This is a genomic window from Kaistia hirudinis, assembly GCF_014196455.1.
GTDB classification, from domain to species: domain Bacteria; phylum Pseudomonadota; class Alphaproteobacteria; order Rhizobiales; family Kaistiaceae; genus Kaistia; species Kaistia hirudinis.
Window position 1 is genome coordinate 222454 of record NZ_JACIDS010000001.1, and the last position, 458153, is coordinate 680606.

General features: G+C 66.1%; 410 protein-coding genes, 10 tRNA genes, 3 pseudogenes and 1 riboswitch (2 of these 424 only partly in view). Of the genes and pseudogenes, 218 read left to right on the forward strand and 205 right to left on the reverse strand.

What is annotated here, in order from left to right; genetic code table 11:
• Window positions 1-7, reverse strand: the 5' end (the start) of a protein-coding gene (locus tag GGR25_RS01085; protein ID WP_183396887.1) for an IclR family transcriptional regulator. 806 nt of this gene lie to the left of the window's left edge; only the first 7 of its 813 coding nucleotides appear in the window; it begins with the start codon at window positions 5-7; the stop codon falls past the left edge of the window.
• A 180-nt stretch (window positions 8-187) separates the two neighbouring features.
• On the opposite strand from GGR25_RS01085, the gene GGR25_RS01090 reads away from it, so the two are divergent.
• The 17 genes from GGR25_RS01090 (at window position 188) to GGR25_RS01170 (ending at window position 19254) form a co-directional block, all read left to right on the forward strand.
• Complete coding sequence (locus tag GGR25_RS01090) at window positions 188-1225, forward strand: ABC transporter substrate-binding protein (protein ID WP_380147691.1); 1038 nt, start codon at window positions 188-190, stop codon at window positions 1223-1225.
• A 27-nt stretch (window positions 1226-1252) separates the two neighbouring features.
• Window positions 1253-2761: a sugar ABC transporter ATP-binding protein gene (locus GGR25_RS01095; protein WP_183396889.1), complete on the forward strand. Its 1509-nt coding sequence runs from the start codon at window positions 1253-1255 to the stop codon at window positions 2759-2761.
• Between the two features lie 2 nt (window positions 2762-2763).
• Window positions 2764-3720 (forward strand): ABC transporter permease, encoded by a 957-nt coding sequence (locus GGR25_RS01100; protein WP_183397611.1) that lies wholly within the window; start codon window positions 2764-2766, stop codon window positions 3718-3720.
• Window positions 3717-4667 carry an ABC transporter permease gene (locus tag GGR25_RS01105; protein WP_183396890.1) on the forward strand — a complete coding sequence of 317 codons (951 nt, stop codon included), beginning with the start codon at window positions 3717-3719 and terminating at the stop codon, window positions 4665-4667. The genes GGR25_RS01100 and GGR25_RS01105 overlap by 4 nt, the downstream gene beginning before the upstream one ends.
• Window positions 4668-4761: 94 nt before the next feature.
• Window positions 4762-6348 carry an N-acyl-D-amino-acid deacylase family protein gene (locus GGR25_RS01110; protein WP_183396891.1) on the forward strand — a complete coding sequence of 529 codons (1587 nt, stop codon included), beginning with the start codon at window positions 4762-4764 and terminating at the stop codon, window positions 6346-6348.
• A gap of 70 nt (window positions 6349-6418) precedes the next feature.
• A complete protein-coding gene (locus GGR25_RS01115; RefSeq protein WP_183396892.1) occupies window positions 6419-7303 on the forward strand; it encodes an SMP-30/gluconolactonase/LRE family protein in 885 nt (294 codons plus the stop codon).
• A 743-nt stretch (window positions 7304-8046) separates the two neighbouring features.
• A complete protein-coding gene (proS, locus tag GGR25_RS01120) occupies window positions 8047-9366 on the forward strand; it encodes a proline--tRNA ligase (RefSeq protein WP_183396893.1) in 1320 nt (439 codons plus the stop codon).
• Between the two features lie 50 nt (window positions 9367-9416).
• Window positions 9417-10700, forward strand: coding sequence for a lipoprotein-releasing ABC transporter permease subunit (locus GGR25_RS01125; protein ID WP_246409134.1), 1284 nt, complete (start codon window positions 9417-9419; stop codon window positions 10698-10700).
• 38 nt (window positions 10701-10738) lie between these two features.
• The gene (locus GGR25_RS01130) at window positions 10739-11422 is read left to right on the forward strand and encodes an ABC transporter ATP-binding protein (RefSeq protein ID WP_183397613.1); all 684 of its coding nucleotides are present in this window, start codon (window positions 10739-10741) and stop codon (window positions 11420-11422) included.
• 122 nt (window positions 11423-11544) lie between these two features.
• The gene (locus GGR25_RS01135) at window positions 11545-12714 is read left to right on the forward strand and encodes a hypothetical protein (protein WP_183396894.1); all 1170 of its coding nucleotides are present in this window, start codon (window positions 11545-11547) and stop codon (window positions 12712-12714) included.
• 228 nt (window positions 12715-12942) lie between these two features.
• Complete coding sequence (locus GGR25_RS01140; RefSeq protein ID WP_183396895.1) at window positions 12943-13218, forward strand: TM2 domain-containing protein; 276 nt, start codon at window positions 12943-12945, stop codon at window positions 13216-13218.
• Window positions 13219-13388: 170 nt separating this feature from the next.
• The gene (gene cysP, locus GGR25_RS01145; protein ID WP_183396896.1) at window positions 13389-14393 is read left to right on the forward strand and encodes a thiosulfate ABC transporter substrate-binding protein CysP; all 1005 of its coding nucleotides are present in this window, start codon (window positions 13389-13391) and stop codon (window positions 14391-14393) included.
• Window positions 14394-14440: 47 nt separating this feature from the next.
• The gene (gene cysT / locus GGR25_RS01150) at window positions 14441-15268 is read left to right on the forward strand and encodes a sulfate ABC transporter permease subunit CysT (RefSeq protein ID WP_183396897.1); all 828 of its coding nucleotides are present in this window, start codon (window positions 14441-14443) and stop codon (window positions 15266-15268) included.
• Entirely contained in the window at window positions 15265-16083 is an 819-nt protein-coding gene (cysW, locus tag GGR25_RS01155) for a sulfate ABC transporter permease subunit CysW (protein WP_183396898.1), read from the forward strand. The genes cysT and cysW overlap by 4 nt, the downstream gene beginning before the upstream one ends.
• A 704-nt stretch (window positions 16084-16787) precedes the next feature.
• Window positions 16788-17420, forward strand: a complete 633-nt coding sequence (locus GGR25_RS01160; RefSeq protein WP_183396899.1) for a Fic family protein — start codon at window positions 16788-16790, stop codon at window positions 17418-17420.
• 1356 nt (window positions 17421-18776) lie between these two features.
• Window positions 18777-19109 carry a hypothetical protein gene (locus tag GGR25_RS01165; RefSeq protein WP_183396900.1) on the forward strand — a complete coding sequence of 111 codons (333 nt, stop codon included), beginning with the start codon at window positions 18777-18779 and terminating at the stop codon, window positions 19107-19109.
• Window positions 19084-19254, forward strand: coding sequence for a hypothetical protein (locus GGR25_RS01170; protein ID WP_183396901.1), 171 nt, complete (start codon window positions 19084-19086; stop codon window positions 19252-19254). The genes GGR25_RS01165 and GGR25_RS01170 overlap by 26 nt, the downstream gene beginning before the upstream one ends.
• On the opposite strand, the gene GGR25_RS01175 is transcribed toward GGR25_RS01170, so the two are convergent.
• A complete protein-coding gene (locus tag GGR25_RS01175) occupies window positions 19251-20135 on the reverse strand; it encodes a DDE-type integrase/transposase/recombinase (protein ID WP_210299802.1) in 885 nt (294 codons plus the stop codon). The two genes, GGR25_RS01170 and GGR25_RS01175, sit on opposite strands and share 4 nt — an antisense overlap.
• 208 nt (window positions 20136-20343) lie before the next feature.
• Here GGR25_RS01175 and GGR25_RS01180 point away from each other — a divergent pair, with 208 nt between their 5' ends.
• Window positions 20344-21810: an ATP-dependent nuclease gene (locus tag GGR25_RS01180; RefSeq protein ID WP_183396902.1), complete on the forward strand. Its 1467-nt coding sequence runs from the start codon at window positions 20344-20346 to the stop codon at window positions 21808-21810.
• A 1-nt stretch (window position 21811) separates the two neighbouring features.
• On the opposite strand, the gene GGR25_RS01185 is transcribed toward GGR25_RS01180, so the two are convergent.
• Complete coding sequence (locus GGR25_RS01185) at window positions 21812-22045, reverse strand: RNA-binding protein (protein WP_183396903.1); 234 nt, start codon at window positions 22043-22045, stop codon at window positions 21812-21814.
• A gap of 576 nt (window positions 22046-22621) precedes the next feature.
• Here GGR25_RS01185 and dnaE point away from each other — a divergent pair.
• The gene (gene dnaE, locus GGR25_RS01190) at window positions 22622-26101 is read left to right on the forward strand and encodes a DNA polymerase III subunit alpha (RefSeq protein ID WP_211200352.1); all 3480 of its coding nucleotides are present in this window, start codon (window positions 22622-22624) and stop codon (window positions 26099-26101) included.
• A gap of 1587 nt (window positions 26102-27688) precedes the next feature.
• Here the strand turns inward: dnaE and GGR25_RS01195 are convergent.
• The gene (locus tag GGR25_RS01195; protein WP_183396904.1) at window positions 27689-28252 is read right to left on the reverse strand and encodes a hypothetical protein; all 564 of its coding nucleotides are present in this window, start codon (window positions 28250-28252) and stop codon (window positions 27689-27691) included.
• Between the two features lie 220 nt (window positions 28253-28472).
• On the opposite strand from GGR25_RS01195, the gene queA reads away from it, so the two are divergent.
• From queA to GGR25_RS01210, 3 genes are all read left to right on the forward strand, one after another.
• The gene (gene queA, locus GGR25_RS01200; RefSeq protein ID WP_183396905.1) at window positions 28473-29555 is read left to right on the forward strand and encodes a tRNA preQ1(34) S-adenosylmethionine ribosyltransferase-isomerase QueA; all 1083 of its coding nucleotides are present in this window, start codon (window positions 28473-28475) and stop codon (window positions 29553-29555) included.
• Window positions 29552-30682, forward strand: coding sequence for a tRNA guanosine(34) transglycosylase Tgt (tgt, locus tag GGR25_RS01205; protein WP_183396906.1), 1131 nt, complete (start codon window positions 29552-29554; stop codon window positions 30680-30682). The genes queA and tgt overlap by 4 nt, the downstream gene beginning before the upstream one ends.
• A gap of 100 nt (window positions 30683-30782) precedes the next feature.
• Window positions 30783-31019 carry an Lrp/AsnC ligand binding domain-containing protein gene (locus tag GGR25_RS01210; protein WP_183396907.1) on the forward strand — a complete coding sequence of 79 codons (237 nt, stop codon included), beginning with the start codon at window positions 30783-30785 and terminating at the stop codon, window positions 31017-31019.
• On the opposite strand, the gene cobD is transcribed toward GGR25_RS01210, so the two are convergent.
• Window positions 31016-32020, reverse strand: coding sequence for a threonine-phosphate decarboxylase CobD (gene cobD, locus GGR25_RS01215; protein WP_183396908.1), 1005 nt, complete (start codon window positions 32018-32020; stop codon window positions 31016-31018). The two genes, GGR25_RS01210 and cobD, sit on opposite strands and share 4 nt — an antisense overlap.
• Window positions 32021-32043: 23 nt before the next feature.
• A tRNA-Cys gene (locus GGR25_RS01220) sits at window positions 32044-32117 on the reverse strand.
• 178 nt (window positions 32118-32295) lie between these two features.
• Between GGR25_RS01220 and GGR25_RS01225 the strand changes: the two genes are divergently transcribed.
• The 5 genes from GGR25_RS01225 (at window position 32296) to GGR25_RS01245 (ending at window position 39247) form a co-directional block, all read left to right on the forward strand.
• The gene (locus GGR25_RS01225; RefSeq protein WP_183396909.1) at window positions 32296-32964 is read left to right on the forward strand and encodes a protein-L-isoaspartate O-methyltransferase family protein; all 669 of its coding nucleotides are present in this window, start codon (window positions 32296-32298) and stop codon (window positions 32962-32964) included.
• 259 nt (window positions 32965-33223) lie between these two features.
• Window positions 33224-34534 (forward strand): TolC family outer membrane protein, encoded by a 1311-nt coding sequence (locus GGR25_RS01230; RefSeq protein ID WP_343067934.1) that lies wholly within the window; start codon window positions 33224-33226, stop codon window positions 34532-34534.
• 156 nt (window positions 34535-34690) lie between these two features.
• On the forward strand, window positions 34691-35272 hold the full coding sequence (locus GGR25_RS01235; protein ID WP_246409136.1) for a PopZ family protein: 582 nt from the start codon (window positions 34691-34693) through the stop codon (window positions 35270-35272).
• Window positions 35273-35501: 229 nt separating this feature from the next.
• Window positions 35502-38372 carry a valine--tRNA ligase gene (locus GGR25_RS01240; RefSeq protein ID WP_183396912.1) on the forward strand — a complete coding sequence of 957 codons (2871 nt, stop codon included), beginning with the start codon at window positions 35502-35504 and terminating at the stop codon, window positions 38370-38372.
• Window positions 38373-38443: 71 nt separating this feature from the next.
• Window positions 38444-39247: an isocitrate lyase/PEP mutase family protein gene (locus GGR25_RS01245; protein ID WP_183396913.1), complete on the forward strand. Its 804-nt coding sequence runs from the start codon at window positions 38444-38446 to the stop codon at window positions 39245-39247.
• A 113-nt stretch (window positions 39248-39360) separates the two neighbouring features.
• On the opposite strand, the gene gltA is transcribed toward GGR25_RS01245, so the two are convergent.
• A complete protein-coding gene (gltA, locus tag GGR25_RS01250) occupies window positions 39361-40653 on the reverse strand; it encodes a citrate synthase (protein WP_183396914.1) in 1293 nt (430 codons plus the stop codon).
• 371 nt (window positions 40654-41024) lie between these two features.
• On the opposite strand from gltA, the gene guaB reads away from it, so the two are divergent.
• From guaB to GGR25_RS01285, 7 genes are all read left to right on the forward strand, one after another.
• Window positions 41025-42521 carry an IMP dehydrogenase gene (gene guaB / locus GGR25_RS01255; RefSeq protein ID WP_183396915.1) on the forward strand — a complete coding sequence of 499 codons (1497 nt, stop codon included), beginning with the start codon at window positions 41025-41027 and terminating at the stop codon, window positions 42519-42521.
• Between the two features lie 6 nt (window positions 42522-42527).
• Entirely contained in the window at window positions 42528-42932 is a 405-nt protein-coding gene (locus GGR25_RS01260; RefSeq protein WP_183396916.1) for an MAPEG family protein, read from the forward strand.
• A 33-nt stretch (window positions 42933-42965) separates the two neighbouring features.
• Window positions 42966-43334: a DoxX family protein gene (locus tag GGR25_RS01265; RefSeq protein WP_183396917.1), complete on the forward strand. Its 369-nt coding sequence runs from the start codon at window positions 42966-42968 to the stop codon at window positions 43332-43334.
• A gap of 28 nt (window positions 43335-43362) precedes the next feature.
• A complete protein-coding gene (locus GGR25_RS01270) occupies window positions 43363-44676 on the forward strand; it encodes a methyltransferase domain-containing protein (RefSeq protein ID WP_183396918.1) in 1314 nt (437 codons plus the stop codon).
• Between the two features lie 112 nt (window positions 44677-44788).
• Window positions 44789-45058 carry a hypothetical protein gene (locus GGR25_RS01275; protein WP_183396919.1) on the forward strand — a complete coding sequence of 90 codons (270 nt, stop codon included), beginning with the start codon at window positions 44789-44791 and terminating at the stop codon, window positions 45056-45058.
• A gap of 250 nt (window positions 45059-45308) precedes the next feature.
• A complete protein-coding gene (gene guaA, locus GGR25_RS01280) occupies window positions 45309-46871 on the forward strand; it encodes a glutamine-hydrolyzing GMP synthase (protein WP_183396920.1) in 1563 nt (520 codons plus the stop codon).
• A gap of 318 nt (window positions 46872-47189) precedes the next feature.
• On the forward strand, window positions 47190-48446 hold the full coding sequence (locus GGR25_RS01285) for a tyrosine-type recombinase/integrase (protein ID WP_183396921.1): 1257 nt from the start codon (window positions 47190-47192) through the stop codon (window positions 48444-48446).
• Here GGR25_RS01285 and GGR25_RS01290 read toward each other — a convergent pair.
• From GGR25_RS01290 to mads1, 11 genes are all read right to left on the reverse strand, one after another.
• Window positions 48424-48708 (reverse strand): helix-turn-helix transcriptional regulator, encoded by a 285-nt coding sequence (locus tag GGR25_RS01290; RefSeq protein ID WP_183396922.1) that lies wholly within the window; start codon window positions 48706-48708, stop codon window positions 48424-48426. The genes GGR25_RS01285 and GGR25_RS01290 overlap by 23 nt on opposite strands.
• 144 nt (window positions 48709-48852) lie before the next feature.
• Window positions 48853-49614, reverse strand: a complete 762-nt coding sequence (drmC, locus tag GGR25_RS01295; protein ID WP_183396923.1) for a DISARM system phospholipase D-like protein DrmC — start codon at window positions 49612-49614, stop codon at window positions 48853-48855.
• Complete coding sequence (gene drmB / locus GGR25_RS01300) at window positions 49614-51455, reverse strand: DUF1998 domain-containing protein (protein WP_183396924.1); 1842 nt, start codon at window positions 51453-51455, stop codon at window positions 49614-49616. The genes drmC and drmB overlap by 1 nt, the downstream gene beginning before the upstream one ends.
• Entirely contained in the window at window positions 51452-55432 is a 3981-nt protein-coding gene (gene drmA / locus GGR25_RS01305; protein ID WP_183396925.1) for a DISARM system helicase DrmA, read from the reverse strand. Before drmA ends, drmB begins: the two co-directional genes overlap by 4 nt.
• Window positions 55433-55453: 21 nt before the next feature.
• The gene (locus tag GGR25_RS01310; RefSeq protein WP_183396926.1) at window positions 55454-56449 is read right to left on the reverse strand and encodes an O-methyltransferase; all 996 of its coding nucleotides are present in this window, start codon (window positions 56447-56449) and stop codon (window positions 55454-55456) included.
• Window positions 56450-56452: 3 nt separating this feature from the next.
• Window positions 56453-57868 (reverse strand): ATP-binding protein, encoded by a 1416-nt coding sequence (locus tag GGR25_RS01315; RefSeq protein ID WP_183396927.1) that lies wholly within the window; start codon window positions 57866-57868, stop codon window positions 56453-56455.
• 60 nt (window positions 57869-57928) lie between these two features.
• Window positions 57929-61972: an Eco57I restriction-modification methylase domain-containing protein gene (locus tag GGR25_RS01320; protein ID WP_183396928.1), complete on the reverse strand. Its 4044-nt coding sequence runs from the start codon at window positions 61970-61972 to the stop codon at window positions 57929-57931.
• Window positions 61972-65091 carry a DISARM system SNF2-like helicase DrmD gene (gene drmD, locus GGR25_RS01325; protein WP_183396929.1) on the reverse strand — a complete coding sequence of 1040 codons (3120 nt, stop codon included), beginning with the start codon at window positions 65089-65091 and terminating at the stop codon, window positions 61972-61974. The genes GGR25_RS01320 and drmD overlap by 1 nt, the downstream gene beginning before the upstream one ends.
• Complete coding sequence (locus GGR25_RS01330) at window positions 65088-65513, reverse strand: very short patch repair endonuclease (RefSeq protein WP_210299774.1); 426 nt, start codon at window positions 65511-65513, stop codon at window positions 65088-65090. Before GGR25_RS01330 ends, drmD begins: the two co-directional genes overlap by 4 nt.
• Window positions 65485-66576: a DNA cytosine methyltransferase gene (locus tag GGR25_RS01335; protein ID WP_183396931.1), complete on the reverse strand. Its 1092-nt coding sequence runs from the start codon at window positions 66574-66576 to the stop codon at window positions 65485-65487. Before GGR25_RS01335 ends, GGR25_RS01330 begins: the two co-directional genes overlap by 29 nt.
• Window positions 66573-66815, reverse strand: coding sequence for a methylation-associated defense system helix-turn-helix domain-containing protein MAD1 (mads1, locus tag GGR25_RS01340; protein WP_183396932.1), 243 nt, complete (start codon window positions 66813-66815; stop codon window positions 66573-66575). Before mads1 ends, GGR25_RS01335 begins: the two co-directional genes overlap by 4 nt.
• Before the next feature lie 457 nt (window positions 66816-67272).
• On the opposite strand from mads1, the gene GGR25_RS01345 reads away from it, so the two are divergent.
• From GGR25_RS01345 to GGR25_RS01360, 4 genes are all read left to right on the forward strand, one after another.
• Window positions 67273-67821 carry an RNA polymerase sigma factor gene (locus GGR25_RS01345; RefSeq protein ID WP_183396933.1) on the forward strand — a complete coding sequence of 183 codons (549 nt, stop codon included), beginning with the start codon at window positions 67273-67275 and terminating at the stop codon, window positions 67819-67821.
• Between the two features lie 52 nt (window positions 67822-67873).
• On the forward strand, window positions 67874-68632 hold the full coding sequence (locus tag GGR25_RS01350) for an autoinducer binding domain-containing protein (protein WP_183396934.1): 759 nt from the start codon (window positions 67874-67876) through the stop codon (window positions 68630-68632).
• Window positions 68633-68840: 208 nt separating this feature from the next.
• Entirely contained in the window at window positions 68841-69362 is a 522-nt protein-coding gene (locus GGR25_RS01355) for a hypothetical protein (protein ID WP_183396935.1), read from the forward strand.
• Window positions 69363-69519: 157 nt separating this feature from the next.
• Window positions 69520-70434, forward strand: coding sequence for a LysR family transcriptional regulator (locus tag GGR25_RS01360; protein WP_183396936.1), 915 nt, complete (start codon window positions 69520-69522; stop codon window positions 70432-70434).
• Here GGR25_RS01360 and GGR25_RS01365 read toward each other — a convergent pair.
• The 6 genes and pseudogenes from GGR25_RS01365 to GGR25_RS01390 all read right to left on the reverse strand — a co-directional run bounded on the left by GGR25_RS01365 (window position 70414) and on the right by GGR25_RS01390 (window position 75244).
• The gene (locus GGR25_RS01365; protein ID WP_183396937.1) at window positions 70414-70656 is read right to left on the reverse strand and encodes a DUF2274 domain-containing protein; all 243 of its coding nucleotides are present in this window, start codon (window positions 70654-70656) and stop codon (window positions 70414-70416) included. The genes GGR25_RS01360 and GGR25_RS01365 overlap by 21 nt on opposite strands.
• 52 nt (window positions 70657-70708) lie before the next feature.
• A pseudogene (locus GGR25_RS01370) lies at window positions 70709-71422 on the reverse strand (conjugal transfer protein TrbE); the annotation flags it as partial.
• A 13-nt stretch (window positions 71423-71435) separates the two neighbouring features.
• Window positions 71436-71708 carry a VirB3 family type IV secretion system protein gene (locus tag GGR25_RS01375; protein WP_065846562.1) on the reverse strand — a complete coding sequence of 91 codons (273 nt, stop codon included), beginning with the start codon at window positions 71706-71708 and terminating at the stop codon, window positions 71436-71438.
• Window positions 71708-72040, reverse strand: a complete 333-nt coding sequence (locus tag GGR25_RS01380; RefSeq protein WP_066684861.1) for a TrbC/VirB2 family type IV secretion system protein — start codon at window positions 72038-72040, stop codon at window positions 71708-71710. Before GGR25_RS01380 ends, GGR25_RS01375 begins: the two co-directional genes overlap by 1 nt.
• Before the next feature lie 87 nt (window positions 72041-72127).
• Entirely contained in the window at window positions 72128-74134 is a 2007-nt protein-coding gene (locus tag GGR25_RS01385; RefSeq protein WP_246409138.1) for a ParB/RepB/Spo0J family partition protein, read from the reverse strand.
• Between the two features lie 159 nt (window positions 74135-74293).
• Window positions 74294-75244 (reverse strand): ArdC family protein, encoded by a 951-nt coding sequence (locus tag GGR25_RS01390; protein WP_183396938.1) that lies wholly within the window; start codon window positions 75242-75244, stop codon window positions 74294-74296.
• 233 nt (window positions 75245-75477) lie between these two features.
• On the opposite strand from GGR25_RS01390, the gene GGR25_RS01395 reads away from it, so the two are divergent.
• Genes GGR25_RS01395 through GGR25_RS01415 form a run of 5 tightly spaced genes read left to right on the forward strand, consistent with a single transcriptional unit; the run spans window position 75478 to window position 81334 of the window.
• Complete coding sequence (locus tag GGR25_RS01395) at window positions 75478-76071, forward strand: DUF6088 family protein (protein ID WP_183396939.1); 594 nt, start codon at window positions 75478-75480, stop codon at window positions 76069-76071.
• Complete coding sequence (locus tag GGR25_RS01400) at window positions 76064-77080, forward strand: nucleotidyl transferase AbiEii/AbiGii toxin family protein (RefSeq protein ID WP_183396940.1); 1017 nt, start codon at window positions 76064-76066, stop codon at window positions 77078-77080. Before GGR25_RS01395 ends, GGR25_RS01400 begins: the two co-directional genes overlap by 8 nt.
• Before the next feature lie 18 nt (window positions 77081-77098).
• Entirely contained in the window at window positions 77099-78421 is a 1323-nt protein-coding gene (locus tag GGR25_RS01405) for an SIR2 family protein (RefSeq protein WP_183396941.1), read from the forward strand.
• Complete coding sequence (locus GGR25_RS01410; RefSeq protein WP_183396942.1) at window positions 78418-80454, forward strand: ATP-binding protein; 2037 nt, start codon at window positions 78418-78420, stop codon at window positions 80452-80454. Before GGR25_RS01405 ends, GGR25_RS01410 begins: the two co-directional genes overlap by 4 nt.
• A complete protein-coding gene (locus tag GGR25_RS01415) occupies window positions 80441-81334 on the forward strand; it encodes a 3'-5' exonuclease (protein ID WP_183396943.1) in 894 nt (297 codons plus the stop codon). The genes GGR25_RS01410 and GGR25_RS01415 overlap by 14 nt, the downstream gene beginning before the upstream one ends.
• A gap of 18 nt (window positions 81335-81352) precedes the next feature.
• Here GGR25_RS01415 and GGR25_RS01420 read toward each other — a convergent pair whose 3' ends face one another.
• On the reverse strand, window positions 81353-81790 hold the full coding sequence (locus GGR25_RS01420; RefSeq protein ID WP_183396944.1) for a thermonuclease family protein: 438 nt from the start codon (window positions 81788-81790) through the stop codon (window positions 81353-81355).
• 216 nt (window positions 81791-82006) lie between these two features.
• On the opposite strand from GGR25_RS01420, the gene GGR25_RS01425 reads away from it, so the two are divergent.
• Window positions 82007-82408: a DUF6508 domain-containing protein gene (locus GGR25_RS01425; RefSeq protein ID WP_246409140.1), complete on the forward strand. Its 402-nt coding sequence runs from the start codon at window positions 82007-82009 to the stop codon at window positions 82406-82408.
• A gap of 602 nt (window positions 82409-83010) precedes the next feature.
• Here the strand turns inward: GGR25_RS01425 and GGR25_RS01430 are convergent.
• The 3 genes from GGR25_RS01430 to GGR25_RS01440 form a co-directional block, all read right to left on the reverse strand.
• Entirely contained in the window at window positions 83011-83826 is an 816-nt protein-coding gene (locus GGR25_RS01430) for an oxidoreductase (RefSeq protein ID WP_183396946.1), read from the reverse strand.
• A gap of 110 nt (window positions 83827-83936) precedes the next feature.
• A complete protein-coding gene (locus tag GGR25_RS01435; protein WP_183397616.1) occupies window positions 83937-84938 on the reverse strand; it encodes an NADP-dependent oxidoreductase in 1002 nt (333 codons plus the stop codon).
• A gap of 66 nt (window positions 84939-85004) precedes the next feature.
• Entirely contained in the window at window positions 85005-85793 is a 789-nt protein-coding gene (locus GGR25_RS01440; protein ID WP_183396947.1) for an SDR family NAD(P)-dependent oxidoreductase, read from the reverse strand.
• 108 nt (window positions 85794-85901) lie between these two features.
• Between GGR25_RS01440 and GGR25_RS01445 the strand changes: the two genes are divergently transcribed.
• Window positions 85902-86465, forward strand: a complete 564-nt coding sequence (locus tag GGR25_RS01445; protein WP_183397617.1) for a TetR/AcrR family transcriptional regulator — start codon at window positions 85902-85904, stop codon at window positions 86463-86465.
• 385 nt (window positions 86466-86850) lie between these two features.
• Here the strand turns inward: GGR25_RS01445 and GGR25_RS01450 are convergent, their stop codons facing one another.
• The gene (locus tag GGR25_RS01450) at window positions 86851-87678 is read right to left on the reverse strand and encodes an oxidoreductase (protein ID WP_183397618.1); all 828 of its coding nucleotides are present in this window, start codon (window positions 87676-87678) and stop codon (window positions 86851-86853) included.
• 95 nt (window positions 87679-87773) lie between these two features.
• On the opposite strand from GGR25_RS01450, the gene GGR25_RS01455 reads away from it, so the two are divergent.
• Window positions 87774-88694, forward strand: coding sequence for an AraC family transcriptional regulator (locus GGR25_RS01455; RefSeq protein WP_183396948.1), 921 nt, complete (start codon window positions 87774-87776; stop codon window positions 88692-88694).
• A 615-nt stretch (window positions 88695-89309) separates the two neighbouring features.
• On the opposite strand, the gene GGR25_RS01460 is transcribed toward GGR25_RS01455, so the two are convergent.
• The 4 genes from GGR25_RS01460 to GGR25_RS01475 form a co-directional block, all read right to left on the reverse strand.
• Window positions 89310-89711, reverse strand: coding sequence for a hypothetical protein (locus tag GGR25_RS01460; RefSeq protein WP_183396949.1), 402 nt, complete (start codon window positions 89709-89711; stop codon window positions 89310-89312).
• A gap of 161 nt (window positions 89712-89872) precedes the next feature.
• The gene (locus GGR25_RS01465; RefSeq protein ID WP_183396950.1) at window positions 89873-90805 is read right to left on the reverse strand and encodes a pyridoxamine 5'-phosphate oxidase family protein; all 933 of its coding nucleotides are present in this window, start codon (window positions 90803-90805) and stop codon (window positions 89873-89875) included.
• 122 nt (window positions 90806-90927) lie between these two features.
• Window positions 90928-91401 carry a flavodoxin domain-containing protein gene (locus tag GGR25_RS01470; RefSeq protein WP_183396951.1) on the reverse strand — a complete coding sequence of 158 codons (474 nt, stop codon included), beginning with the start codon at window positions 91399-91401 and terminating at the stop codon, window positions 90928-90930.
• Entirely contained in the window at window positions 91398-92693 is a 1296-nt protein-coding gene (locus tag GGR25_RS01475; RefSeq protein ID WP_183396952.1) for an FAD-dependent oxidoreductase, read from the reverse strand. The genes GGR25_RS01470 and GGR25_RS01475 overlap by 4 nt, the downstream gene beginning before the upstream one ends.
• Window positions 92694-92843: 150 nt before the next feature.
• Here GGR25_RS01475 and GGR25_RS01480 point away from each other — a divergent pair, with 150 nt between their 5' ends.
• The gene (locus GGR25_RS01480) at window positions 92844-93641 is read left to right on the forward strand and encodes an AraC family transcriptional regulator (protein WP_183396953.1); all 798 of its coding nucleotides are present in this window, start codon (window positions 92844-92846) and stop codon (window positions 93639-93641) included.
• Between the two features lie 51 nt (window positions 93642-93692).
• Window positions 93693-94549 (forward strand): annotated as a pseudogene (locus GGR25_RS01485) (DDE-type integrase/transposase/recombinase).
• Window positions 94550-94745: 196 nt separating this feature from the next.
• Here the strand turns inward: GGR25_RS01485 and hdhA are convergent.
• The 4 genes from hdhA to GGR25_RS01505 all read right to left on the reverse strand — a co-directional run bounded on the left by hdhA (window position 94746) and on the right by GGR25_RS01505 (window position 99943).
• Window positions 94746-95513, reverse strand: a complete 768-nt coding sequence (gene hdhA, locus GGR25_RS01490) for a 7-alpha-hydroxysteroid dehydrogenase (protein ID WP_183396954.1) — start codon at window positions 95511-95513, stop codon at window positions 94746-94748.
• Between the two features lie 25 nt (window positions 95514-95538).
• Window positions 95539-96762, reverse strand: coding sequence for a serine hydrolase domain-containing protein (locus GGR25_RS01495; RefSeq protein WP_183396955.1), 1224 nt, complete (start codon window positions 96760-96762; stop codon window positions 95539-95541).
• Between the two features lie 786 nt (window positions 96763-97548).
• Window positions 97549-98580 carry a substrate-binding domain-containing protein gene (locus GGR25_RS01500; RefSeq protein ID WP_183396956.1) on the reverse strand — a complete coding sequence of 344 codons (1032 nt, stop codon included), beginning with the start codon at window positions 98578-98580 and terminating at the stop codon, window positions 97549-97551.
• A 10-nt stretch (window positions 98581-98590) separates the two neighbouring features.
• Window positions 98591-99943, reverse strand: coding sequence for an ROK family protein (locus tag GGR25_RS01505; protein WP_183396957.1), 1353 nt, complete (start codon window positions 99941-99943; stop codon window positions 98591-98593).
• Window positions 99944-100130: 187 nt separating this feature from the next.
• Here GGR25_RS01505 and GGR25_RS01510 point away from each other — a divergent pair, with 187 nt between their 5' ends.
• The 5 genes from GGR25_RS01510 to GGR25_RS01530 all read left to right on the forward strand — a co-directional run bounded on the left by GGR25_RS01510 (window position 100131) and on the right by GGR25_RS01530 (window position 105901).
• Window positions 100131-100943 carry a sugar phosphate isomerase/epimerase family protein gene (locus GGR25_RS01510; protein WP_183396958.1) on the forward strand — a complete coding sequence of 271 codons (813 nt, stop codon included), beginning with the start codon at window positions 100131-100133 and terminating at the stop codon, window positions 100941-100943.
• A 43-nt stretch (window positions 100944-100986) separates the two neighbouring features.
• Complete coding sequence (locus tag GGR25_RS01515; protein ID WP_183396959.1) at window positions 100987-102108, forward strand: substrate-binding domain-containing protein; 1122 nt, start codon at window positions 100987-100989, stop codon at window positions 102106-102108.
• Window positions 102109-102236: 128 nt separating this feature from the next.
• Window positions 102237-103403 (forward strand): levoglucosan dehydrogenase, encoded by a 1167-nt coding sequence (locus tag GGR25_RS01520; protein WP_183396960.1) that lies wholly within the window; start codon window positions 102237-102239, stop codon window positions 103401-103403.
• Window positions 103400-104965, forward strand: coding sequence for a sugar ABC transporter ATP-binding protein (locus GGR25_RS01525; protein WP_183396961.1), 1566 nt, complete (start codon window positions 103400-103402; stop codon window positions 104963-104965). The genes GGR25_RS01520 and GGR25_RS01525 overlap by 4 nt, the downstream gene beginning before the upstream one ends.
• Entirely contained in the window at window positions 104966-105901 is a 936-nt protein-coding gene (locus GGR25_RS01530; RefSeq protein ID WP_183396962.1) for an ABC transporter permease, read from the forward strand.
• Window positions 105902-105919: 18 nt separating this feature from the next.
• Here the strand turns inward: GGR25_RS01530 and GGR25_RS01535 are convergent, their stop codons facing one another.
• From GGR25_RS01535 to GGR25_RS01590, 12 genes are all read right to left on the reverse strand, one after another.
• The gene (locus GGR25_RS01535; RefSeq protein ID WP_183396963.1) at window positions 105920-106753 is read right to left on the reverse strand and encodes a carbohydrate ABC transporter permease; all 834 of its coding nucleotides are present in this window, start codon (window positions 106751-106753) and stop codon (window positions 105920-105922) included.
• Window positions 106750-107619, reverse strand: coding sequence for a carbohydrate ABC transporter permease (locus GGR25_RS01540; protein ID WP_183396964.1), 870 nt, complete (start codon window positions 107617-107619; stop codon window positions 106750-106752). Before GGR25_RS01540 ends, GGR25_RS01535 begins: the two co-directional genes overlap by 4 nt.
• Before the next feature lie 133 nt (window positions 107620-107752).
• Complete coding sequence (locus GGR25_RS01545; RefSeq protein WP_183396965.1) at window positions 107753-109072, reverse strand: ABC transporter substrate-binding protein; 1320 nt, start codon at window positions 109070-109072, stop codon at window positions 107753-107755.
• A complete protein-coding gene (locus GGR25_RS01550) occupies window positions 109069-110625 on the reverse strand; it encodes a putative N-acetylmannosamine-6-phosphate 2-epimerase (protein ID WP_183396966.1) in 1557 nt (518 codons plus the stop codon). Before GGR25_RS01550 ends, GGR25_RS01545 begins: the two co-directional genes overlap by 4 nt.
• A gap of 112 nt (window positions 110626-110737) precedes the next feature.
• A complete protein-coding gene (locus tag GGR25_RS01555; protein WP_183396967.1) occupies window positions 110738-111511 on the reverse strand; it encodes a GntR family transcriptional regulator in 774 nt (257 codons plus the stop codon).
• 145 nt (window positions 111512-111656) lie between these two features.
• Window positions 111657-112451, reverse strand: coding sequence for an SDR family NAD(P)-dependent oxidoreductase (locus GGR25_RS01560; protein WP_183396968.1), 795 nt, complete (start codon window positions 112449-112451; stop codon window positions 111657-111659).
• 128 nt (window positions 112452-112579) lie between these two features.
• Window positions 112580-113005, reverse strand: a complete 426-nt coding sequence (locus GGR25_RS01565; RefSeq protein WP_183396969.1) for a cupin domain-containing protein — start codon at window positions 113003-113005, stop codon at window positions 112580-112582.
• A gap of 54 nt (window positions 113006-113059) precedes the next feature.
• A complete protein-coding gene (locus tag GGR25_RS01570; protein WP_183396970.1) occupies window positions 113060-113458 on the reverse strand; it encodes a RidA family protein in 399 nt (132 codons plus the stop codon).
• Window positions 113448-113867 (reverse strand): acyl-CoA thioesterase, encoded by a 420-nt coding sequence (locus tag GGR25_RS01575; protein ID WP_183396971.1) that lies wholly within the window; start codon window positions 113865-113867, stop codon window positions 113448-113450. Before GGR25_RS01575 ends, GGR25_RS01570 begins: the two co-directional genes overlap by 11 nt.
• A 24-nt stretch (window positions 113868-113891) precedes the next feature.
• Window positions 113892-114683: an SDR family NAD(P)-dependent oxidoreductase gene (locus tag GGR25_RS01580; RefSeq protein WP_183396972.1), complete on the reverse strand. Its 792-nt coding sequence runs from the start codon at window positions 114681-114683 to the stop codon at window positions 113892-113894.
• A gap of 8 nt (window positions 114684-114691) precedes the next feature.
• Window positions 114692-117016, reverse strand: a complete 2325-nt coding sequence (locus GGR25_RS01585) for a bifunctional salicylyl-CoA 5-hydroxylase/oxidoreductase (RefSeq protein ID WP_183396973.1) — start codon at window positions 117014-117016, stop codon at window positions 114692-114694.
• A 170-nt stretch (window positions 117017-117186) separates the two neighbouring features.
• Window positions 117187-118311, reverse strand: coding sequence for an LLM class flavin-dependent oxidoreductase (locus GGR25_RS01590; protein ID WP_380147236.1), 1125 nt, complete (start codon window positions 118309-118311; stop codon window positions 117187-117189).
• Between the two features lie 105 nt (window positions 118312-118416).
• Between GGR25_RS01590 and GGR25_RS01595 the strand changes: the two genes are divergently transcribed.
• Window positions 118417-118986 carry a winged helix DNA-binding protein gene (locus tag GGR25_RS01595; RefSeq protein WP_183396974.1) on the forward strand — a complete coding sequence of 190 codons (570 nt, stop codon included), beginning with the start codon at window positions 118417-118419 and terminating at the stop codon, window positions 118984-118986.
• Window positions 118987-119026: 40 nt separating this feature from the next.
• Here GGR25_RS01595 and GGR25_RS01600 read toward each other — a convergent pair whose 3' ends face one another.
• The 3 genes from GGR25_RS01600 to GGR25_RS01610 form a co-directional block, all read right to left on the reverse strand.
• Entirely contained in the window at window positions 119027-120265 is a 1239-nt protein-coding gene (locus tag GGR25_RS01600; protein WP_183396975.1) for a styrene monooxygenase/indole monooxygenase family protein, read from the reverse strand.
• An 80-nt stretch (window positions 120266-120345) separates the two neighbouring features.
• A complete protein-coding gene (locus GGR25_RS01605) occupies window positions 120346-121125 on the reverse strand; it encodes an SDR family oxidoreductase (protein WP_183396976.1) in 780 nt (259 codons plus the stop codon).
• A 75-nt stretch (window positions 121126-121200) separates the two neighbouring features.
• Window positions 121201-121713, reverse strand: coding sequence for a flavin reductase family protein (locus GGR25_RS01610; protein WP_183396977.1), 513 nt, complete (start codon window positions 121711-121713; stop codon window positions 121201-121203).
• Between the two features lie 172 nt (window positions 121714-121885).
• Between GGR25_RS01610 and GGR25_RS01615 the strand changes: the two genes are divergently transcribed.
• Entirely contained in the window at window positions 121886-122872 is a 987-nt protein-coding gene (locus tag GGR25_RS01615) for an AraC family transcriptional regulator (protein ID WP_183396978.1), read from the forward strand.
• Between the two features lie 15 nt (window positions 122873-122887).
• On the opposite strand, the gene GGR25_RS01620 is transcribed toward GGR25_RS01615, so the two are convergent.
• The 6 genes from GGR25_RS01620 to GGR25_RS01645 all read right to left on the reverse strand — a co-directional run bounded on the left by GGR25_RS01620 (window position 122888) and on the right by GGR25_RS01645 (window position 128684).
• Window positions 122888-123439, reverse strand: coding sequence for a VOC family protein (locus GGR25_RS01620; RefSeq protein WP_183396979.1), 552 nt, complete (start codon window positions 123437-123439; stop codon window positions 122888-122890).
• Window positions 123432-124286: an ATP-binding cassette domain-containing protein gene (locus GGR25_RS01625; RefSeq protein ID WP_183396980.1), complete on the reverse strand. Its 855-nt coding sequence runs from the start codon at window positions 124284-124286 to the stop codon at window positions 123432-123434. Before GGR25_RS01625 ends, GGR25_RS01620 begins: the two co-directional genes overlap by 8 nt.
• Window positions 124283-125161 (reverse strand): ABC transporter ATP-binding protein, encoded by an 879-nt coding sequence (locus tag GGR25_RS01630; RefSeq protein ID WP_183396981.1) that lies wholly within the window; start codon window positions 125159-125161, stop codon window positions 124283-124285. Before GGR25_RS01630 ends, GGR25_RS01625 begins: the two co-directional genes overlap by 4 nt.
• Window positions 125158-126051 carry an ABC transporter permease gene (locus GGR25_RS01635; protein WP_183396982.1) on the reverse strand — a complete coding sequence of 298 codons (894 nt, stop codon included), beginning with the start codon at window positions 126049-126051 and terminating at the stop codon, window positions 125158-125160. The genes GGR25_RS01630 and GGR25_RS01635 overlap by 4 nt, the downstream gene beginning before the upstream one ends.
• Complete coding sequence (locus GGR25_RS01640; RefSeq protein WP_183396983.1) at window positions 126044-127051, reverse strand: ABC transporter permease; 1008 nt, start codon at window positions 127049-127051, stop codon at window positions 126044-126046. The genes GGR25_RS01635 and GGR25_RS01640 overlap by 8 nt, the downstream gene beginning before the upstream one ends.
• A gap of 97 nt (window positions 127052-127148) precedes the next feature.
• Window positions 127149-128684, reverse strand: a complete 1536-nt coding sequence (locus GGR25_RS01645; RefSeq protein WP_183396984.1) for an ABC transporter substrate-binding protein — start codon at window positions 128682-128684, stop codon at window positions 127149-127151.
• A gap of 317 nt (window positions 128685-129001) precedes the next feature.
• Here GGR25_RS01645 and GGR25_RS01650 point away from each other — a divergent pair, with 317 nt between their 5' ends.
• A complete protein-coding gene (locus GGR25_RS01650) occupies window positions 129002-131155 on the forward strand; it encodes a ferredoxin family protein (RefSeq protein WP_183396985.1) in 2154 nt (717 codons plus the stop codon).
• A gap of 10 nt (window positions 131156-131165) precedes the next feature.
• Window positions 131166-132722, forward strand: a complete 1557-nt coding sequence (locus GGR25_RS01655; protein WP_183396986.1) for an indolepyruvate oxidoreductase subunit beta family protein — start codon at window positions 131166-131168, stop codon at window positions 132720-132722.
• A gap of 22 nt (window positions 132723-132744) precedes the next feature.
• On the opposite strand, the gene GGR25_RS01660 is transcribed toward GGR25_RS01655, so the two are convergent.
• The 3 genes from GGR25_RS01660 to GGR25_RS01670 form a co-directional block, all read right to left on the reverse strand.
• The gene (locus tag GGR25_RS01660; protein WP_380147241.1) at window positions 132745-133266 is read right to left on the reverse strand and encodes a MarR family winged helix-turn-helix transcriptional regulator; all 522 of its coding nucleotides are present in this window, start codon (window positions 133264-133266) and stop codon (window positions 132745-132747) included.
• A gap of 49 nt (window positions 133267-133315) precedes the next feature.
• Window positions 133316-134914, reverse strand: a complete 1599-nt coding sequence (locus GGR25_RS01665; RefSeq protein ID WP_343067935.1) for a phytoene desaturase family protein — start codon at window positions 134912-134914, stop codon at window positions 133316-133318.
• 159 nt (window positions 134915-135073) lie between these two features.
• Window positions 135074-135859: a cyclase family protein gene (locus tag GGR25_RS01670; protein WP_183396988.1), complete on the reverse strand. Its 786-nt coding sequence runs from the start codon at window positions 135857-135859 to the stop codon at window positions 135074-135076.
• Between the two features lie 305 nt (window positions 135860-136164).
• On the opposite strand from GGR25_RS01670, the gene GGR25_RS01675 reads away from it, so the two are divergent.
• The 8 genes from GGR25_RS01675 (at window position 136165) to GGR25_RS01710 (ending at window position 145167) form a co-directional block, all read left to right on the forward strand.
• Window positions 136165-137736 carry a phytoene desaturase family protein gene (locus tag GGR25_RS01675; RefSeq protein ID WP_183396989.1) on the forward strand — a complete coding sequence of 524 codons (1572 nt, stop codon included), beginning with the start codon at window positions 136165-136167 and terminating at the stop codon, window positions 137734-137736.
• A 106-nt stretch (window positions 137737-137842) separates the two neighbouring features.
• Complete coding sequence (locus GGR25_RS01680; RefSeq protein WP_183396990.1) at window positions 137843-138340, forward strand: MarR family winged helix-turn-helix transcriptional regulator; 498 nt, start codon at window positions 137843-137845, stop codon at window positions 138338-138340.
• A gap of 197 nt (window positions 138341-138537) precedes the next feature.
• A complete protein-coding gene (locus GGR25_RS01685) occupies window positions 138538-140112 on the forward strand; it encodes an ABC transporter substrate-binding protein (RefSeq protein WP_210299777.1) in 1575 nt (524 codons plus the stop codon).
• Between the two features lie 17 nt (window positions 140113-140129).
• Complete coding sequence (locus GGR25_RS01690; RefSeq protein WP_183396992.1) at window positions 140130-141182, forward strand: ABC transporter permease; 1053 nt, start codon at window positions 140130-140132, stop codon at window positions 141180-141182.
• Window positions 141179-142060, forward strand: coding sequence for an ABC transporter permease (locus GGR25_RS01695; protein WP_183396993.1), 882 nt, complete (start codon window positions 141179-141181; stop codon window positions 142058-142060). The genes GGR25_RS01690 and GGR25_RS01695 overlap by 4 nt, the downstream gene beginning before the upstream one ends.
• Window positions 142060-143049, forward strand: a complete 990-nt coding sequence (locus tag GGR25_RS01700) for an ABC transporter ATP-binding protein (protein WP_183396994.1) — start codon at window positions 142060-142062, stop codon at window positions 143047-143049. Before GGR25_RS01695 ends, GGR25_RS01700 begins: the two co-directional genes overlap by 1 nt.
• A complete protein-coding gene (locus GGR25_RS01705) occupies window positions 143046-143993 on the forward strand; it encodes an oligopeptide/dipeptide ABC transporter ATP-binding protein (RefSeq protein WP_183396995.1) in 948 nt (315 codons plus the stop codon). The genes GGR25_RS01700 and GGR25_RS01705 overlap by 4 nt, the downstream gene beginning before the upstream one ends.
• A gap of 22 nt (window positions 143994-144015) precedes the next feature.
• Window positions 144016-145167 carry a M24 family metallopeptidase gene (locus GGR25_RS01710; RefSeq protein WP_183396996.1) on the forward strand — a complete coding sequence of 384 codons (1152 nt, stop codon included), beginning with the start codon at window positions 144016-144018 and terminating at the stop codon, window positions 145165-145167.
• Window positions 145168-145185: 18 nt separating this feature from the next.
• On the opposite strand, the gene GGR25_RS01715 is transcribed toward GGR25_RS01710, so the two are convergent.
• The 10 genes from GGR25_RS01715 to GGR25_RS01760 form a co-directional block, all read right to left on the reverse strand.
• On the reverse strand, window positions 145186-145695 hold the full coding sequence (locus tag GGR25_RS01715) for a flavin reductase family protein (RefSeq protein ID WP_183396997.1): 510 nt from the start codon (window positions 145693-145695) through the stop codon (window positions 145186-145188).
• A gap of 33 nt (window positions 145696-145728) precedes the next feature.
• Window positions 145729-147591, reverse strand: a complete 1863-nt coding sequence (locus GGR25_RS01720) for an adenine deaminase (protein WP_183396998.1) — start codon at window positions 147589-147591, stop codon at window positions 145729-145731.
• 62 nt (window positions 147592-147653) lie between these two features.
• Window positions 147654-148259, reverse strand: a complete 606-nt coding sequence (locus GGR25_RS01725; protein ID WP_183396999.1) for a helix-turn-helix domain-containing protein — start codon at window positions 148257-148259, stop codon at window positions 147654-147656.
• 5 nt (window positions 148260-148264) lie between these two features.
• Window positions 148265-149188, reverse strand: a complete 924-nt coding sequence (locus GGR25_RS01730; RefSeq protein WP_183397000.1) for an N-carbamoyl-D-amino-acid hydrolase — start codon at window positions 149186-149188, stop codon at window positions 148265-148267.
• Window positions 149189-149222: 34 nt separating this feature from the next.
• Entirely contained in the window at window positions 149223-150011 is a 789-nt protein-coding gene (locus tag GGR25_RS01735; RefSeq protein ID WP_183397001.1) for a TatD family hydrolase, read from the reverse strand.
• Window positions 150012-150020: 9 nt separating this feature from the next.
• Complete coding sequence (locus tag GGR25_RS01740; RefSeq protein ID WP_183397002.1) at window positions 150021-150971, reverse strand: ABC transporter permease; 951 nt, start codon at window positions 150969-150971, stop codon at window positions 150021-150023.
• 2 nt (window positions 150972-150973) lie between these two features.
• Window positions 150974-152044 (reverse strand): ABC transporter permease, encoded by a 1071-nt coding sequence (locus GGR25_RS01745; protein ID WP_183397003.1) that lies wholly within the window; start codon window positions 152042-152044, stop codon window positions 150974-150976.
• Window positions 152041-153579, reverse strand: coding sequence for an ABC transporter ATP-binding protein (locus tag GGR25_RS01750; protein ID WP_210299778.1), 1539 nt, complete (start codon window positions 153577-153579; stop codon window positions 152041-152043). The genes GGR25_RS01745 and GGR25_RS01750 overlap by 4 nt, the downstream gene beginning before the upstream one ends.
• A 3-nt stretch (window positions 153580-153582) precedes the next feature.
• The gene (locus tag GGR25_RS01755) at window positions 153583-154587 is read right to left on the reverse strand and encodes a BMP family protein (protein WP_183397004.1); all 1005 of its coding nucleotides are present in this window, start codon (window positions 154585-154587) and stop codon (window positions 153583-153585) included.
• A gap of 495 nt (window positions 154588-155082) precedes the next feature.
• Window positions 155083-155271, reverse strand: a complete 189-nt coding sequence (locus tag GGR25_RS01760) for a hypothetical protein (protein WP_183397005.1) — start codon at window positions 155269-155271, stop codon at window positions 155083-155085.
• Window positions 155272-155377: 106 nt separating this feature from the next.
• On the opposite strand from GGR25_RS01760, the gene GGR25_RS01765 reads away from it, so the two are divergent.
• A complete protein-coding gene (locus GGR25_RS01765; RefSeq protein WP_183397006.1) occupies window positions 155378-156025 on the forward strand; it encodes a DsbA family oxidoreductase in 648 nt (215 codons plus the stop codon).
• A gap of 13 nt (window positions 156026-156038) precedes the next feature.
• Here the strand turns inward: GGR25_RS01765 and GGR25_RS01770 are convergent, their stop codons facing one another.
• The gene (locus tag GGR25_RS01770; RefSeq protein WP_183397007.1) at window positions 156039-158777 is read right to left on the reverse strand and encodes a cation-transporting P-type ATPase; all 2739 of its coding nucleotides are present in this window, start codon (window positions 158775-158777) and stop codon (window positions 156039-156041) included.
• An 89-nt stretch (window positions 158778-158866) separates the two neighbouring features.
• Complete coding sequence (locus GGR25_RS01775) at window positions 158867-159901, reverse strand: alcohol dehydrogenase catalytic domain-containing protein (protein WP_183397622.1); 1035 nt, start codon at window positions 159899-159901, stop codon at window positions 158867-158869.
• A gap of 291 nt (window positions 159902-160192) precedes the next feature.
• Between GGR25_RS01775 and GGR25_RS01780 the strand changes: the two genes are divergently transcribed.
• From GGR25_RS01780 to GGR25_RS01820, 9 genes are all read left to right on the forward strand, one after another.
• Window positions 160193-160960 carry a glucose 1-dehydrogenase gene (locus GGR25_RS01780; RefSeq protein WP_183397008.1) on the forward strand — a complete coding sequence of 256 codons (768 nt, stop codon included), beginning with the start codon at window positions 160193-160195 and terminating at the stop codon, window positions 160958-160960.
• A 227-nt stretch (window positions 160961-161187) separates the two neighbouring features.
• Window positions 161188-162519, forward strand: a complete 1332-nt coding sequence (locus tag GGR25_RS01785; protein ID WP_183397009.1) for an ABC transporter substrate-binding protein — start codon at window positions 161188-161190, stop codon at window positions 162517-162519.
• 148 nt (window positions 162520-162667) lie between these two features.
• Complete coding sequence (locus tag GGR25_RS01790) at window positions 162668-163552, forward strand: carbohydrate ABC transporter permease (RefSeq protein ID WP_343067937.1); 885 nt, start codon at window positions 162668-162670, stop codon at window positions 163550-163552.
• Window positions 163549-164364 carry a carbohydrate ABC transporter permease gene (locus GGR25_RS01795; protein ID WP_183397011.1) on the forward strand — a complete coding sequence of 272 codons (816 nt, stop codon included), beginning with the start codon at window positions 163549-163551 and terminating at the stop codon, window positions 164362-164364. Before GGR25_RS01790 ends, GGR25_RS01795 begins: the two co-directional genes overlap by 4 nt.
• Window positions 164365-164389: 25 nt before the next feature.
• Window positions 164390-165703, forward strand: a complete 1314-nt coding sequence (mtnK, locus tag GGR25_RS01800; protein ID WP_183397012.1) for an S-methyl-5-thioribose kinase — start codon at window positions 164390-164392, stop codon at window positions 165701-165703.
• Window positions 165704-165720: 17 nt separating this feature from the next.
• Window positions 165721-166437, forward strand: a complete 717-nt coding sequence (gene mtnC, locus GGR25_RS01805; RefSeq protein WP_183397013.1) for an acireductone synthase — start codon at window positions 165721-165723, stop codon at window positions 166435-166437.
• Window positions 166438-166469: 32 nt separating this feature from the next.
• On the forward strand, window positions 166470-168044 hold the full coding sequence (locus GGR25_RS01810) for a glycerol-3-phosphate dehydrogenase/oxidase (RefSeq protein ID WP_183397014.1): 1575 nt from the start codon (window positions 166470-166472) through the stop codon (window positions 168042-168044).
• A 530-nt stretch (window positions 168045-168574) separates the two neighbouring features.
• Window positions 168575-169285, forward strand: a complete 711-nt coding sequence (locus tag GGR25_RS01815) for an outer membrane protein (protein ID WP_183397015.1) — start codon at window positions 168575-168577, stop codon at window positions 169283-169285.
• A gap of 127 nt (window positions 169286-169412) precedes the next feature.
• Window positions 169413-169694 carry a helix-turn-helix domain-containing protein gene (locus GGR25_RS01820; protein ID WP_183397016.1) on the forward strand — a complete coding sequence of 94 codons (282 nt, stop codon included), beginning with the start codon at window positions 169413-169415 and terminating at the stop codon, window positions 169692-169694.
• Window positions 169695-169724: 30 nt separating this feature from the next.
• Here the strand turns inward: GGR25_RS01820 and GGR25_RS01825 are convergent, their stop codons facing one another.
• The 4 genes from GGR25_RS01825 to GGR25_RS01840 all read right to left on the reverse strand — a co-directional run bounded on the left by GGR25_RS01825 (window position 169725) and on the right by GGR25_RS01840 (window position 174417).
• The gene (locus tag GGR25_RS01825) at window positions 169725-171023 is read right to left on the reverse strand and encodes an O-antigen ligase family protein (RefSeq protein WP_183397017.1); all 1299 of its coding nucleotides are present in this window, start codon (window positions 171021-171023) and stop codon (window positions 169725-169727) included.
• A complete protein-coding gene (locus tag GGR25_RS01830; protein ID WP_246409142.1) occupies window positions 171020-172501 on the reverse strand; it encodes an undecaprenyl-phosphate glucose phosphotransferase in 1482 nt (493 codons plus the stop codon). Before GGR25_RS01830 ends, GGR25_RS01825 begins: the two co-directional genes overlap by 4 nt.
• Window positions 172502-172653: 152 nt before the next feature.
• On the reverse strand, window positions 172654-173847 hold the full coding sequence (locus GGR25_RS01835) for a glycosyltransferase family 4 protein (RefSeq protein ID WP_183397019.1): 1194 nt from the start codon (window positions 173845-173847) through the stop codon (window positions 172654-172656).
• Window positions 173848-173850: 3 nt separating this feature from the next.
• A complete protein-coding gene (locus tag GGR25_RS01840) occupies window positions 173851-174417 on the reverse strand; it encodes a polysaccharide biosynthesis/export family protein (RefSeq protein WP_246409144.1) in 567 nt (188 codons plus the stop codon).
• Between the two features lie 186 nt (window positions 174418-174603).
• On the opposite strand from GGR25_RS01840, the gene GGR25_RS01845 reads away from it, so the two are divergent.
• Window positions 174604-176736 (forward strand): GumC family protein, encoded by a 2133-nt coding sequence (locus tag GGR25_RS01845; RefSeq protein ID WP_183397020.1) that lies wholly within the window; start codon window positions 174604-174606, stop codon window positions 176734-176736.
• Here the strand turns inward: GGR25_RS01845 and GGR25_RS01850 are convergent, their stop codons facing one another.
• Entirely contained in the window at window positions 176737-177975 is a 1239-nt protein-coding gene (locus GGR25_RS01850) for a GNAT family N-acetyltransferase (RefSeq protein WP_183397021.1), read from the reverse strand. It abuts the gene before it with no gap.
• Window positions 177976-178111: 136 nt separating this feature from the next.
• Between GGR25_RS01850 and GGR25_RS01855 the strand changes: the two genes are divergently transcribed.
• Window positions 178112-179197 (forward strand): polysaccharide deacetylase family protein, encoded by a 1086-nt coding sequence (locus tag GGR25_RS01855; protein WP_183397022.1) that lies wholly within the window; start codon window positions 178112-178114, stop codon window positions 179195-179197.
• Here GGR25_RS01855 and GGR25_RS01860 read toward each other — a convergent pair.
• Window positions 179151-179363: a DUF2842 domain-containing protein gene (locus tag GGR25_RS01860; RefSeq protein WP_183397023.1), complete on the reverse strand. Its 213-nt coding sequence runs from the start codon at window positions 179361-179363 to the stop codon at window positions 179151-179153. The genes GGR25_RS01855 and GGR25_RS01860 overlap by 47 nt on opposite strands.
• 152 nt (window positions 179364-179515) lie before the next feature.
• On the opposite strand from GGR25_RS01860, the gene GGR25_RS01865 reads away from it, so the two are divergent.
• The gene (locus GGR25_RS01865; RefSeq protein WP_246409146.1) at window positions 179516-180598 is read left to right on the forward strand and encodes a COX15/CtaA family protein; all 1083 of its coding nucleotides are present in this window, start codon (window positions 179516-179518) and stop codon (window positions 180596-180598) included.
• 57 nt (window positions 180599-180655) lie between these two features.
• On the opposite strand, the gene GGR25_RS01870 is transcribed toward GGR25_RS01865, so the two are convergent.
• Window positions 180656-181282, reverse strand: a complete 627-nt coding sequence (locus tag GGR25_RS01870) for a LamG domain-containing protein (protein WP_183397024.1) — start codon at window positions 181280-181282, stop codon at window positions 180656-180658.
• Window positions 181283-181410: 128 nt separating this feature from the next.
• Between GGR25_RS01870 and waaC the strand changes: the two genes are divergently transcribed.
• Window positions 181411-182463, forward strand: a complete 1053-nt coding sequence (gene waaC, locus GGR25_RS01875; protein WP_183397025.1) for a lipopolysaccharide heptosyltransferase I — start codon at window positions 181411-181413, stop codon at window positions 182461-182463.
• On the opposite strand, the gene rfaE1 is transcribed toward waaC, so the two are convergent.
• From rfaE1 to GGR25_RS01900, 5 genes are all read right to left on the reverse strand, one after another.
• Entirely contained in the window at window positions 182435-183883 is a 1449-nt protein-coding gene (rfaE1, locus tag GGR25_RS01880; RefSeq protein WP_183397026.1) for a D-glycero-beta-D-manno-heptose-7-phosphate kinase, read from the reverse strand. The genes waaC and rfaE1 overlap by 29 nt on opposite strands.
• A 61-nt stretch (window positions 183884-183944) precedes the next feature.
• Window positions 183945-184949, reverse strand: coding sequence for an ADP-glyceromanno-heptose 6-epimerase (gene rfaD, locus GGR25_RS01885; protein ID WP_183397027.1), 1005 nt, complete (start codon window positions 184947-184949; stop codon window positions 183945-183947).
• A 25-nt stretch (window positions 184950-184974) separates the two neighbouring features.
• Window positions 184975-186030, reverse strand: coding sequence for a lipopolysaccharide heptosyltransferase II (waaF, locus tag GGR25_RS01890; protein ID WP_183397028.1), 1056 nt, complete (start codon window positions 186028-186030; stop codon window positions 184975-184977).
• A 56-nt stretch (window positions 186031-186086) separates the two neighbouring features.
• Window positions 186087-186311: a hypothetical protein gene (locus tag GGR25_RS01895; protein WP_183397029.1), complete on the reverse strand. Its 225-nt coding sequence runs from the start codon at window positions 186309-186311 to the stop codon at window positions 186087-186089.
• 60 nt (window positions 186312-186371) lie between these two features.
• Window positions 186372-189125, reverse strand: a complete 2754-nt coding sequence (locus tag GGR25_RS01900) for a DUF2339 domain-containing protein (protein ID WP_183397030.1) — start codon at window positions 189123-189125, stop codon at window positions 186372-186374.
• A 140-nt stretch (window positions 189126-189265) separates the two neighbouring features.
• On the opposite strand from GGR25_RS01900, the gene GGR25_RS01905 reads away from it, so the two are divergent.
• The 4 genes from GGR25_RS01905 to GGR25_RS01920 are packed head-to-tail and all read left to right on the forward strand — an operon-like array spanning window position 189266 to window position 192995.
• Window positions 189266-190987 carry a glycosyltransferase family 39 protein gene (locus GGR25_RS01905; RefSeq protein WP_183397031.1) on the forward strand — a complete coding sequence of 574 codons (1722 nt, stop codon included), beginning with the start codon at window positions 189266-189268 and terminating at the stop codon, window positions 190985-190987.
• Window positions 190984-191925, forward strand: coding sequence for a phosphatase PAP2 family protein (locus GGR25_RS24975; RefSeq protein WP_183397032.1), 942 nt, complete (start codon window positions 190984-190986; stop codon window positions 191923-191925). The genes GGR25_RS01905 and GGR25_RS24975 overlap by 4 nt, the downstream gene beginning before the upstream one ends.
• Window positions 191918-192673: a glycosyltransferase family 2 protein gene (locus GGR25_RS01915; protein ID WP_183397033.1), complete on the forward strand. Its 756-nt coding sequence runs from the start codon at window positions 191918-191920 to the stop codon at window positions 192671-192673. The genes GGR25_RS24975 and GGR25_RS01915 overlap by 8 nt, the downstream gene beginning before the upstream one ends.
• Window positions 192666-192995 (forward strand): lipid-A-disaccharide synthase N-terminal domain-containing protein, encoded by a 330-nt coding sequence (locus tag GGR25_RS01920; RefSeq protein ID WP_183397034.1) that lies wholly within the window; start codon window positions 192666-192668, stop codon window positions 192993-192995. The genes GGR25_RS01915 and GGR25_RS01920 overlap by 8 nt, the downstream gene beginning before the upstream one ends.
• A gap of 3 nt (window positions 192996-192998) precedes the next feature.
• Here the strand turns inward: GGR25_RS01920 and metC are convergent, their stop codons facing one another.
• Window positions 192999-194174 (reverse strand): cystathionine beta-lyase, encoded by a 1176-nt coding sequence (gene metC / locus GGR25_RS01925; protein ID WP_183397035.1) that lies wholly within the window; start codon window positions 194172-194174, stop codon window positions 192999-193001.
• Between the two features lie 295 nt (window positions 194175-194469).
• Between metC and GGR25_RS01930 the strand changes: the two genes are divergently transcribed.
• From GGR25_RS01930 to GGR25_RS01945, 4 genes are all read left to right on the forward strand, one after another.
• Window positions 194470-195489: an amino acid ABC transporter substrate-binding protein gene (locus tag GGR25_RS01930; protein ID WP_183397036.1), complete on the forward strand. Its 1020-nt coding sequence runs from the start codon at window positions 194470-194472 to the stop codon at window positions 195487-195489.
• Window positions 195490-195618: 129 nt separating this feature from the next.
• Complete coding sequence (locus tag GGR25_RS01935) at window positions 195619-196836, forward strand: amino acid ABC transporter permease (protein ID WP_183397037.1); 1218 nt, start codon at window positions 195619-195621, stop codon at window positions 196834-196836.
• A 9-nt stretch (window positions 196837-196845) separates the two neighbouring features.
• Window positions 196846-198183 carry an amino acid ABC transporter permease gene (locus GGR25_RS01940; RefSeq protein WP_183397038.1) on the forward strand — a complete coding sequence of 446 codons (1338 nt, stop codon included), beginning with the start codon at window positions 196846-196848 and terminating at the stop codon, window positions 198181-198183.
• A gap of 13 nt (window positions 198184-198196) precedes the next feature.
• Window positions 198197-198988: an amino acid ABC transporter ATP-binding protein gene (locus tag GGR25_RS01945; protein ID WP_183397039.1), complete on the forward strand. Its 792-nt coding sequence runs from the start codon at window positions 198197-198199 to the stop codon at window positions 198986-198988.
• Between the two features lie 10 nt (window positions 198989-198998).
• Here the strand turns inward: GGR25_RS01945 and GGR25_RS24885 are convergent, their stop codons facing one another.
• The 8 genes from GGR25_RS24885 to GGR25_RS01985 all read right to left on the reverse strand — a co-directional run bounded on the left by GGR25_RS24885 (window position 198999) and on the right by GGR25_RS01985 (window position 206307).
• Window positions 198999-199859: a hypothetical protein gene (locus GGR25_RS24885; protein WP_183397040.1), complete on the reverse strand. Its 861-nt coding sequence runs from the start codon at window positions 199857-199859 to the stop codon at window positions 198999-199001.
• A gap of 143 nt (window positions 199860-200002) precedes the next feature.
• A complete protein-coding gene (locus GGR25_RS01955) occupies window positions 200003-200545 on the reverse strand; it encodes an MOSC domain-containing protein (protein WP_183397041.1) in 543 nt (180 codons plus the stop codon).
• On the reverse strand, window positions 200542-201405 hold the full coding sequence (gene sseA, locus GGR25_RS01960) for a 3-mercaptopyruvate sulfurtransferase (RefSeq protein WP_183397042.1): 864 nt from the start codon (window positions 201403-201405) through the stop codon (window positions 200542-200544). Before sseA ends, GGR25_RS01955 begins: the two co-directional genes overlap by 4 nt.
• Before the next feature lie 28 nt (window positions 201406-201433).
• Window positions 201434-202150: an alanyl-tRNA editing protein gene (locus GGR25_RS01965; RefSeq protein ID WP_183397043.1), complete on the reverse strand. Its 717-nt coding sequence runs from the start codon at window positions 202148-202150 to the stop codon at window positions 201434-201436.
• A 2-nt stretch (window positions 202151-202152) separates the two neighbouring features.
• Window positions 202153-203187, reverse strand: a complete 1035-nt coding sequence (locus tag GGR25_RS01970) for a cysteine synthase A (protein WP_183397044.1) — start codon at window positions 203185-203187, stop codon at window positions 202153-202155.
• Window positions 203188-203327: 140 nt separating this feature from the next.
• Window positions 203328-204767, reverse strand: a complete 1440-nt coding sequence (locus tag GGR25_RS01975) for a cryptochrome/photolyase family protein (RefSeq protein ID WP_183397045.1) — start codon at window positions 204765-204767, stop codon at window positions 203328-203330.
• A gap of 63 nt (window positions 204768-204830) precedes the next feature.
• Window positions 204831-205859: an acyltransferase family protein gene (locus GGR25_RS01980; protein WP_183397046.1), complete on the reverse strand. Its 1029-nt coding sequence runs from the start codon at window positions 205857-205859 to the stop codon at window positions 204831-204833.
• Window positions 205860-205959: 100 nt separating this feature from the next.
• A complete protein-coding gene (locus GGR25_RS01985) occupies window positions 205960-206307 on the reverse strand; it encodes a hypothetical protein (protein ID WP_183397047.1) in 348 nt (115 codons plus the stop codon).
• Window positions 206308-206394: 87 nt separating this feature from the next.
• On the opposite strand from GGR25_RS01985, the gene GGR25_RS01990 reads away from it, so the two are divergent.
• On the forward strand, window positions 206395-206799 hold the full coding sequence (locus tag GGR25_RS01990) for a hypothetical protein (RefSeq protein ID WP_183397048.1): 405 nt from the start codon (window positions 206395-206397) through the stop codon (window positions 206797-206799).
• An 11-nt stretch (window positions 206800-206810) separates the two neighbouring features.
• Here the strand turns inward: GGR25_RS01990 and GGR25_RS01995 are convergent, their stop codons facing one another.
• The 6 genes from GGR25_RS01995 to GGR25_RS02020 all read right to left on the reverse strand — a co-directional run bounded on the left by GGR25_RS01995 (window position 206811) and on the right by GGR25_RS02020 (window position 212247).
• Entirely contained in the window at window positions 206811-207065 is a 255-nt protein-coding gene (locus tag GGR25_RS01995; protein ID WP_183397049.1) for a ribbon-helix-helix domain-containing protein, read from the reverse strand.
• Between the two features lie 49 nt (window positions 207066-207114).
• Window positions 207115-208137, reverse strand: coding sequence for an aldose epimerase family protein (locus GGR25_RS02000; protein WP_183397050.1), 1023 nt, complete (start codon window positions 208135-208137; stop codon window positions 207115-207117).
• A gap of 34 nt (window positions 208138-208171) precedes the next feature.
• Window positions 208172-208954, reverse strand: a complete 783-nt coding sequence (locus GGR25_RS02005) for an SDR family NAD(P)-dependent oxidoreductase (protein WP_183397051.1) — start codon at window positions 208952-208954, stop codon at window positions 208172-208174.
• A 54-nt stretch (window positions 208955-209008) separates the two neighbouring features.
• Window positions 209009-209839, reverse strand: coding sequence for a carbohydrate ABC transporter permease (locus GGR25_RS02010; protein WP_183397052.1), 831 nt, complete (start codon window positions 209837-209839; stop codon window positions 209009-209011).
• The gene (locus tag GGR25_RS02015) at window positions 209839-210711 is read right to left on the reverse strand and encodes a carbohydrate ABC transporter permease (RefSeq protein WP_183397053.1); all 873 of its coding nucleotides are present in this window, start codon (window positions 210709-210711) and stop codon (window positions 209839-209841) included. Before GGR25_RS02015 ends, GGR25_RS02010 begins: the two co-directional genes overlap by 1 nt.
• A gap of 303 nt (window positions 210712-211014) precedes the next feature.
• Window positions 211015-212247: an ABC transporter substrate-binding protein gene (locus GGR25_RS02020; RefSeq protein ID WP_425486120.1), complete on the reverse strand. Its 1233-nt coding sequence runs from the start codon at window positions 212245-212247 to the stop codon at window positions 211015-211017.
• Between the two features lie 31 nt (window positions 212248-212278).
• Between GGR25_RS02020 and GGR25_RS02025 the strand changes: the two genes are divergently transcribed.
• The gene (locus GGR25_RS02025) at window positions 212279-212650 is read left to right on the forward strand and encodes a hypothetical protein (protein ID WP_183397054.1); all 372 of its coding nucleotides are present in this window, start codon (window positions 212279-212281) and stop codon (window positions 212648-212650) included.
• Between the two features lie 33 nt (window positions 212651-212683).
• On the opposite strand, the gene GGR25_RS02030 is transcribed toward GGR25_RS02025, so the two are convergent.
• The 4 genes from GGR25_RS02030 to GGR25_RS02045 form a co-directional block, all read right to left on the reverse strand.
• Window positions 212684-213826 (reverse strand): amidohydrolase/deacetylase family metallohydrolase, encoded by a 1143-nt coding sequence (locus GGR25_RS02030; protein WP_183397055.1) that lies wholly within the window; start codon window positions 213824-213826, stop codon window positions 212684-212686.
• Window positions 213827-213935: 109 nt separating this feature from the next.
• Window positions 213936-214886, reverse strand: a complete 951-nt coding sequence (locus GGR25_RS02035; RefSeq protein ID WP_183397056.1) for a MurR/RpiR family transcriptional regulator — start codon at window positions 214884-214886, stop codon at window positions 213936-213938.
• Window positions 214887-214970: 84 nt separating this feature from the next.
• Window positions 214971-215765: an SDR family oxidoreductase gene (locus GGR25_RS02040; protein ID WP_183397057.1), complete on the reverse strand. Its 795-nt coding sequence runs from the start codon at window positions 215763-215765 to the stop codon at window positions 214971-214973.
• Window positions 215766-215779: 14 nt separating this feature from the next.
• Window positions 215780-216970, reverse strand: coding sequence for a hypothetical protein (locus GGR25_RS02045; RefSeq protein WP_183397058.1), 1191 nt, complete (start codon window positions 216968-216970; stop codon window positions 215780-215782).
• A gap of 162 nt (window positions 216971-217132) precedes the next feature.
• Between GGR25_RS02045 and GGR25_RS02050 the strand changes: the two genes are divergently transcribed.
• The 5 genes from GGR25_RS02050 (at window position 217133) to mfd (ending at window position 223487) form a co-directional block, all read left to right on the forward strand.
• The gene (locus GGR25_RS02050; RefSeq protein WP_183397059.1) at window positions 217133-217948 is read left to right on the forward strand and encodes a methyltransferase domain-containing protein; all 816 of its coding nucleotides are present in this window, start codon (window positions 217133-217135) and stop codon (window positions 217946-217948) included.
• Window positions 217949-218099: 151 nt separating this feature from the next.
• Window positions 218100-218175, forward strand: a tRNA-Asn gene (locus GGR25_RS02055).
• A 627-nt stretch (window positions 218176-218802) separates the two neighbouring features.
• Window positions 218803-219309: a hypothetical protein gene (locus GGR25_RS02060; protein WP_183397060.1), complete on the forward strand. Its 507-nt coding sequence runs from the start codon at window positions 218803-218805 to the stop codon at window positions 219307-219309.
• 312 nt (window positions 219310-219621) lie between these two features.
• Window positions 219622-219924 carry an FAD assembly factor SdhE gene (locus tag GGR25_RS02065; RefSeq protein ID WP_183397061.1) on the forward strand — a complete coding sequence of 101 codons (303 nt, stop codon included), beginning with the start codon at window positions 219622-219624 and terminating at the stop codon, window positions 219922-219924.
• A 59-nt stretch (window positions 219925-219983) separates the two neighbouring features.
• Entirely contained in the window at window positions 219984-223487 is a 3504-nt protein-coding gene (gene mfd / locus GGR25_RS02070) for a transcription-repair coupling factor (RefSeq protein WP_183397062.1), read from the forward strand.
• A gap of 275 nt (window positions 223488-223762) precedes the next feature.
• On the opposite strand, the gene GGR25_RS02075 is transcribed toward mfd, so the two are convergent.
• From GGR25_RS02075 to GGR25_RS02090, 4 genes are all read right to left on the reverse strand, one after another.
• Window positions 223763-224533 (reverse strand): enoyl-CoA hydratase/isomerase family protein, encoded by a 771-nt coding sequence (locus tag GGR25_RS02075; protein WP_183397063.1) that lies wholly within the window; start codon window positions 224531-224533, stop codon window positions 223763-223765.
• Between the two features lie 5 nt (window positions 224534-224538).
• The gene (locus tag GGR25_RS02080) at window positions 224539-225732 is read right to left on the reverse strand and encodes a CaiB/BaiF CoA transferase family protein (protein WP_183397064.1); all 1194 of its coding nucleotides are present in this window, start codon (window positions 225730-225732) and stop codon (window positions 224539-224541) included.
• 352 nt (window positions 225733-226084) lie between these two features.
• Window positions 226085-227146, reverse strand: a complete 1062-nt coding sequence (locus tag GGR25_RS02085; protein ID WP_343067939.1) for a LacI family DNA-binding transcriptional regulator — start codon at window positions 227144-227146, stop codon at window positions 226085-226087.
• On the reverse strand, window positions 227143-228231 hold the full coding sequence (locus tag GGR25_RS02090; RefSeq protein ID WP_183397065.1) for a lactonase family protein: 1089 nt from the start codon (window positions 228229-228231) through the stop codon (window positions 227143-227145). The genes GGR25_RS02085 and GGR25_RS02090 overlap by 4 nt, the downstream gene beginning before the upstream one ends.
• 176 nt (window positions 228232-228407) lie before the next feature.
• On the opposite strand from GGR25_RS02090, the gene GGR25_RS02095 reads away from it, so the two are divergent.
• The 8 genes from GGR25_RS02095 to GGR25_RS02130 all read left to right on the forward strand — a co-directional run bounded on the left by GGR25_RS02095 (window position 228408) and on the right by GGR25_RS02130 (window position 237624).
• Window positions 228408-228665 carry a hypothetical protein gene (locus tag GGR25_RS02095; RefSeq protein ID WP_183397066.1) on the forward strand — a complete coding sequence of 86 codons (258 nt, stop codon included), beginning with the start codon at window positions 228408-228410 and terminating at the stop codon, window positions 228663-228665.
• 42 nt (window positions 228666-228707) lie between these two features.
• Window positions 228708-228929: riboswitch (cobalamin riboswitch) on the forward strand.
• A gap of 30 nt (window positions 228930-228959) precedes the next feature.
• Window positions 228960-229151 carry a CbtB domain-containing protein gene (locus tag GGR25_RS02100; protein WP_183397067.1) on the forward strand — a complete coding sequence of 64 codons (192 nt, stop codon included), beginning with the start codon at window positions 228960-228962 and terminating at the stop codon, window positions 229149-229151.
• Between the two features lie 15 nt (window positions 229152-229166).
• Window positions 229167-229886: a CbtA family protein gene (locus GGR25_RS02105; RefSeq protein ID WP_183397068.1), complete on the forward strand. Its 720-nt coding sequence runs from the start codon at window positions 229167-229169 to the stop codon at window positions 229884-229886.
• Window positions 229879-230436: a bifunctional adenosylcobinamide kinase/adenosylcobinamide-phosphate guanylyltransferase gene (gene cobU / locus GGR25_RS02110; RefSeq protein ID WP_183397069.1), complete on the forward strand. Its 558-nt coding sequence runs from the start codon at window positions 229879-229881 to the stop codon at window positions 230434-230436. The genes GGR25_RS02105 and cobU overlap by 8 nt, the downstream gene beginning before the upstream one ends.
• Window positions 230433-231449: a cobalamin biosynthesis protein CobW gene (gene cobW, locus GGR25_RS02115; RefSeq protein ID WP_183397070.1), complete on the forward strand. Its 1017-nt coding sequence runs from the start codon at window positions 230433-230435 to the stop codon at window positions 231447-231449. Before cobU ends, cobW begins: the two co-directional genes overlap by 4 nt.
• 4 nt (window positions 231450-231453) lie before the next feature.
• The gene (gene cobN / locus GGR25_RS02120) at window positions 231454-235539 is read left to right on the forward strand and encodes a cobaltochelatase subunit CobN (RefSeq protein WP_183397071.1); all 4086 of its coding nucleotides are present in this window, start codon (window positions 231454-231456) and stop codon (window positions 235537-235539) included.
• Entirely contained in the window at window positions 235536-236159 is a 624-nt protein-coding gene (gene cobO, locus GGR25_RS02125) for a cob(I)yrinic acid a,c-diamide adenosyltransferase (RefSeq protein WP_183397072.1), read from the forward strand. The genes cobN and cobO overlap by 4 nt, the downstream gene beginning before the upstream one ends.
• Before the next feature lie 7 nt (window positions 236160-236166).
• Window positions 236167-237624 carry a cobyric acid synthase gene (locus GGR25_RS02130; protein ID WP_183397073.1) on the forward strand — a complete coding sequence of 486 codons (1458 nt, stop codon included), beginning with the start codon at window positions 236167-236169 and terminating at the stop codon, window positions 237622-237624.
• On the opposite strand, the gene cbiB is transcribed toward GGR25_RS02130, so the two are convergent.
• The gene (gene cbiB, locus GGR25_RS02135; RefSeq protein WP_183397074.1) at window positions 237602-238594 is read right to left on the reverse strand and encodes an adenosylcobinamide-phosphate synthase CbiB; all 993 of its coding nucleotides are present in this window, start codon (window positions 238592-238594) and stop codon (window positions 237602-237604) included. The genes GGR25_RS02130 and cbiB overlap by 23 nt on opposite strands.
• 207 nt (window positions 238595-238801) lie before the next feature.
• Here cbiB and rfbA point away from each other — a divergent pair, with 207 nt between their 5' ends.
• Both rfbA and GGR25_RS02145 read left to right on the forward strand, forming a co-directional pair.
• Window positions 238802-239677, forward strand: coding sequence for a glucose-1-phosphate thymidylyltransferase RfbA (gene rfbA, locus GGR25_RS02140; protein WP_183397075.1), 876 nt, complete (start codon window positions 238802-238804; stop codon window positions 239675-239677).
• Window positions 239678-239769: 92 nt separating this feature from the next.
• A complete protein-coding gene (locus GGR25_RS02145; RefSeq protein WP_183397076.1) occupies window positions 239770-240258 on the forward strand; it encodes a Crp/Fnr family transcriptional regulator in 489 nt (162 codons plus the stop codon).
• A gap of 32 nt (window positions 240259-240290) precedes the next feature.
• Here GGR25_RS02145 and GGR25_RS02150 read toward each other — a convergent pair whose 3' ends face one another.
• The 6 genes from GGR25_RS02150 to GGR25_RS02175 form a co-directional block, all read right to left on the reverse strand.
• On the reverse strand, window positions 240291-241997 hold the full coding sequence (locus tag GGR25_RS02150; protein ID WP_183397077.1) for a glycosyltransferase family 39 protein: 1707 nt from the start codon (window positions 241995-241997) through the stop codon (window positions 240291-240293).
• A 52-nt stretch (window positions 241998-242049) separates the two neighbouring features.
• The gene (locus GGR25_RS02155; protein ID WP_183397078.1) at window positions 242050-243165 is read right to left on the reverse strand and encodes a hypothetical protein; all 1116 of its coding nucleotides are present in this window, start codon (window positions 243163-243165) and stop codon (window positions 242050-242052) included.
• Window positions 243166-243265: 100 nt separating this feature from the next.
• Window positions 243266-243341, reverse strand: a tRNA-Lys gene (locus GGR25_RS02160).
• A gap of 143 nt (window positions 243342-243484) precedes the next feature.
• The gene (locus GGR25_RS02165) at window positions 243485-244510 is read right to left on the reverse strand and encodes an amino acid ABC transporter substrate-binding protein (protein ID WP_183397079.1); all 1026 of its coding nucleotides are present in this window, start codon (window positions 244508-244510) and stop codon (window positions 243485-243487) included.
• 67 nt (window positions 244511-244577) lie between these two features.
• Window positions 244578-245180 (reverse strand): L,D-transpeptidase, encoded by a 603-nt coding sequence (locus GGR25_RS02170; protein ID WP_183397627.1) that lies wholly within the window; start codon window positions 245178-245180, stop codon window positions 244578-244580.
• Between the two features lie 84 nt (window positions 245181-245264).
• Window positions 245265-245852 (reverse strand): hypothetical protein, encoded by a 588-nt coding sequence (locus GGR25_RS02175; protein WP_183397080.1) that lies wholly within the window; start codon window positions 245850-245852, stop codon window positions 245265-245267.
• Between the two features lie 135 nt (window positions 245853-245987).
• On the opposite strand from GGR25_RS02175, the gene GGR25_RS02180 reads away from it, so the two are divergent.
• Window positions 245988-246569, forward strand: coding sequence for a methylated-DNA--[protein]-cysteine S-methyltransferase (locus GGR25_RS02180; protein ID WP_183397081.1), 582 nt, complete (start codon window positions 245988-245990; stop codon window positions 246567-246569).
• Between the two features lie 7 nt (window positions 246570-246576).
• Here the strand turns inward: GGR25_RS02180 and GGR25_RS02185 are convergent, their stop codons facing one another.
• The 3 genes from GGR25_RS02185 to GGR25_RS02195 form a co-directional block, all read right to left on the reverse strand.
• On the reverse strand, window positions 246577-247026 hold the full coding sequence (locus tag GGR25_RS02185; RefSeq protein WP_183397082.1) for a cupin domain-containing protein: 450 nt from the start codon (window positions 247024-247026) through the stop codon (window positions 246577-246579).
• Window positions 247027-247295: 269 nt separating this feature from the next.
• Window positions 247296-247370: transfer RNA gene (locus GGR25_RS02190), tRNA-Glu, on the reverse strand.
• Window positions 247371-247455: 85 nt separating this feature from the next.
• Window positions 247456-247875 carry a VOC family protein gene (locus tag GGR25_RS02195; protein WP_183397083.1) on the reverse strand — a complete coding sequence of 140 codons (420 nt, stop codon included), beginning with the start codon at window positions 247873-247875 and terminating at the stop codon, window positions 247456-247458.
• 289 nt (window positions 247876-248164) lie between these two features.
• Here GGR25_RS02195 and GGR25_RS02200 point away from each other — a divergent pair, with 289 nt between their 5' ends.
• The 5 genes from GGR25_RS02200 to GGR25_RS02220 all read left to right on the forward strand — a co-directional run bounded on the left by GGR25_RS02200 (window position 248165) and on the right by GGR25_RS02220 (window position 249899).
• Window positions 248165-248749: a cold-shock protein gene (locus tag GGR25_RS02200; protein ID WP_183397084.1), complete on the forward strand. Its 585-nt coding sequence runs from the start codon at window positions 248165-248167 to the stop codon at window positions 248747-248749.
• An 11-nt stretch (window positions 248750-248760) separates the two neighbouring features.
• Window positions 248761-249228, forward strand: coding sequence for a DUF192 domain-containing protein (locus GGR25_RS02205; protein WP_183397085.1), 468 nt, complete (start codon window positions 248761-248763; stop codon window positions 249226-249228).
• 78 nt (window positions 249229-249306) lie between these two features.
• Window positions 249307-249383, forward strand: a tRNA-Pro gene (locus GGR25_RS02210).
• Window positions 249384-249418: 35 nt separating this feature from the next.
• Complete coding sequence (locus GGR25_RS02215) at window positions 249419-249724, forward strand: ETC complex I subunit (RefSeq protein WP_183397086.1); 306 nt, start codon at window positions 249419-249421, stop codon at window positions 249722-249724.
• Window positions 249725-249822: 98 nt separating this feature from the next.
• Window positions 249823-249899: transfer RNA gene (locus GGR25_RS02220), tRNA-Arg, on the forward strand.
• Window positions 249900-249932: 33 nt separating this feature from the next.
• Here the strand turns inward: GGR25_RS02220 and GGR25_RS02225 are convergent.
• A complete protein-coding gene (locus tag GGR25_RS02225; protein WP_183397087.1) occupies window positions 249933-250796 on the reverse strand; it encodes a helix-turn-helix domain-containing protein in 864 nt (287 codons plus the stop codon).
• 180 nt (window positions 250797-250976) lie between these two features.
• On the opposite strand from GGR25_RS02225, the gene GGR25_RS02230 reads away from it, so the two are divergent.
• The 4 genes from GGR25_RS02230 (at window position 250977) to GGR25_RS02245 (ending at window position 255067) form a co-directional block, all read left to right on the forward strand.
• Complete coding sequence (locus GGR25_RS02230; protein WP_246409152.1) at window positions 250977-251813, forward strand: phytanoyl-CoA dioxygenase family protein; 837 nt, start codon at window positions 250977-250979, stop codon at window positions 251811-251813.
• 86 nt (window positions 251814-251899) lie between these two features.
• Window positions 251900-252736, forward strand: coding sequence for a 3-deoxy-8-phosphooctulonate synthase (kdsA, locus tag GGR25_RS02235; RefSeq protein ID WP_183397089.1), 837 nt, complete (start codon window positions 251900-251902; stop codon window positions 252734-252736).
• A gap of 148 nt (window positions 252737-252884) precedes the next feature.
• Entirely contained in the window at window positions 252885-254162 is a 1278-nt protein-coding gene (eno, locus tag GGR25_RS02240; RefSeq protein WP_183397090.1) for a phosphopyruvate hydratase, read from the forward strand.
• Between the two features lie 299 nt (window positions 254163-254461).
• Entirely contained in the window at window positions 254462-255067 is a 606-nt protein-coding gene (locus tag GGR25_RS02245; RefSeq protein ID WP_183397091.1) for a helix-turn-helix domain-containing protein, read from the forward strand.
• Window positions 255068-255076: 9 nt separating this feature from the next.
• Here GGR25_RS02245 and GGR25_RS02250 read toward each other — a convergent pair whose 3' ends face one another.
• On the reverse strand, window positions 255077-256348 hold the full coding sequence (locus tag GGR25_RS02250; RefSeq protein ID WP_183397092.1) for a DNA polymerase IV: 1272 nt from the start codon (window positions 256346-256348) through the stop codon (window positions 255077-255079).
• Window positions 256349-256559: 211 nt separating this feature from the next.
• Here GGR25_RS02250 and gatC point away from each other — a divergent pair, with 211 nt between their 5' ends.
• The 3 genes from gatC to GGR25_RS02265 are packed head-to-tail and all read left to right on the forward strand — an operon-like array spanning window position 256560 to window position 258679.
• Entirely contained in the window at window positions 256560-256847 is a 288-nt protein-coding gene (gene gatC, locus GGR25_RS02255) for an Asp-tRNA(Asn)/Glu-tRNA(Gln) amidotransferase subunit GatC (protein ID WP_183397093.1), read from the forward strand.
• Window positions 256848-256879: 32 nt separating this feature from the next.
• Window positions 256880-258364: an Asp-tRNA(Asn)/Glu-tRNA(Gln) amidotransferase subunit GatA gene (gene gatA / locus GGR25_RS02260; RefSeq protein WP_183397094.1), complete on the forward strand. Its 1485-nt coding sequence runs from the start codon at window positions 256880-256882 to the stop codon at window positions 258362-258364.
• Window positions 258365-258370: 6 nt separating this feature from the next.
• Window positions 258371-258679: a chorismate mutase gene (locus tag GGR25_RS02265; RefSeq protein WP_183397095.1), complete on the forward strand. Its 309-nt coding sequence runs from the start codon at window positions 258371-258373 to the stop codon at window positions 258677-258679.
• Window positions 258680-258693: 14 nt separating this feature from the next.
• Here GGR25_RS02265 and GGR25_RS02270 read toward each other — a convergent pair whose 3' ends face one another.
• Window positions 258694-259899, reverse strand: coding sequence for an acetate/propionate family kinase (locus GGR25_RS02270; protein WP_183397096.1), 1206 nt, complete (start codon window positions 259897-259899; stop codon window positions 258694-258696).
• Between the two features lie 278 nt (window positions 259900-260177).
• On the opposite strand from GGR25_RS02270, the gene GGR25_RS02275 reads away from it, so the two are divergent.
• Window positions 260178-260897 (forward strand): CBS domain-containing protein, encoded by a 720-nt coding sequence (locus GGR25_RS02275; protein ID WP_183397097.1) that lies wholly within the window; start codon window positions 260178-260180, stop codon window positions 260895-260897.
• Window positions 260898-260909: 12 nt separating this feature from the next.
• Window positions 260910-261893, forward strand: a complete 984-nt coding sequence (locus GGR25_RS02280; protein ID WP_183397098.1) for a zinc-dependent alcohol dehydrogenase family protein — start codon at window positions 260910-260912, stop codon at window positions 261891-261893.
• A 7-nt stretch (window positions 261894-261900) separates the two neighbouring features.
• Here GGR25_RS02280 and mgtA read toward each other — a convergent pair whose 3' ends face one another.
• Complete coding sequence (gene mgtA, locus GGR25_RS02285; protein ID WP_183397099.1) at window positions 261901-264447, reverse strand: magnesium-translocating P-type ATPase; 2547 nt, start codon at window positions 264445-264447, stop codon at window positions 261901-261903.
• A gap of 154 nt (window positions 264448-264601) precedes the next feature.
• Between mgtA and dusA the strand changes: the two genes are divergently transcribed.
• A complete protein-coding gene (gene dusA, locus GGR25_RS02290; protein ID WP_183397628.1) occupies window positions 264602-265600 on the forward strand; it encodes a tRNA dihydrouridine(20/20a) synthase DusA in 999 nt (332 codons plus the stop codon).
• Between the two features lie 83 nt (window positions 265601-265683).
• Window positions 265684-266673, forward strand: a complete 990-nt coding sequence (locus tag GGR25_RS02295) for a bile acid:sodium symporter family protein (RefSeq protein ID WP_183397100.1) — start codon at window positions 265684-265686, stop codon at window positions 266671-266673.
• A gap of 9 nt (window positions 266674-266682) precedes the next feature.
• Here the strand turns inward: GGR25_RS02295 and GGR25_RS02300 are convergent, their stop codons facing one another.
• Both GGR25_RS02300 and cobS read right to left on the reverse strand, forming a co-directional pair.
• Window positions 266683-266865 carry a DUF1289 domain-containing protein gene (locus GGR25_RS02300; RefSeq protein WP_183397101.1) on the reverse strand — a complete coding sequence of 61 codons (183 nt, stop codon included), beginning with the start codon at window positions 266863-266865 and terminating at the stop codon, window positions 266683-266685.
• A complete protein-coding gene (gene cobS, locus GGR25_RS02305) occupies window positions 266865-267659 on the reverse strand; it encodes an adenosylcobinamide-GDP ribazoletransferase (protein ID WP_183397102.1) in 795 nt (264 codons plus the stop codon). The genes GGR25_RS02300 and cobS overlap by 1 nt, the downstream gene beginning before the upstream one ends.
• 162 nt (window positions 267660-267821) lie before the next feature.
• Here cobS and cobT point away from each other — a divergent pair, with 162 nt between their 5' ends.
• The gene (gene cobT / locus GGR25_RS02310) at window positions 267822-268850 is read left to right on the forward strand and encodes a nicotinate-nucleotide--dimethylbenzimidazole phosphoribosyltransferase (RefSeq protein WP_183397103.1); all 1029 of its coding nucleotides are present in this window, start codon (window positions 267822-267824) and stop codon (window positions 268848-268850) included.
• A 6-nt stretch (window positions 268851-268856) separates the two neighbouring features.
• Here cobT and GGR25_RS02315 read toward each other — a convergent pair whose 3' ends face one another.
• Window positions 268857-270395 (reverse strand): sensor histidine kinase, encoded by a 1539-nt coding sequence (locus tag GGR25_RS02315; RefSeq protein ID WP_183397104.1) that lies wholly within the window; start codon window positions 270393-270395, stop codon window positions 268857-268859.
• A 296-nt stretch (window positions 270396-270691) separates the two neighbouring features.
• On the opposite strand from GGR25_RS02315, the gene GGR25_RS02320 reads away from it, so the two are divergent.
• On the forward strand, window positions 270692-271177 hold the full coding sequence (locus GGR25_RS02320) for an Lrp/AsnC family transcriptional regulator (protein ID WP_484496848.1): 486 nt from the start codon (window positions 270692-270694) through the stop codon (window positions 271175-271177).
• A 15-nt stretch (window positions 271178-271192) separates the two neighbouring features.
• On the opposite strand, the gene GGR25_RS02325 is transcribed toward GGR25_RS02320, so the two are convergent.
• The 5 genes from GGR25_RS02325 to GGR25_RS02345 form a co-directional block, all read right to left on the reverse strand.
• Window positions 271193-271900 (reverse strand): ABC transporter permease, encoded by a 708-nt coding sequence (locus tag GGR25_RS02325; RefSeq protein ID WP_183397106.1) that lies wholly within the window; start codon window positions 271898-271900, stop codon window positions 271193-271195.
• Window positions 271897-272610 (reverse strand): ABC transporter permease, encoded by a 714-nt coding sequence (locus GGR25_RS02330; RefSeq protein WP_183397107.1) that lies wholly within the window; start codon window positions 272608-272610, stop codon window positions 271897-271899. Before GGR25_RS02330 ends, GGR25_RS02325 begins: the two co-directional genes overlap by 4 nt.
• Window positions 272611-272676: 66 nt before the next feature.
• Window positions 272677-273444: an ABC transporter substrate-binding protein gene (locus GGR25_RS02335; RefSeq protein ID WP_183397108.1), complete on the reverse strand. Its 768-nt coding sequence runs from the start codon at window positions 273442-273444 to the stop codon at window positions 272677-272679.
• A gap of 114 nt (window positions 273445-273558) precedes the next feature.
• Window positions 273559-274179, reverse strand: a complete 621-nt coding sequence (mobA, locus tag GGR25_RS02340; RefSeq protein ID WP_183397109.1) for a molybdenum cofactor guanylyltransferase MobA — start codon at window positions 274177-274179, stop codon at window positions 273559-273561.
• Window positions 274176-275378, reverse strand: a complete 1203-nt coding sequence (locus GGR25_RS02345) for a benzoate/H(+) symporter BenE family transporter (RefSeq protein WP_210299781.1) — start codon at window positions 275376-275378, stop codon at window positions 274176-274178. The genes mobA and GGR25_RS02345 overlap by 4 nt, the downstream gene beginning before the upstream one ends.
• 139 nt (window positions 275379-275517) lie before the next feature.
• On the opposite strand from GGR25_RS02345, the gene GGR25_RS02350 reads away from it, so the two are divergent.
• Window positions 275518-276204, forward strand: coding sequence for a GntR family transcriptional regulator (locus tag GGR25_RS02350; RefSeq protein ID WP_343067942.1), 687 nt, complete (start codon window positions 275518-275520; stop codon window positions 276202-276204).
• Window positions 276205-276291: 87 nt separating this feature from the next.
• On the forward strand, window positions 276292-276552 hold the full coding sequence (locus GGR25_RS02355; protein ID WP_183397111.1) for a hypothetical protein: 261 nt from the start codon (window positions 276292-276294) through the stop codon (window positions 276550-276552).
• A gap of 75 nt (window positions 276553-276627) precedes the next feature.
• Here the strand turns inward: GGR25_RS02355 and GGR25_RS02360 are convergent, their stop codons facing one another.
• From GGR25_RS02360 to GGR25_RS02370, 3 genes are all read right to left on the reverse strand, one after another.
• Window positions 276628-278457 (reverse strand): ABC transporter ATP-binding protein, encoded by a 1830-nt coding sequence (locus GGR25_RS02360; RefSeq protein ID WP_183397112.1) that lies wholly within the window; start codon window positions 278455-278457, stop codon window positions 276628-276630.
• Between the two features lie 418 nt (window positions 278458-278875).
• Entirely contained in the window at window positions 278876-279940 is a 1065-nt protein-coding gene (locus GGR25_RS02365) for a Gfo/Idh/MocA family protein (protein WP_183397113.1), read from the reverse strand.
• Window positions 279941-279969: 29 nt separating this feature from the next.
• Window positions 279970-280758 (reverse strand): ThuA domain-containing protein, encoded by a 789-nt coding sequence (locus GGR25_RS02370; RefSeq protein ID WP_183397114.1) that lies wholly within the window; start codon window positions 280756-280758, stop codon window positions 279970-279972.
• Window positions 280759-281018: 260 nt separating this feature from the next.
• On the opposite strand from GGR25_RS02370, the gene GGR25_RS02375 reads away from it, so the two are divergent.
• A tRNA-Val gene (locus tag GGR25_RS02375) sits at window positions 281019-281093 on the forward strand.
• Window positions 281094-281207: 114 nt separating this feature from the next.
• Here the strand turns inward: GGR25_RS02375 and mazG are convergent.
• Window positions 281208-282035: a nucleoside triphosphate pyrophosphohydrolase gene (gene mazG, locus GGR25_RS02380; protein WP_183397115.1), complete on the reverse strand. Its 828-nt coding sequence runs from the start codon at window positions 282033-282035 to the stop codon at window positions 281208-281210.
• Between the two features lie 146 nt (window positions 282036-282181).
• Here mazG and GGR25_RS02385 point away from each other — a divergent pair, with 146 nt between their 5' ends.
• Window positions 282182-282910 (forward strand): thioesterase domain-containing protein, encoded by a 729-nt coding sequence (locus GGR25_RS02385; protein ID WP_183397116.1) that lies wholly within the window; start codon window positions 282182-282184, stop codon window positions 282908-282910.
• 22 nt (window positions 282911-282932) lie between these two features.
• Window positions 282933-283997: an NAD-dependent epimerase/dehydratase family protein gene (locus GGR25_RS02390; RefSeq protein WP_183397117.1), complete on the forward strand. Its 1065-nt coding sequence runs from the start codon at window positions 282933-282935 to the stop codon at window positions 283995-283997.
• On the opposite strand, the gene GGR25_RS02395 is transcribed toward GGR25_RS02390, so the two are convergent.
• Entirely contained in the window at window positions 283994-285292 is a 1299-nt protein-coding gene (locus GGR25_RS02395) for a flavin-containing monooxygenase (protein ID WP_183397118.1), read from the reverse strand. The two genes, GGR25_RS02390 and GGR25_RS02395, sit on opposite strands and share 4 nt — an antisense overlap.
• A 267-nt stretch (window positions 285293-285559) precedes the next feature.
• Between GGR25_RS02395 and GGR25_RS02400 the strand changes: the two genes are divergently transcribed.
• The 4 genes from GGR25_RS02400 to GGR25_RS02415 all read left to right on the forward strand — a co-directional run bounded on the left by GGR25_RS02400 (window position 285560) and on the right by GGR25_RS02415 (window position 291378).
• Entirely contained in the window at window positions 285560-286996 is a 1437-nt protein-coding gene (locus GGR25_RS02400) for a basic amino acid/polyamine antiporter (protein WP_183397119.1), read from the forward strand.
• Between the two features lie 23 nt (window positions 286997-287019).
• Window positions 287020-288258, forward strand: a complete 1239-nt coding sequence (gene arcA, locus GGR25_RS02405; protein WP_183397630.1) for an arginine deiminase — start codon at window positions 287020-287022, stop codon at window positions 288256-288258.
• Window positions 288259-288322: 64 nt separating this feature from the next.
• Window positions 288323-289786: a Na+/H+ antiporter NhaC family protein gene (locus GGR25_RS02410; protein WP_183397120.1), complete on the forward strand. Its 1464-nt coding sequence runs from the start codon at window positions 288323-288325 to the stop codon at window positions 289784-289786.
• A 38-nt stretch (window positions 289787-289824) separates the two neighbouring features.
• Complete coding sequence (locus GGR25_RS02415) at window positions 289825-291378, forward strand: alpha/beta hydrolase (RefSeq protein WP_183397121.1); 1554 nt, start codon at window positions 289825-289827, stop codon at window positions 291376-291378.
• A gap of 15 nt (window positions 291379-291393) precedes the next feature.
• Here the strand turns inward: GGR25_RS02415 and gltS are convergent, their stop codons facing one another.
• The 3 genes from gltS to GGR25_RS02430 are packed head-to-tail and all read right to left on the reverse strand — an operon-like array spanning window position 291394 to window position 295118.
• A complete protein-coding gene (gene gltS, locus GGR25_RS02420; protein WP_183397122.1) occupies window positions 291394-292596 on the reverse strand; it encodes a sodium/glutamate symporter in 1203 nt (400 codons plus the stop codon).
• A gap of 18 nt (window positions 292597-292614) precedes the next feature.
• Complete coding sequence (locus GGR25_RS02425) at window positions 292615-294069, reverse strand: GntP family permease (protein ID WP_183397123.1); 1455 nt, start codon at window positions 294067-294069, stop codon at window positions 292615-292617.
• Window positions 294070-294071: 2 nt separating this feature from the next.
• The gene (locus GGR25_RS02430; RefSeq protein WP_183397124.1) at window positions 294072-295118 is read right to left on the reverse strand and encodes a patatin-like phospholipase family protein; all 1047 of its coding nucleotides are present in this window, start codon (window positions 295116-295118) and stop codon (window positions 294072-294074) included.
• Between the two features lie 221 nt (window positions 295119-295339).
• On the opposite strand from GGR25_RS02430, the gene GGR25_RS02435 reads away from it, so the two are divergent.
• Complete coding sequence (locus GGR25_RS02435) at window positions 295340-296383, forward strand: AraC family transcriptional regulator (protein ID WP_183397125.1); 1044 nt, start codon at window positions 295340-295342, stop codon at window positions 296381-296383.
• Window positions 296384-296385: 2 nt separating this feature from the next.
• Here the strand turns inward: GGR25_RS02435 and GGR25_RS02440 are convergent, their stop codons facing one another.
• Genes GGR25_RS02440 through GGR25_RS02470 form a run of 7 tightly spaced genes read right to left on the reverse strand, consistent with a single transcriptional unit; the run spans window position 296386 to window position 302001 of the window.
• Window positions 296386-298053: a complex I subunit 5 family protein gene (locus GGR25_RS02440; RefSeq protein WP_183397126.1), complete on the reverse strand. Its 1668-nt coding sequence runs from the start codon at window positions 298051-298053 to the stop codon at window positions 296386-296388.
• Window positions 298050-299603, reverse strand: coding sequence for a complex I subunit 5 family protein (locus GGR25_RS02445; RefSeq protein ID WP_183397127.1), 1554 nt, complete (start codon window positions 299601-299603; stop codon window positions 298050-298052). The genes GGR25_RS02440 and GGR25_RS02445 overlap by 4 nt, the downstream gene beginning before the upstream one ends.
• Window positions 299600-299980 carry an NADH-quinone oxidoreductase subunit K gene (locus GGR25_RS02450; RefSeq protein WP_183397128.1) on the reverse strand — a complete coding sequence of 127 codons (381 nt, stop codon included), beginning with the start codon at window positions 299978-299980 and terminating at the stop codon, window positions 299600-299602. The genes GGR25_RS02445 and GGR25_RS02450 overlap by 4 nt, the downstream gene beginning before the upstream one ends.
• Window positions 299977-300915, reverse strand: a complete 939-nt coding sequence (locus tag GGR25_RS02455; protein ID WP_183397129.1) for a hydrogenase subunit MbhD domain-containing protein — start codon at window positions 300913-300915, stop codon at window positions 299977-299979. Before GGR25_RS02455 ends, GGR25_RS02450 begins: the two co-directional genes overlap by 4 nt.
• The gene (locus tag GGR25_RS02460) at window positions 300912-301202 is read right to left on the reverse strand and encodes a monovalent cation/H(+) antiporter subunit G (RefSeq protein WP_183397130.1); all 291 of its coding nucleotides are present in this window, start codon (window positions 301200-301202) and stop codon (window positions 300912-300914) included. The genes GGR25_RS02455 and GGR25_RS02460 overlap by 4 nt, the downstream gene beginning before the upstream one ends.
• Window positions 301199-301486, reverse strand: coding sequence for an MrpF/PhaF family protein (locus GGR25_RS02465; RefSeq protein ID WP_183397131.1), 288 nt, complete (start codon window positions 301484-301486; stop codon window positions 301199-301201). The genes GGR25_RS02460 and GGR25_RS02465 overlap by 4 nt, the downstream gene beginning before the upstream one ends.
• Window positions 301483-302001 carry a Na+/H+ antiporter subunit E gene (locus GGR25_RS02470; protein ID WP_183397132.1) on the reverse strand — a complete coding sequence of 173 codons (519 nt, stop codon included), beginning with the start codon at window positions 301999-302001 and terminating at the stop codon, window positions 301483-301485. The genes GGR25_RS02465 and GGR25_RS02470 overlap by 4 nt, the downstream gene beginning before the upstream one ends.
• A gap of 512 nt (window positions 302002-302513) precedes the next feature.
• Between GGR25_RS02470 and GGR25_RS02475 the strand changes: the two genes are divergently transcribed.
• The 3 genes from GGR25_RS02475 (at window position 302514) to GGR25_RS02485 (ending at window position 307910) form a co-directional block, all read left to right on the forward strand.
• Window positions 302514-303623: an efflux RND transporter periplasmic adaptor subunit gene (locus GGR25_RS02475; protein ID WP_183397631.1), complete on the forward strand. Its 1110-nt coding sequence runs from the start codon at window positions 302514-302516 to the stop codon at window positions 303621-303623.
• Entirely contained in the window at window positions 303620-306739 is a 3120-nt protein-coding gene (locus GGR25_RS02480; RefSeq protein WP_183397133.1) for an efflux RND transporter permease subunit, read from the forward strand. Before GGR25_RS02475 ends, GGR25_RS02480 begins: the two co-directional genes overlap by 4 nt.
• Before the next feature lie 94 nt (window positions 306740-306833).
• Complete coding sequence (locus tag GGR25_RS02485) at window positions 306834-307910, forward strand: AI-2E family transporter (RefSeq protein ID WP_183397134.1); 1077 nt, start codon at window positions 306834-306836, stop codon at window positions 307908-307910.
• 469 nt (window positions 307911-308379) lie between these two features.
• Here the strand turns inward: GGR25_RS02485 and GGR25_RS02490 are convergent, their stop codons facing one another.
• Window positions 308380-309567: an alpha/beta hydrolase gene (locus GGR25_RS02490; RefSeq protein WP_246409154.1), complete on the reverse strand. Its 1188-nt coding sequence runs from the start codon at window positions 309565-309567 to the stop codon at window positions 308380-308382.
• 141 nt (window positions 309568-309708) lie between these two features.
• On the opposite strand from GGR25_RS02490, the gene GGR25_RS02495 reads away from it, so the two are divergent.
• The 8 genes from GGR25_RS02495 (at window position 309709) to GGR25_RS02530 (ending at window position 319737) form a co-directional block, all read left to right on the forward strand.
• The gene (locus GGR25_RS02495; RefSeq protein WP_183397135.1) at window positions 309709-310374 is read left to right on the forward strand and encodes a MarC family protein; all 666 of its coding nucleotides are present in this window, start codon (window positions 309709-309711) and stop codon (window positions 310372-310374) included.
• A 154-nt stretch (window positions 310375-310528) separates the two neighbouring features.
• On the forward strand, window positions 310529-311035 hold the full coding sequence (locus GGR25_RS02500) for a GAF domain-containing protein (protein ID WP_183397136.1): 507 nt from the start codon (window positions 310529-310531) through the stop codon (window positions 311033-311035).
• 26 nt (window positions 311036-311061) lie between these two features.
• Window positions 311062-313131, forward strand: a complete 2070-nt coding sequence (locus GGR25_RS02505; protein WP_183397137.1) for a hydantoinase/oxoprolinase family protein — start codon at window positions 311062-311064, stop codon at window positions 313129-313131.
• A gap of 5 nt (window positions 313132-313136) precedes the next feature.
• On the forward strand, window positions 313137-314816 hold the full coding sequence (locus tag GGR25_RS02510) for a hydantoinase B/oxoprolinase family protein (RefSeq protein WP_183397138.1): 1680 nt from the start codon (window positions 313137-313139) through the stop codon (window positions 314814-314816).
• On the forward strand, window positions 314813-316045 hold the full coding sequence (locus tag GGR25_RS02515; protein ID WP_183397139.1) for an amidohydrolase family protein: 1233 nt from the start codon (window positions 314813-314815) through the stop codon (window positions 316043-316045). The genes GGR25_RS02510 and GGR25_RS02515 overlap by 4 nt, the downstream gene beginning before the upstream one ends.
• A 102-nt stretch (window positions 316046-316147) precedes the next feature.
• Entirely contained in the window at window positions 316148-317146 is a 999-nt protein-coding gene (locus GGR25_RS02520; RefSeq protein WP_183397140.1) for a sugar ABC transporter substrate-binding protein, read from the forward strand.
• 87 nt (window positions 317147-317233) lie between these two features.
• Window positions 317234-318763, forward strand: coding sequence for a sugar ABC transporter ATP-binding protein (locus GGR25_RS02525; protein WP_183397141.1), 1530 nt, complete (start codon window positions 317234-317236; stop codon window positions 318761-318763).
• Complete coding sequence (locus GGR25_RS02530) at window positions 318760-319737, forward strand: ABC transporter permease (RefSeq protein ID WP_246409156.1); 978 nt, start codon at window positions 318760-318762, stop codon at window positions 319735-319737. Before GGR25_RS02525 ends, GGR25_RS02530 begins: the two co-directional genes overlap by 4 nt.
• Window positions 319738-319842: 105 nt before the next feature.
• Here the strand turns inward: GGR25_RS02530 and GGR25_RS02535 are convergent, their stop codons facing one another.
• The gene (locus tag GGR25_RS02535; RefSeq protein WP_183397142.1) at window positions 319843-321123 is read right to left on the reverse strand and encodes a porin; all 1281 of its coding nucleotides are present in this window, start codon (window positions 321121-321123) and stop codon (window positions 319843-319845) included.
• 635 nt (window positions 321124-321758) lie between these two features.
• Between GGR25_RS02535 and GGR25_RS02540 the strand changes: the two genes are divergently transcribed.
• The 5 genes from GGR25_RS02540 (at window position 321759) to GGR25_RS02560 (ending at window position 328280) form a co-directional block, all read left to right on the forward strand.
• On the forward strand, window positions 321759-322553 hold the full coding sequence (locus GGR25_RS02540) for a sugar transferase (RefSeq protein WP_246409158.1): 795 nt from the start codon (window positions 321759-321761) through the stop codon (window positions 322551-322553).
• Window positions 322554-322897: 344 nt separating this feature from the next.
• Window positions 322898-324445, forward strand: coding sequence for an O-antigen ligase family protein (locus GGR25_RS24635; RefSeq protein ID WP_183397143.1), 1548 nt, complete (start codon window positions 322898-322900; stop codon window positions 324443-324445).
• Window positions 324446-324453: 8 nt separating this feature from the next.
• The gene (locus tag GGR25_RS02550) at window positions 324454-325260 is read left to right on the forward strand and encodes a metallophosphoesterase family protein (RefSeq protein WP_183397144.1); all 807 of its coding nucleotides are present in this window, start codon (window positions 324454-324456) and stop codon (window positions 325258-325260) included.
• Between the two features lie 54 nt (window positions 325261-325314).
• Window positions 325315-327558 (forward strand): GumC family protein, encoded by a 2244-nt coding sequence (locus tag GGR25_RS02555; protein WP_183397145.1) that lies wholly within the window; start codon window positions 325315-325317, stop codon window positions 327556-327558.
• Window positions 327555-328280 (forward strand): hypothetical protein, encoded by a 726-nt coding sequence (locus GGR25_RS02560; protein WP_210299782.1) that lies wholly within the window; start codon window positions 327555-327557, stop codon window positions 328278-328280. Before GGR25_RS02555 ends, GGR25_RS02560 begins: the two co-directional genes overlap by 4 nt.
• A gap of 222 nt (window positions 328281-328502) precedes the next feature.
• On the opposite strand, the gene GGR25_RS02565 is transcribed toward GGR25_RS02560, so the two are convergent.
• Window positions 328503-330341, reverse strand: coding sequence for a DEAD/DEAH box helicase (locus GGR25_RS02565; RefSeq protein WP_183397147.1), 1839 nt, complete (start codon window positions 330339-330341; stop codon window positions 328503-328505).
• A 197-nt stretch (window positions 330342-330538) separates the two neighbouring features.
• Here GGR25_RS02565 and GGR25_RS02570 point away from each other — a divergent pair, with 197 nt between their 5' ends.
• The 14 genes from GGR25_RS02570 to GGR25_RS02635 all read left to right on the forward strand — a co-directional run bounded on the left by GGR25_RS02570 (window position 330539) and on the right by GGR25_RS02635 (window position 343095).
• A complete protein-coding gene (locus tag GGR25_RS02570) occupies window positions 330539-330898 on the forward strand; it encodes an FtsB family cell division protein (RefSeq protein WP_183397148.1) in 360 nt (119 codons plus the stop codon).
• Window positions 330899-331041: 143 nt separating this feature from the next.
• Window positions 331042-332148: a pyruvate dehydrogenase (acetyl-transferring) E1 component subunit alpha gene (pdhA, locus tag GGR25_RS02575; RefSeq protein ID WP_183397149.1), complete on the forward strand. Its 1107-nt coding sequence runs from the start codon at window positions 331042-331044 to the stop codon at window positions 332146-332148.
• A 17-nt stretch (window positions 332149-332165) separates the two neighbouring features.
• Window positions 332166-333566, forward strand: coding sequence for a pyruvate dehydrogenase complex E1 component subunit beta (locus GGR25_RS02580; RefSeq protein ID WP_183397150.1), 1401 nt, complete (start codon window positions 332166-332168; stop codon window positions 333564-333566).
• A 9-nt stretch (window positions 333567-333575) separates the two neighbouring features.
• The gene (locus tag GGR25_RS02585) at window positions 333576-334937 is read left to right on the forward strand and encodes a pyruvate dehydrogenase complex dihydrolipoamide acetyltransferase (RefSeq protein ID WP_183397151.1); all 1362 of its coding nucleotides are present in this window, start codon (window positions 333576-333578) and stop codon (window positions 334935-334937) included.
• A gap of 86 nt (window positions 334938-335023) precedes the next feature.
• A complete protein-coding gene (locus tag GGR25_RS02590; protein WP_183397152.1) occupies window positions 335024-335260 on the forward strand; it encodes an HP1242/YdcH family protein in 237 nt (78 codons plus the stop codon).
• 107 nt (window positions 335261-335367) lie between these two features.
• A complete protein-coding gene (gene lpdA / locus GGR25_RS02595; protein WP_183397153.1) occupies window positions 335368-336807 on the forward strand; it encodes a dihydrolipoyl dehydrogenase in 1440 nt (479 codons plus the stop codon).
• Window positions 336808-336883: 76 nt separating this feature from the next.
• On the forward strand, window positions 336884-337132 hold the full coding sequence (locus tag GGR25_RS02600; RefSeq protein WP_183397154.1) for a GlsB/YeaQ/YmgE family stress response membrane protein: 249 nt from the start codon (window positions 336884-336886) through the stop codon (window positions 337130-337132).
• A 76-nt stretch (window positions 337133-337208) separates the two neighbouring features.
• Window positions 337209-337460 carry a GlsB/YeaQ/YmgE family stress response membrane protein gene (locus GGR25_RS02605; RefSeq protein ID WP_183397155.1) on the forward strand — a complete coding sequence of 84 codons (252 nt, stop codon included), beginning with the start codon at window positions 337209-337211 and terminating at the stop codon, window positions 337458-337460.
• 18 nt (window positions 337461-337478) lie between these two features.
• Window positions 337479-338441, forward strand: a complete 963-nt coding sequence (gene lipA, locus GGR25_RS02610; protein WP_183397156.1) for a lipoyl synthase — start codon at window positions 337479-337481, stop codon at window positions 338439-338441.
• Between the two features lie 6 nt (window positions 338442-338447).
• The gene (locus tag GGR25_RS02615) at window positions 338448-338915 is read left to right on the forward strand and encodes a type II toxin-antitoxin system RatA family toxin (protein ID WP_183397157.1); all 468 of its coding nucleotides are present in this window, start codon (window positions 338448-338450) and stop codon (window positions 338913-338915) included.
• A 124-nt stretch (window positions 338916-339039) separates the two neighbouring features.
• On the forward strand, window positions 339040-339855 hold the full coding sequence (locus GGR25_RS24895; protein WP_183397158.1) for an FCD domain-containing protein: 816 nt from the start codon (window positions 339040-339042) through the stop codon (window positions 339853-339855).
• A 65-nt stretch (window positions 339856-339920) separates the two neighbouring features.
• Window positions 339921-340910, forward strand: coding sequence for an AraD1 family protein (araD1, locus tag GGR25_RS02625; protein ID WP_183397159.1), 990 nt, complete (start codon window positions 339921-339923; stop codon window positions 340908-340910).
• Window positions 340911-341068: 158 nt separating this feature from the next.
• Window positions 341069-342505, forward strand: a complete 1437-nt coding sequence (locus GGR25_RS02630) for an aldehyde dehydrogenase family protein (protein ID WP_183397160.1) — start codon at window positions 341069-341071, stop codon at window positions 342503-342505.
• Between the two features lie 101 nt (window positions 342506-342606).
• Complete coding sequence (locus GGR25_RS02635) at window positions 342607-343095, forward strand: phosphatase domain-containing putative toxin (protein WP_183397161.1); 489 nt, start codon at window positions 342607-342609, stop codon at window positions 343093-343095.
• Between the two features lie 27 nt (window positions 343096-343122).
• Here GGR25_RS02635 and GGR25_RS02640 read toward each other — a convergent pair whose 3' ends face one another.
• The 4 genes from GGR25_RS02640 to GGR25_RS02655 all read right to left on the reverse strand — a co-directional run bounded on the left by GGR25_RS02640 (window position 343123) and on the right by GGR25_RS02655 (window position 347044).
• On the reverse strand, window positions 343123-344193 hold the full coding sequence (locus GGR25_RS02640; RefSeq protein ID WP_183397162.1) for an ABC transporter ATP-binding protein: 1071 nt from the start codon (window positions 344191-344193) through the stop codon (window positions 343123-343125).
• Window positions 344194-344220: 27 nt separating this feature from the next.
• Complete coding sequence (locus tag GGR25_RS02645; RefSeq protein ID WP_183397163.1) at window positions 344221-345003, reverse strand: ABC transporter permease; 783 nt, start codon at window positions 345001-345003, stop codon at window positions 344221-344223.
• A complete protein-coding gene (locus GGR25_RS02650; protein ID WP_183397164.1) occupies window positions 345000-345884 on the reverse strand; it encodes an ABC transporter permease in 885 nt (294 codons plus the stop codon). Before GGR25_RS02650 ends, GGR25_RS02645 begins: the two co-directional genes overlap by 4 nt.
• Window positions 345885-346000: 116 nt before the next feature.
• A complete protein-coding gene (locus GGR25_RS02655; RefSeq protein WP_380147061.1) occupies window positions 346001-347044 on the reverse strand; it encodes an ABC transporter substrate-binding protein in 1044 nt (347 codons plus the stop codon).
• Window positions 347045-347369: 325 nt separating this feature from the next.
• Here GGR25_RS02655 and GGR25_RS02660 point away from each other — a divergent pair.
• Window positions 347370-347443, forward strand: a tRNA-Gln gene (locus tag GGR25_RS02660).
• A gap of 230 nt (window positions 347444-347673) precedes the next feature.
• Here the strand turns inward: GGR25_RS02660 and GGR25_RS02665 are convergent.
• From GGR25_RS02665 to GGR25_RS02690, 6 genes are all read right to left on the reverse strand, one after another.
• Entirely contained in the window at window positions 347674-347877 is a 204-nt protein-coding gene (locus tag GGR25_RS02665) for a hypothetical protein (RefSeq protein ID WP_183397684.1), read from the reverse strand.
• An 86-nt stretch (window positions 347878-347963) separates the two neighbouring features.
• The gene (locus GGR25_RS02670) at window positions 347964-349439 is read right to left on the reverse strand and encodes an aldo/keto reductase (protein ID WP_246409160.1); all 1476 of its coding nucleotides are present in this window, start codon (window positions 349437-349439) and stop codon (window positions 347964-347966) included.
• Window positions 349440-349633: 194 nt separating this feature from the next.
• A complete protein-coding gene (locus GGR25_RS02675) occupies window positions 349634-350890 on the reverse strand; it encodes an ABC transporter substrate-binding protein (RefSeq protein WP_183397636.1) in 1257 nt (418 codons plus the stop codon).
• Between the two features lie 32 nt (window positions 350891-350922).
• Window positions 350923-351384 (reverse strand): hypothetical protein, encoded by a 462-nt coding sequence (locus tag GGR25_RS02680; protein ID WP_183397166.1) that lies wholly within the window; start codon window positions 351382-351384, stop codon window positions 350923-350925.
• Window positions 351381-352427, reverse strand: coding sequence for an aldo/keto reductase (locus GGR25_RS02685; RefSeq protein WP_183397167.1), 1047 nt, complete (start codon window positions 352425-352427; stop codon window positions 351381-351383). Before GGR25_RS02685 ends, GGR25_RS02680 begins: the two co-directional genes overlap by 4 nt.
• Before the next feature lie 10 nt (window positions 352428-352437).
• The gene (locus GGR25_RS02690; protein ID WP_183397168.1) at window positions 352438-352791 is read right to left on the reverse strand and encodes a TIGR04076 family protein; all 354 of its coding nucleotides are present in this window, start codon (window positions 352789-352791) and stop codon (window positions 352438-352440) included.
• 115 nt (window positions 352792-352906) lie between these two features.
• On the opposite strand from GGR25_RS02690, the gene GGR25_RS02695 reads away from it, so the two are divergent.
• The 4 genes from GGR25_RS02695 to GGR25_RS02710 are packed head-to-tail and all read left to right on the forward strand — an operon-like array spanning window position 352907 to window position 356290.
• Window positions 352907-353665, forward strand: a complete 759-nt coding sequence (locus tag GGR25_RS02695; RefSeq protein WP_183397169.1) for an ABC transporter ATP-binding protein — start codon at window positions 352907-352909, stop codon at window positions 353663-353665.
• Window positions 353662-354417: an ABC transporter ATP-binding protein gene (locus GGR25_RS02700; RefSeq protein WP_183397170.1), complete on the forward strand. Its 756-nt coding sequence runs from the start codon at window positions 353662-353664 to the stop codon at window positions 354415-354417. Before GGR25_RS02695 ends, GGR25_RS02700 begins: the two co-directional genes overlap by 4 nt.
• Window positions 354414-355322 carry a branched-chain amino acid ABC transporter permease gene (locus GGR25_RS02705; RefSeq protein WP_183397171.1) on the forward strand — a complete coding sequence of 303 codons (909 nt, stop codon included), beginning with the start codon at window positions 354414-354416 and terminating at the stop codon, window positions 355320-355322. The genes GGR25_RS02700 and GGR25_RS02705 overlap by 4 nt, the downstream gene beginning before the upstream one ends.
• Window positions 355319-356290 (forward strand): branched-chain amino acid ABC transporter permease, encoded by a 972-nt coding sequence (locus tag GGR25_RS02710; RefSeq protein WP_183397172.1) that lies wholly within the window; start codon window positions 355319-355321, stop codon window positions 356288-356290. The genes GGR25_RS02705 and GGR25_RS02710 overlap by 4 nt, the downstream gene beginning before the upstream one ends.
• 4 nt (window positions 356291-356294) lie before the next feature.
• Here GGR25_RS02710 and GGR25_RS02715 read toward each other — a convergent pair whose 3' ends face one another.
• The 7 genes from GGR25_RS02715 to GGR25_RS02745 all read right to left on the reverse strand — a co-directional run bounded on the left by GGR25_RS02715 (window position 356295) and on the right by GGR25_RS02745 (window position 363699).
• Window positions 356295-357080 (reverse strand): ABC transporter ATP-binding protein, encoded by a 786-nt coding sequence (locus tag GGR25_RS02715; protein WP_183397173.1) that lies wholly within the window; start codon window positions 357078-357080, stop codon window positions 356295-356297.
• A 2-nt stretch (window positions 357081-357082) separates the two neighbouring features.
• Window positions 357083-357919 (reverse strand): ABC transporter ATP-binding protein, encoded by an 837-nt coding sequence (locus GGR25_RS02720; RefSeq protein WP_183397174.1) that lies wholly within the window; start codon window positions 357917-357919, stop codon window positions 357083-357085.
• Window positions 357916-358833, reverse strand: coding sequence for an ABC transporter permease (locus tag GGR25_RS02725; RefSeq protein WP_183397175.1), 918 nt, complete (start codon window positions 358831-358833; stop codon window positions 357916-357918). The genes GGR25_RS02720 and GGR25_RS02725 overlap by 4 nt, the downstream gene beginning before the upstream one ends.
• A complete protein-coding gene (locus GGR25_RS02730; RefSeq protein WP_210299808.1) occupies window positions 358833-359813 on the reverse strand; it encodes an ABC transporter permease in 981 nt (326 codons plus the stop codon). The genes GGR25_RS02725 and GGR25_RS02730 overlap by 1 nt, the downstream gene beginning before the upstream one ends.
• Before the next feature lie 86 nt (window positions 359814-359899).
• Window positions 359900-361507, reverse strand: a complete 1608-nt coding sequence (locus tag GGR25_RS02735) for an ABC transporter substrate-binding protein (RefSeq protein WP_183397177.1) — start codon at window positions 361505-361507, stop codon at window positions 359900-359902.
• Window positions 361508-361646: 139 nt separating this feature from the next.
• Window positions 361647-362633, reverse strand: coding sequence for an aldo/keto reductase (locus tag GGR25_RS02740; protein ID WP_343067970.1), 987 nt, complete (start codon window positions 362631-362633; stop codon window positions 361647-361649).
• Between the two features lie 76 nt (window positions 362634-362709).
• Window positions 362710-363699, reverse strand: coding sequence for a potassium channel beta subunit family protein (locus GGR25_RS02745; RefSeq protein ID WP_183397179.1), 990 nt, complete (start codon window positions 363697-363699; stop codon window positions 362710-362712).
• A gap of 267 nt (window positions 363700-363966) precedes the next feature.
• On the opposite strand from GGR25_RS02745, the gene GGR25_RS02750 reads away from it, so the two are divergent.
• Together GGR25_RS02750 and GGR25_RS02755 are read left to right on the forward strand one after the other, a co-directional pair.
• Complete coding sequence (locus tag GGR25_RS02750; RefSeq protein ID WP_183397180.1) at window positions 363967-365463, forward strand: CHASE2 domain-containing protein; 1497 nt, start codon at window positions 363967-363969, stop codon at window positions 365461-365463.
• Entirely contained in the window at window positions 365460-366338 is an 879-nt protein-coding gene (locus GGR25_RS02755; RefSeq protein ID WP_183397181.1) for a hypothetical protein, read from the forward strand. Before GGR25_RS02750 ends, GGR25_RS02755 begins: the two co-directional genes overlap by 4 nt.
• Before the next feature lie 4 nt (window positions 366339-366342).
• On the opposite strand, the gene GGR25_RS02760 is transcribed toward GGR25_RS02755, so the two are convergent.
• The 6 genes from GGR25_RS02760 to GGR25_RS02785 all read right to left on the reverse strand — a co-directional run bounded on the left by GGR25_RS02760 (window position 366343) and on the right by GGR25_RS02785 (window position 374053).
• Window positions 366343-369156: a CHAT domain-containing tetratricopeptide repeat protein gene (locus GGR25_RS02760; RefSeq protein WP_183397182.1), complete on the reverse strand. Its 2814-nt coding sequence runs from the start codon at window positions 369154-369156 to the stop codon at window positions 366343-366345.
• A gap of 199 nt (window positions 369157-369355) precedes the next feature.
• A complete protein-coding gene (locus tag GGR25_RS02765) occupies window positions 369356-370444 on the reverse strand; it encodes a Gfo/Idh/MocA family protein (RefSeq protein WP_183397183.1) in 1089 nt (362 codons plus the stop codon).
• 284 nt (window positions 370445-370728) lie between these two features.
• Window positions 370729-371868, reverse strand: coding sequence for an ABC transporter substrate-binding protein (locus GGR25_RS02770; protein WP_246409163.1), 1140 nt, complete (start codon window positions 371866-371868; stop codon window positions 370729-370731).
• Between the two features lie 121 nt (window positions 371869-371989).
• Window positions 371990-372835 carry an ABC transporter permease subunit gene (locus GGR25_RS24650; protein WP_183397685.1) on the reverse strand — a complete coding sequence of 282 codons (846 nt, stop codon included), beginning with the start codon at window positions 372833-372835 and terminating at the stop codon, window positions 371990-371992.
• Window positions 372836-372845: 10 nt separating this feature from the next.
• A complete protein-coding gene (locus tag GGR25_RS02780; protein WP_183397185.1) occupies window positions 372846-373676 on the reverse strand; it encodes an ABC transporter ATP-binding protein in 831 nt (276 codons plus the stop codon).
• Window positions 373677-373780: 104 nt separating this feature from the next.
• The gene (locus GGR25_RS02785; RefSeq protein ID WP_183397686.1) at window positions 373781-374053 is read right to left on the reverse strand and encodes a hypothetical protein; all 273 of its coding nucleotides are present in this window, start codon (window positions 374051-374053) and stop codon (window positions 373781-373783) included.
• Window positions 374054-374063: 10 nt separating this feature from the next.
• Between GGR25_RS02785 and GGR25_RS02790 the strand changes: the two genes are divergently transcribed.
• From GGR25_RS02790 to GGR25_RS02800, 3 genes and pseudogenes are all read left to right on the forward strand, one after another.
• The gene (locus GGR25_RS02790; RefSeq protein ID WP_343067944.1) at window positions 374064-374918 is read left to right on the forward strand and encodes a MurR/RpiR family transcriptional regulator; all 855 of its coding nucleotides are present in this window, start codon (window positions 374064-374066) and stop codon (window positions 374916-374918) included.
• A 59-nt stretch (window positions 374919-374977) separates the two neighbouring features.
• Window positions 374978-376755 (forward strand): annotated as a pseudogene (locus tag GGR25_RS25085) (flavin-containing monooxygenase).
• Complete coding sequence (locus tag GGR25_RS02800; protein WP_183397186.1) at window positions 376752-377867, forward strand: M20 family metallopeptidase; 1116 nt, start codon at window positions 376752-376754, stop codon at window positions 377865-377867. Before GGR25_RS25085 ends, GGR25_RS02800 begins: the two are co-directional and overlap by 4 nt.
• A gap of 61 nt (window positions 377868-377928) precedes the next feature.
• Here GGR25_RS02800 and atzF read toward each other — a convergent pair whose 3' ends face one another.
• Both atzF and GGR25_RS02810 read right to left on the reverse strand, forming a co-directional pair.
• Entirely contained in the window at window positions 377929-379755 is a 1827-nt protein-coding gene (atzF, locus tag GGR25_RS02805; protein ID WP_183397187.1) for an allophanate hydrolase, read from the reverse strand.
• A 288-nt stretch (window positions 379756-380043) separates the two neighbouring features.
• Window positions 380044-380943 (reverse strand): helix-turn-helix transcriptional regulator, encoded by a 900-nt coding sequence (locus GGR25_RS02810; RefSeq protein WP_183397188.1) that lies wholly within the window; start codon window positions 380941-380943, stop codon window positions 380044-380046.
• A 203-nt stretch (window positions 380944-381146) separates the two neighbouring features.
• Between GGR25_RS02810 and melA (GGR25_RS02815) the strand changes: the two genes are divergently transcribed.
• The 7 genes from melA (GGR25_RS02815) (at window position 381147) to GGR25_RS02845 (ending at window position 391036) form a co-directional block, all read left to right on the forward strand.
• Window positions 381147-382640 carry an alpha-glucosidase/alpha-galactosidase gene (gene melA, locus GGR25_RS02815; protein ID WP_183397189.1) on the forward strand — a complete coding sequence of 498 codons (1494 nt, stop codon included), beginning with the start codon at window positions 381147-381149 and terminating at the stop codon, window positions 382638-382640.
• A 165-nt stretch (window positions 382641-382805) separates the two neighbouring features.
• Window positions 382806-384878 carry an ABC transporter substrate-binding protein gene (locus GGR25_RS02820; protein WP_246409165.1) on the forward strand — a complete coding sequence of 691 codons (2073 nt, stop codon included), beginning with the start codon at window positions 382806-382808 and terminating at the stop codon, window positions 384876-384878.
• A 76-nt stretch (window positions 384879-384954) separates the two neighbouring features.
• A complete protein-coding gene (locus GGR25_RS02825; protein ID WP_183397191.1) occupies window positions 384955-385965 on the forward strand; it encodes an ABC transporter permease in 1011 nt (336 codons plus the stop codon).
• A complete protein-coding gene (locus GGR25_RS02830; RefSeq protein WP_183397192.1) occupies window positions 385962-387107 on the forward strand; it encodes an ABC transporter permease in 1146 nt (381 codons plus the stop codon). Before GGR25_RS02825 ends, GGR25_RS02830 begins: the two co-directional genes overlap by 4 nt.
• A 10-nt stretch (window positions 387108-387117) precedes the next feature.
• Window positions 387118-388785 carry an ABC transporter ATP-binding protein gene (locus tag GGR25_RS02835; protein ID WP_183397193.1) on the forward strand — a complete coding sequence of 556 codons (1668 nt, stop codon included), beginning with the start codon at window positions 387118-387120 and terminating at the stop codon, window positions 388783-388785.
• Window positions 388786-388823: 38 nt separating this feature from the next.
• On the forward strand, window positions 388824-390191 hold the full coding sequence (melA, locus tag GGR25_RS02840) for an alpha-glucosidase/alpha-galactosidase (RefSeq protein WP_183397194.1): 1368 nt from the start codon (window positions 388824-388826) through the stop codon (window positions 390189-390191).
• 125 nt (window positions 390192-390316) lie between these two features.
• On the forward strand, window positions 390317-391036 hold the full coding sequence (locus GGR25_RS02845; protein WP_183397638.1) for a DUF1275 family protein: 720 nt from the start codon (window positions 390317-390319) through the stop codon (window positions 391034-391036).
• 25 nt (window positions 391037-391061) lie between these two features.
• On the opposite strand, the gene GGR25_RS02850 is transcribed toward GGR25_RS02845, so the two are convergent.
• The gene (locus tag GGR25_RS02850; protein ID WP_343067946.1) at window positions 391062-392750 is read right to left on the reverse strand and encodes an extracellular solute-binding protein; all 1689 of its coding nucleotides are present in this window, start codon (window positions 392748-392750) and stop codon (window positions 391062-391064) included.
• Between the two features lie 409 nt (window positions 392751-393159).
• Here GGR25_RS02850 and GGR25_RS02855 point away from each other — a divergent pair, with 409 nt between their 5' ends.
• The gene (locus GGR25_RS02855) at window positions 393160-393870 is read left to right on the forward strand and encodes an invasion associated locus B family protein (RefSeq protein WP_183397196.1); all 711 of its coding nucleotides are present in this window, start codon (window positions 393160-393162) and stop codon (window positions 393868-393870) included.
• A gap of 102 nt (window positions 393871-393972) precedes the next feature.
• Here GGR25_RS02855 and hspQ read toward each other — a convergent pair whose 3' ends face one another.
• Both hspQ and GGR25_RS02865 read right to left on the reverse strand, forming a co-directional pair.
• Complete coding sequence (gene hspQ / locus GGR25_RS02860) at window positions 393973-394305, reverse strand: heat shock protein HspQ (RefSeq protein ID WP_183397197.1); 333 nt, start codon at window positions 394303-394305, stop codon at window positions 393973-393975.
• 86 nt (window positions 394306-394391) lie between these two features.
• Window positions 394392-395567 carry a UbiH/UbiF family hydroxylase gene (locus tag GGR25_RS02865; protein WP_183397198.1) on the reverse strand — a complete coding sequence of 392 codons (1176 nt, stop codon included), beginning with the start codon at window positions 395565-395567 and terminating at the stop codon, window positions 394392-394394.
• 162 nt (window positions 395568-395729) lie between these two features.
• On the opposite strand from GGR25_RS02865, the gene GGR25_RS02870 reads away from it, so the two are divergent.
• The 3 genes from GGR25_RS02870 to GGR25_RS02880 all read left to right on the forward strand — a co-directional run bounded on the left by GGR25_RS02870 (window position 395730) and on the right by GGR25_RS02880 (window position 398592).
• Entirely contained in the window at window positions 395730-396440 is a 711-nt protein-coding gene (locus tag GGR25_RS02870) for a CDP-alcohol phosphatidyltransferase family protein (RefSeq protein WP_183397199.1), read from the forward strand.
• Window positions 396441-396473: 33 nt separating this feature from the next.
• Window positions 396474-397193, forward strand: coding sequence for a TerC family protein (locus tag GGR25_RS02875; RefSeq protein ID WP_183397200.1), 720 nt, complete (start codon window positions 396474-396476; stop codon window positions 397191-397193).
• Between the two features lie 202 nt (window positions 397194-397395).
• The gene (locus tag GGR25_RS02880) at window positions 397396-398592 is read left to right on the forward strand and encodes an MFS transporter (protein ID WP_183397201.1); all 1197 of its coding nucleotides are present in this window, start codon (window positions 397396-397398) and stop codon (window positions 398590-398592) included.
• A gap of 234 nt (window positions 398593-398826) precedes the next feature.
• On the opposite strand, the gene GGR25_RS02885 is transcribed toward GGR25_RS02880, so the two are convergent.
• Window positions 398827-399807 (reverse strand): LysR family transcriptional regulator, encoded by a 981-nt coding sequence (locus GGR25_RS02885; protein ID WP_183397202.1) that lies wholly within the window; start codon window positions 399805-399807, stop codon window positions 398827-398829.
• 219 nt (window positions 399808-400026) lie between these two features.
• On the opposite strand from GGR25_RS02885, the gene uraH reads away from it, so the two are divergent.
• From uraH to GGR25_RS02945, 12 genes are all read left to right on the forward strand, one after another.
• Complete coding sequence (gene uraH / locus GGR25_RS02890) at window positions 400027-400377, forward strand: hydroxyisourate hydrolase (protein WP_183397203.1); 351 nt, start codon at window positions 400027-400029, stop codon at window positions 400375-400377.
• A gap of 7 nt (window positions 400378-400384) precedes the next feature.
• A complete protein-coding gene (gene xdhA, locus GGR25_RS02895) occupies window positions 400385-401866 on the forward strand; it encodes a xanthine dehydrogenase small subunit (protein WP_183397204.1) in 1482 nt (493 codons plus the stop codon).
• The gene (gene xdhB, locus GGR25_RS02900; RefSeq protein ID WP_183397205.1) at window positions 401853-404168 is read left to right on the forward strand and encodes a xanthine dehydrogenase molybdopterin binding subunit; all 2316 of its coding nucleotides are present in this window, start codon (window positions 401853-401855) and stop codon (window positions 404166-404168) included. Before xdhA ends, xdhB begins: the two co-directional genes overlap by 14 nt.
• Window positions 404169-404172: 4 nt before the next feature.
• Complete coding sequence (gene xdhC, locus GGR25_RS02905; protein ID WP_183397206.1) at window positions 404173-405183, forward strand: xanthine dehydrogenase accessory protein XdhC; 1011 nt, start codon at window positions 404173-404175, stop codon at window positions 405181-405183.
• Window position 405184: 1 nt separating this feature from the next.
• The gene (locus tag GGR25_RS02910; protein ID WP_380146942.1) at window positions 405185-406792 is read left to right on the forward strand and encodes an ABC transporter ATP-binding protein; all 1608 of its coding nucleotides are present in this window, start codon (window positions 405185-405187) and stop codon (window positions 406790-406792) included.
• On the forward strand, window positions 406776-407864 hold the full coding sequence (locus GGR25_RS02915; RefSeq protein ID WP_183397207.1) for an ABC transporter permease: 1089 nt from the start codon (window positions 406776-406778) through the stop codon (window positions 407862-407864). The genes GGR25_RS02910 and GGR25_RS02915 overlap by 17 nt, the downstream gene beginning before the upstream one ends.
• Window positions 407865-407871: 7 nt before the next feature.
• Complete coding sequence (locus GGR25_RS02920; protein WP_183397208.1) at window positions 407872-408786, forward strand: ABC transporter permease; 915 nt, start codon at window positions 407872-407874, stop codon at window positions 408784-408786.
• A 53-nt stretch (window positions 408787-408839) separates the two neighbouring features.
• Complete coding sequence (locus GGR25_RS02925; protein ID WP_183397209.1) at window positions 408840-409910, forward strand: BMP family ABC transporter substrate-binding protein; 1071 nt, start codon at window positions 408840-408842, stop codon at window positions 409908-409910.
• Window positions 409911-410020: 110 nt separating this feature from the next.
• Window positions 410021-411202, forward strand: coding sequence for a urate hydroxylase PuuD (locus tag GGR25_RS02930; RefSeq protein WP_183397210.1), 1182 nt, complete (start codon window positions 410021-410023; stop codon window positions 411200-411202).
• 88 nt (window positions 411203-411290) lie between these two features.
• Entirely contained in the window at window positions 411291-411812 is a 522-nt protein-coding gene (gene uraD / locus GGR25_RS02935) for a 2-oxo-4-hydroxy-4-carboxy-5-ureidoimidazoline decarboxylase (RefSeq protein WP_210299783.1), read from the forward strand.
• Complete coding sequence (locus tag GGR25_RS02940; RefSeq protein WP_183397211.1) at window positions 411809-413095, forward strand: allantoate amidohydrolase; 1287 nt, start codon at window positions 411809-411811, stop codon at window positions 413093-413095. Before uraD ends, GGR25_RS02940 begins: the two co-directional genes overlap by 4 nt.
• Window positions 413092-414309 (forward strand): M20/M25/M40 family metallo-hydrolase, encoded by a 1218-nt coding sequence (locus GGR25_RS02945; RefSeq protein WP_183397212.1) that lies wholly within the window; start codon window positions 413092-413094, stop codon window positions 414307-414309. The genes GGR25_RS02940 and GGR25_RS02945 overlap by 4 nt, the downstream gene beginning before the upstream one ends.
• Here GGR25_RS02945 and GGR25_RS02950 read toward each other — a convergent pair.
• Genes GGR25_RS02950 through GGR25_RS02960 form a run of 3 tightly spaced genes read right to left on the reverse strand, consistent with a single transcriptional unit; the run spans window position 414301 to window position 416537 of the window.
• Window positions 414301-414819 (reverse strand): isoprenylcysteine carboxyl methyltransferase family protein, encoded by a 519-nt coding sequence (locus GGR25_RS02950; RefSeq protein WP_183397213.1) that lies wholly within the window; start codon window positions 414817-414819, stop codon window positions 414301-414303. The two genes, GGR25_RS02945 and GGR25_RS02950, sit on opposite strands and share 9 nt — an antisense overlap.
• Window positions 414816-415949 carry a type III polyketide synthase gene (locus GGR25_RS02955; RefSeq protein WP_183397214.1) on the reverse strand — a complete coding sequence of 378 codons (1134 nt, stop codon included), beginning with the start codon at window positions 415947-415949 and terminating at the stop codon, window positions 414816-414818. Before GGR25_RS02955 ends, GGR25_RS02950 begins: the two co-directional genes overlap by 4 nt.
• Before the next feature lie 21 nt (window positions 415950-415970).
• The gene (locus GGR25_RS02960) at window positions 415971-416537 is read right to left on the reverse strand and encodes a tetratricopeptide repeat protein (RefSeq protein ID WP_183397215.1); all 567 of its coding nucleotides are present in this window, start codon (window positions 416535-416537) and stop codon (window positions 415971-415973) included.
• 82 nt (window positions 416538-416619) lie between these two features.
• On the opposite strand from GGR25_RS02960, the gene GGR25_RS02965 reads away from it, so the two are divergent.
• Both GGR25_RS02965 and GGR25_RS02970 read left to right on the forward strand, forming a co-directional pair.
• The gene (locus GGR25_RS02965; protein ID WP_183397216.1) at window positions 416620-417126 is read left to right on the forward strand and encodes an RNA polymerase sigma factor; all 507 of its coding nucleotides are present in this window, start codon (window positions 416620-416622) and stop codon (window positions 417124-417126) included.
• A gap of 1 nt (window position 417127) precedes the next feature.
• On the forward strand, window positions 417128-417943 hold the full coding sequence (locus tag GGR25_RS02970; RefSeq protein WP_183397217.1) for an anti-sigma factor: 816 nt from the start codon (window positions 417128-417130) through the stop codon (window positions 417941-417943).
• On the opposite strand, the gene GGR25_RS02975 is transcribed toward GGR25_RS02970, so the two are convergent.
• Together GGR25_RS02975 and rimO are read right to left on the reverse strand one after the other, a co-directional pair.
• Window positions 417910-419157, reverse strand: coding sequence for an acyltransferase family protein (locus GGR25_RS02975; RefSeq protein ID WP_183397218.1), 1248 nt, complete (start codon window positions 419155-419157; stop codon window positions 417910-417912). The two genes, GGR25_RS02970 and GGR25_RS02975, sit on opposite strands and share 34 nt — an antisense overlap.
• Before the next feature lie 121 nt (window positions 419158-419278).
• On the reverse strand, window positions 419279-420610 hold the full coding sequence (rimO, locus tag GGR25_RS02980) for a 30S ribosomal protein S12 methylthiotransferase RimO (protein WP_183397219.1): 1332 nt from the start codon (window positions 420608-420610) through the stop codon (window positions 419279-419281).
• A 326-nt stretch (window positions 420611-420936) separates the two neighbouring features.
• Here rimO and GGR25_RS24550 point away from each other — a divergent pair, with 326 nt between their 5' ends.
• Complete coding sequence (locus tag GGR25_RS24550) at window positions 420937-421218, forward strand: hypothetical protein (RefSeq protein ID WP_210299784.1); 282 nt, start codon at window positions 420937-420939, stop codon at window positions 421216-421218.
• An 88-nt stretch (window positions 421219-421306) separates the two neighbouring features.
• Here GGR25_RS24550 and GGR25_RS02985 read toward each other — a convergent pair whose 3' ends face one another.
• The 4 genes from GGR25_RS02985 to GGR25_RS03000 all read right to left on the reverse strand — a co-directional run bounded on the left by GGR25_RS02985 (window position 421307) and on the right by GGR25_RS03000 (window position 424875).
• Window positions 421307-422053 carry a hypothetical protein gene (locus GGR25_RS02985; protein ID WP_183397220.1) on the reverse strand — a complete coding sequence of 249 codons (747 nt, stop codon included), beginning with the start codon at window positions 422051-422053 and terminating at the stop codon, window positions 421307-421309.
• Window positions 422054-422171: 118 nt separating this feature from the next.
• The gene (locus GGR25_RS02990; RefSeq protein ID WP_183397221.1) at window positions 422172-423104 is read right to left on the reverse strand and encodes a lysylphosphatidylglycerol synthase transmembrane domain-containing protein; all 933 of its coding nucleotides are present in this window, start codon (window positions 423102-423104) and stop codon (window positions 422172-422174) included.
• A 132-nt stretch (window positions 423105-423236) separates the two neighbouring features.
• The gene (locus tag GGR25_RS02995; RefSeq protein ID WP_183397222.1) at window positions 423237-424076 is read right to left on the reverse strand and encodes an MBL fold metallo-hydrolase; all 840 of its coding nucleotides are present in this window, start codon (window positions 424074-424076) and stop codon (window positions 423237-423239) included.
• On the reverse strand, window positions 424069-424875 hold the full coding sequence (locus GGR25_RS03000) for a TatD family hydrolase (protein ID WP_183397223.1): 807 nt from the start codon (window positions 424873-424875) through the stop codon (window positions 424069-424071). The genes GGR25_RS02995 and GGR25_RS03000 overlap by 8 nt, the downstream gene beginning before the upstream one ends.
• A gap of 158 nt (window positions 424876-425033) precedes the next feature.
• Here GGR25_RS03000 and GGR25_RS03005 point away from each other — a divergent pair, with 158 nt between their 5' ends.
• A complete protein-coding gene (locus GGR25_RS03005; RefSeq protein WP_183397224.1) occupies window positions 425034-426077 on the forward strand; it encodes a glycosyl transferase family 90 in 1044 nt (347 codons plus the stop codon).
• A gap of 8 nt (window positions 426078-426085) precedes the next feature.
• Here the strand turns inward: GGR25_RS03005 and metG are convergent, their stop codons facing one another.
• The 6 genes from metG to GGR25_RS03030 form a co-directional block, all read right to left on the reverse strand.
• Window positions 426086-427693, reverse strand: a complete 1608-nt coding sequence (gene metG / locus GGR25_RS03010; protein ID WP_380147064.1) for a methionine--tRNA ligase — start codon at window positions 427691-427693, stop codon at window positions 426086-426088.
• Between the two features lie 20 nt (window positions 427694-427713).
• Window positions 427714-428790 (reverse strand): DNA polymerase III subunit delta', encoded by a 1077-nt coding sequence (locus tag GGR25_RS24655; RefSeq protein ID WP_246409169.1) that lies wholly within the window; start codon window positions 428788-428790, stop codon window positions 427714-427716.
• Window positions 428790-429482 carry a dTMP kinase gene (tmk, locus tag GGR25_RS03015; RefSeq protein ID WP_183397225.1) on the reverse strand — a complete coding sequence of 231 codons (693 nt, stop codon included), beginning with the start codon at window positions 429480-429482 and terminating at the stop codon, window positions 428790-428792. The genes GGR25_RS24655 and tmk overlap by 1 nt, the downstream gene beginning before the upstream one ends.
• On the reverse strand, window positions 429448-430611 hold the full coding sequence (locus tag GGR25_RS03020) for a D-alanyl-D-alanine carboxypeptidase family protein (RefSeq protein ID WP_183397226.1): 1164 nt from the start codon (window positions 430609-430611) through the stop codon (window positions 429448-429450). The genes tmk and GGR25_RS03020 overlap by 35 nt, the downstream gene beginning before the upstream one ends.
• 98 nt (window positions 430612-430709) lie before the next feature.
• The gene (locus GGR25_RS25090) at window positions 430710-431999 is read right to left on the reverse strand and encodes a septal ring lytic transglycosylase RlpA family protein (RefSeq protein ID WP_425486123.1); all 1290 of its coding nucleotides are present in this window, start codon (window positions 431997-431999) and stop codon (window positions 430710-430712) included.
• A 471-nt stretch (window positions 432000-432470) separates the two neighbouring features.
• Window positions 432471-433706, reverse strand: coding sequence for an MFS transporter (locus tag GGR25_RS03030; protein ID WP_183397228.1), 1236 nt, complete (start codon window positions 433704-433706; stop codon window positions 432471-432473).
• A gap of 68 nt (window positions 433707-433774) precedes the next feature.
• Between GGR25_RS03030 and GGR25_RS03035 the strand changes: the two genes are divergently transcribed.
• The 4 genes from GGR25_RS03035 (at window position 433775) to GGR25_RS03050 (ending at window position 436077) form a co-directional block, all read left to right on the forward strand.
• Window positions 433775-434200, forward strand: a complete 426-nt coding sequence (locus GGR25_RS03035) for a helix-turn-helix domain-containing protein (RefSeq protein WP_183397229.1) — start codon at window positions 433775-433777, stop codon at window positions 434198-434200.
• 139 nt (window positions 434201-434339) lie between these two features.
• Entirely contained in the window at window positions 434340-434963 is a 624-nt protein-coding gene (locus tag GGR25_RS03040) for a TetR/AcrR family transcriptional regulator (protein ID WP_183397230.1), read from the forward strand.
• Window positions 434960-435838: a CPBP family intramembrane glutamic endopeptidase gene (locus tag GGR25_RS03045; protein ID WP_183397231.1), complete on the forward strand. Its 879-nt coding sequence runs from the start codon at window positions 434960-434962 to the stop codon at window positions 435836-435838. Before GGR25_RS03040 ends, GGR25_RS03045 begins: the two co-directional genes overlap by 4 nt.
• On the forward strand, window positions 435835-436077 hold the full coding sequence (locus GGR25_RS03050) for a hypothetical protein (protein ID WP_183397232.1): 243 nt from the start codon (window positions 435835-435837) through the stop codon (window positions 436075-436077). Before GGR25_RS03045 ends, GGR25_RS03050 begins: the two co-directional genes overlap by 4 nt.
• Window positions 436078-436249: 172 nt before the next feature.
• On the opposite strand, the gene GGR25_RS03055 is transcribed toward GGR25_RS03050, so the two are convergent.
• Window positions 436250-436621 carry a hypothetical protein gene (locus tag GGR25_RS03055; protein ID WP_183397233.1) on the reverse strand — a complete coding sequence of 124 codons (372 nt, stop codon included), beginning with the start codon at window positions 436619-436621 and terminating at the stop codon, window positions 436250-436252.
• A 114-nt stretch (window positions 436622-436735) separates the two neighbouring features.
• Here GGR25_RS03055 and GGR25_RS03060 point away from each other — a divergent pair, with 114 nt between their 5' ends.
• Both GGR25_RS03060 and GGR25_RS03065 read left to right on the forward strand, forming a co-directional pair.
• Window positions 436736-437278: a DUF2975 domain-containing protein gene (locus GGR25_RS03060; RefSeq protein WP_183397234.1), complete on the forward strand. Its 543-nt coding sequence runs from the start codon at window positions 436736-436738 to the stop codon at window positions 437276-437278.
• Window positions 437279-437283: 5 nt separating this feature from the next.
• The gene (locus tag GGR25_RS03065; protein WP_183397235.1) at window positions 437284-437517 is read left to right on the forward strand and encodes a helix-turn-helix domain-containing protein; all 234 of its coding nucleotides are present in this window, start codon (window positions 437284-437286) and stop codon (window positions 437515-437517) included.
• An 87-nt stretch (window positions 437518-437604) separates the two neighbouring features.
• On the opposite strand, the gene GGR25_RS03070 is transcribed toward GGR25_RS03065, so the two are convergent.
• Window positions 437605-438312, reverse strand: a complete 708-nt coding sequence (locus GGR25_RS03070; protein WP_183397236.1) for a helix-turn-helix transcriptional regulator — start codon at window positions 438310-438312, stop codon at window positions 437605-437607.
• A gap of 97 nt (window positions 438313-438409) precedes the next feature.
• On the opposite strand from GGR25_RS03070, the gene GGR25_RS03075 reads away from it, so the two are divergent.
• On the forward strand, window positions 438410-438808 hold the full coding sequence (locus GGR25_RS03075) for a VOC family protein (RefSeq protein WP_183397237.1): 399 nt from the start codon (window positions 438410-438412) through the stop codon (window positions 438806-438808).
• Between the two features lie 175 nt (window positions 438809-438983).
• On the opposite strand, the gene GGR25_RS03080 is transcribed toward GGR25_RS03075, so the two are convergent.
• On the reverse strand, window positions 438984-439760 hold the full coding sequence (locus GGR25_RS03080; RefSeq protein ID WP_183397238.1) for an MBL fold metallo-hydrolase: 777 nt from the start codon (window positions 439758-439760) through the stop codon (window positions 438984-438986).
• A gap of 47 nt (window positions 439761-439807) precedes the next feature.
• Between GGR25_RS03080 and GGR25_RS03085 the strand changes: the two genes are divergently transcribed.
• A complete protein-coding gene (locus GGR25_RS03085; RefSeq protein ID WP_246409171.1) occupies window positions 439808-440734 on the forward strand; it encodes a LysR family transcriptional regulator in 927 nt (308 codons plus the stop codon).
• A gap of 230 nt (window positions 440735-440964) precedes the next feature.
• Complete coding sequence (locus tag GGR25_RS03090; RefSeq protein WP_183397643.1) at window positions 440965-441846, forward strand: GyrI-like domain-containing protein; 882 nt, start codon at window positions 440965-440967, stop codon at window positions 441844-441846.
• A gap of 544 nt (window positions 441847-442390) precedes the next feature.
• Here the strand turns inward: GGR25_RS03090 and gstA are convergent.
• Window positions 442391-443008 (reverse strand): glutathione transferase GstA, encoded by a 618-nt coding sequence (gene gstA / locus GGR25_RS03095; RefSeq protein WP_183397239.1) that lies wholly within the window; start codon window positions 443006-443008, stop codon window positions 442391-442393.
• Between the two features lie 101 nt (window positions 443009-443109).
• Here gstA and GGR25_RS03100 point away from each other — a divergent pair, with 101 nt between their 5' ends.
• Window positions 443110-444003 carry a LysR family transcriptional regulator gene (locus GGR25_RS03100; RefSeq protein ID WP_183397240.1) on the forward strand — a complete coding sequence of 298 codons (894 nt, stop codon included), beginning with the start codon at window positions 443110-443112 and terminating at the stop codon, window positions 444001-444003.
• Window positions 444004-444066: 63 nt separating this feature from the next.
• Here GGR25_RS03100 and GGR25_RS03105 read toward each other — a convergent pair.
• From GGR25_RS03105 to GGR25_RS03115, 3 genes are all read right to left on the reverse strand, one after another.
• A tRNA-Ser gene (locus GGR25_RS03105) sits at window positions 444067-444156 on the reverse strand.
• A gap of 489 nt (window positions 444157-444645) precedes the next feature.
• Entirely contained in the window at window positions 444646-444882 is a 237-nt protein-coding gene (locus GGR25_RS03110; protein WP_183397241.1) for a hypothetical protein, read from the reverse strand.
• A 109-nt stretch (window positions 444883-444991) separates the two neighbouring features.
• On the reverse strand, window positions 444992-445201 hold the full coding sequence (locus GGR25_RS03115; RefSeq protein ID WP_183397644.1) for a cold-shock protein: 210 nt from the start codon (window positions 445199-445201) through the stop codon (window positions 444992-444994).
• A 373-nt stretch (window positions 445202-445574) separates the two neighbouring features.
• On the opposite strand from GGR25_RS03115, the gene GGR25_RS03120 reads away from it, so the two are divergent.
• On the forward strand, window positions 445575-446603 hold the full coding sequence (locus GGR25_RS03120; protein WP_183397242.1) for an LLM class flavin-dependent oxidoreductase: 1029 nt from the start codon (window positions 445575-445577) through the stop codon (window positions 446601-446603).
• Between the two features lie 80 nt (window positions 446604-446683).
• On the opposite strand, the gene GGR25_RS03125 is transcribed toward GGR25_RS03120, so the two are convergent.
• Window positions 446684-447997, reverse strand: a complete 1314-nt coding sequence (locus GGR25_RS03125; protein ID WP_183397243.1) for an MFS transporter — start codon at window positions 447995-447997, stop codon at window positions 446684-446686.
• A gap of 180 nt (window positions 447998-448177) precedes the next feature.
• Here GGR25_RS03125 and cyoA point away from each other — a divergent pair, with 180 nt between their 5' ends.
• The 7 genes from cyoA to GGR25_RS03160 all read left to right on the forward strand — a co-directional run bounded on the left by cyoA (window position 448178) and on the right by GGR25_RS03160 (window position 455275).
• Complete coding sequence (gene cyoA / locus GGR25_RS03130) at window positions 448178-449353, forward strand: ubiquinol oxidase subunit II (RefSeq protein WP_183397244.1); 1176 nt, start codon at window positions 448178-448180, stop codon at window positions 449351-449353.
• 16 nt (window positions 449354-449369) lie between these two features.
• Complete coding sequence (cyoB, locus tag GGR25_RS03135) at window positions 449370-451373, forward strand: cytochrome o ubiquinol oxidase subunit I (RefSeq protein ID WP_183397245.1); 2004 nt, start codon at window positions 449370-449372, stop codon at window positions 451371-451373.
• A 2-nt stretch (window positions 451374-451375) separates the two neighbouring features.
• Complete coding sequence (gene cyoC / locus GGR25_RS03140) at window positions 451376-452002, forward strand: cytochrome o ubiquinol oxidase subunit III (RefSeq protein WP_183397246.1); 627 nt, start codon at window positions 451376-451378, stop codon at window positions 452000-452002.
• Window positions 451999-452388, forward strand: coding sequence for a cytochrome o ubiquinol oxidase subunit IV (locus GGR25_RS03145; protein ID WP_183397247.1), 390 nt, complete (start codon window positions 451999-452001; stop codon window positions 452386-452388). Before cyoC ends, GGR25_RS03145 begins: the two co-directional genes overlap by 4 nt.
• Window positions 452385-453209 carry an SURF1 family protein gene (locus tag GGR25_RS03150; protein WP_183397248.1) on the forward strand — a complete coding sequence of 275 codons (825 nt, stop codon included), beginning with the start codon at window positions 452385-452387 and terminating at the stop codon, window positions 453207-453209. Before GGR25_RS03145 ends, GGR25_RS03150 begins: the two co-directional genes overlap by 4 nt.
• A 295-nt stretch (window positions 453210-453504) precedes the next feature.
• Complete coding sequence (locus tag GGR25_RS03155; RefSeq protein ID WP_183397645.1) at window positions 453505-454752, forward strand: ATP-binding protein; 1248 nt, start codon at window positions 453505-453507, stop codon at window positions 454750-454752.
• Entirely contained in the window at window positions 454742-455275 is a 534-nt protein-coding gene (locus GGR25_RS03160; RefSeq protein WP_183397249.1) for a response regulator transcription factor, read from the forward strand. The genes GGR25_RS03155 and GGR25_RS03160 overlap by 11 nt, the downstream gene beginning before the upstream one ends.
• Window positions 455276-455338: 63 nt before the next feature.
• Here the strand turns inward: GGR25_RS03160 and GGR25_RS03165 are convergent.
• The 5 genes from GGR25_RS03165 to plsX all read right to left on the reverse strand — a co-directional run.
• Window positions 455339-455416: transfer RNA gene (locus GGR25_RS03165), tRNA-Pro, on the reverse strand.
• 109 nt (window positions 455417-455525) lie between these two features.
• Window positions 455526-456353, reverse strand: coding sequence for a MerR family transcriptional regulator (locus GGR25_RS24990; protein ID WP_343067949.1), 828 nt, complete (start codon window positions 456351-456353; stop codon window positions 455526-455528).
• A 65-nt stretch (window positions 456354-456418) separates the two neighbouring features.
• Window positions 456419-456745: an integration host factor subunit alpha gene (locus tag GGR25_RS03175; protein ID WP_183397251.1), complete on the reverse strand. Its 327-nt coding sequence runs from the start codon at window positions 456743-456745 to the stop codon at window positions 456419-456421.
• Window positions 456746-456869: 124 nt separating this feature from the next.
• Window positions 456870-457847 (reverse strand): beta-ketoacyl-ACP synthase 3, encoded by a 978-nt coding sequence (locus GGR25_RS03180; RefSeq protein ID WP_183397252.1) that lies wholly within the window; start codon window positions 457845-457847, stop codon window positions 456870-456872.
• Window positions 457844-458153, reverse strand: partial view of a phosphate acyltransferase PlsX gene (gene plsX / locus GGR25_RS03185; RefSeq protein ID WP_183397253.1) — the end only. The gene runs 752 nt beyond the window's last position; only the last 310 of its 1062 coding nucleotides appear in the window; the start codon falls outside the window, past its right edge — the gene reads right to left on this strand; the stop codon is at window positions 457844-457846. The genes GGR25_RS03180 and plsX overlap by 4 nt, the downstream gene beginning before the upstream one ends.

The window sequence follows — 458153 nt, forward strand, 5'->3', positions numbered from 1 at the left end:
CTGCCATTATTCCGCCTGTAAGCGACCCTTGGACCGCCGTCCCGCACCCCTTGCAAGGCGCCTGATTGGGTCTATAGTCCGCGTGTCCGCTATTGTGTCCTATGGTCCATTATAGCGGACATCAAGCGGCGACGGCAAGGCGCCGACACAGAGGGGAATTTCCATGAAGCGTATTGTCTCGAAATCCATGCTGGTAAGGGCCGTCATGGCGGGTGCAGCCGTGGTCGCGGTTTCCCTGACGGCCAGCGGCAGCGCCAACGCGCTCTCCAACTGCATCAAGGGTGACCGCAAGGCACCTTACAGCGTCGGCTGGGCGAACATCTATTCCGTGCCGACCTGGATGAAGCAGACCGAAGGCACGATTACCGCCGAGGTGGACGAGCTCAAGAAAGCCGGTCTCGTCAAGGACCTGATGATCACGGACGCGCAGGGCAATGCGCAGACGCAGATCCAGCAGATCCAGTCGATGATCGACGCCAATCTCGACGCCATCATCGTCGAGGCCGGTTCGTCGACCGCGCTCGACCGCGTCATCTCGGATGCCTGCGCCAAGGGCATCGCCGTCGTCAATTTCGACAGCCTCGTCGACACCAACAACCTGACCGCCAAGATCAACACCGACTCCAACGAGTGGGGTTCGTCGGCCGCCAAGTGGCTGATCGAGAAGCTCGGCGGCAAGGGCAAGATCATCGTCATGAACGGCCCGGCCGGCATCTCGGTCAGCGATGATCGCCGCAAGGGCGCGCAGCCGGTGCTCGACGCCAATCCCGATATCAAGATCATCACCGAGACCAACACAGAATATAACGTCGCCCCCGCCCAGGAGGCCATGACCAGCCTGCTCTTCGCCAATCCGGAGATCGACGGCATCCTCTCGCTCGGCGGCGCTCTGTCGGCCGGCTCCGTGCTCGCCTTCGACCGCCAGGGCCGCGAGCAGGTTCCGATCACGGGCGAGAATGCGCGCCAGTTCCTGGAGCTGTGGAAGGAGAAGGGCCTCAAGTCCTGGGCGACGATGCAGCCGAACTGGCTCGGCGCCCTGTCGGTCTATGCGGCCGTCCAGGCCCTCGAAGGCAAGGACGTTCCCGCCTTCGTCAAGGTTCCGCTGCCGGTGATCGACGATTCGAACATTGACGGCTACCTCGCCAAGGCCGGCGACTTCCCGGCGGACGGCTATATCTACTCGCCCTACGACAAGGCGCTGTTCGACAAGCTGCTCGCGCAGTAAGCCGAAGCCTGGGCGAGAGGTGAACTGATGGATCAGGCGACGCCCTTGATCGAGGCGCGGGCTGTATCGAAGGCCTTCTTCGGCAATCCCGTGCTCAAGGGCGTCGGCATCGCGCTCCGCCCCGGCCGCGTCCATGCGCTGCTCGGCGAGAACGGCGCCGGCAAGTCGACGCTGATCAACTTGCTGTCCGGCGCGCTGCAGCCGGACGATGGCGAGATCCTGATCGACGGCAAGCCCGTCGCCCGCCTCACGCCGGCCAGCGCGCGCGCTGCCGGCATTGCCGTGGTGCAGCAGGAACTGAGCCTCGCCGCGGAGCTGTCGATCGCCGAGAATATCGGCCTCGGCGCGGCCCCGCGGCGCTTCGGCATGATCGATTATGGCGCGCTCAGCCGTCGCGCCGCCGAGATCTGCGGCCTCGTCGGCATTACCGAGCCGCTCGATCTGCCGGTTGGTGAATTGTCGCTCGGCCGCCGGCAGATGGTCGAGATCGCGAAGGCGCTCTTTCGCCAGCCGCGCATCCTCATTCTCGACGAGCCGACCTCGTCGCTTTCGGCGCATGAGGTGGCGATCCTCTCGGGCCTCGTGCGCACGCTAGCGGCGCGGGGCATTGCCATTCTCTATATCTCGCACCGGCTGAACGAGGTTCAGTCGCTCTGCTCGCATGTCACGGTGCTGAAGGACGGCGTGGTCACCGCCGACCAGTCGCTCGCCGAAGTGGACGCCGAGGGGCTCGTGCGGCTGATGGTCGGCCGCGACCCCGGCGAAGTCTTCCCGCCGCGCGGCACGCCCTCGGGCGGCGAGGAACTGATCGACATCGAGGGCTTTTCGGCCGGCATGGTGCATGACGTTTCGCTGCGCGCCCGCGCCGGCGAGATCGTCGGCATTGGCGGGCTGGTGGGGCAGGGGCAGGAAGACTTCATGCTCGGCCTCTATGGCGCGATCGATGCGAGCGCGCGCCGCGCCATGATCGGCGGCCGGCCCGGCCCCTTCGCCCATGTGCGCGCGGCCAATGCCGCGGGCCTTGCCTATGTGCCGGCCGACCGCAAGAAGGAAGGCCTCGTCCTGCCGCATTCGATCGCGTCGAACCTGCTGCTGCCCTCGCTCGGCACGCTGATGAAGCATGGCATGCGCGACCGCGCCGCCGAGGCCGGGCTCGTCGCGCGCCTCGCCGAGCGGCTGACGATCAAGGGCGACACGTCGCGCGCCGTCCAGGCGCTGTCGGGCGGCAACCAGCAGAAGGTGGCGCTCGCCAAATGGCTGCCGCTCGTGCCGCGCGTGCTGCTGCTCAACGATCCGACGCGCGGCGTCGATGTCGGCACCAAGCGGGAAATCTATCACATGCTCCGCAGCTTCGCGGATGAGGGCAAGCTGATCCTCCTGATCTCCTCCGACACGCCGGAACTGGTGCATCTGTGCGACCGTGTCGTCGTCTTCCGCGAGGGCGCCGTCGCGGCGGAGCTGCCGCGTGAGGCGATCTCGGAGGAGGCGATCGTCGGCGCGGCGATGGGGCTCGGGGCGAAGGACCGCGCGGCATGAGCATGGCAGAGGGCATGGGTTCGCTCTATTTCGCGATCCAGAGGCGGCGCAATCGCGGCCTCGTCGGACTTTATCTCGTGGTCGGCGCGTTTCTCGTCGTCTACGCCTTCATGTTCCCCGGCCTGTTGACGATCGGCGGCTTCTCGAAATTCTCGCAGAACTGGTTCCCGCTCGCCCTCGTCACCATGGCGCAGGCGCTGCTGATGCTGAATGGCGGCATCTCGCTGGCGATCGGCCCGCTGGTGAGCCTCGGGGCGGTGGTCGCCGCGCTCACGATGGAGGGGCCGGCCGGCGTGCTCGGCGGCCTCGTGGCCGTCGTCATCGTCGGGCTCGGGATCGGCGCGATCACGGGCGCGATCGTCGCCTATATGCGCCTGCCCGCGATCATCGTGACGCTCGCCGGCTCGTTCATCATCACCGGCATCGCGCTCATCCTGCTGCCGCGCCCCGGCGGCTTCGTGCCGGACTGGCTGTCGCAGCTTCTCGCAGGCCACACGCCCGTCGCCTTCGGCATTCTGATCCTCGTCGTCATCGGCTGGAAGCTCTTCCTGGCGACCCCGCTCGGCACCGGCATCTACGCCGTCGGCGACAATCCCGTCGGCGCGTTCCGCTCGGGCGTGCCGGTCGAGCGGGTGCGGATCGTCTCCTTCGCACTGTCCGGCCTGCTCGCCGCGCTCGCCGGCCTCTTCGTCGCGGCGCAGACCGGATCCGGTGATCCCGTCATCGGCAATCCGTTCACGCTCAATTCGATCGCGGGCGCCGTGCTCGGCGGCGTCGGCTTCCTCGGCGGCAAGGGCGCGATGCGCGGCGCCATCTGCGGCTCGCTGCTGCTCTCCGTCATGATCAACGTCATGTTCTTCATCGGCTTTCCGCCGGTCGCCCAATATGTCGCGCAAGGCGTCATCATCGTCGGCGCCGTGGCGATCCCCGAATTCGCGCGCCGCTGGAGGAAGGCATGAAGGGCGCCTCGTTCACCGAGCGGCTGCTGCGCAATCCGCCGCTGCTCACCTTCCTGCTCGTGGCGCTGGTGTGGATCGTCGCCTCGCTGACGCTGCGCGGCTTCGGCGCCTATGGGCATCTGCGCTACATCCTCGAGCTCTCGGCCGTCATCGGCATCGTCGCGGCCGGACAGACGCTGGTGATCCTGCTCGGCGGCATCGATCTTTCCGTCGGCGCGGTGATCACGGTGACGGCGATCCTGCTGCCGCTGATCTCTCCGGACTGGGACCCGACCGGCCTCGTCGGCATCGCCCTCGCGCTCCTCATCGCCGCGGCCATCGGCTTCATGAACGGCGTCGGGCAGGCCTTCCTCAAGGTGCCGGCGATCATCATGACGCTCGCCATGGCGACCTTCCTGCAGGGGCTCTTGATCCTCGTCGCGGGCGGCAGCGCCGTCTCGGTGACCAACAAGGCGGTGATCCTGCTCGGCTCCGCCCGGCCGGCCGGCGTTCCGGCCGGCATCATCCTGTGGATCGTCGTCTCGTTCGTCGTCCTGCTCCTGATCCATCGCCTGCCGATCGGCGCGCGGCTGCTCGCGCTCGGCGCCAATCCGCTCGCCGCGCGGCTCTCCGGCGTGGACGTCAACCGCAACAGCCTGATCGGCTATACGCTCTCCGGCTTCTTCGCGGGCCTTGCCGGCATGCTGCTCCTCGGCATGAACCGCCAGGGCTATGTCGGCATCGGCGATCCCTATCTGATGACGTCGATCGCTGCCGTCGTGCTCGGCGGCACGTCGATCCTCGGCGGGCGCGGCACCTATGCCGGCACGATCCCCGGCGCGATCCTGCTCGTCACCACGACGGCGCTGATCACCGTCGTCAATGCCTCGGCCGGCTGGCGCTCCGTCATGTTCGGCTCGCTCATCCTGGCCCTGCTGCTCGTCTCGGGGCGCGAGGCGCGGCGCTGAGGCGCCGCACCGTCGCGTTCCGCATGACGGCGGCGGGCAAAAGGGTGTAGGACGGCCGCGCCGCGATCCGGCGGCTCAACAGGATCCTGCGAAAATGACCGATACGCTCGTCCGCGGCGCCCGCATCATCGACGGAACGGGCGCGCCCTGGTTTCGCGGCGACGTGGCGATTTCGGGCGGTCGCATCGCAGCGATCGGACATGATCTGCCGGCCGGAGACGCGGCAGTCATCGATGCCGCCGACCGCTATCTGGCGCCGGGCTTCATCGACGCGCATTGCCATGACGACCTCATCTTCCTGCGCGAGGGCGATCGGCGCGAGAAGGCGGCGCAGGGCGTGACCAGCATCGTCGTCGGCAATTGTTCCTTCTCGCTCTATCCCGCCAATCCGGATTCGCGCGACTTGCTGCGCCAGCATTTCTCCGGCCTCCTTGGCGAGACGCATGACGACGAAATCTTCGCGGACTTCGCCGCCTATCGTCACCGTCTGCTCGAACAGGGCATCGCGCTCAATCTCGTTTCGCTCGTCGGCCATGCCGGGCTGCGCCTCGCCGTGATGGGCTATGACCGCCGCCCCGCCGGCGCGGCGGAGATCGAGGCGATGTGCGCGCTGCTCGCCGAGCAGCTGGCCGCGGGCGCCGCCGGGCTGTCGCTCGGGCTGGTCTATCCGCCGAGCGCCTTTGCCGACGAGGCGGAGATGCTGGCGCTCGGCCGTACGGTCGCGCGCTACGGCAAGGTGCTCGCCGCGCATGTGCGCAGTTATGAGGCCGGCCTCATGGACGCGATCGACGAGTTCGGCGCGGTGGTGAAGGGTGCCGGCGTCGCGGGCCTGCTGTCGCATCTCCAATCGGCCGGCCGGCCGAACTGGGGCAATCTCCCGGCCGCCATCGAACGGCTGGAGGCGATGCGGACCGAGGGCATCGACATCTCCTTCGACATGTATCCCTATCCCGCCGGTTCGACCTGGCTGGCGCAGTTGCTTCCGGCCGCCGTGTTCGACGGCGGCATTGCCGCGGCCAAGGCGCGGCTGCAGGACGCCGAGACCCGCGCGGTGCTGCAGCGCTGGGTGGAGGAGGGCGGTCCCGAATATCCCGGCCAGAGCAAGGTCGCGCTGATCGGCTGGGGCAATGTCCGCCTCTCGGCGGTGGGCAGCGCCGAGATGAAGTCGCTCGAGGGCCTCTCGATGAGCGCGGCGGCCGAGCGGCTCGGCATCGCGCCCTTCGAGCTGATGGCCCGGCTGATCGACGCCGATGACGGCCAGACCGGCATCATCCTGTTCCAGCTCGACGAGGAGGATCTGCGCATCGCCTGCTGCAACCGGCTGCACATGGTCGGCTCGGACGGCCTGCCACGGCCGGGCACGCGGCCGCATCCGCGCGCCTTCGGCACCTTTCCGCGCGTCGCCGGGCCGCTCCGGCGCGAGAAGCACTGGTTCTCGATCGAGGACGCCGTGCGGCGCATGACCTCGATCGCGGCGCAGCGTTTCGGCCTCAACGATCGCGGCCTGGTGCGCCCCGGCATGGCGGCCGACCTCGTCCTGTTCGAGGATGCCATCAACGACACCGCGACCTTCGACGATCCGGCGCAGCTGCCGACCGGCATCGATCATGTCTTCGTCAATGGCGAGGCCGTCATCGCGGATGGCGTGCAGACCGGGCTGCGGCCGGGCCGCGTGCTGTAACGATCGCGGTCGACCGCGGCGGGCCGGCATGGCAAGGTCCGCCGGCATTGCAACTGCCCAGGAGACCATCATGACCGATCTCGGCCTTCGCCCGCTGCTGCCGCTGCGCTTCCAGCTCGCCGAATGCCCGGTCTATGACGACCGCGCCGGGCGGCTGCTGTTCTGCGACATCCTCGCCGGCGCGATCCATGCGGTCGAGATCGCGAGCGGCGCGCATGCCTCCTGGAGCTTCCCCTCGCTCGTCGCCTCCTATGGGCTTTGCGAGTCGGGCCGCTTCGTCGTCGCGCTCAAGGACAGCGTCGTCCTGTTCGATCCGGTGAGCGGGGAGAGCACCCATCTCGCCGATGTCGAGGCCGACAAGCCGACGACGCGGCTCAATGACGGCAAGGTGGGGCCGGATGGCGCCTTCTGGGTCGGCTCGATCAACGAGGCGCCGGACAAGGCGGCGATCGGCGGGCTCTACCGGATCGACGCCGCCGGACGCGTCGAGCAGAAGGTCGACGGCATCAAGGCCTCGAACGGCCTCGCCTGGACCGCCGACGGGCGGACCATGTTCCACACCGACACGCGCGGCGTCTGGATCGATCGCTGGGATTTCGATCCCGCGAGCGGCGCGATCTCCAATCGCACCCGCATCGCGACGCCTGACGACGCGGTCGGCCGTCCGGATGGCGGCGCGACCGATGTTGACGGCTTCTACTGGAGCGCCGGTATTTCGGCGGCTAAGCTGAACCGCTGGTCGCGCGACGGCGCGCTGGTCGAGAGCTTCGACGTCCCCGCCGCCGCGCCGACCATGCCGGCCTTCGGCGGCCCGGACGGCACGACGCTTTTCGTGACCAGCCTCCGCGAAGGGCGCAGCGCCGAGCAGCTCGAGAAATACCCGCTGACGGGCAGCGTCTTCACCGGCCAGGCGAGCGTCGCCGGCGTCCCGGCGTTTCGGTTCCGGGACCGGTAGAGCGGTTGATGTCTCGTCGGCCCCGGGCGCCGATGATTAGGCCGCCCAAGCAAAGCGCCGTCATCCCGGCGGAAGCCGGGATCCATTCAGCCGTGCTGCTGCTCACTATCTGAACTCCCGATGCTCCGGCCGCATGGATCCCGGCTTCCGCCGGGATGACGTCTGAGTCTGGGGTGTCGGTACGGCATCATGCGCGCATGCGATTGCGCCCGCGGCGTGCGATCCCAAGACCGCCGCCTTAGCGCTCCACTGCCTTAAATTCAGTCGGGACAATAAAAAAGGGCAAGGCGTTGAGCCTTGCCCTTCTCAGTTCGCGTCCTAACCCCTCAAGCCGAGCTTTTCGCCCGATTGGCTTGTCGAACTCATTATATGAGCCCGGCGGCAGCAGCCTTACGGCGCGCCAGAGGGGGCTTCCTCCCAAGACTCAGACCGCGATGCCTTTGGCGGAACCGTGCTTGTTTGCCGGTTCCTTCTTATGGGGTCGGACGTTATCCAAAGGCGGAAGACTTGTCATCAATTTGTGCAGGCCCAGCACATTTTTTTTGCGTCAGTGTGACTGACCTTAGTGCGCGGTACTGTTCTCTAGACTGCCGGCGGAATGGTCGACGTTGACTTGGGGCTGCTTTTCGCCCGTGCCGAGGGGCGGTCCGCCCTTGTGTTTTCGATCGTCTATGGCTTGATGGCGGCCCGAATCGACTCGACGCCGGGCCTCGGGCCCGGATCTCTTGCGGAGTTTCCTTCCGATGCGTCTTTCCCGCTATTTTCTGCCCATCCTGCGCGAGACCCCGAAAGAGGCGGAGATCGTTTCGCACCGGCTGATGCTCCGCGCCGGGCTGATCCGCCAGCAGAGCGCCGGCATCTATTCCTGGCTGCCGCTCGGCAAGAAGGTGCTCGGCAAGATCGAGCAGATCGTGCGCGAGGAGCAGAACCGGGCAGGGGCGATCGAGATCCTGATGCCGACGCTGCAATCGGCGGAGCTGTGGCGCGAAAGCGGGCGCTATGACGATTACGGCAAGGAGATGCTGCGCATCGAGGACCGGCAGGAGCGCGAGATGCTCTACGGCCCGACGAACGAAGAGATGGTCACCGACATCTTCCGTTCCTATGTGCGCTCCTACAAGGAGCTGCCGCTCAACCTCTACCATATCCAGTGGAAGTTCCGCGACGAGCTGCGCCCCCGCTTCGGCGTGATGCGTGGCCGCGAATTCCTGATGAAGGACGCCTATTCCTTCGACCTCGACGAGGCGGCGGCGCGGCGCGCCTATAACCGCATGTTCGTCGCCTACCTCAGGACTTTCGACCGGCTCGGCGTCAAGGCGATCCCGATGCGCGCCGATTCGGGCCCCATCGGCGGCGACGCGACGCATGAGTTCATCGTGCTGGCCTCGACCGGCGAGAGTGCCGTGTTCCTGGACAAGGCCGCGCTCGAGACCCCGGTGCCCGGCGCCGATACGGATTTCGACGGCGACCTGACGCCGATCGTCGCCGCCTGGACGGCGAAATATGCCGCGACGGAAGAAATGCACGACGCCGCCGCGTTCGGCGCGCTGCCGGAGGATCGCCGCCTCGAGGCGCGCGGCATCGAGGTCGGGCAGGTCTTCTATTTCGGCACGAAGTATTCGGCGCCGATGGGCGCCAAGGTGACCGGCCCGGACGGGCAGGAGCATGCCGTGCATATGGGCTCCTACGGCATCGGCGTGTCGCGCCTCGTCGCCGCGATCATCGAGGCGAGCCACGACGAAGCCGGCATCGTCTGGCCGGAAGGCGTCGCGCCGTTCGATGTCGGCCTCGTCAATCTGAAGGTCGGCGACGCCGCCACCGACGCCGCCTGCGCGGGGCTCTATGAACGCCTCTCCAATGCCGGAATCGACGTCCTATATGACGATGTCGACCAGCGCGCGGGTGCGAAGTTCGCGACGATGGATCTGATCGGCCTGCCCTGGCAGCTGATCGTCGGCCCGAAGGGGCTGGCGAATGGCGAGGTGGAGCTGAAACGGCGCGCGACGGGCGAGCGGGAAACGCTTACACTCGACGCGGCGGTGAATCGCTTGATCGGCGCCTGACTGCCGGTCGGCGGCAGAGGCGCGAATAGCGCGCCGCGAAGAGGATGCGCATGGCGACGACAGGTACGGCTGAGCCGACCGGCACCAAACCCTTCTCGCCCTTCGAATGGATGATCGCCGGGCGCTATCTGCGTGCCCGGCGGCGCGAGACATTCATTTCGATCATCTCGCTGTTCTCCTTCCTCGGCATCCTGCTCGGCGTCGCGACGCTGATCGTCGTTATGTCGGTGATGAACGGCTTCCGCACTGAGCTGATCGGCAAGATCCTCGGCGTCAACGGCCACATCATCCTGCAGCCGATCGACACGCCGCTGACCGATTTCGCCGATGTCGCGAGCCGCATCGCCATGGTGAAGGGCGTCAAGGCAGCGATCCCCTTCGTCGAAGGCCAGGTGCTCGCCTCGGGCTCGAACGCCTCGACCGGCGCGCTGGTGCGCGGCGTCCGGGCGGAGGATTTCCCGAGCCTGCCGGGCGTTTCCAACAATATCCGCCAGGGTACGCTCGAGGGCTTCGACAATTCGGGCGGCGTCGCGATCGGCTCGCGCCTCGCGACGCAGCTCGGCCTGACGATCGGTGACAAGATCACCCTGGTCTCGCCGCGCGGCGCGGTTACGCCGATGGGCGTCACGCCACGGGTGAAGGCCTATCCGGTCGTCGCGATCTTCGAGATCGGCATGTCGGAATATGATTCCTCCTTCGTGTTCATGCCGTTCAGCGAGGCGCAGCTCTATTTCAACCTCGACGATCGCGCTTCGGCGATCGAGCTCTATCTCGACAATCCCGAGGCAACGGGCACGCTCCGGCCGCAGATCGAGGAGGCGGCGGGCCGGCAGGTGCTGCTGACCGACTGGCGCCAGCGCAACATGACCTTCTTCTCCGCGCTCGAGGTCGAGCGCAACATGATGTTCATGATCCTGACGCTGATCGTCCTGGTCGCGGCGCTCAACATCATCTCCGGCCTCACCATGCTGGTGAAGGACAAGAGCCACGACATCGCGATCCTCCGCACCATGGGCGCGACGCGCGGCGCGATCCTGCGCATCTTCTTCATCACCGGCGCGGCGATCGGCACGGTCGGCACGTTCTGCGGCGTGATCCTCGGCATGATCATCTGCTGGAACGTCGAATCGATCCGCCAGTTCGTCTCCTGGCTGACGCGGACCGAACTCTTCTCGCCGGAGCTCTATTTCCTCTCGAAGCTGCCGGCCGAGGTCAATCCCGGGGAGCTCGTCTCCATCGTGCTGATGGCGCTGATCCTCTCCTATCTCGCGACGATCTATCCGGCCTGGCGCGCTGCCCGGCTCGATCCGGTGGAGGCGCTGCGCTACGAATGAGCGAGCTGGTCGTCGAGCAATATGAAGCCTATGCGGCGCTGGCGCGGCCCTCGGTCCTGCGCCTTGCTTCCATCGAGCGCCGCTTCAAGGAAGGGGCGGGCGAGCTCTCGATCCTGAAGGGTGCGGACCTCGCGGTCTATTCGGGCGAGATCGTCGCGCTCGTCGCGCCGTCCGGCGCCGGCAAGTCGACGCTGCTGCATGTTGCGGGCCTCCTCGAGAAGCCCGATGCCGGCGAGGTGCTGATCGATGAGAAGCCGGTCGGCGATGCCGGCGACGCCGAGCGGACGGCGATCCGCCGCACGCAGATCGGCTTCGTCTACCAGTTCCATCATCTTCTGCCCGAATTCTCGGCGCTCGAGAACGTGATGATGCCGCAGCTGATCCGCGGCCTCTCGAAGGCCGAGGCCTCGAAGCGCGCCGAGGAGCTGCTCTCCTATATGCGCCTCGCCGAGCGCAAGCATCACCGCCCGTCCGAGCTTTCCGGCGGCGAGCAGCAGCGCGTCGCGATCGCCCGCGCCGTCGCCAACGCGCCGCGTATCCTCCTCGCCGACGAGCCGACCGGCAATCTCGACCCGACGACGGCGCATTACGTCTTCGACGCGCTCTCGGCCCTCGTCCGCGCCTCGGGCCTCGCCGCGCTGATCGTCACCCACAACATGGACCTCGCCGCCCGCATGGACCGCCGCATCACGCTGGAAGCGGGCAGGGTGGTGGAACTCTGAGCGTGTCGCTCAGGCAACGCGCGTCGGCAATGAGGCGATCTTCAACAGCTCGTTCTGCCGCCCAGATTGACACCCCCAGACTGCCCTCATAGCTATCCCTGGTTGCATTCCGGGGGTAGGAAATGGTTGGGGCGCAGGCGCCCAGCTCGGGGCGTCCGCTTTGGGTCGTCGTCGCGCTGGGTGTGTTTTTTTTGGCGATCTATGCACAGACGGTCGCCTATCTGTATGCAGAATTTCCGCACAATTATTCGTGGACCGAACTCATGCTCAACTATCAGGGCGGGTTCGTGAAGCGGTCCGGCTTAGGCGAATTGGCCTACCAGATGAGGGATACTCTGAATCCTCGAGATCTGATCGTCTCGATCCTGTTCGGCGCCTATGCGGCGAGCGTTCTGCTGATCGTCTTCGGCCTGGGCGTGGGAAGGGACTTCGCCTCGTGGCTGTTTCTGTTCTCTCCGGCAGGCCTTCTCTTTCCGGTCTATGAGCAGGGTGCTTTCGGTCGCAAGGATGTCTTCATCCTATGCGCCAGCGCCATTGCCCTCGTGGCGATATGGCAGTCGCACTCGTTCTGGCGCTCATTGGCGATCAGTCTGATCGTATTTCTCGTTGCCGGAATATTGATCGAGGCGGCATGGTTCTATTTTCCGCTCGTCGTGGCCGCCTTGTTGACGCGGCACTCTGACGAGCGTGCAGCGGTCCGGATATCCGGTTTGGCCGTGGCGGCTTGCGTCGCCGTCCTCGCGATGGCCGTCATGTACAAGTTCGGAACCGCCGATACGGAGCGCATCGCGTCATCCTGGCGGGCCGTCAATCCCGACGCCTATGCGACGCAGGGCGCACTCTGCTGCCTCGGCGTCAATTTCGATCAGGCGTTCGGCATCATGTGGGCGTCGCATGGGCTGCAGTCCATGCCGCGAAACTCCTACATCGTCGGGATGATCTTGGCGCTCGTCCCGATCGCCGTGCTCCTGGCCAAAACACGGTTCCGCCGAATCGATTGGCTCACCGCCGCTGCCTGGGTCGCGGGGGTATTGGCTGCGCTTGTCCCCTTTGTCGTTGCCGCGGATTGGGGGAGATACATCTATCTCTTCTCAACCGCGCTCTTCCTGGCGGCGTGGGTCGGGCTCGGCCCAAGGGCGGCGTCCAAGCCCGGAATGGTCTCGACGATCGTGATGATCGCGCTGGTCATCGTGTTTGCGACGTCATGGCGGATGCTGCTTTGGCAGGAGCGTGGGAACAGTGCGCTGAAGCCGGGCCCATTGGTCTCGGCGATCGGAATGAAACTGGATTGATTGGCCCTTCCGGGCGGCATGGCCGCTCGGGAGGCTTGCGAGTTTGGATGGCGGATGGTTTCCGTCCCGCCGGGCGAGGTCTGGCTGGCCGAAACGATCCGCGATTCGTGCAGATCTGGTCTCGTGGTTCGCCCGATATCGGAACGCCGTTCCTGATGGGCTGGCGCATCACGCCGGGACCGGGCAAGGTGCTCGAGCTCTGAGCGGGCACCCTTGAGAGGAAACGCGATGGCGCTTTCGACCGAAGAGAAACTGCTGATCGAGACGCGCGTCGCCAATGAGGCTCCGAACGCGGCTGCTGCCTATCTGCTGTGGTTCTTCCTCGGCTGGGTCTCGGCGCATCGCTTCTATCTCGGCCGGCCCGGCACGGCGATCCTGCAGATCCTGTCCTATTTCATCATCATCGGCTTCGTCTGGTGGCTGATCGACGTCTTCCTTATCCCCGGCATGATCCGCGCCCGCCAGCAGCAGCTGCGCGAGCAATATGCCCGGACGGGGCTTTGACGGGCGCAGGCCCGCGCAGCGTCGCCGCTTTGCCCGAAGGCGCAATTCCTATCTAGCCGGCGACGCGATATCGGAACGCCATTCCTGTCTCGCCGCGTCCGCCCTTGCTACCGTGCAAAAAACAACCCCCGGAAGTGCATGCGCCTTCCGGTTCCCCGCACGGAGCTGCCATGCGACGCCTTTCTCTTCTGACGGCCGCGGCGTTTGTCGCGCTCGGTCTCGCCTCCGCCTCGGCCGCCGAGCCCGACAAGATCCTCAACGCCTCCTATGACGTTTCGCGCGAGCTCTTCGTCGCCGTGAACAAGGCCTTCGTCGAGGCGCATCAGAAGGCGGGCGGCCAGGCGATCAAGATCGATCAGTCGCATGCCGGCTCCTCCAAGCAGGCGCGCGCGATCCTCGAGGGCCTCAAGGCCGATGTCGTGACCTTCAACCAGTTCACCGATGTGCAGACGCTGGCCGACAAGGGCTTCGTCGCGGCGGATTGGCAGAAGAAGTTCCCGAACGACGCCTCGCCCTATTATTCGCTGCCGGTCTTCCTCGTCCGCGCCGGCAATCCGAAGGGCATCAAGGATTGGAACGACCTCGTCCGCGACGACGTCAAGATCGTGCTGCCCAACCCCAAGACCTCCGGCAATGCGCGCTATTCCTATCTCGCGGCCACGGCCTATGCGAAGGAGGCGTTCGGCAATGACGACGCGAAGGTCGAGGCCTTCGTGAAGAAGCTGCTCTCCAATGTGCCGGTGTTCGATACGGGCGGCCGCGCGGCGACGACGACCTTCGTCGAGCGCGAGGTCGGCGACGTGCTGCTCACCTTCGAGGCCGAGACATCCGGCATCCGCAAGGAATTCGGTGCCGACAAGTTCGATGTCGTCGTGCCCTCCGTCAGCCTGCTGGCCGATTTCCCCGTCGCCGTCGTCGAGAAGGTGACCGAGAAGCGCGGCTCGACCAAGATCGCGACCGACTATCTCAACTTCCTCTATACGCCCGAAGGGCAGACCATCCTCGCCGAGAACGGCAACCGCGTTCGCGATCCGGCCGTGGCGGAAAAGTTCGCCGACAAGTTCCCCAAGGTCCGCCTCGTCACGGTGGATGAGGTGTTCGGCGGCTGGGCGGCGGTCAACAAGCAGCAGTTCGGCGCCGACGGGGTGCTCGATCGCCTCCTCGCCGGCTCGTGAGCGCCGTTGCCGCGGCGCCGGGCGGCCGACACATAGGGCCGCACAGGGTGAAGGATGGAGGCCGGGTTCTGCCCGGCCTTCGGCTTTCGCTTGGCCTGACGCTCTTCTATGCCGGCCTCATCATCTGCCTGCCGCTCGCCATGCTGATCATCGTCGGCGCGCGGCTCGGCCCCGCCGAATATTGGGCGGTGGTCAGCTCGCCCCGCGCGGTGGCGAGCTATCGCGTCACGCTGCTCTCCGCCTTCGCCGCGACCGCCTTCAACGCCGTCTATGGCTTCCTGCTCGCCTGGGCGCTGGTGCGTTATGAATTCCCCGGCCGCCGCCTGCTCGATGCGATCGTCGACCTGCCCTTCGCGCTGCCCACGGCGGTCGCCGGCATCGCGCTCTCCGGCCTCTTCGCGAAAAATGGCTGGTTCGGCGCGCCGCTCGGCGCGATCGGCATCAAGGTCGCCTATACGCCGCTCGGCATCGCGATCGCCATGGCCTTCACCAGCCTGCCCTTCGTCGTGCGCACGCTCCAGCCTGTGCTGGAAGAGCTCGACGGCGCGATCGAGGAGGCGGCGGCGACGCTCGGCGCGCGGCCGCTGCAGATCTTCCGCCGCGTCGTGCTGCCGGTCGTCGTCCCGGCGCTGCTGGCCGGCGTCTCGCTCGCCTTCGCGCGCTCGCTCGGCGAATTCGGCGCGGTGATCTTCATCGCCGGCAACCAGCCCTTCGTCTCGGAGATCACGGCGCTCGTCGCCTATATCCGCGTCGAGGAATATGACTATCCGGCCGCCGCCGCGATCGCGACCGTGATGCTCGCCACCGCCTTCGTGCTGCTCGTCGCGATCAATGCCCTGCAGGCCTATGCCCGCCGCCACGAGGCCTTGCGATGAAGGGCGGCGCCGGCGGACGGCGTCTCGTGCTCGCCATCGTGCTGGTGCTGACGCTCTTCGTCGTCATCGCGCCGGTCTCGGTCGTACTCGTTGAGGGGCTCAGCCGCGGCGTCGGCGCCTTTTTCGGCGCGCTCGGCGAGGAGGATACGCTCGCCGCGATCCGCCTTTCGATCGTGACCGCGCTGGTCGTCGTGCCCATCAACACGCTGTTCGGCATCGCCGCCGCCTGGTCGATTGCCAAGTTCACCTTTCCGGGCCGCAAGCTGCTGCTCTCGGTGATCGAGCTGCCCTTCTCGGTCTCGCCGATCGTCGCCGGCATCGCCTATCTCTTCGTCTATGGCGGGCAGGGGCTGCTGGGCCCCTTCCTGGAAGAGCACGACATCAAGATCATGTTCGCGCTGCCGGGCATCATCCTCGCCTCGACCTTCGTCACCGCGCCTTTCGTCGCGCGCGAGCTGATCCCGCTGATGCAGCTCCAGGGCAATGACGACGAGGAGGCGGCGGCGACGCTCGGCGCGCGCGGCTTCCAGATCTTCCGCCGCGTGACACTGCCCAATATCCGCTGGGGCCTCGTCTACGGCATCATCCTCTGCAATGCGCGCGTGCTCGGCGAATTCGGCGCGGTCTCGATCGTCTCCGGCACGATCCGCGGCGAAACCAACACGCTGCCGCTGCAGATCGAGCTGCTCTACCACGACTACAACACCGCCGGAGCCTTCGCCGCCGCCTCGGTCCTCACCCTCGTCGCGCTGCTGACGCTCGCGGCGAAGGTGGCGCTGGAGGCGAAGGTTGGGCGCGGGCAGGCGGGGCGGTGAGGGGCCGGGGCTGTTGTCTCCCGTCAGTCCGGCGAACGACTTCCGGTCCCTCCTTCAGAGTATGCGCCTTCTGACGCGCATATCGATGCCCACTTTGCGCGACTGGTGAGTGCCAATGGGAAGATGGGTCGACAACGACATTCGCCTGCTGCTGCAAGAGCCTCCCATGGTGCCTATATTGCCTGTTTGTATAGGGCTCGCGAGTTCCCGCCTAACCGTGGACGGAAGTGCGGCTGATCGGCTGGGAGCATGGCAAACACCGTGATGCTATTTGAAGGCGGCACCTACAGCCTATGGGGCAGGGTATGCATCATACAGGGTGCGACAACGGCGCGGTGCGCGACGGCAACGGCCGCATGGAAATGCAACGGTATTGTGCGTACAAACGGAGAACGCCACTTGTCGGTAACTGTTGGAGGGATATTCTCCGGTCCAATTAAACAGGGGAGAATCGAAATGGCCGAACGAAAGTCCGCATTGAAGAGAGCGCCCGATCGTCCCGAATTGACAGAGCTGATGGCGCAGGCAAAGGGACTAGTCGTAACGGACGAGCAACTTCGCGCCCAGAGGGCCAGCTTCGTCTATGGCAACGCCCCGAAGGGGTCTCGGATTACCAAGGATTCGGCGGCAAAGGCTGTCGATAGAATTAGACTAGAACCTACCGCATAGATTGCATAAGATGGGCCTCCTCGGAGGCCCATCTTATGTTCGTCTTGGAGCGAGAAGACCCCGATCTGTTTGATCGGGTATCCGAACAGAATTTGCTTCGTCAGTATGATCTCATGACGAACTGCATAGAGCTGGGCCTTAAGCAAGGTCCGAGATCGTTTGATAAATACATGCTGTGGTCATTGAACCACGCTGCGGTGGCCAATATATGCCAGCATGGCGGTCGCTTCAGAAAAGAGCCAATCTATGTAGGCGATCATATACCACCTCATTTTAGAGAGGTGGATGATTGGATGGACCGATTTATAGCTACTGCTCAAGAAAACTGGACTATTTGGACGGCGACCGAGTTGGCCGCTTATGGTCTATGGCGGCTGAATTGGATCCATCCCTTCGTGGAGGGCAATGGCCGAACGGCTCGCGCCGTCTGCTATTTTCTGTTCTGCGTAAGATACGGAGCAATTCTAGGCGGGTCTAAAACGCTGCCAGAACGAATCAAAGAAGATAGGTCCGGATACGAAAAGGCATTGCAGTCCGCGGATGAAGCCTGGGACAACAGACACTTGGATTTCACTGCGGTCGAGGCATATCTCGCTCCTCTTATTCAAGCGCAACTTGCTGATGCTATCGCGGAGTCGCGAGCCTTCCGTTTTGATCCTAGACTTTAGTGGTTCAATCTCGGCGTAGGAATCGGGGGCGCCATCGGTTCGATTCTGCATAAGGCCGCCACGACGACAGAAGCGGTTCGAACAGTATGGCTTAGTCAAGAGAGTCCGATGGTGCTGTCGCATTGCTAGGGGCAACCCGAAGACCGTGTCGAAGTGGACGAAGCGTGCCTCGGATAGTTGAAGCCTCGCAAGGGTCGAACAACCCGACCTCGACGGTGCTGACGATTGACGGCGAGGCGGTGATCGTTGTCTTCATATGGTAGCCGCTGCCCCCCGTTCGATGATAATCTTTGGGCCGTAACCCAACGATCCCAACTCTGGCGCGATCTTCGCCGCATCGGAGCCTGTAGAACCGCAGGACTAGCCGCATCCTTGATGTCGAAGGCGCAGCGCCTGGCGAAACCCGCCTCGAGAGCTGCACCATTCGCCATTTTCACATCGACGTCGCAGGGATGCAGAAGGCGTAAGGAAAGCTACATCGTGTCGGCGGCATCGGCTGCGCTTCGAGTTTTGTCTTCGCTCAATTCGTCGACAAGGCCGCCACTGAGACGTGCCGTTCCTTCCTCGACGCGCTGGTCGCCGCGGTTGCTAGGCAATTGACATTGTGTTGACTGACAGCGGCATTCAGTTTGCGGACCGGGCGAAGAACCGGGTGGTCACGACGGCTAGGAGGCTTCAACGCCGGCTGACTAATTCCAAGCATCCATGGACGAATGGATCGGTGGAGCGGACGTCCACGAGTCGACTGTGCAGCGCTTTCACTAAAAGTGCCGCGACTAGTTCCGCACCCATCTTCGATGGAGTCATCGGCGCCGACAATTTCGCTCGCCCGTCAATCCCCAGATTTTCCCGCCCTGCGAACTCATGTGCAGGCAATAACCGACCGAGCCTGAATGGCTCAGGCTCGCCCCACTCGCCAGGCCGGGACTGAACTTCTAGATCCCAACATTCCGACCCACTCCCCGAAATCCGGTAGTGTCTCAGTTTGAAATTTGCCCTCTGATCTGATACTCAGGTGCAGGTTCGGGGGGATGCAATGGATAGTATATCTGTTGCGGGAGAGTCGGTTGCCGCTGCGACTGCGTTGGCGGGGTTGATTCTCGTGTACCTCGGCGGCCTGGCAAGCAGCTACGGCGCCTATCAGCCTCAAGAGAAGAAGTCCGTACGTTCCGGCTTTCGAACGCGCGCGTGGGTAGCCTTCGCGGGCCTTGTTCTGTCGCTTGGAGCGGCCGCTCTAGGCGTCGTGGGCAAATGGCTTCCGAACGAGTGCGTGGCCGACATATCCACAATTCTACTCCTGGTTTCCTTCATGTGGGGCGCCGGAATTGCTCTGTTGACAACGTTGGAGATACGCTGATGGCTCTGACGTTAGAAGCTGAGCAGCGCATGACGGACGTTGGCGTCGTTGCCTTCTACGCGGGTGATGCAGAGAGTTGGCTGGCGACCGTGCGCGCAACGAAAAAGTTCGTGAAGCGGAACTTCCCTCCGCAGGCGTTCATTCGTAGAGATGACGTGGCGAAGGCGCTGATACCGATTCTGGAGGTTCACGAAGCCTTCAGGGATTTTCGCAATGCTGAGAAGCTGCGAGGAAAATTCTGGATTAAGGACTTCGCTGACCTACTTATTGATCGCACTTGGGACAATCTCGACGCGGAGAACGAAAATGGCGAAAACGGAACAGAATCTTAAGGCGTCCGAAGAGTTTATCCGCAATGTGCTCGCCAAGAATTTTCGGCAGACGCTGAGAGCAGAGGAATTGCGCGCCGCCGCAATTAAACTCTGCGATGCTCTGCCTGCAACTGACGCGTCGGACAATGCCAAGGTAGCCGCCTAGGCAGCCACCTTCTTGTACGGTCCGCGCTTGCCCGGCTTCGGCGCCCGCGCGTCGATCAGGTTGGCGATGTCTTCCATGCTCCAGAGCCGATCGGCAACGCCAGCCGCCATAGCCGGCGACAGCTTGTGCGCCTTGTGCTGGCGGGCGAAGTTGTACCAGACGAAGTAGAGCGACAGCGCGTGAATGTGGTTGTCGATCTTTTTCGAGAAGGCATTCGTCAGTCGCGTGAAGCGGCGCATGGACATGCGCATCGTGAGGTTGGCGCGCTCGACATGCGACGTGCTGACATGCGCCTTGTCCGGGTCGCCTGAGATCCGTTCCTTGCGGGCGCCGACGCATTCGGCAGGGCTGTACTTGCGCTCTGGCGTCGAGGTCGAGGGCTCGCCGTACAGCTTGACCAGCATCGCGTAATCGACGGCGCCCGGCTCAAAGGCGCCCGCAACGGCGTCCAGATAGGCCTTGTGGCCGTCCGTCGTCAGCTGGACGCGGCTGGCAAGGCGGCTCGCCAGATCGTCCATGAAGTAGCTCGCCGTCTCGGCATCGCGGTCGCCAACCATCCACGACAGGATGAGCTTGCTTTCGGGATCGATCGCCGTCCACGTCCAGACATTCCCGGCGCCGTCCGGAGCGGCCTTGGCGTCCGCGACGTTCTTCTCTTTGGCGTAGCAGAACGACCAGATTTCATCGCACTGGACGCGGCGGGCCTTCACGTCGCGAACGGTCTCGAAATGGAAGGCTGCACAAGCCTCGCCCGCGTCCACAAGCAGCTTGGACACCGTGTTGATGCTCACGTCCGCAACGCGGGAGATCGACCGCATGGACGATCCCTCGCAGAGCATCTGGAGGATTTGGACGCGCTTTTGGAGGGGCAACTTGTTCATGCCCCCAACATATGAACTTTTATGCTTAGCGTCAAGCAATGAGTTTGAGTTTGCGCAGATGCGGCCTCCTGCCGTTCGGGTTTCCGGTCGATTTCGTCCATCCGCGTACCGAACGGGCGCTCTTTTGTCTACGCCCATCGCTGTTAATTGACATCATTGCGGGCGGCAGCTACGGAAATCGCACGGAAACTCGTGCGAGGCCAAGAGAATGCCGCTCAGCAAAGAAGTCAGACGGTTGGAACGATCGTGGCAAAATGAAACTGCTTGGCCCAAGCGGCTTGATTGGGTGGAAATCGAAAACATCCGCGGCTGGAACGGGCAGCGCATTAGGTTCCCGTTTCCAATCGTAGCGATCGCAGGAGAAAACGGATCAGGAAAGTCAACGATCATACAGGCGTGTGCAGCCGCCTATCAAAAGCAACAGAGCAAAGGGTCCGTGAAGCAGAAGGGCACAAAGTACGCATCTGATTTTTTCCCTAACACATTCTGGGATCAAATCACGGACGCGTCTGTGCGGTTTGGATACACCGAAGGGAAGGTGTCGAAAGAAGGAAGCATCAGGAAGCATACCGAACGATGGAAAGGGAACGTCGAACGGCCTATCCGCCCCGTCCAATTTTTGGACCTCAGTCGCATCGTCCCTATTGGCGGTCGAGTTGGATACGCAAAGATTGCAAAGAGCGCGCACATAGAGGCCTCGGCGCAAATGTTCGACGAGTCGCGTTTAGGGCGTCTGTCAAACATTCTTGGTCATAGATACGACCAAGCTAAAATGGCGCTTGCTGACACCGATCCAGACAGACCAATTCCAGTGCTGCGGCGCGCTAGTGCAGGCTATTCTGGATACCATCAAGGGCAAGGCGAAACGACAATCGCCGAATTGATCCAGACTGATTTGCCGAAATACAGCTTAGTGCTTATCGATGAAATCGAGTCGTCGCTTCACCCTCGGGCGCAACGCCGGCTCATTCGCGATCTAGCCACGGTGTGCCGTGAGCGAGAATTGCAAATCATCCTAACGACGCACTCCCCATACATTCTGGAAGAGCTACCCAAGGAAGCGCGGCTTCAGATATTCGAACAAGATGGCACTCGACAGGCCATGATCGGGGTTAGCCCTGAATTTGCGCTCAGCCGCATGGACGACGTGCAACATCCAGAATGTGAGCTGTACGTCGAGGACGAGGCAGCCAAAACTCTTGTCACAGAAATGCTTTCTCAGCGTGACCCGGATCTTAGCGCACGAGTTACCGTCATTCCATATGGCGCCGCGTCGGTTGGCTATCAGCTGGGGCAGATGGTCGCCAAGAAGCGCTTCCCACGTCCGGTAGGCGTGTTCCTTGATGGGGACTGCGCAGTTGGCGAAGGCTGCTGTGTGCTGCCTGGAGATGACGCTCCAGAGCGCGTGATCTTCGAAGACTTAGCGCGGATTGGGTGGGGGGACCTTTGGATCCGACTTATTCGAGATACGTCGGTCGTCTCTGATGCATGCAATGCAAGCCTTCCGCTTTCAGACCATCATGACTGGATCCCAGAGGCAGCTAAGAGGCTGATGATTGGCGGTAATATCCTTTGGCACGCAATGTGCGCGGAATGGGTGAAGAGGTGTCTTAAAAAGGATGATTACCAGCGGATCAAGGGATACGTAGATGACAGGCTAAGCGACTACGCCTAGTTCACTTAGCCCACCGCTTCTCGGCTGCCTTCTTCGCGATTTCCGCGCGCCGCTCAGGCGTCATGTTTGCGGCGCGGGCGGCGCCGCCCTTCTTGCCAAGGGCCTTGGCGGCAGGGTCCTTCCCGTCATCGGCTGGAGCGGTATCCTCTTCCTCGCCCGTAGCGATCCTCGCCACCATGATCGCCGCGCCGATAACGTCGGCCGGCCTCTTCTCGCCTTTCGGTCCCTTGGGCATAGAACGGTACCTCTCCCTCTCCTAGACAGCGTGGGCACGATCGCAGGGCAGCGCCAGCGCACGCAACACACGACAGCCCATGTAGGATGCGCAGAGGCGAGACGCGAACGCCAAGACCGTTGCAGGCCTCGCATTCCAGATATCCAGCCCCTTCGCATCGCGGGCAATCGCGCATGCCAGTCTAGCCCCATGCTTGACGGTAAGCATAGGGGCTATCGGGCTAGGGCGGATCGGGGCTGAAATTCAAACTGAGACACTACCCGAAATCCCCGGCGCTTGACGCATAGAACAAAACGTGAACATATGGGGATATCGCTGTGATTTGAGGGGATAACGTCCATGTCGGTCCTGCTTCGCGATGCTGCTGCGCTCATCGTTCTCGGCTCCTTCGTCGCCACCGTCACGCTCTGGTCGGACCTGATCGCCCGGCTCGTCTGAGAGGCGCGCTTTCTCCACAAGCGACGCTGCACCGCGCGGCGGGCGTGGCCTGGGGCGTAGACTTGAGGCCCCTCCGGGCCGAAGAATGCCGCCAGGCGGCGTGTTCGAGTCGGCCGCCTTCAGCGGGAGACGCGGGCGATGATGGGAGCGGCGGAACGGGCCGGGATTGCCGAGAAGGTCGGCTTCGTGCATCTGCGCGTTCATTCGGCCTATTCGCTGCTCGAAGGCGCGCTGCCGCTCAAGAAGCTCATCAAGCTGGCCGTTGCCGATGCGCAGCCGGCGCTGGCGCTGACCGATACGGGCAATCTGTTCGGCGCGCTCGAATTCTCCGAGAAGATGGTCGAGATCGGCATCCAGCCGATCATCGGCTGCCAGCTGGCCGTCGGCTTTGATGACGGCTTCGATCCCTCGCGGCGCAGCGGTCCGGCGCCGCGGCCCTTGTCGGATCTCGTGCTGCTCGCCGCGAGCGAGGCCGGATACTGGAACCTCGTGCGCCTCGTCTCGCAGGCCTTCATGGAGAGCGAGTCGACCGAGCGGCCGAACATCCCGTTCTCGGCCTTCGAGAAAGGGCATGAGGGCCTGATCGTGCTCACCGGCGGCGGCAATGGCCCGGTCGACCAGGCGGTGCGGGCCGGGCAGGGCGCGGTTGCCGGCGCGCGGCTCGAAAGGCTGGCGCGTCTCTTCGGCGACCGCCTCTATGTCGAGCTGCAGCGCCACGGCACGATCGAGGAGCAGCAGGCCGAAAGCGAGATGGTATCGCTCGCCTATCGCATGGGCCTGCCGCTGGTGGCGACCAATGAGGCGTTCTTCCCGGCGCGCAGCGATTACGAGGCGCATGACGCGCTGATCGCGATCGCCGAGGGCGCGGTGATTGCGGAGGAGAAGCGCCGCCGCCTGACGGCCGAGCATTATTTCAAGACGCGCGCCGAGATGGTGTCGCTGTTCAAGGACCTGCCCGAGGCGACGGCGAGCACGGTCGAGATCGCGCTGCGCTGCCACTATCGGCCGGTGAAGATCAAGCCGATCCTGCCGCGCTTCGCCGGCGCCGACGCCGATCCCGCCGAGGCGGAGAAGGCGGAGACGGAGGCGCTGAAGGATACGGCGCGCAAGGGTCTGGCGCTGCGGCTGGAGCGCCACGGCCTGGCGCCCGGCCTCAGCCAGCAGGACTATGCCGACCGGCTCGAATTCGAGCTCTCGATCATCGAGAAGATGAAGTTCCCCGGCTATTTCCTCATCGTCGCGGACTTCATCCAGTGGGCGAAATCGCAGGGGATTCCGGTCGGGCCGGGCCGCGGCTCGGGCGCGGGCTCGCTCGTCGCCTGGTCGCTCACCATCACCGATCTCGATCCGATGCGCTTCGCATTGCTCTTCGAGCGCTTCCTCAATCCCGAGCGCGTCTCGATGCCGGATTTCGACATCGATTTCTGCCAGGACCGGCGCGACGAGGTCATCGACTACGTCCAGCAGAAATATGGCCGCGAGCAGGTCGCGCAGATCATCACCTTCGGAACGCTGCAGGCGCGCGCGGTGCTGCGCGATGTCGGCCGCGTCCTGCAGATGCCCTATGGCCAGGTCGACCGGCTCTGCAAGATGGTGCCGCAGAACCCGGCCAATCCGGTCACGCTCGACAAGGCGATCGAGGACGAGCCGCGCCTGCGCGCCGCCCGCGACGAGGACCCGACCGTCGAGCGGCTGCTCGACATGGCGCAGAAGCTCGAGGGCCTCTATCGCCACGCCTCGACGCATGCCGCCGGCATCGTGATCGGCGACCGCCGGCTCGACGCGCTGGTGCCGCTCTATCGCGATCCGCGCTCCAACATGCCGGTCACCCAGTTCAACATGAAATGGGTCGAGAGCGCGGGGCTGGTGAAGTTCGACTTCCTGGGCCTCAAGACGCTGACCGTGCTGGAGACGGCGGTGAAGCTCGTCGCCAAGCGCGGCATCGCGATCGATCTCTCGGCGCTGCCGCTCGACGATCGGGCGAGCTACGAGATGCTCCAGCGCGGCGAGACGGTCGGCGTGTTCCAGCTGGAAAGCCAGGGCATGCGCAAGGCGCTGATCGGCATGCGCCCGGACCGCTTCGAGGACATCATCGCCCTCGTCGCGCTCTATCGTCCCGGCCCGATGGACAACATCCCCGTCTATAATGCGCGCAAGCATGGCGAGGAGAAGCCGGATTACCTCGATCCCAGCATCGAGGGCGTGCTGAAGGAGACGCACGGCGTCATCATCTACCAGGAACAGGTGATGCAGATCGCGCAGATCCTGTCCGGCTATTCGCTCGGCGAGGCGGATCTTCTGCGCCGCGCCATGGGCAAGAAGATCAAGGCCGAGATGGACGCGCAGCGCGTGCGCTTCGTCGAGGGCGCCGTGTCGCGCGGCCTGCCCAAGGACAGGGCCGACATGATCTTCGATCTTCTGGCGAAGTTCGCGGATTACGGCTTCAACAAGAGCCACGCGGCGGCCTATGCGCTGGTCGCCTATCAGACGGCCTATCTCAAGGCGAACTATCCGACCGAGTTCCTGGCGGCGTCGATGACGCTCGACATGGGCAATACCGACAAGATCAACGATTTCCGCCGCGAGGCGATGCGGCTCGGCATCAAGGTCGATCTGCCGTCGGTGAACCGCTCCGGCGCGGTGTTCGATGTGGAGGACGGGCGCATCCTCTATTCGCTGGCCGCCGTGAAGGGCGTCGGCGCGCAGGCGGTGGAGCATCTCGTCGAGGCGCGCGCGGGCAGGCCGTTCCGCGATCTCTCCGAATTCGCCGCGCGCATCAACCCGAAGATCCTCAACAAGCGCACGCTCGAAAGCCTGATCGCGGCCGGCGCGCTGGACGAGCTCGACAAGGACCGCGCGCGCATCACCGCCGGCATCGAGCGGATCATGGGCATCGGCAACCGTCTGGTCGAGGACCAGACGGCGGGCCAGGACGGGTTCAATTTCGGCGGCGCGGCGGGCGTCGAGAAGCTGGTCCTGCCGGCGGTCGATCCCTGGCTGCCGGCCGAGCGGCTGCAGCGCGAGCATGCGGTCGTCGGCTTCTATCTCTCGGCCCATCCGCTCGACGAGTACCAGCCGGTGCTCAAGAAGCTCCGCGTCCAGAGCTGGGCGGATTTCTCCGAGGCCGTGCATCGCGGCGCCGCCGCCGGCCGCCTCGCCGGCACGGTGACGTCGCGCCAGGAGCGCAAGACCAAGACCGGCAACCGCATGGGCATCGTGCAATTCTCCGATCCCACGGGCCAGTTCGAGGCGATCCTCTTTTCCGAGGCGCTGAACGAGTTCCGCGACCTGCTGGAGCCCGGGCAGTCGGTCATGGTCCAGGTCGCGGCCGAGGATAGGCCGGAAGGCATCAGCCTCCGCATCGCCTCGGTGAAGCCGCTCGACCAGGTCGATGCCGGCCTCAAGCAGCTCCGCGTCTTCCTGCGCGGCGAGGAACCGCTCCGCAGCATCGAACGCCAGCTTTCACGCGGCGGCGACGGCGACGTGTCGCTCGTCCTGCTGCTGGAGGAGGGCCGGCGCGAGGTCGAAGTGCAACTCCCCGGCCGCTACCAGCTCTCCCCGCAGATCGCGAGCGCGCTCCGGACGGTCGGCGGCATCGTGCAGGTGGAGCTGGTCTGAGGGCAGGGGCTGTCTGCCTACCGTGGCTGCTATCGCATCTGCGATGCAGAGGCTGCGGCCCTTCCTTCACCTCCCCCTAAGGGGGAGACCGACGGCCGCAGGCTGGCGGGAGAGGGTTTAGGGAAGGCTCAGAACAAGGCGCTGATCCGTCGCGGCAGAAGCTGATAGCCCGTAAACCCTCACCCGGCGCTTCGCGCCGACCTCTCCCTCAGGGAGAGGTGAAGAGGGGAGGACGCGCGCAGTCCGCTCTGACTGTTTCGCTGTATCCCGCTCTATGTGCCGATGTCAGTTTCAGCCGTGTCGATCCGCAGGCCGCTCTCACGCCGCACCGCCGTCATCCCGGCGAGTGCCGGGGTCCATACAGCCTGAGGCGATAGACGGCTTGCGCCCCGGCTGAATGGATGCCGGCTTCCGCCGGCATGACGGCATTTTGTCCTGAAACGCCGTCGCCGTTTCCAGCCAACCAGACCCCTCCCCGAAACCGCTTCGCGGTTTTGACCCTCCCTCAAGGGGAGGGTTCAAGGAAAGGGGCGTTCGCTGCGGCTCGGCTTTGCCTTGCCGTCATCGCAACGCCACCGCCGTCATTCCGGCGGAAGCCGGGATCCATACAGCGTGAGGCGATAGACGGCTTGCGCCCCGGCTGAATGGATGCCAGCTCCGCCCTGGATGCCGGCATTTTGTGCTGACGCGCCGTCGCCGTTTCCAGCCAACCAGACCCCTCCCCAAAACCGCTATGCGGTTTTGACCCTCAATCAAGGGGAGGGTTCAAGGCGAGGGGCGTTCGCTGCAGCTCGGCTTTGCTTTGCCGTCATCGCAACGCCACCGCCGTCATCCCGGCGGAAGCCGGGATCCATGCAGCCTGAGGCGACAGACGGCTTGCGCCCCGGCGGAATGGATGCCGGCTTCCGCCTGCATGACGGCATTTTGTCCTGAGACGTCGTCGCCGTTTCCAGCCGACCAGACCCCTCCCCAAAACCGCTTTGCGGTTTTGACCCTCAATCAAGGGGAGGGTTCAAGGCGAGGGGCGTTCGCTGCAGCTCGGCTTTGCTTTGCCGTCATCGCAACCCCTCCGGCGTCATCCCGGCGGAAGCCGGGATCCATGCAGCCTGAGGCGACAGACGGCTTGCGCCCCGGCGGAATGGATGCCGGCTTCCGCCTGCATGACGGCATTTTGTCCTGAGACGTCGTCGCCGTTTCCAGCCGACCAGACCCCTCCCCAAAACCGCTTTGCGGTTTTGACCCTCCCTCAAGGGGAGGGTTCAAGGAAAGGGGCGTTCGCCGCGGCGCGGCTTTGCTTTGCCGTCATCGCAACCCCTCCGGCGTCATCCCGGCGAAAGCCGGGATCCATGCAGCCTGAGGCGATAGACGACTTGCGCCCCGGCTGAATGGATGCCGGCTTTCGCCGGCATGACGGCGTCATTTGGGGTTGGCCGGAGTTCTACGCCCGGAACCTGCATACGCCCATTTAGTCTCGCCGGCCTCCGTTCGGGACCGGGAACTGGGCTGTGCAGGCCGGCCCGCCGAGCGGTCTCGGCCCCTGCGGCGGCGCCTCTCGGTCCGCTATCCGGTCGCCCCCGCATCCCCCGCTCAATAATGCGATGGCAACAGTTCGGCGAAGGCGTACAGGCCGAGGGGGATGTAGAGGAGCGTTGCGGCGATCTGGATGGGGCGGGGGCTGGCGAAGGCGATGAGCGGCAGCAGGCAGAGGGCGAAGTTCAGTGCCTCCGCCAGCGTCAGGACGTCCATGTTCCAGAACAGGGCGTTGGCGAGGATGGCGAGGGCGTTGAACGCCGCGATGGGGATGAGCGCCCAGCGCCCGTCCGCCTCGAAATGCCGGCGAAGGTTCGTGCCCTCCTCGATTTCGGCCGGCGGCAGGACGAGGGCGGCGGCGAGGAAGAGCGCCAGCACGAGCGCGACGATCAGCAGGAAGTTCGGGAAGGTCCAGCTCCGCATGGCGGTCGCCAGTTCCTCCATGCTCCACCAGAAGGCGAGCTGCTGGAGGAAAATGAAGAGGGCCCAGGCCATCGGAACCCAGTCGAGGATGGCGCGCCTGCGGGCGCGGAACACCGCGACGGCCGAGGCGAGGAGCCTTGCGACACCGAGGCCGAGGATCATCGAGAAGACGGTCGATATCCAGCGGAACGTATCCAAGCGGTCGGCTCCCCATGCGCGGCGGGGCAAGCATAGCGGATCGGGAAGGCGGGCGGCAGTCGCCCGCGCGCCCTCCGCGCGGGGCGTCGTTCGTAGCGCATTGGAGCCGCGCAGGCGGCCCGGCTCCCGCTTTTCGCATCGGAGCCATCCTGAAAACCGGATTCCCCTTTGCGGCCTGATGCTCTAGTAGGGGGCGCCGAACCCGGCGGACGGAAACTCCATGCGCGTCGACCTTTTCGATTTCGAGCTCCCCGAGGAGCGGATCGCGCTGCGCCCCGCGCGGCCGCGCGATGCCGCGCGCCTGCTCGTCGTGCGCCCCGGCGCTGCGCCCGAAGATCGCATCGTCCGCGATCTGCCGGATCTGCTCGGCCCCGGCGATGCGCTCGTCTTCAACGATACGCGCGTCATCCCGGCCCAGCTCTTCGGCGAGCGCGTGCGCGACGGCGTCGCCGCGCGCATCGGCGTCACGCTGCATCTGCGCGAGAGCGGCAGCCGCTGGCGCGCCTTCGTGCGGCCGGCGAAGAAGATCGCGGCCGGCGAGCGGATCCTGTTCGGCGAGAGCGCCGATCGCGCCTGCCTGCTGGCCGGGCTCGCTGCCACCGTGACCGAGAAGGGCGAGGCCGGCGAGGTCGTGCTCGACTTCGACCTTTCGGGTCCCGCGCTCGACGAGGCGATCGCCAGCGTCGGCCATATTCCGCTGCCGCCCTATATCGCCTCGAAGCGCGCGGAGGATGGCGAGGATCGGCGCGACTACCAGACCATCTATGCCCGCGAGGATGGCGCCGTCGCCGCGCCGACCGCCGGGCTGCATTTCACGCCGGAGCTGTTCGCGCGGCTCGACGCGCTCGACGTCTCCCGCCATTTCGTGACGCTGCATGTCGGGGCAGGGACCTTCCTGCCGGTGAAGGCCGACGATACAGCCGAGCACAAGATGCATGCCGAGCGCGGCGAGGTGACCGCCGAGACGGCCGAGGCGCTGAATGCGGTGCGCGCGCGGGGCGGGCGGGTCGTGGCGGTCGGGACGACGTCGCTGCGCCTCCTCGAAAGTGCGACGGGCGAGGACCGGGTCATCCGCCCGTTCCATGATGCGACGCGCATCTTCATCACGCCCGGCTATCGCTTCCGCGCCGTCGACGCGCTGATGACGAATTTCCATCTGCCGCGCTCGACCCTCTTCATGCTCGTCTCCGCCTTTTCGGGGCTCGAGACGATGCGCGCGGCCTATGCGCATGCGATCGCGACCGGCTATCGCTTCTATTCCTACGGCGATGCGTCGCTGCTGTTTCCCGAGAGTGCCGAATGACCGAGAAATTCACTTTCACGCTGCACGCCACCGACGGCATGGCGCGCCGCGGCACGGTCTCGATGCCGCGGGGCGATATCCGCACGCCGGCCTTCATGCCGGTCGGCACGGCGGGAACGGTCAAGGCGATGTATCCGGGCCAGGTGCGCGAGCTCGGCTCCGACATCATCCTCGGCAACACCTATCACCTGATGCTGCGCCCCGGCGCGGAGCGGGTGGCCAAGCTCGGCGGGCTGCATGTCTTCGCCAACTGGCCGCATCCGATCCTGACCGATTCCGGCGGCTTCCAGGTCATGTCGCTGGCGCAGCTCAGAAAGCTCGACGAGAACGGCGTTACCTTCCAGAGCCATATCGACGGCCGCCGCTACGAGCTGACGCCGGAGCGCTCGATCGAGATCCAGGGCCTGCTCGACAGCGACATCCAGATGCAGCTCGACGAATGCGTCGCGCTGCCCTCCTCGGAAGCGGAGATCGAGCGGGCGATGCGCCTGTCGCTGCGCTGGGCGGAGCGTTCCAAGGCGGCGTTCGGCGAGCAGCCGGGCAAGGCCGTCTTCGGCATCGTGCAGGGCGGCGATGTTCCGCGCCTCCGCATTGCCTCTGCCGAGGCCCTGCGCGACATGGACTTCAAGGGCTATTCGATTGGCGGCCTCGCGGTCGGCGAGCCACAGCATGTCATGCTGGAGATCCTGTCGATCACTACGCCAGTGCTTCCCGCCGAGAAGCCGCGCTATCTGATGGGCGTCGGCACGCCGGACGACATCCTCGAATCGGTCGCGCGCGGCGTCGACATGTTCGATTGCGTCATGCCGACCCGTGCCGGAAGGCATGGCCTCGCCTTCACTCGCTTCGGCAAGGTCAATCTGAAGAATGCCCGCCATGCCGAGGATCACCGTCCGCTCGACGAGGCATCCGACTGTCCGGCCAGCCGCGACTATTCGCGCGCCTATCTGCATCACCTGTTCAAGGCGAACGAGACGCTGGCGGCGATGCTGCTCACCTGGAACAACCTCGCCTATTACCAGCAGCTGATGGCCGGCATACGCGGCGCGATCGACGAGCGCCGGTTCGAGGATTTCCGCCTCGCCACCAAGGCCGGCTGGGCGCGCGGCGACATCGCGCCGCTCTGAGACGTGTCGATTTCGCCAATGGCGGCGCGCGGGCGAGATTGGCGGCGACCGGCGCGAGGCCCTATAAGGGGCGCGACCGGCGCAGTGAAGGAGTGACCCGATGAAGGCTCTGTTCGTGCAGATCAAATGCGAGCTCGGCCGCGCCTATGACGTCGCGTCCGCCATCGCCGATGCGGAGATCGCCTCGGAGATCTATTCGACAGCCGGCGAGTTCGACCTTCTCGTGAAGTTCTATCTCGAAGACCATGTCGATCCAGGACATTTCGTGACCGCGTCGGTGCAGCGCTTCGACGGAATCCGCGATACGCGCACCATCATGACGTTCCGCGCCTTCTAGAAGCCTCTCGAAAGAGCCCGTTCCAGCCGTTCGAAACCGCCTTCCGGCGGGATGCCGATGCGGATGCGTGTCGGGTCCTCGGCGAAGATCCGCGTCCAGATCCCCTGCCGCGCAAGGGCGAGGTGCAGCGCTGCAGCGTCCTGCGTGATCACCGAGCGGAAGAGATCCGTCCCTTCGATCGTGACGTAACCAACTGATTGCAAAAGCGAATCGAGACGCGCACGTTCCGTCGCGAGCCGCGTCCGCGTCGCCGCCTGCCAGGCCGTATCGGCGAGCGCCAGCCGGCCGGCCGCGATCGCGGGACCCGAGACCGGCCAGTCGCCGAGCAGCCTTTCAAGCGGTCCCAGCAACTCCCTGTCTCCGATCACGAAGCCGAGTCGTAGTCCGGCCAGCCCATAGAACTTGCCGAATGAGCGCAGGACGATGGTCCGCGGGCCGATCATCGGCACGACGCTCGCCTCCGGCGCGAGGTCGCAGAAGGCCTCGTCGACGATCAGTGTGTGCCGTTCGCCGATGCTCGCCAGCGTCTCCGGCGCGACGGTTCGGCCGTCGGGATTGTTCGGGTTGGCGAGGACGATAATGCTAGCTGCATCAATCGCTTGACTGAGATCCGCAACGCGCTTGAACGCGTGTCCCGCCGCGTCCCAGGCCTCGGCATGGCCGGAATAGGTCGGCGACAGGATCGCGACGGGCCCGCGCGGGAACAGGAGCGGAATCAGCCGCAGCGCAAGATCGCTGCCGGGAACGGGGAGCACCACCGCATCCGCGGGCGCCGCATAGGCACGCCGCGCCACCGCGAGCAAGTCGCGGAGCGCCGCCGGATCGGGCAGGCGGAGGAGGTCGTCGGGTGCGAAAGGCGGCAGCGGGAAGGCGTGCGGATTGATCCCGGTCGAAAGATCGAGCCAGTCGTCCAGTGGGATGCCATGGAGCCGCGCCGCATCGACCAGTCCGCCGCCATGCCGCGGCTGCGGGCCGGGGGCAGGCGATGATCGATCCGCCATGGTCTGGCTCACGGGAGGGAGATTGGAGGCCTCGCCCGGAATCGAACCGGGATGCAAGGATTTGCAGTCCTCTGCGTAACCATTCCGCCACGAGGCCCTCGGGCTGCGGATGTAGAGGGAAGGGGCGCCCTGAGGCAAGTCTTTTCTCGCGTCGTCCCCAGGCTGCACAGATGAAAGCGGGCTGCGTCGCCGCAGCGCGGCGCTCGCGTCTTGTCACCCCGCGGACAGACCGGTAAGGATCAGGAAAACTCGTTTCCGACGTGAGGTTTCCGAGCATGGTCGATTTCGCCACGGCGCGCACCACGATGGTGGACTGCCAGATCCGCACGGTGGACGTGACCGACTATGACGTCCTCGACGCCTTCTCCGCCGTGCCGCGCGAGGCCTTCGTTCCCGAGGCTCTGAAGCCGCTGGCCTATATCGACGGCGACCTGCTGCTGACCGGCCCCGGCGAAACGCCGCGCTATCTGACGGAAGCCGGTCCGCTCGCCAAGCTCGTCCAGCTCGCCGACATCCTGCCGCAGGACAAGGTGCTCGTCGTGGGCACCGCCACCGGCTATTCGGCGGCGATTCTCTCGCGGCTCGCCGCTTCGGTGACGGCGCTCGAGGAGAATGCCGCGCTCGCCGAACGCGCGCGCGCCATCCTGCCGGAACTCGGCGTCTCGAATGTCGAAATCGTCACCGGACCGCTGGCGGCCGGCTGGAAAGCCGGGGCGCCTTACGACGTGATCGTGCTCGAAGGCGCGATCGACGTGCTGCCGGATGCGCTGGCCGCGCAACTCGCCGAGGGCGGGCGAATCGTTACCGTCGTCGGCTCGCGCGGCCTAGCCGCAAAGGGCACGATCTACACGCGTTCCGGTGGCTCCGTGAGCGGTCGCCCTGCGTTCAACACCCATGTGCAGCCCTTGCCGGGCTTCGCGGCGCCGGCCGGGTTCGTGTTCTAATTAGCGCGTAAAATCAAAGTGATAGCGTTTCGGGCCTACGGCGTATCGTATCGCCCTATGTGGCTTTAGGGCCGCATCGAACACTTTATCAACGGTTTCATGGGTCGTGCCATTTGACGGTCATGGCCCCCTGCGTATCTTAATCGCGTTAGGTTCGGTGGTGGACGTCCGGTAGGGGGGCGTCGCCTCGCAACGTCGAGGTTTGACATTGTCTTTTTCCCGGGTCTTCTTGACTTCTGCGGCCTTCGCCGCGGTTCTGGTGGCCGCCCCTGCCGTTCGCGCGGATACGCTGAATGAAGCGCTCGCGCTGACCTACAGCAATAATCCGACGCTGAACGCGCAGCGCGCGGCCTTGCGTGCGACCGATGAAGGCGTGCCGCAGGCCCTGTCGGGCTATCGGCCCGTTGTTTCGGGCACGGCGTCGATCGGCTATTCGTCCCTCAACACGTCTGCGGGTGCGGTCAATCTGAACCCTCGGTCGGTCGGCATCACGGTCGAGCAGCCTCTGTTCCGGGGCTTTCAGACCCAGAACAATGTGAAGCAGGCGGAGTCGTCGGTTCTGGCCGGCCGTGAAGTGCTCCGCTCGACCGAGCAGGATGTCTTCCTCGACGCCGTGTCCGCCTACACCAATGTGTTGCAGACGCAGGCGATCCTGAAGCTGCGCGAGCAGAACATCACCTTCCTGCAGGAGCAGCAGCGCGCCGCGGCTGATCGCCTGAAGGTCGGCGAGGGCACGCGCACCGATCTGGCGCAGACCGAGGCAAGCCTCAGCGAAGGCCAGACGAATTACGACGTCGCCGTCGCCAATCTCAATTCGGCCAACGCGACCTATCTGCAGATCATCGGCGTCAAGCCGAAGAATCTCGTGATTCCGACTTTCAGCAATCGCGTTCTGCCGAAGTCGGTTGATGCTGCCATCCAGGTTGGCCAGAAGAACCACCCGGCCATTCTGGCTGCCGGCTACAATGTCGATACGGCCGCCTTCAACGTGAAGTCGATCGAGGGCCAGCTCCTGCCCAGCGTTTCGCTGCAGGGTTCGGCATCGCACTCGGACGAAACGTCGACCGGTAATTCCTGGGCCAATTCGGCGACGATCACCGCGCAGATGACGGTTCCGATCTACGAGGGCGGCGTCGTCTACTCGCAGGCCCGGCAGGCCAAGGAAATCCTCGGCCAGCGTCGCATCCAGCTCGACAGCACGCGCGATCAGGTCCGCTCCGCGGTCGATTCGGCCTGGGGGCAGCTTCAGGCGGCGACCGCCGCGATCGTGTCGGCGCAGGCGCAGATCAAGGCTGCCGAACTCGCTCTTTCGGGCGTGATCGAGGAGCAGAAGGTCGGCCAGCGCACCACGCTCGACGTGCTCAATCAGCAGCAGACGCTGATCCAGGCGCGCGAGACGCTGGTCATCGCCCAGCGCTCGCAGATCGTTGCGGCCTACACTCTGCTTTCCGCGATGGGCGGGCTGTCTTCGAGCAAGCTCGGCCTCAAGGTCGCCACCTACAAGCCCCAGCAGCATTACAACGCCGTCCGCGACAAGTGGATTGGCCTGCGTACGCCCGACGGACGCTGAGTCGCGAGAGGCTTCGGGGGAAATCCGGTTCCACGGCTTTCCCCCGGCAGCGAATTCGCTACTCTGACGCGGAATCGCGCGGAAGTCGTGCGATTCGAACGCGTTGTGAGTTTCGGGGTGGCAATGGCCAAGCTCAGTCAGGCGCAAGAGCCGTCGATGGAAGAGATCCTTGCTTCGATCCGGCGGATCATAACGGAAGACGATTCCGAGCACGCTGCTTCGGTGCCGCCGCCTGCCGCGCCGAACCTCTCGACCGAGGCGATCGACGCACTTTTTGCCGTGCGCCCCTCCGAGCCACCGCTGGCGAGCCGTCCCGAGACCCGGGTGCCCGAAACGAGAGCAGCGGTCGCCGCCGCGCCATCTTCGCCGCCGTCGCGCCCGGCTGCCCCTCTGACTGCGGCTGTTCAGCCTCGGACGCCGGCGACCGTGCGGGTCGAGCCGGCCCCGTCGCGCGCTGAGCATCGCTCCGTCGCGACACCGCCCCCGGCTTCGGTCCGCCACGAGGAGCCGGCACCGGCGCGTCCGTTGCTGTCGCCGGGGGCCGATGCGGCGATCCATGCGGCGTTCGGCAGTCTTTCCGGGGCCGCGCCCGCGGCGCCCGGATCGGCGCGCACGCTCGAGGACATCACCAAGGAACTGCTACGGCCGATGCTGAAGGCCTGGCTCGATTCGAACCTGCCGCCTCTGGTCGAGCGGCTGGTGCGCGACGAGATCGAGCGGGTTTCGCGCGGTCGTTGATCGCGATCGACGCGTAAACGCCGTCGGCGCTTCGCGAGACCGCGTGTGCATGCCTTCCGTGCGGCCGTTGATCCCTTCAAAATGCTGCCGGTCGTCTGCGCAGGCCGCTCGCGGGGCGCTTCCCGCCGCGCCCGTCGGCGCGATGCCGGTTCACCCGGTCATCGCCGGTTGACTTGGCTTCGGCCATCCGATTTACAGCAGCCAACCATATTCTTATCCGGAAACGGTCATGCTCGAGAAGAACTACGACGCCGCCAGCGTCGAGCCGCGCATTTTCGACAGCTGGGGCGAGGCCGGGGTGTTCAAGGCCGGCGCGGGCGCCGCGCCCGGTGCCGAGACGTATGCCATCGTCATCCCGCCGCCGAATGTCACCGGCTCGCTCCATATGGGCCACGCGCTCAATAACACGCTGCAGGACGTGCTGGTCCGCTTCGAGCGCATGCGCGGCAAGGACGTGCTCTGGCAGATCGGCCTCGATCATGCCGGCATCGCCACGCAGATGGTCGTCGAGCGGCAGATGGCCGAACGTCAGGAGCCGAACCGGCGCGTGATCGGCCGCGAGGCCTTCGTCGACAAGGTCTGGAGCTGGAAGGCCGAGTCCGGCGGCACGATCGTCGGTCAGCTGAAGCGCCTCGGCGCCTCGGCCGATTGGTCGCGCGAGCGCTTCACCATGGATGAGGGCCTGTCGCGCGCCGTCCTCAAGGTGTTCGTCCAGCTCTATCGCGAAGGGCTGATCTACAAGGACAAACGCCTCGTCAATTGGGACCCGAAATTCGAGACCGCGATCTCGGATCTTGAGGTCATCCAGGTCGAGACGAAGGGTCATCTCTGGCATTTCCGCTATCCGCTGGCGGATGGGGTGACCTATGAGCATCCTTACAAGTTCGATCCGGACGGCGCGAAGACCGACTGGAAGCCGTCGGACGGCGAGCCGGACGGCTATGAGACGCGCGACTATATCGTCGTCGCGACGACGCGCCCGGAGACCATGCTCGGCGACACGGCGGTCGCGGTCCATCCGCAGGACCCGCGCTATCACGCGCTCGTCGGCAAGCATGCCGTGCTGCCGCCGGTCGGCCGCCGCATTCCGATCGTCGCCGACGACTATTCCGATCCCGAGAAGGGCACCGGCGCGGTCAAGATCACGCCGGCGCACGACTTCAACGATTTCGAAGTCGGACGTCGTCACGATCTCGATGCGATCAGCATTCTCGACAAGCGCGCGGCCGTCACGATCCTCGACAATGAGGCGTTCCTCGCTTCCGCCGAGTCGAACGCTGCCCGCCAGGCGCTCTGGCAGCAGCTCGAGGGGCTCGACCGCTTCGAGGCGCGTGCGCTGATCGTCAAGGTGATGGAGGAAGGCGGCTTCCTCGATCGTATCGAGGCGCACACGCATATGGTCCCGCATGGGGACCGTGGCGGCGTGCCGATCGAGCCGGCCCTGACCGACCAGTGGTATGTCGATGCAAAGACGCTCGCCGAGCCGGCGATCGCCTCGGTGCGCGAGGGCCGCAGCGTCTTCTTCCCGCGCAATTGGGAGAAGACCTATTTCGAGTGGATGGAGAACATCCAGCCCTGGTGCATCTCGCGCCAGCTGTGGTGGGGCCATCAGATCCCGGCCTGGTACGGGCCGGACGGCAAGTACTTCGTCGCGGAGACGGAGGAAGAGGCCGTCGCCGAGGCGCTCGCCTATTACGTCGTCGAAGGCTTCATCGACGACGAGAAGGCGCGGGCCTATGCGGCCGATCCGATCGCGCGCGGCGATTTCATCGTTCGCGACGAGGATGTGCTCGATACTTGGTTCTCCTCCGCCCTGTGGCCGTTCTCGACGCTCGGCTGGCCCGATGCGACGCCGGAGCTCGCGCGCTATTATCCGACCAGCGTGCTCCTGACCGGCTTCGACATCATCTTCTTCTGGGTCGCCCGGATGATGATGATGGGCTTGCATTTCATGAAGGACGCGGACGGCAACCCGGTCGAGCCCTTCAAGGACATCTATATCCACGCCCTCGTCCGCGACGAGAAGGGCGCCAAGATGTCGAAGTCCAAGGGCAACGTCATTGATCCGCTGGAGCTGATCGACCAGTATGGCGCCGACGCGCTGCGCTTCACGCTGGCCGCGATGGCGGCGCAGGGGCGCGACATCAAGCTCGCCACCAGCCGTGTCGAGGGCTACCGCAACTTCACGACCAAGCTGTGGAATGCCGCGCGCTTCGCCGAGATGAACGGTGCGGTGCGCGTTGCCGGCTTCGACCCGTCCGCGGCCGAGGAGCGCCTCAACCGCTGGATCGCGACGGAGACGACGCGCACGGCGCGCGCCGTGACCGAGGCGATCGAAGCCTATCGCTTCAACGATGCGGCCGGCGCGATCTATCGCTTCGTCTGGAACACGTTCTGCGACTGGTACCTCGAACTGGTGAAGCCGGTGCTGAACGGCGGATCCGAGGCAGCGATCGCCGAGACCCGTGCGACGATCGCCTGGACGCTCGACCAGATCGTCACGCTGCTGCACCCGTTCATGCCCTTCATCACCGAGGAGCTGTGGGGCCGCACGGGCGAGACGGGACCGGCGCGCGAGACGCTGCTGGCGCTAACGCGCTGGCCAGCGCTCACCTTCGAGGACGAGGAGGCCGCCGCCGAGATCAACTGGCTGGTCGATCTGATCTCGTCCGTCCGCTCGGTGCGTTCCGAAGTCAATGTGCCGCCGGGGGCCATGGTGCCGCTGGTCGTGGTCGGCGCATCGGACGTGACGCGCGCGCGGCTCGCGACGCATGACGCGCTGGTTCGCCGTCTTGCCCGCGCCGAGGCGATCACCCACGCCGAGACGCCGCCCAAGGGCGCCGTGCAGGCCGTGCTGGGCGAGGCGACGATCGCCCTGCCGCTCGCCGGCGTCATCGATATCGCGGCCGAGCGTGCGCGCCTCGCCAAGGAGCGCGACAAGGCGGTCAAGGAATCCGCCAAGATCGAGGCTAAGCTCGGCAACGAGCAATTCGTCAGCCGGGCTCCGGAAGAGGTCATCGAGGAGCAGCGCGAGCGGCTCGCCGAGGCGAAGGAACTGACGGCCAAGTTCGAGGCGGCGCTGGAGCGGCTGAAGGACTAGAATTCCGCCAAACCAGCGCCGGATGGAGGGGCGGCGAGGGTGTTCTGTCGCTGCGCCTCCCGGAGGCCGCCATGCCGAGCCAGAGTGAGCAAGGAGAGACGTTCCGGCAGTTGCATCGGAAGTCTCAACCGCTTGTCGTGCCCAATGCCTATGACGCCGGCACGGCGCGGCTTCTCGCTGGTCTCGGCTTCGAGGCGCTGGCGACGACCAGTTCGGGACTGGCCTTCTCGCTCGGCCGCTCTGATGGCGTGAATGCCGTCAGCCGTGACGAGACGATCGCAAACGCGCGCAGCATCTGCGCCGCGTCGGCTCTGCCCGTCACCGCTGATCTGGAACGCTGCTTTTCGGAGCAGCCGGAGGGCATCGCCGAGACGATCCGGCTCGCCGCGGAGGCCGGGCTGGTGGGCGGGTCGATCGAGGATGCGACTGGCGATCCCGCGGCGCCTATCTATGATCTTTCGCGCGCCGTCGAGCGGGTTCACGCCGCGGTCGAGGCCGCGCGGGCGCTGCCTTTCGCCTTCACTTTGACGGCGCGGGCCGAGAATTTCCTGCACGGACGCGCCGATCTCGACGACACGCTGCGCCGGCTCCAGGCGTTCGAACGGGCCGGCGCCGATGTGCTCTATGCGCCGCTGGTGCCCTCCGACGCGATCGGCCTCGTGGTGTCCTCCCTGACCAGGCCGGTCAATGTGCTCGTCAGTTCCGGCAATGCCGATCTGACCTATGACGAACTCGCTGCTTTAGGCGTCGCCAGAATCAGCATTGGCGGCGCGCTGGCGCGCGTTGCGCTCAGCGCGGTCACGCGAGCCGCACAGGAGATCAGAACGTCCGGAACCTTCTCCTATGGGAAGGGACTGAAGCCCTTTCCGTTCTGATCGATCGGCCGGCGGTCCGATCTCCGGATCCGCGACATCGCATTCACTGGAAACCAAAAGAAGAGGGGCGCCGTGAGGCGCCCCTGGATAGTCTTGAGACCTGCGAGCAGCGCTCAGCGCCGCTTCGACACCGGCACGTAGTCGCGACGGTCGGCGCCGCTGTAGAGCTGGCGCGGGCGGCCGATGCGCTGGCCCGGATCCTCGACCATTTCCTTCCACTGCGCGATCCAGCCCACGGTGCGGGCGAGGGCGAAGAGGACGGTGAACATGGTCGTCGGGAAGCCGAGCGCCTTCAGCGTGATGCCCGAATAGAAATCGATGTTCGGGTAGAGCTTCTTCTCGACGAAATATTCGTCGTGCAGCGCGATGCGCTCCAGCTCGAGCGCGACCTCGAGGATCGGATCATCGGTGATGCCGAGCTCGGTGAGCACCTCGTGGCAGGTCCGCTGCATGATCTTGGCGCGCGGATCGTAGTTCTTGTAGACGCGATGACCGAAGCCCATCAGGCGGAACGGATCGTTCTTGTCCTTGGCGCGGGCGATGTATTCCGGGATCTTGTCGACCGAGCCGATCTCCTGCAGCATGTTCAGCGCCGCCTCATTGGCGCCGCCATGGGCAGGGCCCCAGAGGCAGGCAATGCCGGCCGCGATGCAGGCGAACGGGTTGGCGCCCGACGAGCCGGCGAGACGCACCGTCGAGGTCGAGGCGTTCTGCTCGTGGTCGGCGTGCAGGATGAAGATGCGGTCCATCGCGCGGGCGAGGATCGGATTGACCTTGTACTCCTCGGCCGGCACGGCGAAGCACATGCGCAGGAAGTTCGAGGCGTAGTCGAGCGAATTCAGCGGATAAACGAAGGGCTGGCCCACATGGTATTTGTAGGCCATGGCCGCGATCGTCGGCATCTTCGCGATCAGGCGAAGGCTCGCGACCATCCGCTGGTGCGGGTCCGAGATGTCTGTGGAGTCGTGGTAGAAGGCGGAAAGCGCGCCGACCACGCCGACCATGATGGCCATCGGATGCGCGTCGCGCCGGAAGCCGGTGTAGAAGCGCGACATCTGCTCGTGGACCATGGTGTGATAGGTCACCCGCTGGTCGAAGTCGGCCTTCTGGGCCGCGGTCGGCAGTTCGCCGTAGAGCAGCAGGTAGCAGGTCTCGAGGAAGTCGCCATGCTCGGCGAGCTGCTCGATAGGATAGCCGCGATAGAGAAGGATGCCTTCATCGCCGTCGATGAAGGTGATCTTCGAGTCGCAGGCGCCCGTCGAGGTGAAGCCAGGATCGTAGGTGAAGCGACCGGTCTTGGCGTAGAGCGAGCCGATATCGATGACTTCGGGACCGATGGTCCCTTCCTTGATCCCGAAATCCCAGGACTGATCACCGATGGTGAGCGTCGCCTTCTTGTCGGTCATACGGCCAACCCCTTGTGACAAAAGCGAAACAGCGGTCGCGTGATAACCCGCGGGTCGACCTTCACAACGGCCCGACGGCGCTGTTGAGGAATGGATTTGCACCTGCCTATCCGATTTATTGCAGCGCGGCAAGCAGGGCAGGGCAGGGGCTTTCATAAGGGGTTCGAACGAAATCGATCAGACCCTGACGACCCGTTCTCGAGCACCTCTGCCGCGCCCTACGCAGTGAGGCGCGCGAGATTCCCGTGAATCCGGCTTCCATGCTGCAGGGCGTCATGCTAATGACCCGCGCCAACCTCATTCTTAGTCCCGCGACTCGTCGAAGGCCTCATAGACCTTCGGCCGGTCCTTTGCATTCTTGAGGAACTGGCATGGCCGAGATCATCGAACTTTCGACAGGTCGCGAAGCGCTCACCTTCGACGACGTCCTCCTCCAGCCGGGCCATTCCATGGTCATGCCGGGCGAGGTGGATATCCGCACGCGGCTGACGCGGAGCATTGAGCTCAACATCCCGATCATTTCCTCGGCGATGGACACCGTGACCGAGGCGCGCCTCGCCATCGCGATGGCGCAGGCCGGCGGCCTCGGCGTCATCCATCGCAATCTCTCGCCCGAGCAGCAGGCGGAAGAGGTTCGTCAGGTCAAGAAGTTCGAATCGGGCATGGTGATCAATCCGGTCACGATCGGCCCGGATGCGACGCTCGCCGAGGCGCTGGCGCTGATGAAGGCGCATCGCATCTCCGGCATCCCCGTCGTCGAGAACGGCAACAGCGGCACGCCGGGGCGCCTCGTCGGCATCCTCACCAATCGCGACGTCCGCTTCGCTTCGAACCCCGACCAGCGCGTCTATGAGCTGATGACACGCGAGAATCTCGTCGCAGTGCGCGATGGCGCGAGCCAGGAGGAGGCGAAGCGCCTCCTGCACAAGCACCGGATTGAGAAGCTGCTCGTCGTCGACGACGCCTATCGCTGCGTCGGGCTGATCACCGTCAAGGACATGGAGAAGTCGCAGCTCAACCCCAATGCCGCCAAGGACGAGCAGGGGCGCCTTCGCGTCGCCGCGGCGACGACGGTGGGTGACAACGGGATCGAGCGCTCCGAGCGCCTGATCGATGCCGGCGTCGATCTTCTGGTGGTCGACACCGCTCACGGCCATTCCCAGCGCGTGCTCGATGCCGTCGAGCGCGTCAAGAAGCTCTCCAACCGCGTGCAGATCATCGCGGGCAATGTGGCGACCGCCGAGGGCACGCGCGCGCTCATCGGCGCCGGCGCGGATGCGGTCAAGATCGGCATCGGGCCGGGATCGATCTGCACGACCCGCGTGGTAGCCGGCGTCGGCGTGCCGCAGCTCACGGCGATCATGGAGGCCGTGAACGTGGCGGATCAGGCCGATGTTCCGGTCATTGCCGATGGCGGCATCAAATATTCCGGCGATCTGGCGAAGGCGCTGGCGGCCGGCGCGCGCTGCGCGATGATCGGTTCGCTGCTGGCCGGCACCGAGGAAAGCCCCGGCGAGGTCTATCTCCACCAGGGCCGCTCGTTCAAAGCCTATCGCGGCATGGGTTCGGTCGGCGCGATGGCGCGCGGATCGGCGGACCGCTATTTCCAGGCCGAGGTGCGCGATACGCTGAAGCTCGTGCCGGAAGGCATTGAGGGCCAGGTGCCGTATAAGGGGCCGGTGTCGGGTGTCCTGCACCAGCTCACGGGCGGTCTTCGCGCGGCGATGGGTTATGTCGGCGCCGAGAATCTCGAAGCCTTCCGCGAGCGTTCGCGTTTCATCCGCATTTCGACGGCTGGCCTTCGGGAAAGCCACACGCACGATGTCACCATCACCCGCGAAAGCCCGAACTATCCGGGCGCCAGCTGAGGTCGCATGCTCAAGACAGCCATACTCTGGCCCGCAATCGCGCAGGCGGCACTGATCGTCGTCGCCTACGCCTATCTCTTCCGCGCCCGGCTCGGCGCCATCGGGCGCGGCGCGGTCACCTCCACGGACTTCGCGCCGGGCGACGAGCCGCCGGAATCGGCGGCGGGCCGGCGCCACATCGCCAATCAGTTCGAGCTGCCGGCCCTCTTCTTTGCCGTCATCACCTATCTCTTCCTGATCGATGGCGTGTCGTTCCTGGAGGTCGTGCTCGCCTGGATCTTCGTCGCGACGCGCGTTCTCCATACGATCGGCAGTCTCCTTGGCCCGCTGGTGCTGCGGCATGTCGCTTTCGCTGCCGGGTTCTTCGTGCTCGTCGCACTCTGGGTGGACCTCGCGATCCGCATTCTGTAATGCCTGCGGCTCGGGAGCCTGGGAGCATCGTCCATGGATCTGTCGCTTCTCGCCGTCGCGGCGCGGCTTGTCGTCGGTCTGATGTTTGTCGTCATCGGCCTGCGGCTGCTGCTCGGCCGCTCGCTCGTCGCGGCGCTGCTGGCGACCAAGCGCATCCCGGCGCCTGCCTTCGTGGCGCTCGCGGGCGGCGTGATCGAGATCCTGCTCGGCCTTCTGATGATCGCCGGCGTCATGCCCGCCTATGTGGCAATCGCCATGGCGGTCTTCGTCGTCGTGGCGACCATCATGGTGCATGATTTCTGGCACCTGAAGGGCCAGCGCCGCGCGCTCGAAATCAATACGGTGCTGACGCATATGCTGGTAGTGGGCGGGCTGCTGTGCATGGCGGCCTATCCGTGGTGAGCCCTTTCCTGCTCGGAGGCGTCCTGCCGTGATTCCCGTCGCCCGCATTTCCGCGGCCATCGAAGTCCTCGACGACATCATCGGTCGTCGCCGTCCCGCGGCCGACGCGCTCAAGGATTGGGGCCTGTCGCACCGCTTTGCCGGATCGAAGGACCGTCGCGCCATTGGCGATCTCGTCTTCGACGCGCTCCGCCACAAGAGCTCGTCCGGCTTCGCGGCCGGTGGCGAGGACGGGCGGGCGATGGTGCTCGGCTTGCTCCGCCTGCACCGCGGACTGTCGGTGGCAGAGGTCGAGGCGCGCATTGCGGGCGATCGTTTCGCGCCCGCGCCGCTCAGCGCCGAAGAGCGCGCCGCGCTTTCGGAGGATCGGATCGCGTCGGCGCCGCAATGGGTGCAGGGCGACTATCCCGAATGGCTGGCGCCCAATCTGAGCCGTGTCTTCGGCGATAGCGTCGTCGAGGAGATGCAGGCGCTTGCCGAGTCGGCCCCGCTGGACCTTCGCGTCAACACGCTGAAGGCCGAGCCGGACCATGCGGCGCGCGAACTCGCTTCCGAACTCGGGCGTCAGGCGGAGCGTCCGGCGCTCTCGCCGCTCTGCCTTCGCCTGCCGCTCGAGCCCGAGCGCGGCGAGCCGCATATCGCATCGACGGAAACCTTCCTTCGCGGCCATATCGAGATCCAGGATCTCGGCAGCCAGCTCGCCTCGGAATTCGCGGGAGCGCGTGCCGGCATGCAGGTGCTGGATCTTTGCGCCGGCGGCGGCGGCAAGACGCTGGCGCTTGCGGCGGCCATGGGCAATCACGGCCAGATCTTCGCCCATGATTCCGATCGTCGTCGTCTTGCACCGATTCACGACCGTCTGGCGCGGGCAGGGGTCCGCAACGTCCAGGTACGCACGCCGCGTCCTGCGACCGATGTGCTCGACGATCTCGAACACCGCATGGATCTCGTCCTCGTCGATGCGCCCTGCACCGGCACGGGAACCTGGCGCCGCAACCCCGACGCCAAATGGCGGATCCGGCCGAGCAGCCTTGCCGATCGTAATCGCGACCAGGATCTCGTCCTCGAGACGGCGGCGCGCTACGTCAAGACGAGCGGCCGGCTCGTCTACATCACCTGCTCGGTGCTCGAGGAGGAGAACTCCGACCGCGTCTCGGCCTTCCTCGCCGCGCATTCCGGATTCGAGCCAGTGCCGCCCGGCGAGATCGTCGACGCCTTCGAGCGCGAGGCGATGATCACGGTCGGTGCCGCGGTGCGCCGGCTCGATCTCGGCCTGATGATGACGCCGCGGATGTCGGGCACGGACGGCTTCTTCGTTTCCGTCCTCAAGCGGCGGGTCTGACCGGCCCGGCTGTGACCCGCGTCACCGGGCAGCACCCCTTCGCCTCGACAGCGCGGTTGGGCGCCGATAGAACGGGCGCGCTTCCATTGCCAATTTCAAGGAGTTGCAATTCATGCGCGGCCTCGTCCGACTGATCGTCCTTCTCGTCGTCATCGTCGGCGGCTACTGGGCCTATTACGTGTTCGCCGCGGCCGATCCCAACGACAAGTTCGGCGTCATGATCAACGAGAACCTGCCGCTCTCGGCGCGCGAATATGCCTGCAAGACGCTGAAGGACCGCTTCGGCGACATCAACGCCCCGAAGGGCTGCGGCGAGTTCGCCGCCTGGGCGCCGAAGCCCGTCACCCCGGCCGCCGACACGGCGACCCCGGCCGCCAACTGAGCGAGGGCAGGGGCGCGGCTTCAACCGGGACGTCTGTCTCGCCAGGCGAGGCGCCCCGCCCTTCCTTGACTTCCGCGCTTGCGAGCGCCTTCCGATCGAGGCGGGACACAGCCGGGCCGCCCGCCTCGCAACCTCCGCGTCACGGGGGTATTGCCCGGGGCGATCGTTTGACGTGACGACCAGCGGCATTGCGATTCCGGCCGCAATCCCTTAACGGGAGGCCTTTCCTCCCAAGGCCGGACCCCATTCGATGCACGACACCATCCTCATCGTCGATTTCGGCTCCCAGGTCACGCAGCTCATCGCGCGTCGGCTCCGCGAGACGGGCGTCTATTGCGAGATCCACCCGTTCCAGAAGGCGGCGGAAGCGTTCGAGCGGCTGCGTCCGAAGGGCGTCATCCTCTCCGGCAGCCCGGCCAGCACGGCCGATATCGAAGCGCCCTCCGCTCCCGATCAGATCTTCGCCGCCGGCGTGCCCGTCCTCGGCATCTGCTATGGCGAGCAGACCATGAGCGCGCAGCTCGGCGGCAAGGTCGAGATCGGCCATCACCGCGAGTTCGGCCGCGCCTTCGTCGAGATCAAGCGCGCGTCGCCCTTGTTCGAAGGCGTCTGGGAACCGGGTACGCGCCATCAGGTCTGGATGAGCCATGGCGACAAGATCACGGCGATCCCCGACGGCTTCGAGGTCATCGCCGTGTCGGATGGCGCCCCCTTTGCGGCGATCGCCGACGAGAAGCGCCGCCTCTATGGCGTCCAGTTCCACCCTGAGGTGCTGCATACGCCCGATGGCGGCAAGCTGCTCGCCAATTTCGTGCACCGCGTCGTCGGCCTGACCTCCGACTGGACCATGTCGGCCTATCGCGAGGAGATGATCGCGAAGATCAGGGCGCAGGTTGGCAAGGGCCGCGTGCTGTGCGCTCTGTCCGGCGGCGTCGATTCCGCGGTCGCTGCCGTGCTGATCCATGAGGCGATCGGTGACCAGCTCACTTGCGTCTATGTCGATCACGGCCTGATGCGTCTTGGCGAGAGCGAGCAGGTCGTCTCGCTCTTCCGCGAGCACTTCAACATCCCGCTCGTCCATGTCGATGCGGCCGACCTCTTCATCGGCGAGCTTGAGGGCGTTTCCGACCCCGAGACGAAGCGGAAGATCATCGGCCGCCTGTTCATCGAGGTGTTCGAGCGCGAGGCGAAGAAGATCGCCGCCGACGGGCGCGGCGCGCCGGAATTCCTGGCGCAGGGCACGCTTTATCCCGACGTCATCGAGAGCGTTTCCTTCTCGGGCGGCCCCTCGGTCACGATCAAGTCGCACCACAATGTCGGCGGCCTGCCGGCGCGCATGAATATGAAGCTGGTGGAGCCGCTGCGCGAGCTCTTCAAGGACGAGGTGAGGGCGCTCGGCCGCGAACTCGGCCTGCCCGATTTCTTCGTCGGCCGCCACCCGTTCCCGGGCCCCGGCCTCGCGATCCGCTGCCCCGGCGGCATCACCCGCGACAAGCTCGATATCCTCAGGAAGGCCGACGCGATCTATCTCGACGAGATCCGCAAGGCCGGCCTCTACGACACGATCTGGCAGGCCTTCGCCGTGCTGCTTCCGGTCCAGACCGTGGGCGTGATGGGCGACGGACGCACCTACGACTTCGTCTGCGCGCTGCGCGCCGTCACCTCCGTCGACGGCATGACCGCCGACTTCTACCACTTCGACATGAGCTTCCTGGCGGACGCCGCGACGCGCATCATCAACGAAGTCAAAGGCATCAACCGCGTCGTCTACGACGTGACCAGCAAGCCGCCCGGGACGATCGAGTGGGAATGATTTTTGCCCATCCGGGCGTATCCAAAAACACGCTATGATGCGACATAAGTGACTGAAATATATAAATAAAGATCTCAGAATCTTTCGGCGTCTATCGCTGGGTTAGCCTCCGGAATGACGGTATGGCTGACGGTATGGCGCATCTTGTCTCAGTCCAAAATCGCATATACCGTCAGGGCCAAGAGAGCTTCTGACGGTATATTTTTTGGCGTAACGCGCTGTAAAAACAGGCAAAATATCCGATCAGAAGGGCCACTTATGGCCTGACGGTATAATTGGGCGCTCTCCGGCATGTTTTGACCAATCTGGAGGGTGTGGATGTTGACCGACGCCGCCATTAAGGCTCTGAAACCGAAAGATAAATTATACAAGATCGTGGACCGTGACGGTATGTATGTCGTGGTCCAACCCTCGGGCGCGATCGTGTTTCGCCTGGACTACCGGCTGAACGGCCGCCGGGAGACGTTGACGCTGGGGCGCTACGGTCCCGCTGGGCTTTCCCTGGCTCGGGCGCGTGAGAAGGTGGTCGATGCCCGCCGGGCCATTTCGGAAGGCCGCTCGCCGGCGCAGGAGAAGCAGCGCGAGAAGCGCCGCCTCCAGGAGGCCAAGAGCTTCGGCCAGTTCGGTGAGCGCTGGCTTCAGGAAGCGCGAATGGCGGACAGCACGCGCGCCATGCGTCGATCAATCTTCGAGCGCGACATTCTTCCAGCGTTTCGCAACCGGCTGCTGCCGGAGATCCTGCCGGAGGATTTGCGCGGGCTGTGCGCGAAGGTGAAGGAGCGTGGAGCTCCGGCAACGGCGGTCCACGTCAGGGACATCGTGAAGCTCGTGTTCGCCTTCGCTATCCTGCACGGCGAGAAGGTCGCTAATCCGGCTGACGAAGTTGGCCCGGCGTCGATCGCGACCTTCGTGCCGAAGGACCGATCCCTGTCTCCGGCGGAGATCCGCATCATGCTCGGCCAGATCGAGCATGTGGCGACGCTGCCGACGATTCGGCTCGGGATAAAGCTGATCCTGCTGTCGATGGTACGAAAGAGTGAATTGCAGGACGCGGTTTGGGATGAGGTCGATTTCGAGAACGCCGTCTGGTCGATTCCCAAGGAGCGAATGAAGCGCTCGAAAGCGCACAACGTCTATCTGTCTCAGCAGATGCTCGACATCTTCATCGCTCTCAAGACCTGCGCCGGCAATTCCAAATACGTCCTGCCGTCGCGCTATGACGCCGACGCGCCTATGTCGCGGGCGACGTTCAACCGGATCACCACGGCGGTGGTGGAGCGGGCCAAGAAGGAAGGGCTGCCGCTGGAGTCCTTTACGGTTCACGATCTCCGGCGCACCGGCTCGACCCTGCTGAACGAGCTGGGCTTCAACAGCGACTGGATCGAGAAGTGTCTGGCGCATGAGGACGGGCGATCCTCACGGGGCATCTACAACAAGGCGGAATACGAGCATCAGCGCCGGCATATGATGCAGGAATGGTCCAACCTGGTCGACGCCTGGGTTGCCGGCCAAAAATACACGCCGACCCTCTATCCGCCGACGATGGACCTGCTTACGCCCGAGCCGGATGTTTGATGGGGCGGGTCTTGCGGAGCTGGACGTCCGGAATGGGCGCGCGCTTCACCGCCTTGGCGCGTGAAGCTCGGCGCCGTTCTTCTAACCAGGCTTCGACCTCGGACAGATCCCAGACCACGCAGCGGGACGTGAGATAGAAGCGCTGGGGAAATTCGCCGCGCTGTTCCATGTCATAGATCGTGGTGTCGGCGAGAGGGACCATTTCCCGGAGTTCATGCCGCCGGATGGTCCGCGTCACGGCAGTTTGTGCCTGTGGCTTCATCTGAAAGTCCTTCTTCCATCTGCTTGGATGGATAGAAGGCGATAGACGACGCTGAATGGAAGCTAGAATTGATGGTAGTAGAACTGCATCGCGTTCTAGCGTGCAAATCGGACGGGTAGCGCTTGATCCCGCGTTCTCGTCAATTCAGGCGGGGTGGATGATCTTGGTTTCAATTAATGCGTGCAGGTGGTCACGCAAACGGGACGGGATATGACCGCCAACGACGAGGACGCCTGCTTCCATGTTTTTTTCGAGCGCATGGCCGGTCAGATTCGCGCTCGTCAGGAAAGCCATGGCATCGTCGGCGACGGCGACCTTCGCGTGAACCCGGCCGTTGGTGAAAGGGTGTGGGCGATCCGTCCAGGCATACAATTTGGCTGATGGAACGGCGCCTCTCATCGTCGCTACCGGATCGACGAGGAGGCTACCGCCCTGGGTCAGGGAGGCCTCGACGAGAATCCTCACCTCGACTCCTCGAAGGGCCGCTGCGTTGATCGCGGCTATGACCGAGGGAACGTCATAGGCAACGAAGCTTACGATGAAGAGCTCTTTGGTAGCCTGCTGGATGACATCCAGAAGCACCTGTTCGGTACGGCGCGGCGCGACGAATGGTGTCATTGGCCCGGTCCAGACCAATTCGACGGCGCAGTCTCGTTGCGTGCGCTCTCGAGCATGGGCGGCGCCCATCAGCATCCCAGCGACGAGCTCTCCTGATAACTTCGCGGCCTGCCACGTCCCGATGAGCGACGCCAATGCCGCCCGGGCTGCCGGCGTACCGACGACTTTTTGGAGGTCTTGTTCTCGCCCCGGCGGCAGACCGTCTCGCAGCCGTGACGCTATCGCGTCGATTTTCGAGGGCGGCAGCAAGGCCACGAGTTCGGTGACTGCATCCAGGAGCGGTTCCATCAGCTCCCCCGGAAGAACGCGGCGTTTGGATTTTCGAGCGTCGGAACCACCAACGCACGGTCCAAATGCCGATTTCCCCGTTCGCAAGACGTTTCCGACACGAAGGAGCAAGCGTGGCAAGCGGCTCCATGCAGCGATTGATCTTTACTGGGATCGTGTTCGGAGCACAGGGGATCGGAGGCGCAGACATGCGCTCGATCCAGTGCCTGGCGAAGCAGCCTTCCGAGATTTTCGGGCTTGCCCAATTCAACGAGACCACCGAGCGTTCCATCGGAATCGGCCGCCGCCGTGTAGATCAGGAAGCCGGCCTGGTCCTTCCCTCCTTCCACCTCCGCGTATATCCGTTCGCGGATGCTGGCGGCATTGTACCCACATTCGAGGGCCAACTCCCTGACCAGCATATGCGCCAGGGTATGGAGCATGACGTATCGCGCTCCGGGATAGCCCTCTCGCGGATCGAGATTCCGCTTTTGACGCCATCCACGATGACCAACGCGCAAGCGCGCATCGACCTCTTTGACCGCATCCTCATCGGCCCAGGCTTTCAGAGCATTGGCATCGAAGCGGATGAAAATGCCTTCGCCGTGAACCTGCGTCGCCGGCGCCCAATCGGGAGCCGAACGCCCCAGCGGAGCGCGAGGCGCCGCATCGTCACCCGATCCTTCGTCCGGGGACTCGACGCGGGTGAAACCGAGCAAGGCATTCACCTCGCGCAGCCGCTCCAGAAGCAGGACGCGCGTGATCGCGGTCTCGAAGCCTTTCGGAACCCCGACCTTTTTGCTCATGAAATGCGGGTAGTCGGTCGGCGGATCGTCGGCCGTAAGAACTTGCCACTCCGGCTCCTTGAGGTCGCTCGGGCCGATGTCCGCGCCTCCGTTCCGGTGGGCTTCGATGGCGGCCCAAATCTGCTCGCTGGTGAACTGCTCGATGCCGGGGAGCTGAGCCGTTTTCTTCAGCGTCTTGACCACGAAACCGACCTCATCGGCCGAGGAAACGTCCTCGAAGAAGGTCCAGCCGTCGCCGACGAGCTGCGCCAAGGGGCTGCCCGTTTGAGGAATGGCGAGGACCGACAACGTGACTGGGAACCAGCCATTGGTCGCGCCGAGCAGGATCGCCCGCGGATCTTCAGGGCAGTCATCGTCGAAACGATCGATGTGGGGATGCCGCCCGCGACATGCTGGCAGGTTGTCTCTACCGGCCTGACCGAAGGCTTGGGCCATGTTCTTCGATGCGCCACAAGCATCGCATTTGACCCAGAGATTCTCGGTTTGCAGCGATGCGCCGCTTTCGAAGAACCGCAGCGTCCCACGGCAATTGGATGGGCCACCGTGAACGAACCAATGCCACGAGAAATCGTCCAAGTGTCCTGCGCGGCAGGCCATCAGGAAACGAGCCGGCACGGCATCGGCGTCTCGGGCTTTTTGATCGTTGTTCGATCCGCGACATCCCTCATGGACAAAGCGCGTCAATTCCGGCCGGTAGCGGTTTTCTTTCAGCTTGAACAAGCCGGCGTCGAACGGCGACAGCAAACCGCATTTCACGCAACGCAGCCATCGGGGAAACGGCTTCACCGGAACACCGATCAGCGCTGCGGGCGAAAACGGATCGACGACATCCCGGTCGCCGAGCGGCGGCATACGCAGAGATTCCACTTGGGGGCCGAGAACGCTTCGGACGTTCGCCAGCAGCCGCGCCTCCTGGATGGGCTGGCATCGATCCCTTTCCCAGCGATCGATACCCATGGTGACGACCGAGAGGTTGGGTAGATCGATCAAAGCGCCGGGGCCGTAAGTCCACAAAAGCTGGCTTGGACGGATTTCGCCTACGGGCGTTTTGCTCATGCTTCACCCCCATCGGCCGGAGCGACGCGGGCTCGCCATGCAGGATCATTCGTCGAGCGCGAGTCTTCCATCACCAACCTCACGCCGGGCTCGACCTCCCGCATCGACATCGGAACGGTCCAATCCGTCCAAGGCTTCACGCCCGGCGTTTCCAGCAGGGGATAGGCCGTCGGGCCAGCCCCGTATTTCTGATAGACGAGCGTGCGACCTCCGACGCCGGCCTCTTTGGCCCAATCGTCGGCGCGATGCTTCAGCTCTTGTTCGGTGAGCGCCTTCTTCGCCGAGTCCTCCGTGACCTCCCAGGTTCGTTCGGACACGAGGCCGATCGTCGTCGTCATCTCCGGCCGACTCGGGCTGTTCATCGCGCCCGCGCCCGTATTCGGCGCGAAGGGATCGTAGGTATTCCGCATGATCGACAGCATGGCCCCCGTGAGGCCGCGATCCAGCGCTCGCGGAGAGAATGGCGTCACGGATTGAGCTTCGACGTGTTGATAGAAGGTCGCGTGGTAGTGCTCGAACGTCTCGTAGTGGGAGAGGTCGCGCGGGCGTGCCCAGGTGAGCACGGTGGCGACCAAGCCCGGCGGCGAGCGCCCGACGCGACTGGTTGCCTGGATATACTCCGCCGTTCCTTTCGGCTGGCCATTGACGACCATCACGCCGAGACGGTTCACGTCCACCCCGACCGACAGCATGTTGGTGGCCAAGACGACGTCGATCGGGCGCGGATCGCCGGGAGCCCGGTTCTCGACCCATACGCCCGTCTTGGGGTCGAGCGACCCATTGAACGGTATTTCGAGCTGATCGAGGTAGCGCGGGATGTCGTGGCTGGAGACGCGAGAGGTGAGTTCCCGGACGTCATCGACGCGACGTTGCGACAGCCCCGGGCGATCGACCAAGCTCATGTTCACGCGGAAAGAGCGGGTTTGCACGTCGTCCTCGGCGAGGCGTTTCATTCCGCCCAACTCGCGTAGTGAATTGAAGTAACCGACGAGCGTCAGGTAGGGGTCGGCGACCGGACCGAAGCGATCGAAGAGGGCTTGTGCGGCGGTGAGGAAGGCCGTGTAGGTTCGGATCAAAACGGCGGGCCGGGAACTGCCGGGCGCGCAGATACCCATGTAGCGGCGGCCAGGCTTCTCATCGATGGCGCGCTGAACCGAAAAGAAATTGTCCTCGACGTCGAGGCCGGTGGGCGGAAAGACCGATATGCGCCGCATGAATACATTGCGCACCTGATCTTCGGCACGTCGAACGGTCGCGGTCGATGCAACGACCTTCGGCCGAACTTTCGTGTCGCCGAGAAGCCAAGAACTCAGCTCGTCGACGGCGCTCTCGTAGAGGCCGACCATGGTGCCGAGCGGCCCGCTGATGAGGTGAAACTCGTCCTGGATGATGAGATCGGGAGGCCGGACGGCGGCGCGCACCGGCTTCACCCTCGCGGCGGAATGAGCGCCACGCGCGCGATGCCCGGTGCCGCAATCGTGTCCCGGCCAGAGTAAGCCGTGACGCTCGCATTCTTCATCGACCCGGCCGAAAAGAGTTCGTACCTCCGGCCGCCAGGCCATCATGGCGAACTTGTCGACGGTGGCGATCATCATGGTCGGCGGGCGATGATAGATTTCCTCGTCGACCACCTTTACGGGCAGGCCGGGATGCGGGCGGCCGCTGGAGCCGGCCCGCGAAAATTCGCAGGCGCCGAGTTTGTCGCCGCAATGGATGAGGGTTCGGCCGACTATCCGGTCGACCTCGATGTCGCGGCCCGCCGAGATTTCGGAACCGCACCAGGGGCAGCTCGTCAATTGCGCCGGCGAAGCGATACCGGATCTGTTCCGATCGCCGTTCCGTAGCGCCTCGATCGCTTGGTGGGCATCATCGGTTCGGCCCGGCGTCACCCGATTGCCAACCCACAGCCCCAGCGAGAAGGGCTCCTTGCCCCAGAGCTTCTCGTCGGCGCGACGGATCACTTCCATTGCGCATAAGAGGGCCGCAGCGCGCTGAAACTGTTGCAGGGTCAGCAGGCGCAGCGTGTACCGCATGATGACGGCCAGACCACGGGAGGCATCGAGGCCGCCGAGGTCGTCCTTCAATCGGCGCATCGCCATGGCGAAGGCCGCCACGCCCAAATAGGCTTCGGTCTTGCCGCCGCCCGTCGGGAACCAGAGGAGATCGGCGAAGGCTTCCGCAGGCTTCGTCCGATCGAGATGCGCCGGATCGGCGAGGGACGGCACCGACAACAGGAGGAAGGCTAACTGGAACGGGCGCCAAGACCGATTCCTCGGGATGTCGACCTGCGCGACGTCGGCCGTCTCGCCGCGCCTGCGTTTGAGCGCATAGAGGCTCCGCACACGCTGGAGCGCCATCGACCTGTTGGCGAAGCGGAACGCCGATAGCGCCGCACCGTCGGAAAAGAGCGTGTCCATTCCCTCGCGCAGGCGGCGCAAGGTCTCTTCGCAGCGGGCGATCACGTCCTGCCCAGGATCATCGAAACCCGTGATCTCGGCTTTCAGCCGCGTCCTCTGTTCACCGATCCAGACGGCATAGTCGTCGACCAGGCACGACAGGGCATCGCGCAATTGCTGCGGCTCCATCTCCGCGAGGCGGCCCATGTCGAGCCACCCTTCATTGACCATCAGGCGCATGGCCGGGCGGTCGTCCGGGTCGAGGCCCGGCGTTTCGGTGACGGCGACCTCATAGCGCGGGATGATTTCCGTGCGGAGGTGTGAAGCCTTCGCGGAATCACCCGGCGTCGCGTCGGCATGGACGGAGACGCCGTGGCCCACGGCGAACTCCAGCCGGTTACGATAGATCAGGGCTAGGCGATCGCGCTCCGGGTCATCGACGACGATTTCGTTGGAAGGGCGCCGTCTGAAGATCGACGGATCTGCCGCGCTTTCCGGCGCGGCCACAGAGATTTCCGGCTGAAATAGCCAAGCGCGATCCTTGTTGTCGTCGGGCTCCAGTTGGCCGTTCACGAGGAACAGGGTGACGAGGCGCTCCCCTTGGGCGTTCGTTCGGATCGTCCCTTGAAGCCGGACTTCGGGCTGGTCCCGATCCGGCGTCGCGGGGCGTATCGGCCCGTCCTTCAGCGGCAGGGAAACCACCCCACCGCACGGGATGCGCCGCCACACCCTGACCTTGGTTTCCTCCTCCCGGCCGGTTGCCCGGTTCTTGCGGGTCTTGATGACATCGTGCTCATCGCTCGGGACGCGCTCGTAGCGTCCCCAACGGACATCAGCGGCCAGCGACTCCATGCCCGGCGCGACGCAGAAGGTGAGCCCCATGCTCGACGGCATGAGCGACTGATTGTTCGTGGTGTCAATTTCGTCGAGGGCGTCGTCTTCCGGCTCCACCCGACCGGAGACGCTGGCGAACTCGGCGCCGGGTTCGTGGACGGGCGCCGCCCGCTCATCCTCGATGTCGCGAATTTCATCCGCGCCGGCCGCAGGCTCGATGGCGACGGTATCCGTGTCGCCCGGCCGTCGAGGCGCGAGCTTGCCGACAAGGTAGCGGTCACGGACGCTCATGTCCTTGATAAGCTCGTGCGGCCCGCCGGCCGGGCCGAGAAGATCGTCGCGGACGGCTATTTCGAGCAGATCGCGCACATAGGCGACGTCCTGGACGAGCGGAACATCGGCGATCGAAATGCCGTCCAGTGCGAAAATGCCCGTCAGATCTTCCGGCCGGAGCCGCGCGATCGGGCCGGTCGGCAGCGTCAAGCCGAGGCCGGACACAGTGCCCGACGCGCGGAACGTATGCACATGATCGAAATAGATCGTAGTGGTGTCGAGATCACCGCGGATACGCAAAATCCGTCCGGCCCATGTCAGCGTGCCATCGGCTTCGGCAGCGACGATCCAGTGCCCTTCATCGACCGCCGAAAAGGTCGAACGCTCGCCGTTCAATCGAGCTACGCAAGGGCCGAGCCTAGTCGGTTCTTTGGCCAGCCAACTCTGCACGTCTGGATCAGTGGTCAAGGTCATGCGTCGCCCCCGAATGAATCTCTACAGCTCGACGCGCGAGAAGTGTGGATAGATGCGGTAGAATTTCTTGAAGACCGTGATGGGATCTTCGCCCATGTCGGATTTGGGTAGTTTGAAGGCCATCTTCGCCCCAACTTCGTCGTTCGACTCCATCGTCAATCGCTCCAGCGTCGAAAGGGCGGGCAGGTCGAGACGATGGGGGGCATCCGGCGTGGAATTGAATTCCCACCCCTTCACGAGATCTCCAACAACGGCATCATCGGCAGCGCAAACTACGAGTGCTGCCGTCACCATTGCTTGGCCGTCTTTGTAGTACGTGGCCAGCGCCCACACGATCTGCCGATCACGGAAGTTGAGCGCTTCCTTTTCGACCGCCAGCTTGAGAACGCGGAGCACGCTAAAGCCGAAGCGCTTTTGCGTCATATCCTCAGCGGATAGCCCACTCGGGAAGAGCTGCCCAACCCGCTCCTTGAAACGAGCAAGTCGCCATTCCTGTACGGTTGGCTTTTCCTTGCGATCGCCCGAGGCCGCACCGTCAATCTCGACAGAGACCTCATTGGCCTCCGGCTTCCCGAGAGACTCAGGGTTTGCGTTGAGCGTTACCCGAAGCACGCTGCCGAGCGGAACGGCGCCGATCGTCCGCGCGAAGCGTTCGATCTGCGTGGTGATGCCCCTCGGCTCGGTGTAGTCGAACCACACGATCGCGGGCACCTCGAAATCGATCCCGTCCAGGTAATCTTCGAGCGTTTTATGGACGCATTCGATCGACGCGACCGGGCGATTGAAGAGCTGGCGCTTGTGGACTTCCTCCTCGGTCTCGACGCAGGTCATCCGTTCGAGGCCGAGCCGGGCATGGACCAATCTGAAGTCTTCCAGAAAGGGGCCGCCGAGACCGACATAGTGGTATTTCTCCAGCGATAACGCTGGAGCCAACCGCATCAGTAGTGAGAGGAACAGTTCCCGATCGACGGCCTTGTTGGGCCTCAGCCGGTAGGGAAGCGAAGATCCGGCGCTCATGTCTCAGCCGTCCTGCTTCTGGGCCTTGGCGAGTGTCAGCTCGAAGCATTTCTCACCCACGATTCCCGGCTTTTCGTCGTCGATGTCGAACAGCATCTTGGAGACGAGCCGAATTTCCTCGGCGGGACGTGAGAACACGACCTTCCTCGACGACGGTGTTTTGCCCGGTGGTTCGGGTAGCACCTTCGCCTTTTGCGGATTGAACTCAATTTGGCTGTCGCTCTTCTTGATGGTGCTGCGCGCAGCGACCGATGCGATCGCCTTCCCCAAAGAGAGCGGCTTCGCATCCTCCCAGTAGTTCGACTGATCGGCGCGCGGGTGGTTCTTCCACTGGTTGGTGTAGGAAATCCAGACCCGCATACCCTCCTTCATCTTCACCAGAGACTCGAGCCAGACGTTCGATGAGGTGTCGAGCGCGCGCTTGGTCGTCGTCACCGGCAACTTGTCGGCGCGCTTGGACCGGAACTCGACGATGCCGGTGAGGATGGCGAACTGCGGATGGTACAGCGGAATGCCATCGCCCCAGCCGGTGAGGCGGCTCTTGTCGCCGACGATCACCGCGCGGTCGTTGCAGAGGACCGTCCAGCCAGCGGTCGCCGACGAGCGATCGCGCTCGAAGCCCGAGTCGTCATCATCGTCGTTGCCGAGGCTGCGTCCGGTGTTCAAGCCGACCGTGATCGAAACCAGCACGTCGTCGATGGTCTTCTGAAAAACGAACGGCGCCGGCCCATCGTCGCGCTCCGACACCAGCACCTCGACGAGCACCGGCTCCACGGGTTTACCGTTGAGATCGACCTTAAGGCCCCACTGGAGGAACATCGTGAAATGTTCGGCAATGGCCGTGCGGACTTCGTTTTCGAATGCCTCGTTGGCGAAGTGTCTGGAGACGCCCTCGTATAGTTCATCCACACGGATCACTGTGCCGGGCTCGGCGAGCTTCTCGCTGGCTTCCGTCGGCTCGTTGATCGGTAGTGGGTCCCATCCCTTGGCTTCAAGCCAGGCAGAAGTGATCGGCACCTCGAAGGTGTCGTCGCCATAACGGGTCCGCACCAGCGCCTCGCGGCCCATCTTGAAGATGGCGCGTTTCATGCCGACGCCATACATGCCGATGGTCTCGGTCTCGGAGTCACGTTCGTCGTCTGGTTCGCGGCCCATCTTGAAGGCGTAGTTCTTGGCGACCTCGCGCGGGATGCCTCCGCAATTGTCTTCGATCGAGAAGTGGTCGGCGGCGAGTTCAATCTTCACGAAATGCTGCGCGTAATCGACATTGCCGCCGTCCGCCAACCGGAGCGCACCATCGAGACAATTGTCGAGAAGATCGAGGATCGCGTCGGCGAGATTGATGTCGCGCGTCAGCATCGACACGAAGAACCGTTTGGTCGGGCTGGCCTGCGCCTGATCGTTGGTGGGTTTCGTCATTGGCAGGCTCTCTCTTTGAGACGTGCGAATACGTTGAGATCAGTCGCGATGTCAGTGGTTTCAGTCATCGACGGCCTCCGCTTTGACGGCGCCGGGATTGAACAGATCGCCAACATCTCTGATTGAGCGCTTCCTGCCAGACGCAGATTTCTTTTCTGCTTTGTGTGAACCCGCTTTTACCTCTTGCGCGTGGCGCTGGCGGTTCAGCTCTGACAACCGCCTCAGCACTTCTGCGCGTGCCGCCTCCGAGATGGTGAAGCGGACACGATCGCTCTCTGGAAGGTATGGAACTTCATGGAAACCATGCTGTAGATCAAGATCGTTCCAGCCGTAAGCGCTTACGACAGCGGCATCCATTGCTATGCGCAGATCACGAAAGGTACCTATTTCTTGATCACGTTCAGTGGGATTGTGAAATATGTTGTAAGCAGCGGTAATTCCAATCTGCCGAGATGTCAGAATATCTTTTCTGAAATTGTGATATTCTTTTCCAATCGAGTCGACATCACTATTATGTCCAATAATAAACGGAAAAGTTTCAAATGAATCGGTCAGGGTGTATCGAAGGGTATCTCCGAGACTTGAGCTTGCCTGTCGTGCCCACGAATCGTGGATTGAGCTTTGCAAGCAGGCAAAGTCCTGCCAATTCTCCACATTCAAAATTCCAAGAGAGTGTTGGAATATCTGAAGTGAATCCACCTGAGAAATAGCAAGATATTTTGTGTGTAAGCACAAAACAAAGGTCGATTTGTTCTTGCGAATTGCCTTATAAAGTGCTGGCCGCTTATCTCCATGATGCCACCAATAAATGCGATGGGCATCGCGCCGAACCGTATCGCGCTGAGGTTTGACCAGATCCCGTACTATCTTCAAAGGCTCCGGGTATTTTTCTTCGCATTCCGAGAGGGAGCGATCTCGAAAATCAATTGCCCAACGACTGGCCTCTTGCGTTGGGTTGGTATTTATATCGCTGCCGCCAATATATCGTAGGATAACGTCGGAATTATTCGGATTTATCTGAATGAGATTGGCAGCTTCCTCCCCGGAGAGGACGAAACCATTTCCAACCAGCACGGAGCCTTGGAAGCTGCGCCCTTTGTTCGCAAGTAATGGCTTCGGATCTGTCCATCCTGATTGAACTTCAAGTGATGACGAAATTCCGGCGACGCTAGTTTCGTCGAGAAGAAATCCACCTTGCCAGGCGTCCTTTTGGACGACTACCAGTGCGGTAACTACTGCGGCGCTACCTGGCCAACGAAAGGATGAGCGCGCATAGCGAATATGATGTGAACCGTCGGCGATAATGCTGGCTAGACCTGTTCTGCCGGTGTCCCCTTCGCCGATGGACTTGGTGGCAATGAGGCCAAAAGCCCCGCCGGGTCGCGTGATTTGATTAGCTCTAAGAAAGAAAAAGGCGCACAAATCCGCGTTCAAGCTGGCATGGGGCCAAGTTGTCGTGAATGCACGCAAGCTGCCATCACCAAGGGCAGCTCTCATCCGCCGACCGCCTAGGAATGGTGGATTGCCAATAATGGCATCAAATCCACTTTCATCGCCCAAAAAAACCTCCGGGAATTCGAGTGGCCAATGGATGGGGCGTCGTGCAGCCCTGTCGGGTGCGTCGTTTGCAAGGTCAGCCGTTGCCTGCCGCAGCAAGCGAATCCTGGCATTTGCATCGCCGCCTGCGGCCTCGTCGGCCATGGTCGCCAGTGTCGTAATTCTTACGGAGCGATCATCGGTCAGGACGAGACCAATAAGGGCGTCGGCGATCAGCCCCGGCAGAGCGAGTTCGCTACGCGATTGAGCGTCGAGCGCTGCCATCGCCTCGACATCGCCGATGTCGCGGATGGGAATCGAGCGAAGCTGGCTGCGAAGCGCGAGCGCCTTGTCGACGGCCGACCGGATCGTCCGGCCGAAAAGGCGAAGCTGCGCCTTGCCCTTTGGCTTCATTTCCAGCTCAATGAGTTGGCCGAGATCGTGGATGCCGAGCAGGCTATCGCCGCTGCGCAGGCTGTGATCCAGGAAGCCGAAAGGTCGCCCCTTGGCGAGCGTCGTCAGCCATAGCGACAGCTTGGCGAGTTCGACCGCGAGCGGGTTTTTGTCGACGCCGTATAGGCAGCGTTCGGCGATCAGGCGGCGCGCGAGGATGGCGCGCTCCTCGGTGTCGCGCGCCAGCGGCTCGAAACCGGCCGTGTCATCCACAGGACGGATGCGGCCTTCGTCGTCGATCCGCCCGCCCGCCGCTTCCATGTTGGACCAGGCTTCGACAAGTCGGTCGGCGAGCCAGCGGCAAGCCTGCACGAGGAACGCGCCCGATCCCATCGCGGGATCGCAGACCTTGAGGTCGAGGAGTTCGTCGGCGCTCTTGAGCTTCCAATCCTCGCGCGCCGCGCCTTCGGCCGGGCCGCGATAGACGATCGGCGTCAGCGTTTCTTCGACGATCTTCTCGGTCAGGCTCTTGGGTGTGTAGTGTGTCCCGCTCTCGCGCCGGTCGGCGCCGAGGACGACGACGAAAGCGCCGGCGTGATGGACCAGAGGGTATCCCCACGGGTCCGTCCGCAAGAGTTCGGCAAAGGGTAGGATGCGGTCGCGCAGGGCCACATCACCACGGCAGACGGTGAGCAACCGTGCCGCCACGCGCTCGTCCGGTTCCCGGCCGATGGCGTTGCGAATGGCGGGCTCGGAACGCTCGCTCCGCTCCTTCAGGAGATCGACGATCCTGGCGGCGCCGTCGAGGCGCGCGGACTCGATCTCACCGAGCGCGACGCGCGCATTCTTGGCCTTGGTCGATCCGTCGAGTTCGAGCGTCACGTCATCGACGCGCTGGACCGTGCGTTCGAGGAGTCCCTCATAGACGTGACCGATCTGTTCCACGTCGAGCGCGCGGTAGGACAGCGTGCGGCCCTCGAAGGTCTGGATCGCTTCCAGCAGGAGCAAGACCGTCCGGTCGTCGATCGGCAGGGGCTCGGCGGGATCGCTCCGCCAGTTCGTGCCCTTCTTGCGGCCTTCGAGGAAAGGATAGCGATCCGGGTCGAAGAGCGAGCCGCCCATCGCCGGCAGTCGCAGCAGCGAATGGTCGATACCGCCATAGACGCCACGGAACAGGGCGAGCAGCCGCGACCATGCCGAGCGGCGGCGTTCGAGTATCTCCTCGGTGTCGGCGCGCAACTGCATCCGCAGGCTGGAGAGCGCGTAGAAGGCGTCGTAGCGGGGATCGCCGAGAAGGAGCAGGCCGCGCTCTTCCGCCGCCAGCAGGAAGACGAGCCGCATCATGACCGTGAGGCCGGCCTCGTAGAGTTCCTTAGGATCGACGTCGTGCAGCAGGTCCCGGTTGCGGTCCTGGTCGGCGCGGTCGAGGGATTGGACCAGCACTTCCACCGCGCGACGGACCTGTTCGCCGAGCGCGTCGGTCACGTCATCCTGATGCTTCAGCGACCGCTCGAACAGCGCCGGCAGCCTTTCGGCTTCGGGGCCGAAGAAGCGACGAACCCCGAGCAGGCTGACGAAGGCGCGGAGCGTTTCGGGCTCTTGGCCCCAGAGGCGGGCATACCAACTGGCGAAGCTCGCGACCGCGCCGGCTGGCGCATGAACGAGCATCCAGCGTTCGCCGTTGGTTACGAGACCGATCGGGCATCCGACGGCGCGAAGCAGCGACACCATGCGGTCGCCCGGAGTCGTCGCCAGCCCGTCATAATTCCGGGTGGCGTCGAGATCGGTGTCGGGATCGTAGAGCTGGACGAGCAACAGCGGGGCGTCGTCTTGGGTCGGATTGACGATCGCGAGGTCGGGCGCGATCGTGACGCCGTGCTCGGGCAGCGACACCTTCAGCCGCTCCGGCAAAGTCGCCGCCTGGCGCAAAACCTGATCGTCGACCTCCAGGGCGCTCTGGAGAACCTCGTCGATCCACGCCGAATGGATCGCCGTCAGGTCAGCATCGACCGCATCGACCGCATCGCGCCATTCGTCATAGGCAGCGCGCAGCCGCTGCGGGCGGCCGGAAATCAAGGCTTCCAATCCCTGGGGAAGCACGTCGCGCAGCACGGGCACCGCGAGGAACGGTCCCGACACCTCGATGAGGTTGAGCCAGTCGTGGTTGGTGCTCATCAAGGCTGCCCCTTCGTCAAGGACTCGGGCACGAGCAGGATGACCGCGACGGGAAAAGTGTGGTCCCGGACATTGGAATACCTGTTCTCGATGGCGCGCACCTCTTGCTCCCGTTCCAGCGGAATACGGGCGAGGCGCGCTTCGAGAGCCGCGTGATCGCGTCGGAGCTGGGTGCGCTCGTCCTCGGAGAAGAGCGAGAGCTGTTGCGGCTCGCGGTCGGCGACGAGTTCGGCCCGCAGGGCCTTGTCGAGATCGTCGAGCACCTGCCGGATATCGTCGCTCTCCCGTTCCTTACGGGTGTCGATCGAATTGGACAGGAAGCGCAGGCGGTCCTTGGAGCGTGCATCGACCGATCCCAACACTGAGTCACGCTGCTTATCGAAGCGCGTGCGCAGCGCCGCGAAGGTCGTATCAGGCAAGACGGCGGGGGAGGAATCCTGGAGCCATCGACGCACCTCTGTCACGCGGTCTTCGCGGCGGAAGCCGGTGTCACGCAGATAACCGCCGGCCTCGGTGAGTTCCTCGTGCAGGCGATGATGGCTGCCGCCGGTGATGACCAATCGAGAAACCACGATGACGGCAGGGCCTTCGATCTGGCCGTCGGGTAAAGACCGGGCGGAGACGCGGTGAATCTTCTTCACGTCGTCCCGCGCCCAGATTTCGGCGCGCAACAGGCGCAGGCTCATCTGGACGAGAGGGTGATTGAGATGCACCAGGACGACGTCATCGCGCCCCTTCGCCACATCATGGTCGAACGTGATGGGGCGGACCTTCTTCGTATAGGGATGCTCCAGACCTTCCAGGCACCGCGTCCATGAACCGGACAGCGCCGGCATGGTGAAGACGGTTCCATCTGGAGCCCCCGGCAGAGACGTGGCCCCGAGGTCCGGTTTGTCCGAAAGACGCAGTGCCGCTCTCACGGCTCGTTCGATGTGATCGGGCGTGAGATTTTGCTCGCGCTTGGTCTCGGCGAGGCGTTCGTGCAGCTTCGCGACCCGATCCCGGAGATCGCGTTCGGCTCTGACGAAGCGCCGCGATTTTTCCATGCGGGCTTCGGCCAGCCGGGTATCCAGGTCGCGCCGACGCCCCTCGATCAGGTCCGGGAGCTGTGGGGCGATGACCGGGTTGACGCTCCCCATGTCGGCCCGCATGGCGTCGAGCTTCCGAAGCGCTCGCAGGATGTCCTGTCCGTGATCGCCTTCGTCATCAACCGGATGCCAAATGACCACCTCGCTGGAGCGTTGGCCGTGACGGTCGATGCGCCCGTTCCGCTGCTCCATCACGTTAGGATTGTATGGAATTTCCAGATGGATCATCAGGTGGCAGTGGTTCTGAAGGTCGATGCCTTCGGATGCCGCGTCGGTCGCCAGCAGGATTCTGACTGGCGATTCCGAAGGGTTGGCCTGGAACGCCGCCTTCACGGCCTCACGTTCATCGTGATCCATGCCGCCATAGATCAACGCCAGCCGATCGCCGCCGAAGCCGTGCGACACGAGCGTCTCTTGCATCCACTGCTGCGTCGTCCGGTATTCGGTGAACAGGATGACCCGCTCATTCGTCCATTCGCCGCCCTCCTGGAGATGCTCGACCAGCCACTCCAATATCGCGCGCGCCTTAGAATCCGCCCTGCGTGATGCTTGCTGCGCCCAGGAGCGCAGGCGTTCCAGCATCCGCCGCTCTTGCTCACTGGGCGGCCGGATGTGTTTGCCGGCTTCGCTGAGCGCGTCGTCTTCCGCCGCCTCGCGCAATGCGTCGTCGGCATAGTCTTCTTCGGCCTTCGATATGGCGCGGCGAAGGATGCGATCATCCAGCTTGCGCCTGGTCTGGTCGGCCGACGAACGACCTTCGATCGTCGCAATGTGCTTTTCCAGCGTCGCCGCGAACGCGGCGGGCGACGATGCGAGGCGCTTGCGCAGCAATTGGTGGACGAAGCGATCGACCGCTCGGGCGCCCCCCTCGCCATTCTCGCGTGACGATATGTAATCGCCGAGAAGATGCCGGATCTGCCTCTCGTCATCTTCATACTTGATGGGGAGCCCTTCGAGACGCCGCACCGGGTAAAGTCGCTTGCCGTTCGCATCCACCAAGTCGCTTTTCAGCCGCCGCACCATGACCCGAGCGCGCTGGGGCTCGCTTGGCAGTACGTTTCGGGCGAAGCGTTGGTCGTCGAGCAGTTCGAGCAGAGCGGTGAACGACTCGGTGTAGCCGTCATGGGGCGTGGCGGTGAGAAACAGCTTGTGCTGGAAATGCGGCGCGAGCAGTCGCACCAAACGGGTTCGGAGGCTCTCGACCGCATAGTGCCCGACCGTGGGCGCGATGTTGTGCGCTTCGTCGATGACCAGCAGATCGAATTTTCGAGGATGGGTGACGGTGGGCGGCAGCGCGTCCCGGAACAGGCGCAGCCCTTCGCCTTGCTTCACCCAATCCATCGACGTGATGAGGAGAGGAAACGACGTCCACGGATTGGCGTGCAGGCCGCGTTCACGGCGTAGGCGCTTGACGAACTCGGTATCGACGATGCGGAAGTCGAGACCGAATTTCTCCTGCATCTCCGTGCGCCACTTCTCCTGAAGGGACGCTGGGCACAACACCAACACAGTGCGGGCACGATGGCGCAGGAGCATTTCCTGGATCACCAGGCCGGCTTCGATCGTCTTTCCGAGGCCGACGTCATCCGCGATGAGCAGGCTGGTACGGGCCATGTCGATGGCTCGCACCAATGGATCGAGCTGGAAGTCCTCGATGCTGACGCCGCTGCGGAAAGGAGCCTGAAGATAGGCCCTGTCGGCGTTGGTGGCGGCGCCCCATCGGACGGCATCAAGGAACGCCTGTAGGGAGGCCGGATCGTCCAAGCCGGTGATGCGCGGCAGGCCGGCTCGCTCAATGACGTGCGCGCCGGGCTCCAACTCCCAAAGGACTTCGATTTCCTCCCCGAGGGCGTCTTCGTCGATCGACGTCAATCGGATGAGGTGACGTTTGGGAACGCCCGGCGCGGTCGATCCACCATCGACCTCCGATACGATCCATTGCCGTCGGCGTGCTTCGACCAACTGACCGGGCTCTGGAATCGTGTGATGAGCGATCTGAGCCGCCGCGCTGCTCGCATTCCCGACGATCATTGCAGCCCGCCCCCACCTCGAACGACGTTTTCGATGCGTTCGGCCGCTTCGCCGGCGCGCTCATGCGCCCATACGCGAATGACACGCCAACCCGAAGCACTGAGGCGTCGATCGGTATCCGCATCTCGGGCGCGATTGGCTTCGATTTTATCACGCCAAAATTGCGCGTTGCTCTTCGGCCAGGAGGCGTGCTCCGGGCATCCATGCCAGAAGCAGCCATCGACGAAGACGGCGACCCTGATGCGGGGAAACACGATGTCGGCGACGCGCCTCGGCTTGGTCAGCAGCGGGACTTGCAAACGATAGCGTAGCCCTCGGGCATGCAGTTCCTTGCGCAGCGAGAGTTCGGCGTCGGTGCCCTTCTGCCGCACTCGAGCCATGCGAAGGCTCGCCTCATGCGACGAGGGACTTACGCGCGACATCCGCGGTGCCTCCCTTCGCCTGATCCTTCTGCGTTCCAACACCGAGATGCGTCACGATGCTCTGTCCGATCGCCTCGCCGAGAGCGACAGGGACCGCATTGCCGATCATCCGGCCCAACGCTTTGAAATGGGTGGGGCCATCATCTGCCACGAAGGCGTACTTCTTCGGAAAACCTTGCAGGATCGCCCCCTCCCGCAAGGAGATCGCTCGATCCTGCTCGGGATGACCGAAGCGGCCGTTGCCGAAACCATAGAATTGCGTGGTGATCGTCGGAGACGGATCTTCCCAAGTCATGCGCCCATAGACGCCCGGATAGGTGCGGCCCGTTTCTCGCCGATGGCATTCGGCGACCAGCCGCTCGGGCCAATCACGCCAAGTCCCGCCGGGACGGGAAGCTCGAATACGCTCCAGGTTCAAATCCGAAAGTCTGGATGAAACATGGAAGGCGTCGTCGTCGTGGACGCTTCCCGCTCCGATGGCGGGCAATTTTCCGATCGCGTCTTTGACGGTTCGCGGTTTCTTGTGGGTCGGCGAGATCAGCTCGATGGGGCCAATCAGGCTCGCCAGGATGACCATACGCCGTCTGGTCTGAGGCAGCCCGTATTGGGTGCAATCCACGACGTTCTTCCAGACTTTATAGCCCAGCCGTTGGAGGGTGGCGACGAAGTCGTCGAAGACGGCATGCTTTTCGACCAGGGGCACGTTCTCCATGGTCACGATGTCTGGGCGAACGGATTTAATGAGGCGCGCGAATTGATAGAGCAGGGGCCAGCGCGGGCTGGTGAGGGTGTCGTAGCGCTGGGAGTAGGTCGAGAACGGTTGGCATGGGGCGCAGCCAGCGAGAATCCTTATCTTCGCATCGCCATACAGCTTGTTCAGATCTGACGGTTTTACGCTCTTGATGTCCTTGGTGAGGAAGCGCGCGCCGTTATTGGCCTCGTATGGGTAGCGGCACGCCGTATCGACATCGATCCCCGCGACGACCGGGACGCCTGCTCGGATCAGGCCATGCGTCAAACCGCCAGCACCACAAAACAGGTCGATACACGCCACCTCGCTCATTTCTTCCCCCTCGTGGCGCGCTTCTCCAGTTCTTGCGCATCCCTCACAGAATGTTCGTCGCCCTCGTCAGATGCTTTTCCGGCCCTCACCCATGTATCGACTTCGTCCGACTTGAATTTCCAAAGTCTCCCGACCTTGTGGGCAGGCATTTCTCTTTTTGCTATCCAGCCATAGATCGTATCTTTACTTACCCCCAGGTAGCTGGCGATTTCCTCGACGGACATCCAGCGATCAGACATAAACCGCCCTTTCTCCGATCGAAGCGGGTCGTGCAGATTATTCCACGGATGCGGGGACGAGTAAACCCGATTTAGTCCGGTTTAGCCTGATTTGCCCGGTTTTGACCGCTTCCGGGGGCGTTGCCGGCGGATGGTTTCTTCCTGCTGCTCGCGCTCGACCGAGGCGCCGCACGATCTGCTACTTTCAGTCACCGGAGATGGAAGGTCGTAGGCCGCGCTGAACGGAGCGTCCTTCAGGCGTGATAATCTGACGGTGATGTAGCGCGCAGGTCAACGAATCCGGAGAAAAGAGGGCTTCACGATCGAGTTGCGCCGTTGAGAAGTCGATCGGGTAATCCCGGCTCGGGTCGTCCTGATCCCCCTATATAGGGGGATTGCCCAACTAACGATCAACCTCCTCTATCTCCTGCTGGGCATGCCCCGCGCGGACACCGCGTGACGGAAGAAGGGGTATTTTATGATTGAGGACATCCAATGCCTCCAGCGGAACAGTGTCGCCGATAGTCAAACGGGGGACTCGGCCCTCGCTGAAATCTATCGAACTCACGCGCCCGGGCTGCTGCGTTTCCTAGCTCGCCACGCCGAGCGGCAGGACCTTGGTGATCTCGTCAACGAAAGCTTTGTTCGTTTTGCCACTGCCCCGGCCAAATGTGCCAGCAAGGTGGAGAACCCTGGAGCCTATCTCCAGCGCATTGCCAGAAACTTGTTGCGAGATCGTGCCAGAATAGCCGTGCGGCGCTCGTTCGCCCGCCATGTCTCAGTCGACGACGTTCCAATTGCAGGCGACGACCCGGTGGCGCAGCTCGAGGCTCGCGACCAGATCGACCGAGTGCAGAAGGCCTTGAGCCGTTTCAATCCCAAAACACGAGCGGTATTTCTGGCGCGTCGGCTCGATGGACTCAGCCACAAAGAAATCGCTGCGCGGACTGGATTGAGCGGAAAGGGGGTTGAATACCATATGGCCAAGGCGATCCGCCCTCTTGATCGGATACGAAGGCATGGCTGAGATTAGATAAATTTGGTAATCTTCTCCGGCGAGTTCAGGAGAAAGGCGATACGTGGGACGTCGTGTAGATCATGCCAGACTGAAGGATTTCGAGGAAGTCCATAAGGCCTGCGCTAAGGTCATCACGACCGGGCAGCTGTCGTCCGTGATCGACGCCGCGATCCGTCAATTTGGGTTTCGTTGGTTCGCGCTCGTGCATGATGGTCATTTGTACAAGCAGCGGCCTGAGCAACTAATGATTACAAACTACCCGGCATCGTGGGTGGACGAGGTGATCAGCGACCGACTGTACATGCATGATCCCGTCCATATCGCGAGCGCGCGTAGCGCCTTTGGGTTGTGTTGGGAACGTATTGCCGATGTCATCGCTCCGACCCGTCGGCAGCTATCGGTTCTGACGCGAGGACGTGATCATGGACTGGTTTCTGGTTTTACAATCCCGTTTCGGATACCCGGCGAACGAGGGGCATTCTTCACCGTTGCTCGAAAAAGGGACAGACCGTTTTCGAATGTGGAAATGATGACCGCACAGCTCGTCGCCGGAGTAGCGTTTCAGAGAGGGCGGGAGCTGGTCGGGGGGATAGAGGTGACGATACCCTCGGTGTCTCTCAGCCCTCGGCAAGTCCAATGCCTCGAATTAATCGCCGAGGGAAAAACAGATTGGGAAATCGGGACGATTCTTGGTCTTAGCCAAAATACGATCCATGAATATATCGAGGAAGCCCGCCGCCGATACCAGGTGAAAACGCGGAGCCAATTGGTGCTCGCCGCTGCCCGTGATGGGAAAATCAGCTTCAATCATATAAAATGAGATTTTGCGCACGTTTTCGGTTGTCACGCGACGATCATGGCCGCGTTGCCGCTGACTGCGTAGCCTAAGCACATGGTAAAGTTGCGTTTGGCAATCCCTCTGCCTGGAGGGATTGCCGAAGCCGTGCGCAAGCTACTCTATTCCCACCAAATTTCGCCGATTCCGCGCCGGCGATGGCTATCGAGGAATGGAAGTAGGAGTTAAAGCCATGTCTGCACACGACCAAGTCATCCAAGATGTCTATGCCCGTGAGGTCGTCATGGCGCGCGTTGGGCATCTGATACGCAGGAAACAACAGGAAATCGAGCGCATCACGCGTATCCTGCGCAATTCAGTGCCTTTTGAAGAAGCGACTGCTCCAGTTGAAGGAAAGATACAAAAGATCGTTCTTATTGGCCCCTATGCTCGGCGTACCTGGTACGAGGATCGAGCCTCGCTCTACTTCTCGGATTACGAATTCTGGGTCATTGTAAACCACCCGCACTTTGCGAGCGATGTCCACTGGTCCGAGGTCAAGGCCGTCCTCGATTGTGAACTCGGGAATCGTTGCGCCGTATCCCTGACAGTATTTTCGAAGGCCGACATCAAGAGCGCGAAGGCGGCAAGAGACCATTTCGTTCTCGATCGGCTTGAAGCTGGGATCGTTCTCTTCAAGATGTCGCGGGATGCCCCGTTGCTGGATACATCAGCACGTACCGCTGCAATCGACCCCAGTGCTCGCGAAGCCTGATCGCGCAGGATCGCTCGACGGGAGTCTGCGTCGCTGCCCCTGATGATCGAACCAGTTTTCTTCCGGCGCGTCGGTGTTGGGGCAACGGGTCGCGTTGGCGGCGGGCAGAACGCTCGGCGATCGTGCGTGCAGCGATCGAAACGAGATGCAACATCTCATGATCGAATTCCGCCAAATCCGATATTTCCTTTCAGCGGCCGAACACGGGAGTTTTCGCAAGGCAGCTTTGGCCCTTGGTATCCAAGAGTCGGCGGTTAGTCGCCGAATCCGAGATCTCGAAGACCATCTTGGCGCTTCTCTCTTTCAACGGCACAGCGGCGGCGTCTTCTTGACATTGGCCGGACAGCAGTTCCTGCGCCGCGCGCGTAAGGCGCTTCGGCAAATTGGCCAAGGCGCCAAGGACGTCGCGGCGATCGGCCGTTCCGAAGACGGCTGCATCAAGGTGGGTATCTTCTCCTCGCTCGCCTCTGGCTTTCTCTCGGACCTGCTGCGGGCGTTCGACAAGGCTCATGCGCGCGTGCGGATCGAGTTTATCGACGGCGATCCGGCGGACCACGTGGCGGCAATCCGGCAGTTTCGGCTCGACGTGGCATTCATCACAGGAACGTCAGAGTGGTCTGACTGCGAGACCGACCAATTATGGTCGGAACGGGTATTTGTCGTCCTCCCATGCGATCATCCCCATTGCGGTAAGCGGGAACTCAACTGGCATGACTTGGCGGGCGAACGGTTCATTGTGAGCGATTCAGCGCCCGGACCCGAGATTCACGATTACCTTGTTCAACGCCTCGCGGATCTCGGCCATCACCCTGAAATACACGCACAGTGCGTTGGTAGGGACAATCTCCTGTCGCTTGTCGCGGTGGGTCGAGGCTTGACGCTTACCAGTGAGGCAACAACGGTCGCCCAAATCCCCGGTATCACCTACCGGCCTGTCGCGAACGAGCTTCTTCCATTTTGCGCGGTGTGGTCGCCGCGGAACGATAATCCCGCATGTCGGCGATTGCTCAGCCTCGCGCGGTCAATGGCTCGGATGAATTGTGGGGCGAGGTCAGCCCCCTTCCAGCTTTGAATTTCCTGCAGGACGCTTTGCCTTCGCAAAGCCTCGATCTGTCGCAATGAATCGCTCCAGCATGGGAACGATCAGGCGCACCGGATCGGTCGCGGGCTGTCCCGTCTCACGGCCGAGAATTTCCGCATAGGCGGTGAGATCGCGATGGAGGCCAGCAGGCAGTTCCACCGTGATCTTGACGGGCTTGTCGTCGACGATCGGCCCCAATTTCAACTTCGCCATGTCAGCCTCCGTAGGGTTCGAGAACGAGGTCGCGCGTGACGATGACGCGAACGGGGAATCCGGTGACGGTGAGAACGCGCAGATGTGCCTGCCCAAGGCGCGGCTCCAGACCGCCGGTGAGCGGCTGATCGGCGAGCAGCGCGTCGAGATACATCGGCGTTTCGGGAACGCGGACGCGATGCCGGTGCGTCGAAACGCATCCATGCAGGTAGGTCAGCGTTTCGCCGTCATTGAGCCAGCGGCATTCGGGCATGAAGGCTTCGATGAGGCGCAGAAGCCGGTCGGTGCGGTCGGTGAAGCCACCCAGAGCCTCGTGCGGATCGAGGCCCCTCTGTTCACGGCCCTCATAGAGCCAGCTTTCTGCACGGGCGGCATCCTCGGCCGGCGGCAGGTAGGTGAAGGTGAGGAAGTAGCTGGACTCGAAATGCGCTCCAGCTTCCTCGAAACCGGCCTTGCGCTCGGCGTCGACCAACGCCGATGCGGCATCCGGAAAATGGCTGTCGGGATAGTGGTTCGAGGGATGGCGCTGCGCTTCCACGAAAATCGCCCAGCCTGAGCCGAGACGACGGAAGGCGTTGTTGAGCCGGCCAGCGACCGCGACCAGCTCCGCCGCGACTGCGGAATCCAGGTCGGGACCGCGAAAGCGCGCCGAGCGCTGGAAGCTCCCGTCCTTGTTGAGCACGAGACCTGAGCCGACCAGCGCCACCCAGGGCAGAAAGTCGGCGAGCCGGCTGTTACGATCGCGATATTCGGCGAGGTTCATCATCGGCGCGTCCTCGTCAGACCGTGAGGTGCGCGGGAATGCGCAGGTGACGGCGGCCGACATCGACGAAGAGCGGATCGCGCTTGGCCGCCCACACCGCCGCGAAGTGGCCGATGGCCCAGATCGCAAGACCGACCAGCCAGAGCCGCAGGCCGAGGCCGACGGCGCCAGCGAGTGTTCCGTTCATGATCGCGATGGCGCGCGGTGCGCCGCCGAGCAGGATCGGCTCGGTCAGTGCCCGATGGACCGGCACGGTGAAGCCCGGCACGTCGTCGGCCGCGTCCGCCATCAGACCAGCGCCCCGCCGCCAAACGAGAAGAAGGAGAGGAAGAAGCTCGATGCGGCAAAGGCGATCGACAGACCAAACACGATCTGGATCAGCCGGCGGAAGCCGCCCGACGTGTCGCCGAAGGCCAGCGTCAGTCCGGTGGTGATAATGATGATGACGGCGACGATCTTGGCGACCGGACCTTCGATCGATTGAAGGATTTGCTGGAGCGGCTGCTCCCACGGCATTGATGAGCCGGAGGCATGGGCGGGCGCCGCCACGCTCACGGAGAGCATGGCGACGGACAGGGTCACGACGACGCGATGGCGCGCGCGGAGCAGACGTTGGATCACGGGGTTTCTCCTTCGGGGCTGGGGCTGAGAAAGGCCGCGCCGTCGTCCTCGGAAGCCCAGGCGCTGACGGCGGGCGTGACGCGGTAATCACCGTCCGGGCCGAGGCCTTCGACGCGCGTGAGCTCGGAGAGGCGACGGGCGGAGCCGCGGCCAGAAAGGACGGCCACGAGGTCGATCGTCTCGGCGATCAGGGCGCGCGGCCCGCTCGCCCGCGCCCTCGCGCACGGCTTCGAGGATACGGGCCTTGGTGACGCGGCCGAGATAGTTGCCGACCGTCGGCCTCCAGCCCGCCGCCACCATGTCGAGGCCGGTGGCTCGCGCCAGCCGGTCGGCCTGCGAGAGGCGCACGTCCAGCCCATGTTGGCTGACGCCCGATCCGCTGTAGGGATTGGGTCGCTCGAACAGGGCGTTCACGCCGTAGCTGACGCAATGGGCGAGCAGATCGAGGCGCGTGCCGGGGTCGAGCAGGGAGAGCCAGTCCCACAGGGCCTGGTCGTCGTCGGGAACGTGATCGCCCCAGCGCTCGTGTCGCTCGGCGACCTCGCGCGCGGGCGTGCTGTCCTTCAACTCCTCGGATTGTGCCGAGAAGAAGATATGATTGACGCGGGCCTCGAGGCAGCCGGCCGGTGCGGTGCGCCGGAAGGTGTCGCTGACCAGCTTGTGCAGCAGCATGGTCATGGCGACGTCGGGATGTTCCGCAACCGCGTTGCGCAGAGCGAGGGTGCGATGCGCGGTCAGCTCGATGACGAGGCGCTCGGGCAACGGCTTGATGCCGTCCTCCTCATCGTCCTCCGGCTCCGCGGGCTGGCCGCCGATGGTGATGACGGCGCGTTGAACGGCGGGCGCGGCCTGCTGGCCAGCTTCACCGTCAACCTCCTGCGCATCTTTGCCTTCGGTCTCGACGGGACGTTCATCCTCGGGACGGACATAGCCGCGATCCACCGACAGCGAGCCGTCGGCATCGAGGCTGATGAAGACGCCGGCGACGGCGATGTCGGCCGGATCGTAGATCGTCGGGCGCTGCTCGAAGGCGTCGAGGGCCTGTTCGATCTCGCCGAGACGTGCGTCGATCTCGTCCGGCAACTCGTCGGCTTCGGCATATTCGGCTTCGAGCCGGTCGTATTCGTCGCGCAGCGCTTCGCGGGTGGCGCTCTCCTCCTCGGTCAGGCCGACCGTGACGCCAGCCAGTTCGCGAAGCCCATGCTGGTGGCCGTAGGGAAAGCTCAAGGCGGCCTCGACCCATTTCCAGCCTCCGCTCGCGATCTCGTCGGCAACGATCTTCAGCTTCTCGGCCACCAGGCGGTCGAGCAGGGCCGGATCTTGCAGCCATCCGCCATCGTCCGACTGGAACAGGTCGCGCAGCACGATGCCGCCGGCCGCCTCATAAGCCTCGACGCCGATGAAGACGGCCCTTTTGTCGGAGGCGCGTACCGAGGTCTCGGTCAGCATCCGGCGGATCTGATAGGGCTCCTTCTGCCAGCTATCCTTGACTGCCTCCCAGACCTGTTCCTGACGGGCATGGTCCGAGCTGACGGTGAAGGCCATGAGCTGTTCGAGCGTCATGCCATCCTCGGCATAGATCTCGAGCAAAGTCGGCGAGACGGACGCGAGGCGCAGGCGCTGCTTCACGACATTGATGCCGACGAAGAAGGCGGCGGCGATGGCTTCCTCGGTCATGCCCTTGTCGCGCATGGCCTGGAAGGCGCGGAACTGGTCGAGCGGATGCAGCGGCGCGCGCTCCATGTTCTCGACCAGCGAGACCTCGTCGACCAGGATGTCGCTGTTGGCGTCGCCGACGACGCAGGGCACCGGCGCGGTCTTGGCCAGGCGCTTCTGCTTCGCGAGCAGTTCGAGGGCACGATAGCGGCGGCCACCGGCGGGCACCTCGAACATGCCGCTCTCGGCGCCATCGGCGTCGAGGACGGGACGGACATGGAGGCTCTGGATGAGACCGCGCCGGGCGATGGACTCGGCCAGCTCCTCGATCGAGACGCCGGCCTTGACGCGCCGAACATTGGACTGGCTCAGCACCAGCTTGTTGAAGGGGATGTCGCGCGCCGACGACAGGGTGATCTTCTGAATGGCAGTCGCCATGTTCGTTACTCCGCGACGGGCGGCCGGGAGCCTCTCTCTCGACCTCCAACCCGTCACGAAGCGAAGCGCCGCCCTCTCACTCTCGGAGGGCAGCGCCAGGCGGGCGGAAAGGCGTAAAGCCGGCAGCCCGCTTCTCCGCCTTTCCGGTTTTCAGGATCGTCACGCCGCCTGCCGCTGGTCGTCGGCCGCATCGACATCGGCGCCCGGCTGGAACCCCAGGAGCCAGTCGGCCGCCTTGCTGGCCTGGGAAGCGGCGCGGACGATGGCGCGATTGTCCTCGCGCAGCACCTCGAGCCAGGAGCCGATATAGTCGGCATGGCGGACGGTGGGCGTGATGCCGAGCGAGGCGCAGCAGAAAGCCGCGTTGATCTCGGCGACCAGCTCCTCGAAGGCGTATTTCTTCGAGCCGAAGGAACCCGAGAAATCGCGGTTCAGGCGCGAGGGGTGGCCCGTGGCGTGCCCGAGCTCGTGCAGGGCCGTGCGGTGCCAGTTGATCGGCTCGAAATACGCCTGCGGCGGCGGCACCTGCACATAGTCATGCGACGGGACATAGAAAGCGCGGTCGCCGCCGATGCGGAAGTCGATGCCGGTCGCCCGGATCAGGGCCTCGACCTGCGGTTTGATGAGTCCGGGCGGCGGCGGTGGAGCCACAATGGCGACATCCTCCGGTAGGCCGTCACATTGCGCCGCATTGAACACCGTGAACCGTTTGAGGAACGGGATCGCGGCGGCTTCCTCGCCGGTCTCGCGGGCGCGGCGCTTCTCGTCCTCTGGCGTGAAACGGTCGGCATAGACGACGGTGGTGCCGCGTTCGCCCCGTCGGACATTGCCACCGAGCGACAGGGCCTGGCGGAAGGTGAGCCAGCTCTGGCCGGGAAAGCCGTGCTGGATCACCGCGCCCCAGAGGATCAGCACATTGATCCCCGAATAATGCCGCCCGGTCGCGGCGTTCCTCGGCATGGCGAGGGGCGCCTTGGCCGTGGCCGTGCCCCAGGGCTGGACCCAGGGGAAGCGGCCTGCCTCCAGCTCGGCGATGATCTTGCTGGTAATGTCGTCGTATAGGCTCGCCCGGTCGGCGCCGGCACGCCCGTTGCGGTCATTCCTGAACATCGCGGTTCTCCGCGACGGGCGCCGGAGACCTCTTCTCCAGCCCTCAACCCGTCACGGAAAACCCGGTCCGCACTCTCACTCTACTGGGGGCGTTGCGGGGCTCTCCCCGCAGAAGGGGTCGGCCGAGACCCTGGCTCGGCCGCAGGGGAAGGCTTTCCCCGTATCCGCCTGTTCTCCTGGGCTTCCTTGAAAACTGTCAGAAACTCGCATATGTTTCCGACAGGAGAAAGACGATGACGCGGCTGACCGAACAGATTCTGTCACATGCGACGGGCCTGCCCGAAGGCGCTCCTGTGTCCGCCAAGAGCCTGCTGCACCTCGGAAATCGGGCGGCCGTGGATCAGGCGTTGTCGCGCCTGACGGAGCGTGGGCAGCTCATCCGCGCCGGTCGCGGCGTCTATCTGCGTCCTATTGCCAGCCGGTTCGGCACGCGCACGCCTTCGGTCGAGCAGGCCGTCGAAGCCCTTGCAACCCAAAGGGGAGAGATCATCGTCTCGAACGGCGCCGCCGCGGCGAACGCCCTTGGCTTGACGACGCAGGTGCCCGTCCGCTCGGTTTATCTGACCTCCGGGCGCAGCCGAAAGATGCACCTCGGCAAGCAGGTCGTGGAATTGCGGCACGCGCCGCGCTGGCAATTGGCCTTGGCCAACCGGCCGGCAGGAGAGGCCGTGCGGGCGCTGGCCTGGCTCGGCCCGGAGAAAGCAGAAACGGCGCTCAAGACGTTGAAGCGGAAGATGCCGCCCGGCGTGTTCGGCGAACTGGTCGCCGCCGCGCCGCAGCTTCCGACATGGCTCGCGCAGAGCGTCGGAAAGGCGGCGTATGGCTGACGTCTTTCTCCAGCTTTCGGCCGAGGACCGGCGCGACGCGCTGGGTGTCGCGGCCGATCGTTCGGGCCGTCCCACCCATCTGCTCGAAAAGGATGTGTGGGTGGTGTGGGCGCTGGCGACCCTCTACGCCGCGCCGCTCGGCGAACATTTGGTGTTCAAGGGCGGTACGTCGCTGTCGAAAGCCTATCAGGTCATTCGCCGGTTTTCGGAGGACGTGGATCTGACCTACGACATTCGGGCGATCGCGCCCGATCTTGTCGGGGACAATGGCGAGGGGCTACCGAAAACTCGAAGCGAGGAAAAACGCTGGTCCAGCGAGGTCCGTCGGCGGTTGCCGGCCTGGGTCGCGGAAACCGTGCAGCCCGTGATCGCGAACGCGCTGGCCGCCGAAGGTCTGGCGGCGGCCATCCGCGTCGAGGATGACAGGCTCTTCATCGACTATGAGGCGACCGCGGCCGGGTCAGGCTATGTCGCGCCCAGCGTCATGCTGGAGTTCGGCGCCCGCTCGACAGGCGAACCGGCGAGCCTGCGCGATGTCTCCTGCGACGCTGCCGGCCAGATCGACGGACTGGTATTCCCGACGGCGCGGCCGCGGGTCATGCACGCGGAGCGGACCTTCTGGGAGAAGGCGACCGCCATCCACGTCTTCTGCCTCCAGGAGCGACTACGCGGCGACCGCTTCGCGCGACACTGGCACGATGTCGTCCGGCTGGATGAAGCCGGCTTCGCGGAAGCTGCTTTCGCCGATCGCGAACTGGCCAACGCTGTCGCTCGGCACAAGTCGATGTTCTTCGCGGAGAAGGCCGCCGACCGCACGCCGATCGACTATGCAGCGGCCGTCAGCGGCGGCCTGCAGCTCGTGCCGGTCGGCTATGGCGCGAAGGCGCTGAAAGACGACTATGCCCGCATGGTCGAGGATGGGCTGCTCTTCGATGACGCAGAGCCGTTCGAGGCGCTCATGGCGCGATTTGCAGATATAGCCGCGCGAGCCAATCGCGTGGCCAGATGAGATTGGGGATGGGGGGATATGGGTGAGGGTGACGAAGGGCGAAAATTCCAGTTTCTGCGGAACGGCGACGCTGAACCTTCAGATCTTGATTGGAACAAGGGGGCCGAGAGCGCTCGTCAGGCCATTTCGGAGGCGATGAGCGCCAAGAACATCGCATTCCTGCTCGGCGCTGGATGCTCGTCTTTGATGAAGGACGACAAAGAGCTTGGCATTTCCACGATGGCGCCTTTGGCGGAGGAGTTTTGCGGGGAAACGCTCAATGCACGCGCAGCAGGATTCTATGACGATCCACCGGCAGTAGGCGGGGCGCCTGCGCCTTGGCGGCTGACCAAGGGCGAACTCGACTATCTCGATGCGCTCGGGATCGACTTAGCGAAGGATTACAGTCGTAACCTGGAACGCTTGATGGAGGTGTTGTTCGCGCAGCGGTTCGTGCTGCGCCATAGCGAGAACGCTGCTCTTCACCCCAATCGGGCGGTGCTCGATGGCATCATCAAAAAGGTCCAGGATTTCCTCTGGACCCGTGTCACCAAGGGGAGATTTGCCACGGATGGCGACACCACCGTGCGCGACCTCTACGAGCGGTTTTACAAGAAGCTGGTCTTGCGGGATCGGTCCTTGCCCCGGCCGTGGGTGTTCACGACCAACTACGATCATTTCAGCGAACTGGCGATGGACCGCCTCGGCATTCCATATGCCAACGGCTTTTCCGGCGTGGTGGAACGCCGCTTCAATCCGGCCAGTTTTCGCTATGCCTTAGCCGAGCAGCTCGACGTCGCCAGCCGCAAATGGACCGCGGTCGACGCCTTCGTCTATCTCTGCAAATTGCATGGTTCGGTCACTTGGACCGAGGACGATCATGGCCTCTTCCCGATCAGGGAAGTCTGGCCGCCAGCGTCCGCGAACCAGATGATGATCTATCCGACGCCAGCGAAGCAGAACTCTTCGCTCGGTTCGCCCTACGCGGATCTCTTCCGGGAATTTCAGTCGCGGATCGTGCGGGAGCAAAGCGTTCTCATCACGGCAGGCTACGCCTTCGGCGACGAGCACCTGAACAACATCATCTATCAGGCTCTGACGATCCCGACCTTCCGCCTGGTGATCTTTGCGGCGCCCGACACGGACGGAGAGATCGCCAAGCTGCGGGCGCTGCGCGATCCACGGATATGGATCATCGGTGGCGACGGCCCTGAAGCGGGGACGAGGGCGCACTACTTCAACATGGTCGTCGAGCATTTCATGCCGCAGCGCCCCAGTGACCGGATCGACGATGCCGTTCGCAAGGTGTTGTCCGATTTGGCGCCGAAGAAGGACGACGAAATGAAGGATGCCGAGGCATGAGCCACGACGATCGCAAACGCGCGATCGGCAAAGTGGTCTCGGTCGCGGCCGACCGCTTTGTCGTCGAGATGCACGCCGGCACCGACAATTTCACGGTCGTCGGTTTCGATGACGTTCACTATGTGGCGCGGCTGGGATCATTCCTGATGATCCCGTCGCAGTCGGAATATGTAGTGGTCGAGGTTGTCGGCCTGCGTGAACGCGATGCCAGCACCCCCTCAGACAGGGGCGATTTCGACCGGGCCGGCTCTTCCAAATATCTGGACGTGGTGCCTGTCGGCATGTTGCCGATGCGCGGCGGCGCGTTCCGCTTCGGCGTGTCGGTTTTCCCGTCCCTCTATGCGGACGCACTCTATGCCCTGGACGGCGAACTCGATCGCATCTTCGAGACCGAGGCGGCCGTCGAGCTGTCAGTCGGCCCGGACGGCGGTGTCTGTCAACCAGAAGGGGCCACGCGCTACCGGGTTCTGCCAATCGGCAAGTCTGTGGTGTTCGAGGACTATGAGGTCAAAGTCCGTCTGAACGAGTTCTTCGGTGGCCACGTTGCCGTCCTGGGTAACACCGGCAGCGGCAAGTCATGCACGGTCGCCTCGGTATTGCAGTCTCTTTTCGACAAGCCGGACGAACATCACGCCCGCGGAGCGACGTTCATCGTCTTCGACGTGAATGGCGAGTATCACGAGGCGCTTGCTCCTTTGGCAAAAGACGGCGGCATCGGCATCCATCGCGTAATCCTTGATGGGACGACCGCCGGCTTTCGGATGCCGCACTGGTTCCTGGAAATGGCAGAATGGGAACTGCTTTTGCAGGCGAGTGAGCGAACGCAACTGCCAGTCCTTCGGACGGCGTTAGGCCTGACAAGTCTCTTTCATGCCAACACGCCAGACGCTCTGGCGCTGCGCGAGCACTTTGTCGCCACTTGCATCATCGAGTGCTTTCGAGGTGCGGATGGCGACTCCCCAGTATCGAAATTTCAGCGCGTCGTTTCCCTTCTTCAGAAATATCCGACGACCGATCTGAATATGGCGTTGCTGAACCGCTTTAGTCCGAATTTTCAGTACGGAAATTTTTCCGGCAACAACCAAGCGGCATTTCTGGATGAAGTAAGGAAGAAGCTTCGGGAGGATGCACCCTTACCGGCCTACAATCGGACGCCGTTCTCTTTCGATGAGCTGCACGAATGTCTGGACTTCGCGATCCTTTATGAGGAGGCCCACGGCAACCGCCAAATCCGAGATTACTGCTCGTCCATGGTCACGCGGCTCAGATCTCTCCAGGAGAGGACCGAGTATGCCTTTCTACGTCACGAAGGAGCTGACGTTGGCGCGGCTGTAAGCGATCTGGAATTCTTGACCAACATCGTTGGTCTGGAAAGGGGTGTTGGCGAAGCGTTCACCAAACGCAATCAAGTCATTATCATTGATCTGAATTCCGTCGAAGATGAAATCGTTGAGCTGGTCAGTGCGGTCATCGCACGCATGCTTTTTCGGTTCCTTCGCCATGCGGAACCAAGAAACCGCTTCCCGATACACCTGCTCCTCGAAGAGGCTCATAGGTATGTTGCCTCTACACCCTCCCGGTTTTCCATCGACGCAACCAAGATATTCGAGCGCATCGCCAAGGAAGGGCGCAAGTACGGCATGTTCGTACTCCTGGCGTCCCAACGCCCGAGCGAGCTGTCCAAAACGGTTCTCAGCCAGTGCTCCAACTTCCTGGTTCACCGCATCCAGAATCCCGACGATCTCTCCCAAATTCGCCAGATGACGCCGTTCATTTCGGAGTCGGTCCTGAAGCGGTTGCCGTCATTGCCTCGGCAGCACGCGCTGGTGTTCGGAACCTCGGTCAATTTGCCCACGACCTTCAAGGTGCGGGAGGCATCGCCGCGGCCGCGCAGCGACGATACCGCCGTGGTTGATTTGTGGTTCCACGAAGAAGGTCGAGCCGCTGACATTCGCCTCGCCCCGGCCGATGCCGCTGCGGCTGGCGGGGAGCCGATGGCAGCAAACGAAGCGCCGGGCGATGACATCTTCTGACCATCTGGAGACCCTGGCGCAGACATTGGAAGCTACGGGAGATTACCGGGTCATCCGGCGTCTCAAGCCGCGCTCTCGCACCATTCCGCCTCCCGGCACGCCGTTGCGCCTTGGCCTGGTGGTCGATGTGGAGACCACGGGGCTCGATCCTCAGCGCGACGAGATCATCGAGCTGGCCATGACGCCATTCAACTACGGTTTGGATGGCATTATTTTCAGCGTGGGCGACAGCTTCCAAGGGCTGCGTCAGCCGAGTGAGCCGATCACGCCGGAAATCACCGCGATCACCGGCATCACGAATGAACTGGTGGCCGGCCAGGTCATCGATCCCGCCGAGGTCGCCAAATTCGCGGCGCCGGCCTCGCTTGTCATCGCGCACAACGCGGCGTTCGATCGCCGCTTCCTTGAACGCTTTTGCGATGTGTTCTCGACGAAGCCCTGGGCCTGCTCGTTCAGCCAGATCGACTGGGCAGCGGAAGGATTCGAGGGCGCGAAGCTCGCCTATCTCGCTCAGACCGCCGGCTTCTTCTATGACCGCCACCGCGCGATGCACGATTGTCTTGCGACGATCGAGCTGCTGGCGATGCGGTTGCCCCGATCCGGTGTTACGGGCCTTAGCCGCCTACTGGATGGCGCTCGTACTGTCGCCTGGCGCATCTGGGCGGAGAACTCGCCCTTCGACCTCAAGGATGTTCTCAAGGCGCGAGGATACCGCTGGAACGGCGATCCCGGCCCGCAGCCCCGCGCTTGGTATATCGACGTTCCCGAAGCCCAGCGCGAGGCCGAGCTGCGGTTCTTGAGAACGGAGATCTATCGGTATGAGGCCGACCCTCCCGTCCGGCGGATCGATGCCTATGATCGGTTTTCAGATCGCATCTAAGCGCTACCAAAGGTCGGGCTAACGCTTGCTCTGGTGGTATCCGTTGCCGCCCTCGACGTTTCCGACCGCCTTCAATAAATCTCCGATGGAGCGTCCGCCGATCCGGCAGGTGGCCACCACACGGTCGTAGGACTTATGGTTGGCGACGCACTCCGCGTTTCGGCCCATGGCAAGTCTTTCCAGCGCGGCCTTGGCAGCAGGGCCGGTGGGGGAGTGGAGTTCGGGCGCGTAGAAATCCTCCAGCCGGATCTCCACCCAGTTGGCTGGCCCTTGGCCCACGGCCAGGCACAGGGAGTCGCCGTCGCCGACATAGACCACAGGACCGGAGAAGTGTGCGCCCCGGTGGAGATAGGGCGGCATCGGGCCGCGGTCGGGAATGGCCTTGCAGGGATCGGCCTTGGCCGCGGTCGCCGTCGTCAGCGCAGCCAGCAACGCCAGGCCGATTACGATGCGCATAGTCGTTTCTCATTTCCACTTTATGGGGCGCCGGAGGCTCATGCCGCTGCTTTCAGGCGCTTCTTGGCGAGCATTGCGCGGACGAACTTGTCCCCTTTCGCCATAGGTATTTCCTCGTATCCTGCGTAAACGGCACTTTTCTTCATGTCTATAGAGGGGCGCGGTGAAGATATGGCATCCTCCTCGGACAATATTGACGCAAAGGACATCCGGAGCTTGGCGACGGACCTTCAGGCCTTGGCGGACTTCCTGCCCGTCTTTCGGCAGCCAGGGTTCCAGGCGGGGACATGGGCTGGCGGCGCAGAGACCGAACCGGGTGTTATCCAGATGCCGTATGTTTCCTACGATCCGGTCGTCGATTCCTTCCGCAAGGTCGCCTATGAGCATGGCTGGGTGAAGAAGGATTTTGCCTGGTCGGCATGGATGCAGTCCGACGAAGCAAGGTCCCTGCGGGCCGGGACCGCCATCCGCAGCGCTACGTCGGACCAACTCGGGCAGCTGCTGACGGTTTGCATCCGGCAGGACCGCTTCGTTGAAGGCGTCCTAATGGGTGCGTTTGAATCGGGGCTGATCCTGCGCATTGTCGAACGCGCCGCTGTACTTGCCGCGGCAGCCTGACGGCTTCCCAAAGTGACAATCGCTTGCCTTAGTGATAGCGTCACAGCGCAAAATCGGCGGAATGCACGGATCGAGTCGAATTGTTTCCTGCATCCCGTGCTTGACGATAGTCCCCGAAAGTTCGGTTTTTTGGGGTATCCCGAAAAAATCCAGCAATTTCAAAAGCCGGCCATTTTGGCGGAATGGCTGACGGTATATCGCGATCAAAAATATTTTTAACGGCGTGATTTCAAGGTGTTATGGCAGCCATTGATAATAGAGTGGGAATGACGGGAAGTACAATAACGTGGAATAGGGTATTGAAGAATACCAACTCCGAAATGCCTATGCGGTAGCAACCGATAGTTATCGGTCCGCCATGTCGGCACGGCTGCAGGTAAGCCGAAGTGGATGGTAAGCGGACGGTTTTCTCGCGCGCAGATAACAACCTTGGGCAGTATCGCACCCTCTGCCAGTCAAAGAGATCCGGGCGCCAGCGCTATTGGCTGTTCGCTACCAATAGGGAGCGTCAAATGCCGTCTTGATTTCCAGAGAGGGCTTCGAACGCATGCATCTGCAATTTCCAAAGCTCAAGGAGCCTTTACGTCCGGGCGAGGCTCCACTCAGCCCGGCAGGCCGAATTGCTGGCGCAGGATCTTGTCGAACATCCGCGCGGGCATGAGGCGACGTAACAGGCTGACCTGCTTCGCGACTTTGCCGACCGGATAGCGGAGCTGCTGGCGCTGTGCCGTGGCCGCCTGGAGCACAGCATCGGCCACCTCTTCCGGCGAAACCGCCGTCAGCAGGGCCTTCTTGTAGAAGTCATGCACCCAGGCACGGCCGGCATCGTAGTCCGCCATCTTCGTGTCGGGCTCCAGCGCGCTCTGGTCGAAGTTGCCTTTCAACGTGCCGGGTTCGATCAATGACACGCGGACATTGAAAGCGCGGACTTCGTGATCGAGCGACTCCGAGTAGCCTTCGAGGGCGAACTTGCTCCCGGCGTAATGTGCCGAATACGGCGCCGGCAAGAAGCCTAGCGCGCTGCTCAGGTTGATAATCCGTCCCTGCCTACGCGCCCGCATCGACGGCAACACGGCGTTGACGACCCGGACGACACCGAACAGATTGACGTCGAACAGGCGCTGCACCTGCGCGGCCGAGGACTCCTCGGCGCCGCCGAACATGCCCAGACCGGCATTGTTGACGAGAACATCGATGCGCCCCGTGCGTTCGAGGACGGTCGAGACGAGGGACGCCACCGAGGCTTCGTCCGTAACGTCGCACGCCAGCATCGAAACCTGACCCAGGCGGTCCGCGTTCGGCTTGCGGCTGGTGCCAAAGACGGTGAAGCCGGCGCGCACCAACCCCTCGGCGCTTGCTCGACCGATCCCGGACGATGCGCCCGTCACGAGGGCGGTTTTCTGGGAATTTGAGGGCATGCCTGCCGATCCTTTCGATGAAGAAGCGTATTCACGATCGCATCATTCGATATGGGCGGCAGACACGCGCCGCGGCGCCAATTGGAGCCCGGGCGAAAGCCGCGCCGCCGTCATTTCAGCGTTACGACGACTTTCCCTTTCGACCGTCCGGTGTCGATGTAGGTCAGCGCCTCATTGGTCGCTTCGAACGGGAAGACCCGGTCCATGATCGGACGGATGATCCCGGCCTCGATCAGCGATGTAATCTCGCCCAACTGCCTACCGTCCGCCCGCATGAACAGGAAGGAATAGCCGACGTTCCGGGCCTTGGCCTTCCTTCGGATGCCAGAGCTGAGAAGACGCATGACCTGACGCAGGAACCAGATCAGTCCCTGTTGCCGGGCGAACTGCGGGTCCGGCGGGCCGGAGATGGAGATCAGTTTGCCACCCGGCTTCAGAACGCTCAGGGACTTTTGGAGCGTGTCGCCGTCCAGGCTGTTGAGGACGACATCATAGCCAGACAGGACCTTGTCGAACCCCTGCTTCTTGTAGTCGATGACGACATCGGCGCCGAGGCTTTTGACGAGCTCGACATTGGCTGTACTTGTCGTGGTGGCGACAGTCGCTCCGAGATGCTTGGCCAATTGAATGGCGAATGTCCCGACTCCGCCCGAGCCGGCGTGGATGAGGACCTTCTGCCCTTTGCGCAGGCCCGCTCGCTCTACCAATGCCTGCCAGGCCGTCAAACCCACCAGGGGAACGGCGGCGGCCTCCGCCATGGTCAGATTTTTCGGCTTCAGTGCAAGGTCGGCCTCATTCACCGAGATCGCTTCCGCGAAGGTCCCGACGTGGCCATCGCGCGGACGGGCGTAGACCTCGTCACCCGGCTTGAAGCGGCGGACCTTCGATCCCACCCTGACCACGATTCCCGCCATGTCGTGTCCAAGGATGAACGGCGGGCGATACGGAAGGAGAGGTTTGAAAGCTCCGTCTCGGATCTTGGAATCCAGAGGATTGAGCCCGGCGGCACGGATCTCGACCAGGACATCGTCATCCCGCAATACCGGTTCCGGCATGTCGCCGAAGCGAAGGGTGCCACCTTTTTTGTACTTGTCGAGGATGAAGGCCTTCATGATCATTCACTCTCCAGGTAACTGCTGACGCCCACCTCCGATGGGAGATTGGCCGCGAGACTGTGCTCAGACTGCCGTCCGATAGCGCGCTGCTGCGTGCTCCTGGCCCGTGTTCGGCAGCATGGCCTGACGTGCTGCCTGAAAGGCGTTCCACTGCTCCACATCGGGCAGCGGCGGGATCGTGACCGGCTCGCGACGGTCGAAGCCAGCCAGCGCCGCATCGACGAGTTCATCGACCTCCATCACACCGGTCATGGTGTTGACGTCGGCGCCCGCGTGCTCCCAGATCTCGGTGCGCGTGGCGGCGGGAAGCACCGCCTGGACGTAGACGCCCTTCGGGCCGAGTTCGACGCTGAGCCCCTGCGACAGGAACAGCGCGAACGCCTTGGTCGCGCCATAGACGGTCATGGCGAATTCAGGTGCCAGTCCAACCACGGAGCCGATGTTGATGATCGCCCCTTCGCCAGCCTGCACGAAGCGAGGCGCAACGGCACTGGCGAGCCGCAGCATGGCGGTGGTGTTGAGGGCGACAAGCCGGGCGACATCGTCCGTGGATTGCTCGATGAAACTGCCGCCAAGGGCCGTTCCGGCATTGTTGATGAGGATGCCGATGCGCGTATCGTCGCGCAGCCGCGTCTCCACCACAGCGAGATCGGCGGCCTCCGTCAGATCGGCCTGGATGATGTCGACCGCCACGCCGCTCTCCTGACGCAGGCGCGTGGCAAGTGCCTCCATGCGCCTCCGGTCTCGCGCAACCAGCACGAGGTCGTGGCCGCGCCGTGCGAAGCGATCTGCATATGTGGCGCCGATGCCGGTGGAGGCTCCGGTGATAAGGACTGAGGGATTGGCGGCCATGGGATTGCTCTCGGCTCTGTTGAAACCTATATTCATGATCGTCATCATGATTGCGTAAATATGATGGCTATCATGATTGTGTCAATGGGGCCGGTGGAGAAATTCGAGATGAAGGTCAGCCGCGAGCAGATGGCGGAGAATCGGCGGCGTATACTGGACGTCGCCAGCAGGCTGTTCCGCGAGAAGGGGTTCGACGCCGTCAGCGTGGCCGAAGTGATGAAGGCTGCCGGCCTCACGCACGGCGGCTTCTACGGACATTTCAGTTCGAAGGATGACCTCGTCGCCGAGACCATTAGCTATGTTCTGTCCCGCGATGGAGATGGAGGCGTCGATCTTCGTGCGTACATGGATGAATATCTTGCGCCTCGACATCGGGACAATGCTGCCGCCGGCTGCCCCACGGCAGGCCTCGCTGCCGATATCCGTCATCAAACACCGGCTGCCCGAGCAGCCATGACGGCTGGGCTGCGGTCGCAAATCGAGCGTTTGGCGAAAGCTCTGCCAAATATCGATGCGGCGGACAGGCGTAGCGCGGCAATCGGAACCTGGGCTGCGATGGTAGGGGCGGTGATCCTTGCGCGCGCGGTCGACGACACCGAGCTCTCGGATGAGGTTCTGGAACAGACGCGCGTCTGGATCGAAGCTGCAATAGGCTCAGCGTCTGCCCGATAAGTGCCGATGCGCCCCGCGGAGCGATCCGGCCCTTGCACGGGTCTCAGGCGTCTTGGCGACCGCCATGATCTTGCCGGCGCTGACAGTACTTTTGGCCGTGATTTCGGTTCGGGCGACACGGCCGCCGGATTGTTCTCCGAATTTGCGTCGTTTCGATCTTTGCCATGCTCAATTTCCTGGGCTGCTGAGGTGATTGAGGACGATGGATGATGAAACGAGTAGGCAGTCCGGATTGAGGGGAGGCATTTTCGGCCGTGGTGTACACATCGGCGAGTCGGGCCTTATCGATGTAGGTCTCGCCATTGACCGCAGTCGCTCCAAAGCGGCCATTACAGGGTGACAGCGCCGGCCGAAAGATCAGCCGGCACTGCAGTCATTCTTTCCGTCAGCCGTCGGTCGATAGGGTGACTGCCTTCCAATCCTCAATCTCATCTTGCAGGCGCTCAATCCTGGCCGACACAAACTTCAGAGCGTCGCTTCCAAGCAGAAGCTGCGGCGGTGGATTGTCCGAAGCGATCAGTGCCAGGACGGCCGCTGCCAACCTGGCGGGGTCCCCGAGTTGATGGCCGCTCTTTTCCTGACGCGCCTGACGAATGGGATCGAACAGATGATCGTAGTCGGCAATCGACCTGTCGGTTCGAACCATCGAACGTCCCGCCCAGTCCGTCCGGAAAGACCCGGGGCAGAGCGCTGTCACGTGAACTCCGAAAGGAGCCATCTCCGAACGCATGACTTCGGATATGCCCTGAAGCGCGAATTTGCTGCCGCAGTAATAGGCGATCCCGGGCAAGGTGATCATTCCGCCCATGGACGTCACGTTGACGATGAAGCCACTACGCCGTGAGCGAAAACGGGGTAGGAACGCCTTGGCGACTGAAACGGCACCGAAGACATTGACGTCGAACTGCCGTCGCATTTCTTCGAGAGGCGACTCTTCAAGCACGCCCTCATGGCCGTATCCGGCGTTGTTGATGAGAACATCGACCGGGCCGTGTTCGTCTTCGACTTGTTCGGCGATACCCGCGATTCGATCGAAATCGGTGACGTCATGAAGCACCGCATGGGCGCTCGGCAGAAGCTCCTTGAGCCGTACTCTGGACGCTTCCGAGCGGACTGTGCCAATCACCGTATGCCCAGCGGCAACCGCAGCCTTCCCGATCGCGAGACCAAAGCCGGAATTCGCGCCGGTTATAAAGAGGGTTTTCTTGGTCATATCTGCTACCTCGTATTGCTGACCATCGATTTGACCGATATTCTTCATCCGGTTCAAATTCGACGCCAATTCGTCTGAAGCTCTTGCCATTTCCTATGACAATGCAGCGAAACAAGGAGAGGCGGCGGGAGTTGCTCGACCTCGCCGGGTCGCTGGCGCCCCGGCAGGGATACAATTCGACCGGACTTCGCGACGTCCGGCTCCTCAGGACGGAAGCTGTTCTGACGGATGTCCCCGTCCTCTACAAAGCCGGTGCGGTCTTCGTGTTGCAGGGCCGAAAGCAGGGCGTGCTGGGTGGCGAAGCCTATGTTTACGATGAAGACCACTACCTCGCGGTGGCGGTCCCCGCTCCCTTCCGCATGGAGTCTGCAGCGAGCCCTGAAAAGCCGCTTCTGGCTGTTTATGTCGAGTTCGACATGACTCTCGTTGCGGAGATCGTGTCAGCACTCGAAAGCCAGCAAACAAACATCGCGACCCAGGCAAAGAGCCTGATATCCAGCCGGATGGAGCCTGAGATTGAAGATGTCGTCCTGCGCTTATTGAAGGCGCTCATGAGCCCTGCGGAAACGACGGTACTTGGAAAAAGCATCCTGCGGGAACTGCATTACCGGATCCTCGTCGGTCCACAGGGATCAGCAATGGTCGCCGCGCTAAGCCAGAAGGGGATGTCCGGACGGACTACGCAAAGTCTCGCCCGCCTGAGCGAAAGCTTCTGCTCCGAGATTTCGATAGCGGCTCTAGCCGGTGATGCAGGTATGAGCGTCCCTTCCTATCACGCGCATTTCAAGGCGCTGACGGGAACCAGTCCGATGCAGTATGTGAAAGCGATGCGCCTTCATCAGGCGAGGGTCCTGCTGGCCCGGCAAGACCGAACAATCGCCGAAGTCGCCCTCTCGGTAGGCTATGTCAGTCCCGCCCAGTTCAGCCGTGACTTCAAACGACATTTCCGCCGTACGGCAGCGGAAGAGGTGAGATGGGTTCGCCAACATCTCGGCGAGATACGCTCCGACCAATGAAGCCAAGTCAGCCGTTGGCGTATTGCGGCCATCCCTGTGAGCATGGCGGATTTCAAACTTCGCAACTGCGGCATGGTCGAGGCGCGGCCTCAACAGCGCTAGCCCCCGAGATCCCGCCAAATGATATTGAAGGCTGTCCCCCAAGCCGGCCTAGGCCTCGGGGTTGAGGTTGAGGGCCGCCCTGGCAGTCGCGAGAGGCTGCTCGAACCATCCGACGGCGTTACGCACCCGATTGAGATCCAGATGCGCTGCGCCGGTAACAATCGAACTTGAGCCTTATCCCGCCGTTACGCTGCAGCAGGCGCACGAATTCTATGCCAACGCTGGCGCTTCTAGTCGCTCAGCGAACTCAAACCTCCATGTGCGGCGGAGTTCGGCCGCTTTGTGCCGGCGGTTGTCTGACGCCTCCGAACGTTGCAGGTTTGGCATCGGAATTGGTCGCCCGTTGTCGTCGAGAGCAACAGCGTCTCTTTTCGTCGTCCTCAAGACGTCGCATCTCGTTGCAGGCGCACTGTCCGTCGCGACGAAATCACCCTTTATGATCTTATCTTGAGCCCCGAAGGCCCGTTACCCGAATTTTGGACTTCCAGTGATCGAAGAACATCCGTCAGCACGTCAGGCCGGGTTCTTCTTCAACATCGTGCCGCCTATCGCTATTGCACTCTGCTCGTCGGCGGCAAACCGTACGGAGAAGCCGAGCGCGTTGCTGACCGCAGTCGCCGCGGTCCGGGTGGCGCTGTTGAACGGGGAGGCGCCCTCGATCACGATCAGCCCGAGGCAATACTGCCTCATTCGGTCCTTTATCCGCTTGAAGAAGAGTGCTTTTCCCTTTCGCTCCTCGGGTGTCTCGTGATCGTGATCATGCGCGGCATGATCGGCAATCAGCACGAACGGTTCCTGTCTATTCAGTAGAGCTTCGAGTTGGGCGTTTCTCTCAAATACCTCGCCGACGGAAGAGTTCTTCTCCTCGTGCTCACGCAGGAAGACGAGGGGAAACTGGGAAACGTCCAGGAGCATTATTGTTGCCTTTCGTTGATGTGCGACAATTCAGTGTGACCGCCGGCCCGAAGCGTCGTCGTTTGGTCGCTCGCGCTCACCCAGATCTACCGCGAGTAACTGCTGGCTGGCGTCGGGGCGGTCCTAAGGTTTCGGATAGCTTCGGCCCCTCTGCGGCGCTCTCAATAAAGGTTCTTCTTGTAGTCCTTGGCCATCTCACGCTCGACAAGACCGGGAACGGACATGGCGAGGCCAGCAAGCTTGGCTCCGACGCCCTTGCTCAATTTCAAATGGCCTGCGGCGATCCTGCCGGCGTTCAAGCCCGGCGGCGCGCTGGCTGCCGGCCAAGCGTTCGCGCGCGCCAGGGCCTGGCTTTCCCGCCGATCGATGCTGATGTCGGTGACCACTGTCACAAGTTCAGGCACCTTGTCGTTGACGGAGAACTTCTCGCGCTCTGCAAGCTCATCCGTGATACGGGCCGTACCCCTGACGATCATCAGGTGAAATGAGCCAGGAACGACCAAGGCTGCGGCGACGCGCGGTTGATCAACGATGTTGCGGAAGCTGTCTGTCCGACGATTGCCCGGTCGGTCGGCAAACCGGAGCGAGGCATGGTCCAACTGGACCATCAAGCCGGCGGGATCCCCCTTTGGGCTCAAATCGGCGTGCGCGTGCGGATCGCACGTCGCCAGCCCTATGAAGCGGCAATGCTCCGCGAAGCGTTCTGGAGCGTGGCGATCATGATTGTCCGGCGTGTGCGACCAAAAATCTGACCGGATCAACGCCTTGCCGCAGTGAATATAGCATTCCTCGACGGTGACCCAGACTTCGGAACCCTCGCTTGCGATGACCCGGCCATTGACCCGCATCAATTCGTTGAGGGATGGCACCATGAAGATCGATCCGAATGCGGAGCCGGGCACCAAGAGCTCTGGAGGATCCAGCGCGTCGACTGGCAACCGAAGCGTGGCGTTGTCGCCTCCCGCCCAGCCTGCAGCCCCACCACCGAGCAGAATGTCGATGTCGTCTCCAGTCGCGATCGATGCGATCATGATGGTGGATGCGGCAAGCCAGGACTTCGCTCCGGCGTCGAGTTGGTGAATGGTCTTCGCCAACACGATTCCTGGTGGAGCACCAAAGCGTGCTTCAAGTTGCTTGCGACTCGTAAGGTCAGTCATTTTCTTAAGCCTGATAGGAATGTCGCCAGAACGTCAGTATATCCTCGCGCAGAAGGTTACTAATTCTTGCCGGTGGCAGAGGTCTGTACGCCTTGTAAGTCTTTCAGCACCTCATTCGCCCATTCCTTGCCAAGCTGGATGGCGTCGTCTTGGCTTGAGGCATCGTACCTGCCGAATGGTCCATGGCGTTTGGCGCCATGCGCGCGAAGCAACTCATCAACCACATCGCTGCCGCGCGAGTAATTGTCATAGCTACTGTCCCCCAGACCGAACATCGCATAGCGAAGTCCACGAAGGTCGGGTTTCGCATCCATGAGCGCTGTTGCGAAAGGCACAGCGCCGCTCGGCAGTTCACCCTCACCATGGGTCGAGCACACAACAAGATGAAAGTCGTCACGCGAGAGTTCGGCCGGATCAACGTCGCTCATATCGCGTATAAATACTGTATATCGGCCGTTGATCGCTTCTGCGATCTCAAAAGAGATCAGTTCGGCATTGCCACTTTCAGTTCCAAAAAGGATCATGATATTCATTTCAAATAATCGTTTGCGAGTAGATGCGAACCGGTAGCCGCTTCGGCGACCGTGTGAATGAGTTCGATGTCCGCAAGTTTTCGTCGAACGCGCTTTTCAGCGGCGCGAGCCCGTTCGAACCGGTCGATCCGGCGCCATCCGGCGAAGTCAGTCGTGCGTCCGCTTGGGAGGGCGCTGCGGCCTGGGCGGGGGCTGGCGATCAACCCTTCGCGCAGATCCCGCGTGATTTCCGAGGCAAGCTGCTTTGCCAGGGTCCGTTGCAGCGGGATGGTGCCTTGTGGGCCCGTTTTCAGCCATCCGGTCAGGTAAACGCGGGAAGGAAGTGCACTACGCGGCTGGGGCTCGAAACCGATGGCCGTGACGACCGTACCGACTGCAATGTCCTTGGTTTCGCCGGAACGGCTACGGATGCGAAGACCTTCGACCCGCTTCTCTCCTAAGACGCGTTCGACGTCGCATTCCATGTGGAGATTGATGGCGAGGTCCGTTGGTCCGTCTCGTTCGACAAGAAGAGTGCGGAGAGCGTCGACCGCCAATGACTGCCCGGCCTCGACGTCTCCAGTCAGCAGTCGGAATTCTGGCCGTTGCAGGCTACCGAGTTCACGGAGCATGGCGGCGTCCCAACGTGCCTGTACCGCGCTTGACCGTGCAATCAGATGTATTTCCATGACCGGCTTCGGGAGGATGTGCCCCAGAACCGCGTCGTCCATATCGGACCCGTGCCACTCGTCCGTCCCCTTCGACAAGAGTCGAAGAAGGTCGATGGCCACGTTCCCGGCTCCGACGATCGCCACGTGCGGCGAAACCACAGGCGGGTCTGCAAACGCTTCCGGATGCGAGTTCAAAGCTCGGGTCAACCGCCCGGCACCTAAGATGCCTTCAAGCGTGTCCCCCTCGACGCCGAGATGCCGATCTTGAGGAGTGCCGGTCGCTAGAACAACGATATCGAATATCTCGGTCAGCTGGTCGAGATGAAAGTCTCGGCCAAGTTCGAGGCCTCCGATGAAGGCAACATTAGTGCTGTGAAACAGCCGCTCGAACTGCTGCTGAACCGCCTTAGTGCCCTGATGGTCGGCAGCGACGCCATAGCGTAACAAGCCGAAGGGAGTCGGGAGGCGGTCGACGACCGTGATCTTGGCGAAAGGGAGTTTCTTCCGAAGTGCCTGGGCGGCATAGCAGCCCGCCGGGCCGGCTCCGACAATGACGATCGACAGAGTACTCGTGAGGCTTCCGCCAACGGGATCAACGGCGGCAGAACGCTCTTCATAGTCTTCACGCGTTGCTTCGGCCATTGTCGTCGCTTTCCTCGCGGGTCCTTTGAAGCCGTGCCGAGGTCGTTCGACCATCGGCTGACCACACGAGGATATAGACAAAGCGGGAGTGGCGGCATTACGAAGTAGCGACAGATTATTATCGTATCACGCCAAAGCGAAGAGTTGTTGATGCCTCTCCTTCGCCATCCTTCGCCAGAACCCGGTTGGGTCGACCCCGACGATGTGCCCCGCCCAGTCGTAACCTACGGCATCGCCGCCGAAGCGTTGGGCAGCTTCGAATTGGACCCGCACCAGCATGCCAAGAGCCAGCTCATTCTCGTTCAACGTGGGGCGCTGAGCTGCGCGACAGAAAACGGGTTGTGGATCGTGCCGCCGCGTAGTGCGATCTGGATACCGGGCGGCACCGTTCACGCGATCAAAGTGACGGGCGAACTGGAGGGCTACGGCGCCTTTGTCGCTCTTGCGGATGGCACCATCTTGCCGGCGAAATGTTGTTCGATCGCGGTGACTCCGCTCCTGCGGGAGTTGTTGATCCGAGCAGCAAGTTTGCCGCTTCTCTATGAAGAGGGCGGTGCGAACTCTCGTATGCTGGCGGTTCTGCTCGATGAACTCGCATCTGCCAAGATCGACGCACTGCACCTCCCGATGCCGACTGATCCTCGGTTGCGCAGGATCATCGACGTAATCATGGAGACGCCGGCCGATCGGGGAACGCTGGATGAATGGGCCAGGCGAACCGGCATGAGCGGACGAACGCTGGAACGGTTGATGAGCCGAGAGACTGGGATGAGTTTCGGGCGCTGGCGTCAGCAGCTTGCCGTTATGCTCGCAGTGAAATGGTTGGCGGGCGGCGCTTCAATCCAACAGGTCGCGGCGAACCTCGGCTACGAGAGCGTGCCCAGCTTCGCAACGATGTTTAAGAAGGCGGCCGGCATCTCGCCGGGGCGATACATGGCGGAGCGATGATTGGGCTCGGGGACACCGAGATTGGGTGTTTCATGAAGCCTGAGGCGGCGCATGCAGCGACGACGATTTGGGCGTGAGTTCAGGATCGAGGCTGTTCGCCTGATCAGGGAAAGCGGGGTGAGCGTCGCTCAGGCGCCTTGTGATCCGGAGGTCTATGAGAACGTGTTGTGCGGATGGGTGAAGGCGTTTGCCGGCGATCCAGGGCAAGCCGTTGTCGGGCAGGGTCAGATGAAGCCCGAGCAGCTGGAGATCGAGCGGCAGCGGCGTCAGGTGGCCAAGCTGAACGCGGAGCGCGACATCCCAAAAAAGGGCCGCAGCCCACTTGCGAGGGAAGGGCTACCAAGTTCGCCTTCATCGCGAGGCACCGGAGCATCTGGCCGGTGGCATGGCTTTGCGAAGCGCTGGATGTCACCCGCTTCGGGTTCCATGCTTGGCTGACGCGCTCGCCGAGCCAGCGCTCCGTGAACGACGAGGTGGTTGGCACCAAGGTCTATGCGCGCTTCAAGGCCAGCGACCGAACCTGTGGCGCTCGCCGAGTCTGGCGCGATGTCCGGATGACAGCCCAACTCGTCACCGACGCGCTCGTCATGGCGATCTGGCGGCGCGGCAAGCCCGATGCGCAGCTGCATCACTCGGATCAGGACAGCCAATAGACCAGCCAGCACTCCCAGGAATTACTGGCCGAGAACGGGGTCACTTGCTCGATGAGCGGATCCGGCAACGTCTGGGACAGTGCCGCGATGGAGAGATTCTTCTCATGCCCGAAAGCCGAACGGATCAGGGGCGAGATTTACCGGACCCGTGACGCGGCCAGGGCCGATGAGTTCGACTGCATTGGACGGGTCCACAACACGGTCCGCCGCCACTCGACCACCGGCGATCTCGGCCCGGTCCGAGTTCGAAAATGACGCCGGGTGAGAACAATTGTTTGCTTGGACTTCTGTCGATAGCTGTCAGTCTGTAATGATCGTAGCCGTCTTCATCAGTGACGGTCTTCGCCGATACTGCTCGCGAGACGAGCCGCGAAGCTACGGCAATGCTGTTCACGCCTGTATTGATACCGTCAGAGGATCATCTATGGCGGAGGCTGCCCGTTCCGCCCGTTCAGTCCAACTCCTGGACGTCGCCGCCCGATACAGTGAGCACCTGCCCGCTGATCCAGTTCGATGCCGGAGCGCACAAGAAGAGGGCGGCATTGGCGATGTCTTCAGGTTGACCCAGGCGTCCAAGTGGCGTGTGTCGCAACATCGCCAACTCTGTCTCCGGGGTGAGGACTTTCGCCAACGCGTCCGTCCTGACAGCGCCTGGTGCGATGGCGTTGACCCGAATGCCCAGGGGGCCAAGGTCGAATGCCATGTTCCGCGTCAGGTGATTCACCGCAGCCTTCGACGAGCCGTACGAGGTCATGCGCGCGTTCTTGTTCTCTCCCGCCATCGAGGAAATGTTCAGGATGGCGCCGTGGCCTGCCTCGCTCATATGTGGTGCTACCAACTGCGACAGCCGGAACAGCGAGAAGACGTTAAGCTCGAACGCCCGACGGAAATCGTGCATGGGCATGCCAAAGGGCTTGGGTCCCCCGCCGCCCGCGTTGTTGACCAACACCGTTAGGCTGCCAAACGAGCCGACCGCCGCCTGCACCGCGGCCCCAAGATCGCTGTCGTTGGTGACGTCGCAACCGATGGCAATCGCGCGGCCTCCGGCCTCGAGGATTTCTGAAGCGACGCTTCCGGCCCGGCCGTCGTCAATGTCGCTCACCGCTACGGCCGCCCCGGCCGCGGCGAATGTCAGCGCGATAGATCGTCCGATCCCGGCGGCCGCGCCGGTGACCAGTGCTACTTCGCCATCCAATCGGAAGAGCCGTTGATCTGGCATTGAAAGCTCCGTCGAAGACGTTCAGCTAGTTCGGACTCGATTTCAGATACTCGGCCATCGCTCGAAATGCGGGCAGGGAGGTCGGATCGATGAGGGGATTCTCCGCCCGAGGGTAGGATGCAAAGCGTACCAGCACCATGTCGGCCGATGGGTCCACGTAGATCGTCTGCCCATGGACACCTCTGGCCGCGAAAACGCCTTCCTGGCCAGGGTAGATCCACCACATGCTGCTGTAACGGCCACCCAGCAACGCCGGATAGTTGGTGCCGAACTTGCTCGCGTCGCCGCCTTCGCGGATGCTCCGAACGGCCTCGGCCGGAAACAGCCGCTCGCCCCCCACGACACCTTCATTGAGCATCAAGAGCCCAAGGCGTCCCAGGTCGCGAAGTCCTGCACTCAGTCCGCCTCCTGCGAACGGCACGCCGGTTCCGTCTACCGTCATGTAGGCGTCCTGCTCGGCACCTATCGGCTGCCACAGTCGCTCCGACGCCAATTCGGTCACTGACTTGCCGGAGACGCGCGACACGATCCAACCCAGCATATCGGCGTCGATCGTCTTGTAGTGGAATGCAGCCCCGTGTTGGCCCTGCGCTTCTACCGTGGGAAGATAGTCCCAGTATCCAGAAGGTCCTTGGAAGTGCTCTGCCTTCGGAAGTGGGCTCACGGCTGCGGAATACCGCCAGATGTCCGCATCGGGATCGGAATAGTCCTCTGAGAATTTGAGCCCGGTCGTCATGTTCATGACCTGACGGACGGTTGCCGATCCGTATCCCTTCCCCTTGACCTCGGGGATAATGTCGGACACGAGCGCGGAATCGTTCAGCTTTCCCTCGGCGACCAGGATTGAAGCGAGAAGTCCTGTCACAGATTTCGTCATCGACATTGCGGCATGCTTCCCGTCAGGGTTCAGGCAGCCGAGATATCGTTCATAGACGACGCGCCCCTTGTGAAGGATCAGCAGACCATCCGTATAGTTAGCGTAGAGTGACTCCTCCCAGGTCATCGTCTTGTCGCTGTCGATCGGCTTGAACGTCAGCGCGTCGATCGCCTGTCGCTCGTTCGCGAATTGATAGGGCGGAGGATATTCCAGGGGACGTGGCGCGCCGAGGCCGCGACTGATCTCCTCCGTCGGCAGAAGCTCGCGCAGATGGCAGACCGACCAGCGGAGTTTTGGAAAACTGAAATAAACCGACTCAGGTTGTGTGATGATCCGGTCGCGGGGAGGCGGAAACCCCTTCATCCAGCCCATGACGGCAGGATCCGACTCCTGCGCCGAGAGAGGGGCCGTTTGCGCGGCAGCCGGTACTGCAAGCAGCGACACGGCTGCAAGGCCGGCGCCAAGTGCGGTCGGGGAGGCCACAAATCGCCGGAGAACAGAGCGCAAAACTGTCATGGGCGCACCTGAGAGCTCGTGGGACGGGCATTACACTCATCGCCAATCGTCTCGGAGACGGTATGGCGCTAGCGCATCGGTCGCCGTCCGGTTCGAACCCACAGTTGGTCTAGGCACCGAGCTGGTACGGCTGCGCTTTCTCGATCAATTCTCTGCCTTGGCCGAAGCAATCGGGATGCGTCAGAGACGCTCGAGCTGTTTTAGCTTTCCCGTGATTTGCTCACTTACGATGAGTTTTCTAGCATATTTGCCAACCGGGCGTGCGTCTAAAAACGCCCCGATTGGCAGCCGGCGTTCGCATCGACGTTAGCGCTCGTCGTCTTCGCTCCTGCGCTCGCTGATGCGAGTTCCGTGCCCGACGAAGCCTGCCGATATATCCGGCAGTATGCATGCCAGGGCGTACGGCCTGCTCCTGACTGCTAAGTAGTCTAGTGATGTATATATTTCACATAATCTGTAATGAAAGAAAATTAATCGTAAAAAGTTCACGCGATCAGGTAATTTATGGTATCTAAGATGGTGTGCTTGCCTGAGAGATATTACTCTCATCTGGATATGGAATTCTTGGGGTGGAGAAGTATTAGCGTGGGAGTGAGAGCCTCGGCTGTATCGCCAGAGGTCACGACATCGACGCCGACGTCGTCACGATCGCGCGGCCGGTAGCGGTGCCGAGCCGACGAGGCTCAGCGTTCGCAGCACTTCGCGGGGTGCGGGCTTGCGCCAGACGGTCTGGAAGCACTCGACGACATTCTCGGCCGTAACGGCGAGGCCGGGGAGGGCGACCCAGTCCGGCGTCAGGCGGCCGAGCAGGGCGCTGACGGTGACGGAGGCGGCCGTTTCGCCCTGACGGAAGGGTTGCTGGGCGGCGATCGCGACCAGCGAACGGGTTGCGGCGAGGCCGATGGCGGCATTCTGACCGAGATCCACCGTCACCATCGGAATCTTGCGGCCTAGCGTCGCGAGGACGCCGGCAGCCGCGATCGAGGGCGTGTCCCAGACCACGAAGAGGCCGGCGAGATCCGGGTGATCCTCGAACAGACTGCGCGTAACGCGGCCCGCCTCCGCGAGGGACGGAAAACGGCGGACGCGCAGTTGCACATCCGGACGGTTGATCCGCATCCATTTCACGAAGGCGATCTCGCGCTCATTGGTCGCGAAGAAATCGGCCTCATAGCCGAGCACGCCGACTTCGCTTCCATCAGGCACATGCGGCGACAGGCATTCGGCCGCGATCTTGCCGAGGCCAAAATTATCGGCCGAGACGAGCGAGGTGTAATCCTTGCCGGGCAGAAGGCCTGTCGGCACGTTGTCAAGCAGCACCAGCTTGATGCCGGCTGCGGCGACGCGGGCGTGGGCGGCGGCAACCTTGGCGTTGGCGACGGGCAGCGAAATGATTGCGTCGGGGGCCTCCGCGATCAGCCGGTCGAGCGCTTCGATCTGGACCTCGGGCGTGAAGGCGCAGTCGACGACGTCGATAACGGCGACGCCGCAATCGCCGAGCATGCCGATAAGGCCGGAGAGCTGCTGCTTGGTCCAGTCGCTCGCCAGTGTATGCAAAACGATCGCGACGCGCAGGCCGCGCGCCCGCGCCCGGGCCATATCCTCCGGCAGCAGCAGAACCCGTTCGGGGGCCGACGCGCGCTCTCCATGCGGGCCGAGTCCAGAAATCGCCATTCCATCCTCCTCACGCACCCGGCGGCCGGACCGTGCGCTCCTCCGTGGCTCTCCTCCGCGCGATATCGTCCTTCATCCGCTGGAACAGAGGATGCGCCTGCGGCCGGCCGGCCATGATCCAGTCTCGCAGGATCGACGGCGCGAACAGTCCTTCCGCCGCGACAATGGCCGCGCCCACGAGGCCGGCCGAACTGCCCATCTGGGAGCGGATGACTTGCAGGTCGCGGCTCACCATGGGGTGGCAGGCGCCATAGATTGCCTCGCGCGCTGAGGCGAGCAGGATGTCGTTGGTCTGCGCGATCGAGCCGGAAAGAACGATCAGGGCTGGATTCAGCATATTGGCCAGCGTCGCGACCACCTGGCCGATCAGCCGGCCGCTCTGCGAGAGAATCTCGATCGCCGCCGCATCGCCGATCTGCGCCGCCTGCGCCACTTCGAGCGCCGTGATCTCGCCGCCGCGGCGCAGGTGCTCGGCGAGGATCGGGCTGGTGCCGCGCTCGGCGGCAAGCCGGCCTTCCTGCGCGATATGGTCCGAGCCCGCCATCGCCTCGAGCGTGCCGACGCCACCGGCCGATGACACCGGGACGGAGCCGATGAGGCCGACCGCGCCTTGGGCGCCGCGAAACAGCCGGCCGTCGCTGCCGAGACCCGCGCCGATGCGCTTGCCGACCTTCACGAACAGCATCGTTCGATGGCCGCTTCCGGCCCCGGCATGGAGTTCGCCCATCGTCATCGTCTCGACGCTGGAGCGCAGCCACACCGGGGCATCGAAGGCTTCGACCAGCGTCTCAACGAGCGGGAAGCTATCCCAGCCGGGCAGGACCACGGGCGTGGTGCCCAGGAACAGTGCCTCGCCGCCATCGGGCACGGCTCCCGGCACGGAAATCGAGATGCCGTAGAGCGGCGGATTGCCCTGCCGCTCCAAGATCCAGCGGAACAGCGTGATCAGCCGCTCGGCAAGGGCGGCAACTGGCTGGGTGAGCTCGCTCGCCTCGTGATGCTCCATGAGCAGGGCGCCGCCGAGATCGGCGATTCCGACGCCGAGCGCCGTCTGGTCAAGTGTCGCGACGAGGATCCGGCCGCGATCGGCGCTGAAGCGCACCAGGCGGGGCGCCCGGCCGCCGGTTGCCGCGCCCAGTTCGCTCTCGTCCACGAGCCCGAGCTCGGAGAGCGTGCCGAGCCGATCGGCGACGACCGCGCGTCCGAGCTCGCTCTGGCGCTCGATCTCCTGGCGTGTGGTCGCCTGCTCGGAACGGACCAGATTGAGGATTTCGACGAGGCTCGGGGAGGCTGTCTCGGATACGCGCGGACGGCCTTTCCGGCGCGGACGGGCAGCGGCTTCCGCAATGGCCGTCCTCGACATGTCTCGTCCTCTCTGGCGCCGTCGCGATCGCCTCTTTCATAAGGCTGCCCGTTTCGACTGGCAACGTCGCTCTTATGTCGTAAATCTGCAAAAGATACGGCACATATGGTCTTAAATGATTGACATCGATTTTTTAGCGCCCTAAGAGGTCGTTAAGGATCGCGGCAAGCACTGGGAGGAGATGCCGATGTCGAGCTTCAAGCTCGCCTATCATGCGAATTGCTGGGGAAGCCTCGGCGGAGACGCGGTCGGCGTCACGTCGATCACGAACCTCGCCTATCGCACCTTCGGCGACATACGCCGCGCCTTCGCCGACATCGCCACGGCCGGGTATGAGGGCGTCGAGCTTTTCGACGGCAATCTGCTCGATTTCAGCGCTGCCGAGATGCGCGGCCTGCTCGCGGATAACGGGCTTACGCTCGTCGCGACCTATGCCGGCGGCAATTTCATTTTCGACGATATCCTGCCCGAAGAGCTGGCCCGCATCGTCCGCGCGGCGGACCGGGCTGCCGAGCTTGGCGCGCCGCATCTCGTTGTCGGTGGCGGCGCCAAGCGCTTCGACGGCATCCGCGAGGCAGACTATCCGCGGCTTGCCGCGGCGCTCGACCGCGTGAAGGAGATCGCAGAGGCGCGCGGCCTCACCGCCCATTACCACCCGCATCTTTCGACCATCGTCGAAGGGCCGGCCGAAGTGCGCAAGATCTTCGCCCTGACCGGCATCGACTTCTGCCCGGACACGGCGCACCTCGCCGCGGCCGGCGGCGATCCGGCTGCGCTGATCCGCGAGCATGCGGCGCGCATCTCCTACGTGCATCTCAAGGGCTTCCAGAAGGAGCCCTTCGCCTTCACCCCCCTCGACCGTGGCGATGTGCCGACGGACTCGATCATCGCTGCGCTGCGCGAAATCGGCTTCGAGGGCTGGGTGTGCACCGAACTCGATTCCTGGGCCGACCCGCTGGAGGGCGCGAAGGCCAGCAGGAGCTATCTCGAATCGGCCTGAAGGCCGCGACCGGGGCGCAGCCCCAATTCCGGGAGGATTGACGATGATCTCCAGACGAACCCTGTTGGGCTCGGCCGCCGCGCTGACGCTCGCTCTCGCCTATGCCGGCCCGGCGCTCGCCGATCCGGATCAGGCCCTCGCCGACCTGCAGAAGACGGTTCTGTCGAAGGGCCCCTCGGGCGAGGCGCCGTCGCCGGCGTCGAGCGTCGTGCTGACGGATGACGAACTCGCCAGGATCAAGGGCATGAACGCGACGGCCGCCATCGTCATGCATTACGGTGGCAATGACTGGTCGCGCGCCCAGATCAACGGCCTGCAGAAGCAGTTCGCCGATATGGGCATCAAGGTGCTCGCTGTCACCGATGCCGGCTTCAAGCCCGAGAAGCAGGTCTCCGACATCGAGACGATCATGGCGCAGAAGCCGAACATCATCGTCTCGATCCCGACCGACCCGACCGCGACCGCCGCCGCGTACAAGGCTGCCGCTGCCGCTGGAACCAAGCTCGTCTTCATGGACAACGTGCCGACGGGTTTCGTGGCCGGCAAGGACTATGTGTCCGTGGTTTCGGCCGACAATTACGGCAACGGCGTCGCCTCGGCGCACCTGATGGCCAAGGCGCTCGGCGGCAAGGGCGATATCGGCGTCATATTCCACGCGGCCGACTTCTTCGTCACCAAGCAGCGCTACGACGCCTTCAAGGCGACGATCGCCTCCGACTATCCGGACATCAAGATCGTTGCGGAGCAGGGCATCGGCGGTCCGGATTTCTCGGGCGATGCAGAGAAGGCCGCCTCGGCCATCCTCACCTCCAACCCGAACGTCAAGGGCATCTGGGCGGTCTGGGACGTTCCGGCCGAGGGCGTGATCTCGGCGGCGCGCGTCGCCGGCCGCGACGACCTCGTCATCACCACGATCGACCTCGGAGAAAACGTCGCGATCTCCATGGCGCAGAACGGCTTCGTGAAGGGCCTCGGCGCGCAGCGTCCCTATGATGCCGGCGTCGTGGAAGCGAAGCTCGCCGGTTACGGCCTGCTCGGCAAGGAGGCCCCGGCCTTCGTCGCGCTGCCGGCCCTCCCGGTCACGCGGGACACGCTGCTCGATGGCTGGAAGGCGGTCTATTCGACCGACGCGACCGACAACATCAAGAAGAGCCTCGGCCAGTAAGGCCGGGAAGCACGGGGCGCTGCGCGCGCCCCGTGCGACAGGACCAAGGCCCGACCCGCGCCAACCTCCGGCCTCGGCCGGCGGACGAAGGCTGCTCGCCGAAGCCGCTCGCTCTCAGGAGAAAACCGATGACCAAAGTGATGAACGTCGCCATGATCGGCGGCGGGTTCATGGGCAAGGCGCATGCGATGGCCTATGCCTCGATGCCGATGTTCTTCTGGCCGGCCCCGGCCATTCCCCACCGCAAGGTCGTTGTCGACGTGAGCGATGGTATGGCCGAGGAAGCGCGCCGCCGCTTCGGCTTCGAGGAGGCGTCCTCGGACTGGCGCGCCGTCGTCAACCGCCCGGATATCGACGTCGTCGACATCTGCACGCCCAACAATGTGCATGCGGAGATCGCCATTGCAGCGGCCAAGGCCGGCAAGCACATCATCTGCGAGAAGCCGCTCTCCCGCACGGTGGAAGAGGCGCGGGCGATGGTCGAGGCGGTCGAGGCCGCCGGCGTCATCCATATGGTCGCCTTCAACTATCGCCGCACGCCTGCCGTGGCGCTTGCCAAGAAGTTCATCGAGGAGGGCCGGATCGGCCGCATCCTGAACTTCCGCGGCACCTATCTCCAGGACTGGTCCGCCGATCCCGACTCGCCGCTCTCCTGGCGCTTCCAGAAGAAGATCGCCGGCTCCGGTTCCGTGGGCGACATCGGCACGCATGTCGTCGATCTCGCCCATTACCTGGTCGGGCCGATCGCCGAGGTGATCGCCATGACGCCGACCTACAACAAGACCCGCCCGCTGCAGCAGGGCGGCGTCGACAAGCTGGGCGCGGCCGAGAAGTCCGCCGATGCCGAGCGCGGCGAGGTCGATGTGGACGACGAGCTCGTTTCGATGCTGCGGTTCAAGGGCGGCGCCATCGGCAGCCTCGAGGCGACCCGCAATGCCTATGGCCGCAACAACTTCATCACGCTGGAAATCCACGGCACCAAGGGCTCGATCCACTTCAACTACGAGCGCCGCGACGAGCTGCAGGTGATGTTCGCCGACGATCCGGCGGATGCGCGCGGCTTCCGCACCATCTACACCGGGCCGGCGCATCCCTATGGTGCCGGCCTCTGGCCGATACCGGGCCTCGGCATCGGCTATTCGGAGACCAAGATCGTCGAGTGCTATGACTTCTTCTCCGCCATCGCGAAGAAGCAGCAGCCGAGCCCGAATTTCGCCGACGGCCTGCTGACCGAACTCGTCGCCGACGCGTTCCTGCGCTCGGGTCAGAGCGGCGTCTGGGAGAAGGTTGGATGAGTGCCACTGCCGCCGCCGTTCGCATGACAGGCATCTCCAAGGCCTTCGGGGGCGTGCGCGCGCTGGATGGCGTGAGCCTCGAAGTGCTTCCGGGCGAGGTCCATGCGCTGCTCGGCGGCAATGGCGCCGGCAAGTCGACGATCCTCAAGATCCTGAACGGGGTCCATCGCCCCGATCAGGGGACGATCGAGGTCGGTGGCGTGCCGCTGACGACGCATACGCCGGAGGCCTCGCGGGCCGCCGGCATTGCCATGAACTATCAGGAGATGAGCCTGGTCCCGACCCTGACGGTGGCCCAGAACATCTTCCTGACGCGCGAATGGCGCGACGGCGCCGGCCTGATCGACGACGAGGAGGCTGAGCGCCGCGCTGCCGAGATCTTCGCGATGCTTGAGGTCTTCGTGGATCCGAAGGCGCTCGTCGCCGATCTCGGGGCCGGCCAGAAGCAGCTGACCGAGATCGCCAAGGCGATTTCGCAGGATGCGAAGGTGCTCGTGCTCGACGAGCCCTCGACGGCGCTCGCCGTGTCCGACGTCGAGCGGCTGTTCGTCTTCCTGCGCAAGCTGAAGGCGAAGGGCGTCGCGATCATCTATGTCAGCCATCGCATGGACGAGATCGCGCGCATTGCCGACCGCGCGACCATCCTGCGCGACGGCCGCCATGTCATCACGGCGCCGCTGTCGGAGCTGCCGATCGATACGATGATCGAACACATCGTCGGCAGGCGCTCCAAAGGCCTGTCCGACGTGGAGCGGACGCAGGCCGCGAAGGGCGAGGTGCTGCTCCAGCTGAAGGACGTCAGCGGCGTCCACAAGCCTGAACACGTTTCGCTGACGCTGCATCGCGGCGAGGTGCTCGGCCTCGCCGGCCTGCTCGGCTCCGGCCGCTCGTCGCTGGCGCGCGTCATGGCCGGGATCGAGCCGATCGCCGCCGGCGAGATCTCGATCAAGGGTCGCAGCATCGTCATCCGCAAGCCCAGCGACGCGATCGCGGCTGGCGTCGCGCTCGTGCCGGAAGCGCGGGCGACCCAGGGCATCATTCCGGCTCACTCCGTCGCCTCCAACATGATCCTCGCCGTCATCGGCCGTCTGTCCAAAGCGGGCTTTGTCGAAACGAAAGCGGCGAACGATCTGACCGATGCGCAGATTGCGCGGCTCAAGGTGAAGACGGCCAGCCGCGAGCACGCGGTCGCCACGCTTTCCGGCGGCAACCAGCAGAAGGTGGTGATCGGCAAGTGGCTCGCCACCGATCCGGACATCCTCATTCTCGACGAGCCGACGGCCGGCATCGACATCGGCTCCAAGTCCGAGATCATCCGCCTGGTGCGCGATCTGGCCGCGGCGGGGAAGGGGATCATCATGATCTCGTCCGAGCTATCGGAACTGCTGACCGCCTGCGACCGCATTCTCGTCATGGCGGATGGGCGCGTGCACCAGGACCTGCCGCGCGAGGCGCTGGACGATCCGGACGTTCCCGTCGACGACCAGGCGCATCGTCTTCAGGCGGCCGAGCAGCGGCTGCAGATCGAAATCCAGAAGGCCCTTGCGGTTCAGGAGATCTAAATGGCTAGCGCCTTCTTCGCCAACTGGCGTCAGAACATCATCTATATCGGCTTCGTGGTCATCTTCATCGTCTTCGCGGCGACGCTGGCCGACAAGGGGTTCCTCAACCCCAATAATCTGCTCAATATCGTCCGGCAGACAGCGATGATTGCGGTGATGGCCATCGCCATGACCTTCGTGCTGTCGGCCGGTGAGATCGACCTCTCGGTCGGCGCGGTCGCCGGCCTCTCCACCGTCACCGTCGCCATGGCGATCGCCGTGGGCGGGCCGTTCGTCGGCGTGATCGCCGGCCTCGCTACGGGCCTTGCCGTCGGCATGTTCAATGGCTGGCTGACGACGCGCATCGGCATTCCGTCCTTCCTGACCACGCTCGCGATGATGGGCATCGCCAAGGGTGTCGCGATGTGGATCTCCGCGACGGCGGCCGTGCCGATCCTTTCGCCCGGCTATTCCTGGCTGTTCGGCGGCGGCAATGTCGGACCCGTGCCGGTCCTGCTGCTGTGGATGGTGATCCTGGGTGCGATCGGCCACATCGTGCTGCGCCGGACCGGTTTCGGCCGGCGGGTGCTGGCGACCGGCGGCGGCGAGACCGCGGCCCGCTATTCGGGCATCGATACCAAGGCGATCAAGTTCAAGGTGCTCGTCATTTCGTCCTGCGCCGCGGCGCTGGCCGGGATGCTCTATGCGGGCCGCCTGCAGTCCGGCCGCTTCCAGCTCGGCGAAGGCGACGAGCTTTCGGTCATCGCGGCGGCGGTTCTGGGCGGCACGAGCCTGTTCGGCGGCCGCGGAACTGTGATCGGGACCATTGTCGGCGCGCTGATGATCGGCCTCATCAACAACGGCCTGATCCTGATGGGGCTCGAATTCAGCCAGCAGCTGATCGCTCGTGGCGGGATCATCATTCTCGCCGTGGCGCTCAGCCAGAAGCGAGCCTGACCGAGGATCGCGGCGGGCTCAGCCTTTTACGGCGCCCGCCGTCATCGAGCGGCCGATCTGGCGATACATGACGAGGCCGAGCAGCAGCGGCGGCAGTGTCGCGAGGATCATGACCGCTGCTGCGACGCCCCAGCGCACGCCGCCGCCGGAGGCAGCGAAGAAGAAGGATGCGCCGACCGAGATCGGCGTCGCCCTGCTCGTGGTCAGCATCAGGCCGAACAGGAACTCGTTCCAGGAATAGATGAAGGCGAGCACCGACGAGGCCGCCACCACATTGAGCGACATCGGCAGCACGACATGCAGGATCAGCCTGAACGTGCCGGCGCCATCGACCCGGGCCGCCTCCTCGATCTCGATCGGGAGTTCGGCGATCGCCGAGGTGAACAGTACCAGCACCAGCGGCACGTTGATGAGGCAGAAGATCAGCGACAGTCCGAGCCGCGTGTCGAGCAGGCCGACCTGCTGGTACATGAGATAGATCGGGATCGCGAAGATGATCAGCGGCACGGCGCGCAGATTGACCGCGAGCGGCAGCAGCCAGCGCCGCCCGGTGCCGAAGCGCGCCATCGCATAGGCGGCGGGGAAGGCGAGGGCGATGGCGAGCGCCGAGCCGAGCGTCGAGGCGACGAGGCTGTTCATCAGGAAGTGCAGGATGTCGAAGCGATCAGCCATGCCGAAGATGGCGGCATAGTTGTCGAGCGTCGGGTTCTCGATCACCAGCGAAGCGTTGGACGAGATCTCCGCCTCGCTCTTCAGCGAGGTCACCAGCGTCGCGATCACCGGGAAGTTGAGAATGAGGACGGCGAGGCCGAACACCAGCCAGCGCAGTGCCTGAATCGCCGGACGTCTCATGTCGCGACCTTCCGGGCGGTGAAGTGGTTGATGATCCAGAGCACGACGAAGGAGGCCGCCAGCAGCAGCATCGAGGCGGCGACGGCGAGACCGATATCGCCCACCTTGAAGAAGGCCTGGTAGATATAAATGCTCATCGAGGTGGTGGAGCCGCCGGCCCCTGAGCCGACCAGCGTGTAGAGATTGTCGAACACGCGGAAGGAATCGATGAAGCGGATGAAGGCGGTGATGCCGATCGCCGGCAGCATTAGCGGCAGGTCGACATTGAGGAACAGGCGAAGCCCTGTTGCCCCGTCAAGCGACGCTGCCTCGCGGACATCGGGCGAGATCGCCGCATAGGCCGAGTGCAGGATCAGCAGCGCGAAGGGCGTCCACTGCAGCGTCTCGATCACGACGAGCGTGGTGAAGACCCACTGGCGACCGAGAAAGGCGGGGAAGTCGCCATACCATTCGAGCAGGTAATAGGGCACGGCGCCGACGAATTCGTGCAGGATCAGCCGGTACATCAGGCCCACCAGCGCGGGCGCCACCATCATCGGCAGCATCAGCAGGGCGATGAGCCAGGGCCGCGCCGCAAAGAGCGGCGCGAGGAAGATTGCGAGGATCAGGCCGACCACCACCTGGATGGAGGCGACGATCAGGCCGAAGCGCAGCGAGAACCAAGCCGCGCCCCAGAATTCGGGATCCGCCAGCGCCTTGGCGTAGTTGCCGAGCCCGGTGATCTCCGGCGCGCGGATATTCTCGAAGCCGACGCGCGAGACCGAATAGACGAGATCGACTACCAGCGGGAAGCCGAGCAGCGCGATCAGGAAGGCGGTGAGGGGAGCGAGGAGGACGCGCCCTTCGAAGATGGTCTGCCGCTCCATGCGGTGTCGTCCTCGGCGAGATCGGCCACGGTCAGGCATTCCCCGGCGCCGCGTACGGCGCCGGGGGGCTCAGATTGCCGGATCGCGCCGCAGCGCGAAACCGGCCATTGCCACGAGATCGCGTTTCCGCGCCTTACGGCTTCAGCAGCTCGGTCATGCCGGCCTTGGTAGCCGCGAGCGCCTCGTCGAGCGACTTCTCGCCGGACCAGTACGCCGTGAATTCCTTAGCCTGGAGCTCATAGACCTGCAGCGCCTTCGCCGCCGTGCCGCCGGTCATGACGAAGCCGTAGGAGCCCGCGAATTCGCCGAGCTTCTTGAGGTCCGGCCGCTCCTTGACGACGCCGGCCACCACCGTCTCCGTCAGCGCCGGCGAGCCGCCGCCGAGGGCGTAGATCGTCATCGCCTCGGGCGTCGCCAGCCAGTCGAGGAACTTCTTCGCCTCGTCCTTGTGGGTCGAGGCCTTGTTCAGGCCGAGGCCGAGACCGTGAATATGCGTGAAGCGGCCGGCAGGCCCGGTCGGCGGAGCCACCGTGCCGATCTTGCCGGCGACGGCGGGCGTCTTTTCCTTGTTGTCGAGATCGGCGAAGGCGGCGTTCCATTGCAGCATGGTCGCGGCCTGCCCGGCGCCGAAGGCGGCATTGGCCTCGGCGAACTCGTAGGTGGTCGAGTCCTTCGGCGACGCGCCCTCGTCATAGAGCTTCTTGTAGATCTCGAGCGCGGTGCGATAGGCGGGGCTGTCGACGGTGATCGTGCCGCTCGCGTCCATCCAGTCGCCGCCCTGCGCCTTGGCGGCGGAGTGCCAGACCATCATGTTGAACAGCAGATTCTTCATCTGCAGCACGGCGCCGTAGCGCGTCGGGCTCTCCTTGTTGATGGACTTGGTGAAGAACAGCGCGGTGGCCATCCAGTCTTCCCAGGTCCAGCTGTCCGGATCCTTCGGCTCCATGGTCTTGCCGAGATATTTCTGCGAGATCTCGCCATAGGCCTTCTTCCATTCGGCGTCGGAGAGGAGCTTCTCCATGAGGTCCGAGCGGTAATACATGAAGTGCAGCGAGAGATCGGTCGGGATGCCGTACTGCTTGCCGTCATACTGCATCGTGGCCAGCACCTTGTCGGAGAAGGTGTCCTTGGCCGAGGCCGGCAGCGTCAGCGGCTCCATGAAGGGCGCGTATCGGCCGAGCGCGTAGGTCGCGAGCAGGTTGACGTCGAAATCGGTGGAGCCGGCCGCCAGATCCGCCGCGAGCTTGTCGAAAAAGCCGTCGCGGTTGAAGAAGATCAGCTTGACCTTGTCGGCCTCGGCCGCCTTGGCGTTGTAGGCCTCGGCGACCTTGCGCAGGCCCGCCTCTTCCGGACCGCCCGGCCAGCCGAGCACGGTCACTTCGGCCTGCGCCATCGGCAGGCCCATGGCGGCGAACACGGCCGCACCCATCAGCATAGATTTCAGTCGCGTCATTTTTTCGTTCCCCTGGATTTCGACATCCGACGGGCGTGGTCGGCGACGCCGATCACGCCGGCATTCCTCCCGAGCATCGCCGCGCGAAGCTCGGGTCTCATCAACGGCGGTTGGCCCGCCAGCCGAAGTTCAAGGCGCTCGCGATAGCCCTCCGCAAGGCCGACGCCGCCGCCGATCACCACGATGTCGGGATCGAACAGCAGCTGGATATTGCCGATCAGGCCGGCGACCAGATCGGCCGACCGATCGATGATCCCGACGGCCCAGGCCTCGCCGCGTGCGGCGGCGAGGAAGATCGCGGGCGCATCCGCATCGATGCCGACGGCCTTGACGGCGGCGGCCATGGCGCGGCCGCTCGCCACGCTTTCGATCGGCCCGCCGTCGCCGGAGGGGCGGAGCCGGGTCAGGCCGGCGCTGCCGGCAACGCCGGAACGTCCGATGCGCAGCGCACCGCCCAGCACGACACCGCCGCCGATGCCCGTGGAAATCGTGAGGAAGACAAGGTCGCGTCCCACGCCCCCGCCGTAGCGATATTCACCCCAGGCAGCCGCCTGGGCGTCGTTGAGGAGGGCCACTTCGGTGCCGAGCCGCGTTGCGAGCGCGTCGGCCAAGGGGAAGCCGGCGGGCACGGGCAGGGTTTCAGGGTTCAATGCGGTCCAGCGGCCGCCGTCCACGACGCCGGTGACGCAACCGCCCACGGCGCCGTACCGTCCGCGCCAGGGTTCGGCCAGGGCGGCGACCCGGTCGCACCAGGCCTCGGCGCCGTCACCGCGCAGCGTCTCCTCGCTTCGGGTCTCGATCACGCGCCCGCCCACGACGAGCGCCACGAGCGTCTTGCTGCCGCCGAGATCGAAGGCGAGCGTCGGAGTTTCGTCCTCGCCCGCCTTCACCGCTTCGATCGCGTCGGCGAACCAGGTGGTGATGTGCTCGGGCCGGGTGATGGCCGAGCCGACGACGACGCCATGCGCGCCGAGCCGGATCGCCTCCGCCGCCTGGTCTGGCACACGGATGCGGCCTTCGGCGATGACGGGATGGCCGAGCGCGACGGCCGCGGCAAGCAGGTCGAAATCGGGTTCGGTGGGCTCCGGTCCGCCGGTATAGCCGGACATGGTCGTGCCCACGAGATCGACGCCGAACGCGATCGCGGCCCGCGCCTCCTCGATCGTCGAGATATCGGCCATGGCGAGCTTGCCATGCGCATGCACCAGCGCGCAGAGCTCCGCCGCCGGTACAGGGCGGACCCGGTCGGTGGCGTCGAAGGCGATGATGTCGGCGCCGGCCTCGGCCAGCGCGATGACGTCCTCCACGAGCGGCGTGATCCGAACCGGCGACGTATCCATGTCGCGCTTGATGAGGCCGATGATCGGCGCGTCCGTCGCCGTGCGGACAGCTCTCAGATTGGCGACGCCTTCGATGCGGAGGCCTTTTGCCCCGCTTGCCAGCGCAGCGAGCGCGAAGCCGACCACGCTTTCGGGATGGTCCAGCGGCCCGCCGGGGACCGGCTGGCAAGAGACGATGAGCGAAGAGGCGAAACGCTGGAGACAGGCCTGCACGGAATTCCTCGCTGCGGATGAGACCACACCCAAACCGTAGCGACGAAGGAACCAGTTAGCAACCAGTCAGATGCAGGTCAGCCGAAAATCGCCAACTGGTTTTCAACAGGTATCATTCGACATCCTGGGACCGTAGCTCCACGAGGAAGTCGTAGCGTGTGCCGCAATAGAGCGTGCGCGTGAATTCGATCGGCGTTCCGTCGCGCGTGAAGCAGCGTCGCTCCGCCACCAGCAGCGGTGCGCCGGGTTCGAGATTGAGCAGCAGGCTGTCTTCAGGACTGGCGATCGCGGCCCTGAGGCGCTGCAGCGCGCGTACCGGCCGCCGGTCGAGGCGCGTCAACACCTCATAGAGCGAGCCCGTGACCTCGGCCGGATCGCTCAGCACCTCCGCGGGCACGACCGCATGCTCGATCGCCATCGGCTTGCCGTCGCCGGTCCTCAGGCGCTTCAGCCGGCAGACCTTGGCGCCGACCGAGAGATTGAGCGCCATGATCTCCGCCGGGGAGGCGGGGGCGACTTCCTTGGCGATCCAGATCATGCCCGGCTCGATGCCGCGCGAGCGCATGTCCTCGGAGAAGGAGGTGAGGGCGGAGAGCGGCTTTTCCACCCGCTCGGCCACCGCCGTCCGCGCACCGTGTCGCCGCAGCAGGATGCCGTCATGGACGAGGCTCTCGATCGCCTTGCGAACGGATGTGCGGGAGATATCGATCGCCTCCGCGAGATCGCGCTCGCCGGGCAGGACATCGCCGGCCGAAAGAATGTCCTCGGTGACCGCCTGCCGCAGCGCCTGCGCCAGATCGCGATAGATGACGCCATCGGTCTGGCGGGCGAGCGCATGCCGGAGAAAATCGATCAGAGGGGGCGGGGCAGCGGTCGTTTCCAGCATGGAAGCCATCTCGTCGGACGTCGATCCTTCGGCGGCTTTACCAGTTCGGCGGCCCGCGCGAAACCGGATCGACATCCGCGCCGCGGTCGATGTGCATCGGGACGAGACGGGCGGCGCGCACGTGTAGCGGCGCCCGGCGCGGGCGTCAGTCGGTCGGCGTCTCCGCCAGAATGCCGGTCTGGACGGCCACGCGGCGGTAGGCTGCCCCGGCGGTGAAGCCACCGTCGATGACGAAATCCTCGCCCGTGATGAAGGCGGAGGCGTCCGAGGCGAGGAACAGCACCAGTTCGGCGATCTCGCCCGGCTTGCCGCTGCGGCGCATCGGCGTCATCTCGATCATCGGCTTCAAGTGTGGGCTGGCGGCGTTGAGGCCGGTGACAACGAGGCCCGGACAAACCGCGTTGACGCGGATGCCCTTGCTGACCAGCTCCATGGCGGCACTGCGGGTCAGGCCGCGCAAGCCCCATTTCGAGGCGGTGTAAGCCGGGTCGTAGTGGCCGGAGAAGGCGCTGTTCGACGATATGTTGACGATCGAACCGCCGCCGCTCTCTTCCATGAGGTCGGCCACCGCCTGGATGCCGAGGAACGCACCGGTCAGATTGACCTTCAGCACCCTCTCCCAATCGTCGAGGGCGGTCTTCGCGACGATGGTGCGATTGATGATCCCGGCATTGTTCACCAGGATGTCGAGCCGGCCGAGCCAGTCGCGCGCCAGGGCGACGCAGCCGGCCCAGCTCTCCGGGCTGGTAACGTCATGGCGATAGAAGCGCACCTGCCGGCCGGCGTCCGTGAGCGCCTTGGCCAAAGCCTCGCCTTCCGCCTCGAGCACGTCGGCGATGATGACCGCCGCGCCCTTGTCGGAGAGGAGACGGACTTCGGCCTCGCCCTGTCCGCGTGCGCCGCCCGTGACGATCGCGACCCGCCCCTGGAGATCGGTCATGCTCTGCTCCTTGCATCGAAAGTGGCAGGCAAAAGCCCGCATCGTCCATCGCCGGCGAGCGTCTCGTCCGTCAGGCGGAGCTCTCGCCGGTCGTGCCGGGTCGTCGGTTCGCTGACTGCGTCGCGGCCTTAGGAGGCGCGGCGGAAGCCGACCAGCGTCTCGTCCGCGACGTCGGGAAGATTGACGACGATGTTGTCGGGCGTGCGGGTCGTCAGCCAGACCAGCTCTTCGGTGGTCGACATGTTCACTTCGACATGCGGCCAGAAGGGCGGCACGAAGATGAAGTCGCCTTCCTCCATGTCGAGATATTCAGAGAAGTTCTCGCCGTAATAGATGCGCGCCTTGCCCTTCAGCACATAGCCGCCGGTCTCGGCCTCGCCATGGTGATGAGGGTACGAGCGATAGCCCGGCTCATTGGAAACCTTGCCGAACCAGATCTTGGTCGCCGGGGTGTGCTGCGGACCGACGCCGCTGACGCGCACGCAGCCGCCGGACTGGGTCGTCTGCTTATCTTCGTGGCCCTTGCGCGTGATGACGGGCATAACCTGGGACATGTCTTCCTCCTGCTGAAATCGGGCCTCTTCGTGATGGGCCCGGATGCTGATGGCTCAGTCCGGCACGACGGCCAGGACCTGGATTTCCACCTTGGCGCGGTCTTCCATGAGCGCGACGACCTGAACCGCCGCCATGGGCGGGAAATGGCGGCCGATGATCGAGCGGTAGACCGCGCCGATCTCCTTCATCCGCGATTTGTAGGCGTCGCGGTCCGTGAAGTACCAGGTCATCTGGATGATGTGCTCGGGCTTCGCGTCCGCATGCTCCAGCACCGTGACAATGTTGATCAGCGTCTGGCGCACCTGGTCGACGAAGTCGTCCGAATGAAACTGACAGTTCTCGTCCCAGCCGACCTGTCCGCCGACCTGTACGATGCGCCCGCGCGCGGAGATGCCGTTGGCATAGCCGACGGGCTTCGCCCAATGGTCGGGCTGGATGATTTCATGCTTCATCGAGGGGCTCCAGGTAGCGGGAAAGACCGGCCCGGACATCGTGCGGCCAGGGATGAGACTTGTGGTTGTCGAGCGAGGTGGCGACGATGCGCTGCTTCACGGTCCAGATGACATCGCCGCGCACGCGGACGACCGTCTCCAGATCGAGCGACGAGCGACCCATCGCGCGGACATGGACCTCGAAATCGAGCACGTCGCCATAGGTGGACGGCAGCTTGAATTCGAGATTCAGCGTCACGGTCGGCAGGCCGATGCGCCGCTCGACCAGCAGTTCCTTCCAGCTGATGCCGACGGAGGCGAACATGGCTTCGTTCACGTCGACCAGCATCGAGAGATAGGCGGGGTGATAGGCGATCCCGGTGATGTCGCAATCGCCGAAGCGCAGGGGTTTTGAGATCGTGAAGGGCATCGCGTTTGCTTTCGGTTCTGCGTCCTAGCCGGCCATCACTTCGCCGCCGGCGACGACGATGGACTGGCCGGTGATGGCATCGGACGCGGGAAGGACGAGCCAGAGGACGCTGCTCGCAACCTCCTCGGGCGTGACGAGACGGCCCTGCGGATTGGCCTTGGTGAATTCCGCCAGCGCCTCGGCCTCCGTCCGGCCGGTCTTCTCGACGATTGTCGCGATCGAGTTGCGGATGATCGGCGTGTCGGTGAAGCCGGGGCAGACCGCGTTGACGGTGACGCCCTTGCGCGCAAGCTCGAGCGCCAGCGCGCGCGTCAGGCCGACGACGCCGTGCTTGGCGGCGCAATAGGCCGTCACATAGGCATAGCCGGTCAATCCGGCAGTCGAGGCGATGTTGACGATCCGCGCGCCGGCGCCGAAGGCCTTCAGATCGGGGAGGACCGCCTGCGTGACGTTGAAGACGCCGCCGAGATCGACCGCCATGACATGCGACCACATTTCATGGGTCGTCTTCTCGAAGGGCGCGCTCGGCGCTTCGCCGGCATTGTTGATCAGGACCGAGACCGGTCCGAAGCGCTCGCGCGCCGCTGCGAGCCCAGTGGCGATCGCCTCGGCATCCGTGACGTCGAAACCGGCGGCGACATGCGTGTTCGCCGCGCCGAGCTCTTCGGCCAGCGCCTCCAGCGGCTCACGCCGCCGTCCGGCGATCGTCACGCGGAGACCCTCAGCGACAAGGGCACGGGCGACCGCGGCGCCGATGCCGCTGCCGGCGCCGGTCACCAGCGCATGCCGGCCGTTGAGGGAGGGAAGTGCGGGCATGGCCGGCCTCACTTCGCCGCGGCAGGGGCCACGTTCGCGCGGGCGAGATTGGCCTCGTACTGGTACTTGCCGGCGCGGTACTGCTTCGGCCACGGCACCGAGGTCAACCCGATCTTGGCCGCCTCATGCAGAGCCCAGGCGGGATCGGCGAGATGCGGGCGCGCAACGGCGCACAGATCCGCGCGGCCGGCGGCGATGATCGAATTGGCGTGGTCGGCCTCCGAGATCGCGCCGACGGCGATGGTCGGGATGCGGATCTCGTTGCGGATCTTGTCGGCAAAGGGCGTCTGGAACAGACGGCCATAGACGGGCTTCTCTTCCTTCCAGACCTGGCCCGACGAGCAGTCGATCAGATCCGCGCCCGCCGCCTTGAACATCTCGGCGAAGATCGCCGCATCGTCCGGCGTGTTGCCTCCCTCGAACCAGTCATGGCAGGAGAGGCGCACAGAGATCGGCCGATCCTCCGGCCAGGCGGCACGCACGGCGCGGAAGACCTCGAGCGGGAAGCGCGCGCGGTTCTCATGGCTGCCGCCATATTCATCCTCGCGCCGGTTGGTCAGCGGCGACAGGAAGCTCGACAGCAGATAGCCGTGGGCGCAATGGAGTTCGAGCCAGTCGACACCGGCCTCGGCCGCCCGCTTCGTCGCGGCGACGAAATCGGCGGTGACGCGGTCCATGTCGGCGCGGTCCATCGCCTTCGGGACCTGGCTGTTCTTGAGATAGGGCAGGGCGGAGGCGGAGAGGAGCGGCCATCCACCGCTCTCCAGCGGCTGGTCGATGCCGTCCCAGGCGAGCTTGGTCGCGCCCTTGCGGCCCGCATGGCCGAGCTGCATGCCGACCTTGGCGTCGCCGGCGCCATGCACGAAATCGACGAGACGCTTCCAGCCTTCCGCCTGCGCATCGTTCCAGATGCCGAGGCAGCCGGGCGTGATGCGCGCGTCGGGCGAGACACAGGTCATCTCCGCGAAGACAAGCCCGGCACCGCCGAGCGCGCGGCTGCCGAGATGCACCATATGGAAGTCGTCGATCAGGCCGTCCGTCGCCGAGTACATCGCCATTGGCGAGACGACGATGCGGTTCGGCAGCGTCACGCCGCGCACCGTATAGGGCGTGAACATGGGCGGCGTGCAGCGCTCGTTCTCGCGCGCGTCGAGGCCCGACTTGCGGGCGAACCAGCGCTCATAGCCTTCGAGCCAGGTCTTGTCGCGCAGGCGCAGATTCTCGTGGCTGATGCGCTGCGAGCGCGTCAGCATGGAATACATGAACTGCTCGGGCTCCAGCGTATCGGCATAGCGCTCGCCGACCACCTCGAACCACTCCATTGCGTTGCGCGCCGCATTCTGAATGCGCGCGACATCGACGCGGCGGATTTCCTCATAGGTCGCGAGCACGGAGGGGATCGTGTCCTTGCCGTGCCCGGCCTTGTTGAACTGGTTCGCGAGCTCAATCGCGTCGTCGATGGCGAGCTTGGTGCCCGAGCCGATCGCGAAATGGGCGGTATGGGCGGCATCGCCCATCAGCACGACATGCGAATTGCCGTTGAAATGGCTCCACTTGCCGCAGATGAGGCGCTGGAAATTGAGCCAGGCCGAGCCGCGGAGATGCCGCGCATTGGTCATCAGCGACGCGCCGTCCAGAACCTCCGCGAAGAGGTTCTCGCAGAAGGCGATCGACTGGTCCTGGCTCATCTCGCCGAGGCCATGCGCCTCATAGGCGGCTTCCGTCGTCTCGACGATGAAGGTCGAAGTCTTGTCGTCGAACTTGTAGATATGCGCCTGGAACCAGCCGTGATCCGTCTTGCGGAAATCGAAGGTGAACGCGTCGAACGACTTGTTGGTGCCGAGCCAGATATAGCGGTTCGGACGCACGACGAGATCTGGCTGGAACACGTCGGCATAGCGGTTGCGGATCTTGGAGCCGAGGCCGTCTGAGGCGATGACGAGGTCGGCGTCCGGGAAATCGGCGTCGCTGTCGACCTCGGTCTCGAACTTCAGTTCAACGCCGAGCGCTTCGCAGCGCGCCTGCAGGATGTTGAGCAGCTTCTTGCGGCCGATGCCGACGAAGCCATGGCCGGTCGTGCGCTGGCGGGTGCCCTTGAAGAGCACCTCGATATCGTCCCAATGGTTGAAGGCGGTCTCGATCTCGGCCGCGCTTTCCGGATCCCAGGCGCGCATCGACGTCATGGTCGCGTCGGAGAAGACGACGCCCCAGCCGAATGTGTCATAGGGGCGGTTGCGCTCGACCACCGTCACGGAATGCTCCGGATGGAGCTTCTTCATCAGGAGCCCGAAATAGAGCCCGGCCGGACCGCCGCCGATACAGACGATGCGCATGGTGGTCTCTCCTAATGAGACACTGGCGTCCGCCAGATGCTTTAAGCTTAAAGTAATTGGCTGGACGGCCGCCCGTCAAGCCGAATTATGCCGCTTTTCGTAACCGGTGCGCCGTTCGCAGTGGCCGGAGGACTCCCCGCGCCGGATGCGCGGGGAGGGGGCCCGAAAGCTCAGGCGGCGACCGACTGGCGGGCCGCTACCGGGCGGCGGATGCCGCGGGCTTCGAGGATCGGCAGCACGGTGTCGCGGAAATACGGGAACTCTTCCGCGTAATCGACGAAGGAGAGCGTCGTGCCGCTGAAGCCGGCTTCGTGGAGCGCGATCAGGCCTTCGGCGACCTGCTCAGGCGTTCCGATGAGCGGGAAACCGCCATGGCCGGCCGCCATCCGGTCGCGGATGAGGGCGAGCAGGTCGTGCGGGAAGGAGTGCGCATGGGCGAACTGGAGCTTGACCAGATTGTCCACGGCCGCCCAATCGGCGTTGTCCTGCACGAAGTATTTCAGATAGTCGCGCGCCTCCTTCTCCGTCGGGCGGCAGACGACATGCGAGAAGGTGAGGACGCCGAGCGGGCGGCCGGCCGCCTGGCTCTGCGCCTTGATCTGGCCGATCTCTTCCTTTGAGCGATCGAGGTCGATGGCCGGCGTGAACAGGAAATCGGCATTGCGCACGGCGAATTCGCGGCCCTGCGGGGAGCCGGCGGCGTTGAGGATCGGCACCTTGCGCGAGGGGCGCGGATCGCCCAGCACCTGCTTCAGCTTGAAGAACCGGCCGTCGAAATCAAAGGCCTCCTCGCGCTGCCAGAGCGCCTTGACGATCTCGAACCACTCTTCGGAATAGGCGTAGCGGGTCTCGTGGTCGCTCGGCAGCGTCAGCCCCAGCGCTTCATATTCCGGGCTGTTCCAGCCGGCCACGATGTTGAGTCCGATGCGGCCCTTGCTGATCTGGTCGACCGTGGCAATCTGCTTGGCGACGACGACGGGATGGTTGGCGGCGGTGTGGATCGTGGCGAAGACGTTGATGTTGCTGGTATGAGCAAGCAGACCGGTCGCCCATGTCATGGTCTCGAGGACGCCACCATGGAAATTCGTTTCGCCGCCATAACCGATCCAGCGCGCGATCGGCAGCATGAAGTCGATGCCCGCATCGTCGAGCAGGCGGGCGAGCTTCAGGTTGTTGTCCCAGGAATTGTCCCAGCGCTCCGGTATCTTCGTCACCGACATGCCGCTCGAGCAATTCGAGGCGAAGGTGCCGAGCAAAAACTGCCCGGCGGCGAACATGGAGTTCTCCGTCATCATGGTGTCCCTGCGTATTGTTAGAATTTACGATAGAAAGTTTATTTGAAGTTTGAAGCTTGTCAATGGCTGTCGGCGCGCGCGCCGATGAGAATGGGGACTGCAGCGATGAACTCGTCGGGGAGCGATCAGGGGGGCGGGGCAGGCGGGCTCGACCGCAGCTGGCATCTGGCGCGCACGCCGGTCGAGGTCGATGTCGCTGAGCTGGAATATGCGCTGATGCGGGCCTATGAGGCCTTCGGGCGCTGGCAGGCGGAGTGCCTCGCCTGCGTCAGTGAACTCGCGGCCAGCGGGCCCGAGAACGCCATGCTGCACATCATCCGCATGCATGACCGGCCGAAGACGATCAAGGATCTGGCGCGCCTCTCCAATCGCGATGACGTGCCCAACATGCAGTACAGCCTGCGCAAGCTGCTGGGGGCGGGGCTCATCGAGCGGCAGGGAAGCGGCCGCTCGGGCGTGACCTATTCGGTCACCGAAAAGGGCCGCGCGGTCACCGACCACTATGCCGATGTGCGCGCCGCGCTCCTGATCAAGGCGGTGCAGCACGTGCCCGATCTCGGGCTCAGGCTGCGCGAGGCGACCGATACGCTGGAACTGCTGACCGGCATCTATGAGCAGGTGGCGCGCGGGGCGGCGACCCATCGCGCCTTCCCTCGGAAACAGACGCCGAAGTGAGCCGGAGCCGCCACGCGGCCCCGGCCTTTTGCCGCGCGCCTCAGGCCGCGAGGCGTGCGAGATAGGCGTCGGCCTCTTCCGGCACGGCGAGCCAGGGGAAGAAATCGGTCGGATCGTCGAAGCCGTTGGCGATCCGCTTCGCCAGGACCGGGATGGCCTGCGCTGCGCCGAAGATGTTGAGGACATGCGGCGGCGGGGGCATCAGAAGGGCATTGGTCCAGCCGACGACAAACTGCGCATAGGCCCAATAGGTCTCGAACGTCTCGACCATGAAGGCCTCGTCGAACGCCTTGTCGCCATGCTCGAGGATGGCGTCGAGATAGACCTTGGCCGCCTTGGAGGCATTGTTGGAGCCCTGCCCAGTGATCGGGTCGTTCAGGCAGACCGCGTCGGCGAGGCCGAGCACGATCGCGCCGGAGGGCAGCCGGCCGACGGGCTTGCGCACTGTGGGGGCGAAGGCGCCGGCGAGGCGGCCATTGTCGTCCGTCAGCGCGATGTCGGCGCAGCGCTCCGCCTCCCAGGGCAGGAACGTCTTGAGGATGGTCTTCGAGACCTCCAGATGCTGCTCCGGCGTGGTCGCGTCCTTCCAGCAATCCATCGGTCCGCCCGGAATGCCTTCGAACACCATGATGTCGCAGGCGCCGGTGGTCGTGAGGGCCGGGAAGTTGAAATATTCGCCGACGCCGGGAATGAGGTTGAAGTTCACGGCGGAATGGCCGGGGCGGGGCGTCATGCCCGTTACATAGGTCAGCGCCAGAGCGCGCTGCGGCTTGTCGAAGGGCGAGCGGGTCGCGTCACGCTCGAACAGCTTGGCGATCTCGCCCTTGCCGGCCGCGACGATCACGAGATCGCTGGCGCCGGCATAGGCTTCGAGATCGGCGATGCCGGCGTCATGGATGACGAGTTCGCCGCCGCGGCGCGTGAATTCCTCCATCCAGCGCGGGATCTTCACGCGCTGGTCGACGGAAAGCGCCGGCTTGTCGAGCAGGCCGTTCCAACTGATCGCCTTGGCGGGCGTGCCATCGGGCATCGGGACGGAGAAGTCGATCGAATCCACCGTCGGGCAGGTGTCGTCCCAGAAGGCGAGGCCGAGATCGCGCTCGTTCTGGAGCGCGGTGTCGAACATGCACTGACTGGAGAGAACGCGGCCGGCGGCGATCTCCTCCGCCGTCCGGTTCTGCACGACGCGCACACGATGTCCGGCGTCCAGCAGGCCGCAGGCGAGCTGGAGGCCGGACTGGCCGCCGCCGATGATGGTGAAGTTCCGCGAAGCGCTCATGATCGGATTCCCTGGCTTGGCTTCCGGACTCTGTGTTCCTGGAAGCGATTGATGTCTGGAAGGCTGGTGACGTCGGCTGGTCAGGCGGAGAGCAGCGGGATGGCGGCGTCGGCGCGCTCGGGGCCCATGGCGGTGTAGCCGCCATCGACGCAGAGATCGGTGCCGGTGATGAAAGAGGCGCCATCGGACAGCAGGAAGGCGATCGCCTCCGCGACCTCCGAGGGGCTGCCGGTGCGCCCGAGCATGTGGAACGGCTTGGCCACGGCATCGGCCTTGGCGCGCGTGTCCTTGGTCAGCTCGACCATGACATTGGACCAGGTCCAGCCGGGCGAGACGGCGTTGACGCGAATGCCCTCGGGCGCGAGGTCCATCGCCTGGCTGCGCGTTAATTGCAGGATGGCCGCCTTGGAGACGGGGTAGACCCAGCGCCCGGTCTGCGCCACGCGGGACGAGATCGAGCCGAAATTGACGATCGCGCCCTTGTTGGCGGCGAGATGCGGCCGTGCCGCCTGCATCAGCATGATCGAGGAGACGATGTTGACGTCGAGCGCCTTCAGCCAGTCGGCGCGCGTCGTCTCGGCGCCATTGTCGAGATAGGTACAGGCGACGTTGACGAGATAATCGAGCCGGCCGGTCGTCTTGACCGTCTCCGCGACTAGCGCCGCGATGTCGGCGTCGCTCGTGATGTCGGTCCGGATGAAGCGGGCGCCGAGCCGTTCGGCCGCAGCCGATCCGGCTTCCGCCGCGATATCGGCGATGACGACATTGACGCCATATTTGGCCAGCACCTCGGCGGTGCCTTGGCCGATCAACGTGGCGCCGCCCGAGATGATGGCGGTCTTGCCTTGGAGTCCGAGCATGTGGGGCCTCTGGATTCGGGTTGGTTTCTTGGGCAGGTCGCTGCCCATCGTCGGGCTGGCTGTTCTTGTGACGGCTCAGGCGGAGGCGGCGAGCGCGGGCGGCGCGAAGGCGGCGAGGAAGCTGCCATTGCCATAGACGAGGGGCGCGCCGTCGCCCTCGTTGGAGCGCGTGTGCAGCACATGGCCGATGAGGATCAGATGCGTACCGAAGGCCTTGGGCTCGGCCAGTTCGCACTCGAAGCTGCATTCGGCGTCGGCCAGGATGGGCAGGCCCGACGCCCCCTCGATCCAGCGGCCATGAGCGAAGCGCTCGTCGCGGGCGAGGCCGTGCCGTCCGGCGAAGGTTTCTGCGACGCGCTGGTGGCCGGACGAGAGCACGTTGACGGCGAAATGGCGCGCGTCCTGGAGTGCGCGGGCGACTGAGCTCTGCAGGTTCACGCAGGCGATGAGCGAGGGCGGCTCGGTCGACAGCGAACAGACGGCGGTCGCCGTCAATCCGCAGCGCACGCCTTCGGCATCGCGGGCGGTTATGATCGTCACTCCGCCGGCGAGCTTGCGCATGCCGGCGCGAAACTGGTCGCGATCCATCGCTTTGTCCCTCTGGAGTGAATGGATTTCCCATTCATTTTATGGTTCAATTAATTCGGATGGTCGGACCGAAGCGGCTTCGCCGGCAATCCGAATTGCGCGGCCGATTGTCCAGATCCGGCAAAAGAACCGCGAGAATCCCGTATCGCCATCGGAGACTGCGGGGTGCGCCATGGAGAGCCTTCAGTCCGTCCCGCTTGAACCCTTCCGCCTCGTCGACACGCACGACACGGACGAGGCGCGGGAAGCGATCGGCCGGATTTTCTGTCCCCATTTCCTGGTGCCGCGCGCCGACCGCGCGCAGTTCCACGCCCGCCACAATGCGGCGGTCCAGCCGGGCTATTCGGTGAATTTCGTATCCTATGGCGCCGAGGTGGAGATCGATCCCGGCGAGCTGTCGCGCTTTTTCCTGCTCCAGATTCCGGTGCGCGGCGGCGCTGAGGTGCGCTGCGGCGGGCGGACGACCCTGGCGGAGGCCGGCCAGCGCGCCTCGATCCTGTCGCCGACGCTGGCGAGCCGCATGGTGTGGGGCGAGGGCTGCGAGAAGCTCATCGTGCTGCTGTTGCGCGAGACCGTCGAGCAGCTCTATGCGGCGCTGACCCATCGCCCGGCCGACGTCATCGAATTCGAGCCGGGCTTTGACCTGACATCGCCGGTCGGGCGGGGCGTGTTGCAGCATGTGCAGCTTCTGCTGCATGCGGCCGAGCAGGGCGACGCGCTGCCGGATGCCTACCGGGTGATGCTGCGCGACGGCCTGTCGACGCTGCTCCTGACGAGCCTCGCCCATAGCCGCTCAGTCGCCCTCGCTCGGCCCGAGGCGGACGGCGGTCCGCGCGCGGTCCAGCGGGCGATGCAGTTCATCGAGGCGGCTTATGCGAGGCCCTTCTCGGCTGCCGATGTGGCGGAGGCTGCCGGCGTGTCGCTGCGCGCCCTTCAGGATGCCTTCCGCAAGGCGCGCGACGAGAGCCTCTGGCAGGCGGTGCAGGGCGTCCGCCTGGAGAAGCTGCGGGCCAGTCTGATGCAGGCGGGCGAGACGGCGAGCGTCGCCGATGCCGTCTATGCCGCGGGCCTTGGTCATCTCGGGCGGGCGGCTGCGGCCTATCAGACGCGCTTTGGCGAAAGCCCGTCGCAGACCTTGCGGCGGGCGCAGCGGCGCTGAAGGCGCCTTATCGGATCAGAGCGCGGGGCTGCGCGGATCCCAGAGCTTCACGGCGCAATCGGCCTCATAGGCCATGCCGCGGGGATAGCTGATCAGCTCCAGCTGCAGGCCCCAGGGCGACTGGAAATAGAGGATCGACTGCCCGGCATTCGGGCCGGCGGTGATCGGGATCGGTCCGAGCCGTGTCTCGATGCCCTGTGCGTCGAGATAGGCCTTCGCCGCCTCGATGTCGTGCACGTAGAGCGCGACGTGGAAGGCGCCGATGTCGCTGTTCTTCGCCTCGATCTGGCGCTGGTCGGGCGCCTCATATTCGAACAGCTCGAGATTGGAGCCGTGCCCGATGCGGATAAGGGCGCAGCGCTTGATCCGGGCGCGCGGATGCACGCCGAGCGCCGCCGTCATGAACGTGCCCTCGCCATCCTCGATCGGCCCGAAGGTGTAGCCGTGACGGCAGCCGAGGACATCGACGAAGAAGGCGAGCGCCGCGTCGAGATCGGGCACGGTGATGCCGGCATGGTCCTGCCCGACGAGGCCGGGCAGGCCGGACGGCGCGGCGGTATCAGACATGGATGTTCTCCAGTTCGCGGCCGGCGGGCACGCGTGAATCGAGCCAGTGCGGATCGATGTCGGGCAGCGGGATCGCGTCGATCAGCAGGCGCGTATAATCCGAGCCGGGATTGGCGAAGATCCGCTCGCACGGGCCTTCCTCCACCACCCTGCCGAGCCGCATCACATAGACGCGGTCGCAAACGGCGCGGATGACGGAGAGGTCGTGGCTGATGAAGGCCATGGCGAGGCCCATCTCGCGCGAGAGGTCCTTCAGGAGGCGCAGCACCTGCGCCTGCGTCGACACGTCCAGCCCGGAGACGATCTCGTCGGCGAGGACAAAGTCGGGTTCGAGCAATGCGGCGCGCGCAATGCCGATGCGCTGGCGCTGTCCGCCCGAGAGTTCATGCGGATAGCGGTCGAGGACCAGTTCCGGGAGGGAGACGCGGGCGAGCGTCGCGTGCGCCCGTTCCTCCGCCGCCCGCTGGTTCGGCGCGACGCCATGCAGAAGTAGCGGCGCGGTGAGGATGGTGCGGATCGTGTGGCGCGGATTGAGCGAGGCCATCGGATCCTGAAAGATCATCTGCATGCGGCGCCGCACGGCGCGCATGCGCTCCGGCGAGGCGGCGGTGATGTCCTCGCCGCCAAAACGGATCGAGCCGGCCGACACGGGCACGAGGCGCAGCAGAGCGCGGCCGAGCGTCGTCTTGCCCGAGCCGGACTCGCCGACAATGCCGACCGTCTCGCCGCGGCGGATGCTGACATCAACGCCGTGCAGCACGCGGGTGCCCGGCGATTTCGCCAGCAATCCGTGGCGCCGGCCATAGGTCACTTCAAGCCCGCGGGCATCGAGCAGAATGTCGGTCATGGCGCACCCTTGGCGGCGGTGCCCGCCAGTTCGGCCCGCAACTGGCGGAAGATCGCTTCGGGCACGGGCTCGAGCCCCTGGCCGGGCCGGTCATAACGGGGACCGGCCGCGATCAGCGCCTTGGTATAGGCATGCTGCGGCCGCTCGATCACGTCGGCCGTCGTTCCCGCCTCGATGACCTTGCCGGCATAGAGCAGCGTGACGCTGTCGCAGACCTTGGCGACGACGCCGAGATCATGCGTGACGAAGATCACGGCGGTGCCGTGGCGCTCCTGCATGCGCCGCATCAGGCGAAGGATCTCCTTCTGCACGGTCACATCAAGAGCCGTGGTGGGCTCGTCGGCGACCACGAGCTTGGGGCCCGGCGCGAAGGCTGCGGCGATCAGGATGCGCTGGCGCATGCCGCCGGAGAGCTGGTGCGGATAGGATCGCAGCACGCGGTCGGGCTCGCGGATCTGCACCTCTTCGAGCAGTTCGATCGCGCGCGCGTGGAGAGCGGTGCCGCGAAGGCCGAGCTTCATGCGCAGCCCGTCGGTCAACTGCGCCTCGATGGTGCGGGCGGGATTGAGGGCCGTCTGCGGATCCTGCGGGATGAGCGTGATGTCGCGCCCGCGCATCGCCCGGAGTTCGCCGGACGGCATCGTCAGCAGATCGCGTCCCTCGAAGCGCAGCCAGCCGCCGGTGATGCGGATCGTCTCCGGCAGTATGCCGAGCAGAGCCTTGGCGATGGTGGACTTGCCGGCGCCGGATTCGCCGACGAGGCCGCGCACTTCGCCGCGTTCGAGCGTGAGGCTCACGTCGCGCAGCACGGGCGTGCCGCCTTCACGAACCGACGAGGCGGACAGGGCTTCGATGGAGACCAGAGGAGGGGTCATCGGCGCATCACCGGATCGAGGGCATTGCGGAGGCCATTGCCGAGGAGGTTGAAGGCGAGCACGGTGGCGAAGAGCGTGACGAGCGGGAACACCAGCACCCACCAGCTCTCATGCAGCACCTGCCGTCCCTGTGCGACCATGCCGCCCCATGTCGGCGCGTCGCTGGAAATGGAGAGGCCGACGAAGGACAGGATCGCCTCGACAATCACGGCGATGCCCATTTCGAGGCTGAGCAGGGCGATGATCACCGGTGCCACATTGGGCAGGATCTCGCGCCACAGGATGTGCCGCCGCGAGAAGCCGATGGCCTCCGCTGCCGTCACATAGTCGAGGCTGCTTTGGGCGAGCGTCTCCGCCCGGACCACGCGGCTGAAGCGAGTCCAGTCGATGATCGCGATGGCGATGATGACCGAATGGAGCCCTGCGCCCATCACGGCGACGAGCAGCACGGAGAGCAGGACCGGCGGGAACGACATCCAGATATCGACCAGCCGGGAGACGATGCGGTCCGTCCAGCCGCGATACCAGCCGGAGGCGAGGCCGAGCAGCGAGCCGATCAGGCCGGCGAGACTCGCCGCGACCAGCGACACGGTGAGCGCGATGCGCGCACCGAAGATGATGCGCGAGAGCACGTCGCGGCCGAGGTCGTCTGTCCCGAGATAATAGCCGGGCTCATAGCCTTCGAAGCCGATCGGCGGCAGCGAGGCCATCATCAGGTCCTGTTCGAGCGGATCCTTCGGCGCGATCCAGGGTGCGAAGATCGCGACCAGGGCGAGCGCGATCAGAAACCCGCCGGCCCAGACCACGCGCGGCTCGCGCAGGAGCGGGCGGAGGCTGCGGAAGCGCCGGTTTACGACGGTCACGGGAGCGGACACGGCAACGTCAGCCATGGAGTTGCCTCGGATTGAGCCGGTCGGCGATGAGGTCCACCGCGATGTTGATGACGATGAACAGCGCACCGAACACGAGCACGATGCCCTGGATCAGCGGCAGGTCGCGGTTGATGACGGCGTCGATCGCCATATTGCCGATGCCGGGATAGGCGAAGATCCGCTCCACGATCACCGTGCCGCCGATCATGAAGGTGAACTGCACGCCGGTCAGCGTCAGCGTCGGGCCGACGGCATTGCGCAGCGCCTCCTGCAGCACGAGCCGCGTTTCCGACATGCCCTTGAGGCGCGCCAGCAGCACATAGTCCTGCACCATCGCCTCGCCGAGGGCCTCTTTCAAAGTGCGCGCGATCACCGCGGCGAGCGGCAGGCCGAGCGCCAGGGTCGGCATGACGAGATGGGCGAGAACATCGCCGACATCGGTCCAGTTGAACCGCGCCAGACTCTCCAGCAGGTAGAACGGCGTGTAGAAATCGGTCGAAAGCGCGGGGTCAAGCCGTCCGGACAGCGGGAAGATCGGCCAGAGCACGCCGACGAGCAGGACGAGGGCGAGTGCCCAGACGAAATCCGGCACGGCGAGGAAGAGGCCGTTGACGAAATCCATCACCGCTTCGAGCGGCGTGCGGCGCAGGAGGACGCCCGCCACGGCGACGATGCCGCCGGCGAGAATGCCGAAGACGAGCGCGGCGAAGGTCAATTCCAGCGTCGCCGGCAGGCGCTCGCCGATGAGCTGCAAGACGCCGCGGCGCAGCGAGATCGACGTGCCGAAATCGAGATGCAGCAAATCGCGGAGCCAGAGGAAGAACTGCTCGGCCAGCGGCAGGTCGAGCCCGTAATGGGCGCGCAGCGCGGCGATGTCGGCTGGCGTCGCGCTCGGCGAGATCATCATGGCGACGGGGTCTCCGGGGACGACCCGGAGCAGAACGAAGACCACGAGGCCGACGCCGAGAAGCGTGAGCACGGCCATGGCCAGCCGGTTGAAGACGGAGGTCAGCGTCATCGCTTGCCCTGCATTGCCTCGGCGGAAGGCCTCATCGGCCGCCCGGACATCGCATCAGGCGGGAGGGGCGGGCGCATGACCCGCCCCGCGCCGCGCTTCAGGACTTGGAGATGAGCGTCGGCTGCAGCGCGCTCGACGTATTCGGCGTCACCTTCAGCGTCGACTTGTAGAGGATCGGCTGAACATACTGGAGCAGCGGGATCACATAGCCCTGCTCGGCGATGTATTTGTCGACCGCCTTCCAGCCGGCGATCCGCTTGGCCTCGTCGGGCTCGGCCCAGAGCGGCCCGATCAGCGCATCCACATCGTCGCTCTTCCAGGCGGAGTGCGGCGACTTGGAGAACATGGCAAAGCCGGTGGACGTCGTCGGATCGCCGATCGCGTCGCCCCAGTTGTAGAACGCCGCCGGGGCGAGCTTGTGCGACATGCGCAGCTCGAAATGCTTGGCGATGTCGTAGACCTCGATCTCGGCCTCGATACCGACCTTGCGCCACATGCCGACGATCGCCTGGATCATTTCATAATCCTTGGGCTTCAGCCCGCGCGTCGTCTGGATCGTGAACTTGACCGGCTTTTCGGTACTGTAGCCCGAGGCGGAGAGGAGCTCGACGGCCTTCTTCGGGTCGTAGCCGACCTTGATCGAGGCGTCATAGGCTTCGTATTCGGGGGCTTCGAGCGTATCGATCGGCACGCCATAGCCGCGCAGCAGCTTCTTGACGATGCCGGCCTTGTCGATCGCATGATGCGCGGCGAGGCGGACATTCTTGTCCAGCATCGGCTCGACATTGGTGATGAAGAGCATGCCGATGTCGGAGATCGGCGGGGAGACCCCGGCGAGGCCTTCCTTCTTCCGCAGGCGGTCATATTCCTCATAGGGAACTTCGAGCGTCACGTCGGACGAGCCGGACTCGATCTCGGCCACGCGGCTGGTCGGATCGGTCACGAACTTGAACACGACGGTGTCGAAGGCCGGCTTGCCGCCGAAATAGTTCGGGTTGGCCTTGAGACGGAGGAAGGAGTTTCCTTCGTAAGCGTCGAACATATACGGGCCGGTGCCGATCGGCTTGGCCTCGAAGCCCGCCGCGCCGACCTTGGTGTAATAGGCCTTGGGCAGGACATAGCCGGTCAGGAACGCCATCCACTTGAAGATGGTCGGGTCGAAGCTCTTGACGTCGCCGGTGATGCGCTGGCCGTCGATGGTGAAATTGCCGATGCTCGCCCAGACATTGGCGACCGGATTGCCCGTGGCCGGATCGCCGGCGCGCTCGAGCGACCAGACGACATCCTCGGGCGTCAGCGGCGTACCGTCATGCCAGGTCACGCCGGAGCGCACATCCATCCAGACCTTGGTCTTGTCGTCGTTCCAGCCCCAGGCCGTCAGCAGGCCGGGCTCGAAGGACAGGTCCGGCTTCTGGCCGATATACTGATCGAAGATCGACCGGTAGATCGCCTGGATCGCCGGATTGACCGCGGAAGGACCGGTCGTGCCGTCGAAGGACGGCAGGTTGGCGTTGAAGGCGATCGTGAGCGTGGAGCTCTCGGCCGCGGACACGGCGAGGCGGCCACTAAGGAGTCCGGAAATGAATGCGGCTGCGCCAAGCCCGAGGGCCTGGCGACGATTGAGTTCGACCATGACGAGTCTCCGTAGTTCCCTGTTCGCCGGCTTTTCCGGCAGGCACATTCATGCGCATTAGTTGAAGCTTAAAATAAGCAGGTGGTGCCGACAAGCGTGAAATGCGGCCACTGGCGAAATTCGGCGCGGCTGCATCGGCGTTGGGCAAATGCCTGATTCAGAGGCGGGATTTTTCATATGCATGCGCATTTGCATGGCAAGCGAACCATCCTTCGCGATCCTGAACAGGGCCGCAAAATCCCTTGACAAACGGCAGTGATCCGAAAATATGTAAATGCATATAATAACGCTTCCAGTGTCGAAAAAAGGGGACCACCATGGCCGAGCGATCATTCGCCCGAGAGGTCGAGGACCTGAAGCTGGGTGCAGGCGAGATCTTCAGCGGCGAGGGCATCCTCGCCATCACGAAGGCGCTGCTTCAGTCGGGCGTTTCCTATGTCGGCGGCTATCAGGGCTCGCCGATCTCGCATCTGATGGACGTGCTCGCCGACGCGCGGGACGTGATGGCGGATCTCGGCGTTCACTTCGAGACCTCCGCCTCCGAAGCGGCGGCCGCGGCGATGCTGTCGGCGTCTGTGCTTTATCCCGTGCGCGGCGCCGTGACCTGGAAGTCGACGGCCGGAACCAATGTCGCGTCGGATGCGCTGTCCAATCTGGCCTCGGGCGGCGTCACCGGCGGCGCGCTCGTCATCATCGGCGAGGATTATGGCGAGGGCTCCTCCATCATGCAGGAGCGCAGCCACGCCTATGCGATGAAATCGCAGATGTGGCTGCTGACGCCGCGCCCGAACCTCGCCTCGATCGTCGATGCGGTGGAGAAGGGCTTCGAACTGTCGGAGGCGTCGAACACCCCCGTGATGCTGCAGGTCGGCATCCGGTCCTGCCATGTGCATGGTCAGTTCGAGGCCAAGGACAATCAGAAGCCGAAATTCACGCTGAAGGAGGCGCTGGAGAATCCGCGGCGCGATCTCGGCCGCATCGTGCTCCCGCCCGCCTCGTTCCAGCACGAGAAGGAGAAGCTCGAGCAGCGCTGGCCGGCCGCGGTCGATTATGTGAAGGCCGCGAAGCTGAACGAGTTCTTCGGTCCCGAGACCGGCGACGTCGGCATCATCCTGCAGGGCGGCGTCTACAATGGCGCGATGCGCGCGTTGCAGCAGCTCGGCCTCGCCGACATCTACGGCAATTGCCGCGTTCCGCTCTATGTGATGAACGTCTCCTACCCGATGATCGACGACGAGGTCATCGCCTTTGCCGCGGGCAAAAAGGCGGTGCTGATGGTCGAGGAGGGGGCGCCCGAATATATCGAGCAGGCGCTGCATACGCTGTTCCGCCGGCGCGACATCCAGACCCGCGTGTCCGGCAAGGACGTGCTCCCGCTCGGCGGGGAATATACCGCGCCGGTGCTGGCGAAGGGTTTTGCGGCCTTCTTCGATGCGCATGCGCCGGCGCTTCGCGGCAACCGACCGCCGATCCCCGATCCCTCCGAAGTGCTCGCCGATGCGCGCGTGAAGGCGCTCGCCGAAGTCGTGCCGCCGCGGCCGGCGGGCTTCTGCACCGGCTGCCCCGAACGGCCCATCTTCGCCGCCATGAAGCTGGTCGAGAAGGAACTCGGGCCGCATCACGTGGCGGCCGATATCGGCTGCCATCTGTTCTCGATCCTGCCGCCCTTCAATATCGGCGGCACGACCATGGGCTACGGCCTCGGGCCGGCCTCCGCATCCGCGTTCAATGTCGAGGCGGACAAGCGCTCCATCTCGGTGATGGGCGATGGCGGCTTCTGGCACAACGGCCTCGCGACCTCCGTCGGCAATGCGGTCTTCAATCAGCAGGACGGCGTCACGCTGATCGTCGACAATTTCTATTCGGCGGCGACCGGCGGGCAGGACATCATGTCGTCGCGCGCCGAGAACCCGCGCCGCAAGACCAACAATTCCATCGTCAGCGCGGTGAAGGGCATAGGCGCGACCTGGGTGCGCCAGATCGACCGCACCTATGACGTGGCGAAGATGCGCGACACGCTGAAGGAGGCGCTGACCAGCACCGAGAAGGGGCCGAAGATCATCGTCGCCTCGTCGGAATGCATGCTGAACAAGCAGCGCCGTGTGAAGCCGCTTTTCGCCAAGGCGGTTAAGGACGGCAAGCGCATGGTGCGCGAGCGCTTCGGTGTCGACGAGGATGTCTGCACGGGCGATCACGCCTGCATCCGCCTCTCCGGCTGCCCGTCGCTCTCGGTCAAGCACACCGACGATCCGCTCAAGGACGATCCCGTGGCGGCGATCGACAATTCCTGCGTCGGCTGCGGCAATTGCGGCGAGGTCTCGGAAGCGGCGGTGCTGTGCCCGTCCTTCTACCGCGCCGACATCATCCACAATCCGACCCGTTGGGACCGGTTGCTGCACCGCATGCGCGGCGCCGTGATCGGCTGGCTGCAGGCCCGCCGGCAGCGCCAGCGTCTTGTCTTCGCGGACTGAGGAGCGCGACATGCTGAACGAACCGACCATCACCGCCGGATCGGCCGAGCTTGCCGCCGAGAAGCCGATCACCGTCGCCATCCTCGCCATGGGCGGGCAGGGCGGCGGCGTGCTCGCCGACTGGATCGTCGCGCTCGCCGAAGAGCAGGGCTGGGTGGCGCAGTCCACCTCGGTGCCGGGCGTCGCGCAGCGCACCGGCGCGACGATCTATTATCTCGAACTCATCAAGGCGCGCCCTGGGGCGCGGCCCGTGCTGGCGCTAATGCCGACGCCGGGCGACGTCGATCTCGTCGTGGCGGCGGAGCTGATGGAGGCCGGGCGCTCCGTGTTGCGCGGCCTCGTGACGCCGGATCGCACCATGCTGATCGCCTCGACGCATCGCTCCTATGCGGTGGGCGAGAAGGAGAAGCCGGGCAACGGCATCGGCAATCCGCTCGTCGTCGTCGACGCCACCGAATTCGCGGCCAAGAAAACGATCGCCTTCGACATGGAGACGCTCGCGACGAAGAATGGCAGCGTCGTCTCCGCCTCGCTGTTCGGCGCGATCGCCGCTTCCGGCCGGCTGCCTTTCGAAAAGGCCGCCTTCGAGGCGACGATCAAAGCCGGCGGCAAGGGCATCGAGCCGAGCCTCAAGGCGTTCAACGCCGCCTTCGAGCGGGCGCGGAAGGGCGAGAACGACAAGCTCTCCGACACGCCGGCGAAGCGCCTGGACCCGCTCCCCGATTCCGCGGGCCATCCGAAGCTGGATGGCGTGCTCGAGCGAATCCGGACCGAGTTTCCGCCGGAGGCGCAGGCCATGCTCTATGCCGGCGCCAAGAAGCTTACCGACTTTCAGGACGTCGCCTATGCCGACGCCTATCTCGACCGCATGGCCGCTCTGCTGCGTGCCGATACCGTTGCCGGCGGCGAAGGCCACGACTACGCCTTCACCGTCGAGGCAGCCAAATATCTCGCCGTCGCCATGGCCTATGACGACGTGATTCACGTCGCCGACCTGAAGATCCGCGGCTCCCGCTTCGACCGGGTGCGTCGCGAGGTCGGAGCCAAGGCGGATCAGCTCGTCTACACGACAGAGTTCATGCATCCGCGCATGGAAGAGGTCTGCGGCACCTTGCCGAAGGGGCTGGGCCAATGGATCGAGAATCGGCCGGCCGTGTTCCAGTGGCTGGACCGCCGCGTCAACAAGGGGCGCCGCGTCCGCACCGGCACGCTCGGCTGGTTCCTCGGGCTCTATGTGCTGTCCTCGTTCCGGGGATTGCGCCCGCGCAGCCTTCGTCATGCCCGCGAAATGGCGCATTGCGAGGCCTGGCTCGATACCGCGCTCGCGACGCTCGGCGTGAATTATGATCTTGCGGTCGAGGTGATCGCCTGCCGGCGGCTCGTGAAGGGCTATTCCGACACGCACGCCCGCGGCCTGTCGAAATTTGACCGCGTCCTCTCCAGTCTGCCGCTTCTCGTTGGACGCGAGGATGGCGCCGCCTGGCTCCGGCGGCTGCGTCAGGCGGCGCTGCTGGACGAAAACGGGATCGCGCTCGACGGGGCGCTCAAGACGGTCGCGACCCTCTAGGGGGGCGCGGCCGGCGGTGATCTTACGGTTCGTCCGAGCGGACGTTGCGCAGGATCTTCTGCAGGATCGCGACGAGGAAGCGTTGTTCCTCGTCGGAGACGTCGGCGAACATCTCGTTCAGATGCGCGAACATCATCGGCCAGATCCGGTCGAAGACGGCGCGGCCTTCGGGCGTGATCGAGATGTCGCGGATGCGCATATCGTCCGCACGCGACTGGCGCTGGACGAAGCCCTGCTCCTCGAGCGCATCGATCGTGCGGCTCAGCGTGGACTGCTCCGTCACGGCATAGACGGCGAGCTCGTTCACGGTGAGCGAGGAGAACATCGACAGGACGGCGAGCGCCCGCATCTTCGGCGTGGTCACGCCCATGGCGCGCAGTTCAGCCGCCAGGCCGCCGTTCCAGCGCGCCATGACGCGGTTCATGAGATAGGGCGCGAAATTGTTCAGCCCGATCTCGCCGAGGCTCTGCATGCGCGTGCCGGCGGGCGGCGGCTCCGGCAGGGGCGTCGTGGCAGGGATCTTCGAACGCGCGCGCGTCTTCAACAGGACGATCTCCTCAAGAACCTTCGTTCCGCTGCGCGCGTTCCCACATCTAGAGCGACGATCCCAGCAGGAATCCGGACCCGCCGCCGAGGCCGGGGCCGGGGTGGGTCGATGCGCCGATGTGATACAGCCCCGCAATGTGGGTCCTGTGGTTAGACGGCCTCTTCAGCGGGCGCCAGAGGAAAAATTGGTCCAGCCCGCAGAAGCCGCCATAGGGATCGCCGCCGACCAGATTGACGTTCATGGCTTCAAGATCGGCCGGCGAATAGACGCGTCGGCTCAGGATCGTGTCGCGGAAACCCTCGATATGGCCGGCGAGGATCGTCTCGATCCGGTCGGCGAAGGCTTCGCGCAGCCCATCCGTCCACCGGCCGTCGGGGGGAATGGCAAGTTCGCCCGCCGCATCGCCCTTGATGTGGCGTGGCGTGTCGGGGATCTGCAGCCAGAGCAGGCCGCTGCCTTCCGGCGCGCGGCTTGGATCGAAGCTGGCGGGCTGGCCGACGCAGATGGTCGGCACGGCAGGCAACTGCCCGCGCTCAGCCTCGTTGGCCGAACGCGAGACGCCGTCGAGCCCGGGCGTCAGATGCAGCAACGCGATCTTGCCGAGCTCCGCGCCGGCCTTCCAGGCCGGCGGCGCGCTCAGGGCGTAGTGGATCTGCATGTTGCCCTTGCCGTAGCGATAGGATTTGACGCCCTCGTCGACTTCAGCCGGAAGCGGCGTCGGCCAATCGCCGAGCAGCCGTTCATAGAGCTGGTTCGGCGTCACCGAGGCGATGACGCCCTTGCCCGCCTTGAGCACCTGGCCATCGGCGAGCCTGACGCCGGCGGCGCGCCCTGCGCCGTCGGGCACGATCGCGGCGACATCGGCCTCTGTCATGATCGCGCCGCCCTGGTCGCGGATCAACCGCTCGAACGCCGCGAGCAGATTGCGGGCGCCGCCTTTGACGATCGGGCAGCCGGCCATCTCGATCGCGAAGCCGATGACCTTTGTCATCTCGGCGGAATAGGCGCTCTCCGGCCCGAGGCCGCAATGCAGCGCCCAGGGCGCGAACAGCGCACGCATCTCCTCGGAGCGATAGGTTGTCTCCAGATAGCCGCGCGCGGGGGCGAGCGCCTCGCCGAAGAAGGCGGCGAGTCCCTTAAGCCCGCGCTTCCAGGCCTCCTTCGCGACGAGCTTGAGCGTCGCTGCGGTCCAGAGCTCGCCGCCGAGCAGGCCGAAGACGAAGCCGGCATTGCCGCCGAAACGGCCCATCTCGCGCTCGAAGGCCGTGCCGTCGCCGGCGGCAAGGGCGTCGAAATGCGCGATGTTGCGGGCGCGGTCCATGCTGAGGATCGCGTGGCTCCCATCGGGGCGGAGTACGCCCGTCGGCGTCGGGCAATGGGCGAACTCGAGCCCGCGCGCCTCGAGGTCCTTGCCGAGCGCCGCATAGGCCGGCGAGGTGATGAACAGCACCATGGTGGTGGCCATCACATCGTGCACGAAGCCGGGGCGGGTGATCTCTTCGGTGCGGAGGCAGCCGCCGATCACCGGGTTGCGTTCGAGCAGCAGGACCTTGCGGCCCTTCTTGCCGAGCATGGCGGCGGCCACGAGGGCATTGATGCCGCTGCCGATGATGATGTGGTCATAGGCTGTCGTCGGAGCGTTCACGCGCGGACCTCCCCTTGGCTGGCAGCGAGCGGGGCTGACGGCATCGGCCCGAAGGGCAGGCGGGATGACCGGCAGCATCCGCGGCAGGTTCAGGCTGATCGAGGCAGGGCGCCGCGCCGTTCCCGAGGGAAGTAGCGCGCCGCTGTTCTGCCCTATTGATCAGGCCAGCAGCGCCAGCGCGCGGACCGGCGAGCCGGTGCCCTGCACGAACTTCAGCGGCGCGGCGATCAGGATCGCCCCCTTCGGCGGCAGCTTGTCGAGATGGCTGAGGCTCGCGAGGCCATAGCGATTGGCCTTGTGCATCAGATTGTGGGCCGGGAAGGGCGGGTTCATGCCGCCGGCCGCACCGGCGTCGGTGCCGATCGTCTCCTGGCCCCAGCCGATGATGCCCTTGCCGATCAGGTACTCGATTGCCTCTGCGGTCGGTCCCGGCGAATGCGGGCCGTTCTCATCGGCGTTCAGGAAGGCCTCGGTCGAGCCGTTGCGCTTGTACCAGTCGGTGCGGAGCAACACCCAGGTGCCGGGTTCGATGGCGCCGTGCTCGGCTTCCCATTCCTTGATGCTCTCGACGGTGAGCAGGTAGTCCGGGTTTGCCGCCGCTTCCTTCGAACGGTCGATGACATTGACCGGCGCGACGAAGTTCTGCGGCGGGATGGTGTCGGTCGTGTTTTCGGGCAGGTCCTTGCCGGTGATCCAGTGGCAGGGCGCGTCGAAATGCGTGCCGGTATGCTCGCCGAGTTCCAGCCAGTTCCAGGCCCAGAACGGGCCGTCCTGGTCATAGGCCGAGATCTTGTGCACCTTCACATTCGGCGTGTTGTTGCCGAACTGCGGCGGCAGATAAAGTACCGGGGTCTCCGGTCCCAGCGGCGCGGTGAGATCCACGACCTTGATGGATCCGGCGACGAGACCGGCGGCGAGCGCTGCGAGAGCGGTTTGATCGGACATACGAGGTTCCCTTCGGCTTATTCTTGGCGGCCGTCCGGGCGCTCAGCGCATGCCGGCCATCCTGATGCACGCAGGAAGCCTAGATCATAAAATATGAGCCTGCAACTATCTGTGATGGCCGGCGCGAAGGCGGCTGGCGATGCCCCATCCAACGCCGATACTCCTTAAAAACAGCCATATCGCGCCAAAGATCGAGGCAGTGCGCCGGCAGGGCGGCGTGTGTGCCCAGACCGCTCTTGTGCCGATAACGGCCTGAATATATGCATTCAAAGATATAATCACATAATCCGCTTCCAGGGGTCGACATGGATCATTTTGACGCCGTCGTCATCGGTGCCGGTCATAACGGGCTCGCCGCCGCCATCGATTTAACCTTTAAGGGATGGCGTGTCGCGGTGGTGGAGCGCGCGGCCGTGCCGGGCGGCGCGGTGAAGACGCAGGAGGTCACGGAGCCGGGCTTCCGCCACGACCTCTGCGCGATGAACCTCTCCATGTTCGCGGGCTCGGCATTCCACGCGACCTATAAGGATGTGCTGGCCGAGCACGGCCTCGCCTTCGTCCCGGCGCCGCATTGCTTCGCCAGCGTCTTTCCCGACGGAACCCATCTGGGCGTCGGGACGGATGTCGCCGCGACGCTTGCCGGCATAAGGGCCCTGTCGGACGAGGATGCCGGCGCCTGGCAGGCGATGCTGGACGATTTCGGCCGCAAGGCGCCGCACATCTTCGGCCTGCTCGGGTCGCCTATGCCCTCGGCGGCCGCCCTCAAGGTGGTCTGGAAGGCCTGGCGGGCCGGCGGCTGGCCCATGCTCTATGACCTCGGCCGGCTGCTGCTGTCCTCGCCGCGCGAATTCCTCGACGATCATTTTGCCAGCGAGAAGCTGAAGGCGACCTTGGCCGCCTGGGGGCTGCATCTCGACTTTGCCCCGGATGTCGCGGGCGGCGCGCTGTTCCCCTATCTCGAATCGATGACCAACCAGCTCTTTGGCATGGTGATCGGCAAGGGCGGCGCCGACACGATCATTCGCGCCATGACCGCGCTGTTCGCGGCGAAGGGCGGAACGTTGCTGCTGGATGCGCCCGTGGCCGCCATCGAGATGACCGGCGGCAAGGCGAGCGGCGTTCGCCTCGCCGATGGCCGCGTCCTCGCGGCGCGGCGCGCCGTCATCTCCAACGTCAATCCGCGCGTGACCTTCGAGCGGCTGGTCCCGGCCGCGGCGGGCGCGGCCGATTATCGCCGGGCGCTCGGCAAATTCCGACCCGGGCCGGCGGCGATGATGATCCATCTGGCGATGGACGACCTGCCGGATTGGAGCGCTGGCGCCGCGCTTCGGGACTACGCCTATGTCCATATCGCACCCGACATGGCGATGATGAACCGCGTCTATTCCGAGGCGATGTCCGGCTTGCTGCCGGTCGAGCCGGCTCTGGTTGTCGGCCAGCCGACCACCCTCGACCCCAGCCGCGCGCCCGCGGGCAAGCATGTGCTGTGGGTGCAGGTGCGCGTCCTGCCCGCGCAGATCCGCGGCGACGCGGCCGGCGTGATCACGGCAACGAACTGGGACGAAGCGAAGGAGGCCTATGCCGACCGCGCGCTGGCGATCATCGAGCGCTATGCGCCGGGAACGCGCGCCAAGGTGCGGAGCCGTGCCGTCCTTTCGCCGGCCGATCTGGAAGCGGAGAATCCGAGCCTCATCGGCGGCGACAGCCTGTCGGGCTCGCATCATCTGGCGCAGAACTTCCTGTTCCGGCCTGTCGCCGGCCATTCGCGCTACAAGACGCCGGTGCCCAATCTCTATGTCTGCGGCGCGGGTACCTGGCCGGGGGCCGGCACCGGCGCCGGCTCGGGCTACATGCTCGCGAAGATGCTCGCGCGCTGAGCGGACGAGGGCCGGCGCCGGAATGCCTTGCCAGTCGCTTGAAACATGAAGTATCTCCGGCCCGTCGAAACATGATCGGCGCGATGCCCGATTGCAGGACAGGTGAATGTCGGTCGATCTGGAAGCCATCGTCAGTGATACGCAGGACGGCAAGAAGCAGGAGCTTCGGCTGTGGCTGCGGGTGCTCTCGACTTCCAAGCTGATCTCGCAGGAAATCCGCCGCCGGCTGCGCCGCGAGTTCGACGCGACGCTGCCGCAGTTCGATATCCTGTCGCAGCTATATCGCGAGAAAGACGGGCTGCGGCTGGGCGAACTCTCCCGCCGCGCCATGGTCACCAATGGCAATGTCACCGGCCTGGTCGAGCGCCTCGAGCAGGACGGGTATGTCGCGCGCGAGCGCCTCGATGACGACCGCCGCGTTACCGTCGCGATGCTGACCGACAAGGGCCGTCGCACCTTCGCCGCGATGGCCGAAGCGCATGAGCAATGGTTGCGCGACATGCTGGCCGATGTCGATCCGATCGTCGTCTCGGGCCTGCTCACCCATATGGGCCAGGTCAAGCAATCCGTCCGCAATCACCTTAGCGGCGAAGGCGACGACTGATCGCGATCGTGTCGTTCGGACGGCAAAACGTCGGCTGATTTCGGCGGGTCTTCAGGGCTGCGCCGGGCAACTTCGACGCGCTCGCAGGTGCCTCCCGATCTCTTCCTCTCGTTTGACCGGTGCACGACCGTCAATTGCTGTTGTTCATCTCTTGGGCGTGATCATAATGGGGTCAAAAGAGGGGACCATCGATGAGAATGACGAAACGGAACTATCGCGTCCTGCCGCTGGCTTTCGCCGCGAGCATGGCAACGGTCTGGGGCGCGTTCGCGCAGGAGGCCGGCACGCTGGTCGTGGATACGGCGTTCCAGCTGAAGACGGCGGACCCGGCACGCGAGTTCGAGCCGACGGCCAATCTCGTGCTGCATCCCGTCTATGAGACGCTGATCACCTTCAAGGGCAGCGACCTGACGAAGCTGGAGCCCTCGCTGGCGAGCGTTCCGACGATCAGCTCCGACGCGAAGACCTTCACCTTCGAGCTCAATCCGGCGGCGAAGTTCTCCGACGGCTCGCCGGTGACGGTCGATGACGTGATCTTCTCGTTCAACCGCGTGAAGAATGTGAAGGGCAGCCCGTCCTTCCTGCTCGACGGCGTGACCGTCGCGAAGGGCTCGAAGGACGGCGAGATCGTCCTCACCACCGAGCAGCCCGATCCCGGCCTCCCGTACAAGCTCGCCAATCCGGCACTCGGCATCGTCAATGCGAAGGTCGTGAAGGCGAACCAGGGCTCGGCCGACGAGGGCGCCGACAAGACCGACCGTGCCGACACCTTCTTCGCGACGGCCTCCGCCGGCTCGGGCCCGTATGTGCTCGACAAGTTCGACATGGCCGCCGAGGTCGTGCTGAAGAAGAACGACGCCTATTGGGGCGCGAAGCCGAATTACGACCAGATCGTCGTGCGCAATGTCGACACCAGCGCGCAGCAGATGAACGTCATGCGCGGCGACAGCCAGATCGCGCTCGATCTGCGTCCCGACCAGCTCGACGCGATCAAGGACACGGCCTACACGCTGTCCGTCCCGGGCGCGGATGTCGTGTTCATGTTCACGAACTCCAACCCCGAGATCTCGAAGGTCGCCGCCAATCGCGACTTCCAGCAGGCCGTGCGCCTCGCGATCGACTATGACGGGCTGCTCGAAATCGCCGGCGAGGGCGCGGCGCGGCCGGGCTCGATCATCCCGACGATGTTCGCCGGCGCGCTGCCGACGGCCGAAGGTCCCAAGCGCGATGTCGAGGGCGCCAAGGCGGCGCTCGCCAAGAGCGGCATCAAGGATCCGGTGATCGAGCTGACCTATGTCTCCGACATCACCAAGAACGGCATCTCCTTCGCCGATGTCGCGGCGAAGATGCAGGCCGACCTCAAGGAAGTCGGCATCACCGCCGACCTGAAGCCCTCGCCGGTCTCGACCTTCCTCGACAATTATCGCGCCGGCACGCTGCCGATGACGATCGTGTGGTGGGGTCCGGACTTCCCCGATCCGAGCGACTATCTGCTGTTTGGACCCGGCGAGAAGGTTGGCCTCCGCGCCGGCTGGAAGGAAGGCACCGCGCCCGAAGTCGCTGAGATCGCCAAGAAGGCGGCGGTCGAGATCGACCAGACGAAGCGCACCGCGCTCTATGACGAGTGGCAGAAGAAGCTGAACGAGCAGGGGCCGTTCACGTCCCTGTTCCAGCCCGCCTTCTCCATGGCGAGCTCGAAGACGCTTGAGCCGGTCGAATACAACGCGATGTGGACGATCGACCTGACGGCGATCGCGCCGGCCAAGCAATAGGATCGTCGCGTCCGGCAATGACATATCTTCGGAAGTCCTGGTATGCGTTGCCGAACCTCCTGCGTTTCGTGGTGCGCCGGCTCTTCGTCGGCGCGCTGCTGTGCCTCGGCATCACCTTCGTCTCCTTCGCACTGACGCAGGTGGTGCCTGGCGATCCGGTCTCCGCCAATCTCGGTGATCGGGCGGCGAGCGATCCCGAGATCGTCGCCGCGTTCCGTGCGCGCTATGGTCTCGACCAGCCGATCCCGCAGCAATACGCGCTCTATCTGGAACGGCTCGTCCATGGCGATCTCGGCGAATCGCAGCAGACCCATCGCCCGGTGACGACGGATCTGTCGCAATATCTCCCGGCGACGATCGAGCTCGCATCGGCGGCCATGATCCTGGCGCTCGTCATCGGCATATCGCTCGGCGTGCTGGCGGCGATCGCCCGCGACCGCTGGCCCGATCAGATCATCCGCGTCATTTCGCTCGCCGGCGTCTCGGTGCCGACCTTCTGGCTGGCGTTGGTCACTTTCTATGTCTTCTTCTTCAAGCTCGGCATTGCGCCCGGTGTCGGCCGCCTCAATCCGGGCGGCAAGGCGCCGCCTTCCATCACCAACATGTTCACGATCGACGCGCTGCTGGCGGGGCAGTGGGCGACCTTCGGCATTGCGCTCAGCCATATCGTGCTGCCGGCGGCGGTGCTCGCGATCTACACGATCGGCTCGATCACCCGCTTCACGCGCGCGGCCATGCTCGAATCGCTCAGTCAGGATTATGTGCGCGCGGCCCGCGCCAAGGGTCTGCCGACCCGAACCGTCATCCTCCGCCATGCGCTGCGGCCGGCTCTCGCCGCAATCGTGACCGTGGCCGGTATGGCCTTCGGCCGCATGCTCTCCGGGACGGTGCTGGTCGAATCCGTATTCTCGTGGCCCGGCATCGGCCAATACGCCTATAAGAGCGCGCTGGCGCTCGACCTCCGCGCGATCATGGGCGTCAGTCTCGTCGTCGCGGTGATCTATATCCTCGTCAACATGGCGGTTGACCTGATCTACGCCTTCATCGACCCGCGGATTCGCCTCGGATGAGTGACGCGGCTCCCCTTGTCGAGGATGTGCCGGCGCGGCCGCGACGCCGCCTGATGCGCCGCTCGGCCTGGACGCAGCCGCTCGGCCTCGTCGGCGCGGCGCTGCTCGTCATCATCGTGCTCCTGGCGATCTTTGCGCCCTGGCTGACGGCGCATGGGCCGATCGACCAGGTCGGGCGTCGCTTCATGGCGCCCTCGGCCGAGCACTGGTTCGGAACCGACCAGATCGGCCGCGACGTCTTCGCCCGCGTCATCTATGGCGCGCGGGTCTCGCTGCCCTATGCGCTGCAGCTCGTGATCATGGCGAGCGTCATCGGCACGCTGCTCGGTGCCATCGCCGGCTATTTCGGTGGCTGGATCGACGGCTTCATCATGCGCGCCGCCGATCTGGTGATGGCATTTCCCGACATCATCCTCGCCATGGCGGTGGTGGCCGCGCTCGGGCCAGGCCTCTTCAACGCGGTTCTGGCTGTCGTGGTCGTTAGCTGGCCGATCTATGCCCGCGTCGTGCGCTCGATGATCCTCACCATTCGCGACGAGCCCTATGTGCAGTCGAGTCGGCTGCTCGGCGTCTCCACGGCGCGCGCGCTTTGGGTCGATGTGCGGCCGAACGTGATGGGGCCGCTCGTCGTGCTGGCGGCGCTCGAGTTCGGCCATGCCGTGCTGATCCTCGCCGGCCTTTCCTTCCTCGGCCTCGGCGCGCAGCCTCCGGCGCCCGAATGGGGCTCCATGGTCTCGGAAGGCTCGAAATATTTCGACAAATGGTGGCTGTCGGTGTTTCCGGGTCTCGCCATCCTCCTGGTCGTGCTCGCCGCGAATTTCCTCGGCGATACGCTGCGTGACGCGCTCGATCCGCGCACGGCGAAGGCGTTCCGATAATGGCCGAGCGGCAACCCCTTCTCGCCATCGAGGGGCTGACCATCAGCCTGCCGACCGCCGATGGCGGACGGGCGAGCGCGGTGCGCGGCGTCGATCTCTCCATCGGCGAGGGCGAGATCGTCGGCCTTGCCGGCGAGAGCGGCAGCGGCAAGACGCTGTCGGCGCTCGCCGTGCTCGGGCTGCTCCCCGGGGGTGCCAAGACCGGCGGCATGATCCACTTCGCCGGGCGTGAGCTCTCCGCCGCCGATGGCCGCGCGCAGGCGGAACTGCGCGGCAAGGACGTCGCCATGGTGTTCCAGGACCCGATGACGGCGCTGCATCCGATGCTATCCGTCGGCCGGCAGATGACCGAACATCTCGTCTTTCACCGCAAGATCGGGCGCGCCGAGGCGGACAAGATCGCGATCGACATGCTGGAGCGGGTGCGCATCCCCAACCCGCGCGCGGCCATGGCGCGCTTTCCGCATCAGTTCTCCGGCGGCATGCGCCAGCGTATCGCCATCGCCTCGGCGCTGGTGACCGGGCCGAAGCTGCTGATCGCGGACGAGCCGACCACGGCGCTCGACGTGACGGTGCAGGCCGGAATCCTTCGCCTCATCGAGCAATTGCGGCGCGAGCTGAAGCTCTCGGTCTTGCTGATCACGCATGATCTCGGCGTGATGTCGGCGCTCGCCGATCGCGTCTATGTCATGTATGCCGGCCGCGTCGTCGAGCGCGGCGCGCGAGCCGAGGTTCTGGCTCGGCCGCGCCATCCCTATACACGCGGGCTGCTCGACGCGTTGCCGCATGGCAGCCCGTCCGATCATCCGCTCACCGCGCTGCCAGGCTCGCCGCCGGCAATCGGGCGCTTTCCGGCCGGCTGTGCGTTCCATCCGCGCTGCCGCTTTGCCGAGGATATCTGCCGCGCGGATATCCCGGAGCTGCGCGACGTCCAGCCCGGCCGCGCCATCGCCTGTCCCGTCGATCCGTTGTCGGCGGTGCCGGCATGAGCTTGCTGTCGATCCGCGACCTCGTCGTGTCCTATCGCGGCCATTCCGGCGGCACGGTAACGGCCGTCGCCGGCTGCAACCTCGATGTCGAGGCGGGCCAGATCGTGGCGCTGGTCGGCGAATCCGGCTGCGGCAAGTCCTCGCTCGGCAAGACGGCCGTCGGCCTGATCCATCCCGCGGGCGGCTCGGTCACCTTCGACGGCGAGCGCGTCGTGCCGCTCGGCCGCAAGGCGCGGCCGGCGCCGCAGCGGCGTCTGCAGATGGTGTTCCAGGATCCGTTTTCCTCGCTCAACCCGCGTCGCAAGATCGGTGACCTCATCGCCGACGGGATCAGGGTTTCCGAGGGGCATGGCGGCCGGCGCTTTTCCGTCGGCGAATGCCTTGAACGCGTTGGGCTTTCAGCGGGGATTGCCGATCGCTTTCCGCATCAGTTCTCCGGCGGCCAGCGCCAGCGCATCGCGATTGCCCGCGCGCTGGCGGCCGACCCGCGCTGCATCGTCGCCGACGAGCCGATCTCGGCGCTGGATGCCTCGGCGCAGGCCTCGATCGCCAATCTTCTCGTCGAGCTGGTCGAGGAGCTGGATGTCGGTCTGCTCTTCATCTCGCACGACCTTTCGATCGTCCGCCGCATCGCCGATGTCACCGCGGTGATGTATCTCGGCAAGATCGTCGAGATGGCGCCGAGCGAGGCCCTCTGGCAGCGGCCATTGCATCCCTATTCCGCCGGGCTGATCGGCGCGATCACCGAGCCGGACGGGGAGGGCAGGCTGCCCGCCGACCTGCCCGGCGACGTGCCCGACCCCGCCGCGCCGCCGTCCGGCTGCCGGTTTCATCCGCGTTGCCCGATTGCGCTCGAACGCTGCTCGGTCGAGGAGCCGGCATGGCGGCTGCTCGCGCCCGGACGCACCGTCGCCTGCCATCGCGCCGAAGCCGCATTGACCTGAACCATCTATAGACGAGAGACGCATGATGACCCGCACCCAGCAGCGCATGCAGCGCTTCCAAGCCCTGATCGCCGACGCCGCCGATCTCGTCTTCTTCCATATCGGCACCGATCTCGACTATCTCACTGGAATCCATCGCGATATTCCGAACTATGGCCGCGTGCTGCATCCCGGCGCCTGGCTCGAAGGCGCCTGGCTCTCGGCAGATCGGGGACCGATCCTGACACTGCCGCGAATGACGGCGGAGCTAGGCGGCAAGGGCGGCATCGAGGGATTCGAAATCCGCGTGCTCGGCGATTGGGACGATCCGGCCGTGATGGCGAAAGGCATCATCGACGAGATGAAGCTGCCACCTTCGCCGCGGATCGCCGTCAGCGAGAATGCCGAGGCGGAATCGCTGATCCAGCTGCAGAAATTGATCCCGGATGCGTGCTTCGTCTCGGCGACGGCGCTGCTGCGGAAGCTCCGCGTCATCAAGGATGCCGACGAGATCGCGACCATGCGCGCGGCCGGCGTCATCACCGAGGCGGCGCTGACCGACGCCATCGCCACGTTCAAGCTCGGCATGACCGAGCTCGATGTCGTCTCCGAGCTTGATTATCAGATGAAACGGCACGGCTCGCTCGGGCCGTCGTTCACAACCTCACTGTATAATACCGGTACAAATCATCCGATGGTGCTCGGCCAGCCGCTGAAGACCTGGCCGCGCAAGCTCAATCCGCCAGTTTCCGTGCTGCTCGACTTCGGTGCGGTGCATGACGGCATGTGCTACGACTATGGCCGCACGGTTTCGTTCGGCGCGCCGAGCGCGGAACAGATCAAGGTGCATCGCCTGATCATGGATTCGCAGGCGGCCGGCATTGCGGCGCTGAAGGCCGACCGGGCGACCTGCGCCGAGGTCGACAAGGCGGCGCGCGACGTGATCGCAAGTGCCGGTTATGACAAGGCTTTCCGCCATCGCCTCGGCCATTCCATCGGTGCCGACGTGCATGAGCCGCCCTTCCTGACCAAGGGCAGCGACACCGTCGTGCAGGAAGGCATGATCTTCACGGTCGAGCCGAGCATCCTGCAGGACGGCAGTTTCTCGGCCCGGGTCGAGGATTGCGTCGTCGTGCGGCCGGAGGGTGGCGAGAAGCTGACCAACGGCTTCCAGGACCTGATCGTCGTCGAGTGAGGGCGTGGCGCCGGCGGGTCAGAGCGGCTCGCCGACGCCCTTCCAGCTCTTGCCGCGGAAGAAGACGAGCGGCGTCCCGTCCGGGTTGACCGCCGTCGCCCGGACGCCGCCAATGGCGATGACGATGTTGCCGCGCTCGATGAACTCGTCGACGGCGCAGTCGAACACGCCGAGCGCCGCCTTCAGAACCGGCGCGCCGGTGGCGAGCGTGGTCCATTCGCCCTCCGCGAAACGGTCGGCACCCGATACGCCGGTCCGGCCGCCGAAGGCATCGGCGAGGGCGGCGGCTTCGGCCGGCAGATAGTTGATCGCGAAGTGGCGGCGCGAGACGATGCCGGCGAGCGCGCTGGTCTTGCGGTCGATCGAGACGATCATCGTCGCCGGGTCGGCCGTGACATGGCTGGCCGAAAGACCGAGGAAGCCGACCGGACCTTCGTCGCTGTCGGCGGTGACGACGGTCATGCCGGTGGCGCGCATGCCGAGGGTGCGCCAGAAGGTCTTCATGTCGATGCCGGTGGTCTCGCTCATCTCGGTCTCCGGGGATTGGATCGGGTGCGGACCTTACCAGACGACGGGATGGGTTGCGCCGGTCTGCACGTTGACGAAGCCCTGGGGAATAGCATCACTCGGGGCGACGAGCGCCCAGGCCCAGGGCGCGCAGGTCAGCGTCGCGAACTGGAGGCGTTCGGGGAAGCCCGGCCACCAGCGCGGCGAGAAGGTCGGCTCGTAGAGCCACTCGATCGCATTCGCCTCGGCGTAGAAGGCCTCCATCTCCGCATCCAGCGCCTCGGCGCTGCGATGCGTCATCAGCCCGCCGATCTCGTAGCGGACCTCGGCCTTGACGGTGCCGCCCGAGGCGAGGACCCAGCCGCCCTGCGTTTCGCGCATGCGATTGGCGACCAGCGCCATGGCGGCATCGGAGGAGCCGACGATCCACAGATTGTGCTGGTCATGGGCGACGGTGCAGCCGACGGCGGTATCCGGCGTCTTCGGCCCGCAGCCGAGCCAGAACATCTTCGCGACCCGCGCCGCGCCGGTATGGCGGTCGATGATCGCGAACTTGGTGATGTTGCGGTCCGTGTCGCGCTGCACCGCGCCGTTTTCGACCGGCAGCTCGGTGGTGATGAAGTCCGGCGCCCAATGGAACGGCCGCAGCAGGGCGGCCTTGGCGACCGGCCCGTCATGCAGGATCGCGAAATCGGCTGCCGTGATCGTGCGCGGGATGTTGACCGACTGCCGCGCCCAGTCCGGCCAGGTGATCTCAGGCAGCGCGCCGACATAGCGCCCGCTTTTCGCCGCAGGCTGACCGTCCGCCCAGACCTCGACGATCGAGATCTTCGCGACGTCGTCCATCAGCACGATGTCGGCGAAGCGGCCGGGCGCGATCAGGCCGACATGGGGCGTCAGGCGCATATGGCGCGCCGGATTGATAGTCACGCACTGGATCGCCTTTTCCGGCGACAGCCCGGCCGCGATCGCGGTGCGGACATTGTGGTCGGTGCCGCCGAGCTTCAGCGTATCGGAGGCCGTGCGGTCGTCGGTCGCGAAGGCGACCTGCGACCAGTCGGTGAGGCCGCGCTCCAGCAGGCCCTTGACGATATCGGGCATGGAATGGACGCGGATCTCGAGGAAGAGGCCGTGCCGAATCTTGTCCCACGCCTCTTCGGCGGTCCAGGATTCATGGTCCGAAGCAAGGCCCGCCGCCGCGAAGGCATTGATGTTGGGGAGATCGCGGATACCGGCCGCATGACCTTCCACGACGCCGCGCGCGGCGATCGTCGCCTCGATCATGCCCCAGAGCCGGTCATGGCTCGGATTGTCGGCGTTGCAGACGGCCGGCCAGTCCATGACCTCGTCGAGGCCGGCGACCATGGCGTTCGCCATGAAGGTCGCCTGCTCGTCATGGCCGAAATATCCGCCGCCGCCTTCATAGGCGGTCGGCGGCACGGCCGAGCCGGGCAGGGGGAAGATCTTCATTGGCGAGCCGGCGGCGCGCGCTGTCAGCCAGAATTCGAGGTTTCGCGGCCCGTTGACGTTCGAATATTCGTGGCTCGCCTCGCAGGCCCAGGTGCAGCCACGCGGAATGACCAGCGCCGCCTCATATTCCGGCGTCACATGGCTCGATTCGATGTGCTTGTGGACCTCGCCGAAGCCGGGCACCGCCGAGAGGTTTGGCCGCTCGACGATCTCCGCCGCCGTGCCGGGATAGCTGCCGCGCGGGCCGACAAAGGCGATGCGCCGTCCGGCGATGACGATCTCGGCATCCTCCATCCAGCTGCCGGTTCCAGCCTCGAACAGCCGGCCGACGCGCAGTATGCGGTCGGCGGGGCGCCGGCCAAGGGCGACGAGCAGCAGGTTCTGCCGGACCGCGACATCGTCGCGGGCATTCAGCAGGAGGTCGTCTGGAAGCGGGGACCGGGTCATGGGAGCGGGCCTTGTCGTGGATCGGCGAGAAAGGTGCGGGGTCTCGTTAATGAAGGGGACGCCTAGGCGGGCTTCGGCTGAAGAGCGGGCGCGTTCACGGCGTGGCAGACCGAGAGGATGCGCGCGCCTTCAGGCCCCTCGGCGGAGAAACCATGCTGCACGGCGGAGTCGAAATAGAGGCTGTCGCCCTCGCCGAGGATGACCGGCTCATGCGCGGCCATCTCGAAGATGACGGCGCCCTTGAGCACGAGGACATATTCCTGGCCGCGATGCTCCGAGCGGACCCGCGTGTCGCTGTCGTCGCGAAACGGGATGTCGATGATCATCGGCTGCATCGTCTTGCCGGAGAGCGCGGCGGCGACATCCTCGTAGCTCCCCATCTCGTTGACATAGCTCGGACCTTCCCCCTTGCGCGTGATGCCGCGCGCGCCGGTGCCGAGGGCTTCTCGCGGGCTGACGAGTAGGGCGCTGATGTCGATCTTGAGCCCCTCCGCGAGGCGAACCAGCACGGAATAGGCGGGAGCCGAGACGCCGTTCTCGATCTTCGACAGGGAGGAGATCGAGACGCCGGTGAGACGCGACACGTCGGCGAGCGTCCAGCGGCGCTCGCGGCGCAGGCCCGCCAGCATGTCACCGACCGGATTGATCCTGCGCTGCGGCTCGCCCATGCCAGTCAGACCTCCACGACCGGTCCCTTGCGGGTGGTGATGAGGTGGTATTGCTCGGGCTCGCGATGGCGCGCGAAATCGAAGATCGTGCGGCGATAGAGCGAGGCCATGTCGAGATCGATGCGCGCTGTGATCACCTCGTCGCCCGTCGTCAGTGCCTGTGCCGCGATCTGGCCGGAGGGGGCGACGATCATCGAGTCGCCGATCATCCGCGAGCCTTCCTCATTGCCGCATTTCGCGGCGGCACCCAGCCACATCGAGTTCTGATAGGCGCCAGCCTGCAGCGAGAGCTGGTTGTGGAACGAGGTCAGGTTGTCGAAGTCGAAATCGCCGGTGTGATCGTCGGGCGTGTTGTAGCCGATGAAGCCCACCTCGGCGCCCTGCAGCGAGAGCATGCGATAGGCCTCGGGCCAGCGGCGGTCGTTGCAGATCAGCGCGCCCGCGATGCCGTAGTCGGTCCGGGCGACCGGAAAGCCGAGATTGCCGGGCTCGAAATAGCGCTTTTCGAGATGATGCAGCGTGCGGCCCGGGATCGGCTCGGCGGTGCCGGGGAGGTGCACCTTGCGATATTTGAGGATGATCTTGCCGGCGCGGTCGACGACGATCGCGGTGTTGAAGAAGTGTCCGGCCTCTATCTCCGCATATCCGAGATAGAAGCCGACGCCGAGCCGCGCAGCCTCCGCGAACAGGGGCGCCGTGTCGGCATTCGGCATTTCCGTCTCGTAGAAGGACTGCCGCTCGTCTTCGCCGAGGATCCAGCGCGGGAAGAAGGTGGTCAGCGCCAGCTCCGGGAAGACGACGAAGGCGGCGCCGCGGGCATGGGCCTCGCGGAGCAATTCGATCTGCCGGGCGACCACGGCGGCGCGGCTGTCGCTGCGGGCGATCGGCCCCATCTGGGCCACGGCGAGGACATAGCGTCTGTCGGTCATCGGCGTTGCTCCTGGCGTCGGGCGGTGCTGCTGATCAGGCGGATCGCGCGGCGAAGGCCTTGGAAAAGAGGCGCCTTGTATTGGCGCTGCATTGCGCCGCGAGGCTGCCGACATCGGTGCCGCGCAGCTTGGCCAGAAGCTGCGCCGTCAGAACGATATTGGCCGGCTCGTTGCGGGTCTCCTGCAGCGGCGCCGGGGCGAGCGAGGGCGAATCCGTTTCCAGCAGCAGCCGATCGGCGGGGAGGGCGGCAGCGATCTCGCGCTGGAGATCATTGCCCGGATAGGTGAGCAGCCCGCCGAAGCCGAAATAACCGCCGAGCGCGAGCGTCGTCTCCGCGAGAAGCGGACCGCCCGAGAAGGCATGCACCACGAAGGGGAAGGGGGCTTTCGCATGCGCTTCGCGCAGCATGCCGGCCATCGCCTCGTCCTCGCGGACGGAGTGGATGACGAGCGGCAGCTGGGTGCGCTGCGCGGCCTCGATATGGGCCGCGAAGACGGCCGTCTGGGCCGGCCAGGCCGCATTGCCATAGACGCGGTCGAGCCCGGCTTCACCGATGCCGACCACCTTCGGGTGATGCGTCAGCGCGATGATCTCGTCGGCCGTGACATCGTGCTCCTCATCGGCGAGATGGGGCAACGTCCCGACCGTGCAGAAGACGTTGTCATAGGCCTCCGCGACGGCGATGACGCGCGCCGAATCCCGCACGCGGATGCCGATCGTCACATAGGCCTCGACGCCCACCGCGGCGGCGCGCGCCATCACCGCGTCGCGGTCCTCAGCGAATTCATCGAAGTCGAGATGCAGATGGCTGTCGATGATCATGGCGTGTCTCTATTCGGCGCGGTTGCGCTGGAAGGGCCGGCCGAGGGCGGCGGGGTCGCGACCCTTGCCGGCAAAGCCGATCAGCACCACGATGGTGAGGATGTAGGGGAGCATGACCAGGAACTGATAGGGGATGCCGCTGCCGAAGCCCTGCCCGCGCAGCTGGAACGCATCGGCGCCGCCGAACAGCGCGGCTGCCGCCGCGATGCCCCATGGATTGCGCCGGCCGAGCAGCAGGATCGCCAGCGCGATATAGCCGCGTCCGGCGGTCATGTTGTCGAGGAAGAGGCCGGTGGCGCTCAGCGACAGGAAGGCGCCGCCGAGACCGGCGATGAGCCCGGAGGCGACGAGGCAGAGCGTGCGCACGCGGGCGACGGAGATGCCGAGCGTCTCGGCCGCTTCCGGATGCTCGCCGACGGCGGTGATCGCCATGCCGGCCGACATGCGCGACATCACGATCCAGCTGAGCGGGATCAGCACGAAGGCGGCATAGACGAGCACGCCCTGCTGGAAGAAGAGCGGGCCGAGGATCGGGATATCGGCGAGGATCGGGATGTTCACCGGCGGGAAGGGCGTGACGCGCGGCGCGTCGGTGCCGGGGCCGAAGATCGCGCGGAAGGCATAGCTCGTCGCGCCGATCATCATCAAATTGATCGCGATGCCGACCACGACCTGGTTGCTGGTGAGCTTCACCGTATAGAAGGCGAGCACCAGCCCGATGACGGCGCCCGCGCTCATGCCGAGCGCCACGCCGAGCCAGAGGCTGCCGCTCGCATAGGCCGTGGCAAAGCCGGTGAAGGCGCCGGCGAGCATCATGCCTTCGAGGGCGATGTTGAGCACGCCCGCGCGCTCCGCGAACATGCCGCCGAGCGCCGCCAGCATGATGGGGATGGCGAGACGCGTCGTCGCCTGCAGGAAGCCCTGCATGACCGGGTCGGTGACGAAAGCGATCGGGTCCATGGCTATTTCGCCCCCCGCCGCGCGAGGAAGAGATCGACGGCGCCGCGGCCGATGACGAAGAGCACGACCAGCCCCTGGATGATCGTCGTCAGCGTGCTCGGCACGCCCGAGGCGGTCTGCATCGTGCTGCCGCCGACCTGGAGGCCGGCGAACAGGATCGCCGCGGCGAGGACGCCGAACGGGCTCGTCTGGCCGAGCAGGGCGACGATGATGCCGGTGTAACCGAAGCCGGGCGAGAGGTTCTCGATCATGCGTCGCTGCACGCCGACGACCTCCATATAGCCGGCGAGGCCGGCCAGCACGCCGCTGACCACGAAGGCGGAGAGCGTCAGGAGGCGGACATTGTAGCCGGCATTGAGCGCGGCGCGGGCGTTGAGGCCGACGACGCGCAGCTTGAAGCCCCAGCTCGTATGCCAGAGCGCGATATGGGCGAGCACGACGGCGGCGAGCGCCAGCAGGAAACCCAGATGCAGTCGCGTGCCAGCGATGAGCGCCGGGAAGCGCGCATTGGCGGAAAGACGCTCGGTCTGCGGCAGATAGCCGGCCGCCTCCTGCAAGGGGCCGCGCAGCAGATAGGACACGAACAGGATGGCGATATAGTTGAGCATGATCGTGGTGATCAGCTCGTTGGCGCCGAAGCGCAGCTTGAGCACGCCGGCGAGCAGCGACCAGAGCGCGCCGACAAACGCCGCCGTGACGATCATGGCCGGGATCAGCAGCGGCGCGGGCAGGGTGGGGATGGCGAGGCCGACCCAGGCGGCGGCCGTCGCGCCGAGGAAGAGCTGCCCTTCCGCGCCGAGATTGAACGTGCCGCCGCGGAACGCGATCGCGATGGCGAGGCCTGTGAAGGTGAGCGGGATGGCGCGCAGCAGCGTCTCGCCTAGGCTGTTCCACGAGCCGAAGGCGCCGTCGAGGAGCGCGGCATAGGCGGTGACAGGGCTCGCGCCCCAGGCGAGGATCAGCACCGCGCCGACGGCGAGCGCCAGCACGACGGCGAGGAGGCTGGAGACGAACTCCGAGCGCCCGGCCAGCGCCGAGGACGGGGAGGGGCCTGCGGCTTCGCTGGAACTCATGCCGCCTGCCCCGTCATCATGGCGCCGAGGCGCTCGAGCGTGACCTCGGCGCGGCTCATCGCGCCGACGATGCGGCCGGCGAACATGACGACGATGCGGTCCGACAGCGCCAGCACCTCGTCGAGTTCGGTGGAAACCAGCACGATGGCGGCACCCTTTTCCCGTTCGGCCAGAAGCTGGCGATGCACGAAGGCGGTGGCGCCGAGATCGAGGCCGCGCGTCGGCTGCACGGCGACGATGACGCGCGGGTCATGCGCCAGCGCGCGGCCGAGCACGACCTTCTGCTGATTGCCGCCGGAAAGCGTCATCACGCCCTGCTCCGGCCCGGTGCAGCGCACGTCATTGGCGGCGATCAGCCGCGTCGCGAAGGCGCGGATCGCCCGATGCGCGAGGAAGCCGCGCCGCGCCAGCGGCGGGCGATCGATCGAATCGAGCACGGCATTGTCGGCGATCGACATGTCGACCAGCGCCGTATGGTGCCGGTCCTCGGGGATATGCGCGAGGCCGAGCGCGATCCGCCTGCCGGGGCCGCTGCGGCTGACATCGACGGGCCCGCTCGGCGACGCCATGATCACGGCGCCGGCGGCGGGCGCCTGGAGACCCGCGAGGATTTCGGCCAGTTGCTGCTGGCCATTGCCGTCGACGCCCGCGACGCCGACGATCTCGCCGGAGCGCGCGGCGAGCGAGACATCGGAGAGCCGGGTGACGCCGAGCTCATCGCGCAGGCTGACGCCGCGCGTCTCGATCGCGACCTGGCCCGGCGTGTGCGCGCCGTCGACCGTGGGGAGGACCAGGTCCTCGCCGATCATCAGTCGCGCGAGCTCGGCCGGATTCGTATCGGCGGTCGGCTTGGTCGCGACGAGGCGGCCATGGCGCAGCACGCTGACGCGGTGGCTGAGCGCCATGACCTCGCCGAGCTTATGGCTGATGAAGACGATCGCCGTGCCCGCCTCGGCCAGCATGCGCAGCACGCGAAAGAGGCCGTCGACCTCCTGCGGCGCCAGCACGGCCGTCGGCTCGTCGAGCACGAGGATGCGCGCCCCGCGATAGAGCGCCTTCACGATCTCGACGCGCTGCCGGCTGGCGACGGAGAGCGAGCCGACCAGCGCATGCGGATCGACCTGGAGGCCGTAGCGCGCGCCGATCTCCTCGAGGTCGCGCGCGACCTTGGCGAGATCCGGGAAGACGCGGCCGGCCTTGGCGATGCCGACACAGACATTCTGCGCCACGGTCAGCGTCGAGATCAGCATGAAGTGCTGGTGCACCATGCCGATGCCCTCGGCCGCGGCATCGAGCGGGGAGGCGAGGCGGACGGGCCGGCCGTCGATCCGGATCGTGCCTTCCTGCGGGATGATCAGGCCGGCGACGACGCGCATCAGCGTCGTCTTGCCGGCGCCGTTCTCGCCGAGCAGGGCATGGATTTCGCCGCGGCCGACCGAGAAGTCGACCGCGTCATTGGCGGTGAAGGAGCCGAAACGGACCGTGATGCCGCTGAGATCCAGCGGCGCCGGCCCGTCTCCGATCGCGGAGGTCAAGGGCTACTTGACCATCGACGTGTCGTGCGGAACCACGAACTGGCCGTCCTTGATCGCCTGGAACTTGGCGTCGACAGCCGTCAGCACCTTGGGGTCGACCTTGGCGTCGAGGCCGTGGAACGGCGCGAGGCGGATCGAGCCTTCCTTGATGCCGTAGGACCAGGCCTTGCTCTCCCACTTGCCCTCCTGCACCGACTTGGCGGCGTCGGTGACGAGCGGGCCGAGATCCCAGAGCACGGAGGTGAGCACGACCTTCGGGCCGAGATGGTTCTGGTCCGAGACCGCTCCGATGACGAGCACGTCCTTCTCGACGGCCGCATCGATCACGCCGACCGACTGGGCGGAGAGCACGTCGGCGCCCTGCTCGACCTGCGCGATCGCCGCTTCCTTGGCCTTGGGCGGGTCGAACCACGAGCCGAGCCAGGAGAGCTTCACGTCGATCTTCGGGTTGATCTCCTGCGCGCCGGCGACCCAGGCATGGTAGTTCGCCAGCATGTTCGGCGCGGGATTGCCGCCGACCCAGCCGATGACGCCCGACTTGCTGGCGCCGGCCGAGAGCATGCCGGTCAGATAGGCGCCCTGGTAATCGGGATTGTCATAGGTGCCGACATTGGGCGCCAGATGCTGCGCCGTGCCGGCCATGAACTTCACGTCCGGAAAATCCTCGGCCACGGCGAGCGCCGCGTCGCCGAACGAGAAGGAATGGGCGAAGATCAGCCCGTAGCCGCGCGAGGCATAGTCGCGCAGCACGCGCTCGGCGTCCGCGTCGGTCACGTTCTCGGTATAGGCGACGTCGATGCCGAGATTCTTGGCGGCCGCCTCGAGGCCGGCATAGCCGCCCGCGTTCCAGTCATTGTCGCTGATCGGGCCGGGCAGGATCATCGCGACCTTGAGCGCGTCGGCGGCGAGCGCCGGGCCGGCCAGCGGCGCCGCGATTGCGCCGAGCGCCAGCGCCGCCAGCAGCCGAAGGCGGCCACGCATGGAAATCATGACGCGATCAGTGCTCATCCGGGAAATCCTTCCATCTCGGTGGGGGCGCGGCTGGTGGCCGCCGTCTGATTCGGGGTGCCCGGGACAATTTACGTCCCCAGCCCACCCCGGTTCAGCCGCCAAATTGGCCTCGCGCGCCGCCTCTGTCCACGAGAATTTTCGAGAAGGAAAAATCGGCGCGAAGGCGACAACCGATGCGCGTTTTGTGTGCCGGCTCAGTGCAATTTCGAGGCTTTCTGCCGTCTTTTCGCGCGAGAAGCGGCCATCCTGTTCGCTTGCGAAACGCGTCGATGCGCGAACAGCCGCGACGGGTGGCGTGAGCGACGGTCGAGTGGCTCGCAGCGCCGGCGATCAACGTCACGCGGGTACGCTGCTCCCGACCAAGACGCGCGGGGCCGGGCTGATACGTCTTACCGTTCGATGCGTCGATGGGTTCGCGGCGTCGGTCCAGCAATCGCGGAACGGCGCAGGGTCGGTGGATGCCGGAAACAGGCGACGTTCGCCTGCGCGCCGTCAGGCAGACTTTTCGGGAGGAGAGGCGGGCGCGGCGGTCGGGGTCGCTGGCGCCGCATCCGCGTCCGCCGCGGTGGTGGCGTCTGCTCCGAAGGTGCAGGCCGGGCCGGTGCAGATGAGGGCGGCGTCGCCGTCCATCCATTCGAGGATGGGGGCCGGTGCCGTCTTCTGCTTCGTCTCTTCAGCCATATCGGGCTTCTCCGCCGCTGTCGTCCGATTGAACCGGGCGCCGCGTCACTCTAGATGAGGGATCGACCCATTTCCCGCAAGGCGCGCCGTCGCCGAAAGGCTTTCCATGAAGATCGACATCTGGTCGGACATCTATTGCCCGTTCTGCGGCCTCGGCCATCACCGGCTGCTTGAGGCGCTGAAGCGCTTTCCCCATGCCGACCAGGTCGAGATCGTCCATCACTCGTTCCAGCTCGATCCGGGTCTGCCGGAGGGCAAGGCCATGGGCGCGCGCGATTATCTGACGCGGGCCAAGGGCGTGCCGGCCGCCCAGTTCGATGCGACGGGCCGCAATATCGAGCAGACGGCCGCGGCCGAGGGCCTCGCGCCCTATCACGTGGTGGAGAACAACGTCGCCAACACGCTGACTGCCCACGCCTTCCTCGCCTTCGCCACCGAGAAGGGCAAGGGCACTGCGGCGTGGCAGCGCGTGCTGGACGCCTATTTCGGCGCTCGGGCGCCGATGTGGACCGTCGAGGATCTCCTGCCGATCGCCGCGGAAATCGGCCTCGACGAGGCCGAGACGCGGGCCGCGCTCGCCTCGGGCCGCTATCAGAAGATCGCGCAGGCCGATCACGAAGCCGCGGTGGCGATGGGTGCGCGCGGCGTGCCCTTCTTCGTGTTCGACGAGCGCTTCGGCGTTGTCGGCGCGCAGCCGACCGAGCAGCTTCTCGCCGCGCTGAACAAGGCCTGGAGCGAGCGTCAGGCCGCCTGAAGGGGCGTCTCCGTCACGGCTCGTCCGGCCCGAACAGGCGCGTGCGACGCAGGATCGCCTTCTCGATTTCGAGGATCACCATCAGCGCCACGCCGGCGCCGATGATGACGAGGCCGTCGACCAGCGCGACCGGTCGCGTCTGGAAGAGGGCCTGCATCAGCGGCAGATAGGTGAAGGCGAACTGCGCCAGGACGACGACGACGAGGGCGGCCAGCACCGCCGGGGTGCCGAACAGGCCGCGGATCGTGAACGACGTCATGTGCAGGTAGCGCACGCTGAAGAGATAGGAGATCTCGAACACGACGATGGCGTTGACCACCATCGTCCGGGCCGTGTCGAGCGGCAGGCCCTTGCCGAGCGCAAAGAAGAAGATCGCGAGGCCGCCGGCGGCGAACAGCACGGAGACCAGCAGGATCCGCCAGACGAGGAAGGGCGAGAGCAAAGGCGCGGCGGCGGGACGCGGCTGGCGCCGCATCACGTCGGGCTCGGGCGGTTCGAAGGCGAGCGCGAGCCCGAGCGTGACGCTCGTGATGAGGTTGATCCAGAGGATCTGGGCAGCCGCCATCGGCATGGTGAAACCCAGCAGGATCGCTGTCACGACGGTCAGGACCTCGCCGCCATTCGTCGGCAGCGTCCAGGAGATGACCTTGCGGATATTGTCATAGACCGTGCGCCCCTCATGCACGGCCGCGACGATGGAGACGAAGTTCTCGTCGAGCAGCACCATCTCCGAGGCTTCCTTCGCCGCCTCGGTGCCCTTGCGGCCCATGGCGATGCCGACATCGGCCTGCTTGAGCGCCGGTGCGTCGTTCACGCCGTCGCCGGTCATGGCGACGATGGCGCCGTCGGCCTGCAAGGCGCGGACGATGCGCAGCTTGTGCTCCGGGCTGGTGCGGGCAAACACCGAGGTGGCTTCGGCGAGCGCGGTCAGCTGGTCGTCGGGCGTCGCGTCGATCTCCGCGCCGACCACAACCCGGCCGGCATCGGCGAGCCCCAGCTGCGCCGCGATGGCCGATGCAGTCGCCGCGTGGTCACCCGTGATCATCTTCACCGCGATGCCGGCCGAATGGCACTCGGCGATCGCCTGGATGACCTCCGCGCGCGGCGGATCGATGAATCCGACCAGGCCGAGGAAGGTGAGGCCGTGCTCGACATCGGCCTGCGTGAGGCGCTCGCAGGCGGCGCCCGTCGGCAGGGCCGCGAAGCCGAGGATGCGCTCGCCTTCCGCCGCGGCGAGTGCGATCTCCCGTGTCCATTGGTCGATGTCGAGCGGCGCGTCACCGCTTGCCGTCGCCTCGTAGGCGCACATGGCGAGCACCCGTTCGGGTGCGCCCTTGACGAAGACCATGGTGGTGCCGTTGGCGGCCGTGTGCCGGCTCGCCATGTAGCGATACTGCGCGTCGAACGGGATTTCGTCGGAGCGGGGCCATTCGGCGCGGACATGCTCCGCGTCCAGCCCGGCCTTCATGGCGAGCGCGACGAGCGCGCCCTCCATTGGATCGCCGTTCACCACATGGCCGCCGCCCTGTGGCTTCAGATGCGCGTCATTGCAGAGCAGGGCGCAACGCAGGAGCGGCCCGGCCGCGTCGAGCGCCACCACGTCGTCGCCGCCGGCGGTGGTGAGCGTGCCGGCCGGGTCATAGCCGGATCCGGAGGCGAGCAGTGTGTAGCCTGCCGTGACGATGCGGCGGGCCGTCATTTCGTTGCGGGTCAGCGTGCCCGTCTTGTCGGAACAGATGACCGAGGTCGCGCCCAGCGTCTCGACGGCGGGGAGCCGGCGGATGATGGCATTGCGCCGCGCCATGCGCTGCACGCCGATCGCCAGCGTGATCGTGATCACGGCGGGGAGACCTTCGGGGATGGCGCCGACCGCCAGCGCCACCACCGCGATCAGCGCTTCGGTCCAGTCATGGTCGCGCACGAATACCGCGAAAGCGAAGACCAGCAGCGCGCCGCCGAAGGCCACCCAGGTGAAACGCCGGCCGAAGCGGTTCATCTGGCGCAGCAGCGGCGTCGTCATCTGCTCGACGCTCTCGATCAGGTGGCTGATCCGGCCGATCTCGGTGCGCCCGCCGGTCGCCACGACGACGCCCCTGCCTTGTCCGGCCGCGACCAGGGTTCCGGAAAAGGCCATGGAGACACGGTCGCCGAGCGGCGCATCCCGCGCGACGGGCGCCTCGTGCTTCTGCGCCGAGACGGATTCGCCGGTGAGCATCGCCTCGTCGACCAGCAGGCCGCGGGCGCGGACGAGGCGGATATCGGCCGGCACGCGGTCGCCGGCCTCGACCAGCACCACGTCGCCGGGAACGAGTTCCGCCACCGGCAGGCTGGTCCGCGTTCCGTCGCGCCAGACGGCCGCATGCGGCGCGATCATCTTGCGGATCGCGCCGAGCGCCTTCTCGGCCTTGCCCTCCTGCGCGAAGCCGACGATCGCGTTGATGAGAACAACAGCGATAATGACGGCTGCGTCGATCTGGTGGCCGAGCACGCCGGCCGCGACGGCCGAGACGAGCAGGAAATAGATCAGCGTGTTGTTGAACTGGGCGAGGAACCGCAACAGCGGATGGCGGCTCGCCGCCTCGGGCAGCGCGTTCGGTCCGAACCGCGCCCGGCGGCGGGCCGCTTCGTCCGTCGAGAGCCCCTCGGTCCTCGTTTCGAGGCGCTGGAAGATGTCGTCGGCGGCAAGCGAATGCCACGCGGGCTCGCGTTCGTCGGCGCGCGCCCCGGGGGCCTGGGTCGGTTGTGCGTCCATCTCGGCGTGTATTGGACGGCACGCGGCCGGTCGATGCAACCTTTAAGGCGGGCTTATCGCTCCCCTATCCGCGCGGAATGGCCCCGCGGTCAACCGAAGCTCAGCTGCACCTTGATCGAGCGGTCCTTGTCGGCGGCAAGATCGAAGGCCTCGACCGCGCGTTCGAGCGGCAAGATGGCCGAGAGGAGGGGCGTCACGTCGACGAGACCCTCGGAGATGAAGCGCACGGCGGTGGCGAATTCGGGATGGAAGCGGAAGCTGCCGCGCATCTCGATCTCCTTGCCGACGAGGCCGGAGATCGGCAGCGCGACCTCGCCGCCCTGGCCGACCTGCACCAGCACGCCTTGCGGGCGCAGCACGGGGAGGGCGGCGAGGATGGCGGCCGGACTGCCCGAGGCCTCGAACGCGACGTCGAACTCTCCCTTATTGGCGGCGTAAGGCGCGAGCGCATCGGGATCGGCCGAGAGGTTGAAGGCATGGTCGGCGCCGATGGCGCGCGCCTTGGCGAGCGGCGCCTCGCGAATATCGGTGACGATGATCTCGCCTGCGCCGGCGCGCCGGGCCGCGATGACGAGGAGGAGCCCGATCGGGCCGGACCCGGTCACGAGGATGCGCTTGCCGAGCAGCGAGCCGGCGCGCGAGACGGCATGCAGGCAGACCGCGAGCGGCTCGGCGAAGGCCGCCTGCTCCAGCGAGACATGGTCGGGGATCGGGACGGCCTGGGCGGCCATGCAGACGATCCGCTCGGCGAAGCCGCCCTGCACATGCGGCGTCCGCATGGCGCTGCCATAGAAGCGCATGTCGAGGCATTGCTGCGGCAATCCGGCGAGGCAATAGCGGCAATGGCCGCAGGGCAGGCTCGGATTGACCGCCACCTTCTGTCCGGGCGAAAGACCGCTGACGCCGGCGCCGATCTCGGAGACCGTCCCGGCAAGCTCGTGGCCGAGAACCATCGGCTCCTTGAGACGCACCGTGCCGAAGCCTCCATGCAGATAGTAGTGCAGGTCGGAGCCGCAGATGCCGCCATTGGTGATCTTGACCGCGACCTGCCCGGGGCCGGCGGGGCTAAGCGCGCGCCGTTCCACGCGGAGGTCGCGCGGCGCGTGGATCACCGCCGCGCGCACCTCGTCCGAAGCCTGAACCGTCATGCGATATCCTCCCCGCCGCTTTCCTCGGTCCGCACCAGGGCGAGCGCTGGAACGCTGCGCCGGGCGGTTCGGCAGGACAATGCCACCACCACCCGGCTGAGGACATGCCCAATCGGCGGCCGGCGACGACTTTCGCGCTGGTCAGCGCGCGGTGCTGCCGCTAATCATCGCTGCTCGGCAGGCGCGGCCCCGGATCTCGGGAGGAGGGCGGCGCCCGGCTCACGATCAACAGGAAGGCGGCGCCGGAGCCGCCCGGGGGAGGATGGCATGGCGACGAAACTCTTCGATCTGACCGGGCGCACGGCGCTGATCACCGGCTCCAGCCGCGGCATCGGCTTCGCGATCGCGCGCGGTCTCGCGGAGGCGGGCGCGCATGTCGTGCTGAACAGCCGTGACGGCGCGGCGGTCGATGCGGCGCGCGACGCGCTGCGGCTCGACGAACTCTCCGCGTCGGGCTTCGCCTTCGACGTGACGGATCCCGAGGCTGTGGGCGCGGCGGTGGACGAGATCGAGCAGCGCGTCGGCCCGATCGACATCCTCGTCAACAATGCCGGCCTGCAGAAGCGCATGCCGCTGGTCGATTTCCCGCTCGACGACTGGAAGCGCGTGCTCGAAACCAATATCGACGCGCCGTTCATCGTCGGGCAGGCCGTGGCGCGGCGCATGATCCCGCGCGGGCGCGGCAAGATCATCAATATCTGTTCGGTGACGAGCGAGCTCGGCCGGGCGACGATCGCGCCCTATACCGCCTCGAAGGGCGCCGTGAAGATGCTGACCAAGGCGATGTGCGCCGAATGGGCCAAGCACGGGCTCAACGTCAACGGCATCGGTCCTGGCTGGTTCAAGACCGAGCTGAACAAGGCGCTGGTCGAGAGCGAGAGCTTCCACGCCTGGCTCGTGCAGCGCGCGCCGATGGCCCGCTGGGGCGAGCTCGAGGAACTGGCCGGCGCGGCGATCTTCCTCGCCTCGGACGCGGCCAGCTATGTCAACGGCCACATCCTCTATGTCGATGGCGGCGTGACCGCGGTCGTCTGACGACGCGATCGGCCCGGACGGAATGATCGAACGGCGCTGAGGGGCCGTTCGATTGCCGCTGTAGCAAATCATTCGCGATGTAGCGCTCCATATGGAATGGATTTGTTGATTTGCCGGTTCATTGGAACGGCATGCGTCGATGGAATCCACGCGGCGGACGATACTCGCTTCCGAAATCGGGAAACATCGGCCTGCGGCACAAGCGGGCGATGGAAGGAGACGGTGGGATGACGGATACGGTGAATTTCGGACGCGGCGGGCTGAGCCGCCGGCGCTTCCTCCTGGCGAGCGCCGCCGGCGCGGCGCTGCCGCTCGTCGGCAAGGCGGGCGCGGCCTTCGCGGCCGACAAGCCGCTGGCGGGCCAGTCGCTGAACCTCTTGATCATCCAGTCGCATGCCGTCACCGGCAAGAAGCTCGCCGAGGATTTCGAGGCGGCGACGGGCGCCAAGGTCAATGTGACGATCGTCCCCTATGACCAGGTGGGCGCCAAGGCGACGCTCGACGTCCAGTCCGGCGTCAACGAGTTCGACGTGCTCGACTACTGGTACACCAATATCGGCCAGCTCGCCGAGGACGGCATTGCGGAAGACGTGACCGCATGGATCGAGCGCGACAAGGAGCAGATCCAGCCGGACGACTACATCCCGCTGATCTACGACACCTACACGCTCTACGACGGCAAGCGTTACGGCCTGCCCTATGACGGCGACTCGCATCTCCTGTTCTACAACAAGGAGATTCTCGACCGGAACGGCGTCGCCGTCCCGACGACCTGGGACGAATACCAGGCGGCGATCAAGAAGATCACCGAAGCCGAAGCGAAGAACGGCATCTATGGCGCGGCCGTGCTCGGTGGCAAGGCGCCGATCATCATCGGTTCCAGCTACGCCAACCGTCTCGCCGGCTTCGGCGGCACGTTCCTGAACGAGGATGGCAGCTCGGCGCTCGACAAGCCGGCGGCGCTCGAGGCCGCGAAGGCCCTCGTCGCGACCAATCCCTATGCGCTCCCGACCCCGCTCGAGACGCGCTTCGAGGAAGGCCTCCCGGCGTTCCTCGGCGGCAAGGTCGGCTTCATCGAGTTCTGGAGCGATCTCGGCGTCTATGCGCAGGACCCGAAGGGTTCCAAGATCGTCGACAAGTGGGGCGTGACGCGCATCCCGGTCGGCGGCAGCAACAAGGATCCGCGCCTCGCCCTCAACGCCGGCTTCGCCTTCGCCGTCTCCTCGGGCTCGAAGAAGAAGGAAGCGGCCTGGGAGCTGATCAAGTTCGCCGCCAGCCCGAAGTATCAGGAAGAGCTGATCACGCTGACCGGCTCGGGTATCGATCCGGACCGCAAGTCGCTGCTCTACTCCGAGAAGTACAAGGCCTTCGCGCCGCAGGTGCAGGCGGCGCTCGCCGGCGCTCTGGAGAACGCGCTGCCCTGGCCGACCACGCCGGCAACGCCGAAGCTGCAGCAGGCGCTGGCCGACGAACTCGCCCTGGCGCTCGCCGGGACGAAGACGCCGGAGCAGGCCATCGCCGACGCCCACGCCGCCTGGCAGCAGATCATCGGCTCGTAAGCCGCGTCAGACACGAAAATCCCGCCCGCTTCCCAGCGGGCGGGTTTGCCATTTGAGACGGTTCGTGGTGCGGGAGTATCGATTGAGCAGCATATCGTTCAGCGAGGCAGCCTTGCGCCCATCCGTTTCGAGCCGCGCAGAGACGCGCGTGCCATCCGAGCTGCGCCGCTTCTACAAGGCGCTGTGGGTGGCGCCGCTCGTTTTCGCGCTCATCGTCACGACGCTCTATCCGACGATCTTCCTGATCGCGCTCGCGACGACCAAGAGCACGCTCGGCAAGCCATTCCGCTCGTTCGTCGGCCTCAAGAACATCACCGGCTCGCTCACCGATGCCGCGTTCCAGCTGACCGTGGTCAAGGGCGTCGCCTTCGCCTTCGCCTCGGCCATTGTCGAGATCGTCGTCGGCTTCGCGCTCGCCTGCCTGTTCGTCGCGTTGATGAAGGCCGGCCGCTATCTGCTCATCGTCGTGCTGCTGCCCTTGATGACGCCGCCGGTTATGGTCGGCGTCGCCTGGAAGCTGATCCTCGCGCCTTCGGGCGGCCTGCTGAACGGCGTGCTCATGAATATGGGCATCACCGACGCGCCGATCTCGTTCCTGGCGACGCCCGTGCCGGCCTGGCTCTCGATCGGCATCGCCGACCTCTGGCAATGGGTGCCCTTCGTCACGATCCTCTGCTTCGCCGCGCTGGTCAGCCTGCCGGAGGGCGTGCACGAGGCCTCGCTGATCGACGGCGCCGGCCCGTGGCAGCGTCTGCGCCACATCACGCTGCCGCTCGTCGCCGCGCCGCTCGCCTCGATCTTCCTCCTGAAGCTGATCATCGGCTTCAAGCTGTTCGATCTCGTCTATGTCCTCACCTTCGGCGGGCCGGGCCTGACGACGACCACGGCGACCTTCTCGATCTGGCGCCTGGCGCTCGAGCAGTTCGACGTCGGCAAGGCGGCGGCGCAGACGCTGATCTATGCGATCGTCATCGGCATCGTGACGATTCCCGTCGTGCGGCTGCATCGCTGGGCTTCGGAGCATTATTCATGACCCGCCCCTCGACCCGCGCCCTGCAGATCCTCGCGGCGGCGGTCGCCGTCACCTTCTTCCTGCTGCCGCTCGCCTATCTCCTGTCGGTCTCGTTCAAGCGCAAGGACGACGTGCTGAGCGGGAATTTCCTGCCGACCGACCCGACGCTCGCCAACTGGCCGGCGGCGTTCGAATCGACCTCGCTGACGACGTTCATCTTCAATTCCGTGGTGATCTCCGTCTTCGCGGGGCTTGTGACCATCGCCATCACCCTGCCGGCCTCCTATGCGATGATCCGCCTCGGCATCGGCAAGAAGGCGCTGCCGCAGGTGACGCTGGCGAGCTATGTCGCGCCGCCGATCGTCGGCCTGATCCCGTTCTTCTTCCTGCTCAAGACGGTCGGTCTGCTCAACACCTATCCCGGCCTGATCCTGATCTATGGCTTCCTGAACATTCCCGTCGCGTTCTGGCTGCTGACGCCGTTCCTGCGCCGCGTGCCGGCCGAGATCGAGGAGGCGGCGGCGCTCGATGGCGCGGGGCGGCTGCGGACGCTCGTCTCCGTCGTCGCGCCGATGATCGCGCCGGGCATCGCGGCGACCACGATCATCGTCGTCATCCTGACCTTCAACGAGTTCCTGCTCGCTTCCGGACTGACGCTCTCCGACGGCATGCGCACGCTGACCGTCGGCATCTCGCTGTTCCAGGGCGACCGTCTGGTCAATTTCGGCCAGATGGCCGCCGCTTCGCTCGCCGGCATCCTGCCGATCTATGTCATCGCGCTCCTGATGCAGAAGCACCTCGTCCAGGGGCTTGCGCATGGCGGCGTAAAATGATGACAAGACGCGATCGGGAGGCTCCATGTCCGCAGTCGTGAATTTTGCAAAAGGTGAGGGCGCCTATCGCGTCCTGTCCCAGGCCGACATCATCGCCGAGATCGCGGCGCTGCCCGGCGTCGCCGGGATCCTCGGCGGCAAGCCGTCGGAATGGTCGATCCGCGATGTCGCCGATGGCTATATCAATGCGGTCTTCATCATCGACGGGCCGGATGGCGGCGTCTGCGCCAAGCAGGGCCTGCCCTATGTGCGCTATCATGGCGAGAGCTGGCCGCTCGACGAGACGCGCGCCTTCTATGAGGCGAGCTATATGCGCCGCCTCGAGCCGGTGGTCGGCAGACTGGCGCCGAAGCTGCTGCATTTCGATCCGGTGCTGCAGTTCATCGTCATGGAGAAGCTCTCTCCCCATGTCGTGCTGCGCGGCGCGCTGATCGAGGGGCGGACCTTCCCGAAGGTTGCGTCCGATATCGGCCGCTATATCGCCGCCGCCTCGTTCCACACCTCGGATCTCGGCGTGCCGTTCGAGCGCAAGTTCGATGATATCGCGCTGTTCTCGGGCAACAAGTCGCTGCTGCGCATCAGCGTCGACCTGATCTTCACCGATCCCTATGTCGAGGTGTGGCGCAACCGCTTCGTGCCGGAGCTTTCGGCCTGGGCAAAGGCGTTCCGCGAGGACACTGAGCTCAAGACCGCCGTCGCGATCCGGCGCAACGCTTTCCTGTCGAACCGGCAGGCGCTGCTGCATGGCGACCTGCATTCGGGCTCGGTCATGGTCACGGAGGAGGACAGCCGCGTCATCGACGGCGAGTTCTCGACCTTCGGTCCGATCGGCTTCGATCTCGGCGCCTTCGTCGCCAATCTCGTGATCAACTGGTATGGCCAGGCGGGCTATGCGCGCGACGAGGCGGAGCGTGCCGCGCACCGCATTTGGCTGCTGGACCAGATCGCCGTGCTCTGGAACGCCTTCCGGGCCGAGTTCATCCGCATCTGGGAAGCCAATCCCGACGCCGGCGGCGACGGCTATCCGGCCGCGCATTTCGCCGACCCGGCCGGGCGTGCGCGCCTCGCGACGATCCGCGAGCAGTATGTCGCCGACATCTTCGAGGATCTCGTCGCCTTCGCCGCGATCAAGATCATCCGCCGCATTCTCTCTTATGCGCAGGTCGCCGATTTCCTGGTGATCGAGGATACGCAGCGTCGTGCCGAGGTTCAGGCCAACGCCCTCGCATTTGCGCGCGCCGTGCTGAAGGATCCGGCGCGGTTCCGCGATTTCGGCGCCTTCCTGGACGCGATCCCGCGCTTTGAGGGCACGCCGCTCGATCCGGCGCTCGCCCGCTGAGAGGACACGCCTGAACGATGGCCGCCAAGCTCACCTTCGCGCCCGATGTGGTCCTGCTCGACATCGAGGGTACGATCGCCTCGCAGCCCTATGTGACGGCCGTGCTCTACAGCTATCTGCGCGACAATCTGCCGGGCTATGTCGCGGCGCGCCGGGACGATCCGGTCGTTCAGGAGATCCTGAGCGACACGCAGGCGCTGGCGGGCGACGATCGCGATCCGGTCGAGACGCTGCTCGGCTGGCTGGCCGAGGATCGCAAGGCACCGCCGCTCAAGAAGATCCAGGGCATGGTCTGGGTCGACGGGTTCGAGACCGGTCGCCTCAAGGGGCACATGTATGATGACGCGCTCGCTGCGCTGAAGCGCTGGCACGCGGCCGGCGTGCCGCTCTGGATCTTCTCGTCCGGCTCGGTCCTGTCGCAGACCTTGTTCTTCGCCAACCAGCCGGAGCCGACGGGCGATATCCGCTTCCTGTTCTCCGGCCATTTCGACACCGACATCGGCGCCAAGGTCGAGACGCCGTCCTATGGCAGGATCGCCGCCGCGATCGGCGTCGACCCGGCGAAGCTGCTGTTCTTCTCCGACAATCCCCGCGAACTGGTCGCCGCCACGGCGGCGGGCCTGCCGGTCGTCCATGTCGTCCGCGCGGAAGAAGGCACGGCATCCGATCCGCGCTTCCCGGAGATCGCCTCCTTCGCGGAGGTGGAGCTTTCCAATTGGCCGAAGGCGGCGTAGCGCTCCCGCCCGTCGTTCTCGATCGCGCGCGCATGCGTGCGGAGATCGAGGCGGATCCCCATTTCGACGCCGTCGTCATCGGCGGCGGCATAACGGGGGCGGGGACGTTTCGCGATCTCGCGCTTCAGGGGCTCCGCGTGCTGCTGGTCGAGCGCGCGGATTTCGCGAGCGGCGCCAGCGGCGCGCTGACCCGCATCGCCCATGGCGGCTTCCGCTATCTTGAGCGCGGCGAGATCGCGCTGGTGCGCGATTCGGTGATCGAGCGCGACCGCCTTGTTGCCAATGCGCCGCATGCCGTCCGTCCGATCTCCGTCGTGCTGCCCTTGTCCTCCTGGTTCGGCGGCCTGCTCGGCGCGCCGCTGCGCTTTCTGAAGCTGGACAGGCGCAAGGGCGGCCTGCCCGGCATCGTGCCGATGGCGATCGGCCGCCGTCTCTATGATGCGCTGGCCGGGAAGGCCCACGCTCTGCCGGCCGGCCGGATCCTGACGGGGCAGGGGCTCGCGGCGCGATTCCCCTATCTCGCGGGACGCTGGGCCGGGGCGCTGGAACTTGGTGAGGCGCGCATCCTCATGCCCGAGCGCGTCGCCGTCGAACTGATCGAGGACGGCGTCGCCGCCGGATCGCGCGCCGCGGCGCTGAACTATTGCGCCGTGACGGGGGTGGAGGACGGGCGGATCGTCCTGCACGACGCGCTCGACGGGGTGACTCGCTCGGTTCACGCCGAGGTCGTGGTCAATGCCGCCGGCGCACATGCGGACAGCGTCGCCGCCCTCTTCGGCGTTGAGGACAAGATGACCGGCGGCGTCGCCGGCGTGCATCTGGTCCTCGAAGCGCCCCGGCTGGCCGCTGCGCTGGGCGACGATCTGCTGTTCTTCGAGGATGCCAATCCCGATCCCGCGAAGCGCCGGCTGAATATCGGCTACCGCTTGGCCGAGAACCGCGTGTTACTCGGCACGACCGAATCGGATTGCCCCGATCCGGATGCGGCGCGGCTGACGGACGAGGATGTCCGCTATCTCAGGGGCGCACTGGCCGCCGCACTGCCGGGGCTCGGTGTCGCCGAGGCACCGGTAGTCGGCCACCTCGTCGGCGTGCGGCCGCTGGTGCGGTCGGACGCCGAGAGCCTTGCCAGCCGCAGCCGCGATCATGCCGTCTTCGTCCACCGCACGCCGCTGCCGCTCGTCACGATCATCGGCGGCAAATGGACGACCTTCCGCCGGATGGCCGAGGACGCCGCCGATTCGGTCCTCGGCATTCTCGGCCGGACGCGGCGCGTGTCGACGCGCGAGCGGGCCATCGGCGGCGGCGTGGGCTATCCCCGCACCGCAGCGGACCGCGAAGCCTTTGTCGACGGCCTGGCGCAGGACGGAATCAGCAGGCAGGTCGCCGCAGAGCTCTTCGCTCGATATGGAACGCGCGCGCGGGACATCGCCGCCTGGGTCCGCGCCCATGCGGGCGAATCGGGAAAGGCCGGAACGCGCCTTTCGGCGGGCGAGATCGCGTTTTTTCGCGCCGCCGAGATGGCTGTTTCCGACGCCGATGTGATCAAGCGGCGGAGCGACGCCTGGCAGACGCTGCCGGCCGATCCGGCAGATGCCCGGCAATAGGGCAGGGAACGCCTCGGTTTCGGGCTTCGAATCAAGCTCTCCCTGGAACTCTCCGAGTTTTCGAGGCGGCTCCCGTGCCGCGCTTTTGGTCTCTTTGAGCGCTGGCAGCAGGCATTCACTGCGCAAATACGCGCATTGCGCCGCAATATCGGTGATTCAGCTTCGGATTCACGCGGGCCGCGGGATCTGTTCCGGAAACAGACGCGCGGGATCTGGGAGAATCCGCCCGGTTGATTGAAGGGTGGAGAAGAATACAGCGGGAGTCCGTAGGATTTATGGTTAGCGAATGGTTTCCATTCTGAATCTCTATTTGAAATGAATTGCGTAAGATCCGCCCGCCAGACTTTTGCCACGAAGCGAACAACTTTGGCCCCTGGAGACACTGCTGCACTTTCGCAACAGTGCAGGTTCAAGTGCTTAGGGCGCAGCGAACCAACTTGCCCGAGCCGGCGTTTGGAGTATGTTCGCCCTGAAGCCGATCGCTCGGGGGTGCAACGGCTAGATTGTCGGGTTTTTCAAGGAGATCCCCAATGAAGAGCATTTTCCTCGCAGGCGTGGCCGTTGTGGCCCTCACGGGCGCCGCCGCTGCTGCTGACCTCACCTACGAGCCGGCTCCGGCTCCCGTGGTCGTCTCGCCGGTGTTCGACTGGACCGGCTTCTACGCTGGTGTGCATGCCGGCGGCGGCTGGGGCAACTACGACGCCTCCTGGAACGGCTACACGGGCCTGCTCGACAAGTCGTCGGGTGCTCTCGGTGGCGCGCAGGTCGGCTACAACTATCAGATCAATCAGTTCGTGATCGGTGCTCAGGCTGACATCGCCTACACGAGCCTGTCCGACTCGATGACGGTCTATCAGGGCCTGAACCCGATCGGCCCGGGCCTCCTGAGCGCCGGCGTCAAGGCTGAGAGCAACTGGCTCGGCACCGTCACGGCTCGCGCCGGTTATGCGGCCGACACCTGGCTGTTCTACGCCAAGGGCGGTTTCGCCTACGGCCAGATCGAGGGCACGTTCAACGTGACCACCCCGGCTGCGACCATCCAGAGCTCGACCTCCAACTGGGCTGGCGGCTGGACTGTCGGCGGCGGCGTGGAGAAGGCGTTCACGAAGAACCTCACGGGCTTCCTCGAGTACGACTACGTCAGCCTCGGCAGCGTGAACTTCAGCACGCCGCTCGGTGGTTCGGCCAACGTCGACTACACGACCAACATCGTGAAGGCCGGTGTGAACTACAAGTTCTAATCCGACTGCGAGATCTCCTTGGAATGGCCCGGCTCTGCCGGGCCATTCTTTTTTTGGGCTGTGGAATCCGGAACGCTTCAGCCCGTGCCGCGTTGTCGTGACGTCCTGGTTCAAGGGAGGAACGACCATGAACGGCACTAATCCAAGGCCCGCAGACGGTATCATCGCGCATCAAGCTGCTGTCGCGGATGCGGTGCCGGTGCAGACGATGCGGGTCGACTGGATGACCGGTGCCGAGATCGCGGCTTTGCGGGCCCAGCGCGGCTGGAGCCAGATCGATCTCGCTTTCGCGGCCGGGATGCTACCCGATCATCTGAGAGCCATCGAAGCCGGCGTCGAACCGACGGTGGCCGAGCGGCAGGCGCTCGCCGCAGCGCTCGATCTCGAAGATCATGCCCCGATGAGCTGAGGCGCGAACTGACCCTTAGGGATATGATGCCTAGTGCGTCGCGGCTCGTGGCAACGCCACGGGCGCAGTGGCGTAGATGTGCATTGCCTCGGGCGCGGTGCGTGGACGGTCGATCTTCGCGCGCGTCTTTGCGGCGGAGCGCTCGACGGAATAGGCGCCCCATAGCAGGCCGTAGATCAGGAAAAGATGCCGCCAGTGATCATTGTCGATCACATTGTGGATGAAGAGCTGTCCGATAAAGACAGCGTAGACGCACTGGATGAACGGCGTCCAGGCGCGCTTCAGGAACACCAGCGGCGTCGCGATCACGAGCGTCAAGATGGCGAGCGCGATATAGGCGAAGCCGCCGAGCCAGCCATAGACCGTGAATCCCTTCAGCCACATATTGTGCTCGTCCTCGCCCATGGTGAGGCCGAACTGGAACGGTCCGATGCCGAGCGGATGCTCCTGGATCAGGAAGAGGCCGATGAGATGGCGCTCGAAACGTCCGAGGCGTGATGCGTCATAGTCCTGCAGCAGCTTGAAGCGCTGGACGAAGACCTCCTGCACCGCCGGGATCGAAACCGCGACGACGAGGATGAGCGCCACGAAGAGCACGCCGGCGGACAGTGCCGCGAGCATTCTGAGGCGCTTGCTCGAACGGTGCTCGGTGATGAACACCAGCAGCACCATGACGGCGAGCGACAGAATTGCCATGCCCCAGGCGCCGCGCGAGAACGAGAGAAAGATGCCGGCGAGCAGGATCAGCGCGCCAAGCATGCTCCAACCGGAACGCAGGATCGAGCGCGTCAGGATCGAGCGGGCGAGCACGACGAAGGGCAGGATCAGGAACGGCCCGAAGACATTCGGATCCTTGAACGGTCCCTTGGCCCGCTCATAGAGCGTGAACATCGAGGCGCCGGGAATCGCGCCGAAATAGCCGAGAATGCCGATCAGCGCGCAGACGATCGCCGAGGCGATATACGCGCGCTCGATGGTGCGGAGGCGCCGCGCCGTGTCGGCCTGCAGGATCGCGCAGTAGAAAATGGCGGAAATGACCAGAAACGCCGTGGTGGCAAGATAGGTCGTCGGCTTGGCGAAGGCGGTCAGCTGGGTGAAGGAGAGCAGCCCGCCGGCGACATAGAGCATCATCAGCGCGATAAGCGGCGTCATGGCGCGCGTGAGCTTCAGGCCGAAGAAGAGCCAGACGAGCACGACGAGGCAGAGCAGCAGGTCCGATGGCGCCGGCTCGATCATCACGAAACCGGAAAGGAAGACGAGCGTCGCGATCGTCGCCCGCGCGATCGCTGCGCCATTGAGGCCACGCGGCGCGGATGCGGCGGCGCTCAATAGGCATTCTCCGAGCGGATCAGCCGCAGCGGCGTCACCAGGATGATGTAGAGGTCGAAGAGCAGCGACCAGCGCTCGATATAGTGCAGGTCGCATTCGACCCGGCGCTGGATCTTCTCCGGCACGTCGATCTCGCCGCGCCAGCCATTGATCTGCGCCCAGCCCGTGATGCCGGGCTTGACGCGGTGGCGCGCGAAATAGCCGTCGACGACCTCTTCCCACAGCCGATCGGCGGTGTGCGCATTCACGGCATGGGGGCGGGGACCGACCAGCGAGAGTTCGCCGCGCAGCACATTGAAGAGCTGCGGCAGTTCATCGATCGAGGAGCGGCGGATGAAGCGCCCGACGCGCGTCACGCGCGGATCATCCCGCGTCACCGCAACCTTCGCCGTGGGATCGGTCAGGTGGTGATACATCGAGCGGAACTTCAGGACCTCGATCACCTCGTTGTTGAAGCCGAAACGCCGCTGGCGGAACAGGATCGGCCCCGGGCTGTCGAGGCGGATGGCGATGGCGGCACCGAACATCAGCGGCGAGAGCAGGATCAGGGCGAGCGTGCCGACGACGATGTCGAAGCACCGCTTGGCAAGCGCGTCCCAGCCGGAAATCGGCCGGTCGAGCAGGTCGAGGAAGGGTACTTCGCCGACATAGGAATAGGCGCGCGGCGCGAGCCGCAGCCGGCTACCGAGCGCGGAGAGGCGGATATCGGCGGGCAGGACGAAGAGCTGGCGCAGGATTCCGGCCAGCCGCTCTTCCGCACTTGTCGGAAACGCGACGAGGAGCAGGTCGATCCGCGCCACGCGGGCGAAGGCGACCAGTTCGGCGATCGTGCCGAGCTTGGCGTGCCCCGCGATCTCGTCGGGCGAGCGCGCATCGGCGCGATCATCGAAGATGCCACAGATCCGGATGCCCGAGGTCGGATCGCGCTCGAGCGCCTCGATCAGCTTTGCCGCATCCGCGCCGCCGCCGACGATCACGGCGCGACGCTCGAGCCGGCCGCTGCGGGACCAGCGTGCGATCAGCCGTGCGAGGAAGGCGCGGGAGACAAGGAAATAGACGATGCCGACGATGGCGTAGGCGACCAGCCATTGCCGCGCGCCGGACGAATCGACGCCGAGGAGAAAGCCCACGGCCGCGGCGAGCAACATGGTCAGCGCCCAGCCGAGGAGGAGGCGCGCCAGCGCCGCAACCGGATCGCGCAGCGCCGCGAGATCATAGCCGCGCTGCGAGCGGGCGAGCAGGGTCGCAAACACCGGCGCTGCGATCGCGCCGAGATAGGCCAGGCGATAGGCGAAGGGGCTGGCGCTGGTGAGCAGCGAGAGCAGCACGCCGAGGAGGATGAGCGCGACGAGATCGACCGCCCAGACGCCGCTCCCGAGCACCAAGGGGGAAATCGGGCGATCCGACAGACGCGCCGCCGCCAGACGCGCCCTTTCAGGAAGCGCATCGGCGGAGCGGATCTCCAGCCTCGGGGTCATGCGAGCGGTCATGCCATCGGGTCGGTCTTCTCAATCGCGACGGACCCTAGCGTGGCGCGGCTAACAAAGCTTTGCGGCGATTGAATAAAGTCGCTGACCGATTCGGCGGGTATCCCGGGCCGGCGGGGGCGGTCGCCGCCGATGTCGGTTCGTCAGGGCGTCTCGGGCCGCGGCAGAACCTTCCGCCCGCGCGCCAGCCCATAGGCCTCCGTCACGTTGCGCGCCATGGCCTCGACGGAGAAGCGGGGCCGGATGCTTTCGCGGAGCGCCGCGGCCTCGGCCTCGGCCGTTGCGGGATCGTCCAGCAGGCGGCGCATCTCAGTTGCCAGAGCTTCGGCCGACCCGGGCGGGACCAGGCGCGTGCGCTGTTCGGCGAAGATCTCGGGAATGCCGCCGACATCGGTCGCGACCAGAGGACGATCGGCGCCGATCGCCTCGAGGACGATATAGGGCATCGATTCGGCGCGCGACGGGACGACGACGATCCGCGCCATCGCGAAGGCCTTGCGCGCCGGCATGGCGGCATGGAAGCGCGTCGTTGCGGCGAGGCCGAGTTCGGCCGTCTGCCGCTGGTAGCGCTCCGTGTCCGGACCGTCGCCGACCATGAGCGCGCGCGGCGCGATGCCGGTTTCGTCCCGGATCCTCGCGAGCGCGGCGAGGAAGAGGTCGGGCCCCTTCAGGTCGCGCATCATGCCGATATAGAGGAAGTCGGCCGCTTCGGCCTCCGTCTCGACGGGAACGAACTCCGCATCGCGGATGCCGTTCGAGGCGATGACGAAGGGGCGCCGCGGCGTCCCGACCTTGGCGCGGAAGGCCTCGGCCTCGAAGGCCGAGACGAAGACGAAGGCGTCGGTGAAGCGTTCCAGCGCGCGTTCGAGGAGGAAGAACACTTTCCCGGACCGGCTCGCCACGTCGTAGTGGAGGCTGCCGCCATGCGGACAATAGAGGCGCGCGGCCGAAGAGCCTGTGAGGCGGAGCAGGGCGCCGATCACGCGGCCATACGCGCCGCCCTTGGCGCCGTGCGTATGGATGATGTCCGGCCGCAGGGCCTTCATCTGTCGATAGAGGCGGAGAAAGGCGGTCAGGTCGGAGGGCGAGATCTGCCGCCGCATCGGCACGCGGTGGAGGCCGAGCGCCAGCTGCGGCTCGATCGCGCGAAACAGCGCCTCCTCATGCGCGCCGCCGGTCGAGGAATCACAGACGATGCCGACCAGCGCGCCGTCGGCGACCTGCATCTCCACCAGATCGCGCACATGGCGGAAGATGCCGCCTACCGGCGAGCGGAAGCAATGAACGATCCGGGGCCGGTTGGCTCCATCGACGAGGGCGTCGCCGGCACCGACCATGACCTAGAAGAACCGCTCGCGGACGTTGATCGTGTCGCCGGGGAGGACGGGCTGCGTCGGTAGCAGGCGGACCGTCGTGACCTTTCCATTGATCTGGCGCGTGACGTCGACGTCGCCGCGCTGGGCGCGCGGGGTGAAGCCGCCGGCGATCGCGACGGCGGTCTGCACCGTCATGCCGCTGACGAAGGGATACTGGCCGGCGCTGGCGACCTCGCCCATGATGAAGAACGGCCGGTAGCGGTCGATCTCGACCGAGACGTCGGGATCGCGCAGGAAGCGGCCGGATTTGAGCTTGGCGGCGACCTCGCCTTCGAGCTCCTGCGTCGTGCGGCCCCGCGCCGCGACCGCGCCGATGAGCGGCATCGAGATATAGCCGGCCTGGTCGATCAGATAGGTGTTGGAGAGGTCGGTCTGCCCGAACACCACGACGCGCAGCCGGTCGCCGCTGTCGAGTCGGTATGGGCCCACAAGCGTCTTGTAGGTCGTCGCATCGGGCGGCGGATAGGACGACTGGCAGGCGCTGAGGAAGAGCGTCCCGATGATCATGGCGACGAGGCAGACGAGGCGCATCGGAGGACGATTCCAGGCTGCGGTGAATATGGTGCGATGGTCGGGGCTTATGGTTAATGCGCGGTAAAGTCGAGGCTGCCGCGAGCCGTTGAATCGCAGATTCTTAAAGGTTGAGCGGCAGGATTAACGGGTCGGTTACCTTAAGTTTCGATCATCGGCGCGTCTCCAGCGGGATTCGCCGGCACGATGAGCGAGAATAGCGTTTCAAGGATCGATGCGGGAAGGGCGGAGGATGTCGAGCTCGACACCCGCCTGCTGTTCCGCGCTCTGCTCCGGTCGCTGCGATATCTGGTGCCGCTGATCGTGCTGGCGGCGCTTGCCGTCTTCATCGGCCTCGGCTTCCTGACCCCGCGCTACACCTCGCAATCGATGGTGCTGATCGAGCCGGGTGAATCGCAGCTGACCCAGGCGACGAGCGGCAGCGACGAGGTGCGGTCGCTGCTCGATTCGGAAGGCGTCGCGAGCCAGGTGCAGCTGATCGCCTCGCGCGACATCGTCGCGAACGTCGTGGAATCGCTCAATCTTTCGGCGCTGCCGGAGTTCGACCGGCCGACTTTTGCCGAGCGGATCCAGGCCTTCCTCGCACGCTTCGGCCTCGGCGGGGCGACCAATCCGGCGACGACGGAGGAGCGGGTTCTTCAGCGCTTCTCCGATGCCTTGCAGGTCTATTCGGTCGACAAGACCCGCGTCATCACGATCGCCTTTTCCTCGTCCGATCCCGCGCTTTCGGCCCGCGTCGCCAATGCCGTCGCCGATGCCTATCTCGCGCTCGATCGCGAGGCGAAGCGCAAGACGACCGCGGACGCGAGCCGCTGGCTGGAGACTCAGATCGACGATTTGCGGCTGCGGGTGTCCGAATCCGAGGCCAAGGTCGAATCGTTCCGTGCCGAGCACGGCCTGTTCATGGGCGGGCAGAACGGCACGCAGTCGCTGCCGCAGCAAAGGCTCGACGACCTCAACGCCGAATTCGCACGGCTGGAGGCGGCGCGCGCCAGCGCCGACGCCAATGCCGCCGCGATCCGCAATGGCCTCAGGGCCGGCAATCTCGATCTGCCGGAAGTGCTCGATTCGGCGCTGATCCAGCGCCTCCGCGAACAGCAGGTCGCGCTCCGCGCGCAGATCGCCCAGCTGTCGGCGACGCTCGGCGGCAATCATCCACGCATCCGGGAATTGAACGCCCAGCTTGGCGATCTCGATACGCAGATCCGTCGCGAGGCCGAGCGCGTGCTCAAGAGCTTCGAAGGCCAGGTCGATACGGCGAAGGCGCGCGAGAACGAGATCCTCGCGGATCTGAAGCGCACGCAGTCGCAGACTGCGCAGTCGAACGACGCCGAGGTCCAGCTGCGGGCGTTGCAGCGCGAGGCGACATCGCAGCGCGATCTGCTGGAGAGCTATCTGCGCCGCTATCGCGAGGCGACGTCGCGCCAGGATGGCGATTATGTTCAGGCGGATGCCCGCGTGATCTCGCGCGCCGCCGTGCCGATCGAGCCGTCCTTCCCGCGCAAGGTGCCGATGACGGCGGCCGTGACCGTGGCCCTGCTGCTGCTCTCGATCACCTTCGTCGTGCTGCGCGAACTGATGAGCGGACGCGCGCTGCGCCCGATCGGGCCGGTTTCGGTCGTGCCCCCGACGCGGCCGGAATCGTCGGCATGGGCGGAAGGCGGCGACGTCGTTCGCCTGATGCCGGCGGAGCCGACGCCGCCGCCCAGCATGGCGAGCGAGGTCCCGGATCGGTTGCGGCCGCTGATCGATCGGCTTGGCGAGATCGAGGCCCGCCGCATCGTCGTGTGCCCGGCCGAGGTCGGCACGGCCGGACGTCCGCTCGCCGCCGTGACGCTGGCGCGGCAGCTCTCCCGCCGCGGCCGGCGCGTGGTGCTGCTCGATCTGCATGACGACGGCGCCGACGGCGCTGCGATGGCGGGCGAGGACGAGAAGCTTCCCGGCTATGCCGAATTGTTCGGCGGTTCTGCGACGTTCGCGCAGACGATCTTCCGCGATCGCTATTCGCGCGCCCACATCATTCCCCGTGGTCGCGGCACGCTTGCTGAGGGCTACGCCGCGACGGCCCGTTTCGGAACCATCCTCGACGCGCTCGATCACACCTATGAGCATGTCGTCATCGATACGGACGGGGCGTGCGGCGACAAGCTGGCGGGCGAGGCGGCGGCCGTCGTGCTCGTCGTCGAAGAGACGACCAGCGAGAAGGTGCGCGCGGAGGCGATCGAGCGGTTCCGCGCGGCTGGCAAGGCGGAGATCCTCGTGCTGGTCGCCAAGGCCGAGGCGCCCGGGGAAACGGGCCCATCCGCCGCCGTGGCGTGATCAGTCCGCTGTCTGATCGCTCGCAGGGCTTTCCTGGCCGCGGATGCGGCGCCGGATGGCCTTGGCGAGGCGAAACAGGCGCTCGTTGGAACGGATCCGCTGCTCCAGCCGATCTGCCATGCGGATCATGGCGAGGCCGGCGCGGCCGCGCAGCGTAACCGGCAGGATCAGGCGAACCTGCGGTTCGGCGGTCTGGAGCCACGACCATTTGTAACGGTCGTCGCCGCGGCCGAGGTCGAACGCCGTGAGGCCGGCTGCGCAGGCATGCGCGGTCAGGTCATGCAGCAGGAGTTCCCCCGGCGTGATCCGGCGCCAGACATCGTCGCTGACCGACAGGAAATAGCCGCTGAGCCGCCCACCAGCCTCGCCGCCGCCGAAGATCGCGCGGATGCTGCCATCGAACTCGATCGCATAGAGGTCCAGCAGGGCCTCGTGCTGCCGCCAGCGACGCGCGATCAAGGCGTGAAAGAAGGCCGGCACGCCCGGCTCGGCGAAGCTGTCGTCGATGCCCATGCGCGCGAACCACGCCGCCTTTTCGGCGCGGAATTGCGCGAAGAGCGCCAAGGCATCGGCCTCGCTCTCGGCCCGGCGGAAGCGATAGCCGCCGACCGGAGCGAGCGCGTTCACCTGGCTCCGATGCTTCTTGGCCTTGCGGCCGCGCCGCTCGGGACCGAGCGTCGTCGCAAGGTCGGCGGCCAGATCCAGGCGGCCGAGCGGGAGGCGAGCAGGCTTTGCATCGGGATGATGCGCCAATGGCACGTCGGCGCCGTTCCACTGGAGGGGCAGGGCGTCGAGGTCGATCAGGTCGATCGCGGTCGGCGCGGCCCGGAGCGCGTCCCGCAAGGCTTTCGCGAGGGCGACGGGGTCTTCCACCCCCCCGCGGCAATCGGCGTCCGTCAGGGGCATGCGGATATTCGCATGCTCGCCGCCGGGATAGCGCGCGATCCGGAGTGGGCCGATGCGTTCGACCCCGAGCGGCAGGATCATGGCCAGGCGACCCGCGGTGCGGATGGCAAGGATCACCGGCTCGATCGCCTGTTCGCGTGCGATGCTCTCAGCCCATGCGGCCGTCCAGCCGAACTGCTGATAGACGGAGGCATCGGCCCGCGCGGCCATGGCGCGCCATTCCCGCTCGATTGCCGCGCCGTCGCGCAGCACGGAAACCGTGAGCGGCCCGTCGGACATCGCGTCGCGTCGCGGCTGTTCCCCCACGTGAAAAGCGTCCTCGATGCGCAGCATGTGTCCCGTCTCGTTTCGGGGACCCTATCAACCTAGTGTAAACGCGATCTTCGTATTGCCTTTGCGGGGTGCTTGCGCAGCGGCAGACGGGCATCCGCAATGGGGCGAGACGCATGCCGATGACGGAGACCAGGACATGCGCCTCCAGGCGCTGAGGCGCTTCGTCATCCGCTCGGGTCTCGAAGGGCTGCATGCCGGCCGCACGCCTGCGCTGTTCGGGCGCTGGACGCGCGGATGCGGCGCGATCCTGATGTTTCACCACGTCCGCCCAGCCGCGGACGCGCGCTTCCGCCCGAATTCGCATCTCGAAGTCACGCCGGAATTTCTCGAACGCGTCATTCATCACGTGCGCGAGCGCGGCATGGATATCGTCGATCTCGACGAGGCGGCGGCGCGCCTGTCCGATCCGGAGCATGCACGCCGCTTCGTGGTGCTCACCTTCGACGACGGCTACCGCAACAATCTCGTGCACGCCTATCCTGTGCTGAAACGCGCGGGCGCGCCCTTCACCATCTATGTCGCGACCGGATTCGTTGATGGCACCGCCACGCCCTGGTGGGACGTCGCGTCGGCCATCGTGGCGGGGAGCCGCAGCATCCGTGTCGCGATCGACGGCACGACGATCGAGCGGCGCGTCGAGAACGTGGCGGAGAAACAGCGCGCGGTAGATGCGCTGATCGCGGCGCTGATCCGCGTGCCGGAGGACGAGCAGCGGCGCGCCGTCGTCGCCGCGGCCGTGGCGCATGGCGTCGATATCGCCGCGCTGGTTCGCGCTTCGATGATGAGCTGGGACGAGATTCGCGCTCTCGCAGCCGACCCGCTCGCCACCATCGGCGCGCATACGATCGGGCATTACGCGCTGTCGCGGCTCGATGGCCAGCGCGCACGGGCCGAAATGGCGGCGAGCGCCGAGCGCATCGCGGCGATGGCGGGCATCCGGCCCCGCCATTTCGCCTATCCCTATGGCTCGCCGGAAACCGTGGGCGCGCGCGATGTCGCGCTGGCGCGCGAACTCGGCTTCGCGACGGCGGTCACGACCCGCCGCGGTGTGCTCGTCCCCGCCCATGCGCGGCATCTGCACGCACTGCCGCGCATTTCGGTCAATGGCGACTATCAGCAGCTCCGCATACTCGACCTGCTGCTGTCGGGCGTTCCCTATGCGATCGAGCGGCGGATCAACCGCCTTCGCGGCCGGGCGTCGGCTTCTGCATCCAGCGGATGATGAGGCCGGCCGGCGGGACCCAGGCGAGGCCGGCCAGCGCATAGAAGAACCACAGCCAGGCGCCGGGGATGTTCTGGATCGGAATGGTGATCACGACGAGCGAATAGACGATCACGAAGCCGACCAGGATGATCATTCCGATGAATTTGCGCAGCCGCTCGGGCATTGCCGGCTCCTCCTTGCGTTCGCGTGACGCAATAACCCTTCGCGCGGCGGGCGGCAAATCGGTTTCGGCGGTTCGCCTGCGACGAGGTGCCGATTGTCGGATGACGGGCAGGGCGCTATGTCGCCAGCGGGGCGCAGCGAGGTAAGGGCATCATGGCGGATCAGGCTTCGATGGCAGGCGCCGGCGTCGGCACACGGGATCGGCGGCGCGACAGGGCGCTCATTCGTGCGTGGCTGCTGGCCGTCATCATCATGATCGTCGCCATGATCGTCGTCGGCGGGGCGACCCGCCTGACGGATTCGGGCCTTTCCATCACGGAGTGGAGGCCGATCCACGGCGTGATTCCGCCGCTCAACGAGGCGGAGTGGCAGGAAGAATTCGTCAAATACCAGCAGATCCCGCAATATCAGCAGCTCAACAAGGGCATGAGCCTCGACGCTTTCAAGAGCATCTTCTGGTGGGAGTGGGCGCATCGCCTGCTGGGCCGGCTGATCGGCGTCGTGTTCTTCGTGCCCTTCGTCCTGCTCTGGCTGACGGGACGGATCGAGCGGCGGCTTCTCGCCCCGCTCGCCGGGCTGTTCGTGCTCGGCGGGCTGCAGGGCGCGGTCGGCTGGTGGATGGTGGCGAGCGGGCTTGTCAACCGCGTCGACGTCTCGCAATACCGCCTCGCGACCCATCTCCTGCTCGCCTGCTTCATCCTGGCCGCGACGGTCTGGATCCGGCGCGGCCTCGCGCCGGCGGATGGCGATCCGCGCGCGAAGGTGTTGCCGCTCAAGGGGATGGCGACGTTTCTTGTCGTGGTCGTCTTCTTCCAGATATTCCTCGGCGGGCTCGTCGCCGGCCTCGATGCGGGTTTCACCTACAACACCTGGCCGCTCATGGACGGATCGCTGATCCCGGCCGGCGTCTATGAGTACGAGCCGGCGTGGCGCAGCGTCTTCGAGGATGTGATGACGGTGCAGTTCGATCACCGCATCGTCGCCTATCTGCTGTTCGTCGGCGCCGCGGTCCACGCCTGGCAGGCGATCCGCCTCGCGCCGGGGAGCCGCGCGACCCGCCGTGCGCTGCATCTGCTGGTGCTCGTGCTGGCGCAGGCCGCACTCGGCATCACGACGCTGCTGATGGTGGTGCCGATCGACGTCGCGCTGGCGCACCAGTTCGGCGCGGCGATCGTGCTCATCGCCGCGGTGTCGCATCGCCGGGCCCTGTCCGATCCGATCCCGGTCGAGGGCTGACGCTCCGACCGAACCCGGTGGCAAGCCGGGTCCGTTCGGGCTGCGAAGGAACCGCGCCTATTGATAGGTGGCGACGCGGAGGTCCGTGAACTCCCAGATATTCTGCTGGGATTGCTCGGATTCGGAATAAAGGCCGATCGCGCTGCCGCCCTTCGGCGGCTGCCCGCGGAAATCCGTGATCTTGGTGCCGTTCAGAAACAGCGTGCCCGTGTTCCCGCGCAGCGCCAGTTCCATCACGTCCTGATCCCCGGGCTTCACCTGGACGGCCGCATTGGCCGCCAGCGGGTAGATCGGAGTCCAGCCGCTGGCGAGGTGCCGCCAGATGCCGACCTTACCGTCGGTCTTGATCGCCGCCATGTAGTATTTGTCGCTGTTCTCGTACCAGAAGATCATGCCGCCGGTGCCAGCCGGCGCGTCCTTGACTTCCGGAACCTTGAACGTGACGCAGGCGAAGACATTGTCGAAGATGAACGCCGGGTTTACCCAGTACATGATGCCGTTCAGGGGGGCCTTGAGAAAGGCCTTGCCGTCCTGGGCATAGGCGCCGTCGGAATTGGCTCCCCAGGAGGGATCCGGCGGCGAGAATTTCTCCTCGAACTCCACATTGGTTCCCTGGCACGCCGCGGCGGCGAAGCCGCAGCTTGCGAGCAGGACAGAAGCAGCAATTGAAAGGGATTTCCACATCGCCATTACCTGCCGTTCTTGTAGGAGGCCTGACGTCCAATAGAGCTATCACCCTGTTCTGGGGGCGGCAATGGCGCGGCATGCATGAGACATTGCCTTCCCGGCGCCGTTGCAGGCATATCGGCGCCATGCGCGTGCTGCTCGTGAAGCTCTCCTCCCTCGGCGACGTGGTGCACAGCTACCCGGCGATCACCGATGCCGCGGCGGCTTTGCCCGGTCTTGAGATCGACTGGCTGGTCGACGAGGCCTTCGCGCCGCTCGCGCGCCTGCACCCGGCTGTCCGCCGCGTGATCGCGCTGCCCATTCGACGGCTGAAGAAGAAGCCGGTCGAGACTTGGCCCGTGCTGAAGGAACGCCTCGCCGAATTGCGCCGCGAGCGCTACGACATCGTCATCGATGCGCAGGGGCTGCTGAAGAGCGCCATCGCCGGCCGGCTCGCACGGGCCGGCGTCCGGCACGGCTTTGCCCGCGGCAGTGCGCGCGAGGGCGCGGCGACGCTTCTCTATGGCGCCCGCCATGAGATCCCCGAGACGGAACACATGGCGGTGCGCATCCGCCGCCTCTTCGCCGCGTCGCTCGGCTATGCGATGCCGCTGGCGCCGCCGGACGCCGGGCTTCGCGCTGCGGTCTCGGCGCGCGCGGACGAGTCGGCGCGGCCTTATGTCGTGCTGGTCCATGGCACCAGCTGGAAGACCAAGACCTGGACGCGCGCCGCGTGGCGGCAGCTGGCGTCCGATCTCGATGCAAGGGGGCTCGACGCCGTCCTGTTCGCCCATGGCGCCGAAGAGACGGCGCGGGTGGCCGAACTCGCGGACGGGCAGGGCAATGTGCGCGTGCTGCCGCCGCTGTCGGTCGAGGCGCTCGTCCCGGTCCTGGCGGGGGCGCGCGCCGTCGTGACGGTCGATACCGGCCTCGGCCATCTGGCGGCCGCCTATGGCCTGCCGACGGTCGGGCTCTATGGGCCGACCAATCCGGGCCTCACAGGGCTGGTCGGGCCGCACGTCGCCGAGATCGTCGCGCATCGCCCCTGCGCGCCGTGCGAAAAGGCGCGCTGCGCGATCAAGCCGGATTTCGGCGAGGGACCGCCCTGCATGGCGGACCATGGCGCGCCCACCGTGCTGGAGCGCCTGGAAGCGATGATGGCCGAAGAGGTCAGCCCGTCTTCGCGGTCGCCTTCGTGACGAGCGCGGTGGTGGAGCGGCCGGGAATGATCTCGGCGAGGACGAGCCGCCCGCCATGCGCGATCACGAAATCGGCGCCGACGACCTCCTCGGGCTTATAATCCGCGCCCTTGACGAGAATGTCGGGCTTCAGCGCCTCGATCAGCTGCAACGGCGTGTCCTCGTCGAACAGCACCACGAGATCGACGGCGCGGAGCGCGCCCATGACGCAGGCCCGCGCTTCTTCGTCCTGCAACGGCCGGCTCTCGCCCTTGAGACGGCGGACCGAGGCGTCGGTGTTGAGGCCGACGACGAGGCGGTCGCCCTCATGGGCCGATGCCTCGATCAAGGCGATATGGCCGGGATGGAGCAGGTCGAAGCAGCCATTGGTGAAGACCACGCGCTCGCCGCGCGCCTTCCAGCCTTCGACGATGGTGACGGCCTGTTCGCGCGTCGCGAGCGCGCCGGCCGGGAACGGTCCGATATCGGCCCGCGCCAGCGATTCGAGCAGTTCGGCTCGCGTCACGACGGCTGTGCCGAGCTTGCTGACGGCGATCGCCGCGGCCTTGTTGGCGACCACGACGCCGCTCTCGACGGGAAGCCCCGACGCGAGCGCCACGGCGAGGGCGGCCAGCGCCGTATCGCCGGCGCCGGACACGTCGAACACCTCGCGCGCTTCCGCTGGAACATGCGTGACGGCGCCGCCCTGGCGCCAGAGCGTCATGCCCTTCTCGGCGCGGGTGACCAGCACGTCGCCGCCGAACTGGCGCGCTGCGGCGCTCGCGGCAATGGCGGCCTGCTCGTCGGTCTCGTCCGCGAGGCCGGTCGCCTCCAGCAACTCCCGCCGGTTCGGCGTCACAAGCGTCGCGCCGCGATAGGCTTCGAACGTCCGGCGCTTCGGATCGACGATGACCGGAATGCCGCGCGCCTTCGCCGCCTGGATCAACGCCGCGATCACGGAATCGGTCAGCACGCCCTTGGCATAGTCGGAGAGGACCAGGATATCGGCGTTGGCGACTGCTTGCGTACCGGACGCGATGATCGCTGTCTCTATGTCGGGCAGCGGATAGCTGGCGCTCTCGGCGTCGATGCGCACGATCTGCTGCCGCCCGCTCATGACGCGCGTCTTGGTCACGGTCGGCCGGCCCGTATCGGTGACGAGGCCGGAAAGGTCGACCGCGGGATGATCGGCGAGGACCTTGCGCAGCTCATCCGCCTCGGCGTCGGCGCCGACAATGCCGACGAGGTTGACCGAGGCGCCGAGCGCGGCCGCATTGGCGGCGACATTGGCCGCGCCGCCCGCCACGATCCGCACCGCGCCGTGCAGCAGCACGGGCACCGGGGCCTCGGGCGAGATGCGGTTCACCGATCCCGTGATGTAACGGTCGATCATCACATCGCCGATGACCGCGATGCGTCCGGGTTCCGTCTTATGCAGCATGCTTCAAGCGCCTTTCGCCGCGGCGGAGGGTGCACGCGCCGCGCCGTCCGTCAAGATGGGGTCAGACGCCGCCCGCCGCGAGATGGGCGACGTAGCGGGCGACGCCGTCCTCGAGCGACAGGAAATCGGCGTTGTAGCCGGCCCCGCGCAGCTTCGAGAGGTCGGCTTCGGTGAAGTACTGGTACGAGCCCTGCAGCTTCTCCGGCATGTCGACATAGCGGATCGCCGGCTCCTTCCCGAGCGCGCGGAAGACCGCGCTCGCGAGATCGGCGAAGGAGCGGGCCTTGCCGGTGCCGACATTGAACAGGCCGTTGACGGAGGGGCTCGCCAGCAGCCAGCGCACGACGCCGACGCAATCGGCGACATGCACGAAGTCGCGGAGCTGGCCGCCATCGGCGTAATCCGGGATATGCGACTTGAACAGCGTCACCGTTTCGCCGCTGGCCGCGATCGGGAAGACCTTGTTGATGACCGAGCGCATGTCGTCCTTGTGCGTCTCGTTCGGGCCGTAGACGTTGAAGAACTTGAGGCCCGCCCATTGCGGCGGCAGCGGCCGGCCGGCCCTCGCATCGTCGATGATGCGGCGGTCGACGACCAGCTTGCTCCAGCCATAGGCGTTGAGCGGGCGAAGGCGCGCGAGATGCTCCGGCGACTGGTCGTCGACGAAGCCATGCTCGCCGCCGCCATAGGTCGCCGCCGACGAGGCATAGACGAAGCGGATGTCGTGTTCGGCGCAGAAGGCGAAGAGGTCCAGCGTCGTGCGGATGTTGCGCGCGACGATCAGGTCGACATCGGCCTCTGTGGTCGCCGAGATCGCGCCCATATGCACGATCGCCTCGACGCGGCGGTGATGGGTGCCGAGCCAGTCCCCGACGTCCTCGGGCCGCAGGATGTCATCGAGCAGTGTCGGCGCGAGGTTCTTCCACTTTGCGCCCGTGCCGAACCAGTCCGAGACGACCACGCGCCAGCCATCATCGGCGAGCGCCGCGGCGATATTGGACCCGATGAAGCCGGCGCCGCCGGTCACCAGGATCGTGTCTCGGCCCGATCTGCCGCTTATCGTCATGAATTCCTCGGCGTTCTCTGTCGGTTCAGGCGTGGGCCACGGGGTGTCCTGCCGCGAGCACGCGCTGCATGGCTGCGAACACGGTATCGGGTGCGATGCCTTCGAAGCAGGCGAGCGTACCGAGCGGGCAGGTCCGCTGGAAGCAGGGGCGGCAGGAAAGATCGAGCGAGACGACTTCCGCGAGCGGCGCGGTCGGCGGCGTCATCTTTTCCGAACTCGAGCCATAGAGCACGACCAGCGGCCGATCGAGCGCGCCGGCGACATGCATGAGGCCCGAATCATTGCTGACGACGACATCGGAAGCGGCCAGAAGCGCTGCCGCCTCGATGAGGCTGGTGCGGCCGGCGAGATCCTCGACCGGCACGCCGGCCTTCGCCGCGATCTCCGCCGTGATGTCGCGATCCTTGGGGCCGCCGAAGAGGCGCACGCCGAAGCCGGCGTCGCTGGCGAGCCTCGCAAGCGCTGCAAATTTCGCGGCCGGCCAGCGCTTGGCCGGGCCATATTCGGCGCCGGGCGCCAGCGAGACAACCGGGCGGCCCGTGACGAGGCCGAGCTTCTGCTCGATCGCGGCGGCCGCAATGGGTGGCGCATTCAAAAGGGGGCGCGGCGAGCGTTCGGCCGAGGAGATCGCGCCGTCATCGCGTCCGAGGGCGACGAAGCGGTCGATGGTGCGCGCGGTCTTGCGCTCGCTGTCACGGCGTGGGCGGGTCAGAAGGATGCTCCGGCCCTCGGCGGCATAGCCGATGCGCTCGGGAATGCCGGCCGCGAAGGGCGCGACGGCGGCCTTGAAGGCGCGCGGCAGGATGATGGCGGTGCCATAGCCCTTGGGGCGGAGGCTCCGGCCGAGCTTCCAGCGGCCGGTAAGGCCGAGTTCGCCATGGCCGAACTCGGATGGGATGGCGTCGCGCACGCCCTCGATCAGCGTCGCGATCGGCAGGGCCGAGGGCGGCGCGAGCATATCGATCGGGCGGTTCGGATAGCGCTGGCGGAGGACGGCCACGAGGCTCGACGCCATGACCATATCGCCGACCCAGGAGGGACCAACGATGAGGATCGGCGAGGTGAGGTCCGGCGCACGCATGGCCACGTCATGGCCGCAGCCGCTGCGTGCGTCAAGGCTCGTCCCCGGCGCTCGCCTTATGCGCGGAGCGGGCGATGCGGCTCCGAGGGCTCGATGTCGGGGCCGGGCGGCTGTGGCGGTCCGCCCTTCGGATCGGTCGCCGGCAGTTCCTGAGGCTCGTTCTGCGGCAGCTCTTCCGGCGTCTGCGGCGGAATATCCGGAGCCGGCATGGGCGGCGCCGGCTGCGGCTGCGGATCGTGCATCGGCGGCATCGGGTCGCCGGGCTTCGGTGTGTTCGACATGGTCTGGTCCTTTCCGGTTCGAAAGGCCAACGGTCGAACGGAGGTGAGGTTCCTCGCCTTTCAGCCTTCCTCGCCCGGTGCGTTCAGCGGCGGCGGAGCCGCCGGTCGCCCGAAGAGGAGGCGCTGATAGAGCAGGCCGATGCCGATCAGCACGATGCCGAGACCCATGAAGGACAGCGCGCGCCAGACGCCCTCGAGGTTCGCCATGTCGAGCAGGAAGACCTTGAGCACGGTCAGCAGGATCAGTCCGGCCGAGGCGATGCGGGCGGCCTTCCAGTCGAACAGCAGCCCGGCGAGCAGCAAGGCGAGGCCGAAGACGAGCCAGGCGGCCGAGTAGGTATAGGATTCGGCCGAGCCGATCACATCGGCGGAGAGGTCCGGATTGACCGCGAACAGGAAGCGGATCTCCAGCGAGATCGCCGCGAAGGCCAGCGCGAAGGCGATGACGCCCGTCGCCATGCGCAGGCCGCGGCGGAGGGAATCGCCGGCCGGCACCGGCTGGATCGCAACGAGCGCCGCGAGGATCGCGGGCAGCGCATAGGCGAGGAAGATCTCGTTGAAGACAGGCCCACCGCGCACCGGAACCCCGGTGACGATCGGGTTGACCGCGAAGCCGAGCGCGAAGACGGCGATGGCGAGGCCGGCGATGCGCGCGACGACGGCGCCCGCCGAGAAGACGGGGCTCTGGCGGAGGCGCGACAGACGCGAGAGGCCGAGCGCAAAGGCGAAGGCGGCGGCCGTGTTGAGGCCCTGTTCGCTCAGGGCCGTCTCTGCGCGCGTCAGATCGCCGGCGAAGACGACCGCCCGGATCTCGAAGATCACCAGCAAGGCCGCCATGATCACGGCGAGCGCTTCGGCGCCGTAAGCCGCGCGATCCGTCTGAACGCGCCGCAGCAGCACCGATGCGGCCGCGAAGGCTGCGGCGGGGATGCCGTAGCCGAGCAGCACCGAGAGATAGACGCCCGGCCCGGAGCGCGTGCCGAAAATATAGGGGTCCCAGGCGACGCGGGCGAGGACGAGCAGGGCCAGCACGCCGACCGCATAGCGCAGCGCGGGGATCGGCCGGCGGAGCTGCACCCAGGCGGCGCCGAGGCTCGCCAGCGCGAAGGCCGTCGTCAGCATCCCGCCTTCGAGCGCCATGGTCAGCGCCAGCGCCAGCGCACCGACGCCGGCCGCCGCGAAGATCCCCGTCGGCAGCGTCGCGTCGCTTTCTCCCGCCGCCTCACGCGCCGCGAAACGTTCCGTGAGCACCGCGAAGATGGCGGCGAGCGCGAGGGCGATGGCGGCGAAGCCGATATTGGACACGAAGCCGGTGATGCGCAGATAGGCGACGACGAGGATCAGGAGCGGCGCGAGCGCCGCGGTTCCGGCATGGATCGGCCGTGCCGCGGTCACCGTGCTGCGGGCGCCCTCCAGCTTGGCGACGCCGAGGCCGAGGATCGCGGCGGCAGCAGCCGCGGCGACCAGTGCGAAATTGGTGATCGTCTGCGGCAGCGGGAAATAGGCCGTCATCGCATCGGCGATATAGGTGCGTGGTTCGAGCGCGGCGGCCTGTTGCGCCGGCCAGAGATAGAGCAGGGCGACGGCGAGGCCGGCCGCGATGGTGGACGCGGTAGCGACCGCGTCATAGCGCCAGGCAATGACGAGCAGCAGCGCGCCCGCCGCCAGCGCGGAGCCGAGGCTGGCAGGATCGAAACCATGCGCCGTGGCGCCGGCCGCGAAGAGAACGGCGAGGCCGGCGAGACAGCTGCCGGCGAGGCGGTCGATCATGGTCTCATCCGCCGCACGGTGCACGTCGACGACGAGGAACAGCGCCGCCAGCGCCAGAAGGGCGAGGGCATAGACGCCATCGGCATAGGCGCTGCCACCGGCGAGGAGCATCACCAGGCCCCAGGCGATCGCGGCGAGCGACGCGGCGATGGCGAGCCAGCGCCAGCGGCGCAGCCGCGCCAGGCCATAGGCGGTCGCCGTCACGAAGACGAGATAGACCATCAGCATCGGCAGGTTGGGTTCGCTCGACGCGACCAGGACCGGCGCGACGAAGGCACCGATGAGGCCGAGCCCCGAGAGCCACGGGCCATGCACGGCAGCCGCCGCCATCGTGCCGAGGCCGATCACGGCCATCAGCGCGAAGGCCGCCGTGGGCCCGATCAGGCCATAGAGCGCATAGGCGGCATAGGCGGTCGCGAACAGGCCGACCGTGCCGGCGGCCGTGACGATGCCGGGAATATTGGCGGATGGGATGGCGGAGAAAGCGGTGACCCGCTCCGAGCGGCGCAGCCATTCGCCACCGGCGAGCAGCGCCAGCGAGAACAGCGCGCCGAAGGCGATGCGCACCTCCGGCCCGATCCAGCCGGCATCGATCGAATAGCGCACGAGGAAGATGGCGCCGAGCGCCAGCGCCAATCCGCCGACCCAGACAGCCCAGCGCGTGCCGAGCCGCTGCTCCAGGCTTTCGCGCGGACGCTGCGGGCTGGGAATATGCGGCGGTCCGGGAATCGGCGGCAGCTCGGGCAGGGGCGGGGGCTCCGGCAGGAGTTGCTCGTCTTCCTCGGGCGCGGGCGGCGGCGGAGGCACCGGTTCAGGCTCGGCGCCGCGATCTTCGGGCAGGACCGGCCCCTCATGGGCCTCCGGGAACGGCGTCGACTGGACAATGATCGTGTCGCGGGGGCGAGGCTGTGATTCCAGCGCCACGATGCGCCCTTCGAGCGCCGCGATACGGCGCCGGGCGCCGATGACCATGATGAACGCCGCCACGGTCATGACCGGGAGGGCGACGAGAGCGAGGATGCCGAGCGCAATAAGTCCGTCCATGCCGGCCTTGTAGCATGGTGCCGGTGCCGAGACTGTGATCGACATCGCCGGTGCAGGCGGCATTCGTCGCAGTTGCCGTCGGCCCGCCTTCCCTGTATCCCGCAGCCTGCGGGGCGCTTGTTTCGACGATGGGCAGTGGCGTGAGCAGCAGCGAGGCAATTGCGGTTGGAGATGGCGGCTTCCTGGGCCGCCTTGCCTCGACCATCGAAGCGCTGGTCGACGGGATCGCCCGATCCCGCGCGGCGAGCCTTGCCGTCATCGTCCTCGTCGCGCTGCTCTGCTACCTGCCGGGATTCTCGACGCTGCCGCCCGTGGACCGCGACGAGCCGCGCTTCGCGCAGGCGACGCACCAGATGGTCGAGACGGGCAATTATTTCGACATCCGCTTCCAGCAGGAGGCGCGCTACAAGAAGCCGATCGGCATCTACTGGCTGCAGTCGGCCGCGGTCTGGCTGACCGGAACGGCGCCCAATCCGCCGATCTGGGTCTATCGGCTGCCCTCGCTCGCGAGCGCGATCGCCGCGGCGCTGTTGACCTGGTGGCTCGCCATGGCCTTCGGCCGGCCGCGCCTTGCGCTGCTCGCCGGCACCATGATCGCGACGACGGTGTTGATGGGCGTCGAGGCCCGTCTCGCCAAGACCGACATGACCTTGCTCGCCACCGTGACGGCGGCGCATGGCGCGCTGGCGCGAGCCTGGCTCGCCGACACGACACGGCGGCGGATCGGCCTCGCGCTCATCTTCTGGGCGGCGATCGGCGCGGCGATCCTGATCAAGGGACCGGTCGGGCCCGCGGCGATCCTGTGCCCGCTGATCGTGCTGTCGCTGGCGCGCGGCTCGTTCAGCTGGTTCCGCAGCCTGATGCCAGTCAGCGGTCTCGTGTTGACGCTGCTCATCGTGCTGCCCTGGTTCATCGCCATCGGCATTGCGAGCGGCGGCGCGTTCTATTCGGAGGCGCTCGGCAAGGATCTGTTCCAGAAGGTCGCGAGCGCGCAGGAAACGCATGGCGCGCCGCCCGGCGCCTATCTCGTCTCGTTCTTCTTCACCGTGTGGCCCGTCGCGGCTTTCCTGGCCATGGGCTTCTCCTCGGTGATGGATCGCCTGCGCCAGCCGCTCGTGCTCTATGCGGCGGCGAGCGTGGTGCCCTATTGGCTGGCGATCGAGGCGGTTCCGACCAAGCTGCCGCATTACATCCTGCCACTGCTGCCACTCCTCGTCATCGCGACGATCGACGCGATCGAGGCGGGCGGCATCAACAACCGCAAGCCCGGCTGGGTCACGCGCTTCTTCGCCACCGGGCCTGTCGTGCTGCCGGTGATGCTGCTGGTCGCGGCGATCGTGGTGCCGATCCTGCTGCACGAGCCGCCGTTGCTGCTGGCGCTAGCGCTCCTCGCCGCCGCCATAGCGATCGGCTTCGTCGCGTGGCGGCTCTTCGCGCATTCGGTGGTGGCGAGTCTCGTCTTCGCGGGGCTTACCGCTATGGTGGCCTATTGGGGCGCGTTTGGCGCGGCCTTGCCGTCCCTGCAGGCGACGCGCATCAGCGAGCGCCTCGTTGAGGCCGGCCGCGCCGCTGCAGCCTGTCCCGATCCCAAATTCGCCAGCGCGGGCTTCGACGAGCCGAGCCTGGTACTGGTCGCCGGAACCGACACGCTGCTCGGCGATGGCGAGCGCGCCGCGAATTTCCTCGCCACCGCGCCCTGCGGCGCCGCCTTCATCGAGGGGCGGCAGCTCGCGACCTTCAATGGCCGCGCCGATGATCTCGGCCTTGTCGTCGAGCAGAAGGCGCTCGTCTCCGGCTACAACATCAATGGCGGCCGCAAGCTCGACATCCGCGTCTTCGTCTCGAAGGGCAAGGCGCCGTGAGGGAGCCGGCGCGGGGTCTGATCGCGCGATACAGGCGCAACATCGATTCGATCGTCGCGCGCTGCCATCGCGTGAAGGCGCGGCAGATGGTGCGCTCGGGCCCGTCCCGGTCGGAGCTGCTCTTCCTCGCGGCCTTTCTCGGCGTGGTGGTGCTGCTGGTCGGCCTCGCCTTCGACCGCGTCGCCGTGGAGCGCTCGCGGACCGTACCGGGCGTGGTCGACGGCTTCTTCGGCTTCATCTCGGAGATGGGCAAGTCGCAGTGGGAGCTCTTTCCGGCCGGAATCCTCGTGCTGATCCTGCTCGCGGGCTGCTGGAACATCGTGCCGCCGATGGTCCGCGTCTTCTGGGCGCAGTTCGGCGCCTTCGCCTTCTTCCTGTTCGCCTCGATCGGCGGAGCCGGTATCTTCGTCAACATCGTCAAGCAGTTCATCGGCCGCGGCCGGCCAATGACGTTCGAACTGTTCGGGCCGTTCACGCTCGAGCCGTTCCGCTTCGTCTATGATTTCCAGAGCTTTCCGTCGGGCCATTCGGCCACCGGCGGCGCGTTGATCGCATTCGGCTTTCTCGTGCTGCGGCGCTGGCGGCTCGGCCTTCTGCTCTTCGGTCTTGCCATCGCGGCGAGCCGCGTCGTCGTGGGCGCGCACTACCCGTCCGACATTCTGGCGGGGCTTCTGGTCGGCTACACCTTCAGCATCTGGCTCGCCTATCGCTTCGCCCGTTACGGCTGGGCCTTTTCGCTGGACCCGGCCGGCATTATAAGGGCCCGCGTCGCGGGCCTCCGGCGCGGGTTCTCCCGCCCCGGGCGCGCGACGATTGTCCTGGCCGGATTGGCCGACGCCCTGATCGGGCGTCCGGTCTGGCTTCCGGAGCTGAAGCCGATCGGAGCTGCTGCGAGTGCCGAATCCAAATTCGACCGGAATCGCGCGAACGATGAGTGACGCCAGCGCGAATGATCGGCGCGGCTCGGTCTCGGTCGTGATCCCCTGCAAGAACGAAGCGGAGAATCTGGGCGAGCTGATCGCCGAGATCGAGGCGGCGCTGTCGGGACGCGATTTCGAGATCATCGTCGTCGACGACGGCTCCGATGACGGCACGGGCGCCGCGGTCGCCGCGCTGATGAACGATCGCACGTGGCTGCGCATGGTCCGTCATGCGGCATCCTGCGGCCAGAGCGCGGCGGTGCGCACGGGGCTGCTGCATGCGCGCAACGACATCGTCGTGACGACCGACGGCGACGGGCAGAACGATCCCGCCTTCATGCCGGCACTCATCGACAAGCTCCAGGCCGGCGGCGCGCGGGTCGCGCTCGCTGCCGGGCAGCGCCTGAAGCGGACGGATTCCGGCGCCAAGCGGCTCGCCTCGCGCATGGCCAACCGGCTGCGCGGCGCGATCCTCAAGGATGGCACGCGCGATTCCGGCTGCGGCCTCAAGGCCATCCGGCGCGAGGTCTTCCTGCTCTTCCCCTATTTCGACGGGTGGCATCGCTACCTGCCGGCGCTCGCGATCCGCGAGGGCTACGGCGTCACGCATCTCGATGTCGTCGACCGCAACCGGCGGCACGGCGCATCGAAATACGGCATCTGGGACCGCGCGCTCGTCGGCGCGCTGGACCTGATCGGCGTGTGGTGGCTGCTCAAGCGTCGCAAGCGCATTCCGAACGCGACGGAGGTTCGCATCGATGGCTGACTGGATCGCTCATATCGGCGACTGGTTTCACGCGGTCTTCGTCCAGCAGTTCGACCTGTGGGTGCTGCTGGGCTTCGTCGCGCAGGCGCTGTTCACCATGCGCTTCCTTGTCCAGTGGCTGGCGAGCGAGCGGGCGCGGCGCTCGGTCGTGCCGGCCTCGTTCTGGACCTTCTCGATCCTCGGCGGCACGCTGCTGCTGATCTATGCGATCAAGCGCAAGGATCCGGTGTTCATCGCCGGCCAGGCGGCGGGACTTTTCATCTATTTCCGCAATGTCTGGTTCATCGTCAACGAGCGGCGCCAGCACCGCTCGGCGGACTGATCCTCAGACCGTCGCCGCGGCGACCGTAAAGGCCTGGTCCAGATCGGCGATCAGGTCTTCGGCGTCCTCGAGGCCCGCATGCAGGCGGATGAGCGCGGCGGGCGGCGGCGGGGCCATGACGCTGCGCTGCAGGCCTGCCGGAATGGCGAGGCTCTCGAAGCCGCCCCAGGAATAGCCAAGGCCGAACAGGCGCAGCGCGTTGAGGAAGGCCGTGGTGCGTGCGGCGCTCCAGCCGCGCATCACGACGCCGAACAGCCCGCTCGCGCCGCTCATGTCGCGCCGCCAGAGCGCGTGGCCGGGATCCTCCGGCAGCGCCGGATAGAGCACGCGCTCGACCTCGGGCCGCGCCTCGAGGTGGCGCGCGAGCTTGAGAGCCGTCTCCTCATGGCGCGGCAGGCGCACGGCCATGGTTCTGAGCCCGCGCAGCGTCAGATAGATGTCGTCCGGGCCGACGCAGAGGCCGAGTTCCTCATGCGTCGCATGCAGCGCGGCCCAGGTTTCGGCATTGGCCGCAACGGTCCCGATCATGACGTCGGAATGGCCGGCGAGATATTTCGTCCCGGCGACCACGGCAAGGTCGACGCCGGCATCGAGCGGGCGATAGAGCAGGGGCGTCGCCCAGGTATTGTCGGCGACGACCTTGGCGCCGCGCGCATGCGCGATGGCGACGACGTGCGGGATGTCGGTCATCTCGAAGGTGAGCGAACCGGGGCTCTCGACATAGACGGCGCGCGTGCGCTCCGTGAAGAGGCCCGGCAGCGCATCGAGATCCATCGGATCAAAGAAGGTCGCTTCGACGCCGAAGCGCGCGAGCACGCCGGTCGCGGCGTGCCGGCCCGGTCCATAGACATTGTCGGCGACGAGCAGATGGTCGCCCGCCGACAGGACCGACATCAGCGCCGTCGCGACGGCCGAGAGACCCGATGGGCAGAGCACGACGCCTGCGGCGCCCTCGAGATCGGCGAGCGCATCTTCGAGCGCTTCGCTCGTCGGGGTGCCGCGGCGGCCATAGACATAGCGCTGGCCGCCGGGGCGCATCGCCGCGACATCCTCGAACAGGACGGTCGATGCATGCACGACGGGCGGGTTGACGAAGGGGCCTGTAAGCTCGGGGTTGCGTCCGCTACGGATGAGGCGTGTCGCCGGCTTCAAGTTCGCGGCGTCGTCATGGTCATGCATGCTGGCATCCGATGCGGGCTGGTCCGGCACGCCCCGATTGTGCGTCGCGGCGGGGCCGGCAGGCTTTGCGCCTCTTGACCGAGGTCCCATAATAGCCTGTGATACGTTCGTCAAACGTCGCGATCGTCTGTCTTGTATGCAACGGCGCGCCAAAGATCAAAACGAATAAGCGGCCCGAAGGTCACGGAAGTTCCACCGGAATTCTCGTTAACGGGCCTGGCGGGGTATTTTATTCGATGGCGGCGCAGAGATGTGCTGCTTCTGTTCGAATACTATAACGGAAAGAGGGGATAACATGCGGCGGACGATCGTTTCGGCTGTCACTGGAATTACACTTGCATTGGCCGGCCTTTCCTTTGCTTCGGCGGGAACGCTCGAAGACGTGAAGGCCAAAGGATTTGTGCAGTGCGGTGTCAACCCGAGCCTGATCGGCTTCGGCGTCCCCGACGAAAAGGGCGTCTGGAGCGGGCTCGACGTCGATTTCTGCCGCGCCGTCGCCTCGGCGATCTTCGGTGACCCGACCAAGGTGAAGTACACGCCCCTGAACGCCAAGGAGCGTTTCACGGCGCTGCAGTCCGGCGAGATCGATCTGCTCTCGCGCAATACGACCTGGACCATGTCGCGCGACACGTCGCTCGGCCTGATGTTCGTCGGCGTCACCTATTATGACGGCCAGGGCTTCATGGTGCGCAAGTCGCTCGGCGTCTCATCGGCGCTTGAGCTGTCCGGCGCCAAGGTCTGCGCGCAGACCGGCACGACGACGGAACTCAATCTGGCGGATTATTTCCGCTCGCACAACATGCCCTACGAGGTCGTCGCGTTCGAGAAGAACGAGGAAGTGCTGCAGGCTTATGAGGCCGGCCGCTGCGACGCCTATACGACCGATGCCTCCGGCCTCTATGCCGAGCGCCTCAAGCTGACCAATCCCGACGACCACATGATCCTGCCCGAGATCATCTCCAAGGAGCCGCTCGGCCCGGCAGTGCGCCAGGGCGACGACAAGTGGTTCAATGTCGTGAAGTGGACGCTGTTCGCGCTGCTCGACGCCGAGGAGCTCGGCATCACCAAGGCGAATGTCGACGAGAAGAAGACCTCCGACAATCCCGAGATCAAGCGCCTGCTCGGCACGGAGGGCGATTTCGGCACCGGCGTCGGCCTGACCAATGACTGGGCCTACAACATCATCAAGCAGGTCGGCAATTACGGCGAGATCTTCGACGCCAATGTCGGTCCGTCGACCAAGCTCGGCATCGCCCGCGGCCTCAATAATCTCTGGTCGAAGGGCGGCATCCAGTACGCGCCGCCGATCCGCTAGAGGCTCGACGACGCAGCGCCGCCGGCTTGGGCCGGCGGCGGCCCGCATGGGCGAGAAGGGCCCGATAGAGGTCCTGCCCGAACGATAAAGCTGCAGACTGGCCGGCTCTGCGCCGGACGATGAGGGGACATGGCATCCGGTCCATCCGGCGGCACCTCTTCCCCGAGGGGCGTGCTCGCCGTCATCAACAATCCGACGTTTCGCGGCGTCATTGTTCAGCTCGTGTTCGTCGCCGTCCTGGCCTGGTTCGTCTGGGACGTGATCGACAACACGGCGCGCAACCTCCAGCGCGCGAACATCGCCGCCGGCTATGGCTTCCTCAACAGGACGGCCGGCTTCGGCATCGTCCAGACGCTGATCGACTATGCCGAGACGTCGAGCTACGGCCGCGCCGTGCTCGTCGGCCTGCTCAACACGCTGCTCGTGGCCGGCCTCGGCATCGTGGTCGCCACCGCGCTCGGCTTTCTCGTCGGCATAGCGCGCCTCTCGCGCAACTGGCTGATCGCGAAGATCGCGACGGCCTATGTCGAGATCATCCGCAACATCCCGCTGCTGCTGCAGCTGTTCTTTTGGTATTTCGCGGTGCTCCGTGCCGTGCCCGGCATGCGCGAGAAATGGACCTTCCTCGGCGTGTTCCATCTGAACATCGCCGGGCTGCACGTTCCCCGCCTCGCATTCGGCGACGGCTCGATCTTCATCCTGGCGGCCATTCCCGTCGCCATCGCGATCTCGGTTTTCGTGGCGCATTGGGGCAAGGGGCGGCTCGACCGGACCGGCCGGAAACCGCCGGTCGGCTGGATTTCCGCCGCGCTCATCGTCGGCCTGCCGATCCTCGTCTTCTTCATCGCCGGGCGTCCGATCACGTTCGACGTGCCCGTCTTCAACGAGACCGGACCGATCCTCCGGCGCGGGTTCCAGAGCGGGACCGGCATGACCATCATTCCGGAATTCGTCGGGCTGGTGCTGGCGCTGTCGATCTATACCGCCGCCTATATCGCCGAGGTCGTCCGCGCTGGTATCGAGGCGGTCAGCCACGGCCAGAGCGAGGCGGCGGCCTCGCTCGGCCTCAAGCCGGGCCAAACCCTGCGTTTCGTCGTGATTCCGCAGGCGCTGCGGGTGATCATCCCGCCGCTCACCAACCAATATCTCAACCTGACGAAGAATTCGTCGCTGGCCGTCGCTGTGGCCTATCCCGATCTCGTCTCGGTCGGCGGCACGGTGCTCAACCAGACCGGCCAGGCGGTGGAAATGGTCAGCATCTGGATGCTGTTCTATCTCGGCCTCAGCCTGCTGACGTCGATGGTGATGAATTACTGGAACCGGCGCGTCGCGCTGGTCGAGCGGTAGGGAGGGGCCATGAGCACGACCTCTTCCGCGTTTGTCCGGGGCAGCTTCATCGAGTCGCGCCGCCCGCCGCGGACCTCCGTCGGCGTCATCGGCTGGGCGCGCGCGAACCTGTTCTCGAGCCTGCCCAACAGCATCCTCACGCTCGTCGCCGCGGCCTTCATCGTCTGGGCGCTGACGCCGCTGGTGCGCTTCACCATCATCGACGCGGTCTGGTCGGGCGAGGATCGGGCGGTCTGCGCCAAGGCGACGGGCGCCTGCTGGGCCTATGTGAAGGCCTATCTGCCGCAATTCATCTATGGCCGCTATCCGATCGACCAGCGCTGGCGCGTCGATATCGTCTATGCCCTGCTGGCGCTCGCCCTCGTGCCGATGCTGATCCCGCGGGCGCCGCTGAAACGGCTCAATGCCGCCTTCCTGCTCTTCGCCTATCCGCTGATCGCCTTCGTCCTGCTGACGGGCGGCCATATCGGCTTCCGGGGCGGATGGCTGCCGGCGTGGATCGTGGCGCCATCGCCGCTGCGCTTCTTCGCGGAATATGCGCTGGTCGCGATGGTGCTTCTGCTGGTCGTCGGCCTGCTGGCGCGGATCGCCGGGCACCCCGTGGCCGGATCGGGACGCGCCGCCGGCATCGTGCTCGGCGCCATCGGGCTGCTGTTGCTGGTGGTGGCCGCCGATTTCGGGCTCGAGCCGGTCGAAACGTCGAACTGGGGCGGCCTTCTGGTGACGCTCGTCGTCGCGGTCACGGGCATGGTGGCGTCGCTGCCGCTCGGCGTGCTGCTGGCGCTTGGGCGGCGCTCGTCCATGCCGATCATCCGTCTCGCCTCGGTGATCTTCATCGAGGTCTGGCGGGGCGTGCCGCTGATCACGGTGCTGTTCATGGCCTCCGTGATGCTGCCGCTCTTCCTCCCCGACGGGGTGACCTTCGACAAGCTGCTGCGCGCGCTGATCGGCGTCGCGCTGTTCAACGCGGCCTATATGGCGGAGACGATCCGCGGCGGCCTGCAGGCGATCCCCCGCGGCCAGTATGAGGCCGGCATGGCGGTCGGCCTCGGCTATTGGCAGCGCATGCGCCTCATCGTGCTGCCGCAGGCGCTGCGCCTCGTCATTCCCGGCATCGTCGGCTCGTTCATCTCGCTGTTCAAGGATACGACGCTGGTCTCGATCATCGGTCTGTTCGATTTCCTCGGCCAGATCCAGGCCTCCGCCAATGACGCGAAATGGGCGTCGCCGGTCACCGGCGTGACAGGATATGTCTTCGCCGCCACCGTATTTTGGGCTTTCTGTTTCGCAATGTCGCGCTACGCTGCCTATACCGAGCGGCGGCTCAACCGCGGCCGGAGGCGCTAGGGAGAACGTGCTTATGTCAGACGTCGCCATTGCGGTCGAAGCTGCCGCGAAGCCGAGGGCCCTGTCGCCCACCGAGACCGCGGTCGAGCTGATCGACGTCAACAAATGGTATGGCGATTTTCATGTGCTGCGCGACATCAACCTCAAGGTGATGAAGGGCGAGCGCATCGTCGTGGCCGGGCCGTCGGGTTCGGGCAAATCGACCATGATCCGCTGCATCAACCGGCTCGAAGAGCACCAGACCGGCAAGATCATCGTCGACGGCACTGAGCTGACCAATGATCTGCGCCGCATCGACGTCGTCCGGCGCGAGGTCGGCATGGTGTTCCAGCACTTCAACCTGTTCCCGCATCTGACCATCCTCGAGAACTGCACGCTGGCGCCGATCCATGTGCGCAAGATGCCGAAGCGCGAGGCCGAGGACGTCGCGATGCACTATCTGAAGCGCGTCAAGATTCCCGAGCAGGCGGCGAAATATCCCGGCCAGCTCTCGGGCGGTCAGCAGCAGCGCGTCGCCATCGCCCGCTCGCTGTGCATGAACCCGCGCGTCATGCTGTTCGACGAGCCGACCTCGGCACTCGATCCGGAGATGATCAAGGAAGTGCTCGACGTCATGGTCGGCCTCGCCATGGAAGGCATGACCATGATCTGCGTCACGCATGAAATGGGCTTCGCGCGCCAGGTTGCGGATCGCGTCGTGTTCATGGATGGCGGCCAGATCGTCGAGCAGAACGATCCGGTGAGCTTCTTCGAGAACCCGCAGCACGAGCGGACCAAGCTGTTCCTGAGCCAGATCCTCTCGTGAGCCTTACCGCTCAGTAGCCGTCATAGCCGGGCGGCGGCGGGACGCGGCGGGGGTCGTCGTAGATGGGCTCGCCCCATTCCGGCACTCCGCGGCGGCCGACCCGCTCCTGGTCGATCACCACCACCTCATTGCCGGCGCGATCGACCTCGATGCGCCGGATCAGCGTGCCCCGGCGATTGGTGATGTCGATGGTCATCGAGCCGTCGCGATGGCGGCGCGTCGTTTCGATATAGCGGCCGCGCTTCACGACGATCGGCGCCATCGGGTCACGCTGCGGCGCCGCGCGCTTTGGCGGTGCGGGGGCGATGGGCGCTGCCTGCGCGGTCGCGGCGGGCGGTTCCGCAGCCCTCTTCGGCGGCTGAGCCACGCCCGGCGGCGCCGCGGCCGCGTCCTTGCCGCCGGGCGCGGGCGCGGGCTTCGTGGCGACCTTGGGCGGGACATAGGGCTTCGGCCCGTCGACGGCCGGGGCTGCCGGGACGACGGCGGGCGCCGGAGCCTGTGCGGTGGCTGCGGGAGGCGTTGCGGGTGCTGCCGCTGCGGCGGGCGCGGCCGGCGTCTCCGCCTGCTGGGTCGCGTTGGATGCCGGCGGCGGGGCATTGGCCGCCTGTTCGGCGGCGCGCAGCGACTTCATCGCATTGGCGACGGATTTCCGCGCGCTGCGGATATCGCCGCCCGTGTCCTCGGCCTGCTGCAGCGACGCCTGCGCGGCCTCCAGCGCCTTCCGCGATGCCTCGAGCCGCGCCTCCGCCGATTGCGAGGACGCCGTGGCCGGATCCGCCTGCCCGAATGCCGGCGTCATGAAGCTCGGCGTCATGGCGAGCGCGGCCAGAGTCAGCGCGGCCGAGGCGAGGAGCGCGGGCAGACGGGTCATTCGAGATCCTTTCGGCGACAGCCATGCCGGGAGAAGCCGCTGCGCATGCAGATGGCGCGCAAATGCGGCGAGCCTGTGGGCATGAGAGCAGGGCGCGGCTGAACCGCGCCTGAACGGCCGGGGCGGCGGGATCTCGGCTGGGTCTACACCCGCTCCAGGGAGCGATGTGGCGGCGGCGGAAGCGAGATCCGGATCGGGTCGCCGGCGCGAACGGGGCCGCCCTGCACCACGATGCCCATGATGCCGGCCTTGCGAACGAGCCGGCCCTCCGCATCGCGATCGAGCACGGCGGCCGTCAGCCCCTTCTGGAAGGCGTCGAGCTGGACGCAGGGATTGCGCAGGCCCGTCACCTGGACGACGGCGACGTCGCCGAGATGCAGGCAGGTTCCCTGCGGCAGGTGGATCAGGTCGATGCCCTCTGTCGTCACATTCTCGCCGATCGAGCCGGCGCTGACGTGGAAGCCGCCGGCGCGCAGCTCCTCCAGCAACTCCGCTGCGACCAGATGGACCTGGCGCAGATTGGGCTGCGTCGGATCGACGGCGACCCGCGAGCGGTGCTTCACATGCACGCCCATATGCGCATCGCCCTCGACGCCGAGGCCGGCGATCAGCCTGATCTCGTCGCGGACTGCCTTGCTGAAGGCGTGCGACGGGCTGGCGCTGACGGAGACGACCCGCACGGTCATTTGCCTGCGCCGGCCGGGCCGGTGGCGATCGGCAACTCGGCGCGCCCGCCCCATTCGGCCCAGGAGCCGTCATAGAGGCCGACCGGCTTGCCGCCGGCGACATCGAGCGCCAGGGTGAGCACGGCCGCCGTGACGCCCGAGCCGCAGCTGGTGACGACGGGCTGCGCCGGATCGACGCCAGCCGCCGCAAAGGCGGCGCGGATCTCCTCGGGCGACTTCAGGCGGCCGTCGCGGATCACCTCGGCGATCGGCAGGTTGAAGCTTCCCGGAATATGGCCGGAGCGGAGGCCCGCGCGCGGTTCCGGCGCCTCGCCGCGAAAGCGCTCGCCGGCGCGGGCATCGACGATCTGCGCCTCGGCCGAGGCTGTCAGCGCCAGCACCTGATCGGCGTTCCGCACGGCATCCCGGTCGAGCCGGGCATGGAACGTCTTCGGTGCCGGGCTCGGCGTGCCGGCCTCGAGCGGACGGCCCTCGGCCCGCCACTTCGGCAAGCCGCCATCGAGAACGACGACGGAGCGCGCGCCGAAGGTGCGGAACGTCCACCAGGCGCGCGCCGCGGAGAACAGGCCTGCGCCGTCATAGACGACGATCGTCTGTTCGTCGGAGATGCCGAGCGCCCCCGCTTCGCGGGCGAAGGTCGCCTCGTCCGGCAGCATATGCGGCAGGCCGGTCGAGAGGTCCGCGATGCGGTCGATGTCGAAGAAGACGGCGCCGGGAATGTGGCCGGCACGATATTCGGCGATCGCGTCGCGCGCCTGCGCCGGGAGGTACCAGGAGGCGTCGACAATGGCGATCGACGGATCGCCGAGGCGATCGGCCAGCCACTCCGTCGACACGAGGCGTTCCGGGTGTGCGGTCATGATTCCTGTCCGGATGAAATCGGGCGGTTCAGGCGAAGCGGATGCGGATGCGCCGGTTCTGCTTGCCCTTGTTCTCGATCTTGGCCACGGCGAGCGCGCCGATCTCGGCTGTCGATTGCACATGCATGCCGCCGCAGGGCTGCAAATCGATATCGCCGATCCGCACGAGGCGGACACGGCCGCTGCCCATGGGCGGCTTGACGCTCATCGTCTTGACGAGGCCGGGATTGGCGAGGAGCTCGTCGTCGGTGATCCACTCCGTCGAGACGGCGTGATCGGCGGTGACCAGTGCGTTGAGCTGCGCGTCGATCTCCTCCTTGGACGGCACGGCGCCGTCGATGTCGAAATCGAGATGGCCTTCCTCGGCGCCGATGCGCCCGCCCGTCACGGGAAAGGGCACGGCAACGGTCAAGAGGTGCAGGCCGGTATGGATGCGCATATGGCGGTGCCGCGTCGGCCAGTCGATATGCGCGACGAGGGCTTCGCCCACCTCGGGCACGGCCGCGCCATCGGCGGGCACATGCACGATCTGCGATTTGTCGGTGCCATAGATCGCGGTCGCGATCGGAATCGTCGAGCCGTCGGCGCGCTCCAGGAAGCCGGTATCGCCCGGCTGGCCGCCGCCGGTTGCGTAGAACACCGTGCGGTCGAGCACGATGCCGCCCGTCTCGGTCACCGCCACCACCCTCGCATCCGCGGCCGAAAGATAGGGATCGTCGCGGAAGAGGAGGGCGGTTTCGGTCATGATCAGGTCTCGTATGGAACTGAGAGTTCGGCCTTGCGCTCCAGCCAGGCCGGAACTGGAAGTCCTTTCTCGCGCAGGAACGCCGGATTGAAAAGCTTCGACTGATAGCGCGAGCCATAATCGCAGAGGATCGTCACGATCGTATGGCCGGGGCCGAGCTTCTCGGCGAGGCGGATCGCGCCGGCGATGTTGATGCCCGACGAGCCGCCGAGCACCATGCCCTCATGCTCGGCGAGGTCGAACACGATGTCGAGCGCCTCGGAATCCGGGATCTGGAACGCGGCATCGACCGGCGCGCCTTCGAGGTTCGCCGTGATCCGGCCCTGGCCGATGCCCTCGGTGATCGAGCTGCCCTCGGCCTTGAGCTCGCCGCTCGTATAATAGCTGTAGAGCGCGGCGCCGAAGGGGTCGGCGAGCGCGATGGCGACGTCCTTGCTGCGCTCCTTCAGCGCGATGCCGATACCGGCCAGCGTGCCGCCGGAGCCGACCGAGGCGACGAAGCCGTCGATCCGGCCGCCCGTCTGCGCCCAGATCTCGGGACCGGTGGTCTCGATATGCGCCTGCCGGTTGGCGATATTGTCGAACTGGTTGGCCCAGATCGCGCCGCTCGGCTCGGTGAGGGCCAGTTGCTCGGCGAGACGGCCGGAGAGCTTCACATAATTGTTCGGGTCGCGGTACGGCACGGCCGGCACCTCGACCAGCGTGGCGCCGCCGAGGCGGAGCGCATCCTTCTTTTCCTGCGACTGCGTATCTGGAATGACGATGACGGTGCGGAAGCCGAGCGCGCTCGCGACGAGCGCAAGGCCGATGCCCGTATTGCCAGCCGTGCCCTCGACGATGGTGCCGCCGGGCCGCAGCGTCCCGCGCGCGATGGCGTCGCGAATGATGAAGAGCGCGGCGCGATCCTTGACCGACTGGCCGGGATTCATGAACTCCGCCTTGCCGAGGATTTCGCAGCCCGTGCGCTCCGAGGCGCGGCGTAGGCGGATCAGCGGCGTGTTGCCGATGGCGTCGACAACGGAGGGAAGGATGGTCATGGGAACGGCTCGCCCGGGAAGGAGGAGATGATCCGAGCAAACTGCTGCAACCGATCGGGCGCGGCAAAGCACCGACGTATCGGCGAAGCGGCCCAATCGGAAATCAATTTCCAACAGAGGCCGAAGTCAGCAAGTTTGTTTCACTCGTCCGCCTTGAGGCTTGCGAAGGCGTCGAGGGCGCGGCGGCGGCTTTCCTGAAGGTCGACGATCGGCGCCGGATAGCCGCGCGCGTGGCCGCCGGCCGTGAGCCGCGCGATCTCGCTCGCCGGGAGGGCGGCGAGCTCCGGCACATGAGCGCGGATATAGTCGGCGCGGGGATCGAATTTCTCGGCCTGCAGCACCGGGTTGAAGACGCGGAAATAGGGCGCGGCATCGGCGCCCGAGCCGGCGACCCATTGCCAGGACGCGGCATTGCTCGCCGCATCGGCATCGACCAGCGTGTCCCAGAACCACGCCTCGCCGATCCGCCAGTCGATCAGGAGGTTCTTGATCAGGAACGAGGCGACGATCATCCGCACGCGATTGTGCATCCAGCCGGTGTGCCAGAGCTGCCGCATCCCGGCATCGACGATCGGGATGCCGGTGCGCCCCTGCTGCCACGCGGCAAGGTCCGCCGCGTCCGGCTCCCGCCACGGGAACGCATCGAAGCGCGGCTGGAAATTGCGGTCCGGCAGGTCCGGAAAATGGAACAGGAGATGCCAGGAGAATTCGCGCCAGCCGAGCTCCGACAGGAACTTGTCGATATTGCGCCGGCCCATCGTCTCCTGCCGTCCGGCGACTCCGGCGGCGTGCCAGAGCTGGAACGGGCTGACCTCGCCGAAGCGCAGATGCGGCGACAGGCGGGAGGTCGCGTCGATGTCGGGGCGGTCGCGCTGTCCGGCGTAATGCGGCAGGCCTTCGTCCTGGAACTGCGCCAGCCGCGCCTGCGCGCCGCGCTCGCCGGGTTGCCAGCTTTCGCGCAGGCCCGCGGCCCAATCCGGCTTGGTCGGCAGCAGGGCCCAGTCCGCGAGGTCGTCGGAGGCGGCGCCATCGGCGGGGGGCGGCCAGTCATGCGGGGCGGGGAGGGGTGGGCGGGGCTCGCCGCGCGCCAGACAGGCGCGCCAGAACGGGGTGAAGACCCGATAGGGCTGTCCTGCCCCCGTCGTGACGGTCCAGGGCTCGAACAACAGGCCCGCCTGATGGCTCTCGACGGCGATGCCCTGCCCGCGGAGCGTGGTCTTGAGCGTGGCGTCGACGGCGCGTTCCGCTGCGCCATAGCGGCGGTTCCAGTCCACCGCGTTCGCGCCGATCTCCTGGATGAGCGCCGGCAGGATGTCGCCCGCCCGGCCGCGGCGCAGGATCAGGCGGTAGCCATGCGCGGCGAGATCGTTCGAGAGCGCCGCGAGGGAATGGTGCAGCCACCAGCGCGACGCGCCGCCGAGCGGCCGGGTGCCCTCGCTTTCCTCGTCGAGGATATAGACGAGGGCCAGACGCCCGCCGCGCTCGATCGCGGCGGTGAGCGCGGGATTGTCGGCAAGGCGCAGATCCTCGCGAAACCAGACGAGGCTCGTGGCGGATTGGTCGGCGGAGGACGTGCTCATCCGAGGCGAGCTAGCGCTCGGCGCATCACCCGGCAAGGGGGACCGTCCGGTCTCTTCGCCGGATCACTCGGCCGCCGCGAGGCGCGGCGAGCCGCGTTCGAGCCTTGCCCAGGCCGGGCGCTCGAACAGGAACTTGAGCGGCGTGCCGCGCACGAGCTGGAAGATGACGATTGGCACGACCGAGGCGACTGCCGTGACGATGAGCGAGATCGTGCCGATATCGGTGATGATCCCGGTCTTCAGCAGCAGGGTGCGCGTCACCGCCATGGGCAGGAAGAAGGCGAGGTAGATGACGATCGAGTTCTGCCCGCAATAGCGCAGCGGCGCCATGATATCCGCCTTGGACAGCAGCGCCGAGATGGTGATGACCGCGACCGCGCCGACCATGCCGAGGGCGAGGCTGACGAAGGGCAGCTCCGAATAGCCGCCAAAGACCAGTACGCCTTCGAGCAGCGCCCACACCGCGAGGCCCGCGCCGGCGAGCCAGGGTTTCGCGAGCACCGTGGCGGCGATGCGGAAGATCTGCGGCGCGAAGATATAGCCCGAATAGAAATAGACGAAGCGGGCGGCGAACTCGTCGGGCAGGACCCAGCCCGTCTCGATATTGGCGATCTCCAGCGCCGCCGCGACGAGCCAGACGATCGGCCAGGGCACGCGGCGGAGCAGCTTCACGGTGACGAAGAAGACCGGCAGCAGATAGATGAACCAGAGCGTGCCGAAGGGATCGACGAAGGCGAGCGCGAACTGGCGCAGCGTCTCGGCGGCGCCATCCTCGGCGACCATGCCCGGCGCCTTGAAGGCGAACTGGATGACGAGCCAGAGCACGTAGAAATAGGCGAAATGCACGACCTTGCGGTCGGCATAGGTGCGCCAGTCGCGATCGATCACCTGGGCGAGGAAGAGGCCGGAGATCATGAAGAAATCCGGCATGCGGAAGGGCTTGGCGAAGGCGACGAGATAATGCATCCAGCCTTCGGCGCCCGCGGCCTTCTCGACGCCGAGCGTCGAATGCATCATCACGACCATGATGATGCAGAAGCCCTTGGCATAGTCGATCCAGTCGACGCGCGCTTTCTTCGTGGCCGGCGGCATGACGCCTCCCTCCGTGGACGGAAGCGCAAATTACCGCCCCTTCGGAAGGCCCCGGTTAATCCGATCGCAGAAAATCGGCCCTATCGGCGGGCCAATCCGTTCAGCGCTGGGGAACCAGCAGCTTCGCCGCGCAGTCCTTCTCGACGGCGACGGCGATCAGCGCGTTGCGCTCGCCGCGTGCAAGCGCGAGGGACTGATCATATTCAGACGTCCGCGAGCCGAAGCCGGTGAAGAAGAACAGCACCGGATTCTGGGCGCGCTGCAGCCCGGCGAGCGTCGAGCTGTCATTGCCGATCGGCCCGTTCAGCTGGCGGATCTTGAAGGCGATCTGCTCGCAGGAGAGCTTGCGATAGGGAGCCGGATTGACCGCGGTCACCGGGACGTCCTGCGCCGCGGCGACGGATGCCGTCGCGGTGAGCGCGAGAATGGAAAGCAGGATCCGTCTCATCGGCCTTCTCCAACAATTATGGCGGCGTTCCCAGGGAGCGCCGCCCTGATATGCACCGGAGCTCTGCGGGCGCAAAGCTCCGGCATCATGCATCAGCGACCGCCGCTCTGGCAGTCTTCGATGTTCTGCGAGCCGCCGGGGCCGCAGGAATTCGGCGGGTTGTCCAGCGCCTGGATGGCCGGCGAATTCGGATTGTCGGTTGCCTGGCAACCGGCGATGCCGAAAAGGCTCGCCATGAGGCACATAGAAAGCAATGCCGTCCGCATGACTGTTCTCCTGAGTGCTCAGCGGCGACCGCTGTTGCAATCCTCGATATCGGCAGAGCCGCCCGATCCGCAAGAGTTCGGCGGGTTGTCCATCGCCTGCATCGCGCCCGAATTCGACCCGCCGGACTGGCAAGCCGAAAGGCCCGCCATGCTCGAAATCAAAGCCAGCGAGAGAAAGAAAATCCGCATGGTGGTGCTCCTCAGCCTTCCCCAGATCCCAGTCTGAACACAGCGGCGTTAGCCGTCATTGTCCGAAGTCAAATCCTCAAGCCGGCGGCCCTCGTCGAGCGGGCCGTGGCGCACCATGCCCCGCGCCGTCGCCCATTCGCGGAAGGCGGTCCTGAGCGCCTCGGGGCGCGACAGCGCGCGGCCATCCTCGCCAATGAATCGGTCGAGCGCGGCCAGCAGATCCGGCGGCATCCGCACGCCCACGAGCGTCGCGTGGCCGCGTGGCCGTCCCCTGGATCTGCGATCGTCGGTCTGTTCACTCATGGAATAAGCGTTAACAGAAAATCGCCCGCCCCGCAACGCCCCGCACACGTCAGGCGGCGGGGGCGAGGCGATATTCCGTGCGCTGGCGATAGGTCTCGCCCGGGTTCAGCCGGGCCGAGGGGAAGGCCGGACGGTTGGGATTGTCGGGGAAGCGCATCGGCTCGAGGCAGAGCCCCGCATTGGGAAAATGCAGCGTGCCGCCGAGATCCGCCGCGCCCGGCGCGAGGCCGGCGCCGTCATAGAGCACGATGCCGGGCTCGGTGGTCACGACGTCGAGCGCGAGGCTCCCGTCCGGCGCCGCGAGGCGCGCCGCCGGGGCGAGACCCGGCCCGTCGCGATCGATCACAAGATAGCAGTCATAGGCAAAGTCGGTCCCGAAGCGCGGATCGCCGATCACCCGCGCGTCGCGGAAATCATAGGGCGTACCGGCCACCGGCTCGATCGTGCCCTTGGGGTTCATGTCGTCGCCGAAGGGCACGTAGCGGCTGGCGAAGAAGCGCAGGAGATGATCGCGCGTCGAGACGCCGGGCGTCAGCGTCCAGTAGGAATGCTGCGCCAGACTGACGAGCGTCGGCGCGTCGGTCGTCGCCGCGATCTCGACCGAGAAGGTCGCCGGCGGAGCGAGCCGATAGGTGAGCGCGACATCGAGGCGCCCCGGATAGCCGTCATCGCCATCCGGCGAGACGAGCCCGAGCGTGACGAAGTCCGCGCCGTGGTCGCGGATCTCCCAGACCTTGCGCGAGAATCCGGTGGCGCCGCCATGGAGATGGATGCCGGCGGCGTTCAGCGAGAGCTGATGGATCTTGCCGTCGATGACGACGCGGCCGCCATCGATGCGGCTCGCATGGCGCCCGACCGTCACGCCGAGATAGCGCGGATTGTCGAGATAGCCCTCAATGCCGTCGAAGCCGAGCACGACGCGTCGGCGCCTGCCATCGGCAAGCGGCACGACGAAGTCGCGCAGCGCCGCGCCGAAGGTGAGCACCGACGCGGTCGCGCCGGCCGCGTTCGAAAGGCTGATCTCATGGACCACCGTGCCGTCCGGCAGGCGGGCGAATTCCCGGATCGTCACGGGGAAATCCTCATCGCAAATGTCGGATTGGCGGCTACCAGAGGGTATAGCCGCCGTCGATCACATAGGCTGCGCCCGTGACATAGGTCGCGGCGGGGCTGGCCAGATAGACGGCGAGCGGTCCGATCTCCGGCGGATTGCCGGCGCGGCCCATCGGCACGGCGGAGACGAAGGTCTGGATGACTTCCGGCCGCTTCTCGTTCCAGGCGCGGTTGGCATCCGTCATGAACAGACCGGGGCAGATCGCGTTGACGGTGATGCCATGCGGCGCCCAGTCGGCGGCGGCGCAGCGCGTGAAATGCAGCACGGCGGCCTTGCCGGCCTCGTAATGGCGGCCACCGATGCCGCGATTGGCGATGAGCGCGCTGATCGAGGCGATGTTGATGATGCGCCCGCCCTGGCCGCGCTTCAGCATCGCGCCGCCGATCGCCTTGGTGGCGACGAAGCAACTGGTGATGTTGAGGTCCATCAGGTGGCGCCAGTCGGCGAGCGTCTCGTCCTCGATCGGCACGTTGAGATCGCGGTTGCCGACATTGTTGATCAGGATGTCGATCGGGCCGAAATCGGCGAGGATGGTCGCGCAGGCCCTCTCGCATTCTTCGGGATCAGCCATGTCCGCCTTGAGGCTGAAGGCCTGCCGGCCGAGCGCCTTGATGTCGGCGACGGTGGCGTCCAGCGTCTCCTGCGTGCGGCCGGTGATCACGATGTCCGCGCCGGCAGCGGCCAGCGCGAGCGCCATCTCGCGGCCGAGGCCACGGCTGGCGCCCGTCACGAGCGCGCGCTTGCCCTCAAGACCAAACCATTCCTGCAAGCCCATGGAGGCCTCCTCTGCGTTCGAGTTTCTTGGAGCCGGCGCGGGGAGCGCCGGTCGCTATTTGACCGCGCCCACCGTGAGGCCGCTGACGAGATAGCGTTGCAGCACGGCGAAGATGACGGCGACCGGAAGCGAGGCGACAAGCGTTGCCGCCATGACCTGCTCCCACTGGATCTGGTAGCGGCCGCCGACGAGCGAGAACACCTGGAACGTAAGCGTGTTGTGCTCCGGCGAGCGCAGCAGCGTCATGGCCAGCACGAATTCGTTCCAGCAATAGATGAAGACGAAGACGGCCGTGATGCCGATGGCGGGCGTGGCGAGCGGCAGGAAGACGAGGCGCAGCCTCTGGAAGGCCGAGGCGCCGTCGAGCTTGGCGGCCTCTTCGAGCTCGCGCGGGATCGTCTGGAAATAGGCCTGCAGCATCCAGACCGAGAAGGCGAGGTTGAACGCGACATAGGCGAGCACCAGCGCCGGCAGTTTGTCGACCATGCCCATCTTCGCCATCAGGCGGAAGATGCCGAGCACGAGCACGATCGGCGAAAGCATCTGCGTGACCAGCAGGAACTGGCGGAAGAGCTTCAGCCCGCGAAATTCCATGCGCGCCGCCGCATAGGCGGCGGGGATGGCGACCACGAGGCAGATGGCGGTGGCCGCGAGGCTGACCCAGGTCGAATTGAACACGGCCGGGCCGATGCGCGCCGCCTCCCACATGGCGGAGAAATTCTGCCAGTGGAGTTCGGTGGGCAGCCAGGTCGGCGGATAGACGAGCACTTCGAGCGGCGGCTTCAGCGCCGTCGAGAGCATCACCGCGAAGGGAAACAGGATGATGATGATCAGCGGCGACAGCGCAAGCCAGAGCAGGAGCGATTTGCGGAGCTTGTTTTCCATCAGTTCCTCCGCTCGTTGCGCATGGCGAGCATCGCATAGGTGATCGTGAGAGCGAGCAGGATCAGGAACATGACGACGGACAGCGCCGACGCCATGCCGAGCTCGCCATAGCGGAAGGCGAGCTTGTAGAGCCAGGTCACCAGGATGTCGGTCGAATTGGCCGGGTCGCCCTGCGTCATCACCCAGATCAGCGGGAACGAGTTGAAGACGTAGATGAAGTTGAGCACCAGCACGATGTTCAGGAACGGCTTCAGCAGCGGCATGGTGAGATAGCGGAAGCGCTGCCAGGCGCTGGCGCCGTCGATCCGCGCTGCCTCGAAGATATCGGAGGGGAGCGAGGAGAGGCCGCCGAGGAAGACCGTGACCGTGAAGGGGATCGAGACGAGGATGCCGACCGCGATCTCGATCGGGAAGGCGGTGCCGGCGGTCGCGAGCCACTCGATTGGCGATTGCAGCATGCCGAACTGGTAGAGCGTCGCGTTGACCATGCCGGACTGGCCGTTCAGCGACCATCGCCAGACGATCGCCATCATGGTGAGCGAGACCGCCCAGGGCAGCATGATGATGATGCGCGCGATCTGGCGGCCGAAGAACTTCTCGTTGAGGATCAGCGCGACCGGCACGGACAGGACGATCGTGCCGACGACGACGCCGAAGGTCCAGATCAGCGTGCGGACCAGCATGCCGACGAAGAGCTGGTGCGAGAACAGGCGGCTGTAATTGTTGAAGTCGTTGAACGTCGTGGTCACGCCGAAGCGGTTCACGCTGTGCACCGACATGTTCGCGAGATCATAGATCGGGTAGCCGATGATCCAGAACGCGAACAGGATCGCGGGCAGGATCAGCATATAGGGCGCAGTCTTGCTCCCCATCCCGTTCGCCGACGGATTGGCAGCTCCGCTCAAATTATAGTCCTCGCGATCTTCTGACGCCGATCAACATCCAGGCCGACCGGTGGCGCTCGGTGCGCCGACTGGCCGCGCATGGCTCGAAGGGATGCCCAGGGCGCTTCCTGCAGACAATCATCGGGGCGTTGGGCCCGGACGATGGATGTGACCCGGTTGGTTCCGGCTGCACATTATCTTCCACGCCGGCCGTGACCGGCGTGGACTGTTGCGGTGCCCGGCGGTTTTCGCGGACGGGTGAACCGTCCGCGAGCCCGCGCGGGGCAGCGATTACTGCTGCAGCAGGCCGTCGATCGTGGCGGCGGCTTCCTTCAGCGCCGGCTCAGGCTGGGACTGGCCGGTATAGGTCTTCTGCAGGGCGGCGATGATCGCGTCGACCATCTGCTCCCAGTTGGCGACGGCCGGAGCGAAATGCGCATAGGCCAGCATGTCGGTGAAGGCCTTCAGCTGCGGATCATCCGCGAACGCCTTGGCCTCTTCCTTCATGACCGGCAGGAAGCCCTCGGCCTTCGAGAACTTGATGCGCCATTCCGGCGTGAACACCGTCTCCGTCAGGAACTTCATCGCCAGCTCCTTGTTGGGGCTGGACTTGAAGACCATCAGCGTGTCGGTGACGCCATAGGTCGCCTTGGTCGTGCCTTCCGGGATCGGGGCGATGCCGTAGTTCAGCGTCGGCGCCTCGTCCTTGATCTGGCCGCGCAGCCACGGACCGGTCAGGATCATGCCGACGCGGCCCTGCTTGAACAGGCGCTCGATGTCCTGGCGGTTCAGGCCCGTCGGATCCGGCTCGGTCAGGCCGTCGTCGATCATGCTCTTATAGAGCGTGAGGGCTGCGACGGCCTCGGGGCTGGCGACGCCGGACTTGCCGTCCTTGATGATCTCGCCGCCATGGGTCCACAGCGAATAGTACCAGTAGGCGTCGGTCTCGATTTCCTTGCCCTGCAGCGCGAAGCCGTAGCTGTCGCCGCCGAGCGCCTTGATCTTCTTCGCCGTGTCGACCACGCCGTCCCAGTTGGCCGGCGGCTCGTTCACGCCGGCCTTCGCCAGCAGGTCCTTGTTGTAGTACATGGCGCGGGCCGAGGCCGCGATGGGCAGGCCGTAGAGCTTGCCGTCCAGCGTCGAGGGCGCCAGGAAGGCGTCGATGAAGCCAGCCTTGAATTCCGGCGTGATGTAGGAATCCATCGGCTCGGCGATGTCGTTCTTGACGTAGTCGAGCAGCCAGCGCGTGCCGATCATCGAGATGTCGGGCGCGGTGCCGCCGGCGATGTCGGTCGTCAGGCGCTGCTGGAGGTTATCCCACTGGATGACCTCGATCTTCACCTCGTCGCCGGGATGCTTGGACATGTAGTCCTTGGCCATCTCCTCGAAGAGGCCCTGCGTCGCGGCGCTGTAGTAGCCCAGCACGACGCGGATGGTCGCGGCGTCCGACGCCGTCGACATCCCGACCAGCGCGGCGGCGCCGGCCAGCAAACTCAGAACCCTGCGTGTTCCCGTCTTGTGCATCATACCACTCCTGCTGGCATTCATCGCGTGAATGCTCTTTGAAACAGATGTGCGCCGCCGGGACGATCTCCCGGCGTCCCTGCGAGCCGCACCACAATGGTTTGCGGTGCCCGCCGCGGCGGACTCCGAAATGTCGGATGGTCTCCCTCGCTTCACCGCATCGGACCCCTGGCCCGAGCGCGATGCCTTCCCTCTTCCGGGCAGCGTTGCTCGCCGCTCACACCTCGATCATGAAACCGCGCGCAGGCCTCTGCCAAGCGTTATTTTTGATTTTCGCATCATTTGTTTGTGGAAGCCGCGCAACGAAGCGGTTGGCTGGACAGGAATTGATCCAAAAAACAAAATCAGGGCAGCCAATGCCGCATTCGTCATCGCCCGGCCTCGGCAGGGCGATGACGTTTGACTGCCGGGACCGCCTCGGCCCGCCTCGCTGCCGTCAGTCGGCGCGAGGATGCCACCAGTTTCCGCCGACCACCATGCCCTCGGCGAAGATGCGCTCGGACGCGGTGACCGTCTCGCCGATCGCGTCGACGAGCGGGAACGCGCCCTCGCGGATCGACAGCACGCTCGCATCGCCGACCGCGCCGACCTTCAGCGTGCCGAGCTCCGGACGGCGCAGCGCCTTGGCGGCCTTGACCGTGGAGGAGGCGACGATGTCAGCGAGCGGCATGCCGAGCGCGAGGAACTTGGACAGTGTCGTGACCTGATCGAAGGCCGGGCCGTGAATGCTCATCGCATGCACGTCGGAGGAGATGACGTCGGGTTGGAAGCCCTGCGCCAGCATCGCGCGGCCGGACTTCCAGCCGAAGGAGCCCATGCCGTGGCCGATGTCGAAGATCACGCCGCGCTCGCGCGCCGCGATGACCTCCGGCCGGATCTTGCCGTCGCCCGAGACGGGCGCGTTCGGGAAGGGGCGGAAAGCGTGCGTCAGCACGTCGCCGGGCCGCAGCCGGTCCACCACCTCGCCATAAGTGGGCGGCGGCTCGTCGATATGGACCATCACGGGCAGGCCGGTCTGGTCGCCGACATCGAGCGCCACGTCGAGCGGCGCGATGCCCGAGGGGCCGCTGGCGTTGCGGCCGATGCGCACCTTGATGCCGATGATCACGTCGCGATTGGCGTCGGCGACCTCCGCCGCGTCGCGGGCGGCGAGCAGGCGCTGGTCATGGCCTTCGCCGACGGAGATGCGCGGCGAGAAGGCATAGATGCCCGCGAATGAGACGTGCAGATAGACGAGGATGCGGATCGCCGACGGCTCGATCACATGCTTGCGGAAGCCGGGGAAGTTGCCCGGGCCGGCGCTGCCGGTGTCGACGCAGGTCGTGACCGCGGTCTGGCGCGCATAAGCCTCGGGATCGACGCCGAGCGAAGTGCCGCCCCAATAGACATGGGTGTGGAGGTCGATCAGTCCGGGCGTGACCAGCTTGCCCGAAACGTCCTGCACCGCGGCGGCGCTGGAGGCGAGGTTTTCGCCGATCGCGGCGACCTGGCGATTGCGGAAGGCGACGTCGACGACGGCGTCTAGACCCTGCGACGGGTCGATGACGCGGCCGTTCGTCAGAACGAGATCGTATGTCATGATGCCTCGATAACGATGCGCAGGCTCCTCGCGCACCCGCCCGGCATCATGCGTCGGCGCCTTCCGATCGCCAAGGCCATTCTTTCATTTTTGGTTCATTTCGCACGCGTCAATCCGACAGCGACTTGGTCGTGTCCGCGTCGCGATAGGTCGTGAATTGCTGCTTGATTCGGCGCAGCTTCTCGAGCGCCGCCGGACGGGCGCTCACCGCCGCGCCATAGGCGAGCATGTCGAGCACGGCGAGAAAGCCGTAGCGCATCGGCGTCGGCCCGCGCACGTCGAGCACGTCGGCGACATCGGGCGTCAGCGCCACGTCGACGGCTGCCGCGAGCGGCGAACGTGGGACGGTGAGGGCGATGGTGCCCGCGCCATAGCTGGCGGCGATCTTCACCGTGCGGATCAGTTCCGGATTGGTGCCGCTCAGTGAGGAACACAGGATGACGTCGTCGCGGCCGACCGTGGCGGCCAGCATCATCTGCATCTGGTGGTCCGAGGAGGTGCTGACGCGCAACCCGAGGCGGAAGAGGCGGTTATGCGCCTCCTCGACCAGCCAGCTCGAAACGCCGCCGCTGCCGAAGGCATAGATCATCTGGCTGCGGCCGATCATGTCGATCGCGCGCTGCAATGCGCCGAGATCGATCGTCTGCTGCGCCCGCAGGATCGCGTCCTGGGCCCGCATGACGACGCGCTCCGAGACCTCGGCGAGCGTCGCCGGCGGCGTCGGCGGCTCGAGATAGGGCAGGCCGATGCGCATCGACCCCATGACCTTGAGCTTCAGGTCACGCAGCCCCTCGCAGCCGAGCAGGCGAGCGAAGCGGGTGATGGTCGGCGCGGAGACGCCGAGCCAGGGGACGAGTTCCTCGACCGGCTTTTCCACGAACAGGCGGGGATAGCCGAGAATGGCCTCGGCGATCCTGCGATGCGAGCGCGAGAGCTGCGGCGCCCGGTCCACGATCACGGCCAGGATATCGTTCGCGGGATAGTCCGCAGCGGTCGCCTGGGCGGACCCGAGCTCGCCGTCCTGCGTTCCCGATAGGCCCGTGTCGTCCTCGCCCTGCATGGGAGGTTCCGAAGCTGGAAGTTTCATTTTCTGATCAAATCGCGCCTCAGAATGACACAGGTTGGCGGGCCGCGAAACGATCGATCACATCTCCTCGTGCGTCAGCTCGTTCGCCATCAGCCGGTTGCCGGCCATCAGGCCGCCATCGACCGGCAGCATGGCGCCGGTGACGAAGGAGGCGTCGTCCGAGGCGAGGAAGGTGATCGCCTTCGCGACCTCGCGCGGCTCCGCGACGCGGCGCAGCGGATACCATTTCAGCAGCGTCTCGAAGGTTTCCGGCTTGTTCTTCACGCGCTCGGCCCAGGCGGGCGTACGCACCGTGCCGGGGCAGACGATGTTGGCGCGGATGTTGAACGCGCCATATTCGGTCGCCATGAAGCGGGTATAGCTGACCAGCGCCGCCTTGGCCGCGCTATAGGCCGGCTGGCCGAGCGTGGCGAGGCCGTTGACCGAGCCGACGACCACGATCGAACCGGAACGGCGCGCCTTCATGCCGTCGATCGCCGTCGCGATCGTATGGAACTGACCGGCGACATTGTCGGCGATATCGTCGCGCCAGGCTTCCGGACTGGTCTTGGCCAGCGTCGCCGGGCGTCCGCCAATATTGGCATTGGCAACGACGATATCGATCGGACCGGCCTGCTCGACCGCGGCATCGACGGCCGCGCGCAGCGCCTCGAGGTTTCCGATATCGGCCGGCGCGGCAAAGACCGGCCAGCCGGCGCGCGCCAGCGCGTCTGTGCGGGCGAGCACATCCTCCGCCTTCACGTCGCAGAGGATCACCTTCGCCCCCTCGGCGAGGAAATCCTCGACGATGGCCGTGCCGATGCCGCCGACCGCCCCGGTCACCAGGGCGACCTTGCCTTCAAGACGCTTCATTATCGATGCTCCGATCAATCGAGACTGGCAAAGGCCCGGCCGATCCATTCGAGATTGGACCGGCGCACATGGCCATAATTGTAGAAGGCGAAATCGCTGAGCCCCGCCGCCGAGAGGCCGTGGATCGCAGCGGTGAAGCCGCCTTCATCGGCAAAATCCGGCGGGCCGGGCCGCAGGATCGCGCGCAGCTTCGCCTCATTGCCGAGCCGGCGGCGTACCTCGCCGAAATCAGCGATCACCGCGGCCACGCTCGGCTCATAGAGGCAGAGCTCGATCCCGTACGCCGCCGCGGCGAGCGCGACGAGATCGCTGCCCTCATACCAGGCGGCCGCGCTCGGGCGCTGGACGGAGGGGATGACGAAGAGTTCCGCATCGGGCCGCACTGCCGCCCGGATCTCGGCGACGAGCGAGGTCACGACATCGCAGCGCCAGCGCAGGAAGGCGCCGAGCTCGGCATCCTGCACGAGATCGGCCTCCAACCAGGCGCGGCCGATTGCGGGCGGCGTATCGCAGGACGCGGCGAGATAGGCCGTCACCCGCGCCCCGACGCGCTGGCGCAGCCCTTCGGCATCGATGCCGGCGGCCGTCGCGCCCGCGCGGCAATGGTCGCAGAAGCAGAGGCCGAGGTTGAAATCGAGCCACGGATTGGCGCCGACCAGCGCGAATTCGTGATGATAGCCGTGCTGATAGGGCAGCCAGCCTGGCGTTTCGAGCGAGAGGCCACGGATCGGATAGCGGTCCGCGATATCGGCCGAGAGTGCGACGGCATAGGCGCGTGCATCGGGATGAGCCGGGCAGAGGCTGTAGAGATACGGATCGCCGAAGGCGTTGCGCACCACCGCCTCGGGATGCAACTGGCCGAGCCGGCTGTTGTGCATCAGCACGGTCCAGGCGTTGACGGCGATGTCGTCGCGCGCGGCGAAGACGCCGAACGGATCGCCATCCGCCGCGACGGCGCTCACCGCCGGCCGGATGCGGCCATAGCGCTCCGGCGTGACGTGGCAATGCACCGTGCCGTCCTCGGGGAAATAGACGTGTCCGCTGCGTCCATGCGGGCGGAGGAACTTGCCGGCGTGATAGCTCGCCGCGATCGAAAGCGTGTCGAGCGACAGGCGCTTCATATCGGCGACAAAGGCGTCAGGCTCCTCCTCGGCAAGGTCCCAGGCATAGGCATAGAGGGCGCGATAGCGTCCGTCGCTCGTCATTGTCCCCGCTTTCGATGTCGTTGCTCGACGTCGGTCTTCTGTTTGAGGGCGCGATGATAGCGAAAGGCGGCGTCCCCGGAAGGGGCGAATTGACTGTCGGGCGCTCGGCCGGAGGAATAGGATGCAGGCGGGATCGAGGGGCGCTTGGGAGGAGTGACTGCGATGCCTGCTGACGTGATGTTCCAGGGCCGGGTTCCCGAGCTCTATGATCGGCTGATGGTTCCCCTGATCTTCGAAATCTACGCGCAGGATGTCGCCGCGCGCGTCGCGGCGCTCAAGCCGCGCGACGTGGTCGAGATCGCGGCCGGCACGGGCGCGGTCACGCGCGAACTGGCGAAGAGCCTCGGTCCGGATACGCGCGTCACGGTCACGGATCTCAGCGAGCCCATGCTCGAGGTGGCGCAATCGCGCCAGGCGCCCGACAGCCGGTTTCGCTGGCAGGCGGCCGATGCGATGGCGCTGCCCTTTGCCGATGACAGCTTCGATGTCGCCGTGTGCCAGTTCGGCGTCATGCTGATGCCCGACAGGGCCGCGGCCTATGGCGCGGCGCGGCGTGTCCTGCGGCCGGGCGGGCACTATCTCTTCGCCGTCTGGGACATGATCGAGCGAAACGCCTTCGCCGCCGCCGTCGAGGCGGCGCTGGCCGACATCTTCCCGGGCGCGCCGGTCGATTTCCTGCGCCGTCTGCCGCATGGCTATTACGACGCCGCCGTCATCAAGGCGGAACTCGCGGGCAGCGGCTTCGCGGACATCGCGATCGATACCGTTGCCAGGACGTCCCGGGCCGATACGGCGCTCGCCGCCGCCACGGCCTACTGCCAGGGAACGCCGATTCGGGGGGAGGTCGAGGCGCGCTCGCCGGGATCGCTCGCCGCCGTCACCGAACGCGTGGCGGCAGCGTTTGCCGCGCGATTCGGCGACGGTCCGATCGAGGGGCCGATCAGCGCTCTGATCGTCTCTGGCCGCAAAGCGGGCTGAGCATCGCTGCGGCTGCAAGCTGCGGCGCGGCAAGGGCGACGCGGCGGCTTTCCGCCCGCCCATGGCCGAGACATCCACAGGCGCCGATATTTGCTCTTTGCAAGCCGATGCCGCCTTTGCTATAGGGGCGCCGCGGCACCAAACGCGCCGTTCCGCGATAGCTCAGTTGGTAGAGCAGGTGACTGTTAATCACCGGGTCGTTGGTTCGAGTCCAACTCGCGGAGCCAGTTTCTTCAAGGGCCCGGATCGGAAACGATCCGGGCCCTTGGACTTTCGGGGTGGCGTCCCCCGGATGGTTGGCCTTCTCCGCGCTGCGCATTCAGGCGCGAGACTGACGCCGCGGGCGAGGGCGAGCGCATGGCACCTACCCAGGCGGCAAACGGTCGTCATGCTGCGAGGATTCTTCGATCGGCCCGCGCATTCGGCCGCGTTTGTGCCCGGAAGGCGCCGGCGGAGACCTGAAAGGGCGACATTGATGGTCGTCCGGGCTCCCGCACCAAAACCTTGATATCTCGAACGAAGCTAAAATTGTAACGGAAGCGTTAAAGCTCTCGTTAACGCCCTAAACATTGCATTTTAATCGATTCTTGCACGTAGCGTCGAAATGCGGTTCTTCGTCTTCAAGACTGAAGGCCGGGAAGTGGATAGAAGCCAGCCTTCGATCGCAATTGCAATGCCTCCGATCTTGTCATGTTCAACGCGGCCGCAAGCTGCGATCGGAGAATGCTGCGATTTTGTACCGTAATCCGACGCCTCGTTTCTTTTACGAAAGCCGAGAACGCCGGAAGTGTTCTGTCCAATCATGAAAAGCCGGGGGGCTTATTGGCTATTTAGATTTGTGACGAGGAAACACAATGACGACCTGCATCAATACAGATGCGGAGACCGCAAGAGCCGTTCGCATCGGCCTGGACACTTCAAAGGACGCAGTCGGTTCGCGCACAACGCGCCCGGCTCTGCGTTGGGCCATCGCGGCGGTGGCCTGCTTCATCGCCGCGCCCGCCCTGGCACTGCCCTTCGCGCCGATGCCTGACGTGCCGCGCGACATCTGCGGCATCGAGATTCCGCCGGCGCGCTATGACCGCCCCGCGAAGCTTCCGCTCGATGGCCCGCATTATGTCTCGGCGGATGCGGTAGCCCGTGAATGCGTGGGGTCAGGCGAACACGACGCCGTCGGCTGCACGACCATGACCGGACTGCGGGACTCGAAAGGGTTTCATGCGCTGGCCGCACGCGTCGTGATCGCCGCACGTCCCGTCGCTGGAACCGCCTCCGCCTGCACCCCCGCCAAGTGGCGCGCGTCGATCCTCCGGCACGAGCGTGCCCATCTCGCCGGCTGGCCGCAGAACCACCCGCGATAGACGATCGAAGACCCCGACAAAGGAGGCGCGCCCCGACAAGGTCGCGACGCCGCGCTTTCGAAGTCTCGACGCACCTTCCGGCGCAAGGCGCGGCTCCGCTCCCGAAAGCGGAGCGCGGCAACCCCACGCAGCTGAATCCCCCGAACCGTCCGTGTTCGCTCCCGCCGCGCCATGGCGGGCGATCCGCGCGTTCGCGCCCATGCCCGACGCGCAAAGCCGCCCCGTCGCGCCCTTTTGCAGTTGACGGCGCGGCCTTCTGCGTCCATTCCCGCTGCATCGGCGACGGAAGGTCGTGTGGAGAGCGAACGGATCATGAACGGATCGTCTGCGAAGGGGTCGGAAACTCCCGGCGCGGGGCTGGACGTGCGCCGGCGGCGCACCCATTTCAGAGCCTGGCATCGCGGCATGCGCGAGACGGACCTGATCCTCGGCCGCTTTGCGGATGCCGAAATCGCCAACCTCACCGATGACGAGATGGATGCGTTCGAGGCACTGCTCGACGAACTCGATCGCGACATCCTGGCCTGGCTGACCGGCGAGGCTTCCGTGCCGGAGGAGGTGGCGACGCCGCTTTTCCTCAAGCTCGCCGCCTTCACCGGGGCGACGCTCCGCTAGTTCCGTCCATCGGCGCCTCTCCTGCGCCAGCCGTGCCTCTGGTTGAAACGCCCCCACCGATGATCCGCTTCGACACCATCCTCTCCCGCCGCGCCACCGTGCTCTCCGGCGTGCCCGACGGCTATGACGGCAAGGTCGTCGCGGATATCGCGGCTCTGGCCGCGCGCGAGGGCAGGGGCGCCGTGCTCGTCGTCGCGCGCGACGGCAACCGCATGGCCGATCTCGAACAGGCGATCCGCTTCTTCGCGCCAGCGCTGGCGACGATCTCGTTCCCGGCCTGGGATTGCATGCCCTATGACCGCGTCTCGCCCAACAGCGCGGTGGTCTCGCGCCGCATGGCCGCGCTGGCGACGCTCGCCCGCTATCAGCCGAAGCAGGGCCAGGCGCTGGTCGTCCTGACCACGGTGAATGCCGTCGTCCAACGCGTGCCGAAGCGCACGATGATCGCGCGGCAAAGCCTGTCGCTCGCCAGCGGCAACCAGCTGGCGATGGAAACGCTCATCCGTTGGCTCGAGGACAATGGCTTCCTGCGCACATCGACCGTGCGCGAGGCCGGCGAATATGCCGTGCGCGGCGGCATCGTCGATCTGTTCGCGGCCGGGCAAAGCGAGCCGGTGCGCGTCGATTTCTTCGGCGATACGGTCGATTCGATCCGCACCTTCGATGCCGAGAGCCAGCGCACGCTGGCGCAGCAGAAGCGGCTCGATCTCGTGCCGATGAGCGAGGTGATCCTCTCGCCGGATTCGATTGCCTCGTTCCGCAAGGGCTATGTCGCGCTGTTCGGTGCATCGGACCGCGAGGACCTGCTCTACCAGTCGGTCAGCGAGGGACGCCGCTATACCGGCGTCGAGCACTGGCTGCCGCTCTTCGTCGACGGCCTCGACACACTGTTCGATTATCTCCCCGACGCGCCGGTGGTCACCGATCATCTGGTCGAGGAGGCGCTGGCCGAGCGGCTCGCCGATATCAAGGATCACTACGACGCGCGCCGCGAGGCGATGGGCAAGCCGCAGGGCGGGCCGCCCTATCGCCCGCTGCCGCCCGAGCAGCTTTACCTGTCGCGCGAGGAATGGGGCCGGCGCGAGGGCAGCGCCACGCTGATCCGCCTGACGCCATTCGCCGAGCCGGACGACACCGCGGTGATCGACCTCGGCGCGCGGCATGGCCGCACCTTCGCCGCCGAGCGCACGGCCGGCAATGTCAACGTCTTCGACGCCGTGATCCAGCACATGGCGGGGCTGCGCGAGAAGAAGCGCGTGGTCATTGCGAGCTGGAGCGAGGGCGCGCGTGACCGCCTGGCGCAGGTGATGGCCGATCACGGCCTGAAGCGCGTCGAGCAGGTCACGAGCTGGCCGCAGGCGCAGAAGCTGGACAAGGGCGTCGTCGCGCTCGCCGTGCTGGGGCTCGAAGCCGGCTTCGATGCGCCCGATATCACCGTCATCGGCGAGCAGGACATTCTGGGCGATCGCCTGGTGCGTCCGCGCAAGCGCTCCAAGAAGGCGTCGGACTTCCTCAGCGAGGTCGCCGGGCTTTCGGAAGGCGATCTCGTCGTCCATGTCGATCACGGCATCGGCCGCTTCGCGGGCCTCAAGACCATCACCGCGGCCGGCGCGCCGCGCGACTGTCTCGAAATCCTCTATGCGGGCGGTGACCGGCTCTATCTCCCGGTCGAGAATATCGAGCTCCTGTCGCGCTATGGCTCGGAGGATACCGAGGCCGCGCTCGACAAGCTCGGCGGCGTCGCCTGGCAGGCGCGTAAATCCCGCCTCAAGAAGCGCATCCGCGACATGGCGGGGCAACTGATCAAGATCGCGGCCGCGCGCGCCATGCGCCATGCCGAGCCGATCGCGCCGCCGGAAGGGCTCTATGACGAGTTCGCGGCCCGCTTCCCCTATGAGGAAACCGAGGACCAGCTCTCGGCGATCGAGGCCGTCATTCACGATCTCGGCGCTGGCACGCCAATGGACCGGCTCATCTGCGGTGATGTCGGCTTCGGCAAGACCGAGGTGGCGCTCCGCGCCGCCTTCGTTGCGGTGATGAGCGGCAAGCAGGTCGCGGTCGTGGTGCCGACGACGCTGCTCTCGCGCCAGCATTTCAAGACCTTCTCGAACCGCTTCGCCGGCTTCCCGATCCGCGTCGAACAGGCCTCGCGCCTTGTCAGCGCCAAGGAGCTGGCCGAGACCAAGAAGGGCCTCAAGGAAGGGCAGGTCGATATCGTCGTGGGCACGCATGCCCTGCTCGGCAAGGGCATCGAGTTCAAGGATCTCGGCCTCCTGATCATCGACGAGGAGCAGCATTTCGGCGTCAAGCACAAGGAGCGCCTCAAGGAGCTGCGCGCCGACGTGCATGTGCTGACGCTCTCGGCGACGCCGATCCCGCGCACGCTGCAACTGGCGCTCACCGGGGTGCGCGAACTCTCGCTGATCACCACGCCGCCGGTCGACCGCATGGCGGTCCGCACCTTCATCTCGCCCTTCGACGCGCTCACTGTGCGCGAGGCGCTGCTGCGCGAGCGCTATCGCGGCGGCCAGAGCTTCTATGTCTGCCCGCGCGTCTCCGATCTCGCCGAGCGCAAGGAGTTCCTGGAGAGCTTCGTGCCGGAGGTGAAGGTCGCGATCGCGCATGGCCAGATGCCGCCGACCGAGCTCGACGACATCATGAACGCCTTCTATGACGGCGCCTATGACGTGCTGCTGTCGACGACGATCGTCGAATCCGGCCTCGATATCCCGACCGCCAACACGCTGATCGTGTACCGCGCCGACATGTTCGGCCTGGCGCAGCTCTACCAGCTGCGCGGCCGCGTCGGCCGCTCCAAGACGCGCGCCTATGCGCTGTTCACCGTGCCGGCCGACAAGCGCCTGACGGGGACGGCCGAACGCCGCCTCAAGGTGCTGCAATCGCTGGATACGCTCGGCGCTGGCTTCCAGCTGGCGAGCCACGACCTCGATATCCGCGGCGCCGGCAATCTGCTCGGCGAGGAACAGTCCGGCCATATCAAGGAAGTCGGCTACGAGCTCTATCAGCAGATGCTGGAAGAGGCGGTCGCGCAGCTTCGCCAGGGCGGGGACGATGAGGAGGCCGATGATGGCCGCTGGTCGCCGCAGATCACCGTCGGCACGCCGATCATGCTGCCCGAGACCTATGTGCCGGATCTGCAGCTGCGCCTCGGCCTCTATCGCCGCCTCGGCGATCTCGAGGACCCGGGCCAGATCGATTCCTTCGGCGCGGAACTGATCGACCGCTTCGGACCGCTGCCGTCCGAGGTCGAGCACCTCCTGAAGATCGTCTACATCAAGGCGCTCTGCCGCAAGGCCAATGTCGAGAAGGTCGACGCCGGCCCGAAGGGCATGGTCATCGCGTTCCGCAATTCCACCTTCGCGAACCCGGCCGGCCTCATCCGCTATATCGGCGAGCAGGGGAGCCTCGCAAAGGTGCGTCCGGACCAGAAGATCGTGCTGATCCGCGACTGGGAAGACCCGGAAAAGCGCCTCAAGGGCACCGCCGTGGTGATGACCCAGCTCGCGCGGCTGGCGGACGAGGCAAACAAGAAAGCGGCGTGAGGCGCACACCTTCTTGAGCCCTCCCCTTGAGGGAGGGCCGAAGGCGCGGAGCGGCTTCGGGGAGGGGCTCGCTTCGGCGGAAGCCGAAGCGTTCTTTGCCGCCGATCGTCGCGATCAGCTCCGCCACCGCCGCGTGTCATTGCCGGGCTCGACCCGGCAATCCAGCCTTGCCGCCACTGCCCGGGGAGGCCTGGATTGCCGGGTCGAGCCCGGCGATGACAGAGTCGGGTGGCGGCTGACGGAGTTCGAGACCCCGGTGCCGCTATCCGATGCCCTCAGCGCCGCTTGAACACCGGCGCCCGCTTCTCCTTGAAGGCGGCGCGGCCTTCCCTGGCGTCTTCGGTTGCGAAGCAGATCGTCTGCAGGTCGCGCTCATATTCGATCGCCTTGTCGAGCGGCATCGAATGGGCGGCCTGGAGGTTGAGCTTCGCCGTCTCGGCGGCGATCGGCGCGCGGCTGGCGATGGCATCGGCGATCGTGCGGGCGCGAGCGAGAAGTTCGGCCTGCGGCACGACGTCGGAGACGAGGCCCCAGGCGAGCGCCTTTTCGGCGGGGATCGGGTCGCCGGTCATGAGCATCAGCGCCGCATTGGACGCGCCGATCGAATGGCTCAGGAAGGCCGCCATGCCGCCGCCGCCGATCCAGCCGAGCTTGATCTCCGGCGCCGCGAACTGCGCATTGTCCGAGGCGATGCGGATATCGCAGCTCATCGCCGTCTCGAGCCCGCCGCCGAAGGCATAGCCGTTGACCGCCGCGATGGTCGGCTTCAGCAGCTTGCGGATCGCGTCGCAATAATCCGAGCGATTGCGGAACTGCCAGGGTGTCTCGTAGGTGTCGAGTTCCTTGATGTCGGAGCCCGCGCAGAACGAGCGCTCGCCCGCGCCGGTGACGATCACGACGCGGATCGTGTCGCTGTCATTGCATTCCTCGACGGCCGCCACGATCGCCTTCGCCATTTCGGGCGTGACGGCGTTCAGCTTTTGCGGGCGGTTGAGCGTGATGGTGGCGACGGCGCCATCGACCTCGAAGCGGATATCCTCGGTCATGACGCTCAGTCCTTCGCCTGCGCGACCGCGCCGTCGGCGATCAGCTTGTCGATGGTCCCGTCGTCATAGCCTGCCTCTTCCAGCACGGCGCGGGTGTCCTGGCCGGCCACGGGCGCGCCGCGCTCGACGACCGACGGCGTCTTGGAGAACTTGATCGCGAAGCCCGGCGTCTTCACATGGCCTTCCGTCGGATGGTCATATTCGACGAAGGTGCCGTTGTGCTTGATCTGCTCGTCCTCGACGAGGTCGGCATAGCCATAGACGGGCCCGCACCAGATGTCGGCGGCGCGCAGCAGCTCGAGCCATTCGGCCGAGGTCTTGGTCTTCAGCCGGTCGCGCGTCTTGGCGAAGATCTCGTCGCGCTTGGTCCAGGTGTCGACCTCGTCGTCCATGGTCAGGAAGGACGGCTCGCCGATCACCTCGCCGAGCGTCGCGAGCTTCGGGAACGAGACGATGATGAAGCCGTCCGAGGTCGCGAAGGCGCCATAGGGCGCGCGGATATAGACATGGGCGTGCGGCTCGGCGGAGCGGACCTGCGGCTTGCCGGCGACCGTGAAGACGGAGAGCTCCTGCATCTGGATCGTGGTGATCGCGTCCAGCATGTTGACCTGCACGAGCTGGCCCTCGCCGGTGCGCTCGCGGTGCAGCAGCGCGGCCAGCGCGCCCTCGAAGGCGGTGTAGGCGGTGATCGCATCGACGAGATACTGGCCCGCGGCATTCGGCGGCTCGCCGGCGCGTCCGGCCGAGAGCATCGCGCCCGACATGCCCTGCAGCACGAGATCCTGGCCGGGGCGGTCGCGATAGGGCCCGTCCTCGCCATAGCCCGAAATCGAGACGTAGACGAGCTTCGGGTTGATCTTGGAGAGGCTCTCATAATCGACGCCGAGGCGCTTGGCGACGCCGGGGCGATAGTTCTGCAAGAAGACGTCGGCCGTCTTCACCAGCTCCATCAGGACGGCCTTGCCCTCCGGGTTCTTCAGATCGACGGCGAGCGAGCGCTTGTTGCGGTTCAAGGACAGGAACGAGACGTTGACCTTGTTGCCGCGCGCGCCGCCGGCCGCGACATGCCGCTGCCACTCGCCCGTCAGCGGCTCCACCTTGACCACATCCGCGCCGAGATCGCCGAGGCGCTGCGCCGCGAACGGCCCTGCCATCGCGATCGAACAGTCGAGGACGCGGTACCCACTCAGAATGCCCATTTCGGCCAACCTTGCATTGTGCTTACACCCGATGGAAGCGCTATCAGGAATCATGCGTGAGCGCTAACATAATTCGCGCCAAGCGAATTGTCTCGGGGAAGGCTGTGGCAGAAGAGGGGATGTGAAGAGGGGAGGCGGGCGGCCAGGTAAGCCCGACGCCTCGACCCGGAGCGCGGAGAAGCTCCCGCAGCCCAGAGGGTCGGCTCCCAGGCCCGTCCAGATGCCGTCATCCCGGCGGAAGCCGGGATCCATTCAGCCTGAGGCGTCTCGTCGTCATGTGCCTCGGCTGCATGGATCCCGGATCAAGTCCGGGATGACGCCGGAGAACGGGGCGACGCCGGCGAATCGAGGCTCAGCCGCTCTCCCGGACGATCAGTTCGAAGCCGACATCGATGGTCTTCGGACCGTCCTCGCGCCGCGTGCCGGCGGCGTCGGACATGAGGTCGAGCAGCAGGCGGCCGGCCTCGGCGCCGATGCGGCGCGTCGGCACGGCGATGGTCGTGAGCGAGGGGATGATGTGCCGGGCGAACTCGAAATCGCCGAAGCCGGTGATGGCGAAGCGGCCGGGAACCGCGATGCCGCGGCGCATGGCGGCGAGCAGCACGCCGGCGGCGGTGATGTCGCTCGACAGCACGATCGCGTCGGCGTCGGGATGCTCCCTCTCGACGCGCTCCAGCACCGCGCCGCCGTCCTCCATCGTCAAGGCGAGGTCGCTGCAATCGACGAGACGCGGCGTCTCGTCCGGCCAGATCCGCTCGGACGCCGCAACGAAGCCGTCACGGCGCATGCGCGCGCGGCTGTCGCCGGCCCGCAGCACGCCGGCGAAGACGAGGCGGCGGCGGCCCGTCTCGGCGAGGTGGCGCACGATCGCATCCATCGCATCGGTATTGGAGAAGCCGATCTGCCGGTCGATCGGGCGGCGGGAGAGGTCCCAGCCCTCGACGACCGGGATGCCGGCCCGTTTCATGAGCGAGACGGCGCCGCGCGTATGCCGCGTTCCGACGATGAAGAGCCCGTCCGGGCGGCGGCCGAGCAGCGAGCGGATCAGGTCCTCCTCGCGGTCCAGCCGATAATCGGTATTGCCGACGAAGAGCTGGTACCCCTTGGCAACGACGACGTCGGAAAGCGACTGGATCGTCTCGGCGAAGACCGAGGTTGAGAGCGTCGGGATGATCGCCGCCACGGTCATGCTGCGCGAGGAGGCGAGGACGCTGGCCGCGAGATTGTGGACATAATGCGTCTTGCGGATCGCGGCGGTGATGAGCTCCAGCGTTTCGGGCGCCACGGTGCGCGGCTCGCGCAGCGCGCGCGAAACGGTCTGCATCGAGACGCCGGCCTCGGCTGCGACGTCCGCCATGGTGACGCCGGCGCGCCGCGCCCGCGCCTTGCGCCGCGGGGCCTTGGTCTCGCTCACGGCGCGACGAGCCGCACGCACATCGGCGTGCCGATGGCGAGGCGGCTGTCGGTCCGCGTCAGCCGGCCGGTGGTTGGATCGCGGCGGAAGAGGACGATCGAGTCGCCGTTCTGGTTGGCGACGAGCAGGCTGTTGCCGCTCGGGGTCAGCGCGAAATTGCGCGGCGTCGCGCCGCCGGTCGGCACCTGCTCGATCAAGGTGAGGGCACGGCTCGCGGCATCGACGGCGAAGACGCTGATCGAATCATGGCCGCGATTGGACGCATAGACGAAGGCGCCATCGGGCGCGACGTGGATGTCGGCGGCGTGGCTTTGCACACCCTCCGGGATCGCCGGAACGAGCGAGAGGAGACGCAGTTCATTGCCCTCGATCCCGACCGAGGCCGTGGTGGAGGTGAGTTCGTTGCTGACAAAGAAGGAGCGGCCATCGGGATGGAACGCGACATGGCGCGGCCCGGAGCCCGGCGGCATGGCGAGGCGGGCGCGCTCCGTCAGCGTCCCGTCCTCGCCGAGCGCGAGCAGGGTGATCGTGTCCGTGCCGAGATCGGCGGCGATCCAGTGGCGTCCATCCGGGGCGGGGACGATGCAATGCGCGTGGCTGCGCTCCTGCCGCTCGGGATCGGGGCCCGTTCCGACGAAGCGGAGCGAGGAGACCGCCGGCGCCAGGCTGCCATCGGCGCGGATCGGGAAGACGGCGAGCGACTGGTCCGGACCGCCTTCGCCCATGGAATAATCGGCGACGAGCAGATGCCGTCCATCGGGGCTGACATGGCTATAGGCGGCAATGCTGCCGAGCGTCGTCTGCTTGTTGAGATAGGTGAGGGCGCCGCTTGCCGGATCGATGCGATAGGCGGAGACGGTGCCCTCGCGCCAGGAGGCGACCTCCGAGGTGGCGTAGAGCGTCCGCCCCGCCGCGTCGAACGACAGGAAGGTTGGGTTGTCGATGTCGGTGCTCTCGGCGAGCGGTGCGAATGTGCCGGCGTCCTCGACGAAGCGATAGACCGAAAGGCCGGTGCCGCGCGCACCTTGGAAATAGGGCGCCTCGCGATTGAGCGAGCCGATGAAGAGGGTGAGCGGCGACGGCAAGTTGGCGTTCCCTAGGAGCTTTTCTGACGTTAACGCTATCAGAGCCCCAGGGCGAAAAGAAGCGTCCCGCAGGGTCGTTCGCTCGGGAGCCTTAGCGTCGCGGACGTTCCGCTTGCCACGTCGCAACGCGATCCGTTACCACCATATAAGGAGAGTGCACGGAGACACCACGCGCGATGCCCTCCATCCGTTTCGGCAAGAGAAGCGTTCGACTGCCCGAAAGTCGCCTGCTGCGGATCGGGATCGGCGGAGCCTTCATTGCCGGCGGCGTGTTCTCCTTCCTGCCGGTGCTCGGCATCTGGATGCTCCCCCTCGGCTTCATCGTTCTTTCGCATGATTTTCCGCGGATCCGCCGCATCCGCCGCCAATGGCAGGTGAAGCTGTCGCGCAAATGGGCGCGGCTGCGCGGCAAGGCTGTGACGAAGCCGGGTTGAACCGTGGCCGTTCTGCCCTTGCGCCCTCCTTGCGAACACTCTAGCGTCGCTTACGGCGTTGGTTCCCCCGTTCAGATCGAAGGGGCGGGGGATGAAATGGGAATCCGGTGCGGAGGTCTCCCCGAAAGGGAGGCGCCAAGGCCGGAGCTGCCCCCGCAACTGTAGACGGCGAGCGACCTCGTATCGGGCCACTGGGCAACCGGGAAGGCGACGAGGGAGCGGTGACCCGCAAGCCAGGAGACCAGCCTGCGCCTCGCTTTGGACTGCCGTCGGTGGGACGGCAAAGGAGACGACATGACTGAGTTCCGTTCTGCTGCCCTTCCCGCATCCGGATCGATCGCCCGATCCCCGAGCCGCGTCGCGGCCGGGCTCGCGGCCATCATCCTCGGGCTGGTGCTCTATATCGGCACCGGATTCGCGGCGCCGAGCTTCATCCACAATGCGACGCACGATACCCGGCACGCCTTCGGGCTGCCCTGCCACTAGAACGCCGGGGTCATCATGCTGAAATCCATCATCGTCAGCGCCTTCGGCGCGGGCCTCCTCGCGGGCGCGCTCCTGACGGCCGTCCAGTTCGTCACCACCGAGCCGCTGATCCTGGCGGGCGAGGTCTATGAGAAGGCCGCCGATGCCGCGCCGGCGCCGGCCGCCACGCATGAGCATGCCGATGCGAGCGCGCCCGCCGAGGCCGAGCATCATCATGAGGAAGGTGCCTGGGAGCCGGCCGACGGCTTCGAGCGCTCCGCCTATACACTCATCGCCAATCTCCTGATGGGTGTCGCCGTCTCGGCCGTCCTCCTCGGCGCGATGACGCTGCGCGGTGGACGCATCGACGCGAAGACGGGGCTCCTCTGGGGCGTCGCAGGCTTTTTTGCTGCCTCGCTGCTGCCCTCGCTCGGGCTGTCGCCGGAGCTGCCGGGCACGGCCGCGGCGGAGATCGGCAGCCGCCAGATGTGGTGGCTCGGCACGGTCGGAGCTTCGGCCGCGGGCCTCGCGCTGGTGCTGCTCGCCAAGCCCTGGTGGAGCAAGGCGCTCGGCCTCCTCCTCGCCATCGTGCCGCATGTGATCGGCGCGCCGGAGCCGCCGACGCTGGAGGCTGCCTATCCGGCCGTACTCGGCGCCGAGTTCGTCGTGGCCTCGCTGGTCGTCAGCGCGCTGCTCTGGTCGGTCTCTGGCCTTTCCGCCGGCTGGCTGTTCAATCGGCTGTCCGGGCGTGCCTGACGGCGACACAGACCGAAGCGGCGGGCGAACAGCGCTCGTGCTCGGCGGCGCGCGCTCCGGCAAGAGCCGCTTCGCCGAGCAACTCGTGCTCTCCGCCCGCCTGCCGACGCTCTATGTGGCGACGGCCGAGGCGCGCGACGGCGAAATGAGCGAGCGGATCGCGCAGCATCGCGCGCGCCGCGACGCTTCATGGACCACCCGCGAGCAGCCGCTCGATCTCGTCGGCGCGCTGGCCGGCGCGGAGGGACGCGCGGTCCTCGTGGATTGCCTGACGCTCTGGCTTTCCAACCTGCTCGAAGCGGGCCGCGACCCCGTCGCCGAAGGCGAGCGGCTCGCCGCGGCGCTCGGTGCCATGGCCACGCCCGTCGTGCTCGTTTCGAACGAAGTCGGCTCCGGCATCGTGCCGATGAACGCGCTCGCGCGGCGCTTCGCCGACGAGCAGGGCCGTCTCAACCAGCGGATCGCGCGCGCGGTCCGCAACGTCTTCTTCGTCGCGGCCGGGCAGCCCTTGCGCCTCAAGCCGCGCACCGAACCGGAGTATTCGCTTTGACCGCCCGCATCCCCGCCACCATCGTCACCGGCTTTCTCGGCGCCGGCAAGACGACGCTGATCCGCAATCTGATCGCCCGCGCCGATGGCAAGCGGATCGCGCTGATCGTCAACGAGTTCGGCGATCTCGGCTTCGACGGCTCGCTGCTGTCCGATTGCGGCGAGGATGCATGCCAGCCGGATACGGTGGTCGAGCTGACCAATGGCTGCATCTGCTGCACGGTCGCCGATGATTTCCTGCCGACGATCGAGATGCTGCTCGCGCGCGATCCAGCGCCGGATCATATCGTGATCGAGACCTCGGGCCTCGCTCTGCCGCAGCCGCTGGTGCGCGCCTTCACCTGGCCGACCGTGCGCCATCGCACCACCATCGACGGCGTCGTGACGGTCGTCGATGCGGCCGCGGTCGCGGAGGGGCGCTTCGCGCATGACGAGGCGGCGGTGGCGGCCCAGCGCGCGGCCGATCCCTCGCTCGACCACGAGGACCCGATCGAGGAACTGTTCGAGGACCAGCTCTCCTGCGCCGATCTGATCGTGCTGTCGAAGGCCGATCTCATCGATGCGAAGCAGCTCGCCGAAGTCGAGGCGATCGTGCGCCGCGATGCCCGCGCGGCGGCGAAGAGCGTCATCGGCACGCCGGAGGGCCTGCCGACCGAGATCGTGCTCGGCGTCGGTGCAGCCGCCGAGACCGAGGCCGATATCCGCAAGAGCCATCACGATCTCGAAGGCGAGGAGCACGACCATGACGATTTCGTCAGCTTCGTGCTCGAGCTTCCCGAGGCGGCCTCGCTCGAGGCGCTGGCCGCATCCGTGCGTAATGCCATGGGCGAGCCGGGCGTCCTGCGCATCAAGGGCCGCGCCCGCGTCGCCGGCAAGGCCGTGCCGGCCGTCGTCCAGGCGGTCGGGCCGCGCGTCGACACCTATTTTGCGCCGGGCACGGATGCCGGACGGTTGGTCGTGATCGGCGAGAAGCATATCGACCGCGCCGCGATCGAAGCGCGTTTCAGGGCCTGAGGCCATGCATCTCGTTGCCGGCGAAACGGAGCGGATCGACGACGGCGCCACCGCCGTCGATCTCGATCAATCGCCCGGCGACATCGTCATCCTCTCGGCGGCCGATTCCGAGCTCGCCGCCTTTGCCGCCGCCGAGGCGCGCGCGGGGGCGGGGCCGAGCCTTCGCCTCGCCAACTGGACCAGGCTGCAGCATCCCTATTCCGTCGATCTCTACATCGAGAAGACGCTGGCGAAGTCGAAGCTCGTTTGCCTGCGCATGATGGGCGGCACGGGCTATTGGCCCTATGGCCTCGAGGCGATCCGCGCGCTGGCGCGCGGTGGCGGGCCGCAATTGCTGGTCGTGCCCGGCGAGGATCGCTGGGATCCGGCGCTCGCGCCCTATTCGACCGTCGATCCCGACGCGGGGCGGCATTTCTGGCGCTGCTGCGTCGAGGCGGGGCCGGACAATATCGGCCGCGCCCTCGGCCTCGCCCGTCATCTCGTCGGCGCCGGCGCGGCGCCGGACGAACCCGAGCGGCTGCCCGAAATCGGATTCTGGCTGCCGGGTCGCGGCGTGATCGATCGCGATGCGGCGCTTGCCGCGGTTCGTGACCGTCCCTACGCACCGATCGTCTTCTATCGCGCGCTCATCGAGGGCGGCTCGACCGGGCCGGTCGATACGATGGCCGCTGCGCTCGACCGCGAGGGGTTCGGCGCCGTCGGCATCTTCGTCACCAGCCTGAAGAAGGGCGAGGTGGCGGATGGGCTCGCCGCTTTCCTCGCCGCGGCGCCGCCCGCCGTGGTGCTCAACGGCACCGCCTTTGCGCTCTCGAAGCCCGGCCGGAAGCACGAGCCGACCGTGCTCGACGCGCCGGGCCGCCCGGTGTTGCAGATCGTCTTCGCGGGCACCAGCCGCGCCGCATGGCAGGAATCGAAACGCGGCCTGCCGCCGCGCGACCTGATCATGAATGTGGCCCTGCCCGAGGTGGATGGCCGCATCCTGAGCCGTGCCGTCTCGTTCAAGGAAGAACTCGCCCGCGACGGCGCGACGGACAGCCGGATCATCGCCTATCGCGCCGACGAGGACCGCATCGCCTTCGTGGCCGCGCTCGCCGCCAACTGGGCCCGGCTCGGCCGCAAACCGGCACCGGAGCGCCGGATCGCGCTGATCCTCTCCAACTATCCAGGCCACGACGCCCGCATCGGCAATGGCGTCGGGCTCGACACGCCGGAAAGCACGACGCGCATCGCCGCCGCCATGGCATCGGCCGGCTATCATCTGCCGGGCTTCCCGCAAACCGGCGCGGCGTTGATGGATGTGCTGCTCGGGAGGGGGGATGCCGCGGTCTCGTCCCCTCTCCCGCGAAGCGGGGGAGGGTTGGGGAGGGGGCCTGCAGCCGAAGCGTCCGAGGCGGGAGCCGTTGCATCCGATTCGGCGTCATCCCGGCGAAAGCCGGGATCCATGCAGCCTGAGGCGGTTTATCACCCTGCGCCTCAGCTGAATGGATCCCGGGTCGAGCCCGGGATGACGGCAGAGGATGGGGGAGGCGAAACAACACTCTCCCTCGCCGCCTACCGCGCCTTTTACGACGCCCTGCCGCCCGCCATTCGCGCCGCGCTGGCGGAACGCTGGGGCGCGCCGGAGGACGATCCGCACTGCGTCGACGGCGCCTTCCGCCTGCCAATCCATCGTTTCGGTCATGTCGTCGTCGGCATCCAGCCGGGGCGGGGCTATGCGATCGACCCGAAAGCGACCTATCACGACGCGGACCTCGTGCCGCCGCATCATTATCTCGCCTTCCATGCCTGGCTGCGGCAATCGTTCCGCGCCGATGCCGTGGTTCAGGTCGGCAAGCATGGCAATCTCGAATGGCTGCCGGGCAAGGCACTCGGCCTTTCCGCCGAATGCTGGCCGGAAGTGGCGCTCGGCCCGACGCCGCTCGTCTATCCCTTCATCGTCAATGATCCCGGCGAGGGCGCACAGGCGAAGCGCCGCGCGGCGGCCGTGATCATCGACCACCTGATGCCCGCGCTGACCCGTGCCGGGCCACAGGACGCCTTCGCCGAGATCGAGACGCTGATCGACGAATATCATCTCGCCGCCGGCGTCGATCCCAAGCGGCGCGACCATATCGAGGGCGAGATCCTGGCGCTGGCGGCGCGCTACGGCATCGACCGCGACCTCGCCATCGGCAGCGACGATCCCGACCGGGCGCTCCGCGCAATCGACGCGCATCTCTGCGACATCAAGGAGTTGCAGATCCGCGACGGGCTGCACCTCTTCGGCGTCAGCCCGCAAGGCGCGGCGCGGATCGACACGCTGCTCGCCATCGCCCGCATTCCGCGCACGGGCGGACGGGCGGAGGATGCATCGCTCACCCGCGCGATCGCCTCCGATCTCGGCTTGACCGGCTTCGACCCGCTCGCCGCCGATCTCGGCGCGGACTGGCACGGGGAGCGGCCGGCAGCGCTGGCGGGGCTCGGCGACGGGGCATGGCGGACGCAGGGCGACACCGTCGAGCGGATCGAGGCACTGGCGCGGGAGTGGGTGGGGTCAGCCCTTCTCCCTTCTCCCCCGTGGGGGAGGATCGGGGAGGGGGGAGCCGTCCCGAACGGAGACACCTCGGCCTCTTCACCTCTCCCAGAGGGAGAGGTCGGCCCGCAGGGCCGGGTGAGGGGTTACGGCCTCACCGGAGAATTCCCTAACCCCTCACCCGCCGGCCTTCGGCCGTCGACCTCTCCCTCCGGGAGAGGTGATGAGGCCTTTCCGCCTCCGCCCGGCCCCGCCACCGCGCCGATCCTTGACTGGATCGCCACCGACCTCGCCCCAGCGCTCGATCGTTCCGGCGCGGATGAGATCGCCGGCGTGCTCGGCGCGCTGGATGGCCGTTTCGTACCGCCGGGCCCCTCCGGCGCGCCGTCGCGGGGGCGGGCCGACGTGCTGCCGACGGGCCGGAACTTCTACGCCGTCGATACGCGCGCGATCCCGACCGAGGCCGCTTGGCGGCTGGGGCGCGCCGCGGCGGAAGCGCTGGTGATGCGCTATCTCCAGGACGAGGGCGAATGGCCGCGCTCGGTCGCCATCTCCGCCTGGGGTACGGCGAACATGCGCACTGGTGGCGACGACATCGCGCAGGTTCTGGCGCTGATCGGCGCCGAACCCGTCTGGGAGCCGGGAACGGGCCGCGTCACCGGCTTCCGCGTCCTGACGCTCGCCGAGCTGAAGCGGCCACGGGTCGATGTGACCTTGCGGATCTCCGGCCTTTTCCGCGACGCCTTTCCCGAGCAGATCGACCTGATCGATTCCGCCATCCGCGCCATTGCCGAGCGCGAGGAAGACGAGAGCGCCAATCCGCTCGCCGCCGCTCGCCGCCGCGATCTCCACGCCGCCCGCATCTTCGGCGCGGCGCCTGGAGCCTATGGCAGCGGATTGCAGACGCTGGTCGATCATTCGATCTGGTCCGACAAGCGCGAACTCGCCACAGCCTTCCAGGCCGCCAGCGCCTATCGCTATGGTGCCGGCGTCGATGGCGTCGCGGCGGAAGAGGCGCTGTCCGCCCGCCTCGCCTCGATCGACGTCGTCGTCCAGAACCAGGACAATCGCGAGCACGACATTCTCGACAGCGACGAGTACTGGCAGTTCCAGGGCGGCCTCGCCGCATCGGTCGAGCAGGCCCGTGGTTCGGCGCCGCGACTCTATTTCGGCGACCATGCCCGCGCCGAGACGCCCATCGTCCGTCCGCTCACCGAGGAGATCGGGCGGGTCGTGCGCGGCCGGGCGACCAACCCGAAATGGATCGCCGGCTGCATGCGCCATGGCTATCGCGGCGCCAGCGAGATGGCATCGACCGTCGACTTCCTGTTCGGCTATGCCGCGACCACCCATGCCGTCGGCGATCATCATTTCGATGCGCTCTATGACGCCTATCTCGGCGACGAGCGCGTCCGCGCCTTCATCGGTTTCGCCAATGGCGGCGCGCTGGCGACGATGGCGGAGCGTTTTGCCGAGGCGATCGAGCGCGACCTGTGGTCGCCGCGCCGCAACAGCGTACACCAGCATCTGGCTGAACTGAGCCGCAACCGGCCGCAGTCATGGAAGGACATGGAATGACGGATATGCCGAGCGAGGACGAGATCAACGCCCGCCACGCCGAGAAAATGAAGAAGATCAAGGCGGCACGCGACAAGATCCTCGCGACCAAGACGGTCGAGAAGGGGCTTCTGATTGTCCATACCGGCAAGGGAAAGGGGAAATCCACGGCCGCCTTCGGGATGATCTTCCGTTCGCTCGGCTATGGCTTTCCCGTTGCTGTCGTTCAGTTCGTCAAAGGCTCGTGGGAAACGGGTGAAAGACTGGCGCTCGAGCGCTTCGGCGATCTCGTCACGATCAACCGGCTCGGCGAGGGCTTCACCTGGGAAACTCAGGACCGCGCACGCGACATGGCCGCCGCCCGGCAGGCCTGGGAGACCGCCAAGTCATTGATTCGGCAGGGAGATCATCACATCGTCTTGCTGGACGAACTCAATATCGTGCTGCGCTATGACTATCTTCCGCTCGACGAGGTCATCACCTTCCTGAGGGAAGAAAAACCGCATGATCTCCATGTCATCATCACAGGCCGCAATGCGCCCGATCAATTGATCGAGATCGCGGATCTCGTCACGGAAATGGAAATGATCAAGCATCCGTTCCGTTCGGGCGTCAAAGCGCAGAAGGGCATCGAGTTCTAGTCAAACCATGGCTACGCCCGCCATCATGTTCCAGGGAACGGGGTCGAATGTCGGCAAGTCGACGCTCGTCGCCGGTCTGGCGCGGCTGCTTTACCGGCGCGGACTGAAAGTCGCGCCGTTCAAGCCGCAGAACATGTCGAACAATGCGGCGGTGACCATCGATGGCGGCGAGATCGGCCGGGCGCAAGCATTGCAGGCCCGAGCGGCGTATATGCCGCCGAGCGTGCACATGAATCCGGTCCTCTTGAAGCCGGAGAGCGAAACGGGATCCCAGGTCATCGTGCAGGGGCGACGTTTCGCGACGATGCGCGCGCGCGAATACGGCTCCCGCAAGCGCGAATTGCTTCCCGCCGTGCTGGAAAGCTTCGCCATCATCTCGAAAGACGCCGATATCATCCTCGTGGAAGGCGCTGGCAGTCCGGCCGAGGTCAATTTGCGCGCCGGCGATATCGCCAATATGGGCTTCGCCGAGGCCGCCGATCTGCCCGTCGTCCTGATCGGCGACATCGATCGCGGCGGCGTCATCGCGAGCCTCGTCGGCACACATACCGTGCTCGCCGAGCTGGATCGACGCCGCATCAAAGGCTTCATTATCAATAAGATGCGCGGCGATCCTCGCCTGTTTGATGAGGCGCTGCCGCTGATCCAATCGGCGACGTCCTGGCGTCCGCTCGGCGTCGTGCCGCATTTCGCCGATGCCGCGCGCCTGCCCGCCGAGGACACGGTCGGCCTCGCCAGCGGTCCCGCACGGCAAGGCGGGGTTCGTATCGCCGTCCCGATGCTGCCGCGCATCGCCAATTTCGACGACCTCGATCCGCTCCGCCAAGAGCCGGGCGTCGAGATGGTGCTGGTGGCGGCAGGCGAGCCGATCCCCGTCTGCGATCTCATCCTGCTGCCCGGTTCCAAATCGACCATCGCCGATCTCGCCTTCCTGCGGCAGCAGGGCTGGGACATCGACATCGTCGCGCATCGCCGCCGCGGCGGAGCGATCGTCGGTCTCTGTGGCGGCTATCAGATGCTGGGGCGCTCGATCGGGGATCCGGGCGCCATCGAAGGCGTGGCCGGTCGGGTCCCCGGGCTCGGCCTGCTGGATGTCGATACGATCCTCTCGGCCGACAAGCGCACCCAACCCTTCATCGGCACGGAGGCGGCGTCAGGCCTCGCCGTCGCCGGCTACGAAATCCATCTCGGTCGCAGCGACGGGCCGGACCATGCGCGTCCGTGGCTCGTCGGATCCGAGGGCGGGGAGGGTGCGATCTCGCCCGATGGGCGGGTCCGCGGCTCCTATGTCCACGGCGTCTTTGCGTCCGATGCGTTCCGTCGGCCGTTTCTGGAAGGCCTCGGCGGCGAGGCTTCGGATTTCGCCTATGAAGCGGCGGTCGAAGCGGCCCTCGACGGTCTTGCCGACCATCTCGCGGCGCATCTCGACATCGAAGCGATCCTCAGGATAGCCGCCAGAGGCTGATGATGACGATGAGGACCCCACCGAGGATGCCCGCGACCTGAAGCACGCGGAGCGCCCGGCGAAGGTCGCTCATGGATGCGTCATGGCGGGCGGAATCGTTCAGGAACGGATCGTCGACCACGAGTTCGCCATAGCGGCGCGGCCCGGCGAGCGCGATGTCGAGCGCGCCGGCCATGGCGGCCTCGGGCCAGCCGGCATTGGGCGAGCGGTGCTTGCCGGCATCATCCAGCATCACGAGCATGGAACGCTTGATCGTTCCGCCGACGAAGGGCGCGGCCATGGCGATCAGGAATCCCGAGAGGCGGCTTGCCGGCAGGTTGACGAGGTCGTCGAGGCGCGCGGCGGCCCAGCCGAAGGCGAGATGGCGCGGCGATTTGTGGCCGATCATCGAGTCGGCCGTGTTGATCATCTTGTAGGCGAAGAGGCCCGGCAGGCCGAGCAGGGCGAACCAGAGCGCCGGCGCGACCAGACCGTCGGAGAAGTTCTCGGCCGTCGATTCGATCGCGGCCCGCGCCACGCCGGCCTCGTCGAGCTTGTCCGGATCCCGGCCGACGATACGGGAAACGGCCACCCGCGCCTCGCGCAATCCGCCCGCCGCGAAGGCGCGGCGAACCTCGTCGACATGGTCATAGAGGCTGCGCCCGGCGAGGAAGACCGCCGCGACGAGGACGACGAGCGTGTAGCCGAGCGGCGTCGCGAGCAGCAGCCGCTCGACAAGCCGGCCGGCACCGAGCGCAAGCAGGACGATGAGCACCAGGGCGAGCGCGCCAAGCCAGCACCGCGCGCGCTCCCGGCCAGCCTCGGGCGGGGCGGCGTTCAAGCTGCGGTCGAGCCTGCCGATGAGCGCGCCGAACCAGGTCACCGGATGCGGGAGCCGACGCCAAAGCCAATCGGGATCGCCGATCACCGCATCGACCGCCAGCGCTGCGAGCAGCAGCCAGAGCCGGATATCGAAGGAGAGAAGCGTCATGGCCCGCCTGCCTCCATATCGGCCTGTCGATGGTCCCGACGCATGGCGTCTCCGTGCGCTTTTCGCAACGCTTCTGAACTAGCCGTTCGCGCGCGGCTGGCCAAGACGCCCCCGGCCGACGTCCGCCAGTTGTCAACCGGCGCCGATCGCGGTCATATCGCCGACCTGAGGTCCTGCGGTCCTTTGCAAAGAGAGAAAAGAAAAGACATGAAGGGAATAATCCTCGCGGGGGGAAGTGGCACGCGGCTGCATCCGATGACGCTGGTCACGTCGAAGCAGCTGATGCCGATCTACGACAAGCCGATGATCTACTATCCGCTGACGACGCTGATGCTGGCGGGTATTCGCGATATCCTGATCATCTCGACGCCGCTCGACCTGCCGGCGTTCCAGCGGTTGCTCGGTGATGGCTCCGCCTGGGGCCTTTCGATCAGCTATCGCGTGCAGCCGAGCCCCGACGGGCTCGCGCAGGCCTTCATCATCGGCGCCGATTTCGTCGCCGGCTCGCGCTCCTGTCTCGTCCTCGGCGACAACATCTTCTACGGCCACGGCCTGCCCGAGCTGCTGGCGGCGGCGACGAACCGTGCCGAGGGCGCGACGGTCTTCGCCTATCATGTCACGGATCCCGAGCGTTACGGTGTGGTCGAGTTCGATGCTTCGATGCACGCGGTGTCGATCGAGGAAAAACCCAAGGCGCCACGCTCCAACTGGGCGGTGACCGGGCTCTATTTCTACGACGAGGCGGTCGTCGACATCGCCGCCGATCTCAAGCCGTCGGCGCGAGGCGAGCTCGAAATCACCGACGTCAACCGGGCCTATCTGGAGCGGGGCGCACTCTCCGTCGAGCTGATGGGCCGCGGCTATGCCTGGCTCGATACCGGCACGCCGGACAGCCTGATCGAGGCGGCGGAGTTCGTGCGCACGCTGGAAAAGCGCCAGGGCTTCAAGATCGCCTGTCCCGAGGAGGTCGCGTGGCGGCTCGGCTTCATCGACGATGCCCAGCTGGAGCAGCGCGCCGTATTGCTCGGAAAGAGCAGCTACGGCCAGTATCTGCGCCGCCTGGTCGCCGACGGCGTCCGTTAAAGCGACCGTCGACGAGCCTTTTGCTGCATCGTGATCTTGCGCGCGCAGGAAATGCCTGTCGAAATAGGTTCGACAGGCTGGAGGCTCGTGCCATGACGATTGCCGCGACACTGGAGAAGCTCACTCTCTTCGAAGGTTTCTCACCCGCCGACATCGAGACGCTCGCGAACCGCGCCCATATCCGCTCCTTTCCGGCCGGCGACGCGCTGATCCGTCAGGGCGATCTCGATGCCTGCATGTTCGTCCTTCTGAGTGGCAAGGCCCGCGTGACGTTTCACGCGCCCGGCGGCTCGCGCGAGGTCGCGGTCGTCGGCAAGGGCGACATTGTCGGCGAGATATCGGTCCTCACCGGCTCGGCGCGCACTGCGACGGTGACGGCGATCGAACCGGTCTCAGCCATCGAGATCGACAAGCCGGCCTTCTCCGATGCGATCGCCGGCCGCAAGCCCTTGCTGGAGCACATCGCGTCCATTGTCGAACAGCGCCGCGCGGAACTCGCCCATGTGCGGCAGGAGGCGGAACATGCCGAAGCGACGAGCAGCGGCAGCTTCCTCGAGCGGTTGACCCGGCTCTTCAGCTGAGGTGGACCCACACACTGCGGTCCCGGAGGGGACTAAGGGGGCGCAGTGTCAAGGCGAATGAAGATGGCTTCATCGGGATCAGCCATGCCTGGCAGAACGATGCGGGGTACGTTGCGTGTCTCCAGCAATCGGTATCCGTCTGGATTGTAGCCAACTTGCCGGATGAAGTAGCGCACATCCTGATTGAAGCGGTTGTCCCAGTCGCCGATTCGCTTGGTGGTGGGCGAATCGAAGACCCATCCGGCATTGATGATTTCCCGATCGACACCGCGGGCGACGAGTTCCTCGGTCAGCGCCCCGATGGCGCGTCGCTCCTCCATGTGATTGTAGAGCTCCATCGTCGAGTAGGCGCCCATCGCAGCGAGCACGGCGCCGGCGGCGATGCGTGACGCATGGCGCGGTAGGACCGGTGTCCGGGGCGCCGACGGACTGTCCCGGGCGACGATGAGGATGACGAGCCATGGGATCAGCGGCAGCACATAGCGATCCCAGACCGGATCGGCGATGAAGATGGACGCCACCATCGCCAGGAAGCCGAAGAGACCGAAGAAGCCGGCTCGGCGTTGGAACGTATCCATCTTGGCGTGAAGGAAGAGCGACACGGTGCGCTGTCCCACCAGCACGACCAGAAGGGTGCCGCCGATCGTGGAGAAAAAGGTGAGCGTGACCCTGACCCAGCGTGGGATCTCGATCCCGTCGGCGCCGATCCCGAAGCCCCTCCCGCCCCAAGTGTTCCACCATGTCGGCATCATATCGTTGGCCTCGATCAGGATCCAACCCCAACCGAAGCCAACGGCCAATACGAGAATCACGGCGGCCCAGGCGAGGCGACGCCCCAAGACTGAGAGGGAGTCGCAGGAGACCCACAGGCTGAGCGGGAGCAGGCACAGGCCGAGGTAGAGCGTGAGGTTCTTGGCGACGAAAGCGAGCTTCGTCAGCAGCCATTCCGGGTTCGTGAGGCGGTTCTGCGCGTCGTAGAGCTGCGAACCGAAACTGCCCGAGATGCCGCCTGTGGCGGTCAGCCAGCGCTGATAGGCGAACTGGATGATGAAGAACGCAATTGCGGGCAGGATCGCCAATCCGATGTGCCGGGGTGTCCTTGGCCCCGACAGGATGGCCGCCACCGCAAAGGCGATCGGTATGGCGAATCCAGTCTGACGCGACAGCAGTGCGGCAGCGGCAAGGAGCCAGCCGAGCGCCGCCATCAGCTTCGAGTCACGCTTCAATGCGGCGATCAGGAAGAAGACCGAGGCCGTCTGGGCGGTCATGTAAGGCACGTCGGACATGAAGCCATAGGCGTGCAGAAGGAAGAGCGGAAACGCCATCGTCGAGAGGGCGGCTATGGCGGCTGTCGATCGGCGAGCCCCCAGCGAGGTCGCAATCAGATAAGTCAGGGCGAGGCAGAGATATGCCGCCACGAGCGTCGAAATGCGCAGCGACTCGTAACTGAAGCCCAGCAACCAAGCGAATGCTCCGCCCCATAGCACATTGGTCAGCAGATTGGTCGCAACCCAATTGTCGAGCTTGAGTGAGCCGGTCTCGACGAGCGTCCGCGTCGTCAAGGCGTAGGCCCAATCATCGTTCTGTGCGAAATTGCCCGTGTATCCGATGATGAGGAGCAGAACGAGCCAGGCACCCAGCAGAAACGAAAGGCCTGTCAATTCACTGCGCTGGAGCAGGGTCGCCTCCTGAGGAAGTTGAATGCGGGGGATGAGCGCCAGGCGCCGATCGTTCCGCACTGTCCTTCGAAACACGCCGGAGGCTCAAGCCAAAATCAACCCCGGACTGGCATCATTCTGCGGGATGCGGTGTACGTCGTGCCTGCATCGGGGAGTTCGGCGAAAATCCGATCTCGCCTCTCACTGCGTCGAAGAGAATCCGGTAGTAGCGGAAGACCACGCCGCCGGAATTGAACCCCTTAACGGAGCCGTGCGGCGGGGCATAGCGATAGCGGTCGATCCAGACGCGCGAACCGGCCTTGACGGTCAGTTTCATCACGCCCGGGACTTCGGTCGTCACAATCGCGCCGTTTGGCACCTGATGGCCGAGTTGATGTCGCCCGGTCTCGGGCGTCTCGAAACTGCCGTTTCCTGCGCCCGTGTCGAACACTGTTGCGAAACAGCCCGGCCGGCCCCCGTCGACGGAAAAGCAGGCGGGGATGCTCTTGGTGTTCCAGGCCGTGAGGCCATCGGGTTGCGGACGGTCGGCTGGCGCGAAGGGGGCGCGCGCATAGCCCTGGGTGTTCTCAGGCGTGAGCCCGACGTCGAGATGCGGCGAAACACCGGGTTCGGCGAAGTCGTTGGCGACAACGATGAACCCGGAGGCCAAATTGCCGGGGAGCCGTGCCAACGGGTTGAACACCGCGAACGGGCCATAGGCGACGCCCATCACCCCCATCTGGGTCGGTGCCCAGCCGGGACATTTCGGTTTCTCCGGCTTGCAGGTGACGGATTGGACAACCTGAATCGCGATCGGCTTCAGCGTCGCGACATGCGGCTCCGCGCCGGGAAACGCGACGATGGCGTAGCCGAGCACCCCGCTCAGGACATTGCCGCTGCTATAAGAATAGGTGAGGCGGGTGTTGGTCAGCCGGACGGCCGGGCCGACGGCCTCGGCCCGAATGCGGAGGCCGGTCGATCCCGTATCGAGCAACACGTCGGCGGGCGGCCCGCCGCCAGCCTCGACGGCGATGAAATTGTGGAAGCCGCTGTCTCCGGGGCGCGCCTTCAGAGGGATCGTGGCGGTCTCGGGGGCCACCGGTTGCGATGGCGCATCGGCGCGTGCGTCCGTCGCCCAAGCGGCGATACCGGCCAGGGCGATCGACGTCAGGATGCCCGCCGCGCGAGAGACCATTTCAGACGAGCCCGCTCTTGGACGGCTCCTCCGCCATTGCGACAGACCGGCCATCGGGTATTCCGCCCGCGTCACGGCCCTCCTCGGGCCTGATCAACCGCGAAACGCCATCGCAGTGACGGACTGGCGTTCGACGCGGTTTCTGAAGGGGAGTTGGTGAGCCCGATGGGATTCGAACCCATGACCCCATGATTAAAAGTCACGTGCTCTACCGGCTGAGCTACGGGCTCACGCGAGACGGCACCGGTGATTGCGGCCGCCACGAATTGGCCGGGACCCTAGTGGCAAGGGCAGGGACCGTCAAGCACGCCCGGCCCGAAGCACACACCCCGTCGCATCCGGCGTCATCCACCGGTTCGCGTCGTGCGCGCGCCTATCGAATCGGCGGCGCGTACTGGATGCCGCCGCGGCTCCAGAGCTGGTTCAGGCCGCGCGGGATGCCGAGCTTCGAATCGACGCCGAGGTTGCGCTCATAGATCTCGCCGTAGTTTCCGACCTTGGCGACGACATTGATCGCCCAATCGTTGGATAGCCCGAGCTTGGTGCCGAAATCGCCGTCCGTGCCGACGAGGCGCGCGACCTCCGGCTTCTTCGAGGCCCTGGCCTCGTCGATTCGGTCGGAGGCGACGCCGAGCTCCGCGGCGTTGATCAGCGCGAATGCCACCCACTGCACGATCAGCCGCCACTGCGGATCATCCGCGCGCACGGCCGGTCCGAGCGGCTCCTTGGAAATGACATCGGGGAGGATGATGCTCTCTGCCGGATCGGGCAGGCCGGCCTTTTCGGCGTAGAGCTGGGAGACGTCCGAGGTGACGACGTCGCATTTGCCGGATTTGTAGTTCTCGGCGGTCTCGGCCACCGTCGCGGAGGCGACCTCCGTGTATTTCATGTTGTTGGTCGTGAAAAAGTCGATGAAGTTCGGTTCCGTCGTCGTCCCGGTCTGGACGCAGACCGTCGCACCATCGAGATCGAGGGCCGAGGTCTTGCCACTCGCGCGGCGGACCATGAAGCCCTGACCGTCATAGTACGTGACAGCGGCGAAATTGATGCCGAGATCCGCCTCGCGGCCGAGCGTCCAGGTCGAATTGCGCGACAGCAGGTCGATCTTGCCGGACTTCAGCGCGTCGAAACGATCCGTTGCCGAAAGCGGAACATAGGTGACCTTGTCGGGATCGCCGAGCACAGCCGTCGCGACGGCACGGCAGAAGTCGACGTCGAAACCTGCCCATTTCCCGTTGTCGTCCGCCAGACCAAAGCCGAGCAGGCCCTGGTTGACGCCGCAGTTCAGCGTGCCGCGCTGCTTGACCGTGTCGAGGGTCGCGGCGCCGGCCGTGCCGGCCGCGAGCATGAGCGCGAGGCCGACGCCACGCGCCAGCAACTGGGTCGGTCGAGACGACATGGACGATTCTCCCGGATCGGCTTCTGGCTGAGGCGGCCGAGCAGCGGCCGCCCATATTGGGGCGGTGCTAGAGTTTGGCGCGCTGCTGCACGACGACCTTGGTGCCGACCGGCACGCGGTCGAACAGATCCATGACATCGGCATTCACCATGCGGAAGCAGCCCGACGAGACGGCATGGCCGATCGTCTGCGGCTGGTTCGTGCCGTGGATGCGGTAGACGGTGTCGCCGAGATAGAGCGCGCGCGCGCCGAGCGGATTGCCTTCGCCGCCGGCCATGAAACGGGGCAGATAGGGCTGACGCTGGATCATCTCGGGCGGCGGACGCCAGTCCGGCCATTCCTGCTTGCGCGAGATCTTCAGCAGGCCCGACCACTGGAAGCCGTCGCGACCGACGCCGACGCCGTAGCGGATCGCGCGGTTGTCCGGCAGTACGTAGTAGAGGAAACGCTCATCGGTATTGATGATGATCGTCCCCGGCTTTTCGTTCGTCCGGTAATAGACCGGCTGGGGGCGGAATTCCGGAGGCAGGAGCGAATCCTGCGCGCTCGGAACATAGCCGGGCTGGTCTTGAATCGGCAGCGGTGCGCGCGAATCGCCGGACTGGGCGGCGAGCGCCGATGCCGACAGGGCCACCGCAAAGACGGACGCTAGCGCCACCTTCGTGAACATCTTACGCAAGGGCTTCCTCTCGACTGACACGATCGATACCTCGCATTTGAGCCGCGGCCAGGGCTCGCCCTGCCGCGGCATGCCTCATTGCGCCGGCGCGGGGGCCGGTGCAGGGGTTGCCGGTGCCGCAGCGGTACGGGCCGCCGGCTTCGCGCCGCCCTCGGGGCAGCGCACGAAGACCATGGTTCCGTAGCGCGCCGCGACCGTCGGATCGACCCAGCCCGCGACGAGTACGCCATTCTCGAACGACATCACCTGGCGGTCCTTGAGCCCGCCCGGCGGCTGGTTCGGCGGCCCGATATAGACGCGGCCGCCGGCGCTGCGCACGAAGAGTTCGGACGGCGTCGATTGATCGGCGAGATACATCATCACGCCGCCATTCGGGCCCTTGGTGATGATGTAGGGGTTCGAACAGAACCGCCGCGCCTCTTCCGTCGTGCGCTGAAGGTCCTTCTCCTCGCGGAACGAGCCGAGGCCCCATTTGCCGACGAGATCATCGGAGGTGATCGGCGGAAGCGGCGGGCCGGCCGGCGTCAGCTCGGGGCCGGTCATGCTCGGCGACGTGCAGCCCGCCAGATAGAGGGCGGAGAGAAGCGCGGCCGAGACCACGAGCGTCCGCAGGGGGCCTTGCGCAGGGCGAAATGCCCGCGGCATGCGTGCTGCCGTTTCCATCCCTGTTCCTCCTTGGCGGCGACGCCCGATCCCCCCTGACGCGCCATGTCGCCGCATGATGGAGAGACGAGGCGCGAAAGGCAACTGTGCGGACCAGTCGATGCAGCGCGGGCCTCGCCGTGATAGGCTCCCGCCATGGAGACGACGGAACTCGTGCTGTTCGATACGCCGATCGGTGCCTGCGCTCTGGCCTGGTCGCGGGATCGGTTGCGTGGCGTGCAACTGCCGGAGCGGGACGCGTCGGCAACGGCGGACCGAATCGCCGCGCGATTTCCGGACGGAATATGGGCTGAGCCATCCGCCGCGGCGCGCGATGTCGTCGCTGAGATCGTGGAACTGCTCGGTGGGGCGCCGAAGTCCCTCCTGGACATCCCGATCGACGAAGCGTCGCTTTCCGAGTTCGATCGTGCGGTCTATGGCGCGACGCGGCGTGTCCTGCCGGGCCGCACCTCGACCTATGGCGCCATCGCGGCCGAGATCGGCTCGCCCGGCGAGGCACGCGCGGTCGGGCAGTCGCTCGGCCGCAATCCGTTTCCGATCGTCGTGCCGTGCCACCGTGTGCTCGCCGCCGGCCGCAGGGCAGGCGGGTTCTCCGGTGCCGGGGGCGTCACGACGAAGCTGCGCATGCTGACGATCGAGCGCGCGAAGACCGACATAGAGCCGAGCCTCTTCGATCTCGGCGGCTTTCCGCTGGCCGCGCCTCCGCCGAGATCCTGACGGAGGCTTACTTCTGCGGCGCCGGGAATTGCTGCTGGATCGCGTCCATGCCCTCTTCCGTCACCCGCCAGACGGGCGTGCCGACGGGCACGGTGAAGATATCGAGGAGGACGGCGTTTACCGATCCGCTGTTGACGCCGGACATCGGCATGCCGGACGGCATGTAGTAGCACTGCCCGGCGACGGCCCGTTGCGGCGCCTGACCCTTCAGATAGAGCGTCATCTCGCCTTCGAGCACGCAGGTCGTGCCGCCGGCGTCATGGAAATGGATCGGGGCGCGGGTGCCGGGCGCGCGAATCGTCCGGTTCACGATGGTTTCGCGGCCCTGGCCGTCGGGCGCGCGCAGGATGAGCTTCGATTCGAGTGAGCGCGTCGGCTTGCCGGGGAGGGCGGCCGGATCGACGGTGGCCATCTGGTCGTGGTCGTGCATGGCCTGCTGGTCCGGCGCCGGTGCCATGTCCTCTGCGCCGGCGCGGTTTGCGAACAGCCCCAGTAAGGCGATTGCGAGCGCGGCCTTGCCGCAAGCTCCAGACGATCGGTGCATGCTGTGATCCCCCCCTGCGCTGAAGCCCTCCGCTTCTGCGCGCCGACCCGACTATACGGGCCAGGCGTCGAACGGCGACGCCCTCTGGAGCGATCTCCACAAATTGTCCGATTGCGTGCGGCTGATTCCGAGTCGCGTCCCGCAGGCGCGGGAAGTGGCAAAACTCGGCGGGTTCGTGGGAATGGCGCGCCCTAGGGGAATCGAACCCCTCTCTCCACCGTGAAAGGGTGGCGTCCTGACCGATAGACGAAGGGCGCGGCGGCGCGGTTTATAGATGCGATCTGCGGCGGGCACAAGGGCGCCCGCCGTCGTCCACAGGAAGCTGTCGCGCGATCACACTTCTCACCACTTGCCGGTGTTCGGCATCGATGCCCAGGGCTCCTGCGGCGGCAGCGCGTCGCCGGCCTGGATCAACTCGATCGAGATGTTGTCGGGCGAGCGGATGAAGGCCATGTGACCGTCGCGCGGCGGGCGATTAATGGTGACGCCAGCCTTCATGAGACGGTCGCAGGTCGCATAGATGTCGTCGACCCGATAGGCGAGGTGGCCGAAATTGCGGCCCTCGCCATACACTTCCGGATCCCAATTATAGGTCAGCTCGACCTGCGCGCTCTCGTCGCCGGGCGCGGCCAGGAAGATGAGCGTGTAGCGGCCCTTCTCATTCTCAATCCGGCGAACTTCTTTCAGTCCGAATTTTCCACAGTAAAAGTCGAGCGATTCGTCGACGTTCGTGACGCGGACCATGGTGTGGAGATACTTCATGGCTGGATCGCCTCCCTCTGATTCTGTTGGCGTTTCGCATGGCGGGCCTCAAAGGCACCGCAGGCGGGATGGGGACCATAGGCCGGCTGGCCGGTGCGGCCAAGCTCTGCCGGGATGGGAACCTCTCGTTAGCGGAAATCCGCGGTTGTGTCGTCTTGGTCACTGGTCATGAGTGGCTTGGGTGCTATTGTCCGGCTGAGGAATCGGTCGTGGAACCACCGTTCGGTGGGAAGGGGCTCGCGACCCGTCACAATAGAGGCCGCGCTGCGGCCACTCTGGGGGCCAGCATATGGGGTCCAAGAATAGCGTCGGGCCATCGCCGTCCGCCGCGGACAACGAAGATGGAGGCGGCCTCGATCTGATCGAGGTTGCTGGTGCCATCAAGTGGTTCGACGCGTCGAAAGGGTATGGGTTCATCGTTCCCGACGATGGTACGCCCGACGTGCTGCTGCACGTGACCTGCCTTCGTCGCGATGGCTATCAGACGGCCTATGAGGGCGCGCGCATCCTGTGCGAGGCCTCGAAAGGCACGCGTGGTCTGCAGGCGTTCCGCATCCTGTCGATGGATGAATCGACAGCCGTGCATCCGGCGCAGGCCGGGCCGCCACGCACGCATTCCGCCGTGACGCCGACCAGCGGCCTCGAGCGGTGCGTGGTCAAGTGGTTCAACCGCGTGAAGGGCTACGGCTTCGTCTCGCGCGGCGAGGGGACCGAAGACATCTTCGTCCATATGGAGACATTGCGCCGCTACGGCATGATGGAACTTCGTCCCGGCCAGACGGTGCTCGTGCGGTTCGGACCCGGCGACAAGGGCCTGATGGCCGCCGAGATTCGTCCCGACGGATCGGCGGGCGGTCTGCCGGGCTCGCATTGAGCGCCTTTCGCTTGCGTGACATCGCCCGGCTTCCAGCGCGTCTGGCGGCTTTCTCGTTTCTGATTCTGGCTGCGTGGTTGCCCTTGGCGGTTCACGCGGCGGAACGGGCGCGCGAACTCACCATCGAGACGACCAGCGGTCCGCACCGATTCTCGGTCGAGTGGGCGACCACCGATGCCGAGCGCGAGCGCGGGCTCATGTTCCGCAAGAGCATGGCCGCGGATCACGGCATGATGTTCGACTTCGGCGACGAGGAGCCGGTGGCGTTCTGGATGAAGAACACGCCGCTGTCGCTCGACATGCTCTTCATTGCCGATGACGGTACCGTGAAGCGGATCGCGCATCGTGCGAAGCCCTATTCGCTCGACGTGATCCCGAGCGGCGCGGCTGTGCGCTACGTGTTCGAGATCGTCGGCGGTACGGCGGACAAGCTTGGCATCGCGCCGGGCGCTAAGGTCGTATTCGGCACCTCGCACTAGCGCCGGTCTTCACTTGCGACTTCGGGGCGCCTTGCGAGGCGGGCTGCTTTTCGTATAAGTCAGCGCTGTCGCGGAGAGCGGGGCATAGCGCAGTCTGGTAGCGCATCTGGTTTGGGACCAGAGGGTCGCAAGTTCGAATCTTGCTGCCCCGACCACGACATCGGGCAATGGAAGGGAATGGACCGCAAGCATGGTCGCACGCATCTTCAAGCCGGCAAAGACGGCGATGCAGTCGGGCAAGGCGAAGGCCGATCGTTGGATGCTGACCTTTGAGCCCGAGAGCCCGATCACGGTCGAGCCGCTGATGGGCTACAACGCCACCGGCGACATGAACCGCCAGATCAAGCTGTCCTTCGAGACGAAGGAAGAAGCGGTCGCCTATGCGGAAAAGAACGGCATCCCCTATCGGGTGTTCGAGCCGCATCTCGATAGCCGCAAGAAGATTTCCTATTCCGACAATTTCAAGTTCGGCCGCGCCCAGCCCTGGACGCATTGAGCCTCGCGGATCGGCGCCGATCTTTCGGCCTCGCCTGATCGCGAACGGACGTGATTTGTCTGCCGTCCTTTGCTAGAGCGGGAACGGCGACGCCTTGTGGCCCCGTAGCTCAACCGGATAGAGCACCCGCCTTCTAAGCGGGTGGTTGCGTGTTCGAGTCACGCCGGGGTCACCAAACCTCCCAATTCACCGCGAATTTGCCGAGCGCTCAGGCGCGGCGGTTCTCCGACCGGAAGCGGCTTGGCGATACGCCTTCCCTGCGACGGAACATGCGCGAGAAGTAATAGGGATCATCGAAGCCGACGGCGCGGGCGATCGCCTCGACAGGCGTGTCCGTCGTCGCCAGGAGTTCCTTGGCCCGGTCCATCCGCACGCGCAGCTGGAAGCTCTTCGGCGAGACGGCATGGGACGCGATCATGCGCCGCCGCAGCGTCGCTTCTGACATGCCGAAGCGGGCGGCGAGCGCGCCAAAATCGAGCGGGCCGAGTGCCTCCGAGCGGATCGTCGCCGCGATCTCTTCCGGCGAACTCCCGATCCCGGCGGATGGTCGCTCGTTTGCGCGGCTGCAGGCGACGATGAGCTCATGGACCAGCGCGGCGGCCGCAGCCGCATAGGACGGCCGCAACTCGATCAGTTCATCGCGGATGCGCCGGAACCGCGCCGAGAACGGGGCCGCATCGGCGAGCGTGACGGCCGGACGCCGCCGATCGAGAAAGCCGGAAGCCGCGAGATCCTCGACCAGCCGTCCCTCGAAGAGCAGCCAGTGCTCATGCCATGACGATCCAGGGTCGGGGCCGTATCCGTGCCGCTCCCCCGGAAACAGGAAGAACAGGGACGGGGCCTCGATTCGGACACGCCCGCCGGCTTCGGTCTCGAGCCAGCCCGCGCCGCTGTCGACCAGAACGGCCGCGTGGCAGCCGAGGCGGCGGCCCTTGAGGCGCGTCAGAACATGCTGCGTGCCGGCGCCGGTGCAGGCGAGCGCGCGCGAGAGCGGATCGGCCGCCGGCGTGCGGAAGACGGCGAGTGGTTTTGCGCGCGGCGCGGGCCTGCCATCATTGAGCGAAAAGTCCATCTGCCCGCTTCGTCCATGGCTGCGCGTCCACGGCAATGCTTAATCCCTGCCGTGATGCAACGGAAGGGAGGAGCCAGACCGATGCACGAATCGTCGAAAACCCGGATCGATAGGGACGAAGATGACGCAATGCCCTTGCTACGCGCGTCGGGCCGTTCGCTGGATCGCTCACCGCGCCGGATGGGCTCTCTCACGCCCAGCGATCCGCGCGCGCCAAAGGATGTGCTCGTCGATCGCTACCGAGAGCACGGCTATCTCTGGCTCAAGGGTCTCTTGCCGCGCGACGATGTGCTGGCGTTTCGTGCCTATGTCTTCGCGGCCTTTGCCGATACGGGGCTGCTCGCGCCCGGGTCCGATCCGGCAATCGGCCTTGCCGGGGGCGCGGAGAATGCCGATCTGGCGCGGCGGCGCACCATGGAGCTCGTCCGCTCGGCGGCGTTCGAGGCGTTCTGCCTGTCGCCGCCGCTCTGGCGCCTGCTCGACGGGTTCCTCGGCGGCATGTCCTATCTGCACAAGCGCAAGCTGCTGCGCATGACCAAGCCCGGCCAGGCGTTCTCGACCCCGGCGCATTATGACCTCGTCTATCTGCGCGGTGGCACCGACCGCATCGTCACGGCATGGATCCCGATCGGCGACACGCCGGCTGCCATGGGCGGGCTCTGCTATCTCGAAGGCTCGCATGCCGAGGGACGACGGCTCGAAGCGGCGTTTGCGGCGGAGAATGCCGAACTGAGCGCGCAGGAGCGCATCAGCGCCTATAACAGCAAGATGGGCGAGGGCGGCTGGATATCGAAGGATCTGGTGGCGATGGCCGACCGCTTCGATACGCGCTGGCTGATCGCCGATTACGAGGCGGGCGACGTGATACTGCACAGCCCCTATATGATCCACGCCGCGACGGCGAACGACGATCCGGAAGGGCGTATTCGCCTCTCCTGTGACATTCGCTACCAGAATGTCCGCGACGAGATCGATGCGCGCTGGTCCAATCACTGGAGCTTCGACGACATGCTCTAAGCGGCTGCGACCCTGTCGCCTCCGGCCGCGACAGGGTGTAAGGGTGCGCTCATCCTGCTGGCCGCCCTGCCCGAGAGAGCCCGTCAATGAGCCTTGCGCCCAATGCCCATGTTTCCGCCGGCAATGTCATGTTCGGCAATGATCTGCCGCTGACGCTGATTGCCGGCCCGTGCCAGCTCGAGAGCCGCGACCATGCGTTCGACATGGCCGGCCGTCTCAAGGAGATCACCAGCCGCCTCGGCATCGGGCTCGTCTACAAGACGTCATTCGACAAGGCGAACCGCACGTCGATCGCCGGCCGGCGAGGCATGGGCCTCGATGCGGCCTTGCCGATCTTCGCCGACATCAAGGGCGAATTCGATGTGCCGGTGCTGACCGATGTGCATGAGCGGGAGCAATGCGCGATCGTCGCCGATGTCGTCGACATCCTCCAGATCCCCGCCTTCCTGTCGCGCCAGACCGATCTCCTGATCGCGGCGGCGGAGACGGGCCGCGTCGTGAACGTGAAGAAGGGCCAGTTCCTCGCCCCCTGGGACATGAAGAACGTGCTCACCAAGATCACGGAGAGCGGCAATCCGAACGTGCTGCTGACCGAGCGTGGCGCGTCCTTCGGCTATAACACCCTCGTCTCCGACATGCGCGCGCTGCCGATCATGGCGGCGATGGGCGCACCGGTCGTCTTTGACGCGACCCATTCGGTGCAGCAGCCGGGCGGGCAGGGGGCCTCGACTGGCGGACAGCGGGAGTTCGTCGCCGTGCTGGCGCGGGCGGCGGTCGCCGTCGGCGTGGCAGCGGTCTTCATCGAGACGCACCAGGATCCTGACCATGCGCCGTCGGACGGGCCGAACATGGTGCCGATCGACCAGATGGAAGCGCTGCTGGAGCGGCTGATGGCCTTCGACCGGATCGCTAAGGCGGGTTGAAGCCCCGCCAAAGGCGCGTTCACGACAACGTCACGGCTGAGGCGGCATAGCTTCGGCCGTCGTGCAGCCACTTCCAGAACGGCCGGAGCCGCGATAGAAGCGGCCAGACCGCCCTTCCTTCCGAGCCACAGCCGAAACGAGGACTCCCATGACCGCGATTATCGACATCACAGCCCGCCAGATCCTCGACAGCCGCGGCAATCCGACCGTCGAGGTGGATGTCCGGCTCGAAGACGGCTCCTTCGGCCGCGCGGCGGTTCCCTCGGGCGCCTCGACGGGCGCGCATGAGGCCGTCGAGCTCCGCGACGGCGAGAAGTCGGTCTATCAGGGCAAAGGCGTGCTCAAGGCCGTCGAGGCCGTGAATGGCGAGATCTTCGATGCCATCGGCGGCATGGAGGCCGAAGAGCAGAGCCTGATCGACACGACGATGATCGAGCTCGATGGCACGCCGAACAAGGCGCGCCTCGGCGCCAACGCGATCCTCGGCGTCTCGCTGGCCGTTGCGAAGGCTTCGGCGGAAGCCGCCGGCCTGCCGCTTTATCGCTATGTCGGCGGCGTGAATGCCAAGGTCCTGCCGGTCCCGATGATGAACATCATCAATGGCGGCGTTCATGCCGACAATCCGATCGACTTCCAGGAATTCATGATCCTGCCGGTCGGCGCGCCGACGCTGGCGGAGGCTGTCCGCTGGGGCTCCGAGGTGTTCCACACGCTGAAGAAGGCGCTGAAGGACGCGGGCCACAACACCAATGTCGGCGACGAGGGCGGCTTCGCCCCGAACCTGCCGTCCGCCGTCGCGGCGCTCGATTTCGTCGCCAAGGCGATCGAGAAGGCCGGCTACAAGGTCGGCGAGGACATCTATCTCGGCCTCGACTGCGCCTCGACCGAGTTCTTCAAGGACGGCAAGTACGTCTATGAGGGCGAGGGCGTCGTGCGCACGATCGACGAGCAGATCGCCTATCTCGCCGACCTCACCGCGAAGTTCCCGATCATCTCGATCGAGGACGGCATGAGCGAGGACGACTGGACCGGCTGGAAGGGCCTGACCGACGCGATCGGCAACAAGGTCCAGCTCGTCGGCGACGATCTCTTCGTGACCAACACCAAGCGCCTGTCGCAGGGCATCAAGACGGGTACGGCCAATTCGATCCTGGTCAAGGTCAACCAGATCGGCTCGCTTACTGAGACGCTCGACGCGGTCGCGATGGCCCACAAGGCGGCCTATACCGCCGTAATGTCGCATCGCTCGGGCGAGACCGAGGACTCGACCATCGCCGATCTCGCGGTCGCGACGAATTGCGGCCAGATCAAGACCGGCTCGCTCGCCCGCTCGGACCGGACCGCGAAGTACAACCAGCTGATCCGTATCGAGGAAGAACTCGGCGTCCAGGCCGTCTATGCGGGCCGCGACATCCTGAAGGGCTGATTCGCCCGTGAAAGGTGGCCGGCCCCGTTTTTGGGGGCGCCGGCTACCCTATGCCCTGTATCCCAAATGGGAAAAATTGCACAGGACGGCCATCGCCCACCGCAACTATTGCGGTGGTTCCGGTGCATGATGCGCGTTTTGTCAGGCCTCCAATGAAATTTATCGTTGTCGGCGCGATCGTCAGCGAGCCAAACTACCCGAAGCTTCGGATGACGGCTCGTTGGACAGGCAAGACCGCCCTGGCGCGGTGATGACTGGATCGGCCGGACCGCCCGCCGGAGCGCAGCAGCGGGACGGGAATGGACGGGGCGGCTCTCAAGATCGGCTCGAGAATTCGGGAGGCACGCCGCCAGCGCAATCTGACGCTGCAGCGCGTTTCATCGAAATCAGGGCTTTCCATCGGGTTTCTCTCGCAGGTCGAGCGCGACATCACGCGTCCCTCGCTGAGTTCGCTCGTGACGATTGCGCGCTCGCTCGATGTGCCGGTGAGCGCCTTCCTGCATCGCCCCGACCTTCCCAATGCGGTGTCGCGGGCCGAGGGCCGCAGTGCGCATTCGGCCGGGCCCGGGGGCCTGCATCTCGAACAGCTTTCGACGACCTTCCCGGGACAGCTGCTGAATGCCGTCAAGCTGGACGTGCCACCGCATTATCGCGGCGCCGGCCGGCCGTTCGAGGGCGAGCAGGTGGTCTATGTGCTCAAGGGGACGGTCCGCTACCTCCTGGACGGAACGATCTACGAACTGGAGGCAGGCGACGCCTTCCATTTCAGCCTGAACCGGCCCTATGAGATCAGCAATCCGACGGATCAACCCTCGGAGGTTCTGACGGTTGGGACCGAGCCGCACAATGCCGGTCTGGTCGACGGCCACCAGGCCGGAGAGCCCAAACACATGAACGGGGACTGACCGGAGGCGTCAGTCCTCGGCCCGGAACGTGAGCCCATGCCCGACGGCGTCGCGGCCGAAGCGTCCGCGCAGCCTGTCGATTGCCGCTTCCGCAGCGGCTCGCTTGGCCGCTGCGGGATCGACGAGATCATCAGGATCGGCGAGCGCGGGATCGGCGAAATTGGACAGCGAGACGCCGATCAGCCGATAGGCCGTGCCGTCGAGTTCGGCCTCGAGCAGGTCTTCGGCCACGCGAAAGATCCTGTCTGCGAGGCGCGTCGGGTCGGCGAGCTGGCGATTGCGGGTGCGGATGCGGAAATCGTCGGACTTCATCTTGAGCGTAACGGTCCAGGCCGCGAGGTCGGCGCGCTTCAGCCGCGCCGCCGCCTTCTCGCAGAGCCGGCGGAGGATCGGCCGCAGATGGTCACGGTCGCGATAGTCCTTGTCGAATGTCGTCTCGGCGCCAATCGACTTCGCCTCATGACGCGGATCGACGGCGCGGCGGTCGTCGGCGCGGGCGAGGCGGGCGAGCCGCAGACCCATTGCGCCATAGCGGCGGGCGAGGTCCCCCTCATCGGTTTGCTGGATCTGGCCGACCGAGCGGATGCCGTCTTCGGCCAGCTTCCGCTCCATCGCCTTGCCGACGCCCCAGATCTTCGAGACGGGCAGGGCCGCGAGGAAGGGCAGGGCCTCGGCACGCCCGATCACGGAGAAGCCGCGGGGCTTGTCGAGATCGGAGGCGATCTTGGCCAGGAACTTGTTGAAGGAAAGGCCGACCGAGACGGTGACGCCCACCTCCTGCTCGATCCGGCGCGCGAACCGGGCGAGCGTCAGCGCGGGCGGGGCGCGGTGCAGCCGTTCGGTGCCGGAGAGATCCATGAACGCCTCGTCGATCGACAGAGGCTCGACCAGCGGCGTCAGCTCGCCCATTAGGGCGCGGATCTCGCGGCCGACGGCGACGTATTTCTCCATGTTCGGGCGGATGACGGTCGCCTCGGGGCAGAGTTCGAGCGCCTTGAACATCGGCATGGCGGAGCGCACGCCCTTGATCCGCGCGATGTAGCAGGCCGTCGAGACGACGCCGCGCCGCCCGCCGCCGATGATCAGCGGCTTGTCGACGAGACTCGGATCGTCGCGCTTCTCGATTGCTGCATAGAAGGCGTCGCAGTCGACATGGGCGATCGAGAGCGCCGACAATTCGTCGTGACGCAGGATGCGGGGGCTGCCGCAACGCGCGCAGCGCCTGGCCGCCGGCGGCGCCGGAGCGAGGCAGTCACGACAGAAGGCGAAGGCGTCGGTCATCGCGCGGCGATCCGGCCAGGGGCGTCGACGGTTCGATCGGCCACATCCGTCTTAGCGCGTCGGCCGGCCGAGGTGAAGGCGCGCGCGGTCCGCCAGAGGCGGGCGCGTGTGACGCTGCGCTCGGCTCAGGTTGCGGCGCGGCGAGCGGCGGTGATATAGCGGGCCGGACTCCCGGATAAGGCTTAAAGCGCCAAGCTCGAAGGATCCCGCCATGAGCGTCGATATCGCCACCGTCAAGCGCGTCGCGCATCTCGCGCGCATCGCCATCACGGAGGAGGAGGCGGCTTCGTTCCAGAACGAGCTCAACACGATTCTCGGCTTCGTGGAGCAGCTGGGCGAACTCGACGTTTCCGAGGTCGAGCCGATGACCTCGGTGGTGGAGCAGACGATGAAGATGCGCGCGGATGTCGTCACCGACGGCTTCTATTCGGCCAAGGTCGTGGCCAATGCGCCGGCCTCGGACGACGAGTTCTTCGTCGTGCCGAAGGTGGTCGAGTGACCGGACGCCCCTCTTCGAACATCGAGACAGACATGACGCGCGCATCGGATCTCACCAGCCTGACCATTGCCGAAATTCGCGACGGCCTTGCCGCGCGCGCCTTCTCGGCCACCGAGCTCACCAAGGCCTATCTCGCCGCGATGGAAGCCGCGCGCGCACTGAACGCCTATATCGTCGAGACGCCCGAGAAGGCGCTCGCCATGGCGGCCGCATCGGACGAGAGCATTGCGCGTGGCGAGCAGCGCCCGCTCGAAGGCGTGCCGATCGGCGTGAAGGACCTCTTCGCGACGGAAGGCGTGCACACGCAGGCCGCCTCGCATGTGCTCGACGGCTTCAAGCCGCCTTATGAATCGACCGTCACCGCCAATCTGTGGCAGGACGGCGCCGTCATGCTCGGCAAGCTCAACATGGACGAGTTCGCCATGGGCTCGTCGAACGAGACGTCCTATTACGGGCCGGTCGTGAACCCGTGGAAGCGCGAGGGTTCCAATCTCGAACTCGTTCCCGGCGGTTCGTCCGGTGGTTCGGCTGCTGCCGTCGCGGCGCATATCTGCGCCGGCGCGACCGCGACCGACACGGGCGGCTCCATCCGTCAGCCGGCGGCCTTCACCGGCACGGTCGGCATCAAGCCGACCTATGGCCGCTGCTCGCGCTGGGGCACGGTGGCTTTCGCGTCCTCGCTCGACCAGGCCGGCCCGATCGCGCGCACCGTCCGCGACGCCGCGATCCTGCTGAAATCGATGGCCTCCGTCGACGAGAAGGACACCACCTCCGTCGACCTGCCGGTCGGCGACTACGAGGGTGCGGTCGGCCGTTCCGTGAAGGGCCTGCGCATCGGCATCCCGAAGGAATACCGCATCGACGGCATGCCGGCCGAGATCGAGGCGCTCTGGCAGCAGGGCATCGACTGGCTCAAGGATGCCGGCGCGGAGATCGTCGACATCACGCTGCCGCACACGAAATACGCCCTGCCGGCCTACTACATCGTGGCACCGGCTGAGGCGTCGTCCAATCTCGCGCGCTATGACGGCGTGCGCTACGGGCTGCGCGTGCCCGGCGACGACATCGTCTCGCTCTATGAGAACACCCGCGCCGCCGGCTTCGGCGCCGAGGTGAAGCGCCGCATCCTGATCGGCACCTATGTGCTCTCGGCCGGCTATTACGACGCCTACTACGTCCGCGCGCAGAAGGTCCGCACGCTGATCAAGCGCGACTTCGATCTGGCCTTCGAGGCCGGCGTCGATGCGATCCTGACGCCGGCGACGCCGTCGGCGGCCTTCGGCCTGAAGGAGATGGCGCTCGCCTCGCCGGTCGAGATGTATCTGAACGACGTCTTCACCGTGACGGTAAACATGGCCGGCCTGCCGGGCATCGCCGTTCCCGCCGGGCTTGGCGCGGGCGGTTTGCCGCTCGGCCTGCAGCTGATCGGCCGCCCGTTCGGCGAGGAGACGCTGTTCTCGCTCAGCGAGGTCATTGAGCAGGCCGCCGGCCGGTTTGAACCCGCGCGATGGTGGTGAGCTGACATGGCTCGCGCCCCCGAGGACTGCCACTCCAAGCAGGACATCCGCGTGGAGATCGACCGGCTCGATCGTGAGCTGGTCGAGAAGCTGGCCGAACGGTTCGCCTATGTGCGTCGCATGGCGGAACTGAAGAGCGATCCGAGCGAGGCCCTGGTACCGGGCCGGATCGGCGAAGTGCTGGACCGCGTCGCAGCCACGGCCCGCGCCGCCGGTTTCGACGAGGAGCTGGCCCGCGAACTCTGGGCGCGCCTCATCGACTGGAACGTCGCGTTCGAGCGCGACACGATCGCAAGGCGGCTCGGCACGGACTGACGCATCGTTGCGGTTCAGGCGCTGCCGCGGCTGCGGCTCGCCTGGTCCCTCAGGATTTCGGACGCCTCGCTCGCGATCACCGTCTCCTCGTCCGTCGGCAGCACGAAGACGCTGACCCGGCTGTCGGATGCGTGAATGCGCCGGGCATTGGCCGCATTGGCCTGATCGTCGATCGCGACGCCGACCCAGGCGAGGCTCTTGCACACGGCCGCCCGCAGGGCCGGCTGATGTTCGCCGATGCCGGCGGTGAAGACGATGCCGTCGAGCCCGCCGAGGCTCGTCGCCTTGGCCGCTACTTCCTGCGCGATCGCGCCGGCGAAATAGGCCATCGCCTCGACCGCCGCGGGTTCCGTGCTCTCCGAAAGTACCCGCGCATCCGCACTGATGCCGGAGAGGCCGATGAGCCCGCAGCGGTGATAGAGGAAATCCTCGAGGTCCGGGACCGACATCTGCTTGGCTTGGAGCAGGTAGAGCAGCACGCCTGGGTCGAGCGCGCCGCTGCGCGTCGCCATTGGGATGCCGTCGAGCGTCGAGAAGCCCATGCTGCAGCTCTGGCTGACGCCGCCATCCAGGGCGCAGAGGCTGGCGCCGCTGCCGAGATGGGCGACGACGACGCGTCCCTTGGCGATCTCCGGCGCTTCGCGCGCGAGCGCGCCGGCGATGAACTTGTAGGAGAGGCCATGGAAGCCGTAGCGCTTCAGGCCTTCGTCATAGAGGTCCCGGGGGATCGGCAATCGCCGTTCGATCGGGCTCTGGCTGCGATGGAAGGCCGTGTCGAACGAGGCGATCTGCGGGAGATTCGGCCAGATCTTCCGGAACGCCTCGATAAGGCGGACGGCGCGCGGCTGATGCAGCGGCGCCAGATGCGATAGCGACGCGATGCCGGCGAGCACGTCATCATCGATGAGCGTCGGACCGGCGAAGCGATCGCCGCCATGCACGACGCGATGCCCTGCGCCGATGAAGTGATCCGACGCGAAGTGCTTCACCAGAACGTCGACCGTCTCGCGGATCAGGTCGTGCAAATCCTCCTGCAGCTCCGAACGCAGCGCGACGTCGAATTGCTCGCCGCCTTCGCTGATGTGGAGCATCAGCGGGGTCTGGCGCAGGTCGATCATGCCGCTGCCGATCCGGCGCGGCGATTCGTGCGCCTCTGCGAACAGGCCGAGCTTGATCGTGGAGGAGCCGGGGTTGAGCGTCAGGAGGAGGTTCTGGTTCATGGATCCCGCTGTTCTGGCTGGTGTCCCGTCGCGGCGGCGCGGGCCGACATCGCCCGGTTGTGGCGCACCCGAAGCGGAGCATAGCGCGGAATTGCGTTTTGCCGCTGACAGGGATCAAATCGCCCCGGCCCGGATCGGCTCCCTGTCGCATTGACCTGCCGCAAGGCCCGAGCCCGTTCGGTGTGGGAATTAATATGGCGCCCTTGCTTCTCCCGTCATGGGGAGTGATCGTCGTCGCGTTCTGCCCGCTTGGTGGCGACGCAGGTCTGGAGGTTCACGTGAAGGTTCAAGATATCATGACGTCGCCGGTCCTGAGCGTCCGTCCGACGACGTCCATCGTCGATGCCGCGCAGCTGATGCTGGCGCACCGCATCAGCGGACTGCCCGTCATCGATGACAGCGGCGCGCTCGTCGGCGTGGTCACGGAAGGCGACTTCTTGAAGCGCACGGAACTCGGGACGGAGCCCAAGCGCTCGGGCTGGCTGCACGTCTTCCTCAGCGCCGGCAGGGCTGCGGACGAATATGTCCATTCGCATGGCCGCCGCGTCGAAGATGTCATGACGCGCGATATCGTGGTGACGCCGAGCAGCGCCTCGCTGGAGGAAGTGGTCGAGGCCATGGGCCGCCGCCACATCAAGCGCCTGCCGGTGGTTGACGGAGGGCAGTTGGTCGGCATCGTCTCGCGCTCCGACATCCTGAAGGCACTCGCCAACCGCCTCGCGACCGCCAGCGCGCCCGATGCGAGCGACGAATCGCTGCGGAAGGCCATCGTCGCCGAGCTCGGCGGCCAGTTCTGGAGCGGCAACGGCTTGATTCGCGTCGATGTCGAAGGGGGCAAGGCGACCCTGAGCGGGACGATCTTCGACGAGCGGGAGCGCGATGCAGCCCGCGTCTGTGCGGAGAATGTTCCCGGCGTCCAGGCAGTCGAAGACCAGCTCGTCTGCGTCGAGCCGATCTCCGGCGTCATCATCATGCCGCCGCAGCAGCGCGAGACCTAGGAGCGAGCCATCATGCGGGCGATGGTGCTCCACGCGATCGGCGAACCGCTGGTACTCGAGGAGCGTGCCACGCCCGTGCCGGGCGCCGGCGAGATCATGGTCCGCGTGGAGGCCTGCGCCGTCTGCCGGACGGATCTGCACGTGGTCGACGGCGATCTGACCGAGCCGCATCTCCCGCTCATCCCGGGCCACGAGATCGTGGGTATCGTCGAGGCAGTCGGCCCCGGCGTCGAGGCCGTTCAGGCCGGACGGCGTGTCGGCATCCCCTGGCTCGGCCACACCTGCGGCCACTGCCCCTATTGTGCCTCCGGCGCCGAGAACCTCTGCGACACGCCGCAGTTCACCGGCTATTCCCGCGACGGCGGCTTTGCGACACACGTGGTTGCCGACGCGGCCTTCGCCTTTCCGCTCGACCATTTCGACGATCCGGTCGCGGCAGCGCCGCTGATGTGCGCCGGCCTCATCGGCTGGCGTTCGCTGCGATTTGCGGGCGAGGCGAAGCGGATCGGCTTCTATGGATTCGGCGCGGCGGCGCATATCCTGGCTCAGGTCTGCGTGTGGCAGGGGCGGTCCGTCTATGCTTTCACGCGCGAGGGCGACGCTGCCGCGCAGGCGATGGCCCGCTCGCTCGGCGCGGTCTGGGCCGGCAGCTCGGACGAATTGCCGCCGGAGCAGCTAGACGCGGCGATCCTGTTCGCCCCCGTCGGTTCGCTCATCCCGGCCGCACTTCGCGCCGTACGCAAGGGCGGCACGGTCGTGTGCGGCGGCATCCATATGAGCCCGATCCCGAGCTTTCCCTACGATATCCTGTGGGGCGAGCGGCGGATCGTGTCGGTGGCCAATCTGACGCGCGCGGATGCGCACGAATTCCTCGAACTCGCACCACGCGCCGGGGTGCGCACGACGACGACCGTCTATCCGCTCGAGCGCGCGAATGAGGCGCTGGCGGATCTGCGCGCAGGGCGCTTTCAGGGCGCGGCGGTCCTGGTGCCGTAACGGGCTTTCAGTGACGCAGGAAGGCGGGGTGGTGGAGCCGCCGCCCGCTCGATACGGCGAAGGCGAAGCGCTTGATGATCTCGGCGAGCGTCAGATAGCCGGCGCTGATCAGGACGATCGCGCCGAGCAGGGGTAGCGGTAATGAGACGAAGCCGAAGAACGCGCCGATCCCGCTGAGCGCGATGCCCAGCGAAACCGCCAGCGCGCCGAGCGAGGTGGCCGTCAGGATCGGATGGGCGCGGCTCTTCCAGAACGGCTTGGCCGTCCGGATCACGAAGATCACCAGGATCTGCGTCAGGATCGATTCGACGAACCAGGCCGTCTGGAAGACTGGGGCCGACGCCTTGAAGACGAATATCAGCACGGCGAAGGTCGTCAGGTCGAACAGCGACGACAGCGGCCCCATGACCAGCGTGAAATGCAGCGCCTGGCCCATGTCCCATTTCTTCGGCGTCGCCAGTTCCTCTTCGTCGGCGCGATCGAACGGAATGCCAATTTCTGAAAGGTCGTAGAGCAGATTGTTCAGGAGGATCTGCAACGGCGCCAGCGGCAGGAACGGCAGGACCAGCGAGGCGAGGGCGGTCGAGAGCATGTTGCCGAAGTTCGAGCTCGTGCCCATGCGGACATATTTCATGATGTTCGCGAAGGTGCGCCGCCCCTCGGCGACGCCATCGGCGATGACCTGGAGGTCGGTCGCGAGCAGGATGATGTCCGCGGCCTCCCGCGCGACGTCGGTGCCGCCCTCGACGGAAAGGCCGACGTCGGCGGCGTGAATCGCGGGGGCATCGTTGATGCCGTCGCCGAGGAAGCCGGTCGTGTGTCCGCGCCGCCGCAGCGCCAGCACGATGCGGCGCTTCTGGTCGGGGGAGACGCGCACGAAGAGGTCGGTGTCGACAACGCGGCTGGCGAGCGCCGCATCGGTCATCGCCTCGATTTCCTCGCCCGTGAGCATGCCTTTCGCAGGAATATCAAGGCTTTGCACGAGGTGCGCGACAACGGGGGCTGCGTCGCCGGAGATGATCTTGAGCGCGATGCCGGCCTTGCGCAGCGAGACGATGGCATCTTTGGCCGAGGCCTTGGGCGGGTCGAGGAACACGCCGCAGCCGGCGAAGACGAGGTCGTGCTCGTCCGCTTCGGCGAGACGGCTTATGGTCGGATCGATCGGGCGATAGGCGACGGCGAGCAGCCGAAATCCCTCGCTTCCCTTCTGCTCGAACATCGCCGCGATCCGGCTGCGACCGGCCTCATCCAGGGGAACGATTGCGCCGTTCCGCTCGACATGGGTGCAGCAGGCGAGAATCGCCTCGGGAGCCCCCTTGGTCACCAGTTCGGCCTTGCCGTCGCGCAGCGTCATGACCGAGGCGCGGCGCCGGTCGAAGTCGAAGGGGAGGTCGCAGCCTTTCGCCCAATTCTCGTCGCCCAAGCCGCCATTGGCGAGAATCGCATCGTCGAGCGCGCTGCGCATCCCGCCGATGAGAGCGCTGTTGCGGCGGAGGAGCTCTTCGACCCGCTGGCTCGATTGTCCGTCCGCGTCGATCCGGTCGACGAGCGCGATCCGCGCTTCGGTGAGCGTGCCGGTCTTGTCGGTGCAGAGAATGTCCATCGAACCGAGGTCGTGGATGGCGGAGAGGCGCTTCACCACCACCTTCTTCTTCGACATGCGCTCCGCGCCGCGCGCCAGCGTGACCGTGACCACCATGGGCAGCAGCTCGGGCGTCAGGCCTACGGCGAGCGCGACCGCGAACAGGAAGCTCTCGACCGAGAGTCCGTGCCGCCAGAGCTGCGTCAGCAGCACGAACAGCACCAAGAAGCCGGTGAGGCGCAGGATCAGCATGCCGAGCGAGTGCAGCCCGGTCTCGAACGCCGTCGGCGGCTCGCGCTCCTGGAGCGAGGCGGCGATGGCACCGAAGCGGGTGGCGGGTCCCGTGGCCGAGACGAGGAGGTCCGCCTCGCCGCCCACGACGCTCGTGCCGGAGTACAGCACGCGGTCGTGATCGGATGCGGCCGCCTCGCGCTTCTCGACCGCATAGGTCTCGCCGGTCAGCACGGCCTCGTTGACGAGCAGTTGCTGCGCCACCAGCACCAGACCATCCGCCGGAACGAGGTCGCCGGAGGCCAGATGCACGACATCGCCCTTCACGACATCCTGAACGGGGATCGCAAGCCATGCCCCGTCGCGGCGCACGGTCGCGGTGACCGCGACGGAGCGCTTGAGCGCGTCGACGGCCTTCTCGGCCTTTTGCTCCTGCACGAGGTCGAGCACGATCGACATCAGCACGATGACGACGATGACGACGAAGCTCTGCCAGTCGCCGGTCACGCCGGAAATGAAGGCAGCGATGAGCAGGATCGCGACGAGCGGATCGGCGAGCCGGCGCAGTGCCTTGGCGGCCAGCGTGCGGCGGATGCTCGTGACGGGAAGGTTGGGCCCGTTGCGCTTCAGCCGCGCCGCGGCCTCATCGCCGGAGAGCCCGTCGCGGCGGCTGCCGAGGAGCTTGAATGCCTCGTCGATGCTCGCCTTGAAGATTGGATCGTGCCCTGCGGTCCCGGCCATACCGTTCACCCTCCGTCCGCGGCAATGCTAAGGCAGCATTGCGATGGGTGCACGACATGCGGAGGCGCCTGCGCGAATTGGCCTCGCCCTCAACGCCGTGCTATGGGCGTCGCGCGGGAGGATCCGCCGCCAAGCGGCGCTTCGGAAGAGCATGATGAGAGAGCGGTACTTCAAGGGCCCGGTTTTCGCCGTCGCCCCGATGATGGACTGGACCGATCGTCACTGCCGGTATTTTCACCGGCAGTTGAGCCGTCATGCGCTGCTCTATACCGAGATGGTCGTGGCCGATGCGGTGATCCATGGCAACCGCGAGAAGCTGCTGGGCTTCGATCCCGCCGAGCATCCGCTGGCCCTGCAGATCGGCGGCTCGGAGCCGGAGAAGCTGGCTGCCGCGGCGCGGATCGGCGCTTCGTGGGGCTATGGCGAGATCAATCTCAATGTCGGTTGCCCTTCCGACCGGGTGCAGTCCGGCGCGTTCGGCGCCTGCCTGATGCTCGAACCAGGCCTCGTCGCGGATTGCGTCGATGCGATGAAGCAGGCGGTCGATATTCCCGTGACGGTCAAATGCCGCATCGGCGTCGACGAGCAGGATCCCGAGGTCGCCCTCGACGCGCTTTCCGATCGCGTGCTGGCGGCCGGCGCCGATGCACTGTGGGTGCATGCCCGCAAGGCCTGGCTCAAGGGGCTCTCGCCGAAGGAGAACCGCGAGATTCCGCCGCTCGACTATGACCGCGTCCATCGTCTCAAGGCCCGGCTCCCGGATGTCTTCGTCGGCATCAATGGCGGGCTGAAGTCGATCGACGACGCCAAGGCGCAGCTCGCCCATGTCGACGGCGTCATGCTCGGCCGCGCCGCCTATCAGACGCCCGGCATCCTGGCCGAGGTCGACGCGGCGATCTATGGCGATGGCGCGTCGCTCATCGACGAGCGCTCCGCCGCCGAGGCGATGATGCCCTATCTCGAGGCCATGGCGCGGCGCGGCGAGCCGGTCCATCGCGCGACGCGGCACATGCTCGGCCTCTTCCATGGCCGGCCCGGCGCCCGGCGCTACCGGCAGATCCTTTCGACGGAAGCCGCGCGCCGGGATGCAGGGCCGGAGATCCTCGCGCGAGCGCTTTTCGAGATCGACCGAACCGAGGCCGCGGCGGCCTGACGCCCCTTTCGCAGCCGGGGAATGCCGGCTATTGAGGGATGCTGACATCGTCAGCGTACCCCCTTTCCTTCGGACGCTCTGTCATGACAATCCGCGGCTTCACGATCGACGGCTTCCTCCTTGCGCTCGTCGCGATCGTGGCGCTCGCCATCGCATTCCCCGGACCGGGGGCGACCGGCGGCATCCTGCATATGAACGAAGTCGCGACCTATGGCGTCGCGGTGATCTTCTTCCTCTACGGCCTGACGCTCGCGCCGGAGAAGATGAAGGCCGGCATCAAGCACTGGCGCCTGCATATCAGCGTGCAGCTCTGCACCTTCGTGCTGTTCCCAATCGTCGTCCTGGTGCTCGGAACGCCGTTCAAGAGCATGCTGCCGCTGCCGGTCTGGATCGGCTTCTTCTATATCGCCGCGCTCCCTTCGACGGTGTCCTCCTCGGTCGCGATGACCTCGCTCGCCCATGGCAATGTCCCGGCGGCGATCTTCAACGCGACGATCTCGAGCCTCATCGGCGTGTTCGCGACGCCCGTGCTGATGGCGTGGTTCCTCGCGACGAGCGGCACCTCGATGCCGCTGCTGCCGGTGATCCTCAAGATCGTGCTGCTCGTGTTGCTGCCGATCATCGTCGGCCAGGTCGCGCGGCACTGGCTGGCCGGCTGGGCGCACCGCAACAACAAGCGCATCAAGCTGGCCGATCGCGCCATCATCCTGGCGATCGTCTACAATTCATTCTCGGATTCGATGGTCGAGGGCGTGTGGGCCGGACATGACGCGATCCTGATCGTCCAGATCGTCGTCGGCGTGATCGCGCTGTTCTACATCATCTATTGGCTGATGCTGATCCCGTGCAAGCTGATGCACTTCAATCGGCAGGATACGATCGCGTGCCTCTTCTGCGCCTCGAAGAAATCGCTCGCGACCGGCGTTCCGCTGGCGCCGATCATCTTCGGCAATGATCCGGCGCTCGGCCTGATCATCGCGCCGATCATGCTCTATCATTTCTGCCAGCTCGTGATCGTCAGCGTGATCGCCAACCGCTATGCGCGGATCGCGATCGCCGAGGGGCACACCTAAGCGAGCCTGTCAGCCCGGCAGGGGCTGCGCGTCGGCTGCGGCGCGGCGTTCGGGGAGTTCGCGCATGATCTGCGCGCGCTCCGCGTCGGACATGGTGGACCAGCGGCCGATCTCGGTCAGCCTGCGGCCGCAGCCGCTGCAGAGCCGAGTCGCCGGGTCGATCGCGCAGAGCTTGATGCAGGGCGAGATCATCAATGGAACGCCGCCAGGGCGAGGAGCGCGGCGAGGGCGGTCGCCTGCGCGGCGGCGCCGAGTATGTCGCCCGTACGCCCGCCGATCCGGCGACGGCTCCAATCCGCGACCGTGACGGTGGCGAGCGCGGCTGCGGCGATCGTTATCAGCGACGCGAAGATGCCGGCGGCCAGCGAACCGGCGACGAGGCCGATCACCAGCGCCGACAGCAGCGCGGTTCCGAGCGCATCCGGTCCCGGTGCGCCGAGCGTGGCGGCGAGACCATCGGCGCGCGCCGGCGGCTCCTTGGCCCAGACCCAGACGATCGCGGCGCGGCCGAGCGCTTCGGCCGCGATGAGGGCGAAGGCGGCGCGCCAGGGCGAGGCCGGCAGATAGGCCGCGAGCAGCGCCGTGCGCAGGCCGACGGAGATGATGAGCGCGAGCACGCCATAGGTGCCGATTCGGCTGTCGCGCATGATCTCGAGCCGCCGCTCGACGGTACGCCCGCCGGCGAGCCCGTCGAAACTATCGGCGAGGCCATCCTCATGCAGCGCGCCGGTGAGCAGGATGCCGGCCGCCACGGCCAGCAGCGCGGCGGCGAGGGGCGGGAGGCCGAGCGCATTGGCGATCAGGAGCACCAGCCCGGCGGCGAGGCCGAGGAGCGCCCCGACGAGGGGGAAGGCGCGGGCGGCGCGGCTGAAATCGGGCGCTCCGGCATCGGCGGCGCCGCGAAAGAAGGAGGCGGGCAGGGTCGTCAGGAAGCTCGCCGCGGCGGCAGAATCCTGCCAGATCGTGCTTCGGTACTCATCGGGCATGCTGTTTCGAACCGTCCGTTCCCGCGAAACCGTGAAGGGATCGCCATGCGGGAATGCTTGCGATCATATGGGCGAGGTTTATAGATCGCCCGCGGCCGGCCGACCAGCGACAGCGCCTCGAAGCCATCCCGCGCGACGCCAGATCCTGCTGAAGGCCTCCCCATGCTCCCCTCCGCCACCGGACTTCCCTTCGACGATATTCGCGCGCTCATCGCCGCCATGCCCTCGGCAGACGCGGCGGCGGTCGCGGCGGTTCGGGCGCGCGAGGCGCAGCTCACCAAGCCGGCGGGCTCGCTCGGCCGGATGGAAGGGCTGGCGGAATGGCTCAGCGCCTGGCAGGGGCGGGAAGTGCCCGAGGTGCGGCGTCCGCTCGTCGCGATCTTCGCCGGCAATCATGGCGTCACGCGCCATGGCATCTCCGCCTTCCCGAGTTCGGTGACGCAGCAGATGGTCGAGAATTTCGCGGCCGGCGGCGCGGCGATCAACCAGATCTGCATCGCCTATGATCTCGGGCTCAAAGTGTTCGATCTCGCGCTCGATCTGCCGACCGGGGACATCACCGTGGAACCCGCGCTTGACGAGGCGGCCTGCGCCGCCACCATGGCGTTCGGCATGGAGGCGACGGCCGGCGGCATCGATCTGCTCGTGCTCGGCGAGATGGGCATCGGCAACACGACCGTCGCGGCGGCTGTCGCGGCCGGGCTCTTCGGTGGGCCGGCTACCGATTGGGTCGGTCCGGGCACCGGGCTCGACGCCGAGGGCGTGGCGCACAAGGCGGCGATCGTGCAGCAGGCACTCGCCTGCCATGCCGGCCATCTCGACGATCCGCTCGAAGTGCTGCGCCGTCTCGGCGGCCGCGAGCTCGCAGCGATCGCTGGCGCGATCCTCGCCGCGCGCATGAGCCGGATCCCCGTGCTGATCGACGGCTATGTCGCCACGGCCGCCGCGGCGGTGCTGTGGCGGCTCGATCATCATGCGCTGGATCATTGCCAGTTCGGCCATCTCTCGGCCGAGCCGGCGCATGGCCTCTTGCTGGCGAAGCTCGGCCGCAAGCCGCTGCTCGATCTCGGCATGCGCCTCGGCGAAGGCAGCGGCGCGGCGCTGGCCGCGGGCCTCGTCAAGGCCGCGGCGCAGATCCACGCCGGCATGGCGACCTTCGCCCAGGCGGGCGTTTCCGGGCGGAGCGAATAGCCGGTCTCAGGCCGTCTTGCGCCAGCGCGAACGCGGCTTGGCGTCGTCTTCGAGGATCGGCGCCAGCGGCTCCATCACGCGCGAGCGCGGGAAGCAGGCGATCGCCTCGGTGCCCTCGCGCAGCTTCGAGCGCAGCTCGAACGTGCCGTCATGCATTTCCATCATGGCCTGCACGATCGGCAGGCCGAGGCCCGTGCCCTGCTCGGCGCTCTTGATGGCGATGGCGCCCTGGCCGAAGGCGGAGAGCACGATCGGGATCTCCTCCTCGGGAATGCCGGGGCCATTGTCGCGCACGGAGACATATTCGCCGCCGCCGGCCGTCCAGCCGACGCGGATCTCGATCTCGCCGCCGGACTGGGTGAACTTGATCGCGTTGGAGAGCAGGTTGAGGACGATCTGGCGCACGGCGCGCTCGTCGGCCCAGATGCGGGGCAGGTCGGGCTCGACCTTGCGCGTGATCGAGAGGTCCTTCTTGCCGGCACGCAGCCGCATCAGGTTCTCGCAATCCTCGACGACATGGACCAGCGTGACCGGCTCCTCATTCAGCTCGTAGCGGCCGGCCTCGATCCGGGAGAGATCGAGGATCTCGTTGATCAGGTCGAGCAGATGCTGTCCGCTCGCATGCACGTCGCCGGCATATTCGCGATAGGTTGCGTTCTGCATCGGGCCCAGCACTTCGTTCTTCATCACCTCCGAAAAGCCGAGGATCGCGTTGAGCGGCGTGCGCAGCTCATGGCTCATGGTGGCGAGGAAGCGCGACTTGGCGAGATTGGCTTCCTCGGCCCGGCGCCGCGCCTCGTCGGAGATGGCCTTTTCCGTGCCGAGTTCGGCGATCAGCAGATCCTTTTCGGCGCGGTAGCGCATCATGCCAACGGTGGCCGATTGCAGGCGTTGCGACAGCGTCAGGAAGAAGATTTCGCTGCCGATCGAGAGGAAGCTGAGCGCGAGATAGAGCACGTCCTGGCGCAGCGCGAACAGCGCGACCATGGTCAGCGCGATCGGCGCGGTGCCGGCGACGGCGCCGGCCGGCAGGCTGGACGCGAACATGGTGCCGACAGCGAGGATCGTCAGCATGGTCGCGAACTGGAAGATCTCGATGCCGGGCGCATGCACGACCGAGGTGGCGAGCAACAGCCCGATCCATGTCAGCCCGTAGAAGAACTCCGATGCGACGAAGATGCGTGTCCAGCGCTTGACGTCGCCGCGCTCGGCGGTGGAACGCAGGAAGCGACGGCAGAGCCAGGCGCCGGTGGCATGCACCAGCAGGGTGACCACCGCCCAGATGGCGATGGGGATCGGCTTGAGCCAGACGGTGGCGACGAGCGCCACGAGGACCACGAGCAGGGGAACGGCATAGACGGCCGAGAGGCGGATGCCGGCATAATGGCGCAGCAATTCCTGATCGAAGGCCGGGCTGGTGCCGCCGGCCGACGTCAGGCGTTCGCGCAGGTCCCGCACCGTGCGCGCGGCCGCGCGCCGGCGCTCGGCCCGCTCGTGGTTCATCGTGCTCTTGTCTTCGGCCGTGGTGGCCGGTCCGGCCTGCATGGACCCGTGCTTTCCAGGGGGTGGGCGCCAGGGGTGGGCGTTAGGAGTGTCGAGCCTAGCGCATGATGGTTTAAGCCCCCTTTCGATCGGCTGGTTAACGAGCCCCTTCGCAATCACCGCGCATTTCCGGCATTCCGGACGCGGGTTTGCCGGCGCAGCAAGGCCTCAGGATTGACAGCCAGACCCGAGTTGATCCATGAAGGAGAGAAATTAATTCCAATCTCGGCCGTGAATGTGGGCTCAATTAGAATGAAATCCCACAGAAGCGGCGAGATCGATAGCGGAGTTTCGCAATGATCGACCGCCTCGACAGAAAAATCCTCCAGATCCTGCAGGAGGACGCAACGATTCCCGTGGCCGAGATCGGCCGCAGGGTCGGGCTTTCGACGACGCCGTGCTGGCGCCGGATCCAGAAGCTGGAAGAGGACGGCGTCATCCTACGCCGCGTCGCGATCCTCGATCCGCGCAAGGTGAACGCCAAGGTGACGGTGTTCGTCTCGATCACGACCAGCCAGCACAATGAGGAATGGCTGAAGCGCTTCGCCGAAGTGATCCGCGATTTCCCGGAAGTGGTCGAGTTCTACCGCATGAGCGGGCAGGTGGATTATCTGCTGCGCGTCGTCGTGCCGGACATCGAGGCCTATGACGCCTTCTACAAGCGCCTGATCTCGAAGATCGACATCGGGGACGTCTCCTCCGCCTTCGCGATGGAGCAGATCAAGTTCGCGACGACGCTGCCGCTCAATTATGTGCCGCTCGAAAAGGACAAGGGCGTCGTCTAGCCGGTAGTTGGGGCGCTAGCCGGTCTTGGGCGCCGACGACGCGGGGTGGATGTGCCGCGTCATGCGCCTCTCGATGATGTCGATGACGCGCCGCAGTGTCTCGACCAGGGCGAGATAGAGCACGGCCGCCCAGAGATAGACCTGGAAATCGAATGAGCGCGAGAAGGCGAGCCGCGTCTCGCCCATCAGGTCGAACACGGTCACGATCGCCGCGACCGACGAGCCCTTGATCATCAGGACGATCTCGTTGCCGAGCGGCCGGAGCGCGATCCGGAAGGCCTGCGTCAGGATGATGTGCCGCAGCACAGCGAGCCGTCCGAGGCCGAGCGAGGCGGCGGCCTCCCATTGGCCGCGCGGCACGGCGCGGATCGCGCCGCGATAGATTTCAGCCTGATAGGCGGCGGTGTTCAAGGTGAAGGTGAGGACGCAGCAGAAGAAGGCGTCGCGAAACAGCCACCAGAGGCCGATCGCCTGCAGCTCGGGGCGGAACTGGCCGGCGCCGTAATAGACGAGGAAGGTCTGGGCGAGCAGCGGCGTTCCGCGCACCGCATAGACATAGGCATAGGACACCCAGCGCAGCGGCGCGATCCGGCTCATCCGGGCGAAGGCGATGGGCAGCGCCAGCATCCCGCCGAGGACGATGGACAGCGTCACCAGCTCGATCGTAACGACGAGCCCGCCCAGCATGCGCGGACCGTAGGTGGCGAGCAGTTCCCAGTTCATGCCGGCCTCCCGACGCCGCGGTTCGACCAGCGCTCGACCGCCGCGATGCCGATGGAGGATACCATCGACATCAGCAGATAGATCAGGCAGGCGACGCCGAAGAAGAAGAACGGCTCCTTGGTCACGCGCACCGCGATCCCCGTCATCCGCAGCAGATCGTCGATCGCGATCACCGAGACGAGCGAGGTATCCTTGAGCAGCGCGAGCCAGAGATTGGCGAGGCCCGGCAGGGCGAGGCGTATCAGCTGCGGGAAGATGACGAGGCGGAACGTCGTCTGTCGCCGGAGGCCGAGCGCATAGGCGGCCTCATATTGCCCGCGCGACATGTTGCCGAAGGCGCCGAGAAAGACTTCCGACGCATAGGCCGAGAACACGACGCCGAGCGCCACCATGCCGGCGATAAAGCCGTTGACCTCGACCTGGCTGCCGGGCGCGACGAGGCCAGCGAGGTCCTTCAGGAGGATCTGTCCGCCGAAATAGACGATGAAGATCGTCAGCAGCTCGGGAAGGCCGCGGAACACCGTCGCATAGGCGTGGCCGAGGCCGCGCACCAGCTTCAGCTGGCTGCGGCGGGCGAAGGCGACCAGGAGGCCGAGCGCCAGTCCGAAGGGCAGGGTGGCAAGCGCCAGGCGGATCGTGAGGGACGCGCCGGCGAGGAGATCATCACCCCACCCGTCAGGCCCGAAACTCAGGAGTCGCAGTAGATCCAACCGGCACAGTCCCCGACGAGAATTCCGGACGAGCCGGTCATCGGCTCGTCCGGCTGGTCATGCCGCTCAGTCTTTCCAGATCGAATAGGGGAAGTACTTCGCGTTGATCTTGTCGTAGGTGCCGTCGGCCTTGATCTCGTCGATCGCCTTGGAGATCTGGTCGCGCAGGTCGCCATCTTCCTTGCGCACGGCCGCGCCGACGCCGCCGCCGAGCGGAATATCCGCGCCGACGACCTCGCAGCAGGCGCCGTCATTGGTCTTCAGCCAGTCGGCGATCTGGACCTTGTCGACCAGCAGCGCGTCGATGCGCCCGGCGACCAGATCAAGGTTCACTTCGTCCTGCGTCGGATAGAATTTGAGTTCGAACCCGGGGTACTTGGCCTCGAGATAGCCGGACTGGATGGTCGAGGACTGCGCGCCGATCGTCTTGCCCTTGAGCGCCTCGGCCGAGATGTCGGTGATGCCGGAGTTCTTCGGCGCCACGAAGGCCGAGGGCGTGTTGTAATAGGGCCGGGAGAAGCTCACGATCTTTTCGCGCTCTTCGGTCACGGACATCGAGCTGAAGATCGCATCGAACTTGCCGGCCTGAAGCGCCGGAATGATGCCGTCCCAGTCCTGCGCGACGAAGGTGCAGGTCGCCTTCATCTTGTCGCAGACGGCCTTGGCGATATCGACATCGAAGCCGCCGAGCTTCTGGTCGGAATCGATGAAGTTGAAGGGAGGATAGGCACCCTCGACGCCAATGCGGATCGTCGTCCAATCCTTGGCATAGGCACTTGCCGTCGCCGCGACGACGATCAAGGCCGAAAGTGCAACGCGCCTCAGTGAAACCATGAAACACCTCTCATAGCGGCGTGAGCCTGCCTACTCGACGGGCCGCGACAGCACTGCTGTGCTCAACCCGGTCGAACGCGCCCCTTTGCCCAATCTATAGGCCCGCCGCATGAGTCAACACAGAAGCACGTCTTCCGCAAGCCACCGCTCGGCCGCCGCGAAATCTTCCGGCGTGTTGACGTTGAGGAACGGATCCGGCTTGCCGGCGGCAACGGGAAAGTCAACGACCGTGAAGCCGGTGGTTGAGAGAAAGCCGCGCACGCCGTGGCTCTTGGCGGTGCTCCGCCACTCGGCGAGCCGCTCGGAAAGACCGACGGGCCACAGCGCGACGACGGGATGATCCCGGTCACCGGATGCCGCGATGATCACGCCGCCATCCGCGCCGCGACTGCCGGCGCGCAATCGTGCGACGAGATCACGCGGCAGGAAGGGCGTGTCGACCGGGACCGAGAGAAGATAGTCGGGCCGCGGCGTGAGGCTTTCGGCCCAGATCAGGCCGGCCAGCACGCCGCCGAGCGGGCCGGTGTCGGGTTCATCGTCCGGGATGATGGGCCATGCGAGCGGCCCGAAGCGCGACGGATCGCCATTCGCATTGAGCGCCAGATGATCGACCTGCGGCGCGAGGATGCCGGCGATCCGGGCGAACATGGGCTGTCCGCCGAAGGGAAGCTGGGCCTTTTCCTGCCCCATGCGACGGGAGAAGCCTCCCGCGAGGATCACGCCAGCCGTCGTCATCGTCTCCAGCGTCGATTGAGGAGCATGAGCGCTCCGCCTGCCACCAGCCCCCAGAATGCCGCGCCTATCCCGAAAAAGGAAAGCCCCGATGCGGCGGTGACGAAGGTGACCATGGCCGCGTCGCGGTCGGTCGGCGAGGAAACCGCGCCGGCCAGCGCGCCGCCAAAGGCGCCGAAGAGGGCGAGGCCGGTCGCGGCCTGGATCAGGACGGGCGGCGCGATGGTCATCAGCGCGGCGGCCGTCGTCGCGCCGAGCCCGAGGATGACATAGGTGATCGAGCCGGAAACCGACGCGATCCAGCGCCGGCTCGGATGAGGGTGCGCGTCCGGCCCGGCGCAGAGCGCTGCCGTGATGGCGGCGAGGTTGAGCGTGTGGCCCGCGAAGGGCGCGACGAGGATGCTGGCAATGCCGGTGCCGACGAAGATCGGCCGCAGCGGCGGGTCGTAGCCATTGATCTTGAGGACGGCGATGCCCGGCAGGTTCTGCGACGCCATCGTGACGATGAAGAGCGGGATGGCGATCGAGATGACGGCCTGCACCGAGAGCGAGGGCACGACGAAGGTGATGTAGGGCGCAAGGCTCGGCAGCGTGTGGCCGCCCGGCGGCATATGCAGCGCGATGGTGAGAATGGCGGTCGCGACGGCGGCGGGCACGGCCCAGATCTTCTTGATCCGCCCGACGATGGCCCAGGCGAGGATGACGGGCAGCGCGAGGAGGGGCTCGGCAGCCACCGCCTTGGCGGGGGCGAGGCAGAGCCCGAGCAGGATGCCGGCCAGCATCGCGCTCGCCAGCACCGTCGGGATCGAGGCCACCAGCCGCCCGAACGGCTTGATCAGGCCCGTGGCGATGATCAGCACGCCCGTGACCATGTAGGCGCCGATCGCAGCGGGAAAGCCGCCATCCACCATGCCCGTCGCGGCGAGGAGAACCGATCCCGGCGTCGACCAGGCGATGATGATCGGCATGCGGTAACGCCGGCTCAGGATCACCGAGAGCAGCGCCTGCCCGACGCAGATGGCCAGCAATCCCGACGCGGCCTGCTCCCGCGTCGCGCCGACCGCCATGGAGCCCTGCAGGACGACCGTGAACACGCCGGCGAAGCCGACAAAGGCGGCGATGATGCCGGCCATGATCGGCTGAAGATCATGGCCACGGGCAAGACCCGCGAGATCGGGATCGGAACCGGCAGACTGGTCCATGCGGGAATCCATTGGTAAGAGCGCCCCGAATTGTTAGATTGGATCCAATCGACGGGCAAGGGTTCGGCGAGCCGATGCCGGATGAGCCTTTGTCGCGGCGTTGGCGATGGCGGCCGGAGGCCGGGGAGGGGAGGCGGGCGTGAGCGCGGTTGCGGCGGATCTGGCGGGGCTGGTGCGGGCCGTTGGCGCGCCCCGGTACCGGACCGCGACGGAATATGTCGAGGCGACGCTGAAGGCGGCGATCCTGTCCGGAGCGCTGGCGCCGGGAACCCCGCTGCGTCAGGAGGAGCTCGCCTCGGCCTTCGCCATGAGCCGCATGCCGATCCGCGAGGCGCTCCGGCAGCTCGAGGCGCAGGCGCTGGTCGATTTCGAACCGCACAAGGGCGCCGTTGTCGTGCAGATCACGCTGCTCGAATCGCTCGACAATTACGCGATCCGCAGCGCGCTCGAACCGCAGGCGCTGAAGCTGTCGCTGCCGCATCTGACCGAGGCGGATTTCGAGATCGCCGAGGACATCCTGCAGGAGATCGACGGCGAGGGCGATGTCGGGCGCATGGGCGAACTCAACCGGCGCTTCCACATGACCCTCTACGCCCAGGCCGGGCTGCCGCGGCTAATCGCGCTGACCGAGCAGCACCTGGCCGCCGCGGATCGATATCTCCGCTTTCACCTCGCGGCGGCGGGCGACATGGGGCAGGACGAGCATCGGCGCCTGCTCGCCGCATGCCGGGCGCGCGACGAGGGCGAGGCGCTGGCGGTGCTCGCCGCGCATCACCATCGCGCGATGGAGGCGACCCGCGCCTTCTTCGCCGCGCGCGGGCAGTGATTTCGTCGCGTCATGCCGGGAACGCATGACGGGCTTCTCCGTTGGGTTTTCATACGGCGCATCGCGCCGAAACCACGGAGAACGATCATGAAGAAGATACTGGCTCTGGGCGTGATGCTTGCGGCGACGGTTCCCTTCGCCGTGGGGCCTGCGAACGCGGTGACGTCGAGCTCGGCCCGGCAGATCTGCATCAAGGCGGCGGCCAAGCAGCATGGCGACCTGCAGGGCAATGTCCAGGTTCGCAAGGTGTCGAAGCAGGGCTCGGGCTATCAGGTGAACCTTCAGGTGAAGGGCGTCGAGTCCAACTGCATGGTCACCGGCGGCGGCAAGGTGCGCTACATCAACTGATCGAGCCCGACCGGGCATTTCAGGAGCGGGCGGCGCGAACCGTCCGCTCCCGATTTCGTTTGGATCGCCGCATCGTCAGGCGGCGACGTCGAGGCCCTTGGCAAGCTCGAGGGCCTGCCGCTCGAACAGGCGGCGATAGATCCCGCCATCGCGCTTGACCAGCACCTCGTGCGTGCCCTCCTCGGCGATCGTGCCGCGCTCGAACACGAGCAGCCGGTCCATCGAGCGCACCGTCGACAGGCGGTGCGCGATCACGATGGCCGTGCGGCCCTGCATCAGCCGCTCCATCGCCTCCTGGATCGCCGCCTCGGACTCCGAGTCGAGGCTCGATGTGGCCTCGTCCAGGATCAGCACCGGCGCATCGGCCAGGAAGGCGCGGGCCAGAGCGACGCGCTGACGCTCGCCGCCCGACAGCTTCACGCCGCGCTCGCCCACCAGGGTCTGGTAGCCCTTCGGCAGGCGCAGGATGAAATCATGCGCATTGGCGAGTTCCGCCGCCGCGATGATCTCCTTCATGGACGCGCCGGGGCGCGCATAGGCGATGTTCTCCGCCAGAGAGCGGTGGAACAGGATCGGCTCCTGCTGCACGATCGCGATCTCCGATCGAAGGGACGACTGCGTGACATGCGCGATATCCTGGCCGTCGATCAGGATCCGACCGCTGTTCACGTCGTAAAGCCGCTGGATCAGCTTCACGAACGTCGTCTTGCCGGAGCCCGAATGCCCGACGAGGCCGACCTTCTCACCTGCCGCAATCGTGACGCTGAATTCGCGATAGAGCGGCGTCGCGTGGCCCGCATAGTGGAACGTCACATCCTCGAAGCGGATCTCGCCGGCACCGATCGTCATCGGACGCGCGTCGGCCTTGTCCTCGATGCCGAGCGGCTGCTCGCTGAGCGCCACAAGCTCCTCCATGTCGTTCACCGAGCGCTGGAGATTGCGCACATGCATGCCGACATCGAGCAGATAGCCCTCAAGCACGAAGAACGAGGTCAGCACGAAGGTGACGTCGCCGGGCGAGGCCTGGCCATGCCACCACAGCCACAGGACGAGGCCGATCACCGCGCCGCGCATCAGCACGACCATGGCGTTCTGCGCCGTGCCGTTATAGGTGCCGCGCGTCCAGGTGCGGCGGGTGCGGGAGCGCCATTTGCGGACGATCCCGGCAAGCCGCGCATCCTCCCGCGCCTCGGCGCCGAACGCCTTCACGACCGCATTGCAGCCGACCGCATCGGCGAGCGCGCCGCCGAGCTTGGTGTCCCATGCATTGGCGAGGCTCGCCGCCGGCGCGACGTAGAACAGCGACAGCGAGATGGTCACGGCGATATAGATCACCGAACCGATCGCCACGATCACGCCCATCATCGGCCAATAGACGCCGAGCAGCACGGTCGTGCCCACCAGCACGACTACCGACGGGAGCAGCGCCAGGATCATGGTGTCGTTCAGCTGGTCGAGCGCCCACATGCCGCGCGTGATCTTGCGCACGGTCGATCCGGCGAAGCTGTTCGCCTGCCAGTTTGTCGAGAAGCGCTGCACGCGGAAGAATGCCTCCTCCGCGACGCGCGACATGATGCCGAGCGTCAGGCGGATGATGCCCATGAAGCCGAGATGGCGGCCGATCACCATGAACACGCTGAGCGCCATGGCGATGGCGAAGGCCTGCAGCGCCTTGTCGAGCGCGGCGGCGCGATCGGTGCTGCCGGATGAGGCGAGCGCGTCGACGAGCCGTCCCGCATAGAGCGGCAGCAGCACATGGGCCAGAGTTTCGAGCAGCATGGCGCTCGCGACGAACACGGCGATGCCCTTCTGCCGCCGCCAATGGCGGAAGGTGAAGGCAAAGACGCGGGCGAAGGGGCCGGAAAGCCAGCGGCGGGGGCGCCGCGGCGAAAAAGAGAGAGACATGACGGGATTCCGGCGCCACGGGGGTGCCGGCCTTCTTGTGAAGAAATGCGACAGGCGGACGGCGCAAAGGAAGCGCGGCGTCACGCGGCGATCGGCTTGATGGGTTGAAACAGTGAAGGCGTTGAACGGGCCGGGCTGTCTGCCGGCCGGGTGACGCCGCTAGTCCTGCCTAGTGCCCGAGGCGCACCCGCATGAGGAAGCTGCAAACAGCTGCGACGGTGGAACCTGCCATGCATGCCTCCCTGGAAGGACGTTACTGATCGTTCGTTTGTAGCCGAATCGTCGGCCCATGCCAAGAGACCGCCGCGGCAGAACGCCGCGTCGGCTCTTCTTGGCAGGCATGTCGTGGCCGATCGGACACAGTCCGGTCGGCCAGATTCCGGAGAGAACGGGGCCCGGCGTGCCGGGCCCCTGAGGCTCAGCCGGCGGTCGCGGGGCTCGCCGCGTTCAGCGCGCGGGCCGCTTCCTGGGCGAAGCAGAGGTCGAGCACGCGCTGCACCTCGGCCGCGCGACGGAAGCTCGGATCGCCATTGACGCCGGTGTTGCAGGCCTGGACGAACCGCTCATACGTCGTCGGTACGGGCGGGCAGGGGACGTCCTTCCAGACCTGCGTGTCGATATCGGCGCCCGTGCAGCTGCGCAGCGACGAGGCCTTGCCGTCGGTCTTGACCTCGATGGCGCCGGCCGTACCGAACAGGCGCAGCGTCAGGTCGTTGGCGTGGCCGGTGGCGAAGCGCGTCGCGGTGATCGTGCCGAGCGCGCCATTGGCGAGCTCCGCCGTCATCACCACGCTGTCATTGGCGTCGAGCTTGTAGTCGCCGATCCGGTCGCCTTCGGCCTTGTGGAAGGTGCGGAGGCGGCTGTCGACATTGGCGACCGCGCTGTCCGCGCCATAGGTCGCGAAGTCGACGATATGGACGCCGACATCGCCCAGCACGCCCTTGGAGCCATGCTCCTCGGACAGGCGCCAGAGCCAGCGCGATTCGGTGCGCCAGTCGCCCCACTGCTTGCCGACGAGCCAACTCTGCAGATAGGACGCCTCGAAATGGCGGACCTCGCCGATCGCCCCTGCGACGACCAGCTCGCGCGCCTTCTGGAGCGCGGGCGAGTTGCGGTAGGTGAAGTTGACCATATTGATCAATCCCTTCGCCTCGGCCGTTTCAGCCATTTCGAGGGCGAGGGGATAATCGGTCGCGAGCGGCTTCTCGCAGAAGACGTGCTTGCCGGCGGCGAGCAGGCGCATCGTCGTCGGGTAATGGACCGCGTCCGGCGTCACATTCGCCACGGCGTCGAATTCGCCCCAGGCGATCGCCGATTCGATATCGGCGAAGAGGTTGGTGATGCCGAACTGCTTGCCGAACGCCTCGCGGCGCGTGGCATCGGTCTCGATGGCGGCGACGACCGAGGCGCCGGGGGCGGCGCGGAAGGACTCCGCGTGATTGACCGCCATGGAGCCGGTGCCGAGGATGAGGATCCTGACCATGATTGGTGCTTTCTTCCCGTTCCCTGGTCCTAGCGGAAGCCCGCCTCGCCTGCCTTGTGCAGCGTGCCGCCCTTGATCGTCAGCGGCCCGTTCGGCGCCTTGTCGGCCGGCGTGTTCGGCGCATTGGCGATGCCGGCCCAGGCCGGAGCAGGGTTGTAGGCCCACTTCACCGCGTTCTTCAGCACCTGCTTGACGTCGGCATTGTAGTAGATCGGGTAGGTCTCGTGGCCGGGCGAGAAATAGAACACCTTGCCGCCGCCGCGCGTCCACGTCAGGCCGGAGCGGAACACCTCGCCGCCCTCATACCAGGTGACGAAAACCGTCTCCTGCGGCTCCGGAACCGTGAAGGGCTCGCCATACATCTCGGTCTGCTCGATCTCGAAATAGTCCGAGAGACCCTGCGTGATCGGATGGTTGCGGTTGATCACCCAGACGCGCTCCTTCTCGCCGGCTTCGCGCCACTTGAGCGAGCAGGGGGTGCCCATCAGGCGCTTGAAGACCTTCGAGAAGTGGCCGGAATGGAGGACGATGAGGCCCATGCCCTCCCAGACGCGATTGACGACGCGCTCGACGATCTCGTCCGAGACCTGGCCATGCGCCTTGTGACCCCACCAGACGAGAACGTCGGTTTCCGCGAGGCGAGCGGCGCTCAGGCCATGCTCGGGCTCCTGCAGCGTGGCGGTCGAGGGCTGGAGAACCGGATCCTCGTCGAGGCCCTTGGCGATCGCCGTATGCATGCCCTCGGGATAGATCGAGCGAACGGTCTCGTTCTCGTGCTCGTGAACGTTTTCGCCCCAGACGACGACGCGGATGGTCATGGCGATGGCTCCCTTCGAAGTTTCGGATTTCCTGCCCGCGCCCTTGGATATCGCGGCGCGGAGAGCATGTGGGCGGGCGTGCTCCGGCGGGACACTGTCCCATCCAAAGCGCTTTGGAAGATCGACGCCATATCTATAGCGGCGATCCCATCGGGTGCAATACGGACAGGGGAAAACGGCGGAACAGGGGCGTTTGAGGCATCGGCGCCTTGACTTCGTGTTCCGGCGGATTCTATATGCGGCCACCCGGCGACGGGTCAGGGCGGTTAGCTCAGCGGGAGAGCATTCGCTTCACACGCGAAGGGTCACTGGTTCAATCCCAGTACCGCCCACCATTTCCTTCTTCCCGATATCGATTGATCCGAGCACGGGCTGCGCACAGCGCAGCGACGGCACGATTACGCCCCCCTCCGATTCGGGCGATGCGCTCGGGGAAGCGTCTTATGCGCTCAGGGCAGCGTCTTGGCGGCCACCCAGAGTTCCTCCATCTCGTCGAGCGAGGCATCCGCGGCGGTCCGTCCCTCAGCGGCCAGGCTCGATTCGATATGGGCGAAGCGGCGCATGAATTTCTGGTTGGTGCCGCGGAGCGCCGCGTCGGGATCGACGCCGAGATGACGCGCGAGATTGGCGACGACGAAGAGCAGGTCGCCGACCTCGTCCTGCAGGCGGGCGGCCGACGGCTCCGGCGCGGCGAGCTCCGCCTCGACCTCGCCGATCTCCTCGCGCATCTTGTCGAGCACGGCCTTCGGGTCGTTCCAGTCGAAGCCGACCGTCGAGGCCTTCTTCTGCAGGGCGATCGCGCGCGCCATCGGAGGCAGGCCGGCCGAAACCCGATCGAGCCGGCCAGCGCCTGATTCGGGCGGCAGGCCGGCTGCGGCGCGCCGCTCGGCCCGCTCGCGCTTCTCCTCCGCCTTGATCGCCTCCCAGAAGCCCTTGGCCGAGCCGGCGCTGCGAGCTTCCGCGCTGCCGAACACATGCGGATGGCGGCGAATCATCTTGGTCGTGATCGCCTCGACCACCTCGGGGAAGGCGAAGGCACCCTCTTCCTCGGCGAGGCGCGCGTGATAGACGACCTGCAACAGCAGATCGCCAAGTTCTTCGCGCAGATCGATGCGGTCGCCGCGGTCGATCGCGTCGGCAACCTCATAGGCTTCCTCGATCGTATAGGGCGCGATCGTCTCGAAACTCTGCTCGATATCCCAGGGACAGCCGCTGTTCGGATCGCGCAGCGCGGCCATGATCTCGATCAGGCGCTGAATGTCCTTCGACGGCTTCATGACGTGCTCCGGATGTCGTGCGGAAGGGCGCGCCGCGACTTGCACGGCATTTGTCGGTTCACCTATAGTCGCGGCGAGCAAAACGGAAGTGGGGCCACACCGTGATGTCGGTCATACGATCGCGTGTCCTGGCGTTTCTCTCTGCGTTGGCACTGGCACTGATTGCCGGGCCCTCATTTGCAGCTGCCGGTGATCCTCCGGCTGCCGCGCCCGCTTCGGTCATCACTACGGCGAGCGCCGCGCAAGCGCCCGCGGCAACCAGCCTCGCGCAGGCGCCGGCGAAGAAGCCTGCGCAGACCGCGGCCAAGACGCCGAAGAAGCCGAAGGTCGCGCCCGACGCGCAGCCGACCAAGGCCGCCAGCGTCTATCTCTTCCGCGGCTTCATGGGCGTGTTCTCGCTCGGCATGGATGAGCTCCAGACCAAGCTGAATGCGCAGGGCGTCAAGACGAAGCTGCTGCCGCACACCGGGTGGGCGGGCGTGGTCAACGAAATCGTGGCCGAGGCCAAGTCCCGGCCCAAGGGGCGCTATCCGATCGTCATCGTCGGCCATTCGCTCGGCGCCAATGCCGCGCTCATGCTGGCCTATCGGCTCGGCGAACAGGGCGTGCCGGTCAATCTGGTGATCACGATCGATCCGACGGTGCCGCGCCCGGTCTCGCCGACGGTCGGGCGCTATTTCAATATCTATCAGGCCAATAACGGGATAGGTGTAGCCATCGACCCGGCCGGCATCTCGCCGAAGCGCGTCGAGAACTACAACACCTGGGATCACGCGAACCTGACCAAGCCCGACGTCACCCATTTCACGCTCGACAAGAACAACGACATCCAGAAGCAGATGTACACGCTGATCATGCAGGCGCTGAAGCGTTGATGCCGCGTAATCGAGGCGGCGCATGATTCGATCCTCCGCTGCGGCGCATGCCGGGCGCATCGTCGTAACGGGGGCCAGCGGTCATCTCGGTGGCTGGATCGTGGCGATTCTGCGCGAGCGGGGTTTTGCCGTCCGCGGGACGGCCGGCCCCGGCGAAGATCTGGCCGTGGTTCGGGAGCGCCTTGCCGCCGGCGGCGTGGATGTCGGCCATCTCGATCTCTGCAGCCTCGACCTCCTGTCCGACGATGATCTCGGCCCGCTGATGGCAGGCGCGGACGCGCTCATTCATGTCGCGGCCCCCATTCCGCTGCACCTGCCCGAGGCGTCGCCGTCCATGCTGAAAGCGGCGCGCGAGGGGACGCGGCGCATTCTGGATGCTGCGGCCAAGGCCGGAACGCGGCGGGTGGTTGCGACGTCCTCGATCATGGCCGCCGTCTACGGGCCGCACAGCGACCGCGGCAACGTTCTCACGGAACAGGACTGGTCGGCGCCCGCCGAGGAGCCGATGACGGCCTATGCGGTGGCCAAGACCGAGGCCGAGCGCGAGGCCTGGCGCGTCGCCGACGCGCTTGCGCTCGATTTCACCTCGATCAATCCCGGCGTGCTGCTCGGGCCCGGCCTGACCGGCACGGTCTCGGCCTCGCTCAACGTGTTCCAGGAAGCACTGGCCGGCCGCGCCACGATCGCGCCGCGCGTATTGCTGCCCGTTGCCGATGTCCGCGACGTCGCGCGGCTGCATGTCGACGCGCTCTCCGCCGATGCCTCGATCGGCGAGCGGATCTTCTGCGTATCCGAGCAGATCTGGCTGATCGACCTGATCGAGATGATCCGCGCCGCCGAGCCGGGTCTCTCGGCGCTTCCGGTGCCGCGGCTGCTCAAGGACGAGCTGGCGCGCAAGATCGCCGATTCGTTCTCGATGCTGCGGTATCTGCGCTACGACATCGGGGAGGGGCGTCCGATCGCGCGCGACAAGGCGACGAGCCTGCTCGGAGCCGCATGGCGTCCGCTCGACGCCACCGTCAGCGAGACGATCGGGTATCTGCGCAGCGTCAACGCGGCGCTCCGGCCGGCCGAGGTGGTCGGCTAGGCCGCGCGGGCGTTGGCGAGTTCGCGCCGCAGCGCGTCGCCGAAATCATAGGTGTCGACCTCGATCGCGTGGCGGGGCGTGCGCTCGAAATTCCAGTGCGGCGCGGCCAGTTCCGCGGCGATGCGGCTGTCGAGGTCGGCCGGACGGTCGAGCCGGCCCGCGATCTGGAGCGCAACGATCCGGGCCTGCAATTCGGCATAGGGCCAGATGCAGCCGATCGGCTGGAAGAGACCGATGAAGTCGAGCGTCGGATAGCCCGCCGGCATCATCTTGAGATAGAGCGGCACATCGAGCGCGCCGTCGAAATCGAACATCCCCGGATCGAAAAACGGGAACGAAATCCGGTAGCCGGTCGCGAAGATCACGGCATCGAATGGCTCCGCGCCGCCATTGGCGAAATGCACGACATTGCCCTCGAACCGCTCGATGCCGACGCGGGGATGCACGCGGCCGTGCCGGATCAGATAGAGCAACTCCGAGTTCAGCGTCGGGTGCATCTCCAGCACGCGGCGCGACGGCTCCTGCAGCCCGTAGCGCGCATAGGGGCCGATCAGTACCTTGAGCAGACGGTCGAGCAGGCGCTGTCGCAGCCATTTCGGCATACGGCGGAGCTTCCGATAGGCCACATCCACCGGCAGCCCGAACACGACCTTCGGCACGATGTGATAGCCGCGCCGCATGCTGATCGCGGTGAAGACGGAGACGCGCGAGGTTTCGACCGCGATGTCGCAGGCGGAGTTTCCACCGCCGACCACGAGCACGCGCTTGTCCCGATAGGGCTCGGCGCGGCGATAGTCGTGCGCATGCGACAGCTCGCCATCGAAGGTGCCGGGATAGTCCGGCCAGTTCGGCTTCCAGTGATGGCCCGAGCAGACGATCAGCCGGTCGACGATCTCCTCCACCGGCCCTTCGGGCGTGGTGAGCGCGAGGCGCCAGCGCCCGTCGCCTTCCGGCGTGGCGCGGTCGAGGCGGGTGTTGAAACGGATATGCTTCTCGAGCCCGAAATGCTCCGCATAGCCTTTGAAATAATCGAGCAGCTGGCGGTGCGACGGGAAATCCGGATAGGTCCGCGGCATCGGATAGTCGGAATATTGCGACAGCCGCTTCGAGGAGATGATGTGCGTCGTCTCATAGACGCTGGCATGGCCGGTCGTGTCGCGGAACACCCAGTTGCCGCCGACCTCGCCTTGCGTCTCGACGGCGAAGAGATTGTCGCAGCCGGCTTCGAGCAGCGTCTTGATCGCCGTCAGGCCGGACGGTCCGGCGCCGATCACCGCGATGCGTGGCTTCTGCATGATTCCGATATCCCAGGAGAAGAAGGTCCGCGCTTGCTGGTCTGGACTCTATCGGGCCGAGCGGCGCGATAGAAGGCGCAAGCTGTCGCGCTCCCCAACTGCGCCGGCCTGTCCACATCCATGATGACGTCTCCTCGTGACGGAGGTCCGCATAGAAAATGGGACGTGGCGCACAGATCTGAGATTCTGTGCTAGTGTCCTCGGCTAATTAAAAAGGCATAAAGCCAAGAAGGACCGGCAGGTTCCGCTGTTTCTTCGGGAGGGAAGATGACGTCAACATCGAACGCCAAGCTGTCGCTTGGCGCGCTGACCGCAATGGTGGTTGGATCGATGGTCGGGGCGGGGATTTTCAACCTTCCCGGCCGCTTCGGAACGGCCACGGGACCCTTCGGCGCGATCATCGCCTGGGCGATTGCCGGCACCGGCATGTACATGCTGGCGCGCGTGTTCCAGGCGCTCGCGGAAAAGAAACCCGACATCGACAATGGCGTCTTCGCCTATGCCAAGGCCGGCTTCGGCGACTATATGGGCTTCCTGTCGGCCTTCGGATACTGGCTCGGCAGCTGCCTCGGCAACGTCTTCTACTGGGTCCTGATCGGGTCGACGCTCGGCAATTTCTTCCCCGAGGTCTTCGGCGACGGCAGCACGGCCACGGCGATCATCGTCTCGCTGATCGGCATCTGGCTGTTCCATTTCATGATCCTGCGCGGCGTCGAGCAGGCGGCCTTCATCAACTCCATCGTCACCATCGCCAAGATCGTGCCGATCATCGTCGCGATCCTCGCCTTCGTCTTCTTCTTCAACTACACGCAGTTTTCGGAGAATTTCTTCGGCGGCGTCGGCATGCCGGAGAAGACGCTCGTCGCCCAGGTGCGTGACACGATGCTAATCACCGTGTTCGTCTTCCTCGGCATCGAGGGCGCCAGCGTCTATTCGCGCTTCGCCAAGAAGCGCTCCGACGTCGGCACGGCCACCATCCTCGGCTTCGTCGGCGTGACCGGCCTGATGGTGGCGATCACGCTGCTGCCCTATGCGTCGATGCCGCGCGCCACGATCGCCGGCGTCAACAACCCGTCGCTGGCCGGCGTGCTCGAAGTGGTCGTCGGCCATTGGGGCGCGGTGCTGATCAAGATCGGCGTGCTGATCTCCGTGCTCGGCGCCTATCTCGCCTGGTCGCTGATCTGCGCCGAGGTGCTGTCCGCCGCCGCCAAGTCGCGCGACATGCCGAAGCTCTTCGCCGCGATGAACGGCAACCGCGTGCCGGCCAACGCGCTCTGGCTCACCAATATCATCGTCTCGCTGTTCGTGATCTCGACCTACTGGTCCGCTGACGCGTTCAACTTCATGCTCGACATGACGAGCGTGACGGCGCTGCTGCCATACCTTCTGGTCGCCGGCTATGGCGTGCTCGTCGCGCGCCGCGGCGAGGGCTACGAGACGACGCCGAACGAGCGCACGCGCGACCTGATCTTCTCCTGGATCGCGGTGATCTACACGATCGTCATGTTCCTCGCGGCCGGCCTCGAAAAGGTCCTGCTGCTCGCCGTGCTGTTCATTCCCGGTACGGCCATCCTCTATGTCTGGGCGCGGCGCGAGCAGAACGCCCGGCTCTTCACCCCGACCGAACTCATCATCTTCGGCGTCACGCTGGTCGCCGGGCTTGCCGGTATCATCGGCCTGCTGACCGGCGCGATCACCGTCTGAAAAGAAGGCTGCACAATATGGCGATGGAAACTTCCTTCGGCGTTCATTCCGAGGTCGGCCAGCTCCGCAAGGTGATGGTCTGCGCACCGGGCCGCGCGCATCAGCGCCTGACGCCCAGCAATTGCGATGCGCTGCTGTTCGACGACGTGCTCTGGGTCGAGAACGCCAAGCGCGACCATTTCGACTTCATGACCAAGATGCGCGACCGCGGCGTCGATGTCGTCGAGATGCATAATCTCCTGACCGAGACGGTCGCGATCCCGGAGGCCAAGGCCTGGATTCTCGACAATCAGGTCATCGCCAACAAGATCGGGCTCGGCCTCGTCGACGAGGTGCGCTCCTATCTGGAGGGGCTCTCGAATCGCGAATTGGCCGAGACGTTGATCGGCGGCCTCTCGACGGAGGAATTCCCCGAGACGATCGGGGGCGAGATGCTGGAGTTGGTGCGCGACGCGGCCGGCGTGAACGAATATCTGCTGCCGCCGCTGCCCAACACGCTCTACACCCGCGACACGACCTGCTGGATCTATGGCGGCGTGACGCTGAACCCGCTCTACTGGCCGGCGCGCCATGAGGAGACGATCCTCACCACGTCGATCTACAAGTTCCATCCCGACTTTGCCGGCAAGGTGAATGTCTGGTGGGGCGACCCCACCAAGGACTGGGACCTCGCGACGCTGGAAGGCGGCGACGTGATGCCGATCGGCAAGGGCAATGTCCTCATCGGCATGAGCGAGCGCACCTCGCGCCAGGCGATCAGCCAGGCCGCCGCGGCGCTGTTCGCCAAGGGCGCCGCCGAGCGCGTGATCGTCGCCGCGATGCCGAAGCTGCGCGCCGCCATGCATCTCGACACGGTGTTCACCTTCGCCGACCGCGACTGCGTGCTGCTCTATCCCGACATCGTCAACGGCATCGAGGCCTTCTCCTACCGTCCGGACGGGAAGGGCGGCGTCGAACTGCACAAGGACAAGGGCACCTTCGTGGAGACCGTCCGCGACGCGCTCGGCCTCAAGAAGATGCGCGTCGTGGAAACCGGCGGCAACGCCTATATGCGCGAGCGCACGCAGTGGGATTCGGGCGCGAACCTCGTCTGCGCCTCGCCCGGCGTCGTCTTCGCCTATGACCGCAACACCTACACCAACACGCTGCTGCGGAAGGAAGGCATCGAGGTCGTCACCATCACCGGCGCCGAACTCGGCCGCGGCCGTGGCGGTGGACATTGCATGACCTGCCCGATCATCCGCGACGCGGTCGACTACTGACCGCCGACGGACGTCTGGACGGACCCGCGTCCGATCCCTATCCGGCACGATGGAGGCGGACCGAATGGCTGAGACCGATCGTCCGCCTCTTTCATATTGGGAGGCCCTAGTTCCGATCGCCGTGCTGATCGGGCTGGTGGGCCTGTCCTACTACCTCTTCGGCGACGCCGGCATGGCGGGGCCGAACCAGGTCGCGCTCGTCGTCGCCACCATGGTGGCCGTGCTGGTGACGCGGCGCCACGGCTTCACGCTCGACGAACTCGGCGAAGCCGCGGTCGCCTCCGTCGCCACCGGCATCGGCGCCATCTTCATCCTGTTTGCCGTCGGCGCGCTGATCGGCACCTGGGCCATGAGCGGCACGCTCGCCGCCATGGTCTATTACGGCCTCACGATCCTCTCGCCGGACTATTTCTACGTGACCGCGGCGCTCATCTGCTCCGTCGTCTCGTTCGGCATCGGCAGTTCCTGGACCGTTGCCGGGACGATCGGCATCGGCTTGATGGGGATCTCGGCCAATATGGGCCTCGATCCGGCGATCACCGCCGGCGCGATCATCTCGGGCGCCTATCTCGGCGATACGACCTCGCCGCTGTCCGATTCGGCCAACCTCGCCGCAGGCGTCGCCGAAGCCAACCTCTACCGCCATCTCGGCGAGACCTTCGCCACGTCGATCGTCGCGCTGCTCATCGCGCTCGGCTTCTTCTGGTTCCTCGGCCAGAGCGGCGCCACCATCGATGTCGCGCCGAAGCTCGCCCTGATCGATCGCTTCTTCCACATCTCGCCGGTGCTCTTCATCCCGCTCGCGATCGTGGTCGCGCTGGCGCTGTTCCGCCTGCCGCCCTTCACGACGATCTTCATCGGTGCGCTGGCCGGCGGCATCGTCGCGGTGGTGCTGGCGCCGGAACGGGTCACCGCCTTTGCCGACCCCGCGGGCGAGGTGCCGGCCTGGATCGGCTTGACCAAGGGCGTCTGGCTCGCGCTTGCGCGCGGCTATGTCTCCTCGACCGGCGACGCCGGCCTCGACCTGCTGTCGACGCGCGGCGGGATGAGCAGCATGCTCGAGACGGTCTGGCTGGTGATCACCGCGCTGGCGTTCGGCGGCGTCGCTGAACGGACGGGCATCCTGAACCGCCTGACGCAGCCGATCGTTGCCGCGGCCAGGTCGACGGGCAGCCTCGTCGCCGCCCTGGTCGCAACCGTGTTCGCGACCAATATCGCGACGGCCGACCAGTATCTCGCCGTCGTGCTGCCCGGCCGCATGTTCAAGCAGGCCTTCGCGCATCGCGGCCTCGCGCCGGTCGTCCTTTCCCGCTCGGTCGGTGCTTCGGCCACGCCGAGTTCGGCTCTGGTCCCCTGGAACAGCTGCGGCGCCTACATGGCCGCGACGCTCGGCGTCGCGACGCTGAGCTATGCGCCCTATGCGATCTTCAACATCGCCAGCCCGCTGCTGACCATCGCCGGCGGATATCTCGGCTTCCGCCTCTTGCGCGGCACCGCCGCCACGACGAAGGTGCCGGACGCGTCCTGAGGGCGCAGCAGTCATCCCATTATCGAGGCAGGGCCGGAATGCGTCGCTGGATCATGCGCATGGTGAGGCGGGTCGTCGCGATCGCCGTGATCATTCTCGTCACCATCCTCGGCGTCCGGGTGTGGGACATCGAAGGCGGACCGCCGCTCGAACTGTGGCACACCTATGTGCCACGCGAGATGAGCCGCGAGGCGATGAAGAAGGCCGATTGGCAGAGCTATGTCGCGGCCGAGGATGCGCTGTTCGACGATGTCGCGCTCAAGGTCGAGGGCCAGATTCCCGCGTCAGCGCGCGTCGCCAGCAATCGCTATTTCACCGGCAGCCCGCTCAATCCTGGCCGTTTCGCGCAGAACTGGAACCGCTCCTTCGTGCTGATGCCGGAGGGGACGCCGCGCGGCGCCGTGGTGCTGCTGCATGGGCTTACCGATGCGCCCTATAGCCTGCGGCACATCGCAGAGGACTATCAGCGGCAGGGCTATGTGGCGGTCGGCATTCGCCTTCCGGGGCACGGCACGGTTCCGGCCGGTTTGACGGAGGTTCAATGGGCTGATTGGGCGGCCGCGGTCCGGATCGCCGTGGCGGAGGCGCGGCGGCTCGCCGGCGAGGGCAAGCCATTGCACCTTGTCGGCTATTCAAATGGCGGCGCGCTGGCGATGATGTATGCGCTGGACGCGATCGAAGATCCGAAGCTCGCCCGGCCGGACCGGATCGTGCTGATGTCGCCGATGATCGGGGTGACGCGGTTCGCGCGCTTCGCCGGCCTCGCGGGGCTGCCAGCCCTGCTGCCGGCCTTCGCCAAGGCGGCCTGGCTCGGCATCGTACCGGAGTTCAACCCGTTCAAATACAACTCATTCCCCGTCAATGCCGCGCGGCAGTCCTTCCTGCTCTCCGATGCGCTGCAGAAGCGGCTGGCGCGCTTTTCGAGCGAGGGCAAGCTGGCGGCGCTGGCGCCGGTCCTCACCTTCCAGTCTGCGCTTGATCACACCGTCAGCACGCGCGCCATCGTCACGGCGCTCTATGACCAGCTCCCCGCCAATGGCAGCGAACTCGTGCTGTTCGACCTCAACCGGTCGTCGCGCGCGAGCCCGCTCTTCACGCCGGCCGCCAACCGCCAGGCGGCCTCCGTGCTGACACCGGCCCCGCGCCGCTACCGCGTCAGCATCTTGACGGACCAGGGGCAGGGGAGCCGGGACGTCGTGGAGCGCAGCACGCGCGCCGGGGAGACGCAGGAGATCGTGGCGCCGACCGGCCTCGTCTATCCCGCGGACGTCTTCTCGCTGTCGCATGTCGCGATACCGTTTCCGGTCACCGACGGGCTCTACGGCACGGACCCCGACCCGAAGGATGATTTCGGCATCCAGCTCGGCGCGGCGGCGGAACGCGGCGAGCGCGGCGCGCTGGTCGTCGGGGCGGATACGCTGATGCGCATGTCGTCCAACCCGTTCTATCCCTACATGATCGGCCGCATCGACGCGGCGATCACGGGCGCGCCGGATTCGCCGCCCGGCGCCACGGCAGCGCCGCCGGCCGCGCCGAGCGATCTCGCGGAGCCCGATCTGCCGGACCTGCCGGACGCCATCCAGAGCCCCTGAGGCCGGTCGGAGGCCTCAGCGTGTCATGAAGCCGATCGCCAGCGCATTGGCGATGTCGATGAAGAAGGCCGAGACCAGCGGCAGGATGATGAAGGCAATCGGCGAGGGGCCGTGCGTCTTCGTCACCGCCGTCATATTGGCGATTGCGGTCGGCGTCGCGCCGAGGCTGATGCCGCTGAAGCCGGCGGCGATCACGGCCGCGTCGTAGTCGCGCCCCATGGCGGGGAACACCACGAACAGCATGTAGATCACCGCGACCACCGTCTGCAGGCCGATCACCAGCACCAGCGACGGTCCGAGCCCGCCCAGCGTCCACAGCTGCATGCTCATCAGCGACATGGCGAGGAAGATGTTCAGCGACAGGTCGGAGACGAGCGCCAGCCCGCGCGTGCGCGTCGGCCAGGCGAGGCGCGGCAGGATCCGCGGCACCGTGTTGGTGAGCAGGATCGCGGCGAGCATGCAGGCGACGAAGAGCGGCAGCTTGATGCCGAGCCCGGAGATGATCTCGTCGATGCCATAGCCCAGCAGCACCGCGATATTGAGCACCAGGATGGTGCGCATCAGGCTCAGATGATCGATGTCGTCGCCATGGGACGTCCCGGTCTTGGGAAGCCCGACGATCGACGCCTCGCTGGCGCGGCCGGACAGATGGAAGCGCTTGATGAGGACGCCGGCGACCGGGCCGCCGACGAGGCTCGCCACGATGAGGCCGAGCGTCGCCGAGGCGATGCCGACTTCCATCGCATTGGAGTGGCCGAACCGGTTGGCGAGCACGGGCGCCCAGGCGACCGTGGTGCCGTGCCCGCCGATCAGCGAGATCGAGCCGAGCAGCGGGCCGATCCCCTCGGGGAGACCGAGCACCGCCGTACTGCCGACGGCCACGACGTTCTGGATCACCAGATAGGCGAGGGTGAGGGCGAGCAGGATCACCAGTGGCCAGCCGCCGGCCTTGAGGTCATCGAGCCGCGCGTTCAGCCCGATGCCGGTGAAGAAATAGAGCAGCAGCAGATCGCGCGCGCCAAGGTCGAAGGCGATCGCGACGCCGAAGACGCGAAAGGCGAGAAGGGTCGCCAGCGCAGCGATCAGCCCGCCCGTCACCGCCTCGGGAATGTTCCAGCGCCTCAGCGGCGCCACGATCCGGTTCACGCCGGAACCGATGAAGAAGACGACGATGGCGATGGTCAGGCTCAGGAAGCCCGGGACGGCGATGTTCTGCAAGCGGTGGGACCTCTCGTCTCAGAAGGAGCCGAACATCGAGCCGAGCACGATGACGCCGGCGAGCGCAATGAGGGCACCGACTATCCCAACCATCACGATATCGAAATAGCTCTTCCCATGGGTCGAGCCGCAGACCGCCAGCAATGTGACGACGGCGCCATTGTGCGGCAGGCTGTCCAGCGTGCCGGCGCCGATCACGGCGACGCGGTGGAGGAGGGCAGGGTCGATGCCCTGCTCGGCCGCGAGCTTCATATAGGTCGCGCCCAACGCGTCGAGCGCGATGGTGAGGCCACCCGAGGCCGAACCGGTCAGCGCCGAGAGGATGTTCGTCGCGATCGCCAGCGAGACCAGCGGTCCGCCCTCGATCGAGAGCACCCATTCGCGGACCAAGGCGAAGGCCGGAAGAGCAGCGACCACCGCGCCGAAGCCGACGAGGCTGGCGACGCTGATCGCCGGCAGGACCGAAGCATTGGCGCCGGCATCGATCGAGGAGCGCGGCGTAGCGAGACGCCGGCCGCTGACGGCGAGCAGCGTCAGGATGGCGGCGAAGAGCGCCACGATCACCGACCAGACGCCGCCGACCGCGGCGATCGACGTGTTGCCCCATTCGGGCGTGGCGAGGAAGGCGGTGTCGAGCCGCGGCAGCACGCCGAAGCTCATCACGAGATTGACGATCACGACGACGACGAGGGGGAGGGCGGCGGGAATGATCGCGGGCAGCGAGGCGCTGACCGCGCCGTGGCTGATCTCGGCCGGATCGAATTCCCGCGCCGTGGTGGCGCGCTCGCGCACGATCGGATCATTGGCCGCCTGCGCGGCCGCGTCGCTCGGGCCGTCGCCGAAGCCCTCGCCGGCACGCCGGGCGCCCGCCTCGGCGCGGGCCAGCCACCACAGGCCGAAGCCGAGCATGATTACGGAGGCGATGATGCCAAGACCGGGCGCGGCGAAGGGCGTCGTGCCGAAGAAGGGCATCGGAATCGCGTTCTGGATCGCCGGCGTGCCGGGCAGCGCCGACATGGTGAAGGTCGAGGTGCCCAGCGCGATGGCGGCCGGCATCAGCCGGCGCGGAATGCCTGCGGCGCGGAACAGCGCCGTCGCCATGGGGGCGAGCACGAAGAAGGCGACGAACAGGCTGACGCCGCCATAGGTCACGATTGCGCCGGCGAGGACGACGGCGAGGATCGCCCGCTTCTCGCCGAGCTTCTCGACCATGAAATTGGCGATCGAGGTCACCGAGCCCGTGTCCTCCATCAGCTTCCCGAACAGGGCGCCGAGCAGGAAGATCGGGAAGAACTGCGCCAGGAACTGCGCGGCGCTGAGCATGAAGGTCTGCGTCCAGTGCGCGAGCAGCGGCTCGCCGGACAGCAGCGCGGCGATGAGCGCCGCGATCGGCGCGAGCAGCAGGATCGACCAGCCGCGGAAGGCGAGCCAGATGAGGAGGCCGAGCCCGAGAAGAATGCCGAAGAGACCCATGCTCAGCTCTCCGTGACGAGGAAGTCGATATCGGCCGTGGAGCGCTGGCCGAGGTCGTCGCCGTGCTCGGCAAGGAAGGCGTCGGCGCTGCGGCGGCCCTCCTCCTTCAGCATGGTCAGGAACGCCCATTCCGCGTTCAGCTTGGACGAGGCGCCGAGCTCCACCATCATCTCTGTCATGATGCGGTGGGTGCGGACCTTGGCCCAGCGCGCGCCTTCGCCGGAGCCGGGATCGGCGACCTGCTTCAGCAGCGCGATCATCCGAAGCTCCTTCATCAGGGTCGCATTGAACGATATCTCGTTGAGCCGGTTGAGGATTTCAGACGCGGTCTTCGGCGTTTCCGGTCGGATGCGAGGATTGATCTGGACGAGGATCGTGTCGGGCACATCGCTTTCGCGCACCAGCGGCGTGATCGTCGGATTGCCGGCGAAGCCACCGTCCCAATAGGGCTCGCCGTCGATCTCCACGGCCTGGAACATGGTCGGCAGGCAGGCCGAGGCCAGCAGGACGTCTGGCGTGATCTCGCCATTGCGGAAGATACGGCCACGGCCGGTATGGACATTGGTCGCCGTGACGAACAGGCGGACGGGCGAGCCAGCAAGCCGCTCGAAGTCGATCTGCTCGGCGAGAATCGTCCGGAGCGGGTTCTTGCCGCTCGGATTGAGGTCATAGGGTGAGAACAGCCGTGTCATCATGTCGATGGCGATGTAGGCGGGCGACGTGTCGAGCGTCCAACGGCCGAGCAGCACGTCGAGCGGGCTGCGCTGGAACGGGCTGAAGCGGGCCGCTTCGGCGACCGTGGTCCAATAGCGGTCGAGCGCCGCGCGCGCGCCTTCGCGTCCGCCCGCCGCATAGCCATCGGCGAGGACGGCCGCGTTCATGGCGCCGGCCGACGTGCCGGATATGGCGGCGATGACGAGGCCTTCCTCCTCGAGCAGGCGATCGAGCACGCCCCAGGTGAAGGCGCCGTGCGAACCGCCGCCTTGCAGGGCGAGGTCGATCGGAAGCGGCGCCTCTGCGCTCCAGCTTCTCGTCTTGCCTTTAGTCATGGCTGCTCGCTCCGTTCTCGGAATAGGGGTCGCGCGTTGCGCGCGGAAGGGGGACGCCGGGCGGGAATGGGAGGGCCGTCCGGCCGCGGCCGCGAGGACGCAACGTCGCAGCCGCTGGTCGAGCCGGGGAAAGGCGCGTGCCGGATTGGTTGCGGTGATTGCGGGCCGATTGCCGCCGCTGTAATCTCGACGTCCAAGTATTTGGCAAAAGGACCGGCGAAATGGGCAGTATCAAGCCCGATTTCGGTAGGACATTGAGCAGTGCGCCGAACGCACTCCGCCCTCTCGTCTTCTCGACCGAGCAATTGCCGACTGGCGAACAGTGGGACGCCTGGCGCGCATTCATGGGCGAGGCCATCGAACTCGATATATCTTCCGCGCCGTCGAGCCCGTTTATCGCGGAGCACGCTCTCTGGGATTTCGGCCGTTTTGCGCTGACCCGGGCTGTTCTGCCAGCCGGAGGGCCGGTTCGCTCCTGGCGGCATCTGCGGCGTCAGCCGCTCGATCACTGGTGCCTGGTGCTCGTTCCGCGCCTCGATGGCGGCGCGCCGCGGCTTTACCTCCGCTCGCTCGCCGATCTGTTCGAGGCGCATGGCAATGACAGCCGCGTCATCAGCCTCTATCTGCCGCGCGACAGTCTCGGACGAATCGCGGCCCAGCTCGACCCGGTCACCGGGGAGCTGATTCGGACGACGATGATCGATCTGCTCAGCGATTATCTGCTGAGCCTCGAGCAGCGGCTGGCGAGCTGCGAGATGTCCGATGTCTCCGCGATCGTGCGGGCGACCGAGGCGATCATGATCGCGTGCCTGTCGGCCGGCGGCGCCGAGGAGATCGCGCATGCCCGTGACGGGACCACGCTTTCGCTGGTCGAGCGGGCACGGCGGATCATAAGACGGGACTTCTTCTCGCAGGAGCTTTCCCCGGACGTTCTGGCGCGTTCGCTCGGCATTTCGCGCTCGGGTCTCTATCGCGCCTTCGAGCCCTATGGTGGCGTGCGCCAGGTGATCCAGGAGGAGCGGCTTGCCGCGGCCCATGTGGCGCTGGCCGATCCGGAGCGGACCGAGTCGATCGTGCAGATCGCGGAACGCTGCGGTTTCGGCGATGCCTCCGGCTTCAGCCGGGCGTTCCGCCGGCAATTCGGCTACAGCCCGAGCCAGGTGCGGGCCGGCGGTGCGGCGGGCCATCGCGCCGGCATTCCGGCTCTGTCGACGCGGTCCGGCGATGGGTGCCTCGGTCAGGTCCTTCGCCGGCTTCACGCCTGACATCAGCTGCTCCCTGCCAGATACATCGCAATCGAGAATGCAAGGACCAGGCCGAGGAAGATCGCGCCGGCGATCGGCCATTCGCGAAGGCGCGCCTCGGTCCGCTCGATCGCGACCGAAGCCGCGCCGGCGAGACGGCCGACCGGGCGGAGGAGGGCGAGGATGTCGCCCGGCGGGATGCGCGGCGGGTTCGGCAGAAGGCGTCGTCCGCCGATCGCCAGCAGGCCGCCGATCGCGAGGGGCCAGATGCCGTCGAACAGCGTCGACGGCGAGACGGCGTCGGAGAGCGGATAACCGGTCGCGGGCGTCAGCAGGATCCAGGGCGCCAGCACCGCGAGCGCGGCGACGCCCCACCAGACGAGTCGGAGCGTGAGCGGCGCGAGCGCCTCGCCGGCATCCGTCCGCGCCGTGCCGCGCAGCACGGTGAGGAAGCGGATCATCAGGACGGTGGACGCGATCGCCGAGAGCTTGCCGAGCGTGCCGACGAGGCCATAGCCGAGGGCATCCTTGACGGCGAGCTTGGCGAGCGCGCCGCCGGTAAGCGGCAGGCCGGCAATGCCGAGCGCGACGAAGGCCGCCGGAATGAACACGGGCCAGATGCGCCAGCGCCCCGTCGCGGCGACGACGCCGATCGCGAGGAAGAGGCCGCCTTTCGCGAAGAGATGGTGCACGGCATAGAAGGTCGCCTCGGCCGGGGCGCTGGCCCGGCCGGCGGCGAGACCCATGCCGAGCACGGCGGCGATGACGCCCATCTGGCTGATGCTGGAATAGGCGAGGATGGCCTTGGGGTTGGTCTGGGTGAGGCCGACCAGCACGCCATAGAAGGCCGAGATCATGCCGATGACGGTCAGGAGCTCGCCCCAGGGCACGGATCCCGAATCGAAGGGCAGGAAGCGCGCCAGGCCGATGACGCCGGCCTTGACCGCGGCGCCGGACAGCGCGGCGACGGCCGGGATCGGCGTCGCGCGATAGGAAAGCGGCATCCACAGGTGCAGCGGCACCTGCGCCATCTTGGTGCCGAAGCCGAGGATGAGGAACAGCAGCGTCCAGTCGCGCCACGGCGAGAAGGGCAAGCCCTGCACGACATCGGCAATGGCGAGGCTGCCGCCTGGCGAGGCATTGGCGAGCAGTACGAAGGCGATCAGCAGGAACGCCTCGCCGAGCACCGCGAAGCCGACATAGATCGCGCCGGCGCGGCGGACCGACGAATTGCCCTCCAGCACGACGAGGCCATAGGCGGCGAGGCTGACCAGCGAAAACAGGAGGTAGAACGAGACGACGTCGTCGGCGACGAACACGCCGAGGCTGCCGGCGAGCGTGAACAGCCACCAGAGGCCGGCGCGGCGCAGCATCGAGCCACCCTGCCAGTAAGCCGGTGCATAGAGCGCCGCCGCGGTCCAGAGCAGCGCCGCGGCGCCCATGAGCATGGCGCCAGAGGCGTCGAGGGCGAGCGTCAGGCGGAACGGGCCGGGCATGACGAAGCGGGCGCCATTGCCGAGCAGGGCGACAGCGAGCGCGGGCAGCGGCGCGATGGCGAGCAGCGTGCCGATGCGCGCACGGGCGGCGGGGAAGGAAAGGCCGACCGCCAGCACGAGCGGAAAGAGGAGGGCGAGCGCCAGCAGCAGGCCCGCGCCATTGGTGGCGTCACCCGAGAGAAGCGAACCGCTCATGGTGCGAGCCCTCCGGGAACCAGCAATCCGGCCTCGGCGCCACGGCCGATGCCGAGAAGCGGCGCCGGCTCGAGCGGCACGAAGCCGATCAGCAGCGCCATGATCGCCAGCGCCAGCGCGACCAGCTCGCGCCGCCGCGAGACGGGGCCCTTGACCTTGATGCGCGCCAGCGGCCGGGCCATGGCCGGGACCAGGACGCGGAAGACATAGCCGGCCGCGAGCAGGCCGCCGCAGAGGATGACTGCTGCCCACCACCATTGGCCTTCGCCAACGGAAGCGTTCAGCATCAGCCATTTGGCCGAGAAGCCGCCGCTCGGTGGCAGGCCCATCAGGGACATGCCGCCGAGGCCGAAGGCGATGAAGGTGATCGGGATGACGCGGCCGGCCCCCGCGAGGCCGGAGATGCGATCATGGCCGAAGGCGTCGTAGACGAGGCCGGCGGCGAGGAACATCGCGGCCTTGGCGAAGGCATGCGAGGCAAGCTGCAGGATGCCGCCGGTCCAGGCGATCGAGGCGAAGGCGGGCGTCGCCTCGGAGCCGGTCGCGAGCGGGAACATCAGGAACAGATAGCCGATCTGCGCGACGGTCGAATAGGCGATGAGCAGCTTCAGCCGCGCCTGGCAGATCGCGATCACGCTGCCGAACAGGATGGCGAGCGCGCCGAGGCCGGCGAGCATCTGCGCGCCGAGCCCGGTCGCCTCTGCCGGCAGGATGTCGAACCAGAGCCGCAGGATGATGAAGAACGAGCCCTTCACCACGAGGGCCGACAGCACGGCGCTGGCCGCGGCCGGCGCGCCGGCATGGGCGGCCGGCAGCCAGATATGCAGCGGGAACAGCGCCGTCTTGGCGAGCAGGCCGACCGTCATCAGCGCGATGGCGATGAAGAGCAGCGGCTCGACCCGCGCCACCGACTTCAGCAGCGCGATGTCGAGCGTGCCATAGCCGGAATAGATCAGCGCGACGCCGAGCAGATACATGACCGAGCCGAGCAGCGCGAACAGGAGATAGCGCAGCGCCGCGCGCATCGTCTCGGCCTTGCCGTCGAGGCAGACGAGCGGCACGGCGGTGAAGGTCACGAGCTCGATGGCGACGAAGAGGTTGAAGAGGTCGTCGCCGAGGAAGATCAGGTTGAGCGCGCCGGAAATGCCGAGCAACAGCGTCCAGAAGACGGTCGGCGCGCGCTTCTCGGGCGCGTCCGGATCGTAGCCGAACTGGCCCTTGGCGAAGATGCCGACGGCGCCGATGACGATCGCCGTCAGCACGATCAGCACGACCGAGAGCCCGTCGGCCCGCAGCGCCAATCCGAGCGGCGGTCGCCAGCCGCCGACGAGATAGATCACCGCGCTGCCGGTTCCGGTGAGTTCGGTCAGGATGGCGAGCGCGATGGCGGCGCCGATGGCGAGCGTCGTCAGCGCGACCAGCTCGGTGCGCCGCGATCCGAGCGTCCAGATCAGCAGGATGCCGATGATCGGCACGAGAATCGCGAGGACGAGCAGGAAGCCGCCGGGCGTCGTATCGGCCGGGAAGGGGAGGGCGAGAGGCGTGGTCATGACGCCGCGTCTCCCTGCCCCGGGGTTCCCGTCTCGCCCTTCGGCGGCACGGACGCAGCCTGGCCGGGCTGGCCGGCATCGGTCGCGGCCGAGGAGAGGCGCTGCACCAGGGTGACGGCGAGGGCGGTGGCGGAGAAGGCGACGACGATACCGGTGATCACGAGGGCCTGCGGGACGGGGTCGCCGCCAAAGCCGGCGGCCGCGCCGCGGCGCGCGATCACGCCGAAGACGAGGAAGACGCCGGCGCCGACGAGATTGAAGGCGAGGATCTTGCGGATCGGCTTCGGATCCAGCACGAGGCCGAACAGGCCGATGCCGACAAGCGCCGCGCCGCAGAGGCCGTAGAGCGTGGCCGTGTCGAAGGTGGCGCCGGTCATGGGCGGTCCCCCTCCAGCGGCGGGCCGGCGAGCAGCATGCCCAGCATGGCAGCGATCGAGATCAGCAGGCCTGCCTCGATCGCGAGGATCAGCGGCTTGGCGAGACCATCGGGATAGGCGAGGAACGCGCCGGCGAAGTGAAAGCCGGACACGCCGATCGCGATGAAGATCGCCGGTCCGACGACGAGCGCGATGCGCAGGCGGCGGCTGGAGAGCGCGGGCGCCGAGCGGAGGCCCGCCATCATGACAAGCATCCACATGGCCGCAAGGATGGTCGCGCCCTGGAATTTGCCGCCCGGTTCGTCGGCGCCGACCCAGGTGATGTAGATGCCGATGACGATGCCGAGCGGCACCAGCCATTGCGCCAGCAGGAGCAGCGGCGCGGGAACATCGGCGGACGCGACCCGCGGCCGTGCGCCCCAGGCGCCGTCCGGCGTGAGCGACCAGACGCCGATCAGCGCGAGCAGCACCACGACCGTCTCGAGGAAGGTGTCGAAGGCGCGATAGGCCATCAGCACGGCGGTGATCGGGTTGCCGACGCCGGTCGAAGCGAGATGCTCGGCGGCGAGCGGGGCCAGCGTCGGCGCCACGGCCGGCGGGAAGACGACCAGCGCCCCGAGGAACAGCGCGACGGCGCCTGCCAGCACGCCGACGAGGACGCGGAAGGGGACGCTCGGCACCGCGTTCATGGCGTCGCCGGCACTGGCGAGACCGCGGGCGCGCAGCAGCATGACGCCGGTGGCCCCGCCGCCGACGGCGATCTCTGTCAGACCGACATCCGGCGCTTCGATGCGCAGCCAGACGAGCGAGAGCAGCAGGCCGAAGGCCATGAAGCCGATGATCGCCGCGAACACGTCGCGCACGACGATCATCCAGATCGCGAGGCCGATCATGGTGACGACGAGCAGCGTGTCGAAGAAGGCGGTTTCGGTCATGGCCGCTCCTCACGGCGCAGCACCCGCGCCACGAGCTGCGCGCCGGTCGCCCCGGCGAACTGCACGAGCAGCCAGATGAACAAGAGCTTGAGCGCGTCGAACACGCCCGCGCATTGCGGCAACAGGCCGAGCACGATGAAGCCGAGGCCGAGATTGTCGGCCTTCGTCAGGGCATGCAGGCGCGATAGCGAATCGGGAAAACGGATGATTCCGACCGTTCCGGCCACGAAGAAGACGAGCCCGAGCGTGACGGCGGCGACGGTGAAGAGATCGGCGAGGAGACTCACGATTCGGGCCCTCCGATCTCTCCCTCGCGGCCCGAATCGAGCGCGCTCAGCGAGAAGGCGATCGCGGCGAAGGCGGCGAGGAGCGCCAGCGTCAGCGCGATGTCGATGAAGGCGAAGCGGCCGCCGGCAAAGGCGAGCAGCAGGCAGGCGCCCACGCTGCCGCTGCCCAGAAGCTGCACCGCCATCAGCCGGTCGGCGCGCGATGGCCCCCGCAGCACACGGACGAGCCCGATGGCGACGCCGAGCAGCACGACGAAGGCGGCGATGTTGAGGAACGCGGTCATGATCCGGCCAACCGCTCTTTCTGCGCCTCGAGTCCGAGCGCGGCCATCAGGCGCGTCTCGTCATCGGCCAACTGTGCGGCGGCATCGATGTCGGTATCGAGACAATGCAACTCCATGGCGCCGTCGGCGGTCTCGCCGGTCGGCAATGTGCCGGGCGCCATCGAGGCGAGGTCGGCGAAGAGCGTGCGCGCCGGGCCGGGTGGCAGGGTCGGCGTGAACTGCGCCATGCCGGGCTTCAGGGGAAGTGACGGCGAGAAGGCGCGATGGGCGATGTCGAAGCCGGCCAGCACCGACTGGCGCAGGAAGCGGACGGCATAGGAAAGCAGCGCGCCGGCACGCGGCGTGGTGAGCGTTTCAGGCGCCAGCGAGCGGCTGGCGAGCGCTCCGAGGAAGGCCGCGAGAAGCCCCACGGGCACATCTGCGAGCCGCGCGTCGGTCAGAACGAGCCAGACGAGGAACAGCACGGCGGCGCGCACGAAGGGGAATCGCCGGCTGGCGGGAACAGCGTTCGTCATCGCGTCCTCCATGACGGGGACGCCGCCAGCGTGCTGCGGCGCGATACGGCCTTCGAGCCGGCCGACGGGTTCGAAGAGGTGGTCAAATCCTGCATGTCGAACCGTCCGTCCGGTGGATCTTCAGGGCTCAGTCCGGCGAAGCCGCATGCCGATGGGCGTCCGATATCTGCTCCGATCGACGCCCCGCAAGTGACTGAAGATGTCACGCAGGGAGGGGCGTCATCTAGGGTTTATCGATATGATGGACGTTGACAAGCGCCGGTTCCGATCGACACTCAATTGGGACGTGGCGCCAAACCATGAGACGCCATGCTCGTTACATTTCGATGTACTGACGATAGCATGCCCGCGCGTCGCTCTGTTTGCAATGCGGCAAGAGATTGTAATGAATACCAGAATCGGGTTTCTGCTGCTGCGCGGGGGCTGGCGGCGGACAAGACCTGCGAATCGAAAAGATGGCCGGGTGCTCGCACTGTGCGGGCCGAAACCGGGATCAGAGGATGAGACCTGACATGCACAGCCCGACGTCTCGTGCGCGCAGCAAGGGGGCGCTGGTCGCCGTGGCGGCGTTCGTTGCGATGGTTCCGCTGCTTGCGGCCTGCCAGCGGCAGGACGAGCAGCCGAAGGCCGATGCGCGGCCGGTTCGCACCGTGCTGGTCGCCGAGGCCGACAGCGGCGATACGGTCGTCCTCACCGGCAATGTCCAGGCCCAGAACGAGGCCGCGATGGCGTTCCGCATTTCGGGCCGCATGATCGAGCGGCCCGTCAATGTCGGCGACCGCGTGACGGCCGGCCAGGTGCTGGCCAAGCTCGACCCTGTCAATGAACTCAATGCGCTGCGCTCGGCGCAGGCCGCGCTGGCCGCCGCCGAAGGCCAGCTCGTCACGGCGCAGAACGCGTTCGACCGTCAGGATCACCTGCTGGGCAACGGCTTCACGACGCGCGCCAACCACGACCAGGCGCGCCAGGCGCTGCTCGCCGCGCGCTCGCAGCTCGATGATGCCGAGGCGCAGCTGGAGATCGCGCGCGACCGCGTTGCCTTCACCGAACTGAAGGCCGATGTCGACGGCACGATCACCGCCCGCGGCGCCGAGCCGGGCGAGGTGGTGCAGGCCGGGCAGATGATCGTGCAGCTCGCACGGCAGGACGGCCGCGACGCCGTCTTCGACGTGCCGGCGCAGGTGCTGCGCTCCGCGCCGCCGGATTCGGAGATCGTGATTCGCCTGACCGACGATCCGACCGTCAGCGCCATCGGCCGCGTACGCGAGATCGCGCCGCAGGCCGACGCCGCGACGCGGACCTTCCCGGTGCGCGTCGGCATCAACAATCCGCCCGAGGCGATGCGTCTCGGCTCGACCGTCACGGGCACGCTGAAGCTCGACAGCGGCCCGGTGATGTCGCTGCCGGCGAGCGCGCTGACGACGGCCAATGATCGTCCGGCGGTGTTCGTCGTCGATCCGGCGGCCGAGACGGTATCGCTCCGCAATATCGAGATCGCACGCCACGACCCGGCGACCGTGATCGTGGCCAGCGGCCTCGCCAGCGGCGAGATCGTCGTGACGGCCGGCGTGCAGGCGCTGCATCCGGGCCAGAAGGTGCGTCTGGTCGGCGGTGCCTCATGAACGGCTTCAACATCTCGGCCTGGGCGCTGAAGCATCGCTCTTTCGTCATCTACTGGATGATCGCCTTCGTCGTCGCGGGCGGTGCGGCCTTCGTCAATCTCGGCCGCAACGAGGACCCTGCGATCACGATCAAGACCATGATCGTGCATGCGGTGTGGCCGGGCGCGACGATCGACGACACGCTCTCGCAATTGACCGAACGGCTGGAGCGCAAGATCCAGGAGATCCCCGAGGTCGACAATATCCGCAGCCAGACCAGCGCCGGCGAGACGACGCTGTTCGTGACGCTGAAGGACGAGGTCACCTCGAAGGAGACCCCGGATGTCTGGTACGAGGTCCGAAAGGGCATCGGCGACATCACCTTCACCCTGCCGCAGGGTGTGATCGGGCCGTTCTTCAACGATGATTTCGGCGACACCTACGGCATCATCTACGGTTTCACCGCCGACGGCTTCACGCAGCGCGAACTGCGCGACTATGTCGAGGATGTGCGCTCCAAGCTGCTGCACGTGCCCGACGTTTCCAAGATCGAGATCATCGGCGCGCAGGACGAGAAGATCTATGTCGAGTTCTCGACCGAGCAGCTCGCCGGCCTCGGCATAGACCGCCAGGCGCTGATCGCCGCGCTGCGCGCGCAGAACGCGGTCGCGCCCTCCGGCGTGCTGGAGACGGGCGACGAGCGCATCGCGCTCCGCGTCACCGGCGCGTTCAATTCCGAGCAGGACCTGCTGGACCTCAACTTCGTTTCGAACGGGCGGCTTATCCGTCTTCGGGACATCGCCGAGGTGCATCGCGGCTTCTCCGATCCGCCGCAGCCCATGTTCCGCGTCAATGGCAAGCCGGCGATCGGCCTCGGCATCTCGATGCGCGACGGTGGCGACGTGCTGGCGCTCGGCACCAATATTCGCAAGGCGATGGCCGAGATCACCGCCAACCTGCCGCTCGGCATCGAGCCGAGCATCGTGGCGGACCAGGCGGTCGTGGTGGACCACGCGATCGGCGATTTCACCGCCTCGCTCTGGCAGGCGATCGGCATCATCGCCGTCGTCTCCTTCGTGGCGCTGGGCGTGCGCGCTGGCACGGTGGTGGCGCTCGCCATCCCGCTGTCGCTCGCCATGGTCTTCGTGGTGATGCAGATCAAGGGCATCGACCTGCAGCGCATCTCGCTCGGCGCGCTGATCATCGCGCTGTCGCTGCTCGTCGACGACGCCATGACCATGGTCGATTCCATGACATCGCGGCTCGCGAGCGGCGAGACCAAGGAGAAGGCGGCGTCGGAAACCTTCCGAACATTGGCCTTGCCCATGCTGACGGGAACGCTCGTCACGGCCGCCGGCTTCGTGCCGATCGGCTTCGCGCAGAGCTCGGCCGGCGAATACACCTTCTCGATCTTCGCCGTGGTCGGCATCGCGCTCGTCGTCTCCTGGCTCGGCGCCGTCCTGTTCGCGCCGCTCGTCAGCGCGGCGCTGCTCAAGGCGCCGAAGGAGCCGAAAAAGGCCGATGCCAAGCCGGGTGCCGTGCTCGGCGCGTTCCGTGCGGTCCTGGTTGGTGCCATGCGCGCCCGCTGGATCACGATCGGCGTCGCGATCGCCGCCTTTGTCGGCGCGCTGCTCCTGCTGCCGCATGTGCCGCGCCAGTTCTTCCCGGCCTCCGACCGGCCGGAGCTGCTGGTCGACCTTCGCCTCAAGCAGAATGCCTCGGTCTTCGCGACCAGCGACGTGTCGGGCAAGCTCGATGCGATCCTCGGCTCCGATCCGGATGTCGAGCGCTGGAGCACCTATGTCGGCCGCGGCGCGATCCGCTTCTACCTGCCGCTCAATGTCGAGCTGCCCAACAGCTTCTTCGCGCAGTCGGTCGTCATCGCCAAGGATGTCGATGCGCGCATCCGCCTGCAGGCGAAGCTCGAGAAGCTGCTGGCCGAGGATTTCCCGGAGACGATCTCGCGCGTCTCACCGCTCGAGCTCGGACCGCCGGTCGGCTGGCCGGTGCAGTATCGCGTCAGCGGGCCGGATGTGAACCAGGTCCGCGACATCTCGCTCGATCTCGGTCGGATTCTCTCCAGCGATCCCGACGCGCTGCGGGTCAACTTCAACTGGATGGAACCTTCGCGCATGGTCCGCGTGAAGATCGACCAGGATCAGGCGCGCCTGCTCGGCCTTTCCTCCGCGACGCTGGCGCAGGTGCTGAATTCCGTCGTCAGCGGGACGCGGGTGACGCAGCTGCGCGACGATATCTATCTCGTCGACGTGATTGCCCGCGCGACGGACGAACAGCGCGTTTCGCTGGCCAATCTTCGCACGCTGCAGGTGCCGCTCCAGAACGGCAGGACCGTGCCGCTCAGCCAGCTCGCCAGCTTCGATTTCGGCCAGGAGTATCCGATCATCTGGCGGCGCGACCGCGTGCCGACGCTGACGGTTCAGGCCGATGTCGCGCCGGGCGGCTCGCCCGAGGCGGTCGTCGACGCGCTGGCGCCGCAGGTCGCGAAGCTTCAGGCTTCGCTCCCGGCGGGCTATCAGATCGTGGTCGGCGGCACGGTGGAGGAAAGCGCCTCCTCGCAAGCCTCCGTCATGGCGGTCGTGCCCTTCATGATCTTCCTGATGGTCTCGATCCTCATGGCGCAGCTCCAGAGCTTCAAGCGTCTGGCGCTGGTGCTCGCGGTGGTCCCGATGGGGTTGATCGGCGTCGTCGGCGCGCTGTTCCTGTTCAACCGCCCGCTTGGCTTTGTCGCCATCCTCGGCATCCTGTCGCTGCTCGGCCTGATCGCGAAAAACGCGGTCATCCTGCTCGAGCAGATCGAAACGGAGCGGGGAAAAGGTCTCGCGCCCTGGGATGCGGTCGTGGAAGCGACGGTTTCGCGCTTCCGCCCGATCATGCTAACGGCGATCTCGACCGTGCTCGGCATGATCCCGATCGCCTTCACCATCTTCTGGGGCCCGATGGCGTTCGCGATCATGGGCGGCTTACTGGTGGCGACGATCCTGACGCTGGTCTACCTGCCCTCGCTCTATGTCGTGTTCTATCGCGTGCGCGAGGGCGAGAGCGGCAAGCCGGAAGCCGGCGTGCCGGCCGTCGAGCCGGCCAAGCCCGCCGAGCCGCTGACACCGTCGCCGGCCTGAGAGACCGGCGCGGCGCGCCGCCGCTCTGGCGGGCGGCGTGCCGGCATGCGAAGAGGCGAGGGGGCGTCGTCGCCCGGATCACGGGGCTTGAGGCATGAGCGAACAGGACCGCGCAGTGGAAGCGGGCGAGTGGGCGCGATGGCGGCGACATTTCGCGCTGGCGCTCGCGCTCATCGGCGTCGGAATTGGGCTCGCGCTCGTCTGGTGGACCTCGTCGAGCCTGCTCGTGCTGTTCGCCGGCGTGCTGTTCGCCGCCTTCCTCGACGCGATGACGCGGGCTCTTCGCCCCGTTCTGCCGATCCCGCGCGCCTTGCGCCTGTCGATCGTCATTGCGGCGCTGACGTTCCTGTCCTTCTGGGGCCTGCTGCGCGGTGCGCTCGGCCTGCCGGCGCAGGTGCGCAGCCTGATCGTGATCATGGAGCAGCAGCTCGCCTATCTGCAGCAGCGCCTGATCGCCTATGGCATCGACTTCCTCGGCACGGATGAGCCGCCGACGCTGTCGAGCCTGATCCCGGAGCACAGCCAGCTCTTCGGGCACGCCCAGTTCGCCGTGGGCACGGCATCGAGCCTGCTCGCGAGCACGATCATCATCATCTTCGTCGGGCTGATGCTCGCCTTCGATCCCAAGGCCTATCGCGAAAGCATCGTCGTGTTCGTGCCGCTCGACCGGCGCGCGCGCGTGCGCGCCGTGATGGACGAGATGGGCAAGTCGCTGCGCCTGTGGCTGATCGCCCAGGCTGTCCGCATGCTGATCATGGGCGTCGCGACCTGGTTCGCGCTCTACCTGCTCGGCCTGCCGGGCGCCATCGTGCTCGGGCTTCAGGCCGGGCTGCTCAATTTCATCCCCTATCTCGGTCCGATTCTCGCCGGCGTACCGATCGGCCTCGTCGCCATGCCGCTCGGCCTGCCGATGTTCCTGTGGGCGGTCGGCATCTACACGGTGATCCAGACGATCGAGGGCTATGTGATCGGCCCCCTGATCCAGCGCTCCGCGGCGCATATCCCGCCCGCCTGGACCCTGATCGGCATCGTCCTCTTCGGCGCGCTCTTCGGCACGCTCGGCATCGCGCTCTGCATGCCGCTGATGGCCATCGGCCGCATCGCCGCCATGCGCCTCTATGTCGAGGACTGGCTGGGGGATCGGGCACAGGGCAGGGTCATCGCGGGCTGAGCCGACGGGCGCCGGCCGTCCTGGGTCTCGGCGGTCGAGCTCGTAACGCCATCGCCCCACACTCCGCCGTCATCCCGGGCTTGACCCGGGATCCGTACAGCCGAAGCGCAAGACGATCGGACGCCTCAGGCTGAATGGATGCCGGCGTCCGCCGGCATGACGCCGGATTGGATGGAGGTGAGGGCTCGAAGTCGAGGCCGAGATTGCCGAGATCGACGCCGGCGCAGTTTGGTGCTCCATCCGTCGATAGTCGCCGCAGGGGAACGAAGCGCGGGGGGGGGGGGGGGGGGGGGGGGGGGGGGGGGGGGGGGGGGGGGGGGGGGGGCGGGCGCCCCCCCCCCCCCCCCCCCCCCCCCCCCCCCCCCCCCCCCCCCCCCCCCCCCCCGCCCCCCCCCCCCCCCCCCCCCCCCCCCCCCGCCCCCGCCCCCCCCCCCCCCCCCCCCCCCCCCCCCCCCCCGCCTGCCGCGCCTCAGTTCCGCGTGCCGCCCTGGATGATCATGATGGGCGCCGAGAGGACCGAGCCGAGCACCTGTCCGGTGCCGACGGCCGTTGCGGCCAACTGGTCGCCGCCGTTATGGCGGTCTCCGGCCGAGAGCCCCCCGTCGTCGATCAGGCCCGCGCCCAGAAGGCGCACCACCTCCGGACTGGTCGCGAACTGGCTGTGGTTCAGGTTGTCGCCGTCCTCGATCTTGGAGAGGTCGATGACGGTGAACCCGGTGGCCGACTTGAGCTGCGTGCGGTAGCTCTCCTGCGTGAGATCCACCGCGCCGACGCGCGTCACGCGGCCGGCGATCAGACGTGACACGCGGAGCGCGCGATCGTTCGCCGAGACGAACACCGTGAAATGCGGCCGCTTCGGGCCGAGATCGGCGACCTGCTTGCGGAAGACGTCGAGGTCGAGATCGGGCGAGGCCAGGATGACGTCGCGGACCTTGGCGGGGACGCGGCCACGATGCAGCGCAATGTCGCGCAGCGCTTCCATGGCGACCCAGCTTCCCATCGAATGGGCCATGATGATGACCTCGTCGACCTTGGGACTGGAGGCCGCCGCCTCGATGACCTGCGCGAGTTCGCCGCGCGAGAAGGTCGCGCTCTCGCGGTCGTAATTATAGTCGAGGAGGCTGCCGCGCGAGGGCCATGAGAACAGGACCGGCGCCATGCCTGCATCGGTGTCGTTCACGATCTGCGCGAAGCGGAAGACGGAGGCGTCGAAGGGCGTGTTGAAGCCATGCACGAAGATCAGCACGCGGCGGGAGCGCGAGACATGCGTGTTGAACCAGTTGCGGGCCGCGGAGGGCGAGAGCGCATCGATCGATGTCGTGGTGAAGTAGCGCTCGGGGTCCGCCGGGGCACGCGGGGGCCATTCGACATTGCCCTTGACGTGGACAGGCGGAATCGAGACGACGATGTTGGAGATCGACAGCGCATCGCCGCGCTCGCCGGTGAAGAAGTCCGCGCCGGAAGCATCCTTCGCGCGGGTGGTGGCGACGAGCATATCCACCTTGGTTGCGCCGGGTGCAGGGACCTCGACCGGTACCAGCAGTCCTTCGGGCCGCGATGCGCAGGCGGTGAGGCTCGCTGCGGTGGCGATCACGAGGACGGCGGCCCGCAAGGCCGGCATGAGCGCAAGTCGGGACCAGATCGAGCGTGTGGGCATGCGAAGTTCCGGCGGGCGGCAGGATGTCCGTCTCACTCCTCTCTTACACGTCGCCCTCGTCATGTTGAAGACCGGTCGCCTGCCGGCCGCCGGAGTCAGACCGGACGCGACTGAAACAAGAAGAAGCAAAGGGAAAATCGCATGACCGAGGCCTATCCGTTCGTGATGTTCATGGCGCTGGTCGCGCTGTTCAGCCCGCTGGCGGCGCTGTCGGCTTTCATGCAGGTGGTTGGCCATTTCACGCGCGGCGACCAGCGCCGCCTGGCGGCCGGACTGTTCGTCAATGTCGCGATCTTCGTCCTGGCCGCCGTGTGGCTCGGCGAGCCGCTGCTGCGCCTCCTCGGCGTCTCGACGGCCGCTCTGACCGTCACCGGCGGCATCGCGATCCTGCTCGCCGGCGTGCCGATGATGCAGGGCGCCGGCGAGGTGGCGCCGGAGCAGGCGGCGGCGGTGAAGGAAACCGAGGGCCGCGAGAGCGGGCAGGGCTGGCAGAGCATCATGTTCACGCCGGTCACCTTTCCGCTGACCATCGGCGGGACCAGCTTCGGCATGATCGTCGCCTTCTCGTCGAACGCCGAGGGCGTGGCGGACCAGATCGGCTACACGCTGGCCGGCATCGGCTATGGCGCCGTCGCGGCGCTGACGCTGATCGCAGCCGGCCATGTCCATCGGCGCGTGTCGGCGCGGGCCCGCATGATCCTCGCCCGCATCGCCGGAATCCTGCTCACGGCGATCGGCGTCACGCTGCTCGCCGATGGCGGAACGCGGCTGGTCGTGGCGACGCTCGCCAGCCTGCGCGGCGCCTGACGACGTTTTGATGGAACGATAAAGGTAATCCAATCAGCGGCTTGCGTACGGAGGCTCGGAAAACTGCCTCTGAATTCATCGTGATCATCGTCAAATCAGTGCTTGTCGACAATCTGGACACAGGATAGTTTGCGCATCGGACAGGGAGTTTCCGATGGCGAAGGGCATTCACGACTACTGGGACGAGTTCATGGCGGCGGTGGCCGAGCCGGATCAGCCGCGGGCCGCATTCGCGGTGATCGAGAAGATCACCAAGGAAACGATCGGCACCAAGCTCTTCACCGCGATGACCTATGACGCGGCCGCCGGCCAGGCCCGCCGCTCCTATTCCGACAACGAGACGGCCTATCCCACCGGCGGCTTGAAGCCGATGTCGATCGGCAAGTGGTCGGAAACGGTGATCGAGCGCAAGCAGCCCTATGTCTCGGTGACCATCGCGCAGATCGCCGAGGTGTTCGCTGACTGGCCGCTGATCCAGTCGCTCGGCTGCGAGTCCGGCTGCAACATCCCCGTGGTCGTCGCCGGCGAGGTGATCGGCACGCTGAACCTGCTCGACGTCGCCGGCTACTACACGCCCGAGCGCGTCGCCGAGGCGATGAAGCTCGCGCCCTATGCGGCGATCGCCTTCATGGCCGCCGACCGGGTCGCCGGGAAGGCCTGAGCGCTTCGAGAGGACGGAACAGAAGAATGGCTGAGACGACGCTCAGAGTGGCGACGGATGTGGGCGGGACCTTCACCGACCTCGTCTATTTCGAGACGGATCGGACCACCGGCCGCCAGACGATCCGCACCGCGAAATCCGACACCACGCCGCCGAACTTCGAGGCCGGTGTTCTCAACGTGCTCGCCAAGGGCGAGGTCGATATCCGCGCGGTGGATTTCTTCGCGCATGGCACGACCGTGGTGATCAACGCGCTGACCGAGCGCAAGGGCGCGAAGACGGCGCTGATCACGACCGAGGGCTTCCGCGACGTGCTGGAGATCGCGCGGGGCAACCGGCCGGACTTCTTCAACCTGATGTATGAGAAGCCGGCTCCCTTCGTGGCGCGGCATCTGCGGCGCGAGGTACCCGGCCGCATCTCCTATCGCGGCGAGGAGAAAGTGCCGGTCGATCTCTCGGTGCTGCCGGCGATCCTCGATGATTTTCGCGCCGAGGGTGTCCAGGCAGTCGCCGTCTGCCTGCTGCATGCCTATGCCAACCCGGCGCATGAGGCGGCGGTCGCGGCGGAGGTGAAGCGGCTCTGGCCCGAGGTCTCGGTCGTCGCCTCGTACCAGATCACCCGCGAATGGCGTGAATATGAGCGGTCCAACACGACCGTGCTCTCCGCCTATGTCCAGCCGGTCGCCGAGCGCTACCTCTCGCGCATCGAGGAGGGGCTGAACGCCGAGGGCTACAAGGGCCGCCTCTACATCATGCAGTCGAATTGCGGCGTCGACTCGCTGCGCTCGACCAAGGCGATCCCGATCACCATGGTCGAATCCGGCCCGGCTTCGGGCTTCTGGGGCGCGGCGGAACTAGGCCGCATCATCGGCGAGCCGAATGTGCTGGCGCTCGATATCGGCGGCACGACGGCGAAATGCTCGCTGATCGAGAACGGCCACGTCAACATCAAGACCGACTACTGGATCGAGCGCAGCCGCAAGTCGTCCGGCTATCCGATCATGGTTCCGGTGGTCGATCTGGTCGAGATCGGCAATGGCGGCGGCTCGATCGCCCGCGTCGACGAATTCGGCAAGCTGCATGTCGGCCCGCAATCAGCCGGCGCCTCGCCGGGCCCCGCCGCCTATGGCCGCGGCGGTACGCAGCCGACCACGACCGACGCCAATCTCGTGCTCGGCCGCATCAATCGCGACTATTTCTGCGGCGGCGAGGTGATCGCCGACATGGCGGCCGTCGAGAACGCGCTGGCCCCGCTCGCCGAGAAGCTCGGCGTCGGCCTGGTCGAGGCGGCGCGCGGCATCGTGCGCATCGCCAATTCCAACATGGTCAACGCGCTCAAGCTGGTCTCGCTCAACCGCGGCCATGACCCGCGCGACTTCACGCTGGTCGTCTTCGGCGGCGGCGGCGCGATGCATGGCGTGGCGCTCGGCCAGGAACTCGGCGTCAAGAAGGTGGTCGTGCCGCGCGGCGCGCCGGTGTTCTCGGCCTGGGGCATGATGATGTCCGACCTTCGCCGCGATTATTTCGTGACGAAGCTGATCGACGAGACCGACGCCGCAGCGCTCGATGCGCTCGTCGGCGAGGCGACGGCGCATGCCGCGGGGCAGTTCGGCGCCGAGGGCGTCGCGGCCGACCAGGTGCGCTTCAAGCCGCTGGTGAAGTGCCGCTACCAGAACCAGGAGCACTCCGTCGAGGTGCCGATCGAACCGGGCCCGGTCGACGCCGCCAAGATGGCGGCCATGGTCTCGGCGTTCCACGAGATCTATGAGCGCGAATACACCTATCGCCTCACGGCCCCGATCGAGATCGTCGGGCTGCACCTCATCGCCTCGGCCGAGGTCGGCAAGCTCGAGATCGTCGCCCTGCCGAAGACCGGGGCGCGGCTCGAAGACGCGATCAAGGGCCGCCGCAGCGTCGACTATGCGACCGAGGGCGTGCACGAGGCGACGATCTACAATGCCGAGAAGCTGGAGCCCGGCATGAGCTTCGCCGGTCCCGCGATCATCGAGGACCCCGGCACCACCATCGTGGTCCATCCGGGAAACCGCGTCTCCATCGACGATTTCGGCAACACCCATATCGAGATCAAGGGCTGAGGGCGATGAGCGACACGACCTACGATCCGGTCACGCTGGACATCATCCAGAACGCGCTGGAAGCGGTGGCGGACGAGATGTTCGCCGCGCAGCGCAAGACCTCGATGAGCGCGATCATCTATGAGGTGCTCGACCTCGGCACCGGCATCTGCGACGGCAAGGGCGAGATCGCGTCCTCCGGCGCCGGCATTCCGGCCTTTGTCGGCGTGCTCGACAAGGCGGTGAAGGGCATTCTTGCCAAACACCCGATCGAGACGATCAAGCCCGGCGACATGTTCGCCTCGAACGATCCCTATTGGGGCGGCGTCACCCATCTCAACGACATGATCCTGGCGCTGCCGGTCTTCTCGGAAGGCCGAATCATCGCCTGGACCGCGAATATCGCGCATTGGAACGATGTCGGCGGCATGGTGCCCGGCTCGATGTCGTCGGACGCGACGTCGATCTTCCAGGAAGGCGTGCGCATTCCGGCGGTGAAGCTGTTCGATGCTGGCGTCGCCAACCAGGCCGTCTTCGACATCCTCTATATCAATTCGCGCCTGCCGGATTATCTGCGCGGCGATCTGTGGGCCGGTATTGCCGGCGTGCGGATCGGCGAGCGGCGCATCCTTGAGCTGGTCGAGAAGTACGGGACAGACACCTTCGAGGCTGCGCTCGACGACTTCATGGAACTCGGCGAGCGGCGTGCCCGCGCGGCGCTGAAGACGCTGCCCAAGGGCGTCTATCATTTCGCCGAGGAGCAGGACGACGGCGCGATCTACAAGGTCACGATCGAGATCAAGGACGACGAGTTCGTCATCGATCTGCGCGACAATCCCAAGCAGTCCGGCTCCAAGAATTCGAGCCGCGAGGGCGTCGAGATCTCCGCGCAGCTCGCCTTCAAAGCGGTGACGGATACGCAGGCGCCCGGCAATGGCGGCTTCTTCCGCCCGCTCCGCGTCATCACCAAGCCCGGCACCATCTTCCACGTCGAGGAGCCCGGCGCGCTCGGCTATTATTCGGAAGTCGAGATCCGGCTGTTCGACCTGCTGCTGCGCTGCCTGGCGCCGCATCTGCCGGGGCTCGTGCCGGCCGGCAATTTCGCCTCGATCTGCGGCACGGTCGTCGGCGGGCCGCATCCCGACCATGGCCGCCACTACACGATCGTTGAGCCGCAGCTCGGCGGCTGGGGTGCCCAGCAGGGCAGGGACGGCAACAGCGCCATCTTCTCCGGCTTCCATGGCGACACGTTCAACTGCCCGGCCGAGGTGGCCGAGGCGCGCTACGGCCTCACCGTCGACCAGATGGCGCTCAACCCGGAATCGGGCGGCGAGGGCGAATGGCGCGGCGGCAAGGGCATCGAGGTGCATTACCGCGTCCGCGCCGACAACAACTTCCTCTCGGTCGGCTATACGCGCTCGCGCATCCCGCCATGGGGCGTCGCGGGCGGTCTCGATGGCACGCCGAACTATGTCGAGGTGCTGCGGCCGGGCAAGGCGACCGAGCATTATTCGTTCGGCACCGACATCCCGCTGAACACGGATGACGTCGTGCGCATCGTCACCGGCAATGGCGGCGGCTTCGGCGACCCGAAGCAGCGCTCGCGGGCCGCGATCGAGAACGATCTCAAGAACGGCTACCTCACGGCGGAACGCGCTGCCGAGATCTACGGCCATGTGAGCGGCAAGGAAGGAACCTCGGCGTGAGCCCCATTCTCTTCACCGGCGGACGCTTCCTCGATCCTTCGCAGGACGCGCTCATCGACGGCCTCGATGTCCTCGTGGAGGACGGCCGCATCGTCGAGGTTTCCGAGCATCCGATCCATGCGGCGGCGGCAGAGCGCATCGACCTGCGCGGCAAGACGCTGATGCCGGGCCTGATCGACTGCCATCTGCATGTCGTCTCGACCACCGTCGACGGCTGGGCCAATACGCTGGCGCCGTCTTCGCTGATCGCGCTCAAGGCCGGCCGGATCATGGAGACGATCCTGCAGCGCGGCTTCACGACGGTGCGCGACTGCTGCGGCGCCGATCTCGGTCTCGTCATGGCGATCGAGCAGGGCGTCGTCGATGGTCCGCGCCTGATCATCTCCGGGAAGGGTCTGACGCAGACGGGCGGGCATTGCGACCAGCGCGTCCGCACCGACGACCGGACCCAGGTGATGGAAGAGCGGCTCGGCAATCTCGGCCGTATCGTCGACGGCGTCGACAATTGCCGCCTCGCCGCCCGCGAGGAACTGCGCAAGGGTGCCAAGTTCGTCAAGATCATGGCCAATGGCGGCGTGGCCTCGCCGACCGATCCGATCCACTCGATCCAGTACTCCCGCGAGGAGATCAAGGCGATCGTGGATGAGGCGGAGAACGCAGGCACCTATGTCTCGGCGCATGTCTATACGGACAAGGCGATCCGCCGCGCCGTCGAGTGCGGCGTCCATTCGCTCGAACATTGCAACCTGATCCAGCCGGAGACGGCGCGGCTCGCCGCCAAGGCCGGCGCGATCGCGGTGCCGACGCTCGTGGCCTATGAGGGGCTGGCGCTTGAGGGCGAGCGGTTCGGCCTCTCGAAGGAAGCCGCCGCGAAGATCGAGACGGTGCGCAAGGCCGGCCTCGAGTCGCTCTCGATCATGCGCGACGCCGGCCTGCCGATGGCCTTCGGCTCGGACCTCCTGGGCGAATTGCAGAAGTACCACACGATGGAGTTCGAGATCCTCGCCCGCGTCCTGCCGACGGCGGAGATCATCCGCTCGGCGACGCTGATCGGCGCAAAGCTCTGCAAGCTCGAAGGCGAGATCGGCGTGATCGCGCCGGGCGCGCAGGCCGACCTCCTCGTCGTGGACGGCGATCCCTATGCCGACATCACGCTTCTCGCCGACGACGGCGCGCATATGTCCGCGATCATGCGCGGCGGGCGCTTCTACAAGAACCGGTTGAACTGAGGCGGCCGCGGCCGCCCCCAAGGACAAGAGCCGCAGAGCGGCCTTCCAGACATATCGGCCCGGGCCCATGCCGGGGCTGCGGGACCATAGCGGAGCTGATCCATGACGATGAAATCGAGACTGACCCTGCTCGCGGCCGGCGTTGCCGCGCTTTCGATGGGGGCGATGGCCGCAGAGGCGGCCGACTACAAGGTCGCCTATCTCGCCGCGTCGAGCCAGAACGGCTTCAACCAGGCGATCTGGGAAGGCGTCCAGAAGGCGGCCAAGGCCCGCGGCGTCGAGGTCGAGATCTTCAACGGCGAATTCGACGCGACCAAGCAGTATGCGCAGATCGAGGACATCGTCGCCGGCGGCAAGTTCCAGGGCATCGTGATCACGCCGAACGATTCCGTCGGCATCGCGACCGCCGTCGAGGAAGCGACCAAGGCGGGCGTCAAGGTCGCGACCACGCTGTTCCCGATCGGGCCGAAGCTCGACGTGCTGGAGCCGCAGGTGCCGGGCCTCGTCACCACCGTCGCCTCCAACCCGGCGATCGGCGCCAAGGCGCAGGCCGACGCGGTCGTCGACTTCTGCAAGGACAAGGATCCCTGCAAGGTCGTGATCATCATCGGCCAGAAGATCTACCCGTTCGATAATCTGCGCTACGAGACCTATCTGAAGACGCTCGGCGAGAACAAGAACATCCAGATCGTCGCCACGGTCGAGGGCAATTACGATCCCGACAAGGCGATGGCCGGCATGCAGGACGTGCTGCAGGCCAACAAGGACATCAATGTCGTTCTCTCCAACGCCGACCAGCATCTCGTCGGCGCCGAGATCGCGCTCGAGGACGCCGGTCTCGATGTTCCCTCGCTGTTCCTGATCGGCGGCGGTGCGAACCAGATCGCCATCGACGCGATCAAGGCCGGCAAGTGGGATGCGACGCTGGCGCAGCTTCCGATGAGCGAGGGCGAATACGCGCTGAACGGCGTCGTCGACGCGCTTGAAGGCAAGCCGACGCGGGCCTTCACCGACGAGATGAAGCTCGGCACGGTCCCGCCGATCATCACCAAGAAGGTCCTCGACGAGCACCCCGACTACAAGCCCGAGTGGCAGGGCTGATCGCACGAAACGAACCCTCTCCCGGACACCTGGGGGAGGGTTTTTTCGTCGGACCCGTTCCGGCGACGTACCAGACGAGGTTAGGCCATGTCCGAGGAGGCCGTCCGGCTCGCCGGCATCGAGAAGAGCTTCGGCAGCGCGAAGATCCTGAACGACATCTCGCTCACCTTCATGACGGGCGAGGTGCATGCGCTGATCGGCGAGAACGGGGCTGGCAAATCGAGCCTCGGCAAGATCGTCGGCGGCTATTATTCCTTCGACGCCGGGACGCTCACCGTCTTCGGCAAGCCCGTCGGGCAATGGACGCCGCGCGCCGCGCTGACCAGCGGCATCGCGATGATCCACCAGGAGCTTCAGCTCGTTCCCGAGCTGACCGTCGCGCAGAACGTCTTCCTTGGCATGGAAGCGAACCGGGCCGGGGTGCTCTCGGGCGGCGAGCATGAGCGCTTCCGCGCGCTCGACCAGCGCTGCGGCTTCGGCCTCGATCCCGGCCGGATCGTCGCGGATCTGCGCATCGCCGAGCGGCAGAAGGTGGAGATTCTCCGCGCCATCGCCCGCGACGCGCGCGTCATCATCATGGACGAGCCGACCTCCTCGCTCACGGCGGACGAGGCGGAACGCCTGCATCACGTCATTCGCTGGCTGCGCGACGATGGCCGCACCGTGATCTACGTGACGCATTTCCTCGACCATGTGCTGGCGACCGCCGATCGCGTCACGATCATGCGCGACGGCCGCATCGTGCGCACCGGCGGCATTGCCGGAGAGACGAAGGAAAGCCTCATCGAGGCCATGCTGGGCGAGCCCGCCGACGTCGCCTTCCCGCCACTGCCACCCCCGCCGCCGATCGAGACGAAGCCGCTGCTGGAGGTGATCGGCCTGTCGAGCGACACCGGGCTCAGCGACATCTCGATCGATGTGCGTCCGGGCGAAATCGTCGGCCTGATCGGCCTGGTCGGGTCTGGCCGCAGCGAACTCGCCCGCGCGATCTTCGGCGCCGATCCTTCGCGCGGCACCGTGCGCATCGCCGGTGCGGACTATGCGAATCGCACCCCGCGCAATTCCGTGGCGCACGGCCTCGCCTTCGTGCCGGAGGATCGCCGCAAGCAGGGGCTCGACCTCGTTCAGGCGGTGCGTCCCAACATGTCGCTGCCGCATCTTGGCCTCGTCTCGCGGCTCGGCGTGCTCCGCCCCGGGGAGGAGCGGCGGCGGACGGCGGAGATGATCCGCCATTTCAACATCGTGCCCGGCCAAATCGACGGGGAGGTCGCCTATTACTCGGGCGGCAACCAGCAGAAGGTGCTGCTGTCGAAATGGGTCTATGGCGCGCCGAAGGTCGTCATCCTCGACGAGCCGAGCCGCGGCGTCGATATCGGCGCCCGCCGCCGCATCCATGATTTCGTCGTGGAACTCGCGCGCGGCGGCGCGGCCGTCATCCTGATCTCCTCGGAGCTCGAGGAAGTGATCAGCCTTTCCCATCGCGGCTATCTGATGCGCGAGGGCCGGATCATCGAATGCGTCGACTGCCGGACCCTCGGCGTCGAGGACGCGCTCTTTCGCCTGTTCAATGTCCAACGCGGCGCCGAAGCCGGCCCGCGCACGGAGGTCCGCTCTTGACCGAAACGTCCATGCCGGCGCGCCAGACCGCCCGCATTCCCGCCGGCCGCCGGGCCATCGCCTTCCTGCAGAAATACGGCATCCTCATCATCATCGCGATCCTGATGGCGGGCTTGTCGTTCCTCTCCGATTCGTTCCTGACGCCGCGCAACCTGCTCAACATCCTCAATCAGAGCGCGCCGCTCGCCATCATCGCCTCCGCGCTGACCCTGGTGATCATCGGCGGCGGGTTCGACCTTTCCGCCGGCGCGATCTTCGGCGTCGCGAGCGTCTCGGCGGCCTGGATCGCCGTCAATATCGACCCCAATCTCGGACTCGTCGTCGGTCCGCTCGTCGGGCTGGTGCTCGGCGTCGTGAACGGGCTGATCATCACCGGCTTCAACGTCCATTCCTTCCTGGCGACGCTCGCCTCCAGCATGGTGTTTCGCGGCATCGCAATCCTGATCACCGGTGGCGCGCTCATCCCCGTCCGCATGCCGGAATTCGCCTGGCTCGGGCGCGGCAAGATCGGCATGGTCAACGTCGCCGTCATCGTCTTCCTCGTCTTCGCCTTTGCGATGATGTTCCTGCTCAACCGCACGACCTTCGGTCGCCGCGTCTTCGCCGTCGGCGGCAATGAGGAGGCGGCGATCCTCTCGGGCGTGCGCACCAACCTCGTCAAGATCGCTACCTTCGGCCTGACCGGCTTCGCCGCGGGCCTTGCCGGCGTCATCGCGGTATCGCGCATCTCCATGGGCCAGCCGCAGGCGGGTGTCGGCATGGAACTCGATGCGATCGCCGCCGTGATCCTCGGCGGCACGTCGATCTATGGCGGCAAGGGCGCGGTCTGGCGCTCGATCGCCGGCGTGCTGCTGCTCGCGCTGATCGGCAACGGCTTCAACATCCTGAACGTCAATCCGTTCTTCAAGGACCTGACGACGGGCCTGATCATCGTGGTCGCCGTGGCGCTCTCGGCCGGCCGCAAGCGCCGCTGAGCTCCGGCCACACCCGGAAAATAGAGAAGGCCCGGCGGATGTCTCCGCCGGGCCTTTTTGCTTTGCTGAGGGGAAGGCGCGCCCTGATCGGCGCGCCGCAGCCGCTTACCAGGAGCGCTTCAGCCAGAGGACGCCGGACCAGGCGTTGCCGTCCTGGATCGAGCCTTCGCCGGTGACGCTGTTGTAGGAACCTTCGGCGAGGACATCGAGGCCCTTGACCGGGGTCCAGCCGGCGCCGAGGACGCCGCGCCAGGCCTGGAGGGAGTCATTGCCGCGCCAGGTGCCGTCACCATCATACTCGGCATAGCCCGCCGTCGCCGCCATGTAGACCGACGACGTGAAGGCGTGCTTGTACGACGCGAAGGCGCTCCAGCTGGTGCCGGGAGCGATCGCGGCGAGGTAGTTCTTGGTGTAACTGGAGAGACCAGCGACCGACGTGCCACCGGCGATGCCCGTGAACGAGTTCGCGTTGTCGCCGTACGAACCGGAGATCTGGAACTTGTCGCCCTTCGAGATGCTGTCGAGCGCGAGTTCGATGCTGCCGCCGATCGCCCAGCCGGCCTCGGAGGTGTAGGAGAGCAGCGTGGACGGAGCGCCGCCCGGCGGCGTGTAGGGCGACGACGAACGATCGAGCGCGATATTGGTATAGGCCGCAGCGATCTTGGTCGAGAAGATGCCCGAGGCGTAGCTGACGGCGCCGATGACGTTCGGGATATTGTCCGAACCGCCCTCGTAATAGGTCTTGCCGTTATTGTCGGTGACGATGCCGCCGGTATTGCCGAGCGAGCCACGATCGCGCTGGTCTTCGACCGAGAGCGACAGGCCGATGCCGTTCACGGCATAGGTCAGCGTGACCTGGTCGGTCTTGGTGTCGGAGGCGAAGGCGCCGGTGTCGTTGTAGCCCTGGCCGAAGTCGAACAGCGAGTCGAGGTAACCGGCCTTGAGCGGGCCGAGCTGCAGGTAAGCGGTCTGCAGATAGGCCGACTTGGTGACGGCGTTCGCCGCCTGCGTCAGCGACTCGGTGAAGCCGCCGGTGTTGCCGCTCTGAGCGCGGACTTCGAGGAAGCCGGTCAGATTGCCGTATTCGGTGACCGAGGAGGCGGTAAGCTGGATCGACACTTCGGTGTAGAAGTTGGTCCAGTTCGAATTCGGGTAGGCCGAGTTGTAGGTGCCGTAGTCGGTATCACCGACCGACGTGCCGAACTTCACATAGCCGCCGACCTTGATGCAGGTGTCGGTGCCGGGCGAATAGTAGAAGCCGGCGCCGAAGGCGTCGCAGACCTTCACGTAGTCGACCGGTTCGGCGACCGTGAGATCCGCCGCATGGGCGCCGCCAGCCACGACGAGCGCGGCAGCGGTACCGAGAAGCAGAGTGTTGAAGCGCATATCTGACCTCCAGTTGCGGTAGCTGAAGGCGAGCAGCAGACACCGTCCGTCGGCGCGGCAGCGCCGTCGGCGGGCGTCTTCAATGCCCCCAACCCCGTAAGCTCTTCTTTGCCCCCACGTGTGTGGGGGCAGCATTCGCCACGACCCCTCGCGGCGAATGGCGGCAACTTATCTGACTCCGTCGGTCTGTCCCGGTCCAAAATGCGCTGCAGCAAATTGTAACGGCTTTATGAAAAAGCCACGTGGCGGTTTTGGCACAGCACCCGGCTACGAGTACCTGCAACGCCTACAACTGAATCTGAATTGACGCGTTCGGTCGTTATATCGAACAGATCGCTCGGCCGTTTTACTTAGGCCTGATGCTTTGCCGGCATAGCCGACTACGGGGCGCTATCCGGCCTTTTCGGAGGGCAGGCGAGGGCGTTCCTCCGTCGATTTGACGAAATCTACGGTGCCGGGCAGCCACATTCGACGCAAGCCACACGTCCCTACCTTTGAAATCCTCCATTTTGGGTTGTGACTAGATTGATCTGTATTGTTTGAATTTCCTCATTCTTCAGGAAACAGACTTAACATCATTCTTGGTCATACCGTTTCCAGCCGGCGAAAACGCTCACGCTGCGACGAGAAAACGCTTGCTGGCGATTGGAACTGGCGCTAAAAAGGCATTGTTGCGATGCGAAGTGCATGTTGCACTGCACAAAGAGGCGCCGACTGCGGGGGTCGCCATGTATTTTGATGATTCAGCTCGTGTATTGGTTGGCGAGCGACCTGGTGCTTACGAAGCCAGCTTCAGTGCCGAAAGCAGTCGCGGCGTACTTCTCGCCCGCTCCAAGGCGGCGAACGAATCCCGGATCAAGCGGGCCATCGACGTCGTCGGCGCGGCCTCCCTGCTCCTCTTCTTCCTCCCCGTGATGCTTCTGATCGCGCTCGCCGTCCGCATCGAGACGCGTGGGCCGGCGCTCTTCCGCCAGCAGCGCTACGGCACCGATCGCTGCGTCTTCCTTTTGCTCAAGTTCCGCTCGATGACGGTGCAGGAGACCGAAGGGGCCTTCCGTCAGGTATCGAGTGGCGACGAACGGATCACCCGCGTCGGCGCGTTCCTCCGCCGCACCAGCCTCGACGAGTTGCCTCAGCTGATCAACGTCCTCAAGGGCGACATGTCGCTCGTGGGACCGCGGCCGCATGCGGTAGCCATGGACGATGCCTTCGGCCGGATTCTCCCGAACTACAATGACCGCCATCTGGTGCGCCCGGGGATCACGGGCCTTGCGCAGATCGAGGGTTTCCGCGGCCCGACCGACGGCATGGAGAAAATCCGGATGCGGCTGCGCTGTGACCGGGCCTATATCCGCCGCTGGTCGCCGCTCTACGACATCAAGATCCTGCTGCAGACACCGCTGCGGCTGCTGAATCCGAATGCATTCTGATATCCGGTTGGCGGGATTCTCCTTCCTCTCGAACTCCATCCTGCGCGGCGATCCGGCGATGCCGGAGCGCTGCCAGCCTTGTGGTTCGGCGGTTCGGTCGGGATCCCGGAGCTCAAGCGGTCCGTCTCGCTGGGCGAGGCGGAAAAAGTCATGTTTCATGAGCAGGGCGATTCATGGGACACTCGAATTCCGGATCGTTGCGACTCCGCAGCGCTCTCGTGCCCGGGCAGGCGCAGGAATTCGTGAAACTGGAATTTTTGGGGTGCTGGGGGCGATAAGGGGAAGAGTCGGAGAACGGATCGTCTCGTGATGGAATTCCCAGCAACCGAAGTTAAGGCCTGATCGTGCGCCGAAGCAGTCTGGCGGGCCTTCACGGCATCATCTTCGTCCTCCTCGTCCTCCTCCTCCTTCTCGCGCCCGTTCCCGTGGGCAGCAACCGGCCGTTCTTCTGGGAGGCGAACGCCGTAGCGGTGTCGGCGATGGCCTTCGTCTATCTGAGCTCCGTTGCTCGGCAGCCCGACAGGCTTCGGCTGCCGCTGGCCGAGTTCAAGTGGCCGTTGATTCTCGGCTTGCTCTCCACCGTCTGGATGCTGGTTCAGATCGTTCCGCTTCCGGTGGAACTGTTCGCGCCGCAGATCTGGACCGATGCCGGCATGGCCCTCGAGGCCGACGTCTGGCGTCGCATCAGCCTCGACACGGCGGCGACCAGCCTGATGCTGCTCAACTATATTACCTACGGCTTCCTGTTCTTCCTCTGCGCCCAAATCACGGTCAACGACGTCCGCGCCCATCGTTTCATGCAGGCGCTGTTCGCGATCATCACGGTCCACGCGGGCGTCGGGATCTTCCTGCTGTTCCAGCTCGGCGACACGCTGCTCTTCCTGCCGAAGTGGACCTATCAGGGCGTGGCGACGGGATTCTTCGTCAATCGCAATTCGTTCGCGACCTTCCTCGCCTTCGGCCTCGCGATCGGCTCTTCGCTGCTCGTGAATGCGATCATCCCGCGCCAGCGGGGCGGCCAGAACCGGCCGCTGCGCGAGATCTTCCGCCTGGACAACGCGCTCATCGCGGTGGCCGGCTATGGTGCCGGATTGGCGGTGATCGGTTCGGCGCTGGTGCTCTCCGCCTCACGCATGGGCGCCTTTGTCGGCCTGATCGGGCTCATCATGCCCGTGTTGCTCGGCGTCGTCCGGGCCCCGAGCCGGCGGCGGAGCGGACTTGCGATCGTCGTCGTTATTCTCCTGGTCGTTCTGCTCTTGCTCCTGCTTTCCGGCGGTGCGCTGACGGAGCGCTTCGGCAGCCAGGAAGCTCAGCAGGACCTCCGCTGGCCGCTCTTCGTCCAGACGATCGGCATGATCCTGCATCGCCCGTTCAGCGGTTTCGGCGGCGGCACATTCGAGGACGCGTTCGCGATCTATCATCGCCTGCCGCTGAGCGCCGACGTCGTCTGGGACAGGGCGCACAATCTCTATCTGGAGCTGTTCGCCGATCTCGGCGTGTTCGCGCTCGGCGTTCTGGCCGCCTCGGGATACGTCGTCTGGCGCATCGCGCGCGGGCTCTACCGGCGCACGCCGAGCGCTGCGCCGGTCGCCGCGGTCACCGTCGCGACCATTGCAGCGGTTCACTCGCTGGTCGATTTCAGCCTGCAGATTCAGGCTGTGGTGTTCATCTTCGTCGCGGTACTGGCCGCCGGCTACGCCCAGGTGGTCGGGGATTATGACGCCGATCGCCAGGAGCGCCTTGAAGTTGCGCGGCCGAGGCCCGCGAAGGCCGGCGAGGCCGGGCCCTTTGTCGCGGGAGGGTCTGCCCAGCCGCCGGTTTCGGGAGTGCACGCAGGCTCGCATTTGGCGCATAGTAACGGGGGAGTCGCCTTCGGCGACGCAAGGCTGTGAGCGGAGCGATGGGCGCGACTTCCCTTCTTTCACGTCTCTCGGCAGCCCTTTCGGGCGTGCGCGCGGCCGCGCCCGCCGCTGGCACTCGTCCCACGCTTGCCCTCCCGGATCGCGATCAGGTCCTCTACGTGATCGGCGACATTCATGGCTGCCTGCGGCAGCTCGAGGCGCTGGAAAGCCTGATCGTCGAGCGCGCGAGCCATATCGCTGATCGCGAGCATGTCATCGTCCTCGTCGGCGATCTGGTCGATCGGGGCCCGCAATCCGCGTCGGTCATCGATCGTGCAATGGCCCTGCTCGGCGGCAATGTTCGCCGCATCGTGCTCGCGGGCAATCATGAAGAGGCCATGCTCGATTCGATCGAGAGCGCGACCGCTGCCGCGGACTGGCTCTCCTTCGGCGGGCACGAGACGCTGAAATCCTACGGCGCCGACGAGATTCCGCGTGTCGATTCGCGCGCCGGCTTCCGCAAGTTCCAGCGCATGATGGAGTTTCTCGTGCCGCCGGAGCACATCGAATGGCTGCGGGCGCTGCCCAAGGCGGTCCGCTGGCGCGACTATTTCATCACGCATGCGGGTGTCCGCCCTGGCCTTGATCTCGACGAACAGTCGCAGCGGGACCTGCAATGGATCCGCGAGCCGTTTCTTTCGAGCGACGAGGATTTCGGCGCCGTCGTCGTCCACGGACATACGCCGTCCGAGACGCCGATGCGTTATGCGAACCGGATCTCCGTCGACACGGGATGCTTCATGGGCGGCCGTCTTTCGGCCGCGATGCTGGACCGCGACAGCGTCGGTTTCCTTTCTGTCTCCTAGCCCGCTGGCTGGCTGTCTCGAACCTGGATTGAGTGCGTCATGGAAATGCAGCGAATGAAGCGGGATGGAGAAGGCGCAGCCGAACGGGCGAGCGCGGACGATCAGTCCTGGACCAGCGGTCGCGAGACCGCCGCTCCCTTCGCCGACGAGGTCGTCCAGCCGCGCGAGGCCAGCGGCGGCCTCGACCTGCGCTCGATCATCGGACTCATCCGCCGGCAGATCAAACTGATCATCGCCACGATTCTGGTCGTCAACGGCATTGCCGCGCTCATCATCTTCCAGCTGACGCCGATCTATACGGCGACGGCGCTGGTGATGGTCGATCCGCGCCAGAAGGACATTCTCGATCCGGAAGGGCAGGTGTCTCTGCTTCCCAATGATTCCGGACGCGTCGAGAGCGAGGTCGGCATTCTGCGCTCGCCCGCCGTGATGGTCGGCGTCGTGCGCGATCTCGACCTCACCAACGATCCCAGCTTCGTGCCGCGCCCGGGCTGGCAGAGCCGGCTCAAGGAGATGATCGGCGCCAAGGAGACCCCACCCACAGCGGAGGCGGTCGCCAACACGGTTCTGGCCAATCTGCGCAACACGGTCGCGATCGCGCGCCAGGGCCTGACCTATCTGATCGAGATTTCGGCCAAGTCGACCGATCCGCAGAAGGCCGCGACGATCGCCAACAGCGTCGCCGACAACTACATCAAGGCCCAGATCGACGCGAAGATCGAGACCGCGGATATCGCGCAGCAGAAGATTCTCAGCCGGCTGGATGCCGCTGTCGCCTCAGTCCGCGCGGCCGAGGACAAGATCGATCGGTTTGTCGACGACAATCTCTCCGCGATCCACGATACGGCGACCCTCGACGATATCGCCTCGTTCCAGCGCGACATCGACTCGCAGCAGGCACGGCGGCTGGATCTCGCCAAGAACGCCGGGCAGCTGGACCAGCTGCGTCGCAGCGGCGATTGGGACCAGTTGATCGCCTCCGTGCAGTCCGATCAGCTGAAGGCGCTCAATGCGAGCCGCGAGAGCATCGAATCGCAGCTGAACGCCGACAGTTCCGACGAAGCCAAGGCGGTCAGGCTGCGCGAGCAGCTCTCCGAACTCGACAAGCGCCTGAACCTCGAAGCGCTGACGGCGGTGAGCCAGCTACGTGCGGATGTCGACGCCGCCCAGCAGCAGGAGAACGACCTCAAGCAGAAGCGCCGCGACAAGATCATCTCCAGCCTGCCCAAGGACGTGGTCGTGCGCCTCTACGAGGTGCAGAAGGAGGCGGATTCGAGCCGCTCCGTGTATGAGCGCATGCTCAACAGCTCCAAGGCTGTCGAAGCGCAGAAGGAACTGCAGGTCGCCGACAGCCGCGTCGTCTCCAAGGCGCTGCCGCCGTCGAGCCCGAGCTTCCCCAATACGCGCATGCTGTTCCTGCTCTGCGGTATCGCGTCGATCGGCCTCGGCCTCGGCCTCGCCTTCCTGCGCGAGAACTATGTCGGCGGCTTCGTCGACGAGGCGCAGACGGAATCGGTTCTCGGCGTGCCGGCGCTGTCGTCGCTGCCGAGCCTCGAACAGAACGCCGGCTGGAAGGCGGACGGAGCGATCCCCGCGAACGAAATCATCCTGCATCCGATCTCGCCCTATAGCGAGGCGGTGCGCCGCGTCCGGCTCGGCGTCGATCTCGGACGCCGTCGGCGGGCCGTCGGCGCGCAGACCATCCTCATCAGCTCGGCGGTTCCCAACGAGGGCAAGACGCAGACGGCGGTGTCGCTCGCCCGCGCCTTCGCCCTGTCCGGCAAGAAGACGCTGCTCATCGACTGCGATCTCCGCCGTCCGACCGTGCACAAGTCGCTCGGCATCGAGGCGCGCCCCGGCTTCATCGACTATCTGTCGGGTGCCGCCGGCGAGGATGCGCTCAACGATCTCGTCAGCGTCGATCCGGCGACCGGGCTCAGCATGATCGTCGGCGCGACCGGCAGCCGTTCGGCCACGGACTCGCTGCTCGATTCCGCGCGACTCGAGCGGCTTCTGGAGCTGGCGCAGGGCTGGTTCGACTTCATCGTGATCGACTCCTCGCCGCTGCTTCCCGTCATCGATGCGCGCCTGCTGCTGCGCTACGCGACCGCGACGGTGCTCGTGGTGCGCTGGGCCCAGACGTCGCAGCAGGAGGTCCGCGCCGCGCTCTCTGACCTCGGCCGCGTCAATTATCGCAACGTCCCGGTCTTCGTCGTCCTCAACCAGGTCGAGGTTGGCTCGTTCGGCTACGGCTATCGCGGCCGCTACAAGTCCTACTACGCCGAGGCAACCGGATGATGGCTGAAGCGACCCGGCGCCCGCGGCGCAGGGGCCGGACGAAGCACATCCTGCGGGGCCTTCAGGTCCTCGCCGGTGTGACGATGGTCCTGGCCGCCTTCCTCGGCTGGCGTGAGTCACGGCCGTTTACGTTGCAGCTGCAACCCGCCGAGGTCCGGCAACAGTTCTTTCTCGGGACGGAGCGGCGTCCCGCGCGTTTCTATGAGCTTGAGAGCCGGTTTGCCCGCAAGGCGCGCGTGGATGCCTGCCTCGACGCTTGGTCCACCGACGGTCAGGTCGGAACGGCGGAAGAGCGGTTGAATGCCTGCATCAACGTCGTGCGGCGCAATCTCACCATCGCGCCGGCCGGCTCGAATGACTGGCTGGTGGCCGCGATCCTGTCGAATATCGCGGGCAATCTCCCCGATACCGAGCGCTATCTGAAGCGCTCGCTGGCCACCGGACCGACCGAACAATGGATCGCCAAGCGTCGCGGCCCTCTGCTGTTCGACCTGCGCGACCAACTCGATGACGAGCTCAAGGCGCAGATCGACGTGCAGCTCGGGCTGATGTTGCGGACGGAAGAGGGCGTGAACAGCATCGCGCAGATCTATATCCGCGATCCCGCTTTCCGCGAGCGGATCGTGCATGTCGCCGAGACCGTCGAGCCGGTCTATCAGCAGCGCTTCCTGAACAAGGTCTATGAATGGGCGGCGCAGATCAATCCCGCGCCGGCCCAGTAGCCCGAACCCGGGGCAGGGCGAGCCGGCAGGACATTCCGCCATCCGGCTGATCAGCGACGCCTGGATAGGGCCTGGCCGGGCGTGACCCGGCCAAGGCGCCTTCCTGAGCCTTAGACATCGACAGCAAGTCTGGATTGCCGGGTCGAGCCCGGCAATGACAGGCGCCGGGCATGAAGGCCGAAGGTCGATCGACCCTCGGCCAGGTCCGCCCGGATTGCGGCCTCAGTCGCGGGGCGGGCCCTTGCGCTTGCGCGGGGCGGCGCCGTCGGAGAGCGGCTTGCCGGCGCGGGGCTTGTCGGTTCGCGGTCCATCGGTGCGACGCGGCGCACGCGGCGGCGGCGCCTCCGCCCGATCGATGCGGATATCCTCGTCGCCATTGGCCGCGAGCGCGATCTCGAACCGATCGACCGCGTCCTCATTGACCTCGAACAGCGTCTCGCGATCGAAGATCCGGATCGCGCCGACGTCTTCGCGCGTCACCTGTCCGCGGCGGCAGATCAGCGGCAGCAGCCATTTCGGGTCGGCGTTCTTCTGCCGGCCGATGGGGAGGCGGAACCAGCCCGCCGAACCGCCGCCTTCGCCATCCCGCCTCGGGCGCGGCTTGCGCTCCTTGTGCGGCGCACCGCCTTCGCCGGGCGCGCCTTCGGCCGCCGGCTCGCGGCGTCGGTCGGGCCGGATCCGCTCGTTGCGGTGCGTCTCGGCCCGCTCGCGGGCGCGTGTCTCGCGGGAGTTGCGTCCGTCGGGGATCGGGCCAGGGTCGAACAGATCTTCCGGTGCGGGAAGGCGCGAACGATCAAGTCGGAGGAGGGCGATCGCAAGGCCGTCCGGGCCGAGCTTCTCGACGAGGTCGCTGGCGAGGCGCGCTTCCTCATCCGTCGGCGGCTCCGCCGCGAGCACGCTGTCGAGAAGGCGCTGACGATCGCGCTCGCGAATCGCTTCCGCCGAAGGGGCCGAAACCCATTCGGCATCCACGCCGGCGGCGTCGAGCAGGCGCTGCGCCTTGTGGCGGAGCTTGTAAGGCACGATCAGGGCGCTGACGCCCTTGCGGCCGGCGCGGCCCGTGCGGCCGCTGCGATGCAGCAGCGTCTCGTGATTCTGCGGCAGGTCGGCATGCACGACGAGGCCGAGATCCGGCAGGTCGAGGCCGCGTGCCGCGACATCGGTCGCGACGCAGACCTGTACGCGCCCGTCTCGCAGCATCTGCATGGCGGAGTTGCGCTCGTTCTGGCTGAGTTCGCCGGAGAGGGCGACGACGGCGAAGCCGCGCTCGATCAGCGCGCCGTGCAGGCGGCGGACCGCCTCGCGCGTCGCGCAGAAGACCATGGCCTGCGGCGCGTCCGAGAGGCGCAGAATGTTGACGAGCGCCGGCTCGACCTCGTTCTGCGCGATGCGATAGGCGCGATAGGCGATGTCGCGATGCGGCTGGCTCTGGTCAATCGTATCGATCCGGAACGCGTCGCGCTGGTAGCGCTTGGCGAGGCGGACGATCTCGCGCGGGAGCGTCGCGGAGAAGAGCAGCGTCTGCCGCTCGGCCGGGGACGCCTCGAGAATGAACTCGAGATCCTCGCGAAAGCCGAGATCGAGCATCTCGTCGGCCTCGTCGAGCACGACGGCCCTGAGCTTCGAGATGTCGAGGCGGCCGCGCTCCAGATGGTCGCGCAGGCGGCCGGGCGTGCCGACGACGATATGGGCGCCGGCCGAGAGCGCGCGCTGTTCGCGCCGCACATCGGTTCCGCCGACGCTGGAGACGATTCGCGCGCCGGCAGCTTCATAGAGCCAGGCGAGTTCGCGCTGGACCTGCAGGGCGAGCTCGCGCGTCGGCGCGATGACCAGCGCCATAGGCTCGGCGGCGGGCGGCAGCGTTCCTTCCTCGCCGAGCAGCGTGGAGGCGAGCGCGAGGCCATAGGCGACGGTCTTGCCCGATCCGGTCTGCGCGGACACGAGAAGGTCGCGACCTTCGGCTTCGGGGGTGAGCACCGCGGACTGGACCGAGGTGAGCGTGGCGTAGCCGCGCGCTTCGAGCGCGCCGGCAATGGCGGGGTATCGGATGACTTGGCTCATGAACTGGAGTCGCAAAAGGCGGGCCACCATGCGGGCGGCCTGCGGGGCATGGCTGCGTCATAGCGCCGATGCGCCGCCACGCCAAGCGTTGTGCGAAAATGGCTGCCATTCGGCCAGGGAATGGGTCGTGGCAACGCCGCGTTAATCGTCTTCGGGCATCGTTCCTAAACCATGTCGATGCGCGTGCCCCAAGCCAGATGAAGACCCGCCACCGCAAGAATTCACGGCTTCGTCACATCCTCCTGCCGCTGGGGTCGTTGGCGGTCATGGGCTATTTCGGCTACCACTCCTTCAATGGCGATTACGGCATCTGGTCGCGTGACCGGATGCAGCGCGAGGCCATTGGGCTGGAAGCTGAACTCGCCTCGCTGAAGAAGCAGCGCGTGGCTCTGGACCGGCGGGTTTCGCTCCTGCGGCCGACCAGTCTCGATCCCGATATGATCGACGAACGCGCGCGCCGGAATCTGAATGTGCTGCACCCCGATGAGATCGTGATCGATCTCGCTGCGTCGCAACCGACCGCAGAGCAGCAGACAATGCCGCAGAGCAGCAATTAACCGAAATTCGGTTCATCTAACGTTTTTGCTTAGAAGTCATGTAGTTGGCGCATGGCTCCGATGTCGTCCGTGCACCTTGGAATGCAATTCGGCTTGAGCTAACGTCGCCGCACATAACTGGGAAACGCCCTGGAGATGAACGTATGGCCGTAGCCAAATCGCAGGTCGGCAGCAAAGCCGCGTCGACCGAAGGACGCAAGGTCGCGGCCTCACGAGCGGCGAAATCGCCGGCGACGTCAAAGTCGTCGGCCTCGAAATCTGCCGGAGGCGCGAAGGCCGCGATCGCCGATTTCACCAAGGAGCAGGAGCTCGCCGCCTATCGCGAGATGCTGCTGATCCGCCGCTTCGAGGAGAAGGCGGGCCAGATGTACGGCATGGGCCTGATCCATGGCTTCTGCCACCTCTATATCGGCCAGGAAGCGGTCGTCGTCGGCATGCAGATGGCGATTCGCACCGGTGAGGACCAGGTCATCACCGGCTACCGCGACCACGGCCATATGCTGGCGGCCGGCATGGACGCCAATGGCGTGATGGCGGAACTGACCGGGCGGCGCGATGGTTATTCGCGCGGCAAGGGCGGCTCGATGCACATGTTCTCCATCGAGAAGCAGTTCTTCGGCGGCCATGGCATCGTCGGCGCGCAGGTGTCGCTCGGCACCGGCCTCGCCTTCGCCAACCGCTACCGCAAGAACGATCTCGTCTCGCTGACCTATTTCGGCGACGGCGCGGCCAATCAGGGCCAGGTCTACGAGAGCTTCAACATGGCGGAGCTGTGGAAGCTCCCCGTGGTCTACATCATCGAGAACAATCGCTATGCGATGGGCACCTCGGTGGTCCGCTCCTCGGCGCAGACCGATTTCTCGAAGCGCGGCGCCTCCTTCAACATCCCCGGCGAGCAGGTCGACGGCATGGACGTGCGGGCCGTCAAGGCGGCCGGCGAGCGGGCCGTCGCGTGGTGCCGGGCCGGGAAGGGCCCCTACATCCTCGAGATGCAGACCTACCGCTACCGCGGCCACTCCATGTCCGACCCGGCCAAGTACCGCTCGAAGGACGAGGTGCAGAAGATGCGCACCGAGCACGATCCGATCGAGCAGGTCCGCGCGCGCCTCATCGACAAGAAGTGGGCGAGCGAGGACGATCTGAAGGCGATCGACGCGCAGGTTCGCGACATCGTCAACCACTCGGCCGATTTCGCACAGAACAGCCCCGAGCCGGATGCCGCCGAGCTCTGGACGGATATCGTACGGTAACAGGGCGGGAAATTACGATGCCGATCGACATTCTGATGCCCGCCCTTTCCCCGACCATGGAGGAGGGCACGCTCTCCAAATGGCTCAAGAAAGAGGGCGATCCGATCAAGTCCGGCGACGTGATCGCCGAGATCGAGACCGACAAGGCGACCATGGAGGTCGAGGCGGTCGATGAGGGGACGCTCGCCAAGGTTCTGGTGCCCGAGGGCACCGAGAACGTGAAGGTGAACACCCCGATCGCGATCCTCGCCGCCGAAGGCGAGGACGTCTCCAAGGCGGCCGCCGGCGGCGCCGCGGCGCCTGCTCCGGCCGCGGCTCCGGCTCCTGCGGCTGAACCCGCGCCCGTCGCTGCGCCGGCACCTGCCGCGCCGGCCGTTGCTGCCGCCCCGGTTGCCGTGACCGTCGCATCCGACCCGGCCATTCCGGCCGGCACGGAATTCGTGGCCATGACGGTGCGCGAGGCGCTCCGCGACGCGATGGCCGAGGAGATGCGCCGCGATCCGGACGTCTTCGTCATCGGCGAAGAGGTTGCGGAGTATCAGGGCGCCTACAAGATCACGCAGGGCCTGCTGCAGGAATTCAGCGCGGACCGCGTCATCGACACGCCGATCACCGAGCACGGCTTTGCCGGTCTCGCCGTCGGCGCGGCGCTCGCGGGCCTGAAGCCGATCGTCGAGTTCATGACCTTCAACTTCGCCATGCAGGCGATGGACCAGATCATCAATTCGGCGGCGAAGACGCATTACATGTCGGGCGGTCAGCTCGGCGCCTCGATCGTGTTCCGCGGCCCGAACGGCGCCGCGGCCCGCGTCGGCGCCCAGCACAGCCAGGACTATGCCGCCTGGTACAGCCAGATCCCGGGTCTCAAGGTGATCATGCCGTACAGCGCGGCCGACGCCAAAGGCCTGCTGAAGGCGGCGATCCGCGATCCGAACCCGATCGTGTTCCTCGAGAACGAGATCCTCTACGGCCACTCCTTCGAAGTGCCGAAGCTCGATGATTTCGTGCTGCCGATCGGCAAGGCGCGCATCCACAAGACCGGCAAGGACGTCACCATCGTGTCCTTCGGCATCGGCATGACCTATGTCGTGAAGGCGGTCGAGGAACTGGCCAAGGACGGCATCGACGCCGAGGTGATCGACCTCCGCACGCTGCGCCCGCTCGACATCGATACGGTGATCGAATCGGTGAAGAAGACCGGTCGTTGCGTCACGGTGGAAGAGGGCTGGCCGCAGGGTTCGATCGGTTCCGAGATCGCCGCGCAGCTGATGGAGAAGGCGTTCGACTATCTCGATGCGCCGGTGCTCAAGGTCACGGGCAAGGACGTTCCGATGCCCTATGCCGGCAATCTCGAAAAGCTCGCTCTGCCGAATGTCGGCGAAGTGATCGCGGCGGTCAAAGCCGTCACCTATCGCTAGGGGGAAGCGATGCCCATCAACATCCTGATGCCCGCGCTTTCGCCGACCATGGAAGAGGGCAACCTCGCCAAGTGGCATGTGAAAGAGGGTGACAAGGTCAAGTCCGGCGACGTGATCGCCGAGATCGAGACCGACAAGGCGACGATGGAAGTCGAATCCATCGACGAGGGCACGGTCGGCAAGATCGTGGTGCCCGAGGGCACCGAAGGCGTGAAGGTCAATGCGCTGATCGCCGTGCTGCTTGCCGATGGCGAGAGCGCGAGCGCGCTCGGCGATGCCCCGGCGCCCGCTGCCAAGCCCGCGGCGGCGCCTGCGCCTGCTGCGGCTCCCGCACAAGCCGCTCCGGCGGCAGCTCCGGCTCCGGCCGTTGCCGCTCCCGCCGCGGCGCCTGCGCCTGCTGCGGCTCCCGCTGCTGCCGGCGAGCGTCTCTTCGCCTCGCCGCTGGCGCGCCGCCTCGCCAAGGAAGCCGGCATCGACATCGCCAAGGTCGCCGGCACCGGCCCGCATGGCCGCATCATCCAGGCCGACATCGAGGCCGCCAAGGCCGGCGGTGGCGCTGCCAAGGCCGCCCCGGCTGCGGCTGCTGCACCGGCCCCGGCAGCGGCGCCCGCCGCTGCCGCTCCGGCCGGCGCCAGCGACGCGCAGACGCTCAAGCTCTTCGCCGACGGCGCCTACGAGCTCGTCCCGCATGACAATATGCGCAAGACGATCGCCCGCCGGCTGACCGAATCGAAGCAGACCGTCCCGCATTTCTACGTCACGGTCGATTGCGAGCTCGACGCGCTCTTGGCGCTGCGCGAGCAGATCAACGGCGCCGCGCCGAAGGACAAGGACGGCATGCCGGCCTACAAGGTCTCGGTCAACGACATGGTGATCAAGGCCATGGCGCTGGCGCTGAAGAAGACCCCCGCCGCGAACGCCTCGTGGACGGGCGAAGCGATGATCCTGCACAAGGTCGTCGATGTCGGCGTCGCCGTCTCGATCCCCGGCGGGCTGATCACGCCGATCGTGCGGAACGCGGACAAGAAGACGCTGTCCACCATCTCGAACGAGATGAAGGACCTCGCCAAGCGGGCCCGCGAGCGCAAGCTGAAGCCCGAGGAATACCAGGGCGGCACGACCTCGGTCTCCAATCTCGGCATGTTCGGCGTCAAGGACTTCGCGGCGATCATCAACCCGCCGCATGCGACGATCCTCGCGGTCGGCGCGGGCATCCAGAAGCCGGTCGTCAAGGGCGGCGAGATCAAGATCGCGACCGTCATGTCGGTCACGCTCTCGACCGACCACCGCGTCGTCGACGGCGCGCTGGGCGCTGAGCTGCTGCAGGCGTTCAAGGGCTATATCGAGAAGCCGATGGGGATGCTCGTCTGATCGACCGGCGGCCTTGATCTGGCGCAAGGCCGCCGCGTCGGCTATCGGCATGTTCGGCGCGCAACGCGCAATACGGAGTCTTGATTATGGTCCACACGCCGCACGAACTCGCCGAGGATTTTCCGGGCGAGCATGAGAAGATCGCCAAGCTCAAGGCCGAGAACGCGCATTTCGCGAAGCTGGTCGACGAGTATCACGAGATCAACCGCGCCGTTCACCGCGCGGAGACGGATGTCGAGCCGACGGACGACGTCCACATGATCGACATGCGCAAGCAGCGCATGAAGCTCAAGGACGAGATCGCCGCTCTGCTGCGGGCGTGATCCATGCCGTCCCGGCTTCGGCCGGGACGGTCACCAAGTGCAGCCGAAGGAAGAATCCAGGCGCCGGCTGCCAGCCTCGCGCCCGAACGATGCGAGGGAGGCCGGCCATGGCCAACGGCTACGACGTCATCATCATCGGCTCCGGCCCCGGCGGCTATGTCGCGGCGATCCGTGCTGCGCAGCTCGGTCTCAAGACGGCGGTCGTCGAATCGAAGCATCTCGGCGGCATCTGCCTGAACTGGGGCTGCATTCCGACCAAGGCGCTGCTGCGCTCGGCGGAAATCTATCATTATTTCGAGCATGCCGCGGATTACGGCCTCTCGGCCGAGAAGATCGGCTTCGACCCCGCCGCGATCACCAAGCGCTCGCGCGGTGTCGCCGGCCAGCTCAACCAGGGCGTCACCGGCCTTTTGAAGAAGAACAAGGTCGACGTGATCTGGGGCATCGCTGAGATCACCGCGCCCGGCAAGGTCACCGTCAAGCCCGCCGCCGCCGAGGCCTATGGCAAGCCGAACACGCCGCCCAAGGGCGCGCTGCCGGCCGGCAATTACGAGGCGAAGAACATCATCGTCGCGACGGGCGCCCGTCCGCGCGCGCTGCCGGGCATCGAGCCGGACGGCAAGCTGATCTGGACCTATTTCGAGGCCATGGTGCCCGAGACGCTGCCGAAGAAGCTGCTCGTCATGGGCTCCGGCGCGATCGGCATCGAGTTCGCGTCGTTCTATCACACCATGGGCGCCGACGTGACCGTGGTCGAGGTGCTGCCGCAGATCCTCCCCGTCGAGGACGAGGAGATCGCAGCCCATGCCCGCAAGCGCTTCGAGAAGCAGGGCATCAAGATCCTGACCGGCGCCAAGGTAACGAAGGTCGTGAAGGGCGCCAATTCGGTGACGGCGACGATCGACACCGGCGACGGCAAGACGCAGGAGATCACGGCCGACAAGCTGATCTCGGCGGTCGGCGTGGTCGGCAATATCGAAGGCCTCGGCCTCGAGAAGCTCGGCGTCAAGACGGATCGCGGCTGCGTCGTCATTGATGGCCTCGGCCGCACCAATGTTCCCGGCATCTTCGCGATCGGCGACGTCGCCGGCCCGCCCATGCTGGCCCACAAGGCCGAGCATGAGGGCGTGATCTGCGTCGAGGGCATCGCCGGGCTGCATCCGCATGCGATGGACAAGGCGAAGATTCCGGGCTGCACCTATTGCAACCCGCAGATCGCCTCCGTCGGCCTCACCGAGAAGAAGGCGCGCGAGGCGGGCTACGACATCCGCGTCGGCAAGTTCCCGTTCATCGGCAATGGCAAAGCCATTGCGCTCGGCGAGCCGGAAGGCCTCGTCAAGACGATCTTCGACAAGAAGACCGGCCAGCTTCTCGGTGCGCATCTGGTTGGCGCCGAAGTGACCGAACTGATCCAGGGCTTCGTGATCGCGATGAACCTGGAGACGACGGAAGAGGAGCTGATCCACTCCGTGTTCCCGCATCCGACGCTGTCCGAGACCATGCATGAGAGCGTCATGGCGGCCTATGGACGGGCGATCCACATCTGAGCCAGCGTGCCGGCTCCCGGGCCGGCACCGCTCGACCGCGATTTGACAGTCATCGACGCCGCGAAGGAGCGGTCGCATGGAACTCAAATCCATCCTGATCTGGATCGTCATCGGCTTGCTGGCCGGCTGGATCGCCAGCCTCGTGGTCGGCGGCGGCGGCCTCATCCGCAACGTCATTGTCGGCCTGATCGGCGCGGTAGTCGGCGGATTCCTGGTTCGCTATTTCGATATTCCGGTCAATCTCGGCAGCGACTTCGTCAACCAGGTCGTCGTCGCGGCCGTTGGCGCCGTGGTTGTCGTACTGGTGGCCCGGCTGCTCGCATGAGAGCCATGCGCCAGGGGGACTGGCGGGCGGCAGATTCGCAGACCATATTGGCGGGAACGGATCGGGAGGCTCACCAATGACCGGCGTCGGGATCTTCGCAACCATCATCATCGGCATCCTGGCCGGCTGGATCGCGTCGCGCAGCCTGGGGCGCTCCCACGGGCTGATCGTGAACCTGATCGTCGGCCTGATCGGCTCGTGGATCGGCGCCATCCTGGTTTCGAGCTTCAATCTCGCGCCGCAGCCCGGCTTCATCTCCTCGCTCGTCGTCTCGACGGTGGGCGCGATCGTCCTTCTCTTCCTGCTTGGCCTCTTCCGCCGGGCCTGATCGAAAAGAAACCTGCTCATGGTCGTCGTTCTCGACACGCTCAACGCCAAGGCGGAGCGCCCGCGCCACCCCGAGAAGGCGAAGCGCCCGGAAACGCCGCTGCTGCGCAAGCCGGAATGGATCCGCGTTCGCGCGCCGGGCTCGCCCGTCTATCGCGAGACGCAGGACATCGTGAAGAAGAACGGCCTCGTCACGGTGTGCGAGGAGGCCGGCTGCCCGAATATCGGCGAGTGCTGGTCGAAGAAGCACGCGACCTTCATGATCATGGGCGACACGTGCACCCGCGCCTGCGCCTTCTGCAATGTGCGCACGGGCATGCCCGAGGCGCTGGATCGCGCCGAGCCGGAGAAGGTCGCCGAAGCCGTGGCGAAGCTCGGGCTCGAGCATGTGGTCATCACCTCGGTCGACCGTGACGACCTCGCCGATGGCGGCGCGCAGCATTTTGCCGACGTGATCCTCGCGATCCGCAAGGCCGCGCCCGGCACCACGATCGAGATTCTGACGCCGGATTTTCTGCGCAAGCCCGGCGCACTCGAAATCGTGGTCGCGGCCAAGCCTGACGTCTTCAACCACAATCTCGAAACCGTCCCGTCGAAGTATCTGACGGTCCGTCCGGGTGCGCGCTATTTCCACTCCATCCGCCTGCTGCAGCGGGTCAAGGAGCTGGATCCGACGATGTTCACCAAGTCCGGCATCATGGTCGGGCTCGGCGAGGAGCGGAACGAAGTTCTCCAGCTCATGGACGACCTCCGCGTCGGCGACGTCGATTTCCTGACGATCGGCCAGTATCTGCAGCCGAGCCGCAAGCATCACCCCGTCATCCGTTTCGTGACGCCGGACGAGTTTAAGTCCTTCGAGACGATCGCCTATGCGAAGGGCTTCCTGCTCGTCTCGTCGAGCCCGCTGACGCGCTCGTCGCACCATGCCGGCGAGGATTTCGCGCGGCTCAAGGCGGCGCGTGGTGCCGGGCGAGGCGTCTGAGGGCGAATGCCGCATTATTCGACCGAGCGGATGGTTCGCCATTCGGCAGAGGAGATGTTCGCGCTCGTCGCGGATGTCGAGAAATATCCCGAATTCGTCCCGCTCTGCGAGCGGCTCGTCGTGCGCAGCCGCCGCGTGGATGGATCGCGCGAAGTTCTGATCGCCGACATGACCGTCGCCTACAAGATCGTGCGCGAGACCTTCACGACGCGCGTCATTATCGACCCGCAGACCAATACGATCCGCGCGGACTATCTCGACGGCCCGTTCAAGCATCTCGAAAATGTCTGGACGTTCGTGCCCACGGAGCCGGGCCGCAGCGCCGTACGGTTCTGGATCGACTATGAATTCCGCTCGCGCGCGCTGTCGATGCTGATGGGCAGCGTGTTCGACAAGGCCTTCCGCAAATTCGCCGAAGCCTTCGAGAAGCGCGCCGACGCGATCTATCCGGTTGCGCCCGCTTTGGGCGGCTGAGCAGCCATCACCGACAGGCTGAATTCGCCACAATCCGGCTGCGCGGCGCGCGCCGTGCGTCCTACTCGCGCGAGCGCCGCGGGCGGCGGTGGTTTGTGTCGGTCAAACATACTATGATATCGCCGTGAGTGACGAGACAGGGCAGGGCGGAGCGCGCGGTATGCGGGGGCGGGCGGATACGACGCGGAAGCTGGCCGTCGCGGGTCGTGATCGGCCGGGCAGCCTTTCCGACCGCGTTGCCGCCGCGATCGGGCGCCGGATCGTGACGGGCCATTATGGTCCCGGCGACACGCTGCCGACCGAACCGAAGCTGCAGCATGAATTCGGCGTTTCGCGAACGGCTGTCCGCGAGGCCGTGCGGCTTCTCTCCGCCAAGGGGCTGACGGTTTCGCGGCCCAAGATCGGCACGCGGGTCCGTCCGCGCGCCGAATGGAACATGCTGGATTCCGACGTGCTCAGCTGGCAGCTCGACCAGCGGCCGAGCGACGAATTCATCCAGTCGCTGTTCGAGATGCGCGAGATCATCGAGCCCGCCGCCGCGGCCCGCGCCGCCGAGCGCGCGACGCCGGAGGAGATCGAGGCGCTACGCGTCGCGCTCGACGGCATCCAGGATCGCGAGCGCGGCAGTTCCGACCAGATCCGCGCCGACCTCGCCTTTCACATGACGGTGCTGGAGGCCTCGCACAATCCGATGCTGCGCTCCGTGGGCAGCCTGATCGAATCCGGCCTCGTCCTGTCCTTCTCGCTCGGCTGGCGCAACGTCATGGGCGACGACGCCATCGTGCACCATCGCGACGTCTATGAAGCGGTGCGCAGCCGCGACCCCGAGCAGGCCTATATCGCCATGCGGCGGCTGTTGCGCAACGCCAAGGGCAATGTGTTGGATTCGATCTGGATCGGCGACCACGGGGCGGCGGAGCCCGCGGACGAGGTTCGCTGACCGGCCCACATCAATCAATCAATCGCCGTGGCAGAGGCCCGGCAGAAGCAATGAGGAGGAAACGCATGCGTCTGATGCAGATCAGGAACGAGACCGGCCAGCGCGCCGTCGTGGCGACCCTGGGCGACCGTTCGGCGACGGTGCCGGGCTTCGCGACCGTCTATGAGCTCGCCCGCGCGGCGATCCGCGAGAAGCGCGGCATCGAGACCGTCGTCGCGGCTGCCGGCCATGGCGAGACGGTGGACCGCGCCGCCCTGCTGGCGTCGGACCGCGTGCTGGCGCCGATCGATCATCCCGATCCCGCGCATCTGCTGATCACCGGCACGGGCCTCACCCATCTCGGCTCGGCCTCGGCGCGCGACGCGATGCACAAGTCCGTTGCCGCCGAAGAGGCGACGCTGACGGATTCGATGAAGATGTTCCGTATGGGGCTCGAAGGTGGCAAGCCGGCGGCTGGCGCCGTCGGCGTGCAGCCCGAATGGTTCTACAAGGGCGATGGCGCGCTGCTCGTCGGCCCCGGCGCACCGCTGGTCGCGCCGTCCTTCGCGCAGGATGGCGGCGAGGAGCCCGAGATCGCCGGCATCTATGTCGTCGGCGACAATGGCCAGCCCTATCGTGTCGGCTTCTCGCTCGCCAATGAGTTCTCTGACCACGTGATGGAGCGGGTGAACTATCTCTATCTCGCCCATTCCAAGCTGCGCCCGTGCTCGGCCGGACCGGAACTGCTCGTCGGCGCGCTGCCGGACGATGTCCGCGGTCGCTCGCGCGTGCTGCGCGGCGGCAAGGCGATCTTCGACGAGCCCTTCCTCTCCGGCGAAGCGAACATGTCGCACACGATCGCCAATCTTGAGCACCACCACTTCAAATACGCCTTCTTCCGCCGGCCGGGACAGGTTCACGTCCACACCTTCGGCACGGCGACCCTCTCCATCGCGGCGGGAATCAAGACGGAGCCCGGCGACGTGTTCGAGATCGAGAGCGAGGCCTTCGGCCTGCCGCTCCGCAACGCGCTCGCCTATGCCGCCGAAGAGCCGGTCGCGGTCGCTCAATTGTAAACACGTTCTGCGCCGATGAGGCTCGATCCGGAATTGCGGGTTGGCCTCGCCGGACCATAGGGCTAGAACGGGGTCGGGTTCCGACCCCGTTTCTGTCCGGACCAGATCCGCCGTATGGCGGCATTCCTTCAAATCCTCGGACTGTCAGGGATTTCGCGATGAGCGCGCTCCATAAGAACTATATCGGCGGCGAATGGGTGGGGGGCGACGCCAAGCCCAACATCAACCCGTCGAACACCAATGAGGTCGTCGGCGAATTCGCCCAGGCGACCGCTGCCGACGCCAAGGCTGCGATCGACGCAGCTGCCGACGCCTTCAAGACCTGGTCGCTGTCGGGCATCCAGCAGCGCCACGACATCCTGAAGGGCACCGGCGATGAAATCCTCGCCCGCAAGGAGGAGATCGGCCGCCTCCTGTCGCGCGAGGAGGGCAAGACGCTCCCCGAGGGCATCGGCGAGACGATCCGCGCGGCGCAGATCTTCCACTTCTTCGCCGGCGAAACGCTGCGCCTGGCCGGTGAGATCCTGCCGAGCGTGCGCCCTGGGATCGACGTCTCGATCACCCGCGAGCCGATCGGCGTCGTCGGTCTGATCACGCCGTGGAACTTCCCGATCGCGATCCCCGCCTGGAAGATGGCGCCGGCCATCGCCTATGGCAACACGGTCGTGATCAAGCCGGCTGACCTTGTGCCGGCCTGCACCTGGACGATCGTCGACATCCTCGTGCGCAACGGCCTGCCGAAGGGCGTGGTCAATCTGGTCATGGGCCGTGGTTCGGTCGTCGGCCAGGCGATCCTCGAATCGCCGAAGGTCACCGCCGTGTCGTTCACCGGCTCGGTCGGCACCGGCAAGAAGGTTGCCGAGGCTTCGATCGCCCTCATGCGCAAGTTCCAGCTCGAGATGGGCGGCAAGAACCCGACCATCGTTCTGGACGACGCCGATCTCAAGGTTGCCGTCGAGTCGACTGCCAACAGCGCCTTCTTCTCGACCGGCCAGCGCTGCACGGCTTCTTCGCGCCTGATCGTGACCGAGAAGATCCACGACCAGTATGTCGAGGCGCTCACCAAGCGCATCCAGGATCTCGTCGTCGACGACGCTGTCAAGCAGGGCACCCATATCGGCCCGGTCGTCGACCAGAGCCAGCTGGACCAGGACGAGCGCTACATCCAGATCGCCAAGGACGAGGGCGGCACGCTCGCCGTCGGCGGCCAGCGGATCGAGCGCGAGAATCCCGGCTTCTTCCTGCAGCCGGCGCTGTTCACCGGCACGACGCCGGACATGCGCATCAACAAGGAAGAGGTCTTCGGCCCGGTCGCCAGCGTGATCAAGGTCAAGGACTACGAGGAAGCGCTCGCCGTTGCCAATGACACGCCGTTCGGCCTGTCGGCCGGCATCGTGACGACGTCACTGAAATACGCCTCGCACTTCAAGCGCAATGCCGAGGCCGGCATGGTGATGGTCAACCTGCCGACGGCAGGCGTCGACTACCACGTGCCGTTCGGCGGCCGGAAGGGCTCGTCCTACGGCCCGCGCGAGCAGGGCAAGTATGCGGCGGAGTTCTTCACGACCGTGAAGACGGCCTATACGCAGCCGTAAAGGTTTGCAATCAGAGACGTGTCATGGCCGGGGTTGTTCCCGGTCGTGACGCGCCTCGCGCTTAGCCTTTTTGGCTAGCAGCAGAACCGGCGAGGCAATCCATGGCTCGGCTGCATTGGATTGAAGCTCCGGCCGCCGGTCGATTGGCGATCATGGCCCGGCCGCGCGCCAACGACTGGTTGGAAGACGACATTGCCGATTGGCGACGGTCTGGCCTGCACGAGATTGTAAGTCTTCTCGATTCCTCCGAAGTCACTGAACTCGGTCTTCAGGATGAGGCCCAGCTCTGCAGGTCGGCGGGGCTCGAGTTCTTGTCCTTCCCTATTCCCGATCGCGGCCTGCCCGAGTCGCTGCGCGGCGCTACCGAGCTCAGCGAACGGATCGCCAACTCCATCTCGATGGGTCGCTCGGTGGCGATTCACTGTCGGGCCGGCATAGGTCGCTCATCGCTTGTCGCGGCGTGCGCCCTTATCTGCGTTGGCGCTGACGGCGACAAGGCATTGGCGCTCGTCAAAGCGGCGCGCGGTGTTCCCGTGCCTGACACAGATGAACAGCGCGAATGGGTGTTGACCTTTGCAAAGGCCCGTTGAGCAGCGCAGGTACCTTAAGCGCCGTTCTCAGTTCGCCACGCCGTCGAGCACCAGAATATCCTCGCGGCCGAAATTGACCGTGATCGGCTGGCCGCGCTCGGGCGGGGCGGCGTTGGGGCGGTTGAAGGTATCGAGCGAGACGGCGCTGTCCTTGAAGCGGACGCGGATGCGCACGACCGAGCCGAGGAAATGCACCTCGTCGATGGTGCCTTCCAGATTGTTGCTGGAGCCATTGGCACGGCCGATCGACAGCGCCTCGGGGCGGAGCGCCACGGCGAGCGCGTCGCCTGTGCCGGCGCCCTTGAGGCCGCGGCTCGTCACGATCTCCTGCCCGTCGACCAGGATGCGGCCTTCGGCGCTGTCCGACACCTTGCCGTTCAGGATATTCAGCGTGCCGATGAAGGACGCGACGAAGCGGGTCTTCGGATAATTGTAGATCTCGAACGGCGTGCCGAGCTGCTCGATATTGCCCTCGCTCATGACGCAGATGCGGTCCGACATGGACAGCGCCTCTTCCTGGTCATGCGTCACGAAGATCGTCGTAATGCCGAGCTGGCGCTGGACGGCGCGGATCTCGTCGCGCAGCGAGACGCGGATCTTGGCGTCGAGCGCGGAGAGCGGCTCGTCGAGCAGCAGAATCTGCGGCTTGATGGCGAGCGCGCGGGCGAGAGCGACGCGCTGCTGCTGGCCGCCGGAGAGCTGGTAGGGATAGCGATCGGCCACCTGCGGCAGCTTGATGAGATCGAGCATCTCCTTGACGCGGCTCGCGATCTCCGACGCGCTCTTGTGCGCGACCTTGAGGCCGAAGGCGATGTTGTCGGCCACCGTCATGTTCGGGAACAGGGCATAGGCCTGGAACACCATGCCGATATTGCGCTGGTGCGGCTTGAGGCCCGTCACGTCCTTGCCGTCGATGCGGATCGTGCCGCTCGTCGGAGTCTCGAAGCCGGCGATCATCCGGAGGATCGTCGTCTTGCCGCAGCCGCTCGGCCCCAGCAGCGTGACGAACTCGCCGCGCTCGACGGCGAGGTCCACGCCCTTGACGGTCGTCAGCGTGCCGAAGGTCTTGGTAATGCGCTCGATCGAGAGGAAAGCCATGGTCGTCCTTGGGTCTTCCTTGAGGCGTCAGCGCTTCTGGCCGGGCGCGAAACTGGCGACGATCTGAATGAGGCCCATGCAGGCCCAGGTGATGGCGAAGGCTATCACGGCGAGCGCAGCCGGCTCATAGGCGCGATTGGCGCCGATCAGCTGCATATACGGCCCGAAGGCCGGCCGGTTGAGCAGGCTCGCCATGGTGAACTCGCCGATGACGATCGCGAAGGTCAGGAAGGCGCCGGAGAGGACGCCGACGCGAATGTTGGGCAGGATGACCTGAATGAGGATTCGCGGCCAGGAACTGCCAAGGCTCTGCGCCGCTTCCGTCAGCGTGCGGATGTCGATCGTCCGGAGCGCCGTGTCGACCGAGCGATACATATAAGGCAACGACAGCGTCACATAGGCGAAGATGAGCAGGAGGTCGGTGCTGCGCGCGCTGCCCGTCATCGGCAGCCAGGACGAGGAATTATACATCCTCAAATAGCCGAACACGATGACGATGGCGGGCACGACCAGCGGCAGCAGCGTCATGAACTCGACGACGGGCCGAAGGCGCGGCAGCTTCAATTGGACCAGATAGGCGGTCGGCACGACCAGCGCGATGCCGACGATGATCGTGAGTACCGCGATGATCGCCGAATAGGAGAAGCTCGCCTGGAAGTTCGGATCGGCGAGGACGACCTGATACGCCTTGAAGGAATAGATGCCGCGCTGCATGCGCAGCGAGAATTCGAAGGTCGCGATCAGCGGTACCAGGAAATAGACGGCACCGAAGATGAAGCCGAACCAGGGAAAGAAGCGGGTCGATTTCATCGGATCCACCGGGCGCTGCGGGAGGCGAGCCAGATATAGGCGCCGTTGGAGACGCCGGTGATGACGATCATGCCGAGCGCCAGCGCATAGCCGAGATTGGGATCGTGCAGCGCGTCGCCGCGGATCTGCGCATAGAGCAGGATCGTGACGAGGTTGAACGACGATCCGGTCAGCGCATAGGCCGTGGCGATGGCGCCGAAGGCATTGGCGAACAGCAGCAGGAAGGCGCCGAGGAGGCTCGGCCACAGGATCGGCAGGGCGATCATGCGCCAGTACTGAAAGCCCGTCGCGCCGAGGATCGACGCCGCTTCGCGCCATTCACGCTTCAGCCCGTCGAGGGCCGGCGAGACCACCAGCACCATCAGCGGGATCTGGAAATAGAGATAGGTCAGCGTCAGCCCGAGAAAGGAGAGAAGGTTGAAGCCGCCGCGATAGATGTTGATGTCGAACAGCGTGACGAGCAGCGCGGTCACGAGGCCGGTCCGGCCCAGCGTCGCCATGAACGCGAAGGCGAGTGGTACGCCGGCGAACTGCGAGGCGACGCCCGAAAATGTCATCAGCGTCGGGCGGACCCAGCGTGGCAGGCCGCCGAGGATCGTCGCCAGCGCCAGGAAGAAGCCGATCAGCACGCCGCCGAATGCCGATGCCGCGCTGATCTGCAGGCTGAGCGTATAGGAGCGGATGATCGCGGGCTGGCCGAGATTGAGGACGTTCTGGAAGGTGAAGTTGCCGCTCGCGTCCTGGAAGGCGCCGACGATGAGATAGGCCGCCGGCAGCAGCAGGAACATTAGCGAGAAGATGATGAACGGCAGGATGCCCAGCCAGGACCAGCTCATCCGTTTCTCGCGCGCGGCGCTTGCCGGCAGGGCGGTTGTGCTCATGAACGTCCTTGGCGAGGCTGTCCGGTTGGGGCTCCGGTGACTAACGCGCCGGAAGGGAAGGGGGCGCCGGCCGGAAAGGCCGACGCCCGATCGCGATTGCGCCTAACCGGCGACGTCTACTTGGCGACGTCGGCGCCGACGACTTCGCTCCACTTCTTGGCGATCACTTCCTTGGCCGCGGCCTGCTGGTCGAGCGTCGGGAAGATCGCCGGAGCATAGGCCTCGGCGGCCGGCAGCTTGGCGAGCAGGTCGGCCGGGATCTTGCCTTCCTTGGCGAGCGCATTGAAGCGGATCGGGTGGCAATAGCCCTTCAGCCAGCCGAGCTGGCCTTCGTCCGAATAGAGATATTCCATCCAGAGCTTGGCGGCGTTCGGATGCGGCGCGAAAGCGCTGATCGCCTGGACATAGACGCCGGCGACGACGCCCGTCTTCGGGATGACGACGTCAGCCGGCGGGTTGCCGGCGAGAACGTCACGCCACGACAGGGCGTTGTAGTCCCAGGCGATGATGATCGGCGTCGAGCCCTGCGCCAGCGAGGCGGACTTGCCGGTGACGGGCACGAAATTGCCCTTCTTGTTCAGCTCGGCGAAGAACTTGAGGCCCTCTTCACCCGCCTTGGCGATATCGCCCTTGGAGGCCGAGAGGCCGGCGGCGAACACGCCCTGGATCGCCTGGTTGGCCGTCTGCGGCGCGCCGGCGAGGGCGACCGAATTGGCATATTCCGGCGACAGCAGGTCGGACCAGTCGGTCGGGACGGTCTTGACGAGGTCCTTGTTCACCAGGAACGACATCACGCCGTAATAGTCGCCGTACCAATAGCCTTCGGCGTCCTTGGCGCTGTCCGGGATCGAGTCCCAGGTCGCGACCTTGTAGGGCTGGATCAGGCCTTCGGCCTTGGCGGCCGGGCCGAAGGAGAGGCCGACATCGATGACGTCGGGCGCCTGCGGGCCGGTATTGCCCTTGTTGGCCTTGATCGCCTCGATCTCGTCGGCCGAGCCGGCGTCGGGATTGAGCTCGTTGACTTCGATGCCGTACTTCGCCTTGAAGCCGGCGATGACGTCGCCATAGCCGCACCAGTCATGCGGCAGGGCGATGGTGGTCAGCGTGCCCTCTTTCTTGGCCGCCGCGATGAGATCGTCCATGCTGTCGGCGAGGACCATGCTGGTCGACGCGCAGATGGCAAGTGCCGATACCGACAAACGCACCCAGTTCTTCGTCATTCTTCTGTCTCCCATCGGCGATTTCCGCCCGACGCTTCCCGGCCGCAACATCCGGCCCCCCGGCGATGATAAGCCGTCTAGCCGACACTATCATCGCTCTTTGAAGTTTGGATGTCATGCGGAAGCGTTGCTGCGCCTCGTGCCTGTGGATGGAGACCTCTCGACAAGGTTGACGGCATGATCCGGCTGGGCTAGTAGAACGCCCGCCGAACCGAAGCGCCTCTGCCCGTCGCCAGCGACTCGCCAGAACGCCCGCTTCGCGGTTTGGGGAATAGTTTAATGGTAGAACAGCGGACTCTGACTCCGCTAGTCTTGGTTCGAATCCAGGTTCCCCAGCCAACTTATTTGGCAATCATTTCAAAGAGTTGCCTATTTCTCAGCGCTGCGGTCGCCGTCGTCGGTCCAGAGGCCGTCTTCTGATCGGCGGACCGCTGGCACGCGGCACGTTCGGCGAACTCATGGGGCTTCCCGAGGTCGCCGCCTATGCGCGGTTCATCGCCGAACATGCCGCTACGCGCCTCGCTGGGCGGGCGTAGACGGCAAGCAATGCAGCAGAAGTCGCCGCGGCGCTATCGGCGTGCGGCGCGGATGAGCGTGGCGGCGGCCAGCAGGATGGCGGACGCGGCGATCCCGGCCGTCACGACGCCGGCTGGCGTCCAGCGGGCGCTGCCCTGCGCCGTGATGTGCTTGCCCACGCGCACGTCCCAGATCGCCTTCATTTCTTCCGGGTGATAGGGCGTCGCGCTCTGCTGGTCATCAGGCTGGTTCGACATGTCGGCATCGTCCTCCGCGTTTCCGCCTCACCGGGGAATCCCGTGACGATCAGGCCTAGCGTCGCGTCCTGCAAGCTCCTAGCGCGTCAGTCGCCGTCCACCACCGCCTCGGCCTCGATCTCCACCTCATAGGGGCCGACCAGCTCGCTGATCTCGAGCAGCGTGTTGGCCGGGCGGATCGCGCCGAAATACCGGCCATGGACGCGCGAGGCCGGCTCCCACTGGTTCGCGTCCTTGAGATAGACGCGCGTGCGGATGACGTCTTCTAGGCTGCCACCGAGCGCGGCGATGCTCGCGGTGATCTTGTCGAGGATGTAGGTCGTCTGGCCCGCGACATCGCCGGGGCAGACGGTCGAGCCATCGGTGTGGGTCGCTGTCGTGCCGCTGACGAGGATGCGATTGCCGGTGCGCATAGCGCGGGAATAGCCGGCGATCGGCTCCCAGATGCTGCCGGAATCGACGCGGAGACGCCCCGGCCGGCCGGGAACCGGTTGCGCCGTATAGATTTGCGGCAGCGCGGCGAGGTGGTGGCTGAGATCACCTGAGGCGGTGAGGAAGGGGGGCTTGCGATATTCATCGCCGCAATCGCCGGGGACGGCGCGCGACTGCGCGAAGGCCGCGTCGAGCGCCGCGCGGTCGGCCTCGTCGAAGGCGAAGCCGAACGCCTTCAGATTGTCGGCGCGATGCTCGCGCTCGCCGAGCCGGGCTCCAATGATGACGGCGGCCACCGCCGGATGATCGAGGACCCAGCGCGTCGCGACATTGGAAACGGAAACGCCGTGCTTGCGCGCGATCCCGGCGGCCGCGCCGAGGATCGCCTGCAGCGCGTCCCAGCCGCCGATCGTGTCGATGAAGCGGCGATATTTCATCTTGCTCCAGTCGCCCACCGCCGGCGGCTCCGCGGCGCCGAGCCAGCGCTCGGAGAGCCAGCCGCCGCCCATCGTGCCATAGGCGAGCAGGCGGATGCCGCTCTCCAGGCAGAAGGCGCTGAGCGCGCCAGCGGCGCGCCGGTCGAGCAGCGAGAACGAGACCTGGTTGGTCGCGATTGTGACGCCGTTCTTCGCGACGAGCCGCAGATGATCGGTGTTGAAATTGGTCAGCCCGAGATGGCGGATAACGCCTTCGCGGCGGAGTTCCTCGAGCTCCGCCAGCGCGTCCAGATAGGCCGGATGCTCGAAGCTCCACCAGTGGAACTGCATCAGGTCGACGCTGTCGACGCCGAGCCGGTCGAGGCTCTTCTGTACCCCGGCGCGGACCACGTCGCGCGTCATCGGCCCCGGCTCAGGACACCATTTGGTCGAGACGAACGGCGTCAGCCCTTCGGCCGCCGCCTTCTTCAGGAAGCGGCCGGTGATCAGCTCGGCGCTGCCATAATGGTCGGCCATGTCGAAGGCGTCGAAGCCGGCCTTCGCATAGGCGAGCATCGCCGCCGCCGCCGCATCCTGATCGACCGTCTTCCCGTCACGCTCCATGTCGGCGATCTGCCAGAGCCCCGTCGCGATGCGGGGCAGTTCGAAGCCGGCGGGAACGGCGATGCGGGGCGGGGCTGGGACGATGGTCAAGGCGGGTTCTTTCAGTTCATCGGTGCGCCGTGATGTCGTTGGGCGCAGCGCACTTCTCCCTCTCCCGCTTGCGGGGGAGGGCCGGGGAGGGGGCTCACGTGCGACACCCGGCGAAAGAGAAGAAGAACCCCCTCTCCAACTCTCCCCCGCTTCGCGGGAGAGAGAGCTCGCCGGGCCGCTTCCGCGATGTTGTTCTACTTCGCGATCGACGCCTTGACCTTGTCGATATCGGCCGTCGACATCTGGCCGACGGTCGTCACCTCGCCGTTCTGGATGCGCCAGAGGCGGAAGGGGCCGGTGATGTCGCCGACATCGTCGAAGGTGACCGGGCCGATGACGCCTTCATACTTGATCGGCTTGCCGTCCTTGATCAGCTGGAGCGCCTTGGCGAACTCGTCCTTGCCGGCATGGATCACCGTGCCGTTCGGATCGAGCACCTTGCGGATCGAGGCGAGGATGGCGGCGCTGTCGCCCTTGCCGGCTTCGGCGATGGCGAGACCGACGATGGCGCCGGCATCATATGAGCGGTCGGCGGCGGGGCTGGCCGGATCGAGGCCGGAGAAGGCCTTGTATTCCTTGTTGAAATACTCGGTCGATGCCGTCGCGTCGGTGCCCGATGAGGTGCCGAAGGCGTCGTTCAGATATTCCGGGCCGACATTCTTGATGAACTCGGCGCTGTTCATGCCGTCATTCAGCAGGAACTTCTGCGGGCCGCCCTGCGAGATCCAGGTGCGGGCGATCGTGGCGCCATCCACCGGCGTCGAGACGAGATAGAGCGCCTCGGGCGAGGAGGCGAGGGCGGCCGTGACTTCCGACTGGTAGGACGACTGCTTCTCGTTATAGGGCGTGACCGAGGTGATCTCTCCGCCGAGCGCCTTGTAGGCCGACGAGAACTCGTTGACCATGTTGACGCCGAAGTCGTTGTTCACATTGATGATCGCGACCTTCTTGATGCCCTGGTCGATCGCGAACTTCGCCGCGGCGATGCCCTGCAGCGCATCCGACGTGATGGTGCGGAAGAAGACGCCATTGGTCTTGCCGTCGCGGCCGAGCTTGGTCAGCGTCGGCGAGGAGGAGGCGGGCGAGACCTGCGGGATCTTGGCCGGCGCGGTCACCGAGGTCAGGATCGGGATCGAGACGGAGGAGATGATGCCGCCGATGATCACCGGCACCTTCTTCACCTGAACAAGCTGCGTGGCGACGTCGACCGCCACCGTGCCCTGGCTCTGCGAATCGCGCGTATCGGTGACGATCTTGCAGCCCGCGACGCCGCCGGCGTCGTTCAGGTCGCGGAACGCCATCTCGACCGACTTCGCGCCCGCCTGGCCATATTCGCCGGCGGGGCCGGTCAGCTCCATGACGAGACCGACGGTGATGTCGCAATCAGCGGCACGGGCCGCCCCGGCGGCAGTCAGGGCGATGGCGCTGCCGAGAAGTGCGGCGCGCAGCATGCGGATCGATGTCATTGGAAACTCCCTGCCCCTCATGTCGCGGGCTTTGACCCCGGTTGTTCTGTCTCGGGCGCCTGCAGCCAGGTTTCCTGCAGATGCCGCCACACCACGCCGCGCGGGGCGCTGTCCTCCTTAAGGAAGAACGCCATGGATTGCCGCCGCGTGATGCGGCCGTCACGATACTGTCGCTCGACATAGATGAGCAAGACGGCGTCCTCGCCGACATGGATCGGCTCGATATCCTCGACCGCGATCTCGAAGCGGGTGGTCATCGAGCCGCGCGCCGCGCCGATCCATGCGACGATCGCCGCGTTACCCAGCATCGCGCCGCCCGGCGTCGTCAGGCGGAAGGCGGGATGGGTGGTGCGCAGCCAGAGCGCGAATTCCGCCTCATCGGCCGTGCCGAGGAACCAGCGAACGAAGAAATCGTGCGACGCCTCGATCTCGCGGATCGCCGCCGCGACGAGGGGATGGGTGCTGCCGGCTCCGGTCATGACACGGCGTTCAGATTGTATTTCATGATCGAGCCGTGGCGGCCGGTGCGGTCGCGCTCCAGCGTGTAGACATCGCCCTCCGGTCCCTGCCGCTTCGCGATCACCGCGTCGATCGCGGCGCGGTCCTCATCCGTCAGGCGCAGCGCGCCGATGGCGAGGTTGCGGACGAGGTGGCTGCGGTTGCGGGCGCCCACGATAACGGCGGCGACGCCCGTCCGGTCGAGCACATGGCGGCTCGCGACCGTCGCGATATCGACGCCGTGGCGCGCGGCGACGGCGGCGAGCGCGGCGAGCAATTCTTGGAACAGGGCCCAGCCGCCGAAATCGTCGATGATCAGCTTGTATTTGGTCAGCGAGCGGTTCTCGAGCTCGCCCTTGGGTTCGGGGACGCCCAGCCACCGCTCGCCGAGAAAGCCGCCCGCGACCGAGCCGTAGCAGAGGAGGTCGATGCCGTTCGCCTGGCAGAGCTCCACGAGGCCGTTCTCCGGCCGATGGTCGAGCACGGAATATTGCACCTGCAGGGTGCGCAGCGGGACCCCGGCCGCGAGGAATTCCTTGACGCGCGGCACATCGAAATTCGTGCCGGAGACGTAGCGGATCTTGCCTTCGCGGCGGAGTTCGTCGAGCCAGACGGCGACGTCGACATAGGCCGGCGCGTCATAATCCCACCAGTGGAACTGGACGAGATCGAGCCGCTCCATGCCGAGGCGCTGCAGCGATTGGTCGATGATCGCGGCGACGTCGCGCTTGGTGATGCGGTTCAATATGGCGAGGTCGGGCACGCATTTGGTGTGGACATGGATGCGCTCGAGCGCCGCCTTGCCATGCGTGCGGCCGAACTCGGCCCGGAAGGCGCCGATCATTGCCTCGACGCCGGTATAGATATCGGCGCAATCGAAGGTGACGATGCCGGCCTCTGCGAAGGCCGCCATGTCGGCAATCGCGCTGTCGCGGTCGATCGCGCCATGGCCGCCGGCAAGCTGCCAGCCGCCGCGGATCACGCGCGAGATCGTATAGTCGGGCGCTAGGTCGAAGGTTTCCATCGGGAAGGCTCTATTCGGATGTCGGCAGGGGAACGGCCGTCGTCGCGGCGTGGGAGAAGCGGCGCTTGCCGAGACGGGTGATTCTGAGGCGCGAGGGGCAGTTCGGGTCGGGACAGGCGATCTCGGCGTCGCTCGTCATCCAGTCGTTGCGGTGAGTCGGCCGCTGCTTGGCCGCGAGGAGGGGCAGCACCGAGGCGAGCGAATAGATCGAGATGCCCTGTCCCGGCGGCAGATGCAGCATCTCGCCGCGAAGCTCGAAATGATCGCCGACCACGGCGCCGCAATAGAGCTTCGCGCCGGGCGGCGCCACCACCTCGACCCGGAGGTCGTAGAGCTCGAAATGATCGTCGGATGGCTCCGCCATCGCTGCCTCGTCGCGTCGGATGGCCTGCCCTCTTGAGACTTGGGTCAAGCCATGTAGAACAAACCGTCCGGGCGGCGGCAGGAGCCGGCGCGCCCGCCTCTGGTCTGGCCCACGCATGCTCGAAGTGCAATCGGTTTCCAAGTCTTTCGACGGTTTCCGCGCCGTCGACGACGTGTCGTTCAGCGTCGCGCGCGGGTCGATCGTCGGGCTGATCGGGCCGAACGGCGCGGGCAAGACGACGACGTTCAACCTGATCGCCGGGACGCTGACGCCATCCGCGGGCAGCGTGCGCATCGACGGCCGCGCCGTCGAGCACGAGCCGGCGCACCGGCGCATCGCGGCGGGCCTCGCACGCACCTTCCAGATCCCGAAGCCCTTCGGCGAGATGTCGGTGCTCGAAAATGTCCTCGTCGCCGCGCAGGACCAGGCCGGCGAGCGCATCGCGCCGAACCTCTTCGCACGCGGCGCCGTGCGGCGGCGGGAGAAGGCCAACATCGAGCGCGCCCGCGACATCGTCGCCTTCGTCGATCTCGGCAAGGTCGAGCGGCTGCCCGCGAAATCGCTCTCCGGCGGCCAGCGCAAGCTGCTCGAACTCGCGCGTGTCCTCATGGCGAAGCCGAAGCTGATCCTGCTCGACGAGCCGGCCGCCGGCGTCAATCCGGCACTGCTTGAGACGATCATGGAGCGGATCGAGACGATCAATGCTGACGGCGTCACCTTCCTGATCATCGAGCACAATATGGATCTCGTCGGGCGCCTCTGCGGCGAGGTCATCGTCATGGCCGAGGGGCGGGTCCTCGGGCGCGGCGCGCCGTCCGAGATGGCGCGCGATCCGCGCGTGATCGAGGCCTATCTCGGCGGGGCGCCGGCATGAGCGTGTCGCCCGTTCTCCTCGCCGAGGATGTCGAGGCCGGCTATGAGCCGGGCCTGCCGATCGTCAAGGGCGCCTCGATCCATGTCGGCCGCGGCGAGATCGTCGTGGTGCTCGGCCCCAATGGCGCCGGCAAATCGACGCTGATCAAGGCGATCGCCGGCCTCGTGCCGGTCTCGCGCGGGCACATCGCGCTGAATGGCGAGGCGATCACGCATCGTCCGGCTCATTTGATGGTCAGGCTGGGCCTCGCCTTCGTTCCGCAGACGGAAAACATCTTTGCGACCATGACGATCGAGGAGAATCTTCAACTGGCGGGTCATGTCGCGCCGGCGGCGGAAAGAACGAGCCGCATCGAGGCGATGTTCGCGCTGTTCCCCGACCTCGCCAACCGACGCCGCCTCGCGGCTGGCCGTCTCTCGGGCGGGCAGCGCCAGATGCTTGCCGTCGCGCGCGCACTGATGATCGAGCCCTCGGTGCTGATGCTGGACGAGCCCTCCGCAGGTCTCTCGCCCAAGCTCGTCGGCGAGGTGTTCGCCAAGCTCGCCGAGATCCGCAAGACCGGCGTCACCATCCTGCTGGTCGAGCAAAACGCCCGCGCCGCGCTCGCCATCGCCGACCGGGCCTACATCCTCGCCGATGGCCGCAACCGGCATGAGGGCTCGGCCGCGGCGCTTGCCGCCGATCCGGATATCGCCGCGCATTATCTCGGCCTCGGCGGCGCGGATGGTCCGATGCGGGGGATTGCGCCATGAGCCTGCAATTCCTCGCCGACGGGCTCTTTGCCGGCGCGCTGATCGGGCTCGGCGCGGTCGGGCTGACGCTGACCTATTCGATCCTGCGCTTCTCGAACTTCACCCATGGCGATTTCATCTCCTGGGGCGCCTATCTGACGCTTGCCATCGTCGGCGGGATCGCCGGCGTGATCGCGCCGGCCGGCCGCTTCATGCCATTCTCCTTTGGCTGGCCGCTGATCGTCGCCGGCCTTCTCGCCATGGCGCTGACCGGGCTTCTGGCGCTCTTGCTCGACTCCGCGCTGTTCAAGCCGCTGCGCCGCACCGGCCATGGCATCGTCATGGTGATCGCGAGCTTCGGCGCCTCGCTGGCGCTGCGCGCGCTGCTCGAATTCCTGTTCACGTCCGAGCCGGCCTATTTCAGCCGTGCGATCCAGATTGCCGTGCCGCTCGGCCTCGGCATCCGCGTGACGCCGGACCAGATGGCGATGATGGGCCTCGCGCTCGTCGTGGTGATCGCGATGCATCTCCTGCTGACGCGCACCCATATCGGCCGCTCGATGCGGGCGGTGAGCGAGAACCCGGCGCTGGCGCGGGTCGTCGGCATCGACGTCGCCGCGGTCATCCGCGCCACCTGGCTGATCGGCGGGGCGCTTGCGTGCGTCTCCGGCATCATGCTCGGCATCACCGTGCAGATCCGCCCGCAAATGGGCTTCGACCTGCTGCTGCCGCTCTTCGCCGCCGCCATTCTCGGCGGCATTGGTAGCGTCTGGGGCGCCATCCTCGGCGGGCTGATCGTCGGCATCGCCGAGGCGGCCGCCGTGCAATGGGTCGGCGCCGAGTTCCGCTCGGCCGTCGCCTTCGTGCTGCTGATCGCCGTCCTGCTCATCCGCCCGCGCGGTCTGTTCGGAGTGCGCGAGGGATGATCGATCTCGTCGGCTACGGCGCCTTCTTCCTCGTCAACGCGCTGATCTTCGGCGTGATCTGTCTTGGCCTCAATCTGCAATGGGGCCAGACGGGCCTCTTCAATGTCGGCGTCGCAGGCTTCGTCGCCATCGGCGCCTACGCCTCGGCGATCCTCACGACGCCGGAAACGGCGGATCGGATCGGCGGCTTCGATTGGCCGATCCTCGCCGGCTGGCTTGCCGCCATGCTGCTGGCCGGTGGCGCGGCGGCGCTGATCGGGCTCGCGACCTTGCGGCTCCGCGCCGACTATCTTGCCATGACGACCTTCGGCATCGCGGTGACGATCCAGGTCGTCGCGCTGAACGCCACGGGGCTGACCGGCGGGCCGTTCGGCATCGCGTTCATCCCGCGGCCCTTCGCCGGCCTCGCCGAGACGCCGATCGCGTTCAACGCCGCCAATCTGGCGCTCACCGGCGCGGTGACGCTCGGCCTGTTCCTGCTGCTCGAAATGCTGACGCGCAGCCCGTTCGGGCGCGTGCTGCGCGCGATCCGCGAGGACGAGGCCGCGGCCGCCTCGCTCGGCAAGAGCGTCAATTTCTACCGCCTGCAGGCCTTCGCGCTCGGCGGCGCGATCATGGGGCTTGCCGGCGCCATGCAGGCGCATTTCATCGGCTTCATCGCACCCGACAATTATCTCTCGATCCTGACCTTCCAGGCCTGGGCGATGCTGATCGTCGGCGGCTCCGGCAATAATCGCGGCGCGCTGATCGGTGCCGTGGTCGTCTGGGCGCTGTGGAGCCTGTCGAGCCTTGCCGTCGGCTCCTTCGTCGCGCCGGCCTTTCAGGCCCGCGCCGCGGCGTTGCAGATCGTGGCGATCGGCGTCGCGCTGGCGGCAATCCTGATCATCCGCCCGCGCGGCCTGATCGGCGAACGCGCTATCGTCTCGCGCGATGTCGAGGCCATGGCAGGGGAAGCGGGAACGGACTAGGCGGTCAGGGACTGAGACTTGTCCCGGCCGGCGCCCGCGCGAAACCCTTGCTCGCCGCCAGCATGGCCCGCGTATAGTCCTCCGTGACCGAGCCGTCGCGGAGCGCGGCTGCCGTCGTCGTCTCGACCATTCGGCCGCCGCGCATGACGATCAGCCGCTCGCAGAGATGCGCGACGACGGCGAGATCGTGGCTGACCAGCATATAGGAGAGGCCGAGATCGCGCCGGAGCTGCTCCAGCAGGTTCAGGATCTCCGCCTGCACCGAGGCGTCGAGCGCCGAGGTCGGCTCGTCGAGCAGAACGATGCGGGGCCGCAGGATCAGCGCGCGCGCAATGGCGATGCGCTGACGCTGGCCGCCCGAAAGCTGGTGCGGGTAGCGGAAGCGATAGGACGGTCCGAGCCCGACTTCGTCGAGCGCGGCGAGGATGCGCGGCTGCGGATCGGCGACGCGGTGGATCGCCAGCGGTTCGGCGAGGATCTGGTCGACCGTGTGGCGCGGGTGCAGCGAGGCATAGGGGTCCTGGAACACCATCTGCACCGCGCTGTAGAAGGCGAGGCCGCGCGGCATGGCGAGGGGCGTGCCATCGAGCAGGATCGTTCCGCCCGCCGGCTTGTTGAGGCCGGTCACCGCGCGCAGCACGGTGGATTTGCCGGAGCCCGATTCCCCGACGAGGCCGAGCGACTCGCCCGCCTGAAGCGCGAAGGAGAAATCCTCGACCGCCGCGATAGTGAGCCGGCCAACGCCGAACCGCACCGACAGATTGCGCGCTTCGAGGATCGCCCCGGCCATGGTCAACGCGCCCAGTCGGGATCGCGGGTGAGCACCGGCAGCGGGTGTCGGTCGCCGGAGAGCTTCGGCACGCAGCCCATCAGGCCGCGCGTATAGGGATGCTGCGCCTGGTCGAGGTTTCCCGACGAAAGCTCCTCGACGATCCGGCCGGCATACATGACCAGGATGCGGTCGCAGAACGAGGCGACCATTTCGAGATCGTGACTGATCAGGATCAGCCCCATGCCGCGCTCGGCGACGAGCTGGTCGAGGATGCGTAGCACCTCGATCCGCACCGTGACGTCGAGGGCGGAGGTAGGCTCGTCGGCGATCAGGAGATCCGGCCCCGTGATCAGCATCATCGCGATCATCACGCGCTGGCCCATGCCGCCGGAAACCTCGTGCGGATAGAGCGCCATCACCCGGTCCGGCTGGCTGATCTTCACGGCGTCGAGCATGGCGCGCGCCGCCTCGCGCGCCTCCGCTTGCGACACGCGTTTATGGGCGCGATAGGCTTCGACGATCTGCTGGCCGACGGTCATGACGGGATTCAGCGAATAGCTCGGATCCTGCATCACCATGGTCATGCGGCTGCCGCGCAGGCTCCGACGGAGTCGTGGCGGTGCTTCCATGAGGTCGATGCCGTCGAAGGCGAGGCGCTTCGCCGTGACGATGCCAGGCTTGGCGGTCAGGCCGAGAATGGCGCGGCCGGTCTGCGACTTGCCCGATCCGCTCTCGCCGACAATGCCGAGCCGTTCATGGCCGAGCGTGAACGAGACGCCGCGCACCGCCTCCAGCATGCCCTGCGCGAGCGGGAAGCGGACATGAAGGTCCTCGACCTCGAGCAGCGACGGCTTCATCGCGACGACCTCGGGTCGAGCGCGTCGCGCAGGCCATCGCCGAGCAGGTTGAAGCCGAGGCTGACGACGAAGATCGCGACGCCCGGAACGGCGGCAACCCACCAGTGATCGATGAGGAAGCGCCGCCCCTGCGCGATCATCGTGCCCCATTCGGGCGTCGGCGGCTGCGCGCCGAGGCCGAGGAAGCCGAGGCCGGCGGCGGTCAGGATGATGCCGGCCATGTCGAGCGTCACGCGGACGGTGACCGAGGAGAGGCAGAGCGGGACGATGTGCTTGAGCAGAATGCGCGCGGAGGAACCGCCCTGGAGGCGGACGGCGTGGATGAAATTGCTGTTTCGGATGGTCATGGTCTCGGCGCGCGCCAGCCGCGCATAGGGCGGCCAGGCGGTAATGGCGATGGCGATGATCGCATTCTCGATCCCCGGCCCGAGCGCCGCGACGAAGGCGAGCGCGAGGACGAGGCGCGGAAAGGCGAGGAAGATGTCGGTGATCCGCATCAGGATGCGGTCGCTCCAGCTGCCGAAATAACCCGAGACCGTGCCGATAGCGAGCCCGATCGGCGTTGCGATCACGCTGACGAGCACGACCACGGCGAGCGTCAGGCGCGAGCCATAGAGGAGGCGCGAATAGATGTCGCGCGCCTGGTCGTCCGTGCCGAGCCAGAACACCGGCCCCGGCGGCAGGAGCCGTTGCGTCCTGAGATCGCCGCTTTCGATCGGCGAATGGGTGGCGAGCAGCGGCGCGAAGATCGCGACGAGGACGAGCAGCACGACGATGACGAGCCCGGCCATCGCGGTCGGGTTGCGGGCGAGGCGGCGGAAGACTTGATAGAAATGGCCGAGGCGCGCCTGCAGCCGCGATTGCGGCTCGGCCGTCGTCAGCCACGCCGCGAGCGATGGCGAAGCGCCCGCCATCAGCGCGTCCTCGGATCGAGCAGGCGGTAGAGCAGGTCGGACAGGAGGTTCAGCGTCACGAAGGCGGCGCCAACGATCAGCGTGCCGCCGAGCACGGCGTTCATGTCGGCGTTCTGCAGCGAGGAGGTGATGTAGGAGCCGATGCCCGGCCAGGCGAAGACCGTCTCGGTCAGCACCGATCCTTCGAGCAGCGTCGCATAGGAGAGCACGATGACGGTGAGAAGCGGCACCGCCGCGTTCCGCAGCGCATGGCGCCAGACGACGCGTGCCTCGGAAAGGCCCTTGATCCGCGCCGTGACGACATATTCCTGCGCGAGCTCGTTCAGCACGAGGGCGCGCGTCATCCGGCTGATATAGGCGAGCGAGAAATAGCCGAGCAGGGCGGCCGGCAGGATGATGTGCGAGAATGCGTTCCAGAACACGTCCATCTGCCCCTGCATCAGGCTGTCGACCAGCAGCAGGCCGGTCGTCGGCGTGACCAGATAGTCATAGGCGATGTCGAGCCGGCCCGGCCCGCCGACCCAGCCCAGATGCGCATAGAACAGCAGCAGAGCCATCAGCCCGAGCCAGAAGATCGGTACGGAATAGCCGACAAGCCCGACGATGCGCACGATCTGGTCCATCAACGTGCCGGAGCGCACGGCGGCGAAAACGCCGAGCGGCACGCCGATCAGCGTTCCGATCAGCGTTCCGAGCGTCGCGAGCTCGATCGTCGCGGGGAAATAGCGGCGGATATCCTCGATCACCGGATTGGTGGTGAGCACGGAGCGGCCGAAATCGCCGGTGATCGCCTTCATGAAATAGATGCGGAACTGCTCGATCAGCGGCAGGTCGAGCCCCATCTCGGCGCGCACACGGTCATAGACCGCCCCCGACGCGCGATCGCCGACCACGGCGAGCACGGGATCGATCGGAACCACGCGGCCGATGACGAATGTCACGACGAGGAGGCCGAACAGCGTGATCGCCAGTGTCAGCAGGAAATCCGCAAGACCGCCGGCGAGCCCGAGCGCGGCCCGCGCGCCGCGCCGCGTCCGGTCATGGTCAGCGGCCGGGGCCTCGAGGTTCACTCCTTGCTCGCGCCCGTCACGAGGTTGTTGTCGAAGGACGGGCCCATGACGAAGTCCTTCACATTGTTCCGCAGCGCGGCGACCTCGGTGCGCTGGAACAGGATCACGAAGGGTCCGGTCTCCATCACCTCGCGCTGCATCGCCTCATAGAGCGCGGCGCGCTTCTGCGGATCGCGCTCCAGGATCGCAGCCTCGACCTCCGGCCCGAGCTTCGGCGTCTCCCAGGCATTGCGCCAGGCGAGTGTCTTCGCCGTGGCATTGTCGGCATTGTTCGGGTTGGACGCGAAGGTCTGCGCATTGCTGTGCGGATCCTGATAATCCGCGCCCCAATCGCCGATATAGATGTCGTGCGTGCGCGAGCGATATTTGGTCAGCGTCTGCTTGCCGTCGCCGGGAATGATCTCGACCTTGACGCCGCCCTTGGCGAAATTCGCCTGGATCGCCTCGGCGATGCCCGTCACCGGCTGGGTCGAGCGCACATCCATCGTCACGGTGAAGCCGTCGGGATAGCCCGCCTTGGCGAGCAGCGCCTTGGCTTTCTCCGGATCGAAGGTGAAGGGCGTGTCGTTGACCGCGCCGAGGAAGCCCTTCGGCAGGAAGGCCTGATGCACGGCGCCGAGATGGTTCATGATCGTGTCGCCGATCGCGCCATAGTCGACCAGATATTTGAGGGCCTGGCGGACCTCCGGCTTGGCGAGGATCGGGTTCTTCTGGTTGAGCCCGAGATAATAGAGCGTGCCCTTGGGAGAGCTCTGGATCCGGATTTCCGGGTTCTTCGCGACGGCGTCGATATCCTCCGGGCCGAGATTGCGGGCGATGTCGATATCGCCCATTTCCAGCAGGATGCGCTGCGTCGCCTGTTCCGGCAGATGGCGGTAGATCACGCGGGCGAGCGGGGCAGGGGTGCCGGAATAGTTCGGGTTGCGTTCCAGCACGACCACTTCATTGGCGCGCCAGTCGCGGATGGCGAAAGGTCCCGAGCCGGCATAATGCGTCTTCAGCCAGCCATAGCCGAGATCGCCATCGGCCTCGTGCTCCAGCACCAGCTTCTTGTCGACGATCGAGGCGACCGAGGAGGTGAGGGCGTAGAGCGCGAAGCTCGGCGCATAGGGACGGTCCATCGTGAAGTCGACGGTGTATTCGCCCGTCGCCTTGATGGCGTCCTTCACATTATCCTTGGTGATGCCGAACTGGTTGAGGATGAAGGCCGGCGACTTGTCGAGCAGCACCGCACGCTGCAGCGAGAAGGCCACATCCTCCGCCGTGATCGGATTGCCGGAGGCGAACTTCCGCCCCTCGCGGATCTTGAACGCGATCGTCTTGCCGTCGTCCGACACCGTCCAGCTTTCCGCCACGACGCCGAAAATCTTCGACACGTCCTGCAGGTCGTAGCCGATCAGCCGCTCATAGGTGTTGCCCGCAATCTCGGATGTCGAGAACTCGAACAGCTCGGCCGGATCGAGCGAGATGATGTCGTCGATCTGCCAGGCCTGGACGAGCGTATCCTTGGGCGTCGCAGCCAGAACCGGTCCGGCCAAGGCGGCGACGAGACCGGCGGCGACCAGCGCGGCCGCCGCGCGGTTCCTGAAAGCGCTGAATCGCATGATCCATCCCCGTTCGAACAAACAGTGACGGAAGTGTGCCTCTCCGCCGGGGCGGCGTCCACACGCAAGATGCAGCCGGGGAGGGCACCCATTCGCCCCTCTCCCCGGCCGTAACTATTCGGGCCGAAGCGCCGGGAGCTTACCAGCGCTGGTGAACGTGCGGCGCGATCCGCTCCTGATAGATGGCCCGGACCTTCTCCATCGTCGCAGGAGAGAGCGGCGCGAGCGCGCTCGCCGCCGCATTGTCCTTCGCCTGGGCCGGGTTCTTCGCGCCCGGGATCACCACCGAGACAGCCGACTCCATGAGGATCCAGCGCAGCGCGACCTGCGCCATCGTCACGCCGCCGGGCACGATCGAACGCAGCGCCTCGACGGCGTCGAGTGCCACGTCATAGGGAACGCCGGAGAACGTCTCGCCGACGTCGAAGGCCTCGCCATGGCGGTTGAAGTTGCGGTGATCGTCGGCCGCGAAATGCGACGCCGCGGTCAGCTTGCCGGTGAGGAGCCCGCTGGCGAGCGGCACGCGCACGATGATCGCGACATCCTTTCGCTGCGCCTCGCCGAAGAAGAGCTGCGACGGCCGCTGGCGGAACATGTTGTAGATGATCTGCACCGAGGCGACGTTCGGATATTCGAGCGCCTTCAGCCCTTCCTCGACCTTCTCGACCGAGACGCCGTAGTAGCGGATCTTGCCGGCCGTCACGAGATCGTCCATCGCGGCGAAGATCTCGGGCCGGTAATAGGCGTCGATCGGCGGGGTGTGCAATTGCACCAGATCGAGCGCGTCGACGCCCAGATTGACGAGGCTGCGATCGATGAAGGCTTCGAGGTTCTTGCGGTTGTAGCCGTCCGAGACATGCGGCGACAGGCGGCGGCCGGCCTTGGTGGCGATGATCGGCCGCTCGCCGCCGCGCTCCTTCAGCGTGTCGCGGATGATCCGCTCCGAACGCCCGTCGCCATAGACGTCGGCCGTGTCGATGAAGTTCATGCCGGCATCCAGCGCGGCGTTGAGGGCGGCCTTGGCATCCCCTTCATCGACACTGCCCCATGCACCGCCGATGGCCCAGGCGCCGAAGCCGATTTCCGAAACCTGCCAGCCGGTGCGTCCGAAGCGGCGTTTGCTGATCGTCACGATCTCTTTCCTCTCCATGTGTCGTTCCGACCGGGCCGGCGCACTGTCAACACCGGCCCGGCGCGTTCATTCAGTAGCGGGCCGGGGCGGCCGGTTTGTTGCCGAGGATGGCGTCGATCCGCTCCATCACGTCGGGGGTCAGCTTGTCGCGGCCGTCGAGCGCGGAGAGATTGTCTTCGAGCTGCGACAGGCGCGAGGCGCCGAGGATGACCGTCGAGACATTGGGATTGGCGAGACACCACAGCAGCGCGAGGTGATGCAGCGGCAGGCCGATCTCGGCCGCAAGCGCCCCGAGCTTTTCCACGATCTCCAGCTTCCGGCGGCCTTCCTCGCTCTGCCAGATCTCCTTGAGCCATTCATAGCCCGGCAGGTCGAGGCGGCTGCCTTTCGGAATGCCCTTGGCATATTTGCCAGTCAGGATGCCGGAGGCGAGCGGCGACCAGATCGTGGTGCCGAGGCCGATCAGCGGGTAGAGCGGCAGATAATCGCCCTCGACCTTCTGGCGCTCGAAGAGATTGTACTGCGGCTGTTCCATCGTCGGCGGCGTCAGGCCGAGCGAGCGCGCGACGCCCCAGGCCTCGGTGATCTGCTGCGCCGACCACTCGGAGGTGCCCCAGTAGAGCACCTTGCCCTGCGCGACCAGGTCGTGCATCGCGCGCACGGTCTCCTCGATCGGCGTGTCGATGTCGGGCCGGTGGCAGAAATAGAGGTCGAGATAATCGACCTTGAGCCGCTTCAGCGCCGCGTGGCAGGCATCGGTCACATGCTTGCGGCTGAGGCCGCGCTGCGTCGGCTTGGAGCCGCCCCAGAACACCTTGCTCGACACGACGAAGCTGTCGCGGCTCCAGGCGAGCGCGGCCAGCGCCTCGCCCATCAGCGCCTCGGAGACGCCGGCCTCGTAACCCTCGGCATTGTCGAAGAAATTGATGCCCGCGTCATAGGCGCGCTTCATCATCGCCATCGCGTCGCCCTGGTCGACCTGCTTGCCGAAGGTCACCCAGGAACCGAGCGAAAGCTCACTGACCTGCAGGCCCGAACGGCCCAAACGACGATATTGCATGTGCCCTGTTCCTTCGTTGCGACGGGGGGTCCGCTGCTGCGGCGAGGCCGGCCACGGACTATTCCCGCCCTATCATCTCCTGGCGCGACGCGGCGACGCTCGCCTTCGGCGATACCCCGGCCTTGCCCGATGACGGGTCTATACCCCTGTTTGCCCGAATATGCCGCAGCCTTGCTCAAACTCTCGTGAGCCGCGTCCACAGCGCTTCGCGCTTGAACTTCGGGCGAAGCTGTCGCAGCCTCCGCGGGATGGCTGGGGGACCTACGGATGGTGGCGGCGCTCAAGTCGTGGAAATCGCGCCATCCCGTGCTGTTCGAGCTCTCGATCTCGATCCTGCTCGGCATCCTGATCGAGCTCGCGCTGCTGTCTTTCCAGCCGCCGACGCTGCTGGTCGTGCGCCGCGTCGCCGACGATACCGCCGACCGCATGATCCGCCTCGCGGAGCGCACGACGGATCGTCTCACGGCCTCGCCTGCTTTCACCTTCATCGATATCGATGACACGACATGGACCGACTGGGGCTGGCCGCTGGTGACACCGCGCGGCAAGATCGAGGCGCTGCTGGAGCGCGTGGCCCGCTCGGAGCCGCTCGCGATCCTGCTCGACGTCGATCTCGCCTTCCCCGGCGACGCCGACCAGGAAGCCACGCTTCGGCGGTTCCTGGCGACGTATGATCCGGCGGCGCCGCAGCTTTTGCTCGTGCGCTCGCTGATCGACGATCCCGGCGCGGCGTTGCCCGTGCCGCGGCCGACGCCCTATGACGAGGCGGTGAAGGGCAAGGCGAACATCCTCTTCACCTCGCCGCTGTTCGAGCGTGACGGCGACGGCAATGTGCGGCGCTGGCGCCTGTTCGCCGAGGCCTGCGCGCAGGATAAGCCGCTCGTCATCCCCTCGATGCATCTCGCGGCCGCGATGATCGCGCGCCAGGCGATCCACGGTGCGCCACCGGGCGACCCGGCGCCCGCGCTCGATCGCATGCGCACCGGCCTCGCGCCATTCCTCCCGGCCAACTGCAGCGGACATGAAGCCGAGCGCGAGGGCGTCATCGACGATTGGCCAGCGGCGATCCCGATCGCTGTCGCGCATGACGACGTCAGCAAGCGCGTCATCTATCGCGTTCCCTGGAAGACCGGCGCGGTCGGGCTGGGCCCGATGGTCGAGAGCCCGACGGGCGGGGAGACGCAGCTCGTCGCCGTGCGTCCGGCACGCCTCGCGCTCGCGGCCGACGGGGCGGCGCCGCTGCCCGGCCTCAAGGGGCGGATCGTCGTGATCGGCGGCAGCTTTGCCGGCAGCGGCGACTGGCACGACACGCCGATCGGCCGCATGCCGGGCTCGCTGATGATCGTCAATGCCGTCGAGGCGCTGACGCAGAACGGCACGCCGCGCGAACCCTCGCCGATGGAGCAGATCACGATCAGCCTGACCATCATCGTGCTCGCCTCGCTGCTGACCTCGTTCCTGCGCCCCTCCGTCGCCGCCTGGGCGCTCGCCTTCGGTATCTTCGTGCTGATGGTCGTCTCGATCAGCCGCTTCAAATCCGGCGTCATGCTCGATCTGGCCGTGCCGGCCGTCGGCGCCGTGCTGCACGATCTCGGCGAGGCCGTCCTCAAGGTGGTGCGGGAGGTGCGGGCGCAGGGATGGCGCTGGATCCTGAAACCGCATGAGCATTCGCCGGCCATTGTAGCGGGGGCGGGCCATAGCGATATTCATGCCGATATCCAGCACGATGTCGGTTCGTCTGCCGGGGAGGGTGGTACGAAATGATGCGATGGATCACCGCGATTGTGCTCCTTGCCGCCGCGCCTTTTGCGGCGCTGGCGAGCGGCAAGCCGGTCGAGATCGGCTATGTCGAGAGCTTCGACCGCCCAGCCGACGCCTATGTCATCGTGAGCGACGGCGTGGCGAAGAAGGTCGCGATCCTCGCGCCGATCCTGAATGGCGACGTGATCGAGGTGAAGGACCCCGCCGCCAGCATCACGCTTCGCCTGGTCGGACGCGATGATCCGATGATCATCTCCGCCGCCAATCAGGGCACGCCCGTCACGACCGAGGTGCCGCAGAAGAGCTTCTGGTCGGGCCTGTTCGACTGGACCAGCGCCTCCGTCGAGGTCTTCGACGAGGAACAGCGCGAGCAGGTCTCGGCCTCGATCCGCGGCGACGACGAGAAAGAGCTTTCCGTACCGCTTCTGGCCAGCCCGCAGACGCTGGTCGCAGGCAAGCGGGCGCTCGCTATCGGATGGCCCTCGCCGCGTACCGTCGAGATCCGGATTCTCAAGAAGGGTGGGCAGGTCGTCGCAGAAGGACGTCCTTCGGGCGGGCTCTGGCTGACGCCCGCGATCGACTGGAAGGTCGGCACTTATCGGATCGAAATTGCGGCCGGGGGCGATACGGTGCGCCAGACGCTCCAGTTCATCGGCCCCAAGAAGGCGCCCAAGCTGCCGGCGGAACTCTCCGATCCCGCCGCGCCGGCGCCACTTCGCGCCAGCGCGACGGCGGCTTTCTATGCCGCCAGCGACCCCGCTTATGTGCTTGAGGCGCTGCAATATGTGGCGCCGGACGCGCGCACGTCGCGGCCGGCCAAGCTGCTGACGCTCGCCCTGATCGACGGCAAGCGCCCCGCGCCGCCGCCGGCTCCGTGAACCGTCAGAGCCTGGCCGGGCCGCTCTCGCCAACGACGGCGAAGGGCGCCCAGACCGCCGGATGCGCGTAGGCGCCGGATGGCGCGTCGATGAGTTCGACCATCGCACGTCGGATCGCCTCGGCCCGGCCGAGCGTGGGGTCGGCCTTCATATGCGAGAAGGCCGAGGTGGTGATCAGCACCGCCGCGTCGGTGCGCACCGGCCAGTGCGAGACGAGCAGGGCCCGCGCGCCGGCATAGAGAAAGGCACTGGCGAGCCCGGACATCGCCTCGCCGCCGAGGCTCAACCCGGCGGCGGTGTTGCAGGCCGACAGCACGACCCAATCTGCATCGAGCTTCATCGACGCGATCAGGCTGGCGCGCAGCAGCCCGTCATCCTGCGCCGTCGGCGCGCTGGGCGGCGTCATCACGAGCGCGGGTTCCGAGATCGTGCCGTCCTGGCTCGCCATCTCGCCGGCCAGCAGGCCATGCGTTGCGAAATGCACGATCCGGTAGTCGCCGAGATGCGCGGCGAGCACGGCCGGCACGGTCGCCTGCTCGCCGGTGTGAACGCTGTCCGCCGGCCCGTCGACGCTTTTGGCCACGCAGGCGAGTTCGAGCGCCGTCTCAGGCAGCGGGCAAAGCGCCCGGACGGCCTCGACGTCGGCGAGTTCGCCGCCGCCGCGGAAGACGCTGTCGATCCGCGCCGCGCCGGCCGCGACCAAAGTCGCATTGGCCGCCGCCGGCGCGCCGATGCTCGGGCAGGCCGAGGCGACCTGTGGCTCGGCGCAGTCGAGCCCGCCGACCAGAGCCGGGTCGCCGAAGCCGATATAGGGGTTGGGCGCGCGGCTCCCCGCAGCGGCGTGAGCCGCGCGCAGCGCTGCGGCGGATGGCAGGACCGCGACGGCATTCGAGCGTGCGAGGAAGGCGACCTTGGCGAAGGCCTCTCCTTTCGGGAATTTGGTGGGCTGCGGCGCGGTGACCAGCACCTGGAAGGGCAGGCTCGCCAGCGGATCGGGCGCGACGACGAGCAGCGTCTTGCCGGCCAGCATCGGCGCAAGCTCGCCGAACAGTTCGTCATAGAGGTGGTAGGCGAGATCCGCGTCGAAGGGCAGATCCTTGCCGTCCGGCTCGGCGCCGACGAGCTGGAGGCAGCCGGCCCGGCCGTCCTTCGTCGCCCATTGGCCGACATCGAGCCCACAGCGCAGCGCCTGCACCGCGCCGGTCAGCTTGGTCTGGCCGATCGAACCGGCGCGCCACCGGGCGCCCTCCCGCGTGATGACGAAGGTGAAGTTCGCCTCGCCGTTTCCCCCGCCGAACGGCGCGAGCAGAACGAGCGCTTCATCGGGGCCGAGCAACCCCTGCGCTTCGGCGACCGTGAGCGGCTTCGGGTCGGCGAGGCGGGCATAGTCGGGAAAGCCCTTCTCGATCTCCGCGCTGATCTGCGTGATGCGCGCCGCCATCGCCGCGAATTGCTCGCGTCCTGCCGCCTCCTTGGCGAGGTCCCGCCGTTCGGCCGGCTGCGAGAACGCCGCGGTCAGAGCAGCCTCGAGCGCGCGGTGCTGGCCGGCGAGGTCCTGACGCTCGCGGATGAGAGCGGCGAGGGCGCTATTCCCGACCGCAAAGCGCGCCGTCGTCAGCGCCAGCGCCTCGGCCGCCTTGCCGCGATGCACCTGCTGCGCGGCCTGGAATGCCTCGTCCATCAGCGCGGCGGAGGCTGCCGGATCGGTGGGTGCGAGGCGGCTTGCGGCATTCAGGAAGCCGAGGATCGTGCGGGCGACCTCACGCTCGTCGACGGCCGCGCCGCGCGCATTCGGGCCGGCCTTCTGCAATTCGCGATGCGCGAGATAGGTGGCGAGAGCGGCGCGCAGATAAGTGAGCGCCTTGGCATTGTCGTTCCGCCCCAGTTCCACCCAGCCGATATTGTTCGCCGCATGCGCGGTCTGAGGATTATCGGCGCCGTAGCGGTCCGTCGTCTGTTTCAGCACTGTCTCCAGCGCCGGCGCCGCCTCGTCATAGCGCTGCATAAGGCCGAGCAGCACGCCGGCATTGCTGAGCGCCAGATTGGTGTTCGGATGGTCGGGGCCGAAATATTTCGTGTCGAGCTCATAGGCCTGCCGGAAATAGTCCAGCGCCTTCTCGTAATTGCCGGAGAACTGATAGGCATTGCCGAGATTGACGAGCGCGTCCGCGGTCGACTGCCGGTCATAAGCGCTCTTGCCGCGCTGGAAGATCTTGAGGATCCGCTCCAGGATGGGCAATCCCTTCTCGGTCTGGCCCGTCTTCAAATAGAGGACGGCCAGGGAGTTCAGCGCTTCCGCCGTGGCCGGATCGTTCTTGCCGGCGTCGCGTTCGGTGATCGCGAGCGAGCGCTGGAGCAGCGGCTCGGCCTCGGCGAAGCGGCCCTGCATCATGTAGAGCTCGGCGAGCGACGAGAACGGCAGCGGGCTCGGATTGCCGCGCTTGCCGCTGGCCGATTCCGCTTCGACGATCAGCTGCTTGAACGCCGTCTCGGCCGCATCGAACTGGCCCGCCCGCATCAGATTGCGGGCCTTCAGCGCCGCGATGATCGGCAGAGCGTTGCGGCCGCGCTTTCCGAGCGCGTTGGTAAGCTCCGTTGCGCGATCGAGCGCCGCATTGGATTCGTCGAGCCGGCCGGCATCGGAGAGATCCATGGCCTGATAGATCAGCGCCTTCGCGTCCTCCGACGCGATGGGCGTGACGCGCCCGACGATCGGGGGCGAGGCCGGCTGCGGCAGCGTCGGCGCGGCGCCTTCCGCCGGCCGGCAGAAGGCGACCACGAGCACGGTTGCGAGGAGCAGTCCCGAAACGAGCCGCATGCACACCTCCCTGCCAACGGGCGCGCCATCGGCTGCACGCGAAGGCCCCGTCCGGATTGCGCCACGCAAGCTTCGCCTGCCGGCGGGCCGTGTCAAGCGGCCGGATCGGACCATGCCGGCGGAGGCCGAACCCTCCTGAAACGGCGAAGGGTCGCCCGCCGGAAAGCGGACGACCCTTCGGACCCGTAAATGGTGGACTTCAGGCGAGGTCGATCGACCGCTGCTCCTTGATGCTTCTCTCCGCCGCCAGCACGATGCGCAGGCTGTTCACCGCCGCATCCATCGACTCCGAGAGATCGAGGTTTTCCTGGATCGCCTTCAGGAAGAAGGCCTGCTCGCGGTCGCACAATTCCTGATGGCCGGGCTCGTCCTCCATCGAGATGATCTCGTCCTTCTTGACGAAATTCTTGTCGGGGCCGACCTCGGCATAATGGATCTTGAGCGCGTCCGTCTTCACGTGACGGTCGATATCGGCGGAATCCGAGACTTCCTCGGTCGTGTCCTTGCCGCTCTCGGCCTGTCCTGCGACGATCGAGACGGCGCCCTTGGGGCCGACGACGTCCTTCACGAAATAGGCGATCTCGCTCATCATCGGGCCCCAGCCCGCCTCGTACCAGCCGACCGAGCCGTCATCGAAGGTGACATGCAGATGGCCGTAGTTCTGCTGCGCGGCCTCGGCCCAGAGCTTGGCGCCGATGCCGTGCACGCGCACCGGCTTGGCGCCCGTCAGCTGGCACATCACGTCGACATAATGGACGCCGCAATCGACGATCGGGATCAGCGAGTCGATCAGGTTCTTGTGCCAGGTCCAGGCCGGGCCGTTGCTCTGCTGGTTCAGATTGAGCCGCATGACGAGCGGCTTGCCGAGGCCCTTGCCGAGCTCGATGAACTTTATCCAGGAGGGGTGGACGCGAAGGATATAGCCGAGCACGAGCTTGCGGTTCTTCGCCCGCGCCAGCGCGACGATTTCCTCGGCGTCCTCGATATTGGTGGCGATCGGCTTTTCCATGAAGACATGGGCGCCGGCATTCATCGCCTTGATGGCATATTGCGCATGCGTGTCGGGATAGGAGTTGATCGAGACCGCATCGGGCTTGGTGGCCGCGAGCGCCTCGTCGAAATCCTCGAACAGCGGGTAGCCCGCGAGTTCGGCCGGGATCTTGCGGCTCTTCATGGTCGGGCTCATCAGGCCGACGATCTCGAAGCCGGGATTGCGGTGATAGGCGCTCGCATGCGACGCGCCCATATTGCCGAGGCCGACGACGAGAATCTTCACGGGTGCGGGCATTGGTTCCTCCTCACATTTCTCGTGGCGGGCGGCTCTGAAGCCGCCACGTGCGGTCAATATCTGGCGGCGGGGCAGGGGTTCGGCGAAGCCGTCGAAGTCGACGCGCCATCCCCGACCCGGCCGAAGCCGTCATCCCGGCGAAAGCCGGGATCCATCCAGCTGAAGCGGCAGACGGCTCGGCTGCATGGACCCCGGCTTTCGCCGGGGTGACGCCAGTTTGGATGGGGCCGATCCTTGCGCCATTCCAAGCCTGCGCAGGATCGGCGCCATTCCGCGCGCCTGGTCTACTTCACGGCCTGGTCGAACATGTGCGCCTTGATCTTCTCGACATCGACCTTCTGGAACGCGTCCGTCAGCTTGTAGCCGTCGGCATCGGCCTGGACCTCGGCCTTGTCATAGGCGTTGGCGGGCGCGATTAGCTCGTTCGTGCAGACGTCCTCGGCCTTGATCTGCGTCGAGACCTGGCCGAGCTTGTAGACGACGTCGAAGAAGTCCTGCCAGCTCGACATGTCGTGCCAGCCCCAGCCGCCGCGCTTCTCCATGTCGCCGCGGAAGACGTTGATCTGCTCAAGGATGGAGGAGGTGCCGAGTTCCGGGCCGAGATTGGTGGCGAGCGTGGGGAACTGCTCGAACACCGCCTCGACGGCCGCGCGCGGGTTCAGATAGCCGAACTGCAGGCCCATCGCCCAACCCTTGAGATACTTCTCGAGGAAGGCCTTCTTGTCCGGGTCTTCGAGATCCGCCGCGCGCACGACGAAGGTGTTGGCCGGCAGCTTCGAATGCTGGACGCCGAGCCAGTATTCGAAGTCGAGGCCCTTGGCGATCCATTCGGCGCGCAGGCCCTCCCAGGAAAGCGCGGCGTCGCCCTGGCCCGCCTGCAGCGCGGTCGCCCAGGTCGGCCAGCCGGCTTCGACATAGTTGATCTTCTTTACGTCGACGCCCTGCGCGAACAGCATGGGGTCGACGATCGACTGCCAGGCAGCGGAGCCGAGCAGGATGGTCTTGCCTTCGAGCGTCTTCAGATCGTTCGTGCCCTGGCCCTTGCGGAAGGCGAGGGAGAAGGTGTCGCGTGCACCCATATGGAACACGGACTTGAGCTTCATCCCGTTCTGCAGCGCGAAGGAGAACACGCCCGGCGAGGGGAAGCCCATGTCGGCCTGACCGACGTCGACGAACTTGACCGTCGCGGTGCCGTCGGACGGACCGGGCTGCATTTCGACGTCGAGGCCTTCGAAATAGCCCTGCTTCTTGCCGGCCCAGAACGGGAAGTCATCAAGGACTTCCAGCGTGCCGCGCGGCGAAATCCAGGTGAAGGATTTGTCATAGCCCGCCGCCTCGGCGCGGCCGGCAAAGCCGGCGCCACCGAGCACGGTCGCCGTGATGGCGCCGCTCGCCGAGACCTGGAGGAACGTTCTGCGGCTCATGCCGCCCGTCAACGGTCGCTTGTTCATGGCAGTCACCCCTCTGATTGTCGTCTTGTCTTTTGACGTTCTTGCCTTCAGCCGGCCACGTTGCGCGGCCGGAAGTCCCTGTGTTTTCTTGAGGTTATGCTTCCCAGCTCGCCCACTTCTTGCCGATCCAGAAGAAGAGGACATAGATGAGGATACCGAGGATCGAGAGCAGCAGAACCACGGCGAAGAACTGCGGCATCTGGATCATCGACGAATAGGACGTCAGGCGGTTGCCGAGTCCGAAGCCGCCGCCGACCATCTCGGCGCCGACGGCTGTCAGCAGGCCGAAGATCGAGCCGATCATCAGCCCGACCAGGATCATCGGCAGCGCCATGGGGGCGCGGATCTTCCAGAAGATCTGCAGCGTCGAGGCGCCATAGGAGCGGGCGAGGGCGATCTTGCCGCGGTCGACGCGACGAAAGCCGGTGGCCGCGTTGATCATCACCATCGGGCCGGCGGCGAGCGCCACCGCAATGATGCGCGGCGTATAGCCGAAGCCGAAGCGCAGGATGAGAAGCGGCACCAGCGCCAGCATCGGCGTCGTGACCAGCAGCAGGATGTAGGGCGTCACCACCTTCTCGACGAAGGGGAACTGCGTGATCACGGCGGCCATGACCAGCCCGATGACCGCGCCGATCGCAAAGCCCGAGAGCAATTCGACCAGCGTGTAGCCGAGATGCGGCAGGATCAGATGGAAATCGGTCACGAACGCCATGGCGACGGCGCTCGGCGTCGGCAGCACATAGGCGGGCACGTTGAAGAAACGGATCAGGAATTCCGCGCCGCCGATGACGATGATGGCGACGAGGATGATCGCGAGCACCTCGCGGGCCGACTTGATGCCGGGTCCGCTGGAAAAGGCCGAGAGATTGGTGATCCCCACCTCGGACCCGTCGCCCGACTTGGCGCTGCTGAACTCGGGAATGGCGTCGTCGCTCACGCGTCTGCCCTCAATGCGTCGGTGCGGGGATGGCGTCGGGAAGCGCCTGGAGCGCGGCGTAGCGGCTCTTCTGCTCGCCGACGATCTCGCGCTTGATGGCGTTCTGGAGGTCGAACACCTCCTTGGTCGCCATGATCTCCATGGAGCGCGGACGCGGGAACGGGACCTCATAGATATTGGCGACGCGGCCCGGACGCGGCGAGAGCACGACGACCCGGTCCGACAGGAAAATTGCTTCCTCGATCGAATGGGTGATCAGGACGATCGTCGTGCGCGTGTCCATCCAGATCTCTTCGACCAGATGGTTCATCTCCTCGCGCGTGAAGCTGTCGAGCGCGCCGAAGGGCTCGTCCATCAGCAGCACAGACGGCTTGAAGGAGAGGGCACGGACCAGCGCGGCGCGCTGCTGCATGCCGCCCGAGAGTTCGCGCGGGAAGCGCCCGCCGAAACCGTCGAGGCCGACCCGCGAGACCAGGCTCGCGATCCATTCCCGATCCGGCTTCTCGCGCTTGATCTCGAAGGGGAAGTGGATGTTGGAATCGAGATTGCGCCAGGGCAGCAGGTTCGCCTCCTGGAACACCATGCCGATCGCCGGGTTGGGGCCGGTGATCGCCTTGCCGTCGAGCAGGACTTCGCCGCCGGTGAGGCCGTGCAGGCCGGACATGGACCACAGCAGCGTGGTCTTGCCGCAGCCGGACGGGCCGACGATCGAGACGATCTCGCCGGGCATGACATCGAGCGAGCAGCGGTCCAGCGCCAGCAGGTCGCCCGAGCGCGTCTCATAGACCTTGGTGGCCCCCCGGACGCGCAGTTTCGGCATGGTCGAACCCAGCCCCGTCATGCAGGCCTCGCTTTCGAGCAAGCGTGCCGCACGGGCACGCCGCAGTCCAATCGATGTCGCGTTTCACAAATCTGTAATTAACCTACAAGCCGAGTCAAGCGCCCTCATCCATTGCTATTGTATGCATCGAAGCTGCTGATTTTTTGCGCGAATTGCTGCTTGCGAGGCTTGTAAGTTTCCGACATCCTCGGAGCGATAGCGGCCTGTGCCACCGGTTCTTCCGGCCTGGCCGGATGGCGATTGCAGAAGGAGGTTCGGGTTATGGAAGAGACTTCCGACCCATCAGCCGACATGTCTGCGCCCGCCGCTCCGCGCAGTCGCGGCAGGCGGCCGAAGACGGCCTCGCGCAGCAGTGCGGCGAAGCCGATCCCCGACATTATTTCCCGCGTGAAGGACCGCTACGACCAGCTCCGCCCGGCCGAGCGAAGGGTGGCGGATGCAGTGCTCGCCGATGTCGGCTTCTGCGTCGATGCCTCGAATGCCGACATTGCGCGCCTCGCGGGGGTGAGCGAACCCTCCGTCACGCGCTTCTGCCGCGCGATTGGCTGCGAGGGCGTGCGCGACTTCAAGGTGAAGCTCGCGCAGAGCGTGGTGGTCGGCCGCCTCTATCTCGAGGCAGGGCCGCAGCCGGCGCCGACCGAGAACGGCTCGCCGCTCTGGGACGTGGTCTTCCGCGAGGCGCGCAATGCGCTCGCCGCGGTCGAGCGCCAGATCGATCCGGCGCTCGTGGTGCGCGCGGCCGATCTGATCGCCGAGGCGCATCAGGTGGCGGTGTTCGGCCTCGGCGGCAGCTCGACCTCGCTCGCGACCGAGACGCAGAACCGCCTCTTTCGCTATGGCGTCGTCGTCTCCGCCTATTCCGATCCCTACGCGATGCGGATGACGGCCTCGACACTGAAGCCGAACGACGTAGTGATCGCGATCTCGGCGACGGGCCGCACCCGCGAGGTCGTCGAGGCGGTCGAACTCGCCCGCCATTATGGCGCCCAGGCGATCGCCATCACCGCGCCGGACTCCGACCTCGCGCGCAGCGCCGACCTCGCGCTCGCCGTCGACGTCCCCGAATATCCCGACACGCTCAAGCCAACCGCCTCGCGTTTCGCCTTCCTCGCGCTCGTCGATCTCGTCGCCGTCGCGGTCGGCTATCGCCTCGAACCCTCGGCGCGCGAGACGCTGCGCCGGATCAAATACAACGTGCTCAATCACCGCCAGGGCAAGGTTCTCGAACCGCTCGGCGACTGAGGAGCGCGCGCCATCGGCCGGCGCCTCCACGCCGTCCGGCAGACTGGAAAGGCAGGGAAATGCACGACACTGCACCGGCAACGGATGCGGCGAGCTGGATGGCCGCGCTCGCCGATGCCCTCGCGAGGCGCGACACGGATGGCGTGCTCGCCCTCTTCGTTGAGGATTGCTACTGGCGCGATTTCGTCGCCTTCTCCTGGAACGTGAAGACCTTCGCAGGCAAGGACACGATCCGCGGCTTCCTCGACGCAACGATCGCGACGACCGCGCCCACGGCCTGGCGGATCACTACGGTCACGACCAAGGCCGATGGCACCGTCGAAGCCTGGTTCACCTTCGAGACCAAGGTCGGACGCGGCGAGGGGATCGTCCGTCTCGAGGACGGCAAGGCCCGCACCATCCTGACGACGCTGACCGAATTGAAGGGCTTCGAGAAGCCGCTCGGCGCCCGCCGTCCGAAGGGCGTGCGCCATGGCGCGAACCGCAGTCGCGAAACCTGGACGGAACAGCGGGCCCGCGAGGAAGCCGCGCTCGGCAGCACGGTCGATCCCTATGTGCTGATCATCGGCGGCGGGCAGGGTGGCATCATGCTCGGCGCCCGGCTCAAGATGCTGGGCGTGCCGACCATCATCGTCGAGAAGAACGCCCGGGCGGGCGATAGCTGGCGCAACCGCTATCGCTCGCTCGTGCTGCACGACCCGGTCTGGTACGACCATCTGCCCTATCTGCCCTTCCCGGAGAACTGGCCGGTCTTCACGCCCAAGGACAAGATGGGCGACTGGCTGGAGGCCTATGTGAGCCTGATGGAGCTCACCTACTGGACCGCGACTGAGGCCGTGACGGCGCGCTTCGACGAGAGCGAAAAGCGCTGGACGGTCGAGCTCGTCCGCGATGGCAAGCCGGTGACCATCCGTCCGGCACAGCTCGTCTTCGCCACCGGCGCCTATGGTCCGCCGAAGCGTCTCGCGCTGCCGGGCGCGGAAGACTTCCAGGGCGAGTTGATCCATTCCAGCGACTATGCCGAGGCCGCGCCCTATGCGGGCAAGCGCGCCGTCGTCATCGGCGCCGCCAGCTCGGCGCATGACGTCGCCGTCGATCTCTGGGAGGGCGGCGCGGACGTCACCATGGTGCAGCGTTCGCCGACCACAGTGGTGCGGTCCGAGACGCTGATGGAGCTCGCCTTCGACATCTATTCGCAGGCGGCGACCGAGAGTGGGCTCACCGTCGACAAGGCCGATCTCCTTGCCATGGCGACGCCGTTCGCGCTGCAGCCGCCGGCCCAGCGCGCGCTCTATGACCGGATCCGCGCCCGCGACGCGGATTTCTACGCCAAGCTCGCCGCGACCGGATTCCTGGTGGATTTCGGCGAGGACGAGACCGGGCTGATGATGAAGGCCTATCGCACCGGTTCCGGCTATTATGTCGATGTCGGCTGCTCGCAGCTGATCATCGAAGGCGCCATCAAGGTGAAGAGCGGCGTCGCGATCGAGCAGCTGACGCCGACCGGGATCCGCTTCGCCGATGGGAGCGAGATCGCGGCCGACGTGATCATCCAGTCCACAGGCTTCCATTCGATGCACGAGGTCGTCGCCAGGATCGTGAACCGCGAGATCGCGGATCGGATCGCACCTGCTGGGGTCTCGGCTCGGGCATGCGCGGCGATCCTGGCCCCTGGCATGGGGAATTGCGCAACATGTACAAGCCGACGGTGCAGGAGGCGCTCTGGTTCCAGGGCGGCAATCTCGCCTTGCAGCGCCAGTTCTCGAAATTCGTCGCGCTGCAACTCAAGGCGCGCATGGAAGGCATCGAAACGCCCGTCTATGGAGGGCCGAAATGATCGACGCCGTTGCGCTGACACAGGCTCTGGTCCGCATCGATACGCGCAACCCGCCGGGCGGCGAGGCCGATGCCGCGAGCATCCTCGCCGACATCCTTTCCGATGCGGGCTTCGCCATCCGCGTCGAGGCCTTCGGTCCCGGGCGCATCAACCTCGTCGCGCGGATCGGCGGGGAGGGGCCGGCGACGCTCTTCACCGGCCATCTCGATACCGTCCCGCTCGGCGCGGCGCCCTGGAGCGTCGATCCGTTCGGCGGCGAGATCCGCGACGGCCGCCTCTATGGGCGCGGCTCGACCGACATGAAGGCGGGCGTCGCCGCCATGGTCGCGGCGGCGCTCGCGGAAGCCGACAGGATCCGCGAGACCGGCGCGCTTGTGCTGGCGCTCACCGGCGGCGAGGAGACCGGCTCGGAGGGCGCGAAACATCTGGTGGAGGCGGGCGGGCTCGGCGCGATCCGCGCCATCGTCGTCGGCGAACCGACCTCGAACCGCTTCCTCGCGGGCCACAAGGGTGCGCTGTGGCTGCGCGGCTGCTGCGCCGGCGTGACGGCCCATGGCTCGACGCCGCATCTCGGCGAGAACGCGATCTACAAGGCGGCGCGCAGCGTGCTGAAGCTCGAAAGCTTCGATTTCGGCATGGCGCCGCATGCCGTGATGGGCAGCCCGACTCTCAACGTCGGCACGATCGCCGGCGGGCTGAATGTCAACTCCGTGCCCGACCAGGCCGAGTTCACCGTCGACATCCGTTCGATCCCTGGCATGACGCACGACGCCGTCCGCGCCGCCATTGCCCGCGCGACCGGCGATGACGCGGCGATCGAGCCGATCGTCGACCTGCCGGCCGTCTGGTCGGATCCTTCCGGCGCAGTGATGGCCGAGATGGCCGCCGCCTTCGAAGCGACGACGGGACGGCGCGCCGATGCTGTCAGCGCCAACTACTTCACCGACGCCTCGGTCTTCACCCCGGCCTTCGGCGGACCGCCAACCCTGATCTGCGGCCCGGGCGAGGCCGATCTCGCGCACAAGACCGACGAATATTGCGAGACCGCCAAGATCACCGAAAGCGTCGCAATCTACCGCGCGATCCTGGCGGGCGCCAAAGCGGCTCGGTGACGGGACGGGGAGGGCGCTCCTCCCCCTCCACCCGCGTCGCCGCTACGGAGCGATACGGCGCTCAGGCGTCGACGGAGCTGTCCGTTGCGGCGCTTTCGGTGATGTAGGCGCGCCAGCCGCCGAGTTCGGTGATCTCGCGCGCGCCGACGATCGCATAGGGCTCGCACAGGAAGCCGCTGGCGCTCGTGCCGTCGTCGAGCGTGATCTTGCCGACGCCGAGCGGCGCGGGGATCGCGTTGACGAAGGCGGCGAAGGCGGCCGGCGGCAGGCCCCAGACTTCGACCTCCAGGCCGCCGCCGCGATAAGCGGGGTCGCGCACCAGGCCGGGCTTGGGCGGTACCGTGTCCGGCAGGACATAGAGCCGGTAGCCGGGCGCGGTGTGGCAGGTCTTCAGATGGACGCCGCCGCCGTCGATCAACTGGTGGTTGAGCGGCATGCCGGTCAGATGCGCGCCGACCACGACGATCGGGATCAGGCCCGTCGTCGACGGCGTTAGCGCGCTTGCCGTTGGCAGCGCCGCCTGCCGGTCTCGGCCCATGCCGAAGGGCGCGGCGCGATGCAGGCGGTCGCCGAGCGCGGCGAGCGCGGAATCGGCAAAGGCCGGCCCGACCAGCGTGACGCCGGCCGGCAGCTCGTCCTTGCGGAAGCCGGCGGGGACGGCGATCGCGGCGCAATCGAGCAGGTTCACGAAATTGGTGTAGCGGCCGAGATTGGAGTTGAGCGTCACCGGATCGGCGCGCATCGCCTCGACCGTGTAGATGGTCGGCGCGGTCGGCAGCAGCATGACATCCATCTTCGCCCACTCGGCGGCCGTGCGCTGGCGCAGTTCCTCGAGCTCATAGAGGCCGCGGAAGGCGTCGACGGCGCTGTAGCGCGCGGCGCCCGCCACGATGCCGCGCACGGTCGGGTCCATCTCGTCGGCATGGTCGGCGAAAAAGCTCTCGATCGCGGCGAGGCGCTCGGCGACGAAGGGCCCACCATAGAGCAACTGGGCGCATTCGCGGAACGGCGCATAGTCGATCGGCACGGGAATGCCGCCGATCCCTTCGAGCCGCAGGATCGCCGCGTCGTAGAGCCGCTCGACCTCGGCATCGCCGTAGAATTCACGCTCGGACCCGGCCAGCACGCCGAAGCGGAAGCGGTCATGCGGCAGCGAGGCCGGCTGCATGGTGCGGGAATAGGGATCGGCGGGGTCATAGCCCTCGGCGACGCGGCGCACGAGGTCGGCGTCGCCCGCCGTCGGCGCCAGGACGGTGATGCAGTCGAGGCTGCGGCAGGCGGGCACGAGGCCGAAGCTCGATAGCAGCCCGCGCGACGGCTTCACGCCGACGAGATTGTTGAACGCAGCCGGAATGCGGCCCGAGCCCGCTGTATCGGTGCCGAGCGCGAAGGCGACCTGGCCCGATGCGACGGCAACCGCAGAGCCGGAGGACGAGCCGCCGGAGACATAGCGCTCGTCGAACACCGAGCGCGGCGCGCCATAGGGCGAGCGCGTGCCGTTGAGGCCGGTGGCGAACTGGTCGAGATTGGTCTTGCCTACCAGGAGCGCGCCGGCCGCCTTGAGCCGCGCGACGACATAGGCGTCCTCCTCGGCGTCATAGGCAAAGGCCGGGCAGGCGGCCGTCGTCGGCAGGCCGGCGCAGTCGATATTGTCCTTCACCGCGAAGGGGATGCCCCAGAGCGGCTGGTCCTCGCCGGGCACGCCGGCGGCAACCAGGGCGCGCGCCGCCTCGCGCAGCGCGGTATCGCCAACGCGGTTGATCCAGACGGCACTGTCCGGCCAGGCGGCGATCCGCGCGATCACCGCCTCCACGACATCGATGGGGGAGAAAGCTCCACGGCGGTAGCCGTCCTTGAGCGTCGCGATGTCGAGAATGGTCGGCAGCATGGGGCACTCCTTCAGTCCGCCGGCCATGACGCAAGATCGAGGCCATGAGGGCCGGCCGGATGGGGCGCCGGCGCAGGTTCGGCGCGGCGCGAGATTGGTCCAAGAGCCGATTGCATACAATTCCAAATCCACATGGCGAACGACCGTCCTGGGGATAAGGTTCCCGGATCGGTCGCGCGGGCGGGATGGCACGGCTCCTCCCTCAGGCGCGGCGCTGCCGCTGGTCAGGAATGCGCCAGACTGCCGCCGGGATAGTCAGCAGGGCAATAAGATGTGTGGGGGAAGCGCTCAGCCCGAACCCGGCTCCGGCTTGGCGGAGGCATACATGCCCGTCGTGCGGAACTCCGTCGGGCTGGTGCCGTAGACGCGGCGGAACGCCTTGGCGAAATAGTTCGGGTCGTCGAAGCCGACGAGCGATGCCGCATCCTTCACGGAGATCGTCGCGTCGCTGACGAGGAGAGTCGCCGCGCGCCGCATCCGCTCCTGCGCCACGAACTCGGCCGGCGGGACGCCCTCGTTCTCGGTGAAGATGCGGGTGAAATGCGCCCGGCTGAAGCCGGCGAAATCGGCGAGGTCGGCGACCGTCAGCGGCTTGTCGAGATGGGCGAGGATGTGCTGCACCACGCGGCGGTGAATTGTCTCATCGCCCTCCGATGCGGGGTGCGAGCCGAACACGTCGTCGAACAGCGCCATCGCCGCCTCATAGGCGATGGCCGAGGCCGCGCCGGGCGTTTCGCCCTCGCCCTCGATATAGCGCAGCGCGCAGCGGGCGAGCTGTTCCGTGGTCTCGGGACGCAGCTGGAGCACCGGACCCGTGGCGGCGAGGATGGTGCGGTGGATCCGCAGCGCCTCCTGCCCATACATCGAGATCCAGAAATACTCCCACCGCCCGCCGGCCTCGACCCAGTATCGGTGGTTGTGCGGCACGATGACCAGCATCGTCTCGCCCGCCTTGACGCGATAGCGCCGCCGCTCATAGCGCAGGTGCCCCGCGCCGGCGACCGTATGCTGCAGGACGGTGAAGGCGGTCTGGCCGCGTTTCAGCCCGTCCCAGTCATAACCGTCTGAGCTGATTTCATAGCCGCAGCTGGTCGGCATGGCGTGCAGCCGGTGGCGCCCGCGGGGCAGGGACAGCGTCTTCATCACCGAGGCGTGGCGTGCCAGCCTCTCCAGCACAGAATTACCCATGAAAGCACAAAATCGCTCTGTTCCGCGGCGTCTGCCCCGCGGATAACTAATGCCACGAACGACCGCGGTTGGCGATGTCCTACCGCGGACGGGCCTGGAGGAGGCCCTGGCCTGCGGCTTTCCGGAGAGACCGGGAGCCGGGGTCGACGGCGCGCGGCAGACGCGCCCCAGCAGGCGCTCCGCGAGCGAGGATCGAGGATCGAATGTCAGGATTGAAGATCGCCATCATCGGCGCCGGCAGCGTCGGCTTCACCAAGAAGCTGGTGACTGACATCATCTGCGTGCCGGAGCTCCGCGAGGCGGAGTTCGCGCTGACCGATGTCAGCGAGCACAACCTCTCGATGGTGAAGCAGATCCTCGACCGGATCGTCGAGGCCAATCGGCTGCCGACCCGCATCACTGCGACGACGGACCGCCGCCGCGCGCTCGAGGGCGCCAACTACATCATCTCCTGCGTCCGCGTCGGCGGCCTCGAGGCTTATGCCGACGACATCCGCATCCCGCTCAAATACGGCGTCGACCAGTGCGTGGGCGATACGATCTGCGCCGGCGGCATTCTCTACGGCCAGCGCAACATCCCGGTCATTCTCGATTTCTGCCGCGACATCAACGAGGTCGCCGCGCCCGGTGCCAAGTTCCTGAACTACGCCAACCCGATGGCGATGAACACCTGGGCGGCGATCGAATATGGCAAGGTCGATACGATCGGCCTCTGCCACGGCGTACAGCATGGCGGCGAACAGATTGCGACCGTGCTCGGCGCGGGGCCGGGGGAACTCGACTTCATCTGCTCCGGCATCAACCACCAGACCTGGTTCGTCGACGTCCGCCTGAAGGGCCGCAAGGTCGGCAAGGATGAGCTCGTCGCGGCCTTCGAGGCGCATCCCGTCTATTCGAGCCAAGAGAAGGTCCGCATCGATGTCCTGAAGCGCTTCGGCGTCTATTCGACGGAGTCGAACGGCCATCTCTCCGAATATCTGCCCTGGTACCGCAAGCGTCCCGACGAGATCGAGCGCTGGATCGACATGTCGGACTGGATCCATGGCGAGACGGGCGGCTATCTGCGCTATTCGACGGAATCGCGGAACTGGTTCGAGACCGATTTCCCGCGCTTCCTCGAGGAGGCCGGACGCCCGATCGACGCTTCCAAGCGCTCCAGCGAGCATGCGAGCCATATTCTCGAGGCGCTGGAGACGGGCCGGGTCTATCGCGGCCATTTCAACGTCAAGAACAATGGCGTGATCACGAATCTGCCGGCCGATGCGATCATCGAGTCGCCCGGCTTCGTCGATCGCTTCGGCCTCAACATGGTGGCGGGGATCACGCTTCCCGAGGCCTGCGCGGCGACCTGCATCGCCTCGATTAACGTCCAGCGCATGTCGGTCCATGCGGCGATCGCGGGCGACCTCGACCTGCTCAAGCTCGCCGTGCTGCACGATCCGCTGGTCGGCGCGATCTGTTCGCCGGACGAGGTCTGGCAGATGGTCGACGAGATGGTGGTCGCCCAGGCGCGCTGGCTGCCGCAATACGCCCATGCGCTGGAGGGCGCGAAGCAGCGCCTCTCCGAAGGGCGGGTCAAGACGCGCGAGTGGCGCGGCGCGGCGCGGCGCGACGTGCGCTCCGTGGATGTGGTGCGGGCCGAGACGGCGGAAAAGCGCGCCCGCGAACTCGATATCGCCGCAAGGCCGTCACTCTAGGTCTGAACTCGAGTCCTGCGGCACGGCCGGTGGAGGGCCTGCCGCCTTGGAGAGCGGATCCCGGCGCAGGGAGAAGGCGTCGGCGATCGGCGAATTAGAAGCAGGGAGAAGCGCAGCGGGGCGAGCCTCGCCGCGGTCAAGGGAGGAATGATGAGAACCTATGCGATGGCCCTCGGAGGAGCAGGCCTGCTCCTCAGCGCGTCCGTGGTCGCGGCGTTCGCCGCGGGAACGGAGAAACCGACCCTTCCGCCCGATCCGCCCAAATTCGAGGCGCAGGGCCAGGTCGATTATGTCAGCCAGGCCGACATCTTCGAATTCAAGGCGCTGCCCGACTATCACGAGCCCGACTGGGTGACGAAGAACTTCGTCGACGCCGGCAAGTTGCCGCCGGTCAAGGACCGCCTCCCGAAGGAGCCGCTGGTCTACAAGAAGGGCAACATGGTCGACGGCCTCGGCGTCTATGGCGATACGCTGCGCCACGTCATCGGCGGCCGTCCGGAAGGTTGGAACTATATCGGCGGCCAGACGCAGGGCTGGGGCGGCATCGATATTGGCCTCTCGGAGTGCCTGACGCGCTCGGGTCCGCTGTTCGAGATCAAGCCGAGCGAGCTGCAGCCGCTGCCCAATCTCGCCAAGAGCTGGGAATGGTCGAAGGACGGCCACCAGCTGACCATGCATCTCGTCGAAGGCGCCAAATGGTCCGACGGCGTGCCGTTCACGTCCGAAGACGTGATGTTCTACTGGAACGACAACGTCAACGACCCGAACGTCACGCCGCTCAACGGCGCCAAGCCCGGCACGTTCGGCGAGGGAACGACGCTCGAGGCCAAGGACGACTACACGATCGTGTGGACGTTCAAGCAGCCCTTCGCCAAGCAGTATCTCTACCAGATGGCCTATGGCACCTTCTGCCCCGGCCCGGCGCATATCCTGAAGCCGCAGCACCCGAAATATTCGAAGAACACCTACGACCAGTACAAGAACGCCTTCCCGCCGGAATACATGAACATTCCGACGATGGGCGCCTGGGTGCCGGTCGAATATCGTCCTGACGACATCATCGTCATGCGCCGCAATCCCTATTACTGGAAGGTCGACGAGGCGGGCAATCAGCTGCCCTATCTCAACGAGATGCACTACAAGCTCTCTACCTGGGCCGACCGCGACGTTCAGGCCGTGGCGGGATCGGGTGACTTCTCGAACCTCGAGCAGCCGGAAAGCTTCGTCGAGGCGCTGAAGCGCTCCGCCAATCCTGCGGCGCCGGCGCGCCTCGAATTCGGCCCGCGCATCATCGGCTATTCGCTCTATCCGAACCTCTCGGCCAATGGCTGGGGCGAGCCGGACGAGCGCGGCCAGGCCGTGCGCGAGCTCAATCGCAATGAGCACTTCCGCAAGGCGATCACGGAAGCGGTCGACCGTCAGCGGCTTGGGGAGTCCCTCGTCAAGGGACCGTTCACGACCATCTATCCGGGCGGCCTCTATTCGGGCACGGCCTATTACGACAAGGCGTCGACGGCCTATTATCCGTTCAACCTCGAAAGCGCCAAGGCGGAGCTCGCCGAGGCCGGTCTCAAGGACACGGATGGCGACGGCATCGTGAACTTCCCGGCCGGCACCGCCGGCGGCAAGAATGTCGAGGTCACGCTCCTCGTCAACGGCGACTACCAGACCGACAAGAGCCTGGGCGACGGCATCGTGGCGATGATGGAGCCGCTCGGCATCCGCGTCATCCTCAACACCGTCGACGGCAAGCAGCGCGACGCGTTGCAGCAGGCCGGCAAGTTCGACTGGATGGTCTTCCGCAACCAGGAAGAAATGACCTCGGTCGTGCAGAAGACCGTGAACCTCGCTCCGGTCGGCCCGAAGACCAGCTGGTTCCACCGCGCCGGCAAGGACGACCAGCTCGATCTGCTGCCGTTCGAGCAGGAGCTCGTGGACGTCGTGAACAAGTTCATCAATTCGGGCGACGGCGACGAGCAGCGCGAGCTGATGAAGCAGTACCAGAAGCTCTACACCGAGAATGTCTACGGCATCGGCCTGACGCAGTATCCCGGCGCGCTCATCATCAACAAGCGCTTCGCGAACGTGCCGAAGGGGACGCCGATCAATCTCTTCAACTGGGCCGAGGATTCGGTCATCCGCGAGCGGATGTACGTTCCGACCGACAAGCAGGGCAATTACGAGCTGCATGCGCAGACCTTGCCCGGCGCTCCCGGTTCCGCCGGTCCGATCAAGTAGCGGACGAGCGATCACAGTGCGGGCGGCGGCGACGCCGCCCGCACACCCCGACCGAAACGAAGAGGACGATCGGGCCATGCTGCGTTATCTGGCAATGCGGATCCTGTCCGCGATCCCCGTGATGATCGTGCTGAGCGTCGTGACCTTCGCCATCATCCAGGCGCCGCCCGGCGACTATGGCGATTACATCCGCTCGCAGCTGATGAATCAGGGCGGGGCCTCGGCCTCCGTCGCCGAGGCGCAGGCGGATGCCTACCGCAAGGCGCACGGCCTCGATAAGCCGATCATCGTCCAGTATTTCAACTGGGTGGGCGGGATCATCACCCGCGGCGATTTCGGCGACAGCCTCTTCTACAACAAGCCCGTCTCGACCGTGGTCGCCGAACGCCTCCCGCGCACCTTGCTGCTCGCGCTGGTCTGCCACATCCTGGCGTCGCTGATCGGCATCACCTTCGGCATCATCGCGGCGACGCGGCAATATAGCTGGGTCGATTCGACCCTCGCTTTCGTCTCCTTCCTCGGCACGACGATCCCGCGCTTCCTGATCGCGATCGTCATCGTCTACATCCTCGCCTTCAAGATGAACGTGCAGGAGATCGGCTCGTTCTTCTCGCCGCAATTCGGCGGCGCGCCCTGGTCATGGGCGAAGTTCGTCGATCTCGTGAAGCATGTCTGGCCCGTGGTCGCGATCGCGACGTTCGGCGGTCTCGCCTACAATATGCGCGTGATGCGGGCGAACCTGCTCGACACGCTCAACGCCCAATATGTCGAGACGGCGCGGGCCAAGGGCCTCCGGGAATCCGCGGTGATCATGCGCCATGCCGTGCCCAATGCACTGCATCCGCTCGTCATGTATCAGGGCGTGGTGCTGCCCTACATGCTGACCGGCGAGATCGAGGTCGCGATCGTCTTCTCGCTCGCCACCGTCGGGCCGGCGATCGTCGGCTCGATGGCGGTCGGCGACGTCTATGTGACGGCGACCTTCATGATGGTCCTGGCGGCGACGCTGATCGTCGGCAACATCATCGCCGACATGCTGCTGGCGCTGCTCGATCCGCGGGTCCGCCTCGGGGGAGCGATGGCATGACCGATATCGCCGGCAAGATCCCCCCGGAAGCGGAAACGGCGCCCGTCGTCGTGCAGGCCCGCTTCGCGCATGGCAATGAAGGCTATCTGGCGCTGGTGTGGCGGCGGTTCCGCCGTTCTGTGATCGGCATGATCGGCCTCGTCATGGTCGTCGGCCTGATCCTGATGGCGGTGTTCGCGGACTTCGTCGCCCCGGTCAATCCGAAGGAGAACGGCGTCGGCTTCGCCCCGCCCGAGACGATCTCCTTCCGCACCGCCGATGGCAGCTTCTCCTTCGTTCCGCGCATCTACCCCGTGGTCGAGACCGGCGAATTCGATCCGGTGACGTTCCAGCCGCTGACGGGGCCGGACTATGCCAATCCGCATGTGCTCGGCCTGTTCGTGACCGGCTTCGAATATCGCCTGTTCGGGCTGATCCCGGCGAACCGGCATCTCTTCGGGTCGGTCGACGGCAGCTCGGTGCATCTGCTCGGCACCGACAAGTTCGGCCGCGATATCCTGTCTCGCGCCATCGTCGGTTCGCGCATCTCGCTGACGATCGCGCTCATCGTGGTGTTCATCACGACCAGCGTCGGCACGACGATCGGCATCACGTCGGGCTATCTCGGCGGGCGGACGGACAGCTGGGTGCAGCGCTTCGTCGATCTCGTGCTCGCCTTCCCGCAACTGCCGCTCTATCTGGCGCTGACCTCGCTCATCCCGATCACGGCGCCCTCCAACCTCTTCCTCGCCTTCGTCATCGCGGTGATGGCGGCGCTCGGCTGGGCGCAGCTGTCGCGTGAGGTGCGCGGCAAGACGCTGGCGCTGGCGCGGGTCGATTATGTGCGCGCGGCCATGGCGATCGGCGCGGGCGACGGGCGCATCATCTTCCGCCATATCCTGCCGAACGTGCTCTCGCATGTGATCGTCTCGGTGACTCTGGCGATCCCGGCGATCGTGCTGCTCGAATCCTTTCTCGGCTTTCTCGGCTTCGCGGTGAAGCCGCCGCTGATCTCCTGGGGCCTGATGCTGCAGGACACCGGCTCCTTCTCCGTGATCGGCTCCTATCCGTGGATCCTTTCCCCCGTCGCCTTCGTGCTCGTCACAGTTTTCGCTTTCAACGCGCTGGGCGATGGTCTGCGCGATGCGATCGACCCTTATTGAGGCGCCGGACATGAGCGAGACCATGCATTCCTTCGCGCCCGCCGAACGCCACGATCTGAACCTGCACGGCCGCAAGCTGCTGCTCGACGCGCGCGGGATCGGCGTCGATTTCAAGGTGGAGGGCGGCAAGGTGGCGGCGGTGAAGGACGTCTCCTTCCAGCTCCATCGCGGCGAGACGATCGCCATCGTCGGGGAATCCGGCTCGGGCAAATCGGTCACGGCGCGCACGCTGATGGGGCTGCTCTCGAAGCGCGCCACGATCGCCAAGGGCGCGCGGATCGAGTTCGAGGGGAAGAATATCCTCGAATTCAGCGAAGCGCAGATGCGCAACCTGCGGGGAAACCGCTTCTCGATGATCTTCCAGGAGCCGATGAGCTCGCTGAACCCGGTCTATTCGATCGGCAAGCAGATCACCGAGGTCATCCACCTGCACAACCGGGTCAACCGCGCCGAGGCGATCAGGCGGGCGCGCGACCTTCTGGAGGAAGTGCAGATCCCGGAGCCGGAGGCGCGGCTGCGCCAGTTTCCGCACCAGCTCTCCGGCGGCCAGCGCCAGCGCGTCATGATCGCCATGGCGCTTGCCAATCAGCCCGACGTGCTGATCGCCGACGAGCCGACGACGGCGCTCGACGTGACGGTGCAGGCGCAGATCCTGAACCTGATCAAGAATTTGCAGGCCCGCCACGGCATGGCGGTGATCCTGATCACCCACGACCTGACGATCGTCCGCCAGTTCTCGGATTATGTCTATGTGATGCAGGCCGGGGAGGTGAAGGAGCACAACACCACCGAGGCGCTGTTCACCAATCCGCGCCATGCCTATACGCGGCACCTCCTGGCGTCCGAGCCGAAGGGCACCGCCAATCCGCTGCCCGAGAACACGCCGGTGATCCTCGAAGGCAAGGACGTCCGCGTCTCCTTCACGCTGAAGCGGGGCGGCATGTTCCGCCCGGATTATTTCGATCTCGTCGCGGTCGACAGTTTGAGCCTCGATCTGCGCCGCCACGAGACGCTCGGCCTCGTGGGCGAGAGCGGTTCCGGCAAGACGACCTTCGGCCAGGCGCTGATCCGTCTCGTCTCGATGCAGGGCGGCGAAGTCACCTTCGACGGCGAGCGCATTGATCAGAAGAGCCGCCAGGAGATGCGACCGCTCCGCTCGCGCATGCAGATCGTGTTCCAGGACCCGTTCGCCTCGCTCAATCCGCGCATGTCGATCGGCCAGATCATCGAGGAGGGGCTGATCGTCAATGCGATCGGCGACGGGCGCAAGGACCGCCTCGAACGCGTCAAGCAGGCGCTGCGCGATGCCGGCATGCCCGACACGATCCTCTCGCGCTTTCCGCATGAGTTCTCGGGCGGCCAGCGCCAGCGCATCGCCATTGCCCGCGCCATCGCGCTGGAGCCGGAATTCATCCTGCTCGACGAACCGACATCGGCGCTCGACCTCTCGGTGCAGGCGCAGATCATCGACCTCTTGCGCAAGCTGCAGGACGAGAAGGGCCTCTCCTACCTGTTCATCTCGCACGATCTCAAGGTCGTGCGGGCGCTCTGCCATCGCGTGATCGTCATGCAGCGCGGGCAGATCGTCGAGCAGGGCCCCGTCGCCGACGTCCTGAGTCGGCCCCAGCACGACTATACCGCCCGCCTCGTGCGGGCCGCCTTTGAAATCGCCGCGTAGGCCCTCCCGACCCGCGGCACAAACGACCGGAGCGTTCCATGTCTCATCCCAAGATCACCTTCATCGGCGCCGGATCGTCGGTGTTCATGAAGAACATCGTCGGCGACATCCTGCAGCGGCCCGCGCTCGCCGGCGCCACGATCGCGCTGATGGACATCAATCCCGAGCGCCTCGAAATGAGCGCCGTCATCGCCAACAAGCTGGTCTCGACGCTCGGCCTGCCGGCGAAGGTGGAGACCTACTCCAACCAGCGCCGGGCGCTGGAAGGCGCGGATTTCGTCGTCGTCTGCTTCCAGATCGGCGGTTATGAGCCGGCGACGGTGACGGATTTCGAGGTGCCGAAGAAGTTTGGCCTCCGCCACACCATCGCCGACACGCTCGGCGTCGGCGGCATCATGCGCGGCCTGCGCACGGTCCCGCATCTGTGGAAGATCTGCGAGGACATGCTCGCCGTCTGCCCGCAGGCGATCCTGCTGCAATATGTGAACCCGATGGCGATCAACACCTGGGCGATCGCGGAGAAATTCCCGACCATCCGCCAGGTCGGCCTCTGCCACTCGGTGCAGGGCACGGCGCATGAGCTCGCCGATGATCTCGACATTCCCTATGGCGAGATCCGCTACCGCGCCGCCGGCATCAACCACATGGCGTTCTATCTCTCCTTCGAGCACCGCCAGGCCGACGGCACCTATCGCGACCTCTATCCCGACCTGCTCGCAGCGTACCGCGAGGGCAGGGCGCCCAAGCCCGGCTGGAACCCGCGCTGCCCCAACAAGGTGCGCTACGAGATGCTGACGCGGCTCGGCTATTTCGTCACCGAGAGCTCGGAGCATTTCGCAGAATATACGCCCTATTTCATCAAGGACGGGCGCGAGGACCTGATCGAGAAGTTCGGCATTCCACTCGACGAATATCCCAAGCGCTGCGTCGAGCAGATCGCCCGCTGGCAGCAGACGGCGGACGATTATCGCAAGGCCGACCGGATCGAGGTCGCGGCGAGCCACGAATACGCCTCGTCGATCGTCAACTCGGTCTGGACGGGCGAACCGTCCGTCATCTACGGCAATGTCCGCAATAGCGGGCTGATCTCCTCGCTGCCCGAGGGCTGCGCCGTGGAGGTGCCCTGCCTCGTCGATGCGTCGGGCATCCAGCCGACCCGGATCGGCGCGCTGCCGCCGCAGCTGGCCGCGCTGATGCGCACCAACATCAATGTGCAGGAACTCACCGTCGCCGCGCTGATGACCGAGAACCGCGATCACATCTATCACGCCGCCATGCTCGATCCGCACACGGCGGCCGAACTAGACCTCGACCAGATCTGGACCCTGGTCGACGACCTGATCGCGGCCCATGGCGACTGGTTGCCGGCCTGGGCACGCGGCGCCGGACGCCGGGCCGCAGCCTGACCGCGCGACCCGGACGGCCCCGGCCTTTCCTCCCGGGTCGGGGCTGCCCGCGGGACCATGGCGCGGCCTCTTTGCCGCGGGGCTTTGCCGCGATCGAAAATTGACGGCTTTTCGCCGCTCCGCCTATCCTCGCAGAAGCGCGCCGCGGATCGACCCCGGCGCGGCTCCAGCCGGCTCCTTTTCTCGCGTTCCTCGGCGGCTATGTCGACACGCTCGGCTTCCTGAGCCTGCATGGCCTGTTCACCGCGCATGTGACCGGGAATTTCGTCACCATCGGCGCCGCGCTGGCGCTCGGCTCGTCCGGCATCCTGACGAAGCTGCTGGCGCTGCCGGTCTTCTGCATCGTGGTGATCGCGACGCGGCTCGTCGGCCGCTGGATGGAGCAGCACAAGCTTCCGGACCTCAGGATCCTGCTCTGGGCCGAGATCCTGCTGCTCGCCCTCGGCGCGGTCCTGGCGCTCCGTTTCGGCCCGTTCCCGAATTCGGACGCGCCGCCGGCCATGCTGTTCGGCATGGTGCTCGTCTCGGCGATGGCGATCCAGAACGCGGTCCACCGAACCCATATGGCGAGCGACGCGCCGAGCACGCTGATGACCGGCAGCACGACGCAGATCCTGGTCGATCTCGTCGATCTGCTGCATGGCGCGGCGCCGGAAACGCGGCCGGCGCTCCGCGCGCGGGCACTGCGCCTGTCGCGCAGCCTCGGCGCCTTCGCGCTCGGCTGCGGCATCGCGGCCGGGGCCTATGTCGCGGTCGGGAACGGCGGCTTCGTCCTGCCGCCGCTCGTCGCGTTCCTCGCCTGGCTCGCGACCGAATCGGTCCGCCGGAACGCCAAGCCCGCCTGATCCGCGGCCGCGATCCGGCGCCGGCCTATTGCGGCGTCGCGTACCAGGTCGACAGCGTGTAGCCGTTCACAGACTGCGTCTTGGGATGATCGACGCGGGTCCAGCGCGCGACCCATTGGTCGGGCAGATAGTAGAGCGGCACGACATAGTGGCCGGAGATCAGCACGCGATCGAGCGCGCGCACGGCGGCGACGAAGTCTTCCTGGGAACGCGCCGCCACGACGGCAGCGATCATGGCGTCGATCGCCGGACTCCTCGCGCCGACATAGTTGAAAGATGACGGCACGTCGGCTGAGCTTGTCGACCAACGGTTCCCCTGTTCGCTGCCCGGCGAGAGGGTGGCCGGCCAATACGTCATGATCATATCGAAATCAAAATCGGCGACGCGACGCTGGTATTGCACGGAATCGACGGTTCGAACGGTTGCCTTGATACCGATGCGAGCGAGGGAGCGGATATATGCTAGGGCAACGCGCTCCTGCGTACGGTCCTGGAGCAAGATTTCGAAGCTGAGCGGCTCTCCCGTTTTTGCATCGACGAGCTGGTTGCCGTTCAGCTTGTAGCCCGCCTGCTCGAGGAGATTGAGCGCCGCACGCATCACCTTGCGGTCGCCGCCGCTCCCGTCCGAGACAGTCGGCTTGTAGGTACCGTCCATCACGTCCGGCTCGACCGCGTCCGGGAAGGGCGCAAGCAGCTTCTTCTCGGTGTCGGAGGCGGGGACGCCCAGCGCCGAAAGCACCGAATTCTGAAAGAAGGAGCCGTTGCGGCTATAGGCGCCCGAAAACAGGTTCTTGTTGACCCATTCGAAGTCGAACAGCATGGCGAGCGCCCCGCGCACCCGCACATCGGCGAATTGCGGGCGGCGCGTGTTCATAGCGAAACCCGTCATGCCCTTCGGCAAACCGTTATTAACGGTCTCCTTAACGACACGTCCGTCCTGCGCGGCAGGAAAATCGTAGCCGTCGAGCCATGTCGCAGGATCACTCTCCGGATTGACGTCGTACAATCCCTTCTTGAACGCCTCGAACATGGCGTTGCGATCGCGGTAATAGTCGACGCGAATCTCGTCGAAATTGTCGAAGCCACGCTTCACCGGCAGATCCTTGCCCCAATAGTTCGGATCGCGCTTCAGCACGAAGCGTTGCCCGGGATCGATCTGCGCCATCACATAGGGCCCGGTACCGATCATAGGTTTGAGGGTAGACTGGTCGAAGGTCTCCGGATCGATGGCATGCTTCGGCAGGATTGGCATCAGCCCCATCAGGAGCGGTAGCTCTCGATTATCACCGTTCTCGAAAGTGAACTTCACTCCGCGATCGCCAAACTTTTCGGCCTTGGTAACCAGCTTGTACCATTCGCCGTTTGGCTTTGGGCGGCCTTTGTCACGGAGAATCTGCCAGGAGAAAATCACGTCTTCCGGGGTTACGGGCTGGCCGTCCGAGAAATGCGCCTTGGGATTGATTGTGAAGGCGACGGAGCTACGGTCGTCCGGCATGTCGACGCTGTCAGCGAGCAGGCCGTAGAGCGAAAACGCCTCATCGCGATTGCGCGTCAGCAGGCTCTCGAACACATTGTTGCCGAGTGACGCGTCCCAGATACCGCGTGACGTCGTCGTGAGGCTCTTCACGATAAACGGGTTGAGGCTGTCATAGGTGCCGACGAAGGCATAGGTGATCGTGCCGCCCTTCGGCGCGTTCGGATCGGCATAGGGCAAATGGTCGAAGCCGTCGGGCAGGGCAGGCTCGCCATGCATGGCGATCGCATGCTTGGGTTCGCCATAGGCGGAGGGGGCGGAAAGACCGATTCCCGCTGCGGCGAGAAGCGCGGCGAGGGCAAGCCCCGACCGTCTGACGAGATGCGGCATTGACGATTCCCTCCCCGGCTGCGATTCGTCGCAGGGAAGCGCAGCAATGCGGCGGAATCAACGGCCCTTGGTGCTGGAAATCGCGCCGGGGCCACGCTATTCATGCGCCGCTGGCGAGCGGTCACCGTGTCGCCTCAATTGATCTTCATCCAGCCTCCGAGCGTTGCCGGGGCCGAAGTGACGGCTGTGGCAGCACAATCCGGATAAACGCGACTGTCGGCGACACGCCGAGCAAATGATGAACGCGAGGACAAGCGCGATGCCGCATCTTTGGAATTCTCGTCTGGTCCGGGCGCCGCAGCTCGCGGCCGCCGCGCTCTTCGTCGCGCTCACCGCGACGTCGGCGTTCGCCCAGCAGGACGCGCCGGCTGCCGATGCAGCGCCGGCCGCCGACCAGGCCGCTCCGGCTGCCGCCGCTGCCCCGGCAGCGGGCGGTGCCACGCCGCCGGCCTGGATCAAGGAATGCGCGCAGGACCAGCAGTCCAAGAAGAAGCTCTGCATCACCTCGCAGGAGCTGCGCGCCGAGACGAACCAGTTCATCTCCTCCCTGCAGATCCGCAAGCTCGAAGGCGAGCCCAAGATGGCGCTGACCGCCATCGTGCTCACCGGCCAGCTGATCCAGCCGGGCCTTCTGATCCAGGTCGATCAGAACAAGGCGATCCCGCTCAAATACGTCATCTGCGACCCGTCGGTCTGCTACGCGCAGGGCGAAATCGACGACGCCTTTATCGCTTCGCTCAAGAAGGGCAAGCGCATTGCGGCGATCACGATGAACCCGCAGGGCAAGCCGATGGTGTTCCCGTTCCCGCTGACGGGCTTCACCAAGACCTTCGACGGCGAGGGTCTCGATCGCGCGGCCGGCGCCGCCAAGCGCAACGAGCTGCAGGAGGCCGTGCAGAAGCGCGCCGCCGAGCGCAACAAGGCGCTGATCGACCAGCAGAACAAGGAGCGTGAGGCCAACCCGCAGTAAGCGGCGCGGTCAAGCGCGAAGAAACGAGGGCGGTGCCGCGGCGCCGCCCTTTTTCATGTCTGGATGCTTTTCGCGAGAAGGCCGGTCAGGGCCGAGGCGGGATCAGTTCAGCCCGCGACCGCGCGCCACATAGAGATCGCCGTCGCGGCCGTCAAAATAATCGCCGAGCTGCGGGTGGCGCAGCGGCTCCTCGGACGTGTCGGCGACGAGGTTCTGCTCCGAGACATAGGCGACATATTCGCTTTCGTCGTTTTCGGCGAGCAGGTGATAGAAGGGCTGGTCCTTGGAGGGGCGCATATCCTCGGGGATCGACAGCCACCATTCCTCGGTATTGGCGAAGACGGGATCGACGTCGAAGATCACGCCGCGAAACGGGAACACGCGGTGACGGACAATCTGTCCGATCCTGAACTTTGCGCTGCGGATTTCGCCCATGGCTCCTGGTCTTCTGGCTCCCGGTCTTTCCTCGACGGGTTCGGCAAAGCGCACGATCCGGCCGGGCTGTCAACCGGGAAGCCCCCTCAGAGATGCGGCGCGAGGGCCTGGCGCATCGCGGCGCGCTTGAGGGCCGGGACGCGGTCGAGCGCGAACAGGCCGATGCCGCGAGCGAGCTGGACCGGCAGCAGCGAGGTCAAGAGCGTGCGATTGAGCGCGTCGACGGCGCTGGTGCGCAGCGTCACGTCGCCCGTGCGCCGGCGGTCATAGGCGGCGAGCGCATCGGCGGCGCCGGGATCGCGGGGATGGTCGGCGATCACGGCCGCGAAGACGGCGGCATCGCGAAGGCCGAGATTGAGCCCCTGCGCGCCGATCGGCGGGAAGACATGCGCGGCCTCGCCGATCAGCGCGATGCGATGCGCCGCGAATTTGCGCGCCTGCAGCCCGCTGAGCGGGAAGACCTGGCGCTTGCCGTCGATCGTCATCCGGCCGACCAGATAATGCGCGCGGCGCTCGAATTCACGCGCCAGCGCCGCGTCGTCGAGGCCGGCGAGCCGCTCCGCCTCGGCCGGCGTCTCAACGCAGACGATCGCCGAATGGCGGCCGGGGAGGGGGACGAGCGTGAACGGCCCCGTCGGGGTGTGAAACTCGGTCGAGACGTCGTCATGGGAAAGCTCATGCGCCGTGTTCACGACCAGCGCCGATTGCGGATAGCTCCACACGCGCGTGCCGATGCCCGCCGCCATGCGCGCCGGAGAATTGCGGCCGTCGGCGGCGCCGATGAGGCGGGCGGTCACGATGGCGCCATCGGCGGTGACGACGCGGACCGCATCCGCCTCCGGCTCGATCGAGGCGGCCGTGCCTTCGATGCGGTGGACGCCCGCTGCCGCTGCGGCCTCTTCCAGAGCGGCGACCAGCGCCGCATGGGGCACGTTGTAGCCGAAGGCGTCGCGGCCGATCTCGCTCGCATGGAACTCGACCAGCGGCGCGCGGATCAGGCGGCGCGTGGCGTCGACGAGGCGCATGGTGCGCAGCGGCGCCGAGTCCGCGGCGACGCGGTCGAAGACGCCGGCTTCCTTCAGGATGTCGACCGAGACGCCGAGCATGGCGATGGTGCGGCGATCGCGCGGCTCCGCAGGCGGGGCGAGCAGCGCCGTCGCCGCGCCGGCCTTGCGCGCCAGGATCGCCGCCACCAGCCCGGCCGGGCCGGCGCCGATCACCAGCACGTCGAAATCCGCTCCGGCGGGAAGTGTCTCTGACATGATGTGCGCGTCGCCTCGTTTGCCCTGCCTCATAACTGGTCCGCAGGCGGCCCGCTGGCAATGCCGATCTGTGTCGCACGCGTCCGCGCGGCGCGGAGTTTCCTTGCCAGCCTCGCAAAGCTTCCGTATCGAGGGACCAACGGGGAAACGCGGAGGGACTTCATGCCGCAGCGGCGGGGCTGGCCGCGGACGGAAAGCTGGGCGGTGCATCTTCTCACCGCCAGCGGCGCAGCCTTCGCGCTGCTCGCCACGCTTTCCGTCTTCGATAGCGACTGGACGGCGGCCTTCGCCTGGCTCGGCGCCGCGCTCTTCGTCGACGGCATCGACGGGCCGCTCGCCCGCCGCTTCGCCGTCGAGGAGCGCGTGCCCTGGTTCGACGGCGCGATCCTCGATCTCGTCATCGACTACGCGACCTATGTCTTCATTCCCGCGCTGATTCTCGCCCGCGCCGACATCATGCCGCCGCTGCTCGCCGTTCCGGCCGCGGTTGCGGTCGCCATCGTCGGGGCGATCTATTTCGCCGATACGCGCATGAAGACGGCGGATTACGGCTTTCGCGGCTTTCCGGCCGTGTGGAACGCCGTCGTCTTCGTGCTCGTCGTCTTCGGCCCGCCGCCGGTGATCGGCGCGGCGCTGATCGCGCTCTTCCTCGTGCTCACCTTCACGCCGGTCGAGTTCATCCATCCCTTCCGCGTGCGCAAGGCCCGCCCGCTGACCATGGCCGTGACCTTCGCCTGGGGCGTATTCGCGCTGCTCTCGGTCGTCTGGCATCTCGATCCGCCGCCGATCGTCCTGATCGGCCTCGCGATCACCTCGGCCTATCTTGCGTCCATCGGCGCCTTTCTACAGGCTGCCCGTCGTGCCGCGCGTTAAAGTCCCGCTCCCCACACCGATCATGGATCGCCGATGAACCTCGAGATCTTTCTGACCGCCAATGCCTGGGCCTCGCTGCTGACGCTGACGGCGATGGAGATCGTGCTCGGCATCGACAATATCGTGTTCATCTCGGTTCTGGTCAGCCGCCTGCCCAAGGAAAGCGCCAAGCGGGCGCGGCAGATCGGCCTCAGCCTGGCGCTGGTGTTCCGCATCGCGCTGCTGATGGTGCTGTCCTGGCTGATCGGGCTGACGGAACCCGTCGTCTCGGCGCTGGGCTTCGAGCTTTCCTGGCGCGACCTGATCCTGCTCGCGGGCGGACTCTTCCTGATCTACAAGGCGACGCACGAGATCCACCAGGGCGTCGAGGGCAATGGCGAGCACGAGACGAGCGCCGTCAAGGCGTCGTTCTCGGCCATCGTCGCGCAGATCATCGTCATCGACATGGTGTTTTCGGTCGATTCGATCATCACGGCGATCGGCATGGCCGAGCATCTGGAGATCATGGTGCTCGCCGTCGTCATCGCCATGGGCGTGATGTACATCGCCTCCGGCTCGATCGCGGCCTTCATCGAACGTCACCCGACGACCAAGATGCTGGCGCTCGCCTTCCTGCTGATGATCGGCGTCGCGCTCGTTGCCGATGCGCTCGGCTTCCATATCCCGCGCGGCTACATCTACTCGGCCATGGCCTTCTCGGCCTTCGTCGAAATCCTCAACGTCGCCGCGAAGCGCGGCCGCAAAACCCACTGACGGGCGGCCCCCGCGCCTTGCGTCGCCTCTTCCTTCGGGGGGGGGCGGCGGCCGGTTTTGCTGAATCGCTAGCCGTTCTGCCCATTGCGGCGGCAGCCGTCTGTCGGTATAGTTTGCATCGATTCAAAAACTGGCGATCCGTGTCCGGCGGACACGCGCCCCGACCGCGTTGGCGGTCGCCTCCGCCTCGTGACGGTATCGTATGGCCCTTTCATTCGCGTCTGCGCGCCTCATTATGGGGCTGTTCTTCTTCTATTCCTTCTCGATCTCCAGCTGGCTTATCCGCATCCCGGACATACAGCAGAGCCTCAAGCTCGAGCCGGCCATGCTGTCGGTCTGCCTGATCGGCATCCCCGTCGGCCTCGTCATCTCGATGGCGTTCTCCGGCGTGGTCGTCGAGCGGTTCGGGCCGCGCAACGCGTTCCGCTATGGCTTCTGGTTCCTGGCCGCGGCGCTGCTCCTGCCGGGCCTCGCCTCGCATGCGCTCTGGCTGTTCTTCGCGCTCGTCCTGCTCGGCCTGACCATGGGCCCGGTCGAGGTCGGCGTGAATGTCGCGGCGGATCGCATCGGCGTCGCGCTGGGTCGGACGATCATGTCGCGCTGCCATGGCTTCTGGAGCCTCGGGCTGATGGCCGGCGGCGCGCTCGGTTCGCTCGCCGCCGCCTATGGGCTGGAGCCGCACATCCATATGGCGCTGGTCGCGCTGTTCGTCCTGGTCTCCTCGCAGATCCTCGCCGCCCGTCTCCCCGATGCTCTGTCCGATAACGGCGCCGAAGCGACGGCCGAGAAGGCGCCGGTCTTCGTGCTGCCGCCGCGCAACATCGTTCTGCTCTGCCTGTTCGGCTTCGGCATGCTGATGGTCGAGGGCGCGATCACGGACTGGAGCGCGATCTATCTGCGCGACGTCTTCGGGGCCGTGCCGCCGGTTACCGGCTTCGCCTTTACGACGTTCGGCCTCGTCATGGCAGCCGGCCGCCTCGGCGGCGATTATCTGTCGATGCGCTTCGGGCCGGTCACCATGGCGCGCGTGTGCTGCGCCTTCGGCCTTGCCGGCCTCGCCATGATGATCTTCGCGACCAGCACCGCCATGGTCATCGCGGGTGCCGCCGCCGCCGGTTTCGGCGTTTCCATCATCTTCCCGCTGGCCGTGACGGCTGCGGCGGGCCGCGGCGGTTCGGCTGCGGTCAATGTCGCGGCGCTGTCGCTGCTCTCCTTCACCGGCTTCCTGATCGGCCCGCCGATCATCGGCTTCGTGACCGAGGTATTCGGCCTGCGCGTCGGCATGGGCTTCCTGCTGCTGCCGGCGCTGATGAGCCTGGTCCTCGCCGGCGAAGTGCGCGTGCGCGCCCGCCGGCTCGACGACGCAGCGCTGGGTGCCGTGGGGAGTGAGGCGGCGTAAGGCTCTTCGTGCACGGGAACCCGACTTCCTTCACCTCTCCCAGAGGGAGAGGTCGACGGCCAAAGGCCGGCGGGTGAGGGGTTACGGACGTCTCAGGATAGGGCGCTGATCCATCCCGGCAGATTCTGATGGTTCCCTAACCCCTCACCCGGCCCTGCGGGCCGACCTCTCCCTCAGGGAGAGGTGAAAGGGGGGCGCAGTCCCTTAGCGGACAGAACGCCCCGCCAACCGACCCTAACCTCCATTCGCGGCGAATTCGCTGAGCGTGCCCGCCCCGTCGAAATAGGTGCGGACATGGTCGAAGAAGGCTGCGGGGGCGAAGCGGAGGCCTGCGCCGCTGCGCACGATCACCGCGAAACGGTTGAGCGGCAGGGCGCGATCGGCGATCGGGCGGAAGATGACCTCGCCCGAGCCGATCTCGCGCTCAATGCCGAGCGGCGTCAGGAAGGCGGCATAGCGTCCCGAGCGCGCGAGCTCGAACAGCATGCGCACCGAATTCGATTCGACGAGCGCATGCGGTGGCTCGGGGAGGCGTGCGAGGTACGGCTCGATCACCTGGCGAATCGAGAGGCTCCGCGCCGGCATGGCGCAGGCATGCTGGAAGCAATCCGCGAAGTGCGGCTCGGCCAGCGCCGCCAGCGGATGGTCCGGCCGCATCACGACGCCGATCGGCAGGTCACGCCGCACCGCGACGTCGATGTCGCGCAGTGGCCGCGTGACGAAGGTGAAGCCGATGTCGACGGCGGCATTGGCCAGCAGGTCGATCACATCGCCCGACGCGGCAATGCGCGATTCGACCTGAAGGCGCGGATAGCGCACGCCGAATTCGGCGATTAGGCGCGGCAGGATCGTCAGCCCGACGCTCTCCACCGTCGCGATGCGCACTGTTCCCGATCTGAGCCCCGCCAGGAGATCGAGTTCCGAAACGGCGGATTCGAGCGGGCGGACCAGATCGCGCGCATGGCGCAGCAACACCTCTCCGGCCGGCGTGAGCCGCAGCCGCTTCGATTCCCGCGAGAACAGGAGCATGCCGAGCGAATCTTCGAGATGCCCGATCTGCCGTGCAACGGCGGAGGAGGCGACATTCAGCCGCCGCGCGGTCTCGCGCATGGAGAGTGTCTCGGCCACCGAGACGAAGTAGAGCAGCGAGGGGGTGTGAAACAGGCGGGCGAGTGAGGTGGCCGAAAGGGCGGACCGTGGGTGCGTACCCTCCATCGTCGCTCTCCATTGCTGCCGATCAGGCAGCGCGCTGCTCTTGAAACTGTGGTTTTCGACGCATCCTTGGCGTCCTAGCATGTTCTTCGCAGAGGAGGCGTGGCATTTTGCTGCCAATCCGTGCAGCAGGGCGCCGAAGTTTGAGTTTGATTAAGCCTTGGGCATTTTCTAGTTTTGAATTGGTCGAGCCGATGGGCCGGCTCCGCAAGCGAGTACGATATGGGCCGCCTCACCACACATGTTCTGGATACCGCCGCCGGGCGTCCGGCGTCCGGCCTCGTCATCGAGCTGTACCGGCTCGACAAGGAGCCGGTCTATGTGCGCTCCGTGACGACCAATGACGATGGCCGCGCCGATGGCCCGCTGCTCGAAGGCGATGCGTTCGCGCCCGGCGTTTATGAGCTGCGCTTCCATGCCGGCGCCTATCTGAAGCAGTCCTCGCTGGCACTGCCGGATCCGCCCTTCCTGGAGGTGGTGCCGGTTCGCTTCGGCATCGCGGATGCGTCGCAGCACTATCACGTCCCGTTGCTGCTCTCCCCCTATGGCTATTCAACCTATCGCGGCAGCTGAGCACCCCATGCGCGAAACCATACGCTTCGTCCGCCGCGGCCAGATCGTCGAGATCAGCAATTTCGATCCGATGACGACCTTGCTCGATCATCTGCGTCTGGCGGAAGGTGCGACCGGCACCAAGGAGGGCTGCGGGGAGGGGGACTGCGGCGCCTGCACGGTCGCGATCGGCCGCACGGTGAAGGACCGCGTCGTCTACGAGCCGGTGAATGCCTGCATCCAGCTGCTCGGCATGGTCGACGGCGCGGAGATCGTCGCGGTGGAGGACCTCGCCGAGGGCAGCGCGCTGCATCCCGTGCAGTCCGCGATGGTCGAGAAGCATGGCTCGCAATGCGGCTTCTGCACGCCCGGCTTCGTGATGAGCCTGTTCACGCTCTACCAGTCGACGGAGGGGCCGGTCACGCGCTCCACCATCAATGACTGGATCGCAGGAAACCTCTGCCGCTGCACGGGCTATCGCCCGATCGTCGAGGCGGCGGTGGCGGCCTGTTCGGGCGAGCGGGCCGACAGGTTCCGCACCGCCAATGCCGACACGGCCGGCATCCTTTCGTTCCTCAATGACGAGCGCGACGTGTTCATCGGCGATGACCAGCGCTTCTTCGCGGCACCCGCCTCGATCGACGGCCTCGCCGCGCTCTATGAGCAGCATCCCTCGGCGGTCATCGTGTCGGGCGCGACGGATGTGGGCCTCTGGATCACCAAGCAGCTCCGCGACATTCCGAAGATCATCCATATCGGCCGCGTGCCGGGCCTCGACGGCATCGAGGATACGGGCCGGGAACTGCTGATCGGCGCGGCGGCGACCTATGCCGATGTCGAGCCCTATGCCCGCGCGATCGATCCCGATCTTGGCGAACTCTTCCGCCGCATCGGCTCGAAGCAGGTGCGTGCCTCCGGCACTGTCGGCGGCAACGTCGCCAATGGCTCGCCGATTGGCGACACGCCGCCGGCGCTGATCGCGCTCGGCGCGACGCTGGAGCTGCGGCGCGGGACCCGCTCGCGCGTCATGCCGGTCGAGGAGTTCTATATCGACTATGGCAAGCAGAACCGCGCCAGCGGCGAGTTCGTCACCGGGCTGATGATCCCGCACCTCAAGGAGGGGCAGGTCTTTCGCTGCTACAAGGTGACGAAGCGGTTCGACCAGGACATTTCCTCGGTCATGGGCGCCTTCTCCTTCACGCTCGCGGCCGACGGGACGGTGCGCGAGGCGCGCATCGCCTATGGCGGCATGGCCGGCATCCCGAAGCGCGCCAAGGGCGCGGAAAGCGCGCTGCTCGGCGCCTCGATCCGCGATTCCGCCGTCTGGTCGAAGGCGTTCGCGGCGCTGAAGGAGGATTTCACGCCGATGAGCGACCATCGCGCCAGCGCCGCCTATCGCGCCGAAACCGCGCATGCGCTGCTCGGCAAGGCGCTGCTCGAGGCAGCCGGCGCTCCGACCAGCCGCACCCGCCTCATCGGCCGTAGGGAGGCGCTCCATGCCGCCGAGTGACACCATGATCCCCGAGGCCGAGCTCACGGTCGTCCGGAAGCCCCTGCCGCATGACAGCGCCCCGCGCCATGTCACCGGCAGCGCCGCCTATATCGACGATATCCGCGAGATGGCGGGCACGCTGCATCTGGCGCCCGGCTATGCGCCGATCGCCGCCGGCCGCATCATCGATCTCGACCTTGCCGCGGTCCGCGCCGCGCCGGGCGTCGTCGCCGTGCTCACGGCCGAGGACATTCCCGGCGCCAATGACATCTCGCCGAAGCTGATTGGCGACGATCCGGCGCTCGCCACCGGCGAGATCCGCTTCCACGGCCAGGTCGTGTTCGTCGTGGTCGCCGAGACGCGCGACCAGGCCCGACGCGCTGCGAAGAAGGCGAAGTTCAAGACCGAGGCGACGGCGCCCGTCATCGATGTCGACCAGGCCAGCGACACGGTGCTGCCGGATTATGCCTTCACGCGCGGCGATCCCGACGCGGCCGTCGCCGGCGCGCCGGTCAGCTTCAGCGATACGTTCCGCATCGGCGGGCAGGAGCATTTCTATCTCGAAGGCCAGATCTCCATGGCCATTCCGGGCGAGGCGGGCGAAATGCTCGTCTATGCCTCGACCCAGCATCCGAGCGAGGTGCAGCACCTCGTCTCGCACGCGCTGCATATCCCTTCGAGCGCGGTGACGGTCGAGATCCGTCGGATGGGTGGCGGCTTCGGCGGCAAGGAGAGTCAGGCCTCGCAATGGGCCGTGCTCGCGGCGCTGGCGGCCTGGAAGACCGGCCAGCCCTGCAAGATGCGGCTCGACCGCGAGGACGACATGATCATGACCGGCAAGCGGCATGATTTCCGCGTCGATTATTCCGTCGGCCATGACGAGAACGGCCTGCTCAAGGGCGTCGACGTCGCGCTGCACGCCCGCTGCGGCCATTCGGAAGACCTGTCCATGGGCGTCGTCGACCGGACGATGTTCCATGCCGACAATTCCTATTTCTATCCCGAATGCCGCGTGCTGACGCGGCGCCACCGCACCAACACCGTCTCCAATACGGCGTTTCGCGGCTTCGGCGGCCCGCAGGGCATGGTGTTCGCCGAGCGGATGATGGACCAGATCGCCTATCGCCTCGGCAAGGATCCGCTCGATGTGCGCAAGGCGAATTTCTACGCGCCCGGCCGCGACCTGACGCCGTTCGGCCAGCAGGTCACCGACAATCTGCTGCATGAGCTGGTCGGCGAACTGGAGGTGAAGAGCGACTATCGCGCCCGCCGCGCCGAGATCAGCGCCTGGAACGCGGAGAGCCGCATCCTGAAGCGCGGCCTCGCGCTGACGCCGGTCAAGTTCGGCATCTCCTTCACGCTGATGCCGCTCAACCAGGCCGGCGCGCTGGTCCATCTCTATCGCGACGGCTCGCTGCATCTGAACCATGGCGGCACCGAGATGGGGCAGGGGCTCTTTCTCAAGGTGGCGCAGGTGGTCGCCGAGGAATTCGGCGTCGATATCGGCAAGGTCGCGATCACGGCGACGCGCACCGACAAGGTGCCCAACACCTCGCCGACCGCCGCCTCGACCGGCACGGACCTGAACGCCATGGCGGCGCTCAATGCCTGCGGCCAGATCAAGGATCGGCTCTACGCCTTCATCGAGGAGAAGTGGCAGGTCCGCCGCAACCAGGTGAAGTTCCGCGAGGGCCAGGTCTTCCTCGGCAACCGCGCCATGCCGCTCGCCGAGCTGGTCAACGCCGCCTATATGGAGCGCGTGCAGCTTTCGGCCGCCGGCTTCTACAAGACGCCGAAGATCGCCTGGAACCGCGACAAGGCGGAGGGGCGGCCCTTCTTCTATTTCGCCTATGGCGCCTCGTGCTCCGAGGTCACGATCGACACCATGACCGGCGAGATGAAGGTCGACCGGGTCGACGTGCTGCATGATGTCGGCAAGTCGATCAATCCGGCGATCGATATCGGCCAGATCGAGGGCGGCTTCGTGCAGGGCATGGGCTGGCTGACGACAGAGGAGCTGGTCTGGGACGCGCAGGGGCGGCTCCGCACGCATGCGCCCTCGACCTACAAGATCCCCGCCGCCTCGGACATTCCCGAGCATTTCCGCGTCGAGCTGTACGAATCCGATGGCGCGCGCGAGAAGACGATCTATCGTTCGAAGGCGGTCGGCGAGCCGCCGCTGATGCTGCCGATCTCGGTCTGGTGCGCGATCGCCAATGCGGTCGCGGCGGTGCGTCCCGGCGGCGTGCCGAAGCTCGATGCGCCGGCGACGCCGGAAGCGATCATGAAGGCGGTCCGAGCCATGCTGGCGGGAGACTAGGCATATGCGCCTCTGGCAGCGCCTGCTCGATGCCCTCGACGCCCATGGCAAGGTCGCCATGGCGAGCGTCGTCGGCATGCAGGGCTCGACGCCCCGCGAGACGGGCGCGCGGGTGGTGGCGCTGCCGGACGGTTCGTTCTTCGGCACGATCGGCGGCGGCACGCTCGAATGGCGCGCGCTGGCCGATCTGCAGGCGCTGCTCGCCCGCCCCGGCGGCAAGCCGTTCCAGACGCGCTCGGTCGCGCTCGGCCCGGATCTCGGCCAGTGCTGCGGCGGGCGCGTCGAACTCGCCTATGAGCTGTTCGACGCCGCGCAGCGCGAGACGATCGCCCGCCTCGCCGCGTTCGAGGCCGAAGGGCCGTTCCGCACCACGGCCGGCATCGACGGCAGCGGACCGCTCGAGCGTGTCCGCGATGATTCGGGAAGCGTGGCGATCGGCGCTGTCCGGCTCCGCGCGGATCGGCTGGAGGAGGGCTTCGGCGAGGCGCCGCGGCGGCTGTTCCTGTTCGGCGCCGGCCATGTCGGCCGCGCGCTGGTGCTCGCCCTCGCGCCGCTGCCCTTCGCGGTCACCTGGGTCGATCCGCGCCCCGACGCCTTCCCGGCGCGCGTGCCCGGCAATGTCACCTGCATCGAGACCGCCGATCCGCCTTCCGTGCTGGACGCGGCCGGGGCAGGGGATTTCGTGCTCGTCATGACGCATCATCACGGCCTCGATCTTGCAATCACCGATGCCGCGCTCCGCCGTCCCGGCATTGCCTATCTCGGCGTGATCGGCAGCACTTCGAAGCGCGCGCGCTTCCGCCGCCTGCTCGGCGAGGCGGGCCATGCGGCGGATGATGTCGCGCGCATGATCATGCCGATCGGCGTGGCCGGCATCCGCTCGAAACTCCCCGCGGCCATCGCGCTCGCCGTCGCAGCGGACTTGCTCATGCGCGACGAGGCTGCTCAGAGTGTCGAAGCCGACAACGCCGGGACGCTCGACACACGTTCCGCCCGGACTCGAAAGGCCGTCTGACGTGCAACAGAGCCAATCCGCAGGGCGTTCCAGGCCCGATACGGCACCCCTGCTGGAGGCGGTCGGCATCACCAAGCGCTTCGGCGCGTTTACCGCGAACGACCATGTCGATTTCGCCATCCGCAAGGGCGAGATCCATGCCCTGCTCGGCGAGAACGGTGCGGGTAAATCGACGCTGGTGAAGATCATCTATGGCTCGCTGCAGCCGACCGAAGGCGAACTGCGCTGGAAGGGCGAGCCGGTCGTCATCCCGAGCCCGTCCGCCGCACGGCGGCTCGGCATCGGCATGGTGTTCCAGCATTTCTCGCTGTTCGAGGCGCTGACCGTCACCGAGAACATCGCGCTCGCCCTGTCGGGCCGGCACAACATGGTGGAGCTCGCCCGCGAGATCAGCAAGGTCTCGGCGGAGTATGGCCTGCCGCTCAATCCGTCCTCGCGCATCGTCGATCTCTCCGTCGGCGAGCGCCAGCGCGTCGAGATCGTGCGCTGCCTGCTGCAGAACCCCGAACTGCTGATCATGGACGAGCCGACCTCGGTGCTGACGCCGCAGGAGGCCGACGATCTGTTCGTCACGCTCGACAAGCTGATCGCCAAGGGCTGCGCGGTGCTCTACATCAGCCACCGCCTCGAAGAGGTGAAGCAGATCTGCCATCACGCGACGATCCTGCGGCTCGGCAAGGTCGTCGGCGAATGCGATCCGCAGAAGGAGACGGCCGCGCGGCTCGCCAGCCTGATGGTCGGAACCGAGGTGCATGCGCTCCAGACCGATACGCCCGTGCCGGTCGCGTCCAAGTCGCGCTTTGTCGTGCGCGGCCTCTCCCTGCCTGAGCCGGGGCCGTTCGCGGTCGCGCTCAAGGATATCCAGCTGGATGTCCGCGCGGGCGAGATCGTCGGCATTGCCGGCATCGCCGGCAACGGCCAGGGCGAATTGTTCGAGGCGCTCTCCGGCGAGCGACTCGCGGGCAGCGCCGACACAGTCATCATCGACGGTCATCCGGCCGGCCGGCTCGGCATCACGGCACGGCGCCGGCTCGGCGCAGCCTTCGTGCCGGAGGAGCGCAACGGCCATGGCGCGGTGCCGCGCCTCGCGCTGTCCGAGAATGTGCTGCTGACGCGCCATGCCACGGGCGACCAGTTGCTGCGGGCCGGCGTGATCGATTTCGGCGGCATGCGCACGCTCGCCGAGCGGATCGGCCGCTCCTTCGATGTGCGCAAGTCCAAGACGGATCCCGATGCCGGCTCGCTCTCGGGCGGCAATCTGCAGAAATTCATCGTCGGGCGGGAGATCGACCGGCAGCCGGGCGTGCTGATCGTCAGCCAGCCGACCTGGGGCGTCGATGCCGGCGCCGCGGCGCTCATCCGCCAGGCGCTGGTCGATCTGGCGCGGTCGGGCTCGGCCGTGATCGTGATCAGCCAGGATCTCGACGAAATCTTCTCGATCGCCGACCGCATCGCAGTCATCTCGCGCGGCCATCTGAGCGAGCCGGTTCCGGCACGCCAGACGAGTCGCGAGGAGATCGGCCTGAAGATGGGCGGCCTCGGCGAGGGAATCCGCACGGCGGTCAACGCCGGCGGGAAGGGGGAGGGGCCGCATGCGCATCATTCTTGAGCGGAGGGCCGATCCGAGCAAGGCGATGCAGTTTGCTTCGCCAATCCTCGCGATCGTGCTGTCCGTCATCGCCTTTTTCGTGATCTTCGTCGTGTCGGGCATCGACCCGCTCAAGGCGCTGGAGGTCTATTTCATCGAGCCGCTGACGGCGATGTGGTCGATCGAGGACCTGATCGCCAAGGCGACGCCGATCATCCTCGTCGCGATCGGCCTCTGCTTCTGCTTCCGCGCGGGCGTCTGGAACATCGGTGCCGAGGGCCAGCTCGTGGCCGGCGCGATCGCCGGCTCCTTCGTGCCGATCTTCTTCCCCGATGCGAGCGGTCCTTTGGTCCTGCCGGCCATGCTGGTGCTCGGCATGCTGGGCGGCATGGTCTATGCCGCCATCCCCGCCGTGCTGAAGACGCGCTTCGGCACCAATGAGATCCTGACCAGCCTGATGCTGGTCTATGTCGCGCAGCTCTTTCTCGACTGGCTGGCGCGCGGGCCCTGGCGCAATCCGGCCGGGCATAATTTCCCGGACAGCCGGACCTTCACCGACGGGCAGCTCATGCCCACGCTTCCGGGAACCGAGATCTTCCTCTCCTTCCCGGCCGCGATCCTGATCGCGATCGCGGCGTGGTTCGTCATGCGCTACACGCGCTTCGGCTTCCAGATCCGCGTGCTCGGCCAGGCGCCGCGCGCCGGCCTCTTCGCCGGTTTCAGCCATCCGCGCATGGTGATGGCGAGCTTCCTGATCTCGGGCGCGCTCGCCGGCCTTGCCGGCATCTGCGAGGCGGCCGGCCCGATCGGGCAGCTGCGCACCTCGGTTTCGCCCGGCTATGGCTTCACGGCCATCATCGTGGCCTTTCTCGGTCGCCTGAACCCAGTCGGCGCGGTCTTCGCCGGCCTGCTGCTCGGCCTCTCCTACATGGGCGGGGAGGGCGCGCAGATCGCGCTCGGCGTCTCCAGCCAGACGACGCGCGTGTTCCAGGGCATCCTGCTGTTCTTCGTTCTGGTCTGCGACACCTTCATCATCTACCGGCCGAGGCTGGCGCATGCGCCGGCCCGGGCGGCCCATCCGGCAGCGAGGTGACGGCGCCATGCTCGAGAGCATTCTCCTCACCGTCATCACCGCGGCGACGCCGCTGATCTTCGCGGCAATCGGCGAACTGGTCGCCGAACGCTCCGGCGTCCTCAATCTCGGCGTCGAGGGCATGATGGCGATGGGCGCCGTCGCCGGCTTTGCAGCCGCCCATGTCACCGGCAATCCGATGATCGGCGTGCTCGCGGCGATCGTCGCGGGCGTGGTCATGGCCGCGCTGTTCGGCATCGTGACGCTGGTCTTCGTCGCCAACCAGGTTGCGTCCGGCCTCGCGTTGACGCTGTTCGGCCTCGGCCTTTCCGGCCTGATCGGCGATTCCTTCGTCGGAATTCCCGGCGTCAGCGTGCCGAGCCTCAACATTCCCGGCCTCACCGACCTGCCGATTGTCGGCCGCGTGATCTTCGGGCTCGATCCGCTGACCTATCTCGCCATCGCGCTGACGATTGGCGTCTCCTGGTTCCTGTTCCGCACCCGCGGCGGCCTCGTGCTGCGCGCCGTCGGCGACAGCCATGGCTCGGCGCATACGCTCGGCTATGACGTGATCCGCGTCCGCTTTCTGGCCGTGCTGTTCGGCGGCGCCTGCGCCGGCGTCGGCGGCGCCTATCTCTCGCTGGTCTATACGCCGCAATGGACGGAGGCGATGACCGCCGGCCGCGGCTGGATCGCGCTGGCGCTGGTCGTGTTCGGCACCTGGCTGCCGCTCCGCGTCTTCATCGGCGCGATCGTGTTCGGCGGCGTCTCGATCCTGCAATTGCATGCCCAGGCCTTCGGCATCGGCATTCCCTCGCAGTTCCTGTCGGCGCTGCCTTACCTCACGACCATCGTCGTCCTGGTGATCATTTCGCGCAATCGCGTCCTGGTCAGCACCAACACACCGGCCGCGCTCGGCCAATCCTTCGTTCCCGACCGGTAAGCAGCAGCCGTCGGAACCCAAACGCAATCGATGATCCAAACGGGAGAACGCACATGAAGAAAGTCCTTTCGGCAGCGGTGGCGGTGATCGCGCTCGCCGCCGGCATGAGCGCGGCGGAAGCCGCCGACAAGCTCAAGGCGTGCTGGGTCTATGTCGGCCCGCACAATGACGGCGGCTACAGCGAAGGCCACGATAAGGGCCGCCTCTACGCGCAGGAGAAGCTCGGCGACAAGATCGAGACGACCTATGTCGAGAACGTCGCCGAGGGTCCGGACGCCGAGCGCGCGATCGAGCGTCTCGCCCGCTCGGGCTGCAAGATCATCTTCACCACCTCCTTCGGCTTCATGGACCCGACCATCAAGGTCGCCGCGAAGTTCCCGGACGTGAAGTTCGAGCACGCCACCGGCTTCAAGACCGCGCCGAATGTCGGCACCTATAATTCGCGGTTCTACGAAGGCCGCTACATCCAGGGCCAGATCGCGGCGAAGCAGTCCAAGGCCGGCGTCGCCGGCTACATCGTCTCCTTCCCGATCCCCGAGGTCGTGATGGGCATCGACGCCTTCATGCTCGGCGCGCAGTCCGTCAACCCGGACTTCAAGGTCAAGATCATCTGGGTGAACTCCTGGTTCGACCCCGCCAAGGAAGCCGACGCCGCCAAGGCGCTGTTCGACCAGGGCGTCGACATCATCACGCAGCACACCGACTCGCCGGCGCCGCTCCAGATCGCGCAGGAGCGCGGCCTGCATGGCTTCGGCCAGGCGCATGACATGATCCAGTTCGCGCCCAAGGCCCAGTACACGGCGATCGTCGACACCTGGGGTCCGTATTACGAGAAGCGCATCAACGCGGTCCTCGACGGCACCTGGAAGCCGGAGCAGAGCTGGGACGGCCTCAAGGACGGCATCATGCAGATGGCGCCCTACACCAACCTTCCCGACGACGTCGTCGCCATGGCGAAGAAGACCCAGGCCGACATCGAGTCGGGCGCGCTGCATCCCTTCAAGGGCCCGATCGTCAAGCAGGACGGCACCGAGGTCATCCCGGCCGGCCAGAACCTCGACGACGGCACCCTGCTCGGCCTGAACTGGTACGTGAAGGGCATCGACGACAAGCTGCCGCAGTAAAGGCAGCGGCGTTTCGCCAATGGCGGCGTCCGGGCGACGCCGCCGACACACTCTGACGGTCGGCGCCGCGGGGCGCCGGCTGCGACCAATTCCCGGGGGCTGCACCACACATGTCCGCATTCATCGTCGAATGGCTCAATCTCCTGATCCGTTGGGGCCATATGATCGCGGGCATTGGCTGGATCGGCACCTCGTTCTACTTCATCGCGCTGGATCTGAGCCTGAAGAAGCGCGAGAAGATGACGCCCGGCGTCTATGGGACGGCCTGGGAGGTCCATGGCGGCGGCTTCTATCACGTCGAGAAATACCTCGTCGCGCCGCCGGCGCTGCCCGATGATCTGATCTGGTACAAATGGGAGGCCTATCTCACCTGGGTCTCCGGCTTCTTTCTGCTCTGCGTCCAGTATTACTGGAACGCCAACACGTTCCTGATCGACAAATCGGTCCTCGAACTCGTCCCCTCGCAGGCGATCGTCATATCGGTCCTGTCGCTGATCGGCGGCTGGGTGATCTATGACCGGCTGTGCAAGTCGCCGATTGGCAGGAATACGCCGCTGCTGGCGGTCTGCGTCTTCGCGCTCATCGTCGGCGCGGCCTATATGTTCACGCATGTCTTCTCGGGCCGCGGCGCGCTGATCCATGTCGGCGCCTTTGTCGGCACGATCATGGCCGTCAATGTGTTCGGCGTGATCATTCCGAACCAGAAGAAGATCGTCGCCTCGCTCCTGAAACACGAGGCGCCGGATCCGCGCCTCGGCGCGATCGGTAAGCAACGCTCGGTTCACAACAACTATCTGACGCTGCCCGTCTTGCTGATGATGGTCAGCAATCACTATCCGTTTCTGTCGAGTCATCCGCAGAGCTGGCTGATCGTCGCCTTCATCCTGATTCTCGGCGGATCGATACGGCACTTCATCAACCGCCACGAGGCGCATGACCCGATCTTCAACTATGTCTGGGCGGTCCCGATCGCACTCGTCGCCCTCGGCGCGTTGCTCTATCTGACCGCACCGAAAGAGCAGGAGATCGATCCGAGCCTCCAGGTCAGCGACGCGCAAGTCCTTGCTTTGACTGCGAAACATTGCGCCATGTGCCATTCGGCCAAGCCGACCCATGACGGTTTCGAAGCCCCGCCGAAGGGCGTGATCCTGACCTCGACCGACCAGCTGGCCGCCCACAAGGACCAGATCATCGCCCAGGCGGTCCAGGGCAATACCATGCCGCTCGGCAACGAGACCCACATGACCGCCGATGAACGCAAGGAGCTTGGCGCCTGGCTGCAAAGCCATTAGAAGCTCTTGGAACGCCGGAAGCCCTTGGACTCGCTTGAGTTCCGGGGCTTCGGCCAAACCACTTGGACCTCTGCGCCTTCGTGACAGCATGCCGAACCCGCCGCTCACGCTCGACGATGTGAACCGTATGGACGAGGCGGGTTTCGTCGCGTCCTTCGGCGATATTGCCGAGCATTCTCCGTGGGTTGCGCGATCGGCCTTCGCCTTCGCGCCCTTCGCCGATCACGCCGCGCTGGTCGCTGCCTTCCACCGAGCGCTGCGGGAAATGGACCATGCCGGCCAGCTCGCTCTGCTGCGCGAGCACCCCGATCTCGCCGGCAAGGCCGCGATCGCGGGCGAACTCGCGCCCGAATCCTACAATGAGCAGTCCGGCGCCGGCCTCGACCGGATGACGGCCGAAGAATATGCGCTCTTCACCGATCTCAACACCCGCTACCGCGCCCGGCACGGCATCCCGTTCATCCGCGCGGTGAAGGGCTCGACCAAGGCGCAGATCATCGCCGCGTTCCAGGAGCGGCTTCCGAACGCGCCGGAGGTCGAGTTCCAGACCGCGCTCGGCCAGGTCGAGCGTATCCTGCGTTTCCGGCTCGAGGACCGTGTCGCGTCATGAGCGCGGCAGCCACTATTCCGTCCACGAGAGAGCTCGGCGAGCGCGCGCAGCGCATGATCGACGCTCTGGCCGCCATCTCGGCCGACCCGGATCGGCTGACCCGTCTCTACCTGACCCCCGAACACCGCCGCGCCGCTGATCTGGTCGGCGAATGGATGACCGCCGCCGGGCTCGCCACCCGGCTCGATGCGGCCGGGACGATGCGCGGCGCGCTGCCGCCCGGGCGCTCGGGGAAGAGCGCCAACAAGGCGCTCCTGATCGGATCGCATATCGACACAGTGATCGATGCCGGCCGCTATGACGGCAATCTCGGCGTGGTCGCGGGCATTCTGGCGGTCGAAGTCCTCAAGGCGCGCGGGATCCAGCTTCCCTTCGGTCTCGAAATCCTCGCCTTCGGCGACGAGGAGGGCGTCCGCTTCCCTGTTACACTGACGTCTTCGGCCGTCGCGGCTGGCACGTTCGATCCCGCGACGCTCGATGCAGCCGACGAGGCCGGAACGACGCTCGGCGAGGCGCTGAAGGCCTTTGGAACCGATCCGGCGCGCCTCTCGGGCGAGGCCTATGACCGGCCCGGCGTGCTCGGCTATCTCGAAGTCCATATCGAGCAGGGGCCGGTGCTGGAGGCGTCCAACGAGCCGCTCGGCGTCGTCAGCGCCATTGCCAGCCAGAGCCGGCATCGGGTGCGCATCCGCGGCGAAGCCGGCCATGCCGGCACCGTGCCGATGGCCATGCGCCATGACGCGCTCACCGCGGCCGCCGAGATCATCCTCGAAATCGAGGCGACGGCGCGCAAGGGCAAGAAGCACTCGCTGGTGGCGACGGTCGGCCATGTCGAGGTGATGCCGGGCGCATCCAACGTCATTCCGGCCGATGTCCGTTTCTCCGTCGATGTCCGCGCCGCCGACGACGCCGCGCGCAAGGCCGCCGTCGAGACGATCAGCAATTTCGCGCGCAAGATCGACCGCCGCCGCCATGTCGTCGTCGGTTTCGAAACGGTGATGGAGAAGCCGGTCGCGCGCTGCGCCCCGCGGCTGCAGAAGGCGATCGGCGCCGCCGTTTCCGCCGTCCAGGGCAAACCGGCGCGCAGCCTGATGTCCGGCGCCGGCCATGACGGCCAGTCCATGGTGCAACTGACCGATTTCGGCATGATCTTCGTGCGCTGCCGGGCCGGGATCAGCCACAATCCGCTCGAATCGGTGACGATCGACGATATGGGCGCCGCCGTGGAGGCGCTCGTCGGCACGATCGTCGAGCTCGCGCGGCAGGAAAGCGGCCCGTCATGATCCATGCGGCGGTCGAGGCGAATTTCGAGCGCGAGGTGGCCTTCCTGAAGGCGCTGATCCGCCTGCCGGGCGATAATCCGCCCGGTGATTGCGCGCCGCTCGCCGAAGACGTCGCCGCGCTCCTGGAGCAACTCGGCCTCGCGCCTGAGATCGATCCGGTGCCCGAACCCTTTGCGCGCCAGCATGGCATGCGCAGCGTCGCCAATCTCGTGGTGCGGCGGCAGTTCGGCGAGGGCAGGGGGCCGGTGATCGTCCTGAACGCGCATGGCGATGCCGTGCCGCCGGGCGAAGGCTGGTCGACGGATCCCTATGGCGCCGAGGAGCGGCGCGGGGCGATCTATGGCCGTGGCGCGGCCGTGTCGAAGTCCGACTTCGCGACCTATGCCTTTGCGCTCCTCGTGCTCGAATCGGCGGACAGGCCGCTCGACGGCGCCGTGGAGCTGCATTTCACCTTCGACGAGGAGGCGGGCGGCTTCGTCGGGCCGAAATGGCTGCTGTCGCATCGCGACCAGCGCATCGACTACGCGATCACGGCCGGCTTCTCCTATGCGATCGCGACGGCGCATAGCGGCGTCCTGCATCTCGAAGTCATTGTTCGCGGCCGCCAGGCCCATGCGACGGCGGTGGATTCGGGCGCCGATGCACTCGAGGCGACGGTTCCGATCCTGGCGGCGATCTATGCCGAGCGCCGCCGGCTCGCCGGCATCGTCTCGGCGGAACCCGGCATCGGTTCGCCGCAGATCACGGTTGGCCTGATCTCGGGCGGAACCAACGCCAATGTCGTGCCGGAGCGCATCGCAATCCGGATCGACCGCCGTATCCTTCCCGAAGAGGATGGCGAGGCGGTCGAGGCGGAGCTGGTTCGTCTGATCGAGGCGGCCGGCGTCACGCTGCCCGGCATCGAGATCGAATGCCGGCGCATTCTGCTCGCCGAACCGCTGCGGCCCTTGCCAGGCGTCGAACGGCTGGTCGAGGCCATCCGGGGGTCCGCCGAGGCGGTTCTGGGAACGCCGGTCGCAGTGACGGGCGTGCCGCTCTATACCGACGCCCGGCACTATGCAGCCGCTGGCGTGCCGACCGTCCTCTATGGCGCGGGGCCGCGCTCGATCGCCGAATCCAACGCCTATTCTGCTGATGAGCACATCCGCCTTGCCGATTTGAAGGCGGCGACGGAGATCGTCGCCTCTGCGCTGGTGGATCTACTGTCAGTCTGACGCGGCGAGAGCACGGCGCGGCGCGAGGGCCTGCCCCTCGACATGGATGCGCCAGGTGAGCAGCGCGGCATTCAGCAGGCCGAAGACGATCGCGACCACCGGCAGATCGAGCAGCAGCGGCACCAGAACGATCTCCGCTTCGACCACCAGATAGTTCGGGTGCTCCACCCAGCGATAGGGGCCGCGGCGTCGGAGGGGCGTTCCCGGCGTCGTGATGATGCGCGTCGTCCAGTACGGGCCGAGGCTGCGGATCACCCAGAACCGCGCCATCTGCAGCAGCAACAGGACGCCGAGCCCGATCCAGGGCACCGAGGATGTGGGTGCGGCGAGGACAGCGATCGCCACGAACCAGGCGCTGTGCAGCAGAATGAAGAGCGGATAGTGCCTGCGCCCGATTTCGGTGCCGCCGGCGGCGAGCAGGCGGGCGGTGTTGCGGCGTGCATAGACGAGCTCGGCAAGGCGCTGAACCGCGAGAATGCCGATCAGCGCATAGACCCGGCCGAGCGTCATGGTCTCGCCCCCTGCGCCGCCACGTCGATGCACTGGAACGCGGCCGTGAAGCCGGGGCCGAGCGCCGTCAGGAGCAGCGGGCCGCTCGCTCCGGACCGTAGCAGATCGTCGAGGACGAAGAGGACCGTCGGCGCCGACATGTTCCCGAAATCGCGCAGCACGCGCCGTTCGGATGTCAGGCCCGCGGCGGGAAGACCGAAGACGCTCTCCAGCTCGGTGATCACCTTGGCGCCGCCCGGATGGCAGCAAGGCCGGCCCACGGTTGCGCGAGTCAGGCCGCAATCCGCGAGAAAGCGATCGAGCACGACCGGATAGTCGCGCGCGACGATATCGGGAATGCTCTGGTGGAAGATCACGTCGAGGCCGCCAGCGTCGACATCCCAGCCCATCACGTTGAGCGTGTCCGGCCAGCAATGCTCGCCGCTCGAGCCAATGGTACAGCCCGCCCCGCCGGCATCCAGCCCGCTGGAGATCACCGCTGCGGCGGCGCCATCGCCGAACAGCGCGCAGGCGACGAGGTTGCTCTTGGTCAGGCGATCGAGACGGAAGGCGAGCGAGCACAATTCCACGACGATGAGCAGCACATTGAGGCCGGGACTCGTGCGGGCCATCTGGGCCGCGCGCGAAAGGCCGAGCACGCCGCCGGCGCAGCCATAGCCGAAGACCGGCAGGCGCATCACATTCGAGCGGAACGGAATGCGGTTGAGGAGCCGGGCATCGATGCTCGGCGTCGCAATGCCGGTGGAGCTGACGAACAGGATCAGGTCGATCTCGTCTGCCTCCATGGCCGCCGCATCGAGGGCGCGGCGCGCGGCATCTTCGGCGAGCGCGGTCGCGTGCTCGACATAGAGGCGGGATTTCTCCTTGAAATCGGCCGGCTGCATGAACCATTCGAGCGGCTGGCAGGAATAGCGATGCTCGATCTCCGCATTGTCGAAGACCGGCTCGAGCCGGGAGAAGAAGGGCATGCGATCCGCGAACAGCGCGCGTGACGCATCGCGAACCTCCGATTGCACGAGACGATGTGGCGGCGTCGCGGTCGCGAGCGAGCGGAGCGTGACGACGGGCTGGGTCTGGCGCGAGGCGGCGCCGAGGGGCGCCGCCGATACAATGTCGATCCGATCAAGCATCTGACTTGCTGGGCTCCGGCGCTATTCCGGCTTGCCGGCGAGTGCATTCGCCAGATCGCCATACTGCTCGCAGCTGCGATTGCCGCAGAGCTTCTCGATGGTCGACAGCTCGAGCTTGGCCTCCTCGACACGGCCAGCCGAAACATAGCCCTCGCCGAGATATTCGCGCGTGTTGAGATTGTTCGGGTCGATCGCGAGAGCCTGCTTGTAGTAGCCGATGCCGACATCGACATCGCCCATCTTGCGATGACTGTAGCCGATATAGGTCAGCACGATCGCGTCATTCTTGTTCTGCACGGCGTCGAGGACGGCGAGCGCATTCTCGTAGTAGCCGGCGAGAGCGAGGGCGCGGCCCTGTTCGAGGAGTTGCTTGTCATCGAGGCTGCCGGAATTGGCCTTCACGCAGCGTTGCAGCGGCTTGCTCCAGACCCAGCCCTTGTTGCAGACCTGCTGCGGCGGCATCGAGCTGCCACCGGAGCCGCCGCCGCTTCCGCCGCCGCTGCCGCTGGCCGCCCAGGCCGGTGCCATGGCACCGAGGCAGATCAGGGCGAGGGCGGTTCGCTTCACCCAGGATGTCGTGATAGTCATGGTGTTCTCTCCTGATACGCCTTCGCGACGATGCGAAGTCGCAGGATGAACAGCGTTCGGGGCCGACCTATTCGCTCGTCAGATGATCACGTCGGGTAACGAAGAGGTGAGAAGCGGCCTGCGGGTGCACCTGCCTGCACTCTGGCGCTTCGGGCTCGTCCTTTCGAGGAGGCGCGAAACCGCCGAAGAGCTCGTGCAGGCAACCTGTCTGCGCGCGCTTGAGCGCGCGGACCAGTACCAGCCGGGCACGCGGCTCGACCGCTGGCTGTTCTCCATCCTGCACTCCATCTGGATCAACGAGCTGCGCGCGCGGCGCATCCGGCTCGGGGAAGGGGAGGTCGATGCGGAGACCGCGCTCGTCTTCGACGGCGCGCATGCGATCGAAACGAATATTCTCGCTAGCCAGGTGTTAGCGCGGATCGGACGGCTGCCGGATGCGCAGCGCGAGACGGTGCTGCTGGTCTATGGCGAAGGCTATTCCTATCGCGAGGCGGCGGACCTGCTCGGCGTGCCGATCGGAACGATCATGAGCCGGCTCGCCAGTGCGCGGGAGCGGCTCGCCGAAGAGGGCGCGAGGCCTGGAGCGTGAGATGAGCGAGCGGCATCCATCCGAAGACGCGGAGCAATTGGTCGCGCTGCTTGATGGCGAGCTGGAGGCCGGTTCTGCCGCCATCCTAGCCGAGCGCCTCCCTGACGATGCGGATCTGCGCGCGCGCCTCGCGACGCTGGACAGAGGCGGGGAGGGCGTGCGGCCCGCCTTCGACCTGCTGCTGGACGACGCGCCGATCGCCCGCCTCGACGCGATGCTCGACGGGGCAATCGCCGCGACGCAGAAGCCCTCGCCCGCCGCCCCGGCGCGGAGCCGACCCGCCTGGGGCTGGCTGAGCGGCCTTCTGGCGCCGGCGGCTGCCGCGCTGGCGGCTGGTCTGGTGGGGCTGTGGCTCGGCGTCGCCGTCCTGGGTGGTCCCGCGCACGAGGAGGAGGGGGGCTGGCTCGCGGCCGTGGCGAGCTATTGGGCGCTCACCACGCCCGACACGCTGGCGATCGCCCCCACGCCTGACCATCTCGCCAAGGGCCTCGCGCTGGCCTCGGACCGCCTTGGCATAACGCTCTCGCCCGCCGCGATCGCCCTGCCCGATGCCGATTTTCGCGGCGCGACGGTATTCGATTATGATGGCAAGCCTCTGGTTCAACTTGCCTATTTGGACGCTGACGGCACGCCCTTCGCCTATTGCGTGATCCGCGCCGCGGAGAGCGGGGCGGTCCAGCCGACGGCCGGCACCATGGGCGGCTTCAATGTCGTGCATTGGTCGGCCGGCGACGGCGTGGAGCGCATGCTGATCGGGCGCGTTCCGGGCGCGGTGCTGGAGCGCTACGCCGCGCTCCTGTCCGAACGCGCCGGCTGAGGCTCCGGAAGGGCCGGGTCGCGCGCTTCGAAGCGGGCCTTCATCCGGACCGGCAGATGGCGCTCGACGAGGCCGCGCGACCAGCGCCGCGCCGGGGTTTCCACGAAGGTGTAGGTGAAGGACGCGATGGCGACGACCGCCGCGAGGAAGCCGATCGTGACGAGATCGCCCTGCCAGTGCGCCTGTCCGATCAGCGTGGCCCTCTGACCGTCGACAATCTGGGACGTCGTCAGCGTGACGCCCAGGGTCCGCTCGAGCGTATGGATCGTCATCATCAGCACGCGCAGCACCGGCACATGCACCATGTAGATCGAATAGGACAGCACGCCGAGCCGCAGCGCCGGGCGTGAGCGGAGGAGGGCGCTGACCGCCCCGCCCTCAGCCGAGAAGATCAGCACGGCCAGCAGAAACACCGCCGGCCCGAGCAGCGAAAGCGTGCTCGTCCCCACGACCGAGACGAAGACCGCAACGAGGATGACGCAGCCTATCTCCACGCCCGTCCAGGAGGTCCGCGACACAGGCGGGCCGCCGTCGACGCCTATGAAACGCTGGTAAAGCGCATAGCCGATCACGCCGGCGCTGAAGCCGCCGATTGCGCGGATCAGCCCGAAATCATAGGTCGCGTCCATGTTGCGCGGGCTGACGAAGCCGAGAATGATTGGCGCCGCCAGCGCCACCAGCGCGAGGAGCCTGACGAGACGGCTAGCGGGCAGGGCGCTCGCCACCAGCGCAAACAGGAGATAGGTCCACAGCTCGGCGCTGACGCTCCAGCTCGGGAAATTCCACGTCAGCGACCGATCGATGCCCGTCGCCTGCAGCATCAGCAGATTGACGACGAGCGAGCCGATGCCGCGATCCTGCGTCGAGAACGGCACGGAGCCCGGCGCCAGACGGTGCAGGACGAAGGGCAGGCATTCGAGGGCCACGAGGAAGGCGAGCGTCGCGAGGTGCAGCGGATAGAGCCGACCGAGGCGCAGCAGCATGAAGCGCCCTGTTCCGAACCCCTCCCGAAGATCGCGCGCATAGTTCGCGGCGATCACGAAGCCGCTGAGAACGAAGAAGAAATCGACGAAGAGATAGGCGTTTCGCACGATGCCGAGCATGCGAAAATGGCTGTAGGCTTCGAGGTGGAACAGCGCGACCATGGTCGCGCAAAATCCACGCCAGCCGTCAAGCGCGGCGAAATGCCGATTGCAGGAGGCGAATGCGCGCACGGCCTTCGTCTCTCGGAGCGATCGCAGCCGCAGATGGCGAGCCCCCGCCACCCGTTGGGCCGATCCCGGAACGGTGGCGGCAGACTAGGCGCGAGGCATTAAGGAAGCCTCGCCGTGATCTTCACACGACAGTGCCGTGGAGATCATAGGCATCGGCGCTTTCGATGCGCGCGGTGACGAACTCGCCGGCGCGGATCGGCCGGCGGCTGGTCAGATGGATGCTGCCGTCGATCTCCGGCGCATCCCAGGCAGCGCGACCCTTGGCCCTGAGACCGCTCGTCTCGTCGACGAGGACCTGGACACGGCGGCCGACGCGCCTTGCCAGCTGCTTCGCGCTGATCGCCTGCTGGCGCTGCATGAAGCGATGCCAGCGCTGTTCCTTGACCTCGTCCGGCACGATTCCCGCCAGCTCATTCGCCGGCGCGCCGTCGACGGGCTCGAACTTGAAGCAGCCGACGCGGTCGAGCTTCACCTCGTCCAGCCAATCCAGGAGGAACTCGAAATCCTCGTCGGTCTCGCCGGGGAAGCCGACGATGAAGGTCGAGCGGATGGCGAGGTCGGGGCAGATCTCGCGCCAGCGGCGGATGCGCTCCGCGGTCTTCTCCTGATGCGCCGGGCGGCGCATGGCCTTCAGAACAGACGGGCTCGCATGCTGGAACGGGATATCGATATAGGGCAGCACCTTGCCCTCGGCCATCAGCTCGACCACGGCATCGACGTGAGGGTAGGGGTAGACATAGTGCAGGCGGACCCAGACGCCGAGTTCGCCGAGCGCGGCGGAGAGATCGAGGAACTTCGCCTTGACCTCGCGGTCACGCCACGGGCTCGCGGCATATTTGATATCGACGCCATAGGCGCTCGTATCCTGCGAGATGACGAGCAGTTCCTTGACGCCGGCCTTCACCAGCCGCTCGGCCTCCCGAAGCACGTCGCCGGCCGGCCGGCTGACGAGATCGCCGCGCAGCTTCGGGATGATGCAGAAGGAGCAGCGGTTGTTGCAGCCTTCGGAAATCTTCAGATAGGCGTAGTGGCGCGGCGTCAGCTTGATGCCCTGCGGCGGCACCAGGTCGACGAAGGGATCGTGCGCCGGCGGAACCGCCTGATGCACGGCGCCGAGCACGCTCTCATATTGCTGCGGACCGGTGATCGCGAGAACGTTCGGGAAGATGTCGCGGATCTGGTCGGGCTCGGCGCCCATGCAGCCGGTCACGATGACCTTGCCGTTCTCCTTCATCGCCGTGCCGATCGCTTCGAGCGACTCCGCCTTGGCGCTGTCCAGGAAGCCGCAAGTGTTGACGATGACGACGTCGGCACCGTCGTGATGGCGCGACAGCTCATAGCCCTCGGCGCGCAGATGCGTGAGGATCCGCTCGGAATCGACGAGCGCCTTGGGGCAGCCGAGGCTGACGAAGGAAATGCGCGGGGCTTCGCCGGCAGGCGCGTCACGGTTCATGCGGGACATCCGAGGACAGAGGGCGCGGCAAACCAGCGGGTCGCCGTCTGATCGTCCGGCATGCCGGACGGACGCGGCTTATCTGTAGGAGCACTTGCCGGCTGTCAATGGATAAGCACACCGGACGAGGGCAGGGCGCTCGCCCCACCCTGCTCCCGGAGCGACCTGGACACCGCCCGGCCCTCGCCGCCTGTTGCGGCCGAGCCGCGAGCCGGATGCGCCCGCCGACCAGAGTCGCGCCCCAAGTCCCGGCCGACAGCAGCGATACGCCGCGCGACGTCTGGGCTTCATTCGGCAGACCAAGCGTTCAGCCGAGACCACGACGCATGACCGCCAAAGGCGATCCACCGGGCAGCCGGTCGAGATGTGCCGCGATCGTCGACCCGAGTGGAATCGACGGCGAGGCGTCAGACCGGGATGAGACGCGCGGCTGGCGTCAGGCCATGCCGGCGATGGAACGCGCGATGTCAGATCGTGATGGCGGTGACCGGAGGCCAGCAATCGCATCTGTATTCAACGATGACTGCGGCATCGACCACTTCATCGGTCGTCGACATAACCGGGCCGGGGAGAGGCGGCCCGCCACGTTGACCGGACGCCGACAGTGACAGCGTCCCACATCAGCATATCCGTGATTCGCATAAGATAGATTATGGAACCTAATCGCATGGGTGCGAGGCCGGCTGGCCTCGCGGTTCAGAAACCCTGCTGGACCGTACGGACGGTGTTGCCAACGGCTCCCGTCGTCCAGTTCCACACCGTGCCGGCAGCGCGCTCCGTCGCACCAAGAAGGCCCTGGTGATGCACCGGCTCGTTGGCCGGCGGTGCCTGCACGTTGGCGACGTCGTCGACCGGCATCGGCGGCACCGGACCGTTCGGCGCGGCGCTCTGGATCGCCGGCGCGGCCGGCACCGGGTTTGCAGCCGGAACGACATAGGACGGCGCTGCCGGTTCGCGCAGGACGCCGAGATCGGCCGGCGGTGCGCCGGTCTGTACGATGGCCGGCTCCGCGGCGCGAACCGCCGGCTCGGCGGCGCGGACGACGGGCCGAGGCTGGACCGGCGCACTCTGCGCGGCGACACTCGGACGGACCGGACGCGGCTGCGGCTTCGGCGGAATAGGCTGCTCGGACGTGTCGAGCGCGGCTTCGCTGCGCGGCGCGCTGGCCGGTGCGGCAGCCGGCGCGACCGGCGCCTCGGGCGTCGACCTCTGCGACATGTCGATCTGCCGGACGTTGTCGGCCACAGGCATGGGGGCCGTGCGGGCGGTCATGGGCGCCGACACATTGGTCGCCGGGGCGCTCGTCAAGGCAGGCCCGGCGATCAGCCAGGCACCCACGAGCGCAGCGGCCGCCGCAGCAGCATAAAGGGCGTAGCGGGCAGGGCCCCCTGCCCCTTCGGTGGGCTCATCGACAAGACGTTCTGCGATCAGGGCGCCAGCCATTGTCCGGTCCTCGGATTCGTTGCGTCGGATACCAAGATGACGCGCCAATCCGGCTCAACTTCGACGTGACTAAGGCAATTCGGCGCAGTTTGTGGCCGAATATTGCGCGTCCTGTGCTTCAGATATCCTTGCGCGCCAGTTGCGTGCGCTCGAACAGCAGCACGATGACCAGCGAGATGGCGAAGGGCACGAGCAGGTAGAGCAGACGGAATACGATCAGCGCCGCGAGGACGTCGTTCGGGTTGAGCTCGGGCATGGCGGCCAGGAACGTCACCTCGAGCACGCCGAGCCCGCCCGGCGCATGCGACAGCAGCGCCAGCGTGAAGGACGCCAGGAAGACGCCGAGAACGATCAGGTAGCCGGGATTATGCTCGACCGGCAGCGCGAAATAGATGATCGCGGCGGCGCTGCACAGCTCCAGCGGGCCAGCGAGCAACTGACGGGCGACGATCGGCAGCCGGGGGTACTGGACGTGGAACTTGCGCCAATGGAACGGCGGAAAGTGGCGCCAGGAGCCGAGGACATAGAGGGCGACCAGCCCCAGCAACACGAGCCCGATGGCGACGCTCAGCCACGCCGGCATGTCGATCAGGCGCGAGATGATACGGGGGCCCACCACCATGACGACGGCCGATGTCAGCACCGTGCCGAGCGCGAAGGTGAACGAGCAGAAGACGATCAGCAGCCCGATCTGCTGAGGCGTCAGGCCCTTCGTCGTATAGGCGCGGTAGCGCACGACGGCGCCCGACAGGACCGAGGCGCCGATATTGTGCGAAAGCGCATAGGTCGTGAACGAGCAGACCGAAATGAACAGCCAGGAGATCTTCTTGCCGCCGATATGGGCGAGGGCGATTCGGTCGTACCAAGCCAGCGCGCCATAGGCGCACAGCGTCGCCACGATCGACAGGATCCAGTTGTGCAGGCTGATCGCCGCGAGGCTGTCAGCCACTTCCGCGAAGGAAATGCGTCTGAATTCGCGGTAGAGGATGAACCCCGACACGACAACCGCAACGATGCCGAAAATCGACCAGGCGGCATTGCGGATCTTCATCGGGTGGCGTCCTCCTTTGCTGGTCCGCGGCGCGGGTGCCGCGCGACTGGAGGCGCGAGAGTGGCACGGCGCGAACGACGATGCCAAGGTAACAATCGCGTCAAATTGACGAAATTCATGCTTCGTGATCGCTCAGAGCGTCACGTCGATCGTCATGCCGTCATAGGCCGGAGCCACATCGGCGCCGAGCCGCTCGACAAGGGTGCGATAGTCGAGGTCGCCATGCATATGGGTGAGCACGGTACGGCGCGGCGCGAGACGTTCCCTCCAGGCGAGGGTTTCGTCGAGGCTGAAATGGCTTGGATGCGGCCGGTAGCGGAGCGCGTCGACGATCCACAGATCGAGCCCGCTCACCGCGGCCAGCGATTCCGGCGGGATGTCGCTGACATCGCTCGAATAGGCGAAGTCGCCGATGCGGAAGCCGAGGCTGTCGATATCGCCATGGATCTGGCGGAACGGCAGGATATCGATCCGCCCGCCCGGACCGCCGATCGAGAAGCCCTGCCCCGCCTCGATCCGCTGCCGGCCGACGATCGGCGGATAATTGCCGCCCGGCGGCGTGCGGAAGCAATAGGCGAACGCTTCTTCCAGCCGCTCCTGCGTGAAGTCGTCGGAATAGACCGGCACGAGGCGGCGGCTCTCGAGCCAGAAGGCGCGGAGATCATCGATCCCATGCGTGTGATCGGCATGGGCGTGCGTGTAGAGCACGGCATCCACCCGGTCGACGCGGGCGTCGAGCAACTGGTTGCGGAGGTCCGGCCCGGTGTCGACCAGGATCCGCGTCGGGTAGGGCGCATCGTTGCGGAAACCGTCGATCAGGATCGACGAGCGGGTGCGGCGGTTCTTCGGCTCGGAAGGGTCACAGGCGCCCCAGTCATTGCCGATGCGCGGGACGCCCGGGGAGGCGCCGCAGCCGAGGATCGTGATGCGCAGCCGCTCCGCCGCGCCATCCCTGCCCTGCCCGTCAGCCATGGAGAGCCCCCTCGCCCGCAAAGGCCGCGGCAGGCACCTTGGTAAAGAGGCGGCGGAAGTTCGCCGTGGTGACCTCGCCGATTCGCTCGCCGAGGCCCGTCACTTCGCCGAGCACGCGGGCCGTGTCCGCCACGAAGGCCGGCTCGTTGCGCCCGCCGCGATGCGGGATCGGCGCGAGATAGGGCGCGTCGGTCTCGACCAGAAGGCGATCTGCCGGCACCGCCTTGGCGATCTCGCGGATCTGCTCGGCATTGCGGAAGGTCAGGATTCCGGAGAACGAGACGTAGCAGCCGAGCGCCGCGCCGGCGCGGGCAAGCTCCGGACCGGATGAGAAGCAGTGCAGGATGGCCGGGAAGGCCCCCTGCCCCATCTCGTCCTCAAGGAGGGCGATCATGTCGTCATCGGCATTGCGAGCGTGGATGACGAGCGGAAGACCGGTGATCCGGGCCGCTGCGATATGCTGGCGGAGGCCGATCGCCTGCACGGCCTTGTGCTCGGCGCCGTAAAAATAGTCGAGCCCGGCCTCGCCGATCGCGACCACCTTGGGGTGGCACGCGAGTTCGACGAGCTGCTCGCTCGTCACGTCCGGCTCTTCATGGGCGCTGTTGGGATGGACGCCGACCGAGCAATAGATGCTGGCGTGCGACTCCGCGATCGCCAGGACACGCGGAAACGTGGCAAGGCGCGTCGAGATGGTGACCATCAGGCCGACGCCTGCCAGCCGCGCGCGCTCGAGCAGCGCTTCGCGATCGACGTCGAAATCGGCAAAATCGAGATGACAGTGGCTGTCTACAAGCATCGCAGGACAAGGAGCTAATACGGCCGCCTTATCAATTCTGCGGCACGCTTCAGCGCCAGTGAGTAGCCGCTTCCGCTCCTCCTGTCGACCTTTCTGGACAGGTCGGAGCGCCGCACCGTAAACTTCAGCGGCCTTGCTGCGCGCGACTCGGAACGGCCTTGCACTCCATCGAAAAATCCCTGTTCAAGCTGGTGCCGAAGCGTATCTCGGAAGCCATCATGCTGCGGCGGCTCGGAACCGCGCTGCCGACCATGGCGACGTCGACGCCTTCGCTCGTTTTCGAGCATGGCGGACAGCGCAGCCGTCATCGCCATCAGGTCGATTTCGCCCGCGACGGCGACCGGCTCCTGATCGTGCTGGATCGCGATCGGCTGGCCTCGGATTGGGAACTCTACTACATGACGTGGCGTCGGCTGCCGACGCTCGTCCGCATCCTGTCCCGCGCCTCCCGCGAGTTGACGCCCGTCAGCGGCAATATTTCCGACGGCGGCGGCAACCTGCCCGACGAGCTCGCCTTCTGCTCCGATGAACCGCTGGCCTTCCTCGTCCCCGATCCCGCTTTCATGACCGAGCACTTCTACCAACCCTTCCGAGAGCTGGCGGACAGCCAGCCGGCGCGCTGGCATCAGCGCCGGGACACGCTGCTCTGGCGCGGCTCGATCTCCGGCGAGGGGCTGACGATCACGCATGCCATGGACGTCGATGATCCCGCTCTGAAGCAGCGCGTGCGGCTCTGCCTGGCGCTGCGGGGCCTCGCCGATGTCGATGTGAAGCTCTTGGCCTCGGCGCGCGACAAGGCGGAACAGCAGGCGACGGCGGCGGTGGAAGCGCACGGGCTTCTCGGCGCGCCGATCGCTCCGTCGCGCTGGATCGACGTCAAATTCGCGCTCGATATCGACGGGCCGACCAACAGCTGGGCCAATTTCTATACGCGCATGCTGCTCGGCTGCTGCGTGCTCAAGGTCGCGTCACCAAGCGGCTTCCGGCAGTGGTATTACGACGATCTCGTCGCCTGGACGCATTACGTGCCGGTGGCGGCCGATCTTTCCGACCTGATCGAGAAGGTCGAGTGGTGCCGCACCCATGATCTCGCCTGCCGCGACATCGCGAGCGCCGGCCAGGAATTTGCCCTGCGCCGGACGCCCGAATCGGAAACAGTCGCGACCGTCGAACGCCTCAACGAGCGTTTCGGAGCGCGGTAGACGCGGCCTCAGCTGGTCGCGGCTTCCGGTTCCTGATAGCGCGGGAAGACGCCGGTCGGCGTCGGCAGCACCGTACCGCCGACGAGCCGGCCGGATGGACCGAGCGCGTCGAAGGCACGCCGATCGGCCGGAACGGCGAGCAGGTCGAGCAGCTTCGCCGCGGAGCCGGGCATGGCCGGCTGCGACAGGATCGCCACCTGCCGGATCAGTTCCGCCGTCACGTAGAGCACCGTCGCCATGCGGACCGGATCGGTCTTGCGCAGGCGCCAGGGCTCCTCCTTCGCGAAGTAGCGGTTCGCCTCCGCAACGAGGTTCCAGACGGCATTGAGCGCGAGGTGGATCTGCTGCGCGTCGAAGGCCTGCCGGCAGAGCGGCAGCAGCCCGTCGGCGGCAGCGAGGATCGCCTCGTCGTCGGCCGAGAGCGCGCCCGGCTCCGGCAGGATCCCGTCGAGGTTCTTCCCGATCATCGACAGCGAGCGCTGCGCCAGATTGCCGAGATCGTTGGCGAGATCGGCATTGATGCGGTTGACGATCGCCTCGTGGCTGTAATTGCCGTCCTGACCGAACGGCACCTCGCGCAGGAAGAAGAAGCGCACCGGATCGACGCCATAGGCCTCGACGATCGAGAACGGATCGACGACGTTGCCGACCGATTTCGACATCTTCTCGCCGCGGTTGAACAGAAATCCGTGGGCGAAAACGCGCTTCGGCGGCTCGAGCCCCGCGGAGAACAGGAAGGCCGGCCAATAGACCGCGTGGAAGCGGACGATGTCCTTGCCGATCACATGCAGATCCGCAGGCCAATAGCGACGGAAGCTCTCGCTTTCGACATCCGGATAGCCGACGCCCGTGATGTAGTTGGTCAGCGCGTCGACCCAGACATACATGACGTGCTTGGGGTCGCCGGGCACCGGAATGCCCCAGTCGAAGGTCGTGCGCGAGATCGAGAGATCCTTGAGGCCGCCCTTGACGAAGCTCACCACCTCATTGCGGCGCTCGTCCGGACCGATGAACTCGGGATGCGCCTCGTAGTGAGCGAGCAGGCGGTCCTGATAGGCGGAGAGGCGGAAGAAATAGCTCTCCTCCTCCACCCATTCGACCGGGGTGCCCTGCGCGCCATAGCGCACGCCATCGGCGCGCAGCTCGGTCTCGCTCTCCGCGTAATAGGCCTCGTCGCGAACCGAATACCAGCCGGCATAGCTGCCCTTGTAGATATCGCCGGCCGCCAGCATGCGCTCCCAGATCGCCTGGGAGGCGCGATAATGGCGTGGCTCGCTGGTGCGGATGAAGTCGTCGTTGGAGCAATCGAGCAGCCCGGCCATCGCCTGGAAGCGTGGGACGTTCCGATCCGCGAGCTCGCGCGCCGTGATCCCGGCGCGCGCCGCCGTCTGCACCATCTTGATGCCGTGCTCGTCCGTTCCCGTGAGGAAATGGACGTCATAGCCGTCGAGGCGCTTGAAGCGCGCGAGCGCGTCGGTCGCCAGCACCTCATAGGCGTGGCCGATATGGGGTTCGCCGTTCGGATAGGCGATCGCCGTCGTGATGTAGAATTTCCGTGCCGTCATAGGCCGCTCGTCTTTCTTGAAGTCCGCACCATGCCGAAGCCGGACCGGCAGAGCCGATCCCTCTCGAGACGTCACATTCGGGTTGCGCGGGCGAGCATGGTCAGTGTCGATAGCACGAATTGTTTGCGGTCGAGGTTGAGCGCTTCGACCTCGGCCGAAGCGACGCGGACCTTTTCCCACACCTCCGCCCAGCTCGCAAGCGGGACGGCCGCCGCCGCGGGGGGCAGAATCCCGAGTTCCGGCGGCTCGGCCTCTCCCCTCGCCCGCCGCGCCAGCCAGTCGAAAACCAGGTCCTGGAAACCCTCGAACGCCTCGTCGGCGCCGCGCTGGCCCACGAGGTCGCCGAGCGCATGCGCGGCCGCGGCATTGAGCGTCGGCACGCTGGCGATCGCGCTCGAAAAGGCGCGGCCTATGGCGGCCATGTCCTCGTCCAGGAAGCGGATCGCACGGCGGAGGCTTCCCCGCCCCGCTTCCGCCGCGAAACGGCGCAGCTCGGCCGAGGCATCCGCATGTTCAGTCAATGCCGTCTCGATCGCGTCCACCGAAAGTGGCGCGAGGTCGAGCCGGCGGCAGCGCGAGCGGATGGTGGGCAGCAATCGCCCCGGAGAATGGGAGAGGACGAGGAACAGCGAGCGCTTCGGCGGTTCTTCAAGAATCTTCAGCAACGCATTGGCAGCGTTGACATTCATGTCATCGGCCGAATCGACGATGGCGATACGCCAGCCGGCCTCGCCCGCCGTCGAACCGAAGAAGGGGATCGTACGCCGCACCTCGTCGATCGAGAGCGAAGCGAGGAAGCGCTTGTTCTTCTCGTCATAGGGACGCGACAGCGTGAGGATGTTGGGATGCGAGCCGGCGGCGATCTTCCGCGCTACGGCCGTCTCCGGCGACACCGCCAGCGTCGCGGCATCGGGTGCGCGCGCGGGATCGGGATGCGTCAGCGCGAAGCGGGCGAAGCGATAGGCGAGCGTCGCCTTGCCTATGCCCTTGGGCCCGCCGATCAGCCAGGCATGGTGCATGCGGCCGCCGCGATAGGCCTCGACGAGCAGGCGTTCAACATCGCTGCCGCCATACCAGTCGTTCTGCGCCTCCGGCAGCGCCCAGCCGTCGATCGCGTCCGGCGCGAGAGCTTCGGGTGCTTCCGCCATCAGACCGTCTCCGCCGTTGGCAGCAGCCGAACCTCGACCGCCTTCCAGATGTCGGCCGCGACGTCGTCCTCCGGCCGGGAGGCGTCGATCACGACGCAGCGGCCGGGATCGCGACGCGCGATCTCGAGGAAGGCCTGACGCCGCTTTTCGTGACGGTCGAGCGTCTCGCGCTCAAACCGGTCGGCGACATCCCCCTCCCCGCGCCGCCGCGTGGCGCGCCCGAGCCCGATCTCGACCGGCAGGTCCAGGATGATCGTGAGGTTCGGGCGAACCGCGCCCACGGCCAGATGCTCAAGCGCCGCAAGCAGCTTCTCGTCGACGCCATCGCTGCCCTGATAGGCGCGGGTTGAATCGAAGAAGCGATCCGACAGCACCCACTCCCCGCGCTCCAGCGCCGGGCGGATAACGCGATCGACATGATCCGCCCGCGCCGCCGCGAAGAGGATGCTCTCGCCCTCGACGCCGAGGCCGATCGCCTTGCCCGAGAGGAGAAAATCGCGGATGCGCTCGGCCGTCTCCGTCCCGCCCGGCTCGCGCGTCACCACCACGTTCGCGCCGCGCTTGCGCAGCGCCTCGGCGAGCCGGCGGATCTGCGTCGACTTGCCGGCGCCCTCGCCGCCTTCGAATGTCACGAACTGTGCCTTCACAACCGGTGCCTCACAGCCAGCCGATGAGCAACTGGCCCACCGCATCGATGGCCCGCTGGCTCATGCTGCCGACGCCGACCGCTTCGGTCGTGAACACCGGCTTTTCGAACACCTTGTCGTCGTCGGTCCAGACGCGGATCACGCCGACCTGCTGATCCTTTTTCACGGGCGCGACCAGCGGCCCCGTATAGATCGCGCGGGCCCGAATGGGCGCGCGCACGCCCTTTTCGATCAGCACATCAAACGGCTCATGCGTGGCGAGCGGCACGGTGCCCTTGATGCCGCCGAAGACGCGGGCGTTCGCGACCGGATCGCCGGCGGCGAAGAAGCGCACGCGCTCGAAGCCGCTGCCGGCGTAGCCGAGCAGCCGCTTCGCCTCATCCGTCCGGTCCTTCTCACTCGGCAGGCCCGCCACCACCAGCGTCGTTCGATGGCCGTCCTGGACCGCGGATAGCGTCATGCCGAAGCCCGCTTCCGGCGTCGAGCCCGTCGAGAGGCCATCGACGCCGAGCCCTGCCCCGAGCAGTGGATTGCGGTTGCGCTGATAGATCTTGTTCCAGGTGAAATCCGGTTCGGCGTAGATCTTGTAGAGTTCGGGATGGTGGGTGATCAGATAGTCGGCGATCGTCGCGAGATCCCGCGCCGTCGCCTTCTGTGCCGGATCGCCGAGGCCGGTCACATTGGCGAAGGTGCTGCCCGCCAGACGCAGCGCGCTCGCCTTGTCGTTCATCCGCCGTACGAAAGCCGCTTCGGAGCCGGCAATGCCCTCGGCGAGGATGAGGCAGGCGTCATTGCCGGCCTGGACGATGGCGCCGCGCAGAAGGTCCGAGACGGGAACGGAGGATTTCAACGCCGCGAACATCGTCGCGCTGCCGGAAGGCGCCCCGCCCGTCCGCCAGGCGTTCTCGCTCACCGGAAAGGTCTGATCGAGCGAGATCTCGCCGGCCGCGATCGCATCGAAGACCACCGCCATCGTCATCATCTTGACCATGGCCGCCGGATCGAACGGGATGTCGTCGCCCTTGCGATAAAGCACCGCGCCGGAATCCTCGTCGATCAGGATGGCGTAAGGCGCCTTGCTGTCATAGCCCGCGGCGAGCGCCGGCAGCGCGCTCGCCGTCAAGACGGCGAGAGACACAGCGAGGCGGCGAAAGGCAGGACCGATCGAAGGCATTGTGCGACCCGGGCACCGCATCGGCGGCGGAGCGACTATAGCTACCAGTTCGCCCGCAAGCGGATCAATGGCGGGCCGGGACACCGGCCCGCTTCCCGTCAGCGCGTCATCACGAAAGCGCCGCGTGCACCCGCATCGGCGACGGCCTTGAGGGCCTCGTCGCTCTGGGTCGTCGGCGGCAGGACGAGACGCACGGCCTGCATGCTGCGGCCGTTGATCGAAATCGGCAGCACGCGCACATGACCGAGCGATGCGAGCTTCGTGCCCATCGCGGCCGCATTGTCGGCGCTGGCGAAGACGCCGACCTGAATCTCGACGAGATCGGCGCTGCGTTCGGCGGCGCGCCGGGCGATCGCCTCGTTGAGCGCGAGCTGCAGCTTGTCGCGGCGCGGAGCGGCCATGGTCTCGGCGGCGATCTGGGCCGGCGAGAGCAGCGCGTCCTCGGCATAGGAGGAACGCGCCGACCGCGGCGTCTGGCTCGAATACCCGTCGCCGGTCGCAGCGTTCGCTTCCGGCGCGTAGCCCACGGGCTCGGACAGCGTGTAAGTGCCGAGGAGCCGCTCGCCATAGTTCGAGCCATTGGCCGGAGCCGCATCGCCGGCCGCGGAGGCCTGAACGACCGTCGGCTGGGCAATGGCGGCGGGCGCGACATCGTTGCGCGCCACGGCAATGGCCGCAGGCGCGGCCTGGCGGGCGGGCGCGACGTCGAGCGACGCCGCCTGGATCTCGTAATTGTAAGGGTCGATGGCCAGACCGCCATCGACGCCGGGGCGCGAGCGCGGGATCGGCACCATCGCGAGGACGACGGAGGGCTGCGAAGTCGGCGCTTGCAGCTTCGGCCGCGCCGACGGCGACTGCAGCGCGATCATGGTGTCGGCAGCCGGCATGCGGCGGAGCGCCGGCGTCGGGACGCCCGTGCGCGGCGGCACATAGCTCGCCAGCAGCATCTGTCGGTCATGGCCTTCCATCCGGGCCGGGCCGACATATTCGACCTTCACCTTGGCCGAGCCGTGATGCCGGACGTCGAGCAGTTCGGCGGCGGTGGCCGAGAGGTCGATGATGCGGTCGCGCTCATACGGTCCGCGATCATTGACGCGGACGATGATCGAGCTGCCATTCTTGACGTTGGTGACGCGCGCATAGCTCGGCAGCGGCATGGTCGGATGCGCAGCCGAGAGCGTGTCCATGTCATAGACTTCGCCATTGGCGGTGTACCGGCCATGGAAGGCCATGCCGTACCACGAGGCGTAGCCGACCGCCGTGTAGCGCTTGTCTTCCTTCGGCGTATAGACGCGGCCCTTCACGGTATAGGACTTGCCGACCATGTAGCGGCCGCCGCCCTGCGGAACCGGCTGGCCATATTCGACCACGCGCGGGCTGGCCTTCACGCCATACTTGCTCTCGGGAAAATATTCCGAAGACCGCTTGGTCGGGGCCGGCGGCTTGTTCGCGCAGGACGCGAGAAGCACCGCTGCGGAAAGCAAAAGAGCCGATTGGACCGCCCGCTTGCGGGCAGACGATCCGACGCGCTTGGTACGCATGACTGAAATTGCGCTCGTCCCCATCTTGCATCCTCGATAGCAGCAAGCGGCCAACCTGTCGACCGATCGCCGCTTCTGCGGCCAGAGCGTCCGGTCTGCGCAACACTCCGCTGCTGGCGGATCGCGAGGCCCGATACCCCAGAACCATAGACGTCCCCGGCACTTGAAGAAGCGTTAATGCGCCCTTGCCCGAACCCATCAATTCCCGACAATCCCGTCGACCAATCATTATTGGTTAGCGCTTCGTCACCACGAGGCCGCGCCTTGTCGTGCGACCCGGTGCGACCCGGTCGGCGCCGATCGGACGGGATGCCATCATCATGACCGCTCGATTTCGATGCGCCGACCGACCGCGAGGACGATTGCTAAGAGCATCATGCCGCCGGCGAGCAGGAAGGTCAGCCGCATCCCTGCGGCGATGGCCGAAGCGCTCGCGCTGGTGATGTCTCCGGTCCCGACGCCGAAGGCGAAGACAGCGCACATCAGCGAAGCGCCTGCAATCAGGCCGACATTGCGCGACAGGTTCAGCGCTCCCGAAACCGTGCCGCGCCGCTCCTTCGGGATATCGGTGAGCGCCGCCGTATTGTTGGCAGCCTGGAACAGCTGATAGCCCGGCGTGAGCACGATGATGGCCAGCACATAGCCGGCGACGCCGATCAGGTTCGGCAGAAACGCCAGCAGGAAGGCGCCCACGGCCAGCAGGACGAGGCCGAGGGCGAGCACGCGGCTCGTGCCTCCCGCATCGACCAGCCGGCCGGACGGAACGCCGCTGACGATCGAGATCACGGGGCCGACCGCCATCACGAAGCCGACCTCCGTCGCCGTCAGGCCGAGGGCGATGCCGAGATAGAACGGCCCAACGACGAGCGTCGTCATCATGACCGCCGCGACCAGCAGGTTGACGCCGAGATTGGTCGCAAGCGCCCGGTTCATCGTGGACCACGGATTTGCACGCGACGTCGCTCTCGCGGCAGGGGCGCCCGGCAGCAGCGCTACCGCCAGGACGAGGGCCAGAACCGCCAGCGGCACCTGCACCCAGAAGACGCCGCGCCAGCCCGTCATTGGGATCAGCAGTCCGCCCAGCGACGGGCCGAGTGCCGTCCCCAGCGCCGAGACGGTCCCGAGCAGGCCCATCGCCCGACCGACACGCGCCTCGCTCGCCGTCTGCCGCATCAGCGCCATGGCGAGCGTCATCAGGAACGCAGCGCCGATGCCCTGCAGCGCCCGCGCTCCGATCAGCAGCCACAGGCTCGGCGCGACGGCGCAGAGCAGCGAGGCGACGGTGAACAGGGCGAGGCCAGCCACGAGCATGGGCTTCAATCCGTGACGGTCGCCGAGCCGGCCGGCGACCAGGACCGAGACCGTCAGCGCGGCGAGATAGGCGACGACGACCGTCTCCACCTCATGAAACGGCGCCGAAAACGCCTCGGCCAGCGCCGGGAGCGCGATATTGGCGATGCTCGTGCCGAGCGATGCCAGCCCCATCGACAGAGCCAGCGCGATCGTGATTGCTATTCGTGTCCTCGCGGATGCAAGCGCTTCCGTCTGTTCCATGCCTTGCCCTCTTGTCGAAATGTCCATTTGCGCGCAGGCTGCCACTTCAAGCCAACTTGAGGTCAAGCATGAAATTTCTGGACATCGGCGAGGTCGCGGCAGCAAGCGGGATCAAGCCGTCGGCGCTGCGCTACTACGAGGAAGCAGGGCTGATCGCGTCGGTCTCCCGGCATGGACTGCGCCGGCAATTTCCGCCCGAGGTGCTGTTGCAGCTCAAGCTGATCGCGATGGGCAAGTCGGCGGGCTTCTCGCTCGACGAGATCGGCGGGATGTTCGCCAGCAACGGGTTGCCGGACCTACCGCGCGAGGCGATTCACGCCAAGGCCGATGAGATCGATCGGAAGATCCGCGAGTTGACGGCGCTCCGCGACACGCTGCGCCACGTCGCCGACTGCCCTGCCCCCTCGCACATGGAATGCCCGACCTTCCGGCGCCTTGTCGACGTTGCCGGCAAGCGCGGCGGACGGCGCAGGAAGGCTCAAACGCCGACATGAATGGGCCGCGATACGTAAAGCAGCCGCCTTTGGTCACCCCCAGCCGGATGACAGAATGAGAGCCGCTCTCCCCCCGGCGATTTGACATTCAAAACCTCGTCGCCATAATGACTGACGGTCAGTCATTATGGGATTTGAAATGCCGCCGCGTCGTGCAAGCCACCCGGATCGAGCCGGCGAGATCATCGCCAGTGCGGCCCGGCTGTTTCGGGAAAAAGGGGTGAGAGCGGTCTCGATCGACGAGATCGTCCAGGGTGCCGGCATCGCCAAAGGCACCTTCTACCTCTACTTCAAGACCAAGGATGAGCTGCTGGCGAAGCTGGCAGGGGCCGTGGTGCTGCAGATCGCCCAGGCAGCGGAGCTAGCTGGACGAGGCCAGGGGACCGCGCTCGATCGGTTCGCTGCGGCGGTCGTCGCGATGCAGCACGTCGATCGGGCCGAGCAATATCTCGTGGATGCGCTCAATCATCCTGAGAACAGCGCGCTACACGATCTCGCCAACATCGCGCTCGTCCGTCAGGTCGCGCCCGTCCTTGCCGCGATCGTCGAGCAAGGCAAGATCGAGGGTGTCTTCGATGTCGAGGACGAGCTGGCCACCCTCGAATTCCTGCTGGCCGGTCAGGCTGCGCTCCTCGGCGGCGGACGATTCAACTGGTCGCCCGAAGAGCATGCAGTGCGGCTGCGTGCCACGATGATCATCGTCGAGCGCGCTCTAGGCGCGCCGAAGGGCGCCCTTCTGCAACGCCTTGCGAGCCTCGGATGAGCACGATCCATCGCAATGAACGGGCGATCATCGCCCGCTTCGATCGACCTTGGACCTTCTTCATTGTTTCGGCCATCGGTCCATGGACGGCCTGGCTGATCGCGGCGTGGTACAGTCGGCAACCCCTCCCCGACAGGACGAGCCTGTTGCTCGTCAGCCTTTTCGCCGGGATCGGATTGGCGCTGCCCATGCTGGTCGCCTGGATGCTGATCCGACGCGACGACGTGCTGCGGCAGGACCTGCGCCGTCGCCTTTCGCTCCAGGGGCTGGCATGGCCAAACATCCTCCTGGGCGCGGGGATCATGCTGGGCAGCATCTGGCTCGCGCAGCTCATCTCGCTGGCGTTGGGCTACAGCGCGGATCAGTTTCGTCTCGCCCGTTCGGCCTCGTTCAGCGCCGGCATTCTCATTGGCTGGGTGCCGCTGCTATTGGCGCCGGTGGTCGAGGAAATCAGTTGGCACGGCTATGGCACCGATTCCCTGCGCCGCGGCCTGAACCTGCTCTGGACCTCGATCGTCTTCAGCATCTATTGGGCGCTGTGGCATGTCCCGCTCGCTTTCATCGAGGGGTATTATCAGGCTAATCTGGTCGAGACCGGCTCGCTGCACACGATCAACTTCATCGTCAGCCTCATTCCCTTCGTGCTGCTGATGAACTGGCTCTATTACCGCTCGGGCCGCAGCATCTGGGTTGCCGTAGCCTTTCACCTCGCCGCCAACGTCTCCAACGAGGCGTTTCAGACCCATCCCGACAGCAAGATCATCCAGACCGCATTGCTGGTGGCGCTCAGCCTGGCGCTGATCCTGCGCGATCCGGCTTTCTTTTTCGGCCGGGATCCGGACATCCACCACCAACCCAGAAAGGTCCTCCGATGAGCACCATCGTGATCGAAAAATACGTCGACGAGATCTGCGTCGAACAGCTGGACCTCCCGGTTCGGCCGCTGCAACTCCTGGCCAGGCTGTTGCCGAAGCAGGCGTGGCGCCAGCTGGAGCGCCGTGGCCTCGACGTCGAAGCGCTCTTGAATGACGCCGTCCCCCATTCGGGCAACCAGTGGCTCGAGGTGAAGGAAAAGGACGCGCGCAAACGCGTCCGTATCCTGCGCCGAGACTGAGCGATCCATGGTTTGGCGATCGGTTGGGCCCGAGACTCCAGATGGCGGGAAATTGCCACCTTCCCACGCCCGACTTCGTGCCGAAAGGCACGCGGCGATGATGGGCCGCTCTGTCACGGCTCACTCAGGGCGGCGGTCGCTTTCGGACGACCGCGGCCCTGAGTCCGGCCGACTAGCGGCAGCCTGCGCGGCTCAGCATGTCGTCGACGAGGATGGGTGTGGCGGCGGTCTTGCCCCATCTCCCCTTCTCCGCACGCGACAGCGCGGCAAGCGCCGCCGTGCTGGAAATGCCGAGTGGCCGGGCGCAGGTGACGCCCGGCAGCCCACGCCGTTGGGCCTCGGTCACGAGCAGGCCGGCGGTTTCCCCGACGCCCGCCAGATAAGCCGTTGCCGCGTTGCGGGCGGCATTGTCCTTGGGCGAGCGTTGGATCAGGTCCACCACCTGCGCGACCGAGATCGCGCCGTTTGGGGTCGAGGGGACGGCTTGGGCCGGCAAGGCGAGGCCGAGGGAGAGTGCAAGGAGCGCATTGCGCATGGCGTTCATCGGGGAGCTCCATTATCGTAAAACAACAATTCAAGCTTATCTGGTGGCCAAAAATTATTGTCAAACGATAATTTTCGGAGCATAACTCCGGGCGAGATGGCAGGAGAAAGACACATGCAGACCCAAGGCAGCTTCGCCCTTGCCGGTGAAGCGGGTTCGGAAGCGGCCATGGCGTTGTCGCCGCAGACGCGCCTGGCGTTCCGCGCGCTGGGCGTTCTGGCGACGGCGCTGGCGGCGCTCCTGCCGGCACTGGCGATCGGCTACTGGCTGTTCGGTTCGCAGACCCTGGCCTACGATGCAGGTCTCCGGATCGTGGCGATCGCCACGGCGCTGCTGCATCTCCTGCCCTTGAGCTGGGGCCTGTTGCGGCTGCGCGTCTGTCTCGCCCAGTTCGCGGCGGGCCGACCGTTCGGCGCCGAGGGCATAGCCGGGCTGCGCGATTTCGCCATCGGCACCGGGCTGAGCGCATTGGCGAAACCGTTGGCCGGCATGCTGTTCGTGCTGGCGCTCAGTTGGAATCCCGGCCCGAAGCGGATCGCCATCGAGATCAGCTCGGACGTGATGATCCTGGCGCTGTTTGCGGGCGTCGTGGCGGCATTGGCCTGGGCCATGCGGCGCGCTGCCCTGATCGCCGAAGAAAACAGCCAGTTCGTCTGATCGCCATGCCCATCAAAGTGAACCTTGCGGTGATGCTGGCGCGACGCAATGTGAAATCCAAAGAGCTGGCCGAATATATCGGGATCACCGAGGCCAATCTCAGCCTGCTCAGGCAGAGCAAGGTCAAAGGCATTCGCTTCGACACATTGGAGGCCATCTGCCGTTATCTCGACTGTCAGCCGGGCGATCTTCTCGAGTATGAGCGGGATAGCGAAGCAACCGGATCACCGAACGAGTAGAGCGCAGCCTGCGGGTGGGATATCGATGGCAGCCGACAGCATCCGGCCCGGCGCGCGGTCGGCCGACGCTCTGCGACGCGAACGACCTCAGCGCCCCCTCTCCCGCTCCGCCAACTCTGCCGACCGCCAGGCCTCCCAACGCCGAAGGAGCGGGCCGCGTGCTTCGCCGATCGGCTCCTCCAGAAGCTCGGCAGCGTCCATTCGGTCGGTGCGGAAATGGCGGAAGGCCTGGCGCTGCTCGCACCAGGCAATCAGGACGCGTTTCGTATCCGAATAGCCGAGCACGACCGGCCACACGGTACGCTCCGTCCGGGTGCCGTTCTCGGCGCGGTACAGAAGGCGCAGCTTCAGTCTCCTGCGGATGGCGTCGCGCAGGCTCGCGGTCGTGACCGCCTCCTTGATCGCATCGAGGGGCGGCTCGACGGCTGTGCTCGGGTCCGCGATGAACGGCCTCAACTGGGCGGGCACGGCCGCCGTCACCTTGGCGAGAACGTCCCGGGCAGCAGGAGACAGCAGCGGATCACCGCGTCCGGCGACCCACTGTGCGCCGAGGACGATGGCCTCCAATTCCGTCGGTGTCAGCATCAGCGGCGGCATGTCGTAATCGGCGGCCAGCAGGTAGCCGAGGCCGGCCTCGCCCGTGATCGGCACCCGCTGCGCCATCAGGTCCGCGACATCGCGGTAGACGGTCCGCGTCGAGACCTCGAGTTCGGCGGCCAGCGCGGCGCCTGTCACGGGCCGCGTCGATCGGCGCAGGATCTGGATGATCTGGAAGAGGCGGTCGGCGCGACGCATCGGCTCCTGACTCCTGCTGACAGAACGCTGTCAACAGCGATGTGCGACAAGCCTTGCCGACACAAGCCCAAACCCATCGCGCACAGGACCCCGATCGATGAAGTTCGCTTCCACACGCCTGATCGCCGCCGACATCAAGGCGATGGTCGCCTTCTACGAGATGGTGACAGGCCAAGCCGCCGATTGGCTCGCGCCGCAGTTCGCCGAGATCGTGACACCTGCCGCGACACTGGCCATCGGCAGCGCCGAGACGGCCGCGATCTTCAGTCCGGGAAGCGCGGAGCCGGGCGCGAACCGTACGGCGATCCTCGAATTCATGGTCCCCGACGTGGATGCCGTGTTTGACCGTCTGAAGGACAAGGTCGAGCTGGTGCATGAGCCCAAGCTGCTGCCCTGGGGCAACCGCTCCTTCCAGTGTCGCGACCCCGAAGGAACCATCGTCAGCCTGTTCATGCCCGCCACCGAGGCAGCAAAGGCGCGCTTCGGATCGCGATAGGATCGTTGCCAGCGGGGAATGTCCCAAGGTGATGGGACAGATCGAGCCCCCAGAGAACATCACGGCACGGATCGAATAGCCGTGAGCCGCGTCCGTCTGATCCTGGCCCTCGCGCGCAGTCCGTCAACGTTTCTTGAATTGCATGCGAGAGCAGGAACAGCGCGATCCGGTAAGATCAAAACTCCAGCACGACGGGCACGCCGCGCATGAACGTCGTCAGGCGGTGTGCGATGCTCAGCGCGGCGAAGCTGTTCTGGAGATCGGACGCGGTTTCTTTGAAATGAACCCAGCCTTCATTGTGGATCGGCAGGATGGCCGCCGACGGAAAGGCTGCCGCGACCTCGAGAACATCATTGCTGTTCATGGTCATATGGAACGAGCCGCGCGGCTCCGCGGAACCGGCAAAGGGCACGACGATCCGGGGCGAATAGCGCCGTGCGACGTCGCGCGTGCCTTCATACCAAACGGTATCGCCCGAGACGTAGAGCGTGTCACCCGGCTCGTCCGTTCCGATCAGAAAGCCGATCACATCGCCTGAAATCGGTTCGATGCCGACCGGCCCGTGACGTGCGGGCGTTGCCGTGACGAACAGCCGCCCGCCATCCGGACGCTCCAGAACATGCGTTTGGAAAGGCGCCAGCCCCATCGCATTGCCCTTCAGCCGCTCGGCTCCGACCGAGGTCGTATAGGTGACGGGAACCTTGGGGAGCAGGGTCCGGCCCGTGCGATCCAGATTGTCGAGATGCTGGTCATGGCTCAACAGGACCGCATCGAGCCGGCCGATGTCATCGATCGAAAGAGCCGGACCGGTGAGCTTCTCGAAGTGAACCGGCGCCTTCTGATAGAGGCCGGGCGGGTCGAAGGTCGGATCGGTCAGAAGCCGAAAGCCGTTGATTTCGATCAACAGCGTGGGACCGCCAATCAGCGTGAGGGTCGCCATTCTCTTTGCCATCGCAGAGCTTCTCCCATGCATCGAAGACCAGGACCCCTGGATAGCGGATGGTCGGCTATGCGAAAATTCGCTATATGATCTCAATGGCTGATCGTTTTCGCACAGATCCGGATTGGGATGACCTGCGCGTCTTCTGCGCGCTCGCCCGCCATGGCAGCTTGTCGGCAACGGCGCGGGCGCTGTCGGTCAATCACGCCACGATCGCCCGGCGCGTCGCCGCGCTTGAAAAGACCATGGGCGAGAAGCTCGTGGAGCGACGGGCCGACGGCTATGTCCTGACGGACAATGGCCGGCGCGTGCTCGAGATTGCGACGACGATGGAGACCGCAGCGTCGGCGCTGGCAGGCGGTCTGGAGGGGAATGCGCCGGCGGGGCTTGTCCGGGTTGCTGCGACGCCCAGTCTGGCCCAGTGCTTTCTCATCCGACGGCTTGGCGGCTTCGCTGCCGCCCATCCCCGCATCGACATCGAAATCTCGACAGCCATGCGATCGGTCAGCCTGGATCGGCACGAAGCCGATATCGCCTTGCGCCTCGCCCAGCCGCTCGATGGCGATTTGCTGGCAAGAACGCTGTTCGCCATCGGCTCCGCGTTCTATGGGACAGCGAACTGGGCGCGACGTATCGCTGGCGGCGAACCTCCGGTCTTTGTCGGCTTTGACGAGGCCAATGCCCATCTGCCGGAAGCCGTTTGGCTGGGCCGCCAGTTCCCCCGCGCGCGCCTTTCGATGCGAACCGGCAGTCAGATCTCCCAAGCTGAAGCCGCATGCTCCGGTTGCGGCATAGCACTTCTGCCGCATTTCCTAGGCCGCACCGCGACGGGTCTGGTGCGGTGTGACCTGGGTTTGACACCTCCGTCGCGGACCCTGTGCCTGGTGGTGAGACGCAGCGATAGACGTACCCCGGCAATTCAACTGGTCGCGGACTTTCTGTCAGCCTGTTTCTCAGAAGAGCGGTCCTTGTTCGAAGGCGCATGACAAGGATCGCCGGAGCGATCGAAAGCGCATTCTTGCGCCTGACGTGCCGAGACAACGCTATGCGGTAGTCGCTGGCTTTCGGCGGCGTTTGCGTATCTGACGGCGGCCCTATCGGATCCAGCCCGTGAGTTGCCGTTGCCACCGAGCGTTCGCGCTGCCAAAACCGCAAGATCGGTCGAGCCAGTCATATCCGGGGGCGCCTAGATGGCACTGCCACGGAGGACGGGATGATAAAGACGGCGCTTCAAAACTACCATGCCCGGATGCAAAGGGTGCTGGATCACATCGACCGGCATCTGGACGACAATCTGGATCTGGATACGTTGAGCGGCGTCGCGGCCTTATCAAAATTCCACTTTCACCGGCAGTTTACGGCAACCTTCGGGGTGTCCTTGCATCGCTATGTCCAGCTCGCCCGCATGAAGCGCGCGTCATACCGGCTGGCTTACAGGGACGCGCAGAGCGTCACCGAGATAGCGATGGAGGCCGGTTATGACGCACCGGATGCCTTTGCCCGCGCCTTTCGGCAACGGTTCGGGAATTTGCCTTCGTCATTCAGGAAAGCGCCCGATTGGGAACCGTGGCTTGCGGCCTTCGGGCCTCTCAACAACGCGAGAAGCAAGCTCATGCAGACTATCTTTAACACCGACGACGTGACGATCCGTGACGTGCCTTCGATTCCGGTGGCGATCATGGAACATCACGGCGATCCGGCGACGATCGGCACGACAATTCAGCGGTTTATCGCCTGGCGGAAGGCCAATGGACTGTCACCGAAGACCAACCCGACCTTCAATGTCTTCCATTCCGACCCCCGCACCAAGTGGCCGACCGAATACCGCATGGACCTTTGCGTAGGCATGGATCGGCCCATCGAGGCGAAGGGCGAGCGGATCGAAACCGGCATTATCCCCGGCGGACGCTGTGCGGTGCTGCGCGTCGGCGGCAACACCGACAATCTGGAAGCTGCTGCTCTGTATCTCTATCGCGATTGGCTGCCCGCCAGCGGCGAGGAAACGCGCGACTTCCCACTCTATTGCCAGCGGCTCGTTCTCTTTCCAGAGGTGCCGGAGCATGAGGCGGTCGCGGAGTTGTTTCTACCGCTGAAATAGACGGGTTCAACGGCGGCTCGTTCAGTACGCCATTCGCCGGAATCGGACGGGCCGCCGTCCACCCACCTCCGGTCGTCCGTTGCCTGCAAAGCGAACGCCCGAAACGGTCGAGTCGCAATCGGCGCCCTTTCAGACATACAAGTAAGCGGGCGATCGCGTGGACTCGGCGGCCTGCTAGGCCGCACGGTGTCATGCGGCGATCGGGGGGAATATTGGCCTATCGGCGAGAAATTATTCGCCCCAAAGGCGATTCTGGGAAATATGGCGGGCCACGCCCGACGAAGTTGAGCACTACGTCTACGCTATAGCCCTCTAACGCCGCATTTCCTTTTTCGCCTTCGATCAGTCCATTGTGCGGCCATAGCCTCCCTCAGGCGCCCGCCGTGATGTCGCGACGCATAGCGAGAGGTCAAATGTTTGGCGACCGGCAGTATCTGGTCGTGGGAAATACGCGGCATCCGACCGCCGGCGACGACGCCGCGCCCGACGATATGGCTGGTCTGGCGCATGTCACGGTCTTGGCCGCCCCTAAGGAGAGGGCTGCTCATACGACTGACGGAACGACTGCTTCCCGCTCCAGCGCCGCCGCGACCGAGGGGCGAACATCGATCCGCCGCATGTAGGCTGCAACGCTCGGCCAGCGCTTTAAGTCGATCCCGAAGCCTTTCATCCAACCGAGGACCGTGTAGAGGTAAGCGTCCGCCACAGTGAAGCGGTCGCCGATTAGGTAACTGTGCGTCGTGAGATGGATTTCGATGAGGTCGAGGCGCCGTGACAACTTCGTCTTCAAGAGGGCTTGCATGGCTTCCGGCAGATCTTTGTTGAAGAGCGGGCTCGATCCGGCGTGAATCTCGCTGGTGGTGAAGTTGAGCCACTCCTGAAGCCGCACACGCTCCAATGTGCCATTCGCCGGGGCAAGACCCGAATCCGGATAGAGGTCCGCCAAATACTGAACGATCGCCGGCCCCTCCGTCAGTACGTCCCCGGCGTCGAGCACGAGCGCTGCCACATAGCCTTTCGGGTTGATCGTCAGGAAATCGCCACCCTCCGACGTGCGCTTCGTCCGGTTGTCGACCCGGACAAGATCGTAAGGCAGCCCCAGTTCCTGAAGTACGATATGCGGCGAGAGCGAACATGTGGCGGGGGCGAAATAGAGTTTCATGGGAAGGGTTCCGCGATTGATGGATGTTACGGCGGATATTGACGCACGTTCAGGAATAAGGAAAATTACTGCAAAAGAACTATGATATAAGAACAGCTACTATGAACTTCACTCAGCTCCGCAGTCTGATCTCCGTTGCCGAAACGGGCAGCTTCACCGCCGCCGCGACGCGCGTCGGCGTCACGCAATCCGGCATGAGCCAGGCGCTGGCGGCGTTGGAGGAAAGCCTGGGCGTGAAGCTGCTGACACGCCAGCGGCATGGCGTCGAACTCACCGCGTTCGGAGAGCGGGCGCTGCACCATGCCCGTGCCGCATTCGCGCATCTGGAGGCGATCCGAAAAGAAGCGGCGGAGGCGACGGGCGAGGAAGCCGGATCGGTGCGGATCGCGGCTTTTCCCGGCGTCTTCGCCACAGTGTTGCCACCACTTTTGCGGCGTTTCCGCACTCTCCATCCGGACATTGAGCTGGTTGCGCTCGAAACGGACGATCGGGAGGTCGAGGCTTGGCTAGAGGCCGGGTCCATCGATCTCGGCGTCGTCCTCAACCCGTCGCCAGACAGCGATGCCGTTCCGATCGGGGAGGACGCATGGGTCGCCGTGCTGCCGGTGGCGCACCGTCTTGCACGGCGTGGTAAATTGTCCTTTGCGGACCTAGCGGCCGAACCCTTTGTGCTCGCGACCGGCGGGTGTCATGTCCATGCGCGAACGCTTGCCGAAGCAGCAGGTCTGTCACTTGCGGACGTGCGGATGGAAGTACGGGATTGGACCAGCGCGATTGCGCTGGTGAGAGAAGGTGTCGGCGTCAGTCTCGTCCCAGAATCGACCCTGGCTGAGAAATCGAAAGGCTTACGGACAGCGCAACTTGATCCGTCGCTGTGTCGACGTTTTGGCTTGATGGCCTCGCCGGCACGGATGCGCTCGCGAGCGGCAAACCTCTTGATCGAACTGGCGCGGAAACAAGATAACGATCTATCGGGACGAATGCGCAGCCCTTAGGCGCTCGGGGCGTTTGCGTAGCCATCGCGCAGGATATCGCACCATTGCGTAGAATCGGCGGCGTGGCGGAAGGGGTGGGATTCGAACCCACGGTGGGCTTGCACCCACGGCGGTTTTCAAGACCGCTGCCTTAAACCACTCGGCCACCCTTCCGTGCCTTGATTTCGTTGGAGTTTCAGGTCCGGCCCGCGCCTGTCGAACAGGGCTCGCTGCCGGATTGCCAACGAACGGCGCTCAGCCTTCGGGCTTTACCGCGCGGCGGATCGCGGCGTCAACACGGGTTGGCGGGAACAACGCCGATCGACGCAGATTGTGGATTGAATGGCCGGCATGCTGGCTGCGCCTGCATCGCCGCTGAACGTCGGAACAATGACGGCAGCATCGATGAGCGCTGTCCGATGACCGTTGATGCATCGGCTCAGAGGGAGCCGGGCGCAGCGCACCTGGCGCCAAGGAGGGCTCGAGATCTTCTCGCGGATCGCCGGAAAGTGGTTCGGGAATGGAGTTCGCGCGAGCCACGGAACGGCATCCGCGTCGGCGCCGCAGATCTCACGGGAGATCCAACGCGGCCCTCGCGCGGCCACGCAAGCCAATGCCGGCAATCGCTGCCGGTTCTTCAACGCGCGCCAGAGGCGTCGGGTGTCAGTTCGAACGGGCGCGCCGCGGACCGGCGGCCTTCCGCGCCTTGGGCTTTGCGGCCGGCAAGGGCTCCTGGTTCGATTCCATCTCAAGCCGCGCTGCGCGAAGCCGCTCGGTCTTGGAGACGCGTTCCGCGACTTCCTTGTCGATGATCTCGCGCGCCGCCCGCGACGTCTGATCGTCCTTGGCATCGCGCCGCCCCGAGGTGGCCTTGGGCAGGCCGGCAACCGTCGGCTTCATTGCGATCTCCCTTTGATAACGAAAAGGCCGGGAACTGGCCCGGCCTTCGTAAGCGCATCAGCAGTCAGTGCCAGTACATCCGTGGTCAAAAACCAGATGCGCTGTGGCGTCAGGCCGCCTGCAGGTTCTCAGCGGACGACTTGCCGCTCTTCCTGTCGGCCACGACGTCGAAGCTCAGCTTCTGGCCTTCGACGATGGTGTGCATTCCGGCGCGTTCCACGGCCGAGATATGGACGAAGACATCCGTCGCACCATTCTCGGGCTGGATGAATCCGTAGCCCTTGGCCGCGTTAAAGAACTTCACGGTTCCGATGGTCATGACGATTTTCCTTTCAAATCGACACAGTTGTTCGCCGATCAGCCGCATGCCGATCGCTTGAACTTCGAAATTGAATTGAAGATCGTCTGGGCGCTAGGCGCGAAAACAATGTTCGTCCACAAGATCGATTTAGAGACACTATCCGAAAATTGTGTTCAACACAAGGCCAGTTCGTGTCAGGCGTCTTGTTCTGCTTGCGCGCGAGAGGCCGCGCGCCAAATCGTCGGCCGCGAACAGCGCATGGGACTGGCTTGGATCCTCGCGCGCAGGACGGAGCACGAGCGGTGAACGGTGCGTCGCCGACGACAACAGATAGGCATTGGGCGGCAGGTGTCCTATCTCAGAGCCACCTATCGGAACACAGTGATCGGCCATGGCAAAGAAGCACATCGGTTTCCTCTCGTTCGGGCATTGGTCGCCCTCCCCCAATTCCGGCACGCGCTCGGCGGCGGATGCGCTGCTGCAGTCGATCGATCTCGCGGTCGCGGCCGAGGAGCTCGGGGCGGATGGCGCTTATTTCCGCGTCCATCATTTCGCGCGTCAGCTCGCCTCACCCTTCCCGCTTCTGGCCGCCGTCGGCGCGAAGACCAGCCGGATCGAGATCGGCACGGCGGTCATCGACATGCGCTACGAAAACCCGCTCTACATGGCCGAGGATGCCGGTTCGGCCGACCTCATTGCCGGCGGACGGCTTCAGCTCGGCATCAGCCGCGGTTCGCCGGAACAGGTCATCGATGGCTGGCGCTATTTCGGCTACCAGCCGCCGGAGGGCGAGACCGATTCCGACATGGCGCGGCGGCATGCGGAGGTCTTCCTCGACGTGCTCAAGGGCAATGGCTTCGCCCAGCCCAATCCGCGGCCGATGTTCCCCAATCCGCCGGGCCTGCTGCGCCTCGAGCCGCATTCGGCAGGGCTTCGCGAGCGCATCTGGTGGGGCGCCGGCTCCAACGCCACCGCCGCCTGGGCCGCCAAGATCGGCATGAACCTGCAGAGCTCGACGCTGAAGGACGACGAGAGCGGCCTGCCGTTCCACATCCAGCAGGCCGACCAGATCCGCGCTTTCCGGGCGGCCTGGAAGGAGGCGGGGCACGAGCGTGAGCCGCGCGTCTCGGTGAGCCGTAGCATCTTCGCGCTCGTCGACGATCGCGACCGCGCCTATTTCGGCCGCGGCGGCAAGGAAGAGGACCAGATCGGCTATATCGACGAGAACACGCGCGCCATCTTCGGCCGCAGCTATGCCGCCGAGCTGGATGCGCTGGTCGAGGAACTCGCCAAGGACGAGGCGATCGCCGAGGCCGATACGCTGCTGCTGACCGTGCCGAACCAGCTCGGCGTCGAATACAACGCCCATGTGATCGAAGCGATCCTGAAGCACGTCGCGCCGGCGCTCGGCTGGCGCTGAACGGCCCTCGGCTCAAGCAAAAGCCGCGAAGCGCAGGCAGCGCTTCGCGGCTTTTTCATTTGTAATTCAAAAGACTTGGCTCAGGCCTTGCCGCGGTCCGACACATTGGTCAGCCAGAGCACGAGCATGGTCACGAGCGCGCCGGAAAGCAGATAGGCGCCGGACGCGATCAGGCCGAACTGGCTCGAGAGGATCAGCGCGACGAGCGGCGCGAAGCCTGCGCCGAACAGCCAGGCGAGGTCCGTCGTGATTGCGGAGCCGGTGTAGCGGTAGGCACGCGAGAAGCGTGAGGCGACGGAGCCGGAGGACTGGCCGAAGGCGAGCCCGAGCAGGATGAAGCCGAGGATCATGAAGGTGAGCTCGCCGGCGAAGCCGGCATCGAGCAGCTGCGGCGCGAAGCCCGAGAAGGCCGCGATGGCGATGGCCGATCCGCCGAGCAGGCGCCGACGGCCGATGCGGTCGGCGAGAATGCCGGACGCCACGATGGCGAAGAGACCGAACACCGCCGAGATCGCCTCGATGACGAGGAAGCGCGCGGGTCCCTCCCGCGTGAACAGAAAGACCCAGGAGAGCGGGAACACCGTCACCATGTGGAACATGGCGAAGCTGACCAGCGGCACGAACGCGCCGATCACGACATTCTTGCCTTCGGCCCTGAGCGTGGGCAGCACGCGGCTCGGCTGCAGTTCCTGCTGCTCGTAGATCTGGCGATAGCTCGGCGTCTGCACCATGCGCAGGCGCGAGAACAACGCCACGACATTGATCGCGAAGGCGACGAAGAACGGGTAACGCCAGCCCCAGTCGAAGAAATCCTCCGCCGAGAGATTGCCGACGAAGAAGGCGAAGAGCGCGCTGGCGACGATGAGCCCGACCGGCGCGCCGAGCTGCGGCAGCATGGCGTACCAGCCGCGGCGGCCTTCCGGCGCGTTGAGCGCGAGCAGGGAGGCGAGGCCGTCCCAAGTGCCGCCGAGGGCCAGGCCCTGCCCGATGCGGGCGAGCGCCAGCAGCCAGATCGCCGCGACGCCGATATCGTCATAGCCCGGCAGGAAGGCGATCGCGACGGTCGAGGTTCCGAGCAGCACCAGCGCCGAGGTCATCTTGGCGCCGCGGCCATGGGTGCGGTCGACCGCCATGAACAGGGCGGTGCCGAAGGGACGCGCGACAAAAGCCAGCGCGAAGATCGCGAAAGATAAAAGCGTTCCGGTCAGCGGATCGTGATGGGTGAAGACAAGTCTTGGGAAGACGATCACCGAGGCGATCGCGTAGACGAAGAAGTCGAAGAATTCCGATGCGCGCCCGATAATCACGCCAACGACGATTTCGCCCGGGCTGACCTCGCCATGTCCCGCGGAACTCGTGCGCCCATTGTCAAATGTTGCCGTCACGTGCGCCATCGCTCTTTTGTACCGACGTCCTATTGTGATCCAAAAACAGCGTCGCCGCCACGCGGACGGACAACCCGCGTCTTTTGCCCCGGGATTGTGCGCTGCGGCATTGGACAAATTGTCCACTACCGTTCCTGCTGCGGCGCAGCTAGCTGCATCGTCACAGGATGAGATCGGAGAGCCCCCACCTTGCGACGATTCCGTATTTTCGCCCTTTTGCCTGTGCTTTTCGCGCTGGGCGGGTGCAATTTCGTGGTCCTGAGGCCGTCGGGCGATATCGCGCTGCAGCAACGCGATCTGCTTGTCGTGTCGACGCTGCTGATGCTCCTGATCATCATTCCGGTGATGGCGCTGACCGCGTTCTTCGCGTGGAAGTATCGTCAGTCCAACAAGGCGGCGGATTACCGGCCCGATTGGGATCACTCGACGCAGCTCGAGCTGGTGATCTGGGCGGCGCCGCTGCTGATCATCATCTGCCTCGGCGCGCTCACCTGGATGGGCACGCATCTGCTCGACCCCTATCGCCCGCTCGACCGTCTCGCCCGCGAGCAGCCATTGACGAAATCGGAGCCGCCGCTCGAGGTCGAGGTCGTGGCGCTCGATTGGAAGTGGCTGTTCATCTACCCGCAATACGGCGTCGCCACGGTCAACGAGCTCGCCGCGCCGCTCGATCGGGCCATCGACTTCCGCATCACCTCCTCCGCGGTGATGAACTCGTTCTACATCCCCGCGCTCGCCGGTCAGATCTATGCCATGCCCGGCATGCAGACGAAGCTGCACGCCGTCATCAACAAGCCGGGCACCTTCGAGGGCTTCTCCGCCAACTATTCCGGCGCCGGCTTCTCGGGCATGCGCTTTGCCTTCCTCGGCCTTTCCAATGCCGATTTCGACAAGTGGATCGGCGAGGCCAAGGCGAGCGGCGGCAATCTGCAGCGTGCCGATTATCTGGAGCTGGAGCGGCCGAGCGAGAACGTTCCGGTGCAGCGCTTCGGCAGCGTGGAACCGGCGCTGTTCAGCGCGATCCTCAACATGTGTGTCGAGCCGGGCAAGATGTGCATGGCGGAGATGGCCTCGATCGACGCCCAGGGCGGGCTCGGCCTCGAGGGCGTCAACAATGTGCTGCCGCGCGCCCTCGCCTATGACAAGTACACGCGGCGCGGTGCCGTCTTCGGACCCGAGCCGACCTTTGTCGCCGGCATCTGCACGATCGAGGAGCTCGAGGCGGCCAAGGCGCCGAGCCTCGCGAGGATCGGGGTGCCCGACCTGTCGCCGCTGACCGGCGCCGGGCTGACGCCGCCTGCCTATACGACCATACGCGCGCCCTCGATGTCGTTGATCGACGCGCTGCGCCCCACGAACTCCTGAACCGGGCAGAACCGATATGTTCGACAACCCTGCCGTCCTGAAGGCGATCTTCGGCCGCCTGACGCTCGACCAGCTGCCGCTGCATGAGCCGATCGTCGTCGCCACCTTCCTCGTGGTCGCGCTCGGCGGCATCGCCGTCGTGGGTGCGATCACCTATTTCCGGCTCTGGGGCTATCTGTGGCGCGAGTGGTTCACCTCGGTCGACCACAAGAAGATCGGCATCATGTACATGGCGCTGGCCACCATCATGCTGCTGCGCGGCTTCGCCGACGCCATCATGATGCGCCTGCAGCAGTCCCTCGCCTTCAACGGCTCCGAGGGCTATCTGAACGCGCACCACTACGACCAGATCTTCACGGCGCATGGCGTGATCATGATCTTCTTCGTGGCGATGCCCTTCGTCACGGGCCTCATGAACTATGTCGTCCCGCTGCAGATCGGCGCGCGCGACGTCTCGTTCCCGTTCCTGAACAATTTCAGCTTCTGGATGACGGCCGGCGGCGTCGTGCTCGTCATGATGTCGCTGTTCATCGGCGAGTTCGCCCAGACCGGCTGGCTCGCCTACCCGCCCCTCTCCGGCATTGCCTACAGTCCGAACAGCGGCGTCGACTATTACATCTGGGCGCTGCAGATAGCGGGCGTCGGGACGACCCTATCCGGCATCAATCTGATCGCGACCATCGTGAAGATGCGCGCGCCCGGCATGACGCTGATGCGGATGCCCGTGTTCACCTGGACGTCGCTCTGCACCAATGTGCTGATCGTCGCCGCCTTCCCCGTGCTCACCGCCGTCCTCGTGCTGCTTTCGCTCGACCGCTATGTCGGGACGAACTTCTTCACGAACGATTTCGGCGGCAGCCCGATGATGTATGTGAACTTCATCTGGATCTGGGGCCACCCCGAAGTCTACATCCTCATCCTGCCAGTGTTCGGCGTCTTCTCCGAGGTCACCTCGACCTTCGCGGGCAAGCGGCTGTTCGGTTATACGTCGATGGTCTACGCCACCGTCGTCATCACGGTGCTGTCCTATCTCGTCTGGCTGCACCACTTCTTCACGATGGGGTCCGGCGCCAGCGTGAACTCGTTCTTCGGCATCACCACCATGATCATCTCGATCCCGACGGGCGCGAAGATGTTCAACTGGCTGTTCACGATGTATCGGGGCCGCATCCGCTTCGAGCTGCCGATGATGTGGACGATCGCCTTCATGCTGACCTTCGTCATCGGCGGCATGACCGGCGTGCTGCTGGCGGTGCCGCCGGCCGATTTCATCCTGCACAACTCGCTGTTCCTGATCGCCCATTTCCATAATGTGATCATCGGCGGCGTCGTGTTCGGCATCTTCGCGGGCATCAACTTCTGGTTCCCGAAGGCGTTCGGCTTCAAGCTCGACGACTTCTGGGGGAAGGTGTCGTTCTGGTTCTGGGTGATCGGCTTCTACGTCGCCTTCATGCCGCTCTATGCCCTCGGGCTGATGGGCGTCACGCGGCGCCTGCGCGTGTTCGAGGATCCCTCGCTGCAGATCTGGTTCGTCATCGCCGCCTTCGGCGCGTTCCTGATCCTGCTCGGCATCGTCGCCTTCCTGGTGCAGATCGCCGTCTCGATCCGCAACCGCGAGAAGCTGCGCGATACGACGGGCGACCCCTGGAACGCCCGCACGCTCGAATGGGCGACGTCGTCGCCGCCGCCGGCCTATAATTTCGCCTTCACGCCGGTCGTGCACGATCTCGACGCCTGGTGGGACATGAAGGAGAACGGCTACAAGCGGCCGCTCGAAGGCTTCAAGCCGATCCACATGCCGAGCAACACCGGGACCGGCGTCATCATCGCCGTGCTCAGCGTCGCCACCGGCTTCGGCCTCGTCTGGTACATGTGGTGGCTCGCGGCGCTCGGCTTCGTCGGCATCCTCGCCGTGGCGATCGCCCACACCTTCAACTACCACCGCTCGTTCAACATCCCCGCGGAGGAAGTCGCCCGGACCGAAGCGGCCCGCACGCGTCTTCTGGCTGGCCAGGCATGACCATGACGACGACACTCGACACGCCCGGGACGGCCCGCGTCTACCACCTGCCGGAAGAGCACGAGCACGCCGAGGGCAGCAGCACCTCGCTCGGCTTCTGGCTCTATCTGATGAGCGATTGCCTCATCTTCGCGATGCTGTTCGGCGCCTATGGCGTGCTCGGCGGCAATTATGCCGCCGGCCCGTCGCCGAAGGACCTGTTCGACCTGCCGCTGGTGGCGGTCAATACGTCCATGCTGCTCCTCTCCTCGATCACCTATGGCTTCGCCATGCTGGCGATGCAGAAGAAGCTGAAGGGCGCGACGCTCGCCTGGCTGGCGATCACCGGCCTCTTCGGCCTCGCCTTCCTCTCGATCGAGATCTACGAATTCTCGCACATGATCCATGAGGGGGCGACGCCGCAGCGCTCGGCCTTCCTGTCGGCGTTCTTCACGCTCGTCGGCACGCACGGCCTGCATGTGACCTTCGGCACGCTCTGGCTGGTGACGCTGATGGTTCAGGTCGGCCGCTTCGGCCTGATCGCGGCTAATCGCCGGCGGCTCATGTGCCTCTCCATGTTCTGGCACTTCCTGGACGTCATCTGGATCGGCGTCTTCACGATCGTCTATCTGATGGGGATGCTGCGATGAGCTCCGAATCCCACGCCCTGCACGGCCATGACGCGCATGACGACCATGATGGCGCCGCAGAGCACGGCTCGCTAAAGAGCTACATGATCGGCTTCGTGCTGTCGGTCATCCTGACGGCGATCCCGTTCTGGCTGGTGATGTCCGGCGCGATCGCCGACCGGCAGGTTACCGCGATCGTCATCATGATCTTCGCGGTGGTGCAGATCGTCGTACACATGGTGTACTTCCTGCACATGAACGCCAAGTCGGAGGGCGGCTGGACCATGATGGCGCTGATCTTCACGATCATCCTCGTCGCGATCGCGCTGACCGGCTCGCTCTGGGTCATGTATCATCTGAACGCGAACATGATGCCGAGCCACGAGATGTTGAACCAGCTGCCATGACGGGCGCTGCCGCCGGGGCAGGGCCTGCGCGGCGTGAGGGGACGGGGACGACATCCCCCCTCCCCGCGCCAGACGCGCCTGCGCGGCGTTCGCTGCGCACGCTGGTCGTTCTCGGCCTCCTCGCGACACTCGGCATCGTCGTCCTCACGTCTCTCGGTATCTGGCAAGTCGAGCGGCGCGCCTGGAAGCTCGACCTGATCGCGCGGATCGATAGCCGCATCCATGCCGAGCCCGTTCCGGCGCCCGGCCCTGCCGATTGGCCGGCCGTCACGCGCGAGCGGGACGAATATCGCCGAGTCCGCCTTGCCGGCCATTTCCTCGACGGCCGACAAACGCTGGTTCAGGCGGTGACGGAGCGCGGCGGCGGATATTGGGTGCTGACGCCGCTCGCGACGGATGACGGCTTCACGGTGCTCGTCAATCGCGGCTTCGTGCCCGAGGGGGAGCGCCAGGCCGCGAGCGCTCCCGGCACCCAGCCTGATGGCCGCGTGCAGGTGACGGGCCTGCTGCGGATGACCGAACCGAAAGGCGGCTTCCTGCGCTCCAACGATCCCGCAGCCGGCCGCTGGTATTCGCGCGACGTTGCGGCGATCGCGGCCACCAGGGACCTCGCGGACACCGCGCCCTATTTCGTCGATGCGGATGCCGTCAGCTCGCCTGGAGGTGACGCGGGTCCGGTGGGCGGGCTGACGGTCGTCACGCTGCCCAACAACCACCTCGTCTATGCGCTGACCTGGTTCGCCCTCGCGATCATGCTGGCAGGGGCAGCCGTCTGGGTCGCGCGCGACGAGTGGCGAAGCCGGCGCGGCGGCGGGCGCTGAGGCGGGCGACAGATCGTCGCGAGACGGTGGCGATGATCATGCGCGCCCTATATCCAGCCCTGTGTCGGTGGATCGCGCCGTCTTGAATCAGTGCCCTGCCCCTCTGCTTGACGCCTGCCGTCGGCTCGACATGCATCATTTGCGCGCCGCGGCGATCGTACCGCCGGCCAAGGCGTGGTGAAGTGAGACACCACGGCTCCCTCGTCCGGGCACGGTCCGTGCCCCGGTGGGCGAAAGAGAGAATTTCGTGAGCACCCGGATTCAGGAACCCGATTCGACCAACAAGAAGAACCTGATGCTGCTGATCCAGCTTCGCTGGCTCGCAGTCTTCGGGCAGGTCGCGACGATCCTGTTCGTGCATCTGTGGTTTGACATCGAGCTTCCCCTCTTCCCGATGGGCGTCGTGCTCGCCTTTCTCGTCGCGCTGAACATGGTCAGCCTTCTGCGACATCGCTCATCGGAGGACGTGACCAATTCCGAGCTGCTGCTCGAATTGCTGCTCGACGTGGGCGCGCTGACCGTCCAGCTCTATCTCTCCGGCGGTGCGACCAACCCGTTCATTTCGCTCTATCTCCTGCAGGTGACGCTCGGCGCCGTGCTGCTCGACGCCTGGTCGGTCTGGGCGCTTGTCGTCGTGGCGAGCGGCGCCTTCGTCTGGCTCACCATGAGCTATCGCCCGCTCGGGCTGCCTCCGGCCTCCGTCGAGGCGGGTCTGTTCAGCCTGCATATCCAGGGCATGTTCGTCTGCTTCGTGCTGTCGGCGGCCCTGCTCGTCGTCTTCGTGACGCGGGTCCAGCGCAATCTGAAGGCGCGCGACACGCATCTCGCGGAGCTGCGCCAGCGCTCGGCCGAGGAAGACCATGTCGTGCGCCTCGGCCTCCTCGCCTCCGGCGCGGCGCATGAGCTCGGGACGCCGCTCTCGACGCTCTCGGTCATCTTGAGCGACTGGCAGCGCATGCCCGCCTTCGAGCGCGATCCCGAGATCGCCGGCGAACTCGCCGAGATGCAGGGCCAGCTCGAGCGCTGCAAGGCGATCGTCTCCGGCATCCTCATGTCGTCCGGCGACGCGCGCGGCGAAGGCACGATGCTGACGACGATGGCGACCTTTCTCGAGGATGTCGTCGAGGAATGGCGCGAAAGCCGCTCGCCGGCCGTGCTCGACTTCATCAATCTCGTCACGCCGGACGAGCCGATCGTCTCGGACACCGCGCTGAAGCAGGTGATCTTCAACGTGCTCGACAATGCGCTGGAGGCCTCGCCCCGTTGGGTCGGCGTGGCCGCCAGCCGTCACGACGGCGAGATCACCATCGCCGTGACCGATGCGGGCCCGGGCTTCGCGCCCGGCATGCTGGACGAATTCGGCAAGCCTTACCGATCGACCAAGCAACGCCCCGGAGGCGGCCTCGGCCTGTTCCTGGTGGTCAATGTCATCCGCAAGCTCGGCGGCCGTGTCGGCGCCGAGAACCGGACCGATGGCGGCGCCTCCGTGACGCTGTCGCTGCCGGTCGCCGCCCTCGCCCTTGGAGAGCAAGATGGACGCTGAAAAGAGCCTCATCATCGTCGAGGACGATGCCACCTTCGCGCGTGCGCTGAGCCGCTCCTTCGAGCGCCGCGGCTTCGCCGTGCAGCAGAGCGACAGCGTCGAAGGCGTTCGCGCTGCGCTGGCGCGGGCCACGCCCGAATATGCGGTGGTCGACCTCAAGCTCAGCACCGGCTCGGGGCTCGAATGCGTGCGGCTGCTGCACGAGCACGCGCCCGACATGCGCATCGTCGTGCTGACCGGCTTCGCCAGCATCGCGACCGCCGTGGAGGCGATCAAGCTCGGCGCATGTCACTATCTGCCGAAGCCGTCCAACACCAACGACATCCTCGCCGCCTTCGAGCGCGCGGATGGCGACGCCTCGGTGCCGCTCTCGCAGCGCCCGACCTCGCTCAAGAATCTCGAATGGGAACGCATCCACGAGACGCTGGTCGAGACCGACTTCAACATCTCCGAATCGGCCCGCCGCCTCGGCATGCACCGCCGCACGCTGGCGCGGAAGCTGGAGAAGCGCCGGGTGAATTGAGGGCTCCGGCGGACGCAGAGAACCGTCTGCCGCAGGCGCCGTCACATCGATGATTTGGAAAAATGGTCGGAGTGGCGGGATTTGAACCCACGACCCCCTGTCCCCCAGACAGGTGCGCTAACCAGGCTGCGCTACACTCCGGACCGTTGCGACCCGCCTTGGGCGGGGCTTGTCGAACCGGGAACCGAAGCCCCCGCGACGCGCCGTCGTTAGCATGATCGACGCGTCCTTGTCACCGCCAAATCGTGCGTCAGCGCGACTGGTCCAGAAGACGTTTGCACTCCAGAAGCTCGATCAGCACGGCTTCCAGCGTCTGAACGTCCTCCCGGCTCGGCCCGCTCGCGGCGGCGGACGGCGTCGCGCGGGACGGCATGGCGGGCTGATGCGGCTCGGGTTCGTCGGCGAGCATGCCGAATCGCGGATTGCGCCGCTCCTCGAGCGCGGGCGGCTGATGGGCCTCGGCCCGGGCAACCGGCGGCGCGGCGCGCTCGACCGGCTGCGGCGTGACGGGCGCATGCGGCGGCGGCAGATAGGTCTCGAAGCTGTCCGGCTCGTCGGGCGGCGCCGCGGGGAAATTCGACACGTTGGGCACGGCAGGCTCGGGCGCGCTGCGGCGGCCGGGGCTTGCCGGGCGCTCCACGGGCATCTCGACCCGCGGCTCACGCCGCGCTTCGAACACCGGCTCGCGCCGTGCGCCGCGGAGCGGCGGCGGCTCGGCGACGGGCGGAAGTGCCTCATCCTCCTCGTCGCCCTCGAAGGCGAAATCCGGATCGGAGGGCTCATCGACCGGCGCGGGATCGAGCGGCCCGTCGCGGCCGAAGGACGCGACGTGGCGCAGGCCCTGCTCCTTGAGGATCCGCTGCACGCCCTTGATCGTGTAGCCCTCGCCATAGAGCAGGCGGCGGATGCCCCGCAGAAGCTCGACATCCTCGGGGCGGTAATAGCGCCGCCCGCCGCCGCGCTTCATTGGCCGGATCTGCTGGAAGCGAGTCTCCCAGAAGCGCAGCACGTGTTGCGGCAGGTCGAGTTCCTCGGCCACCTCGCTGATCGTGCGGAACGCATCGGGCCCCTTGGACACGGGAGATCCCTCCGACATTCAGTGGTTGCCCGGATGCGCGGGGCCGCGCTCGCCGGGCACCGTCTTCAATCGTCGGCCTCGTCGGAGCCATTCGGCACGCTGGTGCCGTTGATGCGCTGCTTGAGGACGTTGCTGGGCTTGAAGACCATGACACGACGCGGCGAGATCGGCACCTCTTCACCCGTCTTCGGGTTACGGCCGATGCGCTCGCCCTTGGAGCGAACCAGGAACGAACCGAATGAGGAGAGCTTGACCGCCTCTCCGCGGACTATGCAATCGCTGATTTCATCGAGAACGAGTTCTACCAGGTCTGCGGACTCCGTCCGCGACAGGCCGACTTTCTGGTAGACCGCCTCGCAAAGGTCGGCACGCGTAACCGTCTTGCCTGCCATGGTGTTGTTTTCCAGTCTGTTTCCTTCGGCAAAGCGAACCCTGCTCCCCGCAAACGAACCTATTGCGGGTCCCGTCAGCGGTCAACGACCTTCATCGTAAGGCACGGTTTTGCTTGGCGATTCCCTACCAGCGCAGCAGCGCCGAGCCCCAGGTGAAGCCGCCGCCCATGGCTTCGAGCATCACGAGATCGCCGCGCTTCAGCCTTCCGTCCTCGTTTGCCACCGAAAGAGCGAGCGGGATCGAGGCGGCCGAGGTGTTGCCGTGATCGGCCACGGTGCGCACGACCTTCTCGCTCGCGATGCCGAGCTTCCTGGCGCTGCCGTCGATAATGCGGATATTCGCCTGATGCGGCACGAACCAGTCGAGGTCCTCGGCGCCATAGCCGGTGGCGCGGAACGCGTCCTCGATGACGTCGGTGATCATGCCGACCGCATATTTGAAGACCTCGCGGCCCTCCATGCGCAGATGGCCCACCGTCCCCGTCGAGGACGGGCCGCCATCGACATAGAGCTTCTCGCGATGTCGCCCGTCCGAGCGCAGATGCGTCGTCAGGATGCCCCTGTCCTCGCGCGTGCCGCTTTCCACCGCGGCGCCGAGGATCACGGCGCCGGCGCCGTCGCCGAACAGCACGCAGGTCGTGCGGTCGGTCCAGTCGAGGATGCGCGAGAACGTCTCGGCCCCGATCACCAGGATCCGCTTCGCCTGGCTGGCGCGGATATAGGCGTCCGCCGTCGACAGCGCGAAGACGAAGCCCGAGCAGACCGCGTGCAGATCGAAGGCGGCGCCATGCTCCATGCCGAGCTTCTTCTGCACGGTGACGGCGGTCGAGGGAAAGGTGTCGTCCGGCGTCGCCGTGGCGACGAGGATCAGGTCGATATCGCCGATGGTGAGACCGGCATCCTTCAGCGCGGCGGTCGCCGCCGCCGTCGCGAGGTCCGAGGTGAGCTCGCCTTCGGCGGCGATGTGCCGGGCATGGATGCCAGTACGCTGAACGATCCACTCGTCGGAGGTATCAACCAACCCGCAAAGCTCGTGATTCGTCAGGCGGCGCTCCGGCAAATAGCTGCCACAGCCCAGGACGACCGATCTTATGAAGCTCACAATGCACCTTCGTCCGTGACCTCTGCGATCTCACGCGCAAATCCAGCGCGATGATAATCGGTCAGGTCCTGTTCAATCTTACCGAGCAGACCGTTGCGGGCCATGCTGTAGCCCACTTCGACGGCATTGGCGAAGCCGACGGCATCGGTTCCGCCATGGCTCTTGATCACAATGCCGTTCAGCCCGAGCAGAACCGCGCCGTTCGAAGCGCGCGGGTCGAGCTTCTGCCGCAGTTCCTGGAACGCGCCGCGCGCGAAGAAATAGCCGATCCGGCCAAGCAGGGTGCGCCCGAGCGCATCGCGCAAA

Coding starts and splice junctions, on each gene's coding strand:
- GGR25_RS02075 (WP_183397063.1), bottom strand. CDS start 224,533: ATGACCGAGGATATCCGCTTCGAGGTCGATGGCGCCGTCGCCACCATC.
- GGR25_RS02440 (WP_183397126.1), bottom strand. CDS start 298,053: ATGAGCGGTTCGCTTCTCTCGGGTGACGCCACCAATGGCGCGGGCCTG.
- GGR25_RS02810 (WP_183397188.1), bottom strand. CDS start 380,943: ATGGGTAATTCTGTGCTGGAGAGGCTGGCACGCCACGCCTCGGTGATG.
- dnaE (WP_211200352.1), top strand. CDS start 22,622: ATGATGGGAGCGGCGGAACGGGCCGGGATTGCCGAGAAGGTCGGCTTC.
- GGR25_RS03055 (WP_183397233.1), bottom strand. CDS start 436,621: ATGAACGCCATGCGCAATGCGCTCCTTGCACTCTCCCTCGGCCTCGCC.
- GGR25_RS02040 (WP_183397057.1), bottom strand. CDS start 215,765: ATGAAGCGTCTTGAAGGCAAGGTCGCCCTGGTGACCGGGGCGGTCGGC.
- GGR25_RS02060 (WP_183397060.1), top strand. CDS start 218,803: ATGACGACCTGCATCAATACAGATGCGGAGACCGCAAGAGCCGTTCGC.
- GGR25_RS01795 (WP_183397011.1), top strand. CDS start 163,549: ATGACCCGCCCCTCGACCCGCGCCCTGCAGATCCTCGCGGCGGCGGTC.
- GGR25_RS01185 (WP_183396903.1), bottom strand. CDS start 22,045: ATGCCCAAGGGACCGAAAGGCGAGAAGAGGCCGGCCGACGTTATCGGC.
- GGR25_RS01225 (WP_183396909.1), top strand. CDS start 32,296: ATGGTCGATTTCGCCACGGCGCGCACCACGATGGTGGACTGCCAGATC.
- GGR25_RS02560 (WP_210299782.1), top strand. CDS start 327,555: ATGATGGCTGAAGCGACCCGGCGCCCGCGGCGCAGGGGCCGGACGAAG.
- GGR25_RS02195 (WP_183397083.1), bottom strand. CDS start 247,875: ATGAAGTATCTCCACACCATGGTCCGCGTCACGAACGTCGACGAATCG.
- GGR25_RS01620 (WP_183396979.1), bottom strand. CDS start 123,439: ATGTCTGATACCGCCGCGCCGTCCGGCCTGCCCGGCCTCGTCGGGCAG.
- GGR25_RS02100 (WP_183397067.1), top strand. CDS start 228,960: ATGACTGAGTTCCGTTCTGCTGCCCTTCCCGCATCCGGATCGATCGCC.
- GGR25_RS01100 (WP_183397611.1), top strand. CDS start 2,764: ATGGCAGAGGGCATGGGTTCGCTCTATTTCGCGATCCAGAGGCGGCGC.
- GGR25_RS02820 (WP_246409165.1), top strand. CDS start 382,806: ATGGCCCTCGGAGGAGCAGGCCTGCTCCTCAGCGCGTCCGTGGTCGCG.
- GGR25_RS02430 (WP_183397124.1), bottom strand. CDS start 295,118: ATGACTAAAGGCAAGACGAGAAGCTGGAGCGCAGAGGCGCCGCTTCCG.
- GGR25_RS01820 (WP_183397016.1), top strand. CDS start 169,413: ATGAACGGCACTAATCCAAGGCCCGCAGACGGTATCATCGCGCATCAA.
- GGR25_RS02965 (WP_183397216.1), top strand. CDS start 416,620: ATGATCACGTCGGGTAACGAAGAGGTGAGAAGCGGCCTGCGGGTGCAC.
- GGR25_RS01600 (WP_183396975.1), bottom strand. CDS start 120,265: ATGAGCGCTTCGCGGAACTTCACCATCATCGGCGGCGGCCAGTCCGGC.
- GGR25_RS02955 (WP_183397214.1), bottom strand. CDS start 415,949: ATGCTTGATCGGATCGACATTGTATCGGCGGCGCCCCTCGGCGCCGCC.
- GGR25_RS02175 (WP_183397080.1), bottom strand. CDS start 245,852: ATGGAAACGGCAGCACGCATGCCGCGGGCATTTCGCCCTGCGCAAGGC.
- GGR25_RS02270 (WP_183397096.1), bottom strand. CDS start 259,899: ATGAACCAGAACCTCCTCCTGACGCTCAACCCCGGCTCCTCCACGATC.
- GGR25_RS02015 (WP_183397053.1), bottom strand. CDS start 210,711: ATGGGGAGCAAGACTGCGCCCTATATGCTGATCCTGCCCGCGATCCTG.
- GGR25_RS02555 (WP_183397145.1), top strand. CDS start 325,315: ATGAAGCGGGATGGAGAAGGCGCAGCCGAACGGGCGAGCGCGGACGAT.
- proS (WP_183396893.1), top strand. CDS start 8,047: ATGCGTCTTTCCCGCTATTTTCTGCCCATCCTGCGCGAGACCCCGAAA.
- araD1 (WP_183397159.1), top strand. CDS start 339,921: ATGCGTCTGATGCAGATCAGGAACGAGACCGGCCAGCGCGCCGTCGTG.
- gatA (WP_183397094.1), top strand. CDS start 256,880: ATGACGCGCGCATCGGATCTCACCAGCCTGACCATTGCCGAAATTCGC.
- GGR25_RS02280 (WP_183397098.1), top strand. CDS start 260,910: ATGCGGGCGATGGTGCTCCACGCGATCGGCGAACCGCTGGTACTCGAG.
- GGR25_RS01870 (WP_183397024.1), bottom strand. CDS start 181,282: ATGTGGAAATCCCTTTCAATTGCTGCTTCTGTCCTGCTCGCAAGCTGC.
- GGR25_RS01530 (WP_183396962.1), top strand. CDS start 104,966: ATGGCTAGCGCCTTCTTCGCCAACTGGCGTCAGAACATCATCTATATC.
- GGR25_RS24885 (WP_183397040.1), bottom strand. CDS start 199,859: ATGACCCGTCTGCCCGCGCTCCTCGCCTCGGCCGCGCTGACTCTGGCC.
- GGR25_RS01990 (WP_183397048.1), top strand. CDS start 206,395: ATGCATCAGCGACCGCCGCTCTGGCAGTCTTCGATGTTCTGCGAGCCG.
- GGR25_RS02855 (WP_183397196.1), top strand. CDS start 393,160: ATGCCGCATCTTTGGAATTCTCGTCTGGTCCGGGCGCCGCAGCTCGCG.
- gatC (WP_183397093.1), top strand. CDS start 256,560: ATGAGCGTCGATATCGCCACCGTCAAGCGCGTCGCGCATCTCGCGCGC.
- GGR25_RS02705 (WP_183397171.1), top strand. CDS start 354,414: ATGAGCCTGCAATTCCTCGCCGACGGGCTCTTTGCCGGCGCGCTGATC.
- lpdA (WP_183397153.1), top strand. CDS start 335,368: ATGGCCAACGGCTACGACGTCATCATCATCGGCTCCGGCCCCGGCGGC.
- GGR25_RS01285 (WP_183396921.1), top strand. CDS start 47,190: ATGTTGACCGACGCCGCCATTAAGGCTCTGAAACCGAAAGATAAATTA.
- GGR25_RS01725 (WP_183396999.1), bottom strand. CDS start 148,259: ATGGGCGAGCCGCAGCGCAGGATCAATCCGGTCGGTGACATGCTGGCG.
- GGR25_RS03085 (WP_246409171.1), top strand. CDS start 439,808: ATGGTCGGCTATGCGAAAATTCGCTATATGATCTCAATGGCTGATCGT.
- GGR25_RS02830 (WP_183397192.1), top strand. CDS start 385,962: ATGACCGATATCGCCGGCAAGATCCCCCCGGAAGCGGAAACGGCGCCC.
- cysP (WP_183396896.1), top strand. CDS start 13,389: ATGCGACGCCTTTCTCTTCTGACGGCCGCGGCGTTTGTCGCGCTCGGT.
- GGR25_RS01290 (WP_183396922.1), bottom strand. CDS start 48,708: ATGAAGCCACAGGCACAAACTGCCGTGACGCGGACCATCCGGCGGCAT.
- xdhB (WP_183397205.1), top strand. CDS start 401,853: ATGCCGCCGAGTGACACCATGATCCCCGAGGCCGAGCTCACGGTCGTC.
- GGR25_RS03040 (WP_183397230.1), top strand. CDS start 434,340: ATGCCGCCGCGTCGTGCAAGCCACCCGGATCGAGCCGGCGAGATCATC.
- GGR25_RS02300 (WP_183397101.1), bottom strand. CDS start 266,865: ATGATCTCGCCCTGCATCAAGCTCTGCGCGATCGACCCGGCGACTCGG.
- GGR25_RS02415 (WP_183397121.1), top strand. CDS start 289,825: ATGCGTCGCTGGATCATGCGCATGGTGAGGCGGGTCGTCGCGATCGCC.
- GGR25_RS02720 (WP_183397174.1), bottom strand. CDS start 357,919: ATGAAGCCGTCGCTGCTCGAGGTCGAGGACCTTCATGTCCGCTTCCCG.
- GGR25_RS01455 (WP_183396948.1), top strand. CDS start 87,774: ATGACAATGCAGCGAAACAAGGAGAGGCGGCGGGAGTTGCTCGACCTC.
- GGR25_RS02230 (WP_246409152.1), top strand. CDS start 250,977: ATGGGCTCTCTCACGCCCAGCGATCCGCGCGCGCCAAAGGATGTGCTC.
- xdhC (WP_183397206.1), top strand. CDS start 404,173: ATGCGCCTCTGGCAGCGCCTGCTCGATGCCCTCGACGCCCATGGCAAG.
- GGR25_RS01110 (WP_183396891.1), top strand. CDS start 4,762: ATGACCGATACGCTCGTCCGCGGCGCCCGCATCATCGACGGAACGGGC.
- GGR25_RS01680 (WP_183396990.1), top strand. CDS start 137,843: ATGTCGGTCGATCTGGAAGCCATCGTCAGTGATACGCAGGACGGCAAG.
- GGR25_RS01705 (WP_183396995.1), top strand. CDS start 143,046: ATGAGCTTGCTGTCGATCCGCGACCTCGTCGTGTCCTATCGCGGCCAT.
- GGR25_RS02665 (WP_183397684.1), bottom strand. CDS start 347,877: ATGTCGAACCAGCCTGATGACCAGCAGAGCGCGACGCCCTATCACCCG.
- GGR25_RS01770 (WP_183397007.1), bottom strand. CDS start 158,777: ATGGACGCACAACCGACCCAGGCCCCCGGGGCGCGCGCCGACGAACGC.
- GGR25_RS02390 (WP_183397117.1), top strand. CDS start 282,933: ATGATTCGATCCTCCGCTGCGGCGCATGCCGGGCGCATCGTCGTAACG.
- GGR25_RS24655 (WP_246409169.1), bottom strand. CDS start 428,790: ATGGCGGAAGCACCCGAAGCTCTCGCGCCGGACGCGATCGACGGCTGG.
- drmB (WP_183396924.1), bottom strand. CDS start 51,455: ATGAGCAAAACGCCCGTAGGCGAAATCCGTCCAAGCCAGCTTTTGTGG.
- GGR25_RS01710 (WP_183396996.1), top strand. CDS start 144,016: ATGATGACCCGCACCCAGCAGCGCATGCAGCGCTTCCAAGCCCTGATC.
- GGR25_RS01915 (WP_183397033.1), top strand. CDS start 191,918: ATGAGTGACGCCAGCGCGAATGATCGGCGCGGCTCGGTCTCGGTCGTG.
- GGR25_RS02865 (WP_183397198.1), bottom strand. CDS start 395,567: ATGTCAGAGACACTTCCCGCCGGAGCGGATTTCGACGTGCTGGTGATC.
- eno (WP_183397090.1), top strand. CDS start 252,885: ATGACCGCGATTATCGACATCACAGCCCGCCAGATCCTCGACAGCCGC.
- GGR25_RS01395 (WP_183396939.1), top strand. CDS start 75,478: ATGACGCGGCTGACCGAACAGATTCTGTCACATGCGACGGGCCTGCCC.
- tgt (WP_183396906.1), top strand. CDS start 29,552: ATGACCGAGAAATTCACTTTCACGCTGCACGCCACCGACGGCATGGCG.
- GGR25_RS01545 (WP_183396965.1), bottom strand. CDS start 109,072: ATGACGCGACTGAAATCTATGCTGATGGGTGCGGCCGTGTTCGCCGCC.
- GGR25_RS01585 (WP_183396973.1), bottom strand. CDS start 117,016: ATGCGCATCGTCTGTATCGGCGGCGGTCCGGCCGGGCTCTATTTCGGG.
- uraD (WP_210299783.1), top strand. CDS start 411,291: ATGCCGAACCCGCCGCTCACGCTCGACGATGTGAACCGTATGGACGAG.
- lipA (WP_183397156.1), top strand. CDS start 337,479: ATGGTCGTCGTTCTCGACACGCTCAACGCCAAGGCGGAGCGCCCGCGC.
- waaF (WP_183397028.1), bottom strand. CDS start 186,030: ATGCGTGCGCCGGACCTCACCTCGCCGATCCTCATCGTTGGTCCCTCC.
- GGR25_RS01335 (WP_183396931.1), bottom strand. CDS start 66,576: ATGAGCGAGGTGGCGTGTATCGACCTGTTTTGTGGTGCTGGCGGTTTG.
- GGR25_RS02690 (WP_183397168.1), bottom strand. CDS start 352,791: ATGGCGGAGCCATCCGACGATCATTTCGAGCTCTACGACCTCCGGGTC.
- mazG (WP_183397115.1), bottom strand. CDS start 282,035: ATGAAGCCGTCGAAGGACATTCAGCGCCTGATCGAGATCATGGCCGCG.
- GGR25_RS02335 (WP_183397108.1), bottom strand. CDS start 273,444: ATGGTTTCACTGAGGCGCGTTGCACTTTCGGCCTTGATCGTCGTCGCG.
- drmD (WP_183396929.1), bottom strand. CDS start 65,091: ATGATCGTCGGGAATGCGAGCAGCGCGGCGGCTCAGATCGCTCATCAC.
- GGR25_RS01995 (WP_183397049.1), bottom strand. CDS start 207,065: ATGAGTGAACAGACCGACGATCGCAGATCCAGGGGACGGCCACGCGGC.
- GGR25_RS02940 (WP_183397211.1), top strand. CDS start 411,809: ATGAGCGCGGCAGCCACTATTCCGTCCACGAGAGAGCTCGGCGAGCGC.
- GGR25_RS02315 (WP_183397104.1), bottom strand. CDS start 270,395: ATGCAGGCCGGACCGGCCACCACGGCCGAAGACAAGAGCACGATGAAC.
- GGR25_RS01140 (WP_183396895.1), top strand. CDS start 12,943: ATGGCGCTTTCGACCGAAGAGAAACTGCTGATCGAGACGCGCGTCGCC.
- mads1 (WP_183396932.1), bottom strand. CDS start 66,815: ATGTCTGATCGCTGGATGTCCGTCGAGGAAATCGCCAGCTACCTGGGG.
- GGR25_RS01500 (WP_183396956.1), bottom strand. CDS start 98,580: ATGGCGATTTCTGGACTCGGCCCGCATGGAGAGCGCGCGTCGGCCCCC.
- GGR25_RS01345 (WP_183396933.1), top strand. CDS start 67,273: ATGATTGAGGACATCCAATGCCTCCAGCGGAACAGTGTCGCCGATAGT.
- GGR25_RS02370 (WP_183397114.1), bottom strand. CDS start 280,758: ATGACCATCCGCGTCGTCGTCTGGGGCGAAAACGTTCACGAGCACGAG.
- GGR25_RS01275 (WP_183396919.1), top strand. CDS start 44,789: ATGCGCGGCCTCGTCCGACTGATCGTCCTTCTCGTCGTCATCGTCGGC.
- GGR25_RS02950 (WP_183397213.1), bottom strand. CDS start 414,819: ATGACGCTCGGCCGGGTCTATGCGCTGATCGGCATTCTCGCGGTTCAG.
- GGR25_RS01360 (WP_183396936.1), top strand. CDS start 69,520: ATGATCGAATTCCGCCAAATCCGATATTTCCTTTCAGCGGCCGAACAC.
- GGR25_RS01940 (WP_183397038.1), top strand. CDS start 196,846: ATGAGCACGACCTCTTCCGCGTTTGTCCGGGGCAGCTTCATCGAGTCG.
- rfaD (WP_183397027.1), bottom strand. CDS start 184,949: ATGACGATAAGCGGCAGATCGGGCCGAGACACGATCCTGGTGACCGGC.
- GGR25_RS02960 (WP_183397215.1), bottom strand. CDS start 416,537: ATGACTATCACGACATCCTGGGTGAAGCGAACCGCCCTCGCCCTGATC.
- drmC (WP_183396923.1), bottom strand. CDS start 49,614: ATGGAACCGCTCCTGGATGCAGTCACCGAACTCGTGGCCTTGCTGCCG.
- GGR25_RS01470 (WP_183396951.1), bottom strand. CDS start 91,401: ATGAATATCATGATCCTTTTTGGAACTGAAAGTGGCAATGCCGAACTG.
- GGR25_RS01480 (WP_183396953.1), top strand. CDS start 92,844: ATGCCTCTCCTTCGCCATCCTTCGCCAGAACCCGGTTGGGTCGACCCC.
- gltA (WP_183396914.1), bottom strand. CDS start 40,653: ATGACCGACAAGAAGGCGACGCTCACCATCGGTGATCAGTCCTGGGAT.
- GGR25_RS01575 (WP_183396971.1), bottom strand. CDS start 113,867: ATGCCCTTCACGATCTCAAAACCCCTGCGCTTCGGCGATTGCGACATC.
- GGR25_RS02650 (WP_183397164.1), bottom strand. CDS start 345,884: ATGAGCACAACCGCCCTGCCGGCAAGCGCCGCGCGCGAGAAACGGATG.
- GGR25_RS01625 (WP_183396980.1), bottom strand. CDS start 124,286: ATGACCGACATTCTGCTCGATGCCCGCGGGCTTGAAGTGACCTATGGC.
- GGR25_RS01655 (WP_183396986.1), top strand. CDS start 131,166: ATGCTGAACGAACCGACCATCACCGCCGGATCGGCCGAGCTTGCCGCC.
- GGR25_RS01505 (WP_183396957.1), bottom strand. CDS start 99,943: ATGTCGAGGACGGCCATTGCGGAAGCCGCTGCCCGTCCGCGCCGGAAA.
- GGR25_RS02870 (WP_183397199.1), top strand. CDS start 395,730: ATGCCGCAGCGGCGGGGCTGGCCGCGGACGGAAAGCTGGGCGGTGCAT.
- kdsA (WP_183397089.1), top strand. CDS start 251,900: ATGAGCCTTGCGCCCAATGCCCATGTTTCCGCCGGCAATGTCATGTTC.
- GGR25_RS02500 (WP_183397136.1), top strand. CDS start 310,529: ATGGCGAAGGGCATTCACGACTACTGGGACGAGTTCATGGCGGCGGTG.
- GGR25_RS01400 (WP_183396940.1), top strand. CDS start 76,064: ATGGCTGACGTCTTTCTCCAGCTTTCGGCCGAGGACCGGCGCGACGCG.
- GGR25_RS01520 (WP_183396960.1), top strand. CDS start 102,237: ATGACCAAAGTGATGAACGTCGCCATGATCGGCGGCGGGTTCATGGGC.
- guaB (WP_183396915.1), top strand. CDS start 41,025: ATGGCCGAGATCATCGAACTTTCGACAGGTCGCGAAGCGCTCACCTTC.
- GGR25_RS01830 (WP_246409142.1), bottom strand. CDS start 172,501: ATGACCCCGAGGCTGGAGATCCGCTCCGCCGATGCGCTTCCTGAAAGG.
- GGR25_RS02050 (WP_183397059.1), top strand. CDS start 217,133: ATGCCTGCTGACGTGATGTTCCAGGGCCGGGTTCCCGAGCTCTATGAT.
- metC (WP_183397035.1), bottom strand. CDS start 194,174: ATGCATGACCATGACGACGCCGCGAACTTGAAGCCGGCGACACGCCTC.
- GGR25_RS01165 (WP_183396900.1), top strand. CDS start 18,777: ATGGCTCTGACGTTAGAAGCTGAGCAGCGCATGACGGACGTTGGCGTC.
- cyoC (WP_183397246.1), top strand. CDS start 451,376: ATGACGACGACACTCGACACGCCCGGGACGGCCCGCGTCTACCACCTG.
- melA (WP_183397189.1), top strand. CDS start 381,147: ATGTCAGGATTGAAGATCGCCATCATCGGCGCCGGCAGCGTCGGCTTC.
- GGR25_RS02550 (WP_183397144.1), top strand. CDS start 324,454: ATGGGCGCGACTTCCCTTCTTTCACGTCTCTCGGCAGCCCTTTCGGGC.
- GGR25_RS03050 (WP_183397232.1), top strand. CDS start 435,835: ATGAGCACCATCGTGATCGAAAAATACGTCGACGAGATCTGCGTCGAA.
- GGR25_RS02835 (WP_183397193.1), top strand. CDS start 387,118: ATGAGCGAGACCATGCATTCCTTCGCGCCCGCCGAACGCCACGATCTG.
- GGR25_RS03115 (WP_183397644.1), bottom strand. CDS start 445,201: ATGACCATCGGAACCGTGAAGTTCTTTAACGCGGCCAAGGGCTACGGA.
- cobT (WP_183397103.1), top strand. CDS start 267,822: ATGCTCCCCTCCGCCACCGGACTTCCCTTCGACGATATTCGCGCGCTC.
- GGR25_RS01365 (WP_183396937.1), bottom strand. CDS start 70,656: ATGGCGAAGTTGAAATTGGGGCCGATCGTCGACGACAAGCCCGTCAAG.
- GGR25_RS01240 (WP_183396912.1), top strand. CDS start 35,502: ATGCTCGAGAAGAACTACGACGCCGCCAGCGTCGAGCCGCGCATTTTC.
- GGR25_RS02105 (WP_183397068.1), top strand. CDS start 229,167: ATGCTGAAATCCATCATCGTCAGCGCCTTCGGCGCGGGCCTCCTCGCG.
- xdhA (WP_183397204.1), top strand. CDS start 400,385: ATGCGCGAAACCATACGCTTCGTCCGCCGCGGCCAGATCGTCGAGATC.
- GGR25_RS02035 (WP_183397056.1), bottom strand. CDS start 214,886: ATGCAGGGCGAGGACGACACGGGCCTATCGGGAACGCAGGACGGCGAG.
- GGR25_RS01135 (WP_183396894.1), top strand. CDS start 11,545: ATGGTTGGGGCGCAGGCGCCCAGCTCGGGGCGTCCGCTTTGGGTCGTC.
- GGR25_RS02770 (WP_246409163.1), bottom strand. CDS start 371,868: ATGAGCCGCAGAACGTTCCTCCAGGTCTCGGCGAGCGGCGCCATCACG.
- GGR25_RS02750 (WP_183397180.1), top strand. CDS start 363,967: ATGGTGGCGGCGCTCAAGTCGTGGAAATCGCGCCATCCCGTGCTGTTC.
- GGR25_RS02250 (WP_183397092.1), bottom strand. CDS start 256,348: ATGACCGACGCCTTCGCCTTCTGTCGTGACTGCCTCGCTCCGGCGCCG.
- GGR25_RS03125 (WP_183397243.1), bottom strand. CDS start 447,997: ATGGCGCACGTGACGGCAACATTTGACAATGGGCGCACGAGTTCCGCG.
- GGR25_RS02480 (WP_183397133.1), top strand. CDS start 303,620: ATGAACGGCTTCAACATCTCGGCCTGGGCGCTGAAGCATCGCTCTTTC.
- GGR25_RS02020 (WP_425486120.1), bottom strand. CDS start 212,247: ATGCACAAGACGGGAACACGCAGGGTTCTGAGTTTGCTGGCCGGCGCC.
- GGR25_RS02725 (WP_183397175.1), bottom strand. CDS start 358,833: ATGGCGGGCGCTTCGCCATCGCTCGCGGCGTGGCTGACGACGGCCGAG.
- GGR25_RS02635 (WP_183397161.1), top strand. CDS start 342,607: ATGGCTCGGCTGCATTGGATTGAAGCTCCGGCCGCCGGTCGATTGGCG.
- GGR25_RS02045 (WP_183397058.1), bottom strand. CDS start 216,970: ATGACGAGCGACGGACGCTATCGCGCCCTCTATGCCTATGCCTGGGAC.
- guaA (WP_183396920.1), top strand. CDS start 45,309: ATGCACGACACCATCCTCATCGTCGATTTCGGCTCCCAGGTCACGCAG.
- GGR25_RS03145 (WP_183397247.1), top strand. CDS start 451,999: ATGAGCTCCGAATCCCACGCCCTGCACGGCCATGACGCGCATGACGAC.
- GGR25_RS02455 (WP_183397129.1), bottom strand. CDS start 300,915: ATGACCGAAACCGCCTTCTTCGACACGCTGCTCGTCGTCACCATGATC.
- GGR25_RS01840 (WP_246409144.1), bottom strand. CDS start 174,417: ATGCGCCTCGTCTGCCTCGTCGCCATGATCATCGGGACGCTCTTCCTC.
- GGR25_RS01260 (WP_183396916.1), top strand. CDS start 42,528: ATGCTCAAGACAGCCATACTCTGGCCCGCAATCGCGCAGGCGGCACTG.
- GGR25_RS03175 (WP_183397251.1), bottom strand. CDS start 456,745: ATGGCAGGCAAGACGGTTACGCGTGCCGACCTTTGCGAGGCGGTCTAC.
- melA (WP_183397194.1), top strand. CDS start 388,824: ATGTCTCATCCCAAGATCACCTTCATCGGCGCCGGATCGTCGGTGTTC.
- GGR25_RS01855 (WP_183397022.1), top strand. CDS start 178,112: ATGCGCCTCCAGGCGCTGAGGCGCTTCGTCATCCGCTCGGGTCTCGAA.
- dusA (WP_183397628.1), top strand. CDS start 264,602: ATGAGAGAGCGGTACTTCAAGGGCCCGGTTTTCGCCGTCGCCCCGATG.
- GGR25_RS02735 (WP_183397177.1), bottom strand. CDS start 361,507: ATGCGATTCAGCGCTTTCAGGAACCGCGCGGCGGCCGCGCTGGTCGCC.
- GGR25_RS02600 (WP_183397154.1), top strand. CDS start 336,884: ATGGAACTCAAATCCATCCTGATCTGGATCGTCATCGGCTTGCTGGCC.
- GGR25_RS01695 (WP_183396993.1), top strand. CDS start 141,179: ATGAGTGACGCGGCTCCCCTTGTCGAGGATGTGCCGGCGCGGCCGCGA.
- GGR25_RS01685 (WP_210299777.1), top strand. CDS start 138,538: ATGACGAAACGGAACTATCGCGTCCTGCCGCTGGCTTTCGCCGCGAGC.
- GGR25_RS02580 (WP_183397150.1), top strand. CDS start 332,166: ATGCCGATCGACATTCTGATGCCCGCCCTTTCCCCGACCATGGAGGAG.
- GGR25_RS01160 (WP_183396899.1), top strand. CDS start 16,788: ATGTTCGTCTTGGAGCGAGAAGACCCCGATCTGTTTGATCGGGTATCC.
- GGR25_RS02475 (WP_183397631.1), top strand. CDS start 302,514: ATGCACAGCCCGACGTCTCGTGCGCGCAGCAAGGGGGCGCTGGTCGCC.
- GGR25_RS03030 (WP_183397228.1), bottom strand. CDS start 433,706: ATGGAACAGACGGAAGCGCTTGCATCCGCGAGGACACGAATAGCAATC.
- GGR25_RS01740 (WP_183397002.1), bottom strand. CDS start 150,971: ATGGACCCGATCGCTTTCGTCACCGACCCGGTCATGCAGGGCTTCCTG.
- GGR25_RS01780 (WP_183397008.1), top strand. CDS start 160,193: ATGGCGACGAAACTCTTCGATCTGACCGGGCGCACGGCGCTGATCACC.
- GGR25_RS02995 (WP_183397222.1), bottom strand. CDS start 424,076: ATGGCTGACGGGCAGGGCAGGGATGGCGCGGCGGAGCGGCTGCGCATC.
- GGR25_RS02640 (WP_183397162.1), bottom strand. CDS start 344,193: ATGGCTTTCCTCTCGATCGAGCGCATTACCAAGACCTTCGGCACGCTG.
- GGR25_RS02295 (WP_183397100.1), top strand. CDS start 265,684: ATGACAATCCGCGGCTTCACGATCGACGGCTTCCTCCTTGCGCTCGTC.
- GGR25_RS02200 (WP_183397084.1), top strand. CDS start 248,165: ATGGGGTCCAAGAATAGCGTCGGGCCATCGCCGTCCGCCGCGGACAAC.
- GGR25_RS03075 (WP_183397237.1), top strand. CDS start 438,410: ATGAAGTTCGCTTCCACACGCCTGATCGCCGCCGACATCAAGGCGATG.
- GGR25_RS01320 (WP_183396928.1), bottom strand. CDS start 61,972: ATGAGCACCAACCACGACTGGCTCAACCTCATCGAGGTGTCGGGACCG.
- GGR25_RS01385 (WP_246409138.1), bottom strand. CDS start 74,134: ATGGCGACTGCCATTCAGAAGATCACCCTGTCGTCGGCGCGCGACATC.
- GGR25_RS02465 (WP_183397131.1), bottom strand. CDS start 301,486: ATGACCGCGTTCCTCAACATCGCCGCCTTCGTCGTGCTGCTCGGCGTC.
- GGR25_RS02245 (WP_183397091.1), top strand. CDS start 254,462: ATGGACGGGGCGGCTCTCAAGATCGGCTCGAGAATTCGGGAGGCACGC.
- GGR25_RS02645 (WP_183397163.1), bottom strand. CDS start 345,003: ATGAAATCGACCCGCTTCTTTCCCTGGTTCGGCTTCATCTTCGGTGCC.
- GGR25_RS01235 (WP_246409136.1), top strand. CDS start 34,691: ATGGAAGAGATCCTTGCTTCGATCCGGCGGATCATAACGGAAGACGAT.
- GGR25_RS02710 (WP_183397172.1), top strand. CDS start 355,319: ATGATCGATCTCGTCGGCTACGGCGCCTTCTTCCTCGTCAACGCGCTG.
- GGR25_RS01570 (WP_183396970.1), bottom strand. CDS start 113,458: ATGAAGCATGAAATCATCCAGCCCGACCATTGGGCGAAGCCCGTCGGC.
- GGR25_RS02095 (WP_183397066.1), top strand. CDS start 228,408: ATGCCCTCCATCCGTTTCGGCAAGAGAAGCGTTCGACTGCCCGAAAGT.
- GGR25_RS01495 (WP_183396955.1), bottom strand. CDS start 96,762: ATGGGCTGGATGAAGGGGTTTCCGCCTCCCCGCGACCGGATCATCACA.
- GGR25_RS01420 (WP_183396944.1), bottom strand. CDS start 81,790: ATGCGCATCGTAATCGGCCTGGCGTTGCTGGCTGCGCTGACGACGGCG.
- GGR25_RS02920 (WP_183397208.1), top strand. CDS start 407,872: ATGCTCGAGAGCATTCTCCTCACCGTCATCACCGCGGCGACGCCGCTG.
- GGR25_RS02880 (WP_183397201.1), top strand. CDS start 397,396: ATGGCCCTTTCATTCGCGTCTGCGCGCCTCATTATGGGGCTGTTCTTC.
- GGR25_RS02745 (WP_183397179.1), bottom strand. CDS start 363,699: ATGCAATATCGTCGTTTGGGCCGTTCGGGCCTGCAGGTCAGTGAGCTT.
- arcA (WP_183397630.1), top strand. CDS start 287,020: ATGGAAACTTCCTTCGGCGTTCATTCCGAGGTCGGCCAGCTCCGCAAG.
- GGR25_RS02760 (WP_183397182.1), bottom strand. CDS start 369,156: ATGCGGCTCGTTTCGGGACTGCTCCTCGCAACCGTGCTCGTGGTCGCC.
- GGR25_RS02695 (WP_183397169.1), top strand. CDS start 352,907: ATGCTCGAAGTGCAATCGGTTTCCAAGTCTTTCGACGGTTTCCGCGCC.
- GGR25_RS02435 (WP_183397125.1), top strand. CDS start 295,340: ATGGGCAGTATCAAGCCCGATTTCGGTAGGACATTGAGCAGTGCGCCG.
- GGR25_RS01735 (WP_183397001.1), bottom strand. CDS start 150,011: ATGATCATCGACAGCCATCTGCATCTCGACTTCGATGAATTCGCTGAG.
- GGR25_RS03035 (WP_183397229.1), top strand. CDS start 433,775: ATGAAATTTCTGGACATCGGCGAGGTCGCGGCAGCAAGCGGGATCAAG.
- GGR25_RS02445 (WP_183397127.1), bottom strand. CDS start 299,603: ATGACCACGCCTCTCGCCCTCCCCTTCCCGGCCGATACGACGCCCGGC.
- GGR25_RS01390 (WP_183396938.1), bottom strand. CDS start 75,244: ATGTTCAGGAATGACCGCAACGGGCGTGCCGGCGCCGACCGGGCGAGC.
- GGR25_RS01765 (WP_183397006.1), top strand. CDS start 155,378: ATGAAGATCGACATCTGGTCGGACATCTATTGCCCGTTCTGCGGCCTC.
- GGR25_RS02165 (WP_183397079.1), bottom strand. CDS start 244,510: ATGTCGTCTCGACCGACCCAGTTGCTGGCGCGTGGCGTCGGCCTCGCG.
- GGR25_RS02535 (WP_183397142.1), bottom strand. CDS start 321,123: ATGCGCTTCAACACTCTGCTTCTCGGTACCGCTGCCGCGCTCGTCGTG.
- GGR25_RS01535 (WP_183396963.1), bottom strand. CDS start 106,753: ATGAGACGTCCGGCGATTCAGGCACTGCGCTGGCTGGTGTTCGGCCTC.
- GGR25_RS02155 (WP_183397078.1), bottom strand. CDS start 243,165: ATGGCCGGTCTGTCGCAATGGCGGAGGAGCCGTCCAAGAGCGGGCTCG.
- GGR25_RS02630 (WP_183397160.1), top strand. CDS start 341,069: ATGAGCGCGCTCCATAAGAACTATATCGGCGGCGAATGGGTGGGGGGC.
- GGR25_RS03020 (WP_183397226.1), bottom strand. CDS start 430,611: ATGCCTTCGATCGGTCCTGCCTTTCGCCGCCTCGCTGTGTCTCTCGCC.
- rfbA (WP_183397075.1), top strand. CDS start 238,802: ATGAAGGGAATAATCCTCGCGGGGGGAAGTGGCACGCGGCTGCATCCG.
- GGR25_RS01170 (WP_183396901.1), top strand. CDS start 19,084: ATGGCGAAAACGGAACAGAATCTTAAGGCGTCCGAAGAGTTTATCCGC.
- GGR25_RS02985 (WP_183397220.1), bottom strand. CDS start 422,053: ATGGCTGGCGCCCTGATCGCAGAACGTCTTGTCGATGAGCCCACCGAA.
- GGR25_RS01920 (WP_183397034.1), top strand. CDS start 192,666: ATGGCTGACTGGATCGCTCATATCGGCGACTGGTTTCACGCGGTCTTC.
- GGR25_RS03160 (WP_183397249.1), top strand. CDS start 454,742: ATGGACGCTGAAAAGAGCCTCATCATCGTCGAGGACGATGCCACCTTC.
- cobO (WP_183397072.1), top strand. CDS start 235,536: ATGACGGATATGCCGAGCGAGGACGAGATCAACGCCCGCCACGCCGAG.
- GGR25_RS01965 (WP_183397043.1), bottom strand. CDS start 202,150: ATGACCGAAACCGCCCTCCTCTTCCGCGACGATCCCTATCTTTCGGCC.
- GGR25_RS02030 (WP_183397055.1), bottom strand. CDS start 213,826: ATGACATACGATCTCGTTCTGACGAACGGCCGCGTCATCGACCCGTCG.
- waaC (WP_183397025.1), top strand. CDS start 181,411: ATGCGCGTGCTGCTCGTGAAGCTCTCCTCCCTCGGCGACGTGGTGCAC.
- GGR25_RS02570 (WP_183397148.1), top strand. CDS start 330,539: ATGAAGACCCGCCACCGCAAGAATTCACGGCTTCGTCACATCCTCCTG.
- GGR25_RS01095 (WP_183396889.1), top strand. CDS start 1,253: ATGGATCAGGCGACGCCCTTGATCGAGGCGCGGGCTGTATCGAAGGCC.
- GGR25_RS03080 (WP_183397238.1), bottom strand. CDS start 439,760: ATGGCAAAGAGAATGGCGACCCTCACGCTGATTGGCGGTCCCACGCTG.
- GGR25_RS02885 (WP_183397202.1), bottom strand. CDS start 399,807: ATGGAGGGTACGCACCCACGGTCCGCCCTTTCGGCCACCTCACTCGCC.
- GGR25_RS02765 (WP_183397183.1), bottom strand. CDS start 370,444: ATGCCCGCACCCGTGAAGATTCTCGTCGTCGGCCTCGGCAATATGGGC.
- GGR25_RS01315 (WP_183396927.1), bottom strand. CDS start 57,868: ATGACGAAACCCACCAACGATCAGGCGCAGGCCAGCCCGACCAAACGG.
- rimO (WP_183397219.1), bottom strand. CDS start 420,610: ATGAACCGTGACGCGCCTGCCGGCGAAGCCCCGCGCATTTCCTTCGTC.
- GGR25_RS01565 (WP_183396969.1), bottom strand. CDS start 113,005: ATGTCCCAGGTTATGCCCGTCATCACGCGCAAGGGCCACGAAGATAAG.
- GGR25_RS03150 (WP_183397248.1), top strand. CDS start 452,385: ATGACGGGCGCTGCCGCCGGGGCAGGGCCTGCGCGGCGTGAGGGGACG.
- GGR25_RS02510 (WP_183397138.1), top strand. CDS start 313,137: ATGAGCGACACGACCTACGATCCGGTCACGCTGGACATCATCCAGAAC.
- queA (WP_183396905.1), top strand. CDS start 28,473: ATGCGCGTCGACCTTTTCGATTTCGAGCTCCCCGAGGAGCGGATCGCG.
- cysW (WP_183396898.1), top strand. CDS start 15,265: ATGAAGGGCGGCGCCGGCGGACGGCGTCTCGTGCTCGCCATCGTGCTG.
- GGR25_RS01850 (WP_183397021.1), bottom strand. CDS start 177,975: ATGCTGCGCATCGAGGACGCTTTTCACGTGGGGGAACAGCCGCGACGC.
- rfaE1 (WP_183397026.1), bottom strand. CDS start 183,883: ATGCTGCATAAGACGGAACCCGGACGCATCGCGGTCATCGGCGATGTG.
- atzF (WP_183397187.1), bottom strand. CDS start 379,755: ATGCTGCCGACCATTCTCGACATCGCGACGCTCAAGGACGGCTACCGC.
- GGR25_RS02680 (WP_183397166.1), bottom strand. CDS start 351,384: ATGACCGGAGCCGGCAGCACCCATCCCCTCGTCGCGGCGGCGATCCGC.
- GGR25_RS01785 (WP_183397009.1), top strand. CDS start 161,188: ATGACGGATACGGTGAATTTCGGACGCGGCGGGCTGAGCCGCCGGCGC.
- GGR25_RS01580 (WP_183396972.1), bottom strand. CDS start 114,683: ATGCCCGCACTTCCCTCCCTCAACGGCCGGCATGCGCTGGTGACCGGC.
- GGR25_RS02365 (WP_183397113.1), bottom strand. CDS start 279,940: ATGGTCAGGATCCTCATCCTCGGCACCGGCTCCATGGCGGTCAATCAC.
- GGR25_RS02915 (WP_183397207.1), top strand. CDS start 406,776: ATGCGCATCATTCTTGAGCGGAGGGCCGATCCGAGCAAGGCGATGCAG.
- GGR25_RS01310 (WP_183396926.1), bottom strand. CDS start 56,449: ATGAGCGCCGGATCTTCGCTTCCCTACCGGCTGAGGCCCAACAAGGCC.
- GGR25_RS01460 (WP_183396949.1), bottom strand. CDS start 89,711: ATGCTCCTGGACGTTTCCCAGTTTCCCCTCGTCTTCCTGCGTGAGCAC.
- GGR25_RS01865 (WP_246409146.1), top strand. CDS start 179,516: ATGGCGGATCAGGCTTCGATGGCAGGCGCCGGCGTCGGCACACGGGAT.
- GGR25_RS01955 (WP_183397041.1), bottom strand. CDS start 200,545: ATGACCGTGCGGGTCGTCTCCGTCAGCGCCAGCCCGTCGCACGCCTTC.
- GGR25_RS02520 (WP_183397140.1), top strand. CDS start 316,148: ATGACGATGAAATCGAGACTGACCCTGCTCGCGGCCGGCGTTGCCGCG.
- cobN (WP_183397071.1), top strand. CDS start 231,454: ATGCATCTCGTTGCCGGCGAAACGGAGCGGATCGACGACGGCGCCACC.
- GGR25_RS01605 (WP_183396976.1), bottom strand. CDS start 121,125: ATGCTCGGACTCCAAGGCAAGACCGCCATCATCTCGGGCGGCGCCACG.
- GGR25_RS02930 (WP_183397210.1), top strand. CDS start 410,021: ATGTCCGCATTCATCGTCGAATGGCTCAATCTCCTGATCCGTTGGGGC.
- GGR25_RS03120 (WP_183397242.1), top strand. CDS start 445,575: ATGGCAAAGAAGCACATCGGTTTCCTCTCGTTCGGGCATTGGTCGCCC.
- sseA (WP_183397042.1), bottom strand. CDS start 201,405: ATGACCGCACACCCGGAACGCCTCGTGTCGACGGAGTGGCTGGCCGAT.
- GGR25_RS01650 (WP_183396985.1), top strand. CDS start 129,002: ATGGCCGAGCGATCATTCGCCCGAGAGGTCGAGGACCTGAAGCTGGGT.
- GGR25_RS01970 (WP_183397044.1), bottom strand. CDS start 203,187: ATGACCATCCTTCCCTCCGTTGTCGACGCCATCGGCAACACGCCGCTG.
- GGR25_RS01715 (WP_183396997.1), bottom strand. CDS start 145,695: ATGAGCGAGACCACCGGCATCGACATGAAGACCTTCTGGCGCACCCTC.
- mtnK (WP_183397012.1), top strand. CDS start 164,390: ATGTCCGCAGTCGTGAATTTTGCAAAAGGTGAGGGCGCCTATCGCGTC.
- GGR25_RS01700 (WP_183396994.1), top strand. CDS start 142,060: ATGGCCGAGCGGCAACCCCTTCTCGCCATCGAGGGGCTGACCATCAGC.
- GGR25_RS01720 (WP_183396998.1), bottom strand. CDS start 147,591: ATGACCCGGTCCCCGCTTCCAGACGACCTCCTGCTGAATGCCCGCGAC.
- gstA (WP_183397239.1), bottom strand. CDS start 443,008: ATGAAACTCTATTTCGCCCCCGCCACATGTTCGCTCTCGCCGCATATC.
- GGR25_RS02010 (WP_183397052.1), bottom strand. CDS start 209,839: ATGGAAAACAAGCTCCGCAAATCGCTCCTGCTCTGGCTTGCGCTGTCG.
- tmk (WP_183397225.1), bottom strand. CDS start 429,482: ATGCGGTGGGCCAGTTGCTCATCGGCTGGCTGTGAGGCACCGGTTGTG.
- GGR25_RS01440 (WP_183396947.1), bottom strand. CDS start 85,793: ATGGCCGCCAATCCCTCAGTCCTTATCACCGGAGCCTCCACCGGCATC.
- GGR25_RS01245 (WP_183396913.1), top strand. CDS start 38,444: ATGCCGAGCCAGAGTGAGCAAGGAGAGACGTTCCGGCAGTTGCATCGG.
- GGR25_RS02080 (WP_183397064.1), bottom strand. CDS start 225,732: ATGGGCATTCTGAGTGGGTACCGCGTCCTCGACTGTTCGATCGCGATG.
- GGR25_RS01675 (WP_183396989.1), top strand. CDS start 136,165: ATGGATCATTTTGACGCCGTCGTCATCGGTGCCGGTCATAACGGGCTC.
- GGR25_RS01935 (WP_183397037.1), top strand. CDS start 195,619: ATGGCATCCGGTCCATCCGGCGGCACCTCTTCCCCGAGGGGCGTGCTC.
- uraH (WP_183397203.1), top strand. CDS start 400,027: ATGGGCCGCCTCACCACACATGTTCTGGATACCGCCGCCGGGCGTCCG.
- drmA (WP_183396925.1), bottom strand. CDS start 55,432: ATGACCTTGACCACTGATCCAGACGTGCAGAGTTGGCTGGCCAAAGAA.
- GGR25_RS01435 (WP_183397616.1), bottom strand. CDS start 84,938: ATGAAGGCCTTCATCCTCGACAAGTACAAAAAAGGTGGCACCCTTCGC.
- GGR25_RS03155 (WP_183397645.1), top strand. CDS start 453,505: ATGCTGCTGATCCAGCTTCGCTGGCTCGCAGTCTTCGGGCAGGTCGCG.
- GGR25_RS01895 (WP_183397029.1), bottom strand. CDS start 186,311: ATGTCGAACACACCGAAGCCCGGCGACCCGATGCCGCCGATGCACGAT.
- GGR25_RS02145 (WP_183397076.1), top strand. CDS start 239,770: ATGACGATTGCCGCGACACTGGAGAAGCTCACTCTCTTCGAAGGTTTC.
- GGR25_RS03045 (WP_183397231.1), top strand. CDS start 434,960: ATGAGCACGATCCATCGCAATGAACGGGCGATCATCGCCCGCTTCGAT.
- GGR25_RS02450 (WP_183397128.1), bottom strand. CDS start 299,980: ATGACCGGCGCCACCTTCGACACGGCCACGCTCTACGGCCTCTGCGGC.
- GGR25_RS01445 (WP_183397617.1), top strand. CDS start 85,902: ATGAAGGTCAGCCGCGAGCAGATGGCGGAGAATCGGCGGCGTATACTG.
- GGR25_RS01615 (WP_183396978.1), top strand. CDS start 121,886: ATGGAGAGCCTTCAGTCCGTCCCGCTTGAACCCTTCCGCCTCGTCGAC.
- GGR25_RS01930 (WP_183397036.1), top strand. CDS start 194,470: ATGCGGCGGACGATCGTTTCGGCTGTCACTGGAATTACACTTGCATTG.
- GGR25_RS02655 (WP_380147061.1), bottom strand. CDS start 347,044: ATGGTCCTCGCCGACAGCATGGACGATCTCATCGCGGCGGCCAAGAAA.
- GGR25_RS02225 (WP_183397087.1), bottom strand. CDS start 250,796: ATGGACTTTTCGCTCAATGATGGCAGGCCCGCGCCGCGCGCAAAACCA.
- GGR25_RS02355 (WP_183397111.1), top strand. CDS start 276,292: ATGAAGAAGATACTGGCTCTGGGCGTGATGCTTGCGGCGACGGTTCCC.
- GGR25_RS01590 (WP_380147236.1), bottom strand. CDS start 118,311: ATGATGACGGAGAACTCCATGTTCGCCGCCGGGCAGTTTTTGCTCGGC.
- GGR25_RS01835 (WP_183397019.1), bottom strand. CDS start 173,847: ATGGTCGGTGCCGGCGACGCCCTCGTCGATGGAGCCAACCGGCCCCGG.
- GGR25_RS02360 (WP_183397112.1), bottom strand. CDS start 278,457: ATGTCTCTCTCTTTTTCGCCGCGGCGCCCCCGCCGCTGGCTTTCCGGC.
- GGR25_RS03070 (WP_183397236.1), bottom strand. CDS start 438,312: ATGCGTCGCGCCGACCGCCTCTTCCAGATCATCCAGATCCTGCGCCGA.
- GGR25_RS02970 (WP_183397217.1), top strand. CDS start 417,128: ATGAGCGAGCGGCATCCATCCGAAGACGCGGAGCAATTGGTCGCGCTG.
- GGR25_RS02065 (WP_183397061.1), top strand. CDS start 219,622: ATGAACGGATCGTCTGCGAAGGGGTCGGAAACTCCCGGCGCGGGGCTG.
- GGR25_RS02005 (WP_183397051.1), bottom strand. CDS start 208,954: ATGGGCTTGCAGGAATGGTTTGGTCTTGAGGGCAAGCGCGCGCTCGTG.
- GGR25_RS01730 (WP_183397000.1), bottom strand. CDS start 149,188: ATGACCGACAGACGCTATGTCCTCGCCGTGGCCCAGATGGGGCCGATC.
- GGR25_RS02265 (WP_183397095.1), top strand. CDS start 258,371: ATGGCTCGCGCCCCCGAGGACTGCCACTCCAAGCAGGACATCCGCGTG.
- GGR25_RS02825 (WP_183397191.1), top strand. CDS start 384,955: ATGCTGCGTTATCTGGCAATGCGGATCCTGTCCGCGATCCCCGTGATG.
- GGR25_RS02485 (WP_183397134.1), top strand. CDS start 306,834: ATGAGCGAACAGGACCGCGCAGTGGAAGCGGGCGAGTGGGCGCGATGG.
- GGR25_RS03060 (WP_183397234.1), top strand. CDS start 436,736: ATGCAGACCCAAGGCAGCTTCGCCCTTGCCGGTGAAGCGGGTTCGGAA.
- GGR25_RS02395 (WP_183397118.1), bottom strand. CDS start 285,292: ATGCAGAAGCCACGCATCGCGGTGATCGGCGCCGGACCGTCCGGCCTG.
- cobS (WP_183397102.1), bottom strand. CDS start 267,659: ATGCCCGATGAGTACCGAAGCACGATCTGGCAGGATTCTGCCGCCGCG.
- GGR25_RS01090 (WP_380147691.1), top strand. CDS start 188: ATGCTGGTAAGGGCCGTCATGGCGGGTGCAGCCGTGGTCGCGGTTTCC.
- GGR25_RS01415 (WP_183396943.1), top strand. CDS start 80,441: ATGACATCTTCTGACCATCTGGAGACCCTGGCGCAGACATTGGAAGCT.
- hspQ (WP_183397197.1), bottom strand. CDS start 394,305: ATGGGCGAAATCCGCAGCGCAAAGTTCAGGATCGGACAGATTGTCCGT.
- GGR25_RS02525 (WP_183397141.1), top strand. CDS start 317,234: ATGTCCGAGGAGGCCGTCCGGCTCGCCGGCATCGAGAAGAGCTTCGGC.
- GGR25_RS02615 (WP_183397157.1), top strand. CDS start 338,448: ATGCCGCATTATTCGACCGAGCGGATGGTTCGCCATTCGGCAGAGGAG.
- GGR25_RS02400 (WP_183397119.1), top strand. CDS start 285,560: ATGACGTCAACATCGAACGCCAAGCTGTCGCTTGGCGCGCTGACCGCA.
- GGR25_RS02345 (WP_210299781.1), bottom strand. CDS start 275,378: ATGGACCAGTCTGCCGGTTCCGATCCCGATCTCGCGGGTCTTGCCCGT.
- GGR25_RS03065 (WP_183397235.1), top strand. CDS start 437,284: ATGCCCATCAAAGTGAACCTTGCGGTGATGCTGGCGCGACGCAATGTG.
- GGR25_RS02130 (WP_183397073.1), top strand. CDS start 236,167: ATGGCTACGCCCGCCATCATGTTCCAGGGAACGGGGTCGAATGTCGGC.
- GGR25_RS01510 (WP_183396958.1), top strand. CDS start 100,131: ATGTCGAGCTTCAAGCTCGCCTATCATGCGAATTGCTGGGGAAGCCTC.
- GGR25_RS02025 (WP_183397054.1), top strand. CDS start 212,279: ATGCTCTTTGAAACAGATGTGCGCCGCCGGGACGATCTCCCGGCGTCC.
- GGR25_RS02785 (WP_183397686.1), bottom strand. CDS start 374,053: ATGTCGGGGATCGGCTTCGCCGCACTGCTGCGCGAGGCCGTCTTCGGC.
- GGR25_RS01115 (WP_183396892.1), top strand. CDS start 6,419: ATGACCGATCTCGGCCTTCGCCCGCTGCTGCCGCTGCGCTTCCAGCTC.
- GGR25_RS01645 (WP_183396984.1), bottom strand. CDS start 128,684: ATGGTCGAACTCAATCGTCGCCAGGCCCTCGGGCTTGGCGCAGCCGCA.
- hdhA (WP_183396954.1), bottom strand. CDS start 95,513: ATGCCAGATCAACGGCTCTTCCGATTGGATGGCGAAGTAGCACTGGTC.
- GGR25_RS02925 (WP_183397209.1), top strand. CDS start 408,840: ATGAAGAAAGTCCTTTCGGCAGCGGTGGCGGTGATCGCGCTCGCCGCC.
- GGR25_RS01540 (WP_183396964.1), bottom strand. CDS start 107,619: ATGGAGCGGCAGACCATCTTCGAAGGGCGCGTCCTCCTCGCTCCCCTC.
- GGR25_RS01845 (WP_183397020.1), top strand. CDS start 174,604: ATGAGCGAGAATAGCGTTTCAAGGATCGATGCGGGAAGGGCGGAGGAT.
- GGR25_RS01815 (WP_183397015.1), top strand. CDS start 168,575: ATGAAGAGCATTTTCCTCGCAGGCGTGGCCGTTGTGGCCCTCACGGGC.
- GGR25_RS01410 (WP_183396942.1), top strand. CDS start 78,418: ATGAGCCACGACGATCGCAAACGCGCGATCGGCAAAGTGGTCTCGGTC.
- mobA (WP_183397109.1), bottom strand. CDS start 274,179: ATGACGACGGCTGGCGTGATCCTCGCGGGAGGCTTCTCCCGTCGCATG.
- GGR25_RS01560 (WP_183396968.1), bottom strand. CDS start 112,451: ATGACCGATCTCCAGGGGCGGGTCGCGATCGTCACGGGCGGCGCACGC.
- GGR25_RS01595 (WP_183396974.1), top strand. CDS start 118,417: ATGAACTCGTCGGGGAGCGATCAGGGGGGCGGGGCAGGCGGGCTCGAC.
- cyoB (WP_183397245.1), top strand. CDS start 449,370: ATGTTCGACAACCCTGCCGTCCTGAAGGCGATCTTCGGCCGCCTGACG.
- GGR25_RS02470 (WP_183397132.1), bottom strand. CDS start 302,001: ATGACGAACGCTGTTCCCGCCAGCCGGCGATTCCCCTTCGTGCGCGCC.
- GGR25_RS02565 (WP_183397147.1), bottom strand. CDS start 330,341: ATGAGCCAAGTCATCCGATACCCCGCCATTGCCGGCGCGCTCGAAGCG.
- cobD (WP_183396908.1), bottom strand. CDS start 32,020: ATGGCGGATCGATCATCGCCTGCCCCCGGCCCGCAGCCGCGGCATGGC.
- GGR25_RS01210 (WP_183396907.1), top strand. CDS start 30,783: ATGAAGGCTCTGTTCGTGCAGATCAAATGCGAGCTCGGCCGCGCCTAT.
- GGR25_RS01475 (WP_183396952.1), bottom strand. CDS start 92,693: ATGGCCGAAGCAACGCGTGAAGACTATGAAGAGCGTTCTGCCGCCGTT.
- GGR25_RS02215 (WP_183397086.1), top strand. CDS start 249,419: ATGGTCGCACGCATCTTCAAGCCGGCAAAGACGGCGATGCAGTCGGGC.
- GGR25_RS01860 (WP_183397023.1), bottom strand. CDS start 179,363: ATGCCCGAGCGGCTGCGCAAATTCATCGGAATGATCATCCTGGTCGGC.
- GGR25_RS01450 (WP_183397618.1), bottom strand. CDS start 87,678: ATGACCAAGAAAACCCTCTTTATAACCGGCGCGAATTCCGGCTTTGGT.
- GGR25_RS03110 (WP_183397241.1), bottom strand. CDS start 444,882: ATGAAGCCGACGGTTGCCGGCCTGCCCAAGGCCACCTCGGGGCGGCGC.
- GGR25_RS01945 (WP_183397039.1), top strand. CDS start 198,197: ATGTCAGACGTCGCCATTGCGGTCGAAGCTGCCGCGAAGCCGAGGGCC.
- GGR25_RS01985 (WP_183397047.1), bottom strand. CDS start 206,307: ATGAGACGGATCCTGCTTTCCATTCTCGCGCTCACCGCGACGGCATCC.
- GGR25_RS02800 (WP_183397186.1), top strand. CDS start 376,752: ATGATCGACGCCGTTGCGCTGACACAGGCTCTGGTCCGCATCGATACG.
- GGR25_RS03100 (WP_183397240.1), top strand. CDS start 443,110: ATGAACTTCACTCAGCTCCGCAGTCTGATCTCCGTTGCCGAAACGGGC.
- GGR25_RS02755 (WP_183397181.1), top strand. CDS start 365,460: ATGATGCGATGGATCACCGCGATTGTGCTCCTTGCCGCCGCGCCTTTT.
- GGR25_RS02325 (WP_183397106.1), bottom strand. CDS start 271,900: ATGAACTGGGAACTGCTCGCCACCTACGGTCCGCGCATGCTGGGCGGG.
- GGR25_RS02675 (WP_183397636.1), bottom strand. CDS start 350,890: ATGCTGCGCGCCGCACTTCTCGGCAGCGCCATCGCCCTGACTGCCGCC.
- GGR25_RS02490 (WP_246409154.1), bottom strand. CDS start 309,567: ATGCCCACACGCTCGATCTGGTCCCGACTTGCGCTCATGCCGGCCTTG.
- GGR25_RS01810 (WP_183397014.1), top strand. CDS start 166,470: ATGCGTGCGGAGATCGAGGCGGATCCCCATTTCGACGCCGTCGTCATC.
- GGR25_RS01430 (WP_183396946.1), bottom strand. CDS start 83,826: ATGCCCTCAAATTCCCAGAAAACCGCCCTCGTGACGGGCGCATCGTCC.
- GGR25_RS02585 (WP_183397151.1), top strand. CDS start 333,576: ATGCCCATCAACATCCTGATGCCCGCGCTTTCGCCGACCATGGAAGAG.
- GGR25_RS01900 (WP_183397030.1), bottom strand. CDS start 189,125: ATGGACGGACTTATTGCGCTCGGCATCCTCGCTCTCGTCGCCCTCCCG.
- GGR25_RS01755 (WP_183397004.1), bottom strand. CDS start 154,587: ATGAGCACTGATCGCGTCATGATTTCCATGCGTGGCCGCCTTCGGCTG.
- GGR25_RS01355 (WP_183396935.1), top strand. CDS start 68,841: ATGTCTGCACACGACCAAGTCATCCAAGATGTCTATGCCCGTGAGGTC.
- GGR25_RS01375 (WP_065846562.1), bottom strand. CDS start 71,708: ATGGCGGACGCGGCCGACGACGTGCCGGGCTTCACCGTGCCGGTCCAT.
- GGR25_RS01105 (WP_183396890.1), top strand. CDS start 3,717: ATGAAGGGCGCCTCGTTCACCGAGCGGCTGCTGCGCAATCCGCCGCTG.
- GGR25_RS01980 (WP_183397046.1), bottom strand. CDS start 205,859: ATGCCGCCGGCCACGAAGAAAGCGCGCGTCGACTGGATCGACTATGCC.
- pdhA (WP_183397149.1), top strand. CDS start 331,042: ATGGCCGTAGCCAAATCGCAGGTCGGCAGCAAAGCCGCGTCGACCGAA.
- mgtA (WP_183397099.1), bottom strand. CDS start 264,447: ATGGCCGGGACCGCAGGGCACGATCCAATCTTCAAGGCGAGCATCGAC.
- GGR25_RS02180 (WP_183397081.1), top strand. CDS start 245,988: ATGGAGACGACGGAACTCGTGCTGTTCGATACGCCGATCGGTGCCTGC.
- GGR25_RS01635 (WP_183396982.1), bottom strand. CDS start 126,051: ATGGCTGACGTTGCCGTGTCCGCTCCCGTGACCGTCGTAAACCGGCGC.
- GGR25_RS02495 (WP_183397135.1), top strand. CDS start 309,709: ATGACCGAGGCCTATCCGTTCGTGATGTTCATGGCGCTGGTCGCGCTG.
- GGR25_RS01515 (WP_183396959.1), top strand. CDS start 100,987: ATGATCTCCAGACGAACCCTGTTGGGCTCGGCCGCCGCGCTGACGCTC.
- GGR25_RS01690 (WP_183396992.1), top strand. CDS start 140,130: ATGACATATCTTCGGAAGTCCTGGTATGCGTTGCCGAACCTCCTGCGT.
- GGR25_RS24550 (WP_210299784.1), top strand. CDS start 420,937: ATGACCGCCAAAGGCGATCCACCGGGCAGCCGGTCGAGATGTGCCGCG.
- GGR25_RS01125 (WP_246409134.1), top strand. CDS start 9,417: ATGGCGACGACAGGTACGGCTGAGCCGACCGGCACCAAACCCTTCTCG.
- GGR25_RS02715 (WP_183397173.1), bottom strand. CDS start 357,080: ATGGCCGGGGCGATCCTCGAAGCGCGCAATCTGTCGGTGCGGTTCGGC.
- GGR25_RS01630 (WP_183396981.1), bottom strand. CDS start 125,161: ATGACCCCTCCTCTGGTCTCCATCGAAGCCCTGTCCGCCTCGTCGGTT.
- GGR25_RS02425 (WP_183397123.1), bottom strand. CDS start 294,069: ATGGGTCTCTTCGGCATTCTTCTCGGGCTCGGCCTCCTCATCTGGCTC.
- GGR25_RS01180 (WP_183396902.1), top strand. CDS start 20,344: ATGCCGCTCAGCAAAGAAGTCAGACGGTTGGAACGATCGTGGCAAAAT.
- GGR25_RS01610 (WP_183396977.1), bottom strand. CDS start 121,713: ATGGATCGCGACCAGTTTCGCGCCGGCATGCGCAAGCTCGCCGGCGGA.
- GGR25_RS01405 (WP_183396941.1), top strand. CDS start 77,099: ATGGGTGAGGGTGACGAAGGGCGAAAATTCCAGTTTCTGCGGAACGGC.
- GGR25_RS01555 (WP_183396967.1), bottom strand. CDS start 111,511: ATGCTGGAAACGACCGCTGCCCCGCCCCCTCTGATCGATTTTCTCCGG.
- GGR25_RS01640 (WP_183396983.1), bottom strand. CDS start 127,051: ATGACGCTGACCTCCGTCTTCAACCGGCTGGCCATGGCCGTGCTCACG.
- GGR25_RS02505 (WP_183397137.1), top strand. CDS start 311,062: ATGGCTGAGACGACGCTCAGAGTGGCGACGGATGTGGGCGGGACCTTC.
- GGR25_RS02990 (WP_183397221.1), bottom strand. CDS start 423,104: ATGAAGATCCGCAATGCCGCCTGGTCGATTTTCGGCATCGTTGCGGTT.
- GGR25_RS01175 (WP_210299802.1), bottom strand. CDS start 20,135: ATGAACAAGTTGCCCCTCCAAAAGCGCGTCCAAATCCTCCAGATGCTC.
- GGR25_RS01670 (WP_183396988.1), bottom strand. CDS start 135,859: ATGTCCGATCAAACCGCTCTCGCAGCGCTCGCCGCCGGTCTCGTCGCC.
- GGR25_RS02185 (WP_183397082.1), bottom strand. CDS start 247,026: ATGGCACCGGCGCCGGACCAGCAGGCCATGCACGACCACGACCAGATG.
- cbiB (WP_183397074.1), bottom strand. CDS start 238,594: ATGACGCTTCTCTCCTTCGATATCCGGCTCTGGCTGCTGCTCGCAGCG.
- mfd (WP_183397062.1), top strand. CDS start 219,984: ATGATCCGCTTCGACACCATCCTCTCCCGCCGCGCCACCGTGCTCTCC.
- GGR25_RS01975 (WP_183397045.1), bottom strand. CDS start 204,767: ATGAGCACGTCCTCCGCCGACCAATCCGCCACGAGCCTCGTCTGGTTT.
- GGR25_RS02410 (WP_183397120.1), top strand. CDS start 288,323: ATGGCTGAGACCGATCGTCCGCCTCTTTCATATTGGGAGGCCCTAGTT.
- GGR25_RS02170 (WP_183397627.1), bottom strand. CDS start 245,180: ATGTTCACGAAGGTGGCGCTAGCGTCCGTCTTTGCGGTGGCCCTGTCG.
- GGR25_RS02590 (WP_183397152.1), top strand. CDS start 335,024: ATGGTCCACACGCCGCACGAACTCGCCGAGGATTTTCCGGGCGAGCAT.
- GGR25_RS02605 (WP_183397155.1), top strand. CDS start 337,209: ATGACCGGCGTCGGGATCTTCGCAACCATCATCATCGGCATCCTGGCC.
- GGR25_RS01525 (WP_183396961.1), top strand. CDS start 103,400: ATGAGTGCCACTGCCGCCGCCGTTCGCATGACAGGCATCTCCAAGGCC.
- GGR25_RS02780 (WP_183397185.1), bottom strand. CDS start 373,676: ATGACGGGGCTGGGTTCGACCATGCCGAAACTGCGCGTCCGGGGGGCC.
- GGR25_RS01330 (WP_210299774.1), bottom strand. CDS start 65,513: ATGTCGCGCGTAAGTCCCTCGTCGCATGAGGCGAGCCTTCGCATGGCT.
- GGR25_RS01265 (WP_183396917.1), top strand. CDS start 42,966: ATGGATCTGTCGCTTCTCGCCGTCGCGGCGCGGCTTGTCGTCGGTCTG.
- GGR25_RS02700 (WP_183397170.1), top strand. CDS start 353,662: ATGAGCGTGTCGCCCGTTCTCCTCGCCGAGGATGTCGAGGCCGGCTAT.
- GGR25_RS02875 (WP_183397200.1), top strand. CDS start 396,474: ATGAACCTCGAGATCTTTCTGACCGCCAATGCCTGGGCCTCGCTGCTG.
- GGR25_RS01760 (WP_183397005.1), bottom strand. CDS start 155,271: ATGGCTGAAGAGACGAAGCAGAAGACGGCACCGGCCCCCATCCTCGAA.
- mtnC (WP_183397013.1), top strand. CDS start 165,721: ATGGCCGCCAAGCTCACCTTCGCGCCCGATGTGGTCCTGCTCGACATC.
- GGR25_RS01745 (WP_183397003.1), bottom strand. CDS start 152,044: ATGAGTTCCAGCGAAGCCGCAGGCCCCTCCCCGTCCTCGGCGCTGGCC.
- GGR25_RS03000 (WP_183397223.1), bottom strand. CDS start 424,875: ATGCTTGTAGACAGCCACTGTCATCTCGATTTTGCCGATTTCGACGTC.
- GGR25_RS02945 (WP_183397212.1), top strand. CDS start 413,092: ATGATCCATGCGGCGGTCGAGGCGAATTTCGAGCGCGAGGTGGCCTTC.
- GGR25_RS02685 (WP_183397167.1), bottom strand. CDS start 352,427: ATGGAAACCTTCGACCTAGCGCCCGACTATACGATCTCGCGCGTGATC.